Annotated in this window: 395 protein-coding genes, 4 tRNA genes, 5 pseudogenes and 1 riboswitch (2 of these 405 cut by a window edge); of the genes and pseudogenes, 189 read left to right on the top strand and 215 right to left on the bottom strand. The window is 70.6% G+C overall.

The features are described 5' to 3' along the window. From ACTWOL_RS15010 to ACTWOL_RS15025, 4 genes are all read right to left on the bottom strand, one after another. Positions 1-100, bottom strand: the start of a protein-coding gene (locus tag ACTWOL_RS15010) for a COG1470 family protein (protein ID WP_474297196.1). It extends 890 nt beyond the left edge of the window; the window shows 100 of its 990 coding nt (coding positions 1-100); its start codon is at positions 98-100; its stop codon lies beyond the left edge, outside the window. Positions 101-115: 15 nt separating this feature from the next. Next, on the bottom strand, positions 116-823 hold the full coding sequence (locus ACTWOL_RS15015; RefSeq protein WP_474297197.1) for a hypothetical protein: 708 nt from the start codon (positions 821-823) through the stop codon (positions 116-118). 185 nt (positions 824-1,008) lie between these two features. Further along, entirely contained in the window at positions 1,009-1,521 is a 513-nt protein-coding gene (locus ACTWOL_RS15020) for an ATP-binding protein (protein ID WP_474297198.1), read from the bottom strand. 136 nt (positions 1,522-1,657) lie between these two features. Continuing rightward, positions 1,658-2,026, bottom strand: a complete 369-nt coding sequence (locus ACTWOL_RS15025) for an STAS domain-containing protein (protein WP_474297199.1) — start codon at positions 2,024-2,026, stop codon at positions 1,658-1,660. A 247-nt stretch (positions 2,027-2,273) separates the two neighbouring features. Here ACTWOL_RS15025 and ACTWOL_RS15030 point away from each other — a divergent pair, with 247 nt between their 5' ends. The 3 genes from ACTWOL_RS15030 to ACTWOL_RS15040 all read left to right on the top strand — a co-directional run bounded on the left by ACTWOL_RS15030 (position 2,274) and on the right by ACTWOL_RS15040 (position 6,930). Beyond that, positions 2,274-3,218, top strand: a complete 945-nt coding sequence (locus ACTWOL_RS15030) for an RNA polymerase sigma factor SigF (RefSeq protein WP_474297200.1) — start codon at positions 2,274-2,276, stop codon at positions 3,216-3,218. Positions 3,219-3,353: 135 nt separating this feature from the next. Then, positions 3,354-4,685, top strand: coding sequence for a DegT/DnrJ/EryC1/StrS family aminotransferase (locus ACTWOL_RS15035; RefSeq protein ID WP_474297201.1), 1,332 nt, complete (start codon positions 3,354-3,356; stop codon positions 4,683-4,685). Further along, positions 4,678-6,930, top strand: a complete 2,253-nt coding sequence (locus ACTWOL_RS15040) for a lipopolysaccharide biosynthesis protein (RefSeq protein WP_474297202.1) — start codon at positions 4,678-4,680, stop codon at positions 6,928-6,930. Before ACTWOL_RS15035 ends, ACTWOL_RS15040 begins: the two co-directional genes overlap by 8 nt. Here the strand turns inward: ACTWOL_RS15040 and ACTWOL_RS15045 are convergent. From ACTWOL_RS15045 to hutI, 7 genes are all read right to left on the bottom strand, one after another. Beyond that, entirely contained in the window at positions 6,905-8,044 is a 1,140-nt protein-coding gene (locus ACTWOL_RS15045) for a glycoside hydrolase family 26 protein (protein WP_474297203.1), read from the bottom strand. The genes ACTWOL_RS15040 and ACTWOL_RS15045 overlap by 26 nt on opposite strands. Next, positions 8,041-8,493, bottom strand: coding sequence for a hypothetical protein (locus ACTWOL_RS15050; protein ID WP_474297204.1), 453 nt, complete (start codon positions 8,491-8,493; stop codon positions 8,041-8,043). Before ACTWOL_RS15050 ends, ACTWOL_RS15045 begins: the two co-directional genes overlap by 4 nt. 13 nt (positions 8,494-8,506) lie before the next feature. Then, entirely contained in the window at positions 8,507-10,435 is a 1,929-nt protein-coding gene (locus tag ACTWOL_RS15055; protein ID WP_474297205.1) for a hypothetical protein, read from the bottom strand. 120 nt (positions 10,436-10,555) lie between these two features. Then, positions 10,556-11,371 (bottom strand): polysaccharide deacetylase family protein, encoded by an 816-nt coding sequence (locus tag ACTWOL_RS15060; protein ID WP_474297206.1) that lies wholly within the window; start codon positions 11,369-11,371, stop codon positions 10,556-10,558. Further along, entirely contained in the window at positions 11,368-12,711 is a 1,344-nt protein-coding gene (locus tag ACTWOL_RS15065) for a glycosyltransferase family 2 protein (protein WP_474297207.1), read from the bottom strand. The genes ACTWOL_RS15060 and ACTWOL_RS15065 overlap by 4 nt, the downstream gene beginning before the upstream one ends. 41 nt (positions 12,712-12,752) lie before the next feature. Beyond that, positions 12,753-13,826 (bottom strand): GNAT family N-acetyltransferase, encoded by a 1,074-nt coding sequence (locus ACTWOL_RS15070; protein WP_474297208.1) that lies wholly within the window; start codon positions 13,824-13,826, stop codon positions 12,753-12,755. Between the two features lie 276 nt (positions 13,827-14,102). Continuing rightward, positions 14,103-15,272 (bottom strand): imidazolonepropionase, encoded by a 1,170-nt coding sequence (hutI, locus tag ACTWOL_RS15075; RefSeq protein WP_474297209.1) that lies wholly within the window; start codon positions 15,270-15,272, stop codon positions 14,103-14,105. A gap of 159 nt (positions 15,273-15,431) precedes the next feature. Between hutI and ACTWOL_RS15080 the strand changes: the two genes are divergently transcribed. After that, on the top strand, positions 15,432-16,766 hold the full coding sequence (locus ACTWOL_RS15080) for a hypothetical protein (RefSeq protein ID WP_474297210.1): 1,335 nt from the start codon (positions 15,432-15,434) through the stop codon (positions 16,764-16,766). A gap of 345 nt (positions 16,767-17,111) precedes the next feature. Here the strand turns inward: ACTWOL_RS15080 and ACTWOL_RS15085 are convergent, their stop codons facing one another. Together ACTWOL_RS15085 and ACTWOL_RS15090 are read right to left on the bottom strand one after the other, a co-directional pair. After that, a complete protein-coding gene (locus tag ACTWOL_RS15085) occupies positions 17,112-17,432 on the bottom strand; it encodes a hypothetical protein (protein WP_474297211.1) in 321 nt (106 codons plus the stop codon). Beyond that, positions 17,429-18,397, bottom strand: coding sequence for a helix-turn-helix domain-containing protein (locus ACTWOL_RS15090; protein ID WP_474297212.1), 969 nt, complete (start codon positions 18,395-18,397; stop codon positions 17,429-17,431). Before ACTWOL_RS15090 ends, ACTWOL_RS15085 begins: the two co-directional genes overlap by 4 nt. A 156-nt stretch (positions 18,398-18,553) precedes the next feature. On the opposite strand from ACTWOL_RS15090, the gene ACTWOL_RS15095 reads away from it, so the two are divergent. The 6 genes from ACTWOL_RS15095 to tgmC all read left to right on the top strand — a co-directional run bounded on the left by ACTWOL_RS15095 (position 18,554) and on the right by tgmC (position 22,034). Further along, positions 18,554-18,862, top strand: a complete 309-nt coding sequence (locus ACTWOL_RS15095; protein WP_474297213.1) for a hypothetical protein — start codon at positions 18,554-18,556, stop codon at positions 18,860-18,862. Then, positions 18,859-19,104 carry a hypothetical protein gene (locus tag ACTWOL_RS15100; RefSeq protein WP_474297214.1) on the top strand — a complete coding sequence of 82 codons (246 nt, stop codon included), beginning with the start codon at positions 18,859-18,861 and terminating at the stop codon, positions 19,102-19,104. The genes ACTWOL_RS15095 and ACTWOL_RS15100 overlap by 4 nt, the downstream gene beginning before the upstream one ends. Further along, positions 19,101-19,328: a DUF7848 domain-containing protein gene (locus ACTWOL_RS15105; RefSeq protein ID WP_474297215.1), complete on the top strand. Its 228-nt coding sequence runs from the start codon at positions 19,101-19,103 to the stop codon at positions 19,326-19,328. The genes ACTWOL_RS15100 and ACTWOL_RS15105 overlap by 4 nt, the downstream gene beginning before the upstream one ends. A 269-nt stretch (positions 19,329-19,597) precedes the next feature. Continuing rightward, on the top strand, positions 19,598-19,855 hold the full coding sequence (gene tgmA / locus ACTWOL_RS15110; protein ID WP_474297216.1) for a putative ATP-grasp-modified RiPP: 258 nt from the start codon (positions 19,598-19,600) through the stop codon (positions 19,853-19,855). Continuing rightward, positions 19,855-20,823 carry an ATP-grasp ribosomal peptide maturase gene (gene tgmB / locus ACTWOL_RS15115; RefSeq protein ID WP_474297217.1) on the top strand — a complete coding sequence of 323 codons (969 nt, stop codon included), beginning with the start codon at positions 19,855-19,857 and terminating at the stop codon, positions 20,821-20,823. Before tgmA ends, tgmB begins: the two co-directional genes overlap by 1 nt. Then, the gene (gene tgmC / locus ACTWOL_RS15120; protein WP_474297218.1) at positions 20,820-22,034 is read left to right on the top strand and encodes an ATP-grasp peptide maturase system methyltransferase; all 1,215 of its coding nucleotides are present in this window, start codon (positions 20,820-20,822) and stop codon (positions 22,032-22,034) included. Before tgmB ends, tgmC begins: the two co-directional genes overlap by 4 nt. Here tgmC and ACTWOL_RS15125 read toward each other — a convergent pair. Continuing rightward, positions 21,941-22,726, bottom strand: a complete 786-nt coding sequence (locus tag ACTWOL_RS15125; protein WP_474297219.1) for an LbetaH domain-containing protein — start codon at positions 22,724-22,726, stop codon at positions 21,941-21,943. The two genes, tgmC and ACTWOL_RS15125, sit on opposite strands and share 94 nt — an antisense overlap. Positions 22,727-22,814: 88 nt before the next feature. On the opposite strand from ACTWOL_RS15125, the gene ACTWOL_RS15130 reads away from it, so the two are divergent. Next, positions 22,815-23,696, top strand: a complete 882-nt coding sequence (locus ACTWOL_RS15130; protein ID WP_474297220.1) for a glycosyltransferase family 2 protein — start codon at positions 22,815-22,817, stop codon at positions 23,694-23,696. On the opposite strand, the gene ACTWOL_RS15135 is transcribed toward ACTWOL_RS15130, so the two are convergent. Then, positions 23,693-23,860 (bottom strand): hypothetical protein, encoded by a 168-nt coding sequence (locus tag ACTWOL_RS15135; protein WP_474297221.1) that lies wholly within the window; start codon positions 23,858-23,860, stop codon positions 23,693-23,695. The two genes, ACTWOL_RS15130 and ACTWOL_RS15135, sit on opposite strands and share 4 nt — an antisense overlap. Positions 23,861-24,277: 417 nt before the next feature. Between ACTWOL_RS15135 and ACTWOL_RS15140 the strand changes: the two genes are divergently transcribed. The 3 genes from ACTWOL_RS15140 (at position 24,278) to ACTWOL_RS15150 (ending at position 28,337) form a co-directional block, all read left to right on the top strand. Continuing rightward, complete coding sequence (locus ACTWOL_RS15140; protein ID WP_474297222.1) at positions 24,278-25,645, top strand: hypothetical protein; 1,368 nt, start codon at positions 24,278-24,280, stop codon at positions 25,643-25,645. A 119-nt stretch (positions 25,646-25,764) separates the two neighbouring features. Next, positions 25,765-26,997, top strand: coding sequence for an AAA family ATPase (locus ACTWOL_RS15145; protein ID WP_474297223.1), 1,233 nt, complete (start codon positions 25,765-25,767; stop codon positions 26,995-26,997). A 134-nt stretch (positions 26,998-27,131) separates the two neighbouring features. Beyond that, positions 27,132-28,337, top strand: coding sequence for a vWA domain-containing protein (locus tag ACTWOL_RS15150; RefSeq protein ID WP_474301168.1), 1,206 nt, complete (start codon positions 27,132-27,134; stop codon positions 28,335-28,337). Positions 28,338-28,649: 312 nt separating this feature from the next. Here the strand turns inward: ACTWOL_RS15150 and ACTWOL_RS15155 are convergent, their stop codons facing one another. From ACTWOL_RS15155 to hutU, 3 genes are all read right to left on the bottom strand, one after another. Then, complete coding sequence (locus ACTWOL_RS15155; RefSeq protein ID WP_474301169.1) at positions 28,650-29,978, bottom strand: formimidoylglutamate deiminase; 1,329 nt, start codon at positions 29,976-29,978, stop codon at positions 28,650-28,652. Next, positions 29,975-31,177, bottom strand: a complete 1,203-nt coding sequence (locus tag ACTWOL_RS15160; protein WP_474301170.1) for an allantoate amidohydrolase — start codon at positions 31,175-31,177, stop codon at positions 29,975-29,977. The genes ACTWOL_RS15155 and ACTWOL_RS15160 overlap by 4 nt, the downstream gene beginning before the upstream one ends. 98 nt (positions 31,178-31,275) lie before the next feature. Beyond that, positions 31,276-32,934 carry a urocanate hydratase gene (hutU, locus tag ACTWOL_RS15165; RefSeq protein WP_474297224.1) on the bottom strand — a complete coding sequence of 553 codons (1,659 nt, stop codon included), beginning with the start codon at positions 32,932-32,934 and terminating at the stop codon, positions 31,276-31,278. A gap of 105 nt (positions 32,935-33,039) precedes the next feature. On the opposite strand from hutU, the gene ACTWOL_RS15170 reads away from it, so the two are divergent. The 7 genes from ACTWOL_RS15170 to ACTWOL_RS15200 all read left to right on the top strand — a co-directional run bounded on the left by ACTWOL_RS15170 (position 33,040) and on the right by ACTWOL_RS15200 (position 38,740). Continuing rightward, complete coding sequence (locus tag ACTWOL_RS15170; RefSeq protein WP_474297226.1) at positions 33,040-34,350, top strand: type III PLP-dependent enzyme domain-containing protein; 1,311 nt, start codon at positions 33,040-33,042, stop codon at positions 34,348-34,350. 70 nt (positions 34,351-34,420) lie between these two features. Further along, entirely contained in the window at positions 34,421-34,891 is a 471-nt protein-coding gene (locus tag ACTWOL_RS15175; RefSeq protein ID WP_474297227.1) for an SRPBCC family protein, read from the top strand. 279 nt (positions 34,892-35,170) lie between these two features. Further along, entirely contained in the window at positions 35,171-36,532 is a 1,362-nt protein-coding gene (locus ACTWOL_RS15180; RefSeq protein ID WP_474297228.1) for an APC family permease, read from the top strand. Between the two features lie 171 nt (positions 36,533-36,703). Continuing rightward, complete coding sequence (locus tag ACTWOL_RS15185; protein ID WP_474297229.1) at positions 36,704-37,111, top strand: roadblock/LC7 domain-containing protein; 408 nt, start codon at positions 36,704-36,706, stop codon at positions 37,109-37,111. 11 nt (positions 37,112-37,122) lie between these two features. Then, the gene (locus ACTWOL_RS15190) at positions 37,123-37,866 is read left to right on the top strand and encodes an ADAM 12 protein (protein ID WP_474297231.1); all 744 of its coding nucleotides are present in this window, start codon (positions 37,123-37,125) and stop codon (positions 37,864-37,866) included. Positions 37,867-37,904: 38 nt separating this feature from the next. Beyond that, positions 37,905-38,321, top strand: a complete 417-nt coding sequence (locus tag ACTWOL_RS15195; protein ID WP_474297232.1) for a roadblock/LC7 domain-containing protein — start codon at positions 37,905-37,907, stop codon at positions 38,319-38,321. A gap of 44 nt (positions 38,322-38,365) precedes the next feature. Further along, a complete protein-coding gene (locus tag ACTWOL_RS15200) occupies positions 38,366-38,740 on the top strand; it encodes a hypothetical protein (RefSeq protein ID WP_474297233.1) in 375 nt (124 codons plus the stop codon). A gap of 107 nt (positions 38,741-38,847) precedes the next feature. On the opposite strand, the gene ACTWOL_RS15205 is transcribed toward ACTWOL_RS15200, so the two are convergent. Then, positions 38,848-39,687, bottom strand: coding sequence for a MurR/RpiR family transcriptional regulator (locus ACTWOL_RS15205; protein WP_474297234.1), 840 nt, complete (start codon positions 39,685-39,687; stop codon positions 38,848-38,850). 253 nt (positions 39,688-39,940) lie between these two features. Between ACTWOL_RS15205 and ACTWOL_RS15210 the strand changes: the two genes are divergently transcribed. After that, a complete protein-coding gene (locus tag ACTWOL_RS15210; RefSeq protein WP_474297235.1) occupies positions 39,941-40,363 on the top strand; it encodes a hypothetical protein in 423 nt (140 codons plus the stop codon). A gap of 410 nt (positions 40,364-40,773) precedes the next feature. Here ACTWOL_RS15210 and ACTWOL_RS15215 read toward each other — a convergent pair whose 3' ends face one another. Beyond that, a complete protein-coding gene (locus ACTWOL_RS15215; protein WP_474297236.1) occupies positions 40,774-42,171 on the bottom strand; it encodes a cystathionine beta-synthase in 1,398 nt (465 codons plus the stop codon). Between the two features lie 136 nt (positions 42,172-42,307). Between ACTWOL_RS15215 and ACTWOL_RS15220 the strand changes: the two genes are divergently transcribed. The 3 genes from ACTWOL_RS15220 (at position 42,308) to ACTWOL_RS15230 (ending at position 45,908) form a co-directional block, all read left to right on the top strand. Next, positions 42,308-43,345 carry an SGNH/GDSL hydrolase family protein gene (locus ACTWOL_RS15220; RefSeq protein ID WP_474297237.1) on the top strand — a complete coding sequence of 346 codons (1,038 nt, stop codon included), beginning with the start codon at positions 42,308-42,310 and terminating at the stop codon, positions 43,343-43,345. 197 nt (positions 43,346-43,542) lie between these two features. Further along, positions 43,543-44,763 (top strand): acetyl-CoA C-acetyltransferase, encoded by a 1,221-nt coding sequence (locus tag ACTWOL_RS15225; RefSeq protein WP_474297238.1) that lies wholly within the window; start codon positions 43,543-43,545, stop codon positions 44,761-44,763. Positions 44,764-45,059: 296 nt separating this feature from the next. Next, a complete protein-coding gene (locus ACTWOL_RS15230) occupies positions 45,060-45,908 on the top strand; it encodes a hypothetical protein (protein WP_474297239.1) in 849 nt (282 codons plus the stop codon). 166 nt (positions 45,909-46,074) lie between these two features. Here ACTWOL_RS15230 and ACTWOL_RS15235 read toward each other — a convergent pair whose 3' ends face one another. Then, complete coding sequence (locus ACTWOL_RS15235; RefSeq protein ID WP_474297240.1) at positions 46,075-46,407, bottom strand: hypothetical protein; 333 nt, start codon at positions 46,405-46,407, stop codon at positions 46,075-46,077. Between the two features lie 99 nt (positions 46,408-46,506). Between ACTWOL_RS15235 and ACTWOL_RS15240 the strand changes: the two genes are divergently transcribed. After that, the gene (locus tag ACTWOL_RS15240; RefSeq protein WP_351227871.1) at positions 46,507-46,737 is read left to right on the top strand and encodes a DUF4287 domain-containing protein; all 231 of its coding nucleotides are present in this window, start codon (positions 46,507-46,509) and stop codon (positions 46,735-46,737) included. 164 nt (positions 46,738-46,901) lie between these two features. On the opposite strand, the gene ACTWOL_RS15245 is transcribed toward ACTWOL_RS15240, so the two are convergent. Both ACTWOL_RS15245 and ACTWOL_RS15250 read right to left on the bottom strand, forming a co-directional pair. Beyond that, on the bottom strand, positions 46,902-47,786 hold the full coding sequence (locus tag ACTWOL_RS15245) for a Bax inhibitor-1/YccA family protein (protein ID WP_474297241.1): 885 nt from the start codon (positions 47,784-47,786) through the stop codon (positions 46,902-46,904). 611 nt (positions 47,787-48,397) lie between these two features. After that, positions 48,398-48,479: transfer RNA gene (locus ACTWOL_RS15250), tRNA-Leu, on the bottom strand. Positions 48,480-48,919: 440 nt separating this feature from the next. Between ACTWOL_RS15250 and ACTWOL_RS15255 the strand changes: the two genes are divergently transcribed. After that, on the top strand, positions 48,920-49,639 hold the full coding sequence (locus ACTWOL_RS15255) for an ABC transporter ATP-binding protein (protein WP_474301171.1): 720 nt from the start codon (positions 48,920-48,922) through the stop codon (positions 49,637-49,639). Positions 49,640-49,768: 129 nt separating this feature from the next. Then, on the top strand, positions 49,769-52,306 hold the full coding sequence (locus ACTWOL_RS15260) for an ABC transporter permease (RefSeq protein WP_474297242.1): 2,538 nt from the start codon (positions 49,769-49,771) through the stop codon (positions 52,304-52,306). Between the two features lie 95 nt (positions 52,307-52,401). Here the strand turns inward: ACTWOL_RS15260 and ACTWOL_RS15265 are convergent, their stop codons facing one another. The 9 genes from ACTWOL_RS15265 to ACTWOL_RS15305 form a co-directional block, all read right to left on the bottom strand. Then, complete coding sequence (locus ACTWOL_RS15265) at positions 52,402-53,736, bottom strand: class I SAM-dependent methyltransferase (RefSeq protein WP_474297243.1); 1,335 nt, start codon at positions 53,734-53,736, stop codon at positions 52,402-52,404. A gap of 303 nt (positions 53,737-54,039) precedes the next feature. Continuing rightward, positions 54,040-55,431, bottom strand: coding sequence for an NAD(P)/FAD-dependent oxidoreductase (locus tag ACTWOL_RS15270; protein WP_474297244.1), 1,392 nt, complete (start codon positions 55,429-55,431; stop codon positions 54,040-54,042). Positions 55,432-55,812: 381 nt separating this feature from the next. Next, positions 55,813-56,727, bottom strand: a complete 915-nt coding sequence (locus ACTWOL_RS15275; RefSeq protein WP_474297245.1) for a Ppx/GppA phosphatase family protein — start codon at positions 56,725-56,727, stop codon at positions 55,813-55,815. Next, a complete protein-coding gene (locus ACTWOL_RS15280; protein ID WP_474297246.1) occupies positions 56,724-57,266 on the bottom strand; it encodes a DUF501 domain-containing protein in 543 nt (180 codons plus the stop codon). The genes ACTWOL_RS15275 and ACTWOL_RS15280 overlap by 4 nt, the downstream gene beginning before the upstream one ends. 69 nt (positions 57,267-57,335) lie before the next feature. Further along, on the bottom strand, positions 57,336-57,800 hold the full coding sequence (locus ACTWOL_RS15285; protein ID WP_474297247.1) for an FtsB family cell division protein: 465 nt from the start codon (positions 57,798-57,800) through the stop codon (positions 57,336-57,338). A 127-nt stretch (positions 57,801-57,927) separates the two neighbouring features. Then, positions 57,928-59,208 carry a phosphopyruvate hydratase gene (eno, locus tag ACTWOL_RS15290; RefSeq protein ID WP_474297248.1) on the bottom strand — a complete coding sequence of 427 codons (1,281 nt, stop codon included), beginning with the start codon at positions 59,206-59,208 and terminating at the stop codon, positions 57,928-57,930. 404 nt (positions 59,209-59,612) lie between these two features. Continuing rightward, positions 59,613-60,293 carry a transglycosylase family protein gene (locus ACTWOL_RS15295; RefSeq protein WP_474297249.1) on the bottom strand — a complete coding sequence of 227 codons (681 nt, stop codon included), beginning with the start codon at positions 60,291-60,293 and terminating at the stop codon, positions 59,613-59,615. Positions 60,294-60,297: 4 nt separating this feature from the next. Further along, positions 60,298-60,526: riboswitch (cyclic di-AMP (ydaO/yuaA leader) on the bottom strand. A 256-nt stretch (positions 60,527-60,782) separates the two neighbouring features. Next, positions 60,783-61,772, bottom strand: a complete 990-nt coding sequence (locus ACTWOL_RS15300; RefSeq protein WP_474297250.1) for a transglycosylase family protein — start codon at positions 61,770-61,772, stop codon at positions 60,783-60,785. Between the two features lie 129 nt (positions 61,773-61,901). Further along, the gene (locus tag ACTWOL_RS15305) at positions 61,902-63,158 is read right to left on the bottom strand and encodes a cytochrome P450 family protein (RefSeq protein WP_474297251.1); all 1,257 of its coding nucleotides are present in this window, start codon (positions 63,156-63,158) and stop codon (positions 61,902-61,904) included. A gap of 110 nt (positions 63,159-63,268) precedes the next feature. On the opposite strand from ACTWOL_RS15305, the gene ACTWOL_RS15310 reads away from it, so the two are divergent. Beyond that, positions 63,269-63,898 carry a Uma2 family endonuclease gene (locus tag ACTWOL_RS15310; protein WP_474297252.1) on the top strand — a complete coding sequence of 210 codons (630 nt, stop codon included), beginning with the start codon at positions 63,269-63,271 and terminating at the stop codon, positions 63,896-63,898. A gap of 22 nt (positions 63,899-63,920) precedes the next feature. Here ACTWOL_RS15310 and ACTWOL_RS15315 read toward each other — a convergent pair whose 3' ends face one another. From ACTWOL_RS15315 to ACTWOL_RS15325, 3 genes are all read right to left on the bottom strand, one after another. Continuing rightward, complete coding sequence (locus ACTWOL_RS15315) at positions 63,921-64,913, bottom strand: nucleoside triphosphate pyrophosphohydrolase (RefSeq protein ID WP_474297253.1); 993 nt, start codon at positions 64,911-64,913, stop codon at positions 63,921-63,923. A gap of 31 nt (positions 64,914-64,944) precedes the next feature. Then, the gene (locus ACTWOL_RS15320; RefSeq protein ID WP_474297254.1) at positions 64,945-65,598 is read right to left on the bottom strand and encodes a SurA N-terminal domain-containing protein; all 654 of its coding nucleotides are present in this window, start codon (positions 65,596-65,598) and stop codon (positions 64,945-64,947) included. 202 nt (positions 65,599-65,800) lie between these two features. Continuing rightward, positions 65,801-65,983, bottom strand: coding sequence for a hypothetical protein (locus ACTWOL_RS15325; protein ID WP_474297255.1), 183 nt, complete (start codon positions 65,981-65,983; stop codon positions 65,801-65,803). A 297-nt stretch (positions 65,984-66,280) separates the two neighbouring features. Here ACTWOL_RS15325 and ACTWOL_RS15330 point away from each other — a divergent pair, with 297 nt between their 5' ends. Further along, positions 66,281-66,625, top strand: coding sequence for a hypothetical protein (locus ACTWOL_RS15330; RefSeq protein ID WP_474297256.1), 345 nt, complete (start codon positions 66,281-66,283; stop codon positions 66,623-66,625). A gap of 72 nt (positions 66,626-66,697) precedes the next feature. Next, positions 66,698-67,105, top strand: coding sequence for a hypothetical protein (locus ACTWOL_RS15335; RefSeq protein ID WP_474297257.1), 408 nt, complete (start codon positions 66,698-66,700; stop codon positions 67,103-67,105). 110 nt (positions 67,106-67,215) lie between these two features. Here the strand turns inward: ACTWOL_RS15335 and ACTWOL_RS15340 are convergent, their stop codons facing one another. After that, on the bottom strand, positions 67,216-67,638 hold the full coding sequence (locus tag ACTWOL_RS15340; protein ID WP_474297258.1) for a GtrA family protein: 423 nt from the start codon (positions 67,636-67,638) through the stop codon (positions 67,216-67,218). Further along, on the bottom strand, positions 67,635-68,612 hold the full coding sequence (locus ACTWOL_RS15345; RefSeq protein ID WP_474297259.1) for a glycosyltransferase family 2 protein: 978 nt from the start codon (positions 68,610-68,612) through the stop codon (positions 67,635-67,637). Before ACTWOL_RS15345 ends, ACTWOL_RS15340 begins: the two co-directional genes overlap by 4 nt. A 125-nt stretch (positions 68,613-68,737) precedes the next feature. Between ACTWOL_RS15345 and ACTWOL_RS15350 the strand changes: the two genes are divergently transcribed. Both ACTWOL_RS15350 and ACTWOL_RS15355 read left to right on the top strand, forming a co-directional pair. Beyond that, positions 68,738-71,272 carry a YfhO family protein gene (locus ACTWOL_RS15350; RefSeq protein WP_474297260.1) on the top strand — a complete coding sequence of 845 codons (2,535 nt, stop codon included), beginning with the start codon at positions 68,738-68,740 and terminating at the stop codon, positions 71,270-71,272. Between the two features lie 36 nt (positions 71,273-71,308). Next, on the top strand, positions 71,309-72,184 hold the full coding sequence (locus tag ACTWOL_RS15355) for a class I SAM-dependent methyltransferase (protein WP_474297261.1): 876 nt from the start codon (positions 71,309-71,311) through the stop codon (positions 72,182-72,184). A gap of 79 nt (positions 72,185-72,263) precedes the next feature. On the opposite strand, the gene ACTWOL_RS15360 is transcribed toward ACTWOL_RS15355, so the two are convergent. From ACTWOL_RS15360 to ACTWOL_RS15370, 3 genes are all read right to left on the bottom strand, one after another. Further along, positions 72,264-73,808: a serine/threonine-protein kinase gene (locus tag ACTWOL_RS15360; RefSeq protein ID WP_474297262.1), complete on the bottom strand. Its 1,545-nt coding sequence runs from the start codon at positions 73,806-73,808 to the stop codon at positions 72,264-72,266. Then, the gene (locus ACTWOL_RS15365; RefSeq protein ID WP_474297263.1) at positions 73,805-74,506 is read right to left on the bottom strand and encodes a hypothetical protein; all 702 of its coding nucleotides are present in this window, start codon (positions 74,504-74,506) and stop codon (positions 73,805-73,807) included. The genes ACTWOL_RS15360 and ACTWOL_RS15365 overlap by 4 nt, the downstream gene beginning before the upstream one ends. A gap of 123 nt (positions 74,507-74,629) precedes the next feature. Further along, on the bottom strand, positions 74,630-76,681 hold the full coding sequence (locus ACTWOL_RS15370) for an N-6 DNA methylase (protein ID WP_474297264.1): 2,052 nt from the start codon (positions 76,679-76,681) through the stop codon (positions 74,630-74,632). Between the two features lie 409 nt (positions 76,682-77,090). On the opposite strand from ACTWOL_RS15370, the gene ACTWOL_RS15375 reads away from it, so the two are divergent. Continuing rightward, positions 77,091-77,906 carry a DUF4352 domain-containing protein gene (locus ACTWOL_RS15375; protein WP_474297265.1) on the top strand — a complete coding sequence of 272 codons (816 nt, stop codon included), beginning with the start codon at positions 77,091-77,093 and terminating at the stop codon, positions 77,904-77,906. A 103-nt stretch (positions 77,907-78,009) separates the two neighbouring features. Beyond that, a complete protein-coding gene (locus ACTWOL_RS15380; protein ID WP_474297266.1) occupies positions 78,010-78,828 on the top strand; it encodes a LolA-like protein in 819 nt (272 codons plus the stop codon). 151 nt (positions 78,829-78,979) lie between these two features. Here the strand turns inward: ACTWOL_RS15380 and ACTWOL_RS15385 are convergent. The 3 genes and pseudogenes from ACTWOL_RS15385 to ACTWOL_RS15395 form a co-directional block, all read right to left on the bottom strand. Next, positions 78,980-79,387 (bottom strand): annotated as a pseudogene (locus ACTWOL_RS15385) (transposase); the annotation flags it as partial. A gap of 382 nt (positions 79,388-79,769) precedes the next feature. Continuing rightward, the gene (locus ACTWOL_RS15390; RefSeq protein WP_474297267.1) at positions 79,770-81,260 is read right to left on the bottom strand and encodes an FG-GAP-like repeat-containing protein; all 1,491 of its coding nucleotides are present in this window, start codon (positions 81,258-81,260) and stop codon (positions 79,770-79,772) included. A gap of 168 nt (positions 81,261-81,428) precedes the next feature. Continuing rightward, positions 81,429-81,887 (bottom strand): hypothetical protein, encoded by a 459-nt coding sequence (locus ACTWOL_RS15395; RefSeq protein WP_474297268.1) that lies wholly within the window; start codon positions 81,885-81,887, stop codon positions 81,429-81,431. Between the two features lie 545 nt (positions 81,888-82,432). On the opposite strand from ACTWOL_RS15395, the gene ACTWOL_RS15400 reads away from it, so the two are divergent. From ACTWOL_RS15400 to ACTWOL_RS15410, 3 genes and pseudogenes are all read left to right on the top strand, one after another. Then, positions 82,433-85,942, top strand: a complete 3,510-nt coding sequence (locus tag ACTWOL_RS15400; protein ID WP_474297269.1) for an ALF repeat-containing protein — start codon at positions 82,433-82,435, stop codon at positions 85,940-85,942. After that, complete coding sequence (locus ACTWOL_RS15405) at positions 85,939-86,295, top strand: DUF6086 family protein (RefSeq protein ID WP_474297270.1); 357 nt, start codon at positions 85,939-85,941, stop codon at positions 86,293-86,295. Before ACTWOL_RS15400 ends, ACTWOL_RS15405 begins: the two co-directional genes overlap by 4 nt. Positions 86,296-86,433: 138 nt before the next feature. Next, positions 86,434-86,631 (top strand): annotated as a pseudogene (locus tag ACTWOL_RS15410) (transposase domain-containing protein); the annotation flags it as partial. A gap of 258 nt (positions 86,632-86,889) precedes the next feature. On the opposite strand, the pseudogene ACTWOL_RS15415 reads toward ACTWOL_RS15410, so the two are convergent. From ACTWOL_RS15415 to mfd, 3 genes and pseudogenes are all read right to left on the bottom strand, one after another. Then, positions 86,890-87,111 (bottom strand): annotated as a pseudogene (locus tag ACTWOL_RS15415) (IS110 family transposase); the annotation flags it as partial. 361 nt (positions 87,112-87,472) lie between these two features. Beyond that, complete coding sequence (locus tag ACTWOL_RS15420) at positions 87,473-88,216, bottom strand: HNH endonuclease family protein (RefSeq protein WP_474297271.1); 744 nt, start codon at positions 88,214-88,216, stop codon at positions 87,473-87,475. Between the two features lie 306 nt (positions 88,217-88,522). Further along, positions 88,523-92,065, bottom strand: coding sequence for a transcription-repair coupling factor (mfd, locus tag ACTWOL_RS15425; protein ID WP_474297272.1), 3,543 nt, complete (start codon positions 92,063-92,065; stop codon positions 88,523-88,525). Positions 92,066-92,313: 248 nt separating this feature from the next. Here mfd and ACTWOL_RS15430 point away from each other — a divergent pair, with 248 nt between their 5' ends. After that, the gene (locus ACTWOL_RS15430) at positions 92,314-92,853 is read left to right on the top strand and encodes a SigE family RNA polymerase sigma factor (RefSeq protein WP_474297273.1); all 540 of its coding nucleotides are present in this window, start codon (positions 92,314-92,316) and stop codon (positions 92,851-92,853) included. Then, a complete protein-coding gene (locus ACTWOL_RS15435) occupies positions 92,846-93,325 on the top strand; it encodes a hypothetical protein (RefSeq protein ID WP_474297274.1) in 480 nt (159 codons plus the stop codon). The genes ACTWOL_RS15430 and ACTWOL_RS15435 overlap by 8 nt, the downstream gene beginning before the upstream one ends. A gap of 163 nt (positions 93,326-93,488) precedes the next feature. Here ACTWOL_RS15435 and ACTWOL_RS15440 read toward each other — a convergent pair whose 3' ends face one another. Next, the gene (locus tag ACTWOL_RS15440; protein WP_474297275.1) at positions 93,489-96,065 is read right to left on the bottom strand and encodes an ABC transporter permease; all 2,577 of its coding nucleotides are present in this window, start codon (positions 96,063-96,065) and stop codon (positions 93,489-93,491) included. Further along, positions 96,062-96,850 (bottom strand): ABC transporter ATP-binding protein, encoded by a 789-nt coding sequence (locus ACTWOL_RS15445; protein ID WP_474297276.1) that lies wholly within the window; start codon positions 96,848-96,850, stop codon positions 96,062-96,064. The genes ACTWOL_RS15440 and ACTWOL_RS15445 overlap by 4 nt, the downstream gene beginning before the upstream one ends. Positions 96,851-97,299: 449 nt before the next feature. Here ACTWOL_RS15445 and ACTWOL_RS15450 point away from each other — a divergent pair, with 449 nt between their 5' ends. The 3 genes from ACTWOL_RS15450 to ACTWOL_RS15460 all read left to right on the top strand — a co-directional run bounded on the left by ACTWOL_RS15450 (position 97,300) and on the right by ACTWOL_RS15460 (position 101,220). Continuing rightward, positions 97,300-98,877, top strand: coding sequence for an MFS transporter (locus ACTWOL_RS15450; protein WP_474297277.1), 1,578 nt, complete (start codon positions 97,300-97,302; stop codon positions 98,875-98,877). 286 nt (positions 98,878-99,163) lie between these two features. Then, a complete protein-coding gene (locus ACTWOL_RS15455) occupies positions 99,164-99,625 on the top strand; it encodes a DUF485 domain-containing protein (RefSeq protein WP_474297278.1) in 462 nt (153 codons plus the stop codon). Continuing rightward, a complete protein-coding gene (locus ACTWOL_RS15460) occupies positions 99,622-101,220 on the top strand; it encodes a sodium/solute symporter (protein WP_474297279.1) in 1,599 nt (532 codons plus the stop codon). Before ACTWOL_RS15455 ends, ACTWOL_RS15460 begins: the two co-directional genes overlap by 4 nt. A 128-nt stretch (positions 101,221-101,348) precedes the next feature. Here ACTWOL_RS15460 and ACTWOL_RS15465 read toward each other — a convergent pair whose 3' ends face one another. Together ACTWOL_RS15465 and ACTWOL_RS15470 are read right to left on the bottom strand one after the other, a co-directional pair. Next, the gene (locus ACTWOL_RS15465) at positions 101,349-104,015 is read right to left on the bottom strand and encodes an SUKH-4 family immunity protein (protein WP_474297280.1); all 2,667 of its coding nucleotides are present in this window, start codon (positions 104,013-104,015) and stop codon (positions 101,349-101,351) included. Positions 104,016-104,022: 7 nt separating this feature from the next. Next, positions 104,023-104,976 (bottom strand): SMI1/KNR4 family protein, encoded by a 954-nt coding sequence (locus ACTWOL_RS15470; RefSeq protein WP_474297281.1) that lies wholly within the window; start codon positions 104,974-104,976, stop codon positions 104,023-104,025. Positions 104,977-105,313: 337 nt separating this feature from the next. On the opposite strand from ACTWOL_RS15470, the gene ACTWOL_RS15475 reads away from it, so the two are divergent. Further along, positions 105,314-105,823, top strand: coding sequence for a YwqJ-related putative deaminase (locus ACTWOL_RS15475; protein WP_474297282.1), 510 nt, complete (start codon positions 105,314-105,316; stop codon positions 105,821-105,823). A gap of 8 nt (positions 105,824-105,831) precedes the next feature. Next, positions 105,832-106,320, top strand: coding sequence for an SUKH-3 domain-containing protein (locus ACTWOL_RS15480; protein ID WP_474297283.1), 489 nt, complete (start codon positions 105,832-105,834; stop codon positions 106,318-106,320). Between the two features lie 63 nt (positions 106,321-106,383). On the opposite strand, the gene ACTWOL_RS15485 is transcribed toward ACTWOL_RS15480, so the two are convergent. Next, positions 106,384-107,775 (bottom strand): sensor histidine kinase, encoded by a 1,392-nt coding sequence (locus tag ACTWOL_RS15485; protein ID WP_474297285.1) that lies wholly within the window; start codon positions 107,773-107,775, stop codon positions 106,384-106,386. 409 nt (positions 107,776-108,184) lie between these two features. On the opposite strand from ACTWOL_RS15485, the gene ACTWOL_RS15490 reads away from it, so the two are divergent. The 7 genes from ACTWOL_RS15490 to ACTWOL_RS15520 all read left to right on the top strand — a co-directional run bounded on the left by ACTWOL_RS15490 (position 108,185) and on the right by ACTWOL_RS15520 (position 113,968). Then, positions 108,185-108,256 (top strand) — tRNA-Gln (locus ACTWOL_RS15490). Positions 108,257-108,367: 111 nt separating this feature from the next. Then, positions 108,368-109,816 (top strand): bifunctional UDP-N-acetylglucosamine diphosphorylase/glucosamine-1-phosphate N-acetyltransferase GlmU, encoded by a 1,449-nt coding sequence (gene glmU, locus ACTWOL_RS15495; protein WP_474297286.1) that lies wholly within the window; start codon positions 108,368-108,370, stop codon positions 109,814-109,816. A gap of 148 nt (positions 109,817-109,964) precedes the next feature. Beyond that, positions 109,965-110,939: a ribose-phosphate diphosphokinase gene (locus tag ACTWOL_RS15500; RefSeq protein WP_474297287.1), complete on the top strand. Its 975-nt coding sequence runs from the start codon at positions 109,965-109,967 to the stop codon at positions 110,937-110,939. 240 nt (positions 110,940-111,179) lie between these two features. Beyond that, the gene (locus ACTWOL_RS15505; RefSeq protein WP_474297288.1) at positions 111,180-111,788 is read left to right on the top strand and encodes a 50S ribosomal protein L25/general stress protein Ctc; all 609 of its coding nucleotides are present in this window, start codon (positions 111,180-111,182) and stop codon (positions 111,786-111,788) included. Between the two features lie 104 nt (positions 111,789-111,892). Then, complete coding sequence (pth, locus tag ACTWOL_RS15510; RefSeq protein WP_474297289.1) at positions 111,893-112,489, top strand: aminoacyl-tRNA hydrolase; 597 nt, start codon at positions 111,893-111,895, stop codon at positions 112,487-112,489. A gap of 87 nt (positions 112,490-112,576) precedes the next feature. After that, the gene (locus ACTWOL_RS15515; RefSeq protein ID WP_474297290.1) at positions 112,577-113,047 is read left to right on the top strand and encodes a hypothetical protein; all 471 of its coding nucleotides are present in this window, start codon (positions 112,577-112,579) and stop codon (positions 113,045-113,047) included. Positions 113,048-113,278: 231 nt separating this feature from the next. Beyond that, positions 113,279-113,968, top strand: coding sequence for an LPXTG cell wall anchor domain-containing protein (locus ACTWOL_RS15520; RefSeq protein ID WP_474297291.1), 690 nt, complete (start codon positions 113,279-113,281; stop codon positions 113,966-113,968). Positions 113,969-114,034: 66 nt separating this feature from the next. Here ACTWOL_RS15520 and ppc read toward each other — a convergent pair whose 3' ends face one another. Beyond that, entirely contained in the window at positions 114,035-116,764 is a 2,730-nt protein-coding gene (ppc, locus tag ACTWOL_RS15525) for a phosphoenolpyruvate carboxylase (RefSeq protein ID WP_474297292.1), read from the bottom strand. 216 nt (positions 116,765-116,980) lie between these two features. Here ppc and ACTWOL_RS15530 point away from each other — a divergent pair, with 216 nt between their 5' ends. Both ACTWOL_RS15530 and ACTWOL_RS15535 read left to right on the top strand, forming a co-directional pair. Then, positions 116,981-117,961: an acyl-CoA desaturase gene (locus ACTWOL_RS15530; RefSeq protein WP_474297293.1), complete on the top strand. Its 981-nt coding sequence runs from the start codon at positions 116,981-116,983 to the stop codon at positions 117,959-117,961. Next, positions 117,958-118,629, top strand: coding sequence for a TetR family transcriptional regulator (locus tag ACTWOL_RS15535; protein WP_474297294.1), 672 nt, complete (start codon positions 117,958-117,960; stop codon positions 118,627-118,629). Before ACTWOL_RS15530 ends, ACTWOL_RS15535 begins: the two co-directional genes overlap by 4 nt. A gap of 27 nt (positions 118,630-118,656) precedes the next feature. Here the strand turns inward: ACTWOL_RS15535 and ACTWOL_RS15540 are convergent, their stop codons facing one another. From ACTWOL_RS15540 to ACTWOL_RS15550, 3 genes are all read right to left on the bottom strand, one after another. Further along, positions 118,657-119,292 (bottom strand): Uma2 family endonuclease, encoded by a 636-nt coding sequence (locus ACTWOL_RS15540; protein ID WP_474297295.1) that lies wholly within the window; start codon positions 119,290-119,292, stop codon positions 118,657-118,659. Between the two features lie 203 nt (positions 119,293-119,495). After that, positions 119,496-119,858, bottom strand: coding sequence for a VOC family protein (locus ACTWOL_RS15545; protein ID WP_474297296.1), 363 nt, complete (start codon positions 119,856-119,858; stop codon positions 119,496-119,498). A gap of 17 nt (positions 119,859-119,875) precedes the next feature. After that, the gene (locus tag ACTWOL_RS15550) at positions 119,876-120,697 is read right to left on the bottom strand and encodes a trans-aconitate 2-methyltransferase (RefSeq protein ID WP_474297297.1); all 822 of its coding nucleotides are present in this window, start codon (positions 120,695-120,697) and stop codon (positions 119,876-119,878) included. 131 nt (positions 120,698-120,828) lie between these two features. Here ACTWOL_RS15550 and tamR point away from each other — a divergent pair, with 131 nt between their 5' ends. Continuing rightward, positions 120,829-121,326, top strand: coding sequence for a MarR family transcriptional regulator TamR (gene tamR, locus ACTWOL_RS15555; RefSeq protein WP_474297298.1), 498 nt, complete (start codon positions 120,829-120,831; stop codon positions 121,324-121,326). On the opposite strand, the gene ACTWOL_RS15560 is transcribed toward tamR, so the two are convergent. The 8 genes from ACTWOL_RS15560 to ACTWOL_RS15595 form a co-directional block, all read right to left on the bottom strand. Next, complete coding sequence (locus tag ACTWOL_RS15560) at positions 121,285-122,079, bottom strand: LuxR C-terminal-related transcriptional regulator (protein WP_474297299.1); 795 nt, start codon at positions 122,077-122,079, stop codon at positions 121,285-121,287. The two genes, tamR and ACTWOL_RS15560, sit on opposite strands and share 42 nt — an antisense overlap. A gap of 528 nt (positions 122,080-122,607) precedes the next feature. After that, positions 122,608-123,600 carry a UDP-glucose 4-epimerase GalE gene (gene galE / locus ACTWOL_RS15565; RefSeq protein ID WP_474297300.1) on the bottom strand — a complete coding sequence of 331 codons (993 nt, stop codon included), beginning with the start codon at positions 123,598-123,600 and terminating at the stop codon, positions 122,608-122,610. Beyond that, on the bottom strand, positions 123,597-123,947 hold the full coding sequence (locus tag ACTWOL_RS15570; RefSeq protein ID WP_474297301.1) for a hypothetical protein: 351 nt from the start codon (positions 123,945-123,947) through the stop codon (positions 123,597-123,599). The genes galE and ACTWOL_RS15570 overlap by 4 nt, the downstream gene beginning before the upstream one ends. 54 nt (positions 123,948-124,001) lie before the next feature. After that, positions 124,002-124,706: a response regulator transcription factor gene (locus ACTWOL_RS15575; protein WP_474297302.1), complete on the bottom strand. Its 705-nt coding sequence runs from the start codon at positions 124,704-124,706 to the stop codon at positions 124,002-124,004. A 195-nt stretch (positions 124,707-124,901) separates the two neighbouring features. Further along, complete coding sequence (locus ACTWOL_RS15580; RefSeq protein ID WP_474297303.1) at positions 124,902-126,755, bottom strand: outer membrane protein assembly factor BamB family protein; 1,854 nt, start codon at positions 126,753-126,755, stop codon at positions 124,902-124,904. Between the two features lie 58 nt (positions 126,756-126,813). After that, positions 126,814-128,607, bottom strand: coding sequence for an outer membrane protein assembly factor BamB family protein (locus ACTWOL_RS15585; protein WP_474297304.1), 1,794 nt, complete (start codon positions 128,605-128,607; stop codon positions 126,814-126,816). 5 nt (positions 128,608-128,612) lie between these two features. After that, positions 128,613-130,502 carry an outer membrane protein assembly factor BamB family protein gene (locus ACTWOL_RS15590; protein ID WP_474297305.1) on the bottom strand — a complete coding sequence of 630 codons (1,890 nt, stop codon included), beginning with the start codon at positions 130,500-130,502 and terminating at the stop codon, positions 128,613-128,615. Between the two features lie 261 nt (positions 130,503-130,763). Next, positions 130,764-132,575: an ABC-F family ATP-binding cassette domain-containing protein gene (locus ACTWOL_RS15595; protein ID WP_474297306.1), complete on the bottom strand. Its 1,812-nt coding sequence runs from the start codon at positions 132,573-132,575 to the stop codon at positions 130,764-130,766. A 194-nt stretch (positions 132,576-132,769) separates the two neighbouring features. On the opposite strand from ACTWOL_RS15595, the gene ACTWOL_RS15600 reads away from it, so the two are divergent. Further along, complete coding sequence (locus tag ACTWOL_RS15600) at positions 132,770-133,345, top strand: Uma2 family endonuclease (RefSeq protein WP_474297307.1); 576 nt, start codon at positions 132,770-132,772, stop codon at positions 133,343-133,345. A 53-nt stretch (positions 133,346-133,398) separates the two neighbouring features. On the opposite strand, the gene ACTWOL_RS15605 is transcribed toward ACTWOL_RS15600, so the two are convergent. After that, complete coding sequence (locus ACTWOL_RS15605; RefSeq protein ID WP_474297308.1) at positions 133,399-134,724, bottom strand: acyltransferase family protein; 1,326 nt, start codon at positions 134,722-134,724, stop codon at positions 133,399-133,401. Between the two features lie 189 nt (positions 134,725-134,913). Between ACTWOL_RS15605 and ACTWOL_RS15610 the strand changes: the two genes are divergently transcribed. Further along, entirely contained in the window at positions 134,914-135,498 is a 585-nt protein-coding gene (locus ACTWOL_RS15610; RefSeq protein ID WP_474297309.1) for a TIGR03086 family metal-binding protein, read from the top strand. Between the two features lie 180 nt (positions 135,499-135,678). Here ACTWOL_RS15610 and ACTWOL_RS15615 read toward each other — a convergent pair whose 3' ends face one another. From ACTWOL_RS15615 to rsmI, 6 genes are all read right to left on the bottom strand, one after another. Next, complete coding sequence (locus ACTWOL_RS15615; protein ID WP_474297310.1) at positions 135,679-136,581, bottom strand: 4-(cytidine 5'-diphospho)-2-C-methyl-D-erythritol kinase; 903 nt, start codon at positions 136,579-136,581, stop codon at positions 135,679-135,681. Beyond that, entirely contained in the window at positions 136,578-137,438 is an 861-nt protein-coding gene (gene rsmA / locus ACTWOL_RS15620; protein ID WP_474297311.1) for a 16S rRNA (adenine(1518)-N(6)/adenine(1519)-N(6))-dimethyltransferase RsmA, read from the bottom strand. The genes ACTWOL_RS15615 and rsmA overlap by 4 nt, the downstream gene beginning before the upstream one ends. After that, positions 137,435-138,634 carry a ubiquitin-like domain-containing protein gene (locus ACTWOL_RS15625; RefSeq protein WP_474297312.1) on the bottom strand — a complete coding sequence of 400 codons (1,200 nt, stop codon included), beginning with the start codon at positions 138,632-138,634 and terminating at the stop codon, positions 137,435-137,437. Before ACTWOL_RS15625 ends, rsmA begins: the two co-directional genes overlap by 4 nt. 121 nt (positions 138,635-138,755) lie before the next feature. Continuing rightward, complete coding sequence (locus ACTWOL_RS15630; RefSeq protein WP_474297313.1) at positions 138,756-139,637, bottom strand: TatD family hydrolase; 882 nt, start codon at positions 139,635-139,637, stop codon at positions 138,756-138,758. 69 nt (positions 139,638-139,706) lie between these two features. After that, positions 139,707-140,153 carry a hypothetical protein gene (locus tag ACTWOL_RS15635; RefSeq protein WP_474297314.1) on the bottom strand — a complete coding sequence of 149 codons (447 nt, stop codon included), beginning with the start codon at positions 140,151-140,153 and terminating at the stop codon, positions 139,707-139,709. Positions 140,154-140,438: 285 nt separating this feature from the next. Next, positions 140,439-141,341 (bottom strand): 16S rRNA (cytidine(1402)-2'-O)-methyltransferase, encoded by a 903-nt coding sequence (gene rsmI / locus ACTWOL_RS15640; RefSeq protein ID WP_474297315.1) that lies wholly within the window; start codon positions 141,339-141,341, stop codon positions 140,439-140,441. 82 nt (positions 141,342-141,423) lie between these two features. Here rsmI and ACTWOL_RS15645 point away from each other — a divergent pair, with 82 nt between their 5' ends. The 4 genes from ACTWOL_RS15645 (at position 141,424) to ACTWOL_RS15660 (ending at position 147,736) form a co-directional block, all read left to right on the top strand. Continuing rightward, on the top strand, positions 141,424-143,154 hold the full coding sequence (locus ACTWOL_RS15645; protein ID WP_474297316.1) for a dolichyl-phosphate-mannose--protein mannosyltransferase: 1,731 nt from the start codon (positions 141,424-141,426) through the stop codon (positions 143,152-143,154). A gap of 276 nt (positions 143,155-143,430) precedes the next feature. Continuing rightward, positions 143,431-145,047 carry a penicillin-binding transpeptidase domain-containing protein gene (locus ACTWOL_RS15650; protein ID WP_474297317.1) on the top strand — a complete coding sequence of 539 codons (1,617 nt, stop codon included), beginning with the start codon at positions 143,431-143,433 and terminating at the stop codon, positions 145,045-145,047. Between the two features lie 198 nt (positions 145,048-145,245). After that, positions 145,246-146,097 carry an EamA family transporter gene (locus tag ACTWOL_RS15655; protein WP_474297318.1) on the top strand — a complete coding sequence of 284 codons (852 nt, stop codon included), beginning with the start codon at positions 145,246-145,248 and terminating at the stop codon, positions 146,095-146,097. A 352-nt stretch (positions 146,098-146,449) separates the two neighbouring features. After that, entirely contained in the window at positions 146,450-147,736 is a 1,287-nt protein-coding gene (locus tag ACTWOL_RS15660) for an RICIN domain-containing protein (protein ID WP_474297319.1), read from the top strand. A gap of 287 nt (positions 147,737-148,023) precedes the next feature. Here the strand turns inward: ACTWOL_RS15660 and ACTWOL_RS15665 are convergent, their stop codons facing one another. From ACTWOL_RS15665 to ACTWOL_RS15685, 5 genes and pseudogenes are all read right to left on the bottom strand, one after another. Next, positions 148,024-149,199 carry a serine hydrolase domain-containing protein gene (locus ACTWOL_RS15665; protein WP_474297320.1) on the bottom strand — a complete coding sequence of 392 codons (1,176 nt, stop codon included), beginning with the start codon at positions 149,197-149,199 and terminating at the stop codon, positions 148,024-148,026. Between the two features lie 160 nt (positions 149,200-149,359). After that, the gene (locus ACTWOL_RS15670) at positions 149,360-150,136 is read right to left on the bottom strand and encodes an energy-coupling factor ABC transporter ATP-binding protein (RefSeq protein WP_474297321.1); all 777 of its coding nucleotides are present in this window, start codon (positions 150,134-150,136) and stop codon (positions 149,360-149,362) included. Then, positions 150,133-150,894: a cobalt ECF transporter T component CbiQ gene (gene cbiQ, locus ACTWOL_RS15675; RefSeq protein ID WP_474297322.1), complete on the bottom strand. Its 762-nt coding sequence runs from the start codon at positions 150,892-150,894 to the stop codon at positions 150,133-150,135. Before cbiQ ends, ACTWOL_RS15670 begins: the two co-directional genes overlap by 4 nt. Before the next feature lies 1 nt (position 150,895). Then, the gene (locus ACTWOL_RS15680) at positions 150,896-151,303 is read right to left on the bottom strand and encodes a PDGLE domain-containing protein (RefSeq protein ID WP_474301172.1); all 408 of its coding nucleotides are present in this window, start codon (positions 151,301-151,303) and stop codon (positions 150,896-150,898) included. A gap of 9 nt (positions 151,304-151,312) precedes the next feature. Continuing rightward, positions 151,313-151,990, bottom strand: a pseudogene (locus tag ACTWOL_RS15685) (energy-coupling factor ABC transporter permease); the annotation flags it as partial. Positions 151,991-152,172: 182 nt separating this feature from the next. On the opposite strand from ACTWOL_RS15685, the gene ACTWOL_RS15690 reads away from it, so the two are divergent. Then, the gene (locus tag ACTWOL_RS15690) at positions 152,173-152,538 is read left to right on the top strand and encodes an SsgA family sporulation/cell division regulator (RefSeq protein WP_474297323.1); all 366 of its coding nucleotides are present in this window, start codon (positions 152,173-152,175) and stop codon (positions 152,536-152,538) included. Positions 152,539-152,700: 162 nt separating this feature from the next. Here the strand turns inward: ACTWOL_RS15690 and ACTWOL_RS15695 are convergent, their stop codons facing one another. Together ACTWOL_RS15695 and ACTWOL_RS15700 are read right to left on the bottom strand one after the other, a co-directional pair. Continuing rightward, on the bottom strand, positions 152,701-154,917 hold the full coding sequence (locus tag ACTWOL_RS15695) for an MMPL family transporter (protein WP_474297324.1): 2,217 nt from the start codon (positions 154,915-154,917) through the stop codon (positions 152,701-152,703). A gap of 115 nt (positions 154,918-155,032) precedes the next feature. Beyond that, positions 155,033-155,626, bottom strand: a complete 594-nt coding sequence (locus ACTWOL_RS15700; RefSeq protein WP_474297325.1) for a TetR/AcrR family transcriptional regulator — start codon at positions 155,624-155,626, stop codon at positions 155,033-155,035. 173 nt (positions 155,627-155,799) lie between these two features. Between ACTWOL_RS15700 and ACTWOL_RS15705 the strand changes: the two genes are divergently transcribed. After that, positions 155,800-159,354 carry a S41 family peptidase gene (locus ACTWOL_RS15705; RefSeq protein WP_474297326.1) on the top strand — a complete coding sequence of 1,185 codons (3,555 nt, stop codon included), beginning with the start codon at positions 155,800-155,802 and terminating at the stop codon, positions 159,352-159,354. Positions 159,355-159,484: 130 nt separating this feature from the next. Here ACTWOL_RS15705 and ACTWOL_RS15710 read toward each other — a convergent pair whose 3' ends face one another. From ACTWOL_RS15710 to ACTWOL_RS15725, 4 genes are all read right to left on the bottom strand, one after another. Further along, positions 159,485-159,730, bottom strand: a complete 246-nt coding sequence (locus tag ACTWOL_RS15710) for a hypothetical protein (protein WP_474297327.1) — start codon at positions 159,728-159,730, stop codon at positions 159,485-159,487. A 96-nt stretch (positions 159,731-159,826) separates the two neighbouring features. Next, positions 159,827-160,708 (bottom strand): SDR family oxidoreductase, encoded by an 882-nt coding sequence (locus tag ACTWOL_RS15715; protein WP_474297328.1) that lies wholly within the window; start codon positions 160,706-160,708, stop codon positions 159,827-159,829. Beyond that, on the bottom strand, positions 160,705-161,643 hold the full coding sequence (locus tag ACTWOL_RS15720) for an alpha/beta fold hydrolase (RefSeq protein WP_474297329.1): 939 nt from the start codon (positions 161,641-161,643) through the stop codon (positions 160,705-160,707). The genes ACTWOL_RS15715 and ACTWOL_RS15720 overlap by 4 nt, the downstream gene beginning before the upstream one ends. After that, complete coding sequence (locus ACTWOL_RS15725) at positions 161,640-163,280, bottom strand: flavin-containing monooxygenase (protein ID WP_474297330.1); 1,641 nt, start codon at positions 163,278-163,280, stop codon at positions 161,640-161,642. Before ACTWOL_RS15725 ends, ACTWOL_RS15720 begins: the two co-directional genes overlap by 4 nt. Positions 163,281-163,363: 83 nt before the next feature. On the opposite strand from ACTWOL_RS15725, the gene ACTWOL_RS15730 reads away from it, so the two are divergent. After that, positions 163,364-164,044, top strand: coding sequence for a MerR family transcriptional regulator (locus ACTWOL_RS15730; RefSeq protein WP_474297331.1), 681 nt, complete (start codon positions 163,364-163,366; stop codon positions 164,042-164,044). A gap of 634 nt (positions 164,045-164,678) precedes the next feature. Here ACTWOL_RS15730 and ACTWOL_RS15735 read toward each other — a convergent pair. The 5 genes from ACTWOL_RS15735 to ACTWOL_RS15755 form a co-directional block, all read right to left on the bottom strand. Then, positions 164,679-165,080: a hypothetical protein gene (locus ACTWOL_RS15735; protein WP_474297332.1), complete on the bottom strand. Its 402-nt coding sequence runs from the start codon at positions 165,078-165,080 to the stop codon at positions 164,679-164,681. Next, positions 165,080-171,895: a polymorphic toxin-type HINT domain-containing protein gene (locus ACTWOL_RS15740; protein WP_474297333.1), complete on the bottom strand. Its 6,816-nt coding sequence runs from the start codon at positions 171,893-171,895 to the stop codon at positions 165,080-165,082. Before ACTWOL_RS15740 ends, ACTWOL_RS15735 begins: the two co-directional genes overlap by 1 nt. Positions 171,896-172,257: 362 nt before the next feature. Then, on the bottom strand, positions 172,258-175,920 hold the full coding sequence (locus ACTWOL_RS15745; RefSeq protein WP_474297334.1) for a LamG domain-containing protein: 3,663 nt from the start codon (positions 175,918-175,920) through the stop codon (positions 172,258-172,260). A 53-nt stretch (positions 175,921-175,973) separates the two neighbouring features. After that, positions 175,974-177,527: an FG-GAP repeat domain-containing protein gene (locus tag ACTWOL_RS15750; RefSeq protein ID WP_474297335.1), complete on the bottom strand. Its 1,554-nt coding sequence runs from the start codon at positions 177,525-177,527 to the stop codon at positions 175,974-175,976. 365 nt (positions 177,528-177,892) lie between these two features. Next, positions 177,893-178,732, bottom strand: coding sequence for an exodeoxyribonuclease III (locus ACTWOL_RS15755; protein ID WP_474297336.1), 840 nt, complete (start codon positions 178,730-178,732; stop codon positions 177,893-177,895). Between the two features lie 49 nt (positions 178,733-178,781). Between ACTWOL_RS15755 and ACTWOL_RS15760 the strand changes: the two genes are divergently transcribed. Together ACTWOL_RS15760 and ACTWOL_RS15765 are read left to right on the top strand one after the other, a co-directional pair. Then, on the top strand, positions 178,782-179,264 hold the full coding sequence (locus ACTWOL_RS15760) for a GNAT family N-acetyltransferase (protein ID WP_474297337.1): 483 nt from the start codon (positions 178,782-178,784) through the stop codon (positions 179,262-179,264). Between the two features lie 192 nt (positions 179,265-179,456). Further along, complete coding sequence (locus ACTWOL_RS15765) at positions 179,457-180,419, top strand: trypsin-like serine peptidase (protein ID WP_474297338.1); 963 nt, start codon at positions 179,457-179,459, stop codon at positions 180,417-180,419. Positions 180,420-180,531: 112 nt separating this feature from the next. Here ACTWOL_RS15765 and ACTWOL_RS15770 read toward each other — a convergent pair whose 3' ends face one another. Then, positions 180,532-181,710, bottom strand: coding sequence for a PucR family transcriptional regulator (locus ACTWOL_RS15770; RefSeq protein ID WP_474297339.1), 1,179 nt, complete (start codon positions 181,708-181,710; stop codon positions 180,532-180,534). Positions 181,711-181,819: 109 nt separating this feature from the next. Here ACTWOL_RS15770 and ACTWOL_RS15775 point away from each other — a divergent pair, with 109 nt between their 5' ends. The 4 genes from ACTWOL_RS15775 to ACTWOL_RS15790 all read left to right on the top strand — a co-directional run bounded on the left by ACTWOL_RS15775 (position 181,820) and on the right by ACTWOL_RS15790 (position 187,583). Then, positions 181,820-182,989 (top strand): lactate 2-monooxygenase, encoded by a 1,170-nt coding sequence (locus ACTWOL_RS15775; RefSeq protein WP_474297340.1) that lies wholly within the window; start codon positions 181,820-181,822, stop codon positions 182,987-182,989. Continuing rightward, positions 182,986-183,972 (top strand): 2-hydroxyacid dehydrogenase, encoded by a 987-nt coding sequence (locus tag ACTWOL_RS15780; RefSeq protein ID WP_474297341.1) that lies wholly within the window; start codon positions 182,986-182,988, stop codon positions 183,970-183,972. The genes ACTWOL_RS15775 and ACTWOL_RS15780 overlap by 4 nt, the downstream gene beginning before the upstream one ends. 269 nt (positions 183,973-184,241) lie before the next feature. After that, on the top strand, positions 184,242-186,128 hold the full coding sequence (locus tag ACTWOL_RS15785) for a glycoside hydrolase family 15 protein (RefSeq protein WP_474297342.1): 1,887 nt from the start codon (positions 184,242-184,244) through the stop codon (positions 186,126-186,128). Between the two features lie 33 nt (positions 186,129-186,161). Further along, positions 186,162-187,583, top strand: coding sequence for an MFS transporter (locus ACTWOL_RS15790; RefSeq protein WP_474297343.1), 1,422 nt, complete (start codon positions 186,162-186,164; stop codon positions 187,581-187,583). 83 nt (positions 187,584-187,666) lie between these two features. On the opposite strand, the gene ACTWOL_RS15795 is transcribed toward ACTWOL_RS15790, so the two are convergent. The 7 genes from ACTWOL_RS15795 to galU form a co-directional block, all read right to left on the bottom strand. Then, positions 187,667-187,740 (bottom strand) — tRNA-Ala (locus ACTWOL_RS15795). 105 nt (positions 187,741-187,845) lie between these two features. Further along, positions 187,846-188,874, bottom strand: coding sequence for a divisome protein SepX/GlpR (gene sepX / locus ACTWOL_RS15800; RefSeq protein ID WP_474297344.1), 1,029 nt, complete (start codon positions 188,872-188,874; stop codon positions 187,846-187,848). Positions 188,875-189,016: 142 nt separating this feature from the next. Further along, entirely contained in the window at positions 189,017-189,658 is a 642-nt protein-coding gene (locus tag ACTWOL_RS15805; protein WP_474301173.1) for a GNAT family N-acetyltransferase, read from the bottom strand. Then, entirely contained in the window at positions 189,640-190,176 is a 537-nt protein-coding gene (locus tag ACTWOL_RS15810; RefSeq protein ID WP_474301174.1) for a MogA/MoaB family molybdenum cofactor biosynthesis protein, read from the bottom strand. Before ACTWOL_RS15810 ends, ACTWOL_RS15805 begins: the two co-directional genes overlap by 19 nt. A 92-nt stretch (positions 190,177-190,268) precedes the next feature. After that, on the bottom strand, positions 190,269-190,772 hold the full coding sequence (gene moaC / locus ACTWOL_RS15815; protein WP_474297345.1) for a cyclic pyranopterin monophosphate synthase MoaC: 504 nt from the start codon (positions 190,770-190,772) through the stop codon (positions 190,269-190,271). Positions 190,773-190,827: 55 nt separating this feature from the next. Continuing rightward, entirely contained in the window at positions 190,828-192,267 is a 1,440-nt protein-coding gene (locus ACTWOL_RS15820) for a molybdopterin molybdotransferase MoeA (protein ID WP_474297346.1), read from the bottom strand. Positions 192,268-192,271: 4 nt separating this feature from the next. Further along, positions 192,272-193,174, bottom strand: coding sequence for a UTP--glucose-1-phosphate uridylyltransferase GalU (gene galU / locus ACTWOL_RS15825; protein WP_474297347.1), 903 nt, complete (start codon positions 193,172-193,174; stop codon positions 192,272-192,274). Positions 193,175-193,268: 94 nt separating this feature from the next. On the opposite strand from galU, the gene ACTWOL_RS15830 reads away from it, so the two are divergent. After that, a complete protein-coding gene (locus ACTWOL_RS15830; protein ID WP_474297348.1) occupies positions 193,269-193,862 on the top strand; it encodes a 5-formyltetrahydrofolate cyclo-ligase in 594 nt (197 codons plus the stop codon). A 76-nt stretch (positions 193,863-193,938) separates the two neighbouring features. On the opposite strand, the gene ACTWOL_RS15835 is transcribed toward ACTWOL_RS15830, so the two are convergent. Continuing rightward, entirely contained in the window at positions 193,939-196,731 is a 2,793-nt protein-coding gene (locus tag ACTWOL_RS15835; protein WP_474297349.1) for a penicillin acylase family protein, read from the bottom strand. A 265-nt stretch (positions 196,732-196,996) separates the two neighbouring features. Between ACTWOL_RS15835 and ACTWOL_RS15840 the strand changes: the two genes are divergently transcribed. The 5 genes from ACTWOL_RS15840 to ACTWOL_RS15860 all read left to right on the top strand — a co-directional run bounded on the left by ACTWOL_RS15840 (position 196,997) and on the right by ACTWOL_RS15860 (position 202,726). Further along, positions 196,997-198,499 carry a potassium/proton antiporter gene (locus ACTWOL_RS15840; RefSeq protein WP_474301175.1) on the top strand — a complete coding sequence of 501 codons (1,503 nt, stop codon included), beginning with the start codon at positions 196,997-196,999 and terminating at the stop codon, positions 198,497-198,499. Between the two features lie 460 nt (positions 198,500-198,959). Beyond that, positions 198,960-200,234: an MFS transporter gene (locus ACTWOL_RS15845; RefSeq protein ID WP_474297350.1), complete on the top strand. Its 1,275-nt coding sequence runs from the start codon at positions 198,960-198,962 to the stop codon at positions 200,232-200,234. 68 nt (positions 200,235-200,302) lie between these two features. Further along, on the top strand, positions 200,303-200,641 hold the full coding sequence (locus tag ACTWOL_RS15850; protein ID WP_474297351.1) for an FmdB family zinc ribbon protein: 339 nt from the start codon (positions 200,303-200,305) through the stop codon (positions 200,639-200,641). A 205-nt stretch (positions 200,642-200,846) separates the two neighbouring features. Beyond that, a complete protein-coding gene (locus ACTWOL_RS15855) occupies positions 200,847-201,743 on the top strand; it encodes an S-methyl-5'-thioadenosine phosphorylase (RefSeq protein ID WP_474297353.1) in 897 nt (298 codons plus the stop codon). Between the two features lie 635 nt (positions 201,744-202,378). After that, entirely contained in the window at positions 202,379-202,726 is a 348-nt protein-coding gene (locus ACTWOL_RS15860) for a hypothetical protein (protein ID WP_474297354.1), read from the top strand. A 39-nt stretch (positions 202,727-202,765) separates the two neighbouring features. Here the strand turns inward: ACTWOL_RS15860 and ACTWOL_RS15865 are convergent, their stop codons facing one another. Beyond that, the gene (locus ACTWOL_RS15865) at positions 202,766-202,978 is read right to left on the bottom strand and encodes a hypothetical protein (RefSeq protein ID WP_474297355.1); all 213 of its coding nucleotides are present in this window, start codon (positions 202,976-202,978) and stop codon (positions 202,766-202,768) included. 207 nt (positions 202,979-203,185) lie between these two features. Here ACTWOL_RS15865 and ACTWOL_RS15870 point away from each other — a divergent pair, with 207 nt between their 5' ends. From ACTWOL_RS15870 to ACTWOL_RS15880, 3 genes are all read left to right on the top strand, one after another. Further along, positions 203,186-204,412, top strand: coding sequence for a low temperature requirement protein A (locus tag ACTWOL_RS15870; protein ID WP_474297356.1), 1,227 nt, complete (start codon positions 203,186-203,188; stop codon positions 204,410-204,412). A 204-nt stretch (positions 204,413-204,616) separates the two neighbouring features. Beyond that, positions 204,617-205,705 carry a P1 family peptidase gene (locus ACTWOL_RS15875; RefSeq protein WP_474297357.1) on the top strand — a complete coding sequence of 363 codons (1,089 nt, stop codon included), beginning with the start codon at positions 204,617-204,619 and terminating at the stop codon, positions 205,703-205,705. A 194-nt stretch (positions 205,706-205,899) separates the two neighbouring features. Then, positions 205,900-206,712 (top strand): DUF6227 family protein, encoded by an 813-nt coding sequence (locus ACTWOL_RS15880; protein WP_474297358.1) that lies wholly within the window; start codon positions 205,900-205,902, stop codon positions 206,710-206,712. A gap of 186 nt (positions 206,713-206,898) precedes the next feature. Here ACTWOL_RS15880 and ACTWOL_RS15885 read toward each other — a convergent pair whose 3' ends face one another. Next, positions 206,899-208,554 (bottom strand): MFS transporter, encoded by a 1,656-nt coding sequence (locus tag ACTWOL_RS15885; protein WP_474297359.1) that lies wholly within the window; start codon positions 208,552-208,554, stop codon positions 206,899-206,901. 62 nt (positions 208,555-208,616) lie between these two features. Between ACTWOL_RS15885 and ACTWOL_RS15890 the strand changes: the two genes are divergently transcribed. Beyond that, on the top strand, positions 208,617-209,579 hold the full coding sequence (locus ACTWOL_RS15890) for a helix-turn-helix transcriptional regulator (protein WP_474297360.1): 963 nt from the start codon (positions 208,617-208,619) through the stop codon (positions 209,577-209,579). 215 nt (positions 209,580-209,794) lie between these two features. Here ACTWOL_RS15890 and ACTWOL_RS15895 read toward each other — a convergent pair whose 3' ends face one another. Continuing rightward, entirely contained in the window at positions 209,795-210,796 is a 1,002-nt protein-coding gene (locus tag ACTWOL_RS15895; protein ID WP_474297361.1) for a sigma-70 family RNA polymerase sigma factor, read from the bottom strand. 176 nt (positions 210,797-210,972) lie between these two features. On the opposite strand from ACTWOL_RS15895, the gene ACTWOL_RS15900 reads away from it, so the two are divergent. Beyond that, complete coding sequence (locus ACTWOL_RS15900; RefSeq protein WP_474297362.1) at positions 210,973-211,098, top strand: hypothetical protein; 126 nt, start codon at positions 210,973-210,975, stop codon at positions 211,096-211,098. Between the two features lie 140 nt (positions 211,099-211,238). Here the strand turns inward: ACTWOL_RS15900 and ACTWOL_RS15905 are convergent, their stop codons facing one another. Next, entirely contained in the window at positions 211,239-212,162 is a 924-nt protein-coding gene (locus ACTWOL_RS15905) for a dioxygenase family protein (RefSeq protein ID WP_474301176.1), read from the bottom strand. Between the two features lie 108 nt (positions 212,163-212,270). On the opposite strand from ACTWOL_RS15905, the gene ACTWOL_RS15910 reads away from it, so the two are divergent. Beyond that, the gene (locus ACTWOL_RS15910; protein ID WP_474297363.1) at positions 212,271-212,777 is read left to right on the top strand and encodes a MarR family winged helix-turn-helix transcriptional regulator; all 507 of its coding nucleotides are present in this window, start codon (positions 212,271-212,273) and stop codon (positions 212,775-212,777) included. A 240-nt stretch (positions 212,778-213,017) separates the two neighbouring features. Here ACTWOL_RS15910 and ACTWOL_RS15915 read toward each other — a convergent pair whose 3' ends face one another. Together ACTWOL_RS15915 and ACTWOL_RS15920 are read right to left on the bottom strand one after the other, a co-directional pair. Beyond that, positions 213,018-214,541 carry an MFS transporter gene (locus ACTWOL_RS15915; RefSeq protein ID WP_474297364.1) on the bottom strand — a complete coding sequence of 508 codons (1,524 nt, stop codon included), beginning with the start codon at positions 214,539-214,541 and terminating at the stop codon, positions 213,018-213,020. Positions 214,542-214,836: 295 nt separating this feature from the next. Continuing rightward, the gene (locus ACTWOL_RS15920) at positions 214,837-215,583 is read right to left on the bottom strand and encodes a TetR/AcrR family transcriptional regulator (protein WP_474297365.1); all 747 of its coding nucleotides are present in this window, start codon (positions 215,581-215,583) and stop codon (positions 214,837-214,839) included. A gap of 233 nt (positions 215,584-215,816) precedes the next feature. Between ACTWOL_RS15920 and ACTWOL_RS15925 the strand changes: the two genes are divergently transcribed. Further along, entirely contained in the window at positions 215,817-217,085 is a 1,269-nt protein-coding gene (locus tag ACTWOL_RS15925; protein WP_474297366.1) for a M6 family metalloprotease domain-containing protein, read from the top strand. On the opposite strand, the gene ACTWOL_RS15930 is transcribed toward ACTWOL_RS15925, so the two are convergent. Continuing rightward, positions 217,074-218,777 carry a class I adenylate-forming enzyme family protein gene (locus ACTWOL_RS15930; protein ID WP_474297367.1) on the bottom strand — a complete coding sequence of 568 codons (1,704 nt, stop codon included), beginning with the start codon at positions 218,775-218,777 and terminating at the stop codon, positions 217,074-217,076. The genes ACTWOL_RS15925 and ACTWOL_RS15930 overlap by 12 nt on opposite strands. Before the next feature lie 420 nt (positions 218,778-219,197). On the opposite strand from ACTWOL_RS15930, the gene ACTWOL_RS15935 reads away from it, so the two are divergent. From ACTWOL_RS15935 to ACTWOL_RS15960, 6 genes are all read left to right on the top strand, one after another. Continuing rightward, positions 219,198-219,716: a toxin-antitoxin system HicB family antitoxin gene (locus ACTWOL_RS15935; RefSeq protein WP_474297368.1), complete on the top strand. Its 519-nt coding sequence runs from the start codon at positions 219,198-219,200 to the stop codon at positions 219,714-219,716. Positions 219,717-219,854: 138 nt separating this feature from the next. Further along, on the top strand, positions 219,855-220,697 hold the full coding sequence (locus ACTWOL_RS15940) for a DUF4097 family beta strand repeat-containing protein (RefSeq protein ID WP_474297369.1): 843 nt from the start codon (positions 219,855-219,857) through the stop codon (positions 220,695-220,697). 90 nt (positions 220,698-220,787) lie between these two features. After that, the gene (locus ACTWOL_RS15945) at positions 220,788-221,804 is read left to right on the top strand and encodes an ATP-binding cassette domain-containing protein (RefSeq protein WP_474297370.1); all 1,017 of its coding nucleotides are present in this window, start codon (positions 220,788-220,790) and stop codon (positions 221,802-221,804) included. Beyond that, the gene (locus ACTWOL_RS15950) at positions 221,801-222,583 is read left to right on the top strand and encodes an ABC transporter permease (RefSeq protein ID WP_474297371.1); all 783 of its coding nucleotides are present in this window, start codon (positions 221,801-221,803) and stop codon (positions 222,581-222,583) included. Before ACTWOL_RS15945 ends, ACTWOL_RS15950 begins: the two co-directional genes overlap by 4 nt. 131 nt (positions 222,584-222,714) lie before the next feature. After that, positions 222,715-223,113 (top strand): hypothetical protein, encoded by a 399-nt coding sequence (locus ACTWOL_RS15955; RefSeq protein ID WP_474297372.1) that lies wholly within the window; start codon positions 222,715-222,717, stop codon positions 223,111-223,113. A 251-nt stretch (positions 223,114-223,364) separates the two neighbouring features. Continuing rightward, positions 223,365-223,440: transfer RNA gene (locus ACTWOL_RS15960), tRNA-Arg, on the top strand. A gap of 68 nt (positions 223,441-223,508) precedes the next feature. On the opposite strand, the gene ACTWOL_RS15965 is transcribed toward ACTWOL_RS15960, so the two are convergent. The 3 genes from ACTWOL_RS15965 to ACTWOL_RS15975 form a co-directional block, all read right to left on the bottom strand. Beyond that, positions 223,509-224,339 carry a tyrosine-type recombinase/integrase gene (locus ACTWOL_RS15965; protein WP_474297373.1) on the bottom strand — a complete coding sequence of 277 codons (831 nt, stop codon included), beginning with the start codon at positions 224,337-224,339 and terminating at the stop codon, positions 223,509-223,511. A 287-nt stretch (positions 224,340-224,626) separates the two neighbouring features. Beyond that, positions 224,627-225,397: a hypothetical protein gene (locus ACTWOL_RS15970; protein ID WP_474297374.1), complete on the bottom strand. Its 771-nt coding sequence runs from the start codon at positions 225,395-225,397 to the stop codon at positions 224,627-224,629. A gap of 150 nt (positions 225,398-225,547) precedes the next feature. Beyond that, positions 225,548-225,871 (bottom strand): DUF4240 domain-containing protein, encoded by a 324-nt coding sequence (locus ACTWOL_RS15975; protein ID WP_474297375.1) that lies wholly within the window; start codon positions 225,869-225,871, stop codon positions 225,548-225,550. Positions 225,872-226,149: 278 nt separating this feature from the next. Between ACTWOL_RS15975 and ACTWOL_RS15980 the strand changes: the two genes are divergently transcribed. The 3 genes from ACTWOL_RS15980 to ACTWOL_RS15990 all read left to right on the top strand — a co-directional run bounded on the left by ACTWOL_RS15980 (position 226,150) and on the right by ACTWOL_RS15990 (position 227,710). Continuing rightward, positions 226,150-226,416, top strand: a complete 267-nt coding sequence (locus ACTWOL_RS15980; RefSeq protein WP_403653685.1) for a hypothetical protein — start codon at positions 226,150-226,152, stop codon at positions 226,414-226,416. Continuing rightward, positions 226,413-226,859, top strand: a complete 447-nt coding sequence (locus ACTWOL_RS15985; protein WP_474297376.1) for a hypothetical protein — start codon at positions 226,413-226,415, stop codon at positions 226,857-226,859. Before ACTWOL_RS15980 ends, ACTWOL_RS15985 begins: the two co-directional genes overlap by 4 nt. 440 nt (positions 226,860-227,299) lie before the next feature. Then, positions 227,300-227,710: a hypothetical protein gene (locus ACTWOL_RS15990; RefSeq protein ID WP_474297377.1), complete on the top strand. Its 411-nt coding sequence runs from the start codon at positions 227,300-227,302 to the stop codon at positions 227,708-227,710. 746 nt (positions 227,711-228,456) lie between these two features. Here ACTWOL_RS15990 and ACTWOL_RS15995 read toward each other — a convergent pair. Continuing rightward, on the bottom strand, positions 228,457-229,362 hold the full coding sequence (locus ACTWOL_RS15995) for an NADP-dependent oxidoreductase (RefSeq protein ID WP_474301177.1): 906 nt from the start codon (positions 229,360-229,362) through the stop codon (positions 228,457-228,459). Between the two features lie 41 nt (positions 229,363-229,403). Continuing rightward, complete coding sequence (locus ACTWOL_RS16000) at positions 229,404-230,474, bottom strand: alkene reductase (RefSeq protein WP_474297378.1); 1,071 nt, start codon at positions 230,472-230,474, stop codon at positions 229,404-229,406. A 249-nt stretch (positions 230,475-230,723) separates the two neighbouring features. Here ACTWOL_RS16000 and ACTWOL_RS16005 point away from each other — a divergent pair, with 249 nt between their 5' ends. Beyond that, positions 230,724-231,257: a MarR family winged helix-turn-helix transcriptional regulator gene (locus tag ACTWOL_RS16005; protein ID WP_474297379.1), complete on the top strand. Its 534-nt coding sequence runs from the start codon at positions 230,724-230,726 to the stop codon at positions 231,255-231,257. Between the two features lie 153 nt (positions 231,258-231,410). Here the strand turns inward: ACTWOL_RS16005 and ACTWOL_RS16010 are convergent, their stop codons facing one another. Further along, positions 231,411-231,749, bottom strand: coding sequence for a DUF6191 domain-containing protein (locus ACTWOL_RS16010; RefSeq protein WP_474297380.1), 339 nt, complete (start codon positions 231,747-231,749; stop codon positions 231,411-231,413). Positions 231,750-232,243: 494 nt separating this feature from the next. Here ACTWOL_RS16010 and ACTWOL_RS16015 point away from each other — a divergent pair, with 494 nt between their 5' ends. The 3 genes from ACTWOL_RS16015 to ACTWOL_RS16025 all read left to right on the top strand — a co-directional run bounded on the left by ACTWOL_RS16015 (position 232,244) and on the right by ACTWOL_RS16025 (position 235,226). Beyond that, a complete protein-coding gene (locus ACTWOL_RS16015; protein ID WP_474297381.1) occupies positions 232,244-233,680 on the top strand; it encodes an MFS transporter in 1,437 nt (478 codons plus the stop codon). After that, on the top strand, positions 233,673-234,470 hold the full coding sequence (locus ACTWOL_RS16020; RefSeq protein WP_474297382.1) for an MBL fold metallo-hydrolase: 798 nt from the start codon (positions 233,673-233,675) through the stop codon (positions 234,468-234,470). The genes ACTWOL_RS16015 and ACTWOL_RS16020 overlap by 8 nt, the downstream gene beginning before the upstream one ends. Before the next feature lie 93 nt (positions 234,471-234,563). Next, complete coding sequence (locus ACTWOL_RS16025) at positions 234,564-235,226, top strand: TetR/AcrR family transcriptional regulator (RefSeq protein WP_474297383.1); 663 nt, start codon at positions 234,564-234,566, stop codon at positions 235,224-235,226. A 113-nt stretch (positions 235,227-235,339) separates the two neighbouring features. Here the strand turns inward: ACTWOL_RS16025 and ACTWOL_RS16030 are convergent, their stop codons facing one another. After that, positions 235,340-236,023 carry a hypothetical protein gene (locus tag ACTWOL_RS16030; protein ID WP_474297384.1) on the bottom strand — a complete coding sequence of 228 codons (684 nt, stop codon included), beginning with the start codon at positions 236,021-236,023 and terminating at the stop codon, positions 235,340-235,342. 913 nt (positions 236,024-236,936) lie between these two features. Here ACTWOL_RS16030 and ACTWOL_RS16035 point away from each other — a divergent pair. After that, entirely contained in the window at positions 236,937-237,779 is an 843-nt protein-coding gene (locus ACTWOL_RS16035; protein WP_474297385.1) for a MerR family transcriptional regulator, read from the top strand. A gap of 85 nt (positions 237,780-237,864) precedes the next feature. On the opposite strand, the gene ACTWOL_RS16040 is transcribed toward ACTWOL_RS16035, so the two are convergent. Then, complete coding sequence (locus ACTWOL_RS16040; RefSeq protein WP_474297386.1) at positions 237,865-239,655, bottom strand: MFS transporter; 1,791 nt, start codon at positions 239,653-239,655, stop codon at positions 237,865-237,867. Between the two features lie 181 nt (positions 239,656-239,836). Then, positions 239,837-242,554 carry a serine hydrolase gene (locus ACTWOL_RS16045; protein ID WP_474297387.1) on the bottom strand — a complete coding sequence of 906 codons (2,718 nt, stop codon included), beginning with the start codon at positions 242,552-242,554 and terminating at the stop codon, positions 239,837-239,839. A 193-nt stretch (positions 242,555-242,747) separates the two neighbouring features. Here ACTWOL_RS16045 and ACTWOL_RS16050 point away from each other — a divergent pair, with 193 nt between their 5' ends. The 3 genes from ACTWOL_RS16050 (at position 242,748) to ACTWOL_RS16060 (ending at position 245,179) form a co-directional block, all read left to right on the top strand. After that, positions 242,748-243,467 (top strand): GOLPH3/VPS74 family protein, encoded by a 720-nt coding sequence (locus ACTWOL_RS16050; protein WP_474297388.1) that lies wholly within the window; start codon positions 242,748-242,750, stop codon positions 243,465-243,467. A 458-nt stretch (positions 243,468-243,925) separates the two neighbouring features. Beyond that, positions 243,926-244,783, top strand: a complete 858-nt coding sequence (locus tag ACTWOL_RS16055; RefSeq protein WP_474297389.1) for a helix-turn-helix domain-containing protein — start codon at positions 243,926-243,928, stop codon at positions 244,781-244,783. Between the two features lie 195 nt (positions 244,784-244,978). Continuing rightward, on the top strand, positions 244,979-245,179 hold the full coding sequence (locus tag ACTWOL_RS16060) for a DUF397 domain-containing protein (RefSeq protein ID WP_474297390.1): 201 nt from the start codon (positions 244,979-244,981) through the stop codon (positions 245,177-245,179). 230 nt (positions 245,180-245,409) lie between these two features. Here the strand turns inward: ACTWOL_RS16060 and ACTWOL_RS16065 are convergent, their stop codons facing one another. Further along, positions 245,410-246,246, bottom strand: coding sequence for a hypothetical protein (locus tag ACTWOL_RS16065; protein ID WP_474297391.1), 837 nt, complete (start codon positions 246,244-246,246; stop codon positions 245,410-245,412). 135 nt (positions 246,247-246,381) lie between these two features. On the opposite strand from ACTWOL_RS16065, the gene ACTWOL_RS16070 reads away from it, so the two are divergent. After that, entirely contained in the window at positions 246,382-247,164 is a 783-nt protein-coding gene (locus tag ACTWOL_RS16070; RefSeq protein WP_474297392.1) for an SDR family oxidoreductase, read from the top strand. Positions 247,165-247,249: 85 nt separating this feature from the next. On the opposite strand, the gene ACTWOL_RS16075 is transcribed toward ACTWOL_RS16070, so the two are convergent. Continuing rightward, positions 247,250-248,365: an ADP-ribosylglycohydrolase family protein gene (locus ACTWOL_RS16075; protein ID WP_474297393.1), complete on the bottom strand. Its 1,116-nt coding sequence runs from the start codon at positions 248,363-248,365 to the stop codon at positions 247,250-247,252. 707 nt (positions 248,366-249,072) lie between these two features. After that, a complete protein-coding gene (locus ACTWOL_RS16080) occupies positions 249,073-251,727 on the bottom strand; it encodes a bifunctional FO biosynthesis protein CofGH (protein ID WP_474297394.1) in 2,655 nt (884 codons plus the stop codon). A gap of 280 nt (positions 251,728-252,007) precedes the next feature. Between ACTWOL_RS16080 and ACTWOL_RS16085 the strand changes: the two genes are divergently transcribed. The 4 genes from ACTWOL_RS16085 to ACTWOL_RS16100 all read left to right on the top strand — a co-directional run bounded on the left by ACTWOL_RS16085 (position 252,008) and on the right by ACTWOL_RS16100 (position 259,340). Beyond that, positions 252,008-252,457: an SseB family protein gene (locus tag ACTWOL_RS16085; protein WP_474297395.1), complete on the top strand. Its 450-nt coding sequence runs from the start codon at positions 252,008-252,010 to the stop codon at positions 252,455-252,457. After that, complete coding sequence (locus tag ACTWOL_RS16090; protein ID WP_474297396.1) at positions 252,454-253,017, top strand: hypothetical protein; 564 nt, start codon at positions 252,454-252,456, stop codon at positions 253,015-253,017. Before ACTWOL_RS16085 ends, ACTWOL_RS16090 begins: the two co-directional genes overlap by 4 nt. Then, the gene (locus tag ACTWOL_RS16095) at positions 253,014-257,699 is read left to right on the top strand and encodes a putative T7SS-secreted protein (protein ID WP_474297397.1); all 4,686 of its coding nucleotides are present in this window, start codon (positions 253,014-253,016) and stop codon (positions 257,697-257,699) included. The genes ACTWOL_RS16090 and ACTWOL_RS16095 overlap by 4 nt, the downstream gene beginning before the upstream one ends. A 516-nt stretch (positions 257,700-258,215) precedes the next feature. Continuing rightward, positions 258,216-259,340 (top strand): NADAR family protein, encoded by a 1,125-nt coding sequence (locus tag ACTWOL_RS16100; protein WP_474297398.1) that lies wholly within the window; start codon positions 258,216-258,218, stop codon positions 259,338-259,340. Between the two features lie 20 nt (positions 259,341-259,360). Here ACTWOL_RS16100 and ACTWOL_RS16105 read toward each other — a convergent pair whose 3' ends face one another. Next, positions 259,361-259,780: an ATP-binding protein gene (locus ACTWOL_RS16105; protein WP_474297399.1), complete on the bottom strand. Its 420-nt coding sequence runs from the start codon at positions 259,778-259,780 to the stop codon at positions 259,361-259,363. A gap of 138 nt (positions 259,781-259,918) precedes the next feature. Here ACTWOL_RS16105 and ACTWOL_RS16110 point away from each other — a divergent pair, with 138 nt between their 5' ends. Further along, the gene (locus tag ACTWOL_RS16110; protein ID WP_474297400.1) at positions 259,919-260,785 is read left to right on the top strand and encodes a helix-turn-helix domain-containing protein; all 867 of its coding nucleotides are present in this window, start codon (positions 259,919-259,921) and stop codon (positions 260,783-260,785) included. Then, entirely contained in the window at positions 260,782-261,033 is a 252-nt protein-coding gene (locus ACTWOL_RS16115) for a DUF397 domain-containing protein (protein WP_474297401.1), read from the top strand. The genes ACTWOL_RS16110 and ACTWOL_RS16115 overlap by 4 nt, the downstream gene beginning before the upstream one ends. A 22-nt stretch (positions 261,034-261,055) precedes the next feature. Here the strand turns inward: ACTWOL_RS16115 and bla are convergent, their stop codons facing one another. After that, positions 261,056-261,973, bottom strand: a complete 918-nt coding sequence (gene bla / locus ACTWOL_RS16120) for a class A beta-lactamase (RefSeq protein WP_474297402.1) — start codon at positions 261,971-261,973, stop codon at positions 261,056-261,058. Between the two features lie 163 nt (positions 261,974-262,136). Between bla and ACTWOL_RS16125 the strand changes: the two genes are divergently transcribed. The 3 genes from ACTWOL_RS16125 to ACTWOL_RS16135 all read left to right on the top strand — a co-directional run bounded on the left by ACTWOL_RS16125 (position 262,137) and on the right by ACTWOL_RS16135 (position 265,528). Then, complete coding sequence (locus tag ACTWOL_RS16125; RefSeq protein ID WP_474297403.1) at positions 262,137-263,039, top strand: LysR family transcriptional regulator; 903 nt, start codon at positions 262,137-262,139, stop codon at positions 263,037-263,039. Continuing rightward, complete coding sequence (locus tag ACTWOL_RS16130) at positions 263,036-263,944, top strand: serine hydrolase (RefSeq protein WP_474297404.1); 909 nt, start codon at positions 263,036-263,038, stop codon at positions 263,942-263,944. Before ACTWOL_RS16125 ends, ACTWOL_RS16130 begins: the two co-directional genes overlap by 4 nt. Before the next feature lie 294 nt (positions 263,945-264,238). Continuing rightward, positions 264,239-265,528 (top strand): LPXTG cell wall anchor domain-containing protein, encoded by a 1,290-nt coding sequence (locus ACTWOL_RS16135; protein ID WP_474297405.1) that lies wholly within the window; start codon positions 264,239-264,241, stop codon positions 265,526-265,528. Between the two features lie 382 nt (positions 265,529-265,910). Here the strand turns inward: ACTWOL_RS16135 and ACTWOL_RS16140 are convergent, their stop codons facing one another. Then, positions 265,911-266,744, bottom strand: coding sequence for an LLM class F420-dependent oxidoreductase (locus ACTWOL_RS16140; RefSeq protein WP_474297406.1), 834 nt, complete (start codon positions 266,742-266,744; stop codon positions 265,911-265,913). A gap of 92 nt (positions 266,745-266,836) precedes the next feature. Between ACTWOL_RS16140 and ACTWOL_RS16145 the strand changes: the two genes are divergently transcribed. Together ACTWOL_RS16145 and ACTWOL_RS16150 are read left to right on the top strand one after the other, a co-directional pair. Beyond that, positions 266,837-267,244, top strand: a complete 408-nt coding sequence (locus ACTWOL_RS16145) for a hypothetical protein (protein WP_474297407.1) — start codon at positions 266,837-266,839, stop codon at positions 267,242-267,244. A 116-nt stretch (positions 267,245-267,360) separates the two neighbouring features. Beyond that, the gene (locus tag ACTWOL_RS16150; protein ID WP_474297408.1) at positions 267,361-268,977 is read left to right on the top strand and encodes a CehA/McbA family metallohydrolase; all 1,617 of its coding nucleotides are present in this window, start codon (positions 267,361-267,363) and stop codon (positions 268,975-268,977) included. Between the two features lie 21 nt (positions 268,978-268,998). Here the strand turns inward: ACTWOL_RS16150 and ACTWOL_RS16155 are convergent, their stop codons facing one another. Further along, positions 268,999-269,166: a hypothetical protein gene (locus ACTWOL_RS16155; protein ID WP_474297409.1), complete on the bottom strand. Its 168-nt coding sequence runs from the start codon at positions 269,164-269,166 to the stop codon at positions 268,999-269,001. 98 nt (positions 269,167-269,264) lie between these two features. After that, on the bottom strand, positions 269,265-269,900 hold the full coding sequence (locus ACTWOL_RS16160) for a TetR/AcrR family transcriptional regulator (RefSeq protein ID WP_474297410.1): 636 nt from the start codon (positions 269,898-269,900) through the stop codon (positions 269,265-269,267). Between the two features lie 86 nt (positions 269,901-269,986). Between ACTWOL_RS16160 and ACTWOL_RS16165 the strand changes: the two genes are divergently transcribed. Beyond that, positions 269,987-271,516: an FAD-dependent monooxygenase gene (locus tag ACTWOL_RS16165; protein ID WP_474297411.1), complete on the top strand. Its 1,530-nt coding sequence runs from the start codon at positions 269,987-269,989 to the stop codon at positions 271,514-271,516. 359 nt (positions 271,517-271,875) lie between these two features. Here the strand turns inward: ACTWOL_RS16165 and ACTWOL_RS16170 are convergent, their stop codons facing one another. The 7 genes from ACTWOL_RS16170 to ACTWOL_RS16200 form a co-directional block, all read right to left on the bottom strand. Next, positions 271,876-273,354: an aldehyde dehydrogenase family protein gene (locus ACTWOL_RS16170; RefSeq protein WP_474297412.1), complete on the bottom strand. Its 1,479-nt coding sequence runs from the start codon at positions 273,352-273,354 to the stop codon at positions 271,876-271,878. Beyond that, positions 273,351-275,090, bottom strand: coding sequence for an N-acyl-D-amino-acid deacylase family protein (locus ACTWOL_RS16175; protein WP_474297413.1), 1,740 nt, complete (start codon positions 275,088-275,090; stop codon positions 273,351-273,353). Before ACTWOL_RS16175 ends, ACTWOL_RS16170 begins: the two co-directional genes overlap by 4 nt. A 196-nt stretch (positions 275,091-275,286) precedes the next feature. Further along, the gene (locus tag ACTWOL_RS16180) at positions 275,287-276,405 is read right to left on the bottom strand and encodes an LLM class flavin-dependent oxidoreductase (protein ID WP_474297414.1); all 1,119 of its coding nucleotides are present in this window, start codon (positions 276,403-276,405) and stop codon (positions 275,287-275,289) included. Positions 276,406-276,505: 100 nt separating this feature from the next. Continuing rightward, a complete protein-coding gene (locus tag ACTWOL_RS16185) occupies positions 276,506-277,267 on the bottom strand; it encodes an SDR family NAD(P)-dependent oxidoreductase (RefSeq protein WP_474297415.1) in 762 nt (253 codons plus the stop codon). A gap of 103 nt (positions 277,268-277,370) precedes the next feature. Beyond that, on the bottom strand, positions 277,371-278,312 hold the full coding sequence (locus tag ACTWOL_RS16190) for an LLM class F420-dependent oxidoreductase (protein WP_474297416.1): 942 nt from the start codon (positions 278,310-278,312) through the stop codon (positions 277,371-277,373). Positions 278,313-278,552: 240 nt separating this feature from the next. Continuing rightward, positions 278,553-278,966, bottom strand: a complete 414-nt coding sequence (locus ACTWOL_RS16195; RefSeq protein ID WP_474297417.1) for a PaaI family thioesterase — start codon at positions 278,964-278,966, stop codon at positions 278,553-278,555. A 368-nt stretch (positions 278,967-279,334) separates the two neighbouring features. Next, the gene (locus ACTWOL_RS16200; protein ID WP_474297418.1) at positions 279,335-280,555 is read right to left on the bottom strand and encodes an amidohydrolase family protein; all 1,221 of its coding nucleotides are present in this window, start codon (positions 280,553-280,555) and stop codon (positions 279,335-279,337) included. A gap of 214 nt (positions 280,556-280,769) precedes the next feature. On the opposite strand from ACTWOL_RS16200, the gene afsR reads away from it, so the two are divergent. The 3 genes from afsR to ACTWOL_RS16215 all read left to right on the top strand — a co-directional run bounded on the left by afsR (position 280,770) and on the right by ACTWOL_RS16215 (position 284,484). After that, positions 280,770-283,757 carry an SARP-family global regulator AfsR gene (afsR, locus tag ACTWOL_RS16205; protein ID WP_474297419.1) on the top strand — a complete coding sequence of 996 codons (2,988 nt, stop codon included), beginning with the start codon at positions 280,770-280,772 and terminating at the stop codon, positions 283,755-283,757. A 203-nt stretch (positions 283,758-283,960) separates the two neighbouring features. Beyond that, a complete protein-coding gene (locus ACTWOL_RS16210) occupies positions 283,961-284,191 on the top strand; it encodes a hypothetical protein (protein ID WP_474297420.1) in 231 nt (76 codons plus the stop codon). 122 nt (positions 284,192-284,313) lie between these two features. Beyond that, a complete protein-coding gene (locus ACTWOL_RS16215; protein ID WP_474297421.1) occupies positions 284,314-284,484 on the top strand; it encodes a hypothetical protein in 171 nt (56 codons plus the stop codon). Positions 284,485-284,799: 315 nt separating this feature from the next. Here the strand turns inward: ACTWOL_RS16215 and ACTWOL_RS16220 are convergent, their stop codons facing one another. Continuing rightward, positions 284,800-285,492: a hypothetical protein gene (locus tag ACTWOL_RS16220; protein WP_474297422.1), complete on the bottom strand. Its 693-nt coding sequence runs from the start codon at positions 285,490-285,492 to the stop codon at positions 284,800-284,802. A 345-nt stretch (positions 285,493-285,837) separates the two neighbouring features. Then, positions 285,838-287,397: a FadD3 family acyl-CoA ligase gene (locus ACTWOL_RS16225; protein ID WP_474297423.1), complete on the bottom strand. Its 1,560-nt coding sequence runs from the start codon at positions 287,395-287,397 to the stop codon at positions 285,838-285,840. A gap of 76 nt (positions 287,398-287,473) precedes the next feature. On the opposite strand from ACTWOL_RS16225, the gene ACTWOL_RS16230 reads away from it, so the two are divergent. Genes ACTWOL_RS16230 through ACTWOL_RS16240 form a run of 3 tightly spaced genes read left to right on the top strand, consistent with a single transcriptional unit; the run spans position 287,474 to position 289,866 of the window. Next, positions 287,474-288,622 carry a lipid-transfer protein gene (locus ACTWOL_RS16230; RefSeq protein WP_474297424.1) on the top strand — a complete coding sequence of 383 codons (1,149 nt, stop codon included), beginning with the start codon at positions 287,474-287,476 and terminating at the stop codon, positions 288,620-288,622. 21 nt (positions 288,623-288,643) lie between these two features. Then, positions 288,644-289,093 (top strand): Zn-ribbon domain-containing OB-fold protein, encoded by a 450-nt coding sequence (locus ACTWOL_RS16235; protein WP_474297425.1) that lies wholly within the window; start codon positions 288,644-288,646, stop codon positions 289,091-289,093. After that, a complete protein-coding gene (locus ACTWOL_RS16240; protein ID WP_474297426.1) occupies positions 289,090-289,866 on the top strand; it encodes an enoyl-CoA hydratase/isomerase family protein in 777 nt (258 codons plus the stop codon). The genes ACTWOL_RS16235 and ACTWOL_RS16240 overlap by 4 nt, the downstream gene beginning before the upstream one ends. 21 nt (positions 289,867-289,887) lie before the next feature. Here ACTWOL_RS16240 and ACTWOL_RS16245 read toward each other — a convergent pair whose 3' ends face one another. Then, positions 289,888-290,442 carry a hypothetical protein gene (locus ACTWOL_RS16245; RefSeq protein ID WP_474297427.1) on the bottom strand — a complete coding sequence of 185 codons (555 nt, stop codon included), beginning with the start codon at positions 290,440-290,442 and terminating at the stop codon, positions 289,888-289,890. A gap of 158 nt (positions 290,443-290,600) precedes the next feature. On the opposite strand from ACTWOL_RS16245, the gene ACTWOL_RS16250 reads away from it, so the two are divergent. Then, positions 290,601-291,392, top strand: coding sequence for a hypothetical protein (locus ACTWOL_RS16250; RefSeq protein WP_474297428.1), 792 nt, complete (start codon positions 290,601-290,603; stop codon positions 291,390-291,392). Between the two features lie 60 nt (positions 291,393-291,452). Here the strand turns inward: ACTWOL_RS16250 and afsK are convergent, their stop codons facing one another. Together afsK and kbpA are read right to left on the bottom strand one after the other, a co-directional pair. Then, complete coding sequence (afsK, locus tag ACTWOL_RS16255) at positions 291,453-293,879, bottom strand: protein serine/threonine kinase AfsK (RefSeq protein ID WP_474297429.1); 2,427 nt, start codon at positions 293,877-293,879, stop codon at positions 291,453-291,455. Between the two features lie 111 nt (positions 293,880-293,990). Then, complete coding sequence (kbpA, locus tag ACTWOL_RS16260) at positions 293,991-295,130, bottom strand: AfsK-binding protein KbpA (RefSeq protein WP_474297430.1); 1,140 nt, start codon at positions 295,128-295,130, stop codon at positions 293,991-293,993. Between the two features lie 208 nt (positions 295,131-295,338). Between kbpA and ACTWOL_RS16265 the strand changes: the two genes are divergently transcribed. Then, positions 295,339-295,986 carry a TetR family transcriptional regulator gene (locus tag ACTWOL_RS16265; protein WP_474297431.1) on the top strand — a complete coding sequence of 216 codons (648 nt, stop codon included), beginning with the start codon at positions 295,339-295,341 and terminating at the stop codon, positions 295,984-295,986. 191 nt (positions 295,987-296,177) lie between these two features. On the opposite strand, the gene ACTWOL_RS16270 is transcribed toward ACTWOL_RS16265, so the two are convergent. Further along, complete coding sequence (locus ACTWOL_RS16270; RefSeq protein WP_474297432.1) at positions 296,178-296,669, bottom strand: nitroreductase family deazaflavin-dependent oxidoreductase; 492 nt, start codon at positions 296,667-296,669, stop codon at positions 296,178-296,180. A 103-nt stretch (positions 296,670-296,772) separates the two neighbouring features. Next, positions 296,773-297,951 carry an acyl-CoA dehydrogenase family protein gene (locus ACTWOL_RS16275; protein ID WP_474297433.1) on the bottom strand — a complete coding sequence of 393 codons (1,179 nt, stop codon included), beginning with the start codon at positions 297,949-297,951 and terminating at the stop codon, positions 296,773-296,775. Between the two features lie 142 nt (positions 297,952-298,093). Here ACTWOL_RS16275 and ACTWOL_RS16280 point away from each other — a divergent pair, with 142 nt between their 5' ends. The 6 genes from ACTWOL_RS16280 (at position 298,094) to ACTWOL_RS16305 (ending at position 306,053) form a co-directional block, all read left to right on the top strand. Then, positions 298,094-299,278, top strand: a complete 1,185-nt coding sequence (locus ACTWOL_RS16280) for a thiolase C-terminal domain-containing protein (RefSeq protein ID WP_474297434.1) — start codon at positions 298,094-298,096, stop codon at positions 299,276-299,278. A gap of 162 nt (positions 299,279-299,440) precedes the next feature. Then, a complete protein-coding gene (locus tag ACTWOL_RS16285) occupies positions 299,441-299,866 on the top strand; it encodes a pyridoxamine 5'-phosphate oxidase family protein (RefSeq protein WP_474297435.1) in 426 nt (141 codons plus the stop codon). A gap of 10 nt (positions 299,867-299,876) precedes the next feature. After that, the gene (locus tag ACTWOL_RS16290; RefSeq protein WP_474297436.1) at positions 299,877-300,599 is read left to right on the top strand and encodes a pyridoxine/pyridoxamine 5'-phosphate oxidase; all 723 of its coding nucleotides are present in this window, start codon (positions 299,877-299,879) and stop codon (positions 300,597-300,599) included. A 214-nt stretch (positions 300,600-300,813) separates the two neighbouring features. Then, positions 300,814-302,409, top strand: coding sequence for an alpha/beta hydrolase (locus ACTWOL_RS16295; RefSeq protein ID WP_474297437.1), 1,596 nt, complete (start codon positions 300,814-300,816; stop codon positions 302,407-302,409). Positions 302,410-302,640: 231 nt separating this feature from the next. Beyond that, on the top strand, positions 302,641-304,236 hold the full coding sequence (locus ACTWOL_RS16300; protein ID WP_474297438.1) for an alpha/beta hydrolase: 1,596 nt from the start codon (positions 302,641-302,643) through the stop codon (positions 304,234-304,236). A gap of 278 nt (positions 304,237-304,514) precedes the next feature. Then, complete coding sequence (locus ACTWOL_RS16305) at positions 304,515-306,053, top strand: alpha/beta fold hydrolase (protein ID WP_474297439.1); 1,539 nt, start codon at positions 304,515-304,517, stop codon at positions 306,051-306,053. A 196-nt stretch (positions 306,054-306,249) separates the two neighbouring features. On the opposite strand, the gene ACTWOL_RS16310 is transcribed toward ACTWOL_RS16305, so the two are convergent. Further along, positions 306,250-306,492, bottom strand: coding sequence for a DUF397 domain-containing protein (locus tag ACTWOL_RS16310; RefSeq protein ID WP_474297440.1), 243 nt, complete (start codon positions 306,490-306,492; stop codon positions 306,250-306,252). Beyond that, a complete protein-coding gene (locus ACTWOL_RS16315) occupies positions 306,489-307,313 on the bottom strand; it encodes a helix-turn-helix domain-containing protein (protein ID WP_474297441.1) in 825 nt (274 codons plus the stop codon). The genes ACTWOL_RS16310 and ACTWOL_RS16315 overlap by 4 nt, the downstream gene beginning before the upstream one ends. Positions 307,314-307,387: 74 nt before the next feature. On the opposite strand from ACTWOL_RS16315, the gene ACTWOL_RS16320 reads away from it, so the two are divergent. Beyond that, positions 307,388-307,798, top strand: coding sequence for a hypothetical protein (locus ACTWOL_RS16320; protein WP_474297442.1), 411 nt, complete (start codon positions 307,388-307,390; stop codon positions 307,796-307,798). A 204-nt stretch (positions 307,799-308,002) separates the two neighbouring features. Further along, positions 308,003-308,596, top strand: a complete 594-nt coding sequence (locus tag ACTWOL_RS16325) for a hypothetical protein (protein ID WP_474297443.1) — start codon at positions 308,003-308,005, stop codon at positions 308,594-308,596. A gap of 79 nt (positions 308,597-308,675) precedes the next feature. Here the strand turns inward: ACTWOL_RS16325 and ACTWOL_RS16330 are convergent, their stop codons facing one another. Then, positions 308,676-309,101, bottom strand: a complete 426-nt coding sequence (locus tag ACTWOL_RS16330) for a Zn-ribbon domain-containing OB-fold protein (RefSeq protein WP_474297444.1) — start codon at positions 309,099-309,101, stop codon at positions 308,676-308,678. Between the two features lie 214 nt (positions 309,102-309,315). Between ACTWOL_RS16330 and ACTWOL_RS16335 the strand changes: the two genes are divergently transcribed. From ACTWOL_RS16335 to ACTWOL_RS16345, 3 genes are all read left to right on the top strand, one after another. Next, entirely contained in the window at positions 309,316-310,515 is a 1,200-nt protein-coding gene (locus ACTWOL_RS16335; protein ID WP_474297445.1) for a flavin-containing monooxygenase, read from the top strand. A 205-nt stretch (positions 310,516-310,720) separates the two neighbouring features. Beyond that, positions 310,721-312,943 carry an acetate--CoA ligase family protein gene (locus ACTWOL_RS16340; RefSeq protein WP_474297446.1) on the top strand — a complete coding sequence of 741 codons (2,223 nt, stop codon included), beginning with the start codon at positions 310,721-310,723 and terminating at the stop codon, positions 312,941-312,943. Continuing rightward, positions 312,940-313,791: an enoyl-CoA hydratase/isomerase family protein gene (locus ACTWOL_RS16345; RefSeq protein ID WP_474297447.1), complete on the top strand. Its 852-nt coding sequence runs from the start codon at positions 312,940-312,942 to the stop codon at positions 313,789-313,791. Before ACTWOL_RS16340 ends, ACTWOL_RS16345 begins: the two co-directional genes overlap by 4 nt. Positions 313,792-313,883: 92 nt before the next feature. Here the strand turns inward: ACTWOL_RS16345 and ACTWOL_RS16350 are convergent, their stop codons facing one another. Both ACTWOL_RS16350 and ACTWOL_RS16355 read right to left on the bottom strand, forming a co-directional pair. Beyond that, positions 313,884-315,386, bottom strand: a complete 1,503-nt coding sequence (locus ACTWOL_RS16350) for an FG-GAP-like repeat-containing protein (RefSeq protein ID WP_474297448.1) — start codon at positions 315,384-315,386, stop codon at positions 313,884-313,886. Between the two features lie 149 nt (positions 315,387-315,535). Further along, on the bottom strand, positions 315,536-315,991 hold the full coding sequence (locus ACTWOL_RS16355) for a hypothetical protein (RefSeq protein ID WP_474297449.1): 456 nt from the start codon (positions 315,989-315,991) through the stop codon (positions 315,536-315,538). Positions 315,992-316,595: 604 nt separating this feature from the next. On the opposite strand from ACTWOL_RS16355, the gene ACTWOL_RS16360 reads away from it, so the two are divergent. Together ACTWOL_RS16360 and ACTWOL_RS16365 are read left to right on the top strand one after the other, a co-directional pair. Continuing rightward, positions 316,596-320,048, top strand: coding sequence for an ALF repeat-containing protein (locus tag ACTWOL_RS16360; RefSeq protein ID WP_474297450.1), 3,453 nt, complete (start codon positions 316,596-316,598; stop codon positions 320,046-320,048). 47 nt (positions 320,049-320,095) lie between these two features. Further along, on the top strand, positions 320,096-320,656 hold the full coding sequence (locus ACTWOL_RS16365; RefSeq protein ID WP_474297451.1) for a hypothetical protein: 561 nt from the start codon (positions 320,096-320,098) through the stop codon (positions 320,654-320,656). Between the two features lie 132 nt (positions 320,657-320,788). On the opposite strand, the gene ACTWOL_RS16370 is transcribed toward ACTWOL_RS16365, so the two are convergent. From ACTWOL_RS16370 to ACTWOL_RS16380, 3 genes are all read right to left on the bottom strand, one after another. Continuing rightward, positions 320,789-321,556 (bottom strand): NPP1 family protein, encoded by a 768-nt coding sequence (locus tag ACTWOL_RS16370; RefSeq protein WP_474297452.1) that lies wholly within the window; start codon positions 321,554-321,556, stop codon positions 320,789-320,791. Between the two features lie 210 nt (positions 321,557-321,766). Continuing rightward, on the bottom strand, positions 321,767-322,543 hold the full coding sequence (locus tag ACTWOL_RS16375) for an SDR family oxidoreductase (protein WP_474297453.1): 777 nt from the start codon (positions 322,541-322,543) through the stop codon (positions 321,767-321,769). Between the two features lie 112 nt (positions 322,544-322,655). After that, complete coding sequence (locus ACTWOL_RS16380; RefSeq protein WP_474297454.1) at positions 322,656-323,288, bottom strand: phosphoribosylanthranilate isomerase; 633 nt, start codon at positions 323,286-323,288, stop codon at positions 322,656-322,658. Between the two features lie 160 nt (positions 323,289-323,448). Here ACTWOL_RS16380 and ACTWOL_RS16385 point away from each other — a divergent pair, with 160 nt between their 5' ends. From ACTWOL_RS16385 to ACTWOL_RS16405, 5 genes are all read left to right on the top strand, one after another. Then, positions 323,449-324,060, top strand: a complete 612-nt coding sequence (locus ACTWOL_RS16385; RefSeq protein ID WP_474297455.1) for a flavin reductase family protein — start codon at positions 323,449-323,451, stop codon at positions 324,058-324,060. Positions 324,061-324,183: 123 nt separating this feature from the next. Then, on the top strand, positions 324,184-324,459 hold the full coding sequence (locus ACTWOL_RS16390; RefSeq protein ID WP_474297456.1) for a hypothetical protein: 276 nt from the start codon (positions 324,184-324,186) through the stop codon (positions 324,457-324,459). A 37-nt stretch (positions 324,460-324,496) separates the two neighbouring features. Beyond that, positions 324,497-324,664, top strand: a complete 168-nt coding sequence (locus tag ACTWOL_RS16395) for a PIN domain-containing protein (RefSeq protein WP_474297457.1) — start codon at positions 324,497-324,499, stop codon at positions 324,662-324,664. Between the two features lie 257 nt (positions 324,665-324,921). Then, entirely contained in the window at positions 324,922-325,113 is a 192-nt protein-coding gene (locus ACTWOL_RS16400; protein WP_474297458.1) for a recombinase family protein, read from the top strand. Beyond that, positions 325,064-325,585 carry a hypothetical protein gene (locus ACTWOL_RS16405; RefSeq protein ID WP_474297459.1) on the top strand — a complete coding sequence of 174 codons (522 nt, stop codon included), beginning with the start codon at positions 325,064-325,066 and terminating at the stop codon, positions 325,583-325,585. The genes ACTWOL_RS16400 and ACTWOL_RS16405 overlap by 50 nt, the downstream gene beginning before the upstream one ends. 57 nt (positions 325,586-325,642) lie before the next feature. Here ACTWOL_RS16405 and ACTWOL_RS16410 read toward each other — a convergent pair whose 3' ends face one another. Next, complete coding sequence (locus ACTWOL_RS16410; RefSeq protein WP_474297460.1) at positions 325,643-326,017, bottom strand: hypothetical protein; 375 nt, start codon at positions 326,015-326,017, stop codon at positions 325,643-325,645. A 338-nt stretch (positions 326,018-326,355) separates the two neighbouring features. Here ACTWOL_RS16410 and ACTWOL_RS16415 point away from each other — a divergent pair, with 338 nt between their 5' ends. After that, positions 326,356-327,120, top strand: coding sequence for a hypothetical protein (locus tag ACTWOL_RS16415; protein WP_474297462.1), 765 nt, complete (start codon positions 326,356-326,358; stop codon positions 327,118-327,120). A gap of 134 nt (positions 327,121-327,254) precedes the next feature. Here the strand turns inward: ACTWOL_RS16415 and ACTWOL_RS16420 are convergent, their stop codons facing one another. From ACTWOL_RS16420 to ACTWOL_RS16435, 4 genes are all read right to left on the bottom strand, one after another. Then, positions 327,255-327,872: a hypothetical protein gene (locus tag ACTWOL_RS16420; protein WP_474297463.1), complete on the bottom strand. Its 618-nt coding sequence runs from the start codon at positions 327,870-327,872 to the stop codon at positions 327,255-327,257. A 178-nt stretch (positions 327,873-328,050) separates the two neighbouring features. Further along, positions 328,051-329,100 carry a Zn-dependent alcohol dehydrogenase gene (locus tag ACTWOL_RS16425; protein ID WP_474297464.1) on the bottom strand — a complete coding sequence of 350 codons (1,050 nt, stop codon included), beginning with the start codon at positions 329,098-329,100 and terminating at the stop codon, positions 328,051-328,053. Continuing rightward, positions 329,097-330,269: an acyl-CoA dehydrogenase family protein gene (locus ACTWOL_RS16430; RefSeq protein WP_474297465.1), complete on the bottom strand. Its 1,173-nt coding sequence runs from the start codon at positions 330,267-330,269 to the stop codon at positions 329,097-329,099. Before ACTWOL_RS16430 ends, ACTWOL_RS16425 begins: the two co-directional genes overlap by 4 nt. 9 nt (positions 330,270-330,278) lie before the next feature. Next, positions 330,279-331,184 carry an SDR family oxidoreductase gene (locus ACTWOL_RS16435; RefSeq protein ID WP_474297466.1) on the bottom strand — a complete coding sequence of 302 codons (906 nt, stop codon included), beginning with the start codon at positions 331,182-331,184 and terminating at the stop codon, positions 330,279-330,281. 99 nt (positions 331,185-331,283) lie between these two features. Between ACTWOL_RS16435 and ACTWOL_RS16440 the strand changes: the two genes are divergently transcribed. Beyond that, a complete protein-coding gene (locus tag ACTWOL_RS16440) occupies positions 331,284-332,327 on the top strand; it encodes a cyclase family protein (RefSeq protein ID WP_474297467.1) in 1,044 nt (347 codons plus the stop codon). A gap of 76 nt (positions 332,328-332,403) precedes the next feature. On the opposite strand, the gene ACTWOL_RS16445 is transcribed toward ACTWOL_RS16440, so the two are convergent. The 3 genes from ACTWOL_RS16445 to ACTWOL_RS16455 all read right to left on the bottom strand — a co-directional run bounded on the left by ACTWOL_RS16445 (position 332,404) and on the right by ACTWOL_RS16455 (position 335,423). Further along, entirely contained in the window at positions 332,404-332,913 is a 510-nt protein-coding gene (locus ACTWOL_RS16445; protein WP_474297468.1) for an ATP-binding protein, read from the bottom strand. Between the two features lie 387 nt (positions 332,914-333,300). Continuing rightward, positions 333,301-334,254 carry an acyl-CoA dehydrogenase family protein gene (locus ACTWOL_RS16450; RefSeq protein ID WP_474297469.1) on the bottom strand — a complete coding sequence of 318 codons (954 nt, stop codon included), beginning with the start codon at positions 334,252-334,254 and terminating at the stop codon, positions 333,301-333,303. A gap of 5 nt (positions 334,255-334,259) precedes the next feature. Further along, positions 334,260-335,423: an acyl-CoA dehydrogenase family protein gene (locus ACTWOL_RS16455; RefSeq protein ID WP_474297470.1), complete on the bottom strand. Its 1,164-nt coding sequence runs from the start codon at positions 335,421-335,423 to the stop codon at positions 334,260-334,262. A 164-nt stretch (positions 335,424-335,587) separates the two neighbouring features. On the opposite strand from ACTWOL_RS16455, the gene ACTWOL_RS16460 reads away from it, so the two are divergent. After that, on the top strand, positions 335,588-337,096 hold the full coding sequence (locus ACTWOL_RS16460; protein ID WP_474297471.1) for a class I adenylate-forming enzyme family protein: 1,509 nt from the start codon (positions 335,588-335,590) through the stop codon (positions 337,094-337,096). A gap of 177 nt (positions 337,097-337,273) precedes the next feature. Here ACTWOL_RS16460 and ACTWOL_RS16465 read toward each other — a convergent pair whose 3' ends face one another. Both ACTWOL_RS16465 and ACTWOL_RS16470 read right to left on the bottom strand, forming a co-directional pair. Next, on the bottom strand, positions 337,274-337,786 hold the full coding sequence (locus ACTWOL_RS16465) for an EF-hand domain-containing protein (RefSeq protein ID WP_474297472.1): 513 nt from the start codon (positions 337,784-337,786) through the stop codon (positions 337,274-337,276). A 114-nt stretch (positions 337,787-337,900) separates the two neighbouring features. Next, complete coding sequence (locus tag ACTWOL_RS16470) at positions 337,901-338,380, bottom strand: STAS domain-containing protein (RefSeq protein WP_474297473.1); 480 nt, start codon at positions 338,378-338,380, stop codon at positions 337,901-337,903. Between the two features lie 137 nt (positions 338,381-338,517). Here ACTWOL_RS16470 and ACTWOL_RS16475 point away from each other — a divergent pair, with 137 nt between their 5' ends. Both ACTWOL_RS16475 and ACTWOL_RS16480 read left to right on the top strand, forming a co-directional pair. Continuing rightward, positions 338,518-339,102: a sigma-70 family RNA polymerase sigma factor gene (locus ACTWOL_RS16475; protein ID WP_474297474.1), complete on the top strand. Its 585-nt coding sequence runs from the start codon at positions 338,518-338,520 to the stop codon at positions 339,100-339,102. Beyond that, a complete protein-coding gene (locus ACTWOL_RS16480; protein ID WP_474297475.1) occupies positions 339,099-340,355 on the top strand; it encodes a zf-HC2 domain-containing protein in 1,257 nt (418 codons plus the stop codon). Before ACTWOL_RS16475 ends, ACTWOL_RS16480 begins: the two co-directional genes overlap by 4 nt. Positions 340,356-340,440: 85 nt before the next feature. Here the strand turns inward: ACTWOL_RS16480 and purU are convergent, their stop codons facing one another. Beyond that, positions 340,441-341,292 (bottom strand): formyltetrahydrofolate deformylase, encoded by an 852-nt coding sequence (gene purU, locus ACTWOL_RS16485; RefSeq protein WP_474297476.1) that lies wholly within the window; start codon positions 341,290-341,292, stop codon positions 340,441-340,443. Positions 341,293-341,338: 46 nt separating this feature from the next. Then, positions 341,339-341,821, bottom strand: coding sequence for an SCO4402 family protein (locus ACTWOL_RS16490; RefSeq protein ID WP_474297478.1), 483 nt, complete (start codon positions 341,819-341,821; stop codon positions 341,339-341,341). 297 nt (positions 341,822-342,118) lie between these two features. Between ACTWOL_RS16490 and ACTWOL_RS16495 the strand changes: the two genes are divergently transcribed. Continuing rightward, on the top strand, positions 342,119-343,351 hold the full coding sequence (locus ACTWOL_RS16495; RefSeq protein ID WP_474297479.1) for an ABC transporter substrate-binding protein: 1,233 nt from the start codon (positions 342,119-342,121) through the stop codon (positions 343,349-343,351). Positions 343,352-343,662: 311 nt separating this feature from the next. Here ACTWOL_RS16495 and ACTWOL_RS16500 read toward each other — a convergent pair whose 3' ends face one another. Together ACTWOL_RS16500 and ACTWOL_RS16505 are read right to left on the bottom strand one after the other, a co-directional pair. Beyond that, positions 343,663-345,054, bottom strand: coding sequence for a hypothetical protein (locus ACTWOL_RS16500; RefSeq protein WP_474297480.1), 1,392 nt, complete (start codon positions 345,052-345,054; stop codon positions 343,663-343,665). Between the two features lie 179 nt (positions 345,055-345,233). Beyond that, positions 345,234-346,616, bottom strand: a complete 1,383-nt coding sequence (locus ACTWOL_RS16505; protein WP_474297481.1) for a hypothetical protein — start codon at positions 346,614-346,616, stop codon at positions 345,234-345,236. 304 nt (positions 346,617-346,920) lie between these two features. On the opposite strand from ACTWOL_RS16505, the gene ACTWOL_RS16510 reads away from it, so the two are divergent. The 4 genes from ACTWOL_RS16510 to ACTWOL_RS16525 all read left to right on the top strand — a co-directional run bounded on the left by ACTWOL_RS16510 (position 346,921) and on the right by ACTWOL_RS16525 (position 351,140). Further along, on the top strand, positions 346,921-347,634 hold the full coding sequence (locus ACTWOL_RS16510) for a bifunctional DNA primase/polymerase (protein ID WP_474297482.1): 714 nt from the start codon (positions 346,921-346,923) through the stop codon (positions 347,632-347,634). Between the two features lie 41 nt (positions 347,635-347,675). Continuing rightward, positions 347,676-348,506, top strand: coding sequence for an ABC transporter ATP-binding protein (locus tag ACTWOL_RS16515; protein WP_474297483.1), 831 nt, complete (start codon positions 347,676-347,678; stop codon positions 348,504-348,506). Beyond that, on the top strand, positions 348,503-350,107 hold the full coding sequence (locus ACTWOL_RS16520) for a hypothetical protein (RefSeq protein WP_474297484.1): 1,605 nt from the start codon (positions 348,503-348,505) through the stop codon (positions 350,105-350,107). The genes ACTWOL_RS16515 and ACTWOL_RS16520 overlap by 4 nt, the downstream gene beginning before the upstream one ends. Before the next feature lie 598 nt (positions 350,108-350,705). Next, complete coding sequence (locus ACTWOL_RS16525; protein WP_474297485.1) at positions 350,706-351,140, top strand: subtilase-type protease inhibitor; 435 nt, start codon at positions 350,706-350,708, stop codon at positions 351,138-351,140. A gap of 134 nt (positions 351,141-351,274) precedes the next feature. Here the strand turns inward: ACTWOL_RS16525 and ACTWOL_RS16530 are convergent, their stop codons facing one another. Together ACTWOL_RS16530 and ACTWOL_RS16535 are read right to left on the bottom strand one after the other, a co-directional pair. After that, positions 351,275-352,132, bottom strand: coding sequence for an alpha/beta fold hydrolase (locus tag ACTWOL_RS16530; protein WP_474297486.1), 858 nt, complete (start codon positions 352,130-352,132; stop codon positions 351,275-351,277). A gap of 818 nt (positions 352,133-352,950) precedes the next feature. Further along, positions 352,951-353,643: an iron-dependent transcriptional repressor DtxR gene (locus ACTWOL_RS16535; RefSeq protein ID WP_474297487.1), complete on the bottom strand. Its 693-nt coding sequence runs from the start codon at positions 353,641-353,643 to the stop codon at positions 352,951-352,953. A gap of 160 nt (positions 353,644-353,803) precedes the next feature. On the opposite strand from ACTWOL_RS16535, the gene ACTWOL_RS16540 reads away from it, so the two are divergent. Next, entirely contained in the window at positions 353,804-354,559 is a 756-nt protein-coding gene (locus ACTWOL_RS16540; RefSeq protein WP_474297488.1) for an SIS domain-containing protein, read from the top strand. Between the two features lie 29 nt (positions 354,560-354,588). Here the strand turns inward: ACTWOL_RS16540 and ACTWOL_RS16545 are convergent, their stop codons facing one another. The 5 genes from ACTWOL_RS16545 to pdxH all read right to left on the bottom strand — a co-directional run bounded on the left by ACTWOL_RS16545 (position 354,589) and on the right by pdxH (position 359,913). Continuing rightward, positions 354,589-355,998 carry a PAS domain-containing protein gene (locus tag ACTWOL_RS16545; protein WP_474297489.1) on the bottom strand — a complete coding sequence of 470 codons (1,410 nt, stop codon included), beginning with the start codon at positions 355,996-355,998 and terminating at the stop codon, positions 354,589-354,591. Between the two features lie 714 nt (positions 355,999-356,712). After that, the gene (locus tag ACTWOL_RS16550; RefSeq protein WP_474297490.1) at positions 356,713-357,069 is read right to left on the bottom strand and encodes a hypothetical protein; all 357 of its coding nucleotides are present in this window, start codon (positions 357,067-357,069) and stop codon (positions 356,713-356,715) included. Positions 357,070-357,206: 137 nt separating this feature from the next. Beyond that, on the bottom strand, positions 357,207-358,112 hold the full coding sequence (locus ACTWOL_RS16555) for a hypothetical protein (protein WP_474297491.1): 906 nt from the start codon (positions 358,110-358,112) through the stop codon (positions 357,207-357,209). Positions 358,113-358,356: 244 nt separating this feature from the next. Further along, a complete protein-coding gene (locus tag ACTWOL_RS16560) occupies positions 358,357-358,962 on the bottom strand; it encodes a helix-turn-helix transcriptional regulator (RefSeq protein WP_474297492.1) in 606 nt (201 codons plus the stop codon). 291 nt (positions 358,963-359,253) lie between these two features. Next, entirely contained in the window at positions 359,254-359,913 is a 660-nt protein-coding gene (gene pdxH / locus ACTWOL_RS16565; RefSeq protein ID WP_474297493.1) for a pyridoxamine 5'-phosphate oxidase, read from the bottom strand. A gap of 294 nt (positions 359,914-360,207) precedes the next feature. On the opposite strand from pdxH, the gene ACTWOL_RS16570 reads away from it, so the two are divergent. After that, positions 360,208-361,308, top strand: a complete 1,101-nt coding sequence (locus ACTWOL_RS16570) for a citrate synthase 2 (RefSeq protein WP_474297494.1) — start codon at positions 360,208-360,210, stop codon at positions 361,306-361,308. Positions 361,309-361,329: 21 nt separating this feature from the next. Here ACTWOL_RS16570 and ACTWOL_RS16575 read toward each other — a convergent pair whose 3' ends face one another. From ACTWOL_RS16575 to ACTWOL_RS16625, 11 genes are all read right to left on the bottom strand, one after another. Beyond that, on the bottom strand, positions 361,330-362,385 hold the full coding sequence (locus tag ACTWOL_RS16575) for an isopenicillin N synthase family dioxygenase (RefSeq protein WP_474297495.1): 1,056 nt from the start codon (positions 362,383-362,385) through the stop codon (positions 361,330-361,332). 321 nt (positions 362,386-362,706) lie between these two features. Then, positions 362,707-363,315: a TetR/AcrR family transcriptional regulator gene (locus tag ACTWOL_RS16580; RefSeq protein WP_474297496.1), complete on the bottom strand. Its 609-nt coding sequence runs from the start codon at positions 363,313-363,315 to the stop codon at positions 362,707-362,709. After that, complete coding sequence (locus tag ACTWOL_RS16585; protein WP_474297497.1) at positions 363,303-364,037, bottom strand: enoyl-CoA hydratase family protein; 735 nt, start codon at positions 364,035-364,037, stop codon at positions 363,303-363,305. Before ACTWOL_RS16585 ends, ACTWOL_RS16580 begins: the two co-directional genes overlap by 13 nt. Beyond that, positions 364,034-365,650 carry a 4-coumarate--CoA ligase family protein gene (locus ACTWOL_RS16590; RefSeq protein ID WP_474297498.1) on the bottom strand — a complete coding sequence of 539 codons (1,617 nt, stop codon included), beginning with the start codon at positions 365,648-365,650 and terminating at the stop codon, positions 364,034-364,036. Before ACTWOL_RS16590 ends, ACTWOL_RS16585 begins: the two co-directional genes overlap by 4 nt. Positions 365,651-365,694: 44 nt before the next feature. Next, on the bottom strand, positions 365,695-366,840 hold the full coding sequence (locus ACTWOL_RS16595; RefSeq protein ID WP_474297499.1) for an acyl-CoA dehydrogenase family protein: 1,146 nt from the start codon (positions 366,838-366,840) through the stop codon (positions 365,695-365,697). Then, entirely contained in the window at positions 366,837-368,780 is a 1,944-nt protein-coding gene (locus ACTWOL_RS16600) for an acetyl/propionyl/methylcrotonyl-CoA carboxylase subunit alpha (RefSeq protein ID WP_474301178.1), read from the bottom strand. Before ACTWOL_RS16600 ends, ACTWOL_RS16595 begins: the two co-directional genes overlap by 4 nt. Positions 368,781-368,804: 24 nt before the next feature. Beyond that, positions 368,805-370,403 (bottom strand): acyl-CoA carboxylase subunit beta, encoded by a 1,599-nt coding sequence (locus ACTWOL_RS16605; protein ID WP_474297500.1) that lies wholly within the window; start codon positions 370,401-370,403, stop codon positions 368,805-368,807. Positions 370,404-370,524: 121 nt separating this feature from the next. Next, positions 370,525-372,282, bottom strand: a complete 1,758-nt coding sequence (locus ACTWOL_RS16610; protein ID WP_474297501.1) for an acyclic terpene utilization AtuA family protein — start codon at positions 372,280-372,282, stop codon at positions 370,525-370,527. 3 nt (positions 372,283-372,285) lie between these two features. Beyond that, the gene (locus ACTWOL_RS16615; protein ID WP_474297502.1) at positions 372,286-373,074 is read right to left on the bottom strand and encodes a TIGR03084 family metal-binding protein; all 789 of its coding nucleotides are present in this window, start codon (positions 373,072-373,074) and stop codon (positions 372,286-372,288) included. A 248-nt stretch (positions 373,075-373,322) separates the two neighbouring features. Beyond that, complete coding sequence (locus ACTWOL_RS16620; RefSeq protein ID WP_474297503.1) at positions 373,323-373,703, bottom strand: hypothetical protein; 381 nt, start codon at positions 373,701-373,703, stop codon at positions 373,323-373,325. Positions 373,704-373,774: 71 nt separating this feature from the next. Beyond that, positions 373,775-374,209, bottom strand: a complete 435-nt coding sequence (locus ACTWOL_RS16625; RefSeq protein ID WP_474297504.1) for a glycine-rich domain-containing protein — start codon at positions 374,207-374,209, stop codon at positions 373,775-373,777. Between the two features lie 861 nt (positions 374,210-375,070). On the opposite strand from ACTWOL_RS16625, the gene ACTWOL_RS16630 reads away from it, so the two are divergent. Genes ACTWOL_RS16630 through ACTWOL_RS16640 form a run of 3 tightly spaced genes read left to right on the top strand, consistent with a single transcriptional unit; the run spans position 375,071 to position 376,686 of the window. Further along, on the top strand, positions 375,071-375,439 hold the full coding sequence (locus ACTWOL_RS16630; RefSeq protein WP_474301332.1) for a hypothetical protein: 369 nt from the start codon (positions 375,071-375,073) through the stop codon (positions 375,437-375,439). Beyond that, positions 375,336-375,824 carry a DUF6879 family protein gene (locus tag ACTWOL_RS16635; protein ID WP_474297505.1) on the top strand — a complete coding sequence of 163 codons (489 nt, stop codon included), beginning with the start codon at positions 375,336-375,338 and terminating at the stop codon, positions 375,822-375,824. The genes ACTWOL_RS16630 and ACTWOL_RS16635 overlap by 104 nt, the downstream gene beginning before the upstream one ends. A gap of 10 nt (positions 375,825-375,834) precedes the next feature. Then, positions 375,835-376,686, top strand: a complete 852-nt coding sequence (locus ACTWOL_RS16640; RefSeq protein WP_474297506.1) for a helix-turn-helix domain-containing protein — start codon at positions 375,835-375,837, stop codon at positions 376,684-376,686. 213 nt (positions 376,687-376,899) lie between these two features. Here the strand turns inward: ACTWOL_RS16640 and cutA are convergent. The 3 genes and pseudogenes from cutA to ACTWOL_RS16655 form a co-directional block, all read right to left on the bottom strand. Beyond that, positions 376,900-377,273, bottom strand: a pseudogene (cutA, locus tag ACTWOL_RS16645) (divalent-cation tolerance protein CutA). Between the two features lie 206 nt (positions 377,274-377,479). Next, entirely contained in the window at positions 377,480-378,202 is a 723-nt protein-coding gene (locus ACTWOL_RS16650) for a DUF429 domain-containing protein (RefSeq protein ID WP_474297507.1), read from the bottom strand. A 168-nt stretch (positions 378,203-378,370) separates the two neighbouring features. Beyond that, a complete protein-coding gene (locus tag ACTWOL_RS16655) occupies positions 378,371-379,330 on the bottom strand; it encodes an EamA family transporter (RefSeq protein WP_474297508.1) in 960 nt (319 codons plus the stop codon). 597 nt (positions 379,331-379,927) lie between these two features. On the opposite strand from ACTWOL_RS16655, the gene ACTWOL_RS16660 reads away from it, so the two are divergent. After that, a complete protein-coding gene (locus ACTWOL_RS16660; protein WP_474297509.1) occupies positions 379,928-380,473 on the top strand; it encodes an allene oxide cyclase barrel-like domain-containing protein in 546 nt (181 codons plus the stop codon). A gap of 195 nt (positions 380,474-380,668) precedes the next feature. Further along, positions 380,669-381,478 (top strand): HAD family hydrolase, encoded by an 810-nt coding sequence (locus ACTWOL_RS16665; protein WP_474297510.1) that lies wholly within the window; start codon positions 380,669-380,671, stop codon positions 381,476-381,478. Between the two features lie 130 nt (positions 381,479-381,608). Here ACTWOL_RS16665 and ACTWOL_RS16670 read toward each other — a convergent pair whose 3' ends face one another. The 5 genes from ACTWOL_RS16670 to ACTWOL_RS16690 all read right to left on the bottom strand — a co-directional run bounded on the left by ACTWOL_RS16670 (position 381,609) and on the right by ACTWOL_RS16690 (position 388,835). Further along, positions 381,609-383,291 (bottom strand): SMI1/KNR4 family protein, encoded by a 1,683-nt coding sequence (locus ACTWOL_RS16670; protein ID WP_474297511.1) that lies wholly within the window; start codon positions 383,289-383,291, stop codon positions 381,609-381,611. A gap of 170 nt (positions 383,292-383,461) precedes the next feature. Continuing rightward, positions 383,462-383,971 carry a DUF6924 domain-containing protein gene (locus tag ACTWOL_RS16675; RefSeq protein WP_474297512.1) on the bottom strand — a complete coding sequence of 170 codons (510 nt, stop codon included), beginning with the start codon at positions 383,969-383,971 and terminating at the stop codon, positions 383,462-383,464. Positions 383,972-383,981: 10 nt separating this feature from the next. Continuing rightward, complete coding sequence (locus ACTWOL_RS16680; protein WP_474297513.1) at positions 383,982-384,917, bottom strand: trypsin-like serine peptidase; 936 nt, start codon at positions 384,915-384,917, stop codon at positions 383,982-383,984. A 186-nt stretch (positions 384,918-385,103) separates the two neighbouring features. After that, positions 385,104-385,682, bottom strand: a complete 579-nt coding sequence (locus tag ACTWOL_RS16685; protein WP_474297514.1) for a Uma2 family endonuclease — start codon at positions 385,680-385,682, stop codon at positions 385,104-385,106. A gap of 141 nt (positions 385,683-385,823) precedes the next feature. Further along, positions 385,824-388,835 carry an FAD-binding and (Fe-S)-binding domain-containing protein gene (locus ACTWOL_RS16690; protein WP_474297515.1) on the bottom strand — a complete coding sequence of 1,004 codons (3,012 nt, stop codon included), beginning with the start codon at positions 388,833-388,835 and terminating at the stop codon, positions 385,824-385,826. Between the two features lie 149 nt (positions 388,836-388,984). On the opposite strand from ACTWOL_RS16690, the gene serC reads away from it, so the two are divergent. Next, positions 388,985-390,103 (top strand): phosphoserine transaminase, encoded by a 1,119-nt coding sequence (gene serC / locus ACTWOL_RS16695; protein ID WP_474297516.1) that lies wholly within the window; start codon positions 388,985-388,987, stop codon positions 390,101-390,103. Positions 390,104-390,528: 425 nt separating this feature from the next. Continuing rightward, entirely contained in the window at positions 390,529-391,194 is a 666-nt protein-coding gene (locus ACTWOL_RS16700; RefSeq protein ID WP_474297517.1) for a DUF4360 domain-containing protein, read from the top strand. 480 nt (positions 391,195-391,674) lie between these two features. Here the strand turns inward: ACTWOL_RS16700 and ACTWOL_RS16705 are convergent, their stop codons facing one another. Further along, on the bottom strand, positions 391,675-392,508 hold the full coding sequence (locus ACTWOL_RS16705) for an ABC transporter permease (RefSeq protein WP_474297519.1): 834 nt from the start codon (positions 392,506-392,508) through the stop codon (positions 391,675-391,677). Next, a complete protein-coding gene (locus tag ACTWOL_RS16710) occupies positions 392,505-393,467 on the bottom strand; it encodes an ATP-binding cassette domain-containing protein (protein ID WP_474297520.1) in 963 nt (320 codons plus the stop codon). The genes ACTWOL_RS16705 and ACTWOL_RS16710 overlap by 4 nt, the downstream gene beginning before the upstream one ends. A 111-nt stretch (positions 393,468-393,578) precedes the next feature. On the opposite strand from ACTWOL_RS16710, the gene ACTWOL_RS16715 reads away from it, so the two are divergent. After that, a complete protein-coding gene (locus tag ACTWOL_RS16715) occupies positions 393,579-394,307 on the top strand; it encodes a TetR/AcrR family transcriptional regulator (protein WP_474297521.1) in 729 nt (242 codons plus the stop codon). A gap of 108 nt (positions 394,308-394,415) precedes the next feature. Here ACTWOL_RS16715 and ACTWOL_RS16720 read toward each other — a convergent pair whose 3' ends face one another. Next, positions 394,416-395,417 carry a YncE family protein gene (locus ACTWOL_RS16720; protein WP_474297522.1) on the bottom strand — a complete coding sequence of 334 codons (1,002 nt, stop codon included), beginning with the start codon at positions 395,415-395,417 and terminating at the stop codon, positions 394,416-394,418. Between the two features lie 69 nt (positions 395,418-395,486). Between ACTWOL_RS16720 and ACTWOL_RS16725 the strand changes: the two genes are divergently transcribed. Continuing rightward, entirely contained in the window at positions 395,487-396,173 is a 687-nt protein-coding gene (locus ACTWOL_RS16725) for a GDSL-type esterase/lipase family protein (protein ID WP_474297523.1), read from the top strand. Here ACTWOL_RS16725 and ACTWOL_RS16730 read toward each other — a convergent pair. Continuing rightward, positions 396,155-396,532 (bottom strand): DUF2087 domain-containing protein, encoded by a 378-nt coding sequence (locus tag ACTWOL_RS16730; RefSeq protein WP_474297524.1) that lies wholly within the window; start codon positions 396,530-396,532, stop codon positions 396,155-396,157. The genes ACTWOL_RS16725 and ACTWOL_RS16730 overlap by 19 nt on opposite strands. Before the next feature lie 173 nt (positions 396,533-396,705). On the opposite strand from ACTWOL_RS16730, the gene ACTWOL_RS16735 reads away from it, so the two are divergent. Beyond that, on the top strand, positions 396,706-396,909 hold the full coding sequence (locus tag ACTWOL_RS16735) for an antitoxin (RefSeq protein ID WP_474297525.1): 204 nt from the start codon (positions 396,706-396,708) through the stop codon (positions 396,907-396,909). Between the two features lie 16 nt (positions 396,910-396,925). Beyond that, positions 396,926-397,366, top strand: a complete 441-nt coding sequence (locus ACTWOL_RS16740) for a CBS domain-containing protein (RefSeq protein WP_474297526.1) — start codon at positions 396,926-396,928, stop codon at positions 397,364-397,366. Between the two features lie 86 nt (positions 397,367-397,452). On the opposite strand, the gene ACTWOL_RS16745 is transcribed toward ACTWOL_RS16740, so the two are convergent. Further along, on the bottom strand, positions 397,453-398,556 hold the full coding sequence (locus ACTWOL_RS16745) for an FAD-dependent monooxygenase (protein WP_474297527.1): 1,104 nt from the start codon (positions 398,554-398,556) through the stop codon (positions 397,453-397,455). A gap of 178 nt (positions 398,557-398,734) precedes the next feature. Between ACTWOL_RS16745 and ACTWOL_RS16750 the strand changes: the two genes are divergently transcribed. Next, positions 398,735-399,868 carry a TetR/AcrR family transcriptional regulator C-terminal domain-containing protein gene (locus ACTWOL_RS16750; protein WP_474297528.1) on the top strand — a complete coding sequence of 378 codons (1,134 nt, stop codon included), beginning with the start codon at positions 398,735-398,737 and terminating at the stop codon, positions 399,866-399,868. A 190-nt stretch (positions 399,869-400,058) separates the two neighbouring features. On the opposite strand, the gene ACTWOL_RS16755 is transcribed toward ACTWOL_RS16750, so the two are convergent. From ACTWOL_RS16755 to ACTWOL_RS16765, 3 genes are all read right to left on the bottom strand, one after another. Continuing rightward, positions 400,059-400,793: a class F sortase gene (locus ACTWOL_RS16755; RefSeq protein ID WP_474297529.1), complete on the bottom strand. Its 735-nt coding sequence runs from the start codon at positions 400,791-400,793 to the stop codon at positions 400,059-400,061. A 124-nt stretch (positions 400,794-400,917) separates the two neighbouring features. Continuing rightward, on the bottom strand, positions 400,918-402,129 hold the full coding sequence (locus tag ACTWOL_RS16760) for a hypothetical protein (protein WP_474297530.1): 1,212 nt from the start codon (positions 402,127-402,129) through the stop codon (positions 400,918-400,920). 420 nt (positions 402,130-402,549) lie between these two features. Next, entirely contained in the window at positions 402,550-403,065 is a 516-nt protein-coding gene (locus ACTWOL_RS16765; protein WP_474297531.1) for a carboxymuconolactone decarboxylase family protein, read from the bottom strand. A 25-nt stretch (positions 403,066-403,090) separates the two neighbouring features. Between ACTWOL_RS16765 and ACTWOL_RS16770 the strand changes: the two genes are divergently transcribed. The 3 genes from ACTWOL_RS16770 to ACTWOL_RS16780 all read left to right on the top strand — a co-directional run bounded on the left by ACTWOL_RS16770 (position 403,091) and on the right by ACTWOL_RS16780 (position 405,583). After that, complete coding sequence (locus ACTWOL_RS16770; protein WP_474297532.1) at positions 403,091-403,624, top strand: MarR family winged helix-turn-helix transcriptional regulator; 534 nt, start codon at positions 403,091-403,093, stop codon at positions 403,622-403,624. A gap of 101 nt (positions 403,625-403,725) precedes the next feature. After that, positions 403,726-404,715 carry an aldo/keto reductase gene (locus ACTWOL_RS16775; RefSeq protein ID WP_474297533.1) on the top strand — a complete coding sequence of 330 codons (990 nt, stop codon included), beginning with the start codon at positions 403,726-403,728 and terminating at the stop codon, positions 404,713-404,715. Between the two features lie 487 nt (positions 404,716-405,202). Beyond that, the gene (locus ACTWOL_RS16780) at positions 405,203-405,583 is read left to right on the top strand and encodes a hypothetical protein (RefSeq protein ID WP_474297534.1); all 381 of its coding nucleotides are present in this window, start codon (positions 405,203-405,205) and stop codon (positions 405,581-405,583) included. A 54-nt stretch (positions 405,584-405,637) separates the two neighbouring features. On the opposite strand, the gene thpR is transcribed toward ACTWOL_RS16780, so the two are convergent. Further along, positions 405,638-406,201 (bottom strand): RNA 2',3'-cyclic phosphodiesterase, encoded by a 564-nt coding sequence (thpR, locus tag ACTWOL_RS16785; RefSeq protein ID WP_474297535.1) that lies wholly within the window; start codon positions 406,199-406,201, stop codon positions 405,638-405,640. Positions 406,202-406,322: 121 nt separating this feature from the next. Further along, complete coding sequence (locus ACTWOL_RS16790) at positions 406,323-406,922, bottom strand: DUF2867 domain-containing protein (protein ID WP_474297536.1); 600 nt, start codon at positions 406,920-406,922, stop codon at positions 406,323-406,325. Between the two features lie 107 nt (positions 406,923-407,029). Here ACTWOL_RS16790 and ACTWOL_RS16795 point away from each other — a divergent pair, with 107 nt between their 5' ends. Continuing rightward, on the top strand, positions 407,030-407,584 hold the full coding sequence (locus ACTWOL_RS16795; RefSeq protein ID WP_474297537.1) for a TetR/AcrR family transcriptional regulator: 555 nt from the start codon (positions 407,030-407,032) through the stop codon (positions 407,582-407,584). An 87-nt stretch (positions 407,585-407,671) separates the two neighbouring features. Here ACTWOL_RS16795 and ACTWOL_RS16800 read toward each other — a convergent pair whose 3' ends face one another. Both ACTWOL_RS16800 and ACTWOL_RS16805 read right to left on the bottom strand, forming a co-directional pair. After that, positions 407,672-409,123, bottom strand: coding sequence for an MFS transporter (locus ACTWOL_RS16800; RefSeq protein ID WP_474297538.1), 1,452 nt, complete (start codon positions 409,121-409,123; stop codon positions 407,672-407,674). A gap of 40 nt (positions 409,124-409,163) precedes the next feature. Continuing rightward, positions 409,164-409,643, bottom strand: coding sequence for a MarR family winged helix-turn-helix transcriptional regulator (locus ACTWOL_RS16805; RefSeq protein ID WP_474297539.1), 480 nt, complete (start codon positions 409,641-409,643; stop codon positions 409,164-409,166). Positions 409,644-409,785: 142 nt separating this feature from the next. On the opposite strand from ACTWOL_RS16805, the gene ACTWOL_RS16810 reads away from it, so the two are divergent. Next, on the top strand, positions 409,786-409,998 hold the full coding sequence (locus tag ACTWOL_RS16810; protein ID WP_474297540.1) for a hypothetical protein: 213 nt from the start codon (positions 409,786-409,788) through the stop codon (positions 409,996-409,998). A 90-nt stretch (positions 409,999-410,088) separates the two neighbouring features. Here ACTWOL_RS16810 and ACTWOL_RS16815 read toward each other — a convergent pair whose 3' ends face one another. Continuing rightward, the gene (locus ACTWOL_RS16815; RefSeq protein WP_474297541.1) at positions 410,089-411,558 is read right to left on the bottom strand and encodes an NCS2 family permease; all 1,470 of its coding nucleotides are present in this window, start codon (positions 411,556-411,558) and stop codon (positions 410,089-410,091) included. A gap of 218 nt (positions 411,559-411,776) precedes the next feature. Here ACTWOL_RS16815 and ACTWOL_RS16820 point away from each other — a divergent pair, with 218 nt between their 5' ends. Beyond that, complete coding sequence (locus tag ACTWOL_RS16820) at positions 411,777-412,070, top strand: DUF2530 domain-containing protein (protein ID WP_474297542.1); 294 nt, start codon at positions 411,777-411,779, stop codon at positions 412,068-412,070. Positions 412,071-412,123: 53 nt separating this feature from the next. After that, positions 412,124-414,571 (top strand): HAD-IC family P-type ATPase, encoded by a 2,448-nt coding sequence (locus tag ACTWOL_RS16825; protein WP_474297543.1) that lies wholly within the window; start codon positions 412,124-412,126, stop codon positions 414,569-414,571. Positions 414,572-415,134: 563 nt separating this feature from the next. Here ACTWOL_RS16825 and ACTWOL_RS16830 read toward each other — a convergent pair. Further along, a complete protein-coding gene (locus tag ACTWOL_RS16830) occupies positions 415,135-418,302 on the bottom strand; it encodes a sacsin N-terminal ATP-binding-like domain-containing protein (protein WP_474297544.1) in 3,168 nt (1,055 codons plus the stop codon). Positions 418,303-419,064: 762 nt separating this feature from the next. Next, complete coding sequence (locus tag ACTWOL_RS16835) at positions 419,065-419,973, bottom strand: DUF3027 domain-containing protein (RefSeq protein ID WP_474297545.1); 909 nt, start codon at positions 419,971-419,973, stop codon at positions 419,065-419,067. A gap of 310 nt (positions 419,974-420,283) precedes the next feature. Here ACTWOL_RS16835 and ACTWOL_RS16840 point away from each other — a divergent pair, with 310 nt between their 5' ends. From ACTWOL_RS16840 to ACTWOL_RS16855, 4 genes are all read left to right on the top strand, one after another. Next, positions 420,284-421,651 carry an MFS transporter gene (locus ACTWOL_RS16840; RefSeq protein WP_474297546.1) on the top strand — a complete coding sequence of 456 codons (1,368 nt, stop codon included), beginning with the start codon at positions 420,284-420,286 and terminating at the stop codon, positions 421,649-421,651. 269 nt (positions 421,652-421,920) lie between these two features. Beyond that, on the top strand, positions 421,921-422,394 hold the full coding sequence (locus tag ACTWOL_RS16845; protein ID WP_474297547.1) for a hypothetical protein: 474 nt from the start codon (positions 421,921-421,923) through the stop codon (positions 422,392-422,394). A gap of 19 nt (positions 422,395-422,413) precedes the next feature. Next, positions 422,414-423,190, top strand: coding sequence for a futalosine hydrolase (locus ACTWOL_RS16850; protein WP_474297548.1), 777 nt, complete (start codon positions 422,414-422,416; stop codon positions 423,188-423,190). After that, positions 423,187-424,041 (top strand): 1,4-dihydroxy-6-naphthoate synthase, encoded by an 855-nt coding sequence (locus ACTWOL_RS16855; RefSeq protein ID WP_474297549.1) that lies wholly within the window; start codon positions 423,187-423,189, stop codon positions 424,039-424,041. The genes ACTWOL_RS16850 and ACTWOL_RS16855 overlap by 4 nt, the downstream gene beginning before the upstream one ends. 149 nt (positions 424,042-424,190) lie before the next feature. Here ACTWOL_RS16855 and ACTWOL_RS16860 read toward each other — a convergent pair whose 3' ends face one another. The 3 genes from ACTWOL_RS16860 to ACTWOL_RS16870 form a co-directional block, all read right to left on the bottom strand. Next, on the bottom strand, positions 424,191-424,574 hold the full coding sequence (locus tag ACTWOL_RS16860) for a cold-shock protein (protein WP_138054570.1): 384 nt from the start codon (positions 424,572-424,574) through the stop codon (positions 424,191-424,193). 426 nt (positions 424,575-425,000) lie between these two features. Further along, a complete protein-coding gene (locus ACTWOL_RS16865; protein ID WP_474297550.1) occupies positions 425,001-425,684 on the bottom strand; it encodes an HAD family hydrolase in 684 nt (227 codons plus the stop codon). Positions 425,685-425,788: 104 nt separating this feature from the next. Continuing rightward, a complete protein-coding gene (locus ACTWOL_RS16870) occupies positions 425,789-426,934 on the bottom strand; it encodes a hypothetical protein (protein ID WP_474297551.1) in 1,146 nt (381 codons plus the stop codon). A 115-nt stretch (positions 426,935-427,049) separates the two neighbouring features. Here ACTWOL_RS16870 and ACTWOL_RS16875 point away from each other — a divergent pair, with 115 nt between their 5' ends. Continuing rightward, positions 427,050-429,635: a helicase-associated domain-containing protein gene (locus ACTWOL_RS16875; protein ID WP_474297552.1), complete on the top strand. Its 2,586-nt coding sequence runs from the start codon at positions 427,050-427,052 to the stop codon at positions 429,633-429,635. A gap of 64 nt (positions 429,636-429,699) precedes the next feature. On the opposite strand, the gene ACTWOL_RS16880 is transcribed toward ACTWOL_RS16875, so the two are convergent. After that, positions 429,700-430,335: a response regulator gene (locus ACTWOL_RS16880; RefSeq protein ID WP_474297553.1), complete on the bottom strand. Its 636-nt coding sequence runs from the start codon at positions 430,333-430,335 to the stop codon at positions 429,700-429,702. Beyond that, positions 430,332-431,612: a sensor histidine kinase gene (locus tag ACTWOL_RS16885; protein WP_474297554.1), complete on the bottom strand. Its 1,281-nt coding sequence runs from the start codon at positions 431,610-431,612 to the stop codon at positions 430,332-430,334. Before ACTWOL_RS16885 ends, ACTWOL_RS16880 begins: the two co-directional genes overlap by 4 nt. 150 nt (positions 431,613-431,762) lie before the next feature. Here ACTWOL_RS16885 and ACTWOL_RS16890 point away from each other — a divergent pair, with 150 nt between their 5' ends. From ACTWOL_RS16890 to ACTWOL_RS16910, 5 genes are all read left to right on the top strand, one after another. Next, entirely contained in the window at positions 431,763-432,872 is a 1,110-nt protein-coding gene (locus tag ACTWOL_RS16890; protein WP_474297555.1) for an ABC transporter permease, read from the top strand. Next, positions 432,869-433,552, top strand: coding sequence for an ABC transporter ATP-binding protein (locus ACTWOL_RS16895; protein WP_474297556.1), 684 nt, complete (start codon positions 432,869-432,871; stop codon positions 433,550-433,552). Before ACTWOL_RS16890 ends, ACTWOL_RS16895 begins: the two co-directional genes overlap by 4 nt. A 139-nt stretch (positions 433,553-433,691) precedes the next feature. Continuing rightward, positions 433,692-435,335 carry a DNA repair helicase XPB gene (locus ACTWOL_RS16900; RefSeq protein WP_474297557.1) on the top strand — a complete coding sequence of 548 codons (1,644 nt, stop codon included), beginning with the start codon at positions 433,692-433,694 and terminating at the stop codon, positions 435,333-435,335. Positions 435,336-435,455: 120 nt separating this feature from the next. Then, positions 435,456-436,775 (top strand): SGNH/GDSL hydrolase family protein, encoded by a 1,320-nt coding sequence (locus ACTWOL_RS16905; protein WP_474297558.1) that lies wholly within the window; start codon positions 435,456-435,458, stop codon positions 436,773-436,775. An 80-nt stretch (positions 436,776-436,855) separates the two neighbouring features. After that, entirely contained in the window at positions 436,856-438,340 is a 1,485-nt protein-coding gene (locus ACTWOL_RS16910; RefSeq protein WP_474297559.1) for a hypothetical protein, read from the top strand. Positions 438,341-438,599: 259 nt separating this feature from the next. Here the strand turns inward: ACTWOL_RS16910 and ACTWOL_RS16915 are convergent, their stop codons facing one another. After that, complete coding sequence (locus tag ACTWOL_RS16915) at positions 438,600-438,791, bottom strand: hypothetical protein (RefSeq protein ID WP_474297560.1); 192 nt, start codon at positions 438,789-438,791, stop codon at positions 438,600-438,602. 331 nt (positions 438,792-439,122) lie between these two features. On the opposite strand from ACTWOL_RS16915, the gene ACTWOL_RS16920 reads away from it, so the two are divergent. Next, positions 439,123-441,261 (top strand): HelD family protein, encoded by a 2,139-nt coding sequence (locus ACTWOL_RS16920; protein ID WP_474297561.1) that lies wholly within the window; start codon positions 439,123-439,125, stop codon positions 441,259-441,261. A gap of 103 nt (positions 441,262-441,364) precedes the next feature. Here the strand turns inward: ACTWOL_RS16920 and ACTWOL_RS16925 are convergent, their stop codons facing one another. Then, positions 441,365-442,063 (bottom strand): copper homeostasis protein CutC, encoded by a 699-nt coding sequence (locus tag ACTWOL_RS16925; RefSeq protein WP_474297562.1) that lies wholly within the window; start codon positions 442,061-442,063, stop codon positions 441,365-441,367. A gap of 307 nt (positions 442,064-442,370) precedes the next feature. Then, a complete protein-coding gene (locus ACTWOL_RS16930; protein WP_474297563.1) occupies positions 442,371-442,865 on the bottom strand; it encodes a DUF6479 family protein in 495 nt (164 codons plus the stop codon). Positions 442,866-442,996: 131 nt separating this feature from the next. Between ACTWOL_RS16930 and ACTWOL_RS16935 the strand changes: the two genes are divergently transcribed. Continuing rightward, complete coding sequence (locus tag ACTWOL_RS16935) at positions 442,997-443,659, top strand: HD domain-containing protein (protein ID WP_474297564.1); 663 nt, start codon at positions 442,997-442,999, stop codon at positions 443,657-443,659. Positions 443,660-443,718: 59 nt separating this feature from the next. Here the strand turns inward: ACTWOL_RS16935 and ACTWOL_RS16940 are convergent, their stop codons facing one another. Both ACTWOL_RS16940 and ACTWOL_RS16945 read right to left on the bottom strand, forming a co-directional pair. Beyond that, on the bottom strand, positions 443,719-443,982 hold the full coding sequence (locus ACTWOL_RS16940) for a DUF4031 domain-containing protein (RefSeq protein ID WP_474297565.1): 264 nt from the start codon (positions 443,980-443,982) through the stop codon (positions 443,719-443,721). Next, complete coding sequence (locus ACTWOL_RS16945) at positions 443,979-444,335, bottom strand: hypothetical protein (RefSeq protein WP_474297566.1); 357 nt, start codon at positions 444,333-444,335, stop codon at positions 443,979-443,981. The genes ACTWOL_RS16940 and ACTWOL_RS16945 overlap by 4 nt, the downstream gene beginning before the upstream one ends. A 67-nt stretch (positions 444,336-444,402) precedes the next feature. On the opposite strand from ACTWOL_RS16945, the gene ACTWOL_RS16950 reads away from it, so the two are divergent. Both ACTWOL_RS16950 and murQ read left to right on the top strand, forming a co-directional pair. Continuing rightward, positions 444,403-445,353, top strand: a complete 951-nt coding sequence (locus tag ACTWOL_RS16950) for a MurR/RpiR family transcriptional regulator (protein WP_474297567.1) — start codon at positions 444,403-444,405, stop codon at positions 445,351-445,353. A gap of 98 nt (positions 445,354-445,451) precedes the next feature. Then, positions 445,452-446,390, top strand: coding sequence for an N-acetylmuramic acid 6-phosphate etherase (murQ, locus tag ACTWOL_RS16955; RefSeq protein WP_474297568.1), 939 nt, complete (start codon positions 445,452-445,454; stop codon positions 446,388-446,390). 135 nt (positions 446,391-446,525) lie between these two features. Here the strand turns inward: murQ and ACTWOL_RS16960 are convergent, their stop codons facing one another. The 3 genes from ACTWOL_RS16960 to ACTWOL_RS16970 all read right to left on the bottom strand — a co-directional run bounded on the left by ACTWOL_RS16960 (position 446,526) and on the right by ACTWOL_RS16970 (position 447,565). After that, entirely contained in the window at positions 446,526-446,885 is a 360-nt protein-coding gene (locus tag ACTWOL_RS16960; RefSeq protein ID WP_474297569.1) for a beta/gamma crystallin domain-containing protein, read from the bottom strand. Between the two features lie 157 nt (positions 446,886-447,042). Continuing rightward, entirely contained in the window at positions 447,043-447,252 is a 210-nt protein-coding gene (locus tag ACTWOL_RS16965) for a hypothetical protein (RefSeq protein WP_474297570.1), read from the bottom strand. A gap of 145 nt (positions 447,253-447,397) precedes the next feature. Beyond that, positions 447,398-447,565, bottom strand: a complete 168-nt coding sequence (locus ACTWOL_RS16970) for an FG-GAP repeat domain-containing protein (protein WP_474297571.1) — start codon at positions 447,563-447,565, stop codon at positions 447,398-447,400. Between the two features lie 333 nt (positions 447,566-447,898). On the opposite strand from ACTWOL_RS16970, the gene ACTWOL_RS16975 reads away from it, so the two are divergent. Further along, on the top strand, positions 447,899-448,519 hold the full coding sequence (locus ACTWOL_RS16975) for a hypothetical protein (RefSeq protein ID WP_474297572.1): 621 nt from the start codon (positions 447,899-447,901) through the stop codon (positions 448,517-448,519). 339 nt (positions 448,520-448,858) lie between these two features. On the opposite strand, the gene ACTWOL_RS16980 is transcribed toward ACTWOL_RS16975, so the two are convergent. The 4 genes from ACTWOL_RS16980 to ACTWOL_RS16995 form a co-directional block, all read right to left on the bottom strand. After that, on the bottom strand, positions 448,859-449,467 hold the full coding sequence (locus ACTWOL_RS16980; RefSeq protein ID WP_474297573.1) for a DUF6461 domain-containing protein: 609 nt from the start codon (positions 449,465-449,467) through the stop codon (positions 448,859-448,861). A 224-nt stretch (positions 449,468-449,691) separates the two neighbouring features. Beyond that, positions 449,692-450,504 carry a putative protein N(5)-glutamine methyltransferase gene (locus ACTWOL_RS16985; protein ID WP_474297574.1) on the bottom strand — a complete coding sequence of 271 codons (813 nt, stop codon included), beginning with the start codon at positions 450,502-450,504 and terminating at the stop codon, positions 449,692-449,694. A gap of 224 nt (positions 450,505-450,728) precedes the next feature. Further along, a complete protein-coding gene (locus ACTWOL_RS16990; RefSeq protein ID WP_474297575.1) occupies positions 450,729-450,959 on the bottom strand; it encodes a hypothetical protein in 231 nt (76 codons plus the stop codon). Beyond that, positions 450,956-451,177 (bottom strand): hypothetical protein, encoded by a 222-nt coding sequence (locus ACTWOL_RS16995; protein WP_474297576.1) that lies wholly within the window; start codon positions 451,175-451,177, stop codon positions 450,956-450,958. The genes ACTWOL_RS16990 and ACTWOL_RS16995 overlap by 4 nt, the downstream gene beginning before the upstream one ends. Positions 451,178-451,288: 111 nt before the next feature. Between ACTWOL_RS16995 and ACTWOL_RS17000 the strand changes: the two genes are divergently transcribed. Together ACTWOL_RS17000 and ACTWOL_RS17005 are read left to right on the top strand one after the other, a co-directional pair. Then, on the top strand, positions 451,289-452,131 hold the full coding sequence (locus tag ACTWOL_RS17000) for a helix-turn-helix domain-containing protein (protein ID WP_474297577.1): 843 nt from the start codon (positions 451,289-451,291) through the stop codon (positions 452,129-452,131). Further along, positions 452,112-452,378: a DUF397 domain-containing protein gene (locus ACTWOL_RS17005; protein ID WP_474297578.1), complete on the top strand. Its 267-nt coding sequence runs from the start codon at positions 452,112-452,114 to the stop codon at positions 452,376-452,378. Before ACTWOL_RS17000 ends, ACTWOL_RS17005 begins: the two co-directional genes overlap by 20 nt. Here ACTWOL_RS17005 and ACTWOL_RS17010 read toward each other — a convergent pair. Further along, on the bottom strand, positions 452,365-453,606 hold the full coding sequence (locus ACTWOL_RS17010; protein ID WP_474301179.1) for an FAD-dependent monooxygenase: 1,242 nt from the start codon (positions 453,604-453,606) through the stop codon (positions 452,365-452,367). The genes ACTWOL_RS17005 and ACTWOL_RS17010 overlap by 14 nt on opposite strands. 135 nt (positions 453,607-453,741) lie before the next feature. Here ACTWOL_RS17010 and ACTWOL_RS17015 point away from each other — a divergent pair, with 135 nt between their 5' ends. Next, a complete protein-coding gene (locus ACTWOL_RS17015; RefSeq protein ID WP_474297579.1) occupies positions 453,742-454,482 on the top strand; it encodes a TetR/AcrR family transcriptional regulator in 741 nt (246 codons plus the stop codon). On the opposite strand, the gene ACTWOL_RS17020 is transcribed toward ACTWOL_RS17015, so the two are convergent. Continuing rightward, positions 454,483-455,445, bottom strand: a complete 963-nt coding sequence (locus ACTWOL_RS17020; protein WP_474297580.1) for an amidohydrolase family protein — start codon at positions 455,443-455,445, stop codon at positions 454,483-454,485. 363 nt (positions 455,446-455,808) lie between these two features. On the opposite strand from ACTWOL_RS17020, the gene ACTWOL_RS17025 reads away from it, so the two are divergent. Continuing rightward, a protein-coding gene (locus ACTWOL_RS17025; protein ID WP_474297581.1) for a hypothetical protein crosses the window boundary here: on the top strand, positions 455,809-456,090 show its 5' portion. 525 nt of this gene lie beyond the right edge of the window; the window shows 282 of its 807 coding nt (coding positions 1-282); the start codon lies at positions 455,809-455,811; its stop codon lies beyond the right edge, outside the window.

The raw sequence follows: 456,090 nt of genomic DNA on the forward strand, positions 1-456,090 counted from the left end.
CCGGTCCGGCGGACACCCCGGACCCGGACGACCCGGCCGCTCCGGCGGGCACGGCTGTGGCCAGCGCACAGAGCACTGCGGCGGCGGCAGCGGCGATCACGGCTCCCCCGGCGGATCAGCTCGCGGACCGGGCGCCGCGGCGCGTGAGCCACAGCGCTCCCGCCGCTCCGGCGAGCAGCACGGTGCCGCCCAGGGTGCCGAGTGCGATGGCCGAGTCGACCGGCCCGGTCCTGGGCAGTTCGCCACCCGAGCCAGAGCCAGAGCCGGAGCCGGAGCCGGAACCCGAGGCCGTCTCCGTGTCGCTCGAGCCGCCCCCGCCGCCCGAGCCCTGGACATCGAGGGTGAGCGAGGGCTTCGGGTTGTTCTTGGGGGTGCAGGTGGTGGTCGTCCCCAGGGCCTTGATGGTGAGGACACCGGCCGTGAAGGTGACCTTGCCGGACTTCTTCGGGGTGTACGTGCCCGACAAGTCACTGATTTTGATGGGGGTGTTGGGCGGGATCGCCTCGGAGTTCGCCGGGCCGGACACCGCCACGGTGCCACTGTCCGCCCCACCGATTCCGATCTTCGCGCTGGGATTCATCGCGCCCTTGCCCAGTTCGACCGGGCTGGACGAGACGCCCTTCTCGAAGGACATGGTGAGCCGGTAGCCGCCACCGCTCTTGACGGCCTTGATGTCGATCGGTGATACGGCCCCTTTGGGCCCGATCGGCGTCTGGCACTGGTAGTTCACATCGACGACTTGGGCATGGGCGACGGGGGCGGTCGTCATGACCACCGAGCCCGCCACCGCGAGCATGAGAGCTGTCCGCTTCCGGTATGACACCTCGAGCCCCCTCAAGGCCGGAACGCCGCCAGATGTTACTGACGGCACATCAGATCGGGCGCTCAAGGTACGCCTGGGCCCTGATGGAGGGAAGACAAAGAGCACGACGGATCGCCGTGCTCCACAACAGCTTCAAATACCGGCGGGGACACCGCGGTTCCGAACGCCGCCGGAACCGCGGCTCGCTAGGAAGGCGCCGCGAGCTCCGCCCACACCGTCTTGCCGGGCGCACCGGGAATCCTCCGCACTCCCCAGTCCAGACAGAGCCGCTGCACGATGAACATCCCGTGCCCGCCGGGGCGGCCCGCACGGTGCGGGGTGCGTGGTGCGGGGTGGCCGGTTCCGCGGTCGGTGACCTCGAGGCGGAGCACCTTGCCCTGGTACGCGACGCGCAGCTCCTCCGGACCGTCGGCATGCAGACAGGCGTTGGTCACCAGCTCCGATACGACGAGCAGCACGTCCTCGGCCGCGGCACGGCGATCGGCGGACGGGGCGGGAAGCCAGCCCCAGTCGTACAGCGCCGTCCGCGTGAAGTCGCGGGCGAGCGGAACGATGCCGCTCGCGTTCGCCAGAAGAAGGGTGCGCACCAGGCCGTCACGGACGGCCGAGGAGGGCCCGGCGACCACGGAGGCGTCGGCGGGAGCGCCGTCCGGTTCCGGGCCGCGGTCGCCCGGCGGATGCTGCCGGGTGGTGCTCATCAGCGCTTCACCTCACCGATTCACCAGTTCGCGATTACGTCAGTACAGAGCGTGGGGAGGAGCCACGTGGGTCTGCGGGGGTCTTCTGCCCGGCCGAATCGTGACAACACCCGATCAGCCGGACCGGAATCGGCGGTCAGTCCGCCAGTGCCCCTTCGAGGGAGTCGTGGACGGTGAAAACCGCCTCGGCTCCTGTGATCTCGAACACCCGGGCCACGGCGGGGAGCATTCCGGCCAGATGGACCGAACCCCCCGCTGCCTCGGCTTTCAGCCGGGCGCCCAGCAGTACGTTGAGACCCGTGGAGTCACAGAACTCGAGGCGTGAGCAGTCCACGACAAGGCGTGTCCGGCCGTGGTCCACGGCATTCTCGAGTGGCGCACGCAACAGTTCGGCCGTGTGGTGATCGAGCTCACCCGCCGGCGTAACGATCTCGCTTCGGCCCTCGGTCCTGGCTTCCACCCGAAGCCGGACCGGATTGGTGCTCCTGACCGTCCCGCGGTCCATGCCCACCCTCTTCGCCGATGTCGCCGATGTCTTTGACGTCCGTAGAACAGTACGCCTTCCTTACGTCGAACGGCACCCGAACTCCCTTGCAAAAGGGACTTATATGACATTCGACACTTGCCACATCCAGCGAAAACCGGGTAGGGCTAGTAAGGACACCACCGACACCGCCGGCTTTGGAGGCGCCGCTCACCGCACGAACGGATCAGGCATCGGCAGCCATAAGCCGAGAACGATGGAGGAGACCATGTCACCCCGGCTCGACGAAACGCGGACCCCGCACGCGACGTCGACACGTCCGCACGATCACCTCGACCGCACTTCCCCGCTCGGCCACCCCACGCAGGCCGGGCACACCGAGCACACCGGAACGCCCGAGCACCTCGAAGAGCTCGACCTTCCGGACATCCCGCCGTTCGACGAAGTCGGAGCGGTGGACGCCCGCGCGCTGTCCAAGACCCTTTTCGCCCGCCTCGAAATCCTCGAGGAAGGCACCCACGAGTACGCGTACGTCCGCAACACGCTCGTCGAACTCAACCTGGCGCTGGTCAAGTTCGCCGCCTCACGGTTCCGCTCCCGCAGCGAACCGATGGAGGACATCATCCAGGTCGGCACCATCGGCCTCATCAAGGCCATCGACCGCTTCCAGCTCAGCCGCGGAGTCGAGTTCCCGACCTTCGCGATGCCGACCATCGTCGGCGAGATCAAGCGCTTCTTCCGCGACACCTCCTGGTCCGTGCGCGTACCGCGCCGCCTCCAGGAGCTCCGCCTCGACCTCGCGAAGGCGGGCGACGAACTCGCCCAGGAGTTCGACCGGGCGCCGACCGTGCCCGAGCTGGCCGAACGGCTGGGCATCAGCAAGGACGAGGTCGTCCAGGGCATGGCGGCGAGCAACGCGTACACCGCGAGCTCGCTGGACGCCCAGCCGGAAGAGGACGACTCGGAAGGCGCGCTCGCCGACCGCATCGGCTACGAGGACCACGGCCTCGAGGGCATCGAGTACATCGAGTCGCTGAAGCCGCTCATCGCCTCGCTGCCGCCGCGCGACCGCAGGATCCTCTCGCTGCGCTTCGTCGCGGGCATGACCCAGTCGGAGATCGGCGACGAACTCGGCATCTCCCAGATGCACGTGTCCCGGCTGCTCTCCCGCACCCTGCGGAAGCTGAGAAAGGGTCTCACCCTCGAGGAGTGACCGTCCGGCGCTGCTCACGAGGCCTTCGCAGGCCCCTTCCGAAGGGTCCATTCCGTCAAGGGATGGGCCCTTCCGCCGTATTGACGGTGCGGTCCGGTATGCGCCACATTGAGCCCGGGGCTCAGGGGGGACCGTATGGCGATCGGTTGGGCGCTGGAAGCGCGGATGCGTGACCGCCTCGGCAGGGAATGCCTGTATGTGCCGTCGTGCCGATTCGGGCTGTACGTGGCGCTGCGCCACTGGTGCAGACCCGGCGGCCGGGTGCTGATGTCGCCCGTCAACGACGACGTCATCTTCTTCGTGGTGCTCGCCGCGGGACTGCGGCCGGTGCAGGCGCCGCTGGACGCCCGGGACGGGTCCATCGACCCGTCGGCCGTGCCCGAGGCGGTGTGGCGCGGTCTGTCGGCGGTCCTCACCACGAATCTGTACGGCAACCCCGACCCGGCGCCCGCGCTGCGCGCCCGCTGTGACGCCCTGGGCATCCCGCTGATCGAGGACGCGGCGCACGCCATCGGGTCACGGGTGGCGGGCCGTCCGGTCGGCGCCTACGGCGAGGCATCGGTCTTCTCCCTCTCCAAGCACACCGCGGCCAAGACCGGCGGCTTTCTGTCCGTCGCCGACCCGGCGCTGCGCGATGCGCTCGAGGAGGCGCGCGACGACCTGCTCCTGCCGTCGCGTGCGGCGTCCGAACTCGCCTACGCCCTGCGGCCGTACGCGGAGGCCGGGGTGCGCGGGCTGCGGCTGGTGCGGGCGGCGCGCGCCGTGTTACGGCTGCTCGGCAGGCAGGAGCGCGAGGAGATCCGGATGCCACTGCGGGCCGGTGAGCTCGAGCGGGCGATCACCGCGGCCCCCGCGCTCGGGTCCTTCCACTCCTGGGTACGGGTCGACATGCACGACTACCGCATCGCGCCCGGACCGGCCCGGCTGCGGCGCACCGCCCGGCTGCTGGACGGCCTGGACGAGCGCCTGACCGCCCATCTCGCCGGTACCCGGCAGCTGTCCGGCAGCCCCTGGGGGGTGCCCGGGCCGGGTCCCGTCCAGCCGCTGTTCCGCGTACCGCTCCTGGTCGAGGACCGGGACGCGGCGGTCGCGGCGCTGGCGCGCCGGCGCATCACCACCGGCTATCTCTACGATCCGCCGCTCGACGACTACGCGTCCGAGCTGTTCACGGACCCCTCCCCGGACCCCGGACCGGCGCGCTGGTTCGCCCGCCACGCCCTGCCCGCGGACCCGCTGAAGGCCGGGCGGATCCTGACGGTCCTGCTCGAGGAGGGCATACGGCCCGCCGAAGCGGCGCCCGCCGCCCACCGGGCCGGTACCCCGGCCGCAGCTCCCCACCGGGACACCGCCAGGAGCGTGCGCGGGGATCCGCACCGGGACCACGCGCGTGAACGGCCCGCACATGCGCAACCGGACACCGCCCGCGAACGGCCCGGCCCAGCGCACGGGGACACCGCCGGTGGCTGATACGGCGAAGCTGCCCAGACCGGCCGCCCCCGAGGAGTCCGCGGCCGCGCCGGAGCACACGGACACCGAACGGCCCGGCGGGGACTCGATGTTCCGCAACGCCTATGCGCTGATGCTGTCCACCGGCGTCTCGGCCGCGCTCGGGCTCGGATTCTGGCTGGTGGCCGCGCGGTACTACACCGAGGAGGCGGTCGGTCAGGGCTCGGCGGCCATCGCCGCGATGAGGCTGCTCGCCTCGGTGACGGCCACGACGATGATCGGTGCCGTGGTGCGGTACGTTCCGCGGGCCGGCCGGGCGACCGGGCCCCTGGTGTGGCGGACGTACGCGGTCAGTTCGGCGGTCGTGTGCGTGGCCTGTGCCTGCTTCCTCTTCACGCTCGACCTGTGGGGGCCCTCGTACGCGCCGCTGCACGGTCCCACCGCGGGGCTGCTGTTCGCCGCCGCCTGTGTCGCCTGGGCGCTGCTGACCCTGCAGGACGGGGTGCTGACCGGGCTGCGGCAGGCGGTGTGGGTGCCCGTCGGCAATGCCGTGTTCTCGATCGGCAAGCTGCTGCTGCTCGCCGTGTTCGCCTCCGCCCTGCCCGTGCTCGGCATCTTCGTCTCCTGGGCCGCGGCCATCGCGCTGTCCGTGCTCCCGCTGGGCTGGCTGGTCTTCCGCCGGCTCATCCCGCGCCAGGCGGCGGCCGACCACGACCGCGAGCCGCCGCGGATGCGGGACATCGGGCGCTTCCTGGCCGGGGACTCGGTCGGCGCCCTGTTCTCGCTGGCGATGATCAACCTGGTGCCGGTGATGGTCGCCGTGCGCTTCGACGCCGAGCACAACGGCTTCTTCTACATCGCGTACACCGTCGGCGGGACGATGGAGTTCATGGCCATCAACATGGCCTCGTCGCTGACCGCCCATGCCTCGCACAGCCCGGAGAGCCTGGCGGGGGGCGTGCGCGGTGCGCTGCGCAGGATGGCGTTACTGCTGGTGCCCGTCGTGCTCGTCCTCGTGGTCTTCGCACCGCAGATCCTCGCCCCGTTCGGACCGGACTACGCGGAGCACGGCACGACGGTGCTGCGGCTGCTGGCGGCGGCCGCGCTGCCCCGCGTCGTCGTCGAGCTGTACATCGGGGTGCTGCGCGTCCAGGGGCGTACGGGCGTACTGGCGGTGCTCCAGGGAGCGATGTGCACGCTGGTGCTGGGCAGCGCGGCGGTGCTGCTCGGGCCCGCCGGCATCTCGGGTGCGGGGCTCGCGGTCCTGCTGTCCATGACGGCCATGGCCGTCGTCTCGGCGCCGGGGATCAGGACCGCGCTGGCGGGGCACGAGCCGCGACGGAGCCGTGCCCGGCCTTCCGCGGGGTTCCTTGACCGGCTGCCCGCGCGGCGGCGCCCCGCACCCGAGTACGGCACCACCTGGGCGCGCAGGGCCGCCGAACGGCGAACGGCGCGGTCCGCCGGGGATGGTGTGCCGGGCGACGCGGAGGCCACCGGTGTGGACGCCGCCGACGCGGACCGGACCGTATGGGCACGGGAGACCGCGTATCTGCGCGGTGTCCACGAGAGCGCGACCCCGGCGTTCGGCCTCCCCGTGTACGTCCACCGCGACTCCCGGCCGCCCGCGCCGGACGGCCGGGACGACGAGTCCTGGCTCGCGCTCTGGCTGTGGCTGCTGCTGGCCCTCGCCGTCGCGCTGTTCTGGATCCCGCTGGTCCGGGCGGACGCGGTCGGCCCCGGACGGCTGTCCGGCACCGAGTTGCTGCGCGCCCTGCCCCCGGTCTCCGTCGCCGCCGGTGTGCTGCTGGTCGTGGTCCACTGCGCCGCCCTGTCGCTGCGGCGGCTGCGTCCGGAGCTGCTCACCGCCGCGCTGCTGACCACCGTGGCCGCCCTGCACACGGCGCCGTCGCTGCTCGGCGTCCGCCCCCGGCCCGCGGGCGGAGCGTGGCTGGAAGCGCTCGCCGGAGAAGTCGCCGCGGTGGCCGGGCAGTCCGGGCCGTCGGGTCGGCAGGACGTCCTCGCGGTGCTGCCGTTCGTGCTGCAGCTGCTGTCCTTGGGCCTGCTGGCGCTGTCCCTGGGCGGCTTCGGCGCCCCCGCCCGGTTCACGGCGGGGGCGGTGTGGGTGCTCGCGGTGGCGGGCTGGGCGGCGCAGGACGCCTTCGCGGACACCGCGCTGCCGGTGTTCCTCGGCTGTGCCGGGGCCGCCGCCGTCGCGTTGGTGTTCCGGCGGTTCGCGGGTGTCAGCGGGTCGGGACGGGCTGCTTGAAGTAGTCGTCCCGGCCGGCGATCCGGTAGCCCTCGAGCCCCGGTCCTTCGTCGACGGTCAGATCACAGCCCGCTCCCGGCACCGCGCGGTTCCAGTGCACCAGTGCCCGCACCCGGGGCAGGGTGGGGACGGCCTCGGGGATACGGGCGTACCAGTCGCGCTGGCGCAGTGGTTGCAACGGATCGGGGGCGGTCGCGAACTCCGCGAGCATCACCGGCTTGCGGTCGGAGACGTTGGCGCGCAGCCAGTCGTAGGAGGGGCGCTGACTGCGGTCGAAGTCCAGCCAGTTGGGCGACTTGTGGCAGAGGTAGTAGTTGTACTGGTCCATGCCGATCCAGTCCACGTAGTCGTCGCCCGGATACAGCTGCTTCATCAGCCCGGCGTTGCCGAGGTAGCCGGAGACGGTCCACACCCACACCACGTTGTCGACGCCGAGCGTGCGCAACCGGTCGTGGATGTGGCGGTAGGCGGCGACGAACTCCTCGGGGGTGCCCGCGCCTTCCCTGATGCGGAAGTCGGTCTCCTGGTCGAAGGAGAGGAAGAGGCGTTTGCCGTACGCCTTCAGCCGGCGGGCCTGCGGGTCGATGATGTCGCGGTCGTACTTCCCGGAGGCGATGTTCTTCCAGCCGAGCTGGGTCTCGGTCCAGCCGGCGTGGTGCGGCTCGGTCCAGACGGTGGACTCCCAGGCCAGCATCAGCAGCCGGTCGCGGCCCAGTTCCTGTTCGTCGGGGGTGAGCAGTTCGCCGTCCAGCGGAGTGCGGGACATGTCGTGGTAGTTGTAGACGAGGTCGAGCCTGCGGCCGATCTTCTTCTCGAAGGCGTACACCGCTTCGGTGAGGGAGCCGCCGGGCGCGTACGGAATGTACGCACCCCACCAGGCCCCGCAGCGCGGCTCCAGTTTCGCGGTGGGGGCGCAGGACCCCTCGGGGAGCGCCCCTGACGCCGCGTTGCCGGGCAGACCGTGACCCCCCGGAAGGCCGGGGTCGTCCTCCTTCCCGTCCCAGCGGGCGATCCACACCCCGAGTCCGGCGAGCAGTGCGCCGACGGTGGCGAGGACGATGGCGGCGTACGTCCCCCTGGAACGTACCGACCGTGTCGTGTGGGCTCCCGTCATCGGCCCCTCCCGGGGCCGGTTTCGGCGGGCGGTACGTCCTCGGCGTCCTGTGCCGACCGCGGCGCGCGGGCACGCTCGGCCGCTCCCCGGGTGGCCGCCGGCAGCGGCAGTCCCGGCAGGGCGGCCGCGACCGTGGCGAACCCGGCGAGCGACGCCAGGAACGCCGTGGCGGAGAAGGCCTGCACCAGCAGCAGCGAGGTGGCCGTGAGCACGCCGAGCGAGAGGCTGATCGGGGCGGCCAGCGCCAGCGCCTCGAGCCGGGCTCCCGGCCGCAGCCCGTCCGGCTGCGGATACAGCAGGGCGAGACCGGGCCCGAGTACGGCGAAGGCCAGCACCGGGATCCAGCGCAGCGGCGAACCGCCGGGCAGCGAGGTCGCGGCGAGGGCGATCCAGCCGGAGACGCCCAGGGCTGCTCTGGGCACGAGTCGGTTCAGCTGCGTGGTGTGCATGGCGACCTCCCTGTCACCGGGCGGGTCCCGGGGCTGCCGGGGTGTACTCGAGGACGAGGCCGTGCTCGCTCTCCTCCACGGCGCGGAAGAGCGGGGATGCTTTGAGGCGGGCCTTCAGCGTGGTGAAGCCACCGGGCGGCAGATAGCCCTCACCGGTGACCGCCTCCTCCTGGGTCGGGGTGAGGATCACGTAGGCGGGCCGTCCTTCGGGGATACCGCGGGCCAGATAGCCGGCCGGGTCCCGCAGCATCGTGAGGTTCTCGGGCACGTCCTGCTCGGTGAAGAACCAGCGCTCGAAGTGGTCGTAGCGGTGGTACGCGCCGGGGAACGACCCGGTGGTGGCGAGGATCAGCGCCCCGTCGGGTGCACGGTCGTACGCCCGCTCGGTCAGCGCGATCTCGGCGGGCGGTGCGTAGTGCATGCCTTCCTTGCCGTAGTACGAGGGCAGGAAGCCGGCCAGCAGGGCCGTGAGGGCGAGGGGCAGGATGGCCGGCGCGGCCCGGCGGGCGGCGCGGTGGGCCCTGCCGCTGCCGCCGGCCGCCGGGACGAGCGCGGCGGCGGCGAAGAACGCGGTGCCCGGCAGCCCGAACAGATAGACGCGGAAGAGCATTTCGCCGCCGTAGTCGTTGACGGCGAACATGGGCACGGGCGCGGCGGCGGCGAGCAGCAGGGGCAGGGCGCTTCGGGTGAGCCGGCGGCGCAGCAGCACCGCGGAGCCGGCCAGAAGGGCCAGCACCAGCACCATCAGGATGTTCGCGGTGCCGACCAGCTCGGGCCCGGGGCCGGTCGGTTCGCCCGCGTAGCCCGCGCGGGAGTTGGAGAGCAGATCGCCCGCCGACTCGCGCAGGGTGCCGAGCGTGTCCAGGAAGAGCACCCGGCCCATCGTGAGGTCCCAGACCACCATGATCAGGCCGGTGACGGCGAGCAGCCCCCAGTTGCGGTAGCGGCGGGTGAGGCTCAGCGCGCCCAGTGCCGCGCACAGCATCACCGGCGTGAGCTGGTGCGATGCGTTGATCGCGGCGATCAGCGGGGCGATGATCACGACGGCGACCGCCCGCTGCCGGGTCCCGGTGGGCGGCGGCACCGTGGCGGCGGCAGGGTCGAGCCTGCTCCGGTCGCGCAGCGGTCCGGCCGATCCGGGCTTCACGAAGTGCCGTACGACGACGGCGAACACGGTCAGATAGAGCAGATACGAGAAGCCCTGCGGAGAGAGGTAGTCCTGCCCCACCCAGTTGGCGAGCTGGAAGATCCACACGGCCGTCCACACCAGGCGCCAGTCGTCGCTGAAGGTGCGGTAGAGCAGCACGAGCACCGGCAGGGTGAGCACACCCAGCACGACAGGCGCCCAGTTGACGTACGAGGCCGCCGCTTCGATCCCGAAGGCCTTGACCAGGGCCGCGTTGAGGGAGAAGAAGCCCGGCCACTGGTCGTACGCGGACATGCCGCCGGACAGCTCGGCGGTGGGGTGGACGGCACCCTCGGTGAGAATGCGGGTGATCACCGCGTCGTGCTTGGACGCCCATGCGTAGCGCACGGAGTCGTAGAGCAGCGCGGGCGGCGCCTTGAGCGCGACGAGCGTGGCGAGGCAGTACGCGGCCGGCCACCAGGGTGCGGTGCCGGCGCGCCGCAGCGCGACCAGGAAGCCCGCGGTGAGCACGGCCAGCGCGGCGTAGAAGGCGGGTGGGAAGCGGTCGAGCAGACCGTAGTCCCCGATGTGGCGGAAGTCGGTGCGGGGCACGGCGTACAGCCACAGCGCCGTGGCCACCAGCAGCGGCAGCCAGCTGAACAGGGTCCCCGGGTCGGTCAGCCAGGCCGGACGCGGCCGTCTGCCCGGGGGCGCCGCGCCGGACGCGGTGCCGTTCTTCTCCGTCGTCTCACCGGTTCCGTCCGCGGGCGGCAGCACACGGCTCCCGGTGACCGCTGCGGGTACGCGTTGCTGCACGGTGCGACTCCCCCCACGGATGTGGTCGCGGCCGTCACGCCGCATGTCCCCTTCAGCGAAGTATAGGAATCTGGTGCACATTTGGGCGGCTCTCGCACATATACGCGCCAGGTTCACTGCTCACCCGGCGAATTCCGGGCCCCTCACCACCGCCCGTGCCCGCCGCCACAGCCGCCATCCCATCGTCGGAAGCGAGTCCGGGTACGGAGCGGCGGGTGCACCCGTGCCCTCCATCCAGGCCTCGATGTCGGCGACGGTGTGACCGCGCCGCAGGATCAGCCGGGCGATGCGGTACGCCTCGTCCCGCTCCGAGCTGAGCGCATGGCGTACGGCGACGGCCGACTCGTATCCGGCGGCGCGGGCGGCGCGGCGTACGGCACGGCTGTTGTAGCCGTGCGGGTAGGCCAGGTGCCGCACCTCGTGGCCGAGCGTGTCCTCGAGGACGGCCTTGGAGTGGCGCAGTTCGTCGTGCAGGCGCCGTGGCCGGAGGGTGTCCAGCTGCGGGTGGGTGACGGTGTGCCCGCCGATCTCCATGCCGTACTGCTCCAGCAGCGGCGCCTGGGCCAGCGTCATCATCGGGGCGGGCGGCAGCAGGCTGCGCAGACCGGGGGTGATGGCGCCGGTGGTGAGGTAGGCGGTGGCGGGCAGTTCGCGGGCGGCGAGCGCCTCCGCCGTGGGTCCCGGCAGATCGGCGAAGCCGTCGTCGAAGGTGATCAGCACGGGGCGGGGCGGCAGCGCCCCCTTGCCGCACAGCCGGTCGCACAGGGCGCTGATCGTCACCGGCGTCCGTCCGCTGGCCTGGATCGCGTCGAGCTGGGCGGCGAAGTCCCGTGGTGTGACGGTGAATTCGGCGATCCAGCCGGGAGGGTCGTCCATCACCGCGTGGTAGAGCAGCACGGGAATACGGGCGGACGCCGGCGCCCCGCCGCCGCTCATCGCGCCTCTCCGGTCGCCCACGGGAGGGGCATGCCGCGCACCCGCCGGCGGGCTCTGGCGTAGCCGACCGGGCCGAGCAGCATGCCGCGGCGCTCCAGCCTGGACAGTTCCCGGGGCCAGGGGTACCGCTGGGCGCCGTGCTCCCCCGGGACGCCGTCCTGTCCCTCGTCCTGTCCCCCGTCCCGCCGGGCCGTCATCGCCCGGGCATGGGCGAGGCCGCGGGGCAGCCGGGCGAGCAGCGCCGGGAGCAGGGCGGGCCGGCGGGCGATCACGGCGGTGAGATAGGCCGTGAGCCCGGCGCCATAGCCGTACGCCTGGTTGCGCAGGTCCTGCGGGGTCTCCCGGTGGTGGTGCCAGACCAGGGCGTCCGGGGTGTAATGCAGCCGGTGGCCGGCGGCGAGGATCCGCACGAAGGCGTAGAGGTCGTCTCCGCCGCGGGCGGGGGTGCCGGTGCCGGTGGCCGGGTCGAAGCCGCCGATACCGCGCAGTGCGCGGGCGCGGAAGGCCATGTTGGCGCCCGATCCGAAACGTCCCGCGGTGAACGGGAACAGTGGTTCGCCGGCCGGCGGGCGCGCCGGGTCGTAGGTGCGCGCGGTGAATCCCTTGGCGAAGCCCCCGTGGCTTTCGAGGAGGATCTGGGCGGGCGTGGTGAGCCGAGCCGGGAGGATCAGCCCGGTCGCACAGCCGATGCGGTCATCGTCGGCGAACGGCGCGCTGAGTGCGGTGAGCCAGTGGGGGTCGGCGATGACGTCGTCGTCCGTGAAGGCGAGGACGGCCCCGTCGGCGGTGGCGACGCCCCGGTTGTGCGCGGCGGCGAGACCCGGCACGGGTTCGCGGACGTAGCGGACACGGCCGGCGTACGCGCGGGTGACGAGATCCCGGGTGGCCTCGGTGACCGGTGCGTTGTCGACGACGACGATCTCGAAGTCCGGGTGGTCCTGGGCGAGCAGTGAGTCGAGGGCGCCCGCGAGTTGCCCGGGGCGCTCACGGGTGGCGACGACCACGCTGGTGCGCGGCGGGTCGCCGCCGGGCGGTCGCGGGGGCGGGACCGGTGTTCCACCGAGCCGCCGACGGGCGAGGGCCGCGAGGGCGGTGGCCGGGTCGGCGCCTTCGGGGACGCTCCCGGTGAGGGTGGCGACGGGCCGGCCCCTCAGACGTACGAGCACGAACACCTCACCGGCGACCGGGGGCGGCGACCCCGGGCCCGGCCGCAGTGCGAGTCCGGCGCTGCCGGCCGGTCTGTCCTGTCCGCCGGAGCCGTCGGAGCCCTCGCCGTGGCCGTCGTGGCCGTCGTGGCTTTCGTCGAGCGTGTCGAGATCGAGTTCGGCGACCTGGAGCATGTACGTCCCCCCGGTACTGCTGTGGTGTGTGGGCGCGCCGGTCAGTTGCCCCGCAGCCGGCCGATCTGCTTCAGCGTCCGCTGCGCGTACCGGGCGAGGCGTGGCCGGTCGCGTACGTAGCCGTGGGCGCGGCGGACGGGCTCGCGGCCCAGCCGGTGCAGCGCGGCCCTGGCTCCCGGCCGCGCCGACGAGCCTTCGTGGACACGGAGTTCGCCGGTCTTGAGGGAGTCCTTGTACTCGGCGGCGCCCCGGCCCAGGTCGAGCATGCCGATGCCTTCGGCGGAGGCTGCCTCGGCCATCCGCAGATGCAGGATCAGTCCCGGCGAGTACCTGGCGAACTCGGTGTCGTACGCGGGGAACCAGCAGGACAGTACGGTGCGTGAACGCAGCCCGAAGTGGGCGGCGACGGGCCGGTCCGCCGCGTACAGCACCGACAGCACCCCGGAGCAGCCGGGGGTACGGGTGCCGTGGAGCCGCCGCACGAGGGCGCTGATCCAGTCCTGGGCGAAGCGGTCACGGCGGCCCGTCCTGCGGTACTGCGCGGACTTCCACTCCATGAGGGTGCGCAGCGCTGCCGGATCGCGCTCGTCGAAGACGAACCGCACCGTGTCACCGGTCTGCCGGCCGAGCTTGCGCTCCTTGGCGGTGGTCGTCCGGTGGAACTTGGGTGCCCGCCGCCGCAGATGCTCCTCGTAGGCGGCGTACCCCTCGCCGACGTCGATCACCGGCGAGCCGAACTCCCCGGTGCTGTCCGGGAGGAAGAGCGTCTGCCCGGCCTCGAGGTTGTCGAACTCCCATGTGGACAGCGAGCAGGCCCGCAGCAGTTCGCGCACCGGCAGCCGCAGCCCCGGCCGCAGCACGGCGCCCTGGCAGTCGGAGACTCCGAGGCCGATGGCCCGGCCGTGTCCGAGTGGGCCTTTCTCGTACGGAAAGAATCCGGCCGGGATCCCGTCCTCCTCGATGACCGCGACCCGCGCCCCCGGTCGCACACCGGCGACGGCGAGGGTGAACTCCGGTTCCATGAAGGCATTGGCGGGCGCTTCGGACTTGGCGCGCAGTTCGCGCCACGCCTCGCGCTCGCCCTCGTCCAGCTCCCCGGGCGTGATGACACGCATGCGCAGACCGCTCAACTCGACCCCCCGGTCTCCCCCTGAGCTTCCCCGGACAGGACGGTACCGGCCGAAAACGCCGCGCAACAGAGAGCGATGGTCAAGCTGTGACCAACCCGGGAAGACCTGTTGAGTCCTGTGAAAGACGGGACGAACGGGTCTCCGGTCCGGCGTCGGTCAGCCCGGGGCCCGGCAGTACGGCGCGTCCGGGCCCGTGCGGAGCCGAACCAGGCTGTGTACGCGATGTTCCCCGGCGGCGACCCTTTGTGAACTCCAGAGCGGTCAGACGACCTGAACGCCCCGGCGCCACACCTCGCCGACCAGCGGAACGCCCGGCCGGTACGCCAGGTGCACATGCGACGGGGCGTCGAGCAGGGCGAGATCGGCGCGGGCACCCGGGGCGAGGCGGCCGATGTCGCTGCGGCGCAGGGCGGCCGCGCCGCCTGCCGTGGCCGACCAGAGGGCTTCGTCCGGGGTCATGCCCATGTCGCGTACGGCGAGGGCGATACAGAACGGCACGGAGGACGTGAAGGACGACCCCGGGTTGCAGTCGGTGGAGAGCGCCACGGTCACGCCCGCGTCGATGAGCCGGCGGGCGTTCGGCCACTCGGCACGCGTGGAGAACTCGGCACCGGGAAGCAGGGTCGCCACGGTCTCGCCGTTCGCCAGCGCGTCCACGTCCGCGTCCGTGAGGTGGGTGCAGTGGTCGGCGGACGCGGCGCCGAGCTCGACGGCGAGCTGGACGCCGGGGCCGTAGGTCAGCTGGTTGGCGTGGACACGCGGGGCGAGGCCCTTCGCCATGCCCGCGGTCAGCACCGCACGTGCCTGGTCCCCGTCGAAGGCGCCCTTCTCGCAGAACACGTCCACCCAGCGGGCGTGCGGCGCGCAGGCGTCGAGCATCTCGCCGGTGACGAGGGCGACGTAGGCCGCGGGGTCGTCGGCGTAGTCCGGAGACACCACATGGGCGCCGAGGTAGGTGACCTCTTCGGTGTGCCGCGCCGCGATCCGCAGCGCCCGCTCCTCGTCGTGGGTGGTGAGCCCGTAACCCGACTTGGTCTCGAAGGTCGTGGTCCCCTGCCGGAGTGCCTCGCCCAGGTAGCGGGTGAGATTGGCTTCCAGCTCCGCGTCGCTCGCGGCCCGGGTGGCCGCGACGGTGGTGCGGATCCCGCCCGCGGAGTAGGCCCGGCCGGACATGCGGGCGTTGAACTCCTGGGTGCGGTCGCCCGCGAACACGAGGTGCGAGTGGGAGTCGACGAACCCGGGGATCACGGCCCTGCCGCCCGCGTCGTACGCCTCGTCGGCGCTCGGGGCGCCGGCTGCGGGTCCGGCCCAGGCGACGGTGTCACCGTCGAGGACCAGGGCGGCGTTCTCGATCAGCCCGAGGGGGCCGTTGCCGACGGCGGGGTCGTTGGTGACGAGGGCGCCGATATTGGTGATCACGGTGCTGGCCATGGTTACTCTCCGCAGGGTTTCCGTCCGGGCTCCGTCCCCTACGGCCAGGGGCAGACCTCGACGGCTCCCATGCTTCCACAGGGCCCCGGGGACCCAGCCCACCACCCTCCCGCCCTCCGCCCTCCCGCCCCAGCTCAGGGCGAATGTAGGGTCGGGCGCATGCCGAAGGAGCGATCAGCGGGACGTATGCAACGGGCCCTGCGCTGGTCGCGCCGGGTCATCGCCTGTGCCGTCAGCCTCTGCGCACTGGTGGGAGTGGTGCGCCTCATCGCACCCGCCACCGCCGGTCCGGACGGTGAACCGGCCGGTGTCCAGCGCCAGTTGGCGTTCATACGCACCGCTCTGGACGACGGAGCCGGCGACGAGGCGCAGCAGCTCTTCCCCGAGGGGTACTTCTTCCTGCACGCGCTGTACGGCCTGAGCTGGGTCGAGACCGGTATGCGCAGGCCGGAGGGCGAGCGGGCCGAGGCGTTGCGGGAGGCGCGCTGGGCACTGGAGAAGCTCGACTCCCCGTCGGGCCGCGCCCCCTTCAGCGCGCAGCTCGTCCCGTCGTACGGCGTCTTCTACCGGGGCTGGTCCAACTGGCTGCGCGGCGGCGTCCTCGGTCTGCAGTCGGCCGGGCACCGCGATCCGGCCGAGGTACGCCGGTTCACGGAGGACTCGCAGGCACTCGGCGCGGCGTTCGACGCCTCGAAGTCGCCGTACCTTACGGCGTACCCCGGCCAGGCGTGGCCGGTGGACTCCACGGTGGCGATGGCCTCGCTGCGGCTGCACGACCGGCTCCTTCCGCCCCGGTTCGCGGGGACGGCCGACCGCTGGCTCCGCGGGGTACGCGAACGGCTCGACCCGCGCACCGGACTGCTCCCGCACCGGGTCGACGCCGCCACCGGCGCCCCGGCCGAGGTGGCCAGGGCCACCTCGCAGAGCATGATCCAGCGCTTCCTGGTCGACATCGACCCGGCCTTCGCGAAGCAGCAGTACACCCGCTTCCGCGACCGGTACGTCGCCACCCCGCTGGGCCTCGGCCCCGCGGTGCGCGAGTACCCGGACGGCATGGACGGCCCGGCCGACGTCGACTCCGGCCCGCTCCCCCTGGGCGTGAGCCTGTCGGCATCCGTGGTCACCGCGGGCGCGGCCCAGGTCCACGGCGACGCCCCGCTCGCCGAGGGGCTGACGAACCTCAGCGAGCTGCTGGGCATGCCGGTGGACACCCCCTGGACCAAGCGGTACGCCTTCGGCCTGGTGCCGATAGGAGACGCGTTCCTGGCCTGGTCGAAGACGGCCCGCCCCTGGGTGACCGAGGACGCTCCGTCCCCGCCGCCCGCGAGCCTGTCGTGGTGGTGGCGGCTGCCGCTGCTGGTGATGCTGGCCGTCGTGGGCGTGGCGCCGTGGGTGCGGGCGCTGGCGCGCCGTTACCGGGGTCGGCGCGCTTCGGATGCTTTGGACGCGTACGACAGGGAGCCGGACCGGGCGGCGGAGCCGCAGCCGGGCTGAGGACCGCAGGGACTTGGGGGCACGGCAGGATGCCGGGACAGCCGGACGGTCTGTTCCTGGGCCGTCGGTCTTCCCAGCCTGTACGGCCCTGACCGAAGCCCGGAAACCCAGGCATCGGTGCTCCAGGAGCCGGTGCCGCAGGAGCCGGGGTCTCGGTGTGGGCCCCGCGGGCTCACCAGGGCCCGCAGGGTGCCTTCTGCGATGTCGTCCACGTTCACCATGCTCGCGGCGTCCTGTGCGGTGTATCGCAAGGCGGAGGATCGGCCTTGTACTGGATGTACTCGGGTGCTTCGACAACGCAGCGAGAGGCCGTGCAGGGCACCGCGAGCCGGTGAACCTATCCGGTCACAGCACTAGGTCGGCCGGGTTCGTGAAGCGTGCGTGGGTGAGGTCGGCGACGTCGGAGCGTAGGTACTGCACGACGGCGCTCCGCCCGTGCTGGCCGCCTTGTCGCTCGTCGATGGAGGTGTATGCCTCCAGCATCATGCGGACCGTGGCTACGTCGGATGACCCGGCGCGGCGGCCCATCGCGGTGCCTGTGAGGCGGTCTTGTGCCTCTGCTGCCTGGGGGAAGCCCAGAGGCAGGGCAGCGGCTGCCACGCTGTACGCAGCTCCGGTGAGGATCTTGCGGCGGTTGATGTCGGCCTCCCCGATACTTCGTCTCACGCTGCCTCGTGAGCCCTACGCAGTGCGTCTTTGTGCTCCCAGGACCAGGGTGCGTCCCGTAGGTCGTCCGGCAATCCAGCGAGTCCCGCTGTCAGATGGTCTGTCGCGTCACGGTAGCGCCCCAGTGCGAGGGTGCACAGGCCCATATTCAGGCGGTTGAATGCGGGGGTTAGCCAGTAGGCGGTTTCCGGGGGCGGCAGGGCAGCCGCCTTTTCCGTTAGCGCTTCGGCTTCATCGACTATCCGCAGCGCAGTGTCAATCTCGCCCAGTTCTGCCATTCCGGCAGCCGCTTGCAAATGGTCCCCGATGCGCTGAGCGGGGTGCGCCCCTGGTGTTTGTGCTGCGGCAGCGAACCAACGGGCGATGCCTTGGGGGCGTCCCTGTTGGCGAGCAATGTAGCCCTTGAAGTTGAGTGCCTGTGCCGCGAGGGCGCCGTTGCCGATCTCGTCCGCGAGTTCTAAAGCGTCGTTGAGGAGTCTTACGGCTTCCGTGTCTTTCCGGACCTGGGCGAGCATCCATCCCGAGAACTGGACGAATTCTGATGCGACTTCCGCGAGGCTGTCACGGTAAGGGCCACGGGCACCCTTGAGCATGCGCGTAACTTCCCTCATCTGCACCATGGTTGCCGGGATCACCGATTCCGGCTTTACGGAGTCGTCGAGGCGCCTATAGGCCGAGAGTACGCCGGCCAAGGCGTCGACTGTTCCTGAGTCCAGCCGGGAGGGCTGAGCGGCTGATTTGGCTACTCGACACTGGTCTTCTTCATTGAGCAGTGTTGCCGCTAAGGCCCCTTGCGCCTCGACCAGTTCGTCTAGCGCATCGGCGAGGTTCGCCGACGGGTTTTGCTTCCCGTTGAGGACGCGGGACAGATACGACACGTCGTAATTCATGGCGCGCGCGGCAGCCTTCATTGAATAGCCACTGCCCTGAAGGGCCCTGCGGGCGAGATCAGCAAAGTCACTCATCGTGAACCTCTGGGGGTTGACTGGTTGTGATTCCAGAGTAGTCAACGCGGGTCAACTCCCGCGTGGCCTTTGGAAGCGGAAGCGTGGTCAGGCGCAAGAACCCCCGCACCGCTGGAACGGCCGGGGGCGTGGCCGACGCTTCGAAGGAGCGACGACGTGACAGACCTTATCCACCGTGCACCCGGTTGGGTGGCAGCAATCCTGATCGGGCGGACGCCCGGCAGGCACAGGGCCCAGGTGCCCCAGGCCGCTACCCAGACGCCGGCCCCGCCCTCTCGCGATGTCTGGGGCGCGCGGCTGGTCGCGGCCCGCAGGGTCCGCGCGGAGCGTGCCCCGGTCGTGACGGTCCTGCCGGAGCCCCGCGCGCAGTGGTTCCCGCCTGCCCCGTGGGAACGACCCATGCCGCTGGTCCGGCCATATGTGCTCGCGACGCTGGGCAAGGAATGCCAGGGCCCGCAGTCGTGAGCGCCCAGGAGAGCACCCAGGCGCCGGAAGTCGGCACCCTCGCCCGGGACGTCACGAGTGACCGCGTGGGCATCGTGATGGCCTGCACGCGCGTGAACGTGTGGCTACGCCCGGAAGGTGGCGGACGGGAATGGACCACGCCGGTTGAGCACGTCGAACCCGTAGCCGAGAGCGCCCAGGCCATCAAGAAGCTCCGCACCAAGCTGACCTACGTAGATCGCCGTAGCAGGGAGACGCTGTGACCCGGTCCGTCATCCGATTCGTGAACCACACCATCCGGCACCTGCCGGACGGAGGAACCACGTTCGAGGCGTTCTGCACCGCACCCGACTGCGGACAGGACTCTGGCCCGCACGACAACCAGGAAGCGTCACAGGACTGGACCCTGCGCCATACCGGCCGCACTGGCCATGACGTCTTCCGCCGCGTAGTCACCGACCACGCGCGCGTAACACGCGACGCATAGCGCCCCAACACGACGAGCACCAGACCCGATGGCTGCCGTTCCGGGCAAAGGGCAGCACTGGCGCCGCGAGCGCCCCACAGAACGCCCGTGCCGGTGTGCTCCCCGTTCGCCCGGCACGGGCTGCGCCCCTCAACCGCCTCCCGTCCTTGCGTGGTTGAGGGGCGCTGCACCAACGGCGACGCCCGGGGCCCTCTTCCCTCCGAGGAGAGGCCGGGTAAAGATCGACGCCGCTCGTGAGACCGCTCAACCTGACCAGATAGGAGCACGACATGACCGTCCGCCTGGAGAACCCGACCATCCGCCCCTGGGGTGTCGGCCGACTCGCGCCGTACCCGACCACCACCCTCCGCCCGCACGCCACAGTCACCATCGACCCCGTCACCCAGACCGGCGTGTACCGCGACCGCAACGGCTTAGTCGTGGAGATGGGCAAGCATGGCACCAGCTCAGGAACCGAGACCTCCACCACCACCAACAGCGACAGTGCACCCGACCAGGGCCACGACCAGGACAGCAACCAGGACTGATGACCGTGACCGAGGAGAGGCCGGTACTCGTGGCCACCGAGGCAGACGACGTCACCGCCGACATGGTGATCACCTGCCTCAATCGGCGCAGTGTGCCGGTGGTCCGCTTCAACCCCGCCGACATCGGCGACGGACTGACGGTCTCGGCTCGGTTCGGAACCTGCCCGGCCACTGCGGTGGCCGGGCAGTTCCGTACCCCGTCCCGGACCATCAACCTGGCCCACGTGCGGGCGGTGTACTGGCGCCGCCCCTTCTGGCCCACCTTCAAGCACCTGGCCCCGAACGACGCCCAGTTCGCCGCAGCCCAGACCCGCTACGGACTCGGCGGCACCCTCTACGCACTCGACCGCCCCCTGTGGGTCAACCACCCTTTACGCAACGCCGCCGCCGACTACAAGCCCGCTCAACTCGCCCTCGCCCAGCGACTCGGACTCACGGTGCCACCGACCCTGGTCACCAACGACCCGCACGCCGCACGGGAATTCATCACCTCCCACAAACAGGTGATCTACAAGACCCTGCGGTGGACCCCATACGAGCGGGACGGCATCCCGGTCACAGGGTGGGCTGACCCGGTCACCGCCGACGAGATCGACGACACCATCCGCATCACCCCACACCTGTTCCAGGCCACCGTCGACAAGTCCGCCGACATTCGCGTCCTGGTCGTCGACCGGCAGGTATTCGCCGTCCGTATCGACTCAGACCTCTTGGACTGGCGCAAGGACTACTCGGCGATCACCTACAGCGTGGTAGACCTGCCAGACCGGATGCCTCAAACGCTCCTCGCCTACCTGGAGCACTTCGGCCTTGTCTCCGGGTCCTTCGACCTCGCCATCGATCGCGTCGGCGAACCCGTCTGGCTGGAGCTGAACCCGAACGGCCAATGGGGCTGGCTGGAGGAGAACACGGAACTCCCCATGTCCGCCGCGTTCGCCGACCTGCTCACCCAAGGAGGAACCCCGTGACCATCGACACCGCCGCGCACCGGCGCGCCCTCGCCGACCGGCTACAGCAGGGAGGCGTCCTCAGATCCCCGCAGTGGCGGGCCGCGGTCGAAGCCGTACCACGCGAGCTGTTCCTCAACCCCGGTGTCTTCCTCCCCGTCGACGGCGGCCGATGGCGACCGGTCACCTCCGTCGGAGCCGACCCCGCAGAGTGGGCGGAGATCGCCTACCAGGACCAGTCCCTCACCACACAGCTCGATGGCCACCTCACCGCCGACCAGACCAGCGAACCCGTCACCGGGTCGCCCACGTCCTCCTCCACCACGCCCGTGACCGTGGTCGGCATGATCGAGCACCTGGACGTGGACGACGGGAACACCGTGCTGGAGATCGGCACCGGCACCGGATACTCATCCGCGCTGATGTGTCACCGCCTCGGCGAGGACAACGTCACCACCGTGGAAGTCGACCCCGCGGTAGCGGCCCGTGCGGATGCCGCCCTCGAGACCGCAGGGTTCTCAACGTGGACCGTGACCGGTGACGGTCTCCTCGGCCACCCGCGCCGCGCACCGTATGACCGGGTGATCGTCACCTGCGCCGTGCGCCGCATCCCCTACACCTGGATTCGGCAGACTCAGCCGGGCGGGAACGTCCTGTCCACCGTCGGCGGCACCTGGGGGTACGGCACCGGCCTCGCAAAGGTCACCGTGAACGAGGACGGCACCGCTGAGGGACGGATCATCGGACGTTCCTCGTTCATGCAGGCCCGATCCCAGGCCGCCGCACCGGTGGCCGGCGACCTGTCCGCCCGCACCGCCTACGCCGACAGCGAGCGCGACGCGAAGATGTCGCCCAGGGTGCTGGAGGAATGGATGCCTGCCTTCCTTGCCCAACTCACCGCACCTGGTGCCCAACTCACCCGCGCCACGGCGTCCGACGGCACACGGCTCCTGTATCTCTTCGACCCTGACCGCGAGTCCTTCGCCGAGTTCACCGAGGCCGGATCAGCCTGGACCGTCCGCCAAGGCGGCCCCGTCAGCCTCTGGGACAACATCGAGGAGACGCTGACGGCATGGCAGGAGACCGGAAGCCCCGACATCACCGCCGTACGACTCCACATCACCGACCGAGCACACACTTACTGGATCGGCGGCCAGAAGATCACCGACAACGGACGCGACCGCTGGTTCGGAGACAAGTCCTCATTGCGGTGGGTACACCCCGTCGTATGACCGTGCGCCCTTGCGACGGCGCCTGCCCCGGACGTTGGTTTCTGTGGTGTGTGGGGCGACGACGGTGCAGTCTTCGGGATGGCGAGGGTGACGCCGCTGGTGACCTGGCAGCGGCGGCCGATGGCGACGCCGGGGCCGATGCTGATGTTGTTGCCGGTCTGGGTGTCGTCGCCGATGACGGCCCCGAACCGGGTCGTTCCGCAGCGGTAGAGACCGAGGCCGGTACGGATGATGACCTCGCGGTCGGGCTTGCGCATGTCGGTGGTCATGTTGATGGCGGCCACGGTGACGCTCGCCGAGAGGTGGACTCGGGCCCCGATGATCGTCCGGTTCACACCGATCCGGTGCCCCAGGACGGCGTCCTCTCCCACAAATGCTGCGGTGACCTCGCAGTTGAAGCCGACTTGGGCCCTTGCGCACAGGAAGCTGCCCTTGCGGATGGTGGTGAACTCGTGGACTTTGACGTCCGGGCCGATGATCACATCGTCTCCGCTGATCGCCGTGGGGTGGATGTATGCGCTCGGGTGGATGCGCTGGTCTTCCCCGAGCATGGTGAGGGCCTCGCGCTGGAGGCCGGGCCACTGGGCCAGGAAGTCGGCCAGGCCGAACTTCTCCAGGTCTCCGTACACCGTCGTGGCGATGGCCCCGGCGATAGGAGGGGTGACGTAGTCGCCAAGGATGATCCGGTCCAATTGTGTCGGCCCTTCTGATGAGTGCGGCAGCAGGTTTTCGCCGGGATACGCTCGCCGTTCGCCTGATGCCGGCTTGAGGGAAGTGGTGATGGATGTGACCAGGCCGCGTGTGGGTGTTGCCGTGCTGACCATGGGCGACCGGATGCCCGAGCTGCTGGCTCTGCTCAAGTCGGTGGCCAAGCAGGACGAGCCCGCCGCCCGCGTCGTCGTCGTCGGCAACGGGACGGCCCTCGCGGGGCTGCCGGAAGGCGTGATCGCGGTGGAACTGGACGAGAACCTGGGGGTGTCCGGTGGCCGCAACGTCGCCTGGCGGCGGCTGCGCGAGTTCGGTGATGTGGACGTGCTCGTGGACCTGGACGACGACGGGTTGCTGACCGAGGCGGACGTGTTCCGGCGGATCGCAGACCTGTATGAGGCGGATCCCCATCTGGGCATCGTGAGCTTTCGGATCGCGGACGAGACCGGTGCCACCCAGCAGCGTCATGTGCCCCGCCTGCGGGCCAAGGATCCGATGCGGCGGGGACTGGTGACGACGTTCCTGGGTGGCGGTCACGCGCTGTCGATGCCGATGCTGGAGCAGACCGGCGGCTGGCCGGACGCGTTCTTCTTCACGCACGAGGAGACCGACCTTGCGTGGCGGGCGATCGACCGGGGCTGGGACGTTCTCTACGAGCCGCAGCTCGTTCTCCAGCACCCGAAGACCTCGCCGGCCCGGCACGCGGTCTACTACCGGATGACGGCCCGGAACAGGGTCTGGCTTGCCAAGCGGCATCTGCCCGCCCTTCTCGTGCCGGTCTACTTGGGCGTGTGGGTGGTGCTGACCCTGGCCCGTACGAAGTCCCTGGCTGGGCTGCGGGCCTGGCTCGGAGGGTTCGCGGAGGGCATCCGGACCAGCGGAGGCCCGCGGCGCCCCATCAGGTGGCGGACGGTATGGCGAATGTCCAAGCTGGGCCGACCGCCGGTCGTCTAGGCCGCCGAGGTCTCCCGCAGCCAGCCCGGGGCAGCAGCCGGAGTGTTCCTCAGCCACTTGACGTAGCGGGAGACACCTTGGGCAACGGTGACCTTCGGCTTCCAGCCCAGGACGTTCTCCATCCGGCGGACGGCCGCGTACCCGATGTCTTCCACGTGCACCATGTCCCGCACCTGGCGGCCGCCCCCGTGACGGGGCCCTGTCCACGTGGGGCGAGTTCATCGACTGTGCCGAGGGCGTCCAGTCCGTGAAGATCAGCGACGCCCTGACGGATATGCGCGTCCGGCTGTCACGCCACAGCAAGGCGCCAGGGGTCGGCGAGCTGGACGGCCGGGCGGCTGTCCTCCTGGGCGACGCGTGAGCCGGGACACCAGGGGTTCGACGGCGAGGACATCACGATCGCCGACTGGACCATCTCCACCGACGGCCTGCCGCGCTACAGCTGAACCCCCGCGGCTGACCGGCGGGCCGCTGCCGCCCAAAAGAGACTGACAGATCACCATCGGGGTGGTTACGATGCCGCCGATGAAGAACTCCTCCTCGTTCGGATTGGGGGAATCGTTCGCCGCAGGTGAGTGCTGATGGCACATCACTTCGCGAGCGAGATTCCGTCCCGACTGCTGATGTGGCAGCGCGTGCGCGAGTACGCCGTGCCACCGTCCATGATCGAGACCGCGACCGCACGGCGTGCGGTCGGCGACTGGGCGGGGGCCTGTGCCGCTGCCCGGATCGATGCCGATCTCGATCTGCGCGCCGTGGGAAACCGCCACGGCACCGATCTCGTCACCCGCCTCCGTGCGGATCTGCGCCGGCTCGCGCCGGATCTGCTGCGCTGGCACATGCCCCGGAGCGCCCCTGACGGGCTGCTCCGTCCCGGACTCACCGTCGCTCTGGCCCGTTACCGGCATGCGGGCATCCCGCCGTTGCAGTTGGTGGTACGAACGCCGCCGGCCTGGGCGAATGCCGGACAGCGGATGTCGCTGGCGTTGTGGGACGGGTCCGACGGCTCCGGACACCATCCGCACCCGCATCCCGACCGGCGTTTCCGGCTCGACCTGCACCGGCATCTCTGGGATGCCGGTGCGAGCGGGGAGCTGGCGCTGCGCTGTGCATCCTCGGACGACGCCCCCTGGGCGGTGGCACGTTGGGCCGCCGAAGCCGAGTTGTTGCTGCGGGCCGAGAGGCGATGCCCTCGTGGGGTGTTCGCCGTGCGGCTAGGGGCGCGGAGCAGTGCCGTGTACGAGCTCGTCGCGCCCGACGACAGCCATGTGCCGGCACTGCGCGAGGTGCGGACGCCACAGGACGTCGCCCTGCTTCCGGTGCTGCCGGAGGCGGCGGCCCGGGTCCTTCCGGATCTCGAGCTGCTGAATGCCGGGCTGGTCGCGGCCGGGCGGCTGCATCCGCTCGTCGCCGCGGCGCTGGCACCGTATGGAGCGGTGGCGCCGGTGGTCGGTACGGAGGCCGGGTCCGCTGATCCGCACCGGGTTGAGTGCCGGGGTCAGGTCCACCGGATCGCGCTGCGGGACGGGGTGCTGACGGCGGTCGACCACGACCCGGCCCAACTGCGCCGTGAGGAACTGCTGGTGGCGTTCGGCGGGCCGCCGCTGCCCTGTCTGCGGGCGATCGACGCGGTGCACCGCAGCCCGGAAGCGCTCCCCGCGGTGCGGGAACGGCTGGACCATGGCGATGTGGCCGGGGCCCTGACCGTGGTCGAAGGGCTGCTCGGGTCAGGTGCGGTGCTGCGTGACGGGCCGCTCCGGGATGCCCTGGAGACGGCCGTGGAACGGCGTATCGACCACGGACTGTTCCGCTCGGGGCTGGTCGCGGTGCACCCTGCCGCCGCCGCGGGGGCGTCACAGCGCCGCACGCGCCCTGAACACCGTTTGCCGAGTGCCATGCGGCACAAGCGCGCCAACCGGACCCGACCCCGTATCGCCCTGTTCGCCTGACTTCCTCGCGCCGGCTTCCCCACTTCGACGAAGTTCGCTTCCTCCGAAGTTCGCTCCCCCGAAGTTCCCTTTTCTCCCCGTTCGTTGCTGCGCGTTCCGCGCCCTCTGCTGCCCAGGTGATGCCCATGACCGCCCGTCTCTCCCTCGCCAACGACCTCCTCGCCCTCCTTCGTACGACCACCACCGAGCCCCGCCCCGACGAACAGCTCGAAGCGCTCACCCTGGCCGTCTCGGCCGATCTGCCCGTGCTGCTGTGGGGCGAGCCGGGCATCGGCAAGACCGCGGCCCTGACCCAGCTCGCCGACTCCCTCGGCCTGCCGCTGACGACCGTGATCGCCAGCGTCCACGAGCCGTCCGACTTCTCCGGGCTGCCGATCGTGGGCGACGACCCGGCGGTGCAAGGTGTGCCGATGGCACCGCCGCAGTGGGCCGTGGAGCTCGTACGGGCCGGGCGGGGGCTGCTCTTCCTGGACGAGCTCTCCACCGCCACCCCGGCCGTCCAGGCCGCGCTGCTCCGGGTCGTGCTGGAGCGGAGGGTCGGGACGCTGCAACTCCCGCCGGGGGTGAGGATCGTGGCCGCGGCCAATCCGCGTGCGTCGGCGGCGGACGGCTGGGAGCTGAGCCCGCCGCTGGCCAACCGGTTCGTGCATCTGCACTGGGTGCACGACCGGGAGGTGGTGGTACGCGGTCTTGGCGGGGTCTGGCCCCGGGCGGAGCTGCCCCGGCTGGTGCCGGAGCGGCTGCCGGAGGCGGTGGCGTTCGCCCGGCGCGCGGTCTGCGGCTTCCTCGAAGCGCGGCCCACACTCATCCACCGGCTGCCGAGCACCGAGACACGGCGCGGCGGTGCCTGGCCCTCACCGCGGAGCTGGGAGGCCGCGTTGACCCTGCTGGCCTTCGGCACGGCGGCGTCCGTGTCCCGGGATGTGCTGGCGTTGCTGGTGCGGGGCGCGGTGGGGGACGGGCCCGGGCTCGAACTCCTCGCCCATCTGGACCGGATGGACCTGCTGGACCCGGAGTCGCTGCTGGCCGATCCGGCCGCTGCCGAACTGCCCGTTCGGGGTGATCTGCGTCAGGCGGCCCTGGAAGCGGTGGTGGCGGCCGTCGGGGCGCGGCCGGAGCGGGAGCGCTGGGAGGCAGGCTGGGCGGTGCTGGTCCGGGCCCTGGAGACCGGCGCCCCGGACCTGCTGGTCGCCCCGGCGACGGTGCTGGCCTCACTGCGGCGCGACGACTGGGACGTACCGGGGTCGGTGGAGCGGCTGGCCGGGGTGATCGGTCTCGCCAAGCGTGCGGACCGGTCGGTGGAGAAGGCCACCCCAGCGACGACCGCACTTACGGCGGGGGCACGCCGATGACGGGGGCCGCAGTGAAGCGCCCGGTGCCGCGCCCGATGTCCCGGCCCGCGCCACCGCGTCCGGTGCGGGCCACCGTGCCGGCCAATCCGGCCGTCGCGAGCGAGCCGGCGGACGGGCCCGTACTCCGGCTGGACATGGACAAGTTGCTGGCCGCCCGGCTGCACGCGGTGAAGGTACGTCCCTATCTGGCCGCCGCACTCTTCGCGCTGCATGTGGTCGAGGACCGGTCGGTGCCGACGATGGCGGTGGACGCGTACTGGCGCTGCTACGTCTCCCCCGCTTTCGTGGCGCGCATGCCGGTGGAGGAACTGGCGGGCGTCTGGGTGCACGAGGTCTCCCATCTGCTCCGGGACCACCACGGGCGCGGCGAGCGGTATGCGCGGGAGCACGGGGAGCGCGGGCCGGGCGAGAGACTGCGGCGGAACATCGCCGCCGACTTCGAGATCAACGACGACATCTACGGTGACGGTCTGCCCCTGCCGGCCGGGACGGTGCTGCCGTCGCTGCTGCGGCTGTCCAGCGGGCTGCTGATGGAGGAGTACCTGCGGACGGCGTCGATGGCCGGACTCGCCGCGGATCTGGCCTGGCTTGACTGCGGCAGTGGCGCCGACGGACAGGAGCGGCCATGGGAGCTGGGGCCCGACGGGGCGCACGGGCTGACCAGGCAGCAGCGGGACGCAGTCCGCTTCCGGGTCGCAGAGGGGATCAGGGGCAAACCGGGCGACGCGCCGGACGGGTGGCGCCGGTGGGCGGACGAGGCGTTCCATCCGCCGCAGCCGTGGCGGGAGTTGCTGGGGGCGGCTGTCCGCTCGGCGGCGGGCGGTGCGGGTGCGGGCGAGAACCACAGCTACCGCCGTCCGTCCCGGCGCTCGGCAAGTGTCCCCGGGGTGCTGCTGCCGAGCCTGCGCCGCACACCGCCCCGGGTCTGTGTGGTGATCGACACCTCCGGGTCGGTGAGCGACGCCGAGCTGGGCAGCGCGCTGCTGGAAGTGGCCGCGATCTCGCGGGCGGTGGGCGGGCGGCGTGACCTGGTCTCGGTGATCTCCTGCGACGCGGCGGCCGGGGTCGCCGTTCCGCTCTGCCGCGCCGAGAACATCGAGCTGATCGGCGGCGGCGGGACGGATCTGCGTTCCGGCTTCGCGCGGGCGCTCCGTTCCCTGCCGCGCCCGGACGTGATCGTCGCCCTGACGGACGGCCAGACCCCGTGGCCCTCCGCGCAGCCGTCCTGCCGCACCGTCGTCGGTCTCTTCCCCCGCCCCTCCCGGGGCATGGACGAGGACGACCCCGACTACGTCCCGGACAGCCCACCGCCCTGGGCGCGTGTCGTCGCGATCGGCTGAGCAGGCGGGCGCGGCGGTGACCGTCGAATCAGATCGCCGTGAGATCCCGCGAGATCGCCGCTTTCCGCTCGTCGTCATCCGCCACAGAAAACGGTGAACCGTTTCGGCCAAGCTCCCGTTAGGAAGGAATGCCGGGCAGTTGGATCCCCCGCCGCTGCCCGGCATCCTCTACGAGGCCCTGTGCCCACTGTCCGTCGCACCGGGCTTGCGGCGGATGCCGGGCCACCGGCGCGCCGCACTCAGCGTGCCGGGCCGGCTGCCCCGGGACCGTCAGGCCCACACCGTGGGAACGGTGCCTTCAGGCCCGCACCCTCAGCCCCGCAGCGCCCCGATCGCCTCCGCCAGCGCCGCCGGCACATCCGGCACCAGGGTGTGGACCCCGTCGCGGACCACCTGGCGGCCCGCCACGACGGTGTGCCGGACGTCCGACGCGGTCGCCGCGAAGACCGCGGTCTCCGCACCGAGCCTGGGCACCGGGCCCGCCGTGCGCACCGAGTCGAGGGCGATGGTGGTGAAGTCGGCGAGGGCGCCCGCTTCCAGGCTTCCCGCGCCGTCCCAGCCGAGGGCCGCGTGCCCGTCGGACGTGGCGGCGCGCAGCAGGGCCGCCGCCGTCCAGTGGCCGCGGGTGCGCGAGCGCAGGCGCTCGTTGAGCTCCATCGCGCGAGCCTCTTCCAGCAGGTCGATGACCGCGTGGCTGTCGCTGCCCAGTGACAGCGGGGAGCCGGCCTTGCCGAGGGCGACCGCGGGTCCGATGCCGTCGGCCAGGTCCCGTTCGGTCGTCGGGCACATACAGGTGCCGGTACCGCTCGAGCCGAGCAGGCTGATGTCCTCGTCCGTCAGATGGGTGTTGTGGACGCCCGTCGTGCGCGGGCCGAGCACACCGTGGTCGGCGAGCAGCCGGGTCGGGGTGCAGCCGTGCGCGGCGAGGCAGGCGTCGTTCTCGGCCGTCTGCTCGGACAGATGGACATGGAGGGGTGCGTTACGGGCGCCGGCCCAGGCGGCGACCGTCGACAGCTGCGCGGCGGGTACGGCCCGCACCGAGTGGATCGCCGCGCCGATGCGGACCAGTTCGCCGTCCTTGAGCTGCGAGACCCGCTCGGCCCAGGCGTCGGCCGTACCGTCGGAGAAGCGCTGCTGGTGCTGGTTCGGGGCCTGTCCGAAGCCGGACGACAGATACGCGGTGTCGAGCAGGGTGATCCGGATTCCCGCCTCGGCCGCCGCGGCGATCAGGGCCTCGCCCATCGCGTTCGGGTCGGCGTAGGGGGTGCCGCCGGGGGCGTGGTGCACATAGTGGAACTCGCCGACGGACGTGATCCCGGCGAGCGCCATCTCCGCGTACACGGCGCGTGCCAGCGCGTGGTACGACTCGGGCGTCAGCCGTGAGGCGACCTGGTACATGAACTCGCGCCAGGTCCAGAAGGTCCCCGAGCCGACCTGCACCAGTCCGCGCAGGGCGCGGTGGAAGGCGTGCGAGTGGGCGTTCGCGAGGCCGGGGAGGGTCAGGCCGCGCAGGGTGACGGCGCCCTGTTCCGGGGTGTCCGCGCCGGTCCGTACGGCGGTGATCCGGCCGTCGGACACGTCCAGGGCCACGCCCGGCTCGACGTGCGTGCCGAGCCAGGCGTGTTCCAGCCAGTACGTCACCTGCACGCGAGACCCTCCAGTACGTCGGCGAGTGCGAGGACCCCGGCGACGCAGTCGTCCTCGGCCGCGAATTCGGCCGGGGAGTGCGAGACGCCCGTCGGGTTCCGTACGAACAGCATGGCGGTCGGGATGCTTCCGGACAGGATTCCGGCGTCGTGTCCCGCGCCCGTGCCGAGCTGCGGGGCCCGGCCGCCGAGCAGGGTGCCGATCTCGTCCCGCAGGGCGTGGCCGAACTCCACGACCGGGGTGAACGACTCGCGGACGACGGCGAGATCCACGCCGTCGCGCTGGGCGCGGTCCTTCGCGGCCTGCTCGATGGCGGCGACGACCGTGTCGAGGGTGGCCTGGTCGGCGGCGCGGGAGTCGAGCCAGCCCCGGACGAGGGAGGGGATGGCGTTGACGCCGTTGGGTTCGACGGAGACCTTGCCGAAGGTGGCTACGGCGCCCGCGAGTTCCGCCTCGCGGCGGGCGGCGAGGACGGTCTCGGCGTAGCTGAGCATCGGGTCGCGGCGGTCGGCGAGCCGGGTGGTGCCGGCGTGGTTGGCCTCGCCGCGGAAGTCGAAGCGCCAGCGGCCGTGCGGCCAGATGGCGCTCGCGATGCCGACGGCGTCCCCGGTCAGGTCCAGCGCGCGGCCCTGCTCGACATGGAGCTCGACGAACGCGCCGATGCGGGCGAGGCGTTCGGGGTCGGGGCCGATGGCGTCCGGGTCGTATCCGGCCGCCTCCATGGCCTCGGGCAGGGTGATGCCGTCGGCGTCGCGGAGCTTGTACGCCTGTTCTTTCGTCAGCTGTCCGGCGGCGAGCCGGGAGCCGACGCAGGCGAGCCCGAAGCGGGCGCCTTCCTCGTCGCCGAAGTTGGTGATGGCGAAGGGCTTGGTGAACTCCGCTCCCCGGCGCCGCAGTTCGTCGAACGCGGCGAAGGCGGAGACCACGCCGAGGGGGCCGTCGAAGGCGCCGCCGTCGGGGACCGAGTCCAGATGGGAGCCGGTGACGACGGCGTCCGCCGCCCCCTGCCCCTGGCGGGGGGCACCGAACCAGGCCCACTGGTTGCCGTTGCGGTCGGTCTCGTAGGTGAGTCCGCGTGCCTCGGCCTGCTCCTGGAACCAGGTCCGGCAGTCGGCGTCGGCGCCCGTCCAGGCGTAGCGGCGGTAGCCGCGGGTGTCCCGGTCGCGTCCGATGGGTGCGAGCTGGGCCCACATCTCGTGGAAGGAGGCGGCGGTGGGACCACTGCCCGCCGCCTGCCCGGCAGCGGGCCCGCCGGCCGCCGCCGGTCCTGCGGCCGGATCGCCGGAGGCGGTCACGAGTCCTCCCGCATCGGGACGCGCACGCCCTTGTCCTCGGCGACGGATTCCGCGATGTCGTATCCGGCGTCGACATGGCGGATGACGCCCATGCCGGGGTCGTTGGTGAGCACCCGGCGGATCTTCTCGCCGCCGAGCTTGGTGCCGTCGGCGACGGTGACCTGGCCGGCGTGGATGGAGCGGCCCATGCCGACGCCGCCGCCGTGGTGGATGGACACCCAGGAGGCGCCGGACGCCACGTTGACCATGGCGTTCAGCAGCGGCCAGTCGGCGATGGCGTCCGAGCCGTCGAGCATGGCCTCGGTCTCGCGGTAGGGGGAGGCCACGGAGCCGCAGTCCAGGTGGTCGCGGCCGATGGCGAGCGGGGCCTGCAGCTCGCCGCTCGCGACCATGTCGTTGAAGAGCTCGCCGGCGCGGTCCCGCTCGCCGTAGCCGAGCCAGCAGATACGGGCCGGCAGGCCCTGGAAGTGGACGCGCTCGCCGGCCATCTTGATCCAGCGGGCCAGGGACTCGTTCTCCGGGAAGAGGTCGAGGAGCGCCTTGTCGGTCTTGGCGATGTCGGAGGCCTCACCCGAGAGGGCGGCCCAGCGGAAGGGGCCCTTGCCCTCGCAGAACAGCGGCCGGATGTAGGCGGGGACGAAGCCGGGGAAGGCGAAGGCGCGGTCGTATCCGGCCAGTTGGGCCTCACCGCGGATGGAGTTGCCGTAGTCGAAGACCTCGGCGCCTGCGTCCATGAAGCCGACCATGGCCTCGACGTGCCTGGCCATCGACTCGCGGGCGCGGGTGGTGAAGCCCGCCGGGTCCTTGGCCGCGTACGACGCCATGTCGTCGAAGTCGACGCCGGCCGGCAGGTAGGCCAGCGGGTCGTGGGCGCTGGTCTGGTCGGTGACGATGTCGATCGGGGCGTTCATCGCGAGCAGCTGCGGCACGAGCTCCGCGGCGTTGCCGAGCACGCCGATGGACAGCGGGCGGCGGGCGTCACGGGCCTCGGTGGCCAGCTGGAGGGCGTGGTCGAGGGAGTCGGCCCTGACGTCCAGGTAGCGGTGCTCGATACGGCGCTCGATGGCGCGCGGGTCGCAGTCGATGCAGATGGCGACGCCGTCGTTCATGGTGACGGCGAGCGGCTGGGCGCCGCCCATGCCGCCGAGGCCGGCGGTGAGGGTGATGGTTCCGGCGAGGGTGCCGTTGAACGTCTTCGCCGCGACGGCCGCGAAGGTCTCGTAGGTGCCCTGGAGGATGCCCTGGGTGCCGATGTAGATCCAGGATCCGGCCGTCATCTGGCCGTACATGGTGAGGCCGAGGGCCTCCAGGCGGCGGAACTCCTCCCAGTTGGCCCAGTCGCCGACCAGGTTGGAGTTGGCGATGAGCACGCGCGGCGCCCACTCGTGGGTCTGCATCACGCCGACCGGGCGGCCGGACTGGACGAGCATGGTCTCGTCCTGCTTGAGCGTCTTCAGGGTGCGCACCATGGCGTCGAAGGAGCGCCAGTCGCGGGCGGCCTTGCCGGTGCCGCCGTAGACGACGAGCTTGTCGGGGTGCTCGGCGACCTCGGGGTCGAGGTTGTTCTGGAGCATGCGCAGCGCGGCTTCCTGCTGCCACCCGAGGGTGTTCAGTTCGGTACCACGCGGTGCCCTTACGGGGCGGGGTCCAGACATGCCGAGGCCTCCTCGCGACGTTAACTCTTCTATTCACATCATCGCGTGCTGAATAATTTCAGTCAACCACTGCGCGGGCCCCGGTCCGGTGTTTGGCTGGACACCATGACGTCAGACCGTCGCGATCAGGCCGTGCGGGCCGCCGTGGAACAGGGACTGCTGGGCGGCGCCGAGCCCCTCGTCGCCCTGCTGGACGTCGCCGGGGTCCGCTCTGCCGCCGTCTCGCTCACCGCTGCGTTCCGGCAGGTCACGGATGCTCCGGTGCTGCATGCCTTCGCGGTGAAGGCCGCCCCGCTGGTGGCCGTGCTGCGGCTGCTGGGCGACGAGGGTCTGGGGGCCGAGGTCGCGAGCCCCGGCGAGCTGGCACTGGCCCGTGCCGCCGGCGTACCGCCCGGCAGGACCGTGCTGGATTCCCCGGCCAAGACGGCCGCGGAGCTGCGCGCGGCCCTGGAGCTCGGCATCGCCGTCAACGCCGACAACGCCCAGGAACTCGACCGGATCGAGGCCCTCGTCGGCACGGACCTGCCCGCATCACCACTGGGGCTGCGGGTGAACGCGCAGATCGGGGCCGGTGCCATCGGGGCACTCTCGACCGCCACCCCGACCTCGAAGTTCGGTGTGGGGCTGCGCGACGAAGGAGCCCGCGCCTGGATCGTCCGGACCTTCCTGGAACGACCCTGGCTGACCCGGCTGCACACCCACTCGGGCTCCCAGGGCCTTCCGCTCGGTCTGATGGCCGAGGGCGTACGGGCCGTGTACGAGCTCGCCGAGGAGATCAACGCGGCCGCGGGGCGCCCGCAGGTCGACACCGTGGACATCGGCGGCGGGCTCCCCGTCAACTTCGCCTCCGACGAGGAGACGCCCTCCTTCGCCGACTACGCCCGCCTTCTGGAGCGCGAGGTCCCCGGGCTGTTCGACGGGCGGTACGGGCTGGTGACGGAGTTCGGGCGGTCGCTCACCGCCAAGCACGGCTTGGTGCTCGCACGGGTCGAGTACACCAAGCGGACCGGGGGCCGGCCCATCGCGGTGACCCACGCGGGCGCCCAGGTGGCGGCCAGGACCGTGTACGCGCCCGGCTCCTGGCCGGTGCGCATCGCCGCGTACGACGCCGAGGGGCGCCCCAGGTCCGGGCCGGACGTCGTGCAGGACATCGCCGGTCCGGCCTGCTTCGCGGGCGACCTGCTCGCGACGACGCGGGCCCTGCCGTCGCTGGAACAGGGCGACGTGGTGGCGGTGCTCGACACCGGCGCGTACTACTTCACCAGCCATTACGCGTACAACAGTCTGGCCCGGCCGGCCGTGTACGGCTTCCACACCGGACCCGGCGGCACCCGGTTCACGGTCGTGCGCGACGCGCAGACCACGGAAGAAGTCGTGGCGGATTCCGGCGGGGCGCACCCGGACGCACTGCTGTAGCGGGGGCGCGGCACGGCGGGCAGGGGGCAGCGAGGGGCGGCTGTCGGACCCGGGTGGTTCCATGGGATCCATGACCAGCCGAAGCGTCGTCGTCGAGCACCGGATCGCCGCACCCGCCGACCGCGTGTGGGAGGCCATGACCGACCTGCGCGACATGGCGCGCGTGCTCAGCGGGGTGGAGAAGGTCGAGGTCCTCACCGAAGGACCCTTCCGCGTGGGCACCCGGTGGCGGGAGACCCGGCGGATGCTGGGCAAGGAGGCCACCGAGGAGATGTACGTGACGGCGAGCGAGCCGCCCGAGCGCTATGTCGTGGAGGCGGACTCCCAGGGCGCCCACTACGTCTCGGAGTTCGTGCTGCAGCCGCTCGGGCCCGAGACCACGGTGGTGCGGATGACGTTCGGCGCCGAGCCGCCCGGCGGAGTGATGGGGCTGATCGCCAAGGTCCTCGGCCCTCTGGGCGCGCGGGCCGTCGGCAAGGCGATCGCGAGGGACCTCGCCGACATCGCCGCCGAAGTGGAGGGCCGCGGCGTGGGCGGCTGACCGCCCCGCTCCCCGGCCCCTGCCCCCCTTCGGCTCCTTTGGCCCGTTCGGCCCCTGCCCCCCTCGGCTCCGGCCTCGTTCACGGACGCCCCGAGCACACCGCGCGCCTCATGTACCCCGTATCGGCCGACGGTCCCCCGTAAGGATCACCCGCCCCTTCCATCCGCATCACCCCCGTCAGCCCGGGAAGAAGCACTCCCACCGGCGCACAGAGCCGTACGGCAGGACGGGACAGGGACCCGGAAGGGACCCGACCGGACGGGACGGGAAAGGGATCCGATGGCCGCATCCGCTTCCATGGAAGCACCGGAAGAGCAGCAGCAGCCGTCACTCAAGAGGGCCATCGGCCCGAAGCTGCTGATCCTCTTCGTGATCGGCGACATCCTGGGCACGGGGATCTACGCCACGACCGGCAAGGTCGCGGGGAAGATCGGCGGTGCGCTGTGGGTGCCGTTCGTGATCGGCTTCGCAGTCGCGATCATGACCGCCGCGTCGTACGTCGAACTGGTCGGCAAGTACCCGAAGGCCGCCGGGGCCGCGCTGTACACCCAGAGGGCGTTCAGGCTCCCCTTCTTCACCTTCATCATCGCCTTCATGGTGATGTGCTCGGGGCTGTCGTCGGCGAGCGCGGCGGCCCGCGCGTTCAGCGGGGACTACTTCCAGGAGTTCACCACCGCCGTCCCGCCCACCCTCATCGCGATCCTGTTCATCCTCGCCCTGGCCGCGCTGGCGCTGCGCGGGGTCTCGGAGTCGGTGAAGACCAATGTGGTGCTGACCATCGTGGAGCTCACGGGCCTGGTCGTGATCCTCGCGATCGGCGCCTGGGCGGTGGCGACCGGCGGCGGGGAGCCGTCCCGGCTGGGCGAGTTCGAGGCGTCCGGGACCGGGTTCGCGCTGCTGACGAGCGTGCTCGGCGCCACGGCCCTCGGCTTCTTCGCCTTCGTGGGCTTCGAGGACTCGGTCAACATGGCGGAGGAGACCAAGGATCCGGTGCGCACCTTCCCCCGTGCGATCTTCACCGGTGTCGCCGTGACGGGCACGGTCTATGTACTGGTCGCGCTGGTCTCGTCGCTGCTGGTCGACTACCGGGTGCTGGAGAGGTCGAGCGGACCGCTACTGGAGGTCGTCAAGGCGGGCGGGGTCGCCTTCCCGCCGAAGCTCTTCGCCCTGATCGCGCTGTTCGCGGTCACCAACTCCGCGCTGATCAACATCATGATGGCCTCGCGGCTCTGCTACGGACTGGCCAACGAGAAGGTCCTGCCGCGCGGCATGGGCAAGGTCCTGCCCAAGCGCCGCACCCCCGTCACGGGCATCGTCTTCGTGACCCTGATCGCCATCGGACTGGTGTCGACGGGCGAGATCGAGGGCCTCGGCGACACCACGGCGTTCCTGCTCCTCTGTGTCTTCGCGGTGGTGAACGTGGCGGTCCTCGTGCTGCGCAGGGACCCCGTCGACCACGACCACTTCCGTACCCCGACGGCTCTGCCGGTGCTCGGGGCGATCGCGTCGGTCATCCTCGCCAGTCCGCTGTCCGACCGGGCCGCCGAGGTCTATATCCGGGCGGGGACGCTGATCGGCATCGGCATCCTGCTGTGGGTCGTCAACAGGGTGTGGATGAAGGTCCGCCACGAGGACGGGTGAACGGGGGCCCGGGAAGAGTCCCCGGGGTCGAGTCCGGCGGACCCTAGCGGATCCGATGCATGTTCCGACGGAAAATGCCAGAAGTTCTACCAGGCACCACTCCGTTGCGTAACCTCCCGACTACGGACGTACGTCCGAGCCGTTCGCACACGTGCTGGAGGGGATTTCCGCGTGCCCGGAATCGACGAGTGTCTGCTCCACGCCATGCGGCTGCCCGGAGTACGCGGCGCGGCGCTGGTCGACTGGACCAGTGGACTCGCCCTCGGCACCGTGGGGGACGCGGCGGGCGCCGACCACGAGACGGCGGCCACCGAGACCGCCGAGCTGGCCCGGATGGCGGCCGAGCACCCCACCTTCGCACCGGCGGCCGACGAGGAGGGGCGGCAGGGCTCCACGAAGACGCCGCCCGTAGAGGACCTGGTCGTCACCACCCGTACGTGTTACCACGTTCTGCGCTTCGTGGAGACGAGCTTTGACAGCAGTGTGCTTCTCCATCTATGGCTCGACCGCGCCGAGGGCAATCTCGCCCTGGCCCGGTTGCGGATGCGGGAACTGACCGAGCGGCTGGTGCTGGAGTGACCGTAACCCCGATGCTGCTGAGACTCGCCTCGGAGCGGGCGACCGGCGCGCTGTTACGCGACCGCGGGACGCTCTACCTCGTCGACGGCCAGGTGGTGCACGCGGAGAGTCCCGCCGCCCCCGGCATAGAGATCCTGCTGACCGCCGCCGGCCGGCTCCGGGCCGACGGCTGGACGGAGGCCCTGCGCGAGGCCGGAGCGGTGGGCAGGGTGGGACGCTATCTCGTCGACACCGGCCGGCTCTCCGGGGGCGAGCTGGAGATCTGCCACCTCGAAGCGCTGTACGACGCCGCGTTCTTCGCCCTCGCCCCGAGCAACAGCCCCTCCCGCTTCCGCTACGGGGTCGCCCACTGGATAGGACCCGTACGGCCGGTGGCCGCCGAGGCCGTGGAACGGGAGACGCAGCGGCGCCGAGTGCTGCTCGACCGGTTGTGGGCGCACCCCGAGACGGACACCGCGCCCGTGGTGCGCACCCGGCGGCCGTCACGGATCAGAGCCGCCCCGCGCCAGAGAGCCGTGCTCGACCTGGCGGACGGCGTGAGGACCCCGGCCGATATCGCCCGGGCTCTCGGCCGCCCCGCCTTCCACACGCTGATCGACGTCCGCCGGCTGGCCGCTGCCGGGCTCGTCGAGACCCCGGGCAGCTCCGCGCCGCCCCTACCGCCCCCCGATGTCACCCGCGCCATGGCGATGTCCGCGGATCCCGACATCGCCCTGCTCCGCCGACTCCGTGACGCCCTGGAGGCAACGCTGTGATGCGCACGCTGAGGCAGCGCGCCGAGAGGAGACAGCTGATGACCGCGAGCCCCGGCGTCGTCGACGAACTCAACCGGCTGCGAAGCCGGCTCCCCCAGCTCACCGGCGCCCTCGCGGCCAGCGTGGACGGCCTGGTGCTTGCCCGGGACACCCCGGACGCGGAGGCGGAAACCGTCGCCGCGCTCACGGCGGCGGCCCTGGGCGTGTCCGTGCGTCTGACCGAAGCCACCGGCCAGGGCGGATTCCGCGAACTGCTCGTACGCGGCGAACGCGGATACGTCGCGACGTACGCGGCGGGATCCGCGGCGGTGCTCACCGTCACCGCGGAGCCGCGCGTCAACGTCGGGCGACTGCACCTCGAAGCCCGCAGGACCGGGGCGCGCATAGGCGAACTCGTCGACGGCGCTCTCGACCGTCTCGACCCCAGCACCACGAATACCGCACCACTCAAATGAGTCCATCGAGATCGAACCCACCGAGAACGAAAGGCACCACCACCATGGCCAACACCGAAACGACGCTCAAGGAAGCGATGTCCACCATCGAGGGCATCGTCGGCGTCGCCCTCGTCGACTACACCAGTGGTATGGCGCTCGGCACCCTGGGAGGCGGCAAGCAGCTGGACCTGAACGTGGCGGCGGCCGGAAACACCGATGTGGTGCGGGCCAAGCTGCGCGCCATGGAGATGCTGGGCCTGCAGGACGAGATCGAGGACATCCTCATCTCCCTGGGGTCCCAGTACCACCTGATCCGGCTCCTCAAGGCGCGCGGCGGCAACGGGCTGTTCCTGTACCTGGCGCTGGACAACAAGCGTGCCAACCTGGCGATGGCCCGTCATCAGCTGCGGAAGATCGAGGCGGATCTGGAGGTCTGACCCCCCGCCGGTTCACCGGCCGCCGCACCATCGGATCAGCGACGCCGTGCCCCACCGGGCGCGGCGTCGCCGGCTGCCGGGCCGGTCGTACAGCGGCACATACCCGGTTATTCGGCGAACAGACCGCGCTCGGCCGCCCGCGCGTCGAACTCCTCCAGCCGTGCCTGAGCGTCCGGCAGGTCGTCACACATCGCCTCCAGCAGCACCCGCCCCAGCAGCATCGGTGCGCAGGCCGTGTCGAAGGCGAGGCCCGTGCCGACCGCCGCCGGGATCAGCAGATCGCTGTGGGCGCCGACCGGGGCGAAGGCGGAATCGGCGACCGTCACCACGGTCAGCCCCGAGGCGCGCGCATAGGCCAGGGCCTCGACGACCTCCTTCGGATGGCGCGGCAGGGCGAAGCAGAGCAGCGCGCTCGCACCGGAGCGCCGGGCGCCGTCGATGCGGTCGGCGACCATCGTGCCGCCCTCGTCGATGAGGCGTACGTCCGGATGCACCTTGGCCGCGAAGTACGCGAAGCCGCGCGCCTGCGAGGAGGCGGCCCGCAGACCGAGGACCGGGAGCGGGCGGGAGGCGGCGAGCAGCCGGCCGGCCTGCTCGACGGGGGCGGGGTCGGCGAGCATCTCGGCCAGGTGCCGCAGATTCTCGATCTCCGCCTGGACGGCCTGCTGGTACTCGTTGAACTCGTCCTTGCCGGCGGCCGGTTCGACGGGCGCGACCTCACGCAGATGACGGCGCAGTGCCGGGTAGCCGTCGAAGCCGAGTGCGACGGCGAAACGGGTGACGGAGGGCTGGCTCACACCGGCGAGCTCGGCCAGCTCGACGCTGGACAGAAACGCCACGTCCCCCGCGCGGCGCACCATGCAGTGGGCGATGCGGCGCTGGGTGGGGGTGAGCCTCTGCCCCTCGAAGAGTTGCTGCAGTCGTGCGGCAGGGCTGGTGTCGCTCATGCCGTCCCCCTCCTCAGAGCACCGACCATCCATTCAGTTCCATAGAACTCTGCATGAGCGTATGCAGCCAGAGCAAGGCGACCGGGGAGTGCCAGGAGCGGGCACCCGGCTCCCGGCCGGGATCACGGCCGGGACCGGGGCCGGACCGAGCCCGGACCAGGACATGAAGCGAGCCGGACGGGGGCCGGTCGGGGTGCGAAACGGGGGGCTGGCCCCACTGACACAGCCGCCCCCGCTCCTTAGCGTGGGCGGCATGGAAGCCCGCGACCACGAGCTCGCCAAGGAGCTCGACGCCACCCTCCACGCCCGCCGCGAGCTGGGTACGGAGTACGAGTCCGCGCTGATCGAGTCGTTCCTGGACAAGGTCGAGCAGCGCATGGACGCCACGATCGACCGCCGCGTCCGCCGCCACCTCGCCGAGCAGCAGATGGCCACCGTCCGGGAGGGACGTCCCGCACGGTCCGGTCAGGCTCCCGGGGTGAACTTCGCCGAGCGTTTCGGCTTCGGGATCATCTCCCTGATCCTCGCCGTGCCCCTGTCGGCCATCGCCACGTCGCAGTCCGGTCTGGCGGGCCTGCTGGTCGCCTGGACGGGCATCGTGGGGGTCAACGCGCTGCACGCGCTGCGCGACCGCCTGCCCACCGACGGTCGCGGGAAGTCCGGCTGGGAGGACTGAGGGCCGCCGCCCCCGGTCTGCCCGTCCATGGTTCGGGCCGCGGGGCTCCGGCCGGATGACGGGTTCTCACAAACGGTACGAGCGCGACACGTTGGCGCAGCACGCGCTTAACACGCGTCCGACACAGTAGTCCGTGTCGGCGTCAAGGACCTCCGGAGCGGCTCCCGGGCCTCCATGGACGCCGGGCGCGGAGTCGGCCCTGACACCGGGACCGTGCCCCTCGCGGGGACCGCCGTCGTCCCGCCCCCCGATTTGGGGGTGCGGCGGTCCCCGCGCTCACTTCCCTGCGCTTCCCTGTGCTTCTCGCACTTCTCTGCGATTCTCAGCCCTTTCGGCGCTTTCGGCGCTTTCGGCGCTTGTGGCGCTTGTGGCGCCCAGGCGCTCGCGGTCCTGCGAGAGGACGACGAGGACTACTTGGCGCCTTCCGCGGCGAGGAACGACAGCAGGTCCTGCCGGCTGACCACACCGGTCGGCTTGCCCTCGACGAGCACGATCGCCGCGTCCGCGACGCCGAGCACGGCCATCAGGTCGCCGACCGGCTCACCGGAACCGACCTGCGGCAGCGGAGCGCTCATGTGCTTCTCCAGCGGGTCGTTCAGCGACGCCCGCTGGGTGAACAGCGCGTCCAGCAGCTCCCGCTCCACGACCGAGCCGATGACCTCGGCGGCCATGACGTCCGGGTGTCCGGCGCCCGGCTTGACGATCGGCATCTGCGAGACGCCGTACTCCCGCAGCACCTCGATGGCCTGGCCGACCGTCTCCTCGGGGTGCATGTGCACCAGCGAGGGGAGGAGTCCGCCTTCCTTGCGCTGCAGCACATCGCCGACCAGCGGCTCGTCGCCTGCCTGCTCGAGGAAGCCGTAGTCGTTCATCCACTCGTCGTTGAAGATCTTCGAGAGGTAGCCACGGCCGCTGTCCGGGAGCAGCACGACCACGACGTCGTCCGGGCCGAGTCCCTCGGCCGCGCGAAGCGCCGCGACGACCGCCATCCCGCAGGAGCCGCCGACCAGCAGGCCCTCCTCCTTGGCGAGGCGGCGGGTCATCTGGAAGGCGTCCTTGTCGGACACGGCGATGATCTCGTCGGTGACGTTCGGGTCGTAGGCGGTGGGCCAGAAGTCCTCACCGACGCCCTCGATCAGATACGGCCGGCCGGAACCGCCGGAGTACACGGACCCCTCGGGGTCCGCGCCGATGACGCGCACCTTCCCGTCACTGGCCTCCTTCAGATAGCGGCCGGTGCCGGAGATGGTGCCGCCGGTGCCCACACCCGCGACGAAATGGGTGATTTTCCCCTCAGTCTGTTCCCACAGTTCGGGACCGGTCGTCTCGTAGTGCGAGCGCGGGTTGTTGGGGTTGGAGTACTGGTCGGGCTTCCAGGCACCGGGCGTCTCACGGACCAGCCGGTCGGAGACGTTGTAGTAAGAGTCCGGGTGCTCAGGGTCGACCGCCGTCGGGCAGACGACGACCTCGGCCCCGTACGCGCGCAGCACGTTGATCTTGTCCGTGGACACCTTGTCAGGGCAGACGAAGATGCACTTGTAGCCCTTCTGCTGGGCCACGATGGCCAGCCCGACACCGGTATTTCCGCTGGTGGGCTCGACGATGGTGCCGCCCGGCTTGAGTTCGCCGCTCTGCTCGGCGGCCTCGATCATGCGCACGGCGATGCGGTCCTTCACCGACCCGCCGGGGTTGAAGTACTCGACCTTGGCGAGCACCGTCGCCTGAATGCCCGCGGTCACGCTGTTGAGCTTCACCAGCGGGGTATTGCCAACCAGACTGATCATCGAGTCGTGGAATTGCACCGTCATGTCTCCGGGATCTCCGTAGTGGTTCCGCCAGCGTATGCGTATCGCGGCGAGATTGGGCGACGGTCGTTACGGGGCAGTTAGCTCTTGTGCGACAGCACGGATACCGGCAGTACGGCTACGCGGAGGTGGCGCGGAGGTGGCGGGGACTGTGTCGAGGGCGAGGGTGGCGCGGCGTATCGCGGCGGGCGCGGCCTACGGCGGCGGCGGGATCGGGCTGCTCGGCGTCGCGGCGGTGGGTCTGGTGCTGGCCGAGGTGCAGTTGGCGAAACGGTCGGTGAACGGCGGCACGGCGCCGCTTCCTCCGGCCCCGGACGGGACGTACGGCACGGCGTACGGCCCGTCCGATCCGCTGCGGCTCGTCCTGCTGGGCGATTCGACGGCCGTGGGCCAGGGCGTGCGCCGCGCCGGGCAGACGCCGGGCGCGCTGCTGGCGTCCGGGCTGGCGGCGGTGGCCGAGCGTCCGGTGGAGCTGCGGATCGTGGCGGAGCCAGGGGCCAGGTCGGACGATCTGGAACGGCAGGCCGGTCTGGCGCTGCAGGATCCGGGCAGGGTCGCGGATGTGTGCGTGATCATGATCGGCGCGAACGACGTCACCCAGCACATTCCGCCGACGCAGTCGGTGCGCTGCCTGGCGGCGGCGGTACGGCGGCTGCGTACGGCGGGCGCGGAGGTGGTGGTGGGCACCTGCCCCGATCTCGGCACGATCGAGCCGGTGTACCAGCCGCTGCGTTTCCTGGCCCGCCGGGCCTCCCGGCAACTCGCCGCCGCGCAGACGATCGTGGTGGTGGAGCAGGGCGGCCGGACGGTCTCGCTCGGCGATCTGCTGGGTCCGGAGTTCGCGGCGAATCCGCGCGAGCTCTTCGGCCCCGACAACTACCACCCTTCCGCGGAGGGCTATGCGACGGCGGCGATGGCCGTGCTGCCGACCCTCTGCGCGGTCCTCGGCCTCTGGCCGGAGACGGACCGTCTGGACGCCGACCGGCACGAGGGGATGCTGCCGGTCGCCAAGGCGGCGGCGGAGGCGGCGAGCGAGGCGGGCACCGAGGTCACGGGCGCCCGGGCGCCCTGGGCGCTGCTCAAGCACCGCAGGCGGCGCCGGCTGCCGGCCCCGGTCGCGGGGGAGCCAACGGCTTCCCCGGCGGGCCGCCCGGCGGAGGTGCACGGTTCGGACTGAGCGGTGCCAGGGCCCGGAGTGGAGAACGACGGGCCCCCCGGTCCCGGCACCCGCAGCCGCGCAGGGCGCTCAGCAGGGGCGTAAGCGAGCGCTTAGAAAAGAGGTCCTCATCACACGGTCCGCACGGTGACCTGCGCGATACGTAGGGGTAATTTCCCAGAGAGTCCCCATGACCGCCGCATTCCTCTGGAGCCGTGATGCCCGAAGCCGTGATCGTCTCTGCCGCCCGCTCCCCCATCGGCCGAGCCTTCAAGGGCTCGCTGAAGGACCTGCGCCCGGACGACCTCACCGCGACCATCGTCCAGGCTGCGCTGGCCAAGGTCCCCGAACTGGACCCGAAGGACATCGACGACCTGATGCTGGGCTGCGGTCTCCCCGGCGGCGAGCAGGGGCACAACCTGGGCCGGATCGTGGCCGTGCAGATGGGGATGGACCACCTCCCGGGCTGCACCATCACCCGCTACTGCTCGTCCTCGCTCCAGACCTCCCGGATGGCGCTGCACGCCATCAAGGCCGGCGAGGGCGACGTCTTCATCTCGGCCGGTGTCGAGATGGTGTCCCGCTCCGTGAAGGGCTCCTCCGACGGTCTGCCCGACACGCACAACCCGCTGTTCGCCGAGGCCGAGGCCCGTACCGCCGCCGTCGCCGCGAGCGAGGGCTCGAGCTGGCACGACCCGCGCGAGGACGGTCTGGTCCCGGACGCGTACATCGCCATGGGCCAGACCGCCGAGAACCTCGCCCGGCTCAAGGGCGTCACCCGCCAGGACATGGACGAGTTCGGCGTACGGTCGCAGAACCTCGCCGAAGAGGCCATCAAGAAGGGCTTCTGGGAGCGCGAGATCACCCCGGTGACGCTCCCGGACGGAACGGTCGTCAGCAAGGACGACGGCCCGCGCGCGGGCGTGAGCATGGAGGGCGTCCAGGGCCTCAAGCCGGTCTTCCGCCCCGACGGCCTGGTCACCGCGGGCAACTGCTGCCCGCTCAACGACGGCGCCGCGGCTCTCGTGATCATGTCCGACACCAAGGCGCGGGAGCTGGGACTGACCCCGCTGGCGCGGATCGTCTCCACCGGTGTCTCCGGCCTCTCCCCCGAGATCATGGGCTACGGACCGGTCGAGGCCTCCAAGCAGGCGCTGAAGCGCGCGGGGCTGACCGTCGGCGACATCGACCTGTTCGAGATCAACGAGGCCTTCGCGGCCCAGGTCATCCCGTCCTACCGGGACCTGGACATTCCGCTGGACAAGCTGAACGTCAACGGCGGTGCGATCGCCGTCGGCCACCCGTTCGGCATGACCGGCGCCCGCATCACGGGCACCCTGATCAACGGCCTGCAGTTCCACGACAAGCAGTTCGGTCTGGAGACGATGTGCGTGGGCGGCGGCCAGGGCATGGCCATGGTGATCGAGCGCCTCAGCTGATCGCGGACGGGGAGCCGGGGCGCTGACCTGCCGGATCGAACGCCCCCTCTCCCTCCGAAAGGGCTTTCCCAATCCCCTCGCGTCCCAGCCGTGACCTAATCTCCCCCAGGATGTGACCTACCTCCTGGGGGAGATGCATTTGGCCAGGTCAGGCAGGCTCCTATGAGCAGGATCCACGCTCAATCCCTGTCCGCCTGGTCCAATTCGTGACGTATTGCACTGACACAGGCCATCAGCTCACGACAAGCTGATGTAGTAAGTCGGTCGGGGAACCCTCTGAATCCGGGAGTACGTCAGTGAGCGCCATGTCCCTCGCCCTCATGCTGACCGCGGCATCCGCCACGGCCGTGGGCACCGCCGCCCTGTACGCCGCTCACGGGCTGCGCAAACAGGTCACGGCCCTGCGTACCGAACTGGCTGCCGTGCACGGCAGCGGTCCCGGCCGGTCCGCCGCGGTGCCGCAGGCCCGCACCGCCCCCGCCGACGAGATACGCGCCGCCGTCGCCGAGGCCCTGGCCGAGGAGCGCGAGCGCGAGCTGGCGGAGGCGCGCGCCTTCTGGGCCGCGCAGGAGGCCCGCGACGCCGCCGAAGCCCCGACGGTGCTCGGTGGGTGCGGCGGCCTCGGAGAGGACGTCCCCCCGCTGTTCATCCCGCGCCAGGCCGACTTCGCCGGGCTCGAGGCGATGAACCTCGAGGCGGTCGAGGCGCTCGACGGCCTCGCCGAACTTCCCGGGTTCGGGGAACCCCCTGCCGAGTTCGCCGAGGACTCCCCCGAACTCGCCGCCGCCCGCCGCAGGCACCCCTCGCACCCCGACTTCGTGCCGGTCCAGACCCCGGTGGTCACCGATCACGAACGCACCGTGGCCCGCCTCGAGGAGCTCGCCGAGACCGGCACCGCCCTCGCCGACGTACGCCCGGGACCGCTCGGCACCCTCGATGTGTACGTCTTCGCGGACGGCACGACGCTCTGCATCACCCCCGGCCACCGGGAGACGGCGGAGCGGCTGGCCGATGCGCTGCGCAGCGGACGGACGCCGTTCCTGCTGGGCGGCTCCGGTGTCTCGGGCGCCTACGCCCTGACCTTCTCCTGCGGCTCCGACGAGAGCGTCTACATCCTCGCGGACCGCGTCATCGCATCCCTCTGATCCTGATCCGGCCGCCGCGGCCACCGGTGCCGCGGCCCTCCGCACCCCCACGGGACCCCCGCAGCCGTGACGGCGCCGCCTCGACGCGGCGCCGGTTTTCTCGGTGCCGGCCGTTTTCTCGGTGCCGGCCGTTTTCTCGGTGCCGGCCGTTTTCTCGCTACCGGACCTAGAGCAGCGCCCGCAGGCGCACCCCCGACTCCTCCACACAGCGCACGGCCTCGTCCAGCTGCTGCTGCGACGTCGTCGTCGTCGTACGCAAGGACTCGGCCAGATCCGTGCCCGCCACCACCAGTTGGTCGGCGACGGCGAACAGGCCCGCGTCGGGCATGATCATCGGCGGTTCGTCCGGGGCCTCGATCCGCTGGGCCCGCAGTGCCAACTCCCTGGCCAGCGCCAGCCCTTCGGCCGCCGCACCGCGTTGCAGCCGGCTCTGCGGGGCGGCGCGCAGCCGGTCGGCGATCCGCTCCACGGCGGCGGTCAGAGGTGTCGTATCCAGCACAACGCGACCCTATGCGCCGGTGCAGCACTGTTGCCAATGGGCGAACACTCAGGCACGGTGACGTGAAGGACCACACGCGCAAAGCGTCCGGAGGCGCCGATGTCCCAAGTCTTCTCCGAAGAGACCCACCGCAATCTGCTCTCCCGCATCCCTCACTGCACCGGTCGTGAAGTGGCCGACTGGCTGCGCACCGTGGAGGAAGGCCCTGCGCTCTTCCGCTTCGAGGAGAAGGTCAGCTGGCTCCGCGGCGAGCACAATCTCGCCTACGGGCACGCGAAAGCGATCATCCACGAGTACGACCTGAGGCGCGCGGCGCGCAAGCTGCTCTAGTGCCGCGTCCGGGCGTCCGGACACGATCGTCCGGACCGGATCCGGCGCCCCCGAGCCACGCACCCGGCGACCACAACGAGAAGGGCCCGCCCGGCGTTTGCCGGACGGGCCCTTCGGTTCGCTCATGGACTCCCGCGGGGGGGGCGTCATGCGCGGCGGTCGCGTCAGTCGTCGCCCTGCAGGATCGACAGCAGACGCAGCATCTCCAGGTAGATCCACACCAGGGTCATGGTGAGGCCGAAGGCCGCCAGCCAGGACTCCTCGCGCGGAGCGCCGTAGGTGATGCCGTCCTCGACCTGCTTGAAGTCCAGGGCGAGGAAGCAGGCGCCGAGGATGATGCCGATGACGCCGAAGAGGATGCCGAGGCCGCCGCTGCGGAAGCCGAGGCCGTCACCGCCGCCGATGACGGCGAACAGCAGGTTGACCACCATCAGCAGCATGAAGCCCAGCGCGGCCGCCATCACGAAGCCGTAGAAACGGCGGGTGACGCGGATCCAGCGCATCTTGTACGCGATCAGCACACCGGCGAAGACCGCCATCGTGCCGAGCACGGCCTGGGCGACGACGCCGTTCGCGATGTAGGTGGACACGGCGCTGGAGATCACGCCGAGGAAGACACCCTCGAAGGCCGCGTAGGCCAGGATCAGCGCGGGCGACGCCTTGCGCTTGAACGACTGGACGAGCGCCAGCACGAAGGCGACCAGCGCGGCGCCGACGGCGATGCCGTACGACTTACCGATGTTGGCCGGGTCGACGGGCAGGAGCACCCACGACAGGATCGCGGTGAGCACGACCGTGCCGAGCGTCATGGCGGTGCGCGCCACGACGTCGTCGATCGTCATCACGTTCGTACGGGCGGGCGCCTGCGGCGGGGCACCCAGCTGGGCGTCCGCGGGCGCGTAGGGGTTGGTGGCGTACGGGTTTCCGGTGCCCTGGGCGTACGGGTTTCCGGCGACGGGGCCCCCGGCCTGCGGCGCGGCGTTGAAGCCCGCGTAGCCGTTGTCGCGGCTGAACCCCCGTCGCGAGAAGACCGGGTTGCTGCTCCTCATCTCACTCCTCCATGGCCACCTTGCGCGGCCTTGCCACAAGAGTAATGCGGGGGCAAAGAGGTCCGCCTAGTGCTGAAGGAGGATCTTTCCTGGATCGTAACGAGCCGGTCACCCGTGCGGCCCGCCCGTTCGCCGGCCGCCGAGCCCGCCGCCTGCGGGCGCGCAGCGCCCTCCGCACCCCGGGCATCCTCCACCCCGGGCACCCGCCGCTCCACGAATGGACCCACGGCACTCGAACGTTCGCTCGACGTCAATCCCGGTGACGGCGCGCCATCGGCTCGAGAGGGGGCGCGCCCCTCCGTACCCTCACCTCCGCCCGACCACACGCCAGATATGCCCCACATCGCCCTATATGATCCGGGCCGCGGTCGCCCCCTCACCGGTGACACCGCCGCGCCGATCCCCATTCACCGAGCCCTCACGCCGCCGCCTCCGCTGTAACGCGTGTGACTCCTGAGGCGAAAGGGAATTCATGGGGGCGATGTGAGTTGTGGGGGCGTTGTGAATATTCGCCCTCAACGCGTTAACGGGAGAAACGGACAAGAGGGCGTCAAGTATTAATCATTCAACGATTCTTGACACCACGCGGACCGCTCGAGGGCTGGTGACAGTGCCCGGAGCCGGACTCGAACCGGCACGGCCCGAAGGCCAGCGAGGTTTAAGCTCGCCGTGTCTGCATTCCACCATCCGGGCCTTGCACGCGGCTCCGCGTCGGCTCACGAGACTATCCGGACGGCTCCCCCCAACAGCGGCCCGCCCGTGCGATGTTGTCTTATTTTATTGACGTCTGAGAGAGCGTCAGACCGCATATTCGGCAGTCTTCGCCCGGCTCGACCCGGCTCACGCCCCCCGGACGCTCCCTGCGGGAATGACGGAAAGTCGCCGTCCGACTGCGCTCAGGACCCAGAGGCGCACCGGGAGGTCGCCGTCATACCCGTGCGTCATACCGAAGGACTACGGCCGGGTCCCGCGTCAGACGAAAGAACGTCCCCGGAACGGGCACCGGGACTGACGATCCGGCAGGGTGGCGCACAGCACGATGGTGTGGTCCCTCGAAGACCCCGTGACAGGAGAGCACTCTCGTGACCACCACCCCCACCGCCTACCGCGCCACCGCGGTAGCCGCCCGTGCCATGGATCTGTCCAAGGTCTACGGACAGGGCGAGACCCAGGTGGTCGCCCTCGACCGGGTCTCCGTGGACTTCGGACAGGGCCGGTTCACCGCGATCATGGGCCCGTCCGGCTCCGGCAAGTCCACACTGATGCACTGCGTCGCCGGGCTGGACAGCTTCAGCAGCGGCTCCGTGCGCATCGGCGAGACGGAACTCGGCTCGCTCAAGGACAAGCAGCTCACCCAACTACGCCGGGACAAGATCGGCTTCATCTTCCAGGCTTTCAACCTGCTGCCGACCCTGACCGCGCTGGAGAACATCACGCTGCCGATGGACATCGCCGGACGCAAGCCCGACAAGCAGTGGCTGCAGCAGATCGTCGACCTGATCGGGCTGTCCGAGCGGCTCAACCACCGCCCGTCCCAGCTCTCCGGCGGCCAGCAGCAGCGCGTCGCGGTCGCCCGCGCCCTCGCGTCCCGGCCCGAGATCATCTTCGGTGACGAGCCGACCGGAAACCTGGACTCGCGCTCAGGCGCGGAGATCCTGAGCTTCCTGCGCAACTCGGTACGGGAACTGGGGCAGACGGTCGTCATCGTGACCCACGACCCGGTCGCCGCCTCCTACGCGGACCGCGTCATCTTCCTCGCCGACGGACGGATCGTGGACGAGATACTCTCCCCGACCGCCGACGCCGTACTCGACCGGATGAAGGCCTTCGACGCCAAGGGCCGGACCAGCTGACCCGCGAACCCCGCCGGCTGATCCGCAATCACAGCCGGCCCGCGAACCGCATCGCGGCTGCCGCGCAAGCGCGGCCGGCCCGCGGCCGCACCCAAGACTTCCGGCCCTCTCCCCAGGACTGACACCACCATGTTCCGTACCGCCTTGCGCAATGTGCTCGCGCACAAGGCCAGGCTGCTGATGACCGTACTCGCCGTGATGCTCGGCGTGGCGTTCGTCTCCGGCACCCTGGTCTTCGCCGACACCCTCTCCAACGCCTTCCGCAAAGAGACGGCCAAGAGCTACGACAACGTCGCCGTGGCCGTCACGACGTACGCCGATGCGGCGGACGCCGAGACATCCGCCATCTCCCAGAAGACACTTGACGGGATCGGCAAGCTGGACGGTGTCGCCGCCGCGTACGGCCGTGTCAGCGGCTTCGCCGGGGTCGCAGGACCCGACGGCGAGCTGATCGGCGCCGGCTGGGCCAACACCGGCGCCAACTTCGCCCCCGGCAAGGACGGCAAGGACCCCGCCTACACCTTCACCGACGGCTCGGCCCCGGCGAAGGATGGTCAGATCGCCCTGGACAAGACATCCGCGGACAAGGGCGGATACAAGGCCGGCGACCGGGTCCGGGTCGCGACGAACGGGCCGGTGAAGGAGTACACCCTCAGCGGTGTCTTCACCACCGCCGACGGCGCCGTGAACGCCGGCGGCAGCCTCGTGCTCTTCGAAACCGAGGTCGCCCAGAAGCTGTACCTCAAGCCCGGCTTCTTCACCCAGGTCACCGTCTCCGCCGCCCCGGGCGCCGACGACGCCGCGATCCTGGACGCGGTCAAGCCGCTGCTGCCGGAGGCGGCCGAGGCCGGCACCGGCCAGGACCTGGCGCGGAATCAGGCGGCGCAGATCGAGAAGAGCATGGACACCCTGAAGCAGATGCTGCTCGGCTTCGCCGGCATCGCTCTGTTCGTCGGCATCTTCCTGATCTCCAACACCTTCACGATGCTGGTCGCCCAGCGCACCAGGGAGATCGCGCTGATGCGCGCCGTCGGCGCGTCCCGCAAGCAGATCACCCGCTCGGTGCTGCTGGAGGCCGCCCTGGTCGGTCTTGTCGCCGCCGTGGTCGGTCTCCTGATCGGTATCGGCCTGGCCGCCGGACTGCGCTCCGGAATGGCCGCCTTCGAGCTGAAGATTCCGGCCGGACCGCTCGTCATCGGGGCGTCCCCGGTGATCGCCGCGCTCTCCGTCGGTGTCCTCATCACCATGCTCGCCGCCTGGCTGCCCGGCCGCAGGGCCGCCAAGATCCCGCCGGTGGCGGCGATGAACAGCGTCCACGCCGTTGCCACCACCAAGTCCCTGGTGCTGCGCAACTCCATCGGATCGGTCTTCGCCGCGGTCGGCTCCGTCCTCATCGTGATGGGTGCGGGGTCCGCGGGCGAGAGCGGCCGGCAGCTCATCGCCGGGGGCGCGTTCCTCGCCCTGCTCGGTTTGATCATCCTGATCCCGATGCTGTCCCGGCCCGTCATCGCACTCGCACGACCGCTGCTCGTGGGCGTCTTCGGGGTGGCCGGCAAGCTGGCCGGGCAGAACGCGGTCCGCAACCCGCGCCGCACCGGCGCCACCGCCTCGGCGCTCGCGATCGGGCTCACCCTGGTGACCGGTCTTTCGGTCCTGGGTGTCTCGGCCAGCACGGCGATCGCGAAGACGACCACGGACCGCATCAAGGCCGACTACCTGGTCATGATGGCAAACGGCGGCAGCCTGGACACGTCCGCGCTGAGCGCGCTGGAGAAGGCCCCGGGCGTCTCGGCGATCTCACCGAGGCACCTCTTCAACTTCCAGACCGGCAAGGGCGGGGAGACGTATGTCGGAGCCTCCGGGGTCACGCCCGGCGACTTCGAGAAGGTCCTGAATGTCACGGTCGTCGGCGGCAGCCTGGACACGCTCGCGAAGGGCGAGGTCGCGATCACCGAGGGGACGGCCAAGGAGCAGGGCTGGAAGCTCGGCGACAGCATCCAGGCCACCTACGCGGACCAGAAGAAGGACACGCTGAAGGTCGGCGCCGTCTACAAGGGCAGCGACACGCTCTCCGGCGTGCTCATCGACGAGAAGATCGCGAAGGCCCACGATCCCAAGCCGTACATCCCGGAGATCTACGTGAAGATGGCCGGTGGTGAGTCCGAGGCGGGCAGGAAGGCCCTGGCCGACGCCCTCGGCGGCAACCCCGCGATCAGGGTGATGGATCAGAAGGACATCCGCGACCAGTTCGGTGGCGAGATCAACATCATGCTGAACATCCTCTACGGCCTGCTGGCGATGGCGCTGATCATCGCGGTGCTGGGTGTGGTCAACACGCTGGCGATGTCCGTCTTCGAACGCCAGCAGGAGATCGGCATGCTGCGCGCGATCGGACTGGACCGCCGCAGGGTCAAGCGCATGGTCCGTCTGGAGGCAGTGGTCATCTCGCTCTTCGGCGCGGCGATGGGCGTCGTCCTCGGGGCGTTCCTCGGCTGGGCGATCGGCGAGTCCTTCGCGGACAAGATGCCGGGCTACGAGCTGGTGCTGCCCTGGGGCCGGATCGCGATCTTCATGGCGCTCGCCGGACTGGTGGGTGTGCTCGCCGCGCTGTGGCCGGCGCGCAACGCCGCGAAGCTCAACATGCTGAACGCCATCAAGGCCTCATAGCCACCCCCCACGGGTACACGCAGGGCCGGGCCTCCCGTACGGGAGGCCCGGCCCTCGTGCGTCCGCCGGCGCGGATCCCGGCCGACGTGCGTACGTCACTCCCGGCGGGGCACGGACTCGGTCCACTCACGCGGGCGCAGCGGCAGCCCGGAGGAGCCGCCCTCCGGGGTCTTCACCGCCAGGATCTGGTTGACCCCGATCCTGTTGTGCTCGAAGGCCAGTGCGCACGCGGCCATGTAAAGCCGCCAGACCCGGGCGCGGCCCGGCGAGGTGAGCCGTACCGCGTCCGGCCAGGCCGACTCGAGGTTGGCCACCCAGATCCGCAGGGTGCGGGCGTAGTGCTCGCGGATCGACTCCACGTCCCGCGCCTCGAAGCCGGCGCCCTCCAGGATCGACAGGGTGGTGCCGACAGGTGCCAGCTCCCCGTCGGGGAAGACATAGGCGTCGATGAAGTCGTCCACCTGGTAGGCCGCTTCGTCCTTCTCGGGACGGCGGGCGATCTGGTGGTTCAGCAGCCGCCCGCCGGGCTTCAGCAGCCCGTGCAGCGCCTCCGCGTACTCCCGGTAGCGGGTCGTGCCGACGTGCTCGGCCATACCGATGGACGAGATCGCGTCGTAGGGGCCGTCCCTGACGTCCCGGTAGTCCTGGACACGGATGTCGACGCGGTCGGTCAGCCCCTCCTGGGCGACGCGCTTGCGGGCGTACGCGGCCTGCTCGCGCGAGAGCGTGACGCCGGTGACCTGGACGCCGTACTCCCGGGCCGCGTGGATCGCCATCGAGCCCCAGCCGCAGCCCACGTCCAGCAGCCGCTCGCCCTCCCGCAGCGCCAGCTTGCGGCAGATCAGGTCGAGCTTGTCGCGCTGGGCGTCTTCGAGGGTGCCTCCGTCCCGCCAGTACGCGCACGAGTACACCATCGAGGGCCCGAGCACCCGCTCGTAGAAGTCGTTGCCCACGTCGTAGTGGTGGCTGATCGCCTGCCGGTCGCGGTTCCTGGTGTGCAGGGGGCCGCTGCGCCTGCGGACCTCCTCGGCGGGCGGGGGCGGGGGCAGCCAGACGCGCGGGCCGGCCAACTTCAGCAGGTCCCCGAGGGCGGCGGCCGGACGCGGGTCGCGCAGCGCCTGTGCGCGCTGCAGAACGCGCTGCCGGCGGCCACGGGGCTCGTCGTGTTCCCAGATCAGCGCCGAGAGCCCGTCCAGGACCTCGTACAGGTCTCCCTCCACGTCGATCTCCCCGGCCACCCAGCCCCGGGCCAGGCCGAGTTCGCCCGGCTTCCAGATCAGCCTGCGCAGGGCGCGCCGGTGCCGGATGACGAGGACGGGCGCGCCGGGGGGTCCGGCCTCGCTCCCGTCCCATGCACGGATACGGACCGGGGGCGGCGCCCCCAGCAGGTTCTCGGCAAGAGTGGTGAGCCGCGAAGCGGCATCGGCCATGGCGCACACCTCCGTATGACGGTTTCCGGAAATGCCCAACACCACGTAAACACCGTCGGCGTCCTGGCGCAGTCCCCTGAGCGCGCAAATGGACGGCAAAATAGGTGTCTTCGCCATCTTTCAGCCCGAGCGGGAAGGATTCCTGCCAGGACGGGAACGTTTTGGGCCCGGGCCGCTTTCGGCCCCGGCACGCGTCCGGCCTCCGCAGGAGCGCTCAGCCCGTGCGGGAACGCCGAAGGGGCCGTCCGCACCACGGATGGCGGACGGCCCCTTCGGGACGTGCGGGCTGTACGGTTCAGCCGGTCAGGACGCCTTGGCCTTCGCCGGGGCGGCCGCGGCAGCGGCGGCGGCCGGGGCCGGAGCGGGCTTGGCGGCCTCGTAGAACTCCTCACGCGGCGTCTCGATGGCGCCGAGCGAGACGACCTCGCGCTTGAGGAACATCGCGAGCGTCCAGTCGGCGAAGACGCGGATCTTGCGGTTCCAGGTCGGCATCGCCATGCCGTGGTAGCCACGGTGCATGTACCAGGCGAGACGGCCGCGGAGCTTGATCTTCACCTTGCCCATGACGATCATCGCGACGCCCTTGTGCAGGCCGAGACCGGCGACCGCACCCTTGTTGGCGTGGCTGTACTCCTTCTGCGGGAAGCCCCGCATACCGGAGATGACGTTGTCGCCGAGGGCCTTCGCCTGACGCAGGGCGTGCTGGGCGTTCGGCGGGCACCAGGCGTTCTCGACACCGGCCTTGCGCGAGGCGAGGTCCGGGACCTGGGCGTTGTCGCCGGCGGCCCAGATGTAGTCGGTGCCCTGGACCTGGAGGGTCGGCTGGGTGTCCACGTGACCGCGCGGGCCGAGCGGCAGGCCGTAGCGGGAGAGCGCCGGGTTCGGCTTCACACCGGCGGTCCACACGATGGTGTTGGAGTCGGCCTCGAGGCCGTTCTTCAGCACCACGTGGCCGTCGACGCAGGACTCCATCGAGGTGTTGAGGTAGATCTCGATACCCCGGCCCTCGAGGTGCTCCTTGCCGTACTTGCCGAGCTTGGGCCCGACCTCCGGAAGGATCTTGTCGGCGGCGTCGACCAGGATGAAGCGCATGTCCTCGCGCTTGATGCTCCGGTAGTACTTCACCGCGTCGCGGGCCAGGTCCTCGACCTCGCCGATGGTCTCGGCACCGGCGAAGCCACCGCCCACGAAGACGAACGTCAGCGCCTTGCGGCGGACGTCCTCGTCCGTGGTGGAGTCGGCCTTGTCGAGCTGCTCGAGGACGTGGTTGCGCAGACCTATGGCCTCCTCGACGCCCTTCATGCCGATGCCCTGCTCGGCGAGGCCGGGGATCGGGAAGGTGCGGGAGACCGCGCCGAGCGCGATCACCAGGTAGTCGAACGGCAGCTCGTAGGCCTCGCCCACGAGCGGCGCGACCGTGGCGACCTTGCGGTCCTGGTCGATGGTGGTGACGCGGCCGGTCAGTACCTCGGCCTTCGGCAGCACGCGTCGCAGCGGGACGACGACGTGCCGGGGCGAGATGCTGCCTGCGGCGGCTTCGGGAAGGAAGGGCTGGTACGTCATGTACGACCGCGGGTCGACGACCGTGACGGTCGCCTCCCCGTACCGCATCTTCTTCAGAATGCGACGAGCTGCGTACAGGCCTACGTACCCACCGCCTACTACGAGGATCCTGGGACGCTCCGTGGTGCTCATGCCATCGAGTATCCACCCCGCTTGGTGGGGTCGCTCGTGAGCCCCTTCACAAGCACGTGCCGACCTTCTGCTACACTCCGCCGCCCACGTGACCGAGGTCATGAAGGGGACGGGGAACCACCACGTACCCGGGAACGTTGCAACAGCCTCCTGAGCTGGACCCACGGCCGGTACCGGACGGTGAACCACTGCCTTGGTCCCGGCGGACGTCATGCCACGGATGCCTGTCGGACCGTGGGCGGACAGGCGGAGTTGGGCAGAAAAACAGGCCCGGAGGACCGTCGACGGGCACTTTCGACGGCCCAGCGGACCCATTTCCTTGTGAAGAACTTCACGAAGTTTCTTTCGGTGCCCCGTCCCAGAGGCCGGAACGGGGCCGCGTCAGGCGATGGACCAGGCGATTCCGTCCAGGATGTCGTGCTCGCTCACCACGACCTCACCGATGCCGGTGCGCTCCATGATCTCCAGCAGCACCATCGCCCCGGCGGCGATCACATCCACCCGCCCGGGGTGGATCACGGGGATCGCGGCGCGCTCGTCGTGCGTGGCGGAGAGCAGGGTGCGGGTCACGTCGGCGACCTGCTCACGGGAGATCCGGCAGTGGTGGATGACGGTCGGGTCGTACGCCCCGAGTCCGAGCGCGATCGCGGCGACCGTGGTCACCGAACCGGCCAGCCCCACCAGGGTCCGTGCGTCGCGGATCGGCACGGTCCGCTCGGCGAGGTCCAGCGCGGCCCCGATGTCGGCCCGCATCGCGGCGACCTCGTCGGCGGTCGGCGGATCGCTGCGGACATGCCGCTCCGTCAGTCGTACGCAGCCGATGTCCACGGAACGGGCGGCCTCGACCCGGGAGTGCCCGACCACGAACTCGGTGGAGCCGCCGCCGATGTCCACCACCAGGCGCTCCTCGTGTCCCGGCAGTTCCCTGGTGGCGCCGGTGAAGGAGAACTCGGCCTCCTGGTCCCCGCTGATCACCTCGGGCTCCACACCCAGGATGCCGACGACACCGCGCACGAAGTCCTCGCGGTTCTCGGCGTCACGCGAGGCGGAGGTCGCCACGAAGCGCACCTTCGTGGCCCCGAGCTCCTCGATGACCCCGGCGTACTCACGGCACGCGGCGAACGTGCGCTCCAGTGCCTCGGGGGCCAGCCGGCCGGTGCGGTCGACGCCCTGTCCGAGGCGCACGATGGTCATCCGGCGGTCGAGCTCCACCAGTTCGCCGGTCGCCGGGTCGGCGTCGGCGACGAGCAGCCGGATGGAGTTGGTACCGCAGTCGACGGCGGCGACGCGGGTCACTCGCTCTCCCCGGGGGTCTCGTCCGCGCACGGGGTGACGCAGGGGCCCTTCGCCCACCACTCCGGCAGCATCGCGATCGCCTCGTCCCCGAGCGGGTTCACTCCCGGGCCCGCCGCCAGGGAGTGGCCGACCAGCACGTGCAGGCACTTCACCCGGTCCGGCATGCCGCCCGCGCTCGGGAAGCCCTTCAGCTCCTCGATGGCGTCACGGCGCGCGATGTAGTCCTCGTGCGCGGCGCGGTAGGCCGCGGCGAGCTCGGGGTCGGTCGTCAGGCGCTCGGTCATCTCCTTCATGACACCGTTCGCCTCCAGCGTGCCGATCGCCGAGGCCGCACGCGGGCAGGTCAGGTAGTACAGCGTCGGGAACGGTGTGCCGTCCTCGAGGCGCGGGGCCGTCTCGACCACGTCCGGGTTGCCGCAGGGGCAGCGGTGCGCGATCGCGCGCAGACCGCGCGGCGGGCGGCCGAGCTGGTCCCGGAACGCGGCGATGTCCGCCTCGGTGGGCGGGGTGTGCTCGGTGGTCGGAGGAGGCGTGTCCATGGATGCGTCTGTCTCTTCGCTCGTTCTCGTTCGTGGCTTCTTCGCCGGTGCGGCCGTGCGGCCACAGCACTAGCGTCCCGCGTCGGCGTGGTCGACGTCGTCCCAGACGTTCGCGTACCAGGGACGGCCGACACCGTCGTGCCGGGCACGGGTCTGCTCACCGGTCCTGGGGTCGATCATGATGTAGCCGGTCTCACCCGGCAGGACCATGTGCAGATGCTCGCGGGCCAGCCGCCGGACGTACGCGTCGTCCCCGAGCCGCGCCTTCTCGTCCCGCAGCCGCTCCACCCGCTCGCGGGCCGCTTCGGCCAGCCGCCGCTGCTCGGCGACCTCGTTGCGCTGCGACACGTACTGCCGCGTCGGATAGGCGAGGGCGACGATCATCGAGCAGACCACCAGCGCGAGGAAGGCCGCGCGCCCGGTGAGCCGGGAACGGCGGGCCTGGCGGCGCGTCTGCGAGCGGTAGACCCGGGCGGCGGTCTGCTCGCCGAGCAGTCGCAGCCGGGTCGCGGTGGAGAACCGGTCCCGGGCCATGTGCGCCCCTCCCCTTTTATGTGCCCACTATGTGCCGACGTCCCCGCACACGGTACGGGACCGGGTGCGGGGACGTACGGAAGCGGGCGTCAGCCCGCGGTCGCCGAATCGTCCGGCGCTTCGGGCGTCAGCCCTTGAAGCGCGGGAAGGCGCTGCGGCCCGCGTACACCGCGGCGTCGTCGAGGATCTCCTCGATGCGCAGCAGCTGGTTGTACTTGGCCACGCGCTCGGAACGGGCCGGGGCACCCGTCTTGATCTGGCCGCAGTTGGTGGCGACGGCCAGGTCGGCGATGGTGACGTCCTCGGTCTCGCCGGAGCGGTGGGACATCATGCACTTGAAGCCGTTGCGCTGGGCCAGCTCGACGGCGTCCAGGGTCTCGGTCAGCGAACCGATCTGGTTGACCTTGACCAGCAGGGCGTTGGCGGCGCCCTCCTCGATGCCACGGGCGAGACGCTCCGGGTTGGTGACGAACAGGTCGTCGCCGACCAGCTGCACCTTGCTGCCGAGCTTCTCGGTGATGATCTTCCAGCCGGCCCAGTCGTCCTCGAACAGCGGGTCCTCGATGGAGACGAGCGGGTACGCGTCGACGAGCTCCGCGTAGTACTCGGTCATCTCGGCGGCGGAGCGCTCCTTGCCCTCGAAGACGTACGCGCCGTCCTTGTGGAACTCGGAGGCGGCCACGTCGAGCGCGAGGGCGATGTCCTTGCCGGGCGCGTAACCGGCCTGCTTGACGGCCTCGAGGATGAGGTCGAGGGCCTCGCGGTTGGAGTCCAGGTTCGGCGCGAAGCCGCCCTCGTCACCGAGACCGGTGGACAGGCCGCGCTCCTTCAGCACCTTCTTCAGGGTGTGGTAGACCTCGGTGCCCCAGCGCAGGGCCTCGGAGAAGGACTCCGCACCGATCGGGGCGATCATGAACTCCTGGATGTCCACGTTGGAGTCGGCGTGCGAGCCGCCGTTCAGGATGTTCATCATCGGCACCGGGAGCAGGTGCGCGTTCGGACCGCCCAGGTAGCGGAAGAGGGGGAGGTCGGAGGCCTCGGACGCGGCGTGGGCGACGGCCAGCGAGACACCGAGGATGGCGTTGGCACCGAGCGATGCCTTGTTGTCGGTGGCGTCCAGGTCGAACATCGCCTGGTCGATCAGGCGCTGCTCGGTGGCGTCGTATCCGACGAGCTCCGGGCCGATCTGCTCGATCACGGCGAGGACGGCCTTCTCGACGCCCTTGCCCATGTAGCGGTTCTGGTCTCCGTCACGGAGCTCAATGGCCTCGAACGCACCGGTGGAGGCACCGGAGGGAACAGCAGCACGGCCGGTGCTGCCGTCGTCGAGGCCGACCTCGACCTCGACCGTGGGGTTGCCTCGGGAGTCCAGGATTTCCCGGGCTACGACGACGTCGATGGACGGCACGAGCATCTCCTTCTGGGATGTGGCGCTGAAAGTGACGTATGCGAAGCACCTGCGGTACAGGTGCGGCGCGGGGTCGGTGCAGGGTCGCTTCGGCCTTGCGACATGAGCCTAACCGGACCGGGGGGATCGGCCGGCCGCTGCCCGGCCCGTGGGACGAAAAAGGAAGCCAAAGCGGCAGAAACCCCGACCCGGGGCAACCTCCCGTGCCCGAAGGACTACGGAGAAGTTGCACCGGGCCGGGGTTTCCGGGGGGACGGGTGTGCTGCGAAGGGGCGGGTGTGCCGCCCGGTGGTCCGCCGGGTCCACCGGGCGACGGCCCGCGGAGAGACCCGGGATGTTCCCTCTGGATCTCCCTGGTTCCGGGGCGGGGAGTCCCCTGGGCGGGGGCCCCGGAGCGGGGTGGGTCAGCGCAGGTGGAGCAGCTGACCGGGGTAGATCACATCGGCGTCGTCGACGATGTCCTTGTTGAGGTCGAACAGCCTCTGCCAGCCGCCCTTGACCTTGTGCTTCTCGGCGATCTGGCTCAGGGTGTCGCCGGACTTCACCTTGTACTCGCCGTCGCCCTTCTTCACCGGGGCGGCGGGACGCTCGGAGCGGGTGGTCGGGGCCTCGGCGCGCTTCGGGGCCGGAGCGGCGGGCTTCGCCTTCGGGGCAGCCTTGGTCTTGGCGGGCTTCGGAGCGGCCTCGGCGGCGCCACCGGTGTACGCGGCGCGGGACAGGTTCACGCCGCAGTGCGGCCACGCGCCCTTGCCCTGGCCGGCCAGGACCTTCTCGGCGATCTGTATCTGCTGGCTCTTGCTGGCCTTGTCGGCGGTGGAGGCGAAGGCGGTACCGCCGAAGGCGGCCCAGGTGGAGGCCGAGAACTGCAGGCCGCCGTAGAAGCCGTTGCCGGTGTTGATCGACCAGTCGCCACCGGACTCGCACTGGGCGACGGCGTCCCACTCGGAGGCGGTCGCGGCGGAGGCGGTCCCCGAGATCATGAGCGGCGCGGCGATGGCGGCACCGGTGACGCCGGCGGCGTAGGTGGCGATACGGGCGGTGCGCGCGGACGGGCGGCGGTGCTTGCCCTTGCCGGAAAGCAGCATGGAGTTATCCCCTCACCGACGCCTGCGAGGTGAGCTGTCGGGTTCGGGCCGATGGGGTGTCCCCCGTTCCGGTCGGACTGGGCATCCGACGGAACCGGAAGACGAGTTGCCCGGCCGCGCGACCTAGCGCGCGGCTTCACCCCAAGCCGCTCCCGCCCACCCTCATCGGGCTCATCGGGCCGTTGCGGCACTTACCTTGGGTCCCCCGCTCCTGCCTACGGCGCTTGACGCGACGGCTGTTCCCTACGACCGACGGCAGGATTCGGCGTGACGGTCGACGGGGCCCGCGATGGCGAGCGGTCAGACCGTAAACACACCTCTCCCCGATGTTCAAAGGAGGAACATCGGGGAGAAATCACCCATATCTGACGGGGCCTGATGTCCGTTTTCGCAGGTGAGAGGTGGGATGGCCCTACTTGGCGGGCATCCGGGGTCAGTTGACCGGAAGAGACTCATGTCTCACTTGCACAGAAGTGGACATAAGCACCCTTACCGCTTCGTCAACTGCCCCTGCTCCGGGGTGAGATCGAGGCTCTGGCCAGGAGTGATGAAGTTGGCGTTAGAGCCGACGACATCCTCGTTCGCCTTGTAGAGCGCGACCCAGCCGCCGGGCACCTCGTGCGCGTCCGCGATCAAGGAGAGGCTGTCGCCGGAGCGGACGATGTACTCATCCACCGCACCGGCGGCATCCCGTGTCGATCCGTCACCCCGTGAGGCATGACGACCGGATTCATACTCATCGCCCGAATTGCCCGCCTTACCCTCCTCTGCGGGGGTGCCGCGGCGCTTGCCGGAACCGGCCTCGGTGCCGTTGCTCACACCCTGGGAGGAGTCGGCCGAATCGGACGCGTCCGCGTCCTGCTTGCCCTGCGCGTCCTGCGCCGGGGATCCGGCCGGCTTGGACGCCTCGCGCATCGTCTGCCCTTCGGCACCCGTGGACGAGTTCTGCCCCGGCTGCTCCCCGCCGGACGACGGGGAAGCCTGGGGCTCCGCCCTCACCGCGTCCGCACCGTCACCGAAGGAGGGTGCGTCCACCTCGTCGTCATCGCCCTGGGAGCCCAGCGTCCGGCCCGTGGCGCCGGGGTCGACCCGGGGCGAGGACGAGTCCTTGATCAGCCCGGTGACCGCGGCACAGCTCTCCCACGCCGACGGGCCTTCCGCGGCGAGCACCTTCTCGGCGACCGCGATCTGCTGCGAGCGGCTCGCCAGGTCGGGCCGCGGCGCGTACGCCGTGCCGCCGTGCCGCTCCCAGGCCTCCTGGGAAAGCTGCAGCCCGCCGTAGAAGCCGTTGCCGAGGTCGGCGCTCCACATTCCGCCGGTCTCACAGTTCGCGACCCGGTCCCAGGTACCGGCGTCGGCGGCCGACGCGGCACCCGCGCCGAGCAGCGGGATGGCGATCGCCGATCCTGTCACCCCTGCCGCGACGAAGAGGGCGGGAGCCTGGCGGGGGCGGCGGTGTCGACCATTCCCGGAGAGCATGCGTGGGCCTTTCGTGTGACGACAGGGGACCTGGGGATCCCGAGTTGACGGTGAACGTAGCCGCATCCGAGCGATAGTCACAAGTCGATGCAGGGGAGATCACGTGAAAGTCACGATACTGATGGGACGTCAGATCTTTTGGCGCGTGAACTCAACTGGCAGAGTGCGCAATCCACGCATGATCAGCCCTCCGCGCCAGCGCAAATCGGATGGATCCACTGAAAGCCGCAAGTCAGGCAACCTGGTCAGTAGGGTCGCCAGCGCGGTCTGCCCCTCCAGCCGTGCGAGGGGCGCGCCGAGGCAGTAGTGGATCCCGTGCCCGTATCCGAGGTGCTGGTTGTCCCGGCGGGCCAGGTCGAGCACATCGGGGTCGGGAAAGCGGTCCGGGTCCCGGTCGGCCGCGGCGAGCACCACGAGGACGGGGTCGCCGGAGGCGATCTCCTGCCCGCCGAGGCTGAGCGGCTCGGTCGCGAACCGCCAGGTGGCCAGCTCCACCGGCCCGTCGAAGCGGAGGAGTTCCTCGACACCGGATGCGAGCAGGGAGGTGTCACCGGCGGCGAGGGACGACTGCAGACGTGCGCGCTGCCCGGGGTGGCGCAGCAGCGCGTACACGCCGTTGCCGATGAGATTGACGGTCGTCTCGAACCCGGCGAACAGAAGGATGAAGGCCATGGCGGCGGCCTCGTTCTCGGTGAGGTGCTCCCCATGGTCGGAGGCCTTGATCAGACCCGAGATGAGGTCGTCACCGGGATCCTCGCGCTTACGGTGGATCAGCTCCGCGAGATAGCCGCGCATCTTCTTCACCGAGCGGGCCACCCCGCCGCGCGGACCGCCGCCGTGACGGATCATCATCCCCGCCCAGTCCCGGAAGTCGTCCTGGTCCTCACGGGGGACGCCGAGCATGTCGCAGATGGCGTAGATGGGGAGCGGAAACGCGAACTCGTGGATGAGGTCCGCGCTCCCCTTCTCCGCGAAGCCGTCGATGAGCCGGTCCGTCAGCTCCTGTACACGCGGCGCGAACTCGGCGACGCGGCGCGGGGTGAACGCCTTCGAGACCAGTCTGCGCAGCCGGGTGTGGTCGGGCGGATCGATGTTCAGCAGATGCGTCATCAGCTCCGCCTTGCGCTCACCCGGGATCCCCGTCTTGCCCTTGGCGTGCGCGGGCTCGTCGTGATGCGCCGGATTCTTGCTGAGCCGCTGATCGGCGAGCGCCTGCCGCGCGTCCGCGTACCGGGTCACCAGCCAGGCCTCGACCCCGCTCGGGAGCCGGGTCCGGTGCACGGGTGCGTGCTCGCGGAGCCAGGCGTAGGCGGGGTAGGGGTCGGTGGCGAACTCCCAGGTGAAGAGCTCGGGGGGCTCGGGAGCGGCGGGGGGCTGGTCGTGCATGGGATGACGGTAACGCCCGGCCTGCTCGGCTCACTCGTTCGGCGTACGTGTATGCATTCCCCCTGGGTACGCTGATCGTACGCGCCAGACTCCGTCGCATGGGAGCGCTGATGAGTGCCGCAGCCGAAGACCGGAAGGAAGACCAGGACGGCCGGGAGGAGCAGTACGTGTTCCCGGTGCCGCCCGCCGGTGGGTGGACGGCGGACGATCTCGACCGGATCAAGGGTCTCCCGCCGCACACCGAGCTGATCGACGGGGGACTGTTCTTCGTGACTCCGCAGACCGATTTCCACATGGCCGCACTGCGGCTGCTGGAGAACGAGCTGGTGCAGCAGGCACCGGACGACCTCTACGTCGTCCGCGAGATGACCACCAAACTGGGCGAGCGCGACCGACCGGAGCCCGATCTCATGGTGGTTCCGTGGAGCGCCCGCACGGGTCCGGAGCAGACCTGGTACGCCCCCACCGACATCCTGCTCGCCGTCGAGATCGTCTCGGACGAATCCGTGCAGCGCGACCGCAAGCTCAAGCCCCGCAAGTACGCGGCGGCCGGGATCCGGCACTTCTGGCGGGTCGAGAAGAGCGACGAGCTTCCGGTCGTCTACGTCTACGAGCTCGACCCCGCCACGAACTCCTACGCCGTCACCGGCATCCACCACAACCGGCTCAAGGTCGACGTCCCGTACTCGATCGAGGTCGACCTCACCGCGGTGGGCCCGCGACGAGGCCCGCGGGACTGACCGGCCCCGTCCAGGCCGGGCCTCAGGACCCGTTCCCCGCCGTCTCCGTCGCGCGGATCGCGTCGCGGTACGCACGCGCTGCCGCGCGCAGGGCCGCCTCCGGGTCGTGGCCCTCTGCCTCGGCCCCTACGGCCATCGCCAGCAGTTCGTAACCGACGCCGTCGCCGGGAGGCACGGCCACGTCCAGCCCCGCCGTCCGGACCCGCGAGGCCAGCTTCGCGGCCAGAGCCAAGCCGGGCTGGCCGAGCGGAATGCCGTCCGTCACCGAGTCGCGCTGCTTCTCCACGGCCTTGGTGCGCAGCCAGTGCGCCTTGACGTCCTCCGGGGTCTCGGCGTGCTCGTCGCCGAAGACATGAGGATGGCGGTGGATCAGCTTGTCCACGATCGTCCCCGCGACATCGTCGATCGAGAACGGCTCCTCGCCGTCCTCCTCGCGGCCCTCCTGGGCGATCCGCGCATGGAAGACCACCTGGAGGAGAACGTCCCCGAGCTCCTCGCGCAGCTCGTCGCGGTCGCCGTCCTCGATGGCCTCGACGAGTTCGTAGGCCTCCTCGATGCCGTACTTGGCGAGGCCCTTGTGGGTCTGCTGCGAGGACCAAGGGCACTCGCGCCGGATCCGGTCCATGACCTGGACCAGATCGAGCAGCCGGGCGCCCGGCAGGTCGTAGGAGCCGGGGAGCAGCTCGAGGTCGGGCATCCGGAAGCGGCCCGAGCCCGCCATCCGGGCCAGGCCGTCGGTGAGGGCCTGATCGCCCTCACCGGCCGCGAGCACCACCACGGTGTGTCCCCCCGCGCAGGCGTCCACCAGCTCTTGGGCGGTCGGTGCCGCGATCTCCACCGCGACGCCCGCCTCGCTCAGATACGGCAGCTGCGGGTGGTCGCCGTCCGCGCACAGCACACGGCCGGCGGAGTGCAGCGTCTGCCACGCCGGCCAGGACAGCAGTCCCGGCGCGACGCGGTGGCTGGCGGTGAGCAGGACGATACGGCCGGGCTCGACGGGGGCTTCAGCGTTCACGCCCTCGACCTTACGTCGGCTGCCGGGCGGGTCAGGTCCCGGCCTGGACGGCCTCCGGCTCCCTGGTGACCTGGGTGATCCACGGGGCCTTGTAGTCGCCGAGCTGGATCTTCGCGTCGTCCCAGGAGCCGAAGCGCGGGTTCACATCGATGTCGAGCGACTTCGACGCCTCGGTGAGAGCGGCCCCGACCTTCTGCTGGCCCTGCGGGGTGCCGAGGTCGGCGCCGAGGGCCGCAGCCAGCTTGGTCAGCAGGACCTCTTCCCGTACGGCCTGGTCGATCTGGTCCGGGGCGACTCCGCGCTGCTGGAGCAGCATGGCGGCCAGCGCCTTCTCACCGCCGGACTGCTGCACGGCAGCTGCCCGCGCGTCCTGGAGCTCCTTGCGCGAAACGGTGACCCCGGCGTCGTCCGCGGCCTGTTCCAGGACCCGGTCGAGGATCATGCTGTGCAGCTTGGCCCGGCTGAGCTGCCCGGTGTTCTTGATCAGCTGTGCGGAGTCGGGGGCCGCCTCCTGGGCCACCCGCACCTCTCTGACCTGCGACTGGAGCGTGGACACCTCGATCCGGTCCCCTCCGACGACGGCCGCGGCCCCCGGATGCGCCTCATTGCCGCAGGCGACGAGCAGGGGGCCCGCGGCGACGAGCACGGCGGAGACGGCGAGCGCGGTACGACGACGGCGGTGCAAAGGGGCCTCCCGGCGTGCGGTGGTGATTGTGACGCGGTGCACAAAGACCTTGCGGTGATCGATGGTAGGCAGTCGGTGCGGCCGGGGCCACCACTTCGGTGCCACTGATTCGGTCAACGATGCGGGAGGCGCTTGGGGTGCGGTGAGCGTTCCTTGCGTCGAAGTGTCGGAGTGACTCAGCCGGGGAGCCGTCCGGTGGTGATCAGACCTCGGGCAACCCCGGGTCCTCGTCGATGGCCCGCAACAGCGATCGGGCCGCCTCGACGACCTCGGGCTGCACCGAGCCTGCCAGCTCCTCGATGACCCGCCGCCCGGCCAGGACCGACTCCCGGGCAGCGACCTCCCACCCAGGCTGCTCCCGAAAGTTCGGCCGCTTCCGGGCCATGGAGGGTCTAGGTCGACCGCCATCAGTCGCTGCGGTTTGCGGCACTTTGTTGCGGTACGGCCATGACGGTCCGTGGGGCTCCGCCTCCGTCAACTCGGACTTGAACGCGTTCAAAGTCTATGCCAGGCTGCGGAACACGTCCTTGATCTCCCCGTCGCGCACGCGACCTGTAGAAGCCGCTGGAGGTGGAGCGTGTTGCGTTCCTGCCGGACCGCGCTGGTCCTCCTTGCCATGGCTCTCGCACTCACGGCCTGCAGTTGGTTCTGGCACCGGCCGCCGCCCGAGGGCGAATCCGTCATGCTGAAGCCCGCCGAACTCACGACCACATGGACCGACGCCGACGGCGGCACCCTGACGCTGAAGCCGGATGGAACTTTCACCGCCGACAAAGTCTGCGGCGACTGGATGGGCGCCTCGGACGGGAACTGGACAGGACCCCGGTCAGGATCGGGCACCTGGAAAGGCGACTCCGACAAGACAGGGACCGCCGTCTGGCGGTCGTTCGACACCGAAGGCCCCAAGGGGGATGACGTGGGAGACGTCCTTAGCGCTCTGCGGCATGGAAAGACTCTGATGCTCTGGACCCGCGTGGGCGACGAAGACAACGACGACCCCCACTGCATTCTGACGAGAGATCTTTAACAGCTGACGGCGGTATGGAGCTCCTCCCCAGGGCCGCCCATGACCGGAACGGCATGCGGATCTCGCCCACGCATGGTCCGCGTGCAGGCCGTCGAGGGTGGCGCCTACGGTGCCTGGACACCGATCCCGGGCCTCAAGGCCATGGGTTCCCCCTCGGCCGTGCTCTCGCCGACCACCAGTGTCACGGAGGTCGTCGTCCGCGGTGAGGACGACTACATCCACAACACCGGCGAGACCGCGCAGGGCAGCGGTGACTGGCGCGCCTGGCAGCAGCCCGACTTCGGCTCGGCCCAGGTGCAGAGCGCCACGGAGCCCACCACGTTCATCCTGACCACCGGCCAGGGCCGGACCTGGGCGTATTCGTTCCGCACGGTGAACAACCGGATGTTCACCGCCAGGGCCGGGACGGCCACGGCGTCCCCGGCGTCCGCGGCGAAGGTCCCGGCCTTCTCCGGCGCCCCTCTGCCAGCGGCTGACTAGCCAGGATCCGCCCGGGCGATCTTCAAGAGGCTCACGGAGAAGGGCCGCCCGCCGAGCTGCTGCTCGGCTGGCGGCCCTCTGTGACGTCGTGCCTCGCGTCGGTGGCCGCGTCAGCGGACCGGGGCGCGCTCGGCTCCCGCGTGCGGATCGCGGTCCTGGTCCCGGTCGGGGCGCAGCATGATCGCCCGGGAGACCACGAAGGTGACCGGGATGGCCGCGGCGGCCGCCACGAGCGGGGCCCAGCGGTCGCTGTAGCCGCCGATGTCGACCAGCAGGAAGACCCCGGCCGTCGTGATCACGAAGTTCGCCGCGTTGGTGAGCGGGAAGAGCAGGAACTTCCGCCAGGTCGGACGGGTCCGGTAGGTGAAGTACGAGTTCAGGAGGAACGAGCCGGTCATGCTGAGCAGGAACGCCAGGACGTGCGCCGCCACATAGGGCAGCCGGGTCAGCAGGAGCAGGTAGCAGCCGTAGTACGTGCCCGTGTTGACCACGCCGACCAGGGCGAAGCGGAACATCTGCCACCGGAGCGTCATCGGCGGACGAGCTCTCCCCGCTCCTGGCCGGCGCCGTCCCGCTCGGGCCGCGGCAGTCCGGCGTTGGTCGCCGCCACCAGATAGTGGGGGCGGCGCTTCACCTCGTAGTAGATACGGCCGACGTACTCGCCGACGACCCCCAGCATCACCATCTGGACACCGGCGAGGGCGACCACCGTCACGAGCAGGGTGACGTAACCGGGTGTGTCCACTCCGTTCACGAGTGCGGCACCGACGATCCAGGCGGCATACGCCATCGCGACCGAGAGCAGCAGCAGACCGAGATAGACGGCGGCACGCAGCGGTTTGTTGTTGAAGGAGAGCAGTCCGTCGAGGCCGTAATTGAGCAGCTTGCCGAAGCTCCACTTGGAGCGGCCCTGCTCACGCACCGCGTTCTCGTACTCGAAGGTCGTGGTGCGGAATCCAACCCAGGCGAAAAGGCCCTTGGAGAATCGGTTGTACTCGCTCAGCTGGAGGATCGCGTCCACGGTGCGGCGCGACAGCAGCCGGAAATCGCCGACGCCGTCGACGAGTTCCACGTCCACCAGTCGGTTGATCAGCCAGTAGTAGGCGCGTGCCGTGACCGTGCGGGTGACCCGGTCGCCCTTGCGCGTACGACGCGCTATGACCTGGTCGAATCCCTCCTCGTGGAGGCGCAGCATGCGCTGCACCAGCTCGGGCGGGTGCTGGAGGTCGGCGTCCATGATGACCACCGCGTCGCCGCCGGCGTGCTGGAGCCCGGCCAGCATCGCGGCCTCCTTGCCGAAATTCCGGCTGAAGGAGACGTAACGCGTACGGGAATCGGCCGCGGCGATTTCCTCCAGGAGCACGCGTGTGCGGTCGCGGCTTCCGTCGTCCACATAGACCAGTTCGAATTCATGGTCGAGCAGCGCGAGTTCCTTGGTCACATGCTCATGGAAGCGGTTGATGATCTCCTCTTCGTTGAAGCATGGGACAACAATCGAGATCAGCACGCGAGAACAATAACCCCAGCCGTATGTCCGGCCTGGATTCGACACATGGCGCGTAGGCGACCATCGCGTGAACTGACCCGCCGACAGGGCGAATTCCCGTTCTGTCCTGGGATATTCGAAGAATCATGCCGAGCTTGGATCTCGTACGGGACGTCAGGGCCCGCAGCCGCCCCGCCAGGACCGCCCTGTCCGCCCTGTCCGGCCTGGCCTCCGGGTGGACGGACTCCCCGCGACGTGCGGCCGCCTTCGCGGCCCTTCTCACCGCCGTGGCCGTGTGCGCCGGCGACGCCGTCGCCCGTTTCTTCCCCTTCGGCGGGAAGACACGCAGCATCAACGACCTGGGGAACCAGTTCGTCCCGTTCCACGCCCATCTGTGGGATCTGCTGCACGGGCGGGCCGCGGGCGGGCTGCTGCTCAACTGGCAGTCCGGCTACGGCACGAGTTTCCTGCCCGATCTCGGGACCTATCTGACCAGCCCCTTCTCCGTGCTCGTCGGGCTCTTCCCGCGCGAGGACATCGATCTCGCGGTGTATGTGATCACCGTGCTGAAGATGGCGGCGGCCGCGGCGGCCATGGCCTGGCTGCTGCCGGCCCTGCACCGGGGTGCCGGGCGCTCGTGGGCGGCGGGGGTGCTCGGGGCGTCGTACGCGCTGTGCGGCTGGTCGGTGGCCGAGGCCGCGTACAACACGATGTGGCTGGACGGTCTGATCGCCTTCCCGCTGCTGTGCCTGGTCGGCGAGTGGGGGCGGGCGCGACGACGCCCCGTCCTCGGCCCGCTGGTCGTCGCGGTGGCCTGGATCGCGAACTTCTACACCGCCTATATGGCCACCCTGGGCGCCGCCCTGGTGCTGGTGCTGCGCCTGCTGCTCGACGACGGGGCGGCCGCACGGCAGCGGGTGCGCGTGCTGGTCCGGGCCGCCGGCACCACCCTGCTCGGGATCGCGCTCGCCGCCCCGGTGCTGCTGCCGGTCTTCCTCGGCTCGCAGCACGCCTACCCGGGCTGGACACGCCGGTTCGAGCCGGCCGCCCTGACCGATGTGTTCGCCCGGATGCTTCCGGCGACGTACAGCTTCTTCACCCCGGCCCTGTTCCTCGGCACCGGCACGCTGCTGCTCGCCTGCGGGCTGGTCCTCCACCGGGGCGTACCGCGGGGTGAACGCCTGGGGTGGCCGCTGCTGGCGGTGCTGGTCGCGGCCTCGCTGCAGTGGGAGCCGACCCATCTGGTCTGGCATCTCTTCGCCACGCCCAACGGCAGCCCCTACCGGCAGTCGTTCGTCCTCGCCGGGATCGTGGTGATCACGGCATGGGTGTGCGTCGCCCACGGCTGGCCGGGGCGGCGGGTCCTGCTCGGCGGCACCGGGGTACTGGCCGTCGTCGGGGCCGGTACGGCGACCGGCGATCTGGTGACCGGCTGGACGTACCCGCTGTTCCTGGGCGGGCTGGCGGCGGCCGGCGGCGGTCTGGTGCTGGCGCGGCGCCGGGGGCACACGGTCGTCGCCGCGCTGCTGCTGGCGGGTGCGCTGGTCGGGCAGGCCGCGGCCACCGTCGCGTACACCGACCGGCAGCGGCTCGGGCGGTTCGACGACTATCCCGTCTGGGGTACGGATCACGAGGCACGCGCGGACGCGGTCGCGAAGGCCGGCGGCTGGCCCCACTACCGGACCGACCCGGGACGCGAACAGATCACCGGCAACGATCCGCTGCTGCTCGGTGGCGAGGGCGGCGGCTACTACAGCAGCCACACGCCCGAGGTGCTGACCCGCACCATGGCGGCGCTGGGTGCGGGGTGGACCTCTCGGGGCCGCAGTCTGCAGAGCCTGGACAACCCCGTCACGGACGCGGTCTTCTCGGTGGGCGCACGGGTACGCGGGGAGCGGGGCGCGGCGCCGCGGGTGACCAGGTCGGCCGAGGTGCTGCCGCTGGTGACCGTACGACCGGGCCGTGCGGACACGCCCCCGCCCCGGTACGGCGCCTCTCCTTTCCGCAACCAGGAACTGCTCCTCGGCGCCCGGGTGTACGGCGAACCCGCCGGCGGCGTCTGCCCCGCGGGCACCGATGTCTTCCTGTGGGCCCCCGGCTACCGGGGCACGGCGAAGCTCGCCGACGGACAGCCGGTGGCGCTCAACGGCGCGCTGCCCAAGCGGCGGGCGCCGATGACCCCGCTCGGTCCGTCGCACGGCCTCGGCTCCCGGATCGTCTTCGGCGACGAGGGTCCGCCGCACGACTGGAGCGCGGGCTGTCTCGACCACGGCGGACTCGCCCGGGCGGTCGCCTCGCTCAGGTCGTCGGGCGCGGTGTCAGTCGAGGTCACGGACAGCGGGGTGCGGGCCGTGCTGCCGCCCGGTTCGACCGGGACGGCCGTCCTCGCCGCTCCCCGTATCGCGGGCTGGAGCTGCAACGGCGGACCGGCGGCCACCCACCTCGGGCTCGTGGCCGTGCCGCTGGACGGAACGACGACGGTCATCGACTGCGCCTTCCGGCCGCCGGGGCTGCGGGCCGGTGTGGCGATCGGTGCGGCGGGGCTTCTGGTGCTGGGCCTGGTGGCGGTACGGGCCGGGCTCCGGAGGGCGCGCGGACAGGCCGTGCGCCGCCTTATACGCGAACACACGCGCTTCGGCGCCCGGACACCAAGACTTCACCCGTACAGCACCCGCCGGTAGTCCTTCGACCACGCAGTGCGGCGTACGCTCCGGGCCATGCCATCCCTGTTGAGCAACCGACTGGCCAAGCGGGTGCTGCGGCCGGCGTTCACCCTGGTCGAGCAGCGCATGGAGCACGCCAACGCCGCACTCCAGGCCGATCTCGACGCCCTGCACCACGAGGTGGCCGATCTGCGGCGTCAGAGCTACGGGCTCGGGCTGCTGCTGGACCACGCGGGGCGCGACGGCCACCGGATGCCCACAGCCACCCAACTGGACACGCTGGTACGCGAGGTGTCGACGGTGACCGGGGCGTCCGCCGAAGACGCCCGCCGCGATCTCACGGTCGCGTACCGGACGGTGGTCGCACTGGAGGCGCTCGGCGTCGGGCGTATGCCGGGCTCCGCGTCCGACGTGTGCGGCAAGCTGGCCGCCGTCCCCCTGCTCGCCCCGCCGAACGGCGACGTGCTGGAGGTCGGCACCGGGCACGGGCTGCTGGCGGCCGCGCTGCTGCGGATGCTCCACCGTGCGGGCATCGAGCCGCGGTTGACCGTCGTCGACCCGCTGGAGGGTGGCGAGGCGCTGGCACGCGAGGACGTCGTCCGCGCCAATCTCGCCCTGTGCGGCAGCCGGCCGGGGGCCGAGGCCAGGATCCTGCGGGGCACCTGCTCCGATCCCGGGATCCGCGACACCGTCGCAGACCGCGGCTACGGGGTGGTCGTCATCGCCGGCGACCCGTCCCTGCAGGGAGTCCTCGCGGATCTGGAGTGGGCGGAGGAAATCGTGGCCGAGGGCGCGGTCGTCGTCCTCGACGGCCACGGCGACCCCACCCGCCCGGGTGTCGCCGATGCCCTGGCGAAGCGCCTCGCGAACGGCTCACGGCTGAAGCTCGCCGGGCAGATCGCCCAGGCCGCGTTCCTGCGGGCCTCCTGACGGCTACGGGGTTCTCGACCGGCGCGGGCGTACGCACCGTCGCGGGCGCTCGCAGCCGGGAGCTCGTCCCTGCCGGAGCTCACCCCTGCCGGAACTGGCGCTGGCGGTCCAACGACCGCCGCAGGCCGACCGCCTGCGGGTGCCCGGGCCCGTACGTCCGCTCGATGTCGTAGAGCAGGCTCTGCAACTGCTGGTGGCCCGCCGCATGGTCACCCATCGCCAGCAGCAGGTCGCCGATGCGGTGCCGGATGCCGAAGGCACGGGACGGGTCGGCCCCCGCCGGGAGATGGTTCCCGTGGAACGGCAGCAGCGCCCGGTACTCGGCGAGCGCCGCTGCCGCCTCGCCCATCTGCTCGAGGCACTGCGCCGCGTCGTAGCGGTACTGGAGGGTCTGCGGATCCGCCATCCCAGCCTCGGCGGCCCGGTCGTCGGCCAGCCGGCGCAGCTCCGGCAGAGCACGCCGGTACTGGCCGTCGTCCATCAGCGTCGTCGCGTACTGCTTGCGCAGGATCCTGACCACCGGTGAGTGTTCGCCGTGCTCCGCCGCCGCGGCCGGGAGGATGCCGCCGAGGATGTCCACGGCTCTGGTGATACTGCCTTCGCCGAGGAGGCGTTTGACCTCGTCGACGGCGGCGGCGACGTCCGGGCGCTCCACGACCACGGTCGCGGTGGCCGGGGGCGTGCTGCTCACACGGTCGGGCCAGGGAGCGTGCGGACGCAGGAAGGGGCGCGTCGGATCGAGCGGGCTCCCCGCGGCACCCGGTACGGCGAAGCCGCCGTGCGCCCCGCGGCCGGGCAGCAGTGGGGTCAGCTGCTCGTAGACCTCCTGGGCCCCGGCCGGGCGGTGCTGCGGGTCCTTGGAGAGCAGTCGCAGCACCAGCGCCTCGAGCGGCTCGGGCACCTCGGGCCGCAACTGCCGTACGGGAAGCGGCGGTTCGTACAGATGGCGGTGCAGCACACCGAGCGCGGTCGAACCGGCGAAGGGGACGTTGCCGCTGAGCAGTTCGTGCAGCAGGACCCCGAGCGCGTACAGGTCGGTGTAGGGGCCGACCGCACCGCCCATCGCCTGCTCCGGTGCCATGTAGGCGGGACTGCCGATCGGGGAGCCGGTGTGGGTGAGCCGGGTCGTGTCGGTGTCGAGGACGGAGGCCACACCGAGGTCGAGGACGGTGACCGTGCCGTCCGGTTTCACCATCACGTTGCGCGGCTTGAGGTCGCGGTGGACGATCGGCACGGCGTGCACGGCGCCGAGCACCGAGCACAGCTGCGCGGCGACCGACACGGCCCACTCCCAGGGGTAGGGGTCGTGCTCCGCCAGATGGTCGGCGAGGTCCGCGCCCTCCACGTACTGCATGACCAGATACAGGTCGTTGCCGTCGTTGCCCGCGTCGTGGACCGTCACCAGACCGGGGTGCGTGACCTGGGCGGTGACCCGGCACTCACGGACGAAGCGGCGGCGCATCTCGTCGGCCGCGGTGGCGGCGGCCATCAAGTCCGGGCGGAGCAGCTTCACGGCGACGCGCCGGTCGAGCCGCTGGTCGTATCCGGTCCAGACCTGGCCCATGCCGCCCTGGCCGATGACGGTGGAGAGTTCGTAGCGGTCGGCGATGACCCGTCCGTTCACCGGCCGTCCTCTCGCCGGTCCTTGTCCCTGCGCAGGAGGTCGCTGAGCTCGTCGAGCTCGGCGCGGACCTGGTCGATGCGCGCGTTGTCACCGCGGGGACCGTCTCCGCTCGCGTGGTCGGTCCTGGCGTCGCCCGTCGGGGCGCCGTCCGTCCGGGCGGGATACGGCGGCTGCGGGTCGGCGGCCGGACGCTGCGGGACGGGCGGTATGTACGGCTGCTGCACGGGTTGCGCGTACGGATTGTGGGCCTGGTGACTCGGTACGGTGGGGCCCGGGGGCTGCGGGGCCGACTGCGGGTAGCCGTAGCCGGTCGTCAGGTGCTGCTGCGGAGCGGGCGGCGCGGCGGGCCGGTCGAAGTGGCGGATCTCCGCGACGAGGTAGAAGCAGGTCACGCCCACCGTGGCGAAGAACATCCATGTGACGACGGTCATGGCGACGCCATCGCTGATCGGTACGTTCTCGTCCGCCGGGGCCGTCAGGCCCGCGAACAGGACGATGCCGACGGCGGACGCGGCCACGGTCCCGAGCAGCCACCAGTGCAGAGGCCTGCGGGTCAGCAGTGCGAGCCGCAGCATCGGGACCCAGGACAGAAAGCCACAGCTGAGCAGCGTGAGCGCCACGAAGACCACGCGCAGGACGACGTGCCCGCCATCGGTCCGGCGGATGGGCGGTGGCGGCGCATAGCCGTGGCCGTGCATTCCTGCTCCTGGGTGCGAGGTGAGGGGGCGGACGGGAAGTTGAGCGTATACACGGACAAGCGCGGTCCGCCCCTGTTGTGCGTAACGGTTGTTGAACTGCTCACGCCACCTTAGACGGCGGGGTCAGGCTTCCACCGTGCCGTCCGCCAACCCGTCGTACAGCCCCTGCACCAGCTGCTCGCCCAGCCGGCCGGCGTGCCTCAGCGTGTCCTCGAAGGAGGCGAGCGCACGGAACCGCTCGCCGTATCGCCGCTGGTCGGCGAGCGGCAGCCGGGGCAGCTGGAGGCGGCGGACGTCGAGCCGGGTCGCGGTGGAGGCGTAGCTGCTGGCCCGGCGGTTGTTCGCGGTGCCGCGCAGGAAGCCGGCGAGGAACCAGGGATCGAGGGCGGCCGGATCGGGACGCAGCAGCTGGAGGTTGCGGCCGAGCGCGGCTCCCGCCGTGTCCTCGTCGACGACACGGGCGGCCGAGCCGCCGCCGAGCACGGGCACGACCACGTCACCGGCCTGGACGAGGACGGGTTCGACGGGCTCGTCCCCGGGGTCCGCGGGGTCCGGCAGGAGGCCGGAGGGCGCGGTGCCGGCGAGGACGTCGTGTTCGGTGAGGACGGCGGCCGGGCCGGTGCCGGTGCCGCCCGAGTGCAGCTCGAGGGCGCCGGCGCGGGCGAGTTCCCCGACCGTGGTGCCGGTCCAGCGGCCCGGCCCGGCGGCGGTGGGCTCGGCGGGCGGCGGGGTGAGTTCGCGGGTGAGCCGGAGGGTCTCGGTCAGCCGCTCGCTCACAGCGGCGAGTTCGGCCGCGCTCCCCCCGGTGGCGGGGGGCGGCAGATGGCGGGCCGGCGCCAGGTCCACATCGTCGTCGAGGAGCTCGATGACGGGAACGGAACGGCTGGTCCCGGGCCGCTCCTCGACGGTGCCTTCGCGCTCGAACGGCCCCCAGGCATCGAGTACCGCACCCTGCACGGCCTGCCAGTCGAGTCGGTCGCGGCCGCCCGAACCGCCGCTCTGGTCGGCCGTGTCGACGAGGAGCAGCTCGGGGGCGGGCCGTTCGGTGCCGCCGGGGCGGCGCAACACCCAGAGGTGGAGCGGGATTCCGTACGGAGGTGCCGCACCGGCGGGCAGGGCGACGACCGCGCGCAGGGCACCGCGGCGCAGCAGATCGGCCCGGATCCGGCGGCCCGAGCGGCGCGAGGCGGCGGCGGGCGGCATCAGCAGGACGGCCGTACCGCCCGGTCGCAGACGGGCGAGCGCGTGCTGCACCCAGGCCAGCTCGGACTCGGTGCGGGCGGGGAAGCCGTACTCCCAGCGCGGGTCGTAGGCGAGTTCCTCATGGCCCCAGTTGCGCTCGTTGAACGGCGGGTGGCAGAGCACGGCGTCGGCGGCGAGGTGGGGGAAGGCGTCGGCGCGCAGGGAGTCGCCGGTGCGGACGTGCACCTCGGCGTCGGAGTGCAGCGCGAGGCGGAGTGCGGCGAGCGCGGCGAGGTCCGGGTCGGCTTCCTGTGCGTACAGGACGGACGGATGGTCGACGGCGCGCAGCAGGGCGCCGGTGCCGCAGGCGGCGTCGAGGACGCTCGCGGCAGGACCGGCGAGCGCGGCCATCAGCGCGGCGGGGCCGGGCGGAGTGAGCGTGTACTGGCGGGGGTTGGCGTCGAGGTGCCGTCCGACGAGGAACTCGAAGGTCTGCCGTGCGCCGGTCTCCGCGGCCAGCTCCGCCGCGCCGCGCAGCAGCGGGACGGAGCGGAGGAGGGCGGGGGTGTCCGGGGTCGGCACGGCGCGTTCGCCCGGCGGCCCGAGCCTCGGGGTCAGCACCCCCTCCAGCGCGGTGGGCAGCATGGCTGCCATGCGCTCGTCCGAAACGGCGGTGAGCTCCAGCCAGACGGTGGGCCGGTCCCGTACGAGCAGCAGGGCGCAGCCGGCGTGGACGAGTGCGGTGACCGCGCCGTCGGGGTGGGCGGAGAGCTGCTGCCAGACCCGTTCCCGCAGGGGGACTTCGGCGAGCTTGCCCTGATCGCGCAGCCATCGTTCGACGTCGGCGAGGGCGAACGACGGGCTGGTCTCGGTGCCGCCGACGGGCCTGGGGAAGTCGGCGTGCCGGCGCCGCCAGTTGCTGACCGCGGCGCGCCCCACACCGGCGAGCCGGGCGATTCCGGCGGCGGTCACCTCTGCTGCGTTCTCCGGCACGTGGGGGGCCTCCTGCTCTCGGTCGACGCGTTCCACACGATGCCGTCGGCTCCGTTCGGCCTCGTCGGCTTCGTACCGCTCCGTACGGCTCCGTCGGCTCTGTCGGCTCCGTCAGGGGCGGATGACGTCGTGCTGTTGTGACACCGAGCATACCGAGACCGGCAAGACGGACCACTTCACAGCGTGAGCCAACCTGCGGGGCTTATTTCTTGTTGACTCGGTTCACAGCCTCTGCTCTTATTGACCCGTCGCCACACGAACCGCCAAACGGATCCGATGACAGACGCCGCACTCTTGGCGTCTCCCGGCGGCGACGCCCGCTCGCGCGGTCGTCCGCTTCGGCGGACTTCCGTACCCGCGGCCGCCGTTCCTGCGGTCGTTTCGTCCTTACCGTCCCCGGAGGGCACTCATGTCCCAGTACACGCAGCAGCCCCACTTCCCCCAGCCGAACGCACCGGTCCCCGCCGCCCGCAACGGCCTCGGCACCGCCGCTCTGGTCCTCGGGATCATCGGCGCCCTCGCCGGTCTGCCGATGTTCCTGTTCTGGCTGGCGGGGATCCTCGGCCTCATCGGGCTGATCCTCGGCCTTGTCGGACGGGGCCGGGTGAAGCGCGGCGAAGCCACCAACAAGGGGGTCGCCACCACCGGTGTCGTCCTCGCCGTCGTGTCGCTGATCCTGTCGGTGGTCGGTGCCGTGGTGACGTTCAAGTTCGTGGGCGACGTGATCGACGAGGTCAACAAGTCCGCGTCGGGCACCTCCGCCTCGGCTCGTCCGGGCAGCGGAGGCGGCAACAAGCCCCTGGACAAGGCGAAGGACGGCGAGAACGCGGCCGGCAAGGCGCTGTCCGGCTCAGACTCGGCGGTGTACGACGACAAGGTCACCATCACCGTCTCCGCGCCCAAGCCGTACTCCCCCGGCGAGTTCGCCATCGGCCACACCAAGGGCAACAAGGCCTACAAGGTCACCGTCGTCATCGAGAACGCCGGCAAGGACAAGTTCGACGCCTCGCTGGTGACCGCGCAGGCCCGCGCCGGCAAGGCCGGTGTCGAGGCGGAGGAGATCTACGACGGCAAGGTCGGCAAGCCCTTCAACGGGACCGTCCTGCCCGGCAAGAAGGTCACGACCACCTTGGCCTTCGACGCCCCCGCCGCCGCGAAGAACCTGACCGTCGAGATCAGCCCCGGCTTCGAGTACAACGCGACCGTGTGGGACCTGAAGCTCTGATCCCTCCCACCCACGAAGTCTCCCCACCTCCCCGCCCGGGGGTGTTCCCCGCCCCGCCCCCGCTCCCCCCGCATCCCCTGCGGTCACCTCACGGAGAAACCCCATGCCCGCCATGCCCGCCACCGCAACTCCCGCACGGCTGAAGCGCACCGCCCGCGCGGCTCTCCTCACCGCGACGTTCACGGCAACCGCCCTGGCTCTCACCGCCTGCCTCCCGTCCGGCACCGGCGGCCCCGGCAAGGCGAGCGGCACGGGCAGCACCGGCAGCCCCGGCGGCAAGGCGTCCTCCGGCCCGTACGCCGACCTCTCGGGCCCCGAGGTCCTCAACAAGGCCATCAAGGCCACCAGGGGCGCCAAGTCCCTGACGCTCGACGTCGACATGAAGACCTCGGACGGCCCGGTCAAGGGACACCTGTCCGTCGACACCAAGGGCGACTGCGCGGGGACGATCTCCACCGGCCCCGTGGGCACCGCGGAGCTGATCAAGACCGGCACGACCGTCTACATGCGCTTCGACGAGGCGATGCTCCGCGAGCAGAACAAGGGCTCGTCGAAGGAGGAGGCCGACGCCGTGATGAAGGTCCTGCGGGGCAAGTGGGTGAAGTCCGACGCCAACGCCGAGGAGGCCAAGGACATGGCGGTGTTCTGCGACCTGGACACCTATCTCGCCGGCTTCGTGGCCAAGGACAACATCGCGAAGAAGGCCGGCGAGTCGAAGGTGAACGGCATACCGACGCTGGTCCTCGCCGAGCAGGACGGGCAGGAGAAGTACACCGCGCACGTGGCCGCCAAGGGCACGCCGTTCCTGCTCAGGATCCAGACGACCGGTGGTCAGGAGCCCGGGTCGATGACCTTCTCCGAGTTCAACAAGCCGGTCGCGGCGAAGAAGCCCGCGGCGAAGGACCTCGTCGACCTCGGCTGAGTCCTGTCCTGGGACCGGGGGGAAGCCGGGGGGCCGGGGAAGCCGGGGGGCCGGGGGGCCGGGGAAGCCGGGGAGGCCGCAGGAGGGGGCGGCCTCCCCGGCCTCCGTGCGTACGGGGGGTGCCTCTATGTCCTTCGTCAGGTCGAGCTGGTCATGCGAGGGCTGTTTCGGGGTGTCGTGATTCGTAGAAGGTACCGTCGCGGAGCATGGCGAAGAGCACGCTGATGCGGTGGCGGGCGAGGCGGAGGAGGGCCTGGGTGTGGGTTTTGCCGCGGGCCCGGCACCGGTCGTAGTAGGTGCGGGAGGCGGGGTCGTGCAGGGCGGCAAACGCAGACAGGAACATCGCGCGTTTGAGCCGGTTTCCGCCTCGGGGTGTGTGTTCACCGTGAATCGCGGTGCCCGACTGCTTCGTGGCAGGGGCGAGGCCGGCGCGGGAGGCGAGGTGGGCGGCAGTGGGGAAGCTGGTGCCGTCGCCGACGGTGACCAGCAGGACTGCGGCGGTCCTGACGCCGACGCCGGGCAGCGACGTCAGGACCTGGGAAAGAGGGTGGGCCTCCAGCGGGGCTGCCCGCTACGGCGCGCGGGAGCCTGCGGCGGCTCTTTGAGGGAGAGGCGCTGGCGCCGTACCAGCGGCTTGCCGAGTCCGGCGCGCTGCGGGCCCGGCAGGTGGCCGGCGCTACCTGCCGACCTCGGAGGCGACCAACGAGCTCGGGCGCAGTGCTTGGACCTGTCGCGCGCGGCCTGCCCGTTCTGCAGCTCGGCGCTGGCGGCCGGGTGCCGCTACAACCCGTCCCCGGTTTCGGTACGCTCGACGCGCTGCGGCGCCATTGGAAGATCCGTTCGATTGACAGACCCGGCTCGAAGGCTAGCAAGTTCGGGGGTATGGGGAGGCGGCCGCCCGGTGGTGGGGGCGGCCGCGTCCAGGTCCTGCTGTGTGGGGGTTACGGCTGGGTGATGACGGGGGCGGAGAAGTTGCCCTTGCCGTTGCCCGTGTAGGTGTAGAAGGTGGTGCCGTTGCGCAGGGTAACGAGGTCGGTCTTGCCGTCGGTGTTGAAGTCGCCGCTGGCGATCAGGCCGGTGGTGTTCCAGCCGCCGCCGCCCTTGATGCCGGTCTGGAAGCCGTTCTGGCCGGTGCCCATGTAGGTGTAGATGTAGCCGTTGGTGTGGATCGCGGCGACGTCGGCCTTGCCGTCGCCGTTGAAGTCACCGCCGGCGATGAGCTTGATGCTGCCCCAGCCCTTGCTGGCGACGATGCCGGAGCCGACCTTGCCGTCGCCGGTGCCGGGGTAGATGTAGAGGTCGCCGTTGGTGTGGCCGGCCAGGAGGTCGATCTTCTTGTCGCCGTTGAAGTCGCTGGCGGCGAGCAGGCGCATGCTGTTCCACCCCGTGCCCGCGGTGATGGCGGTGCCGAAGGTGCCCTTGCCGTTGCCGGGGTAGGTCAGCAGGAGGCCGTTGTCGCGGATGGCGACGAGGTCGGTGTTGCTGTCGCCGACGAAGTTGCCGGTGGTGATGACGCGAGTGGTCTGCCAGCCGGTGTCGATCTGGTTTCGGCCGCCGAAGCCGCCCTTGCCGTCACCGGGGTAGGCGTAGAGGTTGCCGTCGGCCCCGTCGATGGCGATGGCGTCGCTCTTGCCGTCACCGGAGAAGTCACCGGATGCGACCTGGCGGATCCGGGCGCGGCTAGCGGTCTTGCTGATCCAGTCGCCGAGGTCGTCGGTGCGTACCGCCTCGGCGTTCGTGCGGGTCTCGGTCTCGGGGGTGCCCAGGCAGCCGCCTTGCCAGGACCGGGTGGCCAGGCCGACGAGCTCGGGCCCGTTGTCGGTGTCGCGCAGCAGTGGGCCGCCGGTGTCGCCCTGGCAGATGGAGTCGTCTGCGGTCTTGCCGGAGATGGCCAGGGTGGCGGTGTCAACGCTGTCGACCTTGAAGGTCGCGGTGTGCGGCTTGCCGGGTACCCATTCGGTCTTGGTGCGGCCGGTGCCGGCGAAGGTCGCCTCGTCACCGGCGGCCAGCCCTGCGTCCGCCAAGGCGACGGTGGGGATGGTCGCGGGGACGGAGGTGGCCAGGCGGGCCATGACCACGTTACGGCCGCCCTCGGCGGGGACCAGTTCGGCGACGGTGCCGGTGTACGCGGTGGTCGTGTCCGGGGCGGAGCCCTTGATGGTGACGGTGGTCGTCTGCTGCGGCTTGCCCGCCGTGACCGAGGTGGTGTCGTCGGCGAGGCAGGAGGCCGTGGTGATGACCCACTCACGGGAGATGAGCGCGGCCGAGCAGCCGCGTGCCGGGTCGCCATCGCCAACCAGGACGCGCGCGGTGAACGCGTAGTTCGCGGCCGCCTCAGGGCCGGTGACGGCGCCAGCGGAGGCAGCGGGCAGCGCAAGCGGTGTGAAAACCGTGGCCAGAGCGAGGAGACCCAGGGGTCTGGCGTGTCGCAAAGCTTGTTTCCTTGATGTGAGCCGCGTGCACGTACAGGCACGCAGAAAGGCAGTGTTGAGCGTAGGCATCACGACACCGCCGGGACACGGCAGAGTGCCGCTCTGCCGACGGCATCGTGGGAAGTCCCACGACGACTTGGTGGGACGGGACTAGCCGTTGGCCACAGGTCAGCCGGTGACGCGGAGCTCAACGAGGACGGACCGGGCGCCGCGACCGGTGCCTTCGCCGACGGATTTGTAGCCACCATCAGGGACGTCAACGGTGGTGGTCTCGCCGTTGGCAGTCAGGTCGGCACTGAAAGCGGGGCCCGCGGTCTCCAGGGCGAACACACGGGGCAATTCCAAAGTGACATAGCCGCTCGCGGCGGTGGCCTTGAAGCAGTATGCGGCATCCCGACCGACGGACTCGTCCTCGACGGTATGCACCTTGATCTGGTCGGCTGAGGGATCGCAGTCAGCCAGCAGGATGTGGCCGTCACCCTTCTTCAAGAGGATGCCCTTTTCCGCGAGGATCTGCGCAGCACCCGGGTAGGCGAAGTCCTCGACAGCGAGCGGGGGCACGTCTTCAGCTGCAAGGTTCGCGGGGGCCGAGGACGGAGAGGTCGACGCGAAGGCGAGCGTGGTCACCCCCGCCACGGAGGCAACAGTGCCGATGAGGCCGGCCATCAGGCGCCGACGAAGGCGATATACCACCAAGAGCTCCTTCCGGACAGCGTGCGGCGACGTGACAGTCCGAAACCCTTGTTCCCCCCGGAACCCCACCCCCGCACCGCCGTTGGATAGATCGACAGAGTGCCCCAGAAGGCTAACCCAACAAGAACAACCAGAAAGTATGCCGTACCTCACATCAAGAGTTATTGACCCGTACGGCAGAACAAGCCTAAGCCCTAGACCCATTGACGCCCCCCTGTAACACGACTATGCCTCCCGGTGACATGACGTCACCATCCATTTAGGATCAGGCGACGCCGATGTTTCGGCAGCGATCCGAGAGTTGCCGTGAGTGAGACGAGTGTCGTGTGAATCGAAGAATCGACGGGCCGGACATCACCAGGAAATCCATGCATGCGATACGCACGCTTGCCCTGAGCGTGATGTCTCTCGCTCTCCTGGTAGGCCTATTGGGCGGTGCATCCGCCATAGCGGAGGAAGTGCCTCCGGGCCCTGGGCAAATGACAGCCCTTGCGGAGGTCACCCCGACCGACCGCGGCCGGGTTGTTGACTACTGGAAGGCGAGTGGACCCGGCGTCAAGGCGGCCGCCGAGGCGGCGCTGACCGGTAGCGACGCCGACGTGCAGGCGTTCCTCGCGGCTGTGGACGGCCTCGCACATCAGGACAACCGGGTATCCGCCGCCCAACTAGCTAGCATCGGCGGCACGGAGCTTCTCACCGCTGCCCGCACGGCGCTGGCCGGGACTCCGGACGAGCTCGAGGAATTCTTGGACGACGGCTGGGAAGCTCCGATGGAGCAGGATAACCGAGTCCGCGTCGCCAAAATTATCAGTACCGCGGGCCCGATCGTGCAGGAGGCCGGACGTGCCGCGTTGAACGGCACGACTGACGACGTCAGGGAGTTCCTCCGGAAGGGGCAGTACACCCGGCGTGAGCAGGACGAGCGGGTCGAGCTGGCCCAGATCCTGAGCGTCGGCGGGCCAAACGTCGTGGCTGCGGGCCGAATCGCGCTCAACGGCGGTGCCGAGGATATTCGGGAGTTCCTTGAGGTCGGTCAGTTCGTTGCACGCGATAAGGACCAGGAGCACGCCACCATCGCCCAGCTTGCCGAGCAGGCGAAGGAAGCAGGTCGGCAGGCTGCGAAGGAGACAGAGTCCGCCAAGGTGGAGTCGGCCAAGGCGGTCGAGGCGGCGCAGTTGGCCAAGGAGGCGGCGCTGAAGGCTGCGGCTGAGGCTGAGGCAGCGAAGGATGACACTGCCAAGGCCGCGAGCGCCGCGCGCCGTGCCGCCAAGGCCGCGTCCCAGGCCGCTGCCTCCGCGCAACAGGCGATCGACGCGTCCCGGGCCGCGAACAACTCCGCGCGCGTGGCCGCGAACGCTGCCTCCCAAGCAGCCGCCGCTGCGACCGGCGCCTCCCAGGCAGCCTCCCGCGCCCGCAGCACAGCGGCCGATGCCGCAGTGGACGCGAAGAACGCCAATGCCGCGCGTGTGGCCGCCGAGAACGCCCGCAATGCAGCCGAGGGGGCCAACCTGGCCGCCGACGCCGCCGACCAGGCATCGAAGGCCGCCACCGCCGCCGGCAACGCCGCTGCATCCGCTGCCGGCGCGGGCGCCAACGCCAATCTTGCCGCCAACGCCGCGATCGAAGCGAGCAACTACGCGGGCCAGTCCAGCGCGGCTGCTGCAGAAGCGCGCGCGGCTGCCGCGGCCACCAAGCGCCACGCCGTTGAAGCCAACCGCGCCGCCTCGGCCGCCGAGGCCCTGGCTCGCAAGGCCGCAACGGCCGCTGCCGAGGCACGTGACACTGCCCGTTCGGCCGCGAAGCATGCCAATAACGCCGCTGCGGCGGCCGATGAAGCGGCTGAGCACGCGGGTGACGCTGCTACGGCTGCCGCGAGGTCCACCGCGCACGCCAATGCCGCCACGGAGGCGGCGAACGCGGCGACCAGCGCCGTGCTCAAGGCGCAGCAGGTGTTCGCGCTTGCCCGTGAGGTGGAGGCCGAGGAGTTGCTGGGCCGCACCAACGTCGGTATCGAGCGCGCCAGGGATCAGAAGAGCGCCGACGCAGCCAGGACCGCAGGGCTGGCCGAACTGGTGCGGGCGGCCGAAGACCGAGACGCCGAGCGGGGCCGGTTGGTGGCCGAGGCCGCCAAGCCCGGAGCCGACTTGAAGGCCATCGCAGCCGAAGGCCGCAAGCTTGCTGTCTTGGCGATGAAGAACGGCACGGCATGGGGGCGCGCCGCGGCCGAGGCGGCCTTGGCCGCCCCCGACGAGGTCGTCATCGACTACCTGCAGGGCGGCTGGAGGACCGCCAAGGAGCAGGACGACCGCTCCTACGTCGAGCGTCTCGCCGAAGAGAGCGAGGTCGAGGAGGTGCGCAACGCGGCCGAAGCCGCCCTCGACGGCGAGGCCGCCACCATCACCGAGTTCGTAAGCGACGGCCAGTACCAGGTCGCCTCGCAGAGTATGCGAGTCGCCATCGCGCAGGTCCTCGATGATGCCGGGCCGATCCTCACCGAAACAGGCCGGGCGGCGCTTAACAGCGGCGATCCCAAGAAGTACAGCGGGTTCTTGGTCAGGACGCAGTTCAGCGCGCGGACCCAGGACGAGCGGGTCAGAGCGGCCCAGTTGGTGGACTCGGGCGGTCCCGAAGTGAAGTCTGCGGCCCGGATCGCGCTGGAGGGCTCTCCGCAGACGCTGCACGCCTTCCTCGTCTCTGGCCAGTACAAAGCAGCGCGCAAGGACCACCTCGCCGCCACCCACGTGGCCCAGGTTCAGAAGCTGATCGCGGACGCAGCGAAGAACGCTGCCACAGCACGGCAGAACGCCGCCACCGCTCAGAAGGTCGCCGCACTCGCCCGCAAGGCGGCAGCAGAGGCCAACGAGTGGGCGAAGAAGGCCAGTGCCTCGGCCGCTGAAGCCCAGGACCACGCCGATAGGGCAGCCGATCACGCCAAGGACGCCGAAGCCTCCGCAGCCAGCGCCGCAGCGTCCGCCGCCACCGCACGTAACGCAGCGAAGCAGGCCGACATCGCCGCCGAAGACGCGGCCAGATCCGCGGCGGACGCCACCCTCTCCTCGGAGGTGGCCCAGGCATCGGCCTCCAGTGCCTGGGTTTCCGCCGAACAAGCACGGCAATCCTCCATCGCCGCCGGAAAAGACGCCCAAGTCGCCCTCAAGGCGGCCACCGAGGCGCTCACCATCGCGGTCAAGAAGTACCGGGAGGAGGAAGAAGTCCGGCGCAAGGCCGCCATCGCGGCCAAAAAGAAAGCAATGAACGACCCCGGCGCACGCGCCCGCGAGATCTACCGCTGCGGACAGGCCATCGTCCCCTGCGACCCACAGGGCTTCGCCCGCTGGTGCCAGCACAACGAGATCGGGTGCGACATCATTTCCATGGGCGACGAGTTCAAAGACGCCATGGAACAGCTCTGGGAAATAGAGAAGAGTCTCACTGGCCTCGGCGAACTCGAAGCCTGCCTGGACAACAAAGACCTCGAACACTGCTCAAGCCTCGCAGCGGACGTCCTCATCGGCGCCAAACTGAAAGCGCTCGAGAAGGCCTACGACGGCCTGAAGCTCCTCAAACGCGGCTGCAAGGCTGTCAGCAAAGCCTCCCGGGCGGCCCTGGCTTCGCCCATCTCGTTCACGTTCGCACGGTCAGGCAGCAAGGACTACGAGTGCCTCGAAGGCGTGGAAGACTGGGATGTCTACGACCCCAACACGGGGAACAGAATCACCGACATCGACCTCGTTGAGAAGGGCGTACTATGGGAGAAGAAGACCGCGATCTACGGTGAGTCTGCCTGGATGGATAAACACATCAACAAGAAGCTGACCGCGTACCTCAAGGCCCGTTCGCTGCTTCCCGGATACGAAGGCGCACCGATCGGTTTCCGATTCGCGAAGTCCGGAATGGATGCGCGCTTCCGGACGGCGTTGCAAGAGCGGTTCGAGCAGCTCAGGCGAGACCACCCGGACCTAGACCTCAGGCTGGAGATCGCAGATTGAGCTACCCCTTTGATCTCGATGGCGAGACAGTGTGGGATGCGGGCTACCACACAGGTCAGCTGTACGCCTTTCTTGCCCGTAGCGCCGCAGAGGTGTTGGATTTGCCGACCGGGTTGACCCCGAACGACCAGGGCGGCTGTGATATCGATCTGCCAGTGTTCCGGGTGTTCGTCGAAGGTCTGTACGCTAAGTTCTCCTCGACTCGCAATCCGGTCCTGCACGGGCTGACGCGCGGCCTGCTGATCGCCTCGCTCATGCTGTTGGATCAGGCAGGGACCCCTATCACGTTGAAATCCGTGCATGAGAAGGCCTTCCGGGAAGAGATGGCCGCTTTCGCACGCGCCATGCGTTAAGGGCCCGTCCACACAAGGAACTGCCCCGTCGGAGCGACTTCCGGCGGGGCAGTTCCACGTGCGTAACAGCGCGAGACTGACCACCGCTAGCCTCAATACCATTACTTAAGTGGCGTCGCCGGTACGGTGCTTGCCTGGATGCCACGACCGGAGCAGGTCAAGCCAGAAACGGACGAGAGGTTGTCGGACCGTATCGCGGTCGGGCTGCTGACGCGGTCGTTCCCACCGGATCTGGTGGACCGGGTGGTGGCTGAGTGCGGGCTGTCCGGGCAGCGGAACCGGCTGTTGCCGCCGCGGGTGGTGGTCTATTTCGTGGTGGCCATGTGCCTGAGGCGGAGAATCCGGCGTCGGCCGGTGGTGGCGAGCTGGGCGGCCGCGGAGAACAGGCGGAATCGCAGGCGGCGGGGTTCCCAAAGTCGGGCCTTGCCGGTGGGTAGCTGACGCTTTCGGGGATCTTGGAATCCGGTGTGGCTGATCAGGGTGAGCGCTCTACGCGAACGGTGCGTTCGTGCTGGTCAGGTGCCTGCTCGACCAGTTGGCCGACTGCCGGGTTGTCTCCTGCGAGCCTGGTGACCGTTGGGCGAACGGAACGTTCGTGGTTGGTGATGCCGGTGCTGCGGTGGCGGGTGGGGCGACGACGAGGACGGTGCCGAACTTGTGGCGGAGTTTGTCGAAGACGGCTCGCAGTTTCGGCTCGCTGTTGGGCAGCGGCTTGTCGAAGATCCTCTTGCCGGCCGGGGTCAGTCCGTGGCCGTGGTGCGTGCTCTTGCCGACGTCCAGGCCGAGGAAGACGCCCACGCCTTCGGTGTCGATCAACGTGCCCCCACTCGCTCGTTGCGGTGCTGGCCTGGGCGTCGGGGCCGTTCTCGCGCATCCACGTTATACAGACCTGCCGCCGGTAGATGGCCGGACATTGCGCCGGGCCGGGCGGTGGTCGGACCTCTCATCAGCGTCTCCGACGGCACCCCTCGGGCCCGGTGACACCACCCCCAGGTCATCCGTTCGACAGGGGACAACAGTCATGCCGGGCCCGGAGGCCAGCGGCCTCTTGCAGGACCGCGAAAAACATAACGGGACGGCCCTGCGGGGCGACCGTACGGGCGGCGTTGCCGAGGCATCCGTGGTGCCTCGGCAACCGCCCTGCGGCAACTGCCTTGCGGCCGACCGGTTTCCGGTGTCAGCCGCCGCACTGTTCGAGCATCGTCGCCTTGTCCGGGGCGGTCACCGGGAGCTGGTACTTGCGGGCGACCTGGGCGAACCGCACGCTGTACGCACAACGGATCCGCTTGTCCGGCGGCAGCCAGGAAGCCGGCCCCGAATCGCGCTTGGCGGAGTTCGTGGACCCCGAGACCGGCAGAAGGTTCAGCGCGTCGTTCGCCAACCGCTGCCGCTTCTGCCTGTCCCAGCGTGCCGCGCCCATCTGCCAGGCGTAGGACAACGGCACCACGTGGTCGATCTGCACCTCGGTCGCCTTCGTCTTCTTCCAGGCGATGTCCTTGCCGGTGTACGGGTCGTGCAGGTTCATCGAGACGACCACACAGTCCGATCCGGCCCGGAAACGCACCTCCTGACCGTCGCGGTTCAAGAGATCGTTCCGGGTGTCACAGCCGTTCCGGGCGAGCGGCACGCCCTCCGCCGTGTCCATCCAGGCCGACCCGAACTCGTCCCGGCCATAGCCCGTCTTCGGGCCACGGCCCTTCGTGGCCAGCCCTTCGACAAGCTTGCGCGCCTCGGCCCTGTCCGTCTCCGCCCCGAGCGGGGCGAGACCCGGCTTCGTCCCGTCGGGGTTGTCCAGCGGGCTCACCGCCCGCCCGTACGCGTCCGGTCCGGGACCTGGTCCTCCGCCCTTCCCCGATGCGTCACAGCCCGCGACGCCCGGCACCGCGGTGGCCAGCGCCGCCGCGAGGACGGCCGTGCGCAACCATGCTCCGTACCCGCGCCTCGACCGGCTCTCACACGACACGGCCCACGCCCCCTCCACACAACGGCAACTGCCTCCCACACCGGCGAAGCATAGAGACAACCGCCGGGGGCACCGGTCACGCCGGTGATCACGCCGTCCCTCGGGCATACAGCCCGGCACCGGCTGATCGGACACGTACCGGACACAGCAAGGGCCGGACCGCCGCGGTGAGCGGGCTGCCCGGCCCCCTGCCGAGTCGTCGTACCAGAACCCGGGGAACGTCCTCAGAACGCGAGAACCGACGGCAGGACCCGAGGATCGTCGTCAGGACCCGAGAATCGTCGTCAGGAACTCGCCCGTCCACGCGAGCAGTTCCCGTCCCACCACCGGCTTCCCGCCGATCTTGCCCGTCGTCGGCCGCGGCACCAGGATCTGGTGGACGGCCGGCTTGACGATCGACCTCGGATACAGCCGCTTCAGCCGCAGCTCCTGCGACTCACGCAACTCCACCGGCGCGAAGCGGACGTTCGGCCCCTGGAGCACCATCTCACCGACCCCGCAGGCCCGCGCCAGCATCCGCAGCCCCGCGACCAGCAGCAGATTCTCCACCGGCTCCGGAAGCTTGCCGTAGCGGTCGGTCAGCTCCTCGCGCACCGCCTTGATGTCGTCCTCGGAGGTGGCGGACGCGATCGCCCGGTACGCCTGGAGCCGCAGCCGCTCGCCCGGCGCGTAGTCGTGCGGGACGTGCGCGTCGACCGGCAGCTCGATCTTGACCTCGAGCGGTGGCTCCTCCTCGATCTCGCCGGACTCCAGCGACTTGCGGTAGTCCGCCACCGCCTCGCCCACCATGCGCACATACAGATCGAAGCCGACGCCCGCGATATGGCCGGACTGCTCGCCTCCGAGCAGATTGCCCGCGCCGCGGATCTCCAGGTCCTTCATCGCCACATACATGCCCGCGCCCATCTCGGTGTGCTGGGCGATGGTCGCGAGCCGCTCGTGCGCGGTCTCGGTGAGCGGCTTTTCCGGCGGATAGAGGAAGTAGGCGTAGCCACGCTCACGGCCACGCCCCACCCGGCCGCGCAGCTGGTGCAGCTGCGAGAGGCCGAAGTTGTCGCCGCGCTCCACGATCAGCGTGTTGGCGTTGGAGATGTCGATGCCGGACTCGACGATCGTCGTCGACACCAGCACGTCGTACTTCTTCTCCCAGAAGTCGACGACGACCTGCTCCAGGGTGCTCTCGCTCATCTGCCCGTGCGCGGTGGCGATCCGGGCCTCCGGCACGATCTCGCGCAGCCGCGCGGCAGCCCGGTCGATCGACTCGACCCGGTTGTGGATGTAGAAGACCTGGCCCTCGCGCAGCAGTTCACGCCGGATCGCCGCGCCGATCTGCTTCTCCTCGTACGGGCCGACGAAGGTCAGAACCGGGTGGCGCTCCTCCGGCGGAGTGGTGATGGTCGACATCTCGCGGATGCCGGTGACCGCCATCTCCAGGGTCCGCGGGATGGGCGTCGCGGACATCGTCAGCACGTCGACGTTGGCGCGGAGCTTCTTCAGCTGCTCCTTGTGCTCGACGCCGAAGCGCTGCTCCTCGTCCACGACGACCAGGCCCAGGTCCTTGAACTTGGTCTCGGACGAGAAGAGCCGGTGGGTGCCGATGACGATGTCGACCGAGCCGTCCCGCAGGCCCTCCAGGGTCCCCTTCGCCTCCGTTTCCGACTGGAAGCGGGACAACGCCCTTGTGACGACCGGGAATTGCGAATAGCGCTCGGAGAAGGTCCCGAAGTGCTGCTGCACCAGCAGCGTCGTCGGCACGAGCACCGCGACCTGCTTGCCGTCCTGGACGGCCTTGAAGGCCGCTCTCACGGCAATCTCCGTTTTCCCGTAGCCGACGTCACCGCAGACCAGCCGGTCCATGGGCACCGACTTCTCCATGTCCTCCTTCACCTCGGCGATGGTGGACAGCTGGTCGGGCGTCTCCGCGTACGGGAAGGCGTCCTCCAGCTCCCGCTGCCAGGGCGAGTCCGCTCCGAAGGCATGGCCGGGCGCCGCCATCCGGGCGCTGTAGAGCCTGATGAGGTCGGCGGCGATCTCCTTGACCGCCTTCTTGGCGCGCGCCTTGGTCTTCGTCCAGTCCGCGCCGCCGAGCCGGTGCAGCGTCGGTGCCTCGCCCCCCACGTACTTGGTGACCTGCTCCAGCTGGTCGGTCGGGATGTAGAGACGGTCCCCGGGCTGACCGCGCTTGGCGGGCGCGTACTCGACGAGCAGATACTCACGGGTCGCGCCCTGGACGGTGCGCTGCACCATCTCCAGATAGCGGCCCACCCCGTGCTGCTCGTGCACGATGTAGTCGCCCACCTCGAGGGTGAGCGGGTCGATCTGCTTGCGGCGGCGGGTCGGCATCCGGGCGCCGTCCTTGCCGGCGGCCTTCTGGCCCGACAGATCGGTCTCCGTCAGTACGGCCACCTTGAGGCCCGGGTCGACGAAGCCGTAGTCGATGGATCCGCACGCCACATGGACGACCGAGGCCGAGATCTCCCCGAGGTCGGCGTCGAGCCGGGCCGCGATGCCCTCACCGCCGAGCACCTCCACAGTGCGGCTCGCCGGGCCGTGCGCCTCCGTCACGAACACCGTGCGCCAGCCGTCCGCGAGCCAGCCCTTGGTGTCGGCGAGCGCTCGGGCGGTGTCACCGCGGTACGTCTCCGGCGCGTGCATGCCGAGCTTCAGGGTGTCGGCAGTGTCGAGGTCCAGCTCCTCGTCCGCGGCGAACGGCGACACCGACCACCACATCATCCCGAGCTCGCGCGCCCGGTCGCGGACGTCCGCGATGCCCCGCAGCGAGGCCGCGCCGACGTCGATCGGGGCCTTGCCCCCGCCCGCCGACGCCGCCCACGACGCCTGCAGGAACTCCTGCGAGGTCGCCACCAGGTCCGCGGCTCTGGTACGGACCCGCTCCGGGTCGCACACCACGGCCATCGCGCCCGCCGGGAAGACGTCGAGCAGCAGCTCCATGTCGTCCACCAGGACCGGGGCCAGTGACTCCATGCCCTCGACCGCGATGCCCTCGGCGATCTTGCCGAGGAGCTCGCCGAGCTCCGGATGGGCCTCCGCGAGCGCCGCGGCCCGCTCCCGCACCTCGTCCGTCAGCAGCAGCTCACGGCACGGCGGCGCCCACAGCCCGTACTCGGCGACCTCCAGGGAGCGCTGGTCGGCGACCTTGAAGTAACGGATCTCCTCGACGTCGTCGCCCCAGAACTCGACCCGCAGCGGGTGTTCCTCAGTGGGCGGGAACACATCGAGGATGCCGCCGCGCACCGCGAACTCACCGCGCTTCTCGACCAGCTCCACCCGCGAGTACGCGGCGGCGGCGAGCCCGTCCACGACCTCGTTCAGATCGGCGGTCTGCCCGGAGCGCAGCGCCACCGGCTCCAGATCCCCCAGCCCCTTGACCTGCGGCTGGAGCACGGACCGCACCGGCGCGACCACGACACTGACCGGGCCCGCGGCCGGATCGTCCGGCGACGGGTGGGCGAGCCGGCGCAGCACCGCGAGCCGCCGGCCCACGGTGTCCGAGCGGGGCGAGAGCCGCTCGTGCGGCAGGGTCTCCCAGGACGGATACTCCACGACGGTGTCCGGGTCGAGGAGCGAGCGCAGCGCCGCGGCCAGGTCCTCGGCCTCGCGCCCGGTCGCGGTCACGGCCAGCACCGGCTTACCCGCGTCCCGTGCCAGGGCCGCCACCGCGAAGGGCCTCGCCGCCGGGGGGCCGACGAGGTCGATATGCCTGCGGTGACCGTCCGTGGCGGCCTTCACCGCTTCGGCGAGCGCCGGGTCACGTACCACGGCGTCGAGGAGACCGTGCAAGCTCATGAAGGGGTTCCGTCCGGGTCCGAGAAGGGTGAGCAGGTGAACAAGAAGGGTGAGCAGGTGAACAATGAGCTGGTGGTGGGCAACACGAAAGGCCCGACACGTCTGGTTTCCCCTGTCGAGGACCAGGGGAGCGCCGGGGATCTCCAGGGTAAACCGCCCGGATTTTCACCGCGCGGGTAAACCGGATGCCCGCCCCGAGCGTATTCCCCATGAGATCTCACCCCGCCATAGCCACTACGGAGCCGCACGTGACCGACGAGGAGTTCGAAGAGTTTTATGCGCACTCCGTGAAACAGCTGGTCGGGCAGGTGTACCTGATGACGGGGGACCTCCATGAGGCGCAGGACGTCGTCCAGGAGGCGTTCGTGCGTGCCTGGGGGCGGCGGTCGAATCTGCGGCGCGACGCCGGGCCGGAGGCATGGATCCGAACGGTCGCGTGGCGACTCGCGATCAGCCGGTGGCGGCGGAGCCGGCGTTCGGCGGAGGCCTGGTTCCGGCACGAGCAGGTCCGCCCTCCGGCCTCGTCGGAGCCGGGGCCCGGCACGGTCGCGCTGGTGACGGCGCTGCGGCGGCTGTCCGAGCGCCAGCGGCGGGTGGCCGTCCTCTACTACGTGGGCGACCTCTCCGTGGAACAGGTGGCGTCCGAGACCGGGATAGCCGCCGGCACCGTGAAGGCGCATCTGTCCCGCGCGAGGGCAGCACTCGCGTCCCACCTCGACGACTCGATCGACCAGAGCGGCCCCCTTCGACCGGCCGGTGCGCTCACCCCGGAGGAGTTCGGTGTCTGACCAGTACGCAAGCCGCGGGCGCGACGACGATGCGCTCGCGGACGCCCTCAAGCGGGCCGCCTCGGCGGGCGGGCAGCAGATCGTGCCCGTCCCGGCCGCCCAGGTGTCGGCCCTGGGCGCGCGCCGCAGGAGCCGCAATATCGCGGTGGCGGCGGCGTGTGCGGTGTGTCTCCTCGCCGGCGGAACCATGGCCGCCGCGCTGCAGCTGACCCCGGGTGGAGCCACCGGGCCCGCCGCGCCCCTCTCCACCGGCTCCGGCACCGGCAGTCCGCCGGCCACGGGTGGTCCGACCGGGTCGCCTGACACCTCCGAGTCCCCCACCGAGTCCTCCACCGAGTGGCCGCCCGGCTTCCCGACGCCGCCCGGGTTCCCCTCGGATCCGCGTCCGGGGTCCGAGCTGTCCTCCGCCCCGTCACCGAACGACCCCATGCCGTCCGCCACGCCGGGCGCCTCCCCACCGGGCACCCGCTGACCGGCGCCTCCGTGCCCTCGGCGCTCCGCCCGGGACCGGTCAGGGTCCGGAGCAGCCCGGTACCACCCGGAACTGCTCCGGCCCGGTGCGCGCCCTGGACGCCCACCGGGCCGGAGCCCGCATCGCGGGAACCGGGCCCGTACGGACTACGGGCCCGTAGGGACTACTCGGTGGCGATGGCGTTCAGGACGTTCATCCGGCCCGCCCGGAACGCCGGTACCAGCGCCGCGAACAGTCCCACGAACGCCGATCCCACGAAGACCGTCCCGATGGTCGCCCACGGGATCTCCAGCACCTTCATGCCCTCCAGGACCAGCAGCTTCTGAGCCGCCGTCCCCCAGCCCATGCCGAGGCCGAGACCGAGCAGGGCACCGAAGAGGGCGATGACCACCGACTCCAGCCGGATCATGCGGCGCAGCTGACGGCGGGAGAGGCCGATCGCCCGCATCAGGCCGATCTCACGGGTCCGCTCGACCACCGACAGCGCCAGGGTGTTCACCACACCGAGGACCGCCACGATGATCGCGAGGGCGAGGAGACCGTAGACGATGTTCAGCAGCTGGCCGACCTGGTCCTTCAAGTCCTGCTTGTAGTCGGTCTGGTCCTTCACCTGGTACGTCGGGTACGCGGCGACCGACTTCTTCAGGGCGGCGTAGGCCTCCTTCTCCTTGCCGTCCTGCGCGGTGGCGAACATCAGGAAGTTCTGCGGCACCCTGTCGGCGGGCAGATAGCGCGTGACGGTCGTGATGTTCACGTACATCGCGCCCTTGTCGACGCTGGTGTCGTCCGATGTGATCGCCGCGACCTTCAGCCGCGCCGTCCTGCCGCCGTCGAAGCGCACCGCCATGGTGTCGCCGACCTTGATTCCGTGGTCCTTGGCGTAGGTGTCGCCGACGGACATGGCGTCCTTGCCGTACGCCGCCGCCAGGTCGCCCGCGACCGTCTCGCGCCGAAGGTCCTCGGCGTAGGTCGGGTCGGCGGCCGCGAGGACCTTCTTCTCCTTCTTCCCTGCCGGGGAGGTCAGTTCGGCCTTCACGAGCTTGTACTCGGTGAAGTGCTCGATGCCCTGCGTCTTCTTCAGGGCCTGCTGCGCCTTCGGCATGATCGGCTGGAAGTTGTTCGACTGGATGATGAAGTCCGCGCCGACGGACCGGTCCAGTTCGTCGGTCGCCGAGGCCACCATGGACGAGCCGACGACGGACAGGCAGGCGACGAGTGCGAGCCCGATCATCAGGGCGGCTCCGGTCGCACCGGTGCGGCGCGGGTTGCGCAGGGCGTTGCGCTCGGCCATCCGCCCGACCGGGCCGAAGACCCGCAGCACCAGCGCGCTGATGACCCGGACCACTCCGCCCGCGAGCAGCGGGCCGACGACGATGAAGCCGATGAGGCTGAGCACCACGCCGAGGCCGAGCCACAGTGATCCCTCACTCGCCTTGGCCGCCCGCGTCGCGAGCCACAGCAGGAGACCGCCGGAGCCGGTGAGGGCCAGTCCGGCGATCCCGCGTACCAGCCCGGCCCTGCCGTCGGCCGGCGTACCCGCGTCCCGCAGCGCGGCCATCGGGGAGACCTTGCCCGCCCGGCGGGCCGGGATGTAGGCGGCGAGGACGGTGACGACGATTCCGAGCACGACGCCGATCACGGGGGTGGTCCACTTGACGGTGAGGTCCTGTGTGGACAGCTCCATGCCCATGGACGACATGAGCTTCATGAGCCCGACGGCGAGACCGATACCGGCGCCGACTCCGGCGGCCGATCCGAACACGCCGAGCAGCAGCGCCTCGACGAGGACCGAGCGGTTGACCTGCTTGCGGCTCGATCCGATGGCCCGCATCAGACCGATCTCGCGGGTGCGCTGGGCGACCAGCATCGAGAAGGTGTTGACGATGAGGAAGATGCCGACGAGCACGGCGATCCCGGCGAAGCCGAGCATCGCGTACTTCATGACGTCGAGGAAGCCTCCGACGTCCTCACGGCCCGCGTCCGCCGCCTCCTGCCGGGTCCGGAGCGTGTACGGGGCGGCGTCGACCGCCGCGGCCACGTTCTTCTTCAGCCGCGCGTCGCCGACGCCGGGCTTCGCGGTGACCTCGATGTGGGTGAACGCGTCGTTCTTGCCCAGCAGTTGGCGCTGGGCCGTGGCCGTGTCGAAGTAGACGACGGCCGCCCCGGGATTGGTGACCTGGAACGAGGCGATGCCGGAGATCCTGGCGGTGAGGTCACCGGTGACGGCGATGGTGCGCAGTTCGTCACCGAGCCGCAGCCCGTGCTTCTCGGCGGTGTCGGCGTCGACCATCACCTCGGTGGGGCCGCGCGGCGCATGGCCCGAGGTGATCTCCATGGAACGCAGCTCGCCCTGCGTCCAGTTGCCGGCGATGGTGGGGGCACCGGTGGTGGAGCCCATGTTCTTGTTGTCCGCGTCGACGACGGTCACGCTCGTGGAGATGACCCGGCCTTCGGCGGACCGCACCCCGTCGGCCTTCTCCACCTGCGGAAGAAGGGCCGCGGGCAGCGTCTCGGGCTTGCCGGTCGGCGGGCTCTCGTCGTCACCGGCAGCGGTCCTGGGGCTGACGGTGACATCTGCCGCGGTAGCCGCGAACAGCTTGTCGAAGGTGGTGGTCATGGTGTCGGAGAAGACGAGCGTGCCGGACACGAACGCCACCGACAGCAGGACGGCGACGGCGGAGAGCGCCATGCGTCCCTTGTGCGCGAAGAAGTTGCGCAGCGAGGTCTTCAGTACGGTCACGACGTCCGTCCCCGGGCGTCGAAGTCCTTCATGCGGTCGAGCACCTGGTCGGCCGTGGGGCTGAACATCTCGTCGACGATGCGGCCGTCGGCCAGGTACAGCACACGGTCGGCGTAGGAGGCCGCGACCGGATCGTGGGTGACCATGACGATGGTCTGTCCGAGCTCGTCGACGGACCTGCGCAGGAAGCCCAATACCTCCGCACCGGCGCGCGAGTCCAGGTTCCCGGTCGGCTCGTCACCGAAGATGATCTCGGGACGGGCCGCCAGGGCCCGGGCCACGGCGACCCGCTGCTGCTGGCCGCCGGAGAGCTGGGTGGGCCGGTGCCCCAGCCGGTCGGCGAGTCCCACCGTCTCCACCACCCGGTTCAGCCACGCGGCATCCGGCTTGCGGCCCGCGATGTCCATGGGCAGCGTGATGTTCTCGATCGCGTTGAGCGTCGGCAGCAGATTGAACGCCTGGAAGATAAAGCCGATCCGGTCGCGGCGCAGCCGGGTGAGCTTCTTGTCCTTGAGCCGGGTGATCTCGGTGTCGTCGATGTGGATCTCGCCCGAGGTCACCGTGTCCAGCCCGGCCAGACAGTGCATCAGCGTGGACTTGCCGGAGCCGGAGGGACCCATGATGGCGGTGAACTTGCCGCGCATGATGTCCACGTCGACGTGGTCGAGCGCGACGACCCGGGTCTCACCGGAGCCGTATGCCTTGACGACCTGCCGCGCCCGTGCGGCGACGGCCGTCCGTCCTCCAGTGCCCCCGTGCGCGGGGACGGTCACAGCCGTTGTCACTGTTTGTCTCCTCTATCAGTTGAATGAAGCGGCCGGTTGAATGAAGCAGCCGGTTGCGTAAGCGGCCGGTTGCATGAACCGGTTGCATGAAGCAGTGGGCGCTGCCCGCTGGAAAGTGTCGTGTGCGGCGGTGCTGCGGCGCGCTGGTGCCCGGCACCCATTCCGGCCGGGGGTTTTCCCCACCCCGGCCGGACGGTTCCCCCACCCCCCGGCAGACCGCTCGAACCCGTCGGGGCCACCCGGCCCGACGTAAGACCACGGTAAGGAACGGCCCTCGTTCCTCTCCTCCTCCGGCGGGACGAACCATCCCTGGCCCCATGTCAGGAGCACCCCCTAGGGGTTGAGAGGTTCCCAGGGGACGCCTACCCGCAGGCCCCGCACCCTCCCGCCGCAGGAGGTGCAAGTGAGAAGGTGGGCGGCGAAGATACGTGCATAGGGAAGGGACTTCGATGGGCGGGGGAAGTGCCGGCACGGGCAGCGGCGGAACGGGCGGTGTGAGCGACGGCGGCACCGGCACGGCGCCCGGGGAGCGCGCCCCCGCACCTCCCACTCCCGCGCACCGCGGCCGCGTCGCCGCCGCACTGATGCTCGGCATGGCGCTGGCGGCCCTCGACGGCACCGTCGTCTCCACCGCCGTCCCGCAGATCGTCGGCGAACTCGGCGGCTTCTCCGTGTTCTCCTGGCTGTTCTCCGGCTATCTGCTCGCGGCGACCGTCACCCTCCCCGTGTACGGAAAGCTCTCCGACACCTTCGGGCGCAAGCCCGTACTGATCACGGGCATCGCCCTCTTCCTGGCCGGCTCACTGCTGTGCGGCAGCGCCTGGAGCATGGCCTCGCTCATCGCCTTCCGCGTCGTCCAGGGCCTCGGCGGCGGCGCGCTCCAGGGCACGGTCCAGACGATCGCGGCCGATCTGTATCCGCTGAAGGAACGCCCGAGGATCCAGGCGAAGCTGTCCACGGTCTGGGCGGTGTCGGCGGTCGCGGGCCCGGCGGTCGGCGGGCTGCTCGCCTCGTACGCCGACTGGCGCTGGATCTTCCTGATCAACCTGCCGGTCGGGGCCGTCGCGCTGTGGCTGGTCGGCCGCCATCTGACCGAACCGGCCAGGACCCCACGGGAACGGGGGAGACGCCCCCGCATCGACTGGCCCGGCGCGCTCGCCGTCTTCCTCACCGGCAGTCTGCTGCTGACCGCGCTCGTCCAGGGCGGCGTCGCCTGGCCCTGGCTCTCCGCGCCCTCACTGGGGCTGTTCGCGGGCAGCGCGGCAGGGGTGGTCGCCACCGTGCTGATCGAACGCCGGGCGGCCGAGCCCGTCATACCCGGCTGGGTCTGGCGCCGGCGCACCATCGCCGCCGTGAACCTGGCCCTGGGCGCACTCGGGCTGCTGATGGTCGCCCCCACCGTCTTCCTGCCGACCTACGCCCAGTCGGTACTCGGGCTCGGCCCGATCGCGGCCGGGTTCGTGCTGTCCGTGATGACGCTGAGCTGGCCGGTCAGCGCGGCGTACGCCAACCGCGTCTACACCCGCATCGGCTTCCGCGACAGCGCGATCGTCGGCATCGGCGCGGCCATGCTGATCATGCTGGCGTTCCCGCTGCTGCTCCCTTATCCGGGCCAGGCGTGGCAGCCCGCGCTGGTGATGCTGCTGCTCGGCGCGGCGCTCGGCATCTTCCAGCTGCCGCTGATCGTGGGGGTGCAGTCGACCGTGCCCTGGGCGGAACGCGGCACGACGACCGCCTCCGTGCTGTTCTGCCGCCAGGTCGGACAGAGCGTCGGGGCCGCGCTGTTCGGGGCGCTCGCCAACGCCGTGCTGGCGTCCCGTCTCGGCGGCTCGGGAGATCTGGACTCGGTCGCCCGCTCGCTGGCCCACGGCGGCCCGGGCCCGGCGGAACATCTGCGACAGGCAGTGGACGCCGCGGTGGACTACGTCTACCTGGGCGCGGCCGGAGCCGCCGCACTCGCCCTGGTCGTCCTGGTGCTGCTGGCACCGCGGACGTTCCCGGTGATCACCGAGCAGCACGAGGACTGACGGCCGCGCGCTGCCCCACGGACCACGGGCCCACGGCTCACACGGACACACGGACACACGGCGCGGCGCATCCGCCACACCCCGTGCGCAGGGCGCACACCGTTTCGTCGCAGGTGACGGGCTTGTGCACGCCCCTTCCACGACGTGACCCGAACGTTGCCGAACTGACATACCAACCAGTCTGAAACCCCCTTACGCCAGCCGGTACCGGCAAGTAACGTACGCGCTCCACCGCCACCCCCCGCACCACCCGCCCGCCCCGAGGGCATCGCAAGGAGCACCCCCGATGTCGTACGGCCAGTACTTCCCCGACCCACCGGCCCCCTCCCCACCGCCACACGACTGGTACGCGCCCCCGCCGCCGGACCCGGCCCCCGCCCGCCCCGAGGAGCTCCACGGGCTGCGCTCCGGCTACCGGCGGCTGCGCCGCGTCGCCACCTTCACCGCCCTCGGCTACTTCGTCCTCTTCCTGTTCCTGTCCGGATACGCCCCCGGACTGATGAGCGGCGAAGTCGACGGCGGCCTCACCACGGGGCTGCTGCTCGGACTCCTCCAGCTCCCCGTCACCCTGGCGGCGATCGCCGCGTACGAGCGGATCGCCCGGCGCCGCGTCGACCCCCTCGCCGCCGCCATCAGGGACCGGGCCGACCGGACACCCGGGACCGGATTCCCCAGCCGTGATCCGCACGGGCACTCCGGATGGCAGCAGACGCCCGGATGGCAGCAGACACGAGGTGCACGCGCATGACGGGCTTCGCCTCCGACGCTCAGACCATGTCGTTCGTCGCGTTCATCGCCGTCATCACGGTGACCTTGCTGCTGTGTGTGATGACCGGGCCGGACCGGGACGACCTGGGCGAGTTCTACACCGGCTACCGCTCGCTCTCCCCCATGCAGAGCGGCCTCGCCATCGCGGGCGACTACATCTCGGCGTCCACCGTGCTCGCCACCATCGGCGTCATCGCCCTCGCCGGCTACGACGGACTGACCCTGGCCCTGAGCACCGTGCTCTCGCTGGTGCTGATGATGTTCCTGCTCGCGGAACCGCTGCGGAACGCGGGCCGCTTCACCATGGGCGACGTACTGACCCGCCGCTCCCCCGGTCCCGCCGTTCGGATCACCGCCAGCGCCGTCACCCTCGCCGCGCTGCTGCCGCTGGTGATCTTCCAGCTCGCGGGCGCAGGGGATCTGCTCGCCTTCGTCCTCGGCTTCGACGCGGACGGCTTCAAGACCGGGTCCATCGTGTGCCTCGGCATCCTGATGATCGCGTACGCGGCGATCGGCGGTATGAAGGGCACCGCCTTCATCCAGATCGTCAAGACGGTCGTGCTCCTCGGCGCGGCCACCGCGGTCGCCGTACTCGTCCTGGAACGCTTCGACTTCAGCCTGCCCGCACTGCTCGACGCGGCCGCGAAGGGCAGCGGAGCCGGTGACGCCTACCTCGCCTCAGGGCTGCAGTTCGACGGCGAAATGGACATGATCAGCGCACAGTTGACGGTCGTACTCGGCGCGGCGGTGCTGCCGCACATCACCATGCGCACGTTCACCGCGCGCAGCGCGACCGCCGTGCGACGGTCGATGTCCTGGGCCGTGTCCACCGTCGTCGTGACCTGCCTGCTCATCGCAGTGATCGGCTTCGGCGCCGCGGCGATCGTGGGACACAAGGGCCTGGTCATCGCCGACCCCCAGGGCAAGACGTCGTTCCTGCTCGTCACCCAGGCCCTGATCGGGACGGACCTCGGCACCGGCGAATCGCTGCTGTTCACCGCCGTGGCCACCGCGGTCTTCCTCACCCTGCTCGCCTCCGTCGCGGGAATCACCCTGGCCTGCGCCAACAGCCTGGCCCACGACCTCATCACCCACGGACTGCGCCGTACCCGGCTGAGCGATGCGGCCGAGATGGGCATCGCGCGGCTGGCTGCGGCCCTCATCGGGCTCGGCGCCATCGCGGCCGCCGCGTTCGCCCAGCACTGGAACCTCCAGGCGCTGGTCACGCTCTCCTTCTGCATCGGCGCGTCCGCCATCGCACCGGCCCTCGTCTACAGCCTCTTCTGGCGCCGCTACACCCGCACGGGACTCCTGGCCACGCTGATCGTGGGCACGGTGGGCTCGATCGTCCTCATGACCGGCAGCAACCTGGTCTCCGGATCCCCCCAGGCGGTCTTCCCCGGCGAGGACTTCAACTGGTTCCCGTACACGACCACGGGCCTCGTCTCGGTGCCGCTCGGCTTCCTGGCTGGCTGGCTCTGCACCGTCCTGTCGGCCGAGGACGCCACCGCCGAGCGGGAGCGCTACGAGGCCGTGGAGCCGACGATCCTGGCGGGCGCGGCGGCACCGCGGTGACGGACCGCCGAGCGGACAACCGGAAACACCGGCAAGGGCGTCCGGAAACACCGGCAAGGGCGTCCGGCCTGCGCGAGGCAGGCCGGACGCCCTTCGTACGCCAGCAGCGGCTCAGCGCCGGGCCGTTGTCAGATCAGCCCGTCCCACATCTGCTCCAGCAGCACCGACCACCAGCTCTCCGGCGACGACAGAGCCGCCGGGTCGAGAGCGGCCAACTGCGCCTGGAAGTCGACCGTCCAGCGGCCCGCCTGCTCCGGATTGAGACCGAAGCGCAGCCGCCACATCCGGCCGAGCAGGCCCAGACAGCGCGTGAACTCCGGCAGACCGCTGTTCACGAACTGCGGAGCCACCGGCTGACCGCCCGGCCCGGCCTCCACCGGGACCGCGACGATATGCGCCGTGCCGTACTGGACACAGATCGCCTTGCCGAAGTCACTGCCCACGACCAGGTACGAGGCCGCGTCCGAAGCCGGCTGCACCTGACGCTGCTGAGCCAGCTCGGCCAGCGTCGGCACCACCGGCTGAGCGGGCTGCGCCCAGAAGAACGGGCCGAAGTCGGCCGGCAGACCCGCCCACACCAGGGTGCGGGCCACGACCTCCGGCACACCCTGACGGGACACCGCCCGCTGGTCGAAGTGGCAGATGCCCTGCGGCCCGAACGCCCCGACCAGCTCCTGGGCGATCCCCTCCGGGGGGACCGGCGGGGCCGGCTGAGCCGGCGTCAGCGGCATACGCACCGGCGCCGGGCGCGCGGGACCGTCGGCCACCTGGTGCAACTCGCCCTGGTGCGTGAGCAGTTGCTGCATCCCGCCCTGACGGCTCGCATGGTCCTTGCCGTACGGGGCGATGCTGGTGATCCGTGCCTGCGGCCAGGTCTCCCGGATCATCCGGGCGCAGTAACCCCCGGGCAGCTCACAGGACTCCAGCTCGGTGTGCAGCTCGAGCACCTGGTCCGGGGGGACGTTCATCCCGCGCAGCTCGTGGAAGATCTGCCACTCCGGATGCGGGGTGCCCGGTGCGGAGCGGCGGATGAGCTGCTGCTCGGAGCCGTCGGGAGCGCGATAGCGCAGCACCGCCTGGTAGCCGGGACCGACGGTCGGCACACCGGCGGGCGGCTGCTGGGGATAGCCGTACGCCGGAGCCTGCGGTGCGGAACCGGGACCGCCGTGGTGGGCCGGCGGCGCCTGCGGAGGCTGAGGAGCCCCCGGCGCAGGCACCTGGCCGGGACCCGCCAGCATCGTCGCCGCGTGGTGCACACCACCAGGAGGAGTGCCCCCGGAGGAACCACCAGGAGCACCGGGCGCACCGGGAGGCCCCGGAGGCTGAGGGGCCCCCGGACCACCGTGCAGCGGATTCGGGTTCGGGTTCGCCAGCATCGTCGCCGCGTGGTGCACACCACCAGGAGGAGTGCCCCCGGAGGAACCACCAGGAGCACCGGGCGCACCGGGAGGCCCCGGAGGCTGAGGGGCCCCCGGACCACCGTGCAGCGGATTCGGGCTCGGGTTCGGGTTCGGGTTCGCCAGCATCGTCGCCGCGTGGTGCACACCGTCGGCGGGGGTCCCCCCGGAGGGGCCCGCGGGACCGTCCGGTCCGAGCTGCGAAACCATCTGCGTCGGTACATAACCGCCCGCAGGTGCGCCGGGGACCCCAGGAGCTCCCGGCCCGGGCGGCGGAGCGGACGGAGGCGCCGGGGACGCACCCGGTCGCGCACCGGGAACCCCGGGCGGCGCCGGCGGAGGCGGAGGCGTCACGGCCCCACCGCCGCGCGCGGTCCGCGGCGCCCGCGGCGGAACCGCGGCCTTGCTGGTGGCGGCGTCGGCGATGTCACCGGCCCCCGCGGCCCCGGGCGTGCCCGGGGGCTGCGACCCGGCGGCACCGGGCTGTCCCGGCGCGTTCGACCGGTCCGGCTGACCGGGCCCACCGGGCCGGCCCTCCTGACCCGGCCCGCCGAGAGCCGGAGCCACCGCGGTCCGGGGCAGCCGGCTGCCTCCCGACATCAACGCGGTCGGCGCGTCCGCGCCCACCGAAGGAGACGGGGCGTCATCGTCGTCCGACCCCGACAGCGGCGGAGCGAACACGGTCGCGGGCAGCGGCACCGAACCGTCGGAACCAGCGCCGGAGCCGGCGTTCGTATCGGTCCCGGCCCACGGCGTCGCCCCGCCGTGCGACGCGGGCGGCACCCCGTCCGATGCTGTGGGCTCGTAGTCGGCCCCACCCGCGGCGGGCCATGCCGCACCGCCCACATGCGAGCCGCGTCCCGCGGTGTCACCGGGAGCGGCACCCGCCGGAGCCTGCGCCCCGCCGGAAGAGCCGGATCCCGCCACGGACGGCGCGGAAGCCACACCGGAACCCGGAGCCGCACCGTCACGTGCACCGGAACCGGGAGCCGCACCGTCACGTGCACCGGACCCCGAACGCTGGTCCGGGATACCCAGCTTGTCGGCCGCGTCCTGCAGCCACTCCGGAGGACTCAGCAGGAACGACGTCTGATTCAGATCGATACGCTCAGCCGGGGCCGGGGCCTGCGCCACATCAGGAGTGCCGTACTCCTCCTCGTAACGCCGGATCACCTCACCCACCGGCAGCCCCGGCCACAACGTGGCGTCACCGCTGTCCCGGGCGATCACCATCCGCTGCCGGCCGCCGTCCGACGTCGGGCCCTCGGCACGGTCCTCCGCCCAGACCACGAAACCCAGCTCGAACTCCCGTACCCGTACCTCGCGGTGCTGGTACGCGGGCACATCGCCGTTGACCCATTCCTCCGCGCGCTCCTGCGCCTGCGCAAAGGTCACCATCCGGCCGTCACCCCTCCACCGAAACCGGGACCGCGCGGGCGAAGCCGCCGTCCACCATCAGGTTCGCCACCGTCTCCAACTCCGGCGGATTCCCGGCCAGACGCGACAAGAACGCGTCGAAGTCCTCACCGCACGGCAGCAACAGCCGCTCCACCCGCTCGTTCACCGACCAGCCGTCCCGGTCACGGGCATCGTCATAGGCGCAGAACCACACCGAACCGGTCGCACTGCCACGGACCTTCACCGCCAGCAGCCCGCCCTGCACGAAAGCGACGCCCAGGTAGTCCTTCGTCAGATGGTCCCGCAGACACTTGTTCACGTACAGCAGATCGTTGACCGCGGCCTCCTCACGCACCGTGAAGAACGGCTGGTCGACCAGCAGCCCCAGCTCCGCGTCCAGCGCCGCACCCACCGGCGCACAACCGCCGGCCGCCTTCAGGAAGGAACGGTAGGCACCCGGCAGGCGATACCCCAGGTCCTCCTCCACACCCAGCAGTTGCTGCTCGGTCACCGACAGCGCGCCCTTGGGCAGCCCGAAGTGCGCCGGCCTGGTCTCCTGCAGCGGACGCGTACCACGCTTGTCGTGGTCCACCGCCGCCGTCGTCACACCCGCGTGGTGCCTCAGCAGCGCCTTCACCTCGACCGGCACCAGCTCGAGCCTGCGTCCCCCCGCCGCGTGGTGCCACGTCCACCCGTGCGGGGTCGCCACCGGCGCGATGGTGTCCCACAACTCATGACCGGCGGCGGCCAGCGCCGCGTTCGCCGACACATAGTCGGTGAGCCGCAGTTCGTCGACACCGAAGCCCTCCGGAGGCTCGGCGATCTCCGCTGCGGCACGCGCATACGGCGAGAAATCCGGAAAACCGCGTTCGCCCACCCGCACCCCCATGGGGTGCCTGGCAGCCCTGACCGGGTCCGGGAAGTACACGACCTGCCCGGCATAGGCCGCGTTCGGCGGCATGGCATCTCCCCCGGCCCGGGAACCGGGAGTGGCCCCCAGCCCTTGCCGACCTGTCGTCATGGCGGTTGCCCCCTGCTGGATCTGGCTGACAGACCACAGCCTATGCGGTGCCGCAACAGGCACCACCGCCCCCGTGCCGCCCCCGGACGGCCGCCCCCCGCTTCCGTAACGACCCGTCACCGCCAGGTGACCCTCAGCCGAACCGAAGGCGACACGGCTACACGTTTCCGTCACCCCGCTTCCACACCACGCGTCCTATTTGGCAGGCTGTCCCTTCAACTCGGGGGACGTGCACAGCGGCGGCGGTCGTCGCGGCACGGGAGGGACAACACGCACGATGCACACGGCACCATCAGGAACAGCCGGTGATCCACGACTCGACTGGTCCAGCTCCGACGACACCGGGCATGCGCCCATCCCGCGCTTCCGGCGCGACGGAATCCTCCCCACCGTCGCAGCAGCGCTCTCCGTCCGGGGCGAGACCCTCACCTGCACCGCGGGAAGGGCCGACCAGCCACCCGCACTCCACCCCCTCGTGCAGGACTTCCTCGACACCCTCACCAGCGGCCAGCGCGAACGGTTCACCGGACGCTGCCCCGAAGCGATCCTGCTCTCCCGCCATCTGACCGCGGCCGAGACCGCCCGCTCCAAACGCGCCCAGCGCAAACCCCTCACCCACGGTGAAGCCCGCCGCTCCCTCAAGAACGCCAAACTCACCGCCCGCCGCATACGCGAGGCAGGCGACCCCCTCCACGGCAGCTACGCGGCGCCCTGCCGCTCCTGCGCCGCGATGCTCGCCCACTTCGGCGTACGGACCGTCGACCCGACCCAGAACAAGAACGGCTGACCCGGACCGTGATCGAGCACAACACCACCCGCTTCCCCGTGCCCGTCGACGCCGCCCTGCGCGAAGCCGGCTGGCAGCCCGGACGCTGGAACATCAAACAGGCCGAGCACTGGGCGGACACCCTGCGCGCCCACGACACCCCCGGCGGCCACCACCACACCGTCTTCCCCGCCGCCATCGAAGCCTGGGCCGAATTCGGCACCCTGCGCATCGCCCCACCCGGCCACGGCCGCCAGACCGCCCCCACAGCCGTCCACTTCGACCCACTCGCCGGACTCCACCTCGCCCGCACCCTCGGCGACCTCGGCCGCGCCCTCGACACCGAGCTCGCGCCCATCGGCGAAGAAGGCGACGCACAGGCCGTACTCGCCATCGACACCGAAGGCCGTGTCTACAGCCTCGACCACACCGGCGACTGGTACCTCGGCCACACCCTGGACCACGCCCTCGGCACCCTGATCACCGGCACCCAGCCGACCCGGCTCACCACAGCCTGACCCCCGCAGCCAACCCCGCAACGACGCCCCCGCGGGAACGCGCAGCCGAGCCGCCCAGGTCCGTCACCCCCGAGCCGACGGCACATCCATCGGCAGCACCGCCGACACCCGGAAACCCCCCGCGTCCGTCGGCCCCGAAACGAACACCCCGCCCAGCGCCGACACCCGCTCCCGCATCCCCACCAGACCGTTGCCACCACTCGGCAGACCCGCGTCCGAGGCCCCCCGCTCCGACGGACCGTTCTCCACCTGCATCGCGATCTCCTCGGCGCGATGGGCCACCCGCACCCACGTCTTCGCACCCGCCGCATGCTTGTGGACGTTCGTCAGCGCCTCCTGGACCACCCGGTACGCCGCCTGCTCGACCTCCGCGCGATACGGGCGCACATCCCCCTGCACCATCAGCTCCACGACCATGCCCGCCTGCCGGGACTGCTCCACCAGCGGCTCCAGATCGGCCAGCGACGGACCGTCCTCCGCCGCGGCGGCAGCAGCCGCCGCAGCAGCCACACCCACCGCAGCCAACGGCACCGGCACGGCCACCCGCGCCCCGTCCACACCGGCCGCTCCGGCCGCACCCGCAGCCGCAGCCGCAACGCGCTCCGGCCCCTGACGCACCACCCCGGCATCGTCCGTCCGCAGCACCCCGAGCATCTCCCGCAGCTCCGTCAGCGCCTGCCGGCCCATGTCCCCCACCAGCGCCGCGTTCCTGACCGCCTTCTGCGGATCCTTCAACGCCACCGCCTGCAGCGCCGCCGCATGCACCACCATCAGACTCACCCGGTGCGCCACCACGTCGTGCATCTCACGCGCGATCCGCGTCCGCTCCTCCGTACGCGCCCACTGCGCCTGCTGCTCCGCACGGTCCGCCAGCAGCGACAGTTCCTGCTCCAGACTGTCCGCGCGCTCCCGCAGGCTCTCCATCAGCCGCCGCCGCGCCCCCACATACAGCCCCAGCAACAACGGCGGCGCGGTCAGCCCCACCGACATGACGAGCGACACCACCGGCACATACCAGGAACCCGGATCGAAGTCCGCCGACGCCACGTCCTGCCGGGTCCGTACGAACGTCACGATCAACGTCCCCAACAGGGACATCCCGGCCAGCGCGACGGTGATCCGCCGAGGCACCTCCGAAGCCGCGAGCGTGTACAGACCGACGATCCCCATCAGGAAGCCCATCTCCGCCGGCGTGATCGCGATCGAGACCAGCACCACCGCGGCCGGCCACCGCCGCCGCAGCACCAGCACCGACCCGGCGACCAGCCCGAAGAGCACACCGAGCGGCACCGGCAGCACACTCATCTGCGCGAACCGCACACCCTCCAGCGCACACTCCATCGCGGACAGGAGCCCGAGCCCCACATCCAGCACCACACTGCGCCGACGCCCCCACCACATCCAGGTACGGGCGTCCGCGCCCGCGGAGTCCTGGTGTGCCCCCGTTGTGGTCATGCCTCCCAGACTACGGAAGGGCGCCACCGAATTAACGTGACTCAAGCAGCACGAAATGTCATCGAACAGGGGCGCAAGCTGCGACGATCGCTCGAACTGGTGAATCGAGCACATCTTCGACCCGGAGGCCTCCCTTCCGGCAGAGCCCTGACCCATGACAGCCACCGCAAGCGGATACGCCGCATCGACATGCCCACGTTCAAGAATGCGACCCTCAGGCGCCACAACCCCAGGACCTCACGGAAGAACACACGGGAGGGAAGAACGCACGGGAGGCATATCGGGGCCGCCCCGTCATCTACGTCCCCAAGAGCGCGGATCTTTACCGTCGCATCGAAGGGGCTTGGTACGGCATAGTGTTGGGTGCTGGACCGGCGACCTAACCAAATGCCCGGTTCAACCGGTTCATTCCCCTGTGGTGTAATTGGCAGCACTGAGGCTTTTGGTGCCTTATGTCCGGGTTCGAGTCCTGGCGGGGGAGCCCAAGCGATGCGGGCCCTGACCATCCGAGTCAGGGCCCGCCCTCATGTCGGCTCCTGAGCCCCCCGGTATCCTTCGGTCAGTCCACCACCCGAAGCCGAAGGGCATTCCTGTGAGCGCCAACCGCCCGGCAGCCGTCGTCGTCCTTGCAGCGGGTGAGGGCACCCGCATGAAGTCGAAGACCCCCAAGGTCCTCCATGACATCGCCGGGCGTTCGCTCGTCGGTCATGTCGTCTCCGCTGCCCGCGAGCTCGAGCCCGAGGAGCTCGTCGTCGTGGTGGGCCATGCGAGCGAGCAGGTCAAGGAGCACCTCGGCGCGCATTACGCCGGTACGCGCACCGCGTACCAGGCGGAGCAGAACGGCACCGGTCATGCCGTGCGCATGGCGCTCCAGGAGCTGGGGCGGGCTCCCGAGGGCACCGTGGTGGTCGTGTGCGGTGACACTCCCCTGCTCTCGGGCGAGACGCTGTCCGCGCTTTCCGCGACGCATACCGCGGACGGTAACGCGGTGACGGTGCTGACGGCCGCGGTGCCGGATTCGACGGGGTACGGCCGGATCGTCCGTGACGCGGCGACGGGTGCGGTGACGGCGATCGTCGAGCACAAGGACGCCAGTGAGGCGGAGCGGGAGATCCGGGAGATCAACTCCGGGGTGTTCGCCTTTGACGGTCAGTTGCTCGCGGATGCGCTGGGCAAGCTGCGCACGGACAACGTCCAGGGTGAGGAGTATCTGACGGACGTGCTCGGGATCCTGCGCGAGGCGGGTCACCGGGTGGGTGCGTCGGTGGCGGTTGACCACCGGGAGATCCTGGGCATCAACAACCGTGTGCAGTTGGCCGAGGCGCGTCGGCTGCTGAACCAGCGGCTGCTGGAGCGGGCGATGACGGCGGGGGTGACGATCGTGGATCCGGCGTCCGTGGTGGTCGATGTGACGGTCACGTTCGAGCGGGACGCCGTGATCCATCCGGGTACGCAGTTGCTGGGTGCGACGCACATCGCCGAGGACGCCGAGGTGGGTCCGAACACGCGGCTGCGGGACACCACGGTCGGCAAGGGTGCGCGGGTGGACAACGCGGTGGCGGATTCCGCGGTGGTCGGCGAGGGCGCTTCGGTGGGTCCGTTCGCGTATCTGCGTCCGGGTACGAAGCTGGGCGTGAAGGCGAAGGCCGGCACGTATGTGGAGATGAAGAACGCGACGATCGGTGAGGGGACGAAGGTTCCGCATCTGTCGTACGTCGGGGACGCGACGATCGGCGAGTACACGAACATCGGCGCGGCGAGCGTCTTCGTGAACTACGACGGTGAGGCCAAGCACCACACGACGATCGGCTCGCACTGTAAGACGGGCTCGGACAACATGTTTGTTGCTCCTGTCACAGTCGGGGACGGTGCCTACACGGCGGCGGGGTCGGTCATCACCAAGGACGTACCGCCCGGTTCACTGGCCGTGGCCCGTGGCCAGCAGCGGAATATCGAGGGTTGGGTGGCTCGCAAGCGCCCGGGGAGCGCCGCGGCGCAGGCGGCGACGGAAGCGGTCAGGCAGTTCAACGACGAAGGCTGACCGGAAACGGGTGCGCCGATCTCGGCGTACCGTGATACGTGCACATGCGGGGACCCGGGGATGTCCCCCGGATGAACACCCCGGCTGGCTCGCCATACGAGGGACGGGCGGATCAGCACCAGGGATACACGTCTGAGGAGACTGTGCTGTGACCGGGATCAAGACGACCGGCGAGAAGAAGCTGATGCTCTTCTCCGGCCGCGCCCACCCTGAGCTGGCCGAGGAGGTTGCGCACAAGTTGGGTGTGGGCCTGGTGCCGACCAAGGCATTTGATTTCGCCAATGGCGAGATCTACGTCCGCTTCCAGGAGTCGGCCCGTGGTGCGGACTGCTTCCTGATCCAGAGCCACACGGCTCCGATCAACAAGTGGATCATGGAGCAGTTGATCATGCTCGATGCGCTGAAGCGGGCTTCGGCCCGGAGCATCACCGTGATCGTCCCGTTCTACGGTTATGCACGCCAGGACAAGAAGCACCGCGGCCGTGAGCCGATCTCCGCCCGGCTGGTGGCGGACCTGATGAAGACGGCGGGTGCGGACCGGATCCTCACGGTGGATCTGCACACCGATCAGATCCAGGGCTTCTTCGACGGTCCGGTGGACCATCTGTTCGCGCTGCCGCTGCTGGCGGACTACGTGGGTGCGAAGGTCGACCGTTCGAAGCTGACGGTGGTCTCGCCGGACGCGGGCCGGGTACGGGTCGCGGACCGCTGGTGCGACCGTCTGGACGCTCCGCTGGCGATCGTGCACAAGCGCCGTGACAAGGACGTGGCGAACCAGGTGACCGTCCATGAGGTGGTCGGCAATGTCGAGGGCCGGGTGTGTGTCCTGGTCGACGACATGATCGACACGGGTGGCACGATCTGTGCGGCGGCGGAGGCGCTGTTCGCGCACGGTGCCGAGGACGTGATCGTGACGGCGACGCACGGTGTGCTCTCCGGCCCGGCCGCGGACCGGCTGAAGAACTCGAAGGTGAGCGAGTTCGTGTTCACGGACACGCTGCCGGACCCGGGCAATCTGGAGCTGGACAAGATCACGGTGCTGTCGATCGCCCCGACGATCGCGAGCGCGGTGCGTGAGGTGTTCGAGGACGGTTCGGTGACGAGCCTCTTCGAGGAGCAGTGATCGAGGAGCACTGAGCTGAGCCGGCCTCCGAGCCGGTGAGCCGGTGCTCTGGTCCTGTTCGGACGGACAGGACGTAGATCGATTTCCGGGGCGGCCTCCCCGCCGAGTAGACTGCACAGGTTGCTCGGCGAGGGAGGCCGTACTCATGGGTACGGCGGTCCGTTATCGACGCGCTCTTCGTAGCAGGCCAGTCGTGGCCGGGTGACTGTTTCCTTTGATCACCGCTTACGAGGAGTGCATATGTCCGAGGTGAAGCTCGCCGCCCAGATCCGCACCGAGTTCGGCAAGGGTGCGGCCCGCCGCGTCCGCCGCGAGAACCTGGTGCCGGGTGTTCTCTACGGCCACGGTTCCGACCCGATCCACGTGACCCTGCCGGGCCACGACCTGCTGCTCGCGCTGCGTACCCCGAACGTCCTGCTGGCTCTGGACATCGAGGGCAAGAAGGAGCTGGCGATCCCGAAGGCCGTGCAGCGTGACCCGCTGAAGGGCCACCTGGAGCACGTCGACCTGCTGCTGGTGAAGCGCGGCGAGAAGGTCACCGTCGAGGTGCCGGTCCACGCCGAGGGCGAGCTGGCTCCGGGCGGCAACCTGCTGGAGCACGTCCTGAACGCGCTGCCGGTCGAGGCCGAGGCCACCCACATCCCCGAGTCCTTCACGGTCTCCGTCGAGGGCCTGGAGGCCGGTGCCTCCGTCCTGGCGAAGGACGTCGAGCTGCCGAAGGGCACCACGCTGGCCGTGGACGAGGACGCCGTCGTCCTGCAGGTTCTGGCCGCGCAGGCCGAGGAGCCGGCCGCCGAGGGCGTGGAGGCCGCGGAGGGCGAAGCCGCCGCCGAGGGCACCGAGGCCTGATCCCCCCTGTTTTCGGCCACCGCCCCCCGTACCGCACGGTGCGGGGGGCGGTGGTGCGATGAAGGTGCGGATATGAAGATGCCGCTAGGAAGGAGACACGTCAGATGACGACGGACGCGGCCGCCCCCTGGCTCGTCGTGGGCCTCGGCAATCCCGGGCCGGGTTATGCGGCGAACCGCCACAATGTCGGGTTCATGGTGGCCGACCTGCTCGCGGAGCGTATGGGCGGGAACTTCAAGCGGGCGGCGAAGGCGCAGGCGCAGGTCGTCGAGGGGCGGATCGGTGCGCCGGGGCCGGCGAACCGGCGGGTGATCCTCGTCAAGCCCGCGTCGTACATGAACCTGTCGGGTGGTCCCGTTGCGGCCCTGCGGGACTTCTACAAGGTGCCGACGGCGCACATCGTGGCCGTCCATGACGAGCTGGACATCGACTACGGGGTGCTGCGGCTGAAGCTGGGTGGCGGGGACAACGGTCACAACGGGCTGAAGTCGATCACGAAGGTGATGGGTCCGGACTACCACCGGGTCCGGTTCGGTATCGGGCGTCCGCCGGGCCGGATGCAGGTCGCCGATTTCGTGCTGAAGGACTTCTCGTCGACGGAGCGCAAGGAGCTGGGCTACTTCGTGGACCGGGCGGCGGACGCGGTGGAGTGTCTGGTGACGGAGGGCCTGGAGCGCGCGCAGAGTGCGTACAACTCCTGAGGGCGGTACGCACAACTCCTGACAAGGCCCGCATAGCGACGGTGTGAGGTTGACCCGGCGCGCCCGCTTGCCGAAGGATCGCGCTCCATGAAGCGGAACTCCTCCGGCCGGATACTCGACCATTCCCGACGTGCCGCCATGGTGCTGGTCGCCGTGCTGCTGCTGGTCGCCGGGATCTGGTCGTCCTGGAACACGGCGCAGCACGTCGTGCTCTCCAAGGGGCGCGAGCACGGCACGATGACGGTGGCGCGCTGTGGTGAGAAGACGTGTACGGGGCCGTTCGACCCCGAGGGGCCGGCGGTGGCGCGCGGCGGTATGAGGATCGATCGGTCCGTGGCCGTCGCCGAGGGCGGGAAGCTGGACGTGGTGGTGAAGCCGGGCACCGCCGAGGTCGTCCGGGCCGGCTGGCCCGGTGCGCTGCACGCCTGGGTGCCGTTGGGCGGCGCGTTGCTGCTGGCGGCCCTGGTGATCGGTGGGGGGCTGCGGTGGACGCGGGTCGCATGGGGGACGGCCGCCGCGGGGGCGGCTGTGTTGCTGGGGGCTTTCTTCGCGCTCTGAGCGCGTCCTTCCGGACGGATGGCGCGTAGGGCCTGTCGCCACACTCCGGTCCGCGCCGCGACGACCGGCCCTGGCGGAACGACGTATTCACCCGATCGTTATGAGGACCATTCGGGTGAAGTACCGGCACATGGTGCAGATCCCCTGCGGCCTCTCTTGACGCTCCGGTGGGGGCGCACGATGCTGAGCCGCCCCCCACGGCCCCGTCTCCTCTCTCCTGTTGGACTGCCCATGCGCACGCTCACTTCCGTCGGCGCGGCCGTGTCGGCCGCGGTCTGCTCACTACTGTTCGCCCCCGCCGCGATCGCCACCCCGCACGGCGACAACGGCACCGTGAAGATCCACGACGCCACGACCGGCGAGGAACTCCGCAAGAACGAGCCGCACGTCTGTTCCTTCTATCTCGACGCCTTCGGTTTCGACGGGGGGCAGCAGGTCAAGTGGCGGATCGTGGCCTGGGCCCCGACCGCGGACGTCAAGGGCAAGGAGGTCTCGTCGGGGTCGCTGTCGCTCGACGGCTCCGGCCACGGCAAGACCGCTGACATGACCTTGCCCGACGGGCACTACAAGCTGTTCTGGACCTTCGACGGCGAGAACGGCCGCGCCAAGCACAAGGTCTTCTGGTCCGAGTGCGGCGACGAGGACGAGGAGCCCGGCGGCAAGCCCAGTGACAAGCCGAGCGACAAGCCCGGTGACAAGCCCGGCGACAAGCCGGGCGGCAAGCCGTCCAGCCCTGCCCCGACCGCCCCGGCGGACCGCGGGCCCACCGCCCCGGCCCCTTCCCCGAACGGCTCTCCGGGTGGCCTCGCCGAGACCGGTTCTTCCGCGCCCGTGGGGACCCTTTCGGCGGTGGCGGCCGCGCTGCTGGCCGGAGGCGGCTACCTGGTGGTGCGCCGGCGCAAGGCGGCTCGGCGGCACTGACGCATGAGGCACCTGTGCCCGGCGCCATGGGCGCCGGGCACAGGTGGTGTGGTGCGAGTGCGGGCGTCAGCCGGTGTTGCGCAGTCCGGCCGCTACGCCGTTGACGGTCAGCAGCAGTGCCCGCGACAGCAGCGGGTCCGCGGGTTCGCCGCGCTCGGCTGCGGACCGCTGCCGGGCGAGCAGCGAGACCTGCAGATACGAGATCGGGTCGAGGTAGGCGTCCCGGATCGCGAAGGTCTGCTGGAGCACCGGGTTGGAGTCGAGGAGTTGCTCGCCACCGGTGATCCGCAGCACCTGCCGGACCGTCAGCTCGTGTTCGGCTTCGATGCCGGCGAAGACGTGCTTCAGATGTTCCGGCACGAGGGTGTCGACGTAGTGCCGGGCGATGCGCAGATCGGTCTTGGCGAGGGTCATCTCCACGTTCGAGATGAAGTTACGGAAGAAGTGCCACTTCTCGTACATCTCCTCGAGCACGGAGTCGAGCCCGGCGTCGCGCAGCGCCTTCAGGCCGGAGCCGACGCCGTACCAGCCGGGCACGATCTGCCGGGACTGGGTCCAGCCGAAGACCCAGGGGATGGCCCGCAGACCGTCGAGGCCCGCGCCGCTGTCGGGGCGGCGCGAGGGGCGCGAGCCCAGGTGGAGCTCGGCGAGCTGGTCGACGGGTGTGGAGGCGAAGAAGTACGCGGGCAGGTCGGGGTCCTCGACCAGGCTCCGGTAGGCGGCGTGCGCGGCGTCGGACACGGTGTCCATCGCCGCGTCCCAGCGGGCCAGCGCCTCGTCGGACTGGCGCGGGGCGGTGTGCAGGGCGGAAGCCTGGAGCGTCGCCGCGACGGTCAGTTCCAGGTTCTCCCTGGCCAGGGAGGGGATGAGGTACTTGTCGGAGATGACCTCGCCCTGCTCGGTCACCTTGATCTCGCCTTCGAGGGTGCCCCAGGGCTGGGCGAGGATGGCCTCGTGGGTGGGGCCGCCGCCGCGGCCGACGGTGCCGCCGCGGCCGTGGAAGAGCCGCAGCCGGACGCCGTAGCGGTGGGCGACGTCGCGGAGCCGGCGCTGGGCGCGGTGGATCTCCCACTGGGAGGTCGTGATGCCGCCGAACTTCGACGAGTCGGAGTAGCCGAGCATGACCTCCTGGACGTCGCCGCGGAGGGCGACGAGGCGCCGGTAGGAGGGGTCGGCGAGCATGCCGTCGAGGATGACGTCCGCGGCCTTGAGCTCGTCCGTCGTCTCCAGCAGCGGCACGATGCCGATCTTCGCCCAGCCCGCGTGCAGGTCGATCAGCCCGGCCTCGCGGGCGAGGACGGCCGCGGCGAAGACGTCGTCGGCGCCCTGGCACATCGAGATGATGTAGGACTCGACGACCTCGGGGCCGAATCGCTCGAAGGCTTCCTTGACGGCGTGGAAGACGCCGAGGGTCTTGGCCCCCGCGGCGTCGAGGGGCGCCGGGGTGGGGGCGAGCGGCCTGCGGGAGCGCAGCTCCTTGGCGAGGAGCTTCTGCCGGTAGTCGCGGGGCATGTCGGCGTAGCGCCACGATTCCTCGCCGAGCCGGTCGAAGAGCTGGCCGAGGGCGTGGTGGTGGGCGTCGGCGTGCTCGCGTACGTCCATCGTGGCGAGCTGCAGCCCGAAGGCGGCGAGGGTGCGGATGGTGCGGTCGAGGCGGCCGTCGGCGAACAGTCCGCCCCGGTGCGCGCGCAGCGAGGTCTGGATGAGTTCGAGGTCGTGCAGCAGTTCCGCGGTGCCGAGGTAGTCGCGGCCGGGTTCGTGGGCCCTGTCCTTGGCGAGGCGCTTGCGGGTGTTGACGAGCTTCTGGCGGATGCAGGTGGCCTTGAGTCGGTAGGGCTCCTCGGCGTTCAGCCGCTTGTAGCGGGGGCTGATCTCGGGGAGGCGCTCGAGGTCGTTCTGGAGGGAGGCGAGGAGTTCCTCGGTGGCTCCGGCGTAGCGGATCGAGTTCGACAGCAGTCCGCGCAGCGAGTCGACGGCTTCGAGGGCGTCGGTGATGCCGTGCTCGTGCTGGAGGATCAGCACGTCGCGGGTGACGTCGGGCGTGACGTTGGGATTGCCGTCGCGGTCGCCGCCGATCCAGGTGCCGAAGGTGAGCGGGCGGGTGCCCGGTGGCAGCTCGACGCCGACGCGCTCGAGTTCGGCGGCGAGGTCCTCGAGGACGTCGCCGACGGCGTTCGCGTGCAGTTCGTCGAGGTAGTAGATGGCGTTACGGGCCTCGTCGGCGGGCTCGGGGCGGACCACCCGGAGCTCGTCGGTCTGCCAGACGAGGTCGATGCTCTCGGCGAGCCTCAGGTCGTGCCGGCGCCGGTCGGCGGCGATGACGGGGGTCTCGAGGAGCTCGGCGATGCGCCGGAGCTTGTTGAGTACGGACCGGCGCGCGGCCTCGGTCGGGTGGGCCGTGAACACGGGCCGGACGTTGAGGTTGCGGACGGTGTCGCGCAGGTGCTGCGGGTCGGCGTCCTTGAGCATGTCGGCGGTGCGGGAGAGCAGTCCGCCTTCGGCGGCCCGGCGCTCGCGCAGCTCACGGCCGCGGTGCACCTGCTCGGTGACGTTGGCCAGGTGGAAGTACGTGGAGAACGCGCGTACGAGCTTCGCCGCGGTGTCCAGATCGGTGTCGCCGAGCAGCTCGGCGGCTGCCTCGCCGTCCGTACGGGTGAGGGCACGGACCCGCTCGACGAGATCGAGGAGCTCGGGACCCTCCTGGCGTACGAGGGTCTCGCCCAGCAGATCGCCCAGTCGGCGGATGTCGGAGCGCAGCTCCGCGCTGGCGGTTGAGGTCTTGTCGGCACTGCTCACAGGTGCGGCTCCTTGCAGTGTTTGAGCACGTCTGGAGGGTTTTCCGGAGTCTTGCGGACCGCGCTGTCCGACGGGATCCAGGATAGGTGTCAGTTCACTGGGCGTTGTCCACAGCCCTCTTGCCGCGAGGCTTCGCGCTGCCATACTTACGACGCCGTAGGTTACGGATCCGTAGATACGGCCCATTCGCACACCTCACCCCCCAGGGGACACCCCATGACCACAAGCCCCGATGTGATCGACGACGCCCGGAAGCCCTCGGAATCCGCTGCCCCCCTCGCCACTCTCGGCGGCGACAAGAAGCGTTCGATCGAGCAGATCGCCCTGCTGCTGTTCATCACGGTGCCCTTCGTCGCCTTGCTGGCCGCGGTGCCGCTGGCCTGGGGCTGGGGCGTGAGCTGGCTCGATATCGGACTGCTGGTGGCGATGTACTACATCGGCTGCCACGGCATCACGATCGGCTTCCACCGCTACTTCACGCACGGTTCCTTCAAGGCGAAGCGCCCGCTGCGGATCGCGCTGGCGATCATGGGATCGCTGGCCGTGGAGGGCCCGCTGGTCCGCTGGGTGGCGGATCACCGCAAGCATCACAAGTTCTCGGACGCGGAGGGTGACCCGCACTCGCCGTGGCGTTTCGGCGAGACGCTCCCGGCGCTGATGAAGGGCCTGTGGTGGGCTCATATCGGCTGGATGTTCGACGAGGAGCAGACGCCGCAGCACAAGTACGCCCCGGACCTGATCAAGGACCCGGCGCTGCGGGCGGTCTCGCGCCAGTTCGCGCTGTGGACGGTGGTCTCGCTGTTGATCCCGCCGCTGGTGGGCGGTCTGGTGACGATGTCGTGGTGGGGTGCGTTCACCGCGTTCTTCTGGGGCTCGCTGGTGCGGGTGGCACTGCTGCACCATGTGACCTGGTCGATCAACTCGATCTGCCATGCCGTGGGCAAGCGTCCGTTCAAGTCCCGCGACCGCTCGGGCAATGTGTGGTGGCTGGCGGTGCTCTCGTGCGGTGAGTCGTGGCACAACCTCCATCACGCCGACCCGACGAGCGCGCGGCACGGTGTGATGCGCGGGCAGATCGACTCGAGCGCCCGGCTGATCCGCTGGTTCGAGCTGCTGGGCTGGGCATACGACGTGCGCTGGCCGAGTGCGTCCCGTATCGAGTCCCGGCGCAGTTCGGAGACCGCCGACGCGGCATGATTGACGACGTGGCGATTGACGGCGGTAGCAGCAGCGAGAGGCCCCGGCGCGGGCGCAGGGTCCGGATGACCGGGGCGGAACGCCGCCAGCAACTGCTCGACATCGGCCGCACCCTGTTCGCCGAGAAGGGCTTCGAGGGCACTTCGGTGGAGGAGATCGCGGCGAAGGCCGGAGTCTCCAAGCCGGTGGTGTACGAGCACTTCGGCGGCAAGGAGGGCCTGTACGCGGTGGTGGTGGACCGCGAGATGCGCCAGCTCCTGGACATGGTGACCGGTGCGCTCACCGCGGGTCATCCGCGTGAGCTGCTGGAGCAGGCGGCGTTCGCGCTGCTCGACTACATCGAGACGTACACCGACGGTTTCCGCATTCTGGTGCGTGATTCGCCGGTCGCCCAGTCGACCGGCACGTTCGCGTCGCTGATCAGCGACATCGCGACTCAGGTCGAGGACATCCTGGGTCTGGAGTTCAAGAACCGGGGCTTCGATCAGAAGCTGGCGCCGCTGTATGCCCAGGCGCTGGTGGGGATGGTCGCTCTGACCGGTCAGTGGTGGCTGGACGTCCGCAAGCCGAAGAAGGCGGAGGTCGCGGCCCATCTGGTGAATCTGGCGTGGCACGGGCTGGACGGCCTGGAGCAGAAGCCGCGGCTGATCGGCCACCGCAAGAGCTGAGCCGCGGGATGCCGGTGCCGGACGGGCTCAGGCCCGTTCGGGCCTCCGGGTGATCGCCTCGCCGATGGTGAAGCCCTTCGCGGGCCCCGAGGGCACGATCGCGTCGGTGCCGTACGGGACGCGGTGCTCGTCCTCGTACACGGCCTTCGCGGGGTCGGGTGCGGTGAGGACGAGCACGGCACCGTCTCCGTCGTGGTCGTCCACGATCACATAGACAGGGATGCCCGCGCGGGCGTACTCGCGACGCTTGCGCACCCGGTCGCGTTCCGTGTTCAGCCGGCCCGGCGAGACGACCTCGACCACGAGGGAAACTCCGGCGGCGTCGATACCGAGGTCCTCCTCGTCGGGGATCTCGTCCAGGTCGGCTGGTGCGACGAAGACATCGGGGATCCACACCTTGCGGCGGTGGGAGAGGTTCACGTCCTGGTAGGCCGCATGGTCGCCGTCCGCCAAGTGAGCGTCCAGTGCCCGACGGATTCGGTTGACGAGCACTCCATGACGGCGACGGCCGGTGGGCGACACTTCGATGGCTCCCTCGATGATCTCGGCGCGGTAACCCTCGGGGAGATCCATGGCTTTCCACGCCTGCCACAGGACCTCGTCCAGATCGGAGACCGGGCTGTCGTCCACCACCGGGATCACCTCATGCGCGAGAGCGGTCATCGTGAAGTACCTCCTCTCAGAGTCTGGGCGCGGGCGCCACGGCGGCACAAGCGACACCGCGACGCTATGAGCCCGCGCCCGCCGGGCGGGGGCGTTCGAGCGTCGTTCACCCGAGCGGGGAGCACGGGCCCCGGGGATGCCGATGCCCCGGCCGGCGGGCCGTTCCGTGCAGGTCCGATGGCCGCCGGCCAGGGGTAAGCCGGTCATTCCACCGGCTCAAGGAACTCCAGGCGGTTGCCCGCCGGGTCCTCGGAGTAGAAGCGGCGGTGTCCGGGGAGGTTGTCGTCCCAGACCACCTTGGCGCCACGGGATGCCAGGCGGTCGGCGTAGGCCTCGATACCGGTGACGCGCAGCCCGGGGTGTGCCTTCTTCGCGGGGCGGAAGTCCTGTTCGATGCCGAGGTGCAGCTGAACGGTCCCCGCCTGGAACCAGCAGCCGCCGCGCGCCGCCAGGACCGGTGGCTTGGGGATCTCGGTCATCCCGAGGACATCGGTGTAGTAGGCGCGCAGCGCGTCCTCGCTGCCGTGCGGTGCGGCGAGCTGGACGTGGTCGACGGCGGTCAGCATGAGTGTTGTCCCCTGGTCTAGCTGGTCTTGTGGGCCACGGCGAAGATCCGGCGGAACGGGAAGACCGTGCCGTGCGGTCCGGGCGGATAGGCCTTGCGGAGCAGATCGCGGTACTGGGCGAGGAACTCCCCGGTCGCCTCCTCGTCGCCGTCGAGCGCCGTGAGGACGGGGCGCAGGGCCGTGCCCTTCACCCAGTCGAGTACGGGGTCCTCGCCGTGGAGGAGCTGGGAGTACGTCGTCTCCCAGACGTCGCTGGCGCAGCCGAGGTCGGCGAGCCGCAGGAGGTAGTCGGCGGGCTCGAGCACGTGGACGAAGCGGCGGCCGTGGTCGCCGAGGCGGTCGCGCCACTCGGGCGAGTCGCACAGTTCGCCGAGCAGGGCGTGGCTGGGAGAGGTGAAGTTCCCGGGGACCTGGAAGGCGAAGGTGCCGCCGGGGGCGAGGCCGTCGATCCAGGCGGCGAAGGATTCGGGGTGATTGGGCACCCATTGCAGAGCCGCGTTGGAGATGATCAGGTCGTACGGCTCGTCGGGTACCCAGTGCGCGGCGTCGGCGAGGCGGAATTCAAGCCAGCCGCCGCCGGCCGTGATGCCCGCGTACTCGTCGTCGGCGCGGGCGAGCATCTGCGCGGAAAGGTCGAAGCCGGTGATGCGGGCGTCGGCCCAGCGGTCGGCGAGCAGGGCGGTGACATTGCCGGGCCCGCAGCCGACGTCGGCGATGCGTGCGGGGCGACTGCCGTGCGGCAGCTCGGGTATGCGGGCGAGAAGATCGAGGAACGGGCGGGTCCGGTGCCCGGAGTGCCTCAGGTATTGCTGTGGATCCCAGGTTGGTGCGGAATGCATGTTCGAGCCCCCTTGCTGGAACGTAACAGCCAAGCGGAACAAGGTTCCGGCCCGACCATGCCCCATAGTCCAGCCAAATATATCTTGATGTCAAGAGACTTCATGTCGACAGACCCTCTACACTGATCGTCATGGAGGACGAGGTCGACCGACTGGTTGCTGCATGGCGCCGCGAGCGCCCCGACCTCGACGTGGAGCCGCTCGAGGTGCTCAGCCGTATCTCCAGGCTGGCGCGGCACCTCGACCGTGCGCGCAGGCTCGCGTTCTCCGAGCACGGTCTGGAACCCTGGGAATTCGACGTACTGACGTCGCTGCGCCGTGCGGGCGCGCCCTATCAGCTCTCGCCCGGTCAGCTGCTGACGCAGACGCTGGTGACCTCGGGCACGATGACCAACCGTATCGACCGGCTGGCGAAGAAGGGGCTCGTCGAGCGGCTGCCCGATCCGAGCGACCGGCGCGGTGTGCTCGTCCGGCTCACACCGGAAGGACGGGACCGCGCCGATCAGGCGCTGGCGGGGCTGCTCGCCCAGGAGCGTGCGATCCTGGCCGAGCTCTCCCGGGCGCAGCGCGGTGAACTGGCCGCGCTGCTACGCCAGCTGACCGCCCCGTTCGACAACGTCCCCGGCTAGGCCCTGTCCGCCCAGCTCGGCGGGACCGACCCCGGCCCGGCGGGCCAGTGCCACGGCGGCGAGGGTGGAGTGCACGCCCAGCTTCCCCAGCACGTTCTGCATATGGGTACGGACGGTGTGCGGGGACAGGAAGAGGCGCTCGGCGACCGCCTTGCGGCCAAGCCCCGCCACCATGCAGCGCAGCACCTCGCGTTCGCGCGGAGTGAGGGACTCGACGAGCTGCTCGCTCTCGGTGCGGTGCTTGCGCGCCGCCGTCAACTCCCGCAGGACGCCGGTGAGCAGGGCCGGCGGCAGATGGGTCTCCTCACGGAGCACCCCTCGTATCACCGTGAGCAGCCGCTGCAGCGAACAGTCCTTCGCCACCCAGCCCGAGGCGCCCGCCTGCAGTGCGAGCGCGGCGCGGCGCGGGTCGTCCTTCTCGGCGAGCACGACCGATCGTATGGAGGGCCGGGCCGAACGGACCGCGGCCACCAGGGAGATACCGTCGACGAAACCGCCCTCCCCGTTGTCGGGCACCGCGCGGGCGACGACCGGGGCACCCGGTGCGGCGACGGCGCCCAGGTCGGCGTCGACCAGCATCACGTCGAATCTGCGCCCGTCCGACGCCGCGCGCTCCATGCAGCGCAGCGCGGCAGGGCCGCTTCCGGCCGCTGCCACGTCGACGTCCGGCTCGGCCGCGAGTGCCGCGGCCAATGACTCGGCGAAGATTCGGTGGTCGTCCACCACCAGGACCCGGACACGAACCACAGGCACCCCCACGCTGTGCTTTCCGGCGGAATTTCCGAAGCGCGCGGGCACTGCGCCCGGACGGAGTGGAGCGCGGTCCCCACGGCCGCCGCCGTGTCGACTCACTGCTCCCCGCCCCGGGCTGTGTACCCGACTGATTGGCCCCCTGACCGGCACCGGCCCCCACCGGTGCTGTGCATCAGAGTAAGGCCGGGCGCGGGAAGCGGAAGCCCATTTACAGAACTGATTGGCCAGCGTGTTTGGCGTGTGTCTGGTGTTTCGCTCTGGGACAAAAGTCGACAAGGATCAGCACATTTCCCGGTCATATCGCGACGACATTCCGCTCTGTCATACGCCGCCCCGAGGCGAGAGAATGGGCGTCGTAACGGCCCGTGGCGCCCTCGGACGGTTGCGCCTCGGGGACCTCGCGCAGCGTGCGCACGCCCAGCGCCCGCGCCCACGTCTCGCACCGGGCGCGCCGGCTCGCGTACGCGCCCTCCCGGAACCGCGTGGGCAGTGCCCTGTGCCGCCCGGCGGCGCTCACCCCCGTGCCGCTCACCCCTGTGCCGCTCTGTCCCGTGCCGCTCTGCTCCGCGCGAACTCCCACGCGTCCTCGACGATGCCGGCGAGGTCCGTCCGGGCCGGGCTCCAGCCCAGGCGCTCCCGGGCCGCGTCCGCCGAGGCGACCAGCACGGCCGGGTCACCCGCGCGGCGGGAGGTGACGACTTCGGGAACCGGATGGCCGGTGACCTTGCGGACGGTCTCGATGACCTCGCGGACGGAGAAGCCCCGGCCGTTGCCGAGGTTGCAGATCAGATGGGCGCCCGGGGTGATCCGGTCCATGGCGAGCAGATGCGCCTCGGCCAGGTCGGCGACGTGGATGTAGTCCCGTACGCAGGTGCCGTCGGGCGTGGGGTAGTCGTCGCCGTAGACGGAAATCGCCTCGCGGGTGCCGAGCGCCACCTGGAGGACGAGCGGGATGAGATGCGACTCGGGGTCGTGCCGTTCACCGCAGCCACCGTGCGCACCGGCCACGTTGAAGTAGCGCAGCGAGGCCGCCGCGAGGCCGTGGGCGGTGCACTCGCCGCCGATCATATGGTCGACGGCGAGCTTGGACGCGCCGTACGGGCTGGTCGGGGCCGTCGGGTCGGTCTCGGTGACCGGGATCGAGACGGGTTCGCCGTAGGTGGCCGCGGTGGAGGAGAACACCAGCCGGCCCACGCCCGCGGAGCGCATGGCGGCCAGCAGGGCCGTCGTGCCGCCGACGTTGTTCGTCCAGTACTTCTCCGGGTGCGCGACCGACTCGCCGACCTGTGAGAACGCGGCGAAGTGGAAGACGCCGTCAAAAGCCGGACCGGCCGGAGGAGCGATCCACCGGGCGGCGTCCTGGACCCGTCCCTCGATGAACACGGCTCCGGCCGGCACCGCCTCGCGGAAGCCGGTGGACAGATCGTCGAGCACGGTCACCCCGTGCCCCGCCTCCAGCAGACGGGCCGTCACGACGCTGCCGACATAGCCCGCCCCGCCGGTCACCAGGTAGTTGCTCACGTGGTCGCCACCTCTCGCAGTCGCTCGGCCGCCGCTGCGGGCCTCACGTCGTTCGTGAACACGCTCATGCCGGACTCGGAACCGGCGAGGAATTGCAGCTTGCCGGGAGAGCTGCGGACGGTGAAAAGCTCCACGCACAGCTCCAGGTGCATCTCCAGGTGCAGGGCGAAGTCACCGCGCCGCCGGTCACCGGACGGCGCCCGGACAGGACCTGCCGCCGGGCGCGGACGTACGGTGCCGGCACCTCCGCCGAAGATCCGGTCGAAGCGCCTCAAGAGTTCCAGACAGACCTGTGGGAACTCTGTGCGCGCGCCGGTGCCGAGCTCCCGCAGATCCGGCACCGGCACCCGGCACCCGGCACCCGGCACCCGGCACCCGGGATGGAGATGGACGCCTTCGCTTCAGGCCGACTGGTCCGGGGCGGCGGCGGTCCCCTGTGGCGGGATCGGGGCACGGTCCAGCAGTCCGGTGCGGGCGGCCAGGGCCGCCGCCTCCAGCCGGGAGCCCACGCCGAGCTTCATCAGCACACGCTGGACGTGGGTGCGGGCCGTGCTGGGGGCTATGCCCATGCCCGAGGCGATCAGCCGGGTGTCCTCGCCTTCGGCCACCCTGACCAGCACCTCCACTTCCCGTGGGGTGAGCATCTGGAGCAGCCGCTGCCCTTCGTCGTCCGGCTGGGCCGCGGGGTTCAGCAACTCCGTGAAGGCGCCCTGAAGCAGCTGCGGCGCCACCGCCGTCTCCCCCGCGCGGGCCTTCATCATGGCGCGCTCGACGCCTTCGATGCGCTCGTCCTGGCGTACGTAGCCCGACGCGCCGGCGGCGAACGCCGCCGCGATACCGCGCGGTGACGGCACGGGCCCCAGCACCACCACCGCCACCTGCGGGCGCTCCCGCTTGATCCGTGCGATCGGGTCGAAGACCCCGGGCTCGGCGGGTGTCGACGTGCCCAGCAGACACACCTCGGGTGCTCTGCTCACCACGAGTTCGGCTGCTCCCGCCGTGGGCGCAGCCGCGGCGAGCACCCGGTGGCCGCGCAGTTTCAGCGCCGAGGCAAGTGCCTCGGCGAGCAATCGGTGATCGTCGACCACCATGAGCCGCACACCCATCGAGCAAACCCCCCATACCCCTGGAGTCGGCCCCCCGGCCCCCCAGCCCTACTGACCCGGCAAGCTACACGCTTGTTCGACGTTGCGCGCCCCTTACCGCCAGAAGCCCCCCAGATTGCCGAATTCTTCGCCAAAACGGCCCGGCGCCCCGATCGGTTGATCAAGGCGCCGGGCCGTGCTTCGGGGACCGGCCGGTCAGCCGCCCGCGGCGAGGACGAAGGCGACCGCCAGATAGCCCTTCGTGGTGCTGCTCGACGACTGGGACGCCAGCGAGTCGGAGATGTAGAGCCGGCCGCCCGTGTAGAGGATCTCGGCGGAGTCGGGGACGAAGCTGCCTTCGGCGTCCCGGACGGCCTCGTCCGACGGGTTCTGCAGCAGCACCGTCTGCTTGAAGCCGCTGCCGCCGATGCTGACGATCTGTCCGCCCTTGTCGTAGGGAGGCGACTTGTAGGCGAGGAGGTTGCCGCCGTCCATGCGCAGCGGGATCAGGGTGTATCCGTCACCGGCGTCGGCCTTGTCGGACGTGGGCTTGCCGGTGGTGAGGTCGAACGAGACGATCTCGTTGGTCTCCTTGATGTCACCGGCGCCGTCGTGCTCCTCGGTCGGCAGGTAGATCCGGCCGTTGCCGACGATCGCCCCGTCACAGGCCTCGACCTCGGTGGAGTGGCACTCCGCGGCGAACCGGTCGGCGTCCGCGGCGATCTTGACCTTGAGCTTGCCGGTCTGCTCGTCGATGGAGAAGAAGTCGGAGATGCCGCTGCCGTCACCCGCGGTCTCCCCGACGTCCGCCGCCACGACCAGCGGCTTGGTGGACACGACGGCCGCGTACTCGACGCCCGGGGGCATCTTGTACGAGGACAGCGGCGCGCCCGTCGCCGGGTTGAGGTTCTGGACGAGGACGTACTGGCTGCCGTGCTCACCGCACTTGCGGACCGCGACCAGGGCCGGACCGCCTCCGTAGCCCATGTCGAAGCAGCCCTCCGCGTCGACTTGGGGCTTCCAGCGCTGCGCACCGGTGGCGAGGTCGAAGGCCGCGCCGCCGTCCGTGCCGCCCGCGGCCACGGTGGCGCCGCTCAGCGTGATCTCCCGGAACTGGATGTCCTCGTCGCCGTTGCCCTTCGACGACTTGTTCCACAGCAGCTTGCCGCCGACCAGGTCGATGGCGCCGACCCGGGTGCACTTCTCGAACTTGGTCTCGGCGTTGCGCTTGACCGGCTCGAAGGCGATCGCCGTCTTGTTGTCCGCGGACTGGTGGCGGGACGCGGCACACACCTGGCCCGGCAGGGGGATCGTCCAGAGCACGGTGCCCTTCACGGCGTCGTACCCGACGACGGAGTTGCTGCCGGTCTTGACGTACGTCTTGTCGGTCGCCCAGGAGCCCTCCACGCTGGCGACACCGGTCACCTTGGGCAGGGGCACCTGGAACGCGACCTTGGACGCGGGGTCGGAGGGCACCTTCTCCTTGCCGGCGGGTGCCTTGTCGTTGCCCCCGGTGCTGCCCTGTGACGAGGCGTCGGACTTCTTGCGGTTCCCCTCGTCGTCGCCCGACGCGATCCAGACGCCGGCCGCGATGATCAGGACCACCGCGACGGCCGCGGCGATGATGATCTGCGCCTGGGCGCTGAGTTTCCTGGCGGGCGCCGTCGGCGCCGCCTGCGGCTGCACGGTCTGCGCCGGATAGCCGTAGCCGTACGGCTGTCCGGTCATCGGCTGCGTCGGCTGCGTACCGGGGGCCTGCGGATAGCCGTAACCGGGGGTCTGGCCGGGCTGCTGCGGATAGCCGTAACCGGCTGCGCCGCCCGGCCCGCCGGGCGGCGGCGGAGTGTGCGGATAGCCGTAACCGGGGTCCTGCGGCGGCGGGGTGGGCGCCCCGAAGCCGCCGGGCGGGGGATCCTGCGGAGCGCCGAAACCGCCCTGGGCGGGCTGCTGCCGGCCCTGCGACGCGTCGGCCGGCTGGGACGGCTGCTGGGGAGGCGGCCCGGGCGGCTGCTGGGGAGGCTGGTTCGGTGGCTGGTTCGGTGGCTGTGGTGGCTGTGGTGGCTGCGTCATGCGTCCGTACCTCTGGAGAAAGGGGATCGATCAGGGTCGGGGGTGTGCCGGGACGTGATCACTCACCGAAGGCCATCATCGTCTTCCTCTCCTTCTCCTCGGCGTCGTTCGCGCCGACGACGACGTCGTGCACCAGGAAAAAGCGGCCATCCGCGTACGCCCCGCCGGTCACGGGGAAGCCGCTCGACGTCTTGGCACTCGACGCGGGAAAGCGCAGCAGCTCGCGCAACTTTGTCCCGCGGGGAGCGACCGAGGCCAGCGAGCCGGCTTCGGTACCGGTCGACGCGACCCTGACGAGCAGGTCGTCGCCCTTCATGCGCAGCGGCGAGATGACGCCCTTGCCCGGGCCCGGGATGTGCCGCACGACCTTGCCGGTCTTCAGGCTGAAGGCGGCGATGGAGGGCTTGCCCTTGAGCGGCTGGGTGGCCGCATAGAGGGTGCTGCCGTCGACGACCACCGCACAGGTCTGCAGATTGCCCTCGTCCGAGACCTTGTCGCTGCATCCGAACATGAAGTCGTCCTTGCTCTGGAGCACCGAGCGCAGCTTGCCCTTGGTGTCGAGGGCGAACACGGCGTGCCTGTTGCGCGCCAGGTCGAAGGCCGAGACCACCACCGGCCGGACGGAGTACACGTGATCGACCTTGTAGCCGCGCTTGATCCGGTACTTCCAGAGGGAGGCCCCGGTCGCCGGATCGATCCCGTGCACCTCCTCCTGCGGATGGTCCTGGTCGGTCGCGGGGCAGGAGACCGCGGCGACGAGCCTGCGGCCTTCGGACGCGTAGGCGCGCGGCTGGCAGTCCTGGCCCTTCCACTCGCCGAACAGCTTCTTGCCGTCGCTGAGCCGGTAGCCGATGGGGTGGTCGTAACGGCCGACCGCGACGGTGTCCCCGGCGATCGCGATCGAGTAGTCGTGGAACCAGTCGAACATGCCCACCTCGGCGATGCGCTGGCGCCAGCCCTCCTTGCCGGTGCGCAGATCGATCATGCGCAGCGACCGGCACTCTTTGTCCTCCTTGCCGGCCTTCTCCTGCACGGCAAGGACGATCTGCCCGTCGGACGAGGCGCGTTCGGGCGCCTTGCAGATGCCGACGCCGAGTTCCAGGCTCCACTTCAGGGTGCCGTCGGTCACCGAATGGGCCGTGACCGTACGGTGCATGGCGGTGACGACGGTGTCGTCGACCATCCAGGGGCCGAACACGTCCGCGCCCATGCCGGGCAGGTCCACGTCGTTCTTGCGCAGCCACAGGAGCTTGGCGTCGCCCGGCTTCCGCCCGGCGTTGACGCGGGCGGCCTCCGCCGTGTCCGGGGCGGACGAGCCCGGCCCGCTGCTCTTGGCCCGCCCCTTGGAGGGTCCGGACGCCGTGTGGCCGGTGGGCTTCCCGCCGCTGTCGCCCGACTGCGTCAGCCAGACGGTTCCGGCGGTCAGCAGCAGCGCGACCAGGCCCGCGACGGCCAGTACTGCGGGGCGCCGGGTGAACCGGCGGGTGATGCCGCCCATGAACGACGGCCCGTCCCCTGGCAGACCGTCGGTGGCCTGGGCGGGGGCGTACGGTCCGACCGGGCCCTGCGGAACGCCCGGCCCCGGGTGCCCCTGCCCGGGCGCGGCGGGGATTCCACCGCCGTGCGGGTTCAGGCTGGCGTAGGGACCGGCCTGCGGCGGGCCGTACGGTCCTGGCTGGAGTGGCACCGCCGGCTGGGGCACCTGCCCTCCCGGCCCGGACGGAGCCTGCTGCGGAAGGTCCTGCGGCTGAGGCTGGGCCTGGGGTTGCGACTGGGCCTGGGCCTGGGGTTGCGACTGGTCCGGCCCGGGGGACGACGGCGGATGGTCGGTGTGGTTCGTTCGCTCTGCCATGACCGTCACTTACCGAAGACCATCATGGTCTTCGTCTTCTTCTCCTGCTCGTCGTTGTGCGCGCTGATCCGGCCGCTGACCATGTAGAAACGACCGCCCTGGTACACGGTCCTCGGGGACCAGAAGTCGCTCTCGATCTCGGCGGTGGACTGCGGGTGCTGGAGGATCACCTTGGGCTTTCCGCCGGTCGGCGCCAGCGTCGCCACCGCGCCGCCCGCGCGGAACGAGGCGTCGAGGTAGACGACGACCTGGGAGCCCTCCATACGCAGCGGGATCATCTCGCGGCCCTCCGGGGCCGCGGCACGCCACTTCCGCTTTCCTGTGGCGAGGTCGAAGGCGACGACCGCGTTGCCTGCGGACGAGCCCGAGTTGCCCGGAGCGGTGGCCATGTAGAAGGTGTTGGCGTCGGCGGCGACCCCGCTGCAGCCCTCGAGTTGCGAGCCGAAGACGACGAACGAATTGCCGCAGTTCGGCCGGTACTTGTCCCCGCCGCCGTCGAGCTGGGAGCGCCGGGTGCCGTTGGCGTTGAGGGCGATGACCCCCCATTTCTCGGTGTCCCGCTCCTTCAGCGACATCACGAGCGGGGTGACCGAGTAGACCTTGTCGACCTCCCAGTTGACAGGAAGCGCGTAGGTCCACTTGGCCTTGCCGGTGACCGCGTCGAGCTCCTGGACCTGGTTACGGGCCTTGCCGTTCACGCGCGGGCAGCTCTCGGAGGCGATCAGCTTGGGCCCGCCGGCGAAGCCGACCGGCTGGCAGTCGCCCGCGACCTTGCCGAAGGCGGCCTTGCCGTCGCTGACCCGGAACGCGTCGAAGTTCCCGAAGCGGGTCGCAGTCACGGTGTTGCCGCTGATGGCCAGGGTGATCTCGCCCAGCAGGTCGAAGGTGCCCTTCTTCTTGATGACCTGCTTCCAGCCCGCCTTGCCGGTGGTGAGGTCGACCATCTGCACCTGGGTGCAGTGGGCCTTGTTGTTCGCCCCGTCCTTGTAGGCGACGACGAGCTTCCCGTCGGAGGTGACCCCTGGGCTGGCGGCGCACATCGCCGCCGGGAAGGGAACGGTCCACTTCTTCTTGCCGTCGGTCGCCGAATAGCCCACGAGCTGCTCGTACATGCCCTTGACGACGGTGTCGCCGACGATCCAGGGGCCGTACACGTCCGCGCCGTCACGCGGCAGGTCGACGTCGTTGGTGGCGAGCCACAGCACCTTCGCCTCGCCCGGCTTCCGCCCGGCGTTGAGGTCCTCGTCCGGGCCGCCGTTGCCGCTGCCGTCTCCCTGGTCCACGCTCGGCGAGCCCGAAGGCCCCGCTCCCGTGGTCTGCTTGGCCTTGGGCTTCTGGTCGTCGTCATCGCCGCCGAGCGCGAACCAGGTGCCGGTGCCGACGACGAGAAGGGCGGCCACCGCCGCCCCGATGACCACACCGGGCTTGCCCTTGAAGAAGTTGCCACCACCGCCCGGGGGCGGGGTGGGGAGCCCGGGGTGCTGCGGTTGCTGGGGATAGCCGTAACCGGCACCGGACGCGGGGCCGTAGGGGCCCGGCTGGCCGTACGGTCCGGGCTGCTGCGCGTACGGACCCGGCTGCTGGGCGTACGGTCCGGGCTGCTGGCCGTACGGACCCGGCTGGGCGCCGTAGGGTCCGGGCTGGCCGTAGGGGCCCGGCTGCTGAGGAGCGCCTGGGGCGGCGGCCGCCTGCTGCGGATATCCGTAACCGGGCCCGGGCTGCCCCGGTGCGCCCGCCGGCGGAGTCTGCGGCGCGGCCGGCGGTATCCGGGGCGGCTGCGCGGGCGGCGGAGGGACCTGCTGCTGTGCGTCTCCCCGGCCCGAAGAGCCCGCAGGAGCGTCCTGGGGAGTTCCCGGGTCTCCCTGCGGCGATGGCTGGCTGGGCGGCTGAGTCATGTCAGCACTTCCCCCTTAGTGCGGTCCACAGCCCGACCGGCCTCCCCCGCGATTCCGTCGAGCCGTTGCCCACGGATGGGCAGTTGCCTACGGAAAGGAGCGAATCGGACGTGGATGGCGCAGCGTTACGTCAGTCGAGCGGGGCTTCTTTGTATCACCCGGGTGGCCCGGAAAACGGGGCCGGTCCGCCCCTGTGCCCAAGGGAGGACCGGCCCGTGATGCCCTTGTTACCGGCGCTGCGCACCGGCTTCACGTCCGCACTCAGGCGTCCTCGGCGAGCTCGAGCCAGCGCATCTCCAACTCCTCGCGTTCACCCGCGAGTTCACGTAGTTCCGCGTCGAGTTCGGCCACCTTCTCGAAGTTGGTGGCGTTTTCGGCGATTTGCGAGTGCAGTTTCGCTTCCTTGTCGGAGAGCTTGTCCAACTGCCGCTCGATCTTCTGCAGTTCCTTCTTGGCGGCACGTACGTCCGCGGCGGACTTCTCCGGTGCGGCGGACTTCTCGACGGCGGCCGGGGCCGGCGAGGGCGCGGCGGCCTCGATCATCCGCTGCCGTCGCTCGAGGTACTCGTCGATCCCGCGCGGCAGCATCCGCAGCGCGGCGTCGCCGAGCAGCGCGTACACCCGGTCGGTGGTCCGCTCCACGAAGAAGCGGTCGTGGGAGATGACGATCATCGATCCGGGCCAGCCGTCGAGGAGGTCCTCGAGCTGGGTCAGGGTCTCGATGTCGAGGTCGTTGGTGGGCTCGTCGAGGAAGAGGACGTTCGGCTCGTCCATGAGCAGCCGCAGCAGCTGCAGCCGGCGCCGCTCGCCACCGGAGAGGTCGCCGACCGGGGTCCACTGCTTGTCCTTCGAGAAGCCGAACTGCTCACAGAGCTGACCTGCCGTCATCTCCCGGCCCTTGCCGAGGTCGACGCGGTCGCGCACCTGCTGGACGGCCTCGAGCACCCGCAGGGCCGGGTCGAGTTCGGCGACCTCCTGCGAGAGGTACGCCAGCTTCACGGTCCTGCCGGCGACGATCCGCCCGGCACTGGGCTGCCGCTCCCCCTCACTGCGGGCCGCCTCGGCCATCGCGCGCAGCAGCGAGGTCTTCCCCGCGCCGTTGACCCCGACCAGGCCGATCCGGTCGCCCGGCCCGAGCTGCCAGGTCAGATGCTTCAGCAGCACCTTCGGGCCCGCCTGGACGGTCACGTCCTCCAGGTCGAAGACCGTCTTGCCGAGCCGGGACGTCGCGAACTTCATCAGCTCGGACGTGTCGCGCGGCGGCGGCACGTCCTTGATCAGCTCGTTGGCCGCCTCGACGCGGAAGCGCGGCTTCGAGGTACGGGCGGGTGCGCCGCGCCGCAGCCAGGCCAGCTCCTTGCGGACCAGGTTCTGCCGCTTGACCTCCTCGGTGGCGGCGATGCGTTCGCGCTCGGCACGGGCGAAGACGTAGTCGGAGTAGCCGCCCTCGTACTCGTACACCGTGCCGCGCTGGACGTCCCACATACGGGTGCAGACCTGGTCGAGGAACCAGCGGTCGTGCGTGACGCAGACGAGTGCCGAGCGGCGTGCCCGGAGGTGGGCGGCGAGCCAGGCGATGCCCTCGACGTCCAGGTGGTTGGTGGGCTCGTCGAGGACGATGAGGTCCTGCTCGGCGATCAGCAGCTTGGCGAGCGCGATCCGGCGCCGCTCACCGCCGGAGAGCGGGGCGATGACCGTGTCCAGCCCCTGCGGGAAGCCGGGCAGGTCGAGCCCGCCGAAGAGCCCGGTGAGCACATCGCGGATCTTGGCGTTGCCGGCCCACTCGTGGTCGGCGAGATCCCCGATGACCTCGTGCCGGATGGTGGCGGCGGGGTCGAGCGAGTCGTGCTGGGTGAGCACGCCGGTGTGCAGTCCGCCGCTGTGGGTGACCCGGCCGCTGTCGGCCTCTTCCAGCTTGGCGAGCATACGGATGAGCGTGGTCTTGCCGTCTCCGTTGCGCCCCACGATTCCGATGCGGTCCCCCTCGGACACGCCGAGCGACACTCCGTCGAGCAGGGCACGGGTGCCGTACACCTTGCTGACTGCCTCGACATTGACCAGGTTGACGGCCATTTCTCTCCTGACAGGGGGATCGATCGGCCTACCAGCCTAGTCGCCACTGGCCGCGCACCGGCCGTTCGGGCCTCGGTGGCGAACATCCGTACGATGCGTCCGATCCGGCTGACGGACGGTGGGACGGGCCGGTCCGCATGGCATTCTCGGTCTCAGCCGCCTGGGCGGGAGTAGTCGGAGGAGGGAGCGTCCCTTTGAGTACCGCGCTGCCGTCATGGATGTACCCGCCGCGGGACAGCGGTTGGGAAGCCGACGACCTGGACCTGCTCCCGGCCGACGCCCCGCGCCACATCGAGCTGCTGGACGGAGCACTGATCTTCAGCACGCCCCCGCAGCGCAGCTGGCACGACCGGGTGATCCGCCGTCTTACCGCCGCGCTGGAGGGCGCCGCCCCCGCGGACTGGACCGTCGAGGCGCAGATGACCGTGAAGCTCAACCGCCGCAGTCGTCCGGAGGCGGACGTCATCGCCGCCTCGGTGCCCTATATGCCTGAGCGCACCCGCTTCCTCCCGGAAGAGGTCATGCTGGTGGTCGAGGTGGTGTCCGCCGAGTCCGAGGACCGCGACCGCCGGTACAAGCCGGGCCTGTACGCCGATGCCGGTATCCGTCACCTCTGGCGCGTCGAGGACGAGACCGGCCTGCCCGCGATCCACACCTATGAGCTGGACGACACCACGCGAGCCTATGTGGCAACTGGTGTGCACCGCGACCGGCTGGACGTCCCCGTGCCGTTCCCGCTCTCCCTCGACGTCAAGGGGCTGGTGCGCTAGTGCTGTGGCCGGATAGGTTCACCGGCTCGCGGCAAACCTATCCGGCCACAGCACTAGCGAGCCAGCCCCCGCCGACCCGTCCGTTCGACCAGACCCCACCCCACCAGGGCCATCGCCACGGCCGCCGGGGCGGTGACCGGGAACGCGATCAGCATCGCCGAGCGGCCCTCCAGCAGACCGGCGAAGCCGACCATCGACAGGCCGAGCACGCCGAGCAGACACAGGGTGATGCCGAGGGCGGCGAGCGGGCCCGGGCCGGGGGTGAGGGGTGCGGGCGAGGGCCGTTCGAAGCGGCGGAACGCGGCGACCAGCACCGCGGTCAGGACGGCCGCGGCGGCGATCCGCGGCGGGGTCTGGGCCCACCAGGCGGCCGAGGCGGGCTCGGGGAGGGTGAAGCCGGCGGCGAGGAGGGCGCCGTACACCCCGAGCATGGCGGTGAGGTGCCACAGGAACGCGGTCATGGCGATGCCGTTCGCGGCGACGACCGTGCGCCACACCCGGGGCCGGGCGACCAGCCGGGCCCCCGGCCCGCGGAGCAGCTCGACCGCGCCGACCAGCCACAGGCCGTGGCAGAGGAGCGCGAGGGTGGGCGGGGCCATATTGGAGACCTTCTCGCCCGGCATGCCGACCATGGACAGCGGATACGGGCCGAGCGCGACCAGCGCGGCGGCTCCGGCCAGCCCGGTCGCGGCGAGTACGGACGGCAGTCGCAGCCGGCCGTCGGCGCGCAGGAAGCCGAGCTGGTGCACGGCGAGCCAGACGAACGCGAAGTTGAGGAACTCCACGAAGGGGACGTCGAGCACGAACCTCAGCACGTCCACCAAGGCGGCGCCGCCCGCGAGCGCCCCGAACGCACCCCAGCCGTAACGCTCGTACAGTCTCAGCAGCGGCGGGGTGAAGGCCACCATCGCCAGATAGATCCCGATGAACCACAGCGGCTGGGTCACGAGCCGCAGCGACACCGCGGTCAGCCCGCCGGCCTTGCCCGCGCCGAGCAGTTGGACGATCAGCGCGGCCGCTCCCCAGACCAGGACGAAGACCACGGTGGGACGCAGCAGCCTGCGCAGCCGGGCCCGCAGGAACACCGCGTACAGCGGACCCTCGGAGCCCTCCGGCTGCTTGCGGCGCAGCGAACGGTAGGAGAGCGCGTGCGAGAAGCCGCCGACGAAGAAGAACACCGGCATGATCTGCAGGGCCCAGGTGAGGAGTTGCAGCTCCGGCACGACGGCGAGCAGATTGCCGACGCCGTCGGCGGTGACGGCCGCCATCAGCCAGTGGCCGAGCACGACCGTCCCGAGTGAGGCGACCCGCAGCAGGTCGACATAACGGTCCCTGGTGTCCGGGGTGGCTTCGGCGAGCGTACGAACGCTTGATCCCATACAGGTACGGTCGCGCCGCCGGGCCTCGCGGCGTGAGGGTTCTCGTACTCAGCTCCCGTATGAGTACCCGGGTACTGCCGGGATGGGCTCCGCCCGTGCCACCGGGTTGAGCCGGCGAGACCGGGTTCGCCCATCCAGTTCGGGTATTTCGCATCCCGAGATCAACGGCGATCACTACGGTGACTGGCCATGACCGATACTTGGGAAGTCCTTGAGCAGGCACACGCGGCGCTCCACGCCGCGGTCGCACAGCTGGCACCGGGGGACCTGGACAAGCCCACGCCCTGCGACCAGTGGAACGTCACGCAAGTGATCCAGCACGCTGCCGGCGACCAGCGCGCGTACGCCCAGGCCATCACCGGGCACGACGGTCCGTCCTACAACCCGTTCGAGCCGCCCGGCGAACCGGCGGAGCCGGCGGTCGAGTTGGTGGCGTCCGCGACGGCCGCCTCGTCCGCCGCCTGGGCGACGATCGGCAAGGACGTCCAGGAAGCGCCGGTGCCGCTGCCGCAGGGACCTTTGCCGGCCTGGCAGGGGGTCGGCTACTGCGCCATCGACGCCGCGGTCCACGCCTGGGACATCGCGGTGGCCACGGGCCATGCATCACCGCTGACGAACGAGCTCGCCAAAGCTCTGATGCCGGCCGCCGTCGCGCTCACCGAGCCGCTGCGCGCGTACGGGGTGTACGCGGCGGTCGTCGACGCCGAGGAGGGTGACGACGATGCCGCGGCGCTGCTGAAGTACCTCGGGCGCCGTCCCGACTGGAAAGCCTGAGACAGGCGGCGAGGTCAAGCGCGTCCTGGGGCGCCCCGGACGAAGTCTGGGGGGCCTGAGTACCGGGCCTGGCTAGTGGCTTGGCTCGGAAGGTTGGACGGCCATGAACAGGTCTTGGAGACAGTGTGCTGACTGACGCGCGGTGGGTCGATCACTCGGCCAAGGCTGCGTGACGAGCCACTAGGTCCTGTCCGGACGGACAGGACCCAGCGCCGGTGACTGTGCCACCCGCGCCGTGCGGCAGGTGCCCGAGGCCGTCAGGGCCTCGGCGATCTGGTCCGCCGCGTCCGCGTCCTTCGCGAGGAACGCCGTCGTCGGTCCCGAGCCGGAGACGAGTGCGGCCAGCGCTCCCGCCTCGGTGCCCGCGGTGAGCGTGTCCGCGAGGGACGGGCGCAGCGAGAGCGCAGCGGGCTGCAGGTCGTTCACCAGCGCGCCGGCCAGTGCGCCCGCGTCGCCGGTGCGCAGGGCGTCGAGCAGCAGCGGGGAGGCCACGGGGGCGGGGACGTCCGCGCCCCCGTTCAGCCGGTCGAACTCCCGGTACACGGCGGGGGTGGACAGTCCGCCGTCGGCGACCGCGAACACCCAGTGGAACGCACCGCCGACCGGCAGCTCGGTGAGCCGTTCGCCCCGGCCCGTGCCGAGGGCCGCTCCGCCGACCAGGCTGAACGGCACATCGCTGCCGAGTTCGGCGCAGATGTCGAGGAGTTCGGACCGCGGAGAGTCCAGGCCCCACAGGGTGTCGCAGGCCAGCAGCGCACCCGCGCCGTCGGCGCTGCCGCCCGCCATGCCGCCCGCGACGGGGATGTCCTTCGCGATGTGGATGTGGACCGCCGGGTCGATGCCGCGGCGGGCGGCGAGCAGCTCGGCGGCGCGCGCGGCGAGGTTCGTACGGTCCAGGGGGACCTGGTCGGCGTCGGGACCCGAGCAGGTGACCGTCAGGGACTCGGCCGGGGTGACGGTGATCTCGTCGTACAGCCCGACGGCGAGGAACACATTGGCCAGGTCGTGGTAGCCGTCGGCCCGCGCGGCGCCCACCGCCAGCTGGACGTTGACCTTGGCGGGCACTCGTACCGTGACGCTCACTTCCTGGCCTCCGCGATGCGCGCGAACTCCTCCACCGTCAGGGACTCGCCCCGCGCCTGCGGGGAGACCCCCGCCGCGACCAGGGCCGTCTCGGCGGCCGCCGGGGAGCCCGCCCATCCGGCGAGCGCGGCGCGCAGGGTCTTGCGGCGCTGGGCGAAGGCCGCGTCGACGACGGCGAAGACCTCGTCCTTCGTCGCGGTCGTCTTCAGCGGCTCGGTCCGCCGGACCAGGGAGACGAGGCCCGAGTCGACGTTCGGCGCGGGCCAGAAGACATTGCGGCCGATCGCTCCGGCCCGCTTGACCTCCGCGTACCAGTTGGCCTTCACGGACGGGACGCCGTAGACCTTGTTGCCGGGCCCCGCCGCGAGCCGGTCGGCGACTTCCGCCTGCACCATCACCAGGGTGCGCTCGATGGTCGGGAAGCGGTCCAGCATGTGCAGCAGCACCGGCACGGCCACGTTGTACGGGAGGTTCGCGACGAGCGCGGTCGGCGGCGGGCCGGGCAGCTCCCTGATGTGCATGGCGTCGGAGTGGACCAGAGCGAAACGGTCCTTCTTCTCCGGCATCCGCGCGGCGATCGTCGTGGGAAGCGCGGCGGCGAGCACGTCGTCGATCTCGACGGCGGTCACCCGGTCCGCGGCCTCGAGCAGCGCGAGGGTGAGGGAACCGAGTCCAGGGCCGACCTCCACCACCACGTCGTCGGGGCGCACCTCGGCGGTGCGGACGATCCTGCGGACCGTGTTGGCGTCGATGACGAAGTTCTGGCCGCGCTGCTTGGTGGGGCGTACGCCAAGCGCTGCGGCCAGTTCTCGGATGTCGGCAGGGCCGAGGAGGGCATCGGGATCCGTGGTGCTCACCGGTACAGCCTACGGCCGCAGTGCGGCCACGGGCTCGACCCCCGTTGCACATAGAGCTTCTTCGCCCGGTACGTCTGCTCCGCGGGCGGTGCGTCCTGCGGTCGTCCCTCGCCGCCGAGCGAGCGCCAGGTGCCGAGGTCGAACTGGTAGAGCCCGCCGTATGTACCCGAGGGGTCGACCGCGCGGGGCCTGCCCCCTGACTCGCAGGCGGCGAGCCCCTCCCAGTCGAGACCTTCGGCGCCCCCGACCTGGTGCGGGAGGCTCCGGGTGCCGACCCTGATCCGCTCGGCGAGCGGCTCCCGCACCAGCTCCTCGGCGATCTTCCTCGGTCTGCCCCGGACGCCGTTGACCGTGCGCACGGCATAGGTGACCCGGCGCACCCCGTGCCGTCCGCGCTGCTCGACGATCTCGGTGCCGGCTGCCAGCTCCGGGTCCTCGGTCCTGACGGTGGGGAACGGGACGGGCTCCTCGCGGACCTCCTCGCCCTCGGTGATCCGCAGGACGGTGACGGCCTGGCCGTCGCGCGGGAAGCTGCCGGGCGGTACGGAGGTGGTGTCCCGGACGCCGAGGCGGATCCCGGCCTCCTCGACCGCCTGCCGTACGGTCGCGGCGTTGGTGCGGATCGTGGTGGCCCCGCCGTCGGCCATGACGGTGACGTCCCGCGCGGTGCGTACGGCGAGGTCCAGGCCCTTGCGCGCGATCGGCAGCGAGCGGGAAGCGGACAGATGCGCGCCGTCGGCCCGCACTCCGAGTTGACGCAACGCACCGTCGACCGTGCGTGCGGTGGTCCACACCTGGCGGCGCTCGCCGTCGACGCTGAGGGTGACGGGGCGGCCGTAGCGGACGACGATCTCGTCCCCGTCGGCCAGGGATGTGGTGGGAGCCGGCGCGACGATGTCGTGGTCGCCGAAGGCCACACCTTCGTCGGCGAGCAGCTCGGCCACGTCGTCGGCGAAGGTGTGCAGGGTGCGGGGCACGCCGTCGACGCTGAGCCGGACGGCCTTGTCGGCGGCGACGAAGGCCGAGGTGCCGCCGGCGAGGAACGCCACGACGAGCGCTTGCGGGACGAGGCGGCGCAGCCCGTCGACGGGGCCGGGGCGGCGGGCGGCACGGTGCTCTCCGGCGCGGCCGCCGTCGGTCCCGGTGGCGCGGCGGGCACCGGCCGCGGCGCGGTGATTGCCCTGCGAAGTGCTCACGACGCCGGGACCCTAGCGGAGCACGGTCACTCTCCCAAGCAACCCGACTACGCAGTGTCGCGGATCCGTACGGCCGCCGGTCCCTCCGGGAGGGGCGCGGGCGAGGCTGCTCCGAGGCCGCTCAGTAGTCGAACGCGCAGGCCGTGTTGGCTGCGAGCGCCTCCGCCATGGCGTCCTCGCCGATCCCGCGCACCGCGGCCATGGCACGGACCGTGACCGGAATGAGATACGGGGCGTTGGGCCGCCCGCGGTAGGGCGCGGGGGTGAGATAGGGGGCGTCGGTCTCCACCAGGACGAGTTCCAGCGGGGCGGCGGCGAGGGCGTCGCGCAGCGGCTGGGCGTTCTTGAAGGTCATATTGCCGGCGAACGACATGTAGTAGCCGGCGTCCGCGCAGATCCGGGCCATGTCCGCGTCACCGGAATAGCAGTGGAACACGGTCCGCTCCGGGGCGCCTTCTTCGGCGAGAATGCGCAGAACGTCGTCGTGCGCGTCCCGGTCGTGAATGACGAGTGCTTTTCCGTGCCTTTTGGCGATCTCGATATGGGCGCGGAACGAGGCCTCCTGGACGGCGACGCCCTCCGGCCCCGTACGGAAATAGTCGAGGCCGGTTTCGCCGACGGCCCGGACCTGCTCGAGGCCGGCGAGCCGGTCGATCTCGGCGAGCGCCTCGTCGAGCGCGGACGCACCGCCCGCCTCACGGGCCCCCTGCCGCGACCACCCTCCCGCAGGGTCGCCGTGCACGATGCGGGGCGCCTCGTTGGGGTGCAGGGCGACGGCGGCGTGCACGTTCTCGTAGGCGGCTGCGGTCTCGGCAGCCCAGCGGGAGCCCTTGATGTCGCAGCCCACCTGTACGACCGTCGTCACGCCGACCGATGCGGCCTTGGCGAGGCCTTCCTCGACGGTGCCGCTCTGCATGTCGAGGTGGGTGTGCGAATCGGCGACCGGCACCCGCAGAGGTGCCGGCGCCGGTGGAGGGGTGGCGGTGTCGGTCCGGGGGCTCATGACCGCGATCCTAAGCGCCGCCGCCGGACGGCCCCGGACCGGTGCCTGCGGCAGTGCCGACGGCTGCGGCTACTGCTGTCCGCGGTGCGAGGAGCGGAACAGCCCGGCCAGCCTCCTGCGCCGGGCCGAACGGTCCTCACGCGCGGGTGCGGCGGGCTGTGTGGCGGCGGGTTCGGCGGCCTCCTGCGCCTTCCTGTCCGAGGTGTAGGTCGCGGGGACGGGTCCCGCGATGCCCGGCGCGACGGGGTAGTGGTAGTGCTCGAGCAGGGGGCCCGCCACCGACGAGACCTGGCCCGCGCGCATGATGCGCACCGTGTGCTGGCCGCAGTTGAGGCAGGTGGGCTGGGTCAGCGGCGACGGGACACGTATGCCGTCGGCCTTGTAGACGACCAAGTCGCTTCCCGAGGCATCGGTGTGGTGCTCTATCGCGTAGGCCTGCTCCCAGCCGTATCCGCAACGCATACAGGCGAATGCATAGGCTTCGTGCACGATGCGGATACCCGTGATCTCGCTCATGTGAGCTCCTCTCCACCGAACCAGTGGACGCCCTTTTCGGCGGGAGCGCATCAGCGCCTGTGGATTGATGGAAGGAAATTTAGAAAGTTTAGCCTTCCCATACCCGAAAGGCCCGCCACACGGTCTGGGCTTTGCCTTTCAGGTTAGTCCTTTACCGTCGACCGCTGTCGGCTGACGGTAGGCCGCTGCCGGCGGCGACCGCCCACTGGCGGCCGTCGCTCGGCGGAGGCGGGGGCTCGGCCGAGGCGAGGCGAGGCGGCCGGCGCCGCCGCAGGGAGACGGCCGCTACCGCCGGCTGCCGGGCTCCGCCGGTCCGGCGTTCCTGGCTTCCGGTCCGGCGTTCTTGGCCGCGACCACGGCGTCGAACACCTGGCGCTTGGGCAGCCCCGCCTCCACGGCGACGGCGGCGATCGCCTCCTTGCGCCGCTCCCCCGCCTCCTCGCGCACCCGCACCCTGCGCACCAGCTCGTCCGCGTCCAGCTCGGCGGGCCCGGTCTCCGGAGCGCCCGCCACGACGACCGTGATCTCGCCGCGTACGCCCTCCGCGGCCCACGCCGCCAGTTCACCGAGGCCGCCGCGCTTCACTTCCTCGTACGTCTTCGTCAGCTCGCGGCAGACGGCGGCCCTGCGGTCGGCGCCGAACACCTCCGCCATGGCGGCCAGGGTGTCGTCCAGGCGGTGCGGCGCCTCGAAGTAGACGAGGGTGCGCCGCTCGCCGGCGACCTCGCGCAGGCGGCCGAGCCGTTCGCCGGCCTTGCGCGGCAGGAAGCCCTCGAAGCAGAAGCGGTCCACGGGCAGACCGGACAGTGCGAGCGCGGTCAGTACGGCGGACGGGCCCGGCACCGCGGTGACCCTGATGTCCTTCTCGACGGCTGCGGCGACGAGCCGGTAGCCGGGATCGGAGACGGACGGCATCCCGGCGTCGGTCACCAGCAGCACCCTGGCCCCGCCCTCGAGAGCCTCGACCAGCTCGGGTGTACGGGCCGACTCGTTGCCCTCGAAGTACGAGACGACACGGCCGCTGGTCTGCACCCCGAGCGCCTGGGTCAGCCGGCGCAGCCGCCGGGTGTCCTCGGCCGCGACCACATCGGCGGTCTCCAGCTCCGCCGCCAGCCGCGGCGGGGCGTCCGCCACATCGCCGATGGGCGTCCCCGCGAGTACGAGCGTTCCAGTCACCGATCCAGTCACAGGGCCATCCTCGCAGGACGGAACACTCCCTTCGCACGGTGTACGTCACCGCGTGCACAGACGGGTTCCCTACGATGGCGCGGTGACCAGTACTGCCCCACAGGCCCTCCAGGGAACGGACGCCGTGGAACAGCCAGCACAGCCGCCTGCCTGGCAGCAGCGCCTGCGCGGGTTCGGCCATGTGCCGCGGCCCGTCATCGGGCTGCGCGCACGACTCGTACCCCCCTACACCCGGCCGTCCGTGCGGCTGTGGGCCCTGCTCGGTGTGCCCCCGTCAGCGGTTCCGGCCGTCGAGCGGGCGACGGCGTGGGGCGGACCGCTGCTGGTGGCGCTGGTCGCCGGGCTGCTGCGGTTCTGGAACCTGGGCAGCCCCAAGGCGGTGATATTCGACGAGACGTACTACGCGAAGGACGCCTGGGCCCTGGTCAACCAGGGGTACGAGGGATCCTGGCCGAAAGATATCGACAAGTCGATCCTGGCGAATCCCGACTCCGTCGCCGTCCCGGTGGAGCCGGGCTATGTGGTCCATCCGCCGGTCGGCAAGTGGGTCATCGGGCTCGGCGAGCAGCTGTTCGGCTTCACGCCCTTCGGCTGGCGGTTCATGGTGGCGGTGCTCGGCACGCTGTCCGTGCTGCTGCTGTGCCGGATCGGACGGCGGCTGTTCCGCTCCACGTTCCTGGGGTGCCTGGCGGGCGCGCTGCTCGCCGTCGACGGTCTGCACTTCGTGATGAGCCGCGCGGCACTGCTCGACCTGGTGCTGATGTTCTTCGTGCTGGCGGCGTTCGGCTGTCTCCTGATCGACCGGGACCGGGCGCGCGAACGGCTGGCCGCGGCGCTCCCGGTGGACGAGGAGGGGGTGCTGCGGCCCGATGCCGGGGTCGCCGAGAACCTCCGGCTGGGTCTGCGCCCCTGGCGGATCGCGGCCGGTCTGATGCTGGGTCTGGCCTGTGCCACCAAGTGGAACGGCCTCTACTTCCTGGCTGCCTTCGGCCTGATGGCGGTCCTGTGGGACGTGGGAGCGCGGCGCACGGCGGGCGCGCTGCAGCCCTACCGGACGGTGCTGCGACGCGATGTCGTACCGGCGTTCGTGGCGACGGTGCCGGTCGCGATCGTCACCTACGTGGCCTCCTGGAGCGGCTGGATCGCCACGGACAAGGGGTACTTCCGCGACTGGGCGCGGACGGAGGGGGACGGCGGCCTCTGGTCCTGGCTGCCCGACTGGCTGCGCAGCCTGTGGCACTACGAGACCGAGGTCTACAACTTCCACGTCAATCTGACGTCCGGTCACACATACCAGTCCAACCCGTGGAGCTGGATCGTCCTGGGCCGCCCCGTCTCGTACTTCTACGAGGACCCGGCGGCCGGCCGGGCCGGCTGCCCCGCCACAGCGGCGGACAAGTGCGCCCGCGAGGTCCTCGCGATCGGCACCCCCCTGTTGTGGTGGGCGGCCTGCTTCGCGCTGGCGTACGTCGTGTGGCGCTGGTTCTTCCGGCGCGACTGGCGGGCGGGCGCGATCGCGTGCGGTGTGGCGGCGGGCTGGGTGCCCTGGTTCTTCTACCAGGAGCGCACGATCTTCCTCTTCTACGCGGTCGTGTTCGTGCCCTTCCTCTGTCTCGCGCTCGCGATGATGATCGGCGCGATCATCGGCCCGCCGGGGTCTGACGAGCGGCGGCGGGCGATCGGCGCGGTGGGGGCGGGGGTGCTGGTCCTGCTCATCATCTGGAACTTCATCTATTTCTGGCCGCTTTACACGGGACAGGCGATTCCGATGGAGGAGTGGCGGAACAGGATGTGGCTGGACACCTGGGTCTGATTCCGTCCGGGCGGCCTCACGGCAGGCCCCCGGACCGGCGCTCGCCCACCGACGGTCATCCGTCCCGGCGGGGCCTGCCCTGGAGGCCGTCGAGGCACCCCTCGCCCCACCCTTCCGGCACCAGCTCGCCGTGGGTGAGAGCTCCCATTCCGGTCCGGTAACGGTCACTCCCTCTGCCACTGGCGCCACTTAGGGTGAACGCGACCACTTGAACGCGTTCACCTGTATGGCCAGGTGTTCACCGCACCGGTGGCACCACGGGGAGGGACCACAACAATGCGCAGTGGAGCGAAAGTCGCGGTCGTCGGCGGTGTGTTCGTCGTCTTCGCGGCGGGGGCGACGTACGGCGCGTACAACCTGCTGGCGGACGGAGACGGCGACGGATCCGGCGTCAGAACACTGTCCGCCGAGAGCGGACCACCCAGCGCCGAGGAGATACGGACGACCGCGAAGGACTTCCTCGCGGCGTGGGCGCGCGGCGACGCGGGGGCCGCCGCCGATCTGACCAACAACGCGGCCGAGGCGGGGCCCGCCGTCGCCGGCTACCGGAACACCGCGCACATCGGCGAGGTGAAGCTGACGCCGGGACAACCGGCGGGCGCGAAGGTGCCGTTCAGCGTGAGCGCGGTGGTTGCGTACGGCGGGCAGAGCAAGCCGCTGACGTACGCCTCCGCGCTCACGGTCGTGCGCGGGACGACCACGGGCAAGCCACTCGTCGACTGGCAGCCGGCCGTGCTCCACCCGGAGCTGCGCAAGGGCGAGTCGCTGAGCACCGGCCAGGCGTCCGCGCCGCCGGTCAAGGCGGTCGACCGCAACGGCAAGGAGCTGACGAAGGAGAAGTACCCGTCGCTCGCGCCGGTCCTCGACGAACTGCGCAAGCGCTACGGGGACAAGACCGACGGCAAGGCGGGCGTGGAGCTCGTCGTCAAGAGCGGTGCGGACTCAGCCGACCGGACCTTGCTCACCCTCGCCAAGGGGAAGGAAGGCAGGCTGCCCACCACTCTGGACGCGGACGTCCAGGCGGCGGCCGAGCGGGCGGTGATGCGGTTCCCCGATTCCTCGGTGGTGGCGGTCAAGCCGAGCACGGGTGAGGTCCGCGCCGTCGCCAACAACCGCAAGGGGCGCTGGAACGCGGCGTTCCTGGGCCAGCAGGCCCCGGGTTCGACGATGAAGATCGCCACAGCGGCGATGCTGATCGAGAAGGGTGTCGTCGACGCGGGGCGCACCGTCGAATGCCAGGAATACGCCACCTACTACGGCACGAAATTCCACAACCTGGACCACTTCACGATCAACGGCAAGTCCTTCGCGGAGAGCTTCGCCCGCTCCTGCAACACGGCGTTCATCAAGCTGATCGACGAGGCGAACGACGACGCCGCACTGCCGAAGGCGGCCCGTGAGGTGTTCGGCATCGGGCTCGACTGGAAGACGGGCATCACGTCCTTCGACGGACGGGTGCCGGAGGCGACCAGGGGGGACGCGGCCGCCCAGTACATCGGGCAGGGCACCATCCAGATGAACGCCCTCAACATGGCGTCCATCACCGCCACGGCCAAGACCGGCACCTTCAGGCAGCCCATCGTCGTACCGCTGGACCTCGACGACCGTGAGCGGGCCACCGCCGCGCGCAGCCTGCCCGACTCCGTGTCCCGGCAATTGCGCGACATGATGCGCCGTACGGCGACCAGCGGGACCGCCGCGCGTGCGATGGCGCAGGTCCGCGGGGACAAGGGGGCGAAGACCGGTTCCGCGGAGGTCGACGGGAACGCCACGTCCAACAGCTGGTTCACCGGCTTCGCCGACGATCTCGCGGCCGCCGCCGTCGTGGACTCGGGCGGGCACGGCGGCGACGCGGCGGGGCCGCTGGTGGCGGCAGTGCTGAACGCGGACTGAACGCCGGGCGGCAGGGGGAGGAAAACCGGTTCGCCCGGCCCGCACGGCTACGGCTACGGCTACGGCTACGGCTACGGCTAGCGTGCGGGCCATGAGCACCGCGGAATCCGCAAGCCGTCCGACGTTCTCCCCCTGCGCCCTCCGTGCCACGGGCCCGGCGGCGGCAGCGTTCGGCCGCGAGGCCCGCGAGATTGCCGCGTGAGCCTTGCCGTCGCCGCGGCCGTCCTCTTGGCCGCCTTCACCCACGCCACCTGGAACGCGCTCGCCCACACCATCAAGGACCAACTGGTCGCCTTCACCCTCATCGGGGGCGGCGGCACGGCGATCGGCGCGGTGGCCGCCTGCTTCACACCGCTGCCGCATGCCGGGGCCTGGCCCTACCTCGTCGCGTCCGCAGTTCTGCACATCGGCTATCAGGTGCTGCTGATGCGCTCGTTCACACTCGGCGACTTCGGCCAGATGTATCCGATCGCCCGCGGCACCGCCCCGCTCGTGGTCACCGTCCTCGCCGTGGTCTTCGTCGGCGAGAGCCTGACGGCCTGGCAGCTCGCGGGGGTTGCCGTCGCCTCCGCCGGCCTCGTCGGCGTCGCCCTGTGGGGCTTCCGCGGCGCGGGCAGCCGCCCCCACTGGCCGGCGCTGCTCGCCGCACTCGCCACCGGGCTGTCCATCGCCGCGTACACGGTCGTCGACGGTGTCGGCGTGCGCGCCTCGGGCACCCCCATCGGCTATATCGCCTGGCTGATGATCCTGGAGGGCCTGCTGATCCCGGCCTACGCCTGGTACCGCTTCCGCGGCACTCTCCTGCAGCGCCTGCGCCCGCACGCCGCCCGCGGCCTCCTCGGGGCGGTCCTCTCCCTCAGCGCCTACGGCCTGGTGCTGTGGGCCCAGACCCGCGCGGCCCTTGCTCCGATCGCCGCCCTGCGCGAGTCCTCCATCATCGTCGGCGCGGCGATAGGCGCCGTGTTCTTCAAGGAGCGCTTCGGGGCGCCTCGCATCGCTGCCGCGGGGCTGATGGTGTTGGGCATCGGGCTGATGCTGCGGGCCGGCTGATCTCGGTCTCACAACTCGCCGCGTGGGTGTCGCAGGAGTACCGGTCACAACACCAGGCCGTCCGCCCTGCTCGTCCGGCGGGTCAGACCGCCCGCGGCTCCTCGGGACGGTCCTCTATGCTACGGGCAGGCTGACGGTGGGCGATGACACAACTCGCCGCGCGGGGGCGCCAGATGACCCGGATGCCGTGGACGTCTCCGTATGCGAGGTCACCCAACGCATCAGGGCCGGACGGTGAGTCAGGCTGTACTCCCCCCGCCTTGCCAACAGTGGTGAACCCAAACAGAGTTCTCGTCGTGTGAGCCGCTGAGCACCATGAACGCATCCCCAACAGCCCAACGATGGAGTTTGGATGCCACCTCAGAACAACGGAGCCCAACCGGCTGCTCCCGGGGCACCCAAGGTGCGCCAGGCGGTCGCGTTGCCCGGGGCCGCCAGCGGGGGCGAGGCACACCTCGCCCCCGCAGGCAGGCGGGAACACCCCGTTGGTGAGAGCGCCGGCACATCCGCGGCCATCACCGCACCCGCCCCCGGTGCGCCACGGGGGACGGAAACGCCGACGACCACGGGAGTGGGCGGAGCTGCCGAAGCCGAACCGACGGCGGGGGGCGAGGGAGCCCAACGGCCCCAACGCTCCCTGGCTGCGGCACCGGACACCGCGGAGCTGATCGCATCCCCCGACACCGCCACCGCCACCGGTTCGGCCGCGGCCGGCAGACCGTCCACCGTTGCCGCGTCGGATCCTGCGTCCGGGCCGGGTCCTGCGTCCGGATCGGGCCCTGCGTCCGGATCCGGCTCCGCCGCCGAGGGCGCCGCGGCCTCTTCCGGATCCTCCGGAGGCCCCTCGTCCGGTGACACCTCGATGCAGCCCTGGCCCGGGCGCCCCAAGAAGCCGATGCTCGCCGCCGCGGTGATAGTCGGCGTGCTCCTGGCCACAGCTCCGCTGGCGTTCCTGACCCGTGACCGCGACACGCCGAGGACGGACACCACCGCGGTTGCCGCTGCGCCTTCAGACGGCACGGTACTCGGAGCCGGGGCACCCTCCCCTCCGGGCCAGTACACCGCCAAGACGCCGCCCGTGAAGAGCGCTCCGTCCGGGCCGGCCGCCACACCGGGAAAGAAGGAGTCCGCAGCCGCTCCGACCGCGAGTGCCAAGGCGAACGCCGACTCCGGCGCGTCCAAGACACAGCCCAAGACCGCGCCCAAGGAGTCGCCGGCGAAAGCGGCACCGGCCAGGAGCGAGGCCAAGCGCACATCGATGTCCGGATACCTGATCAGCGGGTGGGCGGGCAGGTGCCTCGACGCCACCAAGGCCGACGTGAGGATCTTGCACTGCAACGAAACGGCCCCACAGCGCTGGGAGTGGTGGTCGGACGGCAGCATTCGTGCCATGGGACTGTGCATGGACGTGGGGCCCTCGACGGCCGACGGGGCGAAGATCTGGATGGCCCGGTGCAATGGCGACCGGTCCCAGCAGTTCGACCTGAACCAGACCGCGGATCCGCGGAGTCTGGTGCCGCGCGTCGCCAACAAGTGCGTGGACCTCATCGGCGGGCGGAAGGAGGACAACACCCCAGCCGTTCTGCAGCCGTGCAACGGCAGCACCAACCAGAAGTGGTACCGGTGGATCCTCTCGTGAGCGACGGGTAGCACCGTCCCGTGGCAGCGTGGCCCCGGTTGCGAGGCGCGAACGGCGCCGGATGTACTGGTCGTTGACACGGGCCGGTCTTGATCACCGCGTAAGGGCCCGCGGGGCGCCGGACATCACCCGCGGGGCCCCCGCCGATGGCGCGACCGGCCCGGCGGGCCCGCCCGTCCCCGCTCGTCCGGGCCGGCTCGTCCGGGCCCGCTCGTCCGAGCCAGCTGCAGATCAGGGCCCGGCCCGGCCTGACGTCACGATGACGTCCGCCCGGCCGGGCACGCCGCTCATATCGCGGCACGAACCGCCCGGATCAGAGCCTGGGCACGCGGATCCGCCGTGACGCCCTTGCGCATGCCGTTGGTGACGTACCCGAATCCGATGCCCGACTCGGGGTCCGCGAAGCCGAGCGAGCCGCCCCGGCCGGGATGTCCGAAGGATCCGGGTCCGAGCAGCGGGCACGCCGGGCCGTGGAGCATGAAGCCCAGGCCGAAGCGGGTGCCGACGACGAGGACCCGGTCGGGGCCCGCCGACTCCTCGGTGCGGGCGAGGGTGACCGTGGCCGGGGCGAAGAGCCGGCGGCCGTCGACGTCGCCGATGGTCGCCGCGTAGAAGCGGGCCAGGGCACGTGCCGTGGAGATGCCGTTGGACGCGGGCAGTTCCGCGGCACGGTAGAGCGCGTCGTTCTCGTCCGGCATCGGGTCGATGGCGCCGAAGGCGCGCCGCGTCAGCGACTGCGGGTCACGGTAGGCGTCCGCGACGGACCGCTTGGGCCGCAGCTTCAGTCCGCCGCCCCCGGCCGTGGGCGGTTCCTCGATCCGTCCGAGCCGGCCGGCACGATGCGCTTCCTCCGCCGGGAGCCCGACCCAGAAGTCCAGACCGAGCGGGCGGGCCAGCTCTTCGGCTATCCACCGGCCGATGCTGCGGCCGGTGACCCTGAGGACGAGTTCGGACAGCAGCCAGCTGTACGTCTGCGCGTGGTAGCCGTGGTCGGTGCCAGGCTCCCAGGACGGGGGCTGCGCGGCGACGGCGTGCGCTCCCGACGTGCCGTCGACCGCCTCCGCGACGGTGAGCGGCCGGTCGAGCGCGGGCACCCCGGCCCGGTGCGCCAGCAGATGCCGTACGAGGGCCCGGTCCTTGCCCGCCTCCTTGAACTCCGGCCAGTACGTCCCGACCGGGGCGTCCAGGTCCAGCTGTCCCCGCTGGTGCAACAGCAGGGGTACGGCCGCGGCGACGCCCTTGGTCGCCGAGCGGACGACCTGGGCCGTGTCGACGGCCCACGGGCCGGACCCGTCCACCGCGTCGACGTCCCGGGTGCCGCCCCAGAGGTCGACGACCTTCACTCCGCCCCGGTGGACGGCGACGGCCGCCCCACGCTCCCCGAGCCGCTCGAAGTTGCGCACGAACGCGTCCCGGACCGGCTCGAAGCCTTCCGCCACCGTGCCCTGGACGTCGATGTCCACGTGCCACGCTCCCCGCTCTCCCGGGCGTCGTCCTCCCGGACTTCCGTACCCACCATGGTGCAACGTGCCGGGGCAGGACCCGATTCCGGGTCGGTCACGGACACGGCTCAGGGTGGTGGAGGCCCTCAGGCGCCGCCCCCGGGGGTCCCCGCGCGGGTCGTCACGCCCCCGTCGGCACCGACCGCGGGTCGAAGCCGAACGGCAGCTCCAGCCGGTGCTCCCGCATCAGCTCCGTGTCGGAGAGCAGGTCCCTGGTCGGGCCGTCGCCCGCGATCACCCCGTCGCTGAGGATCACCGAACGCGGGCACAGCTCCAGGGCGTACGGCAGATCGTGCGTGACCATCAGGACCGTGACGTCGAGGGAGCGCAGGATGTCGGCGAGTTCACGGCGCGACGCCGGGTCGAGATTGGACGAGGGCTCGTCCAGGACGAGGATCTCCGGCTCCATCGCGAGCACCGTCGCCACCGCGACCCTGCGGCGCTGGCCGAAGGAGAGGTGGTGCGGGGGGCGTTCGATGTGCTCGGTCATCCCCACCTGGTCGAGCGCGCCGCGCACCCTCGACTCGAGCTCAGCCCCGCGCAGTCCGGCCGCCGCCGGGCCGAAGGCGACGTCCTCCCTGACGGTCGGCATGAACAACTGGTCGTCCGGGTCCTGGAAGACGATCCCGACCTTGCGCCTGATCTCGGCCATGTGCTGCTTGCCGACCGGCAGTCCGGCGACGGTGACGCTGCCCACTCCGCCGCCGAGGATGCCGTTGAGGTGCAGTACGAGCGTCGTCTTGCCGGCTCCGTTCGGACCGAGCAGCGCGACCCGCTCGCCGCGCGCGATGCTCAGGTCGACGCCGAAAAGGGCCTGGTGACCGTCGGGGTAGGCGTACGCGAGCCCGCGCACCTCGAGGGACGGCGCGGTCGCCGGCCGGGACGTCAGGGAGGTCATAGGGTCCACCCAAGCAGACAGACGGCGAGCGCCGTGCAGGGGAGTGCGGCGGCGTAGGCCCACTGGGTGCGGGAGGCCGCCACCTCGTCGGCCACCGGCATGGTGCCCGTGTAGCCACGGCTGAGCATGGCCAGGTGCACGCGCTCACCGCGCTCGTAGGAGCGGATGAACAGCGCACCGGCGGACTTGGCGAGCACGCCCCAGTGGCGCACGCCGCGCGCCTCGAAGCCCCGTGAGCGCCGGGCGACGGCCATGCGCCGCATCTCGTCCGTGATCACATCGCCGTAGCGGATCATGAACGAGGCGATCTGCACCATCAGCGGCGGCAGCTTGAGGCGCTGGAGTCCGAGCAGCAGAGCGCGCAGGTCGGTGGTGGCCGCGAGCAGCACGGACGTGGCGACGCCCAGGGTGGCCTTGGCGAGGATGTTCCAGGCGCCCCACAGTCCTGGCACGGAGAGGGAGATCCTGAGCAGTTCGGTCTGCTCACCCGGCACCACGAACGGCATGAGCAGGGCGAAGGCTACGAACGGGATCTCGATCAGCAGCCGGCGCAGCACCAGGCCCACGGGAACGCGGGCCGTCGCGGTGACCACCCCCAGCAGCACGGCGTACAGGGCGAAGGCCCAGACGGCCGTGCGCGGTGTCGAGACCACCACGACGACGAAGCCCAGTGCCGCGGCGATCTTGCAGTGCGGGGGCAGCCGGTGGACCGGCGAATCCCCGTGCCGGTAGAGCTTGTGGCTGTGCCCCGCGCCCATGTCAGACGGATTCCTTCGGAGCGGTGGCCGCACCGGCGGTCCCGGCCCCTGCCCGCGGCCCGTCCTGGCGGCGGCGCCTGACCGCGACGAACAGGCCGGTGCCGACGGCGGCCGTGGCCCCGACGCCGATCACACCCGCCAGACCGCCGGAGAGCCGGACGTTGTCGATGTCCTTGACGCCGTAGTCGGCGAGCGGGGAGCCGGCGGCGGCGTGCTCCTCGACGTTTTTGTCGATGCCCTTGTCGGCGGCGACCTTCTCCAGGCCGTCCGGGTTCGCCGAGGCGTAGAAAGAGACGAAGCCGGCCAGCACGAGGGAGGTCACCAGACCGGCGATCCAGACCGGACGCGGGGACGCGGCGGGCGCGGCGGGGGCCGGAGCGGCGTCGACCAGTTCGCCGTCGACGCGCAGCTTGAGCGGGGCAGCGAGTCCGCGGGCGCCGTAGACGAGGTCCGGTCGCACGGCGAGGACGGCGCCGACCGTGGCCGCAGTGATCAGGGCCTCGCCGATGCCGATGAACAGGTGGACGCCGACCATCGCGGTCAGGACGGTGCGGATCGGGACGTTGGTGGTGCCGCCGATGGCGTAGATCAGGGTGAAGGCGACGGCCGCGGCGGGCACGGAGACCACCGCCGCGACGAAGGTCGCCGCGGTCACCGAGCTGCGCCGCCTGGGCAGGACCCTCAACAGCCCGCGGAACAGCGCATAGGCGACGACGACCGTGACGACGCCCATGATCGTGATGTTGACACCGAGCGCGCTGAGGCCGCCGTCGGCGAAGAGGACGCTCTGCAGCAGCAGGACGACGGACATACACACGATGCCGGTGTAGGGGCCGACGAGTATCGCCGCCAGGGCACCGCCCAGGAGATGGCCGCTGGTCCCAGCCGCGACCGGGAAGTTCAGCATCTGTACGGCGAAGATGAAGGCGGCGACGAGGCCGGCGAGCGGAGCCATGCGGTTCGCTCCGAGACCTGCACCGGATATGTCGTCGAGCTCCCGGCGTGCGCCGCGCAGACTGACCGCCACGGCACCGGCGGCGACGGCACCGGCTGCCGCAGAGACGGGAAGATTGATGAATCCGTCGGGGACATGCATGGCAGGCTCCGCTTTCGGGACAGGCCGGTCGGGCCTTGCTGGGCAACCGTCCGATGATGCGCCCTGTTGCGAACTATTTGCAAGAGCGTCACAGGCACAGCAACAAGCGACACGCCTGGAGTTTCAATGCCGAGAAACGGGACATTAAATGACAAACAGCACCACAGCTGAGGAGCCGACCGATGTCTTCCCTCGTCGAGCCACCCTCCGTCGAAGAGCACGCGAAAGCCCGGATCGTCAATGACGCCCCCCATTTTCGGTCGGTCCCCGTAGCACTCCGCTACGACGGCGCACACGATCCGGATGCCGTACACGTCGTCTTCCCGAGCGGTATCGACTGGACCTTCCGCCGCGATCTGCTGGAAAGCGGGCTGCGCGCACCCGCCCGCCGCGGTGACGTCGTGGTCTGGCCGTGCGGCCGGGCTCAGGTGGTGGTCGAGCTCCACTCCCCCGAAGGGGTCGCGGTGGTCCAATTCGACTCACGGCCCCTGATGCGCTTCCTGCGTATGACGCACACGGAGGTGGCCGCACCCGTCACGAAGTCATGACGGACACGGCCACCCACCTCTGTTTTCGCGGCTTGACCACTCAGGCGGCACTTCTCGCGGCCTGACCCCTCAGGAGCCGCAGGCGCCGCCGCCGGATCGCGCGCGCTCCCCGGCCGGGTCGCTGCAGGAGGATCGCTCAGGGGGATCGCTCAGGCGGATCTCTCAGGCGCGGACGAGTTCACGCTCCTCCTCGTGACCGCCGGCCCCGGCGTCCTGCTCGCGCAGCCGCTCACCCTCCACGTCCACGCTCGGCAGCGCCTTGTCCAGCCAGCGCGGCAGCCACCAGGCACGGCCGCCCAGCAGGGCCAGCACCGCGGGCACGATGGCCATCCGCACGACGAACGCGTCGAACAGGACGGCGACGGCGAGACCGAAGCCGATCATCTTCACCATCTGCTCGCTCGACCCGATGAAGCCGGCGAAGACAGCGATCATGATCACGGCGGCCGCGGTGACGACCCGCGCCCCGTGCCGGAATCCGGTGACGACGGCCTGGGCGGGCCGCTCACCGTGGACGTACGCCTCACGCATCCGCGTGACCAGGAAGACCTCGTAGTCCATCGCCAGGCCGAAGACCACGCCCACCATGAAGATCGGCATCATCGACATGACCGGGCCGGTCTGCTCGACACCGAAGAGGGAGCCGAGCCAGCCCCACTGGAAGACCGCGACCACCGCACCGAGAGCGGCGACCACCGAGAGCAGGAAGCCGAGCGCGGCCTTGAGCGGGACGAGGACGGACCGGAAGACCACCATCAGCAGCAGGAACGCCAGGCCCACGACGAGCGCGAGATACGGCACGAGCGCGTCGTTCATCCGCTGCGAGAAGTCGATGTTCATCGCGGTGGCACCGGTGACCTGGACGTTCTCCCCGGTGGTGTCGCGGATTGTGTGGACGAGTTCCTCGGTCTCGGTGGAACTCGGCCGGTCCTTCGGGACGACCGTGATCATCGCCGTGTCACCGGCCTTGTTGTACGTGGCAGGAGTGACGGCCGCGACTCCCTTGAGGCGGGAGATCTCCTTGGAGGTGCTGTCCGCCTCCGCCTTGTTCCCGTCGACGACGACCAGCAGCGGACCGTTGGAGCCGGGACCGAAGCCGTCGGAGAGCAGGTCGTACGCCTTGCGCTGGGTGGTGCTGGTGGGCTGGGAGCCGTCGTCCGGCAGACCCAGCTCGAGCGACGCCGCGGGTACGGCGACGGCGCCGAGACCCACCACGGCCACCAGGAGCACCGCGACCGGATGACGGAGCACGAACCGGGCCCAGCGGGTGCCCATGTTGGGCTTGTCCTCGGCGGCCTTGCCCTCAGCGCCGGTTTTGCCCGCACCGGCGGCCTTGCTCTCAGCAGCGGCTTCGGCCTTGCGGGCCTTGCGGCCGATCACGCGCTTGCCTGCGAAGCCGAGCAGTGCCGGGATCAGGGTGAGTGCGATGAGCACGGCGATCGCGACCGTGCCGGCCGCCGCGAAGCCCATCTTGCTGAGCATCGGGATGTTGACGACGGCGAGTCCGACGAGCGCGATGACGACGGTCAGACCGGCGAAGACGACGGCGGATCCGGCCGTTCCGGTCGCGCGGCCCGCGGCCTCCTCGCGGTCCCGGCCCTCGGCCAGCTCGGCGCGGTAGCGGGACACGATGAACAGCGCGTAGTCGATGCCGACGGCGAGGCCGATCATCGTCGCCAGCGTGGCCGTGGTGGAGCCCAGGTCGAGCGCGGCGGACAGGGCGGTGATGGTGGAGACACCGATACCGACGCCGATCAGCGCGGTGACCAGCGGAAGTCCGGCGGCGATCAGCGCGCCGAAGGTGATGACGAGGACGACCGCGGCGATGGCGACACCGATGACCTCGCTGGCTCCGGACTCGGGCGCGGCCTGGAGCGCGTTGCCGCCGATCTCGACGGTGAGTCCGGCGTCCTCGGCCTGCTCGCCGGCCTCGGTGAGCGCCTCGCGGTCCTTGTCGTCCAGCTCCATGCCGCTGACCTTGTAGGAGACCTGCGCGTAGGCGAGGGAGCCGTCCTTGCTGACCGCCTTGACCAGGTACGGGTCGGTCACGCTGGCGACCTGGTCGGAGCTGGTCTTCAGCTTCGCGACGGCCTTCTTGACCTCGGCCTTGTTGGCAGGGTCCGTCATCTTCTCGCCCTTGGGGGCCTTGAAGACGACCTGGGCGGTCGCACCGTCGGCGCTGACGCCGGGGAAGCGTTCGCCGATGAGGTCGAAGGCCTTCTGCGCCTCCGTACCCGGCATGGAGAAGGAGCTGGAGGTGGGTGCGGGCGCGGAGGAGGCCGCGAACCCGGCGACGGCGAGCAGCGCCACCCATATCAGGGCGACGAATCGGCGGCGCCGGAAGGCGAACCGTCCGAGTTTGTACAGGAACGTAGCCACGAGTACGGACTCCCGGTCAGGTCGTTGGAACAACAAGTGGGCAGGCGGAAATGACCAGCCGACGACGTGAGCGGTGCGCGTCAGGTGGGGCTGTGCGGAGTGGGGCGCGGGGAGGTCAGACGTCCTGGACGGGGAGACCCAGGGCGGGCAGCACCACGGCGTCCAGATAGCTGCCCAGGAAGGCCGGACTCATGGGCTCGTCCTGGATCAGCGGGTGGGCGACGAAGGCACCGACCAGCATGTGCGAGAGGAACTTCAGTGCGGGATTGTCCGCGGCGATCTCACCGCGGTCGACCGCCCGCTGCAGCATGCCGTCGAGCCCGGTGATCTCCGGCTCGATGAACAGTTCGCGCAGCGCCTGCAGCAGGTCTTCGTTCTCGTGGACGGCCACGGCGAGTCCGCGCATCAGCGCACTGTCCCGCTCCATCTGGCAGTCGTCGGAGAGCGCCACCATCTCGTGGAAGTCACCGCGCAGACTGCCGGTGTCGATCTGCGAGACGTCCACCGGCTTGCTGTTGCGCAGCGACCGGGCCACCAGCTCCGGCTTGCTCCCCCACTGGCGGTAGAGGGTGGCCTTGCTGGAGCGGGTACGAGCGGCCACGGCGTCCATCGTCAGGGCGTCGTAGCCGACTTCGCACAGGAGGTCGAGCACCGCGCTGTACAGCTCGGCCTCGCGCTCCGGCGTGAGCCTGGTGCGTGACGCTGCCATACCGACCTCCCGAACGAAACCGTTTCGTACAGTACGACGATAGCCCACCCCTCTAACGAAACGAAACCGTTTCGTACGTGTCCTCGGCCACACGGCGCCGCCGCCCGGAATCCGTGCGCATTCGTCACGTCCCACAAGTTGCCGGGGCCCCTTCACACGGAAAGCATTGGGGGGTGAGTGAAGACGTCGCGTATCTCCGCTTCCCGCATCTGCACGACGACTTGCTGTGCTTCGCAGCCGAGGACGACCTCTGGATCGCTCCCCTCGTCCCGGAGGGCGTCCGCCCGGACCGCGCATGGCGGGTCACCGTCGACCGGACGAGGGTCGGCCACCCCCGCTTCTCGGCCGACGGGCACCAGATCGCCTATACGACGTGGCGCAGCCTCGACCCCGAGATCCACCTGGTGCCGGTGGACGGCGGCCCCGGAAGGCGGCTGACCTACTGGGGCTCGACCGACACCCGTGTCTGCGGCTGGGACCCCGACGGCAACATCCTCGCGGTGTCCTCGCACGGCCAGCCGTTCTCGTACTTCTCCTGGGCCTACAAGGTGCCCGCGGACGGCGACCCCGGCAAACGCCTCCCCTGGGGCCCGGTCTCCGACATGGCCGTCACCGACACCGACGGCGTCCACCGCACACTCCTGCTCACCGGGAAACCGCCGCACGAACCGGCGTCCTGGAAGCGCTACCGGGGCGGGGCGATGGGACGGCTGTATCTGCACGGCGAACGGCTGCTGCCGGACATCGGGGGCCATCTGGACTGCTGCATGTTCGTCGACGGCCGCATCGCGTTCCTCTCCGACCACGAGGGCGTCGGCAATGTGTACTCCTGCCTGCCCGACGGCACCGATCTGCGCCGCCACACCGACCACGACGCCTTCTACGCCCGGCACGCCTCCAGCGACGGACGCCGCATCGTCTACCAGTGCGCCGGCGAGCTGTGGATCGTCGAGGACCTGGCACCGGGCACCGAACCCCGCAAGCTCGAGGTACGGCTCGGCGGTCCGCGCGCCGGGCGGCGGCCGTACCAGGTGCCGGCGGCGAGCCATGTCTCGGCGGTCGCGGTGGACACGACCGGCCGGGCCAGCGCCGTCTCGGTGCGGGGCAGTCTGTACTGGCTCACCCACCGCGACGGCCCGGCGAGGACGATCGCGGACACCCCGGGCGTACGGGTACGCCTGCCCGAAATGCTGGGCAACGGCGCCCAGATCGCCTACGTCACCGACGCCGAGGGCGAGGACGCGATCGAGATCGCCGATCTGCCGCGGGCGAGCGGCGACCGCGCTCCGCGGCGGCTGGCCTCCGGCAAGCTCGGCCGGGTCCTGGAGCTGAAGTCGGATCCGTCGGGCGAGCGTCTGGCGATCGCCTCGCACGACGGCCGGCTGCTGCTGCTCGATGTGACGGAGGAATCCGGGGCGGAGACGGGGGCTGGGGCTGGGTCCGCGTCCGGGTCCGGGTCCGAGCCGGAATCCGGGCCGGAATCCGGGCCGGAGGCAGGATCCGATACCGGGACGGGAATCGGGGACGCCGGGGACACCTCCCCCGAGGCGTCCGGCCCCGAGGCATCCGGCCAGGGCGAGGAGACAGCCGGCACATCCGGCACGTCCGCCAAGGACGAGGTGCCCGGCACATCCGGCACATCCGGCACGTCCGCCAAGGACGAAGCACCCGGCACGGGCACGGCGGACGGGCAGGACACGGCCTCCGGCCGGGAACGGCTGACGGAGCTGGTCCGCTCCGGCAACGGTCCCGTCCGCGACCTCGCCTTCTCGCCCCACGGCAACTGGCTGACCTGGTCGCATCCGGGCATCGGACGCTCGCTGCGCCAGATCAAGATGGCCCGGACCGACGGCACCGGCCCCCGCACGGTCCTCGACGTGACCAACGGCCGCTTCGAGGACGAGAATCCGGTCTTCACCCGCGACGGGCGCTACCTCGCCTTCCTCTCCTGGCGGGGCTTCGACCCGGTATACGACGTGCACACCGGCGATCTGTCCTTCCCTCTGGGCTGCCGCCCCTATCTCGTGCCGCTGTCGTCGGCGACCCCGTCGCCGTTCGCCCTGCTGCCGGACGGACGTCCCGCCGCGGGCGGTCTCGACCCGGACGACGCCGACATCGGCGAGGGCACCGCCATGGTGGAGGAGGAGGGACTGGAGAGCCGGGTCACCCCCTTCCCGGTGTCCGCCTCCAAGTACTCGGCGCTGTGCCCGGTCAGCGGCGGCGGTCTGGTCTGGCTGCGCTGGCCGATCTCCGGGGCGCTGGGCGAGACGTTCGCCAACCCGGCCGACCCCTCGACCCGGCCGACCCTCGAGTACTTCGACATCCCCAAGGCCCGCAAGACCGAACTCGTCGCGCATCTCGACGGGTTCTCGGTCAGCGGCGACGGGTCGCGCCTGGTGGTCATGGACGACGGCGATCTGCGCGCCCAGCCCGCGACCGAGCCGGGCGACGGGGACTCCACCGTCTACATCGATCTGCGCCGGATCCTGCACGACGTGGACCCGACCGCGGAGTGGCGGGGTGCGTACGAGGAGGCGGGGCGGCTGATCCGCGCCTACTTCTGGGACCCGAAGATGTGCGGGATCGACTGGGACGGCGTGCTCGACCAGTACCGTCCGCTGGTCGAACGGGTCGCGTCCCCGGACGAGTTCGCGGATCTGATGCGTGAAATGCTCGGCGAGCTGGGCACGTCGCACGCGTACGTGACCCCCGCCCGCCGCAACGAGGGACCCCAGCACTACCAGCGGGCGATGGGCCTGCTCGGTGCCAACCTCGTACGCCGCGACGGTGGTTGGGTGGTCGGACGCATCCTTCCCGGCGACTCGTCCGACTCCAAGGCGCGTTCCCCGCTGGCCGGTACGGGCATCCGGGAGGGGTCGACGCTCACCCACGTCGACGGGCGGCCCGTCAACCCCGTCACCGGGCCGTACCCGCTGCTGGCCGCGGCGGGCGGCACCACCGTGGAGCTGACCTTCCAGCCGCCGGGCGGAGAGGGGATCCCCCGGAGGGTCGCGATCGTGCCGCTGATCGACGACCGGCCGCTGCGCTACCAGGACTGGGTCGCCAAGCGCCGTGCGGTGGTCCGGGAAGTGAGCGGCGGCAAGTGCGGCTACCTCCACATCCCGGACATGGGCGGCTCCGGCTGGGCCCAGTTCAACCGCGATGTGCGTATGGAGGTGTCCCGGCCCGCCCTCATCGTGGACGTCCGCGGCAACGCGGGTGGCCACATCAGTGAGCTGGTCGTCGAGAAGCTGATCCGCCCGGTCCTCGGCTGGGACCTGACGCGCAACGCCCAGGCCGTCTCGTACACCTCGACCGCGCCGCTCGGCCCGGTCGTCGCACTCGCCGACGAGGCGACCTCGTCCGACGGCGACATGATCACCGCCGCGTTCAAGCTGCTCGGGCTCGGTCCCGTGGTGGGCCAGCGCACCTGGGGCGGTGTGGTGGGCATGACCGGACGGCACCGGCTCGGGGACGGCACGGTGATCACGGTGCCGATGAACGCGGCCTGGTTCGACGCCTACGGCTGGGGTGTCGAGAACCACGGCGTGGACCCGGACATCTTCGTCGAACGCCCCCCGCTCGACTGGGCCGAGGGCCGGCGCACCGACCTCGACACCGCGGTCCGGGTGGCGCTCGAGCGGCTCGAGGAAAGCCCGGCGGCGACCGCGCCCGGCTACGACAACGTCCCGGACCTGCGCCGTCCGGCACTTCCGCCGCGTGACTGACTGATCGAGAAGGGGCGCACCCCGTGCACAGGGTGCGCCCCTTCCACATCAGCCTTGTACATCGGCGCCGTACGTCAGCCACGTACGCCGGCCTCGTACTCCGGCCTCGTACTCCGGCCTCACAGCACGGTCAGGCGTCGAAGTCCTCGGCGCGGCCGTGCTCCTCGTGCGGCCGACGGCGGCCCTCGTCGCCCATCTCCCGCGGCGTCTGCGGCTTCCGCCCCTGCTGGGCGCGGTGCTGCTGCGGGGAGCGCTGCTGGTGGCGCTGCGACGACTCGGGACGGTGCGGCTCGTCCGGCTTGCCCTGGCCCGGCTTCTGCTTGCCCTGACCGGCGAGCTGCTCGGCCTTGTCCTTGAACTGGTCCTGAATACCCATCTGGTTCACTCCTAGAAGGGTCTGAGGGGGGAGGGAGCCGCTGTGGGCTCCCCGGCTCGACCAGACTGGCACGCACCGACAACGCTCGCATTTCGATCAGTTACGCTGCGTACGCTCCTGCTCGTCGGCGGCTCCCCCGGCGCCCACAAGTCCCTTGCCCACACCGGTGAGCCGTGGTGCGAAGTGCCGCATCTCCCGCTGTCCGGCCAGCGCGATGAGCCCCGGCAGATATCCGCGCACCGACTGCATACCGCGCAGCCACCACTGCGCGTACACATGCGACGAACGGCGCTCGATGCCCGCCACGAGCCGGTCCACGGCCGGTCCGAGCGGATACGTGCGGTTCCCCGGCCACGGCAGCCGCTGCCGCAACTCCCGCATCACCGCGTCCTGATCGGCTCCGCGCACCATGTCCGTGTCGGTCCAGGACAGATAGCCGACGCCGACCCTGACGCCGCGGTAGCCGACCTCGCCGCGCAGACAGTGGGCGAACGCCTCCACACCCGACTTGGAGGCGCAGTACGCCGTCATCATCGGCGCCGGGGTGATCGCGGCGAGGGAGGCGATCTGCAGGAAGTAGCCCCGGCTCTCCAGCAGCAGCGGGAGGAACGCCCGGCCGGTGACCGCGCTGCCGATCAGATTGACCTCGATGACCCGGCGCCAGGCCTCGGGATCCGAGTCGGCGAACGGACCGCCCGACGCCACACCCGCGTTGGCGACGACGATGTCGACCTTTCCGAAACGCTCCTTGACCTCCCGGGCGACCCGCGCCATCGCCTCCTGGTCGGTGACGTCGGCGTGCCAGTGGTCGCAGTCGGTGTGCAGCCGGCCGGCGACGCTTTTCAGCTCGTCCGGTTCGAGGCCGACCAGTGCGACCTTGGCGCCGCGCGCCGACAGCTTGCGGGCGAGCAGCTCGCCGACACCGCGCGCCGCTCCGGTGACGACGGCGACCTGTCCTTCGAGAGCGACCCTGCTCATACCGCGTTCTCCTCCGCCTTCGGGGATACATCCAGGTATACGTCCGCCAGCGACCTGATGCGGCCGCTGACCGCCTCCGGGGCCTCCACCGGCGTCATGTGCCCCACGCCGGTGAGCTCGGTCAGACCCACGCACCGGGGCAGCGCCCCGGCCAGCGCCCTGGCGTGGACGATGGGCGTGAGCCGGTCCGCGGTGCCGGCGACCACCGCGGTCGGAACCGTCAGCGCCCTGACTCCCGCGTCGAGATCGAGTCCCGCGAGCACCTCCGCCCAGGCCACCCTGGTCGGCCGAGGGCAGGCGTGCACGATGCGGGCGCACGCGTCGACCCGCTCCGGCGCGGAGCCGGGCCCCATGGTGGCGTACCGCAGGATCCGCCGGGAGAGCGGTGTGACGGGGCCGAGCGGTGCGGACGAGCCGAGGATCGCGCCCGTCAGCCTGGTGCGCACCTTCCCCGGGCGCATCGGCAGCACCAGCGACTCGTCCACGAGCCGCGAACTGCCGGTGCTGCACAGGAGTGCGGCCGCCGCGTGCTCCGTGAACTTCGGTCGTCCGGCGGCCGCCATCAGCGTCATCCCGCCCATGGAGTGCCCGGCCAGCACCGCCTTGGTACCGGGTTCGAGCGCGGCGGAGAGCACGGCTTCCAGATCGTCGGCGAGGGCCTCGGTGCTGTGACCGCCCCGGGCGACGACCGGGCTTCGGCCGTGCCCGCGCTGGTCGTAGACGATCACCCGGTGATCGGCCGCCAGATCCCGTATCTGCGCCGCCCAGAAGTGGGTCGAGCAGGTCCAGCCGTGGGCGAGGACGACGGCGGGCGCGCCCTCGGGGCCGTGCAGCTCCACATGGATACGGGAGCCGTCGGCGGAGACGGCGGTCACTTCGCGGACGGCGACGGGCGGGGCGGCGGCCGCGCCCGTCCGCTTCATCAGACGGCTCACTTCGCCTCCTCGGCGATCGGCTCGGATGCGGCGGCGGCCTTCGCGGGGGCGTGTGCGCGGGTCTGCGCGGGGGCCTGTGCGGGGGCCTGTTCGGCTGGTTCCGGGAAGGTGCGCGGGGTACGGATCACCTCGTACTCCGCGAGGTCCACTCGCCGGGTCTCGCGCCGGAACTCCCCCGTCGTTCCCGGCCATACGGTGGTGTTGCGGCCGCTGGCGTCGAGGTACCAGCTGGTGCAGCCGCCGGTGTTCCACACGGTGCGCTCCATCCGCTCCTGCACCCGCCGGTTCCAGGCGCCCACCGCCGAGGGGCGCGCACCGAGCGCGACCCGCCCTCCGAGCACGTCCAACTGCCGCAGATAGTCGGCCATGTAGTTCAGCTGGGACTCGATCATCAGGATCATCGAGCTGTTGCCGAGGCCCGTGTTGGGGCCGATGATCGTCATCCAGTTGGGGAATCCCGCCGCGGTCGCGCCGCGCAGTGCCTGCATCCCGCCCTTCCACGCCTCGGCGAGCGTGGTGCCGTCCGCGCCCACGACCCGCTGGGCGATCGGCATGTCGGTGACGTGGAAGCCGGTGCCGAAGATGATCGCGTCGACCTCGGCCTCGGTCCCGTCGGCGGCGACGGCGGTGCTCCCGCGCACCTCCGCGAGCCCCGAGGCGACGACGTCCACATTGGGCCGGGCAAGCGCCGGGTAGTAGTCGCTGGACAGCAGGATCCGCTTGCAGCCGATGCGGTACGAGGGGGTCAGCTTCGCCCGCAGCGCCGGGTCCTTGATCGCCGCGGCCATGTTGGCCTTGGCGAGGGACTCGATCAGACCGAGCTGGTTCGGCCGCTTGGTGAACGCGCCGACCTGCAACTCCCTGACGCCCCAGAGCAGTCCGCGGCGCACGGTCTGGGTGAGCGGAATCCGGCGGTGCAGTGCCTGTTCGACTCCACTGATCCGGCGGTCCATCCGGCGCATCACCCATGGCGGGGTGCGCTGGAACAGGGTCAGCCTCCCGACCTCCGGCTGGATCGCCGGCACGATCTGGATCGCCGAAGCGCCGGTCCCGACCATGGCCACGCGTTTGCCGCGCAGGTCGTAGTCGTGGTCCCAGCGGGCCGAGTGGAAGACCTTGCCGGGGAAGTCGGCGAGCCCGGGGATCTCGGGCATCTTCGGATCGGAGAGCGGCCCGGTGGCCGAGACCACCACATCGGCGGTGAGCGTCCCCGCGCTGGTCTCGATCTCCCAGTGCAGTGCGTCGCCGTCCCAGCGCATCATCGTCACCTCGTGGCCGAAGCGGATGTGCGGCCGCAGCCGGAAGATGTCGGCGATGTGCTCGAGATAGGCCCGGATGTGCTTCCGGCCGGAGAAGGCCCGCGGCCAGTCGGGATTGGGGGCGAACGAGAACGAGTAGAGATGGGACGGTACGTCGCAGGCACATCCGGGATAGCTGTTGTCCCGCCAGGTGCCACCCACCGATTCGGCCCGTTCCAGGACGACGAAGTCGGTGATCCCCTCACGGCGGAGCCGGACGGCCGCGCCGAGCCCGCCGAATCCGGATCCGATCACCGCCACACGTACGTGCTCGTACTGCCGGCCCATGCCGCCGCCTCTCGCAGACATCCGCCCGATCCCGCCAGCAATCGCTGGCATGGTGGGGAGAGTAGAGCCTCCGCATACCCAGCGGTAGGGGGCGGACCGCACAAGTTACCGGCGGTACACCATAGGCTTGCCGAGTGACGGACGAGCAGCGCAAGGAGCGCGAGAACCGCGAGTACCGCATGGCGGAGCTGGCCGAGGAGGCCGGGATCACGGTGCGCACCCTGCGCTTCTACCGCGAGCGGGGACTGATACCGCCACCACGCAGACAGGGCCGGATCGCCTGGTACGACGACCACCACCTGGCCCGGCTGCGCACCATCGCGGCCCTGCTGGAGCGAGGCCACACCCTGAGCGGAATCGCCGATCTCGCCACGGCCTTCGACAGCGGCCGGGACGTGGGCGAGGTGCTGGGACTCGGCGAACCGACCGAGGAGACCCCGGTGCGGCTCACCCCGGGGGAGCTCGCCGACTACTTCGAGGGAGAGGTCACCCCGGACAACCTCGCCGCCGCGCTCGACCTCGGCTATCTGGCCACCGACGGCGAGGAACTCGTCCACATCAGCCGGCGGCTGCTCGACGTCTCGTCGGCACTGGTGAAGGAGGGGGTCCCGCTCGCCGAGGTACTGGCGGCCGGGCGCGAAGTGCGCACCCACGCGGAGGCCCTGGCGACGCTGTTCACCGACCTGCTGCGCACCCATGCCACCGGGAGCGACGTCGAACGGCTGCGCCCGCTCGCGAAGAGCGTGGTGGAGGCGGAGCTGTCGATGGCGATGGACCGACGGCTGCGCGAGGGGCCAACGGCGGAGGGCGACTGAGACGGACAAGGGCGGCACGCCGGCGCCCCTGCCGCGCTTCTCCACCGTCACCAGCGGCCCCGCCCTTGGCCAGCAGGCCTACGACGGGACGAAAGGACCTAGCTGCGCGCGCAGACTACGTTGCCGTCCGGCCGCTATGACGTGGGTATCCGGGTGATCGCCCCGGGCGCTGCCCGACCTCGATGGTCAGGGTGCGCACCGCCTGGCAGGTGTTGAGGCGATGCGGAGTGTGGCGCAGTACCAGCTGCGATGATCGCGGGTCGAATGAAGGACCGCGACCATGGGATGCCCGTCCTCGTGCAGGTAGCGTGACGAGGCGGACCGCGGCGTCCGCGGAGCAAGCGCGGGCGCCACGGTCCGGTTGGAACTCGTCCTGCAGTCCCACCATTCAGGGCCGATTCTCAGGTTGATCCCGACGACCTGGCAGGCTTCCCTGTTCGAGTACCCCAGGTGCATGAGGCGGAATTATTCGCCCCGCTCCCAGCGCAGCCTTCCGGGCCCCTGAGCCTTTCGGATCTTGCGGAACTCGAAATCCACCACAACCATGAGCTGGGCGTTGCGACGACCACTAGAACTCGAGCAGGCCTGGTGAGGCATCACGTGGTCACGATGAACGAAGCGGGACAAGCCCGGATCAGGAATCTTCGACGAACCTTACCGATAGCTCCTGGGCTTCCTCCGGGTCGTCCGCGAAGACCATGACACGCCGGGATTCACCAACACCGACTCGGTACTGATAGCAGAAGGTATCGCCGACGAGGTCAGCTACTTCCACGACGCCGTTCCGGACCTCAATATTCCCGTCGAAAACAAGTTCGCCAGAATGGTCACCACCCCCAACTGACACAGAAACAGGCCCGATATCGCCATGAACAACTGCCACCACGATACATCCCGGATTACTTCGCGCGGGCGAAACCAGTGGATCAATTTCAGGAATTCCCCATTCAGATCCAGGCGACTCGATCCGAATTACTCCCCACGGCACATCTGCGGAGAAATGATGACCGTCGGCCAGGTTGATGACCTTTGCCACTATCCAACCTCATCCTTGTACGGATTGATTCCGTCGCGAATCATCTGCGCCGCTGTCGTGCCCTGGCGCGAACTACAAGATCGACATTGTGGCAGCAGGATCTGCGGATCGCCCTTGTTGATGAAGGTGGAGACTGGCTGGTGATCCTTGACCCACGTTCCACTTTTATAGCCAGATTTCTTGGCCCCACAGCTATGGCATCCGTACTTATCCCCGATCACGTTCACGTCGCGTATCTCTTGGTTCGTCCAGTCTCGCCCAGGACCTCGCGCGGGAATGTAGTCATTCGCATATGGCCCGGGGGCAAAGAGAGAACAGGCATCGCCATATCCACCCTTCGAGCCACCGATATTGTGGACGAGTACCGGCGTGGCCCCCGCCAGCACATAGTACGCATGGACGTCTTCGATCGTGAGGTCGTGCGTCTGCCTCCGCTCATCGAAGAACCGCAGGCTCTGTACCGGAACGTCTGCGCCATCGGGCGTACGCAGGAGCATTCCCGGCTTGAGATCGCCGGCCTCGACGAAGCGGCGCTCGTTCTCGACCCAGAAGGGGTGGGTGACGGTCGAGACCAGCGAGGACTGACCGCCCTTGGCCGTCGTGACGGTCAGATCGACGAAGTGCTTGTCGTCCTTGGTGACGATCGTGCCGACGACCGTGCGTGTGACCTTCTTGCCCGTCGACGGATCAGTAGTGGTGATCTTGTCGCCGAGCTTGACGTCCTCGATGTTCTTCTTCTCGCCGTTGGCGAGAAGGACTTTGGTGCCCGGCAGGAAGCTATGGGGACGGCAGGAGCCGCCGAGCTTCGAGAGTCTGGCTTCTGCCGCAGCCAAGGCTCCCTTGGCTTTTCCGACGGTCTTGGATGCCTCCCACATCTTCTTGGCGCCGTCGATCAGGTCACCGACCAGGCCGGCGACCCGCTTGATCAGCTGGATCGCCTTGTTCCACTTCCATGGCAGGCCATATTTCGCCATGAACTTGCCGGCCAGGCCGCCTGCGAAGCTTCCGGCGATGTTCAGTGCCGTTTCACCGCACGAACCGAGATCACCGCTGGAGAAGCAGTCCAGGGCGGCGGTGACACCGAGTTCGTCCATGACGATCTTGGTGATCTGTTTGACCGCCCGCTTGATCTGCTGCTTGGCGCTGCTGAGGTTGTCCTCGGCCCTGTTCAGGTTGTCGCGGGCGTCGTTGGCGGCGGTCTGCTCGGCAGACTGGCCGGTCTTGACCTTGCCACTCGAGCAACTGCTCGGATGCTTCTGGCAGTAGGCCCGCTCGTCCGGGTCGTACATCCCCGTCGGGTCGCTCGCCGAGACCGGGCGGTTGTGGGCGTACGCGTAGGCGTTGAGCTGCTGCGGGTCGTTGATGTCGACCACCGGGTCGGGCGAGATGAACTTGCCGAGGAACGCGTCGTATTCGCGCGCCCCGATCGTCGTCAACCCCGTCGAGGCGTCGATCGTCCCTCCGACGAAGCCCTTCTCTCCCGGCCAGGCTCCTTCGCCCGGCTGGGGGCCGCGTGGGTTGCCATAGGGATCGAAGCGCCGCTGGGTGACCGCTCCGGTCGCCGCATCGATGGTCAGCTCGCCCGTACCGTGATGGTCCGATGCGACGAACGACAGCTTCTTGTCATTCGTGCGGACGGCCACGGTCTGGCCGCCGTACGAGTAGTAACGGGTGGCCTTCGCCGTGGTCGTACCGGCGTCGAGACGCAGCTCCGTGCCGGGCAGATAGACGGTCGTACCAGTCGGGTCCTTGCGCATGACGCGCTGGCCGTCAGGACCGTAGAGGTAAGTCGTCTCCGACGCCTCGTTCTTGTCCGGGGTGGTGACGTCGTCCGGCAGACTGTTCTTGATCACCTTGCCCAACGCGTCGTACTCGAGCGTCTGGGTGTCGCCGCCGATCGTCCGCTTGGTCGTGTTGCCCGAGACGTCGTACGCGTAGGTGTACTCGTGGGCTCCCGTCGGCGTGGTCTCGGAGACCTTGGACACCTGGTGCGTGCCCGCGTTGTAGCCGAAGGTGCGTTTGATGTCCTTCTTGGGGTCCAGACCGGTGTCGTGCACGGTCTCGGACAGCCGGTTGCCGACCGCGTCGAAGGTGTAGGAGCGCCAGTAGGGCGCCGGTCCGCCGAGCACCGAACCGCCGGGGGCGGTGCCGCAGGCCGATGGGGACGAGCCCCCCACCGGGGCCTGGCTTCCCTTGGTACCGGAGGCGGCGGCAGCGTCCTTGGTGGTGGACGGCGTCCACGCCTCCGTCATACGGAACTGGTAGTCGTGCGCGAAGCACTGCAGGTCCGGGGTGCCCGTGCCCGCGGTGTCCGCGACCGACAGCACGTTGCCGATCTGGTCGTAGGAGTAGTTCGACTGCTTCACCGGCCCGGTGGTGGATCCCTGGACGTCGACCAGGGACCGGGTCAGCCGGTCGGTGCCTTTCTCATAGGCGAACGTCTGCCAGTTCTTCTTGCCGCCGTTGGACAGTTCGAGCTGGAGGAGCTGGCTGGTGTTCGACCACACGGTGTCGGTGACGTATGAAGACGTGGCACCCGTCATGGTCTTCGAGCGCTGGAGTTCGTCATAGCCGTAGACCAGCGATTCGCCGTCGAGGCCGCCCGCCGCGGGCATGCTGCTGCTCTGCAAGGTGCCGTCGCGGTTGTACGTGCTGGTGTAGACGTACGTGCCGGCCAGGCCCTTCTGGGAGGCGGGAACCGCGTAGGCGGTCTTCAGCGGGCGGTAGAAGTGGTCCATGCTCTGGACGGCCGTGCCGAAGTACTCCGTCGCGTTGATATAGCGCAGCGACATGTACTCCTTGCCGAGCCACCCCGCCTTGTCGTAACGCCGCTCGGTGAGCTTGGTGCCCGTGGTAGCGGCGCCGTCCCAGGTGGTGAGGACACGGCCCAGCTTGTCGTAGACGGACGTGACGGTCTTGGTTCGCGCGTCCGTCGTCGCCACCGGCCGGTCGGCGTCGTCGTACTGCGTCGTCAGCTTCCCGGAGTCGGGGTCCACGCTCTCCGTCTGCCGGCCGCGCTGGTCGTACGTGTGCGTCCAGACGTTGCCGCCGGCGTCGGTGAGCTGCCTCAGCTGACCGGCCGGAGTGTAGGCGTACTTCGTGGTGTCGTGCTCAGCTGGAGGTCCGGTGAGGACCAGGTCCGCCGACTTGTAGTGCCACAGCTCGGTGGTGTTGCCCCGGGCGTCGGTCAGTGTGGTCGTCGGAGTGCCACCGACGGGCGGATCGATATGGGTGCGGTCCCCACCGTGGATGTACTTGGTGCGCCACTGCTCGACTCCGGAGACGGCGAAGATCTCGGCCGTGGTGCGGCCCAGACCGTCGAACTCGTAGCGGACCTGGGATCCCACTTCACCGTTGTGGACGAGAAGGAGCTTGTCCGATGGGGCTCCTGCGGCGTTGTACGTCGCGTTGGTGCTCCGTACCTTGCCGGTGCCGTCGTAGAAGGTGTCGGCCACCATCCTGGTGCCGTTCGGGCCTTCGGTCTGCTTCTGGCGCGGCCGCAGCAGACCGTCGTACAGCTGGTACTCGGTGCCGTACGAGCCGTCGATCTCGACCTTCTCGGTCTTGACCGCGACGACGTCGTCACGGCGCATCAGATAGGTGTACTTGATGCTCGGAGTCTGTGACTTTGCGCGGTCCGGCAACCAGACGGAGACCAGTCGGCCGAGTCCGTCGTGGGCGAGGTCGGTGCGCTTGCCGTTGGGGTCGGTCTGCCCGGTCGACTGGCCCCAGGCAGGGTTGTAGTCGGTCGTGGTGACATGGCCCAGGGCATTGGTCACCTTGGCCTTCGAGATGAGGCCGTTGACGTCCGTGTACGCCGTCTTGGTCTCCGCCTGGACGCCGTCCTTCTGCGAGAGGGGCCGGCCGAAAACGTCGTACGTCGTCGTACCCGTGCTCTGGTACTGCGGTGTGGTGCCGTCGTGGGACTTCAGGCGCTCCGTCCCGGTCGCGTCGCCCTTCGTGGGTGCCGCACCGAAGCTGCCGCCGTCATATGAGGTCCGCTCGTCCTTGATCACCTGTGTCCGGCGGTCGGGAGCGGTCTTGCACGTGACCGCGACCGTCTCGATGCGGGAGGCGGAGTCGAGGATGTTCGCGCTCGTGTTGTCCGCGTACTCGGTGCGGGTGCACTGATCGTCCGCGGTGGTGGACAGGTCGCCCAGGTCTTCGGTCTCGATGACGCGACCGGTGCCGTTCGCCGTCTCGTACTCGGTGTTCGTCTCCGTCTCGCGGCGGCCGTCGCCCCCCTCGGTGACCGTGTATCCGCGGACCTTGGCCGTCTTGGTGATCGACGCCTTGCTGACACCCCAGGTGTTGGTGTCCGTGGCGGTGAACCAGCGGGACGGTGAGTTGATCACCTTGGAGACGAGCTTGCTCCCGTCGTAGGTCGCCGCCTCCAGTTCGTGGCCGGTGAACTCCTTGTGGTCGGTGTACTCGCCGCCCTCGGAGTCGGTGACCTCGGCGGACCGGGCGGAGCCGTCGGGGAGTTTGTCCCCGTCCATGCCCTGCAGATAGGTGTAGTCGATCCGGGTGGTCTGCTTCTCGGGGCCGCCGCTGGTCACCCTGACTTTGCCGTAGCCCTGCCAGCCGCCCCAGGTGAGGTACTTCTCTTCGGTGATGCCGTCCGGCTCGGCCTTCCGCCACGCTGCGGGGCCCTGGTAGTCGTACCGCGTCACCAGCTTTTCGCCGCCGCCCGTGCGGTCGGTCTCCACGACCTCCACGACGACGTATTTGTGGAACCAGTCGGTGATGGGCTCGATATGGCCCGGCGGGGCCCACTTGACCGGGTAGCAGCGCTTCGTCGACTCACCTGGTTTGGGCAGAGCACTCTTGCTGCACTGCGCCGGCGCGTAGTTGATGTCCAGCTGCGCTCCGGACTCGCTGAGGACGGACGCCAGCCTGAATCGGTGGAACGGTGCGATGTTGTCGCCGACCGCGTCGACACGGTTCGCCAACTGGATGCCGTAGAGCTCCAGTGTGGGCATCTTGACGGAGGTGCCGACACGGCCCTCGTGGTCGATCTTGGACAGCCAGAGGGTCTTGGACGAATCGCCGTTGTCGGTGAACAGATGGGTGAACGTCCAGGCGTCCACGTCCTGGTACTCCGTGGCGTCTTTGCGGACCTGCGTGGTGACGCCGGTCAGCCGCTTGCGGGTCCAGAAGGACGCGGCGACCTGAGACGCGGTGCATTTGGTCTTCGCGGCGCAGTAGCGGTCCATCGGGACGTCCGGCCAGTACGCGGCGTTCGCCTTCTTGAAGTCCGCGATGCCGCACTTGAACGTCTCGGTGGCAAGGCATCGTTCGGCGGTGTTGAACACCACGCGCGCCGGTGCCTTCGCGGCGTAGACCTCGCCGTCACGCTGGCCGTAGTCGACCCGCTTCAGGTAGCCACCGGAGTCGTAGGCGGTGCCGTTGACGTCCGTCTTGCCGTTCAGCGCGTAGTGATTGACCTCGGGCTCGTAGAAGTAGGACATCACATTGCCGTGGGTGTCCTTGACGTAGTCCAAGCTCCAGCGCCAGGCCTGCTTGCAGTGGGCGCTGGTGAACGTGGCGTTGTAGCAGGGTTCGCCGGAGTCGTCACCGAAGACGGGCAGCGTCCACGTCGACTTCGTTTCCTCGTTACCGGTGGCCCAGCCGGGCAGGTGGTTGAGTCCGAAGAAGTACTGCGTGCCGTCGGTGGTCGTGATCTTCCAGTACTCACCGTCGTTGTCACCGTTGACCGCGCCGGTGGTCTTCTCCACCTTGGCACCGTCTTCATTGGCCAGGTGCCACTTACCGGACTTGTCGTCCTTGACCAGCTCGGTCGACATCCCGTTCAGCAGAACGGTGGCGTTGTCGAAGGCCCAGCACTGTTCGGCGGAGTCCTTGTGACCGTCGTCCGAACATGCCTTGTAGCGGCGCTCGATGTAGCCCGGCTCGTACGAGAAGCCCTCACCGATCCAGGAGCCCTGGTTGTTGGTGTCGGAAGTACGGCCGTCGGCGGACTGCGAGGAGTACGCGAGTCCGATGGTCGGCGTCATGCCGCCGGGCGTGGGCGGCGTCCGCAGGGGGTAACTCCAGGAGAACCCGCCGGAGGAGTTGGAGACGGTCCACTTCGCGGACGGCGCCAGCGAAGTGGCCGCGTAGCTTCCCTGGGAGGAGGAGTCTCCCGCTGCCAGCGCTACGAGAGAGCCGCCCTGTACGGCCATGGTGGACATGCCCGCGGCGGCCGGGGCCGCCGTGACATCGGCCGAGACCGTCCGGGTCTCCGCGTTGTTCACGGTGGGCAATGGCCGGGGGAGCTGGGGGCATGCTTTGCTGCCCGGCTCGGCGACTGCGGCACACGCCGGTAGTTCGACCAGACGAAGGCGGGCGCCGTAGTCGCCACCGTAGCCCTCGGCGAACGCCGTGTAGCCGACGTTCAGACGGACCCTCGCGGCATTGTCGCCGGCATCCGCGCGCTGCACCCGGATCAGTGCCCCTGCTCCGAGCCGGGCTGCGCGCTCGGAGTCGAGAACATCGACCTTGACCTTGCCGGGTGCCGTCGCCGGAGCCTTGGAGGCGCTCCTGTGCACCGACTTGGCCGTCGTTCCGGGCATGGTCACGCTGACCGGCAGACCGCCGGCGTTCACCTGGCCCGGGGATGTGGCTCCGGCCGAGCCCACCGACAACTCCGCACTGCCGGCACGGGGCCATACGGTCTTGCCCAGCCGGGTGACCGCAGCCTTGCGGGCGCGGTCGGCCGGACGGGGCTTCGCCTTGCCCGTGCTTCCCTCGACGGGGTCGCCGAAGTCCTGGACACCGGGCCTGCTCCGGCCCGTCTCACCGGCGAACGCCACCGCCTGGACGGAAGAGGAAGACAGCGCCAGTGACAGGCCGAGAACGGTTGTGGCAAAGATTCTTCTGGGTATGCGCCGATTGAGCAATCGACCGCGTTGAGACATCACGCAGCTCCACGGGATACGGGCACGGGGGAAGATCGGAAGAGAGAGCAGGTTGTGCCGGCCCATGGAGGGCCGGCACAACGCTGGTGGGCCTAGGGGGCTTCTGACGGATCTCCGCGGCGTCGCGACGCCCGGCACTCACTCTCGCCGCACCGGCCGAAAGCCCAAGTACGTCCCGTACGAGGGCTTCCAGCCGGCACTCCGAGAGCACGCACCGGACGCCCCTCCTTCCTCCACGGAGATCCATCAGAAACCCCCTAGAGCTCCGGCTCGGGGCGCAGGGTGGCCATCAGGCTGATCTTGACCGGGTCGGCGGCACCGTCGTAAGCGCGGACCTCGTCCAGGGCGCCGGCGAAGAACTCGCTCTCGCCGAGAGCCGAACGACCCACCTGGAGACCACCCGTGGCACTCCAGGAGGTGTTGTCCACACCGTGCGCGGAGCTTGCGAGCTGACCGTTGACGTACAGCCGGATGTCGTTGGCGACGGCGTCGTAGACGACGGCCAGGTGCTGACCGTGATCGGACACGTCCGGGAGTTCCTGGTTGTCGATCAACGTCTTTGTCCGCCCACCCGCGGTGTCGGTCTCGGCCACGGCCAGTTCCCAGTTGCCCCGGCCCGCATTGGCCTGGTCCTCGTTGGCTCGGTACCGGACCACGAACCGGTTGGCGTTCTTGCCCGGCAGGGAGAGGACCGTCTGCGACTTCTTCGGGTCGAGCGAGGTGAGCTGGGCGCGGGCGGTCACGGTGAAACTGGTGCCGCCGGTGACCGGGGCGGCCGCCGTGCTGGCATAGTCGCCGTCGCCGTCGAGGGTCAGATGACCCCGACCCATCAGGGCCGGCGGGTCCTCGAACTCGTTCTCCTGACGGTAAATGGCGGCATTGCCCGCCAGATTGAGCGGCTCAGCTCCCGCCACCGGCTTGCCGTCCACCGTTCTTCCATCGGGTGACACACCTCCGGTCGCCGTTTCCAGCGGCCAGTAGCCCTTGCGCAAAGGCTTGACCGTCATCAGCTCCGCGACCTGTGCCTCGGGCAGCACCCGGTCGAAGACCCGGACCTCGGCGAGGTCGCCGGTGAAGTGGTTCTGGTATCCGGTCTTCGCCGTCGAGCGGCCGATCTGCAGCGGACCGTAGGACTTCCAGACGGACGGGCGCTGAACGGTGCCCTTCCGTGTCTGGTTGACGTAGAGCTGCAGTTCGGTCTTCTGGGCGTCGTAGACGCCGGTCAGCAGGACCCACTCGCCCTTGGTCACGGTCACCCCGGTGGACGCGGCCTTCCACTCGCCGATGGTGTCCACGTCCGTGACGGGGATCGAGAACGACCAGGTCTTGAGGACGGAGTCGTAGCCGAGGGTGAATCCCGGTTCACCCGTACCGTCCTGGCTGACGACGGCCATGTCGCCGCTCAGGTCGGTCGGACGCACCCAGGCGCTGACGCTGAAGCCCTTCGCCGAGTCGATGACCGTCTGCTCGGCGTCGAGGAAGGCGTCGGCGGTGCCGTTGAAGTGCGCGGCCGAGTCCGCCTTTCCGCCCGGGCCCTCGACGCCGAAGGTCACTCCGCTTCCCGCGGTCGCGGAGTAGGTGCCCCGCTCGTCGTGGGCCTCCGTGCTGCCGGCCTCGTCGGCGAGGTTCCACTGGCCGGCGACCGGCTTACCCTCGCTGACGCGGAACTCGTAGCGCTGGAGGGTGCTCGGGTTCTCCGCTTTGTCGACGGCGACGACCTCGAGCCAGTGCAGTCCGTCCCTGGTCGGCATCCATGTCACCGAGGCGGGACCGCCGGCCGTCGAAGCCGCGACCGTCGTCGCCGGGGAGGCCGTCGAGTCGAACGCGTAGCGGTACTTGACGACGTCCGTGTCGGGCACGGAGTCGTTCGGGTTGGGCGTGAAGGTGAAGGTGCCGTAGGTCCCCACACCGTCGTGGTAGACGGCGTCCGACGGGTATTCCTTGGAGAGGACGTTCGGGCGTCCGGGCAGGGTGGCGTCGTAGATGAACTCGCACTTCGGTGACGACGGGCCCCATCCGTCTCCGTCGAAGGCCCTGGCGCTCCAGGAGATCACCCGGTTCTGCGGGATGGCGGATGTGACCTGGTGGGTGAACTTCGTTCCGGCGATGGGCGAGAGAGTGGAGGTCTTGGCGGTGTACGACTGCGCCTTGCCGGCCGCGTCGGTCCACTCGACCCTGAACTCGACCTGGACCTTGTCGGTCTGCCCGTTGCCGTGGTCGGGGTCACGCGCCTCGGTCGCGATGACCGGCGGAACCTCGCTGTACGGGCGGGAAGAGCCGGTCTTACAGGCGCCGCCGGGGTTCTGCGACATCCAGCCGGCCTGGATCGGCAACGGCAGGGTGTTGTAGGACACCGAGAGATAGGCGTTGCCGCAGATCCGCTTCCATTCCGCGAATCGGCTCTCGTCACTCGCGCGCAGGCCGAGCGTCATGGCGGACCATCCGCCGTTGGCCGCGGCCCTGACCTGGTTGGTCAGCGCGCCCGAGGACGTGCTTTCGAAGTGGAGGTTGGCCTGGCTGGAGCAGGACGTGGGCGAGATCGCCTTGTCGACGGTCTCCAGCGCGGCGTCCCAGTCGTCGCTGGTGTTGGACCAGTTGCTCGACGAGGTGATCGAGTAGTTGGCGCCGCCGATGCGGTAGAGGCGAATCGGCTCGGCGGTCGGCTGCGCACTGTAGATATGGGCGACCCGGGCGGAGAACGTCGAGCTCAGGATCTGCTTGTTCTTGTAGAACGACATCGGCATGGTGAACAGCACCCGCCGCACACCCACACCGTTGCAGGAGGCCGGGCTGAAGTCCGTCGGACACCTTCCCACTCCGGCGCTGTCGGAGTACTTCCACTCCCCTGTGCTCGGCTTCCCCGACATCACGGCCGTCCAGGCCGAGCGGGACGTGGTCCGCTGGATCGGGTCGATGACGACGGGAAAGACCGTGTCGGCCGCGGTCAGCATCTTCCGGTCCGGGACCAGCGTGAGCTTGCCCTGGCCCACCTCGACTTCGAGCGGGGCCGTCCTACCGCCACCACCGGGGCCCTCCAGAGAAGGCTCGGGAGCCTGAGCGGCCTTGGGGCCATCGGCGACGCTCGCTGCGAAGGCAGCCCTGGTCACCGCCTTGGTGCCCAGCGTCTTGGCCGGACCCTCCGCAGCGCCGGCGGAGTCCCACATGGCCGGCTTGCCCGCCTCGAAGACGGTGCCCCCGACCGCGGCGTCCTCGGCACGCAGCGCGCCGGAGGCGTCCTCCTTGATCTCGAGGCCGTCCGTGTCCAGGCCGATGTCGAGTCTGGCCAGCTTGGGGTTGGCCGCGGCCTCGGGCGTCTTGACGACCAGCAGATGGCCGAAACCATCGGCCTCGGCCCGCACGGTCAGGTCCACGCCGGGGAGGGCGTCGGTGTAAGTAGCGGTGTCGCCGCTGACGACAGGTGCCGCCAGCTTGCCGTACGGCCACGTCAGCGCCAGCTTCCGGCCGGCCCGTTGCAGTGTGGCGAACGGCTTGCCCGCCTCGCCGGACGAGAAGGACAGGCCGACGGTGGTCGCCTTCGGCGCAACGGATCCGTCCGGGCGCTTGACCAGCGTGGGATCGATGGAGACCCACTCACCGTCCCGCACGGTTCGTATGGGCTCGGTGTACTCCCGCGCGGTGAAGGTGCCGTCGGGCTCCGCGAAGACCTCCCGGCGCTCGGTGCGCAGAGCGGAGACCTCCACGCGCTCCCCGCTCTTGCGGGCGGTCGCGCGGGCCTCGGTCTCCGTCGCGGCAGGGCGGTCCTTGGCGGGTTTCGCCGTGGATGCCGTGGATGCCGTGCGCGTTTCGGGCAACTGCCCGTGCGACGGCCCTTCGGTCATCCCCGCGGCGACGACGGCGCTCGCCGTGACGGCCACCGCCGCCGTGCGCAGCAGTGAGCTGCGACGTATCCGCGTGGACACGTTGTCACTTCCTTTGTCGGTCACGTCTTTTCCCCGGATCCACACGGCCGGCGTCAGCTGACGGCGGTGCCGAACGCACCGTCGCCTGCCGGGATGCCGCCCTCGCCGGGCTTCCACGTCTGGGTCGGCGCGCCGCCCGGGGCGGTGCCCCACGGGAAGCCGTACACGGCGTGCCCCCCGGCCGGTCCGTACGGCATGCCGACGAAGAACGAGGTCCTGCTGCTGCCGAGGCTGATGCCGGTGAGCAACTGGTCCCCGGGGGTGGCCGGAATGCCCTGGCCGGGTTCGAACCACACGTCATCCGACCCGGGTGCGCCGAGCATCGGGAGGATCTGTACGCCGCCCTTGTCACGCTGGTCACCGGCCGATTCCTCGCCCGGCACTCCCACGGCGAGACGCATGGTCGATGCGGTGCCCACGGCACTCGGCGTGGTGTTGACGGCGGTCAGCCGCTGTCCGAAGAAGTCGCCGGCTTCGGCCGCCCCTTCGACTCCCGGTGTGTCCTGGTCGATCCAGTTGAGCAGCTTGACGCCGCCCGCCGCGGTGATGTGGTGGGTGAGCACGGCTCCCGCATCCACGGAACCGGCCAGATCCTCGCTCGGGGCGCCGACGGCGAGCAGGAAATCGGTCGCCGACGCTGCGCCGGACGGGCGGTAGGGGGCGAGGGCGATCGACGTTCCGTAGCGGTCACCGGCCTCGGCGGACGACTCGGCACCGTCGGCGCGGCTCTGTCCCATGCCGAACACAGGGGCAGGGATGCCGTTGGTATTGATCGAAGGGCGGAAAGCCAGGACCGCTCCCGCGGCACGGTCCCCGTCGATGGACTCACCGGGCGCGCCGACGACGAAGAGATTGCCGCTGGCGGCGAGTGAGGCGCCGAGCTGGTCGTAGGCCTCACGGTCCTCCCACACCCCGGCCGACTGCTGGTCGAACGAGACCGCGGACAAGCCGGTCCCGTACACGCACGTGACCAGTCCGCTGTCGGTCTTTCCGTCGACGTCCTCTCCCGGGACGCCGATGATCAGGTACGGGATGCCCGTGGCCGAGACGGTGGTGGCGACCGCGTAGCCGACCCAGTCCCCCGGCTCGTAGGCCTCTTTCATCAGCCCGTCCGAGCCCTGCCGGAAGCCGACGTCGGCCTTGCCCTGGCCGATGCCGAGCGGTGAGCCGTAGAGCATCTGCACCAGGCCGATGTCAGGGACGACTTCGGGGCCTTTGTTGAAGTCCTCGTACGGGACACCCACCGCGAGGTCGCTGCAGCCGTCCTTGTCGGCGTCATAAGCAGCGAACGAGAAGCCGAACTGGTCGCCTGCCTCCGCGCCGTCGGAAAGGTTGGGCATGTCCTGCGACACCTCGACGGTGCCCTTGCCGCCCCCGAGGACGACATGGATCAGACCGGCCTTCGCCTTGCCCGACACCGTTGCCATCGGGTCGGCGATGACTACGTCCCGCAGACCGTCCCCATTGAAGTCGTTGTCGACTCCACCAACACATCCTGGCGCCGCGGATGCCTGCTGCGGGTTCCCCGTCCCCATCCCGATCAGCAGAACTGCCACTGCGGCGAACCCGGCGAGCTTTCGCCGCCAGGCACTGTCCACCCCGGTCATTGAGTTGTTCCCACCCCTGGGTACTTGGTCAGAGTACTTGGTCGAAGTAGCCAGACCTTTACCCAGAGCAGCCGGGGAATCCAGGGGAGATGCCCGACATGTCCCCTAAGGGATCGTCACATCTTCATCACACTTACCACGGGTCCCGCCCGAAACGACCACACCAACTCCTCGCCATGACAGGGGAATTGAACGTTCCGCAGCGCCGAGCTGCGTTCCCGTTCTGACGGGGCGTTCGGAGGGAGGAATCCGGCGCGCTCTGGCGTCACACGGGCTGCGGTAGCCGGGAACGCACCAGGGCACGCGAGCCCACACGTCCAAACGGTCCAAGCGGTCCAAGCGGCAAGCGGTCCGAACAGAAGGCCCTACACCTCGAAGACCGCCGTCACCGGCGCATGGTCGCTCCACCGCTCGGCGTGGCTCGCGGCCCGCTCCACGTACGCCTTGACGCACTTCCCGGCGAGCCTGGGCGTCCCGACGAGCAGGTCGATGCGCCAGCCGGTGTCGTTGTCGAAGGCGCGACCCCGGTAGGACCACCACGAGTAGGGCCCCGCCTGGTCCGGGTGCACCGCGCGGACGACGTCGACGTATCCGGCTCCGTCCGCCCCGTCGGCGTAGACACGGCCGAGCCAGTCGCGCTCCTCGGGCAGGAAGCCGGCGCTCTTCCTGTTGCCCCTCCAGTTCTTGAGGTCGACCTCCTGGTGGGCGATGTTCCAGTCGCCGCACACCAGGACGTCACGGCCTCCCTCATAGGCTTCGCCATGGGAGGTACCCCCAACCGCCGCCCGCTCCTTCAGGCCGTTCAGATACGGCAGGAACTCGTCCATGAAGCGGTACTTCTCGTCCTGCCGCTCGGTGCCGACCTCGCCCGAGGGGAGATAGAGGCTGGCCACGGTGACACCGGGGAGGTCGACCTCCACGTACCGGCCCGTACTGTCGAACTCCTCGCTGCCGAATCCCGCGCGCACGGCGTCGGGCTCGCGCCGCGAGTAGACGGCGACACCGGCGCGGCCCTTCGCGGCCGAGGGCACATGGACCACATGCCAGCCCTCGGGGGCGCGCACCTCCTCGGGCAGCTGGTGTGCCTCGGCACGCACCTCCTGCAGACAGACGACGTCGGCCGAGGTCTGTGCCAGCCACTCGACGAAGCCCTTCTTGGCGGCAGCACGCAGACCGTTGACATTCACGGTGGTCACTGTGAGCATCCCGGCACTGTATCCGAGCCACCTCGTGCATAAATGTACGATTGCTGGGGTGGACATCCGGCCAACCAGTTTCGATCATCCCGACGCCCTCAAGCTCAACGGCGAGGTCCAGCGCGAGTACGTCGCGCGGTACGGCGGCGGCGACGGCGACGCCACACCGCTCGACCCCGCGATGTTCGTCCCTCCGCACGGGCTCTATCTGCTCGCCTACGACGCGCTGGGCCGACCGGTCGCGACGGGCGGCTGGCGCGCCCAGGACAAGAACGACGAGGGGTACGCGGACGGCGACGCCGAGCTCAAGCGCATGTACGTGACTGCCGCGGCACGCGGCCTCGGTCTCGCCCGCCGGATCCTGGCGATGCTGGAGGAGGACGCCCGGGCCGCGGGGCGCACCCGGATGGTGCTGGAGACCGGCACCGAACAGCCTGAGGCCATCGCGCTCTACACGTCGAGCGGATACGAACCGACCGCGAAATTCGGCCACTACCGGGACTACGACAGCAGCCGCTGCTTCGCGAAGCCGCTCGTGTAAGGCGCCGCTCCGGAGCTGCCGGCGATCCGCCTGACGACGATCCCGGCGATGGCGCCCGGCGCCGCCGCGAACCTTCACCATGAAGAACCTGACGCGCTCCTGACAGAACCACTCCCTCCGTGGCACTCTGCCTCACGCACGGCCTTCCGCACCGTTCTCATCCCCCACCTGCCCCGGCAGAAGGAGACATGCGTGAGACGCCATCGCACAGCCGCAGGCATTCTGTTAGCCGTCGGCGCTCTGCTCACGGGCGGTCTGACGACCGCCGGAGCCGCCAACGCCGCCCCCGCACCCGTACCCGCCCATGGCGCGTCGGCCGCCGAACAGCAGCAGGCCCGCACCTTCTGGACCGCCGACCGCATGCGCAGCGCCACCCCGCTCGACCTGCTACTCACCCCGAGCGCGGCGAAGAAGCTCAAGGCCCCGGAGCGGGGCGCGAAGACGACCAGCATCGCTCCCTCGGCCCCCACCGCCTTCCCGCAGGCAGGTGGCCCCTGGACCGGCGGCGGCGCCGTGGTGAAGACCTCGGGACGGGTGTTCTTCTCCTTCCAGGGCCGCACCGCGTCCTGTTCCGGCAACGCCGTGACCAGCCAGAACGCCAGCACCGTCATCACGGCCGGCCACTGCGTCAAGTACCAGGGCAGCTGGCACACCAACTGGATCTTCGTGCCCGCCTATGCCAACGGCCAGGCCCCGTACGGCCAGTGGACCGCGTCCAAGACACTGACCACCCCGCAGTGGGAGGCCACCGAGGACATCAACTACGACATCGGCGCCGCGGTCGTCGCCCCGCTGAACGGCCAGAAGCTCACCGCGGTCACCGGTGCGCAGGGCGTCCAGTTCAACGGCGGCTACAACCAGAAGATGTACGCGTTCGGCTTCCCGGCCGCGTCCCCGTACGACGGCACGAAGCTGATCTACTGCAGCGGCAACAGCTCGAAGGACTGGCTCTTCACCCAGGACCACGGCATCGCCTGCAACATGACGGGCGGCTCCAGCGGCGGTCCCTGGTTCGCGGGCTTCAACGAGTCGGCGGGCACCGGCCTCCAGGCATCGGTGAACAGCTTCGGCTACGTCTTCATCCCGAACCGCATGTTCGGCCCGTACTTCGGCAACGAGGCGAAGGCGCTGTACGACAAGGCGCAGGCCACCTGACGGCCCGCGACTGACGCACGGCCGGGGCCGGTGGGGGCTGTCCAGTTCCCACCGGCCCCTACCCCTGTGCACCGCCTCCGCGACGTCCTCCGGAATGCCTTCGCGGTGGCCGTCATCCCGCCCCGGTCATCACCGTACGGGCGATGTCGAGCGTGAGCCGCTGCCAGGGATCACGGGGATCGCGCCCGGTGAGCTCGCGGATGCGGCGGAGCCGGTAGCGCAGCGACTGCGGGTGCATATGCAGGATCCGGGCCGCGCCGCTGGCCGATCCGGCTTCGACGTACGCGGTCAGCGCCACCAGCAGATGCCGCTGGCCGGGGTGGGCGAGCGGCCCGAGGACGAGCCGGCCGATCCGGTCGGGGGCCGCGGCCGGGTGCCCGGCCAGCAGCGCGAGGACATGGGCGTCCGCCTCCGTGAGCACCCGGTCCGGGTGGTGGGCGTGCGCGGGCGCGGTGTCCAGGGCGTCCGCGCCAAGACGGTGGGCGACGGCGATCCGGTCCAGGCTCTCCCCCGAGACCGCGCAGCCGCGCCAGTCCTGCTCGCGCAGCACCTCGGGCGCGGCGGCCGCGGCTGCGGCCGGCAGCAGCAGAACGGCGCGCGAGCCACGGGTCGTCGCCATCGGCGTCCCCCCGCCGCCCTGCCCGGCGAACGAGGCGAGCAGCCCGGCCGCCGCGGCCTGGCCGATATGCGGACGGGCGTCCGGATCGACCGGCTCGGCCACCAGCAGGCAGTAGGGGTCGGGCAGTTGGATGCCCAGCCGGGCCGCCCGGTCGGTGAGCGCTCCGACGGACGCGTGCCGTCCGGCGATCAGATCGTCCAGCAGCAGCCGCAGGGCCTGTTCGCGGTCACCCGTCAGTTGCCGGTTCGCCGTCGCGTACTCGGTGGCCATCACCTCGGAGAGGATGTCGAGGGCCGCCAGCAGCTGCCGGGTGAGCGCGAAGGCGTCCTCCGCGGCGAGCCGGGGCGCATACGCGGCGACCTCGTCCGCCATCACGGCCGCCGCGACCCGATAGGCGCGCAGCACGGCCTGCACCGGACGGCCGTCCGCCGCCCGTGCCGCGGCGATCCCCCGGAACCGCCGCAGATCCGCGGGGCCCAGCGCGCCGTCGTCGGCCCACAGCCGCAGCAGCCGCTCCAGCGCCCAGGCCGCGATGGCCCGTACATCCGGGAGCCGGCTGCCGTCGAGCGCGGCGTACGCCGGGACCTGCCGGTGCACCGCGTCGACGACCCGCTCGACCACCTGTGGATCGGCGACAAGCTCCCGCACGATCCGCTCCCGCTCGTTTGTCACCTGGTGATAATCGCAGCGGCTCGATGTGCGCACCACCATGGACGCACCTTGTCACTGTCGCCAGGATCGCTCGTACGACACGGTCGGGTCGACGAGAGGCGGGGTACGCATGGCCGCGCACTGGGCGGACTTCCAGTACGAGATCTATCTGAACGGCATGACGGGAGCCGTACCGCGGCTGCCCACCGATCTGTCCCGGCTGGAGGAGCTGGCCGAGCACCGGCTGGGGCCGGGCCCCTTCGGCTATGTGGCGGGGAGTGCGGGCAGCGGCAGCACCGCACGCGCCAACCGCGCCGCCCTGGACCGCCGGCGCATCGTGCCGCGCATGCTCCGGGACGTCCACGAGCGCGATCTGTCGGTCGAGTTGCTGGGGCGGGCGATACCGGCACCGCTGGCGCTCGCTCCCGTGGGTGTGCTGTCGATCATGCATCCGGACGCCGAGTGCGCCGCGGCGCGTGCGGCGGCGGCCCGTGGAGTCCCGTACATCCTGTCCTCGGCGTCCAGCACGCCCATGGAGCAGGTCGCCGAGGCCATGGGCGACGGCGAGCGGTGGTTCCAGCTGTACTGGGCCAGGGACCGCGAGGTGACGGCGAGCTTCCTGGCCCGGGCCAGGGCCGCCGGATTCACCGCCCTTTTCGTCACGCTCGACACCCCGCTGCTGGCCTGGCGTCCGCGCGACCTCGACCAGGCGTACCTCCCCTTCCTCCATGGCGTTGGCACGGCGAACTACTTCAGCGACCCCGCCTTCCGGGCCGGTCTCGCCAAGCCCGTGCACGAGGACCCGAACGCGGCCGTGATGCATTTCGTCGGCATGTTCGCCGACCCCACCAAAACCTGGCCCGACCTGGCCTTCCTTCGGGAGCACTGGGACGGTCCGATCGTCCTCAAGGGCGTGCTCCACCCGGACGACGCCCGTCTCGCCGAGGACGCGGGCATGGACGGCGTGGTGGTCTCCAACCACGGCGGCCGGCAGGTGGCGGGATCCGTGGCCGCGGCCGACGCGCTGCCGCGCGTCGTCGAGGCGGTCGGCGACCGGCTGACCGTGCTCTTCGACAGCGGCATCCGCACGGGCGACGACATCTTCAAGGCCCTCGCGCTCGGGGCACGCGGGGTGCTCGTGGGCCGCCCGTACGCATACGGGCTCGGCCTCGACGGGCAGGCGGGCGTGGATCACGTCATCCGCTGTCTGCTCGCCGAGTTCGACCTCACCCTCGCCCTGTCCGGACATGCCGGGCCCGGCTCGCTGAGCCCCGACGACCTCGTGGAGGAAACCGAATGAACGCCGAAGCGCCCGCCCCGAAGAACATCCTCGCCGTGGTCTCCCCGCATGTGGGAGGCCGGGCCACCGGGGGCGCACTCGCCGGGCTCTTCCCCGGCGCCCGGGTGACCGTGGTCGAGACGACGGACGAGGACCCCGCGGCGTTGCGCGAGGCGCACGTCGTCATCACGGCCCTCGCGCCCGTCACGGCGGAACACATCGGCGCCGCGCCCGCACTGGAGGTCGTCCAGTGCGCGAGCCACGGCTACGACTACGTCGACAAGGACGCGGCCCGCGCCCGCTCCGTCCCGGTCTGCAACATCGGCTCCAGCGGTGCGGAGAAGCAGAACGTGGCCGAGCAGACCTTCGCCCTGATGCTCGCCCTCGCCAAGCAGCTGATCCCCGCCCACACCGCTCTCACCGCCGCCGACTGGGCCCTGCCCCGGCTGCAGCAGTCGATCACCGAGCTGTCCGGCAAGACCCTCGGCGTCGTCGGCCTCGGCCACATCGGCGAGGAAGTCGCCCGCCGTGCCCTCGCGTTCGACATGACCGTCCTGTACGCGGGTCCGCGGCGGGTCTCCCCGGAGACCGAGGCCCGCCTCGGGGGCGCCCGCCACGTCCCCCTGGACGAGCTGCTGCGCACCGCCGACTACATCAGCCTGCACGCGCCGCTGACCGACGGGACCCGTCACCTCATCGACGCGGAACGCCTGGCCCTGCTCAAGCCCACGGCCTTCCTCGTCAACACCGCCCGCGGCGCGCTCGTCGACCAGGACGCCCTCGCCGACGCGCTGGCCGCGGGGACCCTGGCGGGTGCGGGCATCGACGTCTTCGACCCCGAACCCCCGACGTCCGCCCTCCGTCTGCTGAAGGCCCCGAACGTGGTGCTGTCGCCCCATGTCGGCGGTGTCACCCGCGAAACCCTGGTCCGTATCGCCCTGGCGGCGGTCCAGAACGTCATCGACTACACGGAGGGCAAGCCACTACGGGACGTGACTCCCTGAGAGCTGTAGCGCCGGCCGTCACCTTCCCGTCGTCGCCCGAAGGGCACCCGCGTCGCCCGAGGGGCGCCCGTACCCGCCCCGGCATGCGCTGGGGCGAGGCGCGGCGCACTCTATGACCGTGGGCGGACACCACCAGGCCGTTCCTTCGTCGCGCCGTCCCGCACGGGTCCCCTCGTGGGGCCGGTCGGTCCGGGCGCGGCGACGCAGGTGGTGTTCGCACAGGTCGGTGACGACTCCGCGAGGAGGCGTCACCCGGCGAAGGAGGGCACGTGACCCGTTACCCGCCTATCGCCGACCACGGCATGGTCGGCGATCTCCAGACTGCCGCACTGGTGTCCTCCGGAGGCACGATCGACTGGTGGTGCACACCACGCTTCGACTCGCCCAGCGTCTTCGCCTCGCTCCTCGACAGTGAGCGCGGCGGCTACTGCAGGCTCACCGCGGATCTCCGGGCCGAGAACGGCGCCACGATCCGGCAGCTCTACCTCTCGGACACCGCCGTCCTCGTCAACCGCTTCCTCGCGCCCGGTGGCGTGGGAGAGGTCGCCGACTTCATGGTGCCGATCGAGACCAGCGCCCCCACCGAGCGGCATCGCCTCGTCAGAATCGCCCGTGTGGTCCGCGGAAGCATGTCCTTCACGCTCACCTGCCGCCCGCGCTTCGACTACGGACGCGCCCCGCACACCCTCGTCCAGGCCGACAGCCGCACGGCGACCTTCCGAGGTCCCGGCACGGATCTTCATCTCCAGGCCGCCGGGCCCGTCGAACTGCGGGCCGACGGTGACGACGTCACCGCCCGTTTCAGCCTCGCGGCCGGTGAGACGGCGGCCGTCGTGCTGACCAGCGGGGCGAGCGGCGGATCCGCCCCCGGCCTCCCATCCCTGGACGGCATAGCCGACGAACTGGAAGCCTGCCGCGCCTTCTGGCTCACATGGCTGCGCTCCTCCACGTACCGGGGACGCTGGCGCGACATGGTGAACCGCTCGGCGATCACCCTCAAGCTGCTCACCTACGCCCCGACCGGCGCGCCGATCGCCGCGGCGACGATGGGGCTCCCGGAGCAGATCGGCGGCGAACGCAACTGGGACTACCGCTACACCTGGATCCGGGACGGCTCGCTGTCCGTGCGGGCGCTGATCGACCTGGGCTTCGAGAAGGAAGCCCACGCCTTCCACCGCTGGCTGCGCGACCGTTTCGAGGCCGGCGGGACCGCGACGGGGCATCCGCTGCAGATCATGTACCGGGTCGACGGGGACCCCCACCTCACCGAGGAGATCCTCGATCATCTCGAGGGGTACATGGGTTCGTCGCCGGTACGGGCCGGCAACGCGGCCGCGGACCAGGTCCAGCTCGACATCTACGGCGAGGCCGCCGACGCCTTGGCGCAGGGCCACGACATGGGTGCCATCCGCGGCTGGAACGCGATCAGCGGCGTCATGGACTGGCTCGCCGACAACTGGGACCGGCCCGACGAGGGAATCTGGGAGACCCGCGGCGGGCAGCAGAACTTCACCTACAGCCGCCTGATGACCTGGGTCGCGTTCGACCGCGCTGTCCGGCTGGCCACCACCTACTCGCGTCCCGCCGACACAGCACGCTGGACGGACATCCGCAACACGGTCTTCCGGCAGATCGTCGAGCGCGGCTGGAGCAAGGAACGACAGGCGTTCGTACAGCACTACGACACCGAAGTGCTGGACGCCTCACTCCTGCTGATGCCGAGGGTCGGCTTCCTCTCCCCGCGTGACCCGGCCTGGCTCAGCACCCTCGACGCCATGGACAGGGAGCTGGTCAGCGACAGCCTGGTCTACCGGTACGACCCGGCGGCGTCGCCGGACGGTCTGCGCGGCTCCGAGGGCACGTTCAATCTGTGCAGCTTCCTGTACGTGGAGGCCCTGGCCCGGTCCGGCCGGCTGCAACAGGCCCGGTACGCCTTCGACAAGATGCTCACGTACGCCAACCACGTCGGCCTCTTCGCCGAGGAGATCGGCCCCTCGGGCGAACAACTGGGCAACTTCCCCCAGGCGTTCACCCATCTCGCGCTGATCGCCGCGGCCATGGCCCTCGACGAGCAACTGGACCGGGCGGAGACCCGGCCGGACGTCGACGCCACCACGACCGGCACCGGCTGGCGCCCGCGCCCCGGCAGGTCGTGACGTCGGCCGGATGCGCGCAGGGAGGCGACAGCGGTGTCCGAGACCGGAACTCCCCTACAGCCGTCGAAAGCACAGCGACGGGTCCTCGCCCCGCTCGCCCTCGCACAGTTCATCTGCAGCTTCGCCGGCTCCAACATGAACGTGATGATCAACGACATCAGCGAGGACCTGAACACCACCGTCCAGGGCGTGCAGATCGCCATCACCGTCTTTCTGCTGGTCATGGCGGCGCTGATGATTCCCGGCGGCAAGCTGACCGACCGCTACGGCCGCAAGCGCTGTCTCCTGGCCGGTCTCGTCGTCTACGGCATCGGCGCCCTGCTGAGCGCGGCCGCCCCGAACCTGGGCGTGCTGATCCTCGGCAACTCGATCCTCGAAGGCATCGGCACGGCGCTGCTCATCCCGCCCGTGTACATCCTCACGACGCTCATCTTCACCGACCTGACCTCACGCGCCCGCGCCTTCGGCGTCATCATGGCGCTGGGCGGGATCGGCGCGGCCGCCGGGCCGCTGATCGGCGGGCTTATCGTCTCGGGGCTGAGCTGGCGTGCGGCCTTCGTGTTCCAGGCCCTTGTCATCCTCGTGATCATCGTGCTGAGCCGGCACCTCGAGGACCCGCTGCCGCCCGATCCGGAGCGCCCCTTCGACACCACCGGAGCGGTGCTCTCGGCCGCCGGGCTCATCCTCGTGGTCATGGGCATCCTCGCCGCCGACAACAACGTCTGGCTCATGATCGGCCTGCTCGCCCTGGGCGCCCTCGTACTGCTCTGGTTCTTCCGGTCCGTACGGGCCAAGGAGCGGGCCGGGCAGGAACCCCTGCTGTCCACGGGCCTGTTCCGCAGCCGCGCCTCCAACCTGGGCCTCGTCACGCAGAACGTCCAGTGGCTCCTGCTGATGGGGTCGTCGTTCACCGTCGCGGCCTTCCTCCAGGTCGTACGCGGCTACGACGCCATCCAGACCGGCGTCATCTTCACCGCCGCCACGCTCGGCCTGCTCGTCACGTCGCTCGCCGCCGAACGCCTCGCCGAGCGGTGGCCGCAACGGACCCTCATCATGACCGGCTTCGTCGTCACCATCGCCGGCATAGTCATCCTGATCGTGATGGCCGGAGGGTCCCCGAACCCCTGGTCCCTCGCCCCCGGACTCCTGTTGATCGGACTGGGTCTCGGCGTGATGCTGACGCCGTCGGTCAACCTCGTCCAGTCGAGCTTCCCCGAAGAGCAGCAGGGCGAGATCTCCGGCCTCTCCCGCAGCGTGTCGAACCTCGGCTCGTCGCTCGGTACGGCGATCGCCGGCACCATCCTCGTCGCCGGGCTGACCAGGGGCGCCTACGCCGCCGCGATGGGCACCCTGGCCCTGATCGGACTCGTCGGCCTGGCGGCAGCCGCACTCCTCCCCCGCCAACAGGCCTCGGGCACGACGTCCGGTCCCGCCGCCCGTGAGCCCACCGCATAGCCGGGGCGGCGTCCGACGGACTTGGTGCCGTACACGCGAAAGAGCCCCTGCCGGATCTCTCCGGCAGAGGCTCTGACCTGTTGTGGACCTGAGGGGATTTGAACCCCTGACCCCCTCGATGCGAACGAGGTGCGCTACCAGTCTGCGCCACAGGCCCTTGCAACGAGTGAAACCTTAGCACCCCGATCGGGGTGCTTGGAAATCCGTTCCTCGCTGGTCAGCTGAGGCAGGATTCCCAGGACCGCGGGGCTCGCCGCGTCTCTCACTCGTTGGCCGCGCGGGGGCGATCGTCGTCTGCGTACTGGTCGAAGAGCGGGGTGCGGCCGTGGTCGCGGGTGCGGCGCGGCGGTGGGGTGGTGCGCTGGCGCGGGGGTGCGGGCGGGGTGGGTTCGGCCGTGGAGGAGCGGGCCGAGCTCCAGGTGTCCGGGTCCGTGATGTCGATGCCGCCGGTGGCGCGCGGGGCGACCGGTGCGGTGACGTAGGTCGGCAAGGGCACCGGGACCGGGTCCCAGCTGTCGCCGCGGGCGGGGCCGGGGTCGCGCTGCTGGTCGACCCATTCCGCGTGGTCGGTCTGCTCGACCAGGGCGCGGCGGCCCGCCTCCTGCGGGGAGACCCTGGGCGTCGGCTCCGGCGCGGGATGGGCCTCGGTCGGCTCGTCCGCCTCGGCGGCGGCGGCCGGCCGGTTGCGACCGCGGTTCTCCCGCAGGCGCTGCGCCGCCGCCTCCGCGCGGCGCCGGTCCATGACGTACACGAAGCGGCGGCGCTCCTGTGCCCGCAGATGCGCGATGTAGGCGCTGAGCAGGATCGCCGGAGCGGCAGGTGCCCAGAGGAAGCGGAGACCGCCCACCGCGGCGACGATCGCGCCGAGGGTGAAGGCGAGGAAGAGCATCACCGTGGTGCGACGGCGGCGCGCGAGAACCCGCGAGCGCCGGGCCCGGGCAGCGGCTGCCCCGCTCTCGCGCGGGCCGCGCGCCGGAGGCCGGATGCGGGCCTCCGTACGGGCCGGGGGCGCGGCGAAGGACCGGACGTCGACGGAACTCAGTCCTTCCGTACCGGCATCCGGATCGGCGTCGGCGTCGGCGGGCGCCTCCTCATCGGCGGTGCGCTCGCGCAGCTCCTTGGCGTACCGGCGCTCCATGCCCGCGCGTCCGGACAGAAGCCGGATGGCGGTGCTGAAGCGTTCCGTCGGACGGGCCTCGTTGAGCTCGTCCTGCCTGCGGAGCCACATGGGCACCAAGTAGGCGGCCCAGGCCCCGACGATGACTGCGTAGATGAGGCCGCTGCTGCTCACGCCTCACACCGTAGAGGGGTTCGCGCGAGGGCATCGGCCAATTGGCCCGGTGTGTCGCACGATCTGGCTGATATCACTGACTTTTTTTGTGATTCTTCAGATCGCCGGGCGATCGGGTATCGATAGAATTCGAACAGGTATTTTATTTATCATGGCGCGCGGTGCGCCCCTGGTGCCAGCGGCGCAGCAGCCCCTCCGGCACTTCCTCGGCCGTGAGCGCGAAGACGAGATGGTCCCGCCAAGCACCGTCGATGTGGAGATAACGCGGGCGCAGTCCCTCTTCGCGGAATCCCAGTTTCTCGACGACCCTGCGGCTCGGCCCGTTCTCGGGCCGAATGCAGACTTCGATGCGGTGCATGCCCACCGTTCGGAAGCAGTGGTCGACGGCGAGCGCGACGGCCGTCGGCATCACCCCGCGGCCCGCGACATCACGGTCGACCCAGTAGCCGACATGGCCCGAGCACATCGAGCCCCAGGTGATGCCGGCCACCGTCAGCTGCCCGACGAGCCGTCCCTGGTACTCGACCACGAACGGCAGCATCCGCCCGCTGTTGGCCTCGGCCCGCAGATGCCGCACCATCTGGCGGTACGTGGGGCGCTGTGCGATCGGCACACCGGGCACGGGCGGCGGGATGGTCGCCTCCCAGGGGCGCAGCCAGTCACGGTTGCGCTGGTTCACCTCGCGCCAGGCCCGCTGGTCACGCAGCTTTATCGGGCGGAGGGTGACATCACCGTCCGTCAGGACAACGGGCCAGGAATGGGTGTTCAGCGTGGGCTCCCGGATCGACCGGTGGTTCTCGGGTGGTCGCCGGCTTGGATGTGGTCGCCGCCGTGGATCTGGTCCACGGCGTGGGGCAGGATCCGGCCGAGCACGTCGAGCCCGTCCCGTACCCCGCCCGTGGAGCCCGGCAGATTGACGATGAGGGTGCGGCCGCCCGCGACACCGGCGAGCCCCCGGGAGAGCGCCGCCGTGGGGACCTTCGCGAGGCCGTGGGCCCGGATCGCCTCCGGGATGCCGGGGATCTCGTAGTCGATCACCCGGCGGGTGGCGTCGGGGGTGCGGTCGGTGGGCGACAGCCCCGTACCGCCGGTGGTGAGGATGACGTCGTAGCCCGCGGCGACGCCCTCGCGCAGAGCGGTCTCGACCGGGTCGCCGTCGGGGACGACCTCGGGGCCGTCGACGTCGAAGCCCATCGCACTGAGCCCTTCGGCCAGCAGCGGGCCGCCCCGGTCCTCGTAGACACCGGCCGATGCGCGGTTCGACGCGGTCACGACGAGAGCGCGACGGCGCGTGCCGTCGATGCTCGCGGCGGCGGCCGGCGGGGCTTCGGCGGCAGGCTCGGCGCCGTCGGTACGGGGGTGGGCGTGGCTGTGGACCTCGCCGCCGCGCGGGCTCACCGCCCGGCCTCCGCACCGGCACCCGGACGGGACCAGTCCCCGGACTTGCCGCCCGTCTTCTCCTCCACCCGGATGTCCGAGATGACGGCCGCCTTGTCGACGGCCTTGACCATGTCGACGACGGTCAGTGCGGCCACGGACACCGCGGTCAGGGCTTCCATCTCGACACCCGTACGGTCCGTGGTCTTCACGGTCGCGAGGATCTCCACGGCATCGTCGGCCACCGTGAGGTCGACCTTCACCCCGGAGACCGCCAGCGGGTGGCAGAGCGGGATCAGCTCGGGGGTGCGCTTGGCACCCATGATGCCCGCGATACGGGCGGTGGCCAGGGCGTCCCCCTTGGGTACCCCCTCGCCCCGCAGCAGCTCGACGACGCGCGGCGAGACGAGGACCCGGCCGCTCGCGCGGGCGGTACGCGCGGTGACGGCCTTCTCGGAGACGTCGACCATCCGGGCCGCCCCGGCCGCGTCGATGTGGGTGAGTCCTTGCTCCGCGCTCATTGCTGTGGCTCCCGGTCACTGTGTGGTTGGACACCGTACCGCCACGGCGCGCCGCTCAGCCGAGCAGGACCACTTCCGTCTCGGCGCCCGGCTCGAGGGAGGTGACGTCCTCGGGGACCACGATGAGCGAGTCGGCTCGAGCGAGGGCCGCGACCAGATGGGATCCGCTGCCGCCGACCGGGGTGACGGTGCCCTTCTCCGCATCGTAGGCACCGCGCAGGAACTGGCGCTTCCCGGCCGGTGACGACAGGGCCTTGTCGGCGCGCAGCTCGGCGCGCACCCGCGGCCGGTGGATGTCCTTCAGGCCCATCAGGGCGCGGATGGCGGGGCGCACGAACAGCTCGAAGGACACGAACGACGACACCGGGTTGCCCGGCAGCGCGAGCAGGGGTGTGCGGTCGGGTCCGATCGAGCCGAAGCCCTGGGGTTTGCCCGGCTGCATGGCCAGCTTGCGGAAACTCACCCCGGTGCCCGGCCCTTCCGCGTCACCGCCACCGTCCGACCCGGCGCCCTCCTCGGCGGCCCGGCTGTCCGGCGCGTCGGCCCCGGCGCCGTGTTCACGGCCGTCGCCGATCGCCGTGAGCGCCTCCTTGACGACGTCGTACGCGCCGACGCTGACACCGCCCGTGGTGACCATCAGATCGGCGCGGACCAGTTGGTCCTCGATGGTGGCGCGCAGTTCGTCGGCGTCATCGGTCACCGCGCCGACGCGGTAGACGATGGCCCCGGCGTCCCGGGCGGCGGCGGTGAGCGCGAAGCTGTTGGAGTCGTAGATCTTGCCTTCGTTCAGCTCCTCGCCGGGCTGGACCAGTTCGCTGCCGGTGGAGAGCACGACCACACGCGGGCGGGGCCGCACCCGTACGCTGCCGCGGCCGATGGCGGCGAGCAGGCCGATCTGCGGCGGGCCGAGGACCGTGCCCTCGGCCAGGGCGAGCTCGCCCGATCGGACATCGCTGCCACGGGCACGCACATGGGCCCGCGGCCCGGCCGGGCGGTGGACCCGGACCTCGCCGCGCGCGCCCTCGGGTGCGTGTCCCGCGGGGCGCATGGCCGTGGCCGGGCCCTCACCGCTGCCGCCGTCGGTCCACTCGACGGGGACGACGGTCTCCGCACCGGGCGGCAGCGGGGCTCCGGTCATGATCCGGGCAGCCTGCCCCGGACCCACTTCGCCACCGCCGCTCAGCCCACCACTGCCCGCCGCGACATCGCCGACGACCGTGAGGACCGCGGGGAACTCCTCGCTCGCGCCCGCGATATCGGCGACCCGTACCGCGTAGCCGTCCATCGAGCTGTTGTCGAAGGGCGGCAGGTCGACGGGCACGGTGACGTCCTCGACCAGGACACAGCCCTGGGCGTCGAGCAGCTGCAGCTCGATGGGCTCGAGCGGGCGGATCGCACCGAGGACGTCCGCGAGGTGCTCGTCCACCGACCACACCGCATCCGCGTCCCCGCGGGCGCCATCCTGACCGGCGGACGGAGTTGCCGTACTGCTCAAAGTGCTACATCTCCTCGGTGACGTAACGGCGAAGCCAGGCCCGGAAGTCCGGTCCCAGATCTTCACGTTCGCACGCGAGTCTGACAATGGCACGCAGGTAGTCGCCTCGGTCGCCGGTGTCGTAGCGCCGGCCCCTGAAGACGACGCCGTGCACGGGGCCGCCGATCTTCTCGTCGACGGCGAGTTTCTGCAGGGCGTCGGTCAGCTGGATCTCACCGCCGCGGCCCGGCTCCGTCTCACGGAGTATCCCGAAGACCGCCGGGTCGAGGACATAGCGGCCGATGACCGCGTAGTTGCTCGGGGCCTCGGCCGGGTCGGGCTTCTCGACCAGACCGGTCACCCGGACCACGTCGGGGTCACCGGTGGGCTCGATGGCGGCGCAGCCGTACAGCCCGATCTGCGCGGGCTCGACCTCCATGAGGGCGATGACGCTGCCGCCCTCGCGCTCCTGGATGTCGACCATGCGGGACAGCAGGGGGTCGCGCGGGTCGATGAGGTCGTCACCGAGGAGAACGGCGAAGGGCTGGTCGCCGACGTGCGGCGCCGCGCACAGGACGGCGTGGCCGAGCCCCCTCGGGTCGCCCTGGCGCACGTAGTGCATGGTGGCGAGGTCGCTGGACTCCTGCACCTTGCCGAGGCGCTGGGCGTCACCCTTGCGCCTCAGCGCCTCCTCCAGTTCGTAGTTCCGGTCGAAGTGGTCCTCGAGGGGCCGCTTGTTACGGCCGGTGACCATGAGGACGTCCGAGAGACCGGCGCCCACCGCCTCTTCGACGACGTACTGGATGGCGGGCTTGTCGACGACAGGCAGCATCTCCTTGGGAGTGGCTTTCGTCGCGGGCAGGAACCGGGTTCCGAGGCCTGCGGCGGGAATGACAGCCTTGCTGATCCTGGGGTGCGACTGAGTCATGCGGAGCACCTTAACCGGTGGCTTTGGGAGCAAGATGAGCCTCCGGTTAACTTTCTTCTCATAGAGACGTATTGACTGAGGTTTGCGAGGCTCCATGGGTGCCGATGTGTCCGGAAAGAGTGCTCTGCGGCGTGAACTGCTCGACGCCCGGCGCCTGCTGTCTGCTGAGGACGCCCAGAACGCGGCCGCGGTTCTCGCCCGGCACGCGCTCGGCCTGCCGGAACTCACCTCCGCGCACACCGTGGCCGCCTATGTGTCCGTGGGGCGCGAACCCGGCACCCGCGCGCTGATCGACGCGCTGCGCACGCGGGGCGTACGGGTGCTGCTCCCGGTGCTCATGGAGGACAACGATCTCGACTGGGCCGAGTACGAGGGCGCGGACCGGCTGGCAGCCGCCGGACGCGGCCTGCTGGAGCCGCAGGGGCCACGGCTCGGTCCCGGGGGCGTCCTGGAGGCACAGACCGTGCTGCTGCCCGGGCTCGCGGTGGACGAGCGGGGTATGCGCCTCGGCCGCGGAGGGGGCTCGTACGACCGTGTCCTCGCCCGGCTCGAGGCCGCGTCCGCCCGCCCCGCCCTCGTGGTGCTCCTCTACGCGAACGAGGTGGTCGCGCAGGTCCCCGAGGAACCGCACGACCACCCCGTACACGCGGTGGTGACGCCCGACGGCGTCCGCAGATTCGCGGTCTGACCCCGGCAGCGCGGCGCGGCCGCCGACCGGGGTCAGGGCCGGGTCCGGTGTCCCGGACCCGCACCCCGCCGGCCGGTCAGGGGCTCAGCACCAGCGTCTCCTGCGTCCTGGCGCCGACCGCCTTGTCCCCGTAGGCCCAGTCCAGCAGCTCACCCCTGGCCCACTTGTCGGTCTGATCGGTGTAATGCGCGCTGTACGCGTGCCCGGAGGCACCGGTCAGATTGATCCAGCGGGACTTGTCCCAGTCGCCGACGTTGACGACCATCCGCATCGACGGCACCCAGACCACTTCGTAGCCGGCCGCCGCGTTCCAGCCCGTCGCGTTGACCGCGGCCTCGCCGCCGCCGAGGTTCCACGGGCCGCGGTTGAGCGCCCACTTCAGCAGTCCCGGCCCCTGGGTGCCGAGCGTCTGGTTCTTCAGCGTCAGCTGGTGCAGCCGGCCCCAGCTCCAGCTGGAGACGTCCTTGCCGAGCTTGGCCGTGAGCTCCCAGCGCGCGTCGTCCATCGCCCGCGCGAGCAGCTCGTCACGGGTCGCGGTACCGGTCTCCTGGCGGTGCGGAGGGGTCTGCCACCATGCGCTGGTCTGGTTCTCCAGCAGCCTGCGGACCACCTCGTACCAGCGGTCGCCGCCGTCCGGCTGGGCCGAGTCGGAATCGCGCTGGCCGCACTCGCGCACCAGCTTGTTCAGCTCGTTGACCGGTCCCGTGCTGCCGGCCGGGCGGACGTTGATGCACTCGCCCTCCACCCGCAGCTCCTTGGGCAGCTTGTTGCCGAAGGCGAGCTTGAGGAGGTTGCGCCAGACCGCGTTGAAGTACGCCGCGGCCGCGGAGTCCGGCTCCTGTGTGTAGTCCCAGCCCTCGAGGAGCTTCTGGGCCTCACGGACGAAGGGGTCGGACACGTCGATCTTCATCAGATACGGCGTGAGCAGCTTGGCGATCTCGCTGCTGTTGTCCATCTGCATGGCGTGCATGTCGTCTGTCGAGATCTTCCCGCCGTCCTTGGTCTTCGACTCGATGAGGTCGTTTATCCGCTGGCTGCGGGAGCCGTAGCCGTAGTCCGACGTGATCAGGTACGGGTACTTCTTCGCGTCCACGACGGACTGGTTGGCGGTCACGATGTAGCCGCGCTTCGGGTTGTACTCGTACGGCAGCTGGTCGAAGGGGATGAAGTCCTTCTTCCAGTCGGAGGTCGGGTCCCAGCCGGGCGTCGGCATGGAGCCGTCGTAGCCCTGGGCGCGGACGGGGATCTTCCCGGGCGCCTGGTAGCCGATGTTGCCCTTGGTGTCGGCGTAGATCAGGTTCTGCGAAGGCACCTCGAAGTCCTTCGCGGCCGCCCGGAAGCCGTTCCAGTCCTTGGCGCGGTTGAGCTCGAAGACGGCGTCCATGGACTTGCCCGGATCCAGGGCGGTCCACCTCAGCGCCACCGCGTAGCCCTCGCCGCGGTCCGGAGCGGAGTTCCTGACGGGGGCGCGCTTGCCGACCGTCTCGAGCTCGCCACTGCGGTCGGAGATCAGCGGGCCGTGCTGGGTCTCGCGGACCATGACGCTGTGGCTCGCGCCGCCCGCGACCTTGATGGTCTCCGTGCGGGTCGTGAACGGCTTGACCTTGGTGCCGGAGGTGTAGCCGTACTCGGTGACCCGCTCCAGGTAGAGGTCGGTGACGTCCGCGCCGAGGTTGGTGAAGCCCCAGGCGATGTCCTGGTTGTGGCCGATGATCACGCCCGGCATGCCGGAGAAGGTGTATCCGGCGACGTCGTACTTGCACTTGTCGGACACAGCGCGGCAGTGCAGGCCCATCTGCGACCAGAGCGAGGGCAGCTGGGGCGCGAGGTGCGGGTCGTTGGCGAGCAGCGGCTTGCCGGTGGTGGTGAGGTTGCCGGAGATGACCCAGGAGTTGGATCCGATGCCGTTGCCGTTGGGGCCGAGCGACGCCGGGATCTTGTCGAGGGACTCGGCGAGCGAGGACAGCGACGACAGCTGCGTCTGGGCGCCCTGGGTGTTCGGCGTCCGCTGCGTTCCCCGCGCGCCCCCGGATTGCCCGCCGGAGCTCTGGGGCGAGAGGGCTTCGCCGTCGGACTGCGACGGCTTGGCCTCGGGGTCCCACTTGTCGGTGGCGGGGTCGACGGCGCCCTCCCTGACGACCGGCTGGTGCCTGTCGTACGGATAGCCCGGGTACAGCTCCTTGATCTGCTGGTCGTTCAGCCGGCCGGCCATCAGCGAACGGTCGATCTCGTCCTTCATGTTGCCGCGCAGATCCCACGCCATGGCCTTGAGCCAGGCGACGGAGTCGACCGGCGTCCACTTCTCCGGCTTGTAGTCGTTGGTGAACCCGAGCGCGGCGTACTCGACGGAGATCTCCTTGTTCTCCCGCCCGGCCAGATATGCGTTGACCCCGTCGGCGTAGGCCCGGAGGTTCTTCTTGGTCTCCTCGGAGAGGACCTTGTCGTACTCCTCCTGGGCCACCTTCCGCCAGCCGAGGGTCCGCAGGAAGGCGTCCGTGTCGACCTGGCCGGCGCCGAACATCTCGGAGAGCCGTCCCGAGGTCATATGGCGGCGGACGTCCATCTCCCAGAAGCGGTCCTGGGCGTGCACGAAGCCCTGCGCCTTGAACAGGTCCTCGTCGCTGTTCGCGTAGATCTGGGGGATCCCGTTCGCGTCACGCTTGACGTCGACGCGGCCGGACAGCCCGGTGAGCTTGATGGTGCCGGTGGTCTGCGGGAAGGAGGCGCGTACCGTGCTCACGCTCCAGTACGAGCCCCAGCCGACGCAACCGATCAGCGCCAGCACCAGCGCGATCACGATCAGACGGGCGCGTCGCCCTTTCTTCTTACCGGGCTTGTCGGCCGACGGGGCGGCTGTGGAGGAGGGCATCGCTGTCCTTCGAGGGGCAGGGTGATCCAGGGAGTGCTGGAGCAACCATAGGCGCAGCGAGAAACCGCCCCGGACGCGGTATCAGTAACGCCATATCGATATCGCCACCTGATCCTCGCCGATCCAGATCCTGATCCTCATCGATCCAGATCTCTCGAACTGGCGATCCAGCGCGTCAAGAAAGCGTTAACGATTAGGTAAGGTAACGAAGTGTCGGACCGGACGGACGACCCCGTCCGGCCTGCGCGAGGGGAAGGAACGGCCACTGACTGTCCACCAGCTCAACGAACTCCTGCTCATCTGCTCGCTCGTCCTGCTCATCGCCGTCGCGGCCGTGCGCGTCTCGTCCCGGAGCGGGCTGCCGAGCCTGCTCCTTTACCTGGGCATCGGGATCGCCATAGGGCAGGACGGCATCTTCCATGTCAAGTTCGACAACGCCGAACTGACACAGGTGATGGGCTACGCCGCGCTCGTGGTGATCCTGGCCGAGGGTGGCCTGGGCACCAAGTGGAAGGAGATCAGACCGGCACTGCCCGCGGCGGTCTCGCTGTCGCTGGTCGGCGTGGCGGTGAGCGTGGGCGTCACCGCGGCCGGAGCGCACTACCTGGTGGGCCTTGACTGGCGTCCGGCACTCATCATCGGCGCGGTCGTCTCGTCGACGGACGCCGCGGCGGTCTTCTCCGTGCTGCGCAGGGTCCCGCTGCCGTCCCGCGTCGCGGGCGTGCTGGAAGCGGAGTCGGGCTTCAACGACGCCCCAGTGGTCATCCTCGTCGTCGCCTTCTCGTCGGCCGGTCCCGTGGACGAGTGGTATCACCTGGTCGGCGAGATCGCCCTGGAGCTGGCCATCGGTGCCGCCATCGGCCTCGCCATGGGCTTCCTGGGCGCCTACGCCCTGCGCCATGTGGCGCTGCCCGCCTCCGGCCTCTACCCGATCGCCGTCATGGCGATCGCCGTGACGGCTTACGCGGCGGGCGCCATCGCCCACGGCAGCGGCTTCCTCGCCGTCTATCTGGCGTCGATGGTCCTCGGGAACTCCAAGCTGCCGCACTGGCCCGCCACCCGGGGCTTCGCCGAGGGACTCGGCTGGATCGCCCAGATCGGGATGTTCGTCCTGCTCGGTCTGCTCGTAACACCGCACGAGCTGTTGCACGACTTCTGGACGGCCGTCGTCATCGGGCTGGTGCTGACGATGGTGGCGCGCCCCCTGTCCGTCGTCCTCAGCCTGCTGCCGTTCAAGATGCCCTGGCAGGAGAAGGCACTGATGTCCTGGGCAGGGCTGCGCGGAGCGGTCCCCATCATCCTGGCGACGATCCCGATGGTCTACGAGATCGAGTACAGCCGGCGGATCTTCAACATCGTCTTCGTCCTCGTGGTCGTCTACACCCTCGTGCAGGGCCCGACCCTGCCCTGGCTGGCCAAGGCACTGAGGCTCGGTGACACCGGCGAGGCGGCGGACCTGGGCATCGAGTCGGCACCTCTGGAGCGGCTGCGCGGACATCTGCTGTCGGTGGCCATCCCGGCGAAGTCCCGGATGCACGGTGTGGAGGTCGCCGAGCTCCGGCTGCCCGCGGGGGCCGCCGTGACCCTCGTGGTGCGTGAGGGCAAGAGCTTCGTGCCGCTCCCTTCGACCGTGCTGCGGCGCGGGGACGAACTGCTGGTGGTGGCGACGGATCCGGTGCGGGACGCGGCCGAGGCGCGGCTGCGGGCCGTGGGGCAGGGCGGAAAGCTGGCGGGGTGGCTGGGCACCGGGAGGAAGAACTCCGGTTAGGTCGCGTCCGGGTTGGGACGCGTCCGGGTCAGGTCTTGTCTGGGTCTTGTCTGGGTCTCGTCTCGGTTGGGTCGCGTCCGGGTCAGGTCTTGTCTGGGTTGGGTCCGGTCCGGGCTGTGTCTGTTTGGCTCGAGTCGGGTCCGGGTGATCTTCAGTCGGTGCCGGCGCGTCGGCACCGCACGGAAGGAGACGCGGATGCCCGGGAGGACGCTCCGCCCAATCGCAGGCAGGAATCGCAGAGGGTCACCCATTTCACAGGAGGGCCCCTCCCCACTGCCTGTACCATGAAGGCACACTGAACGACCAACTCTGCCTGACGCAGAGCTGGCGCGACCGTATGGCGGCCGAGTCTTCCCCCTCTCGTGGGCACCGGTATCTACCGCAGTTACGCGCAAGAGGACAGCTCTCGGCTGCTCCCGGCACCCCGGGACGCGCTACCAGGCGGCAGAAAGGCAAGGCCGTGGAGTCCACGGTCGCTCCCGGCAAGCGCCCGGGCTACGGGCAGCTGCTCCGCACCCCTGGTGCCTGGACATTCCTGCTCCCCGGGTTCGCCGCCCGGCAACCGTTCGCCATGCTCACGATCAGCATCGTGCTGCTGGTCCGGCACACCACCGGTTCGTTCGGCAGCGCGGGTGCCGTCGCCGCCGTCACCGGTGTCTCCATGGCGCTCTTCGCTCCCCAGAACGGCAAACTGGCCGACCGCTTCGGCCAGCGCGCCGTACTGCTGCCCGGCGTGCTGGTGCACTCCGCGTCCGCCGCGGGCCTGACGGCGCTCGCGCTCGGTCACGCGCCCCTGTGGGCGCTGTTCGCGGCCGCCGTTCCCACCGGCGCCTCGGTCCCGCAGGTCAGCCCGATGGTGCGGGCCCGCTGGGCGGCGAGGCTCGGGGGCTCACCTCTGATGCCGACCGCGGCGGCGTTCGAGTCCGTCACGGATGAGTTCACCTTCGTGGTCGGACCTGTGCTGGCCACCGCACTGTGCACGGGTGTCCACCCGGCCGCCGGTCTGGTCGCCGAGGCCGGGCTCACGCTGGCCGGCGGTCTGCTGTTCGCGGCCCAACGCCGCACCCAGCCGCCCTTCGGCCGCCCTTCGGCGGACGAGCCGATGGCTCACACTTCGGCGCTGTCCGTGCCGGGAGTGCGGGTCCTTGCCGTGGCGTTCCTGGGGATCGGCGCGGTCTTCGGCGGTATGCAGGTCGCACTCACCGCGTTCTCCCAGGAGATCGCACAGCCGGGGATGAACGGCCTGCTCTACGGGATGTTCGCGGCCGGCAACATGCTGGCCGGTCTCGCCGTGGGCGCCATCGCCTGGAAGTCCGGCCCGCGGCGGCGGCTGGTCGTCGGCTACGCGGCCCTGACGGCCGTGACGTCCGTGCTGTGGGCCGCGCACTCCGTGCTCCTGCTCGGCGCGCTCGGCCTGGTCGTGGGCCTGTGCATCGCTCCCGCGCTGATCGCCGGCTTCACGCTGGTCGAGCCGCTCGTACCGGCGTCCGCCCGCACCGAGGCCTTCACCTGGCTGACCGGTGCCGTGGCCCTGGGCCAGGCGGCCGCGGTGACGGTGGCGGGGCGGCTGGCGGACGCCGTCGGCTCGAGCGCCGCGTTCCTGGTGCCGCTGGGGGGCACCGCACTGGCGCTGATCACCCTGGTGGCACTGCGGTCACGCCTGGTGCCGCAGCCGCATCACAGCCGGACCGTCGCACGTGGCGTCGGTCACCGCGTGCCCGTGGCGGTGGACTGATCCGACGGAATACGTCACTATGGACCGTCGTTAGCACTCATCGAGTGAGAGTGCCAGGAGGAAGACAAGTGCCGACCTACCAGTACCAGTGCACCGAGTGCGGCGAGGGCCTCGAGGCGGTGCAGAAGTTCACCGACGACGCACTGACGGAGTGCCCGAACTGCCACGGCCGCCTCAAGAAGGTGTTCTCGGCTGTCGGCATCGTCTTCAAGGGCTCCGGCTTCTACCGCAACGACAGTCGCGGTTCGTCGTCGAGCAGCTCGCCCGCTTCAGGATCGTCGTCGGCGTCGGCCGCGAAGCCGTCGGCTTCGTCTTCGTCGTCCTCTGACTCCAAGCCGGCCGCGTCGGGCACCTCCGGCAGCGGCTCCAGCGGCTCGGCCTCGTCGAGCGGTTCGTCGGCCGCGTGACGACCGGCGTGCGCGTTCCGCCTCCCAGGGCTTTGCGCTCGGGCGTTTCAGGCGTCCCAGGTCCTGGCTGTTCCGGTACCGGCACTCGCTGAAGGCCCTCACCGCAGGGCCCACACCGTCATCGCCGAAGGCCCCACCGTCGTCAAGAAGCTCTTGGCCGACAGTGGGGTCTTCGCGTGTTACCCGCGCGGCTACTGTGATCGCCATGTCCAACGCAGAGAGCACGACGCGAACGAGCACTCGAGAAGAGAACCCGCACCACGAGGCGACACCGCGAGCCGAGATCGGTGTGATCGGCGGCTCGGGCTTCTACTCGTTCCTGGAGAACGTGACCGAGGTCGAGGTGCCCACCCCCTATGGCAGCCCGAGCGACTCGCTGTTCTTCGGTGAGATCGCGGGACGCCGTGTCGCCTTCCTCCCTCGGCACGGACGCGGCCACCATCTGCCGCCGAACCGCATCAACTACCGGGCCAACCTGTGGGCTCTGCGATCGGTCGGCGTCCGCCAGGTGCTGGCGCCGTGCGCCGTGGGCGGCCTGCGGGCCGAGTACGGACCCGGGACGCTCCTCGTTCCCGACCAGCTGGTGGACCGGACGAAGGCACGTGTGGACTCGTTCTACGACGGGGAGCCGCTGGCCGGAGGTGCGGTGCCGAAGGTGGTCCATGTGTCGCTGGCCGACCCGTACTGCCCCGCGGGGCGCGCGACCGCCCTGGCGGCGGCACGCGGGCGCGACTGGGAGCCCGTCGACGGCGGGACGCTCGTGGTGGTCGAGGGGCCGCGCTTCGGGACGCGTGCGGAGTCGCGCTGGCACGCGGCGATGGGCTGGTCCGTGGTCGGCATGACCGGGCATCCCGAGTCGGCGCTCGCCCGTGAGCTGGAGCTCTGCTACACGTCGATGGCCCTGGTGACGGATCTCGACGCGGGGGCCGAGACAGGCGAGGGGGTCTCGCACGGGGAAGTGATGAAGTTCTTCGCCGCGAACGTGGACCGGCTGCGGGGTGTCGTCTTCGACGCGGTGGCCGGACTCCAGCCGACCGACGGCCGAGCCTGCCTGTGCACGAAGGCGCTGAGCGGCCTGGACACCGGGATAGCGCTGCCCTGATCACCCTCAGGGGTGAGCGAGTTGTCCACAACGCGGGGCTGGTCCACAGGGCCGGGCGGCCCGGCGGAGAAGCGTGGATCGTGAGGTGCGTGCGGAACGGCTCCGCACGTACCTCACGAAGGGCGGTCACGACGATGTCGCTGCCTTCTTCCTCTTCTTCCACCCCTTCGTCCATCCCTTCCTCCACGCCTTCCTCCAACCCGTGGCAGGGCGTGTCCCGGACACCTGCGCAGGCGTCACAGGCGCGGGCTCAGCTTCAGGCACGGGCTCAGGTACAGGCGCAGGTACGGGCTCAGGCGCGGGCGCAGGCTCAGGCGCCGCCCGGCTGGGGCGGGGCGCCGACCGCGTACGGGACGCCGACCGTGTACGGGACGCCGGGGTCATCGGGGTCGCCACACGGGCACGCACCGCCGGGCGGCTGCGGCTCGCCGGTCCGGGGCGGGCCGGACACGGTGGACCTGCCGCCCGCATCCGTCCCGGAGCCGCTCGGGGTCCCGCAGTTCGCCCCGCTCGATGTGCGGGCCGGATGGCAACGTCCGCGGCTGCGGAGGGCGATACGGCGGAGACGGCACTCTCTGGCCGCCGGGCTGGCAGTCACGGCGGCCGCCCTGGCCGCATGGGGACCGGGTAGGCCCGTGGGCTCGGAGCCGGCGCAAGCCGATGTGCCCCTGCGACAGCACCGGCCACCACCCACGAAGGTCGTCTCCGCGCCGGTACGCATCGCGGACGCCGAAACCGTCCGTCTGCTGCGGCCCGGAGACCGGGTCGATGTGATCGCCTCGGCCGGCTCCGCGGTCTCCCGAGGAGACGAAGCGGGCGATGCCCACGTCATCGCCGCCGGTGCCCGGGTGATCAGGGTCCCGCGACCCTACGGGGTGCTCCCGGAGGGCGGGGCACTCGTGGTCCTCTCGGTCCCACGCCCCGTCGCCGCGGCACTGGCGGGCGCGAGCACGACATCCCGTCTCGCGGTGACCCTGTGCTGAAGGAAAGCCGCCCCCTCGCCGCCGGGTCAGCGCCGGCGCTCAGAGGTGGTGCGGAGGCTTCTCATCGAGAAAGCGGGCGAGGTCCGCTGCGCTGTCACCGCCCGCCGCCGGCGGACGTTCGCCCCACCCGCGGTCCGTGTCGTCCGAGGACTGCCGGTCCAGCGGATCGTCGAAGATCAGCGCAGGCGTGGGAACAGGCCGCGGCCGCTGCTCCTCCGCCTGGCCCGGTTCTGGGGTGGGGGCTGTGCTCATACGCCCAGAATAGGCCGGAGCCGACGCCCGGCATGACCATGACCATGACCATGGCTCTGCTCACGATCACGATCACGCGGGTCAGAGCGAGGACGAGGGCGAAGGCGCGCTGTGCCTACACCGCCGCAGCCGGGGCGTCCGACAGCGCCGGCCTCGTGTGCGCGTTGTGCGAGGTGCGAACGAAGCCCGTTCTGCTGTGCTGGACGTATGACGTCCACACCCGCATCAGCCGCAGCCGACCGGTCCAGGCCCGTGCGCCGTATGCACGCCCGCCGCCGGGACGAGGCGCACCGCGCCGCGACTCCGCTGGAGCTCTTCTTCGACCTCTGCTTCGTGGTCGCCGTCGGACAGGCCGGGATCCAGCTGGTGCACGCCCTCGCCGAGGGACATGCCGCCGAGGGCGTCGTCGGCTACCTGTTCGTCTTCTTCGGCGTGTGGTGGGCCTGGATGAACTTCACCTGGTTCGCGTCCGCCTACGACTGCGACGACGTCCCCTACCGGATCGCGACTCTGGTACAGATCTGCGGAGTACTGATCTACGCGGCCGGCGTCCCGCGCGCGTTCACCGACAACAACTGGGCCATCGCCGTCATGGGCTATGTCGTCATGCGGATCGCGCTGACCGCGCAGTGGCTTCGGGCAGCGTGGTCCGAACCCTCCGGGCCGGCCCGGAGGACCGCACTGATCTACGCCACCGGAGTGGTGGTCTGCCAGGTTGTCTGGATCGCTCTGCTGGTCGCACCAGAGGGGGCCAAGCGCTGGTTGTTCCTGGTCGCGGCGGCGTGCGAGCTGCTGGTACCGGTGTTCGCGGAGCGGGGCCATCAGACGCCCTGGCATCCACACCACATCGCGGAGCGCTACGGCCTGTTCACCATCATCGTGCTGGGCGAGACGATGTTCGCGGCCACGATCGGTGTCCAGTCCGTCCTGGGCGAGATCAAGGAGATCGGCGAGCTGGTGCCGATCGCTACAGGCGGCATCCTCATCATCTTCTCGGCCTGGTGGATCTACTTCTCGGTGCCCGCGCACGAGCGGCTGAAGGGCAACCGCGAAGCCATCCCCTGGGGTTACGGGCACTTCCTGATCTTCGCTTCGGCCGCCGCGATCGGGGCGGGCCTGGAGGTGGCGGTGGAGCAGTCCGTGGACAAGGCGCATATCTCGACGTTCGCGGCCGCTGCCGCCGTGACCGTACCGACCGCACTGTTCCTGCTGACGGTCTGGTATCTGCACGCCCGGCACTTCAAGAGGACGAGGGTGCAGCAGCTCCTGCTTCCGGTGGCGGTGCCGGTGACCCTCGCCTGCACCTTCGCCGGGCACTGGGCCGTGCTCGCCGCCGGTCTCGTCGCGTCGGCCACGGTCGCCGTCGGGGTCATCCTGGCGAGCCGGTACCCGGAGAGGTCGCAGGCCCCCGATATCCCGGACCTGGCCATCTGACCACGCCACGCCGGGAGGGCCGGTGCGACGGGGTCCCGTGCCGCCGCCACCGGACCCGGGTCACCCGGGCCGCCCCAGGCTTCCCACGCCAACACGCCAACAGGGCGGCAGGAGAGCGGTGCCGGCGGCAGGCGGACCGCGGCAACCGGACAAGCGATGCCGACGGCCCGGCAGTTGCGCCGACCGGCGTGATACCCAGAAGCCATGGCACTCAACGACGCACTGACCGATGTGCCCGGCCTGCGGGTCGGACACGCCCGCCTCCCCGGGCCGGGTGCGCTCAGCGGCACCACGGTGGTCCTCGCGCCCGAGGGCGGCGCGATCGCCGCCGTCGACGTACGCGGCGGCGGGCCGGGCACACGGGAGACCGACGCACTCGACCCGCGCAATCTCGTGCAGCGCATCGACGCGGTCGTGCTGACCGGGGGCAGCGCCTACGGGCTGGACGCCGCGTCCGGTGTCATGGCCTGGCTGGAGGAGCAGGGCCGGGGCGTCCCGGCCGGCCGTGAACCGGGCCAGGTGGTGCCGGTCGTCCCCGCCGCCTGCGTATACGACCTGGGCCGCGGTGGTGACTGGCGGGCCAGGCCCGGCGCGGCGACCGGGCGTGCGGCAGTGGAGGCCGCGGCGCTCACCGAGCCGGGCGCACCCGTCGAGGAGGGGTGTGTCGGCGCCGGCACGGGCGCGGTCGTGGGGCGCGTCAAGGGCGGCGTCGGCACGGCGAGCACCCAACTGCCCGACGGGACAACCGTCGCCGCGCTGGTCGTCGTCAACGCCGTGGGCTCGGCGGTCGATCCGGATACCGGAGCCCTCTACGGGCAGTACTTCACCGGTGAGCGGCCCGTGTTTCCCTCCCCCGAGGTCCACGCGGCGGCCCTGCACCGGCTCGCCCAGGCCGCGGACGCCATCGGTGCCCCACCGCTGAACACCACGCTCGCCGTGGTCGCCACGGACGCCGAACTGAGCCGCGCCCAGGCGCAGAAGCTCGCGGGCACGGCACACGACGGCATCGCGCGCGCCGTGCGTCCGGTCCATCTGCTCAACGACGGCGACACGGTGTTCGCGCTGGCGACCGGTACGCGCCCGCTCGACACCTCCACACCGCTCGCCCTCAACCCCGTGCTCTCGGCGGGCGCGGACGTCGTGACACGGGCGATCGTCCGGGCCATGCGGGCGGCCTGTACGGTGACCGGTCCCGGCGGTGAATTCCCTTGCTACCAGGACCTGTACGGCACAGGAAGCGGAGACGGAAGCGGAACCGGTCCGAGCACGGAAGCCGGCGGCGCCACCGGGTGACACGCACGACATTCCGCCACAGCGGACACCCCCGCCTCACGGGGAAGTCGCGGAGAGCGCACGGGAGCGCACGGAAACTTTGCGTCGCGCCCCGTTCGTTTTCCCGAACCCGGGACGAGATGTCGGACCCAGGGACTACGTTAAGCAGTCACCAAGTGACGTGTGGCAACGGCCTGGAGATCCGGAGATCCACCTTGAACGATCCGTACGAGACAACCGAGACGCACCTCGAGCGGCTCCTGGGTCGGGCACTCAACTCCTTCGACCTTCCCGACACCACGGTCGACCGGCTCGAATCCGCGCTGGCTCACACCAGTTCGCTCCACTCCTCGCTGCACAGCGCGGCGCTGCACCGGACGACCTTTAGACATACGTATCTGCTGGCCGACGGTTCCTCCGTCACGCTCTGGGAGTTGGTGCACAACAGCGGCCGGGACGGTGTCGACCAGCACGAGGTGTATCTGGAGGAGTCGGAGGCCCGGCTCGCCGAATCGCGGGTGAGGGGCTCGGCTGCGGGTCGGCCCGTCGGCGTGGACACCACGGACGGGACGGTCGGCGCGGTCGGGACCGATCGTGTCGAGGAAACCGACGGCACGGACGACGTGGTGGACGATCTGGACGCCGATCTGGAACTGCTCGGTCAGCTGCTGGCCCCGCCTGCGGCCGCTCCCGTGCGCACCTACGAACCGGACGACTCCCCCGACCATGCCCGCCGTTTACTGCGCCGCGCCGAGAACGCCGACCGGCCGGGCGATGAGACGGTGCGGCTGCTGCGTTCGGCCTTCGCGCACCACATCAGCCAGGCGTTCGGCCGCCAGTGCTTCATAGGTGGCAGGGACTCGGGTTGCACCCTTTACGAGCATGCGTTCCTGCTGCTCGACGGCACCGAGATCAGCCTGTGGGAGGTCGAGCACACCGCGACCCCCGACGGCCGCCATATGTGCGAGGTCTACACCGACGAGCGCACGGCACGCGGTGCGATGGAGCTCCGCGCCCGGGTGCGCTGACCGCGCGGGGGCCCGGCTCGCGCACGGTCCGGGCCCCCGCCCACGGCTCTTGGCTCCCGCCCCGGCTCCTGCGTGCTGCCAGCAGGCACCTGTTCCGGCGGGGTCATCGGCCAGGACCCACGGATACCGACGGACACGGGGCCCGGCGCCGGGGGAAATCCCCGGCACCGGGCCCCGTCCCGCGGCTCACTTGCCGAGCGCCGCCGGCTCCCGCTCCGGCAGGCGCTGCTCCGGGAGCCCGCCGTCACCCTCGTCCTCGCCTGCGCCCGCAGCCGCGCCGCCTTCCAGGTGCTGCTTCGGGCGCGCCGGCAGCGCGAACATCACCAGGAAGATCACTCCGAGGACTGCGGCGACCCACCACAGCGAGTGCTCGAAAGCGTTCGAGAACGCCGTGCCCACCGCGGTCGGCGACGTGAGCGGCTCGTCGTCGATCTTCCCGAAGAAGACCACCGAGACCAGCCCCAGGCCCAGCGCATTGCCCATCTGCGTCGTGGTGTTGATCAGTCCGGACGCCGAACCGGCGTGCTCGCGCGGCACATCGGACAGCACCGCGTCCGTCAGCGGCGCCACGATGAGCCCCATACCGAGCCCCATGATCATCAGCGGCGCGATCATCTGCCAGGGCTCGATCCCCGTGCCGTAGCGGTCGGCCTCCCAGATGTAGAGCATCAGCCCGGCCGTCATGGCCACCGCGCCCGCCTGCAGTACCTTCCGCCCGAATCGGGGCACCAGCTTCCCCACGGACATACCGGCCGCCAGCGACACCGCGATGGAGAACGGCACACCGGTGAGACCCGCCTTCAGAGGGCTCCAGCCGAGGCCGATCTGCATGTAGAGCGTCCAGACCAGGAAGAAGATGCCCATGACCACGCCGAAGGTCAGCTGCACCGCGACACCGGCGGCGAAGCTCTTCACCCGGAACAGCGACAGCTCGACCAGCGGCGAACCGTCCTTGCGCGTCTTCCACTTCTCGTAGAACACGAACACCGCGAACATGAACGGGCTCGCCGCCATGCACAGATGCCCCCACAGCGGCCAGTCGAGCTCACGGCCGCGCGTCAGCGGGTAGATCAGCATCAGCAGTGCCACCGTGGCGAGCACGACGCCGACCAGGTCCAGACGCAGGGCCTTCTCCGCGCGCGACTCGGTGATGAACTTCCGGCCCAGGATGATGCCCGCGATACCGACCGGGAGATTGATCAGGAAGATCGGCCGCCACTCGAGACCGAAGATATTCCACTGGGTCAGCAGTGCGCCGAGCAGCGGACCGGACACGGCCCCGAGTCCGACGATCGCGCCGAACATCCCGAAGACCTTGCCGCGTTCGTGCGCCGGGAAGGTCACATGGACGATCGCGAGCACCTGCGGCACCATCATCGCGGCCATGGCTCCCTGCAGCAGCCGCGCGCCGATCAGCATGTCGGCTCCCACCGCGAAACCGCACAGCGCGGAGGCGAGCGTGAAGCCCGAGATGCCTATGAGGAACAACCGCCTGCGGCCGAAGATGTCACCGAGACGGCCGCCCGTGATCAGACCGGCGGCGAACGCCAGCGCATACCCGGCGGTGATCCACTGGATCGCCCCGAACGACGCGTCGAGACTCCGCTCGATGCTCGGGATCGCGATATTGACGATGGTGACGTCGACCAGGTCCATGAAGGCCGCGGTCATCACGATCGCCAGGGCGATCCAGCGGCGCCGGTCCGCCGGTTGCGGAGCGGCAGCGGACGGAGCGCCGGAGGCCCGGCCGGGAACGGCGTCGGAAGGCATTGCGGGTGCGGAAGCGGGTTCGGGCACGGGGCCGGACGAGGCCGTACCGGGTACGGCGGCTTGGGAGCTCATGGGAGAAACCTAGGAGCTATATAGGTCAGACTATGTCCTAGAAGCCTGGCAATGTGGCGCATATGACAGACACACCGGCACGACTGCTGAATCTGCTCTCCCTCCTCCAGACGCCGCGCGAGTGGCCGGGCAGCGAGCTCGCCGAACGTCTGCAGGTCAGCCCGCGCACGATCCGCCGGGACATCGACAGGCTGCGTGACCTCGGCTACCCGGTCGAGGCGAGCAAGGGCGCGGTCGGCGGATACCGGCTGGTCGCAGGCGCGGCCATGCCTCCGCTGCTGCTCGACGACGAGGAGGCGGTCGCCATCGCCGTGGGTCTGCGGGCGGGTGCCGGCCATGCCATCGAGGGGGTCGACGAGGCGTCCGTACGTGCACTGGCGAAGCTGGAACAGGTGCTTCCGTCGCGGCTGCGGCACCGGGTCTCCGTACTGCAGAGCGCGATGATCCCGTTCACCCGGGGCGACGGCGCCACCGTCGACCCGCACACCCTCACCGCCATCGCCTCGACCGTCACCGGCCGGGAGCGGCTGCGCTTCGGCTACCGCGCCGGGGACGGCGCGGTCACGAAGCGGCACGTGGAGCCCTACCGGCTGATCTCCACGGGCCAGCGCTGGTATCTGGTCGCGTTCGACGTGGCGCGCGAGGACTGGCGGACGTTCCGGGTGGACCGGGTCCGCGAGCCGTTCCCGACCGGAGTGCGCTTCACGCCGCGGCCGGTGCCGGAGGGCTGGGACGCACGGTCGTACCTGGCCCACGCCATGTACCGGAACCAGCCCGAGCACGCCCTGGACGTGAGCTTCGAGGCTTCGGCGGACCATGTCGCGGCCCGGCTTCCCGGCTATCTCGGGACACCCGAGCCGACGGGCCCGGACAGCTGTCGCCTGCGGACCCGCACACAGGACTCGCTGGAGTGGCTCGCGCTGCGACTGGCCGTCGTGGATTGCGAGTTCACCGTGAACGGCCCCGCCGAGCTGTCCGTATGCCTCACCCGGCTCGGCGGCAGGCTGACCCGCGCGGGCAGCTGACGCGCCGACGCGAAGGACCCCGACACCGGGGGGGGAGGGTGCCGGGGTCCGCTCATGAGCGGGAAGGCCCAGGGGGCCCACCCGCAGTCGCTGCCGCGTCGCCGTACTGCCGTCTTCAGCTCTACCGCGTCGCCGCGTCGTCCTGCCGTATTCGCCGTTGGACGGCGCGTCGCCTTGTTGCCGGGGCAGTCGCCGGCCGGGCCGGCGCGCCCGCGCTACGCCGCCGCGTCGAAGCCCGTGTCGCGGGCCATCCGCTTGAGCTCCAGCAGCGCGTGCTTCTCGATCTGACGGATGCGCTCGCGGGTCAGCCCGTGCTCCTTGCCGACCTCGGTCAGCGTGCGCTCGCGCCCGTCCTCGATGCCGTAACGCATACGGATGATCGAAGCCGTCCGGTGGTCGAGCCTGTCGATCAGGTCGTCCAGTTCCTCGCTGCGCAGAAGCGTCAGCACGGACTGCTCCGGCGACACCGCGGACGTGTCCTCGAGCAGATCGCCGAACTGCGTCTCGCCCTCGTCGTCCACCGCCATGTTCAACGAGACCGGATCACGGGCCCAGTCGAGCACGTCCGCGACTCGCTCCGGCGTCGAGCCGAGCTCACCGGCCACCTCGGCCGGCTCCGGCTCGCGCCCGTGCTCACGGTTGAACTCCCGCTGGACACGGCGGATCCTGCCCAGCTCCTCCACCAGATGGACGGGAAGGCGGATCGTGCGGGACTGGTCGGCGATCGAACGGGTGATGGCCTGGCGGATCCACCACGTCGCGTACGTCGAGAACTTGAAGCCCTTGGTGTAGTCGAACTTCTCGACCGCTCGCACCAGACCTGCGTTGCCCTCCTGGATCAGATCCAGCAGGGGCAGTCCGCTGCGCGGATAGCGGCGGGCGACGGCCACCACCAAGCGCAGGTTCGACTTGATGAAGACGTCCTTGGCGCGTTCCCCCTCGGCTCCGAGCGCCTCGAGCTCCTCGCGTGTGGCGTCGCCCCCGTCACTCTCGACCTCGCCGTCGAGGATCTGCCTGGCGTACACACCAGCCTCGATGGTCTGGGACAGCTCGACCTCCCTGGCGGCGTCGAGCAGGGGCGTGCGCGCGATCTCGTCGAGATACATGCCGACCAGGTCGCGGTCGGCGATCTCCCCGCCCACGGCGCGAACGCTGCTTGCCCCATCAGCCCCGGTCCCAGTGGCGGACTGACGACGGGCGACGGCACGGGTTGCCATGCGTGCTCCCTTGCTGAGTAGGTCGCGACACCCTTCAGAGTGTTCCGGGTGCCCTGCATCCGAGGGAATCAACGACTGGAAACCGGACAGAATTCCCAGGCTGTGCGGGGATTTTTGTGATCTTGCAGTATCCTGCGCCCCCAACTCGAGGACCAGTGCTGCCCGAGTCCACAGAAGTGCAGGTCAGAGCTGGTGCCGAGGCTGATCTCCCGGCTCTCACCGAGCCCTCCGACCACCACGTGCGTGACACGGCCATCGCCTTCGACACCGCCACCTTCACGCCCGAGCAGCGCCACCCCTGACCGCTCTCTCACCCTGAAGGACGGCACCCACCGTCTTCTGGTTGCTCGAAACACCGACCCCGAGCGCCTCCTGGGACACGCGTCCAGCAGCACCTTCCGCCCGGCACCGCACCGCAGGCGCCACCCGCGCCGGACAGGGCTCAGCCGAACTGGACCGAGCGCTTCGCCAGCCCCATCCAGAAGCCGTCGATGACGCTGCGGCCGCTCGTCACCTCACCGCCGGCGGCGCCCAGGGCCACGAACAGCGGGGCGAAGTGCTCGGTGCGCGGATGGGCGAGCCTGCCCGCGGGAGCCTTGTGCTCGAAGTCCAGCAGCGCGTCCACATCGCCGCCGGCCAGCGCCCCCTGCCCCCAGTCGTCGAACTCCGCCGACCAGCCGGGCACGCCGCCGCCCGAGTGCCGCAGGGCGGCCAGGTTGTGGGTGAAGAAGCCGCTCCCGACGATCAGCACGCCCTCGTCGCGCAGCGGCGCCAGTTTCCGCCCGATCGCGAGAAGCCGCTGGGGGTCGAGGGTCGGCAGGGAGATCTGCAGTACGGGGATGTCGGCGCCGGGATACATCTCGACGAGCGGGACGTACGCACCGTGGTCGAGGCCGCGGTCCGCCATGTCCTGCACCGGCACGCCGGGGCCGCGCAGCAGCTTGCGTACGGAATCGGCCAGAGCGGGCGCGCCGGGAGCCTCGTACCGCACCCGGTAGTAGTGCTCGGGGAAGCCCCAGAAGTCGTAGACGAGCGGCACGGTCCGCGTCGCCCCCAGCGCGAGCGGGGCCTCCTCCCAGTGCGCGGAGACCATCAGGACCGCCTTGGGCCGCGGCAGCCCCGCCGACCAGGCGGAGAGCTGGCCGGGCCAGACGGGGTCGTCGGCGAGCGGGGGCGCACCGTGGGAGAGGTAGAGGGCCGGCATCCGTCCCGTCGCGGCGTCGGGCACACCGGCCCCAGCCGCACTCGTGCCCTTCGCGGCGCCGGGCACCCCGACCTCGGCCGCACTCGTGCCCTTCGCGGCGCCCGCAGCGTCAACAGCAGCACCGTCGGCGCTCGCGGAGTTCATGAGGCCGACAGGGTCCATCTGCGTCACGGCAGCCTCCTGGGCTAGCTTGAAGTTTCAAGTTCCTATGGACAACACCCTAAGCCCCATCTTGTTTAACTTTCAAGGACGACCTCGTAGAGTGGACACATGACCACGGCATCCAACGCGGGCGATCCCCGCTGGCTCAGCTCCGACGAGCAGCGTGTGTGGCGTTCCTATCTGCACGCGACGCGCCTTCTCGAGGACAGCCTCGACCGTCAGCTCCAGCGGGACGCCGGAATGCCGCACATCTACTACGGCCTGCTCGTCCAGCTGTCCGAGGCACCGCGCCGCCGGCTGCGGATGACCGAACTGGCCAAGGACGCCAAGATCACCAGGTCCCGTCTCTCGCATGCGATCGCCCGCATGGAGAAGCAGGGCTGGGTGCGCCGGGAGAACTGCGCGTCCGACCGCAGGGGTCAGCACGCCTGCCTCACCGACGAGGGCCACGAGGTGCTCAGGAAGGCCGCCCCCGGCCATGTCACCGCCGTACGGCAGGCGATCTTCGACCGGCTCACCCCGGACCAGGTGGACCAGCTCGGCGAGATCACCCGGATCATGACCGAGGGGCTCCAGCCCGACGGCACCGGCGCGGACCTCCCCTGGCTGCGCTGAGAATCCCCGGGCTGCGCTGCACTGTGGACCCGTACTGCACAGTGGACCTCCCCTGGTCGCGCTGCTCTGCTCTGCGCTGCGAGCCTCGCCCGGTCGCGCTGAGCACCTGCCCGCCGCGCGAAACCGCGCGCATACGACGGATCCCCGCCCCTGGCTCATCGAGCCGGGACGGGGACCCGCTCCCCTGGTTCTGTTGGTTCTGTGGCCCCTTGACGTGCCTCGGCCGACAGTCGGCCGGCCTCAGTGCGCGACGACCGGGACCAGCACCTCGTCCTCCACGCCACGGCCGGAGGCCTCCGGGTCCGTCGCATCCGGCCGGCCCGTGTTGATGAGCGTCACCGCGATCACCGAGGCGGCGACCAGGATCCCGACGGCCCACCAGATGGCACTGGCGTAGCCCTGAACCATGCCCTGCAGCTGCAGCAGCTGCTGCGCCCCGGGGTTCGTCGCGCCCGCCGCGTGCGACGTGATGTACGAGGTGGTCGCGGATGCGGCGATGGTGTTCAGCAGAGCCGTGCCGATCGCACCGCCGACCTGCTGCGAGGTGTTCACCATCGCCGAGGCGACGCCCGCGTCACGCGCCTCGACGCCGAGCGTCGACAGCGACATGGCCGGCATGAACGCCATGCCCATACCGAGGCCGAGCAGCACCTGCGCGGGCAGGATCAGCGTGGTGTAGGAGGAGCCGATCTCGAGCTGCGTCAGCAGCAGCATGCCCAAGGAGGCGAGCAGGAAGCCGGGCCCCATGAGCAGACGGGGCGCCACGCGGGTCATCAGCCGGGCGCCGATCTGCGTCGAACCCGTGATCATGCCCGCGATCATGGGGAGGAAGGCGAAGCCCGTCTTGACCGGGGAGTACCCCTTCACGACCTGCAGGTAGTAGGTGAGGAAGAGGAACAGGCCGAACATCGCGATGACGGCGAGGCCCAGGGAGAGGTAGACACCTCCGCGGTTGCGGTCGGTCAGGACGCGCAGCGGCAGCAGCGGCGAGCGGACCCTCGACTCGGTGAACACGAAGGCCGCGAGCAGCACGACCGAGGCGACGAAGAGGCCGATGGTCGTCGAGTCCGTCCAGCCGTGCGACTCGGCGCGGGTGAACCCGTAGACGAGCGCGACCAGTCCGAGCGTCGACAGGATGACGCCGGGGATGTCGAGCGGCGAACGGTTGCGGCCCCCGGACGGCTCACGGATCACGAAGTACGCGCCCGCGGCGGCGACGACGGCGAACGGGATGTTGACGTAGAAGGTCCAGCGCCAGTCCAGGTATTCGGTGAGGAAACCGCCCAGGATCAGACCGACCGCACCGCCACCGCCGGCGATCGCTCCGTAGATACCGAAGGCCTTGGCCCGCTCCTTGGCGTCGGTGAACATCACCGCGAGCAGCGAGAGCGCGGCCGGCGCGAGCAGTGCGCCGAAGGCACCCTGCAGGGCGCGTGAACCGAGCAGCATGGCCTGGCCCGTGGCCGCGCCTCCGATGGCGGAGGCTGCGGCGAAGCCGAGCAGACCGACGACGAAGGTGCGCTTACGCCCCCACAGGTCGGCGATGCGCCCCCCGAACAGCAGGAGTCCGCCGAAGGCGAGCGCGTAGGCGGTGATGACCCACTGCCGGTTGCCGTCCGAGATCCCCAGGGCCTTCTGGGCCGACGGGAGGGCGATGTTCACGATGGTCGCGTCGAGCACGACCATCAGCTGGGCGAGGGCTATGAAGACCAGCGCTCTCCAGCGGGTGGGGTCGGGAAGCTGGGTCTCGGCTGTTTTTGACATGGAGAAGGCCACCTAGGGGTGCGTGTGTGGGTGAAAGTGCGATAGCCGGCCCTGCTCGCCGGAGCGGCATCGGAGTGGATACGGGCGCGGGGTGAGGTACGGGCTGCGAAGTGAGGTACGGGTCACGGCAAACGGCGGTCGCTGGGAGCCGTCGCAGGCCGTGCCCATGACGGCTCGGGAGCGTCATGGGGGTCGGGGTCGGGTTTCAGGGGTCAAGGCCGGGGTGGCGGCCGGAGCGCGGGCACGGGGCCCTTCATGCGACGTCGCGCCACGGCTGGTTCAGGGGTTCACGGGTTCACGGCGTCCGCAGGCCCTCCAACGTCGCCGGCGTACCCGGCAGTTCGGATCGCGCCGGGGCTTCGAGTCCGTCCAGCAGCAGTTGCAGATGGCGATGGACGAAGCGGTCGATGTTCGGGCATCCGGTGCCCGGCAGAGGGCGCGTGAGCTGGGAGAGCGCCACCATCAGATCCCCGACGGCGACGTCGGGGCGCAGTCTGCCCGCGGCCTGGGCACGCTCGACGAGACCCTGTACGGACGCTTCGAGCCGGTGGCCTTCGGCGAGCAGTTCGGGGTGCTCGCCGAATCCGCCGGAGAGGATCGCGCACAGCGCCCCGATCCGCTCGTCCGCCGCCGCGTGGGCGAAGCGGACCAGCGCGGCGAAGGGGTCCCCCTCTTCCACCGCCGCCTCCTCCGCCCGGGCTGTGGTGCGCCTCATGACGCTGAGCACGACCTCGTGGACGAGAGCGGCCCGGTCGGGGAAGTTCCGGTAGAGGGTGGCGTTGCCGACGCCGGCGCGCCGGGCGATCTCGTCCAGCGGCACGTCCGGCCCGAACTCGACGAACATCTCCCGCGCCGCGGTCACGATCCGCTCCCGGTTGCGCAGCGCATCGGCCCGGGGCCGGGTGGTGCGGCGCTCCGTGGTTGCGGGGCTCATGGCTCCACTCCTCTTTCCGTCCATCTCGCGCTTCTCGTCCATCTCGTGCTTGCCGTGCTTGCCGTAGGCGGTGTGCCGCTCCCGGCCCGGCGCAACCGGGGAAGCCATCCCCGTTTCGCGGGACACCGGTGCAAACGGGGAATCGATCCCCGGTTATTTCGCACCTCCAGGAGATTCTTATGTGATCTGGATCACATTTTGGGCTTCGACTCGTGTCGCGCTTCCCTGCGCGTCCCACGATCGGCTCACCCGGCGCGCGCCCGCACCGAGCCCGACCCAGGCTGATCGCACGGAGCGCAGTCGAGGACCGGCCGGCTGCCGCGGACCCGGAGGGCGACCGCATGCAGCAGACCCGCCGGATACGCAGGCCCGGCATGCTCGGCGCCGTCGCCGCGCTGGTCCTGGGTGCCCTGACCTCGGCGAGCTCGCAGCTCACCGGCCATCACCGCAGCTCCTCGGGCAGCCCCGTGGTCACGGCCGAGGAAGCCGCGCTCGGCCCCTGCCGCATCACCGCCACCATGGGCGTGCAGATGTCGGAGGGCATGCCCACGCCGCCCGGATACGTCCGCTCCACGGGCGAGGTCCACTCCCTCAACATCATGATCGACTTCCCGGACGCCGAGGGGCAGGGGTCGGCACTCGAACGCTTCGCGGAGTTCTTTCCCGCCACGCAGAAGTGGTTCGCCACCAGTTCCTACGGTCGCCTCAGCTACCGCCCCGAGGCCCCGCTGCCGAACTGGCTGCGAATGCCGATGCCCTTCGCCGCGTACGGGATAGACCGCGGTTCACCGTACGAGCCCGGCTACCGGCAGCTGGTGCAGGACATCATCACCATCGCCGACCCGCAGGTGGACTTCAGCGCATACGACCTGGTCAATGTGCTGGTCACCCCGAACGCGGGCCCGTCGGCGCTGGACACCGTGCTGTCCGTGACCTTCTCCGGCAACCACGAGGCGCCGTACGCGGACGGTGTGCCGCTCGCCAACACCTCGTTCGTCTACAGCCGCCAGGACGACGGCTCCGGGTCGTACGACGAGAACGGCTACCGGGTGCTCCCCCACGAGAACGGCCATGTGTTCGGCCTCCCCGACCTCTACACCTCCGAAGGAGGCGGCGCGGTCGGCCACTGGGACATCATGTCCGAGGACTGGGGAGCCAACAACGACCTGCTGGGCTGGCACAAGTGGAAACTCGGCTGGCTCGACAACGACCAGGTGAGCTGTGCGTCGGCCTCCGGCGCCAAGGACTACACCCTCACCCCGCTGGCCACCACGGGCGGGCGGAAACTGGTCTTCGTGCCGCTGAGCGCCGACTCCGGTTACGCCGTGGAAGCCCGCACCCGGGAAGGCAACGACGAGGCCGTCTGCGAACCGGGCGTCCTCATCTACCGCGTCGAGTCGGACGTCGACACCGGCCAGGGGCCCGTACAGGTCTCCGACAGCGACGAGGACAGCGGTGGCTGCACCCGGCGCCCCAATGTGCACGCCGAGCTCTCGGACGCCCCCTACCGGCCGGGCGAGTCGTTCGTGGACTCCCGGAACGGGATCCGGATCACGGTGCTGTCCGAGGACGAGGACGGCAACTACCGGGTACGGGTCTCACGCCCCTGAGCCGGAGGCCGGCCCCGGGGGCCGGGCGGGATCCGGTACCGAACCCCGGACGCCTTCCCGCACCGAGTCGCGCAGCTCCCGCTTGAGGATCTTCCCGGTGGGATTGCGCGGCAGCGGCTCGGCCCGCACGACGACATGGGCGGGCACCTTGAACGCCGCGAGCCGCCCGCCGACGTGCGCGCGCAGCTCGCCCGGGGTGACGGCGGCCCCCGCGCGCAGCTGCACGACCGCGGCGACCTCCTCGCCCAGGACAGAATGCGGCACCCCCAGGACGGCGGCGTCGGCGACGTCCGGGTGGTCGTGCAGGACCGCCTCGACCTCGACGCAGTAGACGTTCTCGCCGCCCCTGATGACCATGTCCTTGATGCGGTCCACGATGGTGACCCTGTCGCCGTCCCGCACCGTCGCGAGGTCGCCGGTCCTGAACCAGCCGTCCTTCGTGAACGCGGCGGCGGTGGCCTCGGGATTCCGCCAGTACCCGCGCACCAGCGACTGTCCGCGCAGCCACAGCTCACCCACCTCGCCCTCCGGGAGGCACTCCCCCTCGGACCCGGCGATCCGTACCTCGATGGCGGGGGTGGGGCGGCCCACACTGTCGGGGAAGTCCCGGTACCCGGCCCCGAAGTTCGCCGTCACCCCGCCGCAGGTCTCGGTGAGCCCGTAACCGTTGCGCGGCTCGACCCGCTTCCCGAAGCGCGCCGCGAGCCGACCCACGAGGTCCGGAGGAGCGGCGGCGCCGCCCGTGTTCAGATGGGTGAGGCTCGCGAGTGCCGCACCCTGCCGCTCGGCGGCGTCGAGCAACTGGAGCGCGGTGGCGGGCACCCCGGAGTAGTGCGTGACGCGGTGCTCGTCGATCAGGGCGAGCGCCTCGTCGGCGTCCCACTTGCCCATGAGCACGACCGTCCCGCCGACGCTCATCAGCGAGTACAGCGTGGTGAAGGCCGCCGCGTGGAAGAACGGGAACGTCATGAGACTCACCGGCACCGGCCCCTGCCCGGGGATCATGCCCTTCGCGAGCGCGGACGCCGCGGCGGTGTAGCGGGGGTTCATCACGGCCCCGGCCTGCGCCAGTTGAGTCGCGACGGCTCCCTTGGGGCTGCCCGTGGTGCCGGACGTGTAGATGATCGTGGCGTCGTCCTCGGGCCGTACGTCGACGTCCGGCGGCGCGGCGGCGGGGTCCGGGTCGGGCAGGTCCTCGTACCGCTCGACACCCTCCCCGACCGGCCCCGCGTGGTGGAAGACGACGACACGAGCGCGTCCCCGCGCCCACTTCTCGACGCGCGGCAGCCGCTCCCCGTCGACGAGCAGCACCTCGGGTGCGCAGTCGTCGAGGGCGTAGGCGAACTCCTGCTCCGTCCACCAGGCGTTGAGCGGCACGGCCACCAGTCCGGCCAGCTGTGTGGCCCAGAAGGCGATCTGCCACTCGGGGTGATTGCGCATACCGACGACGGCCCGGTCACCTGGCCGCAGCCCGTACACCTCCACCAGCCGCGTCGCGAGTGCGGAGGCGGCGGCGAAGAACTCCCGGTAGGTGTACGTCACGCTCCCGGCGACCAGGAACGGCCGCTCACCGAACGCCCAGGTGGTTTCGATGAATTCGCGCAGCGTGCGCGGCCCCGACGCGTAGACGCCGTCGACGACGGCGAACGGCGCGCCGGGCGCGGTGAGAACGCCGTCGTCGGAGTGCGCCATGCCCGCCCCCTCTGTCACCTTCCCCGGGCGTGTGCCCAGCCCGGAGGCCCGACCCCAGGGCCGAACGAGACCCTAGGGGCCACCCCGCCACCCGTCAAGGTCCATGTATCCGACAACTATTTGATGTCGGCCACCGCCGCACCCCGCCGCCGGGGTGGGGCGGGAATCCCGGGGGCGCCCTCTTGCACACGACATGGCGCCACATGACATCGAGCGGCACCGCATGGCGCTATCCGGCGCCACAAGGTGCCACCCGGCCCCATTCCCGCACCCTCAAGACCATGCGAACGCGCGTGGCGCCACCATGACACAGGCCGCTCGCCGACATTTCCGCAGTTCAGAGCCCCCGCACATACACCCCCTCCCAACAGGATGCCATCCGGACTTGCGATGGCGCCATAATGGTGCCATCATGGCGCCATGGACCTCACCCCGTATGTCGATACCCTCCGCCGCGAACTCGCGGTGGCCGCCGAAGCCGGCGGGGACGAAGCCCGCGAGCTTGCCGAGCGGCTCACCGCCCCTCTGGAGTCGGCGACCCGGCTGACCATGCTCAACGTGCTCTCCGCCGCGATGGACGAGATCACCCGTGAACTCGCCCCCGGCTCGGTCGACGTACGGCTGCGCGGGCTGGATCCCGACTTCGTCGTGACGCTCCCGCCCACCGAGGGCGGCGCCCCCGCGGAGCGGGCCGCCCCCGTCGAGCCGCTCAAGGCCCAGGCACCGGCCGACGTCGACGAGGGCGGCACCGCCCGCGTCAACCTGCGTCTGCCGGCCCACCTCAAGGCCCGCGCCGAGGAGGCCGCGAGCAGCCAGGGCCTGTCGGTCAACGCCTGGCTGGTGCGGGCCGTTTCAGCCGCGGTCGACGGCGGCACCGCACCGCGGCCGGCGGAGAAGACCCAGAGCATCGGACAGAGCATCACGGGCTGGGTGCGCTAGCCGCGCCCCCGCCCGCACCTCTTCACCCGCACCACTTCACCCGTATCACTTCACCCGTATCACTTCACCCGCACCACTTCACCTACACCACGTCCCACCAGCGGGGACGTTCCGAAGACCCAAGAGGACGGGACAGCCATGCCTTCTTTCGACACTCCCGAACCCATCTCGGCCACCGCGCACGTGGACGCCGGTTCCATCCGATTCGCCGCGGGCGACCGCCTCGACACCCTCGTCGACGTACAGCCGCGCGACCCGAAGAAGGACCTGGACGTGCGGACGGCCAACCAGACCGAGGTCACGTACGCGAACGGCGCACTGACCGTCAGGACCCCCAAGCCCAACCTGTTCGGCCGCACCGGCGTCGTCGACGTGACGGTCGAACTGCCCGCAGGCTCCCGCGTCGACATGACCGGCGCCTGGACCCAGGTGCTCGGCGAGGGCCGGCTCGGCGAGGTCCGTGTGAAGACCTCGTCCGGTGACGTCCGCCTCGACACGACCGGCCCGCTGCACCTGAAGGCGTCGCACGGCTCCATCACCGTGGACCGGGTCGATGGCATGGCCGAGATCACCACCAGCTCCGGGAGCATGCGCGTCGGACTCGTCGACGGCCCCGCCGTACTGAAGAACTCGCACGGCACCACGACCGTCGGCGCCGCGACCGGCGAGCTGCGGGTGAGCGGCGCCAACGGCGACATCGAGATCCGGCGTGCCGAGGAGTCGGTCACCGCCACCACCGCCCACGGGACCCTGCGCGTGGGCGAAGTGGCCCGTGGCACCGTTCAACTGGAGACCTCCTACGGCGCCATCGAGATCGGCATCCGCGAGGGCACGGCCGCCTGGCTCGACGTCAGCTCGGGCTCCGGTCAGGTGCGCAACACGCTCACCGCTTCCGGGGCCCCGGAGGAGACCGACGACACCGTCGCGGTCCGCGCCCGCACCCGGCACGGCAACATCGACATCCGGCGCGCCAAGGCCTGACTCCCCTGAGCCCTGGCCCCTGGACGGCCTGGCTCAACTCGCCACCACCCCACGTCACTTCAGCCCCTCAGCCTTCGAATGGAGGGCTCCATGCCTTCTTCTGTCATGCCCACACCAAGGCACGGCGGTACGCAGTCGGCCGTCGCCGTCTCCACCACCGGCCTGCGCAAGTCGTACGGCGACAAGACCGTGCTGGCCGGTATCGATCTGCATATCCCTGCCGGGTCCGTGTTCGCCCTGCTCGGGCCCAACGGCGCCGGCAAGACCACCACCGTGCAGATCCTGTCCACACTCATCGCGGCCGACGGCGGTCAGGCCCAGGTCGCGGGCCACGATGTCGCCACGTCACCGGACGCGGTGCGCGCCGCGATCGGCGTCACCGGGCAGTTCGCCGCGCTCGACGACCTGCTCACCGCCGAGGAGAACCTGCTCCTCATGGCCGACCTGCTGCGCCTCGGCAAGCGTGAAGGTCGGTCCCGCACCAGGGAGTTGCTCCAGCGGTTCGAGATCGCCGACGTCTCGCACAAGCGTGCCGCGACCTTCTCCGGCGGTATGCGGCGTCGGCTCGACATCGCCATGACGCTGGTCGGCGACCCCCAGGTGATCTTCCTGGACGAGCCGACGACCGGGCTCGATCCACGCAGCCGCCGCACCATGTGGGACACGGTGCGCTCGTTGGTCGCGGGCGGCACCACCGTCTTCCTCACCACCCAGTACCTGGAGGAAGCGGACCAGTTGGCCGACCGGATCGCCGTCCTCGACGGCGGCCGGATCGTCGCCGAGGGCACGGCCGACGAGCTCAAGGGGCAGATCCCCGGCAGCCATGTGCGACTGCGGTTCACCGAACCCGCCGAGTACGAGCGCGCGGCAGCCGCCTTCCCCGGCGCTGCCCGGGACGACGAGAACCTCGCGCTGCGGGTGGCGGGCGACGGCGGCCTCGACGCGCTGCGCGCCCTGCTCGACCGGCTCGACTCCGCCGGGATCCGGGCCGCCGACTTCTCCGTGCACACCCCCGATCTCGACGACGTGTTCCTCGCCCTGACCGGCCACGGCACCACCACAACCGGCACCAGCACCCCGCTTCACGTCAAGGAGACCCTGCGATGAGCACCCTGACCTACGCCGTGCACGACTCGATGACGATGCTGCGGCGCAACCTGAAGCACGCGATCCGCTACCCGGCCGTGGGGTTCGGCAGCGCCATGATGCCGATCCTGATGCTGCTGCTGTTCGTGTACGCCTTCGGGGACGCGCTCGGCGCCGGAATGGGCGGCGGCCGGGACGCGTACCTGGACTACCTCACTCCCGGCATCATCATCATGGGCGTGGCCGCCGGTTCGATGTCGACCTCGATCGCGGTCTGCTCCGATATGACCGAGGGCATCATCAACCGCTTCCGCACCATGAACATCACGCGTTCGTCGTTCATGACGGGCCATGTCATCGGCAGTGTCATCCAGACGATGGTGTGCATGGTCCTGGTCGTGGGCGTCGCACTCGCCGTCGGCTTCCGGTCGGACGCGAGCCCCATCGAGTGGCTGGCCGCCGCCGGTCTCCTCGCGGCCATCGCGTTCGCGGTGACCTGGCTGTCGGCGGCGCTCGGCCTGATCTCCAAGACCGTCGAGTCCGCGAGCAACAAGCCACTGTTGGTCCAGTTCCTGCCGTTCCTCGGCTCCGCGTTCGTACCGGCCGAGTCGATGTCGCCGGGCCTGCGCTGGTTCGCCGAGAACCAGCCGTTCACGCCGATGACCGAGACGCTGCGCGGCCTGCTCTCCGGCTCGGAGATCGGCAACAACGGCTGGATCTCGCTCGCCTGGTGCGCCGGCATCGCCCTGGTCGGCTACGTCTGGTCGCGCTCGCTGTTCAACAGCACCACCAAGCGCTGAGAGATCTCGCGCAGGCGCCACGGCGGAGGGCTCGAACCACACGAGCCCTCCGCTCGCAGTGGTCCGGCCAGGAGTGGCTGTCCCGCACATCGAATCCGTGGCTCCACGCGACCTCGGCCCTGACGGGGCTCATGGCGACCGCCGCCGTCCTGGCGACGGTGGGAGGACTGATGGCCTTCCCGTGGGCGCTGTTCGCACCCTTCGCCCTGGCCTCCCTCCTCGTCCTGGGCTGCGCATCCGTGCAGGCACGCGTCAGCGAGAGGGGGCTCGGGGTGACCTTCGGCCCGCTTGGCTTCCCGACACGTCGCTGGGCAGCCGAGGACATCGAGTCGGCCCGCGTCGAGAACCGTACGCCCGCCCAGGTCGGCGGCTGGGGCTACCGGCTGAGCGGGCTCGGGACGACCGTCATGCTGCGCGGCGGCGAGTGCCTGGTCGTACGCAGCCAGGGCAAGGACTTCGCCGTGAGCGTGGACGACGCCGAACGCGGCGCAGCTCTTCTCAACTCCATGACCACCCGCCGCACCCGATGAGCAACGCTCCCGGCCCCTCCCCCGGGCGACGGCCGGATCCGGGAGCCGGCCCGGCGACTCGGCGCGGAAACCATGATCAGGGACTGTCAGGGCACGTGAGCCACGAGCGCACCCACGAGGCCTCACCCACGGTGGATACTCCGATACCCATCACGACCCACCCGCTACACTGTCGGCGGTGGTCCGGCCCGCACGGGTCAGGCCCCGGCGTGTCGGCCAGCGGATTCACAGTAGTTGCCCGACGCATCCCCGCCTCCGTAGCTCAGGGGATAGAGCACCGCTCTCCTAAAGCGGGTGTCGCAGGTTCGAATCCTGCCGGGGGCACCAGCCAAAAGGCCCCGGACCGATCATGGTCCGGGGCCTTTGACATCAGCTTCTGACATCAACGGAGGCGGTCACTGACGTCCGGGCCGCCTCTTGAGCAGGCGGTCCATGTGGCTGATCGCCTCGCGCTGCGTGTCGTGGACGACGTAGGTGTAGACGTCCGTGGTGATGCTGATCTGGCTGTGCCCGAGGATCTCCATCACGACCCGGGGCGCGACCCCGGCCGCGGTGAGGAGTGTGGCGCAGCCGTGCCGGGCATCGTGCAGCCGGACGACGCGGAGGCTGGCGGAGTCAGCGACCCGGGTGAAGGAGCGGTACACGTTGCGGGGCTCGACCGGGCGGCCGGTTCGGGTGGTGAAGACGTAGCCGGCCTCGTGCCACTTCTCCCCCGCGCGCTCCTTGGTGGCGGCCTGGCGCATCCGATGCCAGCGAAGCGGCGGGATGCACATCGCTGGGAGTGGCAGTGCACGCCGACGACGGTTCTTCGTCTCGTCGTCGTAGAGCACCCCGCGCCGTCGCTGTGTCTGCTGTCGGACGTAGATCACGCGATGGTCCAGGTCGACATCGGTCCAGCGGAGACCGACGATCTCACCCCGGCGGAGGCCCATGGCGATAGCGAGCACGAAGGCTGCGTACATCGGGTCTTTACGGGCGGCGGCAAGGAAGTCCAACGTCTCGTCCAGCGTCCAGGGACTCAACTCCCGCGACTTGGCCCGAGGCGGCTCGACGAGGCCGGCCACGTTCCGGGTCACCAGTTCCTCGCGGCAGGCAGCGGTGAGTGCCGTGCGCAGCACCCGGTGCGATTCCTTGGCCGTCGCCGCTGTCGTCTTGTTCTCCAGCTGGACGAGGAAGCGCCGGACGTCGGCGGTGCCCAGTGACTCCAGCCGCTTGGAGCCGATCATTGGCACGAGGTGGGGCAGATTACGGCTCCGCACACGACCGAGCACCCGTTCTTGGGCCGTCTTGGGGCCGTGGAAGGGTGCTCGTCGATGACCAACGTTGACAAGTACCGAAAGCTCATCCGCAGGTCACAGCGTTGATCGATTGCAGCACCGCAGGTCGAGGGCCTCGCGCGTCACTTCTTCGGCTACTGATTTAGTCCCTGCGCCCGGCCTCTTCACAGCCAAGTAGCGCATCGACACACGCCGCTGGCTACGCGGTCCGGCACCGAGGTCGCGCCCGCTGGTCGTCAGTAGCGGTGGCCGGGCCAGTGCGGATCCGTCCAGCGGTCCTCACCGGCGAGTCCGAGCAGCCGTATCCGGTGCTGCAGATCCGCCGATTCGCCAGACGCGCGGAGCCGCACTGCAGCGTGGTCGAGGAGCCAGGCGACCAATTCGGCGCGCATCTCCTCCTCGTCGTGCTCGTACCAGCCGACGCTCCACGGCAGACTGTCTCCCAGAAGCTCGTACTCCCATTCCGCCGCCGCCTCGGCGAGACGCCGGTCGCTGAGGTACCCGGTCTGCTTCTCCCATTCGGCGAGCCAGGGGCGGACCGTTCCGGACGCCTCGGCACACATCACGAAGACCTGGTGCGCCGGGACAACCGGATCCGGCTCAGTGAGGCTGTACGCCCACCAGGCATGCAGAAACTCGCGTACCGGACCGGCGTGATCCTCAGGCCACTGGTGCCAGCGGCCGCGGGCGAACGAGTACCCGGCCTCTTCCAGCCCACCGAACAGCGGTTCCGCGCGACCGGCGACCAGGACCGCGGCAAACTGAGGCAGGACGCGGCGCAGCACAGCCGCGTGATCGGTCCAGTCGATGGCCTGCCAAGTCCGGCGCAGGAGATCTTGTCCCAGCTCCACGTCCGGCGTCTTCAGAAGGGAGAGCTCCTCTGGACTGCCCCAGTGACACTCGCAGTTGTGCTCGTCCGGACGCGCGGTCATGCCGCGGAAGGTGACGGCAAGGTCGTCCAGGGCGGCGCTGAGACGGCGGCGTGCGGGACGGTCGGCGAGAAACATGATGTGCCCGGCCTTCGAGGACTCCGTACGGCTTCCGCCGGCCGAAGGTCGCCACCTTACCGGGTGAGGTGGGACTGGCAACGAACGGCGGACATCATCGTGCCCGCCGCCCTGTGCGAGATCGTCTATGAGATCCCTGTCAAGCGATAGTTAGCCTCGCCCTTGCAGATGCGGCCAACCGTCCCTGTTGGAGTAGCTCTCGAAGCAGTACCTGGTAGAGCGGTCCCACTCCTCACCGGTAGACAGCTCGTATGCCTTGTCCGGCACGTACAGGAACCACTCACCGTCGCACTCGCCTGAGGTGTAGGGGGCGAACTTGTCGACGTCGAAGAAGACGCTCTCCCACACGGCCTGCCCCGCAGCCACCACAGCGCAACGTGTGTACAGGAACACCTCGGATGACTGCGGGAACGGGGTGGATGTCGGCGGCCGCACCCGGTTGTCCGCGACGACCGTCAGCAGCAGCCCACCCACCGCCAGGACCGCCCGATCGAACTCCTAAAGCGGGTGTCGCAGGTTCGAATCCTGCCGGGGCACAGCACACTACGCCGCTGAACTGGGGTTTCTCCTCCAGGAAAGCGCCCCATTCGGCCTCGGACCCCTCGTCCGGGGCCGTTTGCGTGAGCGGATGGGGAGCTGATCTCCCGAATATCGCCCACCGGATCAGCATCGGACGAGCATCTCCCACCCTCCCGTGGCAACCTCTCCGAGAAGAGCAGGCCACACCACACCGCACGTGGCATACTTAAAGTATGGCAACCCGGAAGATCACCATCACCGTGCCGGAAGAGCTGGTGGAATCGATCAAGGAGCGCGTCGACGCGCGCGGCGTGTCCGGCTACATCGCGGCCGCCGCCGCTCATCAGGACGCCATGGACCGACTGCGCGAGTTGGCCGAACGCCTCGAAGAAGAGCACGGCGTCGTGACGGACGACGAGCAGCAAGCAGCACTGGATCGCATCGCCGCCATCGACGGCTGGCATGACGAGCAGCGATCACATTCGGACGAGGCCGCGTGAGCCGCACAACCCGAGCGAAACTGCACCAGCCGCGACGGCGCGTCTTCGTGTTCGACTCCGAGGCTCTCTCCAAAGCGCTTCAGGGCGACCGGGAGATGACTGCGCTGATCAAGACGGCTCCACGGCTCGACATCCCGATCGTCACCTCGGCGCTCACGACCTTGGAGGCATGGGACCCTCGCGAAACGTCCAGGCAGGCACTGTGGAACTGGACTCTGTCCCGGATCCGCATCGCGCACACGGACGACCAGGTGATCGCCATGGCGCGCGACATGCTGAAGGCAGCCGGACTACATGGGCACAAGTACGCCATCGACGCCATTCTGGCAGCTGTGGCCGGACGGGAAGCCGCGCAGGGAGCTCAGGCAACCGTCTTCACCTCGGACACCGACGACATGAATCAACTCCTCGCCGGACACTCCGTGCGAGTCGAGAAGGTCTGACGAGAGGCCGACCGCGCCTCACCCCAACCACTCGCTGGCTTCTCCGAGCAACTGGAATTGGCCGTCAGCAGGTTCCAGACCGTGGCAACACCAACCTCAAGCCCACACGGCGTGGCGTCGGCAACGTTCAAGGCGGTTGCTTCCGGGAGATGTTGGCGGACCGCGACGCCCAAACGCCCGCGACTGTGGGGATGCCGATCTTGACTCAGCAGCGCCGACATCGGCCTCGCACGACGGTGGGTTGGGAGTTCGAGCAGGTCGGTGCCCGCATCCGGTGCTGATGGCGAAACATACGGCGGTCGGCCCGGTAGCGCATGCGCAACGGTGTCCCAACTCCCGCTGCTCTTCACCGAGAAGGAGGGCGGCAGCGGTCACGACCGCATGATGTTGAATGTCACGAGCCAACGCAGCACGAAGGATTTCGAGCAACGGGAGGGCACATGAACAGGCTGGGACGGGCGCTGATGGTGATACCCGCGGCGGCGGCACTCATCACCGCAGGGACGACGACCATGGCATCGGCCGGGACCGCCGCCCCGAGTGGCCCGCCTCCGTCGGGCATCACGTGTGTGTCGACGACCGGCGCGAAGTCGTGCTTCGCCGCGTATGGAGACCGGGTCTGGGCCAAGGACACGAAGGCGAACGGACAGATCGCCGCAGGCACGATCAAGTCGAAACTCCCGGCGTCGCGCTGGGCCCGCGAGTGCTTCAACGACCGCGGCGAGGCGGGCGGCTGGGTGATGTGCGACTTCGACGTGCCGGAAAACCAGAAGGCCGTGCTCTGGGCCGTCAACAACCCCTTCATCGGCAGTCAGGCGTATACGGAGATCTGGACCAGCGACATTGCCTGAGCCGCACACGGCCGGCTGGTCGGGGCGAGGGATGTCGATGACGCAGAAGACGGACCGAGGCGTCGACGGGATTCGCTCGGGCACCCCATAGGGCCCCTTTGTCCATGACGTCGTCGGCAGTGGGGCGGACGATGCGGGTGACGGGTTGCGCGTAGAAGAGAACGAGCGCGGCGGTGAGCCGGTCTCGCAGGGTCAGGGCGTTGTCGTCGAGGGTCGGCACCGGGGTGCGCGCGGCGCTCGAACGCGCCAGCGCGCAGGTCGGATTCCGACCCCGCGAGCCCCGCACCCTGTTACTGCTCGACAGCCTGCGCGAGTGCCTTCCTGCGGTGTCCCGGGCTGAAGATCCACACCCAGCGTCTGAAGGGCCTGCGCGCCCCATCAAGTCCGGGCCGGGGCCCGCTCCGTGCCGGCGCACGGTGCGGGTCCCGGTCTCTGCGGCGTCGGACGTGCGCCCGGAAACTTCCGTGCCTCGCACACAGCACACATGGCGACTGCCGCGCATCAGCGCAGGATCACGTCAGTCGTTCCGTGTTCGTGTGACGTGCTTCGCGGTCGGAATCATTCGACCCCCACCACCGCAGGCGGGAGAGGCGCGCTCAGTGGTCAACACTTCGGCCGAGCGACTGCTTCCGATGGGACCAAGCACCGACGCGCCGCGAGTGCGTCGGTGGCATCGCTGACGGGCCGCCTCACCCGCTCAGGCAGCGCGAGGCGGCGCGAGGCGGCGCGAGGCGGCGCGCGGTGGGTCAGGGCAGCAGGACGGCCTTGCCCCGGTTGCGGCGAGCTTCCAGGTCGGCGTGCGCGGCGGCGGCCTCGGCCAGCGGATAGGTGCGCCAGACGGGCACGGTGAGCCTGCCGTCGGCGGCCAGCCGCACCAGCTCCGGCAGGGCGTCTTCGCCCTGCTCCGAGGTACCGGCGCTGAAGCGGACGCCATGCTGCGCGGCGGACATGTCGGCGATGGTGATGACGTGTGCGCTGTCCCCGGTCAGGGCTACGGAGTCGGCGAGGACGCCGGCGCCGGAGGCGTCGAAGACGAAGTCGACTCCCCGGGGCGCCGCGGACGTCACCCGCTGCATCCAGCCGTCGCCGTAATGGACGGCGATGGCTCCGAGCGCGGTGAGGCGCTCGACGTCGTGCTCACCGGCCGTTCCGACGACGGTGACCCCGCGGGCGACGGCCAACTGCACCGCGATGACGCCCACGCTGCCGCCGGCGCCGTGGACGAGCAGGGTCTGTCCCGCCTGCGCACCCAGCTGCTCGAGGACTCGGAACGCGGTCCGGCCGACCGTGACCAGCGAGGCGGCGACCTCCCACGACAGCGCCTCGGGCTTGGCCACCGGCCGGTCGAGCAGCGCGTACTCGCCGTAACTGCCGCCGACGGACGCGCCGAGGACCTCGTCTCCTACGGCCGCACCGGCTCCCTCGCCGACGGCATCGACGACACCGGCCGCGTCCAGGCCGGGGATCACGGGAAAGCGGGCTGGGATGGCGCCGGCCATCCGGCCGGAGCGGATCTTCATGTCGAGCGGGTTCACGGAAGCGGCGCGCACCCGGATCCGGACCTGGCCGGGACCCGGCTCCGGCGGGGTGACCTCCGACAGCCGGAGCACCTCAGGTGTGCCGTACTCGGAGAAGGTGATTGCTTTGGACATCAGGAGCTCCCAGGTAGGGGCCGCGTCGAGGAGATCGCGGCTCAAGCGGTGAGGGTCGGGTAGTCGGTGTAGCCGCGGTGGTCGCCGCCGTAGAAGGTGGACTGGTCGGGGGTGTTGAACGGACCGCCGGCAGCGAGCCGCTGCGGCAGGTCGGGGTTGGCCAGGAACAGCGCTCCGTAGGCCACCATGTCCGCGCTCCCGTCCTCGATCAGCTTCAGCGCGTCGGGGCCGGTGACGTCGGGGTACGTGAACGGGTTGAGCACGAGCGTGCCGGGCCAGGCCTTGCGCAGCTGCGGGGTCAGCTCGGGGTCGGGGCCTTCCATCAGGTGCAGATAGGCCAGGTCCAGGCCGGACATGCGGTCCAGCAGCGCCCCGTAGACCTCGCCCGGGTTGTCCTCGGCGATGTCGTTGTACCGGTTTCCGGGCGAGATCCGCAGGCCCACGCGGTCGTTGCCGATCGCTTCGGCCACGGCGGTGACGACCTCGACGGCGAAGCGGATCCGGCCCTCGGTGGAGCCTCCCCAGCCGTCCGTGCGGTGGTTGGTGTTGTCCGCGAGGAACTGGTGGATCAGATAGCCGTTGGCGCCGTGGATCTCCACGCCGTCGAAGCCGGCCTCGATGGCGTTGTGTGCCGCGCTCGCGAAGTCGGCGATCGTCTGCCGGATCTCCGACTCGCTTATCTCCTTGGGCGTTACGAAGTCCTTCGGGCCCTCGTGCGTGTACACCCGGCCCTGGGCGGCGACCGCAGACGGACCCACCGGCACCAGACCGTCCGGCAGCAGGCTCGGGTGGCCGACCCGCCCTGTGTGCATCAGCTGGGCGAAGATCACCCCGCCCTCGCGGTGTACGGCATCGGTCACCGTGCGCCATGCCCGCACCTGTCCGGGGGTGTGTAGGCCGGGGGTGTCGGGGTAGCCCTGGCCGACGGGTGAGGGCTGGACGCCCTCGGTGACGATCAGCCCGGCACCGGCGCGCTGCGCGTAGTAGGCCGCCATCAGCTCCGTCGGTTCCGCGCCGGGCCCGTACGCGCGGCTGCGGGTCATCGGCGCCATCACGACGCGGTTCGCCAGGTGCCTGCCGCCCAGGACGAGCGGGTCGAAAGCAGTGGTCATGGGTCTCTCCTCGGGATGAGTGGCGTTCCGCGGGCCGAACGCACCTTGCCCGCGCCAGCGATTACCTGTCCGAACAAGTAAATCACCTGTCCGAACAAGTAAATGTCGCCGGTCCATTCCCGGGATCACGCACGAAGTACGCAGCAACCTATCTACCTGCGCTTATACACCTCGGCAGGTTGATTCATCCGCGGGAGACGCAGGGCAGAAGGTAGGGTCACACTGTCCAAGCAGGAGAGTGAGGAAGTGTTGGCAGAGTCCAGACGGGAAGCCGAGTCGGCTTCCGGGGTGACGGAGCAGGCGGCCACCGTCCCGGTCCCGGGCGCGGCCGGCAGCGGGCCGATCAGTCACGCGATCTTCCGCCTGGCTCGTCTGCACCGCATGTTCGCCGGGCAGCTGCTGCGCCGCATCGGCCTGCACCCGGGCCAGGAGCTGGTCATGATGCACCTGTGGGAACTCGGCCCCCAGCGGCAGATCGACCTGGTACGCCTCATGGACTCCGACGCCGCCACCATGACCCGCACGGTCCGACGCCTGGAGCAGGCCGGCTTCGTCCGCCGCCGACCCTCGCCCACCGACAAGCGCGCCTCGCTCATCGAACCCACGGCGGCCAGCCATGCCCTGCGCCGGGAGGTCGAGCGGGTCTGGAGCCAGCTCGAGGACATCTCGACGACGGGCCTCTCCGACGACGAGCGCGCCGACGCGCTCGCCACCCTGGAACGTCTGGAGCAGAACCTCGTACGGGCCGCTGCCGCACCCTCGTGCGCCGACACGGAGCGCTGACCGCGCGTATCCGGTCCGCCCCTCCCCCCGGCCCGGCCCCCGCTTTCGCGTGCCGTGCAACGGCCTCACGCCGGTGCGCGGTTCACGTCGTACGGGCGGATTCGCGGGCGGCTGCCCCCTGCCCTGCCCCGCAGCAGGAATCTCGGTGACCGGCTACAAGCGCTCGTCGTTCTCGCCTGTGCGGCCGGATATCCGGACGACCGCGGTCCCGCCGTCCAGATCCACCGTCGTCCTGTTCGGCGGCACCCCGTCCTCCTCGTCGTCGCGCAGCAGGAGCGCCGACTGGCGCTCCTTCAGCTCGGTCTGCTTGCCCGGCGAAAGACTCGCGTGCAGTTGCTCGAACCCGGTCGCCGATATCTGGCCCTGACGCGCTCCGTTCCGCCACGGCAGGAGGCCCGCGCCGCCCATACGCAACAGGACCTGGTCGACGAAGGCCAGCGCGGTCAGCAGGATGACCAGTCCAGGCAAGGTCATGAAGACGAGGAACGCCATGCCCTCAGTATCCGGGCGAGGCCGACCCGCGCGGTACGGCGTGCGCATGACGGGCACGGTCAGCTCAGCCACACCGGCTGAGGCGTCCTCTGCGCGAGTTCACGTACGACGTGTGCGCCGCCCGGGACGCGGGCGCCGCCATCCAGCAGGGCGCACCATCGAGCCTCCCCCTAAAACGAATTCCCAGCTTTAGCTGCTACAGGTGTCGTGGCGACCGGAGCGAGCCGGCCGAGCCCACCGGTGACGATGGAGCGCGTCGATCCCTGCACGGAAACCTCCGCCCGGGACGCCATCGGCCAACTCGAGCACGGGCCGCCCAGCGAGCCGCCCAGCGAGCCGCCTCTTGCGCGGTGAACCGAATGCCCCCCGTTGACGTTCCCCCTGATCGGCAGGCTACGGGCAACCCCGACACCAAAAGCTATCAATTTGCTTTAAGCGCCCTCGGAGATCTACGCTGCTTAAAGCAAACGGTTAGCTTTAATCGAAGGAGTCCCATGCCCAGCGCCACAACAGGCGCACCTCTGCGGGCCGTTCACCCCACCCGCAGCCGCACTACTGCCTTCTTCCTCTACGCGTCGGTGCTCGCGACGCTTCTCGCCGCATCCAGCGCGCCGACCCCCCTCTACCCCGTCTACCAGGACCAGTGGCACCTGTCCGCCTCCACCGTCACCGTGGTGTTCAGCGCCTACGCCCTGGCCCTCCTGCTGGCCCTTCTCACCACCGGCACCCTCTCCGACCACCTGGGACGACGCCCCGTCCTGACAGGGGCCCTGTTACTTGCCGCCGCCTCCATGACCCTGCTCGCCACCGCAGAATCCTCCGGCTCCCTCATCGCCGCGCGCATCCTCCAGGGAGTGGCGACAGGCACGGCCACCAGCGCCGCCGGGGCGGCCCTCCTCGATCTGCACGACCCCCGCCGCCCAGGCCGATCCACCCTCACGAACAGCATCACCCCGGTCGCCGGTATGGCCGCCGGCGTGCTGATCTCCACCCTCCTCGTCCAGGTCGCACCCGCGCCCACGACCACGGTCTACCTCCTGATGGCGCTCCTGTTCGCGGCCCAGGCGATCGCGATCACCTTCACCGTCGAGACGGCCGACAGGCCGTCGGGGGGCAGACCGTCGGATGTGTGGCACTCACTGCGGCCGAGCCTCACCCTCCCCGCCTCCGCACGCCGCGCCCTGCTCCTCGTCGGTCCTGGAGTGATCTCCGTCTGGGCGCTCGGCGGTTTCTACTCCTCCCTCGGCCCCTCGCTCGTACGCCTCGTGGACAGCGATGCCCCCCGGGCAGCAGGTGGAATGATCTTCTTCACCGTCGCCACCGCGGCCGCACTCGCCGTGTGGATGCTGCGACGCACGAGCCCGCTCGTCGCCACCGCCTCCGGCTGCCTGGCGATCATCCCCGCCGCGGCCCTGACCCTGAGCGGTCTGCACGGCGCGGGCCTGACCGCCCTCTTCACCGGAGCGGCCCTGGCCGGCCTCGCCTTCGGCGCGGTGTCCCAGGGGGCGCTCGGCCTGATCCTCGCCTCGCTCGACAGCAGGTACCGAGCAGGAACGCTGGGCGCCTACTACGTCCTCAGCTACCTCTCCATGAGCCTGCCCGCCATCGCCGCCGGAGTCGCGACCCAGCGCTTCGGACTGCGCACCGCCTCCCATGCCTACGCCGTGGCAGTCACCCTCCTCGCCGTCACGGCGATGACGACGCTCGCCGCGGCGCGGCGCAGGACTTCACCTCGCCCCGCAATCGCCCCCGCCTCATCCGGACGTGAAGACGAAGACACGAAGGAAACAGCCCATGTACACACCACCGCCCGCCCCCACCCCCTCCTGGGCCGTGGGCGACATCACCGTCCACCGCATCGACGAGGTCGCCCTGCCGCCCCAGACCGGATCCTGGCTGCTACCGGGCGCAACCACCGACGTCGTGGCTGAGCACGACTGGCTCCGCCCCGACTTCGCCGACCACGAAGGGGTCCTGCGCATCCACAGCCAGTCGTTCGCTCTCGAAACAGGCGGGCTGCGCGTACTCGTCGACACCGGAATCGGCAACCAGAAGACACGCACCAACCCGGCCTGGCACCACATGCAGAGGGACTACCTCGAGCACCTCACCGCGGCCGGTTTCCCGCCGGACTCCGTCGACCTGGTGATCCTCACCCATCTGCACACCGATCACGTCGGCTGGAACACCCACCAGGTGAACGGCGAATGGGTCCCCACCTTCCCCAACGCCCGCTATGTCACCTCCCGCACCGAGCGGGAGTTCTGGGCCGGGTACGAGATGGACGAGGCGCGCACGCAGATGTTCGACGACTCGGTGCTCCCCGTCGAGGACGCAGGACTGCTCGACCTCGTCGACGTGCCGGAGGAAGGCCCGGAGAAGGGTGTCGACGTGGCCCACGGGCTGCGCCTGCTTCCCACACCCGGACACACCCCAGGCCATATCGCGTTGCAGATCAGCAGCGGGGGCGACACGGCCCTGATCACAGGCGACTGCATCCACCACCCCGTCCAGTTCGCGCACCCGGCCATCGGCAGCTGCGTCGACATCGACCCCGAGCAGGCCGGGGCGACCCGACGCGAACTGCTCGGCAGGCTCGCCGACACGGGGGCCCTCGTGCTGGGCACGCACTTCCCTCCGCCCACTGCCGGGCGCGTCATCACCCACGGGGAGGCCTACCGGCTGTCCCCCGTCCCCGCCGCCCCGCGCGTCTCGCGGTAACGGGCCGCATAGCCCCGGCCAGGGGAGTCGCGGAGGCTCGAGGCTCACCCCAGAGTGCCAGGCGATTTTTATGACGAGGGTAAGATTCTCCGCATGGAGACGAGAGCGAGCGCCCCGGCGGGCGCCACGGCCCAGCTGGGCCTGCGGGAGGCCAAGAAGCAGGAGACGCGCCAGCTGATCTCCGACCATGCGACACGGCTCTTCATCGAGCAGGGCTTCGAGAACACCACCATCGCCGAAATCGCGGCCGCTGCCCGCGTCGCGAAGAAGACGGTGACCAACTACTTCGCCCGCAAAGAGGACTTGGCCCTCGACCACCAGGACGAGTTCATCGCCGCACCCGCGCGCACGGTGGCGTCCCGGCGCCCCGGCGAATCCGCCCTCGCGGCACTTCGCCGTGCCTTCGAGGACGCCGTCGCGACGCAGGACCCGGTGGCGGGGTTCGCCGGCCCGGTCTTCTCACGCATGGTCGCCGACAGCCCCACCCTGTCGGTGTGCCTGCGGGGCCTGCACGACCAGCGCGAACAGGCACTGGCCGAGGCCCTCGCCGAGGCCACCGGTTCACCGAAGGACGACATCACCGTCCGCACGGTTGCCGGAGTGATCGGCGCCGTGCACCGCGTCCTCTTCCAGCGCATCCAGGACCTGACCCTTGCCGGGCACACCAACGACGAGATCGCCGAGACCGTCGCGCCGGAAGCGGCGCGCGCCTTCGGCCTTCTCGCACCGGCCCTCGACGATTACGCGATCGCCTGAACGCGGCCGGGACACGACCCGGTGTGACCGGGTCTGCCCGGCCGGCGAAGGCGAGCTGGGCGACGGGTCGACGCGTATCCACAAGGCCGAGCAGCGCCGCCCTGACGTGCCGGTCAGGAAGCCGGGGCCGAGGAGGACCCGCTCCCGGACTGCCGGCAGGTGAGTTTCATCTGTGCCGCCGCATGATGGGCCCCCACCTTGGACGCCCGGCCCCAGTCACGGCCCCGGTCGAGGAGCTGCACGGCGAAGTCGGTACCGCCCTTGACCTCGTAGCTCCCGACGGACACCAGACTGCCGCGGTGGGCGATCTGGCTGACACCGAAGCCCGTATAGCCGGAGCCGGTGTCGTCGGGGTCGGCGAGCACACGGTAGAGGGTCGGATCGCCTGCCACATCCGTGGCGCGCGAGGTGCGGGGGACATAGACGGCGAGCGAACACCGCTCGTAGGACCGGTCGAGCTTCCAGCTCCAGACCGCCGACGACCCCTTGTCGCGGTTCGCACTGCCGGACATGGGGACGGCGGAGAAGCTGCCGTCACAGGAATCGTCCTTCCGGCCTCCGGACGACACCGTGTACCAGGCGGCGTCGCCGTTCTCGAAGCGGCCGACCTCGCGGTACCCGCCCGTGGTGCAGCCGGGCCCCGCCCACTGGTTGAAGCCATCGGGGCTCGGGGCCGGCAGTGCGGTCGGCCCGACGCGGATCGGGGCGCCGCCGCCCACGATGTCGTCATCGGATGCCTCGGCTCCCTGGCCCTCGCCCTTCCCGCCGCCGTCGCCACCGTCGGACCCCGTGAACATCGCGGCCGCCCCGATGAAGCAGCCCAGGACGACCACGACCCCGGCAGCGAGCAGACCCGTGCGGAGCCGGGTGACCGTCGACAGCGTGAGCCTCGCGCGTCCTTCCCCGTCGCCGCCCTGCTCTCCGTCGTCCGTCTCGCCGCCGTCTGCCTGGCGGGCTCCCGCCCCGGGAACGACCGCCGCGAAACCGGCCGTCCGCGGGCCGAACTCCGAAGAGCCGAAAGCAGCGGAGCCGAAAGTGGGGGAGTCGAAGATTTCGGGGCCGTACTTTGCCGGGTCGTATGCCTCCTGGCCGTATGCCTCAGGGCCGGACGGCTCCGGCCCCGTCGTCCTGGGACCGCTCGTCCCGGGACCGCTCGTCCCCGAACCCGACGCCCCAGGCCCTGCCGTCCCCGGTCCTGCCGTCCCCGGATCTGCCGTCTCCGAGCCGGGTGCCTCGGGGGCGGTGGGCGCCGGACCTGCCTTCCCGGGAGCGAACCATGGCGCGCCTGGGTCCGGGAGGCCCTGGATCGCAAATCCACATTCAGGGCAACTTGTACCTGGCAATGAGCGGTACCGCTCACTGCCACACCTTTCGCACGCCATAGCAGCTCACTATGCATGACGCGGATAGACGACGAGGGGCGAACGCCCACACGAACGCGCCACTCGTACGCGGGGAAAACGCGTGGTCACAGGCCGTTAGGTGCTGCGGTCCACACATCTATGCGCCGTCGCGCGATGCGCAGCGCCCCGGTTCTGGACGCCCCTGCCCCGCCCCCGCCCACGGGCCGGATCGTCAACTACCCCTCCACCACCGGCGGATCGCGGATCCTTACCACCGGGTTTGACCTTGCCCCTGGGGCAGGGGCCACCGTCCTCGTACCGGGCGGACAGCACAGGAACCCACCGTCCGGTGACGGAGGATGGGACCGTGCACGACGACGACCCGCTGCTGACGATCGGGGCCTTCGCGACCCGGGCCCGGCTTTCGCCCAAGGCCCTGCGTCTGTACGACCGCCTCGGCCTCCTCGCCCCCGCCCATGTCGACGAGACGACCGGCTACCGCTGGTACCGCGCCGATCAGGTGGAGCGCGCCCGGCTCGTCGCCCTGCTGCGGCAGATCGACATGCCGCTGGCGCGGATCGCCGAGGTGGTCGCCCTGTCCGGGCCCGAGGGCGCGCAGGCCGTGGCCGCGTACTGGGCGGAAGTCGACGAGCGCCGGGCCCGGCAGGCCGCCCTCGTGGCCCACCTCCGTGACCGACTCTCGGGCAGGAGGCCCACGATGTACGACATCAGGACATGCGACGTACCGGAGCAGACGGTGCTCGCCGAACGCAAGCATCTCCTCGCCGACGACCTCCCCCGCTGGATCCCCTCGGCCTTCGACCGGCTGACACGGGCCGCTGCGGAGTGCGGGGGCGTCGCGGGAATCCCGTTCGTGGCGTACCACGCCGAGGTGACCCCGGACAGCGACGGACCGGCGGAGGCCTGCGTCCCGGTCGGCGACGCGCGGGCGGCCGAGGAATGGGCGGCGGCGAACGGCCGCGGCGGCATCGTGGTGCGGGTGGAGCCCGCTCAGCGGCTGGTGTTCACCCGGATCACCAAGGCTCAGGTCGCGCACCCGCAGATCCTCTCCGCGTTCGACGCCGTCGAGGACTACGTCACGCGCGAGGGCCTGACCGTCACAGGGCCCTGCCGCGAGGTGTACTTCGCGGACTGGGACGCGGCCTCGCCGACGGACGAGGTGTGTGACATCGCCTTCCCGGTGGCCTGACCTCCGGGCTCCGGGCCCGACCTCCAGGCCCGACGGCCCGACCTCCGGGCCCGACCTCCGGAAGCCCGAGGGCGGGCGGGCCCGCTCAGCGCGGCCCGCTCAGCTCCTCGGGGCACGGTGTCCCGCGGGGCAGCTGGTACTTCGCCGCCAGCCGGTACACCCCGGGCCGGGGGGCGATGAGTTCCGTCCACTCGTCGCCCTCCGCGTCCTCCTCCGCCTTCACCAGGCAGCCCGCCACATTGACGAAGGTGCGCGGCAGACTGTCGTCCTCCCTGGCCTTCGACGCCTCCGTCTCCCGCGGCTGTTCCACTCCGCGACCGTGCTGGTCCACGAGGCCGAGCCAGGGCGAGTACGGGATCCGCACCAGCACCCGGCCCGCCGAGCGCACATGGATCGTCAGGTCCCCCGCGGCGGCCCGGTCCACCGTCGCCGGCGGATCGGCCAGCGGCATCGGGTCACGGACCGCGAAGAGCTGCCAGTTCTCGTCGGCCCAGATCGGCTGCAGATAGGGCTGCCCGCGCCCGACGAGCTTCGCCTCCTGGCCGCCGCCCGCATCGGGTGTGCCCATGGGCAGGACGACATAGTGCACCGCCCAGCGATCGAGCCATTCGCGGTAGTTGTCGGCGTTGAGGGTGTCGTCGTAGAAGACAGGGTTGCGCTCCATGTCGGCCTGGCGGTTCCAGCCGCGGGCGAGATTGACGTACGGCGCGAGCGCCGACGCCTCCCGGTGGCTGCTGGCCGGGACGACCTCGACCCGGCCCTTGTCCGCGTCGACCTGCTGGAGCTGGTTGACCAGCGGGGCGAGCTCACGCGTCCAGGAAGCGGCCGGCGCCGTGCGCACGATGTCCACGACGCTGTTGGTGGCGATCCACACGTTGAGCCCGGCGAAGGCCACCAGCACCGCGTACCACGTGCGGGTGCCACGGCCTGCGTACGGGAGCGCCGCGAGCAGCACCACACCCGCGAACAGCATGGCGAGCCGCGAGACGTTGGAGCCGATCTGGGAGTCGACCAGGAAGGTGAGGAGGGTGCCGGCGGCGTAGACGGCCGCGGCGGTACGGACCGTCCGCCACTGCTTCGGTACGAGGACGAGGACCAGGACCCCGAAGAGGAACGGCAGCGATGTCGACGCCACCGACATCGGCTGCGTACCCGAGAACGGGAACAGCCAGGCGGACAGCGCCACGACCACGGCCGGCGCGAGGCCGAGGGCGTAGGCACCCGGGCGTCGTTTGTTGAGGAAGAGCGCCGCGGCGACCACCCCGAGGAACAGCCCGGCGACCGGGCTGGACGCGGTCGCGAGTCCCGCGAGCGGGGCGGCGGCCGCCGCCTTGGCCCAGCGTTTGTGGCGCCATCGGTGGGGCCAGCAGAACACCGACGCGACGGCGCCCAGCGCGAACAGCATGCCCAGACCGAAAGTGACCCGCCCGGACAGTGCGTTGCACAGGAACGCGAAGAGTCCGGCGAACGCGCAGGCCAGCGGATTGCGCACGGCGCGCACGCGCATCAGGATCAGCGCGGTCAGGGCCGCCGACAGGGTGCCGACGACCATCATCGTCGTCCGCACGCCCAGCACGGACATCAGGTACGGGGACACCACGCTGTACGAGACGGGGTGCATGCCGCCGTACCAGGCGAGGTTGTACGCGGAGTCGGGGTGCCGCCCGACGAACTCCGCCCAGGCGTCCTGGGCGGCGATGTCGCCTCCGCTGTTCGCGAAGGCGAGGAACCACACGACGTGCAGGAGGGCGGCGGTGGCGGTGACGACCGCGACGGGATGCCCGAGGAGGCGCCGTGTCCGCTGCCGGATGCTGCCGGGGGCGTCGGGCGCGAGCGCCTGGTCGGCGTACGCCGGCGTCGGCTCAGCGGTGATCACTTCTGTTCTCCCCGTCGTCCGTCCAACGTGCCGGACCCGGTCCGACCCCTTGTGTACGGGGACGCTTCACGGAGCTGTCACGTTGCCCGGACGCTAGCACGCGAGTTCTGGCATGACAGCCAGCACCTATGCCGCGGCGCCGGCGCAGAGGGTCCTCTGCGCCGGCGCCGTCGGCCGGGTGTCAACCGAGACGGGCCAGCTTCGCCACGGCGCTGGGCTCCACGAGCTCGTTCTTCAGGGCCACCGGCACCGCCACCTGGCCGGTGCCCTCGCCGACGGTCAGCGAGCCGACGACCGTGCCCGCCTTGGCCGCGTGCGGCAGCGTCTTGCCGCCGTTCGTCAGCTTCAGCTTGACGGTGAGGCCCGACCAGCCCACCGCCGCCATGTCCTTGGTGGCGACGAGCGGGACCGAACCGCCGAGACCGTCCTCGACCGAGCCGACGACCTGCCCCTTCTTGACGACGGCCGCCGAGGTGACCGCCTTCTGGGCGCCCTTGATGAGCTTGAGGCTGTCATCGAGCGAGGCGGTGAGCTTCTCGTCCAGCGTGCCGCCGCGCTGGATGCCGAAGACGGCACCGTAGATCCGGCGGGACTTGCCGTCGACGACGGTGCTGGCGGACCAGAGAAGACAGCCGCCGGCCGGGGTCGAGGATCCGGTCTTGATGCCGTTCACACCGGGGTTCAGCAGGATCTTGTTGACGTTGTAGATCTTCTTGTCGATGCCCTCGATCGTGACGTCGGGCATGTCGACGATCTCCCTGAAGACCTCGTTCTGCATGACCGCCTTGGCCAGCTTCAGCTGGTCCGTGGCGGTCGACACGGTCGAGGAGCGCAGTCCGCTCGGGTCCGTGTACGTGGTGTCGTTCATGCCGAGCTCCTTGGCCGCGGCATTCATCTTCTCGACGAACGCGGCCTCGGATCCGGAGTCCCAGCGGGCGAGGAGCCGTGCCGCGTTGTTCCCGGACGGGATCATCAGCAGCTGAAGCATCTGCTTCTCGGTGAACTTCTGGCCCGCGCGGATGGGGGCCGTCGACTCGTCCGTGGCCCTGGACTCCTCCTCGGCCTTCTGGTCCACCTCGATCATCGGCCCGGTCTGGTCGCCCTTGAGCGGATGGCTCCTGAGGATCAGATAGGCCGTCATCGTCTTCGTGACGCTCGCGATCGGGGCAGGCTTCTGCGCACCGCCGGTGCCCAGGCTGCCGAGGCCCTCGACCTCGACGGCCGACTGGCCCTCGGTGGGCCACGGCAGGGCGGCCTCCTCGCCCTCGAAGGTGTACTCGGACTTGGCGGTCAGCTCGAGGGCGGGATCGGGAAGCGGGCGCACCATCTGCACGATCGCAAAGACGATCAGCAGGAGCACGACCAGCGGCGTCCAGATCCGGACCCGCCTGAGCGCCGTACGGACCGGGGTCTGCGGGGGCGGCGGCGTGTTGGTCAGCTCGGCGAGCAGATCGAGCGGGGGCTTCGGCGGCAGCGGCTGCTGCTTGGTCCGCTCGGGTTCGCTGAGGGAGACGGTGGATTCGGGAGCAGGGGATGCGGACGGAGCCGTGGAAGGCGACGGAGCCGTGGAAGGCGAGGTCGCGGTCCGTGCGGCCGGCGCGGACCGTTCCGGAGCCCCGGAAGGGGCCGACGGCGCGGCCGAACGGGCCGCGGGCGTTGCAGGTGCCGCAGGTGCCGCGGGCGCCGCGGATGAATCGTCACGGCGCAGCGGAACGAACTTGCTGGTCCGCTCACTCGCCGACTCCGGCTTCGCCCCGGGCTGGGATGTGGGTCCCGGCTCCGACGTCGGCCGGGTGATCTTGAGTGCCGTGGTCGGCTGGTCGACGGCCCGGCGCACGGGTGCCTTGAACACGGCCGTCGGCTGGTCCACCGGTTGGTCGGTCCGGCCCGCCTTCTCGGCGGAAGGCGCGGCAGGGCCGTCTTCGGTTGCCCGGGAGGCGGCGCCGCCCTTGTTGGTGTCACTCCCGCCGGAGTCGCCCTTGCCGGAGTCGCCCTCGGCGGCTGCGCCGCCTTCGGTGGACGTGCCGTCCTCGGTGGCGTCTTCCCGAGTTGTGGCGTCACTCTCGGGCTCCGTGGTGTCGCCGTCGGGGGCCGCGGTACCAGTGGAGGTGCCGGCGTCATCCGCCGCTCGGGCCGCGTCCGCGTCCGCGTCCGCGTCGGCGTCCTCGTCGTCGGTCTCGTCGGCCGCGGGCTCGTCCACGGAAGTGCGCTCGTCGTCCGTGGCGTCGGCGAAGGCGTCGTCCGTGGCGTCGGTTTCCGCCTCAGCGGACTCACGAGCCTCACCGGAGTCGCCGGACTCGCCGCCGTCGCCGGCCTTTTCGCCGTCCGCCGCTTCCTGCGCCCCGGCGGGCTCCTCCACGTCGTGGCCCGCGCCGGCGTCGTCTCCGTCCGACTGCGCGCTCTCCGCCTTCGTGCTCGCCGCCTCCGCGGCGGCAGGCTCGTCGGTCGTGGAGGCGCCCTCCCCCGCCGCCTCCACGCCGTTTGCGTCGTCGCTCTTCGCGTCGTCGGCGCCGTTCGCGTCGTCGTCCGCCGTCGACACCCAGGCGGCCACGGCCTTCCGCAGCCGCGCGTCGTCACCGCCCGAAGCGGTGTCCGACCGCGCGCCCGGGGACGCGTCGCCGTCAGGGCCTGCGTCGGCGTCGGCATCCGGGGACGTGGTCCCGTTCCCGTTCGCGGCCACAGCCGTGCTCACGGATGCCCCGGAACCGGAAGCCGGTTCCGAGTCGTCCTGATCAGTGCGCGACGGCAGTGTCCTGAACACCGCCGTCGCCTGGTCGACACGCCCCTCCGGCGGATCCCCCTCCGCACGGACCATGGCAAGCCTCGGATCGCTTTCGCCCGAAGCAGTCTCCCCCGACGACTTCTGGTGCTCCGACTTGTCGGGGGACTCGCCCGCCACCGTGCCTCCTTCATGCCTGTCCGCCGCCTACGACGACTGTCCGAACCATCTACCAGTGTCCTGTGTGAGCGCTTGGCCCCTCTGCTAGACGAGAACGACATACCTGCCGGTTCCATCACGAAGCACCCAGGCACTCTCGACAGACCAATGTGAGAGGCGTCACCCTGTCATTCATCCACGCGGGGAGGCATGGATGGGCAGGAGCCGCAGAACAATTCCGGAGGAGCTTCTGCTGCTCGCTCTGGACCCGGCCACGGGTACCACAGCGCAGCCGCAGTCGCTCGACCTCGGCCTGGCCGGAGCACAGCTAGTGGAGCTGGCCCTGGCAGGACGGATAGCCCCTGACGGGGATCGTATCGCCGTGGTGATGCCACGGCCGACTGGAGATCCGACACTGGACTCCGCACTGGAGCTGCTGCGCAGACGCGGCAGCCCGGTTCGGGCTGTCCACTGGATTGGCGGGCCCCGGCTGGGACTCCGCCAGACCTACCTCTCGCATCTGGAGCGATGCGGCATGGTGCATGCCGTGGAGGGCCAGATGTGCGGGGTACTGCCGACGACTCGCTACCAGGCGACGGACACGGCGATCAGCCGGGAGATCAGGTCCCGGCTGGACAGTGCGATCCGCACCGGCGTGCCGCCGGACCCGCGGACCGCGGCGCTCGCCGCACTGGCCCACGCGGTCGGTCTCGGCAAGCACCTCTACCCGGGGAACGAAGGGCGTTCGTCGCGCTCCCGGCTCCGGGACCTGATCAGGCACGACCCGATGGGCGGTCTCGTGGCGCACGCCGTCATGGACGTCCAGAACGGTGCGGCCGCACAGCCGCGCCGTAACTCCGCAGCGAGCAGCCGCCCGTCGGCCGCTCCGGTGCCACAGCACCGGGGGAGCATGGCCCGCGCCGCCGTGCACTGATCCGCGACGGAGCCGGGTACCAGCACACGCACCGCCCGCGCACGGGGGCGGCGCGCAGCACGGCCGCATCCGCGCCGTTCGCTCCGCACCGCGCGCGTCCGCACCACACGGCAAGGGACGCACCGCACGCACGCATCCGCACCACGGCATCACCGCACTACAGCATCAGCGCACCTCGGCACATCAGTACGACACATCCGCGCCGCGGCACGAACCGCACCCTCTTCGTACCGCGGCACGATGGCACCCAGCACGCACGGCGTCAACAACACGCACACAAAACCCGGTTCGGGAGCCGCACGGAACGCGCGGGGCAGTCATGATGACTACCCCGCGCGTTCGCGTTGTTGCGCGTGTCGTCATTTTCCAGCGCAGCCAGCCGAGTTGGTGGCAGTCTGCTGAGACGTAGATACGCACAGCAACGTACAGAGACATCAGCAGCCGGAGGTGCAGTTCTCGTGGCGTCCAACGTCAACCCCACCGTCAGGCGCCGCCGCTTGGGCCAGGAGCTGCGCCGGCTCCGCGAACTCAAGGGCATGACCGCGGAGGAGGTGGCGGAGCGCCTGCTCGTCTCGCAGTCGAAGATCAGCCGCCTCGAGAACGGCCGCCGCTCGATCAGCCAGCGCGACGTCCGCGACCTGTGCGGGGTGTACGAGGTCGAGGACCACCGGGTCGTCGAATCACTCATGCAGATGGCCAAGGACTCCCGCCAGCAGGGCTGGTGGCATGCCTTCGGCGACATCCCGTACAGCGTCTACATCGGCCTGGAGACGGACGCGGCTTCGCTGCGCGTCTACGAACCCCAGATCGTGCCCGGTCTGCTCCAGACCCGGCAGTACGCGGAGGCGCTCATCTCCGGCGCGCTGCCCGAAACTCCCGTCAGCGACGTCGAGAAGCGGGTGCAGGTCAGGATGCGCAGACAGGAGCGCGTCGTCGGGCCGGACAATCCGCTGCGGCTGTGGGCCGTGGTCGACGAGGCCGCGCTGCGCAGGGTGGTGGGCAACGAGCAGCTGATGCGGGACCAGCTGGAGTTCCTGGTCGAGCAGTCACAACTGCCCCATGTCACGGTGCAGGTGCTGCCGTTCACCATGGGCGCCCATCCCGGCATCACGGGTCACTACGCGGTCCTCGAGTTCCCCGACGCCTCGGATTCGAGCGTCGTCTACATCGAGGGCGTCACCAGCGACCTGTATCTGGAGAAGGCGAACGACGTCCACAAGTACACCGTGATGTACGAGCACTTGCGTGCGCAGGCGCTGAACGTCGACCAGACACGGCAGTTCATCGCGGACATCGCCAAGGGGTACGCCAAGTGACATCCGGGTAGCCAGTGTGAAGAGGGGCGCACGGTACACGGTGGAAACCGTTTGCCGGAAGCACATCGTGGAATATGCCATCCGGTCGGGTGAAGGGTCATTCTCAGCCACCGACCCTGCCAAGTAGCGTCGTGATCACGCCGTCAAGCACCGAGTACGTCGACGGCGACGACCGACCTGGAACCGGAGACACACATGGCTATTCACAAGGGCGCCCTGGACAACTGGACCAAGTCCTCCTACTCCGGAGGTAACGGCGCATGCATCGAGGTCAAGTCCCCCATTGAGGACGCGATCGCGGTGCGGGACTCCAAGGTCCCCGCCGGCCCCTCCCTCACCTTCGTCCCGGACTCGTGGAACGCCTTCGTCCACGAGGTGAGCAAGGGTTCGCTCTAAGCTCTCACGCGAACCGGCGAACACCGGATCGGGGCGCAGATCGAGCGCAGATCGAGCGCAGATCGCGCACTGGGCGGAACGCCGGATCGGAGCACCGGGCGGAACGCCGGATCCGATGACAGAGCCCTCTCGACTGGTCCGCCGTCCCGGCCGAGGGGGCTCGGCCTATGTCCTCATGACCGGCTCATCGGCACAACCGGTCCGTCCGGGGCACCCAACCAGCGAATCCCTCAGCGCAGCTGGTCCACATAGCGGTCCGTGCCGGGCACCGTCGGGATGAACGGCGCGACCAGCTCCACCCTCCCCAGCTCCCCCGCGTCGAGATCCGCGAAGTGCCCCTCCCAGCACTCCCGCGGGTCCCGCTCCAGGAACCAGAGCAGCGTCAGCCGTGTGTCAACGCCTTCCACCTGCTTGACGTACGACATCCGCTCCAGCGGCAGCGGTGTCGGCCGGAAGACCGTCACCATGGCCGCGGGCGAGCCCGCGAGCCGTTTGGGCAACTCGCGTGATCGCAGCCGGTCGAGCAGCTCGGCCCGCCGCTCGGGCTCTTCCGCGTCGATGACCTCGACGACCAGTCCCGCGTAGGGGTGGTCCAGGGCGTGGTAGTCGCGCGGGCCCGCGGCGCCGTCACGGTAGACGGTCGCCACGTGGTCCTGGAAAGCGGTGAACACATGCGTACGGGCCTGGTGGACCCGGCCGTCGCGGTTCAGCCTCTTGTTGATGCCGACGGTCCACTTCATATGGTCGTCGTAGCGTCCCTCGGTGATCCAGTACGTGGAGATGTAACAGCCCGCCGTCACCGGCTGGGCGATCGCCGACTTCTCCGGGTACCGCAGCAGTTGCAGTTCGCGGGGCGCCACCCAGCGCCGGCCCGCGAACATCCACGGCATCGCCATCGCGCCCGCGTAGTAGTGGTCGTCCTCGTACCAGCGGTTGTACGCGTACTCGTGGCCGGGATGGGGCTCGACCATGGTGATCAGGGCATGACCGGGACGGACTCCGTAGGGGCCGACGGCGGCAAGCTCCGCGTACTGCTCGGACCGGGTGTCCTGTGTGTCTTCACTCATGACGCTCCCCTTCCTCCCTCTTCCTTCCTCCGGCGGACGGACCTACTCTGACGCTCCGTCAGATGGATGGCCAGATGGCTGACCGGAGTGACGACATGACGACAAGAGTGACGACCAGAGTCGGGAGCCGTCGGGATGCTGCTGCAGGGGAAGACCGTCATCGTCTCCGGCGTCGGAGCCGGTCTTGGGCACCAGGTCGCCGCCGCCGTGGTGAGGGACGGCGGCAATGCCGTGCTCGGTGCGCGCACGGAGGCGAACCTCGCCAAGACCGCCGCGCAGATCGACCCCACGGGCGCCCGTACCGCACTGCGCCCCACCGACATCACCGACGAGACGCAGTGCGAGGCGCTGGCGGCCCTCGCGGTCGAACGGTTCGGGCGGATCGACGCGGTCGTCCATGTGGCCGCCCTGGACGGCTATTTCGGCGGACTCCAGGACGCCGACTTCACGACCTGGCAGCAGGTCGTCGACGTCAATCTGCTGGGGACGCTGCGGATGACCCGGGCCTGTCTGCCGGCCCTGAAGGAGCAGGGCGGCTCCGTCGTCATCATCGGCACCCAGTCGGCGGTGGCCGCCCCCTCCCAGGTACGGCAGGCGGCGTACGCGGCGTCCAAGGGGGCGCTCACCTCGGCGATGTACTCGCTGGCGCAGGAGCTCGGCCCGCACCGGATCCGGGTCAACACCGTACTGCCCGGCTGGATGTGGGGACCGCCGGTGGAGGCGTACGTACAGTTCACCGCACACACCGAGGCGGTGCCCGAATCCGAGGTGCTCGACCGGCTGAACGCGCGGATGGCCCTGCCGGAGCTGGCCACGGACGGTGACGTCGCCGACGCGGTGGTGTTCATGGCCTCCGACCGGGCAAGGGCGATCACGGGACAGTCGCTGCTGGTCAACGCGGGGGAGCTGATGCGCTGACACAGCAGTACGGCCCCAGTACGGACGCGGCGATGCGCCGACGCGGCAACCGGGGGCAGAGCGGCCCCCGGGGCCCGGGCCCCGGTCAGCCTCGCGGGTAGCGCAGCAGCCAGCCCTGCGACGACGCCGCGGGACCGTGCAGGGCCGGGCCCTGGGTCATCTCCATGGCGAAGTCGTCCGCGAGCTCCAGGACGGTGGCCCGGCCCTCGAGCTCCGCGAGCCAGGCCGGAGGCAGCGCCGTCTCCCCGTGCATGGCGCCGAGGAGGGCGCCGCAGAGCGCGCCGGTGATGTGCGAAGCACCGTCGTGGTTGACGGCGAGACGCAGGCCGTGCCGGATGTCCTCGCCGACGAGCGTGCAGTAGACGGCCACGGCGAGCGCGTCCTCGGCGTTCTCCGGATTGCCCAGGGCCGCGACCCGGGCCGGGCTGGGAATGCCCTGGCGCACGGCACCGAGGGCCTGCTTCAGCGCATCGGTCACCATCTGGTGGCCCGGGCGGGAGGCGAGCAGGGCGAGCGCGCGCTGGACAGAGCCGTCGACGGTCTCACCGCGTGCGAGCCCGTGCACGATCACCGCGAAGGCGCCGGCCGACAGATATGCGGTCGGGTGCCCGTGGGTCTGGGTCGCGCACTCCACGGCGAGCTGGCAGACCAGCTGCGGCTCCCAGCCCACCAGCAGTCCGAAGGGCGCCGAGCGGAGGACGGCGCCGGCGTCACGGGCCGTGGGGTTCTTGGGCTTGTCCAGAGTGCCGAGGGTCTCGTCGTCGAGTCCGCCGAGGCTGGCCGGGTGGGGGTCGCGACGGGTGTAGAGCCACTCCTCGCGGGCGAGCCAGCCGTTGTCCTTACGGCGCTCGTCCGGGCCCCAGTCGCGCTGTGTGGCCGCCCAGCGCAGATAGGCCCGGTGCACATCGGTGGGCGGGTGCCAGGCACCCGTGTCCCGGCGCACCTGGGCGCGTATGAGGCCGTCGACGGTGAAGAGGGTCAGCTGGGTGGCTGCGGTGACGGCGCCCCGCCGGCCGTACGCGGGTACGAAGTCCCCGACGCCGTCGGGCCCGTGGACGCTGCGCAGCTCGTCGACGGTCTGCCCCGCGACCCCGGCGCCGAGAGCGTCGCCGATGGCGCCGCCCAGCAGACAGCCGCGTACCCGGGCACGGAAATCCTGCTGCTCGGCACGGCCCCAGACGGCTGTGGCTGCTGTGGTCACGCGGGGTTCCCTCCTCATTCGTGCCCAGCACTGTAATCGACCGAGAGAGATCGCTTCATGGGCGCAATCAAGCCGGAACGGTGCGTGACTGGTCGTCCGTCTCGCCGGGTTTGATCGCCGTTCTCCGTCTGGTTCCGCTTATGTCATGACCCGCTGCCGCACGCGGGGCATGCCTCCGGTGACGCGTGCGAACCCCTCTGCCGTACGTGGCCCCGTCCCGGCGTCGCCGCGTCACAGCGAAGCAGCGCCGCTCCACCGGATCACCAGACCGAATACCCCCACATACCCTTCACCGGGCCGCCCGGCCGCGGTCGCCAAAAAGACCGGTACGGCGGAGCCACACGCCCCGGAACCGCCGGCGCGAAGCCACCCCACCCTCAGCGTCCTCGCATTCCGCTTCCGTCACTTCGGGCCAAAGCATTCCGTTCCGGAGTCGCCCGCAACCGGGACCGCCCGGAGCCTCCCCGAAACGGCAACGGGGCCTCCCGCAACCAGGACACGCAGCCAGAACCGGCCAGAGCCACGCACGGCCACCCGGCACTGCCCGGAGCCGAGGCAACCCGTTCCGAAGCGGCCCGAAGCGGCGCGAAACCGCCCGGAGCCGCTGTACTCGGTCGGCTGTGCCCAGTCCGCCACGCCCGGTCCGCCATGCCCGGACGCTGTGCTCGGTCCGCCGTGCTCACTCCGTCGCACTCAGTCCGTCGCGCTCAGTCCGTCAGCACCGGAAGCAGCTCCGGCAGGTGCCCGTCCGACGCCGCCGCGGCCGCGATGCGCTCCTCGGACACCTCGCCGTAGAGCGTCGTGCGGGGCCTCGCGGGCCGCCCGGCGGCCTCCGCGATCGCGACCAGGTCCTGGACCGAGCGGTACGAGCCGTAGCTGGAGCCGGCCATCCGGGAGATGGTCTCCTCCATCAGCGTGCCGCCCAGGTCGTTCGCTCCCGAGCGAAGCATCTCCGCCGCACCGTCCGTGCCGAGTTTGACCCAACTTGTCTGGATATTCGGAATGTGGGGGTGGAGCAGCAGCCGGGCCATCGCCATCACGGCCCGGTTGTCACGGGTGGTCGGACCGGGCCTCGCGATACCCGCGAGATAGACCGGCGCGTTGGTGTGGATGAACGGAAGGGTCACGAACTCGGTGAAACCACCCGTTTCCTGCTGTATCCGGGAGAGCGTACGGAAGTGCCCGAGCCAGTGGCGGGGCTGGTCGACATGCCCGTACATCATGGTCGAACTGGAGCGGATGCCCAGCTCGTGCGCCGTGGTCACGACCTCGATCCAGGTGGCCGTGGGCAGCTTGCCCTTGGTCAGCACCCAGCGCACCTCGTCGTCGAGGATCTCCGCGGCCGTGCCCGGGATGGAGTCGAGGCCCGCTTCCTTCGCGGCCGTCAGCCACTCCCTGATCGACATTCCCGTCCTGGTCGCGCCGTTGACCACTTCCATCGGCGAGAAGGCGTGGACATGCATGCCGGGGACGCGTTCCTTCACGGCGCGGGCGATGTCGAAGTAGGCCGTGCCGGGCAGGTCCGGGTGGATTCCGCCCTGCATACAGACCTCGACGGCGCCGACGTCCCACGCCTGCTGCGCGCGGTCCGCGACCTGGCTCAGCGAGAGCGTGTAGGCGTCGGCGTCCGTGCGGCGCTGGGCGAAAGCGCAGAAACGGCAGCCGGTGTAGCAGACGTTGGTGAAGTTGATGTTGCGGGTGACGATGTACGTCACGTCGTCACCGACCGCCGCCTTGCGCACGTCGTCGGCGATACGGGTCAGGGCGTCCAGCGCCGGACCGTCCGCGTGCAGCAGCGCCAGGGCCTCGGCGTCGGTCAGCTTCGTGGGGTCGTCGGCGGCCGTCGCGAGGGCCCCGCGCACGTCCGTGTCGATGCGGGACGGCACCATGCCGGGCGCGGCGGCCTCGCGCAGTGCCTCCCAGTCCCCGTACACCTCGTCGAAGTCGTCCCGCCGGTCGCCCGTGCGCCCGTCGGTGTCGATGGTGCGGTGCAGATCGGTGCGCCCGGAGGAGGTGAAGGCCTCCTCGGGCTCCTGCCAGGGCAGCCCGACCGGCAGGGCCCGCTCGTCCGCCATGCCCGTGTCGGGGTCGGCCAGTGCCCGTACGTGCGGCAGCAGCCGCGGGTCCAGCCAGGGCTCGCCGCGCTTCACGAACTCCGGGTACACCGCGAGCCGTTCACGCAGCCGGAAGCCGGATGCCGCCGATCGCTCGGCGAGCGTGTCGATCTGCGGCCAGGGCCGCTCCGGGTTGACATGGTCGGGCGTGAGCGGAGACACCCCGCCCCAGTCGTCGATCCCGGCGGCGATCAGCCGCCCGTACTCGTCGTCCACGAGGTTCGGCGGCGCCTGCAGACAGCCCGAGGGGCCCATGATGTGCCGGGCGACGGCGATCGTCGCGACCAGGTCGTCCAGCTCGGCGTCCGGCATGCCGCGCATCGCCGTGTCCGGCTTGGCGCGGAAGTTCTGGATGATGAGCTCCTGGATGCCGTGGTAGGCCCGTGAGACGCGGCGTAGCGCGAACAGCGAATCCGCGCGCTCCTCGTACGTCTCGCCGATCCCGATGAGCAGTCCGCTCGTGAACGGCACCGAGCTGCGCCCGGCGTCCTCCAGCACCCGCAGCCGGACGGCGGGCTCCTTGTCGGGCGATCCGTAGTGCGGCCCGCCGGGCTCGCTCCACAGTCGCTCGGCGGTCGTCTCCAGCATCATCCCCATCGACGGCGCGACGGGCTTGAGCCGCTGGAAGTCCGTCCAGCTCATCACCCCGGGGTTGAGGTGGGGCAGCAGTCCGGTCTCCTCGAGGATGCGGATCGCCATGGCGCGGACGTACGCGATCGTGTCGTCGTACCCCTCGGCCTCCAGCCACTCCCGGGCCTCCGGCCAGCGGTCCTCCGGCTTGTCCCCGAGGGTGATCAGCGCTTCCTTGCAGCCCAGTGCGGCCCCTCGGCGGGCGATGTCCAGCACCTCGTCGGGCGACATGAACGCCCCCGTGGTCTTCGACACGGGAGGTGCCCCCTCCCTGGCCCGAGCACGGCGCAGCTTGCCGGGCACGGTCGCGAAGGTGCAGTAGTGGCACTTGTCCCGACAGAGCCGGGTGAGCGGGATGAACACGCTCTTGGAGTACGTGATGACACCGGGACGTCCCGCCGCCTCCAGCCCCGCGTCCCGCACCCGGGCCGCGGACGCGCACAGATCGTCGAGATCCGCCCCGCGCGCCTGCAGCAGCACGGCGGCCTCGGCGACATCGAGCGCGACACCGTCACGCGCCCGCCGCAGCGCACGGCGCATGGCGTTCTCGGTGGGACGTCCGGGCTGCCCCGCGGGCCGGCCTTCGGTCTCGTGGCGTCCGGGCTGGTGATCGGTCATGGACCGAGCATACGAGCGCGCTCGGACACCGAGGCTGTCACGGGTCACGTCGTATACGGCTTGTCCCCTCACAGGGCGCGGCCGATGAGGCGAATCCGCCGTTGCTTCAGCGACGGGTTCGCGCGAGAGCCGTCCCCACGCTTTGTGCCCCCTCTCCTCGGGCCGAGCCCTGGGGACCTGCGTTTCAAGCCACGGGGGCGCTTTCCGAGCAAACGAAGAAATGCGAACTGTCGTACGGTGGCGCCAAACTGCAGGGGTTCACGAACGGGGGTCCATCGGCATGGAGTTGCCAGCGGCGATCGCCGCTGCGCGCGAGGGGCGCGGCGACCCGGCGCGGCTGCTGGGCGAGTTCCGGCGCACTGCGGTACTCGCGCCCGTGGTGGACGGCGGGCTGATGTCCGCGGACCACGGCGGCATCCGATGGATCTACGCGTTCACGGACGAGTCGGCACTTGCCCGGTTCGCCCGGGCACGGGGTCGCGGTGACGCCGAGTGGGAGTACCTGTCGATCCTCGGGGCCCGACTCCTCGATGCGGTGCTCCCCACGCTCGACGGGCCGACGGGTATCGCGGTCAACGTCGCGGACGAGGACGGCTCGATGATGTTCCCGCCGGTGTCCGGGATCGTTCCCGACTCCATAGCGGTCGATGCGGGAAGCGGCGCATCGAATGCCGGGAGTCCTGCGCGCGGTCGGGACCTTGCGCGCGGTCGTGTGGAGGCTGCCCGATGAGCGGGAACAAGGACCTTGCGGTCGACCAGACCGCGATCAAGAAGATCACGGAGGGGCTGCGGGGCGCCGTCGCCGAGCTCCGCGAGATCGGTACGGCGTCCGGCGCCTCGAGAGGCGCGGGCATCGGCGAACTGACCATGACGAACCGGGAATCGGGGCATCCGGGACTTGCCGCCGACTTCGGGGACTTCAGCGAGCGCTGGGAGTGGGGGGTGCGCGCGCTGGTCCAGGACGCCGGCGATCTCTGCGCGCAGACGGGCATCGCGGCCGGGACCCTCTGGGAGGAGGACCAGTACGTCCATGGGGCGCTGAGGGTCGCGGCGAACGCGGCGTACGGCAATCCTCACGCCGACGAGAACGAGATCGAGAAGAAGGCCTGGGGAGACATCTTCTCGGGCGATGTCTACAAGCCGGACTACAGCGCTGAGAGCTTGCTCAAGGGGCACCAGGACGTCGGGGAGACCTGGGAAGCGGCGAGCAAGCAGATAGCGTCCGAAGGATTCGGCAAGCAGTCGATCGAACGGGCCATGGACATAGCCGAGGAGATCGAGGACCGATGAGCTGGCGGGACCTCGTACCGGAGCCTGTCCAGAACGTGAGCGACGCTTTCAACGCGGCCATGGGCGAAGGCGTCGAACTGGTCGGCGACAAGGCTGCGGACCTGGCCGAGAAGGCCGGCTGGGACGACGGCGCCGACTGGATCCGCGACAAGAGCCGCTCGGCCGCCAACTCCCTGGGTGCGGACGTGTCCGAGTTGGAGCTCGGACAGACGGACGACCCCAGGAAACTGGTCTACGGCAGCGCGGACAAGCTCCGCTCGATCGCCACGCACCTGACGAAGCTCCAGTCCTCGTTCGACAAGGTCGGCGAGGGACTCAAGGGAGTGGACGCCGACGGCTTCCAGGGCGAGGCCGCGACGGCCTTCCGGTCGGCGTCGGCGAAGCAGCCGCCCAAGTGGTTCAAGGCCGCTGACGCCTTCGAGAAGGTGGCCGACGCGCTGAACCGCTTCGCCGATACGGTGGAGTGGGCGCAGAGCCAGGCCGGGGACGCCATCGCGGAGTACGACAAGGCCGGGCAGTTGTGCGAGGACGCCCGTACCGCACACAACCAACGCGTCGACGAGTACAACGCCGCGCTGAAGGCGGAGAAGGAGACACTCCCGCCGCGTCCGGGCGACTTCAAGGAACCGGGCTCGGCCCGGGAGATGGCACAGGCCGCCCAGGACAGGCTGGACGACGCCCGCCGTCAGCGCAACGAGGCGGCGGAGGCTGTCCGTTCCGTCGTTCAGGTCGCCCGTGATGTGGCGCCGCCGAAGCCCTCCTACGGGGAGCAGGTCACAGCCGGTTTCGATCCCATGAACCTCGACGCGCTCCACCTGGTGGGCGGCTTGATCAAGGGCACCGCGGGCATCGCGACCTTCGTCCGCTCGGTCCACCCGCTGGACGCCTACAACCTCTCCCATCCGGCGGAGTACACCACCAGCCTGAACTCGACGGCCGCGGGTCTGCTGACGGCGGCGAACAACCCCGCCGGCACCGCCAAGACCGTGATCAACGAGTTCACGAAGGACCCGGCGGAGGGAATCGGCAAGCTCATCCCCGACATGCTCTTCGGGAGCAAGGGGGCGGGTGCGCTCAAGGACGCCGCGTCAGTCGCCAAGCACGCGGACGACTTCAAGAAGCCGGGACCGGCCCGGACGGATCAGAAGGGCTCCGGCGGCCCGCACGACAGATCGCGCGACTCGAAGTGCGACAAGGTATGTGACGGCGATCCGGTCGACGTGGCGACCGGACGCATGATCCTTCCGCAGACCGACGTGGTGCTCCCCGGGGCCCTGCCGATGGTCTTCGAGCGCACCTTCGAGTCGTCCTACCGCGCCGGCCGGTGGTTCGGCCCCACATGGGCCAGCACGATCGACCAGAGGCTGGAGATCGACTCCGAGGGGGTCGTGTTCGTCCGCGACGACGGCAGCCTGCTCGACTATCCGCACCCCGCACCCGGCGTCCCCGTACTGCCGAAGCACGGCAGCCGCTGGCCCCTGGAACGGCAGTCGGACGGCTACACCGTCACAGATCCGCAGACGGGCCGTGTCTGGCACTTCCTGGAATGGCCCGAGAGCGGACTCGAGGGCGGACCCCAGGGCGGACTCGAGGGCGAAATGGCCCTGCTGACACAGATCGACGACCGCAACGGGGCCTGGATCTCATACGAGTACGCGGCGGACGGGACGCCCTTGTCCGCCTCCCACAGTGGCGGCTACGGACTGCGCTTCACGTCCACCGAGGGGCGGATCACCTCACTCTCCCTCGCCGACGGGACCCGGATCCTCGACTACGGCTACACGGACGGCCATCTGACCGAGGTGGTCAACTCCTCGGGGCAGCCGCTGCGTTTCGGCTATGACGAGCAGGGCCGTATCACGTCCTGGACCGACACCAACGGCAGTCGCTACGACTACGTTTACGACGACCGCCACAGGTGTGTGGCCCAGTCGGGCGCCAACGGGCACATGAGCGCGCGTTTCGCGTACGACGAGCACGTCACCACGGTGACCGACGCCGCGGGACACCTGCGCCGGTACCTCATCAACGACCGGCTTCAGGTCATCGCCGAGACGGACGCGTCGGGTGCCACCACCCGCTTCGAGCGGGACGCGTACAACAGGCTGCTGTCGCGGACCGACCCCTTGGGACACACCACCCGTGTCTCGTACGACGACGCGGGCCGCGTTGTGTCCGTCACCCGTCCGGACGGCAGGCAGAGCCGGGTCGCGTACGACGACCCCGGCTTTCCGGTACGGATCACGAGCGCGGACGGCAGGGTCACGCGGCAGACCTTCGACGAGCGCGGCAACCGCACCTCGGTGACCGACCCGTCCGGCGCGACGACGAGTTCCTCGTACGACGATCACGGCCATCTCGCGTCGGTGACCGATGCCCTGGGGCACACCAGCAGGGTCCGCTGCGACAGGGCGGGCCTCCCTGTCGAGATTACCGATCCGCTGGGCGCGGTCACGCGCTACGAGCGGGACGCCTTCGGCCGCCCGATCGCCCTCACCGACCCGCTCGGCGCCGTCACCCGCCTTGAGTGGACCGTGGAGGGCAAACCCGCGCGCCGCGTGGAGGCCGACGGCTCGGAGCAGTCGTGGGGGTACGACGGCGAGGGCAACTGCGTCCGCCACACCGATGCGATGGGCGGGGTCTCCAGGTACGAGTACACGGACTTCGACCTGCTGGTGGCGCGCACCGGGCCGGACGGCGTGCGGTACGAGTTCAGCCACGACATGGACCTCCGGCTGACCCAGGTCACCAACCCGCAGGGTCTGACCTGGGACTACGCATACGACCCGGCGGGCCGGCTGATATCCGAGAGCGACTTCGACGACCGGACGCTGACGTACGCGTACGACCTCGCGGGACGGCTGGCGTCCCGGACGAACGGCCTCGGCCAGACGATCCGCTATGAACACGATGACCTCGACCGGATCGTCCGCAAGGACGCCGGGGGCGCCGTCACCACCTACGAGTACGACGTCTTCGACGAGCTGGCGGTGGCGGCGGGCCCGGACGCCACGCTGACCCGTCTGCGAGATCGTTTCGGACGACTCATATCCGAGACGGTGAACGGCCGTGAGCTGGCCTTCGCGTACGACGGACTGGGGCGGCGGACGGGCCGTACGACGCCCGGCGGTGCGGTGAGCGCCTGGACGTACGACGCGGCGGGCTGCCGGGCGGAACTCACCACGTCGGGGCGGACGCTCACCTTCGAGCACGACGCCGCGGGCCGGGAGCTGACCCGGCACATCAGTGAGTCGGTCACCCTGCGGCACACCTTCGACGCGATGGGCCGCCTCACCGACCAGCACGTCGTCGGCGCGGACCGCAGCCTCCAGCGCCGCGGCTACACCTACCGCGCGGACGGCAACCTCATCGGCGTCGACGACCAGCTCGGCGGCGCGAGGAGCTTCGACCTGGACGCGGTGGGCCGGGTCACCGCGGTCGATGCGGCCGACTGGACGGAACGGTACGCCTACGACGCGGCGGGCAACCAGACGGAGGCGTCCTGGCCGACCTCCCACCCGGGCCAGGAGGCGACGGGAGCCCGTGCCTACGCGGGCACTCGGATCACCCGCGCGGGCAACGTCCGCTACGAGCACGACGCCCAGGGCCGCGTGGTGCTCCGCCAGAAGACCCGCCTCTCGCGCAAGCCGGACACCTGGCGCTACGAATGGGACGCGGAGGACCGTCTCACCTCGGTGACCACGCCGGACGGTGTGGTGTGGCGCTACCAGTACGACGCCCTGGGGCGGCGCGTAGCGAAGCAACGTCTTGGGGAGGACGGGCAGACGGTCGTCGAGCAGGTGACGTTCACCTGGGACGGCGCGACGCTCTGCGAGCAGACGACCATGGGCGCTGACCTGCCCAGCCCGGTCTCCCTGACCTGGGACTACGCCGGCCTACACCCGCTCGCGCAGACGGAACGCCTCTTGTCGGCGGACGCGCCGCAGTCGGTGATCGACGACCGTTTCTTCGCGATCGTCACGGACCTCGTCGGCACCCCGACGGAACTCGTCGACGAGTCGGGCGACCTGGCGTGGCACACGCGCAGCACGCTGTGGGGGACGACGACGTGGGCGAGGTCGAGCACGGCGTACACGCCGCTGCGGTTTCCGGGGCAGTACTTCGACCCGGAGACGGGGCTGCATTACAACTACTTCCGGCACTATGACCCGGAGACGGCGCGGTACCTCAGCGCAGACCCGTTGGGGTTGGCCCCTGCACCCAACTCAGCCACGTATGTCGACAACCCTCATGGGTGGACTGACCCCCTCGGACTCGCACCGTGTCCAACCGGTCGAGAAGGAGTAGATCACCGAGGTGAAGGAAACCGCTGGAGAGACGATCTCAGCCAGGCAACTGGTAAGACTACACAGGCCAGAAACAGAGCCATCGAGATCATGATGCGCGAGGACTTTCCAGAAGACTTCTTCACGCACCACCCTCAATTTAGCCCTTGGGCGAATAGCGGTATAGCCAAACGTGACGCGGGAACACAGATCGGATTCAAAGCATTTGAGAGCCGCCTTGAGCTCCAAAGAACCCTGGTCCACGAAGAACTCCATCACCGGTGGTACGCTAGGGGGATCAACCCAGGAACCCATCACCCACGCGACGGATCCGGCACATATGACCGCTTCTACAATACCGTGGACAGGTATCTTTCCATGCGAGGCTGGCTGTGATTGAGCAAGCATCTCGAATCGACGATGTCTGCAAACAGTGCAGATTTCCCTGCGAGGGGTGGGTCGTACAACTGGTAAAGGACGACAAACTTCGTTGGGAAATTGAATGGGCCTGCGATAACTGCGGGAACTGGCACGACGGCGACTGGGGAGTCGCACCCCCCTTAGTTCTCAATCCAATCTTGGCTGAACACGGCGAGTATCGCCTACTGCTCACCGGTCCCGAAGCATCGAGCGGAGTTATCCTGAAAGCCTTCCGGCACGTATTCGGCGGGTCCCTGGCGGAAGCAAAGGAACGGTCCACCAAAGCCAGAACGGACGGGTTCCACGGAACGTTCGTTGAGGTTTCGTTTATCAGGGACGTACTGAAAAGGTCCGGATTCTCCTCAACAGTCGAGCGCATAGAGCCAAGCACCCGGCACTGATGCAGCTCAAGAGGCCGGCTCATCAGTTAGCGTCAACTGGTAGACACACAATCGAGTACGAGCTCTGAGACACGGCTGGCAGAATCGCCGGATGCTCGGAGACCGCATCATCCATCGCATCGCGGACGGCGTCCGCATACCCGGTACCTGGCGGCACGCCTTCATCTGCAACGGCGGGCGCTACTTCCTCACCGATCTCGCCATCTACGCGGACGGGCTCATCGACTGCTGGGGCTTGGTCACCCTCGAGGGGTTCGAGGAGAAGCTGCGCAGCGGCTGGGTCGCCACCACGTTCCCGGACGGCGCCGAGGTCTCAGCCCATGACCTGGCCATGTGGAAGTTCCACGAGCCGCACTCCTGGGTCAAGCCCGAGTGGCTGCTCGCCGAAGTGCGGGACACCATCGACACGCTGAACGGACGTCCGGATTCAACGGCACGATGCATGGAGGCTGTTGACGTCTTCCTCGCCGATCGGACCGAGGAGAACCGGGCGGCGACCCGCGAGGCGTATCTGGCCATCCCGGTATCCCAGCGCATGTACGCGCTCGGCGACATGGACCACAAGGACTGGCCGCTCCAGGCGCTGGTGGCCGGCCCCGGCGGCACCATGGAGGACTGGTCCGACGAACCCCTCAGCCAGGAGGACTACAACTCCGCCATCGCCTACTTCGAGGACCGGTCCCAGAGCATCGCCAAAAATCGGTCCCGGGTTCCGGCGGACGGTCCGGCGACCTCTCACGCACCGGCTGTGCAGCTGTACCACTCCTACCCCCGCGAACGCGTGGACGACCCGGGCTTGCTGGGCCTGCGCAACGACTATCCGGCGCCCATCGACGTCGACGGCGTCACGTACGCCTCCGTCGCCCACGCCTACTGGGCCCTGTCAGTCGCCGACGCCGAGACCCGTGCAGCCGTCGCCGCCGCCGACAACGTCTACTCCGCTCGGCGACTCGCGATCGAGGCAGTGCGCCGTGAAGGCTGGGACCACGCTCGCACCGCCGTCATAACCGGCCTGCTGCGCGCCAAGTACGCCCAGCACCCCGATCTGGCGGAGATCCTCCTCGCCACCGATGACGCGACGGTGATCTACGACGACGCCGAATCCCGCTACTGGGGCGACAACGCCGGCCGCGGTCGCAACTGGACCGGCCGCCTCCTCGAACTCGTCCGGTCCGAACTGCACGCGCGCCGGGCCGGGATCGGATATCCGGGATAGGGACACGGTGAGGCCGTAGCTCACGGCAACGGCAGCACAGCCCAGACCGTCTTGCCGATGACGCGCTCTGCCGTACCCCACTCCTTGGCGAGCGCGTCCACGAGCAACAGGCCCCGGCCCGCGTCGGAGTCGGCGGCCGACGGCATGGCGATGGTCGGGACGCGTTCGCCGCACGCGTCGGATACCTCGATTCGGAGCGCGCCTGGCCCGATCAACAGGCGCAGCTCGAAGTCACGCCCCTGCACGCGCCCATGGATCACCGCGTTCGCCGCGAACTCGGCGACGATCAGTGCTGCGGCGTCGGAGAGTTCGCTTCCGTACGGGATGCCCCACGCGTCGAGGCGGTGCACCGCCAGATGCCGGGCCAGCCGGGCGCCACGTCGGGTGGAGCTGAACCGCTGGGTGAACTCAGCCGTGAGGGTGGCGATTTCGGACGTCATGTCACTGAGCGTGGCCGGTCATGAGTACGCTGGCGAGGAGTGACGGCGCGACGGAGCGTAGCTGTACGGGTACGGCAACGACTCTGTACGAGGCGTCGACCGTGACCACTGCGGCACGCGACGAGGGCGGTACGGGGCATGGGCAACGCGGGACGTGAGGAACGGCCGGAGCGGCCCGTCGAGGCGGACGGCACGGCGCTCCTGTTCAGTTCACTGGGCAAGCAGATCAAGGTGTTGCGCGAGGCTGCCGGGGTCAGTCAGAAGGAGCTGGGCATGGCCACGCACTGCGGAGAGGCGCTTGTCTCGTCCATGGAGCGGGGCGTTCGGACTCCTCAACCGGCGTTCCTGCTGCTGGCGGATGAGGCACTGGGAGCGGGCGGGGTACTGAGAGCGGCGATCCCGGACGTCGAGCAGGCTCTGGCGAGGGCGCGTGTGCGGCATCCGGACTGGTTCCGGGATTTCGTCCAGGCTGAGGCGGAGGCCGTCGCGTTGCATGAGTTTGCCAACCAGGCCGTCCCGGGATTGCTCCAGACCGAGGAGTATGCACGCGCACTGTTCTCGCAGCGTCAGCCCATGCTGGACGAGACGACCATTGAAAAGCGTGTATCCGACCGACTGGCACGTCAGCAGATTTTCGAGCGCTGGCCAGCGCCCACGCTCAGCTACGTGCTGGAGGAAGTCGTATTGCAACGCCCCATCGGTGGCCGAGTCGTTCAGAAGGGGCAGTTGCGTCGGCTGCTTCACATCGGGAGTCTTCGGACCGTGGAGCTCCAGGTCATGCCAACCGACCGCGAGGAACACCCTGCTATGGACGGCGCGTTCACTCTCTTGACGCCGCCTCGACGGCAGCAAGTTGCCTATACCGAGATCTATGGACATCCTCGGTTGATCACCGACAGGGAAGAGGCCCGCCTCTTTAGCGAGCGCTATGGGATCATCCGGGCACAGGCTCTCACTCCCCGGGAGTCGCTGGCCTTGATCGAGAAGATTCTGGGAGAGCGATGAACACCACGGAACTGCACTGGTTCAAGAGCAGCTACAGCGGCCAAGAAGGCGGCACCTGCATCGAAGTCGCCTACGACTGGCGCAAGTCCAGCCACAGCGGCGGAGAAGGCGGCGAGTGCCTCGAAGTCGCCGCCTGCCCCACCACCATCCACGTCCGCGACTCCAAGAACCCGACCGGCCCCCGGATCGACCTCGCCCCCGCTCCCTGGGCCGCCTTCGTCTCCTACGCCGCCCAGGCGCAGTCGTAACCCCTCACGTGGTCGACCGGTCTCACCTCGACCGCACGACCACCGACGCCGCCTCCGCGACCAGCGCGTCGTTCCACTTGGCGTCCTCGCGGTCGCGGCTCGACAGGATCGCCATGACGATGGGCTTCGCGCCGCCGCTCGGCCACACCACGGCGATGTCGTTGCGCGTGGCATAGCGGCCGCCGCCGCTCTTGTCCGCGACCTTCCAGCCCTTCGGGACGCCGGCCTGCACCAGCTTCGAGCCCGTGGTGTTGGTCCGCATCCAGCCGGTCAGCAGCGCGCGTTCGTCGTCCTTCAGCGCGTCGCCGAGGACCAGCGCCCGCAAGTTCCCGGCGAGTTGGCGCGGGGTGCTGGTGTCGCGCGGGTCGCCCGGGGTGGCCTCGTTGAGTTCCGTCTCGTAGCGGTCCATCCGGGTCAACTTGTCCCCGAGGTCCTTCTCGAGGATCACGTCCAGCTGCTTCGGGCCGCCGAGCGCGTCGAAGAGGAGGTTGGCGGCGGTGTTGTCGCTGTAGCGGAGCGCGGCGTCGCAGAGTTCGCGCAGGGTCATTCCGGTGGCGGTGTGTTTCTCCGTGACGGGCGAGTGGTCGACCACGTCGTCCTTCCCGTACCTGATCACCTTGTCGAGCCCGCCGGTGCCGTACTTCCGCAGTACGGCACCGGCCGCCAGGGCCTTGGACGTGGAGGCGTACGCGAACCGCTCGTCCGCGCGGTGGACCACCTCGCGTCCCGTGCCGGTGTCGAGGGCGTAGACGCCGAGCCGGGCGTCGTACTTCCGCTCGAGCGCCGTGAACGAGGCGACCCCCGTCCCTGGTTCCGCGGCGACCACGGCGGGCCGCTCCTCCGAGGCGGAGGCCGCGGTCCTGCCGCAGGCCGTCAGCGGAACGAGGGTGAGCACGGCGATCGCGCCGACGGTGGCGCGGCGGGCGGGGGTCTGGTGCATGGTGCGGTCCTCCGGTGGTCGGCCCTCGCGGGCATACGGCGGCATGGCGTGGCGGGCCTGCAGGAGCCCTGCCTGGCCCTGGACCCACCCTCACCCACCAGGGGTTATGCCGTCCAAGACGGGAACGCGCGGTTTCATGCCGATTCCGCATAGGCTCGAGCCCATGGATGTCGTCGCAGCGTGCCGTGCCTTCGTCAGCGTCGGCGAGCGCGGGAGCTTCACCGTGGGGGCGGCGGCCGTGCGGATGTCCCAGTCGGTCGCGAGCCGCCGGGTCGCCGCGCTGGAGAAGCACTTCGGGGAGCAGCTCTTCGAGCGGACGCCGCGGCGGGCGGCCCTCACCCCGTTCGGCCAGGACATGCTGCCGGTCGCGCGGCGGCTGGTGATGACCGCGGACACCCTGGAGCGCGAGGCCGAGACGGCCAGGCGCAAGCCGGTGCGGCTCGCCGTGCCGGATCTGGGTTCGACGGGTGGTCTCGCCCGGCTCGTCGCCGAAGCGCACGAGGGCGGTGTCTCGCTGGAGCCGCGTGTCGCGGATCCGGCGGAGCGGGCGGAGCTCGTCCGATCCGGGGAGGTCCGCGCGGCGCTGGTCGCCGTACCACCGGACCAGGCCGTGTGGTCGGTGCCGCTGGGACTCGCCGGTACGCGGGCGCCCCGTACCCAACGCGCCTACCTCGACTCCCTGCGTGTCGGGCGTACCGACTCCGCGCCGCCCCGCCGGATATGGATGCAGCCGGAGGACGATGTGGCCCATGTACGCGGCCCGTTGACGCGGCTGTGCGACGCGATCGGCCTGAGGCCCGCGCAACTCGTCGTCGCACCGAGCCTCACCCTCGCCGTGGCGGAGGTACTGCGCGGCACCGATCTGCTGTTGTGCACGGCACCGCAGGCCGCGGAACTCGCCCTGCACTGGCGGCCCATCGGCGAGACCGACCTGGTGCGGGGGTTCGCCGTCGCCGCGACCGCACCCGGTGACCCCGAACGTCTGCGGGCGCGTCTCGGCGATGCGCTCGGCCGCTGTCTGGGCGCCGAACCGGTACCGGGCACCGAGGGAGGGGATGCCTCGTGAGCAGCACCGAGAGCCTGTTGGCGGATCTGCGCGGGGAGTTGGATGACGGCGGTCTTTCCGGGGCGTTCCTCGTACGGGATCTGCACACGGGTGACGAGCTCGGCATCGATCCGGACACCGAGCTGCCGGTGGCCTCGCTCGTCAAGATCCCGCTCGCGCTCGCCACCCTCGAACGCATCCGGCGGGGCGAGCTCGACGGCTCGACACCGCTCGACGTCCGGCCCGGGGGCATCACCACACCCGGGCCGACCGGTCTGAGCCGCTTCCGCCATCCCGCCCGGATCGCGATCGACGACCTGCTCTACCTCAGCACCTCGCTGAGCGACAGTACGGCCGCCGACGCGCTGTTCGCGCTCACGCCGCCCGCCCAAGTGGTCGCTGTCCTGAGGGGACTCGGTCTGCATGGCCTCACGGTCCGCCACACCATGCGGGACTTGACCGACACCCCGGCGGAGAGCCTCGGCCCCGCGCAGGGGCATCTCGCCCAGTCCCTCGCGATCAACGCGGTCACGCACGGCGGTGGCCACCGGGTGCCGCAGCTCGACGTGTCCCGCGCCAACACCGGTACGGCGCGCGCTTTCGCCGATCTGCTGCAGGCGCTGTGGTGCACGCCGTCGACCATCGCCCCCACAACTGCGGTACGGATCCGGGCCCTCATGGCCGACAATGTGCTGCGCCACCGGCTGGCCCCGGACTTCAGCTCCGATGCGTCGACCTGGTCGTCGAAGACGGGCACCCTGCTGAACCTCCGGCACGAGGTGGGCGTCGTCGAGCACACCGACGGACGGGCGTTCGCCGTCGCCGTCCTCACCGAGTCGCGCGTCGCGGCGAGCAGCCAGCCGGGCGCCGAGGCGCTGATGGCCCGGGTCGCGCGGAGGCTCCGGGACGAGTTGCGGCGGTGGTAGGCGGCAGCCGACCGTGTGAAGTGGCTGTCGGAGGCGAAGCAGCGGGGAATGGTGAGATCTTTTGCCCCTTCCTCCACTGCGATGAGATAGATCTCAGAGAATCCACGACAACGCGAGCAACTGTCCATTTTCGTCATGTTATGACCGGTGGTCGCTGTCGACTGGGGCCGAAGCGGGCTGAAATCTCCTCCTCTCCGACCCTTGTCCCGGTCATACGATCATGGCCACGGCTGTCGCATGAACGCGTCAACACCCCAGCCGTCACCCGGACTTCATCCTTCAGAAAGGGATCGAGTGAAGCTTCGTCGTGCTCTCGCGACGGCTGTTGCCGTAGCTGTGACCAGCCCCGTCGTGCTGCTCTCCGCCGCTCCGGCATTCGCCGGCCCCAAGCCCGCGACGCAGATGCAGAATCAGCCCAAGACCTACGCCGAGCTGGAGAAAGCCGTCGCCGACGCGGAGAAGGCGTACGTGGACGCGGTCGCCGCCAAGGCGGCCGGGCTGGAGAAAGTAAAGGCCACCATGGATGCCCTGGACTTGGACACGCATCCGCTCAAGGCCGCCGCCCTGGCGCAGGACGCGGTGGCCAAGGCCGCGGCGGCCGACAAGACAGCGGCCGACAAGGCCCTCGCCGAGGCCGAGGCCAAGCTGGAGACGGCCAAGGACGAGGCCGAGAAGGCCGAGGCACAGAAGGCTCTCGCGGCGGCGAAGACCAACGCCGAGAAGGCCGCCGGCGCCAAGGCGGACGCCGATGCCAAGGAGAAAGCGGCCTGGGGGGCGTTGAACGACGCCAGGCTCAAGGCGTCGCAGGAGTACAGCCTGGTCCAGGACGCCCCTGAGAAGGCCCTCAAGGTCAAGGAAGCCGCACAGAAGGCGCTCGCCGCCGCCAAGGAATGCGTGCGCGTTCGGGGCCTGACAGTCCTCGCGAACGGCCTGCCGTCCAAGATCGTTGCCGGGACCACGGTCGACTTCTCGTTCACGGTGACCAATGGCACCGACACGACACTGAAGGTGGACCCGCTGGCCTTCGTCATCGTGCACGAGCGAGAGAACTTGGACTTCCTCAAGGTGCAGTGGTCCAACGGTTCCGGCTGGCAGGAGCTCGACGCCGAGAAGGGGCCCACCCACGTCGCGTCCATCGACGCCATGAAGCCCGGCGACCACAGCGATGTGAAGATGCGGATCACGATCGATGCCGCGGCCAAGACCGCCGAGGGCTTCGCCCTGTTCGCCGGCGATGCCTCCAGCCAGTACAACCCGTGCGTCCTCGGTCCGATGAAGCGCTACGACTTCGAGGTCCTTCCCGCCGGCAGCAAGCCCGGCACCGTCGACGACGCCAAGCCCGGCACGGTCGACGACAAGGACCGGCCGACCCCCAAGCCGAGCCCCTCCGCGCAGGGCGGCACCTCCGCCAAGCCGGTCGGCACCTCGGCCGCGCAGGAGACGGCCACCGCGAACGGGGGCGCCCTCGCCAAGACCGGTTCGTCCTCCGTCCTGCCCCAGCTCGCTGTCGCGGGCGGTGCCGCCATCGCGCTCGGCGCCGGTGCGGTCTTCGGCATTCGCCGCCGCAAGGCCAACGACAGCTGACGCCTGCCCGCTTGCGGATTCCGGATGCGGGCCCTGTGGTTCCGACCGTGCTCGCAGAACCCGGGCCATGACTCGCAAGGGGGCACGTCCCCTCATGCGAAGTAGCGGCGATCAAGAGCAAGCCGCAGGCCGGCCTGCGGTCTGAGCGGGACATCTGGGCGAGGAGGCCGGCCTGCCGGTTCGGCGGTTGCGGTCTCCTCGCCCGGTATCGGACAACACACCTGGTACACCGGCAACGGCGAGCGCGGGCCGCCTATGCCGATGGCCGGCTCCACGTCGCTGTACAGCGGTGCCCGTCCACGTCGGTGACCGGGGTACGGCCGCCATCTCGACCGGGACGGTGACGGCTCCGGCTGCGAGCGGGGCCGCCCGCCGATCTGCCTCAGTCGAGGAACCGCGCGTACGCGTCCAGGACCCGCAGCACCTCGTCCTCCCCTGCCGGGGGCAGTTGCAGGACGACCTCCTCGCAGCCCAGTTCCGCGTAGTACGCGAGCTTGCCCGCCGACGGGAGGACCGCGTACGGGACGATCCGCAGGGCGTCCGGGTCGCGGCCCGCCTTCTCCCACACCTCGCGCAGCACCGGCACCGTCTCCGCCAGTCCCCGGCCGCCGATCGGCATCCAGCCGTCCGCGTAGTCCGCGATGTGGGCGAACAGCTTCGGTCCCGCCGCGCCGCCGACGAGGATGCGCGGAGCGCCACCGCCGAACGGCTTCGGGTGGGCGTACGACGCACGTACCGAGCCGAACTCCCCTTTATACGCAGTCGGTTCGCCCGCCCACAGCGCTTGCATCAGCAGCATCCGGTCGCGGCTCAGCTCACGCCGTGTCGACCACTCGACGCCGTGGTCCGCGGCCTCCTCCTTGTTCCAGCCGAAGCCGACACCGAGGGTGAAACGGCCGCCGCTGAGATGGTCCAGGGTGGCGATCTGCTTGGCGAGGGCGATCGGGTCGTGCTGGGTGACGAGTGTGACGCCGGTGCCGAGGCCGAGCGTCGAGGTGACGGCCGCCGCCTGGCCGAGGGCGACGAAGGGGTCGAGGGTGCGGCCGTACTCGGGTGGCAGTTCACCACCCGCCGGGTAGGGGGTGGTCCGTTCGACGGGGATGTGCGTGTGCTCGGGCAGATACAGTCCCGCGAAGCCGCGCTCCTCCAGCTCCCGGGCCAGCCGTACGGGCGTGATCGTCTCGTCCGTGAGGAAGATCGTCGTCGAGATCCGCATGCGGTCCTCCGTCAGCTCTCTGGTGGCAGCCCAAGGTATGCCGTACGGTGCCCGGATTCGAGAGCACCGCAACCAGGGGGAGAGTCCATCCGATGATGCATCCGCGTCTGCGCCCACGTCCGCACCCACGTCTGCGTCTGAACCCACGTCCGCGTACGCATCTGCGTATCGCCGCCACGGCGGTCGTGCTGTCCGGTGCTCTGCTGGCGGGAGCTCCCGCCGCCTCGGCATCGACGTACGCAGGGGCCGCCGCCTCCGCCGTCCAGTCCCCGCGGGGCGGCGCCCAGGCCGTGCCGGAGTCCGCCCCGGCCGCCGCAACGGTCGCCGGGGCCCCGGCCGTCAAGGCTCTTGGCGAGCAGGGCAAGAAGGGCAAGAAGAAGAAAAAGAAGAAGGGCGGTTTCTCGGCCGGGCTGATCGTCGGGCTGTTCGTCGTCATCGCGCTGATCGTCGTTGTCGTGCTGCTGCTGAAGCGCCGGAAGGCGAGCGGCGGACCGCGATAACGCCACGACCGCGCCACCCGGCACTCCCCCGCCCTTGCCCCGCGGTTCACGGACCGGTACCAGCTTGGGAAGAAGCACCACTCCTGTCCCTCTCACCACCCACGGGAGCCGACGGTATGTGCAACGACGGACAGCACGGTGGAGACTCGATCAGCAGGCGCGGTCTGTTCGTGACGGGAGCCGCCGCCGCCCTTACCTTGGGCAGTGTGAGCTTCGCCGAGGCGGCAGCGGAAGGCGCCGGCACCACCAAGGTGGTGCGCGGCACGCTGCCGCCGGGCTCCCCGGACTATGTGTACCTCCCCGTGGAGATCCCGCGGGGGGTGTCCGGGATCCAGGTCTCATACACCTATGAGAAGCCCCAGGTGCCCGCCGGAACGCAGGGGAACGCCCTGGACATCGGCATCTTCGACGAGCGGGGCACCGAACTCGGCGGCGAGGGCTTCCGTGGCTGGTCGGGCGGGGCGCGCAGCGAGTTCTTCATCCGGGGCGACGAGGCGACACCGGGCTATATCGCCGGGCCGGTGCGCGCGGGCACCTGGCACATCGCACTCGGCCCGTACACCGTCGCGCCCCAGGGCCTCGCGTACACGGTGACCATCACGCTCACGCATGGCACTGCGGCGAAGACCCCGCGGCCCGTCCACCCGCCCGAGCGGGCCAGGGGGCGCGGCCGTGCCTGGTACCGCGGCGACTGTCATCTGCACTCCTGGTACTCGGACGGCAGGCGCACCCCGGGCGAGATCGCGGCCCTCGCCCGCGCCGCCGGTCTGGACTTCATCAACAGCAGTGAGCACAACACCCATGCGGCGCACGGTGCGTGGGCGGACGCCGCCGGTGACGACCTGCTCGTCCTCCTCGGCGAGGAGGTCACCACGCGCAACGGGCACGTCGTCGCGATCGGCACCGACCCGGGCACCTTCGTCGACTGGCGCTACCGGGCGCGCGACGGCTGGAGCTCCCCCCGGGCCGCCAAGGCACAGTGGGGGTCCCCCCGGGCCGCCAGGGCCCAGGGGGAGTTCGGTCGCTTCGCCCGCGAGATCCGGCGCGCGGGCGGTCTGGTCGTACCGGCGCATCCGCACTCCAACTGCATCGGCTGCGCCTGGAAGTTCGGCTTCGGCGAGGCGGACGCGATCGAAGTGTGGAACGGTCCCTACACCCCGGACGACGAGGTGTCGCTCCTGGACTGGGACAGCACCCTGGTCGCAGCGGCCCGTTCGGGAGGAGGGGGCGGCCCGGGTGCGGCAGACGGACGCGGAGCGCGCTGGATCCCCGCGATGGGCAGCAGCGACGCCCACCGTGACCAGGACGCGGTGGGCACCCCGCAGACGGTGGTGCTCGCCGACGATCTGACGCGTGAGGCGATCCTCGACGGCATCCGCGCCGGACGCTCCTATGTCGCCGAGTCGTCGGCGGTGTCGTTGTCGTTCGGTGTGACGGACGGCCGGGGGCGTCGCGCGGGCATCGGCGAGCGACTGCGCACCGGTGCCGACGACCCGGTGACGGTCCGTCTGGATGTCACCGGCGCACCCGGCCGTACGGTCCGGTTCGTCACCGACCAGGGCGCACTCCACACGGCCACGCTCCCGGCGGACGGCCCGGGGACGGTGGAGTGGCGTACGACGGCGGCGTATGCGGCGTATGTACGGGCCGAGGTGCGTCACGCGCCCGTTGTGCCCGTTCCGGGCTTGCCGGGGCCGCTGACGGCGTTCACCAATCCCGTGTTCCTGGGGTGATCCGCGACCTCCCCCGGACCGTCAGGTCTGACGGCGGCGGTCTGCCGTCGCCGTCCGGATCTCCTCCGTAGCCTGGCGGAAGGCGGGGGCGGCGCGGGTGAAGTAGTCGAAGAGCAGATCGAGTTGGTCCGCCGAGGACCGCGAGAGGACGTCGGCGATCAGGTGGCCCCACGGCGTCGACGTAGTCACGGAAGACGTCGCGGCCTCGTATCTGGATCTGCGTTTCCTCGGCGTGCTGTGCCCTCGCTGTGCGTCCGATGGCGCACGGACGACGCCGCCCCGGGCGCTCAGGCGGGCAGTACCTCGGCCAGGCCCTCGCCGAGCAGGAGGAAGGCGCGGTCGGCGGCGGCAACGGCTTCCGGGTACAGCTCGTCGGCCGGGCGGCCGGCCTGCACCTGATCGCTGTTGCGCTGTGCCAGCGTGCGCAGAACGGTGACGATCTGGACGGCGGCGAGCCGGGCGGTGAGCTCGTCGGCGCCGGCCTCCTCCAGTGCCCCGGCGAGTGCCGCGATGCTGCGCCGCTGATACCGGGTCAGGCGCTCGGTCAGACTCGCCGTTGTGCTGATCAGCCGGGCGAAGGCCAGGGCCTTGGGGTCCGATGTGAGCCCGGTGATCGGATCACGCCGGGACAGGGCGTCGAGTTGGTGGGTGTGCAGGGCGGTCAGCGGGTCCGTACCGGCCGGGCGGGCGCGGACCACACGGGCCGATTCGTCCTCGTGGTCGGCGAAATGGTGCAGGACCAGGTCTTCCTTGGTGGGGAAGTAGGCGAACAGCGTGCGCTTGGAGACCTCGGCCGCCTCGGCGATTTCCACGATCGACACGTCGTCGAAGCCGCGGTGCAGGAACAGCGCGAGCGCCGCGTCGGCGATCGTCTGCCGGGTGCGTTGCTTCTTCCTCTCCCGCAATCCAAGTTGTTCAGCCATGCGGCCACGATAGCAACGAGCACCCCGGTTGAAAAATGCACCAGGTTTACTTATATACTTGGGCTATAACTCTACTGGGAGGTATCATGAACGCCGAGTCCGTTGAGTCTGCTGGGTTCGCTGAGTCCACTGAGGTCACCGACGTCATCGTCGTCGGGGCCGGCGGCGCCGGACTCACCCTCGCCACCGAGCTCGCCCTGGCCGGTGTGCCCGCCGTCGTGCTGGACCAGCTGCCCGGCCGCAACCTCCAGTCCCGCGCCGGGGCGATCCAGTCCCGGACCGCCGAGGTCCTCCAGATGCGCGGCCTGCTCGACGGGGCGCTCGAGCGGTCGATCGACTTCCAGATGCTCGGCGGCCACTTCGCGGGGCTGCCCGTTCCCCTGGACTACTCGGCCTGGGAGACCCGTTACCCGTACCCCCTGGCCCTCCCGCAGGACCGGCTCGAGGAACTGCTCGAGGACCGGCTCGCGGAGCTCGGCGGGCGGGTACTCCGGGAGCACCGTCTGGTGGATCTCCACCAGGACGCCGACGGCGTCACGGCCACCGTGGCCGGCCCGGAGGGCACCCGGGTGTTCCGGGGCCGCCATCTCGTCGCCTGCGACGGCGCGCACAGCAGTGTGCGCAGGCTCACCGGCGCCGCGTTCCCCGGTCAGGCGGGCACCATCCGCAGCGTCAGCGCCGACCTGCGGCTCACCGGCGACATCGACCACGGCACCGTCGGCCACATCGACGCCAGTATCCGCACCTCGCCCGAGGGCCACTTCGCCTTGCTCACGCCGCTGGGGGACGGGCTGCACAAGCTCATCTTCTCCGGCCCGCAGACGATGCTCGCCGACCGCGACGCGCCGGTGACGGTCGAGGAGATCCGCGGGGTGCTGCGGGCAACCCACGGCACGGCCATCGACGTGGCCGAGATCCGCTACGCCTCCCGGTTCAGCGACGCCAGCCGGCAAATGGAGCAGTACCGGCACGGCCGCGTCCTCTTCACCGGCGACGCCGCACACATCCACTCCCCGGCCGGCGGCCAGGGCCTCAACCTCGGCGTCCAGGACGCGTTCAACCTCGGCTGGAAGCTCGCCGCCGTCGTCCGGGACGGAGCGGGCGAGCACCTGCTGGACACCTACCACGCCGAGCGGCACCCGGTCGCCGCCCGGGTGCTCACCCTCACCAGGGCCCAGGGCGTGATCATGGGCCCGAAGAACGACGGCGGGCTGGCCGAACTCCGCAACGTGCTCACCGACCTGCTCGGCCTGCCCGAGGCCAACCGGCACCTGGCCGGCATGATGTCCGGGCTCGACCTGCGCTACCCGATGCCGGCTGTTGCCGACCACCCGCTGCTCGGCCTGCGGATGCCCGACGTCGACCTCCTCGTCGACGACGCGTCCGTCCGGTTCAGCGAACTGACCCGCGCAGGACGGGGCGTCCTGCTCGAACTGGGGGACGCCCCGGTCGCCGCAGCCGCCCCGTGGAGCGACCGCGTCGCACGAGTGCGGGCGAAGACCGACGCGGTCGACGCCGAGTCGGTACTCGTCCGCCCGGACGGATACGTCTGCTGGGCCGGCGGCACCGGCCTCACCGACGCGCTGACCCACTGGTTCGGCCCGGCTGCCAACTGAACCGGCGGGTCCGGCCCGGCGGGCGCCGTCACCTTTCGCTCCGGCCGGGGCGGTTGCCCACGAGCCCTGGAGGAGGCGTCTCGACCCCTCCTGCGGCCGTCTCGTACGCCCGGTCCCGCCCGGTCCCGAGGTGACGTGGCAGAGGGCTGGGGGCGGTGTCACCGCATGTGGCTCCGCCTCTCGGCCGGTTGGGACCGATCGTCCTCGGCGCACCCGCGGAAGCGAACGCGCCCCGAATCCCCATCCGGTGCCGAGGTGGTCGGTGAGCGTGAGGGTGCGGGCAGCCGGGCGGGGCGACCACGGGCGGCCCCCCAGCCGTCCCCGCAGCCGTCCCGCAGCCGTCCCGCGGTCTTCCCGTGTCAGCCGCCCGGCCAGACGATCGCCTGCAGCTCGCTGTACGCGTGCAGGGCGTACGACCCCACGTCCCGGCCCACCCCGCTCTTCCTGAACCCGCCGAACGGCGCCTCCATGTTCCGCCCGATGGTGTTGATCCCGACCCCTCCGGACCGCAGCCGCCGTGCCACCCGGAAGGCCCGCGCCGCGTCGCCCGACCACACGTAGTCGATCAGCCCGTAGTCGCTGTCGTTGGCGAGCGCGATGCCCTCCTCCTCGTCGTCGAAGGGGACCACGACCACCACCGGGCCGAAGATCTCCTCCCGCACCACACGCATTTCGTTGGTGCAGTCCGCGAGAAGCGTCGGGGCGACGTAGAAGCCGCGTGCGAAGTCGGGGCGTTCACCGCCCGCGACCAGCCGCGCGCCCTCCTTCTTGCCCAGCTCCACGTACGACTCGATCCGGTCGCGGTGGGCCGCGGAGATCACCGGGCCGACCACCGTGCCGGGCGCCGCCGGGTCGCCCACCTTCATGAAGCCCAGATAGCCGGTCAGCTTCTCGATCAGGCTGTCGTAGACGGCCCGCTGGGCGAGGACCCGCGTGGGCGCGGTGCAGATCTGCCCGCTGTAGAAGGAGAACGTCGTACCGATGCCCATGACCGCCGCATCGAGATCGGCGTCGTCGAAGACCAGCGCCGCGCCCTTGCCGCCCAGCTCCAGCAGCTGCCGCTTCGTCCCGCGCCCGCACACCTCGCCGATGCGCTGTCCGACGGCCGTGGAGCCGGTGAAGCTGACCATGTCGACGTCCGGGGAGTCGACGGCCGCTTCTCCGACTTCCGCACGGGAACCGCTCACCACATTGACGACGCCCGGCGGGGCTCCCGCTTCCTCCAGGGCCTCCGCGAGTGCCTCCGCCATCCGGTAGACGGACAGCGGGTCCTGCGGCGCGGGCTTCACCACGACCGTGTTGCCCATCGCGAGGGCGGGGGCGACCTTGCCCGACGGATTCGCCCAGGGGTTGTTGTACGAGGTGATGCAGGTGACCACGCCGACCGGGCGGCGGGCGGCGAGCGCGCCGAAGATCCCCGCCCTGCCCATCGGGCCGGCCTCGTTGACCTGCGGGGGCAGGCCCTGCTCGACCGGCTCCAGTGCGCCCTTGGCATAGCGGCGGAAGCGGGACACCCCCACGGCGACCTGCATCCCGCGGGCCGTGCCCGTCGTGGCGCCCGTCTCGGCGCGGGCGAGCTCCGCGTACGCGGCGAACTCGCGCTGGATCAACTCGGCCGTCCGGTCCAGGATCGCCGCACGCTGCTCGGGCGCGGTACGGGACCAGGGCCCGAAGGCCTCCCGGGCGGCCGCCGCCGCCTCGTAGACCTGGTCGCGGCTCGCCTCCGGGGCCAGTCCGACGACCTCCTCGGTTGCCGGGTCGATCACCTCGCAGTGACCGCCGTCCGGCTCGGTCCACTCTCCTCCGATGTACAGCCGCTGAGCGGGACGGCGGCTCACCGGGTGCTCACCGTCCTGGTGTCACGGCCCGAGCGCAGCACCCGGCCGGGGATCGCACCGGTCACCTGGTCGTCGCGGACGGTCTCGACGCCGTTGACGCGTACGGACACGATGCCGACCGCCCGCGAGTCCAGCCGCGGGCTGTCTCCGGGCAGATCGTGGACGAGGGTCGCGGGAGCCGCGTCGATCCGCTCCGGGTCGAAGAGCACCAGGTCCGCGTGGTGGCCCTCGACGATCCGGCCCCGCTCGCGCAGACCGAACAGCTGCGCCGGGTCGTCCGTGAGCATCCTGACGGCCTGCTCCAGCGGGACCAGTTTCCGCCCGCGCAGACAGTCGCCCAGGAAGCGGGTGGTGTACGGCGCTCCGCACATCCGGTCCAGATGGGCGCCCGCGTCGGAGCCGCCGAGCATGACGTCCTCGTGCTGCCAGGTCTCGGCGCGCAGCGTCCACGACGCCGGGTCGTTGTCCGTCGGCATGGGCCACAGCACCGTGCGCAGCTCGTCGTTGGCGCAGATCTCGACGAGGCAGTGGAAGGCGTCCTGGCCCCGTTCGGCGGCGATGTCGCGTACGACCCGGCCGGTGAGGCCCTCGTTGGCCGGGGAGTAGGTATCGCCGATGACATAGCGCTCGAAGTGGGCGAGGCGGCGGAAGACCCCGGCCTCCTTGGACGCGGACCGGCGCAGCATCCCGGCCCGTACTTCCGGGTCGCGGAGCCTGGCGATCCGCTCGGGTAGGGGCAGGCCCAGGATCTCGCCCCAACCCGGGATGAGGTTGAGGGCGCAGAAGGTGCCGAGCGACATGTTCATCGGGGTGAGGATCGGCATGGTGAGGGCGACGATCCGGCCGCCGGCCTTGCGTGCGCGTTCGCTCGGCAGCAGCTGGCGCGGCACCCGCTCGGGCACGGCCGCGTCGATGGTGAGGACGTTCCAGTTGAGCGGGCGGCCCGCGGCGGCGCTCATCTCGACGAAGAGGTCGATCTCGTCGTCGGCGAACTGGTCGAGGCAGCCGGCGACGATGGCCTCGAGCTGGGTGCCCTCGTGGTCGGCCACGGCGCGCGAGAGCGCGAGCAGCTCGGCGGGGCCGGCGTGACGGGAGGCGACGGGCTGTCCGTCACCGTCGGAGTGGGTGGACGACTGCGTGGTGGACAGGCCCCAGGCGCCCGCGTCCATCGCGTCGTGGAACAGCCGCAACATCGCGTCGAGTTGGGCCGGGGTCGGTTTGCCGCCGATCGCGTCCGGACCCATCACATGGCGGCGCAGCGCGCAGTGCCCCACCATGAAGCCGGCGTTGACGGCGATACGGCCTTCGAGTGCGTCGAGGTACTCGCCGAAGGTGTGCCAGTTCCAGGGTGCGCCCTCTTCGAGTGCGACCAGGGACATGCCCTCGACCTTGGACATCATGCGGCGGGTGTAGTCGGCGTCCTCGGGGCGCTCGGGGTTCAGCGGGGCGAGGGTGAATCCGCAGTTGCCGCCCGCGACGGTGGTCACCCCGTGGTTCATCGAGGGGGTGGCGTACGGGTCCCAGAACAGCTGGGCGTCGTAGTGGGTGTGCGGGTCGACGAAGCCGGGCGTGAGGACGAGCCCGGTCGCGTCCTCGCTCGTCCGGGCCTCCTCGGTGACGGTGCCGGGCGCTGCGATGACGGCGATGCGGCCGTCGCGGAGGCCGATGTCGGCGGTGTAGGCGGGGGCGCCGGTCCCGTCGACGACGGTGGCACCCTTGATCAGGTGGTCGAGCATGGCCTGCGTCCCTTTCTGGTGCGGGGCGACGTGCGGGGAGACGGGGCGGCTGTGTGGTCCCGGCGGCGCGGCGATGTGGCCCGGCCGGAAGGCTTCGCGACCGGCCGCGGCCGCGTTGCCGTCCGACCGGGCCGGTAGCGGGTGGCGGTCCGGGAAGCCACCGCCCGCGGTCGGTGCCGGGACCGGAACGGGCCCGTCAGGCCGCTTCGCGGAAGCGGGTGGTGCGGTGGACCGGGTCCGTGTCGATCTTCGGGATGACGTGCTCGCCGATCAGCTTGATCGTCGTCATCGTGTCCTCGTACGAGATCCCGATCGGAAGCCCGAACGACAGCTGGTCCGCCCCGGCCTGCTCCCAGCGCTTGCACTGGCGCAGCACCTCGTCCGGGTCGCCGCAGATCATCAGTTCCTCGGCGATGAGGAGTTCGATGATCTCGGCGCTGTACTCGGGCAGCAGCTCGGGCCACTCGGGGACGCCGTCGGGGCGCGGGAAGGTGTCGTGGTAGCGGAAAAGCAGCGACTGGAGGTAGTTGAGTCCACCGCCGACCGCGATCTCGACCGCCTTCTCGTGGGTCTCGGCGCAGATCGCCGTGGAGGTCACCATGACGTTGTCGTTGACGTATCCGCCGACCGGCTGCGCGTCCTTGACCGCCGTCTTGTACGACTCGACGACCCACTCCATGTCGGAGACCTTCTGCACGCTGAAGCCCAGTACGCCGAGGCCCTTCCTGCCCGCCATGGCGTAGGAGGACGGCGACCCGGCCGCGTACCACATCGCGGGGTGGGACTTCCCGTACGGCTTCGGGAGCACCTTGCGCGGCGGCAGGGACCAGTGCTTGCCCTGGAAGCCGGGGTACTCGTCCTGGAGCCACATCCGGGGGAACTCGGCGATGGTCTCTTCCCAGATCTCCTTGGTGTGGTTCATGTCCGTGATGCCCGGCATGAAGCCGAGGATCTCGTGCGAGCCGGCGCCGCGCCCTGAGCCGAACTCGAAGCGCCCCTCGGAGAGATGGTCGAGCATGGCGACCTTCTCGGCGACCTTCACGGGGTGGTTGACCGGGGCGAGCGGATTGAAGATGCCCGAGCCCAGGTGGATCCGCTCGGTCGCATGGGCGAGGTAGCCGAGGAAGACGTCGTTCGCGGAGAGGTGCGAGTACTCCTCCAGGAAGTGGTGCTCGGAGGCCCAGGCGTACTTGAAGCCGGACTTGTCCGCCTGGATGACGTACTCGGTCTCCTCCATCAGCGCCTTGTGCTCGGCGAGCGGGTCGGTCTCGGCGCGCTTGCCGAGATAGCCCTGTACGAACAGTCCGAATTCCATGGGTCCCACCACCGTCCCCACCGTGTTTCTGACACTGCGTCAGATCTGAATGCCCCGACTGTTCCACCGGGCACCCGAGGCGTCAATACCTGACGATGCGTCAGAGAACGCTGACTCCGGCCAGCCAGCCTCCGTCGATGACGACCGGCTGCCCCGTGATGTACGAGGAGTCGTCGCCGGTCAGGAACAGCGCGAGCCGGGCGACCTCCTCCGGCAGGCCCACCCGCCCCAGCGGCACCAGCTTCCGGTACAGCTCGTCCAGCGCGTCGGGGTCCGCCCCGCCGGGATTGCTCATCGGGGTGTCCACGGCGCCCGGGCACACCGCGTTGACCCGGATCTTCTTCGCGGCCAGCTCCATCGCCGCCACCCGGGTCAGGCCGAGAATGGCGTGCTTGGTCGCGGCATAGGCACCGACGTAGGACATCCCGGTGAGCGCCGTGTACGAGGCGGTGTTGACGATCGTGCCGCCGCCGGCCGCCTCGATCTCCGGGGCCACCGTCTTGATCCCCAGGAACGCCCCGATCTGGTTGACCTGGATGATCTGCTGGAACTCCTCCAGCGGGGTGCTCACCAGCTCGTTGAAGCGCAGGATACCCGCGTTGTTGACGAGGCCGTCGACATGGCCGAAGGCATCCTTGGCGGCGTCGATGAAACCGGCCCACTCGTCCTCCCGGCCGACGTCCAGATGCACATAGCGGGCGATGCCCTCACCGAGCTCCTTGGCGAGGGCCTCACCCTGGTCGTCGAGAACGTCACCGAGGACGACCTTCGCCCCCTCGGAGGCGAACAGCCTCGCCTCCTGCTCGCCCTGGCCGCGCGCCGCGCCGGTGATGAGGACGACGCGTCCGTCCAGCTTTCCCATGCCCGTACTCCTCTCGGTCATCGGTCATCGGTCATGAGTCATCGGCCGTCGGTCATCTGCCGCCGACTGCCGACAATTGGTCGTGTCGACTGCGGGCCGTTGGTCATCGGTCGAGCTGCGGGGCCACTTCTGCGGCGAACGCCGCCATCTGGTCGATGAGTTCGCTGCGACTGCGACTGCGGAAGCGCACCTGGATCTGGTCCACGCCCATCGCGCCGTACGCACGCAGCGACTCGGCGATGGCCTCGGGCTTGCCGGTGAGGGTGCGGCGCCCGACGTCCCAGGCGGCATCGCCGACGTACAGCGGCTCGGTGATCGCGCCGATCGTCAGCGGGCGGTCGATCCCCGCCTGCTCGCGCAGCGCCCTGAGTTTCGCGATCTGGACGGGGAGCCGGTCGCGCGGATCGCCCTGCGGCAGCCAGCCGTCACCCTTGAGGGCGGCGCGGCGCACAGCGGCGGGCGAGGACCCTCCGACCCAGAGGGGCACGGGGGCCTGAACGGGGCGCGGCTGCTGCCCGAGCCCTTCGAAGGCGAAGTGCTCGCCGGTGAAGCACGGGAACTCCTCGGGCCCGAGAGCCGCCCTGAGCGCGTCGATCGTCTCGTCGAGCACGGCACCACGGCGCTCGAAGTCCACGCCGAGGACGTCGAACTCCTCCCGTACGTGCCCCGCGCCGACGCCGAGGATCAGCCGGCCGGAGGAGAGATGGTCGAGCGTCGCGTACTGCTTGGCGGTCAGCAGCGGATGGCGCAGCCCGACGACGGCGACATGACTGAGCAACCGCACCCGCTCGGTCGCGGCGGCGAGGAAGGAGAGCGTGGCGACAGGGTCGTACCAGACAGTGGACATGGCCCCGGCCAGCCGCAGCGGAATCGCGACGTGGTCGCAGACGGCGATGTACGCGAACCCGGTGCGGTCGGCGGTGCGCGCGATCGCGACGAGATCGTCGGGCCCCGCCGCCGCCTCCCAGGTCTCGGCATAGATGGTGCTCTGCGACTGGACCGGGAGCTGCATCCCGTAGACCACCATGATCGGTCCCCTCGCCATTGGGCCGACACAATTCTGACGACCCGTCATTTTTGATGGGCCACCATGGTCTTGGCTGCGGGCGCATCGGGCAAGGGGCGTGCGCGGTCGCGGGTCTGGGGGCGTCCCGCCGTCGTCGTGCGCGGACGGGCGGGACACCCTCGGCGACCCGCCCGTCCGCGCACAGATCGCTTGATCGTTACCTCAGGGCACGACGCCCGGCGCCGGCGCATCGCATCGCATCGCATCGAGCACGCGGCCTCAGCCCAGCAGCGCGTACACCGTCGACGCGCGGGCGGCCGGCTCGTCCGCGCCCTCAGCGGTCATCGTGATCTCGGCGAAGGCCATCCGCTTGCCCAGCTTGGAGATACGGGCGTCGATCAGCACGTCCGCGCCGGTGACCGCGCGCTGGAAGGTGGTCGACTGCTGGACCGTCGTCATCGGGACGAAGGCTCCGCGGGCGGCGGACACGGCGATCACGGTGGCCGTGTCCGCCGCGGCCATCAGGGCCTGGCCGGAGAGCGCACCGCCTTCCCGGGCCAGCCGGTCCGACCAGGGCAGGCGGAGCACGGCGTGGAGGTCACCCGTGTCGACGACGGAGAGGCCGAGGTCGAGGACCCAGGGCGCGAAGTTGTCGGAAAGGATCTTGTCGGCCGCGGCTGGCGTAAGCGTCATGCGCCGATCGTGGGGTGCCCCGGACCGGATGTCCATGTCCGGTGTCGCCCTGGATGTCCCCATCCTGCGCGGGGTTGCCGGTACCTGTAGCGGCGCGTCTCGGGCACGACACCAGGTGAGAGGGCCCTTCGGCCCGTCCCGTACCCCGTGGCGAACGCTCCGGGGGAGCAGGAGCAGACCGGAGCACATCACACGAAGGAGAGATCGTGTTCGCCAAGCGCTGCGGAACGACCGCCGATGCCGCCGATGCTGCCGACACCGCCGACACCGCCGACGCCGGCTTCGACAACGGCGTCTCGTCGGTCTTCCTCGGCTGACCCGACGCTCCCCGTGGAGCCGCGGCCTCGTCGGTCGCGGCTCCACGAGCGTTACGCCCCCGGCCACAGCCCGTCGGCCGTCAGCCCCAGCAGTTCGATCGCGTTCCCGCGGACGATCCGTTCCACCACGTCCGGCGCCAGATGCCCCATCTGAGCCTCGCCCACCTCCCTCGACTTGGGCCAGGTGGAGTCCGAGTGCGGATAGTCCGTCTCGTACAGGACGTTTCCGACGCCGATCGCGTCCAGGTTCCTCAGCCCGAAGGCGTCGTCGAAGAAGCAGCCGTACACATGCCCGGCGAACAGCTCCGACGGCGGCCGCAGCACCTTGTCCGCGACTCCGCCCCAGCCGCGGTTCTCCTCCCACACCACGTCCGCGCGCTCCAGGATGTACGGGAGCCAGCCGATCTGGCCCTCGGCGTACATGACCTTCAGGTCAGGGAAGCGTTCGAACTTGCCGCTCATCAGCCAGTCGACCATCGAGAAGCAGCAGTTGGCGAAGGTGATGGTGGAACCGACCGCGGGCGGGGCGTCCGCGGAGGTCGACGGCATCTTCGACGAGGAGCCGATGTGCATGGCGATGACCGTGCCGGTCTCGTCACAGGCGGCGAGGAAGGGGTCCCACGCGTCGGTGTGGATGGACGGCAGTCCGAGGTGCGGGGGTATCTCGGAGAACGCCACCGCCCGCACCCCGCGCGCCGCGTTGCGCCGCACTTCGGCCGCGGCCAGCTCGGCGTCCCACAGCGGGATGAGGGTGAGCGGGATCAGCCGGCCCCGCGCGTCGGGGCCGCACCACTCCTCCACCATCCAGTCGTTGTACGCCCGCACCCCGAGCAGCGCGAGCTCGCGGTCCTTCGCCTCGGTGAACGTCTGTCCGCAGAAGCGGGGGAAGGTGGGGAAGCAGAGCGCGGACTGGACATGGTTGACGTCCATGTCGGCCAGCCGGTCGGGGACGGAGAACGAGCCGGGCCGCATCTGGTCGTACGTGATGACCTCGAGCTTGATCTCGTCCCTGTCGTAACCGACCGCCGTGTCGAGTCGGGTCAGCGGCCGGTGCAGGTCCTCGTACACCCACCAGTCGCCGATCGGCCCGTCGTCCCCGGGCGCGCCCATGACCGGGGCGAACTTGCCGCCGAGGAAGGTCATTTCCTTCAGAGGGGCCCGAACGATGCGCGGGCCGGTGTCCTGGTACTTCGACGGCAGCCTGTCCCGCCAGACACGAGGGGGCTCCACCGTGTGATCGTCGACCGAGATGATCTTCGGGAAGTTCTCCATGCGGTTCACGGTAGCGCTGATCTGACGATGCGTCAGCTATCTGTCCATCAGTACGTCAGCTGCGAGGTTTCGATCCGGCACCGGGTTCCCGCAGATCCTGTGCAGAGCGCCACTCACTGCTGACGCATCCGCCTCGACAGGGCAGACTGTCGGGGGCGATACCGGCGATATCGATGAGAACGGCGACACGAAGCGGTACGAGCAGGGGGAAGCCATGGGCCGTGGGGACGGGTCCCTCACGCAGCAGGCGGGCGATCCGGAGCAGAGCGCTCCGGAACAAGCGGGCGGCAGCCTGCGGTTCAGCGTGCTCGGACCCGTACGCGCCTGGGGCGGCGACGGGGAGGCACTCCCCTCCGGCTCGCCGCAGCAGCGGGCCCTCCTCGCCGCGCTGCTGATGCGCGAGGGGCGCACGGCCACGGCGGCCGAGCTGATCGACGCGATCTGGGGCGAGGAACCGCCGTCGCAGGCACTGGCGGCGGTGCGGACCTATGCGTCCCGGCTCCGCAAGGCGATGGGCGCCGGGGCGCTGGTCAGCGAGTCCGGGGGCTACGCGATCCGCACCCCGTCGGACACACTCGACCTCCATGTCGCCCAGGAACTCGTCGCCGAGGCCGAGAAGGCACGGGCCGGCGGCGACCGCTGCCAGGCACGGGTACTCATCAACAAGGCGCTGGGCCTGTGGGACGGCGAGGCGCTCGCGTCCGTTCCCGGCCCCTACGCCGAGTCCCAGCGAGTACGCCTGGAGGAGTGGCGACTCCAACTCCTCGAGACGCGGCTGGAGATGGACCTGGACGTCGGCTGCCACGCGGAGGCGGTGTCCGAGCTCACCGCCCTGACGGCCGCGCATCCGCTGCGCGAGCGCCTGCGTGAGCTGCTGATGCTGGCGCTGTACCGCAGCGGACGGCAGGCAGAGGCACTGGCGGTGTACGCGGACACCCGGCGGCTGCTCGCCGAGGAGCTCGGTGTGGACCCGCGGCCCGAGCTGTCCCGGCTGCAGCAGCGGATCCTGCAGGCGGACGAAGAGCTGGCCCGGCCCGCCGAGCAGCCGGCTCCGGCTGCCTCAGGAGTCACCAGGCCGGCCCAACTGCCCGCCACCGTCCCGGACTTCACCGGCCGCGCATCCTTCGTACGGGAGCTGAGCGAGCAACTCGCCACGGCCGAGGGGTCCGTGATGGCGCTCTCCGCGCTCGCGGGCATCGGCGGCGTCGGCAAGACGACCCTCGCCGTGCACGTCGCCCACCACGCGCGGCCGCAGTTTCCGGACGGGCAGCTGTACGTCGACCTCCAGGGCGCCGGGCCCCGGCACGCCGAACCGGAGGCGGTCCTCGGGGCGTTCCTGCGGGCGCTCGGCACGGCCGACTCGGCGATCCCCGACTCGCTGGACGAGCGGGCGGCGCTGTACCGCTCCACGCTCGACGGCCGCCGTGTCCTGGTCCTGCTGGACAACGCCCGCGACGCGGCGCAGGTCAGGCCGCTGCTGCCTGGCACGGCGGGCTGTGCGGCACTGGTCACCAGCCGTATCCGCATGGTCGATCTGGCCGGTGCACATCTGGTGGACCTGGATGTGATGTCCCCGGAGGAGGCACTGCAGCTCTTCACCCGGATCGTGGGTGAAGAGCGGGTCTCGGCCGAACGGGACGCGGCCCTCGACGTGGTCGCGGCCTGCGGCTTCCTGCCGCTGGCGATCCGTATCGCGGCTTCCCGGCTCGCGGCCCGCCGCACCTGGACGGTCTCGGTACTCGCGGCCAAGCTCGCCGACGAGCGGCGGCGGCTCGACGAACTCCAGGCCGGCGACCTCGCGGTCAAGGCCACCTTCGAACTCGGCTACGGGCAGCTGGAGCCGACCCAGGCCCGTGCGTTCCGCCTGCTGGGCCTCGCCGACGGCCCGGACATCTCGCTGGCGGCTGCCGCGGCCGTACTGGACCTCCCGCTGCACGACGCGGAGGACCTGCTGGAGGCCCTCGTCGACACCTCCCTGCTGGAGTCGGCCGCTCCGGGGCGCTACCGCTTCCACGATCTGGTACGGCTCTACGCGCGTGCATGCGCTGGGGTCCCCCATGCCGAAGGCCGGGGAAGGGACGAGCAGCAGGCGGAGGAGCGGGAGGCGGCGCTGTCGCGGCTGCTGGACTTCTATCTGGCGACGGCGGCGCGGGTGTACGCCATCGAACGGCCCGGAGACCGGCTCGTGGCCCATCTGGCGGCCACGACGTACGAGGGGCTCACCTTCGCCGACCGGCAGCAGGCCTTGGACTGGTTGTACGCGGAGGCGAACTGCCTGCTGGCATGCGCACGACAGTCACTGGTGGGGGAGCGGCTGCGGCGGGCCGTCGACCTGCTCTGGGCGGCGAAGGACCTAGGCGAGAGCGGCGCCAACTCCAAGCAGTACGCGACGGTCGCGCTCGCCGCCCGCGATGCAGCCCGGTCGGCCGGCGACCGCCTCGCCGAAGGACGCGCCCGTACGACCCTCACCAACGTCCATCTGGTGGCGGGCCGTTACGCCGACGCCGAGGAGGAGGCACGCGCCGCGCGGGCCCTGGCGGAGGCGACCGGCGATGCGGCGCCGGTGTACTGGGCGGACAACGACCGCGGGATCATCGCCGCGAGCCGGGGCCACTACGAGCAGGCGGAGGCACATCTGCTCAAAGCCGCGGAAGGCTCCCGGGCCGACGGCAATCTGCCGGGAACAGCGAGCGCGTTCTCCAATCTCTCCCGCGTGCACCAGCTGCTCGGCCGCACCGACAGCGCCATCGAACTCGCCCAGCAGGGCGTGGAGCTCTACGCCGAATCGGGGCCGACGATACGCCTGGCCAACGCCCGCTACGCGCTCGGCGTCGCCCTCACCCAGGCGGGCCGTCATGCCGAGGCCCTGGAGCGGCTCTCCGAGGCGCTGGAGGCCTTCGCGAAGGACCGCCAGCGCCTGTGGGAAGGAGCGACCCACTACCGCGTCGCGCAGGCCCACCTCCAGGACCAGCGCCCCGCACAAGCGGCGCAACACGCCGAGCAAGCCCTGGCGAAAGGATGCATCGGCGGTGACAAGATGCGAGGCAATGTCCTGAAGACGCTGGGCAAGGCGCTGTACGCCCTCGGCCAGACGGACCGCGCCCGCGCCTGCTGGCGTGAGGCCCTCAGCCTGTACGAGCAGGTGGGGGCCGAGGAGGCCGAGGAGGTACGGGCCCTGCTCGCACCCCTCGCGGCCGCATGAGCCCGGGCTGACAAGGACGTTCAGCATTTGTTTATGCCCGCCAGGCACTCTGTACTCAACGGTCCGTCGGGTCGGGGGACAGACGGTAACCGGGAGCTCATCGTTAGGGTGAGCGTTCCAGGAAACGCCCGTTCGGGGACCCTCGGGGGAGTCACCGAGCGGGCGTTCCCGATTCGACGCCGACATTCAGGGAGTTGACGACGATGAGCGACACGAACAAGAGCGAAGACATCACGACCATGGGCGACAACCACATGCCCACCCCGCCCAAGGACGGCCCGCTCACGACCACGGGCGACAACCACATGCCCGCTCCGCCGGCGGACGGCGGCATCACCACCATGGGCGACAACCACATGCCCACCCCGCCCAAGGACGGCCCGCTCACGACCATGGGGGACAACCACATGCCCACCCCGCCGCCCAAGAAGTGATCTGAAGCCACCTCATCGACGGGGTGCGGCCGCGGCGGCGCGGAGGGGGAGCCGCCGCGGCCGCAACATGCCCGCACCCGGCACCGGGCACGACACCGAGCATGACGAATCGAGCAGGAGACATGACCCGCACCCAGCGCATCATCGCCATAGCCGCCGTCGCGGCAGCCGCCGCAGCCCTCGCGGCCGGGGTGGCAGCGCCCGCCATGGCAGGGGACAACCACACCCCCGCCCCGCCGCAGCGCGCCGCCGAGGAGGACGCGAGCACGCCACGGAACGGCGTGTCCGGCTGACGGCTGTGCGGGCGCTCGCGAGGGCCGGTCCCGCCGAGCGAATGGGGCACCAGAGCCACGCACCACGACGGGGGACGGCCGCGGCGGCGCGGAGGGGGAGCCGCCGCGGCCGCGGGAGTGTGGACGCGCTCGGCAAACGAGGATCAGCCCATCGGTGAACCGACGGGCTGAGACAACTGGCGGCGGATCAGCCGGTCATCGGATCAGGCCGATGGGGGAGGCCGGCTGGAGCGAAAGCCCTGAGAGCCGTCGCAGGCCGGAGGCCGGCACCCGTGGGGGTGCCGGCCTCCGGTCTTCAGGGGCGTACCGAGCGGGTCAGTGCTGTTTGACGAACACGCCGGCCGATTTCTTGCCCGCCGAGCTCGACGAGTCCGCCGAGCAGGAATTCTTCTCCGCCTCGGTCATCTTGCGGCTCTTGACGACCACCGCGTTGCTCTTGCCGTCCGTGCCGTTCGGGGCCGGGCCGGTGACGGTGTCGTCCCAGAACCAGTAGTAGTGGTCCCACTTGGGGTTGTCGTAGTGCGTCTGCCAGGTGCCGGAGACCTGCTGCATCACCTGGGCCCGGGATATCCAGCCGACCTCTCCTGGCTGCACCGTCATGTTCAGGGAGCTGCTCTCCGTGTGCGTGCTGGTCCAGGTGTGGTTGTAGGACGCCGTCACGCTCAGGTCGATGATGCCCGCGATGTTCCCTCCCGCCGTGACCGAGACTCCCACCGAGTCGGTGGCGCCGACCGCGTCGGACCATGTCATCGACTGGGTCGCGGCGGACGTGCTGCAGTTGTAGAGCGAGTCGGAGACCTGGCGGAAGTCTCCGAGGTATGCCTCGCCGAGCTTGGGATCGTTGAACGTGCACTTGCCGAGGCCCGACTCGCAGTCGGCGCGGAGGAGTTCGCGGGTCGGGCCGTCGTCCGCCTCCGCGGTGGCGGTTGTCGTCGCGACGATTCCCAGGGTTGCCGTCGCAATGGCCAGTGCACGGGCGCCCCGACGCAGGGCATGACTGATCGTCATTCTGGTGCCTTTCACACTCTGTGGGGAGTCGGTGAACCACGCCGCTGCGCCCGGATTCGGGCGCGCAGACCGAGGCGCATTCACCGCCTACAGACGCGAGACTGTCCTAGCCATCACCTCAACCACACCAAGAATAAGCAAAGTTGTGGTTGATTGCGAAACAGAACTTTCCGGTAACCGGAGCAAAGGCGAACAAGGCGGAAAAGCCCTCGGGTGAGACCGACGAGTAACCAGTGTCGTGTGCGAAGAACAGTGGCCCCGCACGTCTCAAATCCTGGAATTCCAGGGACCTTTCGCGCGGATCGGAGCGGGAGCACCCCGGTGGCTTCTGACGGCAGAGGCCCGCTACCGCCTGGCCCGCAGTTCCCTCTTCAGCACCTTTCCGCTCGCGTTGCGCGGCAGCTCCGCCACGAACTCCACCGACCTCGGCACCTTGTAGTTCGCCATCTCCCGCCGTGACCACGCGATCAGGTCGTCCGACGTGAGCGTCGAGCCCGCGCGCCGGACCACGTACGCCTTGCCGACTTCACCCAGCCGACCGTCCGGGACGCCGATCACCGCCACGTCCGCGATGTCGGGGTGCAGGCCTAGCAGTTGCTCGACCTCGGCCGGATAGGCGTTGAATCCGCCCACGATGAACATGTCCTTGATCCGGTCGGTGATCCGCAGATTGCCCGCCTCGTCCAGAACACCCACGTCACCGGTGTGCAGCCAGCCGTCCGCGTCGACGACCTCGGACGTTCCCTCCGGATCCTCGAAGTAACCGCTCATGACGTTGTGGCCGCGGACCAGGATCTCGCCCGGTTCGCCAGGACCGGCCGACACGACTCGGACCTCCGTGTCCGGGATCGCACGGCCCGAAGTGGCGGCGATGGTTTCGGGGGCGTCCCCGCGGCGGCACATGGTGACGATGCCCGACGCCTCGGACAGGCCGTACGCCGTGAGCACGGTCGCGATGCGCAGTTCGCCGCGCAGCCGCTCGACGAGTCGCAGCGGCACGACGGCGGCGCCCGTGACGACGAGCCGCAGCGCCGTCAGGTCGTGGGCGTCCCGGGCGGGATGGTCGAGCAGCGACTGGTGCAGGGTCGGCGGTCCGGGCAGCACCGAGATGCGTTCGGAGGCGATGTTCGCGAGGACCGTGTCCACGTTGAAGACCGGCTGCGGCACCATGGTCGCGCCGCGCATCAGACAGGCGATGATGCCCGCCTTGTAGCCGAAGGTGTGGAAGAACGGGTTCACGATCAGATAGCGGTCGCCCGCGCGCAGCCCCGCCAGCTCGCTCCAGATCGCGTAGCAGCGCAGGGTCTGGGCGTGGGTGATCACCGCACCCTTGGGGCGGCCCGTCGTCCCCGAGGTGAAGATGATGTCCGAGGGAGAGGACGAGGCCACGGCGTCGGCGCGGGCCCGTACCGTGTGCGCCGGCACCCCGTCCCCGCCGGCCAGGAATTCCTTCCAGGTCAGGAAGTCCTCGGGCGCGCTGTCCGCAAGCACCACCACCTTCTTCAGACAGGGCAGTTCGACGTCCGCGCGCCGCAGGGACGCCACGTATGACGTCCCGAGGAACGTGCCGGTGATGAAGAGCAGTTTCGCGCGGGACCGCTCCAGCACGTATGCGGCCTCGGTGCCCTTGAACCGGGTGTTCAGGGGGACGAGCACCGCTCCGGCCGAGACCGCGCCGAGTGCGCTGACGATCCAGTCGAGCGTGTTCGGCGCCCACACCGCGACCCGGTCGCCCGGTTCCACGCCCGCCGCGATGCATGCGGCGGCGGCCCGCTCGACGCGCGCGCCGAGTTCGGCGTACGAGACCCGGGTGCGCCCTTCGACCACGGCCTCCCGGTCCGCGTACCGTTCCGCGGCGCTCCGCACCAGCCTCGGGACGGATATCCACTCCAGGTCGCCGCGCATCGCCGCTCCTCCCGCCGTCGCCGTACACCAGCAGCCATAGCTGACTACCCGTCAGATTAGCTGTACGCTCCCCCGCATGGCGACCCTCAAGGACGCGACAGCGATAGCCGGAATAGGACAGACACCCTTCGCGAAACACCTCCCCGAATCCGAGAAGACCCTGGCCTGCCGGGCCATCCTCGCCGCTCTCGACGACGCGGGCATCACGCCCGGCGAGGTCGACGGCTTCGCCTCCTACACGATGGAGGAGACCGACGAGGTCGAGGTCGCCAAGGCCATCGGCGCGGGCGACATCACCTTCTTCAGCAAGGTGGGGTACGGCGGCGGCGGATCCTGTGCCACCGTCGCCCATCTCGCCGCCGCCATCGCCACCGGACAGGCGAGCGTCGGGGTGGCCTGGCGGTCGCGCAAACGCGGCTCGGGCCCGAGACCCTGGAAGAACACCGCCGTACAGCTGCCCACTCCCGGACAGTGGACCCGGCCCTTCGGACTGCTGCGGCCCGCCGACGAGATCGGCATGCTGGCCCGGCGCTATATGCACGAGTACGGCGCCACCCGCGACCACCTCTTCAACGTCGCTCTCGCCTGCCGCAACCGCGCCAACCAGAACCCGGCGGCGATCATGTACGAACGGCCGCTGACCCGCGAGATGTACATGACCGCGCGCTGGATCAGCGAACCGCTCTGCCTCTTCGACAACTGCCTGGAGACGGACGGCGCGCTGGCCTGTGTCATCGTGTCCGCCGAGCGGGCCCGGGACTGCCGCCGCAAGCCCGTCTACCTCCACTCCGTCGCCCAGGGCCTGCCCGCCCAGCACCACGGCATGGTCAACTACTGGAACGCCGATCCGCTCACCGGACCCGCCTGGACGGCTGCCCGGCAGCTGTGGAAGACGGCGGACTTCGGCCCGCAGGACGTGGACGTCGCCCAGATCTACGACGCCTTCACCCCGCTGATCCCGCTGTCCCTGGAGGGCTACGGCTTCTGCGGACGGGGCGAAGGCGCCGCGTACACCGAGGGCGGCGCTCTGGAGATCGGCGGACGGCTGCCGATGAACACCGGCGGCGGCGGGCTCAGCGAGGCGTACGTCCATGGCTTCAACCTCATCAACGAGGGCGTGAAGCAACTGCGTGGCACTTCCACCGCACAAGTGCCGGACGCGGCGACCTGTCTGGTGACGGCGGGCGAGGGCGTCCCGACCTCGGCCTTGCTTCTGAGAAGCTGAACAGAGGAGTTGAGCTGACAGATGACGGATTCCGACCGTGGATATCTGACACCCGTCAAGGACGAGGACGGCGCGCCCTTCTGGGAATACACCGCCCGCGGTGAACTGCGCGTCCAGGCCTGCGTCTCCTGCGGCGAGCTGCGCTTTCCGCCACGCCCCTGCTGCCCGCACTGCCAGTCGTTCGACAGCCTCTGGCAGCCGATGAGCGGGCGTGGCCGGATCTGGTCGTACGTACTCCCCCACCCGCCCCTCCTGTCCCCCTACGCCGAACAGGCCCCGTACAACGCCGTGATCGTCGAACTCGCCGACGCCCCGCACATCCGACTCGTCGGCAATGTGGTGGCCGGCCCGGACGATGCGCTGGACTCGGTCGACCCCGCGCGACTGCGCATCGGGGCCCCGGTGCGCGTGGCCTTCACCGAGCTCGCCGACGGAACGACCGTGCCGCGGTGGCTCCTGGAGCGCTCATGAGCATCCGGGTGGAGACGGACAAGGACAGCGGCGTGGCCGTCGTCACCCTCGACCGGCCCGCCAGACACAACGCGATCGATCTGGCGATGGCGGACGAACTCACCAGAGTGTGGCGGGAGTTCCGCTTCGACGACACGGTACGGGCAGCGGTGGTGACGGGCGCCGGGACGCGTGCCTTCTGCACCGGGATCGACCGCGGTGCCGAGGTGCCGCAGCCCTCGTCGCCGTACTCGATCGACGACCCCCTGCTCACGATCGGCCCCAAGGCCAACGACCTGTGGAAGCCGGTGATCGCCGCCGTGCGCGGGCTGGCCTGCGGCGGGGCGTTCTATCTGCTGGGCGAGGCGGAGTTCGTGATCGCGGCGGAGGACGCGCAGTTCTTCGATCCGCACACGTCCTACGGGATGGTGAGCGCCTACGAGTCGGTCCACATGGCGATGAGGATGCCGTTCGGGGAGGTCGCCCGCATGGCGCTGATGGGGACGGCCGAGCGGATGTCGGCGCGGCGAGCCTACGAGACGGGTCTGGTCAGCGAGGTGACGGCGCCCGGTGACGAGGTGTCCGCCGCGATACGCTGCGCCGCCGTCATCGCCTCGTACCCGACGGAGGCCGTGCAGGGGACGGTGCGGGCGGTGTGGTCGGCGAAGGAGGCCGCCCGGACGCAGGCACTCGCCCAGGCCCCGCATCTGATCGCGCTCGGGAATCTGCCGGCACAGCGGCAGGCGGAGCTGTTCGCGAACAGACGGGGCGGGGACGGGTACCGGGTGCGCTGACCGCGGCCCCCCGGACGGGACCTACGGCGTGGAGACGGTGCGGGTGGCGCTGACGACCGAGCACTTCCTGAGGTCGGTCGCCTTGCCGGAGCCGCTGTAGTCGGCGGTCACGGTCTCGTGGTGGTTCTCGGACGTCCGCACCGTCACGTTCTCCATGCTCACCAGCAGCGGCTTGCCGCCCGGGTCTCCCTCGAACCGCAGCTTGACGTCGTAGGTCTGATCCAGCGCGGACGCGTTCGAGATGTAGAGGTGGCCCCTGAGGTTCGTCCGGTCGGGGGCGACGGAGCAGTACTTGAACTCCACCTCACGCATGGCGTCGACCGGGCGGGTGTCGACCGCCGTGGGGCTTGCCGTGGCCTGGCCGCCGGACGCCGATCCACCGCCGCTGCCGCCGTCGTCGTCATCGTCGTGGTGATGGGTGCTGCCACCGTTGCCGTAGCCACCGCCACTGGAACTGCTCGAGCTGCTGGAGCTGTGGTCGTTGTCGCAGCCGCCGCCGCGCGAACCGCGAGCGCCGGTGAGGGCGATGAGGGCGATGCCGAAGACGGCGATCGCACGGACATGGCGCAACTTCACGTTCAACCCCCCGTTGAAAGTGCGAGCATGGCGAAAACACGTCAGGGACTGCTTTGACGGGCGCACGTCACCATACAGGCCGACCGTCCCGATCAGGCCATGGGCAGTCGCAGACACCCACCACCGCGCGTAGCGTCTGGTGCGAGAGGAGGCCGGGAATGGTGCGCAACGTCATCGGCTCGGTGCTCGCTCTCGCCGGAGCGGCGGCGGCCGTCCTGAGTCCGTTCCGGATCTGGTACGACGGCCGCCTCGGCAGCGACTACCGGGTCCAGGACCTCTTCCTTGGGATCACCGATGCCGCGGCGGGCTCCGTCACGGTGTCGATCCTGCTGCCGTACGCCTTCGCGGCGCTGGTGACACTCGTCGGGGTGCTGCTGCGGTCCCGGCTGCTCGTGGCACTGGCCGGGCTGATCGTGCTGGGCTTCACGGTGCTGTGGGCGGTGCGCCAGGGGCAGGCGGTCGGCAGTCTGACGATCGGCGGTCGCGGGCCGCGCCTGGAGGACGGGGTGGCCTGCGCCTTCGGGGGCGGTGTGCTTCTGCTGCTGGCCTCCGCCGTGATGAGCGGACGCGCCCCCAGGGTCCGGACCGTCGACGATGCCGCACCCGGGTACGGGGAGCCGTCCTGGTACGGGGAGCCCGCCTATCCGCCCGCGGAGTACGAGCCACGCTCGTACGGGTCCACCCGGAACCAGCCCCCGTACGAGGAGCCGTATCCGCCCGGCGAGGGCGAGCCCGGCATCTCCCCCTGGCCGACCGGCTCCGAGGACACCCAGCGCCTGCCGACGACGGACCCCACCGAACCCCGTCGGCCCCGCCGTGACCCCTATGGAGCAGACCCGGCCCAGGACCCCTTCCGGCCGCAGGATCCGCACGGTCCACGGAACCCGTACCGCAATCCCTACCGGTGGCGCGGCACCGACCCGGACGGGGAGGACGGGCAGCAGCGGTAGCCGCTGCCCGGAGTTCCTACAGGCCTGACCGCCCTTACGGTGTCCGACCAGCCCTTACGCTTACGGTGTCCCCGACGCGCCCCGGCCCGTCGCCGTGCCCTTGACCGCGTCCAGGGCGTACACACAGCGGTCCTTGGAGCAGGCGTACACCACACCGGCCCGCACCACGGGCGAACCCGTGATCTCGCCCCCGGTCGCCAGCTTCCAGCGCAGCTGGCCCCCGCTCGCGTCCAGCGTGTACAGCACATGGTCGGCGGAGCCGAAGTGGACCCTGCCGTCCGCGACCACCGGTGTGCCGATGACCTCGCCGCCCGCCGCGAACCGCCACTTGGGGGTGCCGGTGACCGCGTCCAGCGTGTACAGGGCGCTGCCGCTGCCGACGTGGACGTTGCCGTTGGCCACGAGGACGGGCTCGATCGCCACACGGGACTCGGTCGCGATCCGCCAGCGGTCCTTGCCGGTCGTGGCGTCGATCGCGTACACCGTGCCGAGGTAGTCGGCGAGATACACCCCGCCGCCTGTCACCGCGGGCCCCGGTGCGAAGGACGGCGGCGAGAGGAAGACGGCGGGCGCCTCGAAGTGCCAGCGGACATGGCCGCTCGCGGTGTCGATGCACAGCACCCGGGTGCCGGCCGCGACATAGGTGCATCCGTCCGGTGCCTGGTTCACCCGGACCGGTACGCCTCCGCAGGAAGCGGCGTCCCCGACCGGGTACGACCAGCGTTCCGTACCGCTGCGGGCATCAAGGGCCTGCAGCCGGGCGTTGCGCCAGACGTAGACGGTGTCGTCGGCGAGCGCGGGTCCTGCCTCGGACGTCTCGAAGTCGGTCTGGGCGCCGGTGATCTCCCACAGCTTCTCGCCGTTGGACGCCTCCCAGCCCTGGACGCCGCCGCCCCGGGTTCCGGTGACGACGGTGCCCCGGCCGGCCTTGAGGGAGTACACCCAGGCGTCGGTCCCCAGCCGCCACAGCTCGCTGCCGTTCGTCGCGTCGAGGGCGTAGAGCGTGGGTCCGTCGGAGGCGTGGATACGGCCGCCCGCGAGGGCCATCGACCAGGCCACGTCACGTGTCTTGAACTGGCGCCGGCCGCTGGCCACGTCGAGGGCGTGCACCTCGAAGGAGGTGACGTAGAGCAGCTCGCCGTCCACGACAGGAGTGCCCCAGACGTCGTTCGACATCCGGAACCGCCAGGGCCGCCAGCGCGCCGGGCCGCTCGGGGGCGCCGTGGTGGGGGCCGGGGTGGGGGCGGGCATGGCGTTGGTGGAGGCGTCGCCGCCCGGGGCGCGGACCCAGCCGGTGGCGTGGCCCGCGTCGGCGATGATGGCTGCGCGGGTGTCGGCCACCCGCGGACCGGGGCCGATCGGGACCCTGGCGCCGGCGAGGCGCACGGGACCGTCGGATGCGTGCCGGGGGTGCGGGGCGGTGCCGGGGCGGGCCTGTCCGGTGCGGGGGTCACTGCCGCCGCGCCGGGTCGTGTCCCGGTCGGAGCCCGCATCGGGCGCGCGGTCCGGCTTCGGGGGCACGTGGTGCGGCTCGTGGCGGCGGCCGCCGTTGCCTGCCGCGGCCGGGCCCGGTCCCCCGGATTGCGTGGTGCGTCCGCCTCGGCGCTGCTCGATCATCGACACGGCTCTGGTGGGCAGCCACGCCGACGCCGTGCCGCTGTCGTCGTCGCCTCCGGACGAGAACAGATGCGGCGCCAGCTGCGCCTGCAGATCCTCCGGGCTGGGCCGGCGGCCCGCCTCCATCTGCATGCACGACTCGATCAGCGGCCGCAGCTCGTCCGGCAGCCCCTCGAGGTCGGGTCCTTCACGCAGCAGCATGAAGACGGTCTCGACCGGGTTGGCGCCGTGGAAGGGCGGGTGTCCGGTGGCGGCGAACACCAGGGTCGACCCAAGCGAGAAGACATCGCTGGCGCCGGTGACGCTGCGCGAGTCGCGTGCCTGCTCGGGTGACATGTACGCGGGGGTGCCGACGGCGACGTTGGTCATGGTCAGCCGGGTGTTGGAGACCCCCGAGGCGATACCGAAGTCGATCACCCGGGGGCCGTCCTCGACGACCAGGACGTTCGAGGGTTTCAGATCGCGGTGCACGAGCCCTGCGCCGTGGATCGACTGCAGGGCCTCGGCGATGCCGGCCGCGAGCCAGCGCACCGCCTGGGCCGGGAGCGGCCCGCACTCGTTCACTATTTCTTCGAGGGAAGGCGCGGGAACGTAGGCGGTGGCGAGCCACGGCACGGCGGCACGCGGGTCGGCGTCCACCACGGCCGCGGTGTAGAAGCCGGAGACCGCCCGGGCCGCCTCGACCTCACGCGTGAAGCGGACGCGGAACAGCTGGTCCTCCGCGAGTTCCGTGCGCACCGTCTTGATCGCCACACGCCGGCCGGACGCCGAGCGTGCGAGATAGACCAGCCCCATGCCGCCGGCGCCGAGCCGTGCGAGCACCTCGAAGGGGCCGATACGCCTCGGGTCGTGCTGCGTCAGCTGCTCCACTTCGCCTGCCACCTCCCCGTACGGGCCATGTAGGTACGGCCCCGTCGCTCCCTGATTGTTCCTGCCTGGCGGCGTGGTTGCGAACCGGGGGGCGTTCCGGGGTGTCTCAGGTTATTTTGGCGCCTCGCCCCGCTGTTTTTCCGGCGTCTGCGACGTCTCCGTCTTCCCGGACTTCTCCGACTCCTCACGGTCCCGGTCGGGGGCCTGGTCCGGGGCCTGGTCCGGGGCTTTGTCAGGAGCTTTGTCAGGAGCTTTGTCAGGGGCCTCGTCCTGGCCGGGGGCCTGGCCGTTCCGTCCGGACTGCCCGGTTCGCTCGCCCTGGCCGGCCTGACCGTTCCCTTCGTCCTGTCCGGCCTCCCCCGCTCGCCCGGCTTGCCCGGCCTGTCCGGAGCCCCTGGCAGGTCCGGGACCTCTTTCCGGTCCCGCGTGCCGCGGTTCGGCGAGCACCGCGAAGGAGGCGCCCTGGTTGTCCGTGAGCACCGCCATCCGTCCGTACGGGATATCGAAGGGGGGCGCCGTGATCCGTCCGCCGAGTCCCGTCACCGTTTCGACCGTCCGGTCGCAGTCCGCCACGGCGAAGTAGACGAGGAAGTGGCCGGGCATCTCCGCGGGGAACGCCTCGGTGATCACGCTGCGGCCGCCGATCGCGGTGTCCTCGCCCGCCTCCGTACCGGCGGGGGACCACATCAGGTAGTCGATCGTCTCGTCGGGCAGTGCCGTGCCCTGGAAGCCGAAGACCTCGGCGTAGAAGCGGTCGACCGCTTCTTTCTCCCTCGTGTAGACCTCGGTCCAGCAGAACGAGCCCGGCACTCCCTGGATCTCGAAGCCGCTGTGCGCGTCCTGCTGCCAGATGCCGAAGACCGCGCCCCCGGGGTCCGCGGCCAGCGCCCCGATACCGGAGGGCCCCACCGGCATCGGCGTCATGATGACCTGGCCCCCGGCGTCCTGGATCCTCGCCGCGGTCCTGGTGGCGTTCTCGGTGGAGAAGTAGATGCCCCAGGTCGTGGGCATACGGCCGTCCCGCTTGGGTACGAGCGCCGCGACACGCTTCCCGTCGAGGAAGGCCTCGGTGTAGTGGCCGTACCGCTCGGCCGCGTCCTTCTCGCCCTCCCGGCCCCCCTCGCCCTTCCCGTCCCTCTCGTCCCTGCCGTACGTCCAGCCGAAGAGCTCGCCGTAGAAGCGCTTGCCCGCCTCGAGATCGGGCAGCTGGGCGTCGGCCCAGCAGGGCATGCCCTCCGTGAATCCGGCCATGGCCCGGTCCCTTCCTCACCACAGAGTGTGACTCCAGTCACAGTGAAGCGGAGGACCGTGGGCACCGCACGCAGGAGTGGGCTGTTCGTTGGGTTGTCCACGGAAGTTATCCACAGGCTGTTGATAACACCATTGCTCCGTTCGAGGGACGCACCCCATTTGCAGTCGGCCGAATCGCGCGCCGATCACCCCTCGGTAAGCTGACGGCATGACAGGACAAGTACGCACCGTCGACGGCCGCGTGGCCGGACGACGCGGACAGGCGACGCGGCAGAAGCTGCTCGACTGCCTCAGCGAGATGCTCAGCTCCTCGCCGTACCGGGACGTCAAGGTCATCGACGTGGCCCGCAAGGCGGGTACTTCACCCGCCACCTTCTACCAGTACTTCCCCGACGTGGAGGGCGCCGTCCTCGAGATCGCGGAGGAAATGGCCAGCGAGGGCGCCGGGTTGACCGACCTGGCGGCCGGCCGCTCCTGGGTGGGCAAGGCCGCCTGGCAGAACGCCGAGGAACTGGTCGAGGGATTCCTCGACTTCTGGCGCAAGCACGATGCGATCCTGCGCGTCGTGGACCTCGGCGCCGCCGAGGGGGACAAACGGTTCTACAAGATCCGGATGAAGATCCTGACCTCGGTCACCAACTCCCTTGCGGACGCGGTGAAGGAGCTCCAGTCCAAGGGCAGGGTCGACAAGGACGTGAGCCCGGCGGCGGTCGCCGGTTCACTGGTCGCGATGCTCGCCTCGGTCGCGTCGCACCAGAAGGGCTTCCAGACCTGGGGCGTCAAGCAGGCCGAACTCAGGCCGAACCTGGCGCTGTTGGTGCATCTGGGCATCACCGGTCGCAAGCCCGCCAAGTAGCGAACGGGACGCGATCCGGCGCGCCGCGACGCCACGTCCTGTCACACAGCGGCGCGCCCGTACCCCGTGCCCGCCTGCGTCAGAGGGTCCCCGTCCGCTTGCCCGCGGCGATGTCCTTGTCCGCGGCGATGTCGGCCGTGCTCTTCCGCGCGCCCGGGAGTCCCCGCCCGGCTCCCCGGCTCACGCTGCCGTCAGCGGCGCACCAGACGGAAGAGCCGGATCTCGCGTTCCACCCGCGCCTGGTACGCCGCGTACGGCGGCCAGAAGGCAAGGGCTGCCCGCCAGGCCCCGTCACGCTCGGGCCCGGTGAGCAGGTGCGCGCGCACCGGTATGTCCTCGCCCTTCCAGCTGACCTCCGCATCGGGATGTGCCAGCAGATTGGCCGTCCAGGCAGGATGCGCGTCCCGGCCGAAGTTGGAACCGACGAGGATCCAACTCCCCGATGACTCCTCCGGCATACAGGCGAGCGGAGTACGCCGCGCCAGTCCGCTCTTCGCGCCACGCGAGGTGAGGATCACCCCGGGCAGCATCTGGGCACTGAGCAGGACCTTTCCCCGGGTGAGCCGATGAACGGCCCGGTCCATCGGCGGGATGATGCGGGGGGCGGCTCTGGCGAAGGCACGGGTCGACGACACCTTCTGGACCAGCTTCCGCATCAGCCCGCGCTCCCGCTTGCCGCCCATTCGGACCCCCTCATCTCGCCCTGTCCTCCCCGGTCATCGCCTGTCGTCCCCGACTGGTCCCGGTGGTTCCTGTTTGCCCCTGGTTGACCCTGGTTGCCCCCGGTCAACGGGCGCCCGCCGTCTCCCGGGCGAACAGCCCCGCCGACCGTGCGGCACGCTCCCGCAGCCGGTGCACGGGGCCGAAGAGCAGCTCGTCGGACGCGGCGCGTTTGAAGAAGTGATGTGCCTCGTGCTCCCAGGTGAAACCGATACCACCGTGCAACTGGATGGCCTCGCCGGCCACGGCGCGAAGTGCCTCGAGGCCCTGGGCGAGGGCGAGCCCCCCGGCGTCCGGGTCCCACGCGGCGTAGTAGGCCGCGGAACGTGCCGCCTCCACGCGCACATACAGATCGGCGAGCCGGTGCTTGACGGCCTGGAAGGAGCCGATGGGCCGGCCGAACTGCTCGCGTTCCTTGACGTGGGCGACCGTGCGTTCCAGGGCCGATGCCGCCGCCCCGACGGCCTCGGCCGCGAGCAGACCCGCGACGGTACGGCCCGTGGCGGCGAGCGCGGCGGTCACCCCGGCGGCACGGTCCGCTCCGAGCAACTCCGCCGGTGTGTCACGGAGTTCGATACGGCCCTGCGGCCTGGTCTCGTCGAGAGCGGTCCAGCGGGTGCGGGTGAGGCCGTGTGCGCCGTCGGCCCGTACGAGGAAGAGGAGGGTGCGGGCCCGGGCGAAGCCGCCGGTGTGGGCGGCGACGAGGAGCAGTCCGGCACCGTGCCCGTCGAGGACCTGGTCGGTCTCGCCGTACAGCAGCCAGCCCCCGCCGTCGGGCACGGGCCTCGCCTGCACACCTCCGGACCTGCCGCCGCCCGCCCACAGGCCGTCCCCGAGGTCACCGGTGAGCCCGAGCGCGGCGGCGAGGGTTTCGCCCGGCACGGCGAGGGTTGCGGTGAGCGAACCGCCGGCGAGTGCGGGCAGCAGCTCCGCACGCTGCTCCTCGCCGGCAAGCGCGGCGATCAGCGGTGCGGCCAGCCCGGCGGTGGCGAGCAGCGGCGAGGGCACCAGGGCCCGCCCGGCCTCCTCGAAGGCGAGCGCGAGTTCCACGGGCCCGCCGCCGACGCCCCCGCACACCTCGGGCAGGGCGAGGCCGGGCAGCCCGAGCTCCGACGCGAGCCGCGCCCACAGTGCGGGGTCGTATCCGAGGCCGTGTTCCGACGGGCCCGGAGGGGCCCCTCTCGACAGCGCCTCGCGCAGGGTGCGGCGGATGGCGGACTGCTCCGGGGTGAAGGCGGCGTCCATGGGATCGGCTCCCCTCCGTAACTGACGAGGCGTCATGTTAGGGCGGGCGCCGCCAGAATCACAGGTCCGCGCTCGGCAAACCTGACCGGGCCGCCCACGGAGCCCTCCGCGGATCCCATAGATCTGATGTACCGTCAGATTCATGCCCGTCAGTCAGCGCACACCTCGCACCCGCCGCAAGGTCGCCGTCGTCGGCATATCGCTGTCCGACTGCGGCCGTGTCGACGGCCCCACCGCCTACGCCCTGCACGCCCAGGCCGCCCGTCGCGCCCTGGCCGACTCCGGACTCGACCGGAGTGTCATCGACGGCTTCTGCTCCGCGGGGCTCGGCACACTCGCCCCCGTCGACGTCGCCGGCTACCTGGGACTCCGGCCCACCTGGGTCGACTCGACGTCGGTGGGCGGTGCCACCTGGGAGGTCATGGCCGCGCACGCCGCGGACGCGATCGCCGCCGGCCACGCCAACGCCGTGCTCCTCGTCTACGGTTCCACCGCCCGCGCCGACATCCGCGCCGGGCGCCGCACGTCCAATCTCTCCTTCGGCAGCCACGGACCACTCCAGTTCGAGGTGCCGTACGGCCACACCCTGGTCGCCAAGTACGCGATGGCCGCACGCCGCCATATGCACGAGTACGGCACCACCCTCGAGCAGCTGGCGGAGGTCGCCGTCCAGGCCCGGGCCAACGCCGCGCACAACCCGGAGGCGATGTTCCGCGATCCGATCACCGTGGACGAGGTCCTGTCCGGGCCCGTGATCGCCGATCCGTTCACCAAGCTGCACTGCTGCATCCGCAGCGACGGCGGCTGCGCGGTGCTGCTGGCGGCGGAGGACTACGTGCCGGACACGGCGAGGGCCCCGGTGTGGATCCTCGGCACGGGCGAGCACGTCTCGCACACCGCGATGTCGGACTGGGACGATTTCACGGTCTCCCCGGCGGCGGTGAGCGGACGGCTGGCCTTCGAGCGGGCCGGGATCCGGCCCCAGGACGTCGACATCGCCGAGATCTACGACGCGTTCACCTATATGACCCTCGTGACGCTGGAGGACCTCGGCTTCTGTGCGAAGGGCGAGGGTGGTGCGTTCGTGGAGAAGGGGCGGCTGCGGCTCGACGGTGAGCTGCCGGTGAACACCGACGGTGGTGGTCTGTCCGCCTGCCATCCGGGGATGCGCGGTCTGTTCCTGCTCGTCGAAGCGGTGCGGCAACTGCGCGGGGAGGCCGGGAGCCACCAGGTGCGGCGCACTGACGGGAGCCTTCCGGAGCTGGCGGTGGCCTCGGGGACGGGTGGCTGGTTCTGCTCGGCGGGGACGGTCGTGCTGGCCCGCTGAGCCCACCGCCGGCCCCTGCACCTCTCGTTCGTCCACGGCTTGTTCCTCCACGGCTTGTTCGCCCACCGCACCCACGTGTGTCACAGCGGCCACGCCCCGCCCGGCTGCCACAGTGGAGGGAGAACTGACGAAGAGCCGTAGATGCGTGCGAAGGAGACTCCGGTGGCCCTGTCCCGAGCAGAACGCGAACAGTTCCTGGCCGAGCCCCATGTCGCGGCCCTGTCCGTGGCCGGCGAAGAGGGACGGGGGCCGCTCACGGTGCCCGTCTGGTACCAGTACGAACCCGGGGGCGACATCTGGGTCCTGACCGGGCTGGACTCCCGCAAGCACCGGCTGATCACCGCCGCGGGACGCTTCACGCTGATGATCGACCGGCTCGAGCCCACGATCCGCTATGTCTCCGTGGAGGGTTCGGTGACCCGGACCTCCCCCGGCACCCATGAGGTCCTCCGGGAGATCTCGGCCCGCTACCTCCCGGCGGAGAAGGTCGACGCCTACGTCGAGTTCGCCGAGAAGAACCACGGCGAGTCCATCGTGATCCACATGCACCCGGAGCACTGGCTGTCGTCGGATCTCGGCTCCCTGTGAAGATCTCCTCATGAACCACGAGGACACGGGTACGAGCACGGGCACGGGTACGGGCGGCGGAGGTGGCGAGGGCGGCGACAGCGAGGCGTTCCACGAGCTCCTGCGGACCCTGCGGGTGTGGGACACCGAACTGCCCGCCTTCGCCCCGGACACCGCCCCCGGCGAGCCCCTGCCGCTCTTCCGCAGCTGGTTCACCGAGGCCGCGGCAGCCGGGCAGCCCGAGCCGCACACGATGACCCTCGCCACCGTGGACGAGCACGGCCACCCGGATCTGCGGACGCTGATGCTGCACGACGCCGACGAGCGCGGCTGGCACTTCGCCTCGCACTCCACCAGTGCGAAGGGCCGCCAGCTCGCGGCGCTCCCGCAGGCCGCCCTGGGCTTCTACTGGCCCGCCCAGGGCCGGCAGATCCGTATCCGGGGCCGGGTGGTGACCGGTACGCCCGAGGATGCCTACGCCGACCTCCACGCCCGCTCCACGGGCGCCCTGGCCGCCGCGCTCGTCGGCCACCAGAGCGAAGTGCTCGGCTCCTACGACGAGTTGCTCAGGGCGAGCGAAGCGGCGTGGGAGCGGGCGAGTGCCGAGCCGGACGCGATGGCCGGGACCTGGACGGTGTACGTGCTGGAGCCTTCCGAGGTGGAGTTCTTCCAGGGCGACGCGCGACGCAGACACCTGCGTCTGCGCTATCGGCTACAAGGCGACTCCTGGGTAAGGGAGTTGCTCTGGCCTTAGGGTCTGGCCGCAGGGTCGCCGGCACGGCTGCGCACCCTGACTGGTTAAGACGTCAAAAAGTCGATCACGGTTGTACGTCCCGGGGACCAGACCGCCCCGGGCCGTCCATCCGCGGTGGGAGGCCATCCCGGCCCACCGGGGGATTCGCCCCAACTGCCTTGTGCGCGAGGGTCAGTGCGTCATGTCCGCACTGATCCTTAAGGACCTTCCCCACGTGCGAAGCCGACGAATAGCCCCGGTACTGGCAGCCAGCGCCGTCGCCACCCTGGTTCCCGCGCTCGCCCCGGCCACGGCCGCCGCCGCCGAGAACCCCCTGGCCCAGTACCTCGACCAGAAGCCGTCGTGGCACCGCTGCGACGAGTCCCAGACGGCCGACTACCAGTGCGCCACGATCAAGGTGCCACTCGACTACGGCCGCCCCGGCGGCAAGAAGCTCGACCTCGCGATATCGAGGGTGAAGACGAGCACCAAGAAGGACCACCGCGGTGTGCTCCTGCGCAATCCCGGTGGCCCGGGCGCTTCGGGTCTCGAGGGGTCGGCGATCATGGCGAATCAGCTGCCGGAGTCGGTGAAGAAGCAGTTCGACCTGGTCGGCTTCGACCCGCGCGGTGTCGGCCAGAGCTCTCCCGTGAGCTGCGGTCTGACGTCCGAGGAGCAGAGCTGGCAGCGTCCCTACAACGAGAAGACGTTCGCCAAGGACGTGACGTGGGCGCGGACCTTCGCCGAGAAGTGTGATGCCAAGCAGGGCGACAGGCTGCGCCACATCACCACCCGCAACACCGCCCGCGACATGGACGTGATCCGCGCGGTGCTCGGCGAGAAGAAGATCTCGTACCTCGGCTACTCGTACGGCACCAACCTCGGGTCCGTCTACATGCAGATGTTCCCCGGGAACGCCGACCGGTTCGTGCTGGACAGCGCGGTCGACCCGGCCCGGGTCTGGCGGGGCATGCTGCAGGTCTGGGCGGAGGGCGCCGAGCCCGCGTTCACCAACTGGACCAAGTGGACCGCCGCGCGGCACTCGGAGTTCGGGCTGGGCAAGACCCCTGCGGCCGTCAGCAAGACCTTCTGGGACCTGGTCGCCCAGGCCGACCGCAAGCCGATCGACGACGGCAGCGGTGTGCCGATGAACGGAGACGACATCCGTCTCCAGATGCGCGGGATCTTCTTCAACGCGGAATACGCCGCCAATACGGTGAGGGATCTGAAGAAGGCCGCCAAGGGCGAGAAGACCACCCCGGCCCCCACCCGCGAGGCCGGGAAGCCGCAGCGCTCGATCCCGCAGACCTTCGGCCGGGCCGCTGACCCGGTCACCACTCCCGAGGACAACCAGACCGCCGCCTTCTGGTCCATCCTCTGTGCCGACACCCGCGCCTGGCCGCGCGACCCGGAGCAGTATCGCCGCGACGCGATCGCGGACAGGAAGAAGTACCCGGTCTACGGCGACTTCGGCTCCAACATCAAGCCGTGCGCGTTCTGGAAGAAGGAGGGCACCGAACCCGTCACCACCATCGACAACAAGGTCGGCGCCCTCATCCTCCAGAACGAGTGGGACTCCCAGACGCCGCTGATGAGCGGTCAGGGCCTGCACCGGGCCCTGAAGGGCTCGAAGATGGTCACGGTCGCCGGGGGTATCGGCCACGGCATCTACGGCAACGAGTCGTGCGCCGACGAGACCGCCACGGCCTACCTCACCACCGGCAAGCTCCCGGCCAAGGACATCACCTGCAAGGCGGAGCCCGAGACCGGGGGCGGTGACGGCGCCAACCCGACGCGCTCAGGTATCCCGGGCATGGCAAGCCGCTTCTGAACCCCGCACGGCTGACATGAGATGACAGGGGGCCTGCTGCCGATTCCTCCGGCGGCAGGCCCCACTGCACGGTAGAGCCGGTCGCGGGCGTACGACTGAGGGACCATCGTCGTGCCGGTCCGTACGCCTGTGGTCTGAAGCGATTCCGACCCGCCGACGGATTCGCCCAACTGCCTTGCACGAAAGGGTAAGTGCGTCACATCCGCACTGATCCCAAAGGACCTCCCCCACGTGCGAAGCCGACGAATAGCTCCGGTACTGGCAGCAAGTGTCGTCGCCACCCTGGTTCCCGCGCTCGCCCCGGCCACGGCCGCCGCAGCCGAGAACCCCCTGGCGGAATACCTGCGGCAGAAGCCCTCGTGGCACCAATGCGACAAGGACCTGACGGCCGCCTACCAGTGCGCCACGATCAAGGTGCCACTCGACTACGGCCGCCCGAGCGGCAAGAAGCTCGACCTCGCGATATCGAGGATGAAGACGAGCAGCAAGAAGGAGCGCCGCGGTGTGCTCCTGCTCAACCCCGGGGGCCCGGGCGGTACGGGCATCGAGATGCCGCCGATCGCCTCGGCCCAGTTCCCGAAGGCCGTGACGTCGAAGTACGACCTCGTCGGGTTCGACCCGCGCGGTGTCGGCCAGAGCTCTCCCGTCAGCTGCGGTCTGACCACCGACGAGCAGAACTGGCAGCGCCCCTACAAGGCCGCCACGTTCGCCAAGGACGTGAAGTGGGCCCGCACCTTCGCCGAGAAGTGCGACAAGAAGCTGGGCGACAAGCTGCGCCACATCACCACCCGCAACACCGCCCGCGACATGGACGTGATCCGCGCGGTGCTCGGCGAGAAGAAGATCTCGTACCTCGGCTACTCGTACGGCACCTACCTCGGGTCCGTCTACATGCAGATGTTCCCGAAGAACGTCGACCGGTTCGTGCTGGACAGCTCCGTGGACCCGGCACGGGTCTGGCGCGGGATGATCCAGGTCTGGGCGGAGGGGACCGAGCCCGCGTTCGCCAACTGGACCAAGTGGGCCGCCAAGCGGAATTCGACGTACAAGCTGGGCAAGACTCCGGCCGCGGTCTCCAAGACCTTCTGGGATCTGGTCGCCCGGGCCGACCGCAAGCCGATCGACGACGGCAGCGGCCAGCCGATGAACGGGGACGACATCCGCGCCTCCCTGCGCCAGATGTTCTTCAACCCGCAAGTCGCCGCCGAGACGGTCAGGGACCTGAAGAAGGCCGCCGACGGAAAGAAGCCCTCGGCGCCCACCCGCGAGTCCGGGAAGCCCGCGCGCCCGGCCCCGCCGTCCTTCGGCCCGGCCGCCGACCCGGTCACGACTCCCGAGGACAACATGGACGCGAGCTTCTGGTCCGTCGTCTGCGGCGACACGCGCGCCTGGCCGCGCGACCCGGAGCAGTACCGCCGCGACGCGATCGCGGACAAGAAGAAGTACCCGATCTACGGCGACTTCGGCTCCAGCATCAAGCCGTGCGCGTTCTGGAAGAAGGACGGCAGCGAGCCCGCCACCACGATCGACAACAAGATCGGTGCGCTCATCCTCCAGAACGAGTGGGATTCCCAGACGCCGGTGGTCAGCGGCCAGGGCCTGCACCGCGCCCTGAAGGGCTCGAAGATGGTCACGGTCGCCGGGGGTATCGGCCACGGCATCTACGGCAACAAGTCGTGCGCCGACAAGACGGCCACGGCGTACCTGACCACCGGCAAGCTCCCGGCGAAGGACATCACCTGCAAGGCCACGCCGCCGCCGGCAGGTGAGCGCAGCGACGCCAACCCGGCACCCTCGGGCATCCCGGGCATGGTCGGCCGCTTCTGAACCCCGCACGGCTGACATGAGTTGACAGGGGGCCTGCTGCCGATTCCTCCGGCAGCGGGCCCCAGTTGCTCTGGCAGGCCGACCGAGCCAAGCGAGCCAACTACGTAAGACGGGAATGAGCGGGTCGTCGGTGTACGACTGAGGGACCATCTTGTCGCCCCGGTTCCGTACATCCACAGACGGGCATGCTTTCTGTCCTGCCGACGGATTCGCCCAACTGCGGTGCACGAAAGGGTAGGTGCGTCACACCCGCACTGATCCCTAAGGACCTTCCCCACGTGCGAAGCAGACGAACAGCCCCTTTCCTGGCAGCCAGTGTCGTCGCCACCCTGGTTCCCGCGCTCGCCCCGGCCACGGCCACTGCCGCCGAGAACCCTCTGAGCCAGTACCTCAACCAGAAGCCGTCGTGGCACCGGTGCGACACGTCGCAGCCCGCCTCCTACCAGTGCGCGACGATCAAGGTGCCGCTCGACTACAGCCGCCCGAGCGGCAAGAAGCTCGACCTCGCGATATCGAGGATGAAGACGAGCAGCAAGAAGGAGCGCCGCGGTGTGCTCCTGCTCGTCCCCGGTGGCCCGGGCCGCTCGGGTGTCGGCATGCCGCGGAGACACGAGACCTATCTGCCGAAGGCCGTGAAGGCGAAGTACGACCTCGTCGGCTTCGACCCGCGCGGCGTCGGCAAGAGCTCCCCCGTCAGCTGCGGTCAGACGACGGAAGAGATGAACTGGCAGCGCCCCTACAAGGCCGCCACGTTCGCCAAGGACGTGAAATGGGCCCGCACCGTCGCCGAGAAGTGCGACAAGAAGCAGGGCGACAAGCTGCGCCACATCACCACCCGTAACACCGCACGGGACCTGGACGTGATCCGCGCGGTGCTCGGCGAGAAGAAGATCTCGGCCCTCGGCTACTCGTACGGCACCTACCTCGAGTCCGTCTACATGCAGATGTTCCCGAAGAACGTCGACCGATTCGTGCTGGACAGCTCCGTGGACCCGGCACGGGTCTGGCGCGGGATGATCCAGGTCTGGGCCGAGGGCGCCGAGCCCGCGTTCGCCAACTGGACCAAGTGGACCGCCAAACAGCACGCCAAGTTCAAGCTGGGCAAGACTCCGGCCGCCGTGAGCAAGACCTTCTGGGACCTGGTCGCCCAGGCCGACCGCAAGCCGGTCGACAACGGCTTCGGTGAGCTGTTGAACGGCGATGGCGTCCGCTTGTACATGCGCGGAATGTTCTTCGACGCGGAAAACGCCGCCTATGCCTTGAAGGACATGAAGGACCTGAACGACGCCGCCGAGGGCAAGAAGACCACCCCGGCCCCCACCCGCGAGTCCAGGAAGCCCGCGCGCCCGGCCCCGCCGTCCTTCGGCCCGGTCACGACTCCCGAGGACAATCAGGGCGCCGCCGCCTGGTCCATCATGTGCGGCGACACCCGCGCCTGGCCGCGCGACCCGGAGCAGTACCGCCGCGACGCGATCGCGGACAAGAAGAAGTACCCGATTTACGGCGACTTCGGCTCCAACATCAAGCCGTGCGCGTTCTGGAAGAAGGAGGGCACCGAGCCCGCCACCACGATCGACAACAAGGTCGGCGCCCTCATCCTCCAGAACGAGTGGGACTCCCAGACACCGCTGACCAGCGGCCAGGGCCTGCACCGGGCCCTGAAGGGCTCGAAGATGGTCACGGTCATCGGTGGTGTCGGCCACGGGGTCGTCTACGGCAACAAGTCGTGCGCCGACAAGCCGGCCACGGCCTACCTCACCACCGGCAAGCTCCCGGCGAAGGACATCACCTGCAAGGCCACACCGGCGGGGGGCTAAGGCAGCGACGCGAAGGCGGCGCCAGCCCGCAGCGCACCCGACGCCTCAGGGTGTCCCGGGCATGGTCAGCCGCTTCTGAACCCCTCAGGCTGACATGAGATGACGTGGGGCCTGCTGCCGACACCTCCGGCAGCAGGCCCCACAGCACGTCGTAACGAGATGGACAGGCGACCGAACAGGCGCCCGCGGGAGAAGGTCAGTCGGCTGCCCTGGCCGTGATGAACGCCTCCCAGGCGGCCGGGGCCACGGCAAGCTTTGGGCCGCCGGCGACCTTGGAGTCTCGGACGTGGACGGTGTGGGGGCAGGAGGCGACCTCGACGCACGCGCCGCCCTCGTTGCCGCTGTAGCTGGACTTGCGCCAGTCGTAGGCGACTTCGACGCAGGCTCCGCCCTCGTTCGTGCTGTAGCTGCTCTTGAACCAGACCAGGTCGGGGTTCACGCTCTCGCCGCCATCCTCTCGATCAGTGCCACGGACTCCCAGGGAGTGAGGGCCTGGGCCCGCAAGGCACCGAACAGGTCGATCAGCCGGTTGACCTCTTCGGGCTTGGAGATCAACGTATCCCCGCCCTGGCCTTCCGTGTACCCCAGATTCCGCCCTTCCCGGGTACTCAGCAGTTGCATGGGCCCGTGCAGCCCCGCATGCATCTCCCGCTCCGTCGGCATCACCTGCACCGTCAGATGGCTCCGTGCACGCACCGACTCCAGCAGATGCGCGAGCTGCTCCTTGAGCACGGCCCGACCGCCGATCGGCCGGTGCAGCACCGACTCCTCGACGACATAGGAGACGACCGGCTTCGGCTTACGGTCCAGCACATCCCGCCGTTCCAGCCGCGCCCCCACATGCCGGTCCAGCTCATCCGGCTCGTACATCGGCACCCGCACCTCGTACAGCGCCCGCACATACGCGGGCGTCTGGAGCAGACCGGGGATCACCATCGCCTCGTAGGCGCTGATACTCGCCGCCGCGGCTTCGGTGCGCTTCCAGTTGAGGAACTTCGGCGAGTACTTCTCTTCCTCCATCATCGGCACGCACGACGCCAGCACCCCCTTCGCCTTCAGCACCTCGTCGGCCTCCGTCAGGAACACCGTGGTCGGAATGCGCTCCGCCCGCTCGTACGCCCCGACCAGCGACTCCGACATCAGCAGCCGTTCCGCCAGGTCCCTCTGGGTCATCTCCGCCAGCCCGCGGAACAGTTTGACCAGCTCGCCCACGTGCCTGCGCGCAGGCGACGGCTCCTTGCCCGACCCCACCGCATCCACCGCCCTTCCCACATCAGCCCGATGTGGACCGTGTCCCTCTGGTCACGCTACGCAACCATCGCGATCCTCGGGGCATGACCAGCGAGAAACTCCCCGATTGGGTCCCGGCGTCCGGCGTCCGACTGCGTCTCGCGGGCGTCCACTTCGACGCCGTCCGCGTCCGCGGCGTACGCGGCGAGGCCGTCCTCCACCATCTCGTCCGCGCGACGGGCGGGCGACCCGGGCCCGTGGTGCGCGAGCTGTGGCGCGGACGGTGGACATACTTCCTGATCCCGCCCGGAAGCAGCAAGGCGCACCCCTGGCCGCCGGGTGCCGCCTGCTTCGGGCCGTGCGCCCGGGACCAGTACGTCGGCATCCCCGCCGCCCACGGCAACACCTACCCGCTGTCATGGCGCGCCGGTCCGCCGCTCGCCGGGGAGTTCGTCGACCCGGATCTGCTGTTCGCGGTGGTCACTGCGCAGCTCTGCGTGGCTCCCGAAGGCTGAGCCGGGAGATCGTACGCGCTGACAACTTCGATACACCTTGCTGAAGGTGTGCTGAATCCGTTCCGGCATCGTCGGTTCCGTATACCCGGAGCGGGCACCTTGCCCGCTTCAGGCCGCGCTCGGCCACGGGGTTGGATGGGCGACCACGCGGTCTGTCCGCATCTCCCGGCCAGGGGTAAACGGAATGGACGAAAGGTTCACACCATGCGAGCTGCCGACACCTTCCGCTCGACTGGCTCCAGGCGTCTGCTCGCGGCAGTCACCGCGCTCGCCGGAGCGCTTCTGCTCGGGGCGTGCGCAGGAGGAGCCGATCAGTCAAAGGACGAGGAGAGCACGGGGGTCGCGAGCGTAACGGGACCCACGAAGGGCACCGGGGACAAGAAGGGGCCGTCGCCGGCGAAGCAGACGGAGCGACCTCTCCTCAGGCCCGACAGCTCCGACGAGGAACAGAGCAGGATCTGGGATGTGTACTACGCCTGCATGGGGAAGCAGGGAGTCAAGGTAGGAAAGAACAGCGACGGCAGCTACAAGGGCATGCAAGACGGGGACAAGGACCCGAAGTTCCCGGCAGGCCAGAAGAAGTGCGGGCACTTGGAGCCCGAAATGCCGTCGTGGCGGTCCGCCAGAGAAGATCCCGACTTCCGGGAAAAGGCGGATAAGTGGGTGAAATGCATGCGCTCCCACGGCGCCGTGGCGACCGTCGGAGACGACGGCATGTTTTCCTTCGACGACGCGACTGTCAACCAAGCACTCGAGTGGACCGACAAGTGCGAGATCGAGGTGTTCCTCAGGAAATAGCCGCGGGCTCGCACCGCCGGACGACAACCGCCATGTGCCGGACTCTCGCGCTAATCAACTTGGTCCGGGCGGTCAGGCCTTAGTCGCGCGGTTCCGCGGGCGGCCGGAACACCGGCACCGTCACGCCACCCCCCTCCTCGCCTTCCTCCTCGCGGAAGGTCACCTCCAGCTCCATCCCGATCCGCAGGTCCGCCTCCGGGCACCCCACGACCTCCGTCATCATCCGCGGACCCTCGGCGAGGTCGACCACGGCGGCGATGTAGGGCGTGCGGGACGCGAAGGGCGGCAGGTCGTTGCGGTGGACGACGGACCAGGTGGAGAGTGTGGCCCGGCCGCTCGCCCGCTCCCAGGTGACGTCGTCGCTCCAGCAGTACGGGCAGAACTCGCGCGGGTAGTGGTGGGCCTTCCCGCAGGCCCCGCAGCGCCGTACGAGCAGACGGCCCTCGGCCGCCGCGTCCCAGTAGGTGCGCGTGAAGGGATCGACGGCGGGGATCGCGGCGCTCACCGGGCGGGCCCCCTCGCACGATCCGGGAACATTCCAGGCCTCCTCCGACGTCCGGACTCCGCATCTGACGATACGTCAGTTCAGCCGACGGGAGGGCGCTCGCGCAAGAGGTGGTCACCGGGTCTACCGGACGTTCGACGCCGTGACCGATTCGCAACCGATTCCCCTCTTGTCCGAGACCCATCAAGTGAACGGGCGATTACGCTCAGCTGTCATGGCCGATGACCGACACACCCACGCCACGCCCGACGCCCTGGGGGACCGTACGGACGACCGTCCGGTGTACGTCATCGGCGCCGGCCCCGGCGGACTCGCCGTCGCCGCGGCCCTGCGGCAGCGGGGCGTGCGCGCGGTCGTCCTGGAGAAGTCCGGGGCCGTGGGGGCCTCCTGGCGCGGACACTACGACCGGCTGCGGCTGCACACCACACGCAGACTGTCGTCCCTGCCGGGGCTCGCCATGCCACGGAAGTTCGGCCGGTGGGTGTCCCGTGACAACGTCATCCGCTATCTCGAGAAGTACGCGGAGTTCCACGAGCTGGAGCTGGTCACGGGCGTGGAGGTGACCCGGCTGGAGCCGGCGGGCCCGGACTGGGTGCTCCACGCGACGGGCGGGCGCCGGCTGACCGGGCGGGCGGTGGTCGTCGCGACCGGCTACAACCACACTCCCCGGCTGCCGGACTGGCCGGGCCGGGACACGTACACCGGTGAGCTGCTGCACGCGTCCGCCTATCGCGACCCCGCCCCGTACGCGGGCAAGGACGTACTGGTCGTCGGGGTGGGGAACACGGGCGCCGAGATCGCCGCCGATCTCGCGGAGGGCGGAGCCGGGCGCATACGCCTGGCCGTGCGCACGACGCCGCACATCGTCCGCCGCTCCACCCTCGGCTGGCCCGCGCAGCGCTCCGGGATCATGGCCCGCCGCTTCCCCGTCCCCTTGGTTGACCTCGGCGCCCGTCTGATATCCCGCGTCGTGATACCCGATCTGTCGGCGCACGGCCTGCCCCGCCCGGACACCGGCCTCTACTCCCGGGTCCGGCAGGGCGCCGTTCCGGTCCAGGATGTCGGCCTCATCGACGCCGTCCGCACGGGCAGGGTCGAGCCGGTCGGCGCCGTCGAGTCCTTCGACGCGGACAAGGTCGTACTGGCGGACGGCACCCGGATCGATCCGGACGCGGTGATAGCCGCGACGGGCTACCGGCGGGGACTCGAGGGCCTGGTCGGGCATCTGGACGTCCTGGACGACCGGGGCCGCCCGGTGGTCCACGGCGGCAGAACGCCCCACGGGGCGCCGGGGCTGTACTTCACCGGCTTCACCAACCCGATCAGCGGGATGCTGCGCGAACTGGCCATCGACGCGCAGAAGATCGCGAAGGCGCTGGCAACGGCGGAGAACCGGGCCCGGCGCCGGGCCTGACGCGGGGCCCGACGCCGACCCGATACGGGACCCGGCGCCGGCCCTGACGCGGCGCCGCCGCGGCCCTCCACGCGAGCACGTCTCCCCGTCCGCATGCGCTCCCCAACAGGTCCTTCTGCTGCGCGACTGTTCCTGACATGCCGTCAGTTCAGTTAATCTGACAGTGCGTCAGCTATATCGGACGACGAGCAGGAGCGGCGAAGCGATGCTTGGATCGACCCACGGCACCCTCACCACCGATCTCCGCGCCCGCGTCGTGGCTTGCGGAGAGCAGCCCGGACCCGCTGTCCACGGTATCGCCGCGAGCGAGGGCGACCTGGATGTCAGCGGGCGTCCCCTGTATGCGCCCGTCCCGGACCTCGACCGGTTCTTCCGGCCCGAATCGGTCGCCGTCATCGGCGCGTCCGATGCCGAGGGCCGGCCGAACACCGGGATCACCCGGCAGCTCATCGCCTGGGCCGGACGGGTCGGGGCGCGGCTGCACCCCGTGCATCCCCGCCGGAGCGCCGTGTTCGGAATGCCGTGCGCGGCCTCCGTGGCGGACCTGCCGGAGCCCGTCGATCTGGCCGTGCTGCTCGTCGCCGACCCTCTGCCCGTGATCCAGGAACTCGGCCAGGCCAAGGTGAAGTTCGCCGTGGCCTTCGCCTCCGGCTTCGCGGAGACCGGCGAGGAGGGTGCCGCCGCACAGCGGCGGCTCGCGGCCGCCGTCGAGCGGTCCGGGCTGCGGCTGCTCGGACCCAACACCAACCTCAACGCCTTCGAGGAGTTCCGCGACGACCTCGAAGGGCCGGCCATCGCGCTGATCACCCAGTCCGGTCACCAGGGCCGGCCGGTCTTCACCCTGCAGAAGCTGGGCGTACGGCTCTCGCACTGGGCGCCGACCGGAAACGAGGCCGACCTGGAGACCTCGGACTTCCTCTCGTACTTCGCGGGACGGCCCGAGGTCGGGGCCATCGCCTGCTACGTGGAGGGGCTCAAGGACGGACGTTCCTTCCTGCTCGCGGCCGACCGGGCCGCACGGGCAGGCGTGCCGGTCGTGGCGGTCAAGGTCGGGCGGACCGAGGCGGGGGCGCGTACGGCCGCCTCGCACACCGGCAAGCTGACGGGCGCCGACCAGGTCGTGGACGCGGCGATGCGGCAGTTCGGTGTGATACGCGTCGACGGGCTCGACGAACTCCAGGACACCGCGGCCCTGTTGGCGCGGGCCCGCACACCGCGCGCCGACGGTGTCGTCGTCTACTCGATCTCGGGCGGCACCGGTGCGCACTTCGCGGACCTCGCGACCGCGGCCGGGCTGCGGCTGCCCCAGCTCTCCGCGGCCAGGCAGGACGAGCTGCACCAGTGGATACCGGAGTACCTGAACGTCGCCAACCCCGTCGACAACGGCGGTCACCCGGTCGGCGACTGGCGCGGTCGGAAGATCATCGACTCGATCCTCGCCGACCCCCAGGTCGGGGTGCTGATCTGCCCGATCACCGGCCCGTTCCCGCCCATGAGCGACAAGCTCGCACAGGACCTGGTGGACGCGGCGGAGTCGACGGACAAACTGGTGTGCGTGGTGTGGGGTTCGCCCGTCGGCACGGAGGAGGCGTACCGGACGACCCTGCTCGGCTCGTCACGAGTCGCCACCTTCCGCACCTTCCGCAACTGCATCACCGCCGTGAAGGCGTATCTGGACCACCACCGGTTCACCGCCTTCTACCGCTCCCCGTTCGACGAGGCTCCGCGCAGCCTCTCCCCCTCCTTCCGCAAGGCACAGGCCCTGCTGCGGCCCGGACACCGGCTCAGCGAGCACGCGGCGAAACAGCTCCTGCGGGCGTACGGGATCCGGGTGCCCCGAGAGCAGCTCGTGACCAGCGCGGCGGCCGCGGTGCGCGCGGCCGGACTGGTCGGCTATCCGGTGGTGATGAAGGCATCGGCGCCCCAGCTGGCCCACAAGACCGAACTGGGGCTGGTGAAGATCGGGCTGACCTCGGCCAGCCAGGTCCGTGACGCGTACCGCGAACTGACCGACATCGCCCGCTACGAGGGCGTCGAGCTCGACGGCATCCTGGTCTGCCAGATGGTCGAGCGGGGCGTCGAGATGTTCGTCGGCGTCACCCAGGACGAGCTGTTCGGGCCGACGGTCACGGTGGGTCTCGGCGGGGTGCTGGTGGAGGTGCTGCGGGACTCCGCCGTGCGCGTACCGCCGTTCGGCGAGGACCAGGCCCGCTCGATGCTCGCCGAACTGCGCGGCCGGGCCCTGCTGGACGGGGTCAGGGGCGGCCCCCCGGTGGATGTGGACGCACTCGTCGAGGTCGTCCTGCGCGTACAGCGGATGGCGCTGGAGCTGGGCGGCGATCTCACCGAGCTGGACATCAACCCGCTGATGGTGCTGCCGCGGGGGCAGGGCGCGGTGGCGCTGGACGCACTGGCGGTGTGCCGATGAGCGGCGAAAAGGCGGTAGACGCCGCGGAGGCCGTAGACGCCGCGGACGCCGTGCAAGCCGCGGACGCCGTGCTGCACCGTACGGAGAACGGCGTCTCGTGGATCACGCTCAACCGGCCCAAGGCCATGAACGCCGTCACCTGGGACCAGCGCGAGCGGATCATCGCGCTCCTCGCCGACGCTTCCGCCGACCCCGGTGTGCGAGCCGTCGTGATCACGGCGACGGGTAAGGGCTTCTGCGCCGGAGCGGATCTGCGTGGAGCTCCGACGGGTGGCGGCGAGCGCGTGGCGGGCGATGTGGCCCGGACGATCCGGCGCGGTGCGCAACGTTTCATCGCGGCCGTACTGGACTGCGAGAAGCCGGTGATCGCGGCCGTCAACGGCACGGCGGCCGGGATCGGCGCCCATCTGGCGTTCGCCTGCGATCTGGTGCTGGCCGCCGAATCCGCCCGTTTCATCGAGGTGTTCGTACGCCGCGGGCTCGTCCCCGACGGCGGCGGGGCCTATCTGCTGCCGCGGCTGGTCGGGCCGCAGCGCGCCAAGGAGCTGATGTTCTTCGGGGACGCGCTACCGGCCGTGGACGCGGAACGGATGGGGTTGGTCAACCGGGTGGTCGCGGCCGGCGAACTGGAGAAGACGGCGCGCGAGTGGGCCGAACGGCTCGCCCAGGGCCCGACCCGCGCGCTCGCCCTCACCAAGCAGCTCGTCAACGCCTCACTGGACGCCGACCGCACCGCCGCCTTCGCGGCGGAGGCGGCGGCGCAGGAGATCAACATGACGACGAGGGACGCGAACGAGGGCGTGGCCAGCTTCGTGGAACGGCGCACGCCGCAGTACCGGGGGCTCTGAGAGCCGCGGGCTCTCGGGCTTCCGGGTGCGGCGCGCGGTGCCCGCGGCCAGTAGTCGGCCGCGGGCACCGGAGCGTGGACCGGGATCCGGACTCAGCCCACCGTGGTGACGATGGGAGTGCCGAAGCCGCCCTTGTCGTTGCCGGGGTAGGCGAAGACGGTACCGTTGTTGTGGACGGCTATCAGGTCGCTCTTCTGGTCACCGTTGAAGTCGCCTTCGGAGAGCAGCCGCATGTTCTGCCAGCCACCACCGGTCTTGCTGGCGGTGTTGAAGGTCCCGTTGCCCTTGCCGGAGGACAGGTACAGGTCGCCGGTGTTGTGGACGGCGTAGACATCCGTCTTCCCGTCACCGGTGAAGTCCCCGGCGGAGATCAGGCGCATGTTGGCCCAGCCGGTGCTGGTCACGCTCCCTGTGGCGAAGTTCTTCCCGTTGCCCGGGTAGTAAAAGAGGTTGCCGTTGTTGTGGACCGCGAGCAGGTCGCCCTTCTTGTCGCCGTTGAAGTCCGCTGCGGAGAGCAGACGGATGTCGCCCCAGCCGGTCGCGCCGACGGAGGAGCCCGTCACACCGTTCTTGCCGTTGCCCGGGTAGAGGTAGAGGTTGCCGTTGTCGTTGGCGGCGAGGATGTCGGCCTTGCCGTCGCCGGTGAAGTCCGTGGTGACCAGCAGGCGCATGCCGGTCCACTTGCCCGGACTGACCTTCACCGCCTTGCCGAACTTGCCCTTGCCGTCACCGGGATAGGCGTAGAGGTAGTCGTCGGCCGCGTCGATTGCCAGGAGGTCGGCCTTCTTGTCACCGTTGAAGTCGGTGGCCGTCATCAGCGCGCCCCACGACCGCCGCGCGGTGGTGGCGACCCAATCGGCCATGCGGTCCGTGCGGGTGGCGATGGCGTCGGTGCGGGTCTCGCTCTCGCCCAGGCAGCCGCCCTGGCGCGAACGGGTGGCGATGCCCACCAGCTCGACACGCCCCTCGGCCTCCCGCAGCAGCGGTGCTCCGGTGTCGCCCTTGCACAGGGCGTCGCCGGCGGTGACTCCAGCCATGGTGAGCGCGGTGTCGGACAGGGAGCTGACCTTCATCGACGCGGTGTGGGCCGCGTCGGGCACCCATTCGGTCCTGGTACGGCCGAAGCCGACAGCCCGCAGGGTGTCGCCCTCGCCGGAGGCGGAGGCGGCCAGGCTGATCGGGGCGATGCCGCTGGTGGGCGTCGCGAGCCTGGCCATGACCAGGTCGAGGCCGGGCGAGGGGACGAGCTCGGTGACTTCCGCGATGTGTCCGCCGGTCCCGGTCATGGAGCTTCGGCCGATGGTGGCGGTGGTCTTGAAGGCGGGCTTGCCTTCGGTGATCTTGGTGGGGTCGCCAGGGTTGTCCGCGAAGCAGGCTGCTGCGGTCAGCACCCACTGGCGGTCGACCAGGGCGCCGGAGCAGGAACGGGTGGTGCCTCCTTCACCGATGTGCAGTCGTGCGACGGATGCCTGGGTGTCGGCAACGGCGTCCGGACCGGTAGCGGCTGCGGCGGGCAGGCCGGTCAGAACGGCGGAGCCGGCGGCAGCGGCCAGGACCGTGGTGAGTACGGCGAGACGGGTGCGTGTACGGAACACCGTGGAGATCATCCTTGCTGTGGATCGGATGTGACCGCGACGGGAGCGTCGGCTGACGGCCCCGGTGCGGCGAGGACCGGCCGGGCACCAGGGAGCGTGTCTTCCCGGCGCATTCGAAATGCCCTCAGGAACGTCGAGTTCGTCGAGAGCTACTTGGTAGCCGCGAGTTCCACCAGGATGTGGTCCCGCTTGTTCGGGTCCACCGTCTTACCCACACCCGTCCATTCGTTCTTGGGGACGTCGAAGGAGACTTCGCTGCCGTCCACGGTCATTTCGACATGGACTTTGTAGTCGTAGGAACGGACGGCATACACGCGCGGCAACTCCAGGTCCAGGGAACCCTTGTCACCAGTGACACGGAAGCAGAACGGATTGTTCGGTGCCGCGTGGCTGTAGATCTCGATACGACCCGGGTCCCGCTCGGTGCCGCAGGCCGTGTAGACGAGGTGGCCGTCGCCGCCCTTGAGCTTGATTCCGCGCGCCGCGAGGGCGGCGTCCGCCTCGGCCTTGGGGTACTGGAAGTCCTCGACGGCGATCGGCATATCCGCCGCTTCGACGGCGGCACCACTGCCCTGTGTGTCCACGGCGGCGGCGACACCCGCCATTGCCGTCACCCCAACCAGAGCCCCGACAAGCAATACGGCAGGAGAGAGCCTCATCAGCTTCCTCTTTCGCGGTTCAAGGGACGGGGCGGCAGGCGACTGCCCACCGGGTCGCCGTCCGGCAATGAACCAGGATCCCCGTCGTTCCCCCCCTAGTTGCCGCTGCCCGCGCGCCCGTTGGTCAGTACGGGGCGGAGACGACGCCAGCATTCATATCACCCAAACCGGGACCTCAACCCATTCATCGGCATGTGAGGTACATAACACCAAGGGGCCGTCAAGGACTCGGAAGGAGCTTCGCGGGGACCGGATGAACTGCCCACACCACTTGGCCCGCAAGGAATTTCACCCCGAACCCGCAATGCCCCAGACCGTGTTGCGGAGGCCGTTCCCTGAACGCTTTCCGACCGGTATGCGATTACCGGATGGGATCATGGCTCCGACCAAAGGCTATGAACCGGCCTCAGCTCTGCGAGGTCGGCTGCGACCATTTCATAGGGGGGAAGACGTGCTGAGACTGTTCGGGCTGCGCCGGGGAATCCCGGTCGCGCCCCAACGGACGAGACTCACCGCTCGTTCATCGGCCGCGGGGGTACTGTGCCTGGCCATGAGCGCCGGCTTGATCGGTGCCACCGACGCCGCCGCGGCGGCAGCGCCCGTCGCCGCGCGGTCCGACGCGCCACTGAACGAGCGGGCTCAGGTGTTCGCGCTCTGGCGTACGGGGGGCGACGAGACCAAAGCCGCCGCGGAGAAGGTGCTTACGGGACCGGACGGCGCGGTCCACGACTTCCTGGCGAAGACAGCCCCCGACCTGGTCCACGTGGACAACCAGGTGAAAGCGCTGCAGCTGATGAACGAGAGCGGGCCTTCGGTGCGCAAGGGGCTCAACGAAGCCCTTAGCGGCACCCCGGAGCAGCTCGCCGCCTATCTGAGGTCCGGCTGGGGGGATGCCCTGGTGGAAGACCAGCGGATGGCCGTACTGCAGGTGATGCAGGGCGCGGGCGACTCGGTGCGTGAGGCGGGCACCAAGGCCGTGGACGCGGGCACGTCCGAGGCGCTGATGAAGTTCCTCGTCAAGGACCAGCCCGCTGCCCAGGCGGACGACGACAGGATGGAAATCCTGCAGATCTCCGCCTCCGCCGGCCCGCTGCTCAAGAAGGCCGCCCAGGAGGCGCTCAGCGGCTCCCCGGCCGACATGCGCACGTTCCTGACAGAGGGACAGCACATCGCGCGTGCCCGCGACCAGGAGACCCTGACGGTCACCCAGCTCGCCAACCTGGCACGCAGGGCGAGTGACCGGGCGAAGACCGAGACCGAGGCAGCCAGGCAGGCCGGCATTCAGGCCGAACAGGCCGCCGCCGCCGCGAAGAAGGCCGCGGAGGAGGCAGCCAGGCAGACCGCCGCGGCCAAGGATTCCTCGGAAGAAGCCGCTCTGAAGGCCCGTGAGGCGGCGAAGGCCGCGACCGGAGCCGCCAACGCGGCCCGCACGGCGATCCGCGCTTCCAACACGGCGATCGCCGCCGCACGCACGGCTGCCAGCGCGGCATCATCCGCGGCGTCCGCCGCCGCGGCAGCGGGTGACGCTGCGGCACAGGCGTACGCGTCCGCGACAGCCGCGTCCAAGGACGCCGGGCAGTCCAAGGCGGCCCGCGCCGCGGCGGATAGGGCGCGTGCCGCCGCCGCCGGAGCCCAGGACGCGGCAACGGCCGCGCTCCAGGCCGTCGAGGCGCTGAAGGGCGCCACGGCCGCCGCTTCATCGGCAGCCAGTGCGGGGCGGAACGCCGCTGCCGCCGCCACGGCAGCGGCAGCGGCCAGTGCGAAGTCGGGTCTCGCCGACGCCGAGGCACGGCGTGCGGCAGAGGCAGCCGCCCAGGCCCGCTACGCCGCCGCCACCGCCACCAACGCCGCCAACGCGGCTGAGAGCCTCGCGGCCGCCGCCGCGGCGGCGGCCCAGGGCGCGCACAAGGCCGCCAACGAAGCCGCGGCCCACGCCCGTGCGGCGGCAAAGGCCGCCGACGAGGCGGTGGCCCAAGCGGGCAAGGCGGTCGACTACGCCAACAAGTCCGCCCGCCACGCCGCCGAGGCGCTCAAGGCGGCGAAGGTGGCGACCGACGCCGTCAAGCAGGCCGAGAAGGTCTACGAGACCGCGCGAGCGGTGGAAGGTGCCCAACTCGAGGCGCAGAAAGACGAATTCGCACGCGCCGCGAACGAGGCCAAGCAGCAGGAGCAGAAGGCGAAAGCCACTGCCGCCGACAACCGCGCCGAGGCCGCTCGCCGTGATGCGGAAACCAGCAGGATGCTGGAGGAGGCGACTGCAGCCGGGGTGGACCCGGCGACCGCGGTCGTCCTCGGCCGGAAGGCGGCACTGCGGCTGGTGACCACCGGCGGCCCCTGGACCCAGCAGTTCGCGCAGACCGCGCTGACCGGCAGCGACGGTGAGGTCCTCCAGTGGCTCAGGACCGAGCGGAAACAGGCAGAGGAGCAGGACGACTGGGCCCGGGTCAGCAGCATGGCCGACAGCGACTCCGAGTCGCTGCGCCAGGCGGCTGCCACGGCGCTGAGCGGGTCCTACGCGACCGTCACCGCGTTCCTGAAGACCGGCCAGTACGAGGCGCAGATGGAGGAGAACCGCGCCAAGGTCCTGCGGATCTCCCAGGCGGGTGGATCACAGGTCAGGCTGGCGGCCACCGCCGCGATCGACGCGCGAACCCCGGAGGCGCTGCGCACGTTCCTGGAAACCGGCTGGAAGGAAGCGGAACAGGAGGATGACAGGGCCCTTGCGCTGCAGTTGAAGGCATCCGGAGGACCGCAGGTCAAGGCGGCGGCTTTCGTCGCCCTCGAGGGCCCGGCACGCCAGCTCCATGCTTTCGTCACCGTGGGCCAGTACCGGGCGGCCAAGCTGGACCAGGACGCGGCCTCCCACGCCGCCACCGTCAAAGGCCTCATCGCCCAGGCGGCCCGATACGCGGCGACTGCCAACCAGACCGCTCAACTGGCTGTGGAGTACGCGGCCAACGCCAAGGCGAACGCCGATGAGGCGAAGAAGGCCGCGGCTGCCGCTCTGAAGTCGAAGGCGGAGGCCGAGGGCCACGCCGCCGCTGCCAAGAAGTCCGCGGCGGATGCCGACAAGTCCGCGAAGGCGGCGGCCGAGTCGGCGAAGCAGGCCCGCGACGCGGCCCGACAGGCGCAGGCCGCCGCCCAGCAGGCGGACGCGTCCTCAGCTTCCGCGCGGTACTCGGCGTCCCAGGCCGCCGCGTATGCAGCCGATGCCCAGGCCTCCGCCGAGTCGGCACGCGCTTCCGAACTGGCCGCCGGACGTGACGCCGTCGCGGCAGGCCAGGCAGCTCTGGCAGCCCGGGAGATCGCGAGGAACAAGGCGCTGGCGGAGTACAAGGCGCAGACCGAGGGAATCTTCGCCGGCGACCCGAACGGACGGCGCCAGCCGGACTCCGACCGGGCAAACCACCCCGACTACAACTCAGCCGACTGGTGGGAGTACCTCGGCATCGAATCCCGACTGGGAGTTCTCTTCGGCGGGCATCTGGCCACCTGCCAAGCGGGACCCCTGTCCTGTGAGCTCTACGGATACTGGACCACGTCGCCGGACAAGCCGTACAACCTGCAGCCGGGTCAGATGGACCAGGCCCTCGCCAACGAGGTCTGGGAGCGCGCCCGGAGAAGACAGCTGTCCGAGTATTTGCAGAGCGCGGCGGCACAGTGTCCAGGCGCTCCGGGGGCGACCTGCCGGGTCAATCTGGACACCCGCTGGAGTGTCGGGGAGTTCGGCGAGGACGACCACGACCTGAACTACGCGATCCGGGGCTTCGACTACCGGCAGAGCGGCACTCTCACCATGACGAAACTCGCCGGCGGCAAGGTGCGCGTCACCGGCGAGGCACGCATCGACCTGTTCAAGACCTACGACTTCGATTACGGCGACAAACTCATGGGAGGAGCAGTCGACTTGGGCATGTTCGCCGAACTGCACCGGCTTGGACTCGCGCGTGACTTCGACGTCCACGGCAGCAAGAAGGTGAAGCTTGACGTCACGTTTCCCTGACGGACGACGCCAGTGAACGGATTCACCAATGGGACGAAGGACAAAGCATGAGCGTACGCAACAGTGTGAGGCCTGACGGCAGACCTGCCGTAGCGTCCTCATACCTACTCATCGCCTCCCTGTTCGCGGCTCCCTTGCTCACGGGGTGTGCCACTGAGAGCAGGGAAGATGTCATGAAGGCGTTCGAGCTGGAGATGCCCCCGTGTGAGACCGAAGACCTGACGTTCTCCGGGACGACGGACTGGCCGTCCACCCACATGGCGATGAGCTTCACCGCCCCTAAGGACTGTGTGGAGCAATATCTCAAGGACCACCAAGTCGACCTCAAAACGCCGCTCCAATGGCCCGAATCAGGTGTGGGCCACATAGATGGTTCCCCGATATCCCCGACCGATCCGCCTTTCCCGGCCGAGAAGATGGAGCAGTTCGCGCTCAAACTCGACCCGAAAAAGAAGTACAACATGTATACCGATTTCCGCACCCCCAAAGAGGCCGAGTTCACTGTGCTGCTCGCCCCCCAGGGAGAGAAGGTCGGTGTCTACATGGACAGCAGCTCATCGGGATATGTGAAGGGGTCCGGTCGCGGTCCCCAGCCCACGCCCAGCTGAGAAGCCCTCGCCCTGTTCCGGACCGCAGCGCGCGGCCGGGACAGGGCAGGCGGCCCTCACGGGAGGGCCACACCCGCGGTACCCGGCGGCGCGGCGCACGCCCGAAGGCCTGCCCGCGCCGCCGGGTAGCGCTCACGCGTACGGGTCGAACGGAATCCCCGACGGCTTCGCCTCCGCGATGTTGCTCTCGAAGCTGCCGTCCTTGATCCCGAAGTGCGCGCTGCCGAAGTCGGCCGCGACGAGCTTGTCCCGCAGACCCGCCGGATAGCCGTTCCAGCCGACCAGCGCCGGGTACTGCCAGGTGCGCTGGTGGTTCTCCGGGGGCTCGTCATTGGAGTTGGCGGGACGGAAGCAGTGGGTGGACACCCCGTCCTTGTGGTAGACGACCTTCGGGTGCGTACCCTCCCAGCGGATCCGGTCACGCGGGTAGATGTCGAAGTCTCCGTGGGCGGAGGTGGCGACGTACTTCGCCTCGTTGTTCTGCACCCAGACCACGACGTGCTCCCAGTCGTGCCGGTGCCCGAACGGGTCCCAGCCCGGGATGGTCTGGTCCTTCTCGAAGTAGGAGGTGTACATGATGGCGCACCAACCGTTGTTGCACTTGGAGCGCGAGTACCCGTTGGTGTTGACGAGATCCGAAGCGTCCCGGCAGCTGCCGCTGAGCGACCCGGTGGTCTTCAGACCACCGTTGATGGAACCGTCCGGGCCGATGGCGGGCACCGCGTAGCAGCCGTCGGTGTCATAGTCGTAGCCCGGCTGGAACGTCCGGTCCAACGCGTCCGCGCTGGACGGCAGGGCGGGCGGCGGCGCGGCCCAGGCGATGTTCGGAACGGCGAGCACCAAGGTGAACGCGCCGGCGAGAACGAGCGGAACCCTGCGGATTCTTGCGCTCTTCAGCACCAAGTCCTCCTGGAGGCAACGGTGTGGGGGACACGTCCGTTTGACGTGTACGCCGCAGCCTCCAGGTGTTTGGGCGGAAGGCCAAGAGGTCGGACATGAATATCTGGTGAGAGGTACCTCCCGTACTGGCCCCGGCTGAAGGGACGTTCGGGCACCTTGACCTCGCCCGCCGCCCGCCGCCCGCTGATTGCCGATTGCTCCGGCCGGACGTCAGCTGCGAGCCGGCGAACGTCCCGCCAGGAACTCCTCGAACGTGACCTCGCCCACGGCACGCTCGGGCGTCAGATGTCCCCCGGCACGAAACCCCCGGTACGCCTTGCCCGCCAAGCGCACGTTCAGCAGGGGGCGCCGCCGGCCGCTCGCGCGCAGATAGGCACGGGCGAGCTCCGGAAACGAACGGACCTCGGGGCCGCCCATGTCCGGCACCCGCCCCGCGGGCGCCCCCGCCGCGAGCTCGACCAGCCGGTCGGCGACCTCGGCCGCGTCGATGGGCTGGTCGCAGACCCTCGCCGGCAGCAGCATGACCGGCAGCTTCGCCGAGCTCTGGAGGAGCTGCAGCACCAGATCGTGGAACTGCGTCGTACGCAGCACGGTCCAGCCGAGCCCCGACTCCTCGATCAGCCGCTCGACGGCCAGCTTGGATTGGTAGTAGGCGAGCGGCACCCGGTCGACCCCGACGATCGAGATGTACACCAGATGCTTCACCCCGGCCTCGCGGGCGGCGTCGATCAGATGGCGTGCCGCCTGCTCGTCACCGCCGCGCGGCGTACTCGCGCAGTGCACGATCGTGTCCACGCCCGCGACGGCCGCGGCCAGCCCCGTGCCCTCGCGCAGGTCCACGGCGTACTGCTGCGAGTGCCGGCTCAGCACTCGCACCTCGTGCCCTCCCCCGGTGCCTGCGGCCCGGGCGCTGCGCGCGGCCTCCAGCCGCCGGGTGACGAGCCTGCCGAGCGTTCCGGTACCGCCGGTCACCAGGATCGTGGTCATCGCGGTTCTCACCCCTTCGGTGGTCAGGCACTCCCCGGTGGAGCGCCCGTCCTCCCATGGGACTGGAGTGAGCCCGCAGTTGTGACATCCCCGCCCGCGTGGCGCGTTCGGTTCATCCCGTTCGTGTGGCGTCTCGGGCCGCCCGGATGAACGCCTCGATCAGCTCGGGGCTCTTCACACCCCGGCTGATCTCGATCCCGCTGGAGACGTCCACGCCCCACGGCCGGGCCGTGCGCACCGCGTCCGCGACGTTGTGCGGGTCGAGTCCTCCGGCGAGCAGCCACGCCTGGCCCGGCCCGGGCAGCTGCTTGCCCGTCCGGTCCCAGGTCTCGCCCGCGCCGGGCACGGGGGCGTCGAGCAGCAGGATGTCCTCGCCCCGTTCGCCGTGCGCCGGCACGTCCCCGCGTACGGCCACACCCCGGATCAGGGTCCGTCCGTCCGGCCGCAGGGTGTCGTAGTAGGCGAGGTCCTCGTCCCCGTGCAGTTGCACGGCACGCATCCCGGTCGCGTCGAGCAGTGCGCGGACCTCGTCCAGCGGCTGGTTGCGGAAGACGCCGACGGTCATGATCCGCTCCGGCACGCGGAGGGCGAGCCGCCGGGCGGTGTCGGGGTCGACACGGCGGGCGCTCTCCGCGAAGACGAAGCCGATCGCGTCGGCTCCGGCCCCGACGGCGGTCTCGACGTCCCGCTCGGTCCGCAGACCGCACACTTTGATGAACAAGGAGAAGTGCCCCACTTCCGTCATGTGACCTGTCCTGCACGGGCCGGGTCCTGCACGGGCCGCCCTCAGTGTCCCAGAGCATCGGCCGCGCACACGGCGACCATGGCGGGACCCTGCACGTCTCCCTTCCACCACGACCAGGGGGTTCACAACTGACGGTCCGTCAGTTTCAATGGACGGTGTGATGGGTCACGCAGCGATGGCCGCCACGGCGGTCCGCTATCTCAGGTCCGCCGGCGCCCCCACGGCCGCCGAGCCGTACATCGCCCTGCCGCGCCCCGACCTGCGGGCCGTCGGCGCGGACGAGCGCCCGCCGGTCGATCCGGGTGAATTCCGCCGCGTGCTCGGCCATTTCGCGAGCGGCGTCACCGTCATCACGGCGCACGACGAGGAGGGCGGCGGCCCGGCGGGGTTCGCCTGCCAGTCCTTCGCGTCACTGTCACTCGATCCGCCACTCGTCGCCTTCATGGTGGCCCGTACGTCGACGAGCTGGCCGCGCATCGCCCGCGCCGGGGCCTTCTGCGTCAACATCCTCGAGGCGGAGCAGGGCGAGCTGTGCAGGGCGTTCGCGGTGAGCGGCGCCGACAAGTTCGCCGGGGTCGGCCACCGGCCGGCGCCGGTGACGGGCTCGCCGCGCCTGGAGTCCGTTCCCGCCTGGATCGACTGCACGATCCGGACCGTGCACACGGGCGGCGACCATCTGATCGTGGTGGGGCGGGTGGAGGCACTGGGCGCCGGGCAGGAGGGCGAGCCACTCCTGTTCCATCGGGGACGGTTCGGGCGGTTCGTTCCCTGAAACCGTTCCCTGAAACCGCTTCTGGCATAGGCCAAAGGCAACATCAATACACCTGGTCACCTGTTCGAGTGGTCGGGCGGCAAGACGAGCAAATCGGTGCGTCCCCTCCCGTACGTTCGCCGTATGAACGAACCCACACGTATCGACGTGTCCGAGCTCAACGAGCCGGGTGTGATGACGCGCCTCATCGCGGGGCCGCCCGACACTCCCGTCGAAGTCACCCACCACGGAGAGGTGATCCACAGGCTGGAGCGGCACGACCGCCCCATGACCGCCGAGGAGCTCATGGCGTTCTGGGAATCCGGGGGTGGTGTCGACCAGGAGATGCTGGACGAGATCGACGCACTGTTCTCGGGAACCGACGAGTACACCGAGCACGGAGACGCAGCCGCTTCATGACCACGACGAACGCACGCCCGACCGCATCGTCGCCTCGGTGTGGTCCCAGATGATGGCCGAGATCAGCGCCTCGGGCCGTAGTCTCCCCAAGGCCCGGGTCAACGACGCCTGGATCGCGGCCACCGCCCGCACCCACGGCCTTCCCGTGGTCACCCAGGACACCGGCTTCTTCGCCTTCCCCGGGGTGCAGGTGATCCGCGTCTGACCAGAGGCCGCGCGGAGGTACGCCGTGTCGGAGGTCCGCCGTGTGAGGGGTCTCGGAAGGGATCGCTCCGGCGGCGGTCACCACGGACGGCGGCGTCCGCCGCCTGATCACCAGAGCCATCAGCGCCGCGGCGAACGGCGCGGTCAGCCCCGCAGCGCGAGGTTGACGGAGACCGCGAGCCCGATCGTGCCGCGTGACCAGCCGAAAAGACTTTGGGGCACATCAGTCCGCGAGCACGAACAAGGGGGGCAGGATAGATGGACGTCACCATCTACGTACGACTCAGCCTCGATCAGCACGGCGACGAGTTGGGGGTTCGGCGACAGGAGGACGAGTGTCGATCGTACGCCACCGCCCGTGGCTGGACGGTACGCGAGGTAATCGCGGACAACGACATCAGTGCCACCTCGGGCAAGGTACGACCGGGGTTCGAGCAGCGTACCCCGTGAGCTGGCCGACAAGCGAGCCGGTAACGCCGTCCTGGCGCGGATCGTTTTCCCCGACTTCCTGCCCTGGGTCCTCGCCGTTCGGCAGGAGGAGGGAGACGACTCGGCCCACCTCCACCAGGAGTCGCAGACCCTGCGGGAACGACTCGACGGGCTGGCCGTGTCCTACGCCTCCGGGGCCATCACCCTGTCCCAGATGACGGCCGGTACCGAGGCGATCCGGGCCAGGCTCCGCGAGATCGATGAGAAGCTGTCCGGCGTCACCGGCCTGCCCCCGATCGATCCCGTGGCGGGCGTTACCGGCCTGATTCAGGACTGGCCGAACACTCCGCTCCCCGTCCGTCGAGCGTGGGTCAAGTTCGTCACCATGATCACGATGCACCCCAACGGCTTCAAGAAGGCGACGAAGATGACCGTGGACGACTACATGACCGTGGAGTGGAACCACACCGCCCACGAGGAACAAGACGCGTAGCCCGCCTCGCTCGACTCGCCCCGCTCTCACCAGAGGGCGGGGCTTCGTCATGCCGGATCAGAAGGGCGGCGGTTCTTGCCCGGTTCCTTGAAGCCGGTCGGTCAAACCGTCGTAGTCGAAGTCCACCGGCAAGGGAGCTGCGTACGCGTCTCCGAACCAGCGTCGCCGCTGTTCCTCTTGCTTGACCTTGCCAAGGTCTACGAAGGACAAGGTGGGAGCCGAAGGCCCCCCAAGGGAGCCAGCCCTTTCGTCTTCCTTCTGGGGGCCGCTCACGCGGCCCACCTTTGCCGGACGCTTGCGCTCTTCGTCTTCGCCCTGTCGGCCCCCTACGGGGGGCCGCTCTTCGCCTACCTGCTTGCTCGTCACCGCTGGCCTCTCACTCCTACCGCCGTCGCTCTTGAAGGTGTTTAGGTTGTATGGCTCCTCAGCCATACCCGCATGCTTCGGCAAGGTGAGTCGGTAGATCACCGGACCATCCGGCACCTTGCCGGTCTTCGTGAGCCAGCCGTGGCGCGGGACGCGGGGTTCGGTACGGCCCAGTCGATGCGCCAGCACCTGTTGAGCGCGCTCGGAGTGACGCCGACCGTCTACCGCCGTACGTTCCGCGCCGCCGTGAAGCACTGAGCCGTGGCCGTGAGCGGACATCCCCGCGGAGGCGGTCCCCCATCCTGAGAGGGCACGCGGGTGCCGTATCCTCACGCCACTTACCGTGCCGCGACCCGGGGGGATTCACACGGGCGCCGGCCGGGCTCGAACCACAGTGGGGATTCATGCGCTCAGCTTCCATAGGTGCCGTTCTCACCGGCGCCCTCGTGCTTTCCGGCTCCGCCCTCACCGCGCCGTCCGCGTACGCGGCGGAGACCGGCGTAGTGATCAAGTCGGTGTCCGTGAACGGTGGCAAGCCCATCGTTTTCGGCACCTCCCGCACGGAGTCGTTCACCATCTCGGTGACCGCGTCCGACGACTCGGGGATCACCGGCAAGGACGCGTTCTTCGGCATCAGTCGCGAGCTGGGTGACGACTTCTGGACCTACCACGGCGTCCCGACCTGCACCGCCTCCAGCACCACGACGTCCACCTGCAAGCTCACGATCAAGCTCGAGAGGGACATCGACCTGCCCCGCAACACGCTCGCGGGGCCCTGGGACGTGTACGTCCAGCTGGCCTCCAAGGACGGCGACTACTACGGGGACGTCTACAAGACCCACCCCGTGCAGCGGCGTTCCACGCTCACCGTCAACGCCGCGCCCGAGCCGGTCGCCAAGGGCAAGAAGATCACGGTCACGGGCAAGCTGGCCCGTGCCAACTGGGACAGGTACGTCTACGCGGGCTATACCAACCAGCCCGTGCGGCTCCAGTTCCGCCCGAAGAACAGCGACACCTACACCACGGTCAGGACCGTCACGAGCAACGCGACGGGCAATCTGAGCACCACCGTCACCGCCGCCGCCGACGGCTACTGGCGCTGGTACTTCACCGGCACCTCGACCACCCCGGCGGTCAAGGCCACGGGCGACTTCGTCGACGTGCTCTGACGGACGGACGGATAGACGGACGGACGGGTGTCTGGACGGACGGATAGACGGACGGACGTCTGGACGGACCCGGTCACGTCCGGCAGCCCGGAGCGGCCCGCCTTCGTGGCGGGCGCGCTCCGGGCTGTCACGTTCTACGAGACGACGGCCAGCTTGCCGCGGATCTTCGTACCCGCCTTGTAGTACTGCTGGTACTGAGCGGCGAGCGCCTTGATGTCGGTCGGGTTGAGCTTGATGCAGCCCTGCGAGAGATAGTCGTTGGGGTTGCTGTTGGTCCAGCGCTGTGACTCGGTGCTGCCCTGGCCGCCCGTGCGGGTCATCTCGCTGTGGATGAACAGTTCCGTGCGGGTGGCGGTGCCCGCCGCGCACTTCTTGTCGCTCAGCTGGAAGACGACGCCCTTGATGAGACTGCCGTTGTACTGCGTGTGCAGGGTGACGTCGTAGTAGCCGTTGGGCAGCCAGCCCTTGTTCTTCGTGCACTCGTTCTTGACGCCGAGTCCCGATCCGGCGCGCCAGGACAACTCACGGACCTTGACCTGCCGGCCGGACTCGTAGGTGCGGTAGACCCGCCAGTACAGACGGGAGTTGGACGGGCTGGACGGGTTCTTGTCGAAGGTCAGGGTCGTCGTGTACGCGTACGGCTCGGCGGCGTGAGCGGTCGCCGTGGAGCCGACTCCGAGTACCAGCGCCCCCATGGCCGCGGATGCCGCGACCAGACGGGTGGCGGAACGGTGCGTGTGTGTTCGTCGCATGATGGAGATCCCCCCGGATGTTCCGTTGCGGAGGCCCACTTCCGGGTCTCCGCAAGGCTGATGTGGCGAACTTGGTCATGTACACGCACCAAGTCGCCCCATGGTTCCGGGAGTTGTCCGGGAATTGAGCGAACTCCTGTGGGAATTGTGCGCGGTCCGCTCTGTCCGGGCGGGCGGCTCAGAACGTCAGCACGCCCCGCGCCACCCGCCCCTGTTCCGCGTCCTCCACCGCGGCGGCGAAGTCCTCGACCGGGTAGGTCCGCGTCACCAGTTCGTCGAGCAGCAGTCGCCCCTCCCCGTACAGCCCGGCGTACAGCGCGATGTCGTGCTGCGGCCGCGAAGACCCGTAACGGCAGCCCATGACGGTCTTGTCCAGGAACATCGACGCGGGCAGGAACGTCGCCTCGGCCGTCGGCGCGGGCATGCCGAGCAGCACCGCCTGGCCGCCGCGATCGAGGAGGTCGATCGCCTGGCGGACGAGTCCCGTGTGGCCGACGCACTCGAAGACGTGCCGGGCGCCGTCGGGGAGGACCTCCCGGACTCCTTCGACCGAGGTGAGGAAGTGCGTCGCGCCGAAGAGGCGGGCCGGTTTCTCCTTGGCCGGGTTGCTGTCGACGGCGACCACGGTGAGCGCGCCCGCGATCCGGGCGCCCTGCAGCACGTTGAGGCCGATGCCGCCGGTGCCGATGACCACGACGGTGTCGCCGACGGCGACCCTGGCACGGTTGAGCACGGCCCCGACTCCCGTGAGGACTCCGCAGCCGATGACCGCCGCCGAGGTGAGCGGGATGCCGGACGGGATCTTCACGGCCTGGACGGCCCGGACCACGGTGCGCTCCGCGAAGGCCGAGTTGGACGCGAACTGGTACAGCGGACGGCCGCCCTGGCTGAAGGGCCGGTCGGGCCTGCCGATCGAGCTGCGGCACATCGTCGGCCGCCCCTGGTCGCATGCGGCACAGGCCCCGCAGTTGGCGAGCGTGGACAGGGCCACATGGTCACCGGGCACGACATGGGTGACGCCCGCGCCGACCGCTTCCACGACGCCCGCGCCCTCATGGCCGAGGACGACGGGCGCGGGGAAGGGGATCGTGCCGTCGATCACGGACAGATCGCTGTGGCACAGCCCTGCGGCGGCGACGGCGACCAGCACCTCACCGGGGCCCGGGTCGCGTATCTCCAGATCGTCGGCCACCTCGGCCCGCCGGCCGTCGAACACGACACCTCTCACCGCAGCTCCCTGGGTAGGCCGAGCACCCGCTCGGCGACGATGTTGCGCTGGATCTCGTCCGAGCCGCCGTAGATCGTGTCGGCGCGGGTGAAGAGGAACAGGCGCTGCTGTTCGTCGAGTTCGTACGCGGGCGTCCAGGCACCCGGGCCGGACGTCGCCGCGGCACCGCGCACCTGCATCGCCAGCTCGCCGAGCCGCTGGTGCCAGCCGCCCCACAGCAGCTTGGCGACGCTCGGGGCGCCCGGGTCGTCCCGACGGCCGAGGGTGCGCAGCGCGTTCCAGCGCATCGTGCGCAGTTCGGCCCACTGCCGTACGAGACGGTCCCGCAGCACCGGATCCTCGTCGGCGGCCCCGCTGTCCACGGCCGAGGCGATCACCCGGCCCAGCTCCTCCTCGAAGCCGATCTGCTGGACGAGCGTCGACACTCCGCGCTCGAGGGCGAGCAGCCCCATCGCGACCTGCCAGCCGTTGCCCTCGCCTCCGACGACGCCGACGGCCTCGGCACCGTCGTAGAAGACCTCGTTGAACTCGCTGGTGCCGGACATCTGCCGGATGGGCCGGATGTCGATGCGGCCCGGCTGGTCCATCGGGACCAGCAGGAACGACAGTCCGTGGTGGCGGGCGGAACCGGGTTCGGTACGGGCCAGGACGAAGCACCAGTGGGCGTCCCCTGCGAGCGACGTCCAGGTCTTCTGCCCGCTGACGCGGTAGCCGTCGCCGTCGCGCACCGCGGTGGTACGCACCGACGCCAGGTCCGAGCCGGCGCCGGGCTCGCTGTAGCCCTGGCACCACAGCTCCTCGCCGCGTGCGATGCCCGGCAGATAGCGGCCCTGCTGCTCCTTGTCGCCGAAGGCGATCAGCGTGGGCGCCAGCAGGTTCTCGCCGATGTGCCCGACACGGCCGGGTGCCCGGGAACGTGCGTACTCCTCGGCCCAGACGACCTGCTGGGTCAGCGTGGCGCGGCGGTTGCCGTGGTCGGCCTCCCAGCCGAGCCCTATCCAGCCGTCGCGCCCGAGCTCGCGTTCCCAGGCGTGCCGTGCGGCGGTGTCCTCGTGCTCCCGTCCCGGTCCGCCTCCGGCGGTGCGGTAGGGCCCGGTGAGATGGGCGGCCAGCCATCGCCGGGCTTCGTCCCGGAACGCCTCGTCGTCCGGCCCGAACGCGAAGTCCATGACCGCCTCCTAGGCGTTGGGGCGGTCGCCGGACGCCGCCGCCTTCGCCATGGCCTCCAGCTGCACCAGCATCGGCATGGGGTCCGTCCCGACCGTCCCCGGCAGGAAGTCCGCGATCTTCTCGGGGGTCCAGGACCCTTCGGCGTACCCGGCCCGCAGCTCACGCGGCTGCGCCCAAACGGCGATCTTGGGGCCGGCGATCGTGTAGACCTGCCCGGTGATGTCCCGGGCCCGGTCGGAGAGCAGATAGACGACGAGCGCCGCGACGTCCTCCGGTTCGCCGATCTCCTTGAGCTCCATGGGCACGTTGGCGGACATCCGGGTCCTGGCGACGGGTGCGACCGCATTGGCCGTGACCCCGTACTTGTGCAGCCCGAGGGCCGCGCTGCGCACCAGCGAGATGATCCCGCCCTTGGCGGCCGAGTAGTTGGCCTGGGCGACCGAGCCCTGGTGGTTGCCGCTGGTGAAGCCTATGAGTGTGCCGCCGCCCTGTTTGCGCATCACCGCCGACGCGGCGCGGAAGACGGTGAAGGTGCCCTTGAGGTGGGTGGCGACGACCGGGTCCCACTCCTCTTCGGACATGTTGAACAGCATGCGCTCGCGCAGGATCCCGGCGACGCAGACGACCCCGTCGATACGCCCGAACTCGGCCAGCGCCGTGTCGACGAGACGCTGCCCGCCCGCCATGGTCGAGATGTCGTCGGCGACCGCCACGGCCCGGCCGCCCGCCGCCTCGATCTCCTTGACCACGGCTTCGGCGACCTCGGACGTGGGCGTGCTTCCCTCGATCGAGACCCCGTGGTCGTTGACGACCACCTGTGCGCCCTCGGCTGCGCAGGCAAGAGCCACGGCGCGCCCGATACCGCGCCCGGCGCCTGTCACGGCGACCGTCCTGCCTGCCAAGAAGTTCCCCATGCCCGGCCCCTTCCCGGATTTTCTGACGGACCGTTAGATTTTATGGTCCGCCGGACGCCCGAACACAAGACCCGGGAGCCCCGCACCTCAGGAGGAGCGATGGCCCAGCCGACTCCACAGACCCCGCAAACCGCGCAAACCGCGCAAACCCCGCAGACATCACAGACCCGGACGACTCCGCAGGCCCGGCAGGCCCCGCAGTTGGCCCCGGCGGCATCGGCCCTGCCCCCGGAGTTCCACGACATCGCCAAACGGATCAACAACTGGGGCCGCTGGGGCGCCGACGACGAGATCGGGACGCTGAACCTGATCACGGACGAGGTGGTGCGCGCGGCCGTGGCGGAGGTGCGCACCGGTCGCCGGGTGCCGCTGGCCCTGCCCCTCCGGCAGGACGGCGTGCAGACCGGGATGATCCCGGGCCGGGTGAACCCGCTGCACACCATGGTCCAGATCAACCAGGAGCTGTTCGGCCCCGGTACGGTCGCGACCAGCGACGACGCCGTGACGATGGGGCTGCAGGCGGCGACCCACTGGGACGCGCTGACGCATGTCTCCCACTCGGGCCGGATCTACAACGGCCGCCCCGCCGACACCATCACCGCCCACGCCGGGTCCCTGTTCAGCGGCATCGAGAAGGTCCGCACCCTCGTCACCCGCGGGGTGCTGCTCGACGTGGCACGCGCCAAGGGTCTCGACCGGCTGCCGGGCGATCACGCCGTCACCCCCGAAGACCTGTCGGAGGCCGAGGACTTCGGCGGGGTGCGCGTACGGTCCGGCGATGTCGTGCTCGTACGGACCGGTCAGATCCAGGTGTATCTGACCGGGGACAAGCACGGGTACGCCTATCCCTCGCCGGGCCTCTCGGTCCGCACCCCCGAGTGGTTCCACGCCCGCGATGTGGCGGCCGTCGCGAACGACACCCTGACCTTCGAGATCTTCCCGCCGGAGAACGAGGACCTCTGGCTGCCGGTGCACGCCCTGGACCTGGTGGAGATGGGGATGCTCCAGGGACAGAACTGGAACCTGGAGGAACTCTCCGCGGCCTGTGCGCGGGAAGGGTCCTACGCCTTCCTGCTGTCGGCGACACCCGAGCCGTTCGTGGGCGGCACGGGGACGCCGGTGGCACCGGTGGCGGTGCTGTAGGCCCGGCTCCGGGGTTCGGGGCCGGGTGCCTGTCCCGGTCCGCACGAGTGCGGTCCCGGTCCGGACGGGTCCGGTGTCAGGCCGTGTACGCGCCGGGAGTCAGACCCATCCGTACGGCCGCTAGACCGGAAGCGGCAGGAGCGGCGGAACCGGTGAGGGTCGTGGCGGGCCGGGCGGAAGGCCCCGCACACCGGTCGACCTCACACCAGATGCTCTTGCCCGCTCCCTCCGGCTGCCAGCCCCAGCGGTCGGCGAGCCCGTCGACGAGTTCGAGCCCGCGGCCGTTGGTGTCCTCGCGGTCCGCGTGGCGCGGCCTCGGGGGGCAGCCACTGGTGTCGGCGACCTCGACCCGTACCGTCCCCGACTCGGCCTCACCCGCGCCGAAGAGCATGCGCAGCACGGCCGGACAGCCGGTGTGCACCACCGCGTTGGTCACCAGCTCCGAGATGAGCAGCACCAGCGTCTCCGCCAGCGGCTCGTCGTCCTTTATCCCGGAGCCGGCGAGCCGCGAACGGGCCCATCTGCGAGCCCGCCCCACTTCCGCGGGATCCGGCCCGACCTCCATCTGAACCAGAAGCACCTGCACCGCTCACACCATCCGAACCGGCGGACACGTCGCCTCACGCCTCGAAGCCATCACGGAACGTGATTCCCTTACGCGACAGCATGGTTGACGTACAGTCACCGCAACAAGCGCTTCGGGCATATTCCAGCGCGAAGGAGTATGCGTGGTGCATACTGTGCGACGCACGCTGCGGATAGTCGAACACCCTGTGCGAGCGGCACGTTCCGCTCCGGCGGCCACGCTGGTGTCCGGCCGGAGGATCGGGGTTCGTACCCCGGGGCAGCACGCATCTCGCACCCCACGGAGCGTACCGGAGGGGCGACCCGACTCCGGCCCGTGACGAGTCCGTGAAGGACACAACCCGATATCGACGTCCGGCACCCACGCTCGGTGACGCGTCGCCGTGCGTCAGAGCGCGGCCGCCAGCACCTCCTCGGCACGGTCCGCCGTCTGCCAGAGCCGGGCGCGCACCCAGGCGCGTTTGAGGTGCAGATGAACGTCCGCCTCCCAGGTGAAGCCCATACCGCCGTGCACCTGGAGGCAGTCGCGGGCTCCGAGCACCGCGGCCTCGTCGGCGAGGAGCTTGGCACCTGCGATCTCGACGGGATCCGCGGTGACGGCTGCGGCGTAGACGGCGGCACGGGCGAGCTCGGTCCGCACCAGCATCTGGGCGCAGAGGTGCTTGACCGCCTGGAATCCCCCGATGAGCCTGCCGAACTGCTCGCGCTCCTTCGCGTGGCGCACGGCCAGTTCCGTGGTGCGGCCGGCGGAGCCGAGCTGTTCGGCGGCCGTGAGCAGCACGGCGTCCGGCCGCGGCACACCCGCGGGCGCGCCCGGCATCCGGTGCAGTGGCGTGAGCGGATCGACGGACCGCACGGGTACGGCGCCCGCAGCCTCCCCCACCACCGCGTCGGCCTCGTCGAGCCATGGCACCAGCGCGCCGTCCACCATCGTCACCACGGCCTCGCCGGTGGCCGCTCCGGGCACCGCACCGGCCGCGAGCTGGGTGGCCACCAGCGGACCGGGCAGCAGCACCCGTCCCGCTTCCTCGAAGACCAGCGCGGCCTCGGGGAGTCCGAGCCCGACCCCGCCCCGCGCCTCGGGCAGCCGCAGGGCGAAGAAACCGGCGTCACCGAGCTCGCGCCAGAGCGCCCGGTCCAGCCGCGGGGCGTCCCGCCCGTCCCGCTCGCCGGTCCCACGGGGTCCGTCGCGTCCCTCCCCCTCGTCGGGTCCGTCCGGTGCGCCGTGTGCCTCCTCCGAGTCCACGGCGGCGCGCAGGGCCGCGCGGTCGAAGCGGGCCTCCAGCAGCTCCCTGACCCCGCTGCGCAAGGCACGCTGGTCGTCGGTCGGTTGGAAGTGCACGCCGCTCACCGCTCCTTCGGCAGGCCGAGGATCCGCTCGGCGACGATGTTCTGCTGGATCTGGGAGGTGCCGGCGGCGATCGTGTACGACAGCGAGGACAGCCGGTCCAGGGTCCATGCGCGGGACACGTCGAGCGCGTCGGGGCCGAGGACCTCGGCGGCCGCGTCGTACAGCTCCTGCCGGGCGTGCGAGTAGCGGAGCTTGAAGACCGAGCCGCCGGTGCCGGGCACACCGCCCGGCCTCCCCGAGGGACTTCGGGCCGGGGGGATCGCCGCGGCCTCGCTGACGTTCCACTGGACGAGCCGCCACAGAGCACCGAACTCCGCGGCCAGTCTGCCCAGCCTGCGGCGCAGCACGGGGTCGTCCCAGCGGCCGTTCTCGCGGGCCGTGCGGGCCAGTTCGCCGAGGGTGCGCCGGCAGGCGACGACCTCGCCGGCGAAGGCCGTGCCCCTCTCGAACGACAGGGTGACCAGCGTGACCCGCCAGCCGTCGTTCTCCTCGCCCACCCGGTTGGCCACCGGCACCCGGACCTCGTCCAGGAAGACCTCGGCGAACTCGGTGGAGCCGGCGAGCGTCCGCAGCGGGCGCACGGTGATGCCGGGTGCGTCCATCGGCATCGCCAGCCAGCTGATCCCGCGGTGCTTCGGGGCCCCGGGGTCCGTGCGGACGAGCAGTTCGCACCAGTCGGCCACCTCGGCGTGCGAGGTCCAGATCTTGGAGCCGGTCACCACATAGCAGTCGCCGTCGCGTACGGCGCGGGTCCGCAGCGACGCCAGGTCCGATCCGGCGTCCGGCTCGCTGAAGCCCTGGCACCAGACCTCGTCGCCGCGCAGGATCGGCGCGAGCCAGCGCTCCCGCTGCTCGGCGGTGCCCTCCGCCGCGATGGTCGGCCCGGCGTGCAGCAGCCCGACGAAGTTGGCGCCGACATAGGGCGCTCCCGCCTTCTCCGTCTCCTCCAGGAAGATCAGCCGCCGGGTCGGCGACGCGCCCCAGTGCACGTCGCCGTACCCGGCGTCGTACAGCGCGCGCTGCCAGCCGGTGTCGTACGCCCGCCGGCCCGGCCAGTCGTCCGGCGAGGGCGGGGGCGGCAGTTTGGGCAGCGCCACTGCCAGCCACTCCCTCAGCCCCACCCTGAAGGCCTCTTCCTCCTCCGTGTACGCCAGGTCCATCGGGGCCTCCACTCCCGGCCGATTCTGACGGTCCGTCAGACAGCAGGCTAGCCCCGCACCCCTGGACCGACAAGGCGGGCGGCCTTACGCTCTGCGCACCATCTGACTATCCGTCAGCTACGGACGGGTCGGAGGGAACACGACCGTTCGGAGCCGGAGGGGACATGAACGAGACCGCACACGCCCTGAGCGCCTCCCGCACCCTCTGGGAGCTGATCGAGCGCCGCGCCGCGCTCACCCCGGACCGCCCGGTGCTGATCCAGGACGACCGCCGGCTCACCTTCGGCGAACTCAGAGACGGCTGCGAGCGGGTGGCGGCCGGGCTGCACGCGCGCGGCGTACGCCCGGGCACGGTCGTCGCCTGGCAGCTGCCCACCCGGATCGAGACCGTTCTGCTGGCCGGGGCACTCGCCCGGATCGGCGCCGTCCAGTCCCCGGTCATCCCCTTCTACCGGGACCGGGAGGTGGGCTTCGCCCTGAAGGCGTCGAAGGCGGGCCACTTCGCCGTTCCGGGCCAGTGGCGCGGTTTCGACCACACGGAGATGGCCCGTCGGCTCGGGGCGCCCTGCGTCTTCGAGGCGTACGACACACTTCCTGACGGCGACCCCTCCGTGCTGCTCCCGCCGCCCGCCGACGGGACGGAGGTGCGCTGGATCTACTGGACCTCCGGGACCACCTCCGACCCCAAGGGCGTGTGCCACACCGACCGCTCGCTGATCGCCGGCGGCTCCTGCCTGGCCCACGCCCTGCGGCTGACGGCCGACGACGTCGGCTCGATCGCGTTCCCCTTCGCGCACATAGGCGGCGCGGACTACCTGGTGATGCTGCTGCTGTACGGCTTTCCCGCCGTGCTCTTCGAGCAGTTCGCGCTGCCGGACGCCCTGGAGACGTACCGCAAGCACGGTGTGACGACGGCCGGCGGTTCGACGGCGTTCTACTCGATGTTCCTGGCCGAGCAGCGCAAACAGCCCGGGGAACCGCTGATCCCGAGCCTTCGGCTGCTGGCGGGCGGCGGCGCGCCCAAACCGCCCGAGCTGTACCACGCCGTCGTCCGCGAGATGGGTGTGCAGCTCACCCACGGCTACGGCATGACCGAGGTGCCGATGATCACCATGGGCGCGCCGGACGACAGTGCCGAGGATCTCGCCGGCACGGAGGGCAGGCCGCCGGAAGGCATGGAGGTCAGGATCGTCGACGGCGAGGTGCGGCTGCGCGGCGAGGCCGTCTGCCAGGGCTATCTGGACCCGGAGCAGACCGCGGTGGTGTTCGACGAGGACGGCTTCCTGAGGACCGGGGACCTCGGGCATGTCACCGCGTCCGGCCATCTGGTGCTCACCGGCCGTCTCAAGGACGTGATCATCCGCAAGGGCGAGAACATCTCGGCCAAGGAGATCGAGGACCTGCTGCACCGGCACCCGGGCGTCGGCGACGCAGCGGTCATCGGTCTGCCGGACGCCGAACGCGGGGAGCGGGTCTGCGCGGTGATCGAGCAGCCCGCGGGCGCGCCGCCGCTGACGCTCGCCGGGATCACGGCGTATCTGCGCGGCGAGGGCCTGTCCGTGCACAAACTGCCGGAACAGCTGGAGGTGGTGGCGGCCCTGCCGCGCAACGAGACGCTGCGGAAGGTGCTGAAGTACAAGCTCCGCGAGCGTTTCGGAGGAGCCGGGGCCTGAACCCCTGCGCCGAACCCGGGCTCTGCCTCCGGGAGTAGCGCGCGATGAAGGAAGCGGAGACGGGTCACGGGGCCGAAGCCCGGCCGGTCGCACCGGCGGGGCTTCGGGTCCAGAACACGGCTTAGGGGGTTTCTGATGGATCTCCGTCGCGACGCCGCGGAGATCCGTCAGAAGCTCCTAGGGCTCGGGCGTGACGTAGTAGGCCGCGAACGCCTCGAGGATCTGCTCCTCGCTGATCCTGCCGTCGCCGTCGGCGTCCAGCGCGGCGGCGACCATCGCACACCGCTCCTGCTCCACGCCGAGGACACGGAGCACCCTCGCGGCGCTCGCCGGTGTGACTCCCGCACCGTCCTCGTCGGCGATGGCGATCAGCGCGTGCAGGAAGGGCCGGGCGATCTCGGCGAAGCGGTGCGGATTGTCGCGCAGCCGCTTCACCGCGCCGGTGATGAATTCCTCACGCGTGACCCGCTGGTCGCCGTCCACGTCGGCGATCCCCGCCATGCCCTGCCAGAACGCCTCGGCGCCCGAATAAAGGGCCTGTCCCTTGTCCGAGCGTGCCGTGGTGCCGAACTCGGCGAGGATAGCCGCGGCCGCCTGGTTGAAGTCCGCCCGGTCGATGTAGCCATTGCCGTCCTGGTCGAACTCGGCAAACCGATGGGCGATCTTCCGCTCGTACTCTGCGCTGTCCATGCGGGGAGAGTACGACGTCCGGGGGCGGTCGCGCTCCCGTTCCGCCGACCTGCGGTTCCGAGGCCCGCGGCCACGGCGCCCCAGCGGACGTCTCTCACGCCTGTGCACGGGCCGCTACGCGGACAGCGGTTCCGCCTCGTCGTCGACAGCGACCGAGGCGCTCTCGTACACCTCGAACAGCCGCCGCACGCCCAGCGCCGCGAGAACCCGGTTCACATGCGCGCCCTCGGCACGCACCGGGACGTGCGCGCCCGGGGCATGCGCACCCGGTGCCTGTGCGCGGGAGCCGCCGGGCGCGGAGCCGTCCGCGCCCCCGACCGGCAGGATCAGCCGCAGCCGGCCGCGGCAGGAACGGATCAGCCTGCGCGCGGCTATCAGCATGCCGACCCCGCTGGAGTCGCAGAACACCACCCCGGAGAGATCCAGCACCACATCGCGCCGTCCCCTGGCCACCGCATCGTGCACTCGACGGCGAACGTCGGGCGAACTGACCAGGTCGAGCTCACCCTCTATACACAGCACGGTCCATCTGCCCTGTGCGCTCTCTTCGACCTCGACCATCACACATCCCGCGATCCGGAGGTTCGTCTTCAAGCGCCGCTTCCCACCAGCGGCGCCGCCAAACCCGGGCGGGCGGACTTGCCGCAAAGGTGCATGGCCGGCCGCCGGTGCCCACTACATTCGAAGAGACGGCAGACCACGGACGGACAGCAGTGCGGAGGGGGGCGCGAATGGCGAAGGACACACCACCCCGCTGGGACCGCAAGATGCAGCAGCGACTCGCGCGGGGCGAGGCCGCCGCACTCGGCGAGCTGTACGACCGGTTCGCCTCGCTGGTGCACAACCTGGCCCACCGGGTGCTGGACGACGACGCCGCCGCGGACCAGATCACGCGCGAGGTCTTCGGCTACGTGTGGGAGAACCCCGACGCCTACGACCCCAAACAGGGCTCCATGCGGTCCTGGGTGGCCAAGCTCACCCACCGGCAGGCCGTACACCGGCTGCGCGAGCAGGTGACCGCGGCCCACGAGGAGAACGGCGGGGGTTCGGCCGAGGAGTTGGAGCAGAAGGTGCGCCGTGCCTCCATCGCGGCCCGCGCGGACTACATCGTGACCTCGATGCCCGCGCCGCTGCGGGCCGCCCTGGACCTCGCCTACCACCAGCGCAGGGACTACCGGCAGACGGCGACCGACCTCGGTGTCACGGAGGACGAGGCCAGGCGGCGGCTCAGGCTGGGGCTGCAACTGCTCTCCACGGCGAACACCCGCCCGCTCGTCGGAGGCTCGTCACCGCCCGGATACGGGCGCACGCGGTGACCGGGCCGCTCGGCGGGGGCCGGGGCCCTGACGAACCCGACGACGTGCCCGGCGCCGCACCGCGCATCCCGGGTCCGCGGGCAGCCGGCGACGACCTCGAGCCGCCCCCGGTCCTGCCGGGCCCGGTACCGGCGAAGGAGCCGGCGGCACCGCCCCGGCTGCCGCACAGCGTGCTGAAGTCCCTGCTCGGCGCCTGGGCGCTGGCAGCGTGCTCCGCCGAGGAGACGGCGGCGGTCGAGGAACACCTCACCGCGTGCGCACCCTGCGCGGACGAGGCACTGCGGCTGCGCGACGCCGTGGGACTGCTGCACACCGACGGCGATCTCGACCTGGACCCCCTGCTGCGCTCGCGCGTCCTGGAGAACTGCCTGGGCCGCCGCCCCGCCCGGATCCCGGTGCCCGCCTGGGCGGCTCCTTACGATGCCGAGACGGCACGGCTGGACGCGCTGCTGCGGGACATCGGCGACGCCGAGTGGCACACACCGCTGCGGCTGAAGTGGTTCGACGGCAGGGAGGCGGTGAGCCGCAGAACCACGGTCGCAGGGGTGATCGGCCATCTGATGTCCGTCGACGGGCTGGTCGCATCGGCGCTCGGTCTCGACGATCCGGTGGGCGACGCGGCACCGCGGGCCCCGACCGGCCGCACCGAACACTTCTGGCGCTCCGCGCACTTCCCGCCGACCCGGACGATCCGCGCGCCGTGGCGCGACCAGAGCCACACGCTGGTGCGGACCGTGTCCTTCGCCGGCCGCGGTGTCGCCGAGCTGTCCGTTTCGTACGGCGATTTCGCGCTGCCGCTGCGCGACTCCCTGCTCGACCGGGCCTTCGAGTGCTGGGTACACGCGGACGACATCGCCCAGGCGATCGACTACCCGTACGATCCGCCCAGTGCGCTGCATTTGCGCCATATGATCGATTTGGCGGCCCGTATGCTGCCGACCGCCCTGGCCACCCGTCGCCGTGCGGGGCTCGCGGGCCCCGCCCACCGTCTGGTCACCGCCGGCTCGCCCGGCCGCTCGCTGCATCTCGAGGTCGAAGGGGCGGGCGGCGGCCACTGGTACATCCCGCTGGACTCCCCGGCCGCGCTCGGCGACCCGGCCCGCTCGGTGGCGCAGATCGCCCTGGACGCCGTCGAGTTCTGCCAACTGGTCGCGGGACACGTACCGCCCGAAGAGGCCGCGGCGGGTCAGCAGGGCGACCGCGAGGCCATCCGCGACGTCCTCTTCGCCGCGGCGTCGCTGTCACGACTCTGAACGGCCCGGCACGGGCCCGTGCCGGGTCCGATGCGGTCCGGTGCGGTGAACAGGCCCCAGCGCGAGTGACCCCGCGGGCGAACCCTCAGGCGAAGACGACCGTGCGGCGGCCGTTCAGGAGGATCCTGTGCTCCGCGTGCCACTTGACCGCACGGGCCAGCGCCTGGCACTCCACATCGCGCCCGATCGCCACCAGTTGCTCGGGCGTCACCTCGTGGCCGACCCGCTCGACCTCCTGCTCGATGATCGGGCCCTCGTCCAGGTCGGCGGTCACATAGTGGGCGGTCGCCCCGATCAGCTTCACACCGCGTGCATGCGCCTGGTGATACGGCTTCGCACCCTTGAAGCTCGGGAGGAAGGAGTGATGGATGTTGATGATCCGGCCGCTGAGCTGCTTGCAGAGATCGTCCGAGAGCACCTGCATATAACGGGCGAGCACGACCAGCTCCACCTGCTCCGCCCGCACCAGCTCCAGCAGCTCCGCCTCCGCGGCCGCCTTGGTGTCCTTGGTCACCGGGATGTGGCGGAAGGGGATGTCGTACGAGGCCACGAGCTCGGCGAAGTCCGTGTGGTTGGAGACGACGGCGGCGATCTCCACCGGCAGCGCGCCGATCCTGGACCGGAAGAGCAGATCGTTCAGACAGTGGCCGAACTTGCTGACCATGAGCACCACGCGCATCCGCTCGTCAGCGCGGTGGATCTGCCAGTCCATCTGGAAGGAGTCGCCGACGGCGGCGAAGCTCGCCCGCAGCTTCTCCACCGTCACCGGGGTCTCGGCCGAGAAGTGGACCCTCATGAAGAACAGACCCGTGTCCCGGTCTCCGAACTGCTGGCTGTCCTCGATGTTGCAGCCGGTGATGAACAGATAGCTGGAGACAGCGTGCACGATGCCCTTTTTGTCGGGGCAGGAGAGCGTCAGGACGTACTGATCGGTCATCCTCGTAGACTGCCACACCCCAGGAGCACCGGCAGTGCCGTGTCCGTCAGGCGGACCGCGTCATGATCCGCAGCACTTCCAGGGTGCGCGGCGGCGTGTCCGGGTCCTCCCCGTCGTTGGTCGCGAGCCGTATGTGCGCCTCGCGCGCGGCCCGTACCGCCTCCGGCCAACCGTGGTGCTCCATGTACGCCGACACCGGCGCGTCCGCACCCACCTGGTGCATGATCCTCAGCACCCGGAGCACGGCCACGTCCACGAGGGCCGCCTCCCCGGAGTCCCGGAAGATCGTCCCCACGTACTTCTCGGCGGACCAGTTGTCCAGCCAGGTGTCCTCGACCAGCCGGTAGACGGCGTCGGTGACGTCTCCGTATCCCTCGAGGCCGGCCAGCCAGGCGTCCTGGTGGAAGGCGGGGTCGGAAAGCATGTGCAGCGCCGAGCGCACGTTGCTGCGCCAGCGCCACCAGGGCATGTCATTGAGCGGCATGTCGCCCATGGTGAAGGAGCGACGGCCGCGACGGGAAGAGTTCATAGACGTTCACCTCGTGAGCTCGGTCCTTGCGGGCTCACCGCAAAGGGCCCCGCGAGCTCCGCACAGGGCCCCACGACCGAGGAGCCGTGCGGCCCCGGGCCGCACGACCGAGAAGACTTGCAGGTCCCGATCGTACGCCCGCACCTCCGAGCGATCTTCGGCGCCCGGAATTCATGCCGCCGAAACCTCTCGTTGAGCCGGGGACACTGCGGAGTTACCCATGAGTCGGAATTGTGTGGGGCCATGACCGGATGGCGCCGTTCCTCCTCTTCCCGCCCCTGCAGTTACCGGACCGCGATGGCTCTTGCCGTGTCCACGGCGGCAGTCGGAGCGTCGCTCACCGGCTGTGGCGCGCTCCCTGGTGCCTCGGGGGACTCCAGGGAGCCGATCACCGTGATGACGTTCGCGCCGGATGAGACCAAGGCCACCAACATGCCGGGCATGCCCGCCATGGCCCAGGCCTACGCCCGGTACGTCAACGAGCGGGGCGGCATCGACGGGCACGAACTGCGTGTCCTGACCTGCAACGAGCGCAACACCTCGGCCGGCGCCGCGGCCTGCGCCCGCCGCGCCGTGAAGGAGGAGGCGGTCGCCGTCGTCGGCTCCTACAGCCAGCACGGCCGCGCCTTCATGGCCCCGCTCGAGGCGGCGGGCATCCCCTTCATCGGCGGCTTCGGGATCTCCGAGGAGGAGTTCACCAGCTATCTCTCCTACCCCGTCAACGGCGGACAGGCCGCGCTCCTCGCGGGCAACGGGCGACAGCTGGCGGCCAACTGCAAGAAGGTCTCGCTGGTGCGACCGGACACGGTCACCGGCGACGATCTGCCCGTGCTGCTCAACGCGGGTCTGGCGCAGGGCAAGCGTCGGCTGTCCTCCGACATCAAGGCGGCCGAGGACTCCAGCGAGTACGAGCAGAAGGCCGAGAAGGCGCTGGAGGACGCCGGCGACGGCCGGGGATGCGTGACAGCCGTGCTGGGCGAGCGGACGGAGACGTTCTTCGACTCCTTCCGTCGTGTGCGCGAGGAGCAGAGCTCGAACGTCCGGGTCTCCTCGGTGCTCAGCTCCGTCGGCCAGCCGCTGATCGACCGCACGGGCGGCGCGAGAGGGCCCTTCGAGGGCGCCCTGATGACCGGCTGGTACCCGGCCGCGGGCAGCGCCCAGTGGGGCACGATGCGCGATGTGCTCCGCGAGCACGCCTTCGGCGACAACCGGATCGACCCGGCCGACGCGGGTGTGCAGACCACCTGGATCGCCTACACCGTGCTGAAGCGGGTCGTCGAGTCCCTCGACCGGGCCGACATCACCCCGGGTGCGATCGCGCACGCCCTCGACAGCGGCGTCATGGTCGACACCGGCGGCCTCACCCCGGCGCTGCGCTGGCGCTTCGAGGACATGCTGGGCGCGTCGGGCTTTCCCCGGCTGGTCAACCGCAGTGTGACCTTCCAGGTCGTACGGGCGGGGCGGCTGGTCGCCCAGAAGCCGGGCTTCGTCGATGTGGGGACGACGATGCGGGGGGCGCCGACGGCGTAAGGGGGCGGGTGCCTTCGGCGGTGCGGGGTGCCTTCGGCGGTGCGGGGTGCGGTGTGCCGTTCACAGGGGTAGCGCCCGGGGTGTCCGTCCTCAAACGCCGGACCGGCTTGGAATGCCGGCCCGTGCCAGACAGGCACCCGGAGTGTCCGCCCTCAAACGCCGGACCGGCTTGGAATGCCGGCCCATGCCAGACAGGCACCCGGAGTGTCCGCCCTCAAACGCCGGACCGGCTAGGAATGCCGGCCCATGCCAGACAGGCACCCGGAGTGTCCGCCCTCAAACGCCGGACCGGCTAGGAATGCCGGGGCGGGTCAGAGTTGGGTGGGCTCGCGCTTCGTCAAGGCGTAGGTGTTGGCGATGGTGTTCCAGAGGCCCGCGGCCTCGCGCTTGGCCTTGCTGGCCTCTCCGCTCGCCCGGTTGCCCTGCGAGGCGTCCTTCGTCTGCCGCGCCCTGCCGTCCCGGCAGCCCTTCTTGCCGTCCACCTGCTCGGCCCACTCCGCGTAGTGGTCGTCGGCAGAAGCAGACGCCTCCCAGGCCTTGGTCAGGGACGCGGTGAGGTCCTTGTGGTTCTGGAGCTTGTCGACGCTGAGGTCTCCCAGGCGGCTCACCAGTTCGCGACGCTGATCGGCGGCGTCTCGCAGATCGCCGGCCGCCCGCTCGAGGTTGTCGCACCTCTTGATCGACTCGACGGAGCGGATCACGGCGGCGCGGCTGTTGTTGCTGTCGGCGAGGAGCTTGTCCAACGCCACCGCCTGGGCCTTCGCCGGGTCGGCCGGCGCCTCGGCCGGGCCCTTGGACGCGGGCGTGCTCGCGGCCGCGACGGGCTTCGCGTCGCTGTCCTTGTCGTCCCCGCCGAACATCAGGGCGCTGACGCCGAGACCGACCACGGCGCAGCCCACGACGACCGCGGCGATCAGCGGCACATGGGAGGAACGACGCGGCGGCTCGTCGTCCCCCGGGCCGTAGGGGGCGTGCGGGGCGTAGTGATCCTGCGCGTGGCGCTGCTGCGGGGCGTACTGCTGGTGCGCGGGCTCGGCCGCGAATCGCGGAAGCTGCGTGGTCGAGTCCGCCCGGCCCGCCGCCGCGCCCTCGCTGCGGAAGAGGCCCTCGAACTCCGCGGGGGGCTGCCGCTCGCCGGGCGCGCCGGGCCGGATCCCGTACGGGGCCCCGGTCGGCGGTGCGGGGACCTGCTGCGGGGGTACGGGCGGCAGGAACTGGGTGGCGTCCGCCTCGCCCGCCGGCGCCGGAGCCCGCATCCCGAGGTACTGCGTCGACTCCGCGGGGGCCTCGGGCGGGAGCGGCCCTGCGGCCTGCGGTGCGGCCGGAACGGGAGCGATGTACTGGGTGGCGGCAGCGTCCCCGCCCACCGCGGGAGCGGTCGGCGGGATGTACTGGGTTGCGGCGGCGTCCGCCGCGGCAGCGACGGGCGGGATGTACTGCGTCGCATCGCTTCCGGCGTCGTACTGCTGCGGCAGCGGCTGGGCGTACGGGGCCTGCCCGCCCGGCGCCTGCTGCGGCTGGGGGTGCTGCCCCTGGCCCGGGCCCCACGGCGCGCCCCAGGGTGCCCCTTCGGCCGGGGCGGCCTGCTCGCCGCTGACACCGGGTATCCAGGGCTCACTGCCGTCTGCGGGCAGCACGACACCTTCGTGCGCGGGCCGCGCAGCGGGGAGCTGCGTCTCGTCACCCTGTCCGCTTCGCGTCACCAGGACTCCTACACGTGAACCTACGGAACCGTCGGCTCACGCTACCGGGTGTATCGACGCCTCCGCACATACGTGTGGTGCCCGTAACAAGAAGACGCCCCGGGACGCTGATGGCGCGTGCGCGCGGGAGGCGGCCGGTCGCACCGGCCCGGCCGCCTCGGCAAACGCCCTGCCAGGGCCTACGCCGCCAGCAGCTCCACCCGCGCGCCGAACTCCCGCACCGCAGGCTCCTCCACGAACGGATCGAGCCGGTGCCGGAGGTCGTCCAGATACTCCACGCCCCGGCTCGACCGCAGGGTGCCGAGCAGCTCCACCGCTCGGGTGCCGGTGTGGCAGGCCGCCTCCACCTCACGCTGCTGCACCTGGGCCGTCGCCAGCAGCACCAGCCCGATCGCACGGCGCCGCGCACGGGATTCCGGATGGCCGTCGAGGGCGTCGCCTGCGCGGCGGGCCGCCGCGTCCGCCTGGCCCAGGTCGCGGTGGCAGTGGGCCAGCTCGTCCGCCAGATAGGCATGGTCGAAATGCGCGATCCAGGCCGGGTCGTCGCCGGATGCCGGATCGGCCAGCTCCAGCGCCGCGAGCGCCTTGCCGGCGACCTCGTGGCAGGCGCGGGCGTCACCCAGCAGGGCGTGGCCGCGCGCCTCCGCCGCGTAGAACATCGCCTCCGCCCGGGGCGTCACCTGCCCCCGCGCGCCCTCCTGCGCCGCCCGGGCGAGCTGGGCGATCTCCCGCGGGTTCCCGAGCTGCGCCGCGAGGTGGCTCATCGATGCCGCCAGCACATAGCCTCCGTACGCCCTGTCCCCCGCCGCCTGGGCCAGGCGCAGCGCCTGGATGTAGTAGCGCTGGGCGAGCCCGGGCTGGCCGGTGTCCACGGCCATGTACCCGGCGAGTTCGGTCAGCCGCGCGACGGCCGCGAACAGCCGGCGGCCCACCGGCTCCCGGTACGAGCCGGACAGCAGCCCGGACACCACGCTGTTGAGATAGTGGACGACGACGGGCCGCACATGCCCCGCCCCGAAGCGGTGGTCCAGGCCCTTGAGCGCCTCCGTCATGGCCTCCACGGCCTCGACGTCCGAAACCCCCACCCGGGCCCCCGTGTTGCGCTCCACCTGTGCGTCCGCGCCCGTGATCAGCCAGTCACGGCTGGGCTCCACGAGGGCCGACGCCGCGACCGTCGACCCGGACAGGAAGTCCCGGCGGCCCACGTCGCTGCGCCACAGTTCACAGACCTGCTCGATGGCGCCGAGCACGGTCGGGGCGAACTGCAGCCCGACGCCCGATGCCAGGTTCTTGCCGTTGGCCATACCGATCTCGTCGATCGTGACCGTACGGCCCAGCTTGCGGCCCAGCGCCTCCGCGATGATCCCCGGTGCCCGGCCGCGTGGCTGCTGGCCTCGCAACCAGCGCGCCACGGACGTCTTGTCGTACCGCAGATCCAGCCCACGCTCCGCACCCACCATGTTGACCCGGCGGGCGAGACCGGCGTTGGAGCACCCGGCCTCCTGGATGAGCGCCTGCAGCCGTTCGTTCGGCTGGCGGGCGACGAGTGGCCTCGCTGCCATGACTACCCCCTGTACCGGACCGCTCAGTGCGCGATCTCCCATTGATCACTTCCCGGCGGTTATCCGGAGAATGCCGATGAGCTCGGACGATTACGGGTGAATGCCGCTACAACGCAAGGGGCTACCCCTTCGCCGGGCCCCGGCCGCATGCGCGCCCCCTTCCGTGCTCCCGTGCGCCCCAATTGCGGGATCGATGCACCATGTCTCCGCCTGTGCTCTCTTATGGCCCGGTTCCCTTCCGAAGCGCCTCAGCTCACTCGCCTCGCGCCCGTAACCCGTACCGGCAAAGGGAGTTGAGCCCATCGTGGAAGAGACCATCGAAGAGTCGATCGACGGATCGACCGGTGCCCCGATCCGCGTGCCGGGGGCGGGCAGGATTCCCCAGCAGCGTGGTGAACAACTGCTGGAATGTGCCGTGCGGTATGCCGAGGAGCGCCGCTGGGACGTGTTCCCCGGCACCTGGCTGGACGTGGTGGACGGGGAGGAGCGCTGCTCCTGCGGCGTGCCCGCGTGTGCCGCGCCGGGGGCGCATGCCGCCCGCCCGGACTGGGCGAACCAGGCGACCGGCAGCATGCCCTCCGTCCGTCGGCTCTGGGGGGACCGGCCGAAGGCGTCGATCCTGCTTCCCACCGGGCGCACCTTCGACGCGCTGGACGTCCCGGAGTCGGCGGGCTTCCTCGCGCTGGCCCGGATGGAGCGGATGGATCTCGCCCTCGGCCCGGTGACCTGCACCCCGGACCGCAGGATGGTGTTCTTCGTGCTTCCCGGGGCGGCCGCCAGGGTCCCCGGACTGGTGCGGACCCTGGGCTGGGCGCCGGACTCGATCGATCTGGCACCACGCGGCGAGGGCCATTACGTCGCGGCCCCTCCGACAAGGGTCGGGGGCCGCGGCGCGGTGCAGTGGGTCCGTCGCCCGACGGTCGCCAACCGCTGGCTGCCGGACGTAGAGGAGCTCATCAGTCCGCTCGCCTACGCCTGCGGAAGGGAGGCCGCCGCCGCGCGGCCGCGCCGCTCGTAAGGTGGTCCCCGCATATACGGGGACCAAGGAAGGCGGCATGTATGCCCGACCAGGCATCTGCGCACAGCGAGCACACGACGACGAGTGAGCGGGGGACGGCGCCGCCCGCGGTGCGGGTGGAGGGGCTGTGGAAACGCTTCGGCGAGCAGATCGCGGTGGCGGGCGTCGATCTGACCCTGCCCGCGGGGAAGTTCATCGGTCTCGTCGGGCCGAACGGGGCGGGCAAGACGACGACACTGTCGATGGTGACCGGACTGCTCCGCCCCGACCAGGGGCGTATCGAGGTGGCCGGCCATGACGTCTGGCGCGATCCGGTCGAGGTCAAGGCCAGGATCGGGGTGCTGCCGGAGGGGCTGCGGCTCTTCGAGCGGTTGTCGGGCCGCGAGCTCCTCGCCTACAGCGGCCGACTGCGCGGACTGCCCGGCGACGAGGTCGACAAGCGGGCGGCGCAGCTCCTCGACGTACTCGACCTGGCGGGCGCCCAGCACAAGCTGGTCGTCGACTACTCGACGGGTATGCGCAAGAAGATCGGCCTGGCCGCGGCACTGCTGCACAACCCGCGGGTGCTGTTCCTGGACGAGCCCTTCGAGGGCGTGGACCCGGTCTCGGCGCAGACGATCCGGGGGGTGCTCGAGCGGTACACCGCCTCCGGCGCGACCGTCGTCTTCTCCAGCCATGTGATGGAGCTGGTGGAGTCGCTGTGCGACTGGGTCGCGGTGATGGCGGCCGGCCGCATCGTGGCGCAGGGGACGCTGGAGGAGGTACGGGGCCCGGCGGCGTCGCTGCAGAACGCGTTCCTGGAGCTGGTCGGCGCGAGCGGTCGCGACACCGGGGAGGCGCTGGACTGGCTGGGCGGCGGCGATGCCCGATGACGGGCACGGCATCCGGATCGCTGACCCCGGTCTTCCTGCGGCTCAAACTGTCGCTGCTCGCCAACGGGCTGAGGCAGTCGTCGGGCCGCAGGGCGGCCTTCATCGCGTCGGGCGTCACGGCACTGCTCTTCGCGGCCGGCCAGCTCTTCGGGCTGACCCTGCTGCGCGGCCAGGAGCACGCCGTCTCGCTGGTGGTGCTGCTCGTCGGTCTGCTCGCGCTGGGCTGGGCGTTCATGCCGCTGTTCTTCCCGAGCGGCGACGAGACGCTCGACCCGACACGGCTGGTGATGCTGCCGCTGCGGCCGCGGCCGCTGGTCACCGCACTCCTGGCGGCCTCGCTGGTGGGGATCGGGCCGGTGTTCACGCTCTGTCTGGCGGTGGGGGGTGCGCTGGCCCTGGCACACGGTGTGGCGGGGGTCGCGACCGCCGTGGTGGCCGTACCGCTGACGCTGGTGGTGTGTGTGGCTCTGGCGCGAGCGGTCGCCGCGGCGAACACCCGGCTGCTCACCTCCCGCAAGGGCCGGGACCTCGCCGTGCTGAGCGGTCTGGTGATCGCGGTGGGCATCCAGTTCGTCAACTTCGGTGCCCAGCGGCTGGGCACGGCCGGCGGGCTCGAGGCCCTGGACCCGATCGCCGCCGTCGTGCGCTGGATCCCCCCGGCCTCGGCACTGGGCGCGGTCGAATCGGCGAGCACCGGGGCGTACGGCATGGCGCTCGTACAACTCGCGCTCTCCGTCGCCGGGCTCGTCGCCCTCCTCTATGTCTGGCACCACAGCCTCTCCCGGCTGATGACCGCCCCGGACGGGTCCACGCTGGCCGCGGCGTCGGAGCCGAGCCGTCAGGGTGGGTACTCCGCCGGTCTGCACCGGCTGCTTCCCGACGGCCGTACGGGCGCGGTCATGCAGCGCACTCTGCGCTACATCTGGCGCGATCCGAAGACGAAGACGGCGTGGGTGACGGCTCTGGCGATTGGCCTGATCGTGCCGCTGTTCAACGCCCTGCAGGGCACGGGTTCGATCTACTTCGCCTGTTTCGCATCGGGCATGCTGGGCGTCCAGATGTACAACCAGTTCGGCCAGGACTCCTCGGCCTTCTGGATGGTCGCGCAGACGATCTCGACGCCCCGTGACGCGTATCTCGAACTGCGCGCCCGCGCCCTGGCGTCGCTCCTCATCACGTTCCCGTACACGGTCCTGGTCACGGTCACGACAGCCGCGCTGCTGGACGACTGGCAGGCGCTGCCCGAGGCGCTCGGCCTCGCGCTCGCCCTCCTCGGCGCGACGATGGGGACGGGCGCGGTGGCCTCCGCGCGCTTTCCGTACTCGATTCCGCAGGAGGGGCACAAGAACGTCGCCGCGGGGCAGGCGGGTCTGGCCTGGATCTCCATCTTCGGCGGGATGATCGCCTCGGCCTTGCTGTGTGCGCCGGTGATCGCCCTCACGATCTGGCTGAATGTCGCCGATGCGGAGTCCGCGCTGTGGAGTCTGCTGCCCCTGGGACTCGTCTACGGCGCGGTGATGACATGGAGCGGTCTCCGGCTGGCGGGGCCGCAGACGGCGCAGCGGCTGCCGGAGATACTGACGGCGGTCAGCAAGGGCTGAGCGCCTCCATCCGCGCGCAGGCATGGGCCCCGGGTGCGTTACCCGGGGCCCTCCGTCGTCCGCGGTCGGTCATCCGTCGTCCCCACCGCTCTCCGCGGGCCCTGGATCAGGCGTCGGCAAGGCAAGGCGGCCGACGGTGAAGACTTCACCCTCTGTGTGTGTATGACGGCCGGGGAACGCCGATGCATCCGGCTCATGACGCATATCGGAGCGGGCAGTTCCGGAACCCCGGCAGATCGGCGCTGACGGCGCAGCCGCGAACACACTGAAGATGTGCGAGGAAGCCGGAGCGCCCGTCACGGCGAGGCCGATGCCGTCGCTTTCCAGTCGAACGGGCCCATGAAGAATCGTTTCAAGCTGCAACGATTCTTGAGAACCTGCAGGTGGGGTCGCCGAGTTCACCGTGGGCCTTTGGTTCAGTCCATATGCTGGACGGTCGCTCACTTCACCCGCGCACCCCTCCCGAGCTGCCCGAACGACCATTCGGTAGACCAAGCGGATCGTATGCGGCCGGAAACGGGTCATCGATGTGCGATCACTGTGCGCATCAGCAAGACTCCCGACCGCAATCACAGCCAAGACGAAAGGGATTTCACCAATGCGTTACACCGCCACCACAATCGGCGCGGCTCTTTCCGCTTCTGCTCTCCTCCTGGCCGCGGGTGTCGCCAACGCGGCGCCGCCCGCCGCACCGTCGGCGCTCTACGCTCCCTCGGCGCTGGTGCTCGCCGTCGGCCACGGCGACGACGCCGCGACGGCCACCGTCGAGCGGGCCGTGACCCTGAGCTGTGCGCCCACCCCGAGCGGCACCCACCCGGCTCCCGGGGCCGCATGCAAGGAACTGTCCGCGGTGGACGGCGAGTTCGGTCTGCTGTCCCGCACGCCGAGCGTCCCCTGCACCCGGCAGTGGGACCCGGTCACGGTCACCGCGGCCGGGGTCTGGCAGGGCAAGCGGGTCAGCTGGTCGACGACGTACGGCAATGCCTGCGAGATGCGGTCGAGCCTGGCCGACGGAGCGGTCTTCTCCTTCTGACCGAAGCTCCCACCGGGGCAGACCGGGTCGACTGACCATCGGACCCGGTCCCGCCCCGGCGCCGGGCGGCCTTCCCCCGGCGGTGCACACGGACGCAGCCGGCGCGCGGTCACCCCGCACGCGCGGACACCGGCTCAGGAACGCGCCGTCAGCACACCGTCCAGGAACGGCTCGATCGCGCTGCGCCAGGCGACCGGCTGGTCATAGTGGACGAGATGGCCGGCATCCGCCACCTCGGCATACTGCCCGCGCGGGAGGACACGCACCATCTCCTGCGCCTCCGCACGGCCCAACTCGCCGTCGAGTCCACGGACCACGAGGGCCGGGCACTGGACCTGAGCCAGGGAGTCCCAGTGCGCGTCATGGATCCAGGTATTCCGGGAGACGAGCATCTGCCGACGGGAGAAGACCGGACGCCAGCCGTCCGCCGCCTCGGCCATCACCTCGCCGAAGAACTCACCCCGTCCGGGACTGGGCCGCTCCACCCAGGGATCGTCCTCACCGAACCACTTGCGCACATCGGCGAGTGTCGCGAAGGGGACGGGCCAGCTGCGGAGCCAGTCCTCCCACTCACGCTGGGAGGCCGCCCCCAGAGCGGAGGCGCGCATATCGCAGATGACCAGGGCCTGGACGAGGTCCGGCCGCTCGGCGGCCAACCGCCAAGCCGTGAGCGCACCCATGGAATGACCGATGAGCGTCACCGGGGCGAGGCCCAGCTGTTCGACGGCGGCCAAGGCGTCGAACACATACGCCTCGCGGGTGAACAGATCGTCCGCGGGCCGCTCACTGCGGCCGTGGCCCCGCTGATCGAGGGCCACGGCGCGGTGCCGACCGGAGAGCCAGCGGGCCGTGGCGGCCCAGTGGGAGGCGCGGCCCATCAGCCCGTGCAGCAATAAGACGCCCGGCACGCGTTCGGTCTCGCCTTGCCCCTTGGGCGGGTCGGCGAACTCCCACGCAGCAAGGCGTAGTCCGCCCGCTCCGGTCACGTCCATGCGCCGCACCATGGTCCTGGCACCCCCTTCGGGCCCCCGCGGGTCTTCGAAACGTTCGAGAAACGGTCGACCGGCGATCGGCGCACGGTCGAGTCAGCCCAGACTATCGAACCTTTATTCGAAAACCGGGTTCCGGCATCCAACACCCCTCGTTCGAGTGACCACGCTCAAGGATTGACGTGCGTCGGCGCGGGGAGATCTTCAGCGGGAGGCGGGCCGCTCGGGGAAATCGGTCCGAGGGGAGTGACCCTGGGAGCTCGGGGCTCCGGGTCAGCACAGGGGAGGACAGGCCCCGGCGCCGCACGGCGCCGGGGTCCCTCGTCTTCGCGAGCGGGACACACGGCGCGGGCGGCACGTCCTGCCCCGGCACGCTGTTCCGCGTCTGCGTCGCGCACCGGCACGGCATACGGACGTACGACATGTGCCCACCCCCAGTCATATGCCTCAGCGACAGCGTGGCACGCGAATCGCCCGCGCGCTGCCATTCCGGCCGGAAAGCACGTACCGAAGGCGCCCGCGGTGGCGTGGATTCACGGGGCCCGGGACGCCCGGAAGCCGTGCGACGGCACACACGGGACGCACCCGCACCGCGTGTGAGCGGTGCGGGCGCGTCCGGAGGAACCCGGAGTGGGCGCACGCGCATCAGCACGCGGTCGCATGAGGGAGGGACGGGGATACGCCTGCGGCAGTTGGCCGGAACCGGTGCAGGCGGGTTCGCCGATGCGTACGGGACTCGCCCGGACAGGACCCAACCGCGGCCGGCGTACGTCAGCGCAGCGGGTCGGCGCACTTGGGCATCTGGCCGCCGCCGGCGTACGTCAGCGCTTCGCCACGAACACGTGCGACGCCACGTCCGCCTCGAGCTCCGCCGCCTCGCCGCCGCTGCCGACGAGCACCCCGCCCGCGGACTCCGTCACGCTCACCACCGACCCGGGCTGCACACCGGCCCGGCGCAGCGTGTACATCAGCTGGGCGTCCGTCTGGATCGGCTCACCGATCCGCCGGACCACGACGGTCTTGCCCTCCGCTCCCGCGTCGAGGTCGGCGAGGCTCACCATGGAGTCGTCCAGGAACGGATCGGCCTCCGCCTTCTCGCCCAGCTCCTCCAGACCCGGGATCGGGTTGCCGTAAGGAGACTCGGTCGGATGACGCAGCAGCTCGAGCACGCGCCGCTCGACGGCCTCGCTCATCACGTGCTCCCAGCGGCAGGCCTCGGCGTGGACCTGCTCCCACTCCAGACCGATCACGTCGACCAGCAGGCACTCGGCCAGCCGGTGCTTGCGCATCACGCGCGTCGCGAGCCTGCGGCCCTCGTCGGTCAGCTCGAGGTGGCGGTCGCCGGCGACCGTCACCAGTCCGTCACGCTCCATGCGCGCGACGGTCTGGCTGACCGTCGGGCCGCTCTGGTCGAGCCGCTCCGCGATCCGGGCGCGCATGGGGACCACGCCTTCCTCTTCGAGCTCGAGGATGGTGCGGAGGTACATCTCCGTCGTGTCGATCAGTCCGGACATACGTGCCCCTCGATGCTGTGACAAAACAATCGTGCATGGCCCTGGCTCAATTCTGACGCATGGCGCTGACAACCGGGCCCACCCGTGCGACTCCGCATTGACAGGGCATTGGTCCAGACCGCACTGTGATCCGCGTCACGAGGAGAGAGGGGCACCCGCCATGGGTGAGACCACGCCGGCCGGGCGGTTCTTCGACGCCGCGATCGGACTGCTCGAGCGGGTCCGCCGGGAGGAGGCAGCGCATGTGGCGGCAGCCGGAACCGCCGTCGCGGACACCGTCGAGGCGGGCGGGCGGCTCTTCGCCTTCGGCGCGGGCCACTCCTCCCTCGCCGCGCAGGACGTCGTCTACCGCGCGGGCGGCCTCGCGCTGATGAACCTTCTGCCCGTGCCCGGTACGGTCGGTGTGGACGTCATGCCCGCCACGCTCGGCTCCGCGCTGGAGCGCGTGGAGGGACTCGCGGGCGCCGTCCTCGACTCCAGCCCGGCCCGCGCCGGCGATCTGCTGATCATCGTCTCCCTGTCCGGCCGCAACGCCCTGCCGGTGGAGATGGCGATGAGCGCCCGGGCCCTCGGACTCACGGTGATCGGCGTGACATCGGTGGCCTACGCGACGGAGACGCGGTCCCGGCACGCCTCGGGTACGTACCTCAAGGACCACTGCGACATCGTGCTCGACTCCAAGATCGCGGTCGGCGACGCAGAGCTGACGGCCGAGGGCATCGGCGCGCCTTTCGCCCCGGCGTCGACGGTCGTCACCAGCGCGCTGATGCAGGCGACCATGGCCGCGGCCGCGGCCGAACTCGCCGCGCGCGGGATCGAACCGCCCCTGCTGCGGTCGGGGAACGTGGACGGCGGGCACGAGTGGAACCGGCGCGTCATGGCGGAGTACGCGGACCGGATCTTCTACCGGCACTGACGCCGCCGCGGCAGGCCCCCCGAGCCCTCCTAGGTCCGCTCGCCCCGCACCCCCGACAGGTCGAGTGCCGACGCCACACCCGTGGCCACGCTCTCCGCGTACACCGCGTCCGGCGCCTCGAAGGCGGGGCGGTTCGAGGCCCGCAGGAAGGTCAGCACCCCGAGCGTGCGGCCGCGGCTGCGCAGCACGGTGCACAGTGCGTGCACGGCGTCGCGCGGCCACTGCCGTTCGGCCGCCCATGTCCCACCGTCGGTGCTCGCACTCGTACGGACCGATCCGATCCGGTCCATCGCCTGGAACGCCGGGTGCCCCGGGCCGTAGCGCACCGGGATACCCGCTCCGGTCACCCGGGCCACCGGTCCCGGCGCGCCCGAGGGCGTCGCGGCGGTGCGTACCAGCCGTTCTCCGAGGTCTTCCCGACCGCCCGCCACGACGTCGACCAGCGCATGGTCCGCGAACCCCGCGAGCGCGAAGTCCACCTGCGCCGTGGCCGCCTCCATCGGGTCCTCGCACTCCGCGGCCGCCCGGGCCGCCCGGTGCAGCTGGCTGTACCGGAACCGCAGCCGGTCCGCCTGCCGCGCCTTGAGCCGGTCTTCCGTCACGTCCTGGAACAGCCAGCCCACCCCCAGCGGCACCGGCTCCTCCGCCAGGGGGGAAGCCAGCCGCAGAAAGCCGCTGCGCCAGCACCGCCGGCGCTCGCCCGCGTCGGACTCGCCGCCGCGCACCGTCACCCACAGCTCCGCCGGCCCGCCCGGCGCCCCTTCGGCGAGCACATGGTGCAGGGCGCCCTCGAGCTCCTCCACGCCCTGGACGACCAGTTCGCCCAGCGGCCGGCCCAGCGGGGCCGTCCGTCCGCGCGAGCCCAGCATCCGCGCCGCGCGCGCGTTGACGACCGTCGGGCGCAGGTCCACGTCCACCAGGACGACGCCCCATGAGGCGTCGTCGAACAGGGCCTCGCTCAGGGCGATCGACCGCTCCAGGTCGATCTGCGCATGGACCTCGCTGAAGGCGCAGTACACCCCGGCCGGCTTCCCGTCCGCGCCGCGCACTCCCGCCGACTGGGTCCTCACCAGCACCCGCCCGCCGTCCTTGCGCAGCAGTGCGAACTCGTGCACCTGCCGCCCCGGCGCCTGCATCGCGGCCATCAGCCGCCCCTGCACCTCGTCGGCGTCGGCGGTACGGACGGCCCATCCGGCGAATCCGCGCCGCCCCACGGCCTCCTCCGGCGACCAGCCGAGGATCCGTTCGGCTTCCCGGTTCCAGTGCGTGACGACACCGTCGGCGTCGAACGCGCACAGCGCGGCGTCCATCCCGTCCAGCAGCGCGGCGAGCAGATCGGACCCCGGGCCGTCCCGCTCCGGCCCTTCACGCGCCGGCCCGCCGGGCCCCGGTTCGTCGGGCCCGAGCGCGCTGGTGGTCTCGCTCCTGGAAGCACTCATCCTGGCACCCCCTGCAGGACGTGTCCTCGGTCTGTGCCACTCCACAGGCGGCACACCTGTCATTCAACTGGAACGTGACGCAGGACACACGAATTTCCCGGAAATCGATGTGCCCTGCAGCGGATCCCGAAAAAGGGTTGAGCGGGGCTCCAGAGGTTCTTAAGGTGGGCGGCACGTTGGAAAGGAGGTGGTTCGGAAGTGATTTCTTACCGGACGAGCGAGGTGGCTGCGGGCTGACGGCCCGTCGTCGCACTCTGTGCACCGCGGCAGGCCTGTCTGCCGAAATCCAAGCAGTCACCGACCCGTGGGCTCGCCGGCACGTCCGGCCGGCCTCCTCCTCGGAGGAGACCTGAGCCCACGGGTTTCTGCCTTTCCGGGCTCGGTTCGTCCGGCTCGGTTCGTCCGGCTCGGTTCGCCCGAGACCGGTTCGCCCGAGACCGGTTCGCCCGCCAGCCCAGCCCCCAGGGCGTCCCACACGGGGTGCGCGCCCGACGGGACCGGAAGCACTCAGCCTTCTGCGACATCGCCGACATCCTCACCCGGGTCAGCGGCCGCCCAAGAGGGTCGCCGAACGAGAACCGGCGCGAGACAGGTGGTGCGCACCCGCAGGGGGCGCACACCACGGCCTGCCACCCGCACCGAAGCCGCCCGCCGGGATTTTCTGCGATCCGGGCGGGCGGCAGCGCAGGTCACCCCGCTATCGGGACGGACCCGTCACTTGATGTACACCCTGTCTATCACCTGGTAGTCATTGAGCCTCGTAGCCGACCACTTGCTGAATCCGACCCAGGTCGCAGCTCCGGAACCCTTCTTCTTGACGTGGAGAGCCCCCGCGTTGTTTCCCGAGGTGATGCCGATGGGGTCGTACATGTAAAGCCCCTTGGTGGTGCCCGCGTTCGCGAAGCAGACAGCCACCGGGGTCCCGATGAGATGGAAGTAGACCTTCAGGAAATCGTTGCGTCCGGCGCATTGGACCTGATTGATCGCGGACGCCTGCGACATGGGCAGACCCAGGGTCAGGGCGGTGGCCACCCCCACGGACACGGCCGCCCGCTTGAGCATACGAGGCATACGGGTTCTCTTTCTTATCGGTGTTCCTGCCGTTTTCCTTGCCGTCTTTCTGTGCCGACCGGACGGCGCGGAGAGCGCGCGCTCGGGCATGGCGCCGTCCGGAAGTCGTGGTGAGCGCCAAGAGCTGTCCCGTAGGCTCAGGTCGCCGACAGCGTTGTCAGAAGGTGCACGACCTGGCCGCTCTGCGCCTGCACCTGCTTCCGGTAGGCGGTCAGCGCGGCGGCGTTACCGGACACCTGTTGCCGCTGATAGCCCGTCAGTACCGCGAAATAGACGGCGGCCAGGCCCGATGACCTCGTGCAGGCCTCGGCGGCGGTAGCCGCGGCGATCTCGTCCCCGGTCGGCTTCTCCGTCTCCCAGGGGCCGGCGGCCAGCTTCTCGGGGTCCTGGGCCGGGTGGCCCGCTTGTGTCATACAGGTGCTCCAGCGTGTGCGCGCGGCGATCACCCGCCGGTCCGCACCCGTCTGCTGCAGTGACTGGTCGAACAGGCGCTGGGTCAGCGTCCAGCCGTCGGTACCCACCAGCGTCGGCAGTTGCTTTTCCGCCGCGTCCAGACACGCCTGGAAGTCCTTGTCCTGTGCGGCGGTCAGGCCCGGCGCGTCCGGGATCGTCTGCCCTTCATGGAACCCCTGACGCCTCGCCGTCGCCGGGCCGATGTAGCCCCAGGCGCCGGCCGGGCGGATCGCTTCGCCGTCCTGCCCGGTGACCCGGATCATGCTCTGGCCCGAGTAGCTCCGGTGCCCACGGCTCTTCATGCACTTCACGACCAGCGCTTTTCGTGCCGTGAACTGCCGTTCGTCGTCCTTCTCCGAGGTGCCGTAGGCGGACAGCGGGAGCGCCATGAGCCCGTCGTACCCGGTGGCGGGCGGTGCCGGGGAAGCCTCGATGGCCGGCGGCGTCGGGGCCGTGTCCGCCGCATCGTTCGCGCCGCCGGCGGAGCACCCGGTGGCCAGCAGACATGCGGCGACGGCCGCGACACAGGCCATGCTCGCGACATGCCTGGGGATACGCGGTAAGGCAGGTATGGCTGGAATGGATCCCATGCTGGGCTTACCTTCCCGGAGCCGAATGTGACCTGAGCGAGAGGAAGGTTTTCAGGCACGTCATCGGCCGATCAACAAGGAAACCTCCCTTCTAGTTGTTCTTCTAATGCTGCGACAATGCCCTCCCGGGAGCGGGATCGGCTCGGGCAGGGTGCGGCGGAGGTATGCCCGGGCGGTGGCGGCACCGGAACCGCATGGTCGTGGGCTCCGCGGCCGGCGCGGAGCCCACCATGGTCCCGGGTTCCTATTTGACGGAGTCGTCGACGACCCTGGGTGGCCAGGCACCCATTTCCAGAATGCCCAGCGAATAGGCGCGTGCGACCAGCGCCACCCGATTCGATACGCCCAGCTTCCGCAACAGCCTGCCGATATGGTATTCCACCGTCTGGCGGCTGATGAACAACCGTGATGCCAGGACTTCCGACGTCAGCCCCGCCGCAATTCCCTCCAGGATTTTGCCGTCCACCTCGCTCAGGCTCCGGGTTTCGCCGGCGCCGTCCGGAGCCGTTGCCTCCACCGTGCGGACGAGGAGGACGGCCACGTTGCCGCCCTGCCGGCCGCCGCGCAGGACCGCGGCGGTCAGCACTCCCGTCAGCGGCGACGTGGCCGGCCTCGGCACCACGATCTGGCTGGTGAACCGGTCCAGCTCACCACGGAACAGCCGGGTCAGATGACCGGCCAGGGGCTCACGCAGGCTCGGCGCCACGAGGTCGTGGAACCGCCGGCCGCACAGTTCGTCCGCGGTCCGGCCGAACTGCCGGAAGAATTCGGCGTTTCCATGCACTATCTCTTGGTTTCGATTGAGGGAAAGTAAAATTCCCACGTCGGCTGCATGTGTTGCGCTTTTCATGTGTACTCCGATGTCTTGGAGACGCAACGTGGCATGGGGACCTGAAAGGTCTGCCTCGGCCAAAAGAAACGACGTTCCGGTCCCGGCCGACCGCCGCGATACCCGCCCGCCGCCAGGCCGGGATGCCGGGCAGTGATCGGGTGCTCACGGCCCGGCATCACGTTCTGACGGACTGTCACATGAAACGGTTCACGGGCCGGCGGCATCGGTGCAGCGCCGACCGACCGCCCACGCCGCGCGATGCTCGTACGCGAACGATCACGGCGTCACGCGGTGCCCGTCCGCGGACGATCACGGTGCCAGGCGCTCCACCCGCCAGCCGGTACGGGACGCGGCGTCCCGCACGTACCGCAGCCGGTCGTGCAGCCGGTTCTCGTGCCCCTGCCAGAACTCGACCGTCTCCGGGGTGACCCGGTAGCCGCCCCAGTGCGGCGGGACCGGCACCTGCTCCGCCTCCGGATAGCGGGTCGCCAGCTCCTCGTAGCGCCGCAGCAGTTCCGCACGGGAGGAGATCACGGAGGACTGGGTACTGGCCCAGGCTCCGAGCTGCGAGCCGTGGGGGCGCGTGCGGAAGTACGCGGCGGTCTCGTCGCGGCCCACCCGGGCGGCGGTGCCGCTGACGATGACCTGGCGGGTGAGCGAGTGCCAGGGGAAGAGCAGCGAGACGTACGGGTTGGCGTCGAGCTCCTGACCCTTGCGGGAGTCGTAGTTCGTGTAGAAGACGAAACCCCGGTCGTCGAACTGCTTGAGCAGCACCGTGCGGGACGAGGGACGGCCGTCGGGAGCGGCCGTCGACACGATCATGGCGTTCGGTTCGTGCACCAGGCCGGCCGCGGCGTCCTTGAACCAGTGGACGAACTGCTCCATCGGTTCCGCCGGAAGATCCGCCTCGTCGAGAGGCGTCGAACGGTAGTGCTCACGCATGGCTGCGGGGTCGAGGGCGTCGGTCACGGGAGCCATCCTGCCGCAGGGCCGCAGTTTGCCCAGCCCGGAGGGTCGCTAATCCTCGGAGAGAAGATCGGCGCAGTGTGCCGGATGTCACGCTTCCCCGCATCAGTGGGACCGGCCAAAATCTTGCGCTGAACCACTGTTGCCTTCCCACGACCGGCTAGGTCCTGTCCGGGGCGGGCCCAAGAAGATCGCCCGGACAGGACCTGGAGGGTGACCAGCCACCGCACGGGGCATCACCGGGGTGACCCTCCCCGGGCCGAAGCTTGTCTCGCACACATCTTGAGGAGCCGCCTGATGTCCGACTTCGTACCCGGACTCGAAGGAGTCGTCGCGTTCGAGACGGAGATCGCCGAACCCGACAAGGAGGGCGGCTCGCTCCGCTACCGAGGCGTCGACATCGAGGACCTCGTCGGCCATGTCTCGTTCGGCAACGTCTGGGGCCTGCTGGTCGACGGCGCGTTCAATCCCGGTCTGCCGGCCGCCGAGCCGTTCCCGATCCCGGTCCATTCCGGTGACATCCGTGTCGACGTCCAGTCGGCCATGGCGATGCTGGCGCCGGTGTGGGGGCTGAAGCCGCTGCTCGACATCGACGAGGCGCAGGCGCGCGACGACCTGGCACGCGCCGCCGTGATGGCCCTCTCCTACGTGGCGCAGAGTGCCCGTGGCCAGGGGCTGCCGATGGTGCCGCAGCGGGAGATCGACAAGGCCGAGTCGGTGGTCGAGCGCTTTATGATCCGCTGGCGCGGCGAGCCGGACCCGAAGCACATCAAGGCCGTGGACGCGTACTGGACGTCGGCCGCCGAGCACGGCATGAACGCCTCGACGTTCACCGCCCGGGTCATCGCCTCGACCGGGGCCGATGTGGCCGCCGCTCTCTCGGGTGCCGTCGGCGCCATGTCCGGTCCGCTGCACGGCGGCGCGCCCTCGCGTGTGCTCGGCATGATCGAGGAGATCGAGCGCACCGGCGACGCGGTGGCGTATGTGAAGAAGGCCCTGGACAAGGGCGAGCGGCTGATGGGCTTCGGCCACCGGGTGTACCGCGCGGAGGACCCGCGGGCCCGGGTGCTGCGCCGCACGGCGAAGGAGCTCGACGCCCCGCGCTTCGAGATCGCCGCGGCACTGGAGAAGGCCGCGCTGGAGGAGCTGCACAACCGCCGCCCGGACCGGGTCCTGGCGACGAACGTGGAGTTCTGGGCCGCGATCATGCTGGACTTCGCCGAGGTGCCGGCGCACATGTTCACGTCGATGTTCACCTGCGCGCGCACGGCCGGCTGGTCGGCCCACATCCTGGAGCAGAAGCGCACCGGGCGGCTGGTGCGGCCGTCCGCCCGGTACATCGGTCCGGGTGCGCGCGACCCGCACGACATCCAGGGCTACGCGGACATCGCGGGCTGAGGCCCTCGCCGGCCGGAAGGGTCAGGCCGCCCGCTCCACCAGATGCGCGTGGTGGCGGGCGGCGACCAGCGGATGTGCCCGCAGCTTGCCCTTGAGCTCGTTGCGGCCGTACTCCGCGAACAGGGGATTGGTGGGGTCCGCCGTGACGCCGGGGGCGTCCGACGCGTACGGGAACGGCAGCGGCGCGATACGGGCGTCGAGCCGCGGGTTGAAGAAGAACGGCACCGAGTAGCGCTCGGTGGCGCCGGGAGGGCTGACCACCCGGTGGTTCGTGGCGATCAGATAGCCGTTGGTGGCGACCTCGAGCAGCTCGCCGAGGTTCACGACGAACGCGCCGGGCATCGGCGGTACGTCATGGAAGGCGCCGTCCTCCCGCTGCACCTGGAGCCCGCCGATCGTGTCCTGGTGGAGCAGGGTGAGGAAGCCGTAGTCCTTGTGGGCTCCGACGCCCTGGTCCGCACCGTCGCCGGAGCTTCCGGGGTAGCGCACCAGCTTCAGATGCAGATGGGCGCGGTCGCCGAAGATCTCGTCGTAGAAGTCCTGCGGGGCGCCGATGGCGGCGAGGAGCTCGTGCAGCAGCGTGTGGGCGACGGCGCTGAGCCGGTCGATCCAGTCCAGTGCGGCGGTCCGCAGCCCGGGCAGTGCGGCGGGCCACTGGTTGGGGCCCTCGAGCCACCAGTACGCGGGCTCGCCGGGCCCGGGTATGTGCGCGGGCCGCTCGGCGCCGATGTCCAGCTGGTCGCGCCAGTCGCGGCTGCCGCCGGTGCGCTCGTCGCCGATGCGGGTGTAGCCGCGGAAGTGCGGCGAGTTGACGTTGTCGATGGCGAGCCGGTCGGCCTCGGGAAGCGAGAAGAAGGCGCGCATCGCCTGCGTCAGGGCGTCGGTCTCGGCCTGGGTCACACCATGGCCGATCAGCTGGAAGAAGCCGACGTCGTGGGCCGCGCTGTGGAGCTTCGCGTGCAGCTCGGCGCGGGCTTCGGGGCCGCGGTCGGCCGCGGAGAGGTCGATGACCGGAAGCTGCGCGTAGTCCTGCGAGCTCCGCGGTTCGTGGTGCGGGGGGATCGACGAGAGAGACATGGGTGCGTCCGCTGGGGTGTGGCCCGGTCGCGGTCCCGGTGGTGTCCGGTGACTCGTACTGCCGGCGGCGCCTGGGTGGGGCGGGGCCGGAGGACCGGGTGGGGTGGAGTGGGGGCTTGCGTCAGAGGCAGAGGTAAGCCCGACAGCCCATGCTCGTGACGCGGAGGAAGTCCACGTGGCGGCGGCGTACGAGCGGAAGCATGCCGAAAGGATACGCCCCGGCCACGGCAAGCGGGGATGACCAGGGTCACATCCGCCTACGGCATATCTCGATACGCGGATGCGTTTCCTCGCCGATCTTCGGCGACCGCATCACCGGCCTCAGCCCAGCGTCTCCCCCAGCAGCGCCGCCCACTGCCCGACCACCCGCTTCCGCCGTGCCGCGTCGTCCGTCAGCAGGTTCGCGAGCCCCAGGCCGCGTGCCATGTCCAGCAGGCCCTGGACCGTCTCCCGCACCCCCGGGACCGACTCGTCCGCGCCGAGCAGCTCCACCGCGATGCGGTGGGTCTCACGGCCGACGCGGGCCTCCAGTTCGGTGACCCGCTCGCGCAGCTGCTCCTCGTTGGATGCGGCGACCCAGAGGTGGAGGGCCGCACGGAAGAGCGGGCCGGTGTAGAGGTCGACGAGGGCCTCCACCACGGCGGACCGGTCCTGCACCGGGAGGGCGCGCAGGGCGTTGGAGCGTTCCTCGGCGACGTATTCGACGGCCGCCGTGAACAGGTCTTCCCGGGTCGGGAAGTGGTGCTGTGCCGCGCCCCGCGAGACCCCGGCCCGCTCGGCCACCACGGAGACCGTGGAGCCTGCCCAGCCACGTTCGGCGAGGCAGGCGACGGCGGCCTCCAGGAGTCGCTGCCGGGTGGCACGGCTGCGGTCCTGCTTGGGTTCCTTGGCCTGACCGGCCGGGTTTGCGGGGGAGGTCACAACACCCATGCGGGGTCCCGTCGTTCGAGAAACGCAGTCATCCCCTCGCGCGCCTCCGCCGAGGCGAAGAGCGACGCCGAGCGCTGGACCAGGTCCTCCGCGTCTCGGTCGAAGGTCTCCCGCACCCTAGCCGTGAGCAGCTGTTTCGTCGCGTCCAGGGCCACCGGTGACGCCTTGCGGAAGCCGTCCAGGATCGGCACGAGGGCCTCGTCCACATCGTCGGCGACCGCGGTCAGCAGCCCGGTGCGGGCGGCTTCCGCGGCGTCGAAGACCTCGCCCGTCAGATAGTGGCGGGCCGCCGCGCGCGGTTCGAGGCGCGGCAGCAGCGGCAGTGAGATCACCGCGGGGGCGACCCCGATCCTCACCTCGGTGAACGCGAAGTCCGACGCCGACGAGGCGACGGCGACGTCGCAGGCGCCGACCAGGCCGAGGCCGCCGGCCCGCGCCCGGCCCGCCACCCGGGCCACCACCGGCTTGGGCAGCTCGATGATCTGCCGCAGCAGGGAGACGAAGGTGTACGGGTTCGGCGGCTCCTTCAGATCGGCACCGGCGCTGAAGGTGGTGCCGGTGTGGCTGAGGACGACGGCCCGTACGGACGGGTCCTTCCCGCAGGCGGTCAGGGCGTCGGCGAGCTCGCCGACGAGCCGCGCCGACAGTGCGTTGCGGTTCGCCGGCGAGTCCAGGGTCAGCGTCGCGATCCCACGCGCGGACGCCATGGCGACCAGTGTCATGTGTTCTCCTTCTCGAGGTCGCTCTCGCGCCCGCTTCCGCGGTCGCTCTCACGGGTGCGCAGCTCGCGCCGGAGGATCTTGCCCGAAGCGGCACGCGGCACCGCGTCGATGAACTCGACGCGGCGGATCTTCTTGTACGGGCTGACGCGTTCGGCGACGTACGCCGTCACGTCCTCCTCGAGGAGCCCGCCGGCGGACGGCTGCCGCACCACATACGCCTTCGGTATCTCGTTGCCGTCGGAGTCGTACACCCCGATCACGGCCGCGTCGGCGATGCCCTCATGGGTGAGGAGCAGGGCTTCCAGCTCGGCCGGGGCGACCTGGAAGCCCTTGTACTTGATGAGTTCCTTGACGCGGTCGACGACGAACAGCCAGCCGTCCTCGTCGACGTGGCCGATGTCGCCGGTGTGCACCCAGCCGTCGGGGTCGATCATGTCGGCGGTGGCCTCCGGGCGGCCGAGGTAGCCCTTCATCACCTGCGGGCCTCGGATCGCGATCTCGCCCTCGTCGCCGGGGGCCGCGTCACGGACCGGGTCGTCGAGGGACAGCAGCCGCATCTCGGTGTTCGGCAGCAGCTTGCCCACGGTGCCGGGCGGCGGGGCGGCGGCGTCCAGCGGCACGACATGGGTGCCGGGCGACAGTTCGGTCATGCCGTAGGCCTGGCGCACCGGCGGCAGGCCCAGCCGGGCCGAGCAGGCCTGGGCGAGCCGGGCGTCGAGCGGGGCGGCGGCGCTGACGATGTACTCCAGCGACGAGAGGTCGTAGCGCGCCACCGCCGGGTGCTTGGCGAGCGCGAGCACGATCGGCGGTGCCACGTACAGCCCGTTGATGCGGTGTTTCTCGATCGCCGCGAGGAACTGGTCGAAGTCGAAGCGGGGCAGGACGACGACGGTGGCGCCGTGCCGCAGCGGGGCGTTCATCAGGGCCGTGAGGCCGTAGATGTGGAAGAACGGCAGCACGGCGAGGATCCGGTCGCCGGGCTTCATCGGTATCACCGGCTCCAGCTGGACCAGATTGGTGGCGATGGACCGGTGGGTGAGCATGACGCCCTTGGGGACGCCGGTGGTGCCCGAGGAGTAAGGGAGGACGGCGACGTCCTCGGCGGGATCGATGGCGATGCCGGGCTCGGGCGCGCCGGAGCCGAGCATGCCGAGGACCGAGCGGTGCCCTTCCGCCTGGTCGCAGACGAAGATCTCCTCGATGCCGCCGACGAGTTCGGCGGCCCGGCGGGCGGTCTCGATCAGCGGGGAGACCGTGACGATCCAGCGGGCGGAGGAGTCGCGCAGCTGCTTCGCGAACTCCTCCGCCGTGGCGAGCGGATGGACGGTGGTGACGGACGCCCCGGCGCGCGTGGCACCGTAGAAGACCGTCGGGTAGGCGACCGTGTTGGGGCTGTGCAGGGCGAGCACATCGCCCTTGCTCACACCGGCGTCGGCGAGGGCCGCGGCGATGCGCCGGTGGAACGTGTCGAGCTGCGCGTAGCTGATCGTCATGTCGCCCGCCCCGTCGATCAGGGCGGGGGTGTCCCCGTACTCGGCCGCACGGCCCAGGACGGCGTCGTGGATGGGGAGGGAGACGACCGGGACGTCCGCGTACTCGCTGGTGAACACCATCACAGCCCCTTCGGCGTTGAGTCGTGCCGCCAGAATGTCGCCTCTCAGTACGACTTGGGGAGACCCAGGGACTGATGGGATATGTAGTTGAGGATCATCTCCCGGCTGACCGGGGCAATCCGGGAGACCCGGGCCGCGGTGACGAGCCGGGCCAGGCCGTACTCACGAGTCAGGCCGTTGCCGCCGAGGGTGTGGACGGCCTGGTCGACGGCCTTCACACAGGCCTCGCCGGCCGCGTATTTGGCCATGTTCGCCGCCTCGCCCGCGCCGGCGTCGTCACCCGCGTCGTAGAGCGCCGCGGCCTTCTGCATCATCAGCCGGGCGAGCTCCAGCTCGATGTGCGCCGTGGCGAGCGGGTGGGCGATGGCCTGGTGGGCGCCGATGGGAGCCTTCCAGACCTGGCGCTCCTTGGCGTAGGAGATCGCACGGGCGAGGGCGTAGCGGCCCATGCCGATCGCGAAGGCAGCGGTCATGATCCGCTCCGGGTTGAGCCCGGCGAACAGCTGGAGCAGCCCGGCGTCCTCTTCGGCGGAGGTACCCCCGACGAGGGCTTCCTTCGGCAGTACGACGTCGTCGAGTACGAGCTCGAACTGCTTCTCGTGGGCGTCCAGTTCCATGTCGATCTGCGAGCGGCCGAAGCCGGGGGCGTCCCGGGGGACGATGAAGAGACAGGCCTTGAGCCTGCCGGTGCGCGCGTCCTCGGTGCGGCCGACGATGAGTGTGGCGTCGGCGATGTCGACGCCCGAGACGAAGACCTTGCGGCCGGTGAGGACCCAGCCGTCCTCGGTCCTGCGCGCCGTGGTGGTGATCCGGTGGGAGTTGGACCCGGCGTCGGGCTCGGTGATGCCGAACGCCATGGTGCGGCTGCCGTCGGCGAGCCCCGGCAGCCAGTCCCGCTTCTGTTCCCCGGTGCCGAAGCGGGCGATGACCGTGCCGCAGATGGCGGGCGAGACCACCATCATCAGCAGCGGGCAGCCGGCCGCGCCCAGCTCCTCCAGCACGATGGACAGTTCGGCCATGCCGCCGCCCCCGCCGCCGTACTCCTCGGGAAGGTTCACGCCGAGGTAGCCGAGCTTGGCGGCCTCGGACCACAGTGCCTCACGGTCGTGGCCCGGCCCGTGCCGGTGCCCGAGCGCGGACACGGCGGCGCGCAGGGCGGTGTGCTCTTCGCTCTCGATGACGCTGCTCATGAGATTTCGTCCTCCTGTACGACGGCGAGAAGGGCACCGACCTCGACCTGGAGGCCGGGGACGGCGTGGAGCGCGCTGAGCGTGCCGGAGGCGGGAGCGGAGATCCGGTGCTCCATCTTCATCGCCTCCAGCCAGATGAGCGGCTGCCCCGCGGTGACCCCCGCGCCGGGGGCGAGGCCCTCGGCGATACGGACGACGGTGCCGGGCATGGGTGCCAGCAGCGAGCCGGGCTCGAGCTGGGCGGTGGGGTCGGGGAAGCGGGGTGCCTCCGTCAGCGTGTAGGAGCGGGTGGGGGTGTCGACATGGATCCGGTCGCCGTAGCGGCAGACGCGCACATGGCGCTGCACACCGTCGACTTCGAGCCGTACGGCGCCCGGGGTCGCGTCGAGGACCCGCACCTCGGGGAGGTCCACGGCCTCGGTGCCACGGCGGGTGACCCGGTAGCGCACCTCGTGTTCGGTGCCGTCCGCCAGGTAGCGCTTGGTCTGAGGCTGCGACGGGAGGTTGCGCCAGCCGCCGATGCGGGCGGTGACTCCGGGCAGGGCCCGGTGCCCGTCGCCCGCGCGGTTTTCGTCGCCCGTGCGGCGAGCCGCCGCGTCCGCCAGGGCGGCGGCGAGTGCGGCGACATCCGTGCCGTCGTCGGTGGCCGTCAGCTCCTCGAGGTGGCGGTCGTAGAAGCCGGTGTCCATCCGGGCGCCGCCGAACTCGGGGTGCCGCAGCGACCGTACGAGCAGCTCCCGGTTGGTGACCGGGCCGTGCACCCGGGCCCGCCGCAGCGCCCCGGCGAGCTTGCGGACGGCCTCGGCGCGCGTCGGCGCCCAGGCGACGGCCTTGGCCAGCATCGGGTCGTAGTGGACGCCGATGACGTCCCCGTCCATGAAGCCGGTGTCCAGTCGCACCCCCGAGCCGGCCGGCAGCGAGAGCCGGTGCAGGGTTCCGGTCTGTGGTGCCCAGCCCCGGGACGGGTCTTCGGCGTAGAGGCGGGCCTCGACCGCGTGGCCGCGGGCGGCGGGCGGTTCGGCCGGCAACGCCTCGCCTTCGGCGATCCGGATCTGCAGGGCGACCAGGTCGACACCGAACACCGCCTCGGTGACGGGGTGTTCGACCTGGAGGCGGGTGTTCATCTCCAGGAAGTGGGCCCTGCCGTCGGCGATCAGGAACTCGACCGTGCCCGCGCCCCGGTAGTCCGTCGCCCGGGCGGCGCGTACGGCCATCCCGTCCAGTGCCACGCGGAGTTCACCGCTCAGCCCGGGCGCCGGGGCCTCCTCGATCACCTTCTGGTGGCGGCGCTGCAGGGAGCAGTCACGGGTGCCGAGGGCCCAGACGGTGCCGTGTGCGTCGGCGAGGATCTGCACCTCGACATGACGGCCGTTCTCGACGTACGGCTCGACGAAGACCTCTCCGTCGCCGAAGGCGCTGAGCGCCTCGGCCCGGGCGGCGGTCAACTCCTCCTTGAGATCGTCCAGTTCACGGACGACACGCATACCGCGTCCGCCCCCGCCCGCGGCGGCCTTCACCAGGACCGGCAGTTCTGCCTCGGTGATCGCGTCCTCGGCCAGCGGCGCGATCCCCATGAGCTGCTTGGCGCGCGTCTTGGACGCCATCGCCTCGATGGCCTCCGGCGGCGGGCCGATCCACACCAGCCCCGCGTCGATGACGGCACGGGCGAAGCCGGCGTTCTCGGAGAGGAAGCCGTAGCCGGGGTGCACGGCGTCGGCGCCGGCAGCGAGCGCCGCCTTCACGATGAGGTCGCCGCGCAGATAGGTGTCCGCGGGGGCCGCCCCCGGCAGCCGTACGGCCGCGTCGGCCTCGCGGACGTGCAGGGCGTCGGCGTCCGCGTCGGAGTACACCGCGACCGTGGCGATGCCCAGCTCGCGGCAGGTGCGGAAGACCCGGCAGGCGATCTCACCGCGGTTGGCGACGAGCAGGGTTTCGATCATCGGAGATTTCGGGGTCATGGGGCCTCACATCCGGAAGACGCCGAAGCCGCCGCGGGCGCCTTCGACCGGGGCCGTGTGGATGGCGGACAGGCACATGCCGAGGACGGTGCGGGTGTCGCGCGGGTCGATGACGCCGTCGTCGTAGAGCCGCCCGGACAGGAACGCGGGCAGCGACTCCGACTCGATCTGCTGCTCCACCATGGCCCGCAGGGCGGCGTCGGCCTCGTCGTCGTACGGCTGTCCCTTCGCGGTGGCCGAGGCCCGGGCGACGATCGACAGGACGCCCGCGAGCTGCTGCGGACCCATGACGGCCGACTTGGCGCTGGGCCAGGCGAAGAGGAAACGCGGATCGTAGGCCCGGCCGCACATGCCGTAGTGCCCGGCACCGTAGGACGCGCCCATGAGGACGGACAGATGAGGCACCCTGGAGTTCGACACCGCGTTGATCATCATCGCGCCGTGCTTGATGATGCCGCCCTGCTCGTACTCCTTGCCGACCATGTAACCGGTGGTGTTGTGCAGGAAGAGGAGCGGGATGTCGCGCTGGTTGGCGAGCTGGATGAACTGCGCGGCCTTCTGCGACTCGGCGCTGAACAGCACGCCCTGGGCGTTGGCGAGGATGCCGACCGGGTAGCCGTGCAGCCGGGCCCACCCGGTGACCAGGCTGGTCCCGTAGAGCGGTTTGAACTCGTCGAAGTCCGAGGCGTCGACGATCCGGGCGATCACCTCGCGGGGGTCGAAGGGCGTCTTCAGGTCCTCGGACACGATGCCGAGGAGCTCCTCCTCGTCGTACACGGGGGGCTCGGCGGTCGCCGGATCGGGGTGCGCCTTGCGGTGGTTGAGCCGGGCGACGATACGGCGGGCGTGGCGCAGCGCGTCGAGCTCGTCGAGCGCGTAGTGGTCGGCGAGACCGGAGGTGCGGGCGTGCATCTCGGCACCGCCGAGCGACTCGTCGTCGCTCTCCTCGCCGGTGGCCATCTTCACCAGCGGCGGCCCGCCGAGGAAGACCTTCGACTGCTCCTTGATCATGACCGTGTGGTCGGACATCCCGGGCACGTAGGCCCCGCCCGCGGTCGAGTTGCCGAAGACGACGGCGACGGTGGGGATTCCGGCGGCCGACAGACGGGTGAGGTCGCGGAAGAGCGCCCCGCCCGGGATGAAGATCTCCTTCTGGCTGGGGAGATCGGCACCGCCGGACTCGACGAGACTGACGAGCGGAAGACGGTTGGCGAACGCTATCTCATGGGCACGCAGGATCTTCTTGAGCGTCCAGGGGTTGCTGGCGCCGCCGCGTACGGTCGGGTCGTTGGCGGTGATCAGGCACTCGACGCCCTCGATGGTGCCGATGCCGGTGACGATGGAGGCGCCGACGGGGTAGTCGCTGCCCCAGGCGGCGAGCGGAGACAGCTCCAGGAACGGGGTGTCCGGGTCGAGCAGCAGCTCGATGCGTTCGCGGGCGAGGAGCTTGCCGCGCCCGCGGTGCCGGGCGACGTACTTCTCTCCGCCGCCGGCGAGGGCCTTGGCGTGCTCGGCCTCGAGCGCGTCGAGCTTGGCGAGCATGGCGGCGCGCTGGGCGGCGTAGTCGGGGGACGCGGCGTCCAGTGTGCTGGGGAGAACGGTCAAGGGGTCACCTCCGGTGCGGGGGCGAGGGCGGGTACGGGTACGGGTACGGGTACGGGTAGGAGGGTTGGCGCGGGAGCCGGCGCAGGGTGTGTGGCGGTGGAGCGGGGTGCGTCCGGCCCGGTCACAGCAGGCACTCCGGGATCTCGACATGCCGCGCCCGCAGCCACTCCCCCAGGCCCTTCGCCTGGGGGTCGAAGCGCGTCTGGGACGCGACGCCCTCGCCGAGCAGTCCGCGGATGACGAAGTTCACCGCCCGCAGATTCGGCAGCACATGCCGCTCGACGGTCAAGTCAGCAGTCTCCGGGAGGAGTTCACGCAGACGGGACACGGTGAGCTCATGGGCCAGCCAGCGCCATGCTGCGTCTGCTTTATCTGCCGTGTCTGCCGTGTCTGCCGTGTCTGCTGCGTCTGCTCCGTGTGTCCGCACCCAGACGCCCACGTTCGCGTCCCCGCCCTTGTCGCCGCTGCGCGCGCCCGCCACCAGGCCGAGCGGGGCACGGCGCACCGGCCCCGGCGGCAGCGGCTCGGGCAGCGGGGGTTCCGGGACCGGTGCGAGGTCCCGGGTGCGCTGTGCCGGCGGCACGGTCACCCGCAGCCCGTCCGGCAGTACGGCGGCGTGCCCGACCGACTCCGCCTCGATGTACGCCGCCTCGAACACCCCGTACGGTGCTCCCTTCCCGGGCGGCGCCGTCACATGGAAGCCCGGGTAGCTGCCGAGCGCGAGCTCGATCGCCGCGCCGCTGACGACACGGCCGACAGCCGCCGCGTCCCGGTCCCGGACCACGAGCCGCAGCAGCGCGCTCGCCCTCTCCTCGCTCTCCGCGTCCGGCCGGTCGGTACGGGCGAGCTCCCAACGCACCTCCTCGGGACGGGACTTGGCGCGTGCGAAAGCGTCCTCCACCTGCTCGCGCACCAGCTCCGCCTTGGCCTCGACATCGAGGCCGGTGAGCACGAAGACCACCTCGTTGCGCCAGCCGCCGAGCCTCGCCAGACCGGTCTTGAGCGTGGGCGGCGGGGCCTCGCCCCGCACCCCGCTGACCCTGACCCGGTCGGGACCGTCCTGCGTCAGCCGTACCGAGTCCAGCCGGGCGGTGACATCAGGGCCGGCGTAGCGGGCGCCGCCGGTCTCGTACAGCAGCTGCGCCGTGACGGTGCCGGTGTCGACGAGTCCGCCCGTGCCGGGGTGCTTGGTGATCACGGACGAGCCGTCGGCATACAGCTCCGCGACCGGAAAGCCGGGACGGCGCAGATCATGGCCCGTGAAGAAGGAGTAGTTGCCGCCGGTCGTCTGCGTCCCGCACTCCAGCAGATGCCCGGCGACGACGGCGCCCGCGAGCGCGTCGTCGTACCCGGGGTCGTCGGGCGCCCAACCGAAGTACCACTGTGCGGGCCCGGTGACGAGGGCGGCATCGGTCACGCGGCCGGTGACGACGACGTCCGCCCCGGCGCGCAGGCACTCGGCGATGCCACCGCCGCCGAGGTAGGCGTTGGCGGCGAGTGCGTCCGGGAAGCGGGCCGAGAGGTCGTCGCCCTCGACATGGGCGACGCGCACCGGCACCCCGACCCGGTCGGCCAGTTCGCGTACGGCGTCGGCGAGACCCGCCGGGTTGAGCCCGCCCGCATTGGCGACGATCCGTACCCCACGCTCCCTGGCGAGCCCGAGGCCCTCCTCGAGCTGGCGCAGAAAGGTCTTGGCGTAGCCGAGACGGGGGTCCTTCATCCGGTCACGGCCGAGGATGAGCATGGTGAGCTCGGCGAGGTAGTCGCCGGTGAGGACGTCGAGTTCACCTCCGGTGAGCATCTCGCGCACGGCGTCGAAGCGGTCGCCGTAGAAGCCTGATGCATTGCCGATCCGCAGCGGCGTCACGGGCTCTCCCACCGGTCAGGCCCCTTCCGGCGCACGGCCCCGGCCCGCCGGTCCGGCGAAGGCCTGGGCGATGTCCAGCCAGCGGCCGGCTTCGGCGCCCTCCGCCCGTACGGCGAGATCGTCACGGTGGGCCCGCTGGGTCACCAGCAGGCAGAAGTCCAGTGCGGGGCCGGTGACTTTCTGGGGAGCGTCCTGCGCGCCCCAGGCCCACTCTTCGCCGCCGGGCCCGGTGAGCTCCACCCGGAACGCCTGCTGCGGAGGCTCCAGTCCGCGCACGAAGTAGGCGTAGTCGCGGGCGCGGACCCCGATGTGCGCGACGTGCCGCAGCCGGGCGGTCGGTTCGCGTACGACACCGAGGGCGTCGGCGACGTCCTGGCCGTGGGCCCAGGTCTCCATGAGCCGCGCGGTGGCCATCGACGTGGCGCTCATGGGCGGTCCGTACCAGGGGAAACGGGCCCCGGGGGGAGCGCTGCGCAGCGCCTGCTCGAGCCGCTCACGGCCCTCGCGCCAGCGGGAGAGCAGCGCGGCCGGGGGCTGTTCCGCTCCGGCCTCGGCCGCCCGGTCGACGAAGGTGTCGGGCTCGGCGAGCGCCTCCTCGACGTGCTTGGCGAACGTGCCCGCGTCGGTGACGGCGAGCAGGGCGACCTCGTCGGTCCAGGCGAGATGGGCGATCTGGTGGGCGATGTCCCACCCGGGGGCGGGCGTGGCGGCGGCCCACCGCTCCTCGCTCAAGTCGGCCACGATGCGGTCGAGTTCCTCGCTCTCGGCACGCAGATCGTCGAGCACGACGGCAGGGTCGGACACAGTGCGCTCCCCTCGGGACATGTCCCTCGGCCTCGGGCATGGGACCAGTGCCCGGAGCATGTCAGTGCCCAGAGAAACAAGCAAGCATGCTTGCTTTACTTTTTCGGCCTTCACGGGAAACGGGCGTTGGACGGCGGAGGGCGCACGCGGCCCGCATGGCCGGCGCCCCGGGCCCGAGCGGGTCGCTTTCATACGTGCGGTGAGCCCCGGCCAGCCGTGACGGGGGGCGGGGCCGGCCGGGGCAGTCTCTAGGTGATCAGGGAGAAGCGGCCGGTGCGGAGGAGCTCGTGATTCGCGAACAGCGCGGTCAGCGTGAATGTCCGGTCGAGCTCTGCGGTCCACTCCGCGTCGGGCAGATCTTCGTAGGCGTCGCATCTGACCATGCGGGCGCGGAGGGCCTGGGTGAGGATCCACCGCGCCTGCTCCTCCCCGGTCGCGATGCGGCCCCACATGCTGCGGGCCAGGCACCACAGATCCTCTCCCCGTGCGGTATCCGGGCTGGTGACGGCGACGATGGCGATGTCCCCGAGGCCGCGGGGGTCGCTGGACCGGGTGGTGTACGCGACGGTGAGGCCCTCGAGGGGGAAGAGGGTCACTCGGCTGCGGGCTTTGACCTGGGTGGTGGGCATCGGCGTTGTCTCCCGTTCTGTGTCGAGCGGGCGGGCCGCCGGTCCTGCGCGGCCCGCCCCGGTCGGGTCGGTCAGCAGCAGGGGCCGTCACCGCAGCACGTCGGCGGATTGCACTCCGCGGCCGTGCCCCACAAGGACTCATCGACCACGAAACCGGCGTCACGGACCTTTCCGACGACGTCGACCATCAGGCCCTGTGTGCGGGTCTTGGAGTTCGGCGCGTGGTGGAGGTAGTAACCGAACTGTTCGTGGCACCAGTGGGTGTACTCGGTGCTGTGGAGCATGAAGGTGTGCCAGCCGGGATCCACGGTCGCGGAGGGGGCCATGGTGTCCCCGGACCGGGTGGTGCCCATGACCCAGCACAGGGCGATGGCCTGGTCCTGCACGCGCTCGGCCACGACGCGCTCCAGGCCGTACTCCTCGGCGCAGAAGTCGACGAGCCGATCGAACAGGCCGGGAGAGACGAGGTCTCGGCCACGGCGCAATTCCACAGCTACAGCGGTCATGCAATGCTCCTTGGTGTGTGCTCGGCACGAGGCCAGCCCTCGCGCCGCCATGCACGGGCCCTGAGGGGCCCACTCCGCCTCGGTCGTGGTCCGGCCAGGGAACGGACGGGGCGGAAGACTTGGACGGCAGTTGAGCCCCGGCCGGCCGGGACGGGAATCACGTGGCTGGCCGGGCGAGGCAGCGGACGCCCTGGTGTTGCTCGCCGTCGGGCGCTCCGCTTCACCGCACTCCTACCGATGCCGGTCGCCCGGTCGAGTGCGGGGCTCAGGAGGCAGGCCACTGCCCTGGGACTCCGGGGTGCGACCGGCCGCGATGGCGGCATCGGCCTGCTGTTCGCTGGCACGGGCCAAGTGCCAATCACGAAGCGTGGCTTCCCGCGGCCCGTCCGACCGTGTCATGCGGTCAGGGTGGAAGCGCACGCGGTGCATGCCGTCTCCGAGGTCCACCGTGATCAGGCCGGTCCGTCCCCCGTATACGACGTAGTCCCACTGCTTCACCGCATGTCCCCGAGCGGGGTGAGACCACGCTGCTCACAGCACGGCGCGCACGCGTACAACGCCACCGGCGGGCCAGAGGATCGCTCGCCGTACTGGATCAGCAGCGCAGTCTCAGACGAGCCCGCGTGCCAATGACACCAACCAGGATTCGCCGCATTGACGGCCGCGGACAGCCGGGTTCCCGTCTCCATGACCAGGACCGTAGGGAGGGCCTGTTGTCGCGCACCACGCGGTGTTCTCAAATGTTCTCGCACTCTGACTGAATGTTCTCCTGTGGTCTCACACAAGGGAGTGCACGCTGTAGAACGGGACCGCTGGCTTGGTGATGCTGGTGTCGACGAGGCCGACACCGAGGGAGACGACATGGCTCGACGACTGCGGTTCAACGGAACGGACAGCAAGAACGGCGGATGCCCTGCAGTCCACGAGGACCTGGACTCAGGAGAGGTCATCGTCCAAGGCACGCCGATCACCGATCCCGATGATCTCGCCCGGCTCCAGCACTTCGGCCCCGGTGACGCCGCCGTGGCCGTACCGCGTGAACTCCTCGTCAACCACGGCCCCAAGGACATCGAACGCGTGCCCAAGCTGATTTCCACGGAGGAGTTCGGCCGACTCTTCGAGACGTTTGAGCACTCGGCTTGGCACCTGGAGGACCCGCAGCGGCTACGCGTCCGACCGCGAAGACACCGGATACGTCGAGTTCCTGAGGACCGGCACGGCCCCATGTGACCTCGACAGCGAGTGGTGCGTGAACATCCGCCAGCAGGCGTCCCGCGGCAAGTACGTGGGCCGTGTCCGCGTCGTCGACAACCCGCCGACCGAGGGGCAACTGTTCTTGCTCAGCTATGCGCGATGCAATGCGGCCACGGGAGAGGATGCTCGGAACCTGTGGCGCCAGGACGCTGAGCAGGTGCACCTTCCTGCCGAGGACTTCTGGATCTTCGACAGTCGGTTGGTGGCGGTTCTCCGCTTCGATGACGCGGATGTCTTCCATGACGTCGAGATCATCACGGAGCCGGCGGAGGTGCTGCGGTACTGCCAGGCGCGTGACGCCGCAGTGCACGCGTCCATCCCGCACGACCAGTTCGCAGCGCAACTCGACTCGAAGGGCTAGTTCAGCACCGGTGAGCACGGACTACCAGCAGGCCCGGGAGACCCTCGGCGCACGTCTGAAGGAACTACGCCTGTCGGCCCCTGGAGGCCGGCTCACCGGTACACAACTCGCTCAGCGGCTGGGCTGGCCGCACTCCAAGGTGTACAAGCTGGAAGGCGGGCGGCAGACCGCAACCACCGAGGATCTGCGCGCTTGGGCTGACACTGTCGGCCAGCCCGAAACCTTCGATGAACTAGACGCCCGCCTCAAGGGGTTCGAGTCCCACATCCGCTCCTGGCGGCGCCAACTCGCCGCAGGGCACCGGCCGGTGCAGGACAGCTGGAACCTGGAGGTCGACCGGTCCAGAGCCATCTATGCGTGGGAGGAAGCAGTCATCCCCGGCATGCTCCAAACTGCCGACTACGCCCGTCACATCTTCCTGCGGTATGCCGACCTTCAAGGCACCGTACGCGACACTGACGAGGCGGTCCGAGCCAGGATGAAGCGACAGGATTGGCTGTACCAGGGCGGCCGGAAGTTCTACGCCCTGGTATGGGAAGCCGCGCTGCACGCGTTGGTGTGTCCACCGTCGGTGCTCGTCGCTCAGCTCGATCGGCTCGCTGGTGTGATCGGAATGGACACTGTGCGGTTGGGGATCGTCCCGCTCGACGCGTCGCTCAAGGTCCCCACGGCGAACGGGTTCTGGGTCCTTGACGAGCGGTTGGTGATTGCCGAGGACTGGCATGCGGAACTGTGGCTCGATGACGCTGACTCCGTGGCCATGTATCTGCGGGTCTGGCGCACGCTGAAGGAGTCAGCGGTGTTTGGAGCAGACGCCCAGAATGTGATCGCCCGCGTCCGCCGCTCGATGAGACCGAGATAACGACGAAACGTGCCCCCTACCGCGCACGTAGCGCGAGAGGGGGCATCGTCGTTCACACGTACTGGCGGCCGTAGGGGGCGAGGCCCATGGACAGCAGCCCACGCTGCTCTTGTTCGGGCTGTGGGGCCCCGTCACGTGGGCACACCAGCGCATCCGGGTCGTACTCCGGGACCTCGGGGTGGTATCCATCCGGGCAGGGCCGCATCCTCACCGTCACGGCGTCCGACTGGGCCTTGGGTGGGACTCGAAGTCGGACGGGATCGTCCTGTCCTTGGGCTGGGAGTTCTCGGCCACCCAGCCCAAGCACGCCTCGGCGCCCGCGACGACTGGCACTGCTGCTACTTCAGGGTTGTCCCACGGGTGGTGCTTGACCAGGTGTGCCTCAAGGTCTGGGTATCGCTCAGCGCGAGTTTTCAGCAGCAACTGCCACTCCTCGCCGATGCCTCGCCCAGATGCCAGAACACCGATGTGACAGGGCCGATGATCTGAGCTCCTGCCGCGAGTCGCGCCTTCACTACCGATTGCGCCAGCGCGATGGCCTGCTCCCGGGTCGGTGTCGCTGTCGACACCTGCACGAAGTCAGTCATTCTTGGAGCCTAGTGACGAGAGCTACGGGGTCATAGAGCCTCGCCTGCGTTGTCCGCCCTCGCGGCGGGAACCAGACACTCTCGGGTGCTGGTTCCCGCCATCTTTGTATGCACCCACGGCGTACCCATGGGCGCACCGGCCCCGGTTAATGCATGTTGGATTGGGCGGGGGGATCTGAACCGGCGCGGCCAGTACCTCATCGTGGTCAGTACCAGATCGCCATCGGCCGTCCGTCGCGGTCGCGTTGCGGCGGGTCCGGCAGGGGCCGCGCGTGCCCCAGGGCGATCCGGTGGGCGCTCCACGCCGCGGCAGCCGCGTCCAGCACGTCGTCCGGTGCCACGCGTCCCGCGTCGCCCAGTTCGTCGGGCACGACGATCCCGGCGGACGCGAGGAGGGAGCGCCGGGTCATCTGCCCCGCCCAGCTCTTCTTGCGGTACGGGAGCGGTGTCCTCCCCGCGAGCGCCCAGAACGACACCTCGGGGTGCACCTCGTACAGACGGTCGCCGCCCGTTTGCGCGTAGCAGCCGTTCGCCTCGCGGAGCTTCGCGGCGAGGCCCCAGCTCTGGCGGCTGAGCCCGGCGCCGGTGAGCTCACGGCAGCGGCGGTTCGCGGCCTCGTAGTGCTCTTCCTGCCACACCGCGTACGGCGGGACACGGAAGACGCTGGCGCGCAGCCGGCCCAGCAGGCCCGCCGCCTCCGTGTCCGCGCGGCGCCATCCCGCGTCGAGGAGCCCGAGCGGGATGTCGATACCCACGACCCGGGCAGCGCAGCCGCCGTCCGCACCGTCCGTGCCGTCCTGTGCCGTCGCCCCGTGCCGCAGCAGCGGACCGAGGCGGGCGCTGAGATGTGCTCCCGCGAACCTGCCGTCATGGAGCTCGACCGCCACCCATCCCGCCTGGCATGCGTCGACACCGAGAACCGTCACCATGCCGGCCAGGATCGCGCGCGGGAGCCGTCGGGGACAGCCGTACCCCGCATTCGGGCGGACGGGCCGGGACGGGGTCACCGTCCCGGCCCGGTGCGGCACGGACCGCCGGTCGTGCGCGGCCCGTCCGCTTCACGCCGTACGACGCCCCCGCCCTACGACGCCCTTCCGTCACCTCTCGCGGACACGCCCCGTCCGCGTCCGCACCGCGCCCATGCTGGCCGCGACCACCAGCGCGATCGCCAGGGAGTCGGTCGCGGACAGAGCCTGGTGCAGCACGAGGAATCCCGCGATCGCCGCGATCGCCGGCTCCAGGCTCATCAGCACGGCGAACGTCGGCGCCGGCACCCGGCGCAGGGCGAGCAGCTCCAGTGTGTACGGCAGTACCGACGACATCAGCGCGACCGCGAGGCCGAGCCCGATCGTGGACGGCACCAGCAACTTGGCACCGGCGTCGGCGATACCGAACGGCAGACTGAGCACCGCGCCGACCGCCATGGCGAGGGCGAGTCCGTCCGCCTGCGGGAAGCGGCGGCCGGTGCGGGCACTGAAGACGATGTACGCGGCCCACATCGCGCCGGCCCCGAGGGCGAAGGCCGCGCCCACCGGGTCGAGCCGGTCGAAGCCACCGCCGCCGAGCAAGGCGACACCGCCGAGAGCGAGGCCGGCCCAGAGGAGGTTGACGAGGCGGCGCGAGACCAGGACCGAGAGCGCCAGCGGCCCGAGCACCTCCAGGGTGACCGCGGCGCCCAGCGGGATCCGTTCCAACGACTGGTAGAAGAGCATGTTCATCGCCGCCATCACGGCACCGAAGGCGAGCACGGTGCCCCAGTCGGCACGGCCGTGGCCGCGCAGCCGGGGACGGCAGACGAGCAGCAGCACCACGGCGGCGAGCACCAGGCGCAGGGTGACGACACCGATGGCGCCCGCCGTGGGCATCAGCAGCGCGGCGACGGCGGCGCCGAACTGGACGGAGAGCCCGCCGGCCACGACGAGGGCGACCGGCCCCAGCGCGGCGGATCCGTGCCGTGCGGCTCCCTCCAGGACCCCGGACGCCTCGGGCAGCGCGACCGCGGAGCCGGCCGCCTGCTCGGTACCCGGGACTTCGCGCGTACGCGGCGCTCCGCTCACCGGTTCCACCGCTCGCCCATTCCCCTCATGCCCACTCACTACTTACCTACTACTCACCGACTACACACGGTAGTCCATCTGGATACACTTTCAGTCCAATATAATGGACTGCACGGAATGCGGCCGCGGCGGTCCTCCGGCTTCGCAGTCCGGCGTCCCTTGCGACGATCCTCGGTCCGGCCTGCCGCCTCTTCGGCACCCTGGCCCTCCACGCGACGCGCATCGGTGCACGCGCGCGGGTCCGCGCACCCCGCACCTCGCACCCGCACCCGCACCCGCACCCGGGCACGGGCACGGCTTACCGCCCACTCGCCCCCGCCCGGCCACTCCCGTCGCCGCCCCGGTCATGCGGCCCGGCGCGCCGCGTTTCCCGTTCCCGTCCCCCGACCGGACGCCCTGGCAAGACCGCCCGTGAACTGAGCCGTGCGCAGTGGACGGTGACGCCCCGGCAGAACGACACGCCAGACGTTCACCTGGATGGCCAGCCGGAGTCGCGGCACCGCGCCCCCTCACCCGAAGCTGGCCTGGCACCGGTATCCACCGGACCGTCACATGACACATGGTCAGTGAACCGCCCCCAGCCCTGGGAGACCCACCATGCCCCGTATCAAACTCGCCGCCCCGAGCCTCGTCGCCGGACTTGCCGCCCTGCTCATCTGTGCTCAGTCCGCGTCGGCCGTCGACGACACGGAAGCCTCGCCAAGACACGACAGAAACTCCAGCAAACCCGGGCCGGACGGCGAGGAAGGGAAGGCCCAGGAAACCTTCGAACTCGTGGCACGGACGACGCAGAACACCTTCATCGACGTCGACGACTCCGGTGGGTCCAGCCAAGGGGACGAGTTCGTCAACAGCGGTGAACTCTTCCGCCGGGACGCCAAGGTCGGCACCTACGGCGAGGTCTGCACGGTGACGCGGACGGCCCCCAACGACGAATTCGACATGCAGTGCGTGGCCACCCTTTCGCTCCCCAAGGGCGACCTCACCGTGCAGGGCCGCTTCACCGTCACCTCGGCCGGCCCCGGCGAGATCAACTTTGCCATCACCGGTGGCACGGAGCAGTACCGCAAGGCGCGCGGCTTCGTCGAGGCGGTCAACACCAGCGAAACGGAGACGGAGCTCACGGTCCATCTCGACCACTGACCGGCCGCTCACCGGTTTCCTCCACGACTCCCACCCGCACCGGCTTCCGACCCCCGCACCGGGGCGGACATCCGGTCCGATCGCCACCGGCCCCGGCACACGCCCGGGGCCGGTGGCCCTGCGGCCCGCGGGCACCCCGGTCTCGTACGCCCGCGCCCCAAACGAAAGGCCCTAGAGGCGTCGTTACCATGAGCCATGCCGCAGCCCCGACTGATCGCCACCGACCTGGACGGCACCCTTCTGCGCCGGGGCGGCACCGTCTCGACCCGCACCCTGCGCGCCCTGCGCTCCGCCGTCGACGCCGGAGCGGAGGTCGTCTTCGTCACCGCACGGCCACCGCGGTACGTCGACGCGCTCGCCGGCGAGACCGGTGTGGCCGGGACCGCCGTATGCAGCAACGGTGCGCAGGTCTACGACATCGCGACCCGCGCCGTCACCCGGTCCCGCGTGCTGTCCCTGCCCACCGCCCGCCGGGTGGCGAGCGTGCTGGCGGAATCCACTCCCGGGCTGGGCTTCGCCGTGGAGACGGGCCACCAGGTCCTGTACGAGCCGGCCTACCTGCTGCGCTTCTCCGGGGACCTCGCCGCCGAGTCGGTCGTCCCGTCGCTGGCCGACCTGTGGCTGAAGGAGGTGCCCATCGTCAAACTCCTCGCTCATTCGGAACGGTTCGAGGCCGACGCGCTCGTCGCCCTGGCGGAGTCCGCGATGGGCGGGGAGGCACAGTTCACCCACTCCGGCGGGCGCGGTCTGCTGGAGATCAGCGCTCCGGGCGTCACCAAGGCCGACACCCTCTCGGCCCTGTGCCGGGAGCGGGGCATCGCCCCTGCCCAGGTCGTCGCCTTCGGAGACATGCCCAACGACCTCTCGTTCCTGACCTGGGCCGGCAGGGCGTACGCCATGGGCAACGCCCATCCGGCCGTGCTCGCCGCCGTGCCCCGGCACACGGCGACCAACGAGGAGGACGGCGTGGCGCAGGTGCTGGAACGGCTCTTCGACGGCGTCTGAGCCGAGGAGCTCATCTCCCGGTCGTACGCGCCCTGAGGACCACCGCCCCCGGTCCGCGTCGCGGGCCGGGGGCGGTTCTTGTCCACTGGTTCCGAACGGTAGTCAAAGAACAAGCTCAGGAAGAACAAGCTCAGGAAAAGCGATCTACCGCGCTCGCTACCATGGCCGCGAAGTTGTCGTTCTCTTCAAGATCGCCACCCTCACCGGGCCACCACTCGTATGCGGTCCACTCGCCGTCCTCCCCGGCGCTTTCGGCATGCAGCAGCCAATTGCCACCGCTGCCGCCGTCGTCGACCGAGATCAACAGGCACCGCTTGAGTATCTCGAGATCGTCGGCGAAGTATTCCCGGTCCAGCGACGACCAGATTTTGAAGAGCTCGGGGTCCAGCTCAGGAAACCACCCGATCTCCTCAACCTTGAGAAGATCGAGTCCGCCGATGGAACTCCAGCCGTCGCTGGTCAGCAGGAAGTTCCGGTACGTCGGCGGCAGCCGGACCCCGAGTCGCTCTTCAGCGGCCAGCACCGCCTCTTCGCCCGCCGGCTCGTAACCGAGCCATCCAGCCTCCCGTTGGGCCTGACTCAGCATGTACTCTGCCGTCCCGTCCGACTCGGCCGTACGGAGATAGTCCGAGTTCAGGAACGTGGAGCTGTAATCACTGAGGAACTCGCGCCACTCGGCGACAGTCAACGGACGGGACTCGGGCTTCGGTGAATTCCTGTCACTCTTCTTGTTCTCTCCCGGCCCACCATCGGAACCCGGCATCGGCTCAGCCTGGTGCCGCCATGACACGTCTCGGGCGCCAAACGACTCTGTGACAGTGGGCAGGCCGTCCGGCAAAGGATTCATGCACGTATCTGATGATTGCCGTACGACACGCACACCTCGGTACGCGACTGGGGCATGGCCCGCGCGGTGGCGATAGCCAGTGAATCCGCTGGCCCCGGCGAGGAACCGGACGGCTTCGAGTTGCAGGTCCGGGGAACCGTTGCTGCCGGAGATGTCGAGACGGTAGCGGTCATAGGATCCTGGTTCGACGAAGATCCGATACGCCCTGGACTGGTGCCGGTCGGCGAACGACTCAAAACCGCGGGAGTCCAGGGTCCGCCACAGAATCCCATCCGTTGAGCCGTGCAGGACCCACGACCTCGGGTCGCGGTCGGGTGCGTCATCGGCAGACGTGAAGACGTACTGGTCGACCACGACAGGCTGCGGAAACCGGAACTCCAGAGACGCTTCGTCGTACGGTGCAAACCATTTGCTGTCCGTACCGTCGACGAGGTTCGCGGCCACCTCGCCCGCATCACGGTACTCGGCACTGACCAACACCGTGGTCACCATGTCGGTGACATCCGCGTTGCCGGACGGGCTCACCGAACGCAGCGCCACCGAGAAGGCATTACCCCCCTGGTCACGCCAGGCCACCCACCGCAGAGGCAGCTCAGTACCATCGTCGATCAGCAGCCGCAGCCGTCCGGCCGGATGCCGTCCGGCAGTGTCCTCGATCTCCGTGTCGAACTCGAGCCCACCGGTACCACCGGCATCCAGGGGATCGCCCGACCGGCCATGGAGTTCGCCCCGTATCTCCATCACGTCACCGCCGGCGGTGACGTGATGGCCATGACAACTCGTCAGATCCGGCGACATGGCCACCGTGGACTGCGCACCGTCCACAGTGCCCCAGGACAGCTCCTGCGGCACCGTGCTCCCACCGTCATCCACATGCAGGATCAACTGGTGACCCGGCGACCACTCCACAGAGTTCCAGGCACGCGACCACATCCGAAACGTGAACACAGACACCCCATCCGGCATCAACTGCCTCCTCTTTCCTTGCTGATCACTACGCCGGTACGAGTGACAGAGCGACGCCAGCTCGGGCCGCCTTCGTCCTCGCCGCCGTTGTCTGGCTGTCCGTCCGTCCCCCCTCCTGCCTATCGCTCCGGACCAGTTGCCGCGTCTCGATCCCCGAAGGTGAGAACCACTCAGCCGGGGCTCTTCCACATGGACGGGAACACCCCTCGGGGGTCGCCCTGAGCCACGGCGGCGAACTCCTCGAAGTCCATGCTGGCGATGTACAGGTTCGCGTGGATCTCGTGGACTCCCGCCGGGACCGTCCGGAACTCACGGCCGAACGCCATCGCCGCCTCGTACTCCTCGTCGTCGTCGCATTCCTCCCGGGTGAGGGTCGTGACCGCCACCAGTGCGTGGTGGTCGGCCTGCATCGTGACGCGGTCGGCGAGGAAGACGACGCTCAGGTGATCGCGCAGATGGTCGTCGGCGGCGATCGCGGCCAGGATCTCGTCCGCGCCCGCACCGGCCCAGGCGGGGTTGTCGACGAGATAAGGCCGCGACTCCTCCTCGGGGTCGTCGTAGGGGGTGGACTCCGTCAGCTCCGCCTTGACGACCTGCCATGCCTCTTCGTCGCCGTAGTCGGTCCTGATGACCAGAGCCGCGGACTCGTGGCGATCGCCGGCATGCAGTAGTGATCTCATCGTCCGCCCCCTAGCCGCGCTGTGCCTGGTCGTACACCGCCTTGGCCGTGTCGCCCAGCACCGCGCCGAACATCTTCTCGCCGCCCTTCAGCCCTTCACCGTGGCTGTGGACCGAGACCAGAACGCCCTTGCCGCTGGTGGCGTCGAAGTCCGCCAGCCACGGCCCTCCGCTCGCCCCGCCCGCCATGTCGCAGGGAATGACCTGCTCACCGTCCTGCGGAGCCTTCTGTGCCCCGCCCCTGCAGTGGAGGAGCTCTTCCCCGAGGTACGGGCGGGACGCGGGATAGCCGAAGGCACTGATCGTGCCGCCGACGGGACGGTTGAAGGAGATGGACTGGCCGCCCACGACGTCGGTGAGCGCCCGGCCCTTGTTGTCGGCGTCGACGACGAGCGCGGCGACGTCGTCGGTGGACTCCTCGGCCCAGGTGCGCGGGGTGAGGGTGGCCCGGACCGCGAAGGCGCCGTAGGGCTGCCTGCCCTTGGCGTAGCCGGGGACGAAGACCATGTCGATGTGGGTGTAGTCGGGTGCGGATCCCCGGCGGACACAGTGGCCCGCCGCCATGACCACCGAGCGGTTGGCGCTGGTGACGGCGGTGGCCGTGCACCAGGAGTCGGCGCCGTCACCGTTGACGAAGAAGAGCCGTCCGACGGTCTTCAGCTCCGTGCCCTTCCACGGCGTGGCCTTCGGATGGGTCGGCCCGAGGTCCGTCGACCTGCCGACGGCCTTGATACGGGCGGGCGTCCAGTAGGCGAGGGCGTCGCGGCGTTCCTTCGCGGTGTACGACACCGTGGAGACGGCGGGGCCCTCCTTGACCGCGGGGGCCGCGGTCCTGCCGCCTGGAGCGGCGACGGCCGTCGGCACGGGAGTGGTGAGGGCGAGGGCGGCGCCTGCGGCGACGAGGGCGGTGAGGGCGGTGATCCGGTGGCGGAGGGAGTGGGCGGCCATGGGGGTCTCCTCGGCAAGGTGGTCGGCAATGCCTGCGGGTGCTGGACCGTCTGTCCGCACGCCAAGACGAGGAGTCACGGCTTCGGGTTCACTTGTTTTTCAACGGTTAGGTATGGCCCAACTCGGCCTCACACAGCGGCTGGTGGCGGGGAGAGCTCCCACCTGCCTGCGCGTTCTCCGGGCGCCTCAGTCCCGGGGGAACTCGCCGGTGGCGATGATGAAGCCGACGGGTGTGCCGGTGAGGTCGACGTCCGTGCCGAAGGCGACGATCGCTTCGGTGGTGTAGTCGCCGTCCTTGGGCTGGGTGTAGACGTGGCACTTGCCGACGTAGGGGTCGGCGATGAAGTAGACGGGGACCTCGGCGGTGGCGTAAGCCGTCTTCTTGGGGCCGTAGTCGTTGGGCCCTGTGCCCTTGGAGATCACTTCGGCGATGAACTCGACGTCTTCATAGCGCCAGTGCCCGCCGGCGTCTTGCTCCGCGCCGTCGCGCAGCTTGGCCACATCCGGCACCAGGCCGTTCAGATGGCCCGGGAAATCGATGCGCTCATCCGATGTCACCAGCACACCCCTGCCGAATGCGTCTTCAAGCGCCCGCACGATCCACAAGATGATCTTCCAGTGAGCGTGTCGCTGCGGCGACATATGGATGGTCCCCTCGACGATTTCGACCTTGTATCCCTCGGGGACGGGCTCAAGCGCCTCGAACAACTCGTCCAAGGTCCGCTCGTTGTCGCTCTCAGCCATCACGATCCTGTCGGTCTCCACGACGGTCACTGTGGCGCTCCTCCCCGGCTGCCGCACAGTCGCCCGCAGCCGCGCAGTACAACGATACGTACGGGGGTGACGAAGCGCCCGTATCGCGGGCGGCAGTGGTTTCCGGGCGGCGCGAACTCCGCCGGAGCCCGCTCACCGGCCGCCGCCCTCGCCCGGCTCCGCCCCCACCCCTTCCGCCAGCACCTCGGCCAGATGCCTCCCCCGCCGCCCCGCCAGCTGTTCCAGCTGCGTACGGCACGAGAAGCCGTCCGCCAGCAGGACCGCGTCCTCACCCGCCGCACGTACCGACGGCAGCAGCTGGTCCTCGGCGCAAGCCACCGACACCGCGTAATGGCCGCGCTCGAAGCCGAAGTTGCCCGCGAGACCGCAGCAGCCACCGCTGAGGTCGCCGGTCAGTCCCGCGCGTTCCCGCAGACGGCGCTCCGGAGCGTCGCCGAGAACCGCGTGCTGGTGGCAGTGGGTCTGGCCGGCGACCGGGCGGTCGACGCGGGGCGGGTCCCAGCCCGGGGCGTACTCCTCCAGGGCGCCAGCGAAGGTGCGAACGGAGTCGGCCAGCGCCCGGGCCCGCGGGTCGTCCGGCAGCAGCTCCGGCAGGTCCGTCGTGAGCGTGGCCGCGCAGCTCGGCTCGAGGACGACGACGGGAGTTCCGCGGTCCAGTGCCGGTTCCATGATGTCCAGGGCGCCGCGCATCACGGCACGGGCCCCGTCCAGCTGGCCGGTCGAGACATAGGTGAGGCCACAGCACACCCTGCCCGGCGGCAGACGGACGCCCAGGCCGGCCGCCCCGAACACGGTGACCGCCGCGCGGCCCACCGACGGGGAGAGGTGTTCGGTGAAGGTGTCGGGCCACAGCACCACCCCTGGTCCGGTCACCGGGGCCTGCCCCGGCCCCCGGGTGCCGTGGCCCCGGCCCCACCAGGAGGTGAAGGTGTCGCCCGCCAGGACCGGCAGGTCCCGCTCGGGGGCCAGGCCCGCCAGGTGTTTCACCAGCGCCGCCAGCGGGCGGATCCGCGCCGCGGCGTTGAGCGCCGGGGCGAACGGGGCCGCGGCGCGCAGCCATCGGGGCAGCCGTCCCATCGTGTAGTGCGCCGCGGGCCGGCGCCTGCCCGCGTAGTGGTGGTGCAGGAACTCCGCCTTGTACGTGGCCATGTCGACGCCGACGGGACAGTCGCTGCGGCAGCCCTTGCAGGACAGGCACAGGTCGAGCGCGTCCCGTACCTCCCGCGAACGCCAGCCGTCCGTCACCACCTCACCCGCGAGCATCTCGTGCAGCAGCCGGGCTCGTCCGCGTGTGGAGTGCTGCTCCTCGCCGGTCGCCCGGAACGAGGGACACATCACCCCGGCACCCGAACTCGGCTCTTCCACCCGGCACTTGGCGACGCCCACACAGCGCCGCACGGCCCCCGTGAAGTCCCCGCCGTCGTGCGGATAGCCGAACTCCACGTCGACGGGCGTCTTCGGCAGCACGGCGAACCGGAGGTTCTCGTCGAGGCGCGCCGGGCGGACCAGCATCCCCGGATTGAGGCCGCAGGCCGGGTCCCAGAGATCCTTGAACCGGCCGAAGAGGCCCACGAGTTCGGTCCCGTACATCTTCGGGAGCAGCTCCGCCCGCGCCTGTCCGTCCCCGTGCTCCCCGGACAGCGAACCGCCGTGCGCCACGACCAGCGCGGCCACGTCCTGCGAGAAGGCACGGTAGCGCCGTACGCCCTCATCACTCAGCAGGTCGAAGTCGATGCGGACATGGATGCAGCCGTCCCCGAAGTGCCCGTACGGTGTGCCCCTCAGACCGTGCTGGGCCAGCAGCGCCCGGAAGTCCCGCAGATACGCGCCGAGTCGTGGCGGGGGCACCGCGCAGTCCTCCCAGCCCGGCCAGGCCTCGCTGCCGTCCGGCATGCGCGTGGCGGTGCCGGCCGCGTCCTCCCTTACCCGCCACAGGGCCCGCTGCCCCGCGGGATCGGTGACCACGGCGCCGTCCAGCGCGTCGGCGCCCCGCACGATCCGCTCCGCACCTGTCCTCGCCTCGGCGGGGGTGGCACCGCCCGTCTCCACGAACAGCCACGCACCGCCGCGGGGCAGACCGGACGGGTCCGGCACCAGATCCGCCGCCATGCCCTCCACGGTCAGCGGACCGTACGGCAGCAGGCCGGCGGCGGCCTCGGCGGCGGCGCTCTCGTCGGTGTAGCCGAGTACGGCGAGGGCGCGCGCGGGCGGTGACGGCACCAGCCGCACCGTCGCCTCGGTCAGCACCGCCAGCGTGCCCTCGCTGCCGCAGTACGCCCGTGCGAGGTCGGTGCCGTTCTCCGGGAGCAGGGCGTCGAGGGCGTAGCCCGAGATCCGGCGCGGCAGCCCCTGGGGGAACCCGGTCCGCAGCAGGGCCAGATGGCGTTCGACCAGCTGCCGCAGCCCCTCCGGCGCGGCCCCGGGGGCATCCCAGCCCCGCCGCCCGAGCCGCAGCCGTGCGCCCCCGTAGGTCACCACGGACAGCTCGTGGACGTTGTCCGCGGTCGTCCCCCAGGCCACCGAGTGCGGCCCGCAGGCGTTGTTGCCGATCATCCCGCCGAGCGTGCAGCGGCTGTGGGTCGACGGATCGGGCCCGAAGGTCAGCCCGTGCGCGCCCGCGGTGGCACGCAATCCGTCGAGCACCGCGCCCGGTTGGACGACCGCCGTACGGGCCGCCGGGTCCACGTCGACCACGGCGTTCATATGGCGGGTGAAGTCGAGCACGACCCCCACGCCGGTGGCCTGCCCCGCGATCGACGTCCCGGCGCCGCGCGGTACCACCGGCACCTCGTGGCTCCGGCAGACGGCCAGCGCCGCGGCCACGTCCTGTGCGTCGCGCGGGGCGACGACCGCGTCGGGGACACGGCGGTAGTTGGACGCGTCCATGGTCATCAGCGCCCGCGCGGCCACCCCGAAGTCCACCTCGCCGCGCACGGCGCCCTTGAGGTCACTTTCCAGTGCCATGCGGTCGCGTTCCATCGCCTTGCGGTCGCGTTCCAGCGCCTTGCGGTCGGCCCGGTTCGGCTCTCGATCCGCCGGGCGCTTCCCGCGCCCCCTCGCGGACGGCGCCCGGTCCGCCATGGACCCGCCCCGGTCCGCCGGGTGACTCCACCCGTCCGCCATGCGCCGTCTCCGATCCGCCATGGGCCCAGCCTGCCTCTGCCGGCGTCTTCCCGCCCGCACGATCGGGTGAACCGCGCTCCCGCGTGCCGCCCGTCCCGACCTGTGACCGCTTGTCTCAGCCGCCGGACAACGGCCTCGGTGACCTGGCGGAACCGACTAGGCTCCGGTCCGTGGCCGATATCCAGATTCCCGCTGACATCAAGCCCGCAGACGGCCGTTTCGGCGCGGGCCCCTCCAAGGTGCGTACGGAGGCGCTGGACGCCCTGGCCGCCACCGGTACGTCTCTGCTCGGTACGTCCCACCGCCAGGCCCCGGTCAAGAACCTGGTCGGCACGGTACGCGAGGGCGTGTCCGACCTCTTCCGGCTCCCCGAGGGTTACGAGGTGATCCTCGGCAACGGTGGCTCCACCGCCTTCTGGGACATCGCGACGCACGGTCTCATCGAGAACAAGTCGCAGCACCTCTCCTTCGGCGAGTTCTCGTCGAAGTTCGCCAAGGCGTCGAAGCTGGCCCCGTGGCTGGCCGAACCGACCGTGATCTCCTCGGACCCGGGTACGCACCCGGAACCGCAGGCCGAGGCGGGCGTCGACGTCTACGCGTTCACCCACAACGAGACCTCCACCGGTGTCGCCGCCCCGATCAAGCGGGTCGAGGGCGCCGACGAGGGCGCGCTGGTGCTGGTGGACGCGACGTCCGGCGCGGGCGGTCTGCCCGTCGACATCGCCGAGACCGACGTGTACTACTTCGCGCCACAGAAGTCCTTCGCCTCCGACGGCGGTCTGTGGATCGGTGTGTTCTCGCCCGCCGCGCTGGAGCGGGCCGCCCGGGTGCACGCGTCCGGCCGGCACGTCCCGGAGTTCTTCAGCCTCCCGACGGCGATCGACAACTCCCGCAAGAACCAGACGTACAACACCCCGGCACTGGCGACCCTGTTCCTCCTCGGCGAGCAGCTGAAGTGGATCAACGGCCAGGGTGGTCTGGACTGGTCGGTGCGCCGCACGGCCGCCTCTGCCCGCGCACTCTACGGCTGGGCCGAGGAGTCGAAGTACGCGACGCCGTTCGTGGCCGACCCGGCCAAGCGCTCGCAGGTCATCGGCACGATCGACTTCTCGGACGACATCGACGCGGCGGCGGTCGCGAAGGTGCTGCGGGCGAACGGGATCGTCGACACCGAGCCGTACCGCAAGCTGGGGCGCAACCAGCTGCGGATCGCGATGTTCCCGGCGATCGACCCGGCGGACGTGCAGGCGCTGACCGCCTGCGTCGATTACGTCATCGAGAAGCTGTAGCGGTCGCGGCCGCCCGGCGTTTCCGGCGGCATCGCTGCGACCCCTGCGACCCCTGCGACCCCTGCGACAACACCCTTGAGGGCCCGGCGTCACACGACCGCCGGGCCCTTGTCGTGCCGGTCCCTTGTCGCGCCGGGCCCGGGCCGCCCTCATGCCGGTCCCGGCACGTCGTGCCATTGGGGTGCCGGTGGCGTGGAGGTGACGTGGAGAGGCCGTGTACGTACGGCTGATTACCGCCCTATCGGGCACCCCGCTCCATCCCTACGATCGGCAGCGATCCGACGCAGTGACGCTCACGTCACCTTGACATGTTCATGTCTCAACGATTACGCACCGCTCACCGAGGCACGGACATGGGGATCGGCTGGACCCCCCACGGTTCACCCCGCAAGGCCACCGACCACACATCGATCGGAGCGCTCAGCATGCCCCGTGCCTTACGCACCGGCGCCGCCGTCACGGCCGTCCTCGCCTCCACGCTCGTCGCCGGCAACGCCGGCTCCGCCAGCGCATCGAGCTCGACCATCGTCGCGCCCCCCGACAAGATCGTCATCGAGATCGCCACGGTGAACGGATCGGGGTGCAAGCCGGGCACCGCCGCCATCGCGGTCTCTCCGGACAACACCGCGTTCACCGTGACCTACAGCGACTATCTCGCCAAGGTGGGCGGGAACGCGGACCCCACCGACTTCCGCAAGAACTGCCAGCTCAATCTGATCGTCCACGTCCCGCAGGGCTTCACCTACGCCGTCGCCAGCGCGGACTACCGCGGCTACGCCAGCCTGCAGCGCGGTGCCAGCGCCGTGCAGAAGGCCTCGTACTACTTCCAGGGTTCGCCGGACACGGCCGCCCGGAACCACCCCTTCGCCGGTCCGTACGACGACAACTGGCAGGCCACCGACACGACCGAATGGGGTCAGCTGGTCTGGGCGCCCTGCGGGGTGAAGCGGAACTTCAACATCAACACCGAGCTCCGGGTGAGGGCCGGTACCTCCAGTCCCACGCAGACCAGCTTCATGACGATGGACTCGACGGACGGCGAGATCAACACCATCTACCGCCTGGCCTGGAAGGAGTGCCCGGAGAACTGACCCGGGGTCAGGCCCCGGTCCCGGGACCCGAACCCGGAGCGGGACCCGACCCCGTTCCCGGGCTGGTACGCGCCACAGCGCCGCGAGCCCGGGACCCGGACGGCCGGGACACCCCCCGTCCCGGCACTCCGGGCCGCCTGCCGCCGCTCGTTCACCGGCTCTGCCCCCGGAGCCGGCGCGGGCGGACGGCGGGCCGCACGGCACCAGCGGCCCCGAAGGGAGGAGGCGGGAGCAGGAGCAGAGCAGAAACCACTCACGCACACAGAGCAGTGGATGGAGCTGAACGCCGCACCCGCGAGGGTGCGGGAGCCACGGCGCCCCGGAGGCCCCGGCGCCGTGGCGCGGGGCCGCCCGGTCGGGACGATGTCTCCCCGAGCCTGACCGGGCGCCCCCGCACCCTGCCCCGCGGTCCGTGGCCCGGTGGACCGGCTGTCCCGCCGGCGGCTCCAAACGCCGGGGCTCACCGGCTCGTACCGAGCCTCACCGGCTCAACCGCTGGAACCGCCGTACCGCGAGCGGCAGAAACACCGCCGTGATCACCGCCGGCCACACCACGGCCATGAGCAGCGCGTGCTGCTCGACCCACATCTCACCTCCGGCTCCCGGGTTCCCGAACAGCTCCCGGGTCGCGGCCAGCGTCGACGAGACCGGGTTCCAGGCAGCAACGGGGCCCAGCCAGTCCGGCATCAGGGAAGGCGCCACATAGACGCTCGAGATCATGGTGAGCGGAAAGACCACGGCGTACAGACTGCCTGCGGCCTCCGCGTTCGGTACCACGAGCCCGCACCACACTCCCACCCAGATCAGGCTGAAGCGCAGCAGGAGCAGCAGCCCGAAGGCGGCCGACGTCTTCACCGGCCCGCCGTCCGAGCGCCATCCGATCGCCAGGGCGGTCGCCGCGAGGATCGCGAGTTCCGCCGCTGCCACGACCAGATCGGCCACGCCCTGGCCGGACGCCACCGCGGACGGGGCCATCGGCATGGACCGGAGCCGGTCGGTGACCCCTCTGGACAAGTCCGTCACGACCGCCCCCGCGGTGCTCATGAAGCCGAACACCATGGTCATGGTGAACATCCCCGGCATCAGGAACTCCTTGTAGTCCCCGCCCCCGGGCACCCGCATCGCTTCACCGAAGACGAAGCCGTACAGGAACACGGAGACCACGGGGAAACCGAGCCGCCAGAGGATCAGGACCGGCCGGCGCCGGTAGTGGAGCATGGTGCGGCGTACGACGTTTCCGCAGTCGACGAACGCCCAGCGCACCCGCTGGGCCACGCTCTCCACCCGCGGCACGGTCAGGTCCAGGGTCGTCATCGGGCAGCCTCCGCGCCGTGTCCGGTCAGGCGCAGGAAGACATCGTCGAGGCTCGGCCTGCGCAGCCCGAGGTCCTCGACCTGAACGCCCTCGTCGCGGAGGGTCCGTGCGACCTCGGTCAGCGCGGCCACCCGATCGCGGACGGGGGCGCGCACCCGCCGCCCGCCCTCGTCGGTCTCGAGTCCGGGACCGGCGACTCGCGCGACCGCCTCGGCCGCCCGCCCCAGATCACCGCGTTCGGCCACGACGACCTCGATGACGTCCCCACCGACGGTGTCCTTCAGCCCGTCCGGGGTGTCGTCGGCGATGGCTCGTCCCCGGTCCATCACGGTGACGCGCGAGGCGAGCCGGTCCGCCTCGTCCAGGTACTGGGTGGTCAGCAGCACGGTCGTGCCGCCGGCCACCAGGGTCCGGACGGTGTCCCAGACCTCACCGCGAGCGCGGGGGTCGAGGCCGGTCGTCGGCTCGTCGAGGAAGAGCACATCCGGGGCGAGGATCATCGAGGCCGCGAGATCGAGCCTGCGCCGCATGCCGCCGCTGTACTCGCCCACACCCTTGCCGCCCGAGTCCGTGAGACCGAACCGCTCCAGCAGTTCATCGGCACGCCGCCGGGCCCGCGGCCCGCCGAGCCGGAAGAGCCGGCCGAACAGCTCCAGGTTCTGCCGGCCGGTCAGGCTGTCGTCCACGGCCGTGTACTGCCCGGCGAGTCCGATGCGCCGCCGCACCGCCTGGGGATCGCGCGCCACATCGACCCCCGCCACCGTGGCGCGGCCGCCGTCGAACCCGAGCAGGGTCGCCAGGATCCGTACCGCGGTCGTCTTTCCCGCGCCGTTGGGGCCGAGGAGTCCGTGCACCGTGCCGCGCCGGACGGCGAGGTCGAAGCCGTCGAGGGCGTACGCCTTTCCGTAGCGCTTGCACAGCCCCTCGGTAAGCACTGCGTATCCGTCATGTCCATCCATGTGTGCCACCTCTCCAGAAACCGAGTACACCGTACCCGATTATGGGTACGGTGTACTCGGTTTTGCCCGACGGCGGCGATCGCGGTTCAACTGGCCACTTATGCTGAGCCCATGACGAGCAGCAGCCTCGAACTCCTGTGGGGCACCGGGGAACGGCCCAGCCGGGGACCCAAGCCCGGCCTCGACCTCGACCGGATCGTCGGCTCGGCCGTCGAGATCGCCGACACCGAGGGCCTGGACGCCGTCTCCATGCGTCGCGTCTCCACCGCGCTCGGCGTCGGCACGATGTCGCTGTACCGGTACGTCCCCGGCAAGGCGGAGCTTCTCGATCTGATGTTCGATCGCGTCCAGGCCGAGTCCCTCAGCGCGGACCCGCCGCGGCCCGTCGAATGGCGCGAGGCGGTCGGGATCCTGGCCCGCGGCTACCACGAGCTGTTCCACAAGCACCCGTGGCTGCTCAAGGTCAACGAGGCCCGCTCGGCCCTCGGCCCCAGCGCACTGCGCGGTCTGGACGCCTGCCTCGCCGGCCTCGGGGGAATGGGCCTGAGCGACCCCGAGACCATCTCGGTGATCATCACGGTGCGGAGCTTCGTCGCGGGAGTCGCCCGCATGGAGATCCAGTCGGCCGAAGCCGCCAAGGAGACCGGAGTGAGTGACGAGGCCTTCTGGGAGGCTCAGCGTCCCTTCCTGGAGCGGGCCATGCTGAGCGGGGAGTTCCCGCATATGGCGGCCCTGTCCGAGGAGACCTTCTCGCGCGAGTTCGACCACTTCGGCTTCGGGCTCGAACGGCTGGTTGACGGACTCCAGGTGCTCGTCGACCGGCGGCGCGCCGGGCGGTGAGGCGGGGCCGGTCACCCCCGGCCGGTCACCCCGGCCCGGTCATACGGGCCGGTCATACGGGCCGGGCCAACGGCCCCTTCTCCGTGCCGCCCGTCGGCCGCCGCCTGCTCAGCCCTTGCGCCGCCGTGACCGTACCGCCACGCCCAGCAGCACCGCGGCGGCCAGCGCCGCCGCCGGTACGGCGAAGCCCTTTCCGCTGCCGCCGCCGTCCGACCCGGACGCGCCCCCGCTCGACGACCCCTGCGCGGTATTGCCCCCCGTGCCCTTGCCGTCGTCCTTGACCAGCTCGCGCCGGGCGACCTCGCTCTGCTCCCCTTCGGTACCGAACATCAGCGCCTTGCCGTCGGTCGTGTACGTCACCGATTCGGACTGTCCCTGCAGAGGAGCGCTCACCGGGTGGTCGGCGCCGAGGCGTCCACCGCTCCACACATATCCGCGGGCGCTGAAGTAGGAGCGCAGCACGAGCTCCTTGCCGTCCGGCGAGAACGCGCCGTCCGTCACCCACGGCACCTCGCCGATCCGGCGGAAGACGTTGGTACCGCCCGTCACCAGCCGCTCGGGGCCCTCGTACAGCCCTCCCCCGCCCTCCTGCTTGCTGGCGATGTAGACGCGCCCGGTCTTCGGATGGACCATCAGCGACTCGGCGTTGCGCGGACCGTCCGCGTACTTGACGACGTACTGCGTGGCGTGGACGGTGGTGTCCTTCAGCTTCCGCGGCTCGGGGAAGCGGTAGATCCAGACGTGGTCCCAGGTGCCGTTCGCGTTGTCCCCGATGTCACCGACGTAGACGTTGCCGTCAGGGCCGACGGAGATCGCCTCCATGTCGCGGGGCTTGCCGACTCCCTGGAGCGTGACGGTCGCGACGGTCTCGCCGGTCTTCGCGTCGACGGCGAAGACCCGCGGCTCGTCCTGGTCGTTGTGCGTCCAGTAGATGCCCGGGTGGGCGCGGCTCGCCGCGAGACCGCTGGATTCGGTGATCCGGGAATCCTTGATCGTGAAACCGCCACCCTCGCCGTCGTCGGCGGCGGCCCCGGCGGCGGGCGTGGCGATGGCCGCGGCCGTCAGCAGGGCGGCAGCGACGGTGATCAGAGTCGTACGCAACGAACGCATGCCCCCAAGTGTCCATCGTCACGTCATCCGCCGGGACCGCGCCCTGCGAGGGTCGTCCATGATTGGCCCATGCGTTTCATGTTCGTCGGTGACTCCATGACCATCGGACGCGCCGGCGACTACACCTGGCGCTATCGGATGTGGCAGCACCTCAACCGGTCCTTCGGCGGACCGTACAAGATCGTCGGTCCGCGCACCGGGCTGTACGACGCCACGGCCGACGCCCCCGTCTCGACCGTCTACGCCGACCCGGACTTCCCCGCCCACGCCCGCAAGCACCTGGCCGGCTGGGGCGAGGGCTGGCTGCACATGGCCCCGCTGATCGGCGAGGCGGTGACCACGGCCCGCGCGGACGTGCTGCTCGTCTCGCTGGGCCTGATAGACCTCGGCTTCTATACGAACAGCAGTCAGACCGCCGAGAACGTCCGCGCGTTCGTCGCCGCGGCCCGCACCGCGAACCCGCACGTCAGGGCTGTGCTCCTGCCCGTGATCCCCAATGTGCGGGCGTTGTCGGACGCCCCCTTCGCCGTCGAGTGCGAGCGCTTCAACGAGCTCCTCGCCAAGGCCGTGGCCGACCTCGACTCCGACACCGCCCCCCTGCTGCTGGCGTCCATGCCCGCGTCGTACGACATCCACCGCGACACCTACGACGGTACGCACCCGGGGCCTTCGGGCGAGCACAAGCTCGCGGAGGCCTTCGCCGACGCGATGCACCAGGCGTGGGACATGGGCGGACCCTACGAGCCCGCGGCCTGAGTCACTCCCGGGGAGACGCGGCGATAGCTGCCGCCGTCCCTGGTGCGGGCCAGCAGTCCCGCGACGACCAGATAGCGGCGCAGCGCCGCGGCGTCCTCGTGCACCGAGCGCAGTGCCTCGTTGATCTCGGGCTCGCTGTACTCCCGCCCGGGTTCGAACAGGGTGTGGGCGAGATGCGCCAGCAGTTGCTCGCGGCGGGCCGGCTTCCGGGGGATCGTGACCAGCCGCCCGTGCGAGAAGAGGTCGGCCACGCCGCGCGCCCCGCCGGTGGTCCTGCGGTCGGTGCCGGCGCTGGCGTGTTCGTCGCCGTTGCCGTTGGCGTTGGCGTTGGCATGGGGACGGTCGTCGGAGTGGGACATGGTGGGCAGCCTCCAGCACCGTTCGCCACGGCGGCAACGGGTTTTCACGGCCGCACGGCCGCCCAGGTCACAGCGCTGCCCGGCGGTCACCGGACGGCGCCGGCGAGAAGGTGCGAACGGCGCACAGGAAGGTGACCCTGGAAGGCGGGGGGCACACCTCAAGGAGGTCGTCCATGTCCATGATGGACAAGATCAAGCAGATGCTGAAAGGCCACGAGCACCAGGCATCGAAAGGCGTAGACAAGGCCGGCGACATGGTCGACGACCGGACCCAGAGCAAGTACAGCGGCCAGGTCGACACCGCCCAGGACAAGCTCAAGGAGCAGTACGGCGGTGACCAGCCCGGCCAGGGCCAGGACAGGCCGCCACAGCCCTGACGGAACGGAAGGAACCATGACCGGGAACACCCAGCTCACTGCCCGCGACATCATGACCAGTGGCGTCCAGTGCATCGGCGCACATCAGTCCCTGCTGGACGCGGCGAAGATGATGCGCGATCTGGACGTCGGCTGTCTGCCCATCTGCGGTGACAACAACAGGCTCACGGGCCTGATCACCGACCGCGACATCGTCGTACAGTGCTGTGCCGAAGGCATCGACCCCGCGACGGTCCAGGCAGGTTCCCTCGCCGGGGAGCTCCGCTGGATCGACGCGAACGCGGGTGCCGACGACGCCCTCGCGACGATGGAGCAATACCAGATCAAGCGCCTCCCGGTGATCGACGTCAACCAGGGCCACCGGCTCGTCGGCGTGATCACGGAAGCCAACCTGGCGAAGAACCTCACGGACGCGCAGATCGCGGAATTCGCGACCCGGGTGTACGCGAACGTCTGAACCGGAACCGTCAGGGCGGCGCCCGCCCGCACCGGGGCGCCGCCCCGCACCGCGCACGGTGCGGAACGCCGTCGCGCGGGAACGCCTCAGGCGTCGAGCGCGATCGCGTTCTTGGCGTGCGCGACCGACTCCTCGCTCGCCGGTCCCTCCGGATTCTCCGTGGCCAGGGCCTGGTTGAGAGCGACGAACGGACGCATGCGCTCCTCGTAGCGGGCGAACGCGGCGCCGTGGTCACCGGGTGCGCGCCCGAGTTCCTCCGCCAGGACGTACGCGCCCACCAGCGCCAGGCTGGTCCCCTGCCCCGACAGCGGCGAGGGGCAGTGGGCGGCGTCCCCGAGCAGCGCCACCCGGCCCTGTGACCAGCGGTCCATGTGCACTTGGGCCATCGCGTCGCAGAAGAAGTCCGGGGCCTGCGACGCCGCCTTCGCCAGTCGCGGCCCCTCCCAGCCCAGCGAGGCGAGATGGTCGACGACCCGCTGCCGCAGGGCCTCGGTGTCCTGGTCGGGCAGCGGCTCGGACATGAAGCCCGCGGCGATCCTCAGCTCGGAGTTGTCCCGTACGGGCATGACGCCGAAGCCGATGTCTTCGGCGCGGAGCCAGTACTGCCAGTTGTCGAGGTCCAGGAAGTTGTCGGCGCTGAAGACGGACAGATACATGCCCAGGTGACGGAGGAAGTCCGGTTCCGGGCCGAAGACCAGCCGGCGTACGCCCGAGTGCAGGCCGTCCGCGCCCACCACCAGATCGAAGGTGCGCGGGGCGCCGTAGGTGAACTCCACGTGCACACAGTCGTCGCGCTGCTCGAGGGCTCTGATGCTGTCGCCGTACACGAACTCGGTCCGGCCGCCCACGTGTTCGCTCAGCAGTCGCACCAAGTCCTCACGGAGCAGCTCGATGTCCTCGCTGTCGAGCCGGCCGCTGCTGTACGTGGCTTCGGTCGAGCGGTGGATCTCGTTTCCCTCCCCGTCGAGCACCGACATGCCCCGCATACGCGTACGGACCTGTCGTGCCCGGTCCAGGAGCCCCATGCGGTCCATGACGTCGAGGGCGGCACCGCGGACGTCGATGGCCTGGCCTCCCGGACGGGGCCGGGGCGCACGCTCGAGGACGGTGGGAGTCAGGCCGTGGCGGTGCAGCCAGTAGGCGAGTGCGGAGCCGGCGATTCCGCCGCCGGAGACAAGGACAGTCGTCATTTCGAGAACCCTTCATACGGTGTACGCGCAACTGAATGTACGCCGTACGCACCTGTCTGCCAACTGGCATTTTCAGGTCCTGTACTAGGTCAGAGACAGGATCGGAGCACTCTGCGCTGCTAGGCTCTGCACTAGTACAGCTACTGATCCCGGAAAAATCGACGGAGCGACAGCCACCATGGGCTCGGCACACTCATCCACCGGCCGCACCGGCCCGGACACCCCCGCCGAACCGCCTTTCCGGCGCATCGCGGCCGACATCGGACGCCGTATCGCCGACGGCGAGCTGGCGCCGGGCGACCGGGTGCCGTCGACCCGGCAGATCGCCCGCGAGTGGGGGGTGGCCCTCGCCACCGCGACCAAGGCACTGACGGTCCTGCGGCTGGAGGGACTGGTGGAGGCCAGGCCCAGGGTCGGCACCGTCGTCGCCGGGGGCGCGGGCGGAGGTTCCGGCCACCTCACGGGCAAGAGCGCCGTCGGCACGGGCGAACGCACGGGCCGGGGCGCATCCCGACCCGACGCCCCCGCCGGCACAACCACCCGGCCCGGCACCGCACCGACCGCAGCGTCCGCGTCCTCCGCGCCCACGGCGTCGCCCCGTCGCACACCCGGGCACTCGTCCGGACCCGGCGAGCGCGAACTGACCCGCGAACGGATCGTCCGCGCCGCTCTCGACATCGCCGACACGGAAGGGCTGGCCGCGCTGTCGATGCGCGGAGTCGCGGCGCGGCTGGGAGTCGCCGCGATGTCCCCGTACCGGTACATCACCGGCAAGGACGACCTCGTCCTGCTGATGGCCGACACCGCCTTCGGCGAGGAGGCCTACCCCGACTCACCGCCCGAGGGCTGGCGGGCTCGGCTGGAACTCGGTGCGCGCACCTTGTGGACGCTGTTCCGCCGCCACCCCTGGCTGGCCCAACTGAGCCCGCTCACAAGGCCGTTGCTGCTGCCGAACCTGATCGTCCACGCCGAGTGGCTGCTCGGCGCACTGGACGGACACGGTCTCGACGCCGTCGAGGTGTTTGACCTGCATGTGGTCCTCTACGGCTATGTCGAGGGCCTCGCGGTCAATCTGGAACGCGAGGCACAGGTCGCGTCCGCCACCGGTATGTCCGAGGAGCAGTGGATGGACGGGCAGCACACCCCGATGCGGGCCATCGCCTCGTCCGGCCGGTTCCCGGTGTTCAGCAGGATCATCGCGGCCTTCGACGACAACGGCGGGTACGACCTCCACCTCGACGCTCTGTTCGAACTCGGGCTCCGGTGCCTGCTCGACGGCTTCGCACACAGGCTCGAGGGAACCAGGGGGTAGGCCGCGCATGAGGTGAGCCGACCGGACCTGGTTCTCGCCACGGCGCGTTGTGAGCGACGCGCCTGTCGTTGTAGTGCGCGGCTGCAGCGACACGCGGCAGCGGGGAGGATCGCCGCCATGACCATCATGAAGACCGACAGGATCGAGATGGCCGGCAGCAGCGATGAGCGCCCCGCGTCGAATCCGCCCGTCAGGCCTTGCGCGCGGATTCGAGGTGGGCGAAGACCACGACGTTCTCCTTGTAGTCCTTGACCTTCCTGTCGTAGGCACCCCCGCAGGTGATCAGCCGCAGCTGGGCGGTCGGGGCGTCGTTGTAGACGCGTGCGTTGGGGAACTTAGCCTTGCTGAAGGATTCGACGGAGTCGACCTTGAACGTGGCGATCTTGCCGTCGGCACGGGTGATCTCGACCTTGTTGCCCTTCTTGAGCGCACTGAGGTTCACGAACACGGCGGGGCCGGTCTTCGTGTCGAAGTGGCCGGCGACGATGGCCGTGCCCCGTTCCCCCGGCGTGGCGCCGCCGTTGTACCAGCCCACCAGGTTCTTGTCGTTGGACGGCGGCGCGTTCAGCTGGCCCGATGTGCCGAGCGCCAGCGGGGTGAAGGGAGCGCTCACTGAAATGGCACGAATCCGGATCCGCTGGGGGACGGAACGGGGCAGCGCGGGGCCGGGACCGGCGGGCGGAGCAGCGGACGGTGCGGCTGACTGACCGGCGGCGGGAGCGGCGGTGGGCCCGACGACGGTGGGGGTGACGATCACCACGGGCCGGACCGGCTGCAGCTGGAGCGTCGTGGCGTCGAAAGAGCCGTAGACCAGAAGCACTCCCGCTCCCACAGTGGCGACGGGCCACAGCAGGGCCTGCCGGAGAGACGTGAGCGAGCCGACGAACGGCTGGGCGGGCTCTTCGGACGGCTGCCGGAATGTCATGTGCGTGCCTTTCAGTGCTCGGTGATCCGGCGTGATGACGCGGGGAAACGTCGGCGCCGCGGCCACCGTCCGGACCGGACGGTGGCCGCGACAACGCGGTGAGACGGCTGGAGAGAGGGCCGTGTCAGGCGCGGGCACCACCGGACGCGTTGCGACGACGCAGCTTGTACACGACGGCGCCGATGCCACCGAGCATCAGGATCGAACCGGCAGCCAGACCGCTGCCGGTCGAGGCAAGACCGCCACCACCGGTGTGGACGCCGCCGTTGGGCTTGTCGGAGTCGTCCTTGTCACCCTTGTCGTAGTCACCCTTGCCGTAGTCGTCCTTGTCGCCCTTGTCGCCCTTGTCGTAGTCGCCCTTGTCCCCCTTGTCACCCTTGTCGTAGTCGCCCTTGTCCCCCTTGTCACCCTTGTCGTAGTCCCCCTTGTCGCCCTTCTCCCAGTCCTTCTTGTCGCCCTTGTCGCCCTTCTCCCAGTCGTCACTGGTCACGAGGCCGGCAAGAGCACCGCCACCGGCCTTGACTCCGCCGTTGGGCTTGTCGGAGTCCTCCTTGCCGGAGTCACCCTTGTCGTAGTCGCCCTTGCCACCCTTGTCGTAGTCGCCGCTGTCGTAGTCGTCCTTGTCGCCCTTGTCGTAGTCGCCCTTGCCGTAGTCGTCCTTGTCACCCTTGTCGTAGCCGCCCTTGCCGTGGCCCTTGTCGTGGCCACCCTTGCCGTGCTCGCCCTTGTGACCCTTGTCGTGGTCGCCCTTGTCGTGGCCGCCCTTGCCGTAGTCGTCCTTCTCGTAGTCGTCCTTGCCGTAGTCGCCGTCGGCCACAACACGGGCAAGAGCGCCGCCACCGGTCTTGACGCCACCGCTGGGCTTGTCGTAGTCGCCCTTGTCGGAGTCGTCCTTGCCGTAGTCGTCCTTGTCACCCTTGTCGTAGTCCCCCTTGTCACCCTTGTCGTAGTCGTCCTTGTCGCCCTTGTCGTAGTCCTTCTTGCCGTGGCCCTTGTCGTGGCCCTTGTCGTGGCCCTTGCCCCAGTCCTTCTTGCCGTGCTCGTCCTTGTGGCCCTTGTCGTGGCCACCCTTGCCGTAGTCGTCCTGCTCGTAGTCCTTGCCGTAGTCGCCCTTGTCGTAGTCCTTCTCGTAGTCGCCCTTGCCGTAGTCGTCCTTGCCGTAGTCCTTCTCGTAGTCCTTCTCGTAGTCGTCCTTGCCGTAGTCGCCGTCGCGGCTGGAAGAAGAGCCGGCGGCGCCACGGTCATCAGCAACGGCGATGGCATAGGCGGCGGGAGCTGTGACCGACAGGACCGCAGTGACGGCGGCCGAAATCCACAGGGTGCGGGCAGAGCGCATGGATCCATTCCTTTCGCCGCGGACTGCGACGGCCGACACATCATCGGCTCATCGGATCGCAGTAGCGACTTCCCTCACCGTCAGCCGAATTCGGGGGACGCACCAATCGAGAACGCCGCATTCGAGCTACACCATGGGCTTTTCGAGTGGCGATCGGCCCGATAATCACCCATTGGACGGCCCCCCGAACCGAAGCCCGCGGCCACGAGCGGGAGGCGATAGCGCCCTCCGCCGCTCGCCCGCCGACAGAGACCCCGTCGCCAACGCGGTCGCTTAGCACGGCGACTGGTGCGACCTGACGGTCCGACGGCTTCGGCGTGTCGCGGGTGCCCCCGGCCTGTCGCCGCGCGTCCGGGCGCGCGTCTCGACCGTTCCCGGGCGTCCCGGCGCCGCGCCCCGGCACCCCGTGGGCGGTGCGTTTCAGGCCGCGCGCCCCGCGCGCGTCAGACGGTTCGCGTACGTCGACATCGTGTAGGCGCCGATACCGAGCACGACCTCCAGGGCGTTGCGTTCCGTGAAGCCGTACGAGAGGAATCGCCGCAAGTCGTCGTCGTCGACGGCACCCGCACCGGCAAGGACGGCGAGGGTGAAGCGCCGCACCTCCTCGAGCCGCTCGACGGGCAGCGGACGCCGGTCGCACAGTGCCGCGGCGAGCTCCTCGTCCGCACCGAGCGCGCGGAGCTTGCCGGTGTGCATCTCCACGCAGACATGGCAGTCATTGCGCACGGCGACGGTCATGATGACGACCTCACGCGCCACCGGCTCCAGTGTGCTGCGCTCGAAAGCGCCGCTGACGTGCAGGAATCCAGTGAGCAGTTCGGGTGCCCCGGCGAGCAGCGCCACGGCCTCCGGCAGATGGCCGAGGTTCCGGACGATCGCCTCCATGGCCTTGCGTGATGCCTGCGGAGCGGTCTCCAGGGTGTGCTCGGTGAACATGTCTCCCCCTCCTAGAATGGACAACATGGTTGACCAAAATAAAGTAAACCAGGTTGTCGAACCGGGCAAGGCGAACGGGCTCGCGGCACATGGCCGTGCTCGGCAGGGATACGAACTGCCGCTGCTCCTCTTCGCCGGCTTCCGCACCCTCATCGACCGCCTGCACTCCGAGCTGGCCCGTCAGGGCCATCCCGATCTCCGGCCCGTGCACGGCTTTGCGATGCAGGCGGTCGGGCTCGACGGACCCACCGCGAGCGAGGTGGGGCGACGGCTCGGGGTCTCCAAGCAGGCGGCGGGCAAGACCGTCGACCGCCTGGTCGCGCTGGGGTACGCGGAACGTACGGACGACCCCGCCGACGCCCGGCGCAAGACCGTCCGGCTCACCCCGCACGGTCTGGACGCACTGACCCGCTCGGCCGCGGTCTTCGACGAACTGCGGGCGGAGTGGGCACGGACCCTGGGCGCGGATCAGCTGGACCTGCTCGAGGACGGGTTGCGGGCGGTCGTGGCGGCAGACGCGCTCCGGCTCGACGCGGCGGGCTGGTTCGGCGGCATGTGAGGCGCGCGCCGCCTGCACACCACGGCACCTCACGCACCCACACGCGCGACCAGGTGAGCATCCTCTTGCCGGAGAGAACTCAAGGCAGTTGGCTTGGGGCCATGAAGTACACACAGCTCGGACGCACGGGACTCAAGGTCAGCCGGCTCGTCCTCGGCACCATGAACTTCGGACCCCAGACCGACGAGGCGGACAGCCATACGATCATGGACGCCGCGCTGGACGCGGGCATCAACTTCTTCGACACCGCCAATGCCTACGGCTGGGGTGCGAACAAGGGCCGGACCGAGAAGATCATCGGCAACTGGTTCGCCAAGGGCGGCGATCGCCGTGACAAGGTCGTCCTCGCCACCAAGGTGTACGCCAACATGGGCCTGGACGGCCCGGCCTGGCCGAATCACGACAAGCTCTCCGCTCTCAATATCCGCCGCGCCGTGGACGCGAGCCTCAAGCGGCTGCAGACGGATTACATCGACCTCTACCAGTTCCACCACGTCGACCGGGACACCCCGGTCGAAGAGATCTGGCAGGCCGTCGACGTCCTGATCAAGCAGGGCAAGATCCTCTACGTCGGCTCGTCCAACTTCCCCGGCTGGAAGATCGCACAGGCGAACGAAGTCGCGAGCCGGATCGGCATGGTCGGTCTGACCAGCGAGCAGTGCCTGTACAACCTCGCCGAGCGACGCGCCGAGATGGAGATCATCCCTGCCGCCCTGGAGTACGGACTCGGGGTCATCCCTTGGTCGCCGCTGCACGGAGGTCTGCTCGGCGGCGTGATCAAGAAGGAGGCCGAGGGGGGCCGGCGGGCCGAGGGACGGTCCGCGGCAGCGCTCACCGACACGTCCGTACGGGAGAAGGTGCAGGCCTACGAGGATCTGCTCGACAAGCACGGGCTGGCTCCGGGCGAGGTGGCCCTGGCCTGGCTGCTCACCCGTCCCGGGGTGACGGGTCCGATCGTCGGGCCGCGCACGGTGGATCAGCTGGCTTCCGCCCTGAGGGCGGTCGAGCTGGAGCTGGGCGAGGAGCTGCCGGCGGAGCTGGACGGGATCTTCCCCGGGCCCGGACCCTCGCCGGAGGCCTTCGCCTGGTAGGTGCGGGGCCACGGATCGGATCGGTCCGCTCCACCGGGTGCCGATGGACCTCATCGGGTGGCCGGTGCGCCTCATCGGGTGCCGTTCCCGGCTGCTCCGGCCGCCGGGAACGGGCTCCGGTGCCCTCACGCGGTCAGCGACCGCCGCTGGTCATCGCCCGAGCGCCGCCGCCACCGCCACGATCGCGAACATCAGCACGAGCACACCGGCCATGATCCGGTTCCTGGTCTTCGGGTCCACTCTTTGAGCCTAACCCGACCGGAAAGCCGCTCCGCCGTCCGGTGGTGCTCTCGCCCGGTCACCCGCCCCGAGCCGACAGCCCCGGGCACATGAAGGCCCCTGCCGCTCTTCGTGGAGCGGCAGGGGCCTCGACCACACGGAGGACACCGCCGATCAGCCCTCGTGGGACCGGCCTCGTCCGCGCCGAAGACATCGCGTGGTCGGACGGGCACGCCTATGCCGGGAGCTTCGACGCCATCTTGAACGTGTGGCTGGACGAAACGGGACGACGACCCCGGACCGTTCCGGCGAACGCCCCACGGTCATTGCGGACTGGAAGACGAGCCGGGCCATCCACCCGGACGTGGCTCTTCAGATGTCGGCGTACGCGCACGCTGACCGGCTGGTTGACGCTCAGGGCGTGAGCGTGCCCAAGCCCGACTTCGACGGGGCCTGCGTCCTGCACATCACGGACGAGACGTGGGCCTTAAAGCCGGTCCGCATCGACAGCGACGACGTGTTCGCCACGTTCCTGCGGCTCTGCGAGATCTTCACGTGGGACCGGTCCACGTCGAAGACGGTCATCGGCCGGGCGATCGCCCAGGCTGCCGGACAGCTCGTGACGGGCACCCAGCGCCGGGCCAAGTAGCCCATGCCCAACGCAGTACCGCCCCGGTGACTTCGGTTGCGGGGGGACCGGTGCTCACGCGCCGAGAGGCCAGTCCCCGACCGTCTCGTACCGGGGCTGCTCGCCCTCCACCCCACTCCTGGGCAGGTTGCTGCGGACGAGGAGCAGCTGGGACACCCTCCATGGCGTGCCCTCGAAACCGTCCAACTCGTCGGCGAACGGCCGCAGATCCTGATCGCCGCGTGTCCGGGCGATCGTCAGGTGCGCCTGGTAGCGGCGGTGCTCCTCCATCTCCACGCCCGCCCGCCGCGCGGCCGCGTCGGCCCGCTCGGCCAGCATGCGCATGGCGTCGATGTCCCCCGCCGCACCGATCCACAGGGCCCGGCGGCCGAAGTGACCGCCTCCGTGCAGCCGCAGCCGGAACGCCTCACTGCGGTGAGCGGCGCGCCCGAGCCGCTCCCGCAGATCGGGCAGGAGCGACTCGTCGACCTCTCCCATGAACGCGAGCGTGAAGTGCCAGCCCGGCCGCTCCGTCCAGCGCAGTCCGTCGGAGCCGGGCAGGGTGTGCAGCCGGTCGACGGCCGTGCCGAGTTCACGGAGGGCGTCTGCGGGCGGCACCACACCGGCGAAAAGTCTCATACGGCGAGTCTGGCAGCCCCGCCGGTGCCGGTGCAGGGACATCTCCCAGGGGCCCAGGTCCTGTCCGGGCTTAGGGGGTTTCTAACGGATCTCCGCGGCGTCGGAGATCCATCAGAAACCCCTAACCGGCGGCCCTTTCGGCGGCGCTCGCCTGCCATGCGCGTCCCATCGCCCGCAGCAGCGCCGGGTACACCCCCACGTACCGGAAGGGCCTGATGGCCGCCATGTACAGCGCGCCGAACAGTCCGTTCGGCTTCACCAGGACGGCCATCTGGCCGCGGAAGCCTCCGGCCCCGTCCGGGACCCAGCCGATGTGCATCACCCCGTGGACCGTCCGGTTGGCCATCTCGGCCACCCACTCGTCGTCCAGGCTGTAGACGGACGTGAGCGGAACGGTACGGGGGTCGGGACCCCGGGGGGCGTCGAGCAGATCCGCCGGCAGCCGGTCGCGCAGCGTCCCCACCCGGGAGCCGATGCCGGCGCCCGACGCGTCCCAGCCGAGCAGCTTCCCGAGCTTCCAGCGGATCGCGAAGAGCACGCGGTAGACGGGCGAGGAGACGGCCGCTTCGTCCGAGCCGTTCGTGATCTGGCGCACCAGGTGCGGCAAGTCGCCGGGACCGCCCGGTGTGGGCAGCGCCCACACGTCCTCGACGTGGAAGTCTCCGGCGATCTCGTGGATCCGCCATGGGCGGGACGTGTGCGCGGTCCTGGGGAGTCTCATGAGCCGGCTCCTGTCTATACGATGGCGTATAGATAAACCTAGACCGTTTGCACGGCACCGTCTATACGTATCCGTATAGACGGTGGAGGCGTGAGAGGAAACACACCATGGCCCTGGCCCGCACGCCCCGCGGCACATGGATCGAGGAGGGCATCCGGGCACTCGCCGCCGGCGGCCCGGAGGCCGTCCGGATCGAGTCGCTCGCGCAGTCGCTCGGCGTCAGCAAGGGCGGCTTCTACGGCTACTTCCGCAATCGGGCCGCGCTGCTCACCGAAATACTCGACACATGGGAGCGCGCGGTCACCGAGAACGTGATCGAGCGGGTGGAGAGCGGCGGCGGTGACGCCAGGGCCAAGCTGGTCCGGCTGTTCACCATCGCCGGCGCCGACGACACGATGACCGGCATCACCGCCGAACTCGCGATCCGCGACTGGGCCCGGCGCGACGAGCCCGTCGCGGAGCGCCTCCGGCGCGTCGACAACCGGCGCATGGCGTACATGCGCCGGTTGTTCGGCTCCTTCTGCCCCGACGAGGACGACGTCGAGGCCCGCTGCATGATCGCCTTCGCCCTGCGGATCGGCAACCACTTCATCGCGGCCGACCACGGCGCACGCGACCGCGCGCAGGTCCTGGAGATCACCCGGGAGTGGCTGCTGAGGTGAGGCCTCTCGAGGGGATCGAGGGGATCGAGGGGATGGTCGGGATAGCTGGGATGGCGCGGATAGCTGGGATGGCGCGGATCATGCGGATCACGCCGCGGCGGTGACTCGCTCGCGCGGTACGAAGCGGACGCGCGGCAGGCCCTGCCGCATGTCCACCCGCATCCGCAGACCGCCCACCCGTACCAGGATCAGGCCGATCACCGCCGCCGCGGCGATCGCGACCGCACCGCCCGTGGCGAAGCCGACACGGGCGCCGTAGGTGTCGGTGATCCAGCCGACGATGGGGGCGCCCAGCGGCGTACCGCCGACGAAGACCATCATGTAGAGGCTCATCACACGGCCCCGCATCGCCGGGTCGGTGGCCAGCTGGACCGAGGAGTTGGCGGTGACGTTGACCGTCAGACCGACCATGCCGAGAGGCACCAGCAGCAGCGCGAACAGCCAGAAGGACGGCGAGAGGGCCGCGGCGATCTCCAGGGCGCCGAACAGCGCCGCGGCGCCGACCAGCATCCTCAGCCGGGACGAGCCCCGGCGCGCCGAAAGCAGTGCACCCGCCAGGGAGCCCGCCGCCATCAGCGTGTTGAGCATGCCGTACGTGCCCGCGCCGGCATGGAACACCCCGTCGGCGAACGCGGTCAGCCAGATCGGGAAGTTGAAGCCGAAGGTGCCGATGAAGCCGATGAGCACGATCGGCCACACCAGCTCGGGGCGTCCGGCGACGTAGGCCAGTCCCTCGCGCAGCCGGACCGTGCCGCGCGGTGCGCCGGCGGTCTTGTGCAGCTCGCCGGTGCGCATCCTCAGCAGGGCGATGACGGGAGCCAGGAAGAACAGCCCGTTCAGCAGGAAGGCCCAGCCGCTGCCCACGGCGGTGATCAGGGCACCGGCGACGGCAGGGCCGACCAGTCGCGCCGACTGGAAGTTCGCCGAGTTCAGGCTGACGGCGTTGCGCAGCTGGGCAGGGCCGACCATCTCGGAGACGAAGGACTGCCGGGCCGGGTTGTCGACGACCGTGACCATGCCGAGCAGGAACGCGATCAGATAGACGTGCCAGACCTGCACATGGCCGGAGAGGGTGAGCACGGCGAGCGCGAGTCCGCACAGGCCGAGGGCGCCCTGGCTGAACAGCAGGATGCGGCGCTTCGGGTAGCGATCGGCGATGACGCCGCCGTAGAGGCCGAACAGCAGCATCGGCAGGAACTGCAGGGCCGTCGTGATGCCGACGGCCGCAGCGGAGCCGGTGAGGCTCAGGACCAGCCAGTCCTGGGTGATACGGGCCATCCAGGTGCCCGTGTTGGAGACGATCGCCCCGGTGAAGAACAGCCGGTAGTTGCGGACCTTGAGCGAGGAGAACGTCCCGGTGGGTGCGATGCTCCCCGCGGCCGGTGCCGTGGTGGCGGTGGCTGCCGTGGCGGCAGCCGTCTCCTGTGACGCGTTCGGAGTCGGAGTCGGGTCCGGGTTCGACGTCGGGTTCAGAATCGGGTTCGGGTTCGGGTTCGGGTTCGGTGCGGGTGCGGAGTCTGCTCCGGGTCCCGTACTCAAAAGCGTTCGCCTCCTTCGGCCGAGCGGGTGAGGTCTGGGGTCAGCCCCCGGACGGCGGGGTCAGATGTGCGAGCTTCTCCAGCACGGGGGCCGCTGCGCGCAGCTTGGCCCACTCGTCCTCGTCCAGACCCTCGGTGAGGGACGCCAGCCAGGCGTTCCGCTTGCGACGGCTCTCCTCGAGCATGGCCTCGGCCTGCTCGGTCTGGCTGACGACCTTCTGCCTGCGGTCGTCGGGGTGCGGCTCCAGCCGGACCAGGCCCTTGGATTCCAGCAGTGCCACGATGCGGGTCATCGAGGGCGGCTGCACATGCTCTCTGCGGGCCAGCTCACCGGGGGTGGCGGAACCGCAGCGGGCCAGGGTGCCGAGCACCGACATCTCGGTCGGGCTCAGCGATTCGTCGACGCGCTGGTGCTTCAGGCGCCGGCCCAGCCGCATCACGGCGGAACGAAGGGCGTCCACTGCGGCGGCGTCCTCCGGCGGCAGGGCTGCCGGAGGCAGGGGGCGGGAAAGGTCAGGCATGTTCATTAGCGTAACTCATTACACAGCCTAAATACCAACCGGTTTCCCATGTCGGGGAGAGCGGTCAGGGCGTCACCCATATGGGTGAGAGGGGCCGGGAAAGTGACGCACCGGCCGGTTCCGGCCAGCGACGCTGGCCGGTATGGCATCGACAGTACTCAGCCTGCGGATGGACGAGGAGCTGCTCGATCGGCTCCGGCGGCATGCCGCCAGACGCGGCATGAGCGTCCAGGACTACGTGGTCCGGACGCTCATGCGCGACGACTTCGACGAACGCTTCAAGGCGGCCGTCGACGAGACGGAGAGGTTCTACGGCCGCGGCCCCACCGCTCGGGAGCGGCGCCGCCCCGCCTGACCGGCCGGTGGGCCCGGGACGACGCCGCCCGTCCGAAGAGCCCGGGCCCGGCGCCCCCGGCACCGGGACCTCTGGGCCGACCTCACCCGATCAGGTGAGTCCGAGGGCGGGCATGGCGTAGAAGAAGACGAACACCGCCGAGACGACGTACATCGCCACCGGCACCTCACGGCCGCGGCCCGCCGCCAGCCGCAGCACGCTGAAGGCGATGAAGCCGATGCCGATGCCATTGGTGATCGAGTACGTGAACGGCATCATCACCATGGCCAGGAACGCCGGAACCGCGATCGTGTAGTCGCTCCAGTCGATGTCCCTGACCGAGCCCGCCAGGATCAGGAAGCCGACCGCCAGCAGCGCGGGCGTCGCCGCCTGGGACGGCACCATGGTCGCGAGGGGCGTGAAGAACAGCGCCACAGCGAACAGCCCGCCCGTGACGACGGACGCCAGACCCGTACGGGCACCCTCGCCGACGCCCGCCGTGGACTCCACGAAGCAGGTGTTGGCGGAGGACGAGGTCGCCCCGCCCGCGGCGACCGCGATGCCGTCGACGATCAGCACCTTGTTGATCCCGGGGAACTCACCCTTGTCGTCCATCAGCTTCGCCTCGTCACCGACGCCGAGGATCGTGCCCATCGCGTCGAAGAAGCAGGACAGCAGTACCGTGAAGACGAAGAGCGCGCCCGTGAGCAGGCCGACCTTCCCGAAGCCGCCGAACAGGCTGACCTGTCCGATCAGACCGAAGTCGGGCGTCGCCACCGGATTGCCCGGCCACTCGGGCACGGTGAGGCCCCAGGCCTGCCCCGGCAGCCCGGCGATCAGCTGGATGGCGACGGCGACGACCGTCATCACGACGATCGAGATCAGGATGGCGCCGGGCACCTTGCGGATGATCAGCGCGAGGGTGAGCAGCGTGCCCAGCACGAAGACCAGCACCGGCCAGCCGCTGAGGTGGCCGGTGAGGCCGAGCTGCAGCGGGACGGTGGTGTGGGCGGCGTCGGGGATCCGGGAGACGAAGCCCGAGTCGACGAGGCCGATCAGCATGATGAAGAGGCCGATGCCGATGGCGATGCCCTTGCGCAGGCCGACCGGCACGGCGTTCATCACGCGTTCCCGCAGGCCCGTCGCAACCAGCAGCATCACCACGATGCCGGCGAGGACGACCAGGCCCATCGCGTCGGGCCAGCTCATCCGGGGGGCGAGCTGGAGCGCGACGACGGTGTTCACACCGAGCCCCGCGGCCAGTGCGATCGGGACGTTGCCGATGACCCCCATGAGCAGGGTGGTGAGCGCCGCGGTGAGCACCGTGGCGGTGACCAGCTGGCCGCTGTCGAGCTGGTGCCCGTACATGTCCTTCGCGCTGCCGAGGATGATCGGGTTCAGCACGATGATGTAGGCCATCGCGAAGAAGGTGGCGAAGCCGCCCCGGACCTCACGGGCGACCGTGGAGCCGCGCTCGGAGATCTTGAAGAAGCGGTCGAGCGGGGCGAGAGGGGCACCGGGACCGGAATCCGGCTGCTGCGGCAGCCGTACGTCCTCGGGGGCGGTGGCCGTGGGGGGCATGCGGGACCTCGTCGATGATTCTTGCCGGTGTACTCGGATGTTCATACGAAGGATTCCGGCCGGACACAAACCGCTTCAGTATGAACGTATAAGGGGAAGATCGGTATCTCCGCGCGTAGACACCAACGGCGGCAGGCGGGACACCGGCCGTGAAGGGGGCGGGGAAGCGGTCGCCGAGGGGACGAGGGGCCCCGAAGGCAGCCCCCTACACTGGCCGTATGGCGAAGTGGACCCCCAAGCACGAGGCACCGGAGCCCCTGGAGGGGCCCGTCGTCGCCACCATCACCGGCGGCACGATCATCTGGTTCGTCCTGTTCCTCGTCCAGGTCCCCTTCTACGGCTGGTTCGCCGACCGCGACCTGACCTGGTGGGTGTGGACCTGCCTGGCCGGCGGGGGCCTCGGCCTCATCGGTATCTGGTACGTCCGCAAGCGGGACGCGGCGATCAGGCGCGCACAGGCGGCCGCCGACGACGTCGTCCGGGACGGCCACCCCGCTCCCCCCACGGCCTGATCTCCGCCCGCCTCGGCGGGTGAACGCACCCCCGCCGCCGTAACGTCGAGAGCATGACGCAACGGGCTGGGCCCGACGGCCCCGAGCCGACCGGCCGGGCCCTCATCGACGCGGGCGCGGAGCTCGATCCCGTACACCCCGTCAAACCCCCCGTGTTCCACCATCCGGGCGGGCTCACCGCCGCGGAGGTGGGCGAGCGGGTCGCACGCGGCGAGGTCAACGACGTACCCGTCCGCAGCAGCCGCTCCACCGTCGACATCGTCCGCGGCAACGTCTTCACCCGGTTCAACGCGATCATCGGCGTGCTGTGGGTGATCATGTTCCTGGTCGCCCCGTTCCAGGACACCCTGTTCGGCTTCGTCATCCTCGCCAACACCGGCATCGGCATCATCCAGGAACTCCGCGCCAAGAAGACCCTCGACGGACTCGCCGTCATCGGCGAGGCGAAGCCCACCGTGCGGCGCGACGGGGTCGCCACCGAGGTGCCCACCTCCGGGATCGTGCTCGGCGACCTCGTCGAGCTGGGACCCGGCGACAAGGTCGTCGTCGACGGCGAGGTGGCCGAGGCCGACGGTCTGGAGGTGGACGAGTCCCTGCTGACCGGTGAGGCGGACCCGGTGCTGAAGCGGCGCGGCGACCCGGTCATGTCCGGCAGCTTCGTCGTCGCGGGCGGCGGCGCCTTCACCGCCACCAAGGTCGGGCGGGAGGCCTACGCGGCCCAGCTCGCCGAGGAGGCCTCCCGCTTCACGCTCGTCAGCTCCGAGCTGCGCTCCGGCATCTCCACGATCCTCAAGTACGTGACGTGGATGATGATCCCGACCGCGATCGGCCTGATCATCAGCCAGCTGGTGGTCAAAGGCGACAACATCAAGGACTCGATCGCCCGAACCGTGGGCGGCATCGTCCCGATGATCCCCGAGGGCCTGGTGCTCCTCACCTCCGTCGCCTTCGCGATCGGGGTCATCCGGCTCGGCCGAAAGCAGTGCCTCGTCCAGGAACTGCCCGCGATCGAGGGCCTCGCACGGGTCAACGTCGTCTGCCTCGACAAGACGGGCACCCTGACCGAGGGCGGCATGGACGTCACCGGACTGCGCACCCTGGGCGGCTTCGACGAGGCGTACGTCCGCAGGGTCCTCGGCGCGCTCGGCGAGTCCGACCCCCGCCCCAACGCCTCGCTCCAGGCGATCATCGCGGCCTACCCCGACAGCGACGACTGGCGCTGCACCCGGTCGCTGCCCTTCTCCTCCGCCCGCAAGTACAGCGGCGCCACCTTCAGCGAGGGCGACGGACAGAGCTCCACCTGGCTGCTCGGCGCGCCCGATGTGCTGCTGGCCGGGGAAGACCCGGTCCTCGCCGACGTCGGCACGCTCAACGAGCAGGGCCTGCGGGTACTGCTGCTCGCCCGGGCGGCCCGGGAGCTGGACGCCCCCGAAGCCGCCGCCGGCGCCCGCCCCGCCGCTCTGGTCGTCCTCGAACAGCGGCTGCGGCCCGACGCGGCGCAGACACTCGCCTACTTCGCGGACCAGGACGTCGCGGCGAAGGTCATCTCCGGAGACAACGCCGTGTCGGTGGGCGCGGTCGCCGGGAAGCTCGGACTGCCCGGCGCGGCGCACACCGTCGACGCCCGCCGGCTCCCCGCCGACCGGACCGCCATGGCGGCCGAGCTCGACGCGAACGCGGTGTTCGGCCGGGTCACCCCGCAGCAGAAGCGGGACATGGTCGGCGCCCTCCAGTCCCGCGGCCACAACGTCGCCATGACGGGCGACGGCGTCAACGACGTCCTCGCCCTCAAGGACGCCGACATCGGGGTCTCCATGGGCTCGGGCTCCGAGGCGACGAAGGCCGTCGCCCAGATCGTCCTGCTCAACAACAGCTTCGCGACACTGCCGTCCGTGGTCGGCGAGGGCCGCCGGGTCATCGGCAACATCACCCGCGTGGCGACCCTCTTCCTGACGAAGACGGTCTACTCCGTGCTGCTGGCGATCCTCGTGGTCTGCTGGCAGGTGGAGTACCCCTTCCTGCCGCGCCATCTGACGCTGCTGTCCACCCTCACCATCGGTGTGCCGGCCTTCTTCCTCGCCCTCGCCCCCAACAAGGAACGCGCCAGGCCCCACTTCGTACGCCTCGTCATGCGGTACGCGATCCCCGCCGGCATCATCGCGGCGGCCGCCACCTTCACCACGTATCTGCTCGCCCGCTCCTACTACAGCGGGCCCGGCGCCCTCGAGGCGGAGACCAGCGCGGCCACGCTGACACTGTTCCTGGTCGCCCTGTACGTGCTGGCGATCATCGCCCGCCCCTACACCTGGTGGCGGCTCGGCCTGGTCCTGGCGATGGGCCTGGGCTTCCTGGTCGTCCTGGTCGTGCCCTGGCTCCAGGACTTCTTCGCGCTGAAGCTCGTGGGCACGACCATGCCGTGGACGGCGGTGGCGGTCGCGATGGTGGCCGCGGGGGTGCTGGAGTTCGCGTGGCGCTGGGTGGATCGGCGCGTTCCGGCGTAGGCGGTGCTCGGTGCCCGGGTTGCGCCCGGGGTGTCCGTCCTCAGGCGGCGGACGGCCTTGGGGTGTGCCGGTGTCTTGGCGGCGCCCGGGGTGTCCGTCCTCAAGTGCCGGACGGGCTGGTGTGTGCCCCCTACCGTTGCGGCACCCGGGGTGTCCGTCCTCAAACGCCGGACGGGCTTGGGTGTGTGGCCGGTGCGACCCTGCACCGCCCCACCCCGGGCCGCCTGCCGACTGCGGGAAGGGGGGACGCGGAGGGATCGTGTCCGGGACACTAAAACGTGATTTGTGTCGCGCAACACAGGCGATGCCGCAACGGCAGGGGTAAGGCGCGACGTAAATCATGCCGTCCAGGTCGCGAGGCCCGCAGCGGCACCCAACCCGCACCCCACGCCCCGGGCACGCCCCACACCCCAAGCCCGTCCGGCGTTTGAGGACGGACACACCGGCCACGCCCACGCCAGAGGGCACACACCAAAGGCCGTCCGCCGCTTGAGGACGGACACCCCGGGCGCCAACCCGGGCACCGGCAACCCACCCGGCACCGCCCACCGCAGCGCCGCCGCTCAGTCGAACCAGCGGTCCCTCGCCAGTTCCTCCGTCCGGGAGGGGTCCTCCAGCAGGGCCGCGACCTCGAAGCGGCGCGGCCACTGGCCCGCCGCCCAGGCCAGGCCCGCGGCGACACCCTCCAGGGTCGCGGCGTGGATGACGCCGTCGGGCGTGCGGCGCCAGTCGAGTTCGACGCCGCCTGCCAGGAGCTCCTCGTGCTCGATGTACGAGTGCGGGGTCGCCGGGCCCAGCAGGGCGTGCACCGACGGCGGTACGTCGTGTTCCTCGCCCACCGTGGTCACCTCGGCCTCGACCGCCTCGCCGAGCCGCCCGACCTGGAACAGCTCCGCCAGATCCGCCGCACGGTCCGGGGAGACCGGCAGCAGCGGGCGGCCCGCCGTCAGCGGCAGCAGATCGGGCGCGTCGGCGACCAGGGCCTCCGAGGCGTCCACCACCCGCACCTCGCCGTCCACGACCGCGCGCAGCTCGTCGGGGAGCGTCACCTGCTCGGGGTCGAGGTCGGCGAGCGCGGTGTAGAGGGCGTGCAGCTGGGAGGCGCTGACCGGGCGGCCGGGGTCGGCGAGCCGGCCCAGCAACTCGGCCGCACCGCCCGGCTCGTCGAGGAGCGCGGCGACGGAGGTGCGTACCCCCAGGGCGTGCAGGACCTGTTCATCCTCGAAGCCCGTCGCGTCCGCCGAGTCGTACAGCCCCACCAGCAGCGGGTCCCCGCCGGCCGCCCTGAGTCCGGCCGGACGCCGGCCGTCGAGGACCGGGTGGTCCCGCAGCCACCAGGCCGTGTACGGGCGGACGGTCTCCGTCGTACCGTCCGGCAGCAGCACCCTGACCGGCTGGGTGAGCGCGTCCCGCAGCGGCGGCTGCGCCAGCAGGGCGAGCGTCTGCGGCCATCTGTCGTCGTCGACCAGATCCAGGTCGCGGACGGCGACGATCTCCGTGGCGACCGGCGGCACCGGGGTCTCGGGCAGCCGGTCCAGTACGTCCTCGCACCACACGTCGACCACGTCGAGCAGGCCCGCGTCGTCGGGCTCGGGGAAGTCCCCTTCACGGGGCTCCAGTTCATCGGGATCGAGCACGACGTCGGTGGCCCGCACCAGGGCGAAGTTCGCCAGCACCCCGCAGGCGGCGAGCGGCTGCTCTCCCCAGCGATCGGCGAATTCGGCGTCGACGAGGGCGAGTTCGTCCTCGCGCATCACGGACGCGAAAGGGCTTCCCGGAAGCACGAGTTCACCGGCGGGGGCGAGCTCGCCGTCCTCGTCGGGCAGGGCGAGCGCGCCCAGCCAGGGCTCGTCGCCGGGCTCCAGACCCGCGTCCCGCACCAGGGCAAGCACGATCTCCGCGAGCTCCTCGCTGTCCGGTGTGTCACCCTCCTCGTCCCACAGTGCGTCCCCGTCCTCGAGCGACGCCGCGACCGCGACCCGCACCTGCGGCGTCGTCAGCACCGCTCGGGGCGTCGCGGGCAGCGCTCCGAGCTTCTCCAGCAGGGGGTGGGCGGCGTCCGGGTGGGCCACCTTCAGCCCGAACCGGGCCAGCCCTGCGGGCGTTTCGGGCGTCGGCAGCAGGATCTGGCGCGGGCCGATCGTGGTGCGGGTGCGCCGGGGCCCGGGCGCCTCGTCCGTGTCTCCTGCGTCCCTCTCGTCGTATGCCCTGCCACCCGGAGCCGCGAGCGGCACCGGCAACCCCGAGAGCCGCTCCGGGTCCACACCGGCGAGGCTGTCGTACAGGCTCCACCACCACGACGGGTCGCGCTCGATCCCGGCGAGCCGGTCGATCGCCTCGGTCAGCGGGACGCGTGCGACACCGAGCGTACGCAGCTCCACCCGCCGCTCGAGACCGGCCGGCAGCAGCGTCGGCAGCACGTCCGCCAGGACGCGTACGGTCTCGGCGCCCGCGCCCTCGACGACCTCGGCCTCCAGGGGGCGCAGGGCCACCACGTCGTCCGCCGACAGGGCGGCGGGGGCGGCCGGGGCGAGGAACGCGGTGCGGGGCAGCAGTTCGAGGATCGCCGCCCGCAGGGTTCCGTCCAGCTCGCCCTTGCCGAGCGGGCCGGGGACCAGATCGATGGTGCCGGTGCTCACGGGCTGCCACTCGCCGAGGAGTTCGGCGTACGCCTGCGCCGCACGCTGCACCAGGAAGTCGCTGAGCGGACCGGGCGCATGGTGCCGGCGGGCGGTGTCGAGCGGGAGGGTCGCGATGAGCAGGGCGGGCACCCCGAGGGGTTCGTCCGTGGGCGTCGGGGCGTGGACGACGGGCGCGGTGGCCGGATAGACCGGTGCCCCTTCGCCGTCCACGGGCACGGCCCAGGTGACGCTCCAGTGCGGGCGCAGCCGCTCCTCGACGGGGCGGTCGGCGAGGAGCGCGGGGTCGATGGTTCCGTGGTGGGTGACGACGCGCCAGCGATTGACGCCGGTCACGCTGTCCTCGACATGGACGTACGGGCCCTGCTCGGAGCGGCGCAGCGTCCTGGTGCCGTCCGGGGTCTCCACGACGACCTCTTCGAGGCCGGGGAGGGCGAGCAGCAGCGCGTCGTCGACGCCGGTCAGCAGCCGTCCGACGAGGTCTTCGGCGGTGCCGTCGCGCAGGGGCAGGATCACGACGGTGTCGTAGCCGTCGGGGGCGGTGCCCTCGGCGGGCAGCGGAAGCCGCAGCAGGGGTACGTGGCCGTCGCGGCGGCGCAGCTCGTCCCCGAGGCCGGGGCTGGCCTGGGCGGCCTGCTGGGCGAGTCCGCGCGCCTCGGCGAGCGACCACCTGACGCCGCCGTGCCGGCCGACGACGGCGGGCTCGTCGCTGACGGCGAGCACCGCGGCGAAGCCGACACCGAAGCGGCCGACCACGCCCTGGTCGTGTTCCCGCTTTGCGGAGGCGCGCAGAGTGCTGAGCGACTCGACTCCGGCGGCGTCCAGGGGCGCGCCGGTGTTGGCGGCGACGAGGGTGCCCGCGCGCAGGGTGAGCCTGAGCCGACCGGGCACACCGGCGCGGGCGGCCGCGTCGGCGGCGTTCTGGGCGAGCTCGACGACGAGGCGGTCACGGTAGCCGCCGAGGGCGAGGTCCTCCTCGGCGTTGGCATCCTCCCGGAACCGCGCGGGGCTCGCGCCCCACGCGTCGAGCACCCCGCGCCGCAGCCGTGCCGTCCCGAACGGGTCGGCCCCCTCGGTCGTCCTGACGCTCACGCCTGTCTCCGCTCTCTTCTGTCCCTGATACCGGTGTACCTCTGACCGCGTACCGGTGCGGCCCGAAGGTACCGCGTCGGACGGCTGGCTCCGGTCGTGTGTCTGCCCTGCGGACGCGGAAAGAACCGCGGAGACAGCCGCACGGGCACTGCGGAGGCCACTGCGTCGGGGACGCGGAGAAAATCGACGTGCCGGTGTACGGGATCGGCGCCGCTCGCCCACGTGGGTGCGGTGCGCGGCAGGCCCCGGAGACACACCGGCGCTCGCCGGGAGTGGCCCGGCGACACCTCTCGGCTCCGCACCGGGCCGTTCCAGGTCCTGTCCGCCCGGACATCACGACGTCCTGTCCGGGCGGACAGGACGTCGTGCTGTGGCCGGGACCTATCCGGTCGTGGCGAAAGGCCTAGGGGGTTTCTGATGGATCTCCGTGGAGGAAGGAGCGGCGCCCGGTGCGTGCTCTCGGAGTGCCGGCTGGAAGCCCTCGTACTGGACGTACTTGGGCTTTCGGCCGGTGCGGCGAGTGGGGGTACCTCCCACGCCGTAAGACCGTGGGGGCGTGCCGGGCGTCGCGACGCCGCGGAGGTCCGTCAGAAGCCCCCTAGTGCTGTGGCCGGATAGGTTTGCCGGGAAGCTCGCGGCGTCCTGTGCGGTGTATCGCCAGGCGGAGAATCGGCCTTGTACTGGATGTACTCGGGTGATTCGACAACGCAGCGAGACGCCGTGCAGGGCGCCGCGAGCCGGTGAACCTATCCGGTCACAGCACTAGCTGTGACCCAGGTCGTCCGGGGACGCCGCATCCGCGTGGTCCGGCACCGACCCGCTGTCCGGAGCCGGCCGCAGCGGGAACTCGTCCGGCCGCATCGAGTCCAGCACCGGTGCCGCCGGACGCGGCGGCTTCGGCATCACCGCGGCCTCGGAGTGCCCCCCGCAGCCGTACGTGAGCGACACGACCCGCCCGTCGGCCGGTGCGAACTCGTTGGCGCACACCCCGAACGCCTGCTTCAGCGATCCGCTGAGCGGCATCAGGAACGCACAGGACACACAGGTCGCCGGCGCCGCCTGCGCCATCGGGGTCTTGGCGCCGTACGCCTCCTCCCACCGGTCCGCGGCGATGTGCAGCCCGTACCGCGACAGCACCCTCGCCCGCCGCATCCCGAGCTCATCCGCGACCGCGCCGATCGCGCCGCGCGACGGGGCGCGCGAGACGATCTCCGCGTCCTCCGCGTCGACCCTGTCGGCCATCTCGTCCGAGACGTCGGAGTTCGGCGGCGGCGCGTCCTCACCCGAGTAGCCGGGCTCCAGACGGAGGTCCTCCGCCTCGGTGGGGAGCAGATCGCCGGGACCCAGGTCACCGGGCCGCAGCCGTTCGCTCCAGGGCACCCACTCCGGAGCGAGCAGCGCGTCGGTGCCCGGCAGCAGGACGGTTTCGTCGAGCGTGACGGCCTTCGCGCGGGACGCCCTGGCGACCGTCACCGCCCAGCGCCAGCCCCGGTACCCCGGTTCCTTGCATTCGAAGAGGTGGGTGACCACACGGTCGCCCTCGGACACGACGGAGACGTGCTCGCCCACCACCCCCGGCGCCGCCGCTTCCTCGGCCGCCGCCCGTGCGAGGTCTACCGCCTCGGCGCACAGACGGTCGGGGGTACGGCTTCGCGTCGTCGCAGCACTCACAGGTCTCGCTTCTCTCCTACGCCGTCTCACGGGTGCGCGCCGGCCGGGCCGCGATGTACGGGCAGCGGGCGGAGCGGCTGGAAACCTCCGAGAACCTGAGGTACTGGAGGAGCGCCGCATCGACGTCCGCGCCCGGGCAACCAGTCCCGTGCACACCTACCATCACCCATTCTGCGGGATGACGAAGAGGCGCGCGGCCGGGAACTACCGCCGGTGGCGCGCTACGCACGCTACCCCCTCCGTGGCGCGCCGCCCACCTGCCCGTCCGAATCCCGGTTCCGAGCGAAGGTGCGTAGGGCACTATGACGAGGTGACAGCCGCGAGGTCGTCCCCCGTGTCCGGGCCGCTGAGCAGGGCGGCTCGGTCGGTCGGCCGTGCCCTGCACCTGCCGTTCACCGGCGCGGCGAGAGGAATCCGCCGGGCCACCCACGCCCATGGCGCCGGGGAATCGGGGCTCGGCAAACTCATCGAGCTCCACGCGGTCAACGGCGCGGGGGACGTCATGATCACCGTGGCGCTCGCCTCCACCGTGTTCTTCGCGGTTCCCACCGACGAGGCCCGCGGCCGGGTGGCGCTCTATCTCGCCATCACGTTGGCCCCGTTCGCTCTTCTCGCCCCCGTCATCGGCCCTTTGCTGGACCACATCCCGCACGGCCGGCGCGCCGCGATGGCCGGCGCGATGATGACCCGGGCGGTGCTGGCGCTCACCATGTCCGGCGCGGTCGCCACCGGGGGGCTGGAGCTGTACCCGGCGGCGCTGGGCGTCCTCGTGGCGTCGAAGGGGTACGGGGTCGTGCGCAGCGCCGTCGTGCCACGCCTGCTGCCACCGCGCTTCGCCCTCGTGAAGGCCAACTCTCGGGTGACCCTCGCCGGTCTGGTCGCCACCGGCGTCGCCGCACCCGTCGCGGTCGGGCTGCAGCAGATCGGGCCCGCGTGGCCGCTGTACGGGGCCTGCGCCATCTTCGTCGCCGGCACGTTCCTGGCGTTCACCCTCCCCCACAAGGTCGACTCGGCGAAGGGCGAGCACAAGGCGCACATGCTGACGCACGGCGAGCGCAAGCCGAGCCTGCGGACCGTCGGACCCTCCGTGCTGCACGGGCTGCAGGCGAACGCGGCGCACCGCATGCTCTCCGGGTTTCTGATCTTCTTCCTGGCATTCCTGCTCCGGGTGCATCCGCTGGCCGGGCAGAGCGGGGCGGCGTCGCTGGTGATGGTGGGCATCGCGGCGGGCGTGGGCAATGCGTGCGGTACGGCGATCGGTGCGTGGGTGCGGCACCGCCCGCCGGAGATGATCATCGCCGCCGGGCTGACCCTCGCCCTGTCGGCCGCGGTGCTCGCCGCGGTCTTCTTCAGCCCGCTCATGGTGGCGGTGCTGGGCGCGGTCGCGGGGCTTACGCAGGCGCTGTCCAAGCTGTCGCTGGACGCGATGATCCAGCGGGACGTCCCGGAGGCGGTGCGCACCTCGGCGTTCGCCCGTTCGGAGACGCTTCTGCAGATGGCGTGGGTGGTGGGCGGCGCGATCGGGATCGCCCTGCCGCTGAACGGCGTGGTGGGCATGTCGGTGGCGGCGGCGATCCTCGCGACGGGCGCGGCGCTGGCCATGCACGGCCTGCTGGTGGCCTCACGGCGGTCCCTGCCGCCCCCGCGCCGGGTGAGCGCGGCTCCGCGGGTCCGGTGACGGACCGGTGCGGGCACGGACCGCACGGGCACGAAGCGGCGCGGGCACGCCGCACGGGCACGGGCACGGGCACGGGCACCAACGAAACCGCGGCGAAAACACGGACGAAACCGTGCGGAACACACAGAACACGGAGCGCGTGGAAACACGCGGAGGCCCCCGGGTTCCGCCCGTACCGCGGCCGCCGGACGCGGGGGCCGGCCGAAGGACGCAGCGCCACGCCGCACCCCCGCGCTGCGGGACACCGGGGGCCCGATAGCCTTCGGGCCATGACCGTTGCGTTCTCTTCCGGCAAGCACCGCCGGGCCGCCGCCGCCCTCGGTGCCGTGTCCGCCGGCCTCCTCGTACTCTCCGCCTGCGACAAGCCGACGCCGCTCGCGACCGTGACGGTCGGTACGGAATCGGTCAGCACCGAAGCGGCCTGCTACAACGACGGCAAGGCCATCAAGGAATCGCTGATCCAGGGCTGCCTCAACAAGAAGGGCGGCGAGACCATCAAGGTCAGCTCGGACGACCGGGTCCGCTTCGGCGTGGAGCCCGAGGTGGCCAAGAACGGCTGGACGCTGTTCATCGGCGGCCAGCAGGCCGAGCAGGAGCCGTACCACAAGACGTACCGGTCCATCCCCGCCAGTGCGTTCTTCGCCGCCCAGGGTGAGGCGACCGACACCGCGCAGGTCAGCATCGTGGAGACCACCGGCAAGAAGCTGACCGGCATCTGGCACTTCACGCTGAAGAAGGACTGAGCCGGCCGGGCTCGCCCCCATGCATGTACTCGTCGTGACCGCGGTGCCGGCGGAGGCGGATTGCGTGGCCGCCGGGCTGGTGTCCGCGGGCGCCCGTGCCGAGGTCGCCCATGTCGCGGGTGCTTTCACCGGAATCGTTTCCGCGCAGCAGCCGCACCGGTACGGGCTCGGGTGCGAAGGCGGCCGCGGTGTGGCCTTCGACGTGCTGTCCGCGGGCGTCGGCCCGGCCGCCGCGGCGGCCGCCACGGCGACGGCGCTGACGGCGGCGGTGTACGGGAGTGCCGTGGGCCCAGGGCCGGACGGACCCGGATACGGCCTCGTGGTGTCCGCCGGTATCGGGGGCGGCTTCCCGTCGGCGGCCCCGCTCGGTGCGCTCGTCGTCGCGGACGCGATCGTCGCCGCCGACCTGGGAGCCGACACGCCCGACGGGTATCTCGCCGTCGACGAACTCGGCTTCGGGCGTTCCGTCCACGTCCCGTCACCCCGCTCGGCACGCATCGCCGAGGTCCTGGACGCGGTGTACGCGCCGGTGCTCACCGTGTCCACGGTGACCGGGACCGCCGCCCGGGCCGCCGAGCTGACCGCACGTCACCCCAGGGCCGCCGCCGAGGCGATGGAGGGCTTCGGGGTCGCGGAAGCGGCAGCCGCCCGGGGCGTGCCGGTCGTCGAGATCCGTTCCGTGTCGAACGCCGTCGGCCCGCGCGACCGCGGCTCCTGGCGGATCCGCGAGGCCCTCGACGCCCTGCGGGACGCTTTCGCCCTGCTCGGACCGGTCTTCGAGGAGGAGGCCCCATGACCACCCTCAAGATCGCCTATTCGCCGTGCCCCAACGACACGTTCGTCTTCGACGCATGGACCCACGGCCGGGTCCCGGGCGCGCCCCGCCTCGATGTGACCCTGGCCGACATCGACCTCACCAACGCCATGGCCGAGCGCGGCGAGTTGGACGTGCTGAAGGTCTCGTACGCCGTGCTGCCCTACGTCCTCGACAAGTACGCCCTGCTGCCGTGCGGCGGCGCGCTGGGCCGGGGCTGCGGGCCGCTCGTGCTGACCCGCGAGCCGGGCACCGGGGACGCGGCGCAGCTCGCGGGGAAGACCGTCGCCGTGCCGAGCGAGCGCTCGACGGCGTATCTGCTGTTCAGGCTGTGGGCGGCGGACGCCGTCCCCGAGGGTGTGGGCGGGATCGTCGTCCTGCCCTTCCACGAGATCATGCCTGCGGTCCGGGACGGCAAGGTGGACGCGGGCCTGGTCATCCACGAGGCGCGCTTCACCTATCCGGACTACGGGCTGCACTGCCTCGCCGACATGGGCGAGCACTGGGAGTCCACGACCGGGCTGCCGATCCCGCTCGGCGCGATCATCGCCAGGCGCTCGCTCGGCGCCGCGACCCTGGCAACACTGGCCGAATCAGCTCGTGCGTCAGTGCGCATGGCGTGGGACGACCCGGTCGCGTCACGGCCCTATGTGCTCGAACACGCCCAGGAGATGGACCCGGTCGTGGCCGACCAGCACATCGGTCTCTACGTCAACGAGTTCACGGCCGACCTGGGAGAGCACGGATACGCGGCCGTCCGGGGGCTGCTGACCCGAGCCGCCGCCGAGGGCCTGGTGCCCCCGCTGGCACCGGACGCGCTCGCCTTCCCCTGACGACGGGCAGCACGGCTCCCCGACGGTGTGCGGCAGGGTGCACACGACGGGCGTGTGACGGCGCACGACAACGAACCGGCCGAGGGGCGCTGCGCCCCTCGGCCGGATTCATGTCATCGCCGCGCTGTTCCGGACAGGCGACCTATGGCCTAAACGTCGAGCTGGTCGGCCACCGCGCGCAGCAGCCCCGCGATCTTCGCCCCGTGCGCCTTGTCGGGGTAGCGGCCCCGCTCCAGCTGCGGCGTGATGTTCTCCAGGAGGGTCGTCAGGTCCTGGACGATGGACGCCAGCTCGTCGGGCTTGCGGCGCTGCGCCGCGGCGACGGAGGGAGTGGGGTCCAAAACCGTCACCGACAACGCCTGATCACCGCGCTGACCTGCGACGACACCGAATTCGACCCGCTGGCCGGGCTTGAGGCTGTCGACTCCGTCAGGAAGCACCGACGAGTGGACGAAGACGTCGCCGCCGTCGTCGCGGGAGAGAAAGCCGAAGCCCTTCTCGCTGTTGAACCATTTGACCTTGCCGGTAGGCACGTCTGTCCTCGTCCTCGTACTCGTCGGGAATTGCGAAAAATGCCGAAAATGCCGAAAATGCGGAAAAACTAGTCTGAAAAACGGTCTGGATAGCACTGCAGCGGGTCGCCCGACCCGCCAGCACACAAGGCTAATGGTCCCGCGCCCGGTGACAAGACGTCCCCGGTGGTTCCTGTGCGCTGGGAACTACCCTGGTCGGGTGACTCATGAAACCCAAACGAATTCAGCGGGGCCCGGCGATGGGCTGGTACGTATCGGCGGGATCGTCTTCATTCTCGGCGCCGTGGCCACTCTGGTCACAGTGGCCCCGCTTTTCCTGGGTACGGAGCCGTTCCCTCCGGTCGCCTACGCCGTCTGCATGCTGATGGGTGCCGGCTTCCTGATCGCGGGCGCGGGGGTACTGCGGTCGATCGCGGTCCAGCGCCGTCAGGCGCGCACCTCGGCGTCTGGGCCGGCGTCCGGGTCGGCACAGGCGTAGGGCGCGGACGGCTCCGAGCCCGTGTAGGCGGCGAGCCAGCCGGGGAAGGCGGTGAGGTCCGGGAGCACCACGTCCGCCCCCGCCTCCCGTAGCTCGTCCGCCCCGCAGGGCCCGGTCGGTACGGCCACGGACAGCGCCCCCGCCGTCCGCGCGCCGCGCACGTCCCCCGTGTGATCGCCCACGTACACCCCTGCTCCGTGCTCGCGCAGCGCCTCCGCCTTGGCCTCGGCCCAGAGCGAGCCGATGATCGCGTCCGGCTCGATGCCGAGGTGGTCCAGATGCAGCCGCGCGTTCGGCTCGTGCTTGGCGGTGACGACGATCACCCGCCCGCCGAGCGCCTGGATCGCGGCGACGGCCTCCCGGGCGCCGGGCATGGCGAGGGTCGGGGCGATGGCGTGCACGGGGTAGACGTTCTTCCGGTAGTGGTCGCCCACCTCCCGGATCCGGTCGCCGGGGAACCAGTGGGCGAGCTCCTGCTCGAGCGGCGGCCCAAGCCGGGTGACGGCGAGGTCGGCGTCGATGGGGACGCCCGTCTCGGCGGACAGCGCGCGGTAGGCGGCGCGGATCCCCGGGCGGGAGTCGATGAGCGTCATATCGAGATCGAAGCCGACGGTGAGCGGGTTCCGTGCCATGGATCCATTGTGCGGGGTGCCCTCCCGGCACCTGTTCGGCAGGGCGGACTCCGGTGTGACCCGTAAGTGACCCGTACCGGCCGCGCCGCGTAGCTCCCGCCCCGTCAGGACCTGCGGGCCCGCCAGACCAGATAGAGGGCCGTGGCGATCGCCGCGCCCCGCACCACCCAGGGCCAGGTACCCGCGAGCACGGCCGCCATCGCGTCGCCTCCCTGCGCGATCGGCTCGCCCCAGTGGCCGTTGACGCGGCCCCACAGCCAGATCGCCGCCGCCCCCGCGACCGCGCCCGGCAGGCCGAGGACCGCCCACTTCGCCTGGGTGCGGGTGAGCGTGCGCGAGGCGTACGCGAGGAGCCAGCCGAGGCCGAGTGCCGGCCAGGACCCCAGGATCGTGCCGACGACCAGCAGCGCCGCGGCGATCAGGAGGAAGGGGCTGCCGAGCGTGCGCCGGGAGGAGGAAAGGGCTGCCGTGGCCCCGTCCCCACGACGGCGCAGCCCCGGCAGCAGGCGTCGGCGCGGCGCGGCACCGGACGATCCGCCGTCCCCGGCGCCGTCCTGGGGTCCGTCCGGGGCGTGTTCCAGCCCCGGACCGTCCCCGCCCTCGCTGTCCGCAGCGTCCGCACCGTTCTCGCCGTCTTCGCCGTTCCCGGTCCGCGGCGGCTTCAGTATCTCGGGGATCTCCACGCCGCCCACGAAGCCACCGATGCCGCCCTCCCCCGGCCCGATGCGCCACCAGTCCGGTTCGCCGCCGGACGTACCGACCTCGTCCATCCCCGCCAGATGCGGCGGTGTCGCGACGGACGGCGACAGCCCTGCGGACTCCGGCCCCTGCCTCTTCTGCGTCTTCTGCGTCTTCTGCGTCTTCTGCGTCTTCTGCGATCCGCGGGGGCGCGGCACGAATCTCCGGGCCGGGCGGGCCCGTTGCTCCGGCACCCTGGCGCCCGGCACCGAGGAGTCCGGCACCGAGTCCCCGCGCGCGTCCGTACGCCCGCGCGCGGCGGGCGACACGGAAGTGCCCCCGGCCCCGTCGGCCGCCGCGTCCACCACCTCGTCGGGCGTCCCCAGCCGTCCCAGGATGCGGCGCACCGAGGTCGGGCTGTCCGTGCCGACATTCGCGCGCTGCCGGTCGATCTCGTTCCGCAACGACGTCACGAGCTGCATCCTGGTCCCCGAGGGCAGCTGGCGCTGCTGGGCCAGGTCTCCGACCCGGCTCAGGTAGTCGAAGACAAGCTGGTCGCTCTCGATCCCCACGGTCGCCCCTCCACGGCGCGCCCGGTACCGGTGGGCGCCCTGGCCCGACGTTAGCGCGCGGGCAGGGGCTAACGTGGGGCGGATGGGGACCGGTGAGCTCGATCGGGAGGCGCACGTGCCCGCAACCACGGCCGGCGAAAGCGGCGACAGCGGCACGGCGCGTCCGGCACCGCGCACCTTGGCCGAGGCGCTGCGCAACCGCGGCGACGATGGACTGACCGCGCTGCTGCGCGCACGCCCCGACCTGCTGAGCCCGGTTCCGAACGACATCACCCAACTGGCCACCCGGGCCGGGACACGCGCGTCCGTCGTCCGCGCGCTGGAGCGGCTCGACCGGTTCACCCTGCAGTCCGCACAGGCGCTTGCGGTGGCCTCGGAGCCCGCCTCGTACGCCACCGTCCTGGCCCTTCTCGCGGGCGACGACGGCGACCCCGGCGTCGAGGCGGCCCTCCCCCGCGCCCTCGCCGTCCTGCGCGGACAGGCCCTGGTCTGGGGCGACGACGACCGGCTCCGGCTGGTGCGCACCGCCCGTGAGCTGCTCGCCCCGTCCCCCGCCCACCCCTCGCCCACCGGGCTCGGGCCGACCGTCGCCGAGGCCACGGCGGGCATGTCACCGGGGCGGCTGCAGGAAATCCTCGCCACCGCCGGGCTGCCCGCGACCCATGACCCCGTGTCGGCCGTCGGCGCGCTGGCCGGGCTGTTCACGGACCGCGAGCGGATGGCGGCGCTGCTGGACACCGCACCGTCGGAGGCCCTGGCCGTGCTCGACCGGCTGGTGTGGGGGCCGCCGTACGGGGAGGTGACCGCCGATCCCGCGCCGCCGGTGCGCTGGCTGCGGGACCACGGGCTGCTGCTGCCGGCCTCACCGCGCACGGTGGTGCTGCCCCGCGAGGCGGCGCTCCATCTGCGCGGCGGCCGCGCCCACCGCAAGCCGGAGCCGGTGCCGCCCGAGGTGGCCGTCGCCGCAGAACACCGTCCACAGGTTGTGGACAGCACCGCGGCGGGCCAGGCCCACACCGCGCTCGCCACGGTGGAGGAACTCCTCAAGGAGTGGCAGTCGAACGGGCCCCAGGTGCTCAGAGCCGGCGGTCTCGCCGTACGCGACCTCAAGCGGGCCGCTGCGACACTGGACGCCACCGAGACGATCGCCCCGTTCTGGATCGAACTCGCCTACACCGCCGGACTGCTGGCATCGGACGGAGAGGCCGACGAACGCTTCGCCCCGACGCCCGCGTACGACCGGTGGCTGGACCTTCCGGCGGCCGAACGCTGGACGGAGCTGGCGACGGCCTGGCTCACGGCCACCCGCACGGCCGGTCTGGTCGGCGGCCAGGACTCCAAGGGGCGCACCCTCGCGGCGCTCGGCCCCGACCTGGACCGCAGCCCCGCCCCCGAGGTGCGCCACCGCGTACTCGCCCTGCTGGCCGAGCTCCCGGCCGGCGTCGCCCCGCAGCCCGAAACGGTGCTGGCCCGCCTCCAGTGGGAACGCCCGGTCCGCCCCGCCCAGGCGCCCTCGCAGAGCGCCGCCCGCCCCGAACCCCTGGACCTGCGCTCCCGAATCGCCGGCTGGACCCTCACCGAGGCCGAACTCCTCGGCATCACGGGCCGCGGCGCCCTCTCCTCGGCCGCGCGCGCCCTGCTCGCCGGGGCCACCGGCACAGCCCCGGCCCCCGCCACGACCGCCGCCGTCCGCGCACCCGCTCCGGTGCCCACCCCGGGCGAACTCGCCGTCCGGGCCCGCCTCGTGGCCCTGACCATCGCGCCGCTGCTCCCCGCACCGCTCGACCACGTGCTGCTCCAGGCCGATCTCACCGCGGTCGCGCCCGGCCCGCTCGAGCGTCCGCTCGCCGACGCCCTCGGCGTCCTTGCGGACGTGGAATCGAAGGGTGGCGCGACGGTGTACCGGTTCACGCCCTCATCGGTACGGCGCGCCCTCGACGCCGGACAGGCGGCCGCGGACCTGCACGCGTTCCTGGCCAGGCACAGCCGCACGCCCGTGCCGCAGCCGCTGAGCTATCTGATCGACGACGTGGCCCGCAGACACGGCCACCTCCGGATCGGCGCGGCGTCCGCGTACGTACGCTGCGACGACGACGCCCTGCTCGAGGAGATCCTCGCGGACCGCCGCTCGCAGTCACTGCGGATGCGCCGCCTCGCCCCCACCGTGCTGGCTGCCCAAGCCGATCCGGCGGCACTGCTGGAGGGGCTGCGTGCGATGGGGTACGCACCGGCCGCCGAGTCGGCCGAGGGCGATGTGCTGATCACCCGCGCCGACGCCCGCCGCACTCCGCCCCGCACTCCGCCCGTCCCGGTGCCGGACGGCCCCCCGACGCCGGACGACACCCTGCTCGGCGCCGCGGTGAAGGCGATCCGGGCCGGGGACATGGCGGCGACGGCCGTCCGCAAACCCGTCCCCCACGAGGGAGCCCCCGTGGACGCGACCGCACCCGCCGACGGCACGCTGCCCCGCACGACCCCGGCGGAGACCCTCGCGACCGTCCAGGCCGCGGCCCTCACCGGCTCCGTCCTCTGGATCGGCTACGTCAACGCCGACGGGGCCGCGAGCCAGCGGGTCATCGCGCCCGTGCGCGTCGAGGGCGGCTTCGTCACGGCGTACGACCACACGGCCGACGAGGTCCGTACGTACCCGCTGCACCGGATCACGGGCGTCGCGGAACTGGCGGACGAACCGCACGCCTGACGGCTGAGCGGCTCAGGAAGGCGCCGCCTAGTGCTGTGGCCGTATAGGTTCTCCGGCCACAGCACTAGCGGCGGATGACGCCGAGTTCGGTGGCGGTGGCGACGGCGGCGGTGCGGGAGTCGACGCCGAGCTTGGTGTAGATGCGCGCCAGATGGGACTTGACGGTGCCCTCGGTGAGGTGGAGCCGGTGGCCGACGGCCTGGTTGGACAGGCCCTCGGCGACCAGGGACAGGACTTCGCCCTCGCGCCGGGTCAGGGCGGTGCCGGGGGTGCGCAGCCGGTTCATCAGCCGGTCGGCGACCGCGGGCGCCAGCGTGGTGCGGCCCGCGGCAGCGGTGCGCACGGCGGCGGCCAGCTCCTCGGGTGGGGCGTCCTTGAGGAGGTAGCCGGTGGCGCCGGCCTCGATGGCGGGGAGCGTGTCGGCGTCGGAGTCGTAGGTGGTGACGATCAGCACGCGGGGGGCGTCCGGCCGGGCGGTGATCCGGGCGGTGGCCTCGGCACCGTTCATCCCCTTGCCGAACTGCAGATCCATCAGCACGACGTCGATGTCGCCCATCGCCGCGCGGGCGACGGCGTCCTCGGCAGTGGCGGCCTCGCCGGCCACTTCGAGGCCGGGTTCGGTCTCCAGTACGGCGCGCAGTCCTGCCCGGACCACGGGGTGGTCGTCGGCCAGGAGCAGACGGATGAGGGTGTCGGTCACGGGCGCGCCTCGGTCTGGGTCTCGGTCTGAACCTGGGTGTGGGACTCGGTTCGAGTCCGGGTCTGGGACTCGGTCTGGGACTCGGTGGGCGGGGGGAGGGGGAGCAGTGCGGCCAGTGCGGTGCCCTGCCCCGGGGCGGCGTCGACGGTCAGCGTCCCGCCGAGCGCGTGGACGCGGGCGCGCATGGCCGCCAGGCCGAAGCCCCCGCTTTCGGGATCGGGGACGGGCAGGTGGTCGGGGTCGAAGCCGCAACCGTCGTCGACGACGTCGACGGCGATGTGGTCACCGAGGTAGCCGAGGGTGACCTCGGCGGTGGTGGCCTCCGCGTGGCGGACGGTGTTGGCGAGGGCGGACTGGACGATGCGCAGCAGTGCGACCTCGTATGCGGTCGGCAGCGGTACGGGGTCGCCGGTGAGGTGGAGACGTGCGGTGAGCCGGTGGCGGGTGCTGGTGGTGGCGCACAGGCGCCGGAGGGCGTCCGGCAGGGTGGTGTCGTCGAGCGAGGGTGGAGTGAGGGCGGCGACGAAGCGCCGGGCTTCGGCGAGGTTGTCGACGGCGGCCTGGCGGGCCTGGTCGACGTAGCGGGCGGCGCTGTCGGGGCTGCCCGGCAGGGCTCGTTCGGCCGCACGCAGCAGCAGCTGGATGCTGGAGAGGCCCTGGGCGAGGGTGTCGTGGATCTCGCGGGCCAGGCGTTCCCGTTCGGCCAGTACGCCGGCGGTGTGCTGCGCGGCGGCCAGGTCGGCGCGGGTGGCGGTGAGCTCCTCGATCAGATGCCTGCGCTGTTCGCTCTCCCGGTACAGGGCCTGGTACCCCCACACCACCGCGACCGCCACAGCGGCACCGAGGGCGGGTCCGATGGCCATCGCCGCGCTGAAGGCGCCCTGGTGGGCGGCGAATCCCGCGATGGCCGCCACCGCGGTGGCCACCACCGCGGCCAGTCCGGCGCGGCGGGGCAGCAGATGGAGCTGGAGGAAGTACAGCGGGAAGGCCACCCACACGCCGTCCGCGGACAGGCTCAGCAGCACCAGCCAGCAGGCGCCCACGGCGGCCAGCCACAGCGCAGCGGCCCGCCGCGAGCGGCGGACGCCGGGCAGCACAGGCCCTGCCGCATACACCAGGCCGCACACCGCGGTCGCGGCGACGACCCCTCCCGCGTGCGGCAGCCGGTCGGCCACGGCCCGGCCGGCGGCGAGGCCGAGCAGACCGACGACCAGCAGGTGCAGGCACCAGGCCAGGGCACGAGGGGTGGGGGTCAGATCGGGGGCGGCGGTGTTCACAGTCCGTCCAGCCTAAGGAGAAGCACCCGGCGAAGCTTCCATCGAAAGTTACAACCCGCGCACCGCCTTTCGACGCGGCAAGTGCTGTCCTGGGCCGGATGCCCGCGCGGAGGCCTGGCGGCGACGGTGGGGACATACCGTTCCCACCCCGTGAAAGGGCAGGCCCAAGCCTTGTTCGTCGCCTGGAGAGACCTGAAGTTCGCCAAGGGGCGCTTCGCCCTGATGGGCACCGTCATCGTGCTGATCACCCTGCTGGTCGGGCTGCTGTCCGGGCTGACCGCCGGGCTCGGCCGGCAGAACATCTCCGCGATCACCACTCTGCCCGCCGACAGGATCGCCTTCGGCGCGCCGGGCGAGGGCGGGAAGCTGTCGTACTCCGACTCCACCGTCACGGAGAAGCAGTGGCAGCAGTGGGCGGGGACGCCCGGCGTCAACAGTGCGGAACCCCTGGGGATCACCACCACCAGGGCCACCGTCGGCAACAGGAGCACCGGTGTGTCCGCGTTCGGCGTGAAGCCGGGCTCCGCGCTCGCCCCCGACAGCGACAAGATCAGCGACAGCACGGCGGTCCTCTCCACCACCGCCGCCGGCGAACTCGGTGTCAGCGCGGGCGACACCATCTCCCTGTCCGGGCGGAACGTCACCGTCGCCGCGGTGAGCGGTGACGCCTCCTTCAGCCACACCCCTGTCGTCTGGACCAGCCTCGGCACCTGGCAGGCCACCGCACCCCCGGCAGGAAAGGGCGGCGAGCGGACCGCCACCGTCATCGCCCTGGACACCGCATCCGGCGCCGACCTCGATGCCGCCGACGAGGCGGCGGGCACCAGGACGGTCTCCAAGGACGACTCGCTGTCCGCGATCGGCTCCTACACCTCCGAGAACGGCTCCCTGCAGCTGATGCGCGGCTTCCTGTTCGCGATCTCCGCCCTGGTCATCGGCGCCTTCTTCACCGTGTGGACCATCCAGCGCAGCGGCGACGTCGCCGTGCTGAAGGCCCTGGGCGCCTCCACCGCCGACCTGCTGAAGGACGCCCTCGGCCAGGCCGTCGTCCTGTTGGTCGGAGGCACCCTGGCCGGAACCGCCCTCGCCGCCGGCGTCGGCGCCGTGATCTCCGGAGGTCCGGTGCCCTTCCTCCTGACCCCCGCCACCGTCCTGGTCCCCGCCGCCGTGATGATCCTCCTCGGCGCGCTCGGGGCCGCCCTGTCCATCCGCCGCATCACCTCCGTCGACCCGCTGACCGCCTTGGGGAGCGCACGATGACCCTCACCCTGCACGACATCACCCTCACCTACCCCGACGGCGACAGCCGGCTCACCGCCCTCCAGCACGTCACGCTGGACGTGCCCAAGGGCAGCCTGACCGCCGTCGTCGGCCCCTCCGGCTCCGGCAAGTCCAGCCTCCTGGCCGTCGCCGCCACCCTCATCACGCCCGACTCCGGCACCGTCACCGTGGACGGGACCACCACCACCGGCATGACCCGCGGCGAACTCACCGCACTGCGCCGCCGCACGATCGGCATCGTCTTCCAGCAGCCCAACCTCATCGCCTCGCTCACCGCGGCCGAACAGCTCCAGGTCCTGGCACGGATCGACGGCCGCTCCCCTGGCAGGGCCCGCCCCCGCGCCATGGAACTGCTCGACGCCGTCGGCCTGGCCGACCACGCCGACCGCCGCCCCCACCAGCTCTCCGGAGGCCAGCGGCAGCGCGTCAACATCGCCCGCGCGCTGATGAACGACCCGACCGTGCTGCTGGTCGACGAGCCCACCAGCGCCCTGGACCACGAACGCGGAGCGGCCGTCATCGACCTGATCACCCGGCTCACCCACCAGAAGGCCACCGCCACGATCCTGGTCACCCACGACCACGCCCATCTGACCGCGGCCGACCGGATCGCCGAAGTCCACGACGGGCGCCTGCGTCTCCCGGCCACGACCGGGTAGCCCCTACGCCCCTACGCCCGGCCGGGCACGGCGCCGCCGTCCCTCTGTGGCCACGGCCGCCCGCGCACGCCGCCCTTAGGGCAAACTGGAGGTTTGGCTGCACGCATCCGCACGGGCGCCGCGAGGAAAGGGCACACGGGTGAACGGACCGCTCATCGTCCAAAGCGACAAAACGCTCCTGCTCGAAGTCGACCACGACCAGGCCGACGCCTGCCGTCGCGCCATCGCGCCCTTCGCGGAGCTGGAGCGGGCGCCGGAGCACATCCACACGTACCGCATCACGCCCCTCGGGCTGTGGAACGCCCGTGCCGCCGGGCATGACGCCGAGCAGGTCGTCGACGCGCTCGTGGAGTTCTCGCGCTACCCCGTACCGCACGCCCTGCTCGTCGACGTCGCCGAGACGATGGCCCGGTACGGCCGCCTCACCCTCCTCAAGCACCCCACCCACGGACTGGTGCTCACCACCACCGACCGGCCCGTCCTCGAGGAGATCCTGCGCTCCAAGAAGATCCAGCCGCTGGTGGGCGCCCGGCTCGACCCGGACACCGTGTCCGTGCATCCGTCCGAGCGCGGCCAGATCAAGCAGACACTGCTGAAGCTCGGCTGGCCCGCCGAGGACCACGCCGGTTACGTCGACGGCGAGGCCCACCGCATCGACCTGGACGAGTCGGGCTGGGGTCTGCGGCCGTACCAGAAGCAGGCCGTCGAGGGCTTCTGGCACGGCGGCTCGGGCGTCGTGGTGCTGCCCTGCGGCGCGGGCAAGACCCTTGTCGGCGCGGGCGCCATGGCGCAGGCCAAGGCGACGACGCTGATCCTCGTCACCAACACCGTCTCGGCCCGGCAGTGGAAGCACGAACTGGTCAAGCGGACCTCGCTCACCGAGGACGAGATCGGTGAGTACAGCGGCGCGAAGAAGGAGATCCGCCCGGTCACCATCGCCACGTACCAGGTGCTGACGACCAAGCGGAAGGGGATCTACACCCACCTGGAGCTGTTCGACTCCCGCGACTGGGGTCTCATCGTCTACGACGAGGTGCATCTGCTGCCCGCGCCGGTGTTCAAGTTCACGGCGGATCTGCAGGCCCGCCGCCGGCTCGGCCTGACGGCGACCCTGGTGCGCGAGGACGGCCGCGAGTCGGACGTGTTCTCGCTGATCGGACCGAAGCGCTTCGACGCGCCCTGGAAGGAGATCGAGGCGCAGGGCTACATCGCGCCCGCCGACTGCGTCGAGGTCCGGGTCAATCTCACCGAGTCCGAGCGGCTGGCGTACGCGACGGCGGAGACCGAGGAGAAGTACCGCTACTGCGCGACGACCGACACCAAGCGCCGGGTGACGGAGGCGCTGGTGCGCAAGCACCGGGGCCAGCAGACCCTGGTGATCGGCCAGTACATCGACCAGCTGGACGAGCTCGGCGAGCATCTGCAGGCCCCGGTCATCAAGGGCGAGACGCCCAACGCACAGCGTGAGAAGCTCTTCGACGCGTTCCGCAACGGAGAGATCTCCGTCCTCGTCGTGTCGAAGGTCGCGAACTTCTCCGTCGACCTGCCCGAGGCCACCATCGCCATCCAGGTCTCCGGGACCTTCGGCTCCCGCCAGGAGGAGGCCCAGCGCCTCGGCCGCGTGCTGCGCCCCAAGGCGGACGGGCACAAGGCCCACTTCTACTCGGTGGTGGCCCGCGACACGATCGACCAGGACTTCGCCGCCCACCGCCAGCGCTTCCTGGCGGAGCAGGGCTACGCGTACCAGATCATGGACGCGGACGGGCTGCTGGCGGACGGGTAACCAGGGCTGGGGACCGAGGACTGAGGACCGGGGACCGAGCCGAGGGTCCGGTGCCCCGAACCGGGGCCCGAAGGAGGGGGCGGATGCCGGGCCCTTGCCGGCATATCCGATGATGTGTTCATGAAAATCCAGCGGGCCGGGTACGGCTCGTTCGCCGCGCTCGTCGCCCTGGTCCTGGTGATCTGCGCCGCGATCATCACCACCTTCACCGTCATCGGCAAGGGGCACGGCCGTGGCACCGAAGCCGCAGCCGCAGCCACGGCCGGATCCGCGACCGGCAGCGGCGGTCACGGCCGTGCGGCGGCACAGGCCGTGGGAACGGCCGGCTGGGCCGGGACCTGGTCCGCCGCGCCCGGGAAGGCGGGGGTCGCCCCCGCCGGCGGCTACTCGGTGCGCAATGTCGTCCACACCAGCCTCGGCGGCAGCCAGGCCCGGATCACCCTCTCCAACCTCTTCGGTGCCACCCCCCTGCGCATCGGGCACGCCTCCGTCGCCGTCGCCGCGGGCGGCGCCGGCGCGGTGCCCGGCACGCTGCGCGAGGTGCTGTTCGCCGGGCGGCCCTCCGTCACGGTGCCGCCGGGCGGACACGTCGTCAGTGACCCGGCCTCTCTCCCCGTCCCGGAGGACGGGCATCTGCTGGTGACGGTGCACGTCCCCGCACCCGGCACGGTCACCCTGCACGCCCGCGCCCGGCAGACCTCCTATCTCGCCGACGGCGACCGGACGCGGGACACCGGCGGCGGCGCCTACAGCAGGCGCACCTCGTCCTGGCACTATCTGACGGCCGTCGACGTCCGCGCTCCCGCCGCCCGCGGCACGGTGGTCGCCATCGGCGACTCCCTCACCGACGGTGCGGGCTCCACCCCTGACACCGACCACCGCTGGACGGACATCCTCGCGGAACGGCTGCGCACGGGCCGCTGGGCGTACGGAGTGGTCAACGGGGGCATCAGCGGCAACCGCGTCCTCAGCGACGGCACCGGTCCCAGCGCGCTGTCCCGCTTCGACCGCGATGTGCTCGACCGGTCCGGCGCCCGGGTCGTCGTGGTCGCCCTGGGCATCAACGACATCATCCGCCCGCCCCGGCCGGCGGACCCCGAGGCCGTCACGGCCGGTCTGCGCGGGCTCGCCCGGCAGGCGCGGGCCCATGGGCTGCGGGTCGCCGGGGCCACGCTCATGCCCTTCGAGGGGCACCGCCGCCACACCCCGGCCCTGGAGGCCGTGCGGCAGGAGGTGAACGCGGCGATACGCACGGGCACGGTCTTCGACACCGTCCTCGACTTCGACCGGGCCCTTCGCGATCCGTACGCACCCGAACGGCTCGACCCGGCCTACGACTCGGGCGACCACCTCCATCTCAACGACGCGGGATACGCACGGATGGCCCGGAGCGTGGATCTCACCGCACTGATCGGCGAACGGTCGTCGTCCCGTCTTTGAGCCTGTGGGACCAACCGCTGATCTGCACTGCCCGAAAGGGCAGTTGACACCCGGGAAGAGCACGGGACACCATCCCGCCGATGGAGATCGACGACCTGACGGAGGCGGAGCGGCGCGTCTGGGAAGCATTCCCGCGCGGCGCGGGCGTCGACTTCCGTGAGAGCCCCGACGACGACCCGGAGGACGGCGCCACCTGGGGTCCCGAACGGACCCTGCGCGCCACGGTGTTGAGGTCACTGCTGCTCAACGGGCCTTCGCAGGACGGGGAGATACCGGGTCTGAAGGTGTGGGGTGCCCGGATCACCGGTCGGCTGAACCTCACGTACGGCACGGTCGAGTGCGGCGTACGGCTGCGGGGGTGCCACTTCGACCGGGCGCCCGCGCTGTACGGGGCGCAGGTGCGTGCCCTGGCGCTCGACGAGTCCGCGCTGCCCGGGCTCGACGCGTCCAACCTCCGGGCCGGGGTGGTGCTGCGGCTGACCTGCTGCCGTACGACGGGGCCGGTGCGCCTCGCGGGCGCGCAGCTGTCCGCGTTCTTCGTCAACGGGGCTCGGCTGGGGACCCCGCCCGCCACGGATGGGCCGGGCGAATCCCCGGACCTGGCGGTGCTGCACCTCAACCACGCCGTGATCGACGCCGACGCCTGGGCGGTCGGGCTGGTCGCCCACGGCCAGGTCAGGCTGAACGGAGCCACCGTCGCCGGACAGGTCAACCTCGACGACGCACAGCTGCTCACCCCCGGTGGCACCGCGCTCCACGCCGAGAACCTGTCGGTCGGGACCGATCTGCGCGCCATGCGGCTGCGGGCGCAGGGCCGGGTCAATCTGAGCGGCGCGCGGATCCCCGGCCAGCTCAATCTCGCCTACGCCCGGCTGTCCCACCCCGAAGGGCAGGCACTGCGCGCGAGCAGCTGCACGATCGGCGAGTTGTGGCTGCGCGCTGCCGCCCCGGTCGAGGGCGCGCTGAATCTGCGACGCTCCCACATCGACCTGGTGCACATACCGCCGGAGGTGTTTCCGGACCGGCTCAGGCTGGACGGGCTCAGCTACCGCAGCCTCGCCCCGCACCTCCCCGCGCAGGAGCGGCTACCGCTGCTGGAACGCGAGGAGACCGGCTATGTGCCCTTCGCCTACGAGCAGTTGACCGCTGCCTACCGCACGGCGGGCGACGAGGCGGCCGCGCGCTCGGTCCAGCTCGCCAAGCAGCGCCGGCACCGTCGCACTCTGCCCTGGTACGCCCGGTTCTGGGGCCATCTCCAGGATGCGACGGTGGGGTACGGATTCCGTCCGATGCGCGCCGCGGGGTGGCTCCTGGCGCTGCTGATGAGCGGCAGTGTGGCTTTCGCGCTGCGGCACCCGCCGCCGCTGAAGGCGGACGAGGCACCCGACTTCAATCCGGTGTTCTACACCCTGGATCTGCTGCTGCCGATCATCGGTTTCGGACAGGAGTCGGCGTTCGCGCCGCGGGGCTGGTACCAGTGGCTGTCGTACGTCCTGGTCGTCACCGGCTGGGTCCTGGCCACGACGACCGCGGCGGGTATCAGTCGTTCGCTGAGCCGTCAGTAGCCGGGAGCGGGGAGCCGTGGGCGGGCGGAGTCGTCAGCGGGCGGAGTCGTCAGCGGGCGGAGGTCGGCGTCGTCAGCTGCCGGAGTCGTCAGCGGGCGGAGGTCGGCGTCGTCAGCTGCCGGAGTCGTCGGCGGGCGAACGTCGGCGTGGTGAGCTGACGGAGTCGCGGGCGGAGGTCGGCGGGCGGAGTCTTCGGCAGCCCGAGCCGTCGGCGGCCGGTGACCGTGTGTGTCCCCGGTGTTCCGGACGGTCGGCGTGCTCAGCGGCGGCGGAGGGCGACGCCGGACTCTTCCCCGTACTCCCCGAGGATGACGACGCCGAAGGTCGCGGTCACGAAGACCTTGACCGCGCGCAGCGCATCGCCGACGGGGTGGGTGTGGTGGGCCTCGGAGCCGGTGGCGGTGGCGCCCCGGCCGGGGCGGGCGGCTGGGTTGAAGGTCGCTGTGCTCATATATCCATGGTCGCTTTTCCGCCACCGGAAGGCATCGACCGAAGGTCCCGTCTCTTGGGCCGGAATCCCTACGACTTTAGGCAGGCGCTCATCCTCCTTGAGATGGGCACACCACTTACGTGGGGATGAGGGACGCATGCGCACAGCGTGGAAAACCATTCGCCCCGCCGCCCGGTGCTGACTAGAATCGCCCGTCTTGCCCGCCTCCCTCAGCGGAGAGCCGCCGTCCGGACGGAAACCGGCCGCGCAGTACTACTGCCGTACACCCAGGCGTACATCCGTACCACCCACGTTTCCCCGACGTCCTCGCCGTTGCTTCCGGAGGCAGCCCGTGCCTGCGCACGACCCCGTCGACTCCTCCCCCGACTCCGCCGACTCCCTCGATCCCCTCGATCCTTTCGACGATCCCCTCGATCCGGTCGATCCGGTCGATCCGCTCGGTCCCCTTGCTCATGAGCGCGCTCATCTGACCGCCTCGCGTGCCGCGCTCACCGCCATGCGGGAGGAGGTCCAGGCCCTCGACATCCGCGACGTCACGGCGAACTGGGTCAACGCCGCAGTCCTCGAGGCGCAGATCGAGGAGCGCGTCAACGCCCTCGCGGACCTCGCCCACACCCCGCTGTTCTTCGGCCGGCTCGACTATCTGCCCACCGCGCAGGCGGAGCAGCGCCCGCAGCTGGAGGCGGACGAGACGAGGCTGTACATCGGGCGCAGGCATGTCCACGACGCCGAGGGCGACCCGATGGTGATCGACTGGCGTGCGCCGGTGTCCCAGCCGTTCTACCGGGCCTCGAAGAAGGACCCGCAGGACGTGGCCCTGCGCCGGCGCTTCGGCTACACGGGCGGCGACCTCACCGCGTACGAGGACGAGCACCTCACCGATCCCCGGGAGGCCGAGCGGACGAGCCGGCTGCTCCAGCAGGAGATCGAGCGTCCGCGCGTCGGCCCGATGCGGGACATCGTGGCGACGATCCAGCCCGAGCAGGACGAGATCGTACGCTCGGGCCTGTCCGGCACGGTGTGCGTGCAGGGCGGCCCCGGCACCGGGAAGACGGCCGTCGGGCTGCACCGGGTGGCGTATCTGCTGTACGCGCACCGGGAGCGGCTCGCCCGCACGGGGACGCTCGTCATCGGGCCGAACCGCTCCTTCCTCCACTACATCGAGCAAGTGCTGCCCGCGCTCGGCGAGTTGGAGGTCAAGCAGGCCACGGTCGACGATCTCGTCGCCCATGTCGAGGTACGGGGCGAGGACGACGCGTCCGCGGCGATCGTCAAGGGTGACGCCCGGATGGCCGAGGTCCTCCGGCGGGCGGTCCGCTCCCACGTGACGACGCCCACGGAGGCCCTGATGGTGGTCCGCGGCTCGCGCCGCTGGCGGATCCCCGCATATGAACTCGAGGAGATCGTCCGGGAGTTGGAGGACCGGGACATCCGCTACGGCGCGGCTCGCGACGCCCTCCCCCAGCGCATCGCGCACGCCGTGCTCGTACGGATGGAGCAGGCCGGCGAGGCTCCCGACGACCGGGTGCAGGACGCGGTGGCGCGCAACCCGGCGGTGAAGGCGGCCGTGAAGGCGATCTGGCCGGCGGTGGACCCGGCGAACCTGGTGCTGCGGCTCCTCTCCGACCCGGACTTCCTCGCCGCGCACGCCGACGGCCTCCTCACCGCCGACGAGCAGAAGACGATCCTGTGGACCAAGCCGCCGCGCTCGGTCAGGACCGCGAAGTGGTCTCCCGCGGACGCCGTCCTGATCGACGAGGCGAAGGACCTGGTGGAGCGGACGCACTCACTCGGCCACGTCGTGCTCGACGAGGCGCAGGACCTGGCGCCCATGCAGTACCGGGCGGTGGGGCGGCGCTGCACGACCGGATCGGCGACCGTACTCGGCGACCTGGCGCAGGGAACGACGCCGTGGGCCACGGGCAGCTGGGCCGAGGCACTCGACCATCTCGGCAAGCCCGACGCGGCCGTGGAGGAGCTGACGGCAGGCTTCCGTGTGCCGCGCGAGGTCATCGCCTACGCCTCGCGGCTGCTCCCGCACATGTCCCCCGGGCTGGCGGAGGTCCGCTCGGTGCGTGAGTCCCCCGGGTCCCTGGCGATCCTGGCCGCCTCCGGTACGGACGACGTGGTGGCCGCGTGCCAGGAGGCCCTGCGCCATGAGGGCTCCATCGGCCTGATCGCCGCCGACGCGCGCATCCCCGACCTGGAGACCGCCCTGGCCGGAGCGGGGATGGCCCATCTGTCCCCCGGCGAGGAGACGACCGCCGGATCGCGGCTCACACTCGTCCCGGCATCCCTGGCGAAGGGCCTCGAGTACGACTACGTAGTTCTGGACGAGCCGGCGGCGATCGTGGACGGCGAGCCCGACGAGCGCACCGGGCTGCGCCGCCTCTACGTGGCCCTGACCCGTGCGGTCTCCGGCCTGACGGTGCTGCACGGGGCGCCGTTGCCGGAGCAGCTCACGGGCTGAGGCCCTGCCTCACGGCACTGCCGCCGGCCCGGCCCGGCAGGGCGACGGGCGGCAACCGGCAACCGGCAGGTGGTCGGCCCGCGGGTGGTCGGCTCTCAGGCGGTCAGCCGTCGAGGGTCCGCCGCCACTCCCGTACGGCCTTCTGGTCCACGGGGGTCTTCCATCCGCCGGGCCGGGCCGCGCCGCCGATGTGGAAGGCGTCGAGACCCGCGGCGCGCAGCGCCGGCAGGTGGTCCAGGCGGAGACCTCCGCCCACCATGATCTGCGCCTCGTAGCCCGGTTCGCCCTGCCGGGCCGCCTCGGCGCGGAGGACCGGCAGCCCGTCGTCCACACCCGCCGGGGACCCGGCGGTGAGATAGGTGTCGAGGCCCGGGAGGTCCGCGAGGTACTTGCGCAGAGCGTCACGGTCGGCCGCGCGGTCGATCGCCCGGTGGAACGTCCACCGGCAGCCCTCGATCTCGGCGACGAGCCGTTCGACGGTCACGAGATCGGGGTTGCCGCGGGCGTCCAGGAAGCCCAGGACGAACTCGTCGGCGCCCTCGGCCCTCAGCCCCTGCGCGGTGCGCACCAGCGCCTCCACGGCGTGTGCGTCACCGGCCGCGAAGCCGTCGGTGAGCCTCAGCATCACCCGCAGCGGGATGTCCACCGCCTCGCGCACGGACGCGAAGGTCTCCCGTGCGGGCGAGAGGCCGTCGGCCTCCATATCGCTGACGAGCTCGAGGCGGTCCGCGCCCGCGGCCTCGGCCGCCACCGCGTCCAGTGCGTCGAGGGCGATCACCTCCAGGACTGCACGGTTGCTCATGGCCCCATCCCTTCGAGCCCAACAGGTCTAGTCCAATATTAGGTCCAGCGTAGACCCTCGTCCCGGTGTGGTCAGCGACCGTTTCGGCCACTGCTCCCGCAGGACGGGTGTTCACGGGCGTCGCGGCGGCTCGACGCGGTCGCGGCAACGCGCCCTCGGCACTCGGCACTCGCGCACAGGCCGAAGCCCCCTGCACCCGGGCGGGTCACCCGCGACGGCCGCCTGCGCGCCGCCGCCACCGGCCCGCCCTGAGGGGCTGTTCCGCCTATGCCGACGAATCTCTGACTCAGAGCATCAGGGAGTGGCTTCAAAGTCCCATCTGCCCGGCGGCGGGGTTCCCGGCCTGACCGGAGGGACCGCCCGCGCCCTGTGACCCGGTCGTGCCGGGTCCGGAAGGCCCCGTGGACCCGGCGGACCCGGTCGACTCTGCGGACCCGGTGGACCCGGCCGCGTCACCGGGCTTCCCCCCGCCGGCCGCCGGAGCCTCCCCGGCCACGCCCGGCACCGCATGGCTGCTGTGCGTCTTCAGGTTGTAGGGCAGCAGTCGTGCGCCGTCCGTCGGGAAGTCGTCCTCGTCCTCCTCGCGGACCTCCTCGATATGCGTCGGGTGGTCCGGCGCCTTCGGCTGCTCCTCCGGGCGGGGCGCCCTCTCCTGGGCCCGTCGCCGCCCCTCGTACCACATCGCGCCCGCGAGCAGCGCGATCAGGACGAGTCCGATGATGAAGGGACCGATCCCGGCCAGCTGCGACGCCGCCGCCTGATCGGTGACCGGGCCGCTCTGGACGATCGTCAAGGAGTTCATGGGGTCTGCCTCCGGCCTCCGCGTTCGCGCAACGGCACACAAGCCTGACCCGACCATTATCGTCCGATACGCCCCTGAGCGGCGCCCGCAATCCCCTCCGGACGCCTCCCCTCCCCGTGGAGAATGGCCGCATGGCCGACCTCGAGGACCTCCGCAACCGCTGGCACGCCGCACTGCTCGCCGTCCGCGAGGAGCCCCTCCCCTCCGGCACGGTCCAGCCGGACCCGTACCGGTACGCCGACAATCTGCTGGCCCGCTGGTCACAGCCACAGCGGCGCTATCACACGGTCGGCCATCTGGCCGCGGTGCTCCGCCACATCGACACGCTGGCCCCGTACGCGGAAAACGCCGATGTCGTCCGCCTGGCGGCCTGGTTCCACGATGCCGTCTACGACCCGGAGCGTTCCGAGAACGAGGAGCGCAGCGCCCGTCTCGCCGAGAAGGCGCTGCCCGAGGCCGGGCTGACGCAGAAGGACACGGACGAGGTCGCCCGTCTCGTCCGCCTCACGGTCACCCACGCCGCCCAGGACGGCGACGGCAACGGCACGGTCCTGTGCGACGCCGACCTCGCGATCCTCGCGTCACCGCCGGACGCCTACGCCGCCTACGCCACCGCCGTCCGCGAGGAGTACGGCTTCGTCCCGGACGACGCCTTCCGCGCCGGCCGCGCGGACGTGCTGCGGCACCTTCTCGGCCTGCCCCGCCTCTTCCGCACCCCGTACGGGGAACGGGAGTGGGAGGCCGTGGCCCGGCGCAATCTGTCGGCGGAGCTGGAGCGGCTGAGCCGGGCGTGACGTCCTCACGGACACCGCCGGTCCGCCGTGCGCGGGCGGGCCTGTCCGCGGTGCTCCCGCTAACCGCGGTGCTTGCGCCGCCGCAGCCCCGCCTCCGTGATGCGGCGCACGAGCTCCTTCGAGCCGATCTCCACCGCGCCCGCCCGCACCGCGTCGTCGTAACGGTGTGCGGGGACGTCGTAGTGGTCGCGTTCGAAGGCGCGCGGCGGGCAGCCGATCGACGCGGCGAAGGCGTGCAGTTCCTCGAAGGACTCGTCGCTGACCAAGTGCGACCACATACGGCCATGGCCAGGCCAGGTCGGCGGGTCGATGTAGATCGTCACGGCAGCCGGCCGACGGGCGCCACCACGACGCCCGCCTTGCCGCACACCCAATGCGGATCGGGGCCGAGCTCCGGCTCCACATCGAGGGCGTGGGGGTCACCCGAGGAGCACACGGGACACAGTGGCCACCGCCCGTGCCTCTCGAGGATCGCGTCCTGGACGTCCTGGGCTATGAGCCCGGCGACGTACTCGGCCCCCTCGGGCCACTGCTCCACCCACCATCGGCGCTGGACGACCGCTTCCTCGACCAGCGAGACGACGTCGGCCTGTGCGACATCACGGGCCGCGAGGTCGGCCATCACAAGGGCGCGGGCCGCGTGCAGCGCCTGTTCCAACGGATCGACGTCGTTCATGGCGTCATTGTCTCCCGGGGGGCGGAGGGGGTTGACGGCCCAAAGGGGGCGAAAATATCTTTCAGTGGTGACCAACGAGGTGAAGGAAATTTTCATCGGTAGCCAGGGCGGCCGCCCCACGCGTCCGGTCGCCGACGCCCCGCCCGCGCCCGCCGCCCTCGCGGCGAAGGTGCGCACGCTCGTGCCCTCCATGACCCGCTCCATGCAGCGGGTCGCCGAGGCCGTCGCCGGGGACCCGGCCGGTTGTGCGGCGCTCACGGTCACCGGCCTCGCGGAGCTGACCGGCACCAGCGAGGCCACGGTCGTCCGTACCGCCCGCCTCCTCGGCTATCCCGGCTACCGCGATCTGCGGCTCGCGCTCGCGGGTCTCGCCGCCCAGCTGGAGTCGGGCCGCGCTCCGGCCGTCACGGCCGACATCACCGTGGACGACCCGCTGGCAGACGTCGTCGCCAAGCTCGCCCACGACGAGCAGCAGACCCTCGCGGACACCGCCGCGGGGCTCGACACCGTACAACTCGGGGCGGCGGTCGGTGCGCTCTCCGCCGCACGCCGCATCGACATCTACGGCGTGGGCGCATCGGGCCTCGTCGCCCAGGACCTCGCACAGAAGCTGCTGCGCATAGGCCTGGTCGCGCACGCCCACAGCGACCCCCACCTGGCCGTCACCAACGCGGTGCAGCTGCGCTCCGGCGACGTGGCCGTGGCGATCAGCCACTCCGGGTCGACCGGCGACATCATCGAGCCGCTGCGGGTGGCCTTCGACCACGGCGCGACGACCGTCGCGATCACCGGCCGTCCGGACGGTCCGGTCTCGCAGTACGCGGACCACGTCCTGACCACGTCCACGGCCCGTGAGAGTGAGCTGCGACCAGCGGCGATGTCGTCGCGCACCAGCCAACTGCTCGTCGTCGACTGCCTGTTCGTCGGCGTCGCACAGCGCACCTACGAGAAGGCGGCACCGGCGCTGGCCGCCTCGTACGAGGCGCTCGCACACCGCCACGCGCCGCGCACACGCTGACCGTTCACCGCCCCGACCGCCGACCGCCGACGCCGACGAGGGCCTCTCACCCTCCTCACCCTGCTCACCCTCGAACCGCCGAAAGAGCCGCGCACGCCATGACCCCCACGCACGACTCCCAGGACCACGCCGAGCTCCGGGCACAGCTGGCGGCGCTCACCACCGAGGCGTTCCGCCCCGAGCTCGCGGACATCGACCGGCTGCCCACGCTCGACATCGCCCGGATCATGAACGGCGAGGACCGCTCCGTCCCCGGCGCGGTCGCCGCGCAGCTGCCGGCCATCGCCGCAGCGATCGACGCGGCGGCGGAGCGCATGGCCCGCGGCGGACGGCTCGTCTACGCGGGCGCGGGCACGGCGGGCCGGCTCGGTGTCCTGGACGCGAGCGAGTGCCCGCCCACCTTCAACACCGGCCCCGACGAGGTCATCGGCCTGATCGCGGGCGGCGCCACGGCGATGGTGAACTCCGTCGAGGGCGCGGAGGACTCGGCGGAGCTCGCGGCGCGGGACCTGGAGGGCATCGGCCTCGCCGCCGACGACACGGTGGTCGGTATCTCGGCTTCCGGCCGCACTCCCTACGCCGTCGGAGCCGTCGAGCACGCCCGCGCCACCGGAGCACTGACGATCGGGCTGTCCTGCAACCCCGGGAGCGCGCTCGCCGCGGCGGCCGAGCACGGCATCGAGGTCGTCGTCGGGCCGGAACTTCTCACCGGCTCCACCCGGTTGAAGGCCGGCACGGCCCAGAAGCTCGTCCTCAACATGATCTCGACCATCACCATGATCCGTCTGGGCAAGACCTACGGGAACCTCATGGTCGACGTCCGCGCCTCCAACGAGAAGCTGCGCGCCCGCTCGCGCCGCATCGTGTCCCTGGCGACCGGCGCGACCGACGAGGCGATCGAGACGGCGCTGACCTCGGCGGACGGCGAGGTGAAGACGGCGATCCTCATGCTCCTCGCCGACATGGACGCCGCCACGGCGACCGCCCGTCTGGAGAAGGCGAGCGGACACCTCCGGGCGGCCTTGCGGGACGGGTGACCTGGGTCGGAGAATCGGCGGACCGTCTTGGGGACGGCCCCTACAAGGATGGTGTCCTCCAGGGGACACCATCCTGTGCATCACCTCAGGTCGAGATCCGTTCTCTGCTTCGACACCGGACCCGACAAGGCCAGGTCAGGTGATCTGGATCGCTTGCACCAGCACGGTGCCGGCGTTGGGGAAGTCCAGAGTCATGTTGCGCCCCAGCCAGTGCCACTTACCGTCAGCCTTCCACCAGATGTCGTTGTTGCCGGTGCTGAACTTGCTGACCCACATCCCACCCCGGCCACTGTCGTGACCGTTGATGATCTTGGTGAAGCGCCAGTCCCCCTTGTTCGCCCAGCAGTGGTCCGTCTTGTAATCCTGCGTTATACGGAGAAAGTCCGTACGGTCTCCACAGTTCACCTTGCTGATGGCGAGCGCGGGGGCGGCGGGGATGGCCGCGCCGAGCGCGACCGTCAGGACTGCGGTTGTCGCGATCCTCTTGAAGCTCAACTGCACTGGAGTGCCTCAACTTCCTTCGATATACCGGTGTATGTCGTTCCCCCGCCGGTGTAGTAGAGGCCCGCCGAGAGCAGTAGGTTCCAGCCACAGGCCACAAGCCTGTCGGACCGGAGCTACCCGCGGGGCACCGAGGCCGTCGCCGTTGACGTCACGGCGCGGCGCGCTGTTGCTGGACCACTGGGAAGCGCCCTGGGCATCGTGGATGACCAGGTTGCCGTCCGCCCTCGCCGGTCAGCTGCAGTCCCTCGACCTGGGCCTGGGGGGCTAGCTCGTCGGTCAGCCGGTCATCGACCGCCTTCGACGGCTGCGGCTCGGCTACCTGGCTGGTCTCGGCCTCGGTCACGTGCTCACTGGCCATCGGTGCATCTTCCTTGATCGGGAGTTACACCGAACCATTTACAGTCCTTAGCGGGACAGGCTCGAGGGCTGGCAGGTTCTGGGGTGTGCGGAGGCGGCCGCCCGGTGGTGAGGGGCGGCCGCGTCCAGGTCCTTCTGTGTGGGGGTTACGGCTTGGTGATGACGGGGGCGGAGAAGTTGCCCTTGCCGTTGCCCGTGTAGGTGTAGAAGGTGGTGCCGTTGCGCACGGTAACGACGTCGGCCTTGCCGTCGCCGTTGAAGTCACCGGCAGCGATGAGCTTGATACCACTCCAGCCCGTCAGCCTCTTTCGCACTCTTGCCGGGGTGGACTTCGATATGCCAAAACGCGGTGGCAGTGCACTCCGCATGAGAAGCCCAGACGCGGGATTCACGAGGGCAGCGACACGGCCTGGTCACGATACGCGGACGCACCTGGTGAAGCGGCTGATCAGCGGCATACCGTGCCCCGGCACCACACATTCAATGCCCTGGGGGGGGCCTTGTACACACGCACATGGCGGCTGGCAGCTGCCGGGCTCCTGGTGGTCGTCATGGCGGCCGTCAGCGGATGTTCCGCGCAAACCGTAAGAGACCCGGCCGACCGGCCTTCGACCGGACCAAGTGCCTCCGCCGCCGAGGACCCGCGCATGCCGAGTCAGGCGGAGCTGGAGGCGAGTCGGCTGACCAAGGAGGAATTGGCCGCGCTCGGCTACGTGGGCATATGGGACGACACCACCCTGAAGGACCTCACCAGTTTCGAGCAGACAGCAGTGGAGCCGATGGAATGCATCGGGATCGGCGATGTGATGCTCGCCGGCTACCCGCACGCGTCCTCGGCCTATGCCCAGGTGAACTACTCTCCAAGGAAAACGGCGATGTTCTCGGGCTATGTCGTGCTGGCAAGTGATTCCCAGTTCGGCACAAGGGACTTCCTCGGCATGGCGAAGAACTCACTGAAGACGTGCGACCGGTTCACCTATTCAGGCAGGTATGGCGGCAAGATCACGACTAGGCTCGAGCCGGGTCCTTCGGACAACTGGGGCGACGAATCCATCAGTTTCACCGCTCTCTCCACCTGGCAAGCAGAGGATGGCCCTGTAGACCACAGGGAGGCGTTCGTCCTGGTCCGCAGTGGCGCGACGACGATCCGCTTCAACCTCGAGACCTTCTACCCGGCTCAATCCCGGGAGAAGAGGACCACTCCGGAGATCAGCCGCTCCTTGATCACCCAGCAGGTCGCCAAGGTGCAAGGAACCCAACGGAGTTGATCAGGCGTCAGCCTGAACGTCCTTGCCGTTTACGCCGAGGACCGTCTGCCCACCCGCGCAATCGGCAACGACGTCTCCAACACTGCCCATTGGCCGCCTGAGAGATCCCCACGCCCCACACCGAGATCATCACGGCGCCGCAGCGCAGCTGGCTGCGCCGACCCACGCCGACCGAGTCGCACAGCTCCGCGCCGAGGCCACTGTGCTGCTTCGTCTCCTCGACGACCACGGCACTTCGTAAGGCGGCAGATCCGTCGTACCGTGCCCGGCTGAACAGCCACCTCGTCGCGATCCGCCGCCTATGCCCCGCTGGTCCGCCGCCGATCCGCCGGACCAGAGCTACCCGCCGGGCACCGGCGCGAGGCCGCACACGAACTCTGCTGACTCGAAGATCTCCGGCGTCAGACGTATGCCCGTGATGCGGTGGGCGAGCTCGAAGGAGGCATCGAGGTTCTCCTCGGACTCCCAGTCGTCGTCCTCACTGAGGTCGAACCCGCACTCCTGCATCTCGGTCAGCAGTTCGTCCGGGTGGCTGCCGTCGCGGTGGCAGGCGGAAAGCGGGTCGAAGTGCAGGCGTACGACGCCGTCCTCGTACCAGTCGAAGTGGCCCACCCCGTTGACGTTGCAGAAGTGCGAAACCACTGTGCGTCCGCGCGAGATGGGGAGCATGGCTTCGTCCGTGATGCCCAGATAGCCGTTGTACTCGACCATCAGAGACCAGCCGCCGAGGGAAGCTGCCGCCACGAACGACTGGTCGTCGTCGTCGACGCCGAACGACGGCTCGCACAGGTCCGCCACGCCGGTGATTCGCATGTGGGGCTCGGCTCCGAGTGACCGGAGCAGTTCCTCGGGGGTCAGCCCGTTGACAAGCGTGATGCAGTACGCGTCCATCAGGTCGTCGTACTCGTTGAGCCACTCGTAGTCGGCTGCGTTGGTGGTGTCGGTCATGGGGTCAGCATCGCAGCCGCCACTGACAATCAACTGATTGACGGTACGTCACTTTCCCTCCCTGCGCGACGCTTTGCGCGGCCGTAGCCTCCTCCGGGAAGTGCTGCGCCGAAGCGCGGGGGTCGGCGCAGCACGGTCGTCACCGAAAGCGCCGGCCACCGGTTCACGCCGAGCACGAAGCGCCCCTCACCCAGGGCCACTTCGTACCGCTTCAACGGGGCACCTCATGGGGAAGGCAGGCCTCCGAGCCGTGTTCCGACGACGACGGTGGCGTACAGCTCGTCCGACGTGGCGACGCACGGCACCAGCCCGCTGCGGGCCACGGCTTCGACGGCCGCCGCCGCCTGCCGCTCGCTCGTCTCGAACAGCAGGCAACCACCGGGCGCCAGCCACGCCCCGGCCTCGGCCGTCACCCGGCGCAGCACATCCAGCCCGTCCGCGCCGCCGTCCAGCGCGACGAGCGGCTCGTGTATGCGGGCCTCCGCGGGCAGCAGACCAACCTCCCGGGTCGGTACGTACGGGACGTTCGCGGCCAGGACGTCGACGCGGCCGCGCAGTTCCCGGGGCAGCGGTGCGAAGAGATCACCCTCGTACACCAGCCCCCCGTACGCCTCCACATTGCGCCGGGCGCACCGCACCGCGGCCGGATCGACATCCGCGGCGTACAGCACCGTGTCACCCCCCAGCCCTGCGGCCAGCGCGGCACCCACCGCGCCCGTACCGCAGCACAGATCGACGACGACGGCCGCGTCCGGACGGGTGCCGCACCTGTCGAGGGCCTGCTGCACCAGGAATTCGGTACGGCGGCGGGGTACGAAGACCCCGGGATCCACGGCGATCCGCAGCCCCCGGAACCGGGCCCAGCCGAGTACATGTTCCAGAGGGTGGCCGTCGGCGCGCCGGTCGACCATGACGGACAGTTCGGCGGGGGTACGGGCAGTGGAGACGAGCAGTTCCGCCTCGTCCTCGGCGAAGACACAACCGGCGGCGCGGAGCCGGGCGACGATGACGGACGGATCGGGCGACGTGAGCGACATGGGAGCCTTTCGGAATGCCGAGCGGGGCTCCCTCAGCCGCCTACGACGACGGCACGGAGGCAAGCACCCAGCCTGCAACAGCGGTAATGGGTCTCACCTCCTTGACTCCGGTACTTCTGGAGAGGTCACTTTACGCCACCCGCCGCTCACGTCGGTCACGGAACCGTGCCCGGCTCCACGACCCACTCAACCGGCTGACGTGCGGGTCGCACAGAAGGTTCTGCTCACGGCAGCCGCCCCTCCCTGTTCCGCTCCCTGACCCGCGCCCGCAGGACCTCGCCCGGCGGCGCGGGCCTCAGTGCCTCGGGCGGGCAGTCCCATTCCCGGCCGCCGCCCGGCGGGCGCAGCTGGACGTACGGGCCGTCATGACCCATGACCCGTCCTATGCGCCCGTCGCGCACGTCGATCGCGTAGTCGCCGCGGCGGGGCCGGGAAGCCGGGGGAAGGGCACTCATCGGCGTGCCTCGTGCAGCACGGCCGCGAGCCGCAGCGCCGTGTCCAGGTTGCAGCGCCCCAGGTCGACGAGCGGGTAGCTGCCCGCGTCGCTGGTGAGCGACACCAGGTCCACCCGCAGGGACGGCAGGGTCACCCCCGTCGATTCGAGCTCCGCCCGCAGCTGGGCGATGACCTCCTCCGCGGCCCGGATCCTCTCCGCCGCTCGGACAAGCGCCATCAGACACCTCCACTCTGAGTATTCGCGTTCTGTACACAGCGTGGTCACTCGAGGGCTAGCCTGGCCAGTATCGGCGGCCCAACAACCCCACGTGCGTGACACGGAGTTGACATGCCAGGACCGAAGGACCTCGACCCGTCCGCCTCTCCGCGGGCGCTGCTCGGCGCGGAGCTGAGGCACGCCCGCGAGAAGGCCGGCCTCAGCCAGCGCGAGCTGGGCGAACCGCTGTTCGTGAGCGCCTCGTTCATCGGACAGCTGGAAGCGGGCACGCGCCGGATGCAGCCCGACATCGCGTGCCGGATCGACGAGATACTGGGCACGAACGGCTTCTTCGAGCGGAACTGCAAAGCCGCCAACAAGTCGAAGTATCCGGACCACTTCGCCGAGGCGGCGGAGGCGGAGGCGCTCGCCACGACGATCAAGGAGTACGCCCCGCTGCTGATCCCGGGGCTGCTGCAGACGGAGGACTACGCACGGGCGGTGTTCCGCGCGTATCAGCCGACGGCTCCGGAGGCGGCGATCGACGTGCTGGTCGACGCGCGGCTGGACCGGGCACGGATCCTCGACCATCCAACAACGCCGATGTTGTGGGCCGTTCTGGACGAGGCGGTGCTGCGGCGCAAGGTCGGCGACGAGGTGGTGATGGCGGAGGCGCTGGGTCATATCGGGGCGATGGCGCGGCGCCACCGGGTGATTGTGCAGGTGCTGCCCTTCGCAGCAGGTGCGCATGCGTCCCTGAACGGTTCGCTCAAGCTGATGGCCTTCACCGACGCACCCCCGCTCGCCTACCTCCAAGGACCCGGTACAGGTCAACTGGAGGACGACCCGGCCACGGTCGCCCGTCATGAGCTGACCTACGATCTGGTTGCGGCGAGCGCACTGTCACCGCAGGAATCCCTGGCCTTGATCGAGTCAGTGGCGGAGGATTACGCGCATGAAGAGCACCAGCCCTGAGTACGACCTGAGCACGGCCGTCTGGCACAAGTCCAGCTACAGCGGAGGCGACGGCGGCGACTGCCTCGAGGTCGCCACTTGGCGCAAGTCCACCTACAGCGGCGGCAGCGGAGGCGACTGCCTCGAGGTCGCCGACGACCATCCCGGCATCGTCCCCGTCCGGGACTCCAAGCACCCGGACGGCCCGAAGCTCGTGTTCCGGGCCGCCGCCTGGTCCGCGTTCGTGGCCGGCGTCAAGCACGGCTAGCCACGTCACCTGCCCCCGGCTGTCGGCAGCCGGGGGCAGGTGACGTGTAGTCGGGCAGGTCGGCGACGCTGCTGACCTTCTGACCCTCCCTGAGCATCCAGTTCAGGAAGAAGGGCCTGGACAGCAGACCGTTGCGCAACCGCAGCCCGGTGTTGGTCCTCGGCGCGAGGAAGGGTCCGGTGCGGTCGCCGCCCTTCTGGCAGCCCTGGGCGTAGTCGCGCAGCAGCGACTCGTAGCGGGTGAAGGCCGTCCGGTGGTCGCCGTCCGCCCGCGCCAGCTCGCCCGCCAGGACGTATGCGGCGACGATCGCCGTGCCCGTACCCATCCCGCCGATGGTGGCGCCGCAGGCCGCGTCGCCGAGGAGGGCGATCCGTCCGCTGGACCAGGTGGGCACGTCCGCGCGGCAGATGGAGTCGACGTACAGCTCGGGTGCGTCGTCGAGCGATTCGAGCAGCCGCGGCACCTCCCAGCCCAGGTCCGAGAAGGCCCGCACGATCAGGGCCTTCTGCTGCTCCAGGTCATGGCGGTCGTAGTCCAACCGCGGTGAGGCGAAGACGAAGAAGGCTCCCGCCTGCTCCGGGTCCCTGTAGTCGGCGCCGGCGGCCGCCAGCCTGCCCGGGGTGTTGAGGCCGATCGAACCCTTGCCGCTTTCCAGCCCCAGGTAGTTGGGGAGCCGCCAGGTGGCCGCGTAGTAGCCGAGGTGGCTGACGTACTGCTCCTCCGGTCCGAACGCCAGACGTCGGACGTTCGAGTGGATCCCGTCCGCGCCGATGACGAGGCCGAACTCGCGCGGCGCGGCGTGCCGGAAGGTGACCCGCACACCCGACGGGGTCTCGGTCAGCGAGGTGATCGAGTCCCCGAAGAGGTACTCCGTGTGCGGGGACCTGTGCTCGTAGAGCACCCGGGACAGGTCGCCGCGGAGCACCTCGATGTCTCCCCCGGCGAACCCGGCGGGCAGATGGAGCCGCGTGCGACCGCGCTCGTCGACGAAGGTCATCGGGCTGCCGCCGGTCCGCACCCGGTGCAGATCGGGCAGCACGCCCATCCGCTCCAGCACCGTCATATGTGTCTCGCCGCGGAAGTCGACGGCCTGGCCGCCCGCACGCAGGGCCGGGGTGAGCTCGACGACGGTGGGTGCGAAGCCGAGGCGGCCCAGCCAGAGGGCCAGGGCGGGTCCGGCGATGCTCGCGCCGGAGATGAGGACGGTCTTGTTCGGGCTCACGGTCATGGTCACGGCGTTCCCCCTCGTATCAGAACTGCGTCTGACGAAAACTGCGTCCGATGGACACGGTAATTACTGTGTACCCTAGACGCAGTTTTCTGACGGGTGCAACCCCGCAGCTCGGACGGAGGAACGGTCGGCATGGGTGACGAACACGGCACCACGGCGCGGCTGTTGTGGGGGCCACCCGCCAGACCGGCCCGCGGGCCCAAGCCGAAGCTCGACCTCGCACGCATCGCGCGGGCCGGGGTGGCGATCGCCGACGCGGAGGATCTGCCGGCGGTGTCGATGCAGCGCGTCGCAGCGGAGCTGGGCGTCACGAAGATGGCCCTGTACCGGTATGTCCCCGGCAAGGCCGAGCTGGTCGCCCTGATGGTGGAGGCGGCGATCGGCCCGTACCCGGCACCGGACGAGCCCCTCGGCGGCTGGCGGGAGGAACTCGACCACTGGGCCCGGCGACTGCTCGAGGCGTTCGGCCGGCACCCCTGGGTGCTGGACGTCACCATCCGCCCCCGGATCATGGGCCCGGCGGAGCTCGGCTGGATGGAACACGCAGTCGCCGCGCTCGACGGTACGGCCCTCAGCGGCGCGGAACGGATGGACGCCGTCGTCCTCCTGACCGGCCACGCCCGGGCGACGGCCCAGCAGAAGCGCGCCGCCGGTTCGGACGGCAGCCCCGAGGCCCAGCTCGGCGCCCTGCTGATGGAGTTGCTCCGGACGCACGGCGAGCGCTTTCCCTCGGTGTCCGCGGCCTTCGCCTCGGTGGCGGAATCGGGTGGCGGTGATCAGGCCTGGGAGTTCGGCCTGCGGCGCATCCTGGACGGCCTGGCCGTACTGATCGACAGGGGCGGGATCGGTCGTGGCGGGGAGTCGCGCCCCTGATCAGGCATGACCGTGATCGGTGGCCCTCTCCACGGGCAGCAGCTCCGTGCCTGCCTCCAGGACCGCCTCGGCCTCCTCGGGCACCAGCGTGTCCTCGATGAAGAGCACGGCCCGGCGCAGCCCGTCACCACTCTGGTACGGGAAGTCCGTACCGAGCATCAACCGGTCCGCGCCGTACGAGTCGGCGGCCACCCGCAGTGCCCCCTCGTGGCCGTGGGCGACGGTGTCGTAGAACATGCGGCGCGCGGCGACCGTCGGCATCTCGATGATGTCCGGGGCCTCCCACGGGATGTGCTCGTCCGCGCGCGGCAGCAGCATGGGCAGCGCGCCACCGAGATGCGAGTGGACGATCCGCAGCCGCGGGAAGCGACGGGGTACTCCCTCCAGCATCAGATGCATCGCGCAGATGGTGTCCTCCACGGGTGCGCCGACCATCCACCGCATACGGTTCGCGGCGATCAGCGGGGTCCCGGCGTCCTGGCCCGCCGGGTGGAGGCTGAGCACCGAGCCCCGGTGGTCCAACTCCTCCAAGAGCGGCCGGAAGGACAGATCGCCGAGGCTGCGCCCGAGCACCGACGTGGTGACTCCGACACCGGCCAGCCCGAGATCGTCCAGCGCCCGGGCCAACTCCTCCAGCGAGGCGTCCAGATGCGGCAGGGGCAGGGCGGCGAAACCGGAGAAGTGCGTGGGCCACTCGTGGACGACCTCCGCGTACAGGTCGTTGGCGTAACGCGCGGCCGTCACCGCCTGCTTCTCGTCCGGGAAGTAGGGGGTCTGCGGGGACACGGACAGGATCTGGTGGTCGATGCCGGCGGCGTCGTACATCGTGAACCGGGCGTCGAGCTCCGCGGGGCTGTCGCCCGCTCCCAGGCCCCGCTGAGTGGCGGTGTCCTCGCGCCCGTAGGACTCCAGGAGGCGGAGATAGCCCTCGCTCCACAGGTGGGCGTGCACATCGGTCCGCATCGTCTCCAGCTTCCTGCCGGTCCCAGGCGGTGTCCACCGGAGTCGACCGGGCCGCACCGCGGCTTGAGCGCCGGGCTCCGAGCCCTCTTTTCAAGGAATGGTTTCAGGGCCTCAACCCGCCCACCCTCCCCGTGAGTTGACTTTGCGCGACGCATTTGCCACGGAGGGTCACGAGGGTCTAGCTTGACCGGAAAGCGAACAGCCCCCGCCGGGTGCGCCAACACCCGCGGGGGCTTGCAACGAGATCGATGAGACCCGATCCCGTGGCTGACCACCGAGATCAACACAGAGGATCTGATGGCCGACACAGAGTTTAGTTCCACGTTCCCGCCCGCGCACGCACAGGACGCGACACCGCACCCGATGGCCAGGCCCGGGTACGGCAAACGCGCCGTTTCCGGCCAACCCGCGCCCACGTCCCACGACTTCGCGCACCTTCCGCCGCGCGAAGCAGGCATCGCCTTCTACATCGACCGGCTCGACGACGGTGCGGATATCTCCGTCAAAACCCTGGCCAAGGTGCTCCCTTACGGGCAGTGCGCCCTGCGTACCGCCCTGAACCGCATCCAGGCCGCCGGTCATCTGCGGCGCGGGCTAGAGCACTTGACGACCGGATCGGGCGGCGGGCGCTGGATCACCCGAACG

It is taken from the genome of Micromonospora sp. IBHARD003, from assembly GCF_056106285.1.

What these genes read in the sequence shown, in the direction of transcription:
- ACTWOL_RS15020 (WP_474297198.1), bottom strand. Translation starts at nt 1,521, where the DNA reads ATGAGCACCACCCGGCAGCATCCGCCGGGCGACCGCGGCCCGGAACCG.
- ACTWOL_RS15025 (WP_474297199.1), bottom strand. Translation starts at nt 2,026, where the DNA reads ATGGACCGCGGGACGGTCAGGAGCACCAATCCGGTCCGGCTTCGGGTG.
- ACTWOL_RS15030 (WP_474297200.1), top strand. Translation starts at nt 2,274, where the DNA reads ATGTCACCCCGGCTCGACGAAACGCGGACCCCGCACGCGACGTCGACA.
- ACTWOL_RS15035 (WP_474297201.1), top strand. Translation starts at nt 3,354, where the DNA reads ATGGCGATCGGTTGGGCGCTGGAAGCGCGGATGCGTGACCGCCTCGGC.
- ACTWOL_RS15045 (WP_474297203.1), bottom strand. Translation starts at nt 8,044, where the DNA reads ATGACGGGAGCCCACACGACACGGTCGGTACGTTCCAGGGGGACGTAC.
- ACTWOL_RS15050 (WP_474297204.1), bottom strand. Translation starts at nt 8,493, where the DNA reads ATGCACACCACGCAGCTGAACCGACTCGTGCCCAGAGCAGCCCTGGGC.
- ACTWOL_RS15060 (WP_474297206.1), bottom strand. Translation starts at nt 11,371, where the DNA reads ATGAGCGGCGGCGGGGCGCCGGCGTCCGCCCGTATTCCCGTGCTGCTC.
- ACTWOL_RS15065 (WP_474297207.1), bottom strand. Translation starts at nt 12,711, where the DNA reads ATGCTCCAGGTCGCCGAACTCGATCTCGACACGCTCGACGAAAGCCAC.
- ACTWOL_RS15070 (WP_474297208.1), bottom strand. Translation starts at nt 13,826, where the DNA reads ATGCGTGTCATCACGCCCGGGGAGCTGGACGAGGGCGAGCGCGAGGCG.
- hutI (WP_474297209.1), bottom strand. Translation starts at nt 15,272, where the DNA reads ATGGCCAGCACCGTGATCACCAATATCGGCGCCCTCGTCACCAACGAC.
- ACTWOL_RS15080 (WP_474297210.1), top strand. Translation starts at nt 15,432, where the DNA reads ATGCCGAAGGAGCGATCAGCGGGACGTATGCAACGGGCCCTGCGCTGG.
- ACTWOL_RS15090 (WP_474297212.1), bottom strand. Translation starts at nt 18,397, where the DNA reads ATGAGTGACTTTGCTGATCTCGCCCGCAGGGCCCTTCAGGGCAGTGGC.
- tgmA (WP_474297216.1), top strand. Translation starts at nt 19,598, where the DNA reads ATGACCGTCCGCCTGGAGAACCCGACCATCCGCCCCTGGGGTGTCGGC.
- tgmB (WP_474297217.1), top strand. Translation starts at nt 19,855, where the DNA reads ATGACCGTGACCGAGGAGAGGCCGGTACTCGTGGCCACCGAGGCAGAC.
- ACTWOL_RS15130 (WP_474297220.1), top strand. Translation starts at nt 22,815, where the DNA reads ATGGATGTGACCAGGCCGCGTGTGGGTGTTGCCGTGCTGACCATGGGC.
- ACTWOL_RS15135 (WP_474297221.1), bottom strand. Translation starts at nt 23,860, where the DNA reads ATGGTGCACGTGGAAGACATCGGGTACGCGGCCGTCCGCCGGATGGAG.
- ACTWOL_RS15140 (WP_474297222.1), top strand. Translation starts at nt 24,278, where the DNA reads ATGGCACATCACTTCGCGAGCGAGATTCCGTCCCGACTGCTGATGTGG.
- ACTWOL_RS15145 (WP_474297223.1), top strand. Translation starts at nt 25,765, where the DNA reads ATGCCCATGACCGCCCGTCTCTCCCTCGCCAACGACCTCCTCGCCCTC.
- ACTWOL_RS15150 (WP_474301168.1), top strand. Translation starts at nt 27,132, where the DNA reads ATGGACAAGTTGCTGGCCGCCCGGCTGCACGCGGTGAAGGTACGTCCC.
- ACTWOL_RS15160 (WP_474301170.1), bottom strand. Translation starts at nt 31,177, where the DNA reads ATGTGGGCCCAGCTCGCACCCATCGGACGCGACCGGGACACCCGCGGC.
- hutU (WP_474297224.1), bottom strand. Translation starts at nt 32,934, where the DNA reads ATGTCTGGACCCCGCCCCGTAAGGGCACCGCGTGGTACCGAACTGAAC.
- ACTWOL_RS15170 (WP_474297226.1), top strand. Translation starts at nt 33,040, where the DNA reads ATGACGTCAGACCGTCGCGATCAGGCCGTGCGGGCCGCCGTGGAACAG.
- ACTWOL_RS15175 (WP_474297227.1), top strand. Translation starts at nt 34,421, where the DNA reads ATGACCAGCCGAAGCGTCGTCGTCGAGCACCGGATCGCCGCACCCGCC.
- ACTWOL_RS15180 (WP_474297228.1), top strand. Translation starts at nt 35,171, where the DNA reads ATGGCCGCATCCGCTTCCATGGAAGCACCGGAAGAGCAGCAGCAGCCG.
- ACTWOL_RS15190 (WP_474297231.1), top strand. Translation starts at nt 37,123, where the DNA reads ATGCTGCTGAGACTCGCCTCGGAGCGGGCGACCGGCGCGCTGTTACGC.
- ACTWOL_RS15195 (WP_474297232.1), top strand. Translation starts at nt 37,905, where the DNA reads ATGACCGCGAGCCCCGGCGTCGTCGACGAACTCAACCGGCTGCGAAGC.
- ACTWOL_RS15200 (WP_474297233.1), top strand. Translation starts at nt 38,366, where the DNA reads ATGGCCAACACCGAAACGACGCTCAAGGAAGCGATGTCCACCATCGAG.
- ACTWOL_RS15205 (WP_474297234.1), bottom strand. Translation starts at nt 39,687, where the DNA reads ATGAGCGACACCAGCCCTGCCGCACGACTGCAGCAACTCTTCGAGGGG.
- ACTWOL_RS15210 (WP_474297235.1), top strand. Translation starts at nt 39,941, where the DNA reads ATGGAAGCCCGCGACCACGAGCTCGCCAAGGAGCTCGACGCCACCCTC.
- ACTWOL_RS15215 (WP_474297236.1), bottom strand. Translation starts at nt 42,171, where the DNA reads ATGACGGTGCAATTCCACGACTCGATGATCAGTCTGGTTGGCAATACC.
- ACTWOL_RS15225 (WP_474297238.1), top strand. Translation starts at nt 43,543, where the DNA reads ATGCCCGAAGCCGTGATCGTCTCTGCCGCCCGCTCCCCCATCGGCCGA.
- ACTWOL_RS15240 (WP_351227871.1), top strand. Translation starts at nt 46,507, where the DNA reads ATGTCCCAAGTCTTCTCCGAAGAGACCCACCGCAATCTGCTCTCCCGC.
- ACTWOL_RS15245 (WP_474297241.1), bottom strand. Translation starts at nt 47,786, where the DNA reads ATGAGGAGCAGCAACCCGGTCTTCTCGCGACGGGGGTTCAGCCGCGAC.
- ACTWOL_RS15255 (WP_474301171.1), top strand. Translation starts at nt 48,920, where the DNA reads ATGGATCTGTCCAAGGTCTACGGACAGGGCGAGACCCAGGTGGTCGCC.
- ACTWOL_RS15260 (WP_474297242.1), top strand. Translation starts at nt 49,769, where the DNA reads ATGTTCCGTACCGCCTTGCGCAATGTGCTCGCGCACAAGGCCAGGCTG.
- ACTWOL_RS15265 (WP_474297243.1), bottom strand. Translation starts at nt 53,736, where the DNA reads ATGGCCGATGCCGCTTCGCGGCTCACCACTCTTGCCGAGAACCTGCTG.
- ACTWOL_RS15270 (WP_474297244.1), bottom strand. Translation starts at nt 55,431, where the DNA reads ATGAGCACCACGGAGCGTCCCAGGATCCTCGTAGTAGGCGGTGGGTAC.
- ACTWOL_RS15280 (WP_474297246.1), bottom strand. Translation starts at nt 57,266, where the DNA reads ATGGACACGCCTCCTCCGACCACCGAGCACACCCCGCCCACCGAGGCG.
- ACTWOL_RS15285 (WP_474297247.1), bottom strand. Translation starts at nt 57,800, where the DNA reads ATGGCCCGGGACCGGTTCTCCACCGCGACCCGGCTGCGACTGCTCGGC.
- ACTWOL_RS15295 (WP_474297249.1), bottom strand. Translation starts at nt 60,293, where the DNA reads ATGCTGCTTTCCGGCAAGGGCAAGCACCGCCGCCCGTCCGCGCGCACC.
- ACTWOL_RS15300 (WP_474297250.1), bottom strand. Translation starts at nt 61,772, where the DNA reads ATGCTCTCCGGGAATGGTCGACACCGCCGCCCCCGCCAGGCTCCCGCC.
- ACTWOL_RS15305 (WP_474297251.1), bottom strand. Translation starts at nt 63,158, where the DNA reads ATGCACGACCAGCCCCCCGCCGCTCCCGAGCCCCCCGAGCTCTTCACC.
- ACTWOL_RS15310 (WP_474297252.1), top strand. Translation starts at nt 63,269, where the DNA reads ATGAGTGCCGCAGCCGAAGACCGGAAGGAAGACCAGGACGGCCGGGAG.
- ACTWOL_RS15325 (WP_474297255.1), bottom strand. Translation starts at nt 65,983, where the DNA reads ATGGCCCGGAAGCGGCCGAACTTTCGGGAGCAGCCTGGGTGGGAGGTC.
- ACTWOL_RS15330 (WP_474297256.1), top strand. Translation starts at nt 66,281, where the DNA reads ATGCTGAAGCCCGCCGAACTCACGACCACATGGACCGACGCCGACGGC.
- ACTWOL_RS15335 (WP_474297257.1), top strand. Translation starts at nt 66,698, where the DNA reads ATGGTCCGCGTGCAGGCCGTCGAGGGTGGCGCCTACGGTGCCTGGACA.
- ACTWOL_RS15340 (WP_474297258.1), bottom strand. Translation starts at nt 67,638, where the DNA reads ATGACGCTCCGGTGGCAGATGTTCCGCTTCGCCCTGGTCGGCGTGGTC.
- ACTWOL_RS15350 (WP_474297260.1), top strand. Translation starts at nt 68,738, where the DNA reads ATGCCGAGCTTGGATCTCGTACGGGACGTCAGGGCCCGCAGCCGCCCC.
- ACTWOL_RS15355 (WP_474297261.1), top strand. Translation starts at nt 71,309, where the DNA reads ATGCCATCCCTGTTGAGCAACCGACTGGCCAAGCGGGTGCTGCGGCCG.
- ACTWOL_RS15365 (WP_474297263.1), bottom strand. Translation starts at nt 74,506, where the DNA reads ATGCACGGCCACGGCTATGCGCCGCCACCGCCCATCCGCCGGACCGAT.
- ACTWOL_RS15375 (WP_474297265.1), top strand. Translation starts at nt 77,091, where the DNA reads ATGTCCCAGTACACGCAGCAGCCCCACTTCCCCCAGCCGAACGCACCG.
- ACTWOL_RS15380 (WP_474297266.1), top strand. Translation starts at nt 78,010, where the DNA reads ATGCCCGCCATGCCCGCCACCGCAACTCCCGCACGGCTGAAGCGCACC.
- ACTWOL_RS15400 (WP_474297269.1), top strand. Translation starts at nt 82,433, where the DNA reads ATGACAGCCCTTGCGGAGGTCACCCCGACCGACCGCGGCCGGGTTGTT.
- mfd (WP_474297272.1), bottom strand. Translation starts at nt 92,065, where the DNA reads ATGAGCTTGCACGGTCTCCTCGACGCCGTGGTACGTGACCCGGCGCTC.
- ACTWOL_RS15450 (WP_474297277.1), top strand. Translation starts at nt 97,300, where the DNA reads ATGGGCGGGGGAAGTGCCGGCACGGGCAGCGGCGGAACGGGCGGTGTG.
- ACTWOL_RS15455 (WP_474297278.1), top strand. Translation starts at nt 99,164, where the DNA reads ATGTCGTACGGCCAGTACTTCCCCGACCCACCGGCCCCCTCCCCACCG.
- ACTWOL_RS15460 (WP_474297279.1), top strand. Translation starts at nt 99,622, where the DNA reads ATGACGGGCTTCGCCTCCGACGCTCAGACCATGTCGTTCGTCGCGTTC.
- ACTWOL_RS15465 (WP_474297280.1), bottom strand. Translation starts at nt 104,015, where the DNA reads ATGGTGACCTTTGCGCAGGCGCAGGAGCGCGCGGAGGAATGGGTCAAC.
- ACTWOL_RS15470 (WP_474297281.1), bottom strand. Translation starts at nt 104,976, where the DNA reads ATGCCGCCGAACGCGGCCTATGCCGGGCAGGTCGTGTACTTCCCGGAC.
- ACTWOL_RS15475 (WP_474297282.1), top strand. Translation starts at nt 105,314, where the DNA reads ATGCACACGGCACCATCAGGAACAGCCGGTGATCCACGACTCGACTGG.
- ACTWOL_RS15485 (WP_474297285.1), bottom strand. Translation starts at nt 107,775, where the DNA reads ATGACCACAACGGGGGCACACCAGGACTCCGCGGGCGCGGACGCCCGT.
- ACTWOL_RS15505 (WP_474297288.1), top strand. Translation starts at nt 111,180, where the DNA reads ATGTCCGAGGTGAAGCTCGCCGCCCAGATCCGCACCGAGTTCGGCAAG.
- pth (WP_474297289.1), top strand. Translation starts at nt 111,893, where the DNA reads ATGACGACGGACGCGGCCGCCCCCTGGCTCGTCGTGGGCCTCGGCAAT.
- ACTWOL_RS15515 (WP_474297290.1), top strand. Translation starts at nt 112,577, where the DNA reads ATGAAGCGGAACTCCTCCGGCCGGATACTCGACCATTCCCGACGTGCC.
- ACTWOL_RS15520 (WP_474297291.1), top strand. Translation starts at nt 113,279, where the DNA reads ATGCGCACGCTCACTTCCGTCGGCGCGGCCGTGTCGGCCGCGGTCTGC.
- ACTWOL_RS15530 (WP_474297293.1), top strand. Translation starts at nt 116,981, where the DNA reads ATGACCACAAGCCCCGATGTGATCGACGACGCCCGGAAGCCCTCGGAA.
- ACTWOL_RS15535 (WP_474297294.1), top strand. Translation starts at nt 117,958, where the DNA reads ATGATTGACGACGTGGCGATTGACGGCGGTAGCAGCAGCGAGAGGCCC.
- ACTWOL_RS15540 (WP_474297295.1), bottom strand. Translation starts at nt 119,292, where the DNA reads ATGACCGCTCTCGCGCATGAGGTGATCCCGGTGGTGGACGACAGCCCG.
- ACTWOL_RS15545 (WP_474297296.1), bottom strand. Translation starts at nt 119,858, where the DNA reads ATGCTGACCGCCGTCGACCACGTCCAGCTCGCCGCACCGCACGGCAGC.
- ACTWOL_RS15550 (WP_474297297.1), bottom strand. Translation starts at nt 120,697, where the DNA reads ATGCATTCCGCACCAACCTGGGATCCACAGCAATACCTGAGGCACTCC.
- tamR (WP_474297298.1), top strand. Translation starts at nt 120,829, where the DNA reads ATGGAGGACGAGGTCGACCGACTGGTTGCTGCATGGCGCCGCGAGCGC.
- ACTWOL_RS15575 (WP_474297302.1), bottom strand. Translation starts at nt 124,706, where the DNA reads ATGGGTGTGCGGCTCATGGTGGTCGACGATCACCGATTGCTCGCCGAG.
- ACTWOL_RS15580 (WP_474297303.1), bottom strand. Translation starts at nt 126,755, where the DNA reads ATGACGCAGCCACCACAGCCACCACAGCCACCGAACCAGCCACCGAAC.
- ACTWOL_RS15585 (WP_474297304.1), bottom strand. Translation starts at nt 128,607, where the DNA reads ATGGCAGAGCGAACGAACCACACCGACCATCCGCCGTCGTCCCCCGGG.
- ACTWOL_RS15590 (WP_474297305.1), bottom strand. Translation starts at nt 130,502, where the DNA reads ATGACTCAGCCGCCCAGCCAGCCATCGCCGCAGGGAGACCCGGGAACT.
- ACTWOL_RS15595 (WP_474297306.1), bottom strand. Translation starts at nt 132,575, where the DNA reads ATGGCCGTCAACCTGGTCAATGTCGAGGCAGTCAGCAAGGTGTACGGC.
- ACTWOL_RS15605 (WP_474297308.1), bottom strand. Translation starts at nt 134,724, where the DNA reads ATGGGATCAAGCGTTCGTACGCTCGCCGAAGCCACCCCGGACACCAGG.
- ACTWOL_RS15610 (WP_474297309.1), top strand. Translation starts at nt 134,914, where the DNA reads ATGACCGATACTTGGGAAGTCCTTGAGCAGGCACACGCGGCGCTCCAC.
- ACTWOL_RS15630 (WP_474297313.1), bottom strand. Translation starts at nt 139,637, where the DNA reads ATGAGCCCCCGGACCGACACCGCCACCCCTCCACCGGCGCCGGCACCT.
- ACTWOL_RS15635 (WP_474297314.1), bottom strand. Translation starts at nt 140,153, where the DNA reads ATGAGCGAGATCACGGGTATCCGCATCGTGCACGAAGCCTATGCATTC.
- ACTWOL_RS15650 (WP_474297317.1), top strand. Translation starts at nt 143,431, where the DNA reads ATGCGCAGTGGAGCGAAAGTCGCGGTCGTCGGCGGTGTGTTCGTCGTC.
- ACTWOL_RS15660 (WP_474297319.1), top strand. Translation starts at nt 146,450, where the DNA reads ATGCCACCTCAGAACAACGGAGCCCAACCGGCTGCTCCCGGGGCACCC.
- ACTWOL_RS15670 (WP_474297321.1), bottom strand. Translation starts at nt 150,136, where the DNA reads ATGACCTCCCTGACGTCCCGGCCGGCGACCGCGCCGTCCCTCGAGGTG.
- cbiQ (WP_474297322.1), bottom strand. Translation starts at nt 150,894, where the DNA reads ATGGGCGCGGGGCACAGCCACAAGCTCTACCGGCACGGGGATTCGCCG.
- ACTWOL_RS15690 (WP_474297323.1), top strand. Translation starts at nt 152,173, where the DNA reads ATGTCTTCCCTCGTCGAGCCACCCTCCGTCGAAGAGCACGCGAAAGCC.
- ACTWOL_RS15700 (WP_474297325.1), bottom strand. Translation starts at nt 155,626, where the DNA reads ATGGCAGCGTCACGCACCAGGCTCACGCCGGAGCGCGAGGCCGAGCTG.
- ACTWOL_RS15710 (WP_474297327.1), bottom strand. Translation starts at nt 159,730, where the DNA reads ATGGGTATTCAGGACCAGTTCAAGGACAAGGCCGAGCAGCTCGCCGGT.
- ACTWOL_RS15715 (WP_474297328.1), bottom strand. Translation starts at nt 160,708, where the DNA reads ATGAGCAGGGTCGCTCTCGAAGGACAGGTCGCCGTCGTCACCGGAGCG.
- ACTWOL_RS15725 (WP_474297330.1), bottom strand. Translation starts at nt 163,280, where the DNA reads ATGCCAGCGATTGCTGGCGGGATCGGGCGGATGTCTGCGAGAGGCGGC.
- ACTWOL_RS15750 (WP_474297335.1), bottom strand. Translation starts at nt 177,527, where the DNA reads ATGACCGGGGTGGACAGTGCCTGGCGGCGAAAGCTCGCCGGGTTCGCC.
- ACTWOL_RS15755 (WP_474297336.1), bottom strand. Translation starts at nt 178,732, where the DNA reads ATGCTCACAGTGACCACCGTGAATGTCAACGGTCTGCGTGCTGCCGCC.
- ACTWOL_RS15775 (WP_474297340.1), top strand. Translation starts at nt 181,820, where the DNA reads ATGGCCGCGCACTGGGCGGACTTCCAGTACGAGATCTATCTGAACGGC.
- ACTWOL_RS15780 (WP_474297341.1), top strand. Translation starts at nt 182,986, where the DNA reads ATGAACGCCGAAGCGCCCGCCCCGAAGAACATCCTCGCCGTGGTCTCC.
- moaC (WP_474297345.1), bottom strand. Translation starts at nt 190,772, where the DNA reads ATGAGCGCGGAGCAAGGACTCACCCACATCGACGCGGCCGGGGCGGCC.
- galU (WP_474297347.1), bottom strand. Translation starts at nt 193,174, where the DNA reads ATGACTCAGTCGCACCCCAGGATCAGCAAGGCTGTCATTCCCGCCGCA.
- ACTWOL_RS15830 (WP_474297348.1), top strand. Translation starts at nt 193,269, where the DNA reads ATGGGTGCCGATGTGTCCGGAAAGAGTGCTCTGCGGCGTGAACTGCTC.
- ACTWOL_RS15835 (WP_474297349.1), bottom strand. Translation starts at nt 196,731, where the DNA reads ATGCCCTCCTCCACAGCCGCCCCGTCGGCCGACAAGCCCGGTAAGAAG.
- ACTWOL_RS15855 (WP_474297353.1), top strand. Translation starts at nt 200,847, where the DNA reads ATGTCCAACGCAGAGAGCACGACGCGAACGAGCACTCGAGAAGAGAAC.
- ACTWOL_RS15865 (WP_474297355.1), bottom strand. Translation starts at nt 202,978, where the DNA reads ATGAGCACAGCCCCCACCCCAGAACCGGGCCAGGCGGAGGAGCAGCGG.
- ACTWOL_RS15870 (WP_474297356.1), top strand. Translation starts at nt 203,186, where the DNA reads ATGACGTCCACACCCGCATCAGCCGCAGCCGACCGGTCCAGGCCCGTG.
- ACTWOL_RS15875 (WP_474297357.1), top strand. Translation starts at nt 204,617, where the DNA reads ATGGCACTCAACGACGCACTGACCGATGTGCCCGGCCTGCGGGTCGGA.
- ACTWOL_RS15885 (WP_474297359.1), bottom strand. Translation starts at nt 208,554, where the DNA reads ATGAGCTCCCAAGCCGCCGTACCCGGTACGGCCTCGTCCGGCCCCGTG.
- ACTWOL_RS15890 (WP_474297360.1), top strand. Translation starts at nt 208,617, where the DNA reads ATGACAGACACACCGGCACGACTGCTGAATCTGCTCTCCCTCCTCCAG.
- ACTWOL_RS15895 (WP_474297361.1), bottom strand. Translation starts at nt 210,796, where the DNA reads ATGGCAACCCGTGCCGTCGCCCGTCGTCAGTCCGCCACTGGGACCGGG.
- ACTWOL_RS15905 (WP_474301176.1), bottom strand. Translation starts at nt 212,162, where the DNA reads ATGGACCCTGTCGGCCTCATGAACTCCGCGAGCGCCGACGGTGCTGCT.
- ACTWOL_RS15910 (WP_474297363.1), top strand. Translation starts at nt 212,271, where the DNA reads ATGACCACGGCATCCAACGCGGGCGATCCCCGCTGGCTCAGCTCCGAC.
- ACTWOL_RS15915 (WP_474297364.1), bottom strand. Translation starts at nt 214,541, where the DNA reads ATGTCAAAAACAGCCGAGACCCAGCTTCCCGACCCCACCCGCTGGAGA.
- ACTWOL_RS15920 (WP_474297365.1), bottom strand. Translation starts at nt 215,583, where the DNA reads ATGGCTTCCCCGGTTGCGCCGGGCCGGGAGCGGCACACCGCCTACGGC.
- ACTWOL_RS15925 (WP_474297366.1), top strand. Translation starts at nt 215,817, where the DNA reads ATGCAGCAGACCCGCCGGATACGCAGGCCCGGCATGCTCGGCGCCGTC.
- ACTWOL_RS15930 (WP_474297367.1), bottom strand. Translation starts at nt 218,777, where the DNA reads ATGGCGCACTCCGACGACGGCGTTCTCACCGCGCCCGGCGCGCCGTTC.
- ACTWOL_RS15935 (WP_474297368.1), top strand. Translation starts at nt 219,198, where the DNA reads ATGGACCTCACCCCGTATGTCGATACCCTCCGCCGCGAACTCGCGGTG.
- ACTWOL_RS15940 (WP_474297369.1), top strand. Translation starts at nt 219,855, where the DNA reads ATGCCTTCTTTCGACACTCCCGAACCCATCTCGGCCACCGCGCACGTG.
- ACTWOL_RS15945 (WP_474297370.1), top strand. Translation starts at nt 220,788, where the DNA reads ATGCCTTCTTCTGTCATGCCCACACCAAGGCACGGCGGTACGCAGTCG.
- ACTWOL_RS15950 (WP_474297371.1), top strand. Translation starts at nt 221,801, where the DNA reads ATGAGCACCCTGACCTACGCCGTGCACGACTCGATGACGATGCTGCGG.
- ACTWOL_RS15955 (WP_474297372.1), top strand. Translation starts at nt 222,715, where the DNA reads ATGGCGACCGCCGCCGTCCTGGCGACGGTGGGAGGACTGATGGCCTTC.
- ACTWOL_RS15965 (WP_474297373.1), bottom strand. Translation starts at nt 224,339, where the DNA reads ATGATCGGCTCCAAGCGGCTGGAGTCACTGGGCACCGCCGACGTCCGG.
- ACTWOL_RS15970 (WP_474297374.1), bottom strand. Translation starts at nt 225,397, where the DNA reads ATGTTTCTCGCCGACCGTCCCGCACGCCGCCGTCTCAGCGCCGCCCTG.
- ACTWOL_RS15980 (WP_403653685.1), top strand. Translation starts at nt 226,150, where the DNA reads ATGGCAACCCGGAAGATCACCATCACCGTGCCGGAAGAGCTGGTGGAA.
- ACTWOL_RS15990 (WP_474297377.1), top strand. Translation starts at nt 227,300, where the DNA reads ATGAACAGGCTGGGACGGGCGCTGATGGTGATACCCGCGGCGGCGGCA.
- ACTWOL_RS15995 (WP_474301177.1), bottom strand. Translation starts at nt 229,362, where the DNA reads ATGTCCAAAGCAATCACCTTCTCCGAGTACGGCACACCTGAGGTGCTC.
- ACTWOL_RS16000 (WP_474297378.1), bottom strand. Translation starts at nt 230,474, where the DNA reads ATGACCACTGCTTTCGACCCGCTCGTCCTGGGCGGCAGGCACCTGGCG.
- ACTWOL_RS16010 (WP_474297380.1), bottom strand. Translation starts at nt 231,749, where the DNA reads ATGGCGTTCCTCGTCTTCATGACCTTGCCTGGACTGGTCATCCTGCTG.
- ACTWOL_RS16015 (WP_474297381.1), top strand. Translation starts at nt 232,244, where the DNA reads ATGCCCAGCGCCACAACAGGCGCACCTCTGCGGGCCGTTCACCCCACC.
- ACTWOL_RS16025 (WP_474297383.1), top strand. Translation starts at nt 234,564, where the DNA reads ATGGAGACGAGAGCGAGCGCCCCGGCGGGCGCCACGGCCCAGCTGGGC.
- ACTWOL_RS16030 (WP_474297384.1), bottom strand. Translation starts at nt 236,023, where the DNA reads ATGTTCACGGGGTCCGACGGTGGCGACGGCGGCGGGAAGGGCGAGGGC.
- ACTWOL_RS16050 (WP_474297388.1), top strand. Translation starts at nt 242,748, where the DNA reads ATGGGCAGGAGCCGCAGAACAATTCCGGAGGAGCTTCTGCTGCTCGCT.
- ACTWOL_RS16060 (WP_474297390.1), top strand. Translation starts at nt 244,979, where the DNA reads ATGGCTATTCACAAGGGCGCCCTGGACAACTGGACCAAGTCCTCCTAC.
- ACTWOL_RS16065 (WP_474297391.1), bottom strand. Translation starts at nt 246,246, where the DNA reads ATGAGTGAAGACACACAGGACACCCGGTCCGAGCAGTACGCGGAGCTT.
- ACTWOL_RS16070 (WP_474297392.1), top strand. Translation starts at nt 246,382, where the DNA reads ATGCTGCTGCAGGGGAAGACCGTCATCGTCTCCGGCGTCGGAGCCGGT.
- ACTWOL_RS16080 (WP_474297394.1), bottom strand. Translation starts at nt 251,727, where the DNA reads ATGACCGATCACCAGCCCGGACGCCACGAGACCGAAGGCCGGCCCGCG.
- ACTWOL_RS16085 (WP_474297395.1), top strand. Translation starts at nt 252,008, where the DNA reads ATGGAGTTGCCAGCGGCGATCGCCGCTGCGCGCGAGGGGCGCGGCGAC.
- ACTWOL_RS16090 (WP_474297396.1), top strand. Translation starts at nt 252,454, where the DNA reads ATGAGCGGGAACAAGGACCTTGCGGTCGACCAGACCGCGATCAAGAAG.
- ACTWOL_RS16095 (WP_474297397.1), top strand. Translation starts at nt 253,014, where the DNA reads ATGAGCTGGCGGGACCTCGTACCGGAGCCTGTCCAGAACGTGAGCGAC.
- ACTWOL_RS16100 (WP_474297398.1), top strand. Translation starts at nt 258,216, where the DNA reads ATGCTCGGAGACCGCATCATCCATCGCATCGCGGACGGCGTCCGCATA.
- ACTWOL_RS16105 (WP_474297399.1), bottom strand. Translation starts at nt 259,780, where the DNA reads ATGACGTCCGAAATCGCCACCCTCACGGCTGAGTTCACCCAGCGGTTC.
- ACTWOL_RS16110 (WP_474297400.1), top strand. Translation starts at nt 259,919, where the DNA reads ATGGGCAACGCGGGACGTGAGGAACGGCCGGAGCGGCCCGTCGAGGCG.
- ACTWOL_RS16115 (WP_474297401.1), top strand. Translation starts at nt 260,782, where the DNA reads ATGAACACCACGGAACTGCACTGGTTCAAGAGCAGCTACAGCGGCCAA.
- bla (WP_474297402.1), bottom strand. Translation starts at nt 261,973, where the DNA reads ATGCACCAGACCCCCGCCCGCCGCGCCACCGTCGGCGCGATCGCCGTG.
- ACTWOL_RS16125 (WP_474297403.1), top strand. Translation starts at nt 262,137, where the DNA reads ATGGATGTCGTCGCAGCGTGCCGTGCCTTCGTCAGCGTCGGCGAGCGC.
- ACTWOL_RS16140 (WP_474297406.1), bottom strand. Translation starts at nt 266,744, where the DNA reads ATGCGGATCTCGACGACGATCTTCCTCACGGACGAGACGATCACGCCC.
- ACTWOL_RS16145 (WP_474297407.1), top strand. Translation starts at nt 266,837, where the DNA reads ATGATGCATCCGCGTCTGCGCCCACGTCCGCACCCACGTCTGCGTCTG.
- ACTWOL_RS16150 (WP_474297408.1), top strand. Translation starts at nt 267,361, where the DNA reads ATGTGCAACGACGGACAGCACGGTGGAGACTCGATCAGCAGGCGCGGT.
- ACTWOL_RS16160 (WP_474297410.1), bottom strand. Translation starts at nt 269,900, where the DNA reads ATGGCTGAACAACTTGGATTGCGGGAGAGGAAGAAGCAACGCACCCGG.
- ACTWOL_RS16165 (WP_474297411.1), top strand. Translation starts at nt 269,987, where the DNA reads ATGAACGCCGAGTCCGTTGAGTCTGCTGGGTTCGCTGAGTCCACTGAG.
- ACTWOL_RS16175 (WP_474297413.1), bottom strand. Translation starts at nt 275,090, where the DNA reads ATGCTCGACCACCTGATCAAGGGTGCCACCGTCGTCGACGGGACCGGC.
- ACTWOL_RS16180 (WP_474297414.1), bottom strand. Translation starts at nt 276,405, where the DNA reads ATGGAATTCGGACTGTTCGTACAGGGCTATCTCGGCAAGCGCGCCGAG.
- ACTWOL_RS16185 (WP_474297415.1), bottom strand. Translation starts at nt 277,267, where the DNA reads ATGGGAAAGCTGGACGGACGCGTCGTCCTCATCACCGGCGCGGCGCGC.
- ACTWOL_RS16190 (WP_474297416.1), bottom strand. Translation starts at nt 278,312, where the DNA reads ATGGCGAGGGGACCGATCATGGTGGTCTACGGGATGCAGCTCCCGGTC.
- ACTWOL_RS16195 (WP_474297417.1), bottom strand. Translation starts at nt 278,966, where the DNA reads ATGACGCTTACGCCAGCCGCGGCCGACAAGATCCTTTCCGACAACTTC.
- ACTWOL_RS16200 (WP_474297418.1), bottom strand. Translation starts at nt 280,555, where the DNA reads ATGGAGAACTTCCCGAAGATCATCTCGGTCGACGATCACACGGTGGAG.
- afsR (WP_474297419.1), top strand. Translation starts at nt 280,770, where the DNA reads ATGGGCCGTGGGGACGGGTCCCTCACGCAGCAGGCGGGCGATCCGGAG.
- ACTWOL_RS16210 (WP_474297420.1), top strand. Translation starts at nt 283,961, where the DNA reads ATGAGCGACACGAACAAGAGCGAAGACATCACGACCATGGGCGACAAC.
- ACTWOL_RS16215 (WP_474297421.1), top strand. Translation starts at nt 284,314, where the DNA reads ATGACCCGCACCCAGCGCATCATCGCCATAGCCGCCGTCGCGGCAGCC.
- ACTWOL_RS16220 (WP_474297422.1), bottom strand. Translation starts at nt 285,492, where the DNA reads ATGACGATCAGTCATGCCCTGCGTCGGGGCGCCCGTGCACTGGCCATT.
- ACTWOL_RS16225 (WP_474297423.1), bottom strand. Translation starts at nt 287,397, where the DNA reads ATGCGCGGCGACCTGGAGTGGATATCCGTCCCGAGGCTGGTGCGGAGC.
- ACTWOL_RS16230 (WP_474297424.1), top strand. Translation starts at nt 287,474, where the DNA reads ATGGCGACCCTCAAGGACGCGACAGCGATAGCCGGAATAGGACAGACA.
- ACTWOL_RS16235 (WP_474297425.1), top strand. Translation starts at nt 288,644, where the DNA reads ATGACGGATTCCGACCGTGGATATCTGACACCCGTCAAGGACGAGGAC.
- ACTWOL_RS16240 (WP_474297426.1), top strand. Translation starts at nt 289,090, where the DNA reads ATGAGCATCCGGGTGGAGACGGACAAGGACAGCGGCGTGGCCGTCGTC.
- ACTWOL_RS16250 (WP_474297428.1), top strand. Translation starts at nt 290,601, where the DNA reads ATGGTGCGCAACGTCATCGGCTCGGTGCTCGCTCTCGCCGGAGCGGCG.
- kbpA (WP_474297430.1), bottom strand. Translation starts at nt 295,130, where the DNA reads ATGGCCGGATTCACGGAGGGCATGCCCTGCTGGGCCGACGCCCAGCTG.
- ACTWOL_RS16265 (WP_474297431.1), top strand. Translation starts at nt 295,339, where the DNA reads ATGACAGGACAAGTACGCACCGTCGACGGCCGCGTGGCCGGACGACGC.
- ACTWOL_RS16270 (WP_474297432.1), bottom strand. Translation starts at nt 296,669, where the DNA reads ATGGGCGGCAAGCGGGAGCGCGGGCTGATGCGGAAGCTGGTCCAGAAG.
- ACTWOL_RS16275 (WP_474297433.1), bottom strand. Translation starts at nt 297,951, where the DNA reads ATGGACGCCGCCTTCACCCCGGAGCAGTCCGCCATCCGCCGCACCCTG.
- ACTWOL_RS16280 (WP_474297434.1), top strand. Translation starts at nt 298,094, where the DNA reads ATGCCCGTCAGTCAGCGCACACCTCGCACCCGCCGCAAGGTCGCCGTC.
- ACTWOL_RS16290 (WP_474297436.1), top strand. Translation starts at nt 299,877, where the DNA reads ATGAACCACGAGGACACGGGTACGAGCACGGGCACGGGTACGGGCGGC.
- ACTWOL_RS16320 (WP_474297442.1), top strand. Translation starts at nt 307,388, where the DNA reads ATGACCAGCGAGAAACTCCCCGATTGGGTCCCGGCGTCCGGCGTCCGA.
- ACTWOL_RS16325 (WP_474297443.1), top strand. Translation starts at nt 308,003, where the DNA reads ATGCGAGCTGCCGACACCTTCCGCTCGACTGGCTCCAGGCGTCTGCTC.
- ACTWOL_RS16335 (WP_474297445.1), top strand. Translation starts at nt 309,316, where the DNA reads ATGGCCGATGACCGACACACCCACGCCACGCCCGACGCCCTGGGGGAC.
- ACTWOL_RS16340 (WP_474297446.1), top strand. Translation starts at nt 310,721, where the DNA reads ATGCTTGGATCGACCCACGGCACCCTCACCACCGATCTCCGCGCCCGC.
- ACTWOL_RS16345 (WP_474297447.1), top strand. Translation starts at nt 312,940, where the DNA reads ATGAGCGGCGAAAAGGCGGTAGACGCCGCGGAGGCCGTAGACGCCGCG.
- ACTWOL_RS16355 (WP_474297449.1), bottom strand. Translation starts at nt 315,991, where the DNA reads ATGGCGGGTGTCGCCGCCGCCGTGGACACACAGGGCAGTGGTGCCGCC.
- ACTWOL_RS16360 (WP_474297450.1), top strand. Translation starts at nt 316,596, where the DNA reads ATGAGCGCCGGCTTGATCGGTGCCACCGACGCCGCCGCGGCGGCAGCG.
- ACTWOL_RS16365 (WP_474297451.1), top strand. Translation starts at nt 320,096, where the DNA reads ATGAGCGTACGCAACAGTGTGAGGCCTGACGGCAGACCTGCCGTAGCG.
- ACTWOL_RS16375 (WP_474297453.1), bottom strand. Translation starts at nt 322,543, where the DNA reads ATGACCACGATCCTGGTGACCGGCGGTACCGGAACGCTCGGCAGGCTC.
- ACTWOL_RS16380 (WP_474297454.1), bottom strand. Translation starts at nt 323,288, where the DNA reads ATGACGGAAGTGGGGCACTTCTCCTTGTTCATCAAAGTGTGCGGTCTG.
- ACTWOL_RS16385 (WP_474297455.1), top strand. Translation starts at nt 323,449, where the DNA reads ATGGGTCACGCAGCGATGGCCGCCACGGCGGTCCGCTATCTCAGGTCC.
- ACTWOL_RS16390 (WP_474297456.1), top strand. Translation starts at nt 324,184, where the DNA reads ATGAACGAACCCACACGTATCGACGTGTCCGAGCTCAACGAGCCGGGT.
- ACTWOL_RS16400 (WP_474297458.1), top strand. Translation starts at nt 324,922, where the DNA reads ATGGACGTCACCATCTACGTACGACTCAGCCTCGATCAGCACGGCGAC.
- ACTWOL_RS16410 (WP_474297460.1), bottom strand. Translation starts at nt 326,017, where the DNA reads ATGGCTGAGGAGCCATACAACCTAAACACCTTCAAGAGCGACGGCGGT.
- ACTWOL_RS16415 (WP_474297462.1), top strand. Translation starts at nt 326,356, where the DNA reads ATGCGCTCAGCTTCCATAGGTGCCGTTCTCACCGGCGCCCTCGTGCTT.
- ACTWOL_RS16420 (WP_474297463.1), bottom strand. Translation starts at nt 327,872, where the DNA reads ATGCGACGAACACACACGCACCGTTCCGCCACCCGTCTGGTCGCGGCA.
- ACTWOL_RS16430 (WP_474297465.1), bottom strand. Translation starts at nt 330,269, where the DNA reads ATGGACTTCGCGTTCGGGCCGGACGACGAGGCGTTCCGGGACGAAGCC.
- ACTWOL_RS16435 (WP_474297466.1), bottom strand. Translation starts at nt 331,184, where the DNA reads ATGGGGAACTTCTTGGCAGGCAGGACGGTCGCCGTGACAGGCGCCGGG.
- ACTWOL_RS16440 (WP_474297467.1), top strand. Translation starts at nt 331,284, where the DNA reads ATGGCCCAGCCGACTCCACAGACCCCGCAAACCGCGCAAACCGCGCAA.
- ACTWOL_RS16455 (WP_474297470.1), bottom strand. Translation starts at nt 335,423, where the DNA reads ATGGACCTGGCGTACACGGAGGAGGAAGAGGCCTTCAGGGTGGGGCTG.
- ACTWOL_RS16460 (WP_474297471.1), top strand. Translation starts at nt 335,588, where the DNA reads ATGAACGAGACCGCACACGCCCTGAGCGCCTCCCGCACCCTCTGGGAG.
- ACTWOL_RS16465 (WP_474297472.1), bottom strand. Translation starts at nt 337,786, where the DNA reads ATGGACAGCGCAGAGTACGAGCGGAAGATCGCCCATCGGTTTGCCGAG.
- ACTWOL_RS16475 (WP_474297474.1), top strand. Translation starts at nt 338,518, where the DNA reads ATGGCGAAGGACACACCACCCCGCTGGGACCGCAAGATGCAGCAGCGA.
- purU (WP_474297476.1), bottom strand. Translation starts at nt 341,292, where the DNA reads ATGACCGATCAGTACGTCCTGACGCTCTCCTGCCCCGACAAAAAGGGC.
- ACTWOL_RS16490 (WP_474297478.1), bottom strand. Translation starts at nt 341,821, where the DNA reads ATGAACTCTTCCCGTCGCGGCCGTCGCTCCTTCACCATGGGCGACATG.
- ACTWOL_RS16495 (WP_474297479.1), top strand. Translation starts at nt 342,119, where the DNA reads ATGGCTCTTGCCGTGTCCACGGCGGCAGTCGGAGCGTCGCTCACCGGC.
- ACTWOL_RS16505 (WP_474297481.1), bottom strand. Translation starts at nt 346,616, where the DNA reads ATGGCAGCGAGGCCACTCGTCGCCCGCCAGCCGAACGAACGGCTGCAG.
- ACTWOL_RS16515 (WP_474297483.1), top strand. Translation starts at nt 347,676, where the DNA reads ATGCCCGACCAGGCATCTGCGCACAGCGAGCACACGACGACGAGTGAG.
- ACTWOL_RS16520 (WP_474297484.1), top strand. Translation starts at nt 348,503, where the DNA reads ATGACGGGCACGGCATCCGGATCGCTGACCCCGGTCTTCCTGCGGCTC.
- ACTWOL_RS16525 (WP_474297485.1), top strand. Translation starts at nt 350,706, where the DNA reads ATGCGTTACACCGCCACCACAATCGGCGCGGCTCTTTCCGCTTCTGCT.
- ACTWOL_RS16530 (WP_474297486.1), bottom strand. Translation starts at nt 352,132, where the DNA reads ATGGACGTGACCGGAGCGGGCGGACTACGCCTTGCTGCGTGGGAGTTC.
- ACTWOL_RS16535 (WP_474297487.1), bottom strand. Translation starts at nt 353,643, where the DNA reads ATGTCCGGACTGATCGACACGACGGAGATGTACCTCCGCACCATCCTC.
- ACTWOL_RS16540 (WP_474297488.1), top strand. Translation starts at nt 353,804, where the DNA reads ATGGGTGAGACCACGCCGGCCGGGCGGTTCTTCGACGCCGCGATCGGA.
- ACTWOL_RS16545 (WP_474297489.1), bottom strand. Translation starts at nt 355,998, where the DNA reads ATGAGTGCTTCCAGGAGCGAGACCACCAGCGCGCTCGGGCCCGACGAA.
- ACTWOL_RS16550 (WP_474297490.1), bottom strand. Translation starts at nt 357,069, where the DNA reads ATGCCTCGTATGCTCAAGCGGGCGGCCGTGTCCGTGGGGGTGGCCACC.
- ACTWOL_RS16555 (WP_474297491.1), bottom strand. Translation starts at nt 358,112, where the DNA reads ATGGGATCCATTCCAGCCATACCTGCCTTACCGCGTATCCCCAGGCAT.
- ACTWOL_RS16560 (WP_474297492.1), bottom strand. Translation starts at nt 358,962, where the DNA reads ATGAAAAGCGCAACACATGCAGCCGACGTGGGAATTTTACTTTCCCTC.
- ACTWOL_RS16570 (WP_474297494.1), top strand. Translation starts at nt 360,208, where the DNA reads ATGTCCGACTTCGTACCCGGACTCGAAGGAGTCGTCGCGTTCGAGACG.
- ACTWOL_RS16575 (WP_474297495.1), bottom strand. Translation starts at nt 362,385, where the DNA reads ATGTCTCTCTCGTCGATCCCCCCGCACCACGAACCGCGGAGCTCGCAG.
- ACTWOL_RS16580 (WP_474297496.1), bottom strand. Translation starts at nt 363,315, where the DNA reads ATGGGTGTTGTGACCTCCCCCGCAAACCCGGCCGGTCAGGCCAAGGAA.
- ACTWOL_RS16585 (WP_474297497.1), bottom strand. Translation starts at nt 364,037, where the DNA reads ATGACACTGGTCGCCATGGCGTCCGCGCGTGGGATCGCGACGCTGACC.
- ACTWOL_RS16590 (WP_474297498.1), bottom strand. Translation starts at nt 365,650, where the DNA reads ATGGTGTTCACCAGCGAGTACGCGGACGTCCCGGTCGTCTCCCTCCCC.
- ACTWOL_RS16595 (WP_474297499.1), bottom strand. Translation starts at nt 366,840, where the DNA reads ATGAGCAGCGTCATCGAGAGCGAAGAGCACACCGCCCTGCGCGCCGCC.
- ACTWOL_RS16600 (WP_474301178.1), bottom strand. Translation starts at nt 368,780, where the DNA reads ATGATCGAAACCCTGCTCGTCGCCAACCGCGGTGAGATCGCCTGCCGG.
- ACTWOL_RS16620 (WP_474297503.1), bottom strand. Translation starts at nt 373,703, where the DNA reads ATGCCCACCACCCAGGTCAAAGCCCGCAGCCGAGTGACCCTCTTCCCC.
- ACTWOL_RS16625 (WP_474297504.1), bottom strand. Translation starts at nt 374,209, where the DNA reads ATGACCGCTGTAGCTGTGGAATTGCGCCGTGGCCGAGACCTCGTCTCT.
- ACTWOL_RS16630 (WP_474301332.1), top strand. Translation starts at nt 375,071, where the DNA reads ATGGCTCGACGACTGCGGTTCAACGGAACGGACAGCAAGAACGGCGGA.
- ACTWOL_RS16650 (WP_474297507.1), bottom strand. Translation starts at nt 378,202, where the DNA reads ATGGTGACGGTTCTCGGTGTCGACGCATGCCAGGCGGGATGGGTGGCG.
- ACTWOL_RS16660 (WP_474297509.1), top strand. Translation starts at nt 379,928, where the DNA reads ATGCCCCGTATCAAACTCGCCGCCCCGAGCCTCGTCGCCGGACTTGCC.
- ACTWOL_RS16665 (WP_474297510.1), top strand. Translation starts at nt 380,669, where the DNA reads ATGCCGCAGCCCCGACTGATCGCCACCGACCTGGACGGCACCCTTCTG.
- ACTWOL_RS16670 (WP_474297511.1), bottom strand. Translation starts at nt 383,291, where the DNA reads ATGCCGGATGGGGTGTCTGTGTTCACGTTTCGGATGTGGTCGCGTGCC.
- ACTWOL_RS16675 (WP_474297512.1), bottom strand. Translation starts at nt 383,971, where the DNA reads ATGAGATCACTACTGCATGCCGGCGATCGCCACGAGTCCGCGGCTCTG.
- ACTWOL_RS16680 (WP_474297513.1), bottom strand. Translation starts at nt 384,917, where the DNA reads ATGGCCGCCCACTCCCTCCGCCACCGGATCACCGCCCTCACCGCCCTC.
- ACTWOL_RS16690 (WP_474297515.1), bottom strand. Translation starts at nt 388,835, where the DNA reads ATGGCGGATCGGAGACGGCGCATGGCGGACGGGTGGAGTCACCCGGCG.
- ACTWOL_RS16700 (WP_474297517.1), top strand. Translation starts at nt 390,529, where the DNA reads ATGCCCCGTGCCTTACGCACCGGCGCCGCCGTCACGGCCGTCCTCGCC.
- ACTWOL_RS16705 (WP_474297519.1), bottom strand. Translation starts at nt 392,508, where the DNA reads ATGACGACCCTGGACCTGACCGTGCCGCGGGTGGAGAGCGTGGCCCAG.
- ACTWOL_RS16710 (WP_474297520.1), bottom strand. Translation starts at nt 393,467, where the DNA reads ATGGATGGACATGACGGATACGCAGTGCTTACCGAGGGGCTGTGCAAG.
- ACTWOL_RS16715 (WP_474297521.1), top strand. Translation starts at nt 393,579, where the DNA reads ATGACGAGCAGCAGCCTCGAACTCCTGTGGGGCACCGGGGAACGGCCC.
- ACTWOL_RS16720 (WP_474297522.1), bottom strand. Translation starts at nt 395,417, where the DNA reads ATGCGTTCGTTGCGTACGACTCTGATCACCGTCGCTGCCGCCCTGCTG.
- ACTWOL_RS16725 (WP_474297523.1), top strand. Translation starts at nt 395,487, where the DNA reads ATGCGTTTCATGTTCGTCGGTGACTCCATGACCATCGGACGCGCCGGC.
- ACTWOL_RS16730 (WP_474297524.1), bottom strand. Translation starts at nt 396,532, where the DNA reads ATGTCCCACTCCGACGACCGTCCCCATGCCAACGCCAACGCCAACGGC.
- ACTWOL_RS16735 (WP_474297525.1), top strand. Translation starts at nt 396,706, where the DNA reads ATGTCCATGATGGACAAGATCAAGCAGATGCTGAAAGGCCACGAGCAC.
- ACTWOL_RS16740 (WP_474297526.1), top strand. Translation starts at nt 396,926, where the DNA reads ATGACCGGGAACACCCAGCTCACTGCCCGCGACATCATGACCAGTGGC.
- ACTWOL_RS16745 (WP_474297527.1), bottom strand. Translation starts at nt 398,556, where the DNA reads ATGACGACTGTCCTTGTCTCCGGCGGCGGAATCGCCGGCTCCGCACTC.
- ACTWOL_RS16750 (WP_474297528.1), top strand. Translation starts at nt 398,735, where the DNA reads ATGGGCTCGGCACACTCATCCACCGGCCGCACCGGCCCGGACACCCCC.
- ACTWOL_RS16755 (WP_474297529.1), bottom strand. Translation starts at nt 400,793, where the DNA reads ATGACATTCCGGCAGCCGTCCGAAGAGCCCGCCCAGCCGTTCGTCGGC.
- ACTWOL_RS16760 (WP_474297530.1), bottom strand. Translation starts at nt 402,129, where the DNA reads ATGCGCTCTGCCCGCACCCTGTGGATTTCGGCCGCCGTCACTGCGGTC.
- ACTWOL_RS16765 (WP_474297531.1), bottom strand. Translation starts at nt 403,065, where the DNA reads ATGTTCACCGAGCACACCCTGGAGACCGCTCCGCAGGCATCACGCAAG.
- ACTWOL_RS16770 (WP_474297532.1), top strand. Translation starts at nt 403,091, where the DNA reads ATGGTTGACCAAAATAAAGTAAACCAGGTTGTCGAACCGGGCAAGGCG.
- ACTWOL_RS16775 (WP_474297533.1), top strand. Translation starts at nt 403,726, where the DNA reads ATGAAGTACACACAGCTCGGACGCACGGGACTCAAGGTCAGCCGGCTC.
- thpR (WP_474297535.1), bottom strand. Translation starts at nt 406,201, where the DNA reads ATGAGACTTTTCGCCGGTGTGGTGCCGCCCGCAGACGCCCTCCGTGAA.
- ACTWOL_RS16790 (WP_474297536.1), bottom strand. Translation starts at nt 406,922, where the DNA reads ATGAGACTCCCCAGGACCGCGCACACGTCCCGCCCATGGCGGATCCAC.
- ACTWOL_RS16795 (WP_474297537.1), top strand. Translation starts at nt 407,030, where the DNA reads ATGGCCCTGGCCCGCACGCCCCGCGGCACATGGATCGAGGAGGGCATC.
- ACTWOL_RS16805 (WP_474297539.1), bottom strand. Translation starts at nt 409,643, where the DNA reads ATGCCTGACCTTTCCCGCCCCCTGCCTCCGGCAGCCCTGCCGCCGGAG.
- ACTWOL_RS16810 (WP_474297540.1), top strand. Translation starts at nt 409,786, where the DNA reads ATGGCATCGACAGTACTCAGCCTGCGGATGGACGAGGAGCTGCTCGAT.
- ACTWOL_RS16815 (WP_474297541.1), bottom strand. Translation starts at nt 411,558, where the DNA reads ATGCCCCCCACGGCCACCGCCCCCGAGGACGTACGGCTGCCGCAGCAG.
- ACTWOL_RS16820 (WP_474297542.1), top strand. Translation starts at nt 411,777, where the DNA reads ATGGCGAAGTGGACCCCCAAGCACGAGGCACCGGAGCCCCTGGAGGGG.
- ACTWOL_RS16825 (WP_474297543.1), top strand. Translation starts at nt 412,124, where the DNA reads ATGACGCAACGGGCTGGGCCCGACGGCCCCGAGCCGACCGGCCGGGCC.
- ACTWOL_RS16845 (WP_474297547.1), top strand. Translation starts at nt 421,921, where the DNA reads ATGACCGTTGCGTTCTCTTCCGGCAAGCACCGCCGGGCCGCCGCCGCC.
- ACTWOL_RS16850 (WP_474297548.1), top strand. Translation starts at nt 422,414, where the DNA reads ATGCATGTACTCGTCGTGACCGCGGTGCCGGCGGAGGCGGATTGCGTG.
- ACTWOL_RS16855 (WP_474297549.1), top strand. Translation starts at nt 423,187, where the DNA reads ATGACCACCCTCAAGATCGCCTATTCGCCGTGCCCCAACGACACGTTC.
- ACTWOL_RS16865 (WP_474297550.1), bottom strand. Translation starts at nt 425,684, where the DNA reads ATGGCACGGAACCCGCTCACCGTCGGCTTCGATCTCGATATGACGCTC.
- ACTWOL_RS16895 (WP_474297556.1), top strand. Translation starts at nt 432,869, where the DNA reads ATGACCCTCACCCTGCACGACATCACCCTCACCTACCCCGACGGCGAC.
- ACTWOL_RS16905 (WP_474297558.1), top strand. Translation starts at nt 435,456, where the DNA reads ATGAAAATCCAGCGGGCCGGGTACGGCTCGTTCGCCGCGCTCGTCGCC.
- ACTWOL_RS16910 (WP_474297559.1), top strand. Translation starts at nt 436,856, where the DNA reads ATGGAGATCGACGACCTGACGGAGGCGGAGCGGCGCGTCTGGGAAGCA.
- ACTWOL_RS16915 (WP_474297560.1), bottom strand. Translation starts at nt 438,791, where the DNA reads ATGAGCACAGCGACCTTCAACCCAGCCGCCCGCCCCGGCCGGGGCGCC.
- ACTWOL_RS16925 (WP_474297562.1), bottom strand. Translation starts at nt 442,063, where the DNA reads ATGAGCAACCGTGCAGTCCTGGAGGTGATCGCCCTCGACGCACTGGAC.
- ACTWOL_RS16930 (WP_474297563.1), bottom strand. Translation starts at nt 442,865, where the DNA reads ATGAACTCCTTGACGATCGTCCAGAGCGGCCCGGTCACCGATCAGGCG.
- ACTWOL_RS16935 (WP_474297564.1), top strand. Translation starts at nt 442,997, where the DNA reads ATGGCCGACCTCGAGGACCTCCGCAACCGCTGGCACGCCGCACTGCTC.
- ACTWOL_RS16945 (WP_474297566.1), bottom strand. Translation starts at nt 444,335, where the DNA reads ATGAACGACGTCGATCCGTTGGAACAGGCGCTGCACGCGGCCCGCGCC.
- murQ (WP_474297568.1), top strand. Translation starts at nt 445,452, where the DNA reads ATGACCCCCACGCACGACTCCCAGGACCACGCCGAGCTCCGGGCACAG.
- ACTWOL_RS16965 (WP_474297570.1), bottom strand. Translation starts at nt 447,252, where the DNA reads ATGGCCAGTGAGCACGTGACCGAGGCCGAGACCAGCCAGGTAGCCGAG.
- ACTWOL_RS16975 (WP_474297572.1), top strand. Translation starts at nt 447,899, where the DNA reads ATGCCGAGTCAGGCGGAGCTGGAGGCGAGTCGGCTGACCAAGGAGGAA.
- ACTWOL_RS16980 (WP_474297573.1), bottom strand. Translation starts at nt 449,467, where the DNA reads ATGACCGACACCACCAACGCAGCCGACTACGAGTGGCTCAACGAGTAC.
- ACTWOL_RS16985 (WP_474297574.1), bottom strand. Translation starts at nt 450,504, where the DNA reads ATGTCGCTCACGTCGCCCGATCCGTCCGTCATCGTCGCCCGGCTCCGC.
- ACTWOL_RS16990 (WP_474297575.1), bottom strand. Translation starts at nt 450,959, where the DNA reads ATGAGTGCCCTTCCCCCGGCTTCCCGGCCCCGCCGCGGCGACTACGCG.
- ACTWOL_RS16995 (WP_474297576.1), bottom strand. Translation starts at nt 451,177, where the DNA reads ATGGCGCTTGTCCGAGCGGCGGAGAGGATCCGGGCCGCGGAGGAGGTC.
- ACTWOL_RS17000 (WP_474297577.1), top strand. Translation starts at nt 451,289, where the DNA reads ATGCCAGGACCGAAGGACCTCGACCCGTCCGCCTCTCCGCGGGCGCTG.
- ACTWOL_RS17005 (WP_474297578.1), top strand. Translation starts at nt 452,112, where the DNA reads ATGAAGAGCACCAGCCCTGAGTACGACCTGAGCACGGCCGTCTGGCAC.
- ACTWOL_RS17010 (WP_474301179.1), bottom strand. Translation starts at nt 453,606, where the DNA reads ATGACCGTGAGCCCGAACAAGACCGTCCTCATCTCCGGCGCGAGCATC.
- ACTWOL_RS17015 (WP_474297579.1), top strand. Translation starts at nt 453,742, where the DNA reads ATGGGTGACGAACACGGCACCACGGCGCGGCTGTTGTGGGGGCCACCC.
- ACTWOL_RS17020 (WP_474297580.1), bottom strand. Translation starts at nt 455,445, where the DNA reads ATGCGGACCGATGTGCACGCCCACCTGTGGAGCGAGGGCTATCTCCGC.